The 461,373-nt window shown below is 45.0% G+C and carries 434 protein-coding genes, 6 tRNA genes, 1 other RNA gene and 2 pseudogenes (2 of these 443 running past the window's edge); 228 read left to right on the top strand and 215 right to left on the bottom strand.

Features of this window, described 5'->3' with window-relative positions; genetic code table 11:
- Positions 1-1,596 carry the 3' portion of an ATP-dependent chaperone ClpB gene (gene clpB / locus FRZ54_RS19770; protein ID WP_147033539.1) on the top strand. The gene continues 1,014 nt to the left of window position 1, outside the view, so only the last 1,596 of its 2,610 coding nucleotides appear in the window; its start codon lies beyond the left edge, outside the window; it ends in the stop codon at positions 1,594-1,596.
- A 96-nt stretch (positions 1,597-1,692) separates the two neighbouring features.
- On the opposite strand, the gene FRZ54_RS19765 is transcribed toward clpB, so the two are convergent.
- Both FRZ54_RS19765 and FRZ54_RS19760 read right to left on the bottom strand, forming a co-directional pair.
- Positions 1,693-3,102 carry a PAS domain S-box protein gene (locus FRZ54_RS19765; protein WP_147033538.1) on the bottom strand — a complete coding sequence of 470 codons (1,410 nt, stop codon included), beginning with the start codon at positions 3,100-3,102 and terminating at the stop codon, positions 1,693-1,695.
- A 118-nt stretch (positions 3,103-3,220) separates the two neighbouring features.
- A complete protein-coding gene (locus FRZ54_RS19760; RefSeq protein ID WP_147033537.1) occupies positions 3,221-3,472 on the bottom strand; it encodes a hypothetical protein in 252 nt (83 codons plus the stop codon).
- 297 nt (positions 3,473-3,769) lie between these two features.
- Here FRZ54_RS19760 and pta point away from each other — a divergent pair, with 297 nt between their 5' ends.
- The 3 genes from pta to FRZ54_RS19745 all read left to right on the top strand — a co-directional run bounded on the left by pta (position 3,770) and on the right by FRZ54_RS19745 (position 9,286).
- Positions 3,770-5,887 carry a phosphate acetyltransferase gene (pta, locus tag FRZ54_RS19755; protein ID WP_147033536.1) on the top strand — a complete coding sequence of 706 codons (2,118 nt, stop codon included), beginning with the start codon at positions 3,770-3,772 and terminating at the stop codon, positions 5,885-5,887.
- 1 nt (position 5,888) lies between these two features.
- Positions 5,889-7,085 (top strand): acetate/propionate family kinase, encoded by a 1,197-nt coding sequence (locus FRZ54_RS19750; protein ID WP_147033535.1) that lies wholly within the window; start codon positions 5,889-5,891, stop codon positions 7,083-7,085.
- Between the two features lie 167 nt (positions 7,086-7,252).
- Complete coding sequence (locus FRZ54_RS19745) at positions 7,253-9,286, top strand: PAS domain S-box protein (RefSeq protein WP_147033534.1); 2,034 nt, start codon at positions 7,253-7,255, stop codon at positions 9,284-9,286.
- On the opposite strand, the gene FRZ54_RS19740 is transcribed toward FRZ54_RS19745, so the two are convergent.
- The 3 genes from FRZ54_RS19740 to FRZ54_RS19730 form a co-directional block, all read right to left on the bottom strand.
- The gene (locus FRZ54_RS19740; RefSeq protein WP_147033533.1) at positions 9,287-9,532 is read right to left on the bottom strand and encodes a hypothetical protein; all 246 of its coding nucleotides are present in this window, start codon (positions 9,530-9,532) and stop codon (positions 9,287-9,289) included.
- A gap of 120 nt (positions 9,533-9,652) precedes the next feature.
- Complete coding sequence (locus FRZ54_RS19735; protein ID WP_228462547.1) at positions 9,653-10,306, bottom strand: flavodoxin family protein; 654 nt, start codon at positions 10,304-10,306, stop codon at positions 9,653-9,655.
- A gap of 1 nt (position 10,307) precedes the next feature.
- Entirely contained in the window at positions 10,308-10,565 is a 258-nt protein-coding gene (locus tag FRZ54_RS19730; protein ID WP_187359680.1) for a hypothetical protein, read from the bottom strand.
- Between the two features lie 130 nt (positions 10,566-10,695).
- On the opposite strand from FRZ54_RS19730, the gene FRZ54_RS19725 reads away from it, so the two are divergent.
- On the top strand, positions 10,696-11,232 hold the full coding sequence (locus FRZ54_RS19725; RefSeq protein WP_147033531.1) for a YciE/YciF ferroxidase family protein: 537 nt from the start codon (positions 10,696-10,698) through the stop codon (positions 11,230-11,232).
- A gap of 133 nt (positions 11,233-11,365) precedes the next feature.
- Here the strand turns inward: FRZ54_RS19725 and FRZ54_RS19720 are convergent, their stop codons facing one another.
- The 3 genes from FRZ54_RS19720 to FRZ54_RS19710 are packed head-to-tail and all read right to left on the bottom strand — an operon-like array spanning position 11,366 to position 13,247.
- Entirely contained in the window at positions 11,366-12,046 is a 681-nt protein-coding gene (locus FRZ54_RS19720) for a DUF2461 domain-containing protein (protein WP_147033530.1), read from the bottom strand.
- Between the two features lie 19 nt (positions 12,047-12,065).
- A complete protein-coding gene (locus tag FRZ54_RS19715) occupies positions 12,066-12,413 on the bottom strand; it encodes a TfoX/Sxy family protein (protein ID WP_147033529.1) in 348 nt (115 codons plus the stop codon).
- 24 nt (positions 12,414-12,437) lie between these two features.
- A complete protein-coding gene (locus tag FRZ54_RS19710; protein WP_228462546.1) occupies positions 12,438-13,247 on the bottom strand; it encodes an aminoglycoside phosphotransferase family protein in 810 nt (269 codons plus the stop codon).
- Positions 13,248-13,394: 147 nt separating this feature from the next.
- Between FRZ54_RS19710 and FRZ54_RS19705 the strand changes: the two genes are divergently transcribed.
- Complete coding sequence (locus FRZ54_RS19705) at positions 13,395-13,739, top strand: phosphoribosylpyrophosphate synthetase (protein ID WP_147033528.1); 345 nt, start codon at positions 13,395-13,397, stop codon at positions 13,737-13,739.
- Between the two features lie 66 nt (positions 13,740-13,805).
- Here FRZ54_RS19705 and FRZ54_RS19700 read toward each other — a convergent pair whose 3' ends face one another.
- Both FRZ54_RS19700 and FRZ54_RS19695 read right to left on the bottom strand, forming a co-directional pair.
- Positions 13,806-14,363 carry a hypothetical protein gene (locus FRZ54_RS19700; RefSeq protein ID WP_147033527.1) on the bottom strand — a complete coding sequence of 186 codons (558 nt, stop codon included), beginning with the start codon at positions 14,361-14,363 and terminating at the stop codon, positions 13,806-13,808.
- Between the two features lie 103 nt (positions 14,364-14,466).
- Complete coding sequence (locus tag FRZ54_RS19695; protein ID WP_147033526.1) at positions 14,467-15,024, bottom strand: hypothetical protein; 558 nt, start codon at positions 15,022-15,024, stop codon at positions 14,467-14,469.
- A gap of 271 nt (positions 15,025-15,295) precedes the next feature.
- On the opposite strand from FRZ54_RS19695, the gene FRZ54_RS19690 reads away from it, so the two are divergent.
- From FRZ54_RS19690 to FRZ54_RS19675, 4 genes are all read left to right on the top strand, one after another.
- On the top strand, positions 15,296-16,537 hold the full coding sequence (locus FRZ54_RS19690) for a M16 family metallopeptidase (RefSeq protein WP_147033525.1): 1,242 nt from the start codon (positions 15,296-15,298) through the stop codon (positions 16,535-16,537).
- Between the two features lie 45 nt (positions 16,538-16,582).
- On the top strand, positions 16,583-17,863 hold the full coding sequence (locus tag FRZ54_RS19685; RefSeq protein WP_317131594.1) for a M16 family metallopeptidase: 1,281 nt from the start codon (positions 16,583-16,585) through the stop codon (positions 17,861-17,863).
- A gap of 147 nt (positions 17,864-18,010) precedes the next feature.
- A complete protein-coding gene (gene guaB / locus FRZ54_RS19680; protein ID WP_147033524.1) occupies positions 18,011-19,480 on the top strand; it encodes an IMP dehydrogenase in 1,470 nt (489 codons plus the stop codon).
- Between the two features lie 82 nt (positions 19,481-19,562).
- Positions 19,563-20,147: an LOG family protein gene (locus tag FRZ54_RS19675; protein ID WP_147033523.1), complete on the top strand. Its 585-nt coding sequence runs from the start codon at positions 19,563-19,565 to the stop codon at positions 20,145-20,147.
- A 6-nt stretch (positions 20,148-20,153) separates the two neighbouring features.
- Here the strand turns inward: FRZ54_RS19675 and FRZ54_RS19670 are convergent, their stop codons facing one another.
- Both FRZ54_RS19670 and FRZ54_RS19665 read right to left on the bottom strand, forming a co-directional pair.
- The gene (locus FRZ54_RS19670) at positions 20,154-20,714 is read right to left on the bottom strand and encodes a hypothetical protein (RefSeq protein WP_147033522.1); all 561 of its coding nucleotides are present in this window, start codon (positions 20,712-20,714) and stop codon (positions 20,154-20,156) included.
- An 81-nt stretch (positions 20,715-20,795) separates the two neighbouring features.
- Positions 20,796-21,116 carry a cupin domain-containing protein gene (locus FRZ54_RS19665; RefSeq protein ID WP_147033521.1) on the bottom strand — a complete coding sequence of 107 codons (321 nt, stop codon included), beginning with the start codon at positions 21,114-21,116 and terminating at the stop codon, positions 20,796-20,798.
- Between the two features lie 113 nt (positions 21,117-21,229).
- Between FRZ54_RS19665 and FRZ54_RS19660 the strand changes: the two genes are divergently transcribed.
- Positions 21,230-23,311 (top strand): ATP-binding protein, encoded by a 2,082-nt coding sequence (locus tag FRZ54_RS19660; RefSeq protein WP_147033520.1) that lies wholly within the window; start codon positions 21,230-21,232, stop codon positions 23,309-23,311.
- A gap of 71 nt (positions 23,312-23,382) precedes the next feature.
- Positions 23,383-23,455 (top strand) — tRNA-Thr (locus FRZ54_RS19655).
- Positions 23,456-23,481: 26 nt separating this feature from the next.
- Here FRZ54_RS19655 and FRZ54_RS19650 read toward each other — a convergent pair.
- Together FRZ54_RS19650 and FRZ54_RS19645 are read right to left on the bottom strand one after the other, a co-directional pair.
- Positions 23,482-25,656 carry a tetratricopeptide repeat-containing sensor histidine kinase gene (locus FRZ54_RS19650; RefSeq protein WP_187359679.1) on the bottom strand — a complete coding sequence of 725 codons (2,175 nt, stop codon included), beginning with the start codon at positions 25,654-25,656 and terminating at the stop codon, positions 23,482-23,484.
- Positions 25,657-25,754: 98 nt separating this feature from the next.
- On the bottom strand, positions 25,755-26,108 hold the full coding sequence (locus tag FRZ54_RS19645; protein WP_147033518.1) for a DUF488 domain-containing protein: 354 nt from the start codon (positions 26,106-26,108) through the stop codon (positions 25,755-25,757).
- A gap of 70 nt (positions 26,109-26,178) precedes the next feature.
- On the opposite strand from FRZ54_RS19645, the gene FRZ54_RS19640 reads away from it, so the two are divergent.
- The 8 genes from FRZ54_RS19640 to FRZ54_RS19605 all read left to right on the top strand — a co-directional run bounded on the left by FRZ54_RS19640 (position 26,179) and on the right by FRZ54_RS19605 (position 34,374).
- Positions 26,179-26,643, top strand: a complete 465-nt coding sequence (locus FRZ54_RS19640) for a DUF1801 domain-containing protein (RefSeq protein WP_147033517.1) — start codon at positions 26,179-26,181, stop codon at positions 26,641-26,643.
- A gap of 107 nt (positions 26,644-26,750) precedes the next feature.
- Positions 26,751-28,379 carry an acyl-CoA carboxylase subunit beta gene (locus tag FRZ54_RS19635; protein WP_147033516.1) on the top strand — a complete coding sequence of 543 codons (1,629 nt, stop codon included), beginning with the start codon at positions 26,751-26,753 and terminating at the stop codon, positions 28,377-28,379.
- Between the two features lie 158 nt (positions 28,380-28,537).
- Positions 28,538-28,756 (top strand): hypothetical protein, encoded by a 219-nt coding sequence (locus FRZ54_RS19630; RefSeq protein WP_147033515.1) that lies wholly within the window; start codon positions 28,538-28,540, stop codon positions 28,754-28,756.
- 23 nt (positions 28,757-28,779) lie between these two features.
- Positions 28,780-29,964 (top strand): dipeptidase, encoded by a 1,185-nt coding sequence (locus FRZ54_RS19625; protein WP_147033514.1) that lies wholly within the window; start codon positions 28,780-28,782, stop codon positions 29,962-29,964.
- Positions 29,965-30,057: 93 nt separating this feature from the next.
- A complete protein-coding gene (gene trxB, locus FRZ54_RS19620) occupies positions 30,058-31,014 on the top strand; it encodes a thioredoxin-disulfide reductase (RefSeq protein ID WP_147033513.1) in 957 nt (318 codons plus the stop codon).
- A 48-nt stretch (positions 31,015-31,062) separates the two neighbouring features.
- Complete coding sequence (locus FRZ54_RS19615; protein ID WP_147033512.1) at positions 31,063-31,176, top strand: 30S ribosomal protein THX; 114 nt, start codon at positions 31,063-31,065, stop codon at positions 31,174-31,176.
- 122 nt (positions 31,177-31,298) lie between these two features.
- A complete protein-coding gene (locus tag FRZ54_RS19610; protein ID WP_147033511.1) occupies positions 31,299-33,599 on the top strand; it encodes a family 20 glycosylhydrolase in 2,301 nt (766 codons plus the stop codon).
- Positions 33,600-33,606: 7 nt separating this feature from the next.
- Complete coding sequence (locus FRZ54_RS19605) at positions 33,607-34,374, top strand: hypothetical protein (protein WP_147033510.1); 768 nt, start codon at positions 33,607-33,609, stop codon at positions 34,372-34,374.
- A 331-nt stretch (positions 34,375-34,705) separates the two neighbouring features.
- On the opposite strand, the gene FRZ54_RS19595 is transcribed toward FRZ54_RS19605, so the two are convergent.
- Both FRZ54_RS19595 and FRZ54_RS19590 read right to left on the bottom strand, forming a co-directional pair.
- On the bottom strand, positions 34,706-34,912 hold the full coding sequence (locus FRZ54_RS19595; RefSeq protein WP_147033509.1) for a hypothetical protein: 207 nt from the start codon (positions 34,910-34,912) through the stop codon (positions 34,706-34,708).
- Positions 34,913-34,995: 83 nt separating this feature from the next.
- On the bottom strand, positions 34,996-35,712 hold the full coding sequence (locus FRZ54_RS19590; protein ID WP_228462545.1) for a DUF72 domain-containing protein: 717 nt from the start codon (positions 35,710-35,712) through the stop codon (positions 34,996-34,998).
- 85 nt (positions 35,713-35,797) lie between these two features.
- Here FRZ54_RS19590 and FRZ54_RS19585 point away from each other — a divergent pair, with 85 nt between their 5' ends.
- Genes FRZ54_RS19585 through FRZ54_RS19570 form a run of 4 tightly spaced genes read left to right on the top strand, consistent with a single transcriptional unit; the run spans position 35,798 to position 40,365 of the window.
- Positions 35,798-37,846, top strand: a complete 2,049-nt coding sequence (locus tag FRZ54_RS19585; protein ID WP_147033507.1) for a BatA domain-containing protein — start codon at positions 35,798-35,800, stop codon at positions 37,844-37,846.
- Between the two features lie 32 nt (positions 37,847-37,878).
- Complete coding sequence (locus FRZ54_RS19580) at positions 37,879-39,132, top strand: dihydroorotase (RefSeq protein ID WP_147033506.1); 1,254 nt, start codon at positions 37,879-37,881, stop codon at positions 39,130-39,132.
- A 4-nt stretch (positions 39,133-39,136) separates the two neighbouring features.
- A complete protein-coding gene (locus FRZ54_RS19575; RefSeq protein WP_147033505.1) occupies positions 39,137-39,805 on the top strand; it encodes a hypothetical protein in 669 nt (222 codons plus the stop codon).
- A gap of 17 nt (positions 39,806-39,822) precedes the next feature.
- Positions 39,823-40,365, top strand: a complete 543-nt coding sequence (locus tag FRZ54_RS19570) for a DUF4199 domain-containing protein (protein WP_147033504.1) — start codon at positions 39,823-39,825, stop codon at positions 40,363-40,365.
- A 73-nt stretch (positions 40,366-40,438) separates the two neighbouring features.
- Here the strand turns inward: FRZ54_RS19570 and rseP are convergent, their stop codons facing one another.
- The 7 genes from rseP to FRZ54_RS19535 all read right to left on the bottom strand — a co-directional run bounded on the left by rseP (position 40,439) and on the right by FRZ54_RS19535 (position 47,744).
- Complete coding sequence (gene rseP, locus FRZ54_RS19565; protein WP_147033503.1) at positions 40,439-41,776, bottom strand: RIP metalloprotease RseP; 1,338 nt, start codon at positions 41,774-41,776, stop codon at positions 40,439-40,441.
- Between the two features lie 13 nt (positions 41,777-41,789).
- Complete coding sequence (locus FRZ54_RS19560) at positions 41,790-43,001, bottom strand: 1-deoxy-D-xylulose-5-phosphate reductoisomerase (protein WP_228462544.1); 1,212 nt, start codon at positions 42,999-43,001, stop codon at positions 41,790-41,792.
- 50 nt (positions 43,002-43,051) lie between these two features.
- Positions 43,052-43,429: a four helix bundle protein gene (locus FRZ54_RS19555; protein ID WP_147033502.1), complete on the bottom strand. Its 378-nt coding sequence runs from the start codon at positions 43,427-43,429 to the stop codon at positions 43,052-43,054.
- A 70-nt stretch (positions 43,430-43,499) separates the two neighbouring features.
- Positions 43,500-44,999, bottom strand: coding sequence for a GH3 auxin-responsive promoter family protein (locus FRZ54_RS19550; RefSeq protein ID WP_147034547.1), 1,500 nt, complete (start codon positions 44,997-44,999; stop codon positions 43,500-43,502).
- Between the two features lie 2 nt (positions 45,000-45,001).
- Complete coding sequence (locus FRZ54_RS19545) at positions 45,002-45,703, bottom strand: hypothetical protein (protein ID WP_147033501.1); 702 nt, start codon at positions 45,701-45,703, stop codon at positions 45,002-45,004.
- A gap of 6 nt (positions 45,704-45,709) precedes the next feature.
- Positions 45,710-46,678, bottom strand: coding sequence for a glycosyltransferase (locus FRZ54_RS19540; RefSeq protein WP_147033500.1), 969 nt, complete (start codon positions 46,676-46,678; stop codon positions 45,710-45,712).
- Between the two features lie 112 nt (positions 46,679-46,790).
- Entirely contained in the window at positions 46,791-47,744 is a 954-nt protein-coding gene (locus tag FRZ54_RS19535; protein WP_147033499.1) for a glycosyltransferase family 2 protein, read from the bottom strand.
- A gap of 182 nt (positions 47,745-47,926) precedes the next feature.
- On the opposite strand from FRZ54_RS19535, the gene FRZ54_RS19530 reads away from it, so the two are divergent.
- From FRZ54_RS19530 to FRZ54_RS19520, 3 genes are all read left to right on the top strand, one after another.
- Positions 47,927-50,542, top strand: a complete 2,616-nt coding sequence (locus tag FRZ54_RS19530) for a M1 family metallopeptidase (RefSeq protein ID WP_187359678.1) — start codon at positions 47,927-47,929, stop codon at positions 50,540-50,542.
- Positions 50,543-50,728: 186 nt separating this feature from the next.
- On the top strand, positions 50,729-51,712 hold the full coding sequence (locus FRZ54_RS19525) for an energy transducer TonB (RefSeq protein WP_147033498.1): 984 nt from the start codon (positions 50,729-50,731) through the stop codon (positions 51,710-51,712).
- Between the two features lie 82 nt (positions 51,713-51,794).
- On the top strand, positions 51,795-52,763 hold the full coding sequence (locus FRZ54_RS19520; RefSeq protein WP_147033497.1) for an energy transducer TonB: 969 nt from the start codon (positions 51,795-51,797) through the stop codon (positions 52,761-52,763).
- Positions 52,764-52,767: 4 nt separating this feature from the next.
- Here the strand turns inward: FRZ54_RS19520 and FRZ54_RS19515 are convergent, their stop codons facing one another.
- The 3 genes from FRZ54_RS19515 to FRZ54_RS19505 all read right to left on the bottom strand — a co-directional run bounded on the left by FRZ54_RS19515 (position 52,768) and on the right by FRZ54_RS19505 (position 55,726).
- A complete protein-coding gene (locus FRZ54_RS19515) occupies positions 52,768-54,087 on the bottom strand; it encodes a polysaccharide deacetylase family protein (protein ID WP_147033496.1) in 1,320 nt (439 codons plus the stop codon).
- 103 nt (positions 54,088-54,190) lie between these two features.
- Complete coding sequence (locus FRZ54_RS19510) at positions 54,191-54,781, bottom strand: DUF6992 family protein (RefSeq protein ID WP_147033495.1); 591 nt, start codon at positions 54,779-54,781, stop codon at positions 54,191-54,193.
- A gap of 72 nt (positions 54,782-54,853) precedes the next feature.
- Positions 54,854-55,726: a PfkB family carbohydrate kinase gene (locus FRZ54_RS19505; protein ID WP_147033494.1), complete on the bottom strand. Its 873-nt coding sequence runs from the start codon at positions 55,724-55,726 to the stop codon at positions 54,854-54,856.
- Positions 55,727-55,946: 220 nt separating this feature from the next.
- Here FRZ54_RS19505 and FRZ54_RS24790 point away from each other — a divergent pair, with 220 nt between their 5' ends.
- A complete protein-coding gene (locus FRZ54_RS24790; protein WP_228462543.1) occupies positions 55,947-58,400 on the top strand; it encodes a PAS domain-containing sensor histidine kinase in 2,454 nt (817 codons plus the stop codon).
- A 99-nt stretch (positions 58,401-58,499) separates the two neighbouring features.
- Here the strand turns inward: FRZ54_RS24790 and FRZ54_RS19485 are convergent, their stop codons facing one another.
- Positions 58,500-59,873: a hypothetical protein gene (locus FRZ54_RS19485; protein WP_147033493.1), complete on the bottom strand. Its 1,374-nt coding sequence runs from the start codon at positions 59,871-59,873 to the stop codon at positions 58,500-58,502.
- 148 nt (positions 59,874-60,021) lie between these two features.
- Here FRZ54_RS19485 and FRZ54_RS19480 point away from each other — a divergent pair, with 148 nt between their 5' ends.
- The gene (locus FRZ54_RS19480) at positions 60,022-60,954 is read left to right on the top strand and encodes a glycoside hydrolase family 43 protein (RefSeq protein WP_147033492.1); all 933 of its coding nucleotides are present in this window, start codon (positions 60,022-60,024) and stop codon (positions 60,952-60,954) included.
- Between the two features lie 2 nt (positions 60,955-60,956).
- Here the strand turns inward: FRZ54_RS19480 and FRZ54_RS19475 are convergent, their stop codons facing one another.
- Positions 60,957-62,306 (bottom strand): FAD-binding protein, encoded by a 1,350-nt coding sequence (locus FRZ54_RS19475; RefSeq protein WP_147033491.1) that lies wholly within the window; start codon positions 62,304-62,306, stop codon positions 60,957-60,959.
- Positions 62,307-62,314: 8 nt separating this feature from the next.
- Complete coding sequence (locus FRZ54_RS19470; protein WP_147033490.1) at positions 62,315-62,725, bottom strand: DUF1801 domain-containing protein; 411 nt, start codon at positions 62,723-62,725, stop codon at positions 62,315-62,317.
- Between the two features lie 120 nt (positions 62,726-62,845).
- Here FRZ54_RS19470 and FRZ54_RS19465 point away from each other — a divergent pair, with 120 nt between their 5' ends.
- Positions 62,846-63,637, top strand: a complete 792-nt coding sequence (locus FRZ54_RS19465) for a carbon-nitrogen hydrolase family protein (RefSeq protein WP_147033489.1) — start codon at positions 62,846-62,848, stop codon at positions 63,635-63,637.
- A gap of 72 nt (positions 63,638-63,709) precedes the next feature.
- Here the strand turns inward: FRZ54_RS19465 and FRZ54_RS19460 are convergent, their stop codons facing one another.
- From FRZ54_RS19460 to FRZ54_RS19425, 8 genes are all read right to left on the bottom strand, one after another.
- The gene (locus FRZ54_RS19460) at positions 63,710-64,465 is read right to left on the bottom strand and encodes a molybdopterin-dependent oxidoreductase (RefSeq protein WP_147033488.1); all 756 of its coding nucleotides are present in this window, start codon (positions 64,463-64,465) and stop codon (positions 63,710-63,712) included.
- The gene (locus FRZ54_RS19455; RefSeq protein WP_147033487.1) at positions 64,437-65,198 is read right to left on the bottom strand and encodes a cytochrome b/b6 domain-containing protein; all 762 of its coding nucleotides are present in this window, start codon (positions 65,196-65,198) and stop codon (positions 64,437-64,439) included. Before FRZ54_RS19455 ends, FRZ54_RS19460 begins: the two co-directional genes overlap by 29 nt.
- Before the next feature lie 131 nt (positions 65,199-65,329).
- On the bottom strand, positions 65,330-66,784 hold the full coding sequence (locus FRZ54_RS19450; RefSeq protein WP_147033486.1) for a hypothetical protein: 1,455 nt from the start codon (positions 66,782-66,784) through the stop codon (positions 65,330-65,332).
- A 107-nt stretch (positions 66,785-66,891) separates the two neighbouring features.
- Positions 66,892-67,134, bottom strand: a complete 243-nt coding sequence (locus FRZ54_RS19445; RefSeq protein ID WP_147033485.1) for a hypothetical protein — start codon at positions 67,132-67,134, stop codon at positions 66,892-66,894.
- Between the two features lie 2 nt (positions 67,135-67,136).
- Entirely contained in the window at positions 67,137-67,586 is a 450-nt protein-coding gene (locus FRZ54_RS19440) for a cold-shock protein (protein WP_147033484.1), read from the bottom strand.
- A gap of 6 nt (positions 67,587-67,592) precedes the next feature.
- The gene (locus tag FRZ54_RS19435; protein WP_147033483.1) at positions 67,593-67,784 is read right to left on the bottom strand and encodes a cold-shock protein; all 192 of its coding nucleotides are present in this window, start codon (positions 67,782-67,784) and stop codon (positions 67,593-67,595) included.
- A 335-nt stretch (positions 67,785-68,119) separates the two neighbouring features.
- Entirely contained in the window at positions 68,120-68,689 is a 570-nt protein-coding gene (locus FRZ54_RS19430; protein WP_187359677.1) for a hypothetical protein, read from the bottom strand.
- A gap of 380 nt (positions 68,690-69,069) precedes the next feature.
- Complete coding sequence (locus FRZ54_RS19425; protein WP_147033481.1) at positions 69,070-70,185, bottom strand: WD40/YVTN/BNR-like repeat-containing protein; 1,116 nt, start codon at positions 70,183-70,185, stop codon at positions 69,070-69,072.
- 102 nt (positions 70,186-70,287) lie between these two features.
- On the opposite strand from FRZ54_RS19425, the gene FRZ54_RS19420 reads away from it, so the two are divergent.
- Both FRZ54_RS19420 and FRZ54_RS19415 read left to right on the top strand, forming a co-directional pair.
- Complete coding sequence (locus FRZ54_RS19420; RefSeq protein ID WP_147033480.1) at positions 70,288-71,178, top strand: winged helix-turn-helix domain-containing protein; 891 nt, start codon at positions 70,288-70,290, stop codon at positions 71,176-71,178.
- A 383-nt stretch (positions 71,179-71,561) separates the two neighbouring features.
- Positions 71,562-72,011, top strand: coding sequence for a DUF4262 domain-containing protein (locus FRZ54_RS19415; protein WP_147033479.1), 450 nt, complete (start codon positions 71,562-71,564; stop codon positions 72,009-72,011).
- A 131-nt stretch (positions 72,012-72,142) separates the two neighbouring features.
- Here FRZ54_RS19415 and FRZ54_RS19410 read toward each other — a convergent pair.
- The 3 genes from FRZ54_RS19410 to FRZ54_RS19400 all read right to left on the bottom strand — a co-directional run bounded on the left by FRZ54_RS19410 (position 72,143) and on the right by FRZ54_RS19400 (position 72,927).
- Positions 72,143-72,227: transfer RNA gene (locus FRZ54_RS19410), tRNA-Leu, on the bottom strand.
- Between the two features lie 49 nt (positions 72,228-72,276).
- Positions 72,277-72,352, bottom strand: a tRNA-Gly gene (locus FRZ54_RS19405).
- A 92-nt stretch (positions 72,353-72,444) separates the two neighbouring features.
- Complete coding sequence (locus tag FRZ54_RS19400) at positions 72,445-72,927, bottom strand: regulatory protein RecX (protein ID WP_147033478.1); 483 nt, start codon at positions 72,925-72,927, stop codon at positions 72,445-72,447.
- Positions 72,928-72,985: 58 nt separating this feature from the next.
- Between FRZ54_RS19400 and FRZ54_RS19395 the strand changes: the two genes are divergently transcribed.
- The 3 genes from FRZ54_RS19395 (at position 72,986) to FRZ54_RS19385 (ending at position 77,137) form a co-directional block, all read left to right on the top strand.
- Positions 72,986-75,448, top strand: coding sequence for a bifunctional UDP-N-acetylmuramoyl-tripeptide:D-alanyl-D-alanine ligase/alanine racemase (locus FRZ54_RS19395; RefSeq protein ID WP_147033477.1), 2,463 nt, complete (start codon positions 72,986-72,988; stop codon positions 75,446-75,448).
- 28 nt (positions 75,449-75,476) lie between these two features.
- A complete protein-coding gene (locus FRZ54_RS19390) occupies positions 75,477-76,439 on the top strand; it encodes a hypothetical protein (protein ID WP_147033476.1) in 963 nt (320 codons plus the stop codon).
- A 104-nt stretch (positions 76,440-76,543) separates the two neighbouring features.
- The gene (locus FRZ54_RS19385) at positions 76,544-77,137 is read left to right on the top strand and encodes a DUF502 domain-containing protein (RefSeq protein ID WP_147033475.1); all 594 of its coding nucleotides are present in this window, start codon (positions 76,544-76,546) and stop codon (positions 77,135-77,137) included.
- On the opposite strand, the gene FRZ54_RS19380 is transcribed toward FRZ54_RS19385, so the two are convergent.
- The 4 genes from FRZ54_RS19380 to FRZ54_RS19365 all read right to left on the bottom strand — a co-directional run bounded on the left by FRZ54_RS19380 (position 77,111) and on the right by FRZ54_RS19365 (position 81,352).
- Positions 77,111-78,358: a TCR/Tet family MFS transporter gene (locus FRZ54_RS19380; protein WP_147033474.1), complete on the bottom strand. Its 1,248-nt coding sequence runs from the start codon at positions 78,356-78,358 to the stop codon at positions 77,111-77,113. The genes FRZ54_RS19385 and FRZ54_RS19380 overlap by 27 nt on opposite strands.
- A 106-nt stretch (positions 78,359-78,464) precedes the next feature.
- Positions 78,465-79,133 carry a signal peptidase I gene (lepB, locus tag FRZ54_RS19375; protein ID WP_147033473.1) on the bottom strand — a complete coding sequence of 223 codons (669 nt, stop codon included), beginning with the start codon at positions 79,131-79,133 and terminating at the stop codon, positions 78,465-78,467.
- Between the two features lie 2 nt (positions 79,134-79,135).
- Positions 79,136-79,843 (bottom strand): LOG family protein, encoded by a 708-nt coding sequence (locus FRZ54_RS19370; RefSeq protein WP_147033472.1) that lies wholly within the window; start codon positions 79,841-79,843, stop codon positions 79,136-79,138.
- A gap of 30 nt (positions 79,844-79,873) precedes the next feature.
- On the bottom strand, positions 79,874-81,352 hold the full coding sequence (locus FRZ54_RS19365; RefSeq protein ID WP_147033471.1) for a sodium:solute symporter: 1,479 nt from the start codon (positions 81,350-81,352) through the stop codon (positions 79,874-79,876).
- A 161-nt stretch (positions 81,353-81,513) separates the two neighbouring features.
- Here FRZ54_RS19365 and recR point away from each other — a divergent pair, with 161 nt between their 5' ends.
- Genes recR through FRZ54_RS19350 form a run of 3 tightly spaced genes read left to right on the top strand, consistent with a single transcriptional unit; the run spans position 81,514 to position 83,770 of the window.
- Positions 81,514-82,131, top strand: a complete 618-nt coding sequence (recR, locus tag FRZ54_RS19360) for a recombination mediator RecR (RefSeq protein ID WP_147033470.1) — start codon at positions 81,514-81,516, stop codon at positions 82,129-82,131.
- Between the two features lie 3 nt (positions 82,132-82,134).
- Positions 82,135-82,968 carry a glycosyltransferase family 2 protein gene (locus FRZ54_RS19355; protein WP_147033469.1) on the top strand — a complete coding sequence of 278 codons (834 nt, stop codon included), beginning with the start codon at positions 82,135-82,137 and terminating at the stop codon, positions 82,966-82,968.
- Positions 82,955-83,770, top strand: a complete 816-nt coding sequence (locus FRZ54_RS19350) for an SDR family oxidoreductase (RefSeq protein WP_147033468.1) — start codon at positions 82,955-82,957, stop codon at positions 83,768-83,770. The genes FRZ54_RS19355 and FRZ54_RS19350 overlap by 14 nt, the downstream gene beginning before the upstream one ends.
- Before the next feature lie 594 nt (positions 83,771-84,364).
- Here the strand turns inward: FRZ54_RS19350 and FRZ54_RS19345 are convergent.
- On the bottom strand, positions 84,365-84,751 hold the full coding sequence (locus FRZ54_RS19345) for a hypothetical protein (RefSeq protein WP_147033467.1): 387 nt from the start codon (positions 84,749-84,751) through the stop codon (positions 84,365-84,367).
- A gap of 135 nt (positions 84,752-84,886) precedes the next feature.
- Positions 84,887-85,399: a hypothetical protein gene (locus FRZ54_RS19340; RefSeq protein WP_147033466.1), complete on the bottom strand. Its 513-nt coding sequence runs from the start codon at positions 85,397-85,399 to the stop codon at positions 84,887-84,889.
- 204 nt (positions 85,400-85,603) lie between these two features.
- Between FRZ54_RS19340 and FRZ54_RS19335 the strand changes: the two genes are divergently transcribed.
- The 3 genes from FRZ54_RS19335 to FRZ54_RS19325 are packed head-to-tail and all read left to right on the top strand — an operon-like array spanning position 85,604 to position 86,834.
- Positions 85,604-86,056: an SRPBCC family protein gene (locus FRZ54_RS19335; RefSeq protein WP_147033465.1), complete on the top strand. Its 453-nt coding sequence runs from the start codon at positions 85,604-85,606 to the stop codon at positions 86,054-86,056.
- Positions 86,037-86,360, top strand: coding sequence for an ArsR/SmtB family transcription factor (locus tag FRZ54_RS19330; RefSeq protein ID WP_147033464.1), 324 nt, complete (start codon positions 86,037-86,039; stop codon positions 86,358-86,360). The genes FRZ54_RS19335 and FRZ54_RS19330 overlap by 20 nt, the downstream gene beginning before the upstream one ends.
- A 12-nt stretch (positions 86,361-86,372) precedes the next feature.
- Positions 86,373-86,834, top strand: coding sequence for an SRPBCC family protein (locus FRZ54_RS19325; protein ID WP_147033463.1), 462 nt, complete (start codon positions 86,373-86,375; stop codon positions 86,832-86,834).
- Between the two features lie 85 nt (positions 86,835-86,919).
- Here FRZ54_RS19325 and FRZ54_RS19320 read toward each other — a convergent pair whose 3' ends face one another.
- Positions 86,920-87,327 (bottom strand): EthD family reductase, encoded by a 408-nt coding sequence (locus FRZ54_RS19320; protein WP_147033462.1) that lies wholly within the window; start codon positions 87,325-87,327, stop codon positions 86,920-86,922.
- A gap of 123 nt (positions 87,328-87,450) precedes the next feature.
- On the opposite strand from FRZ54_RS19320, the gene FRZ54_RS19315 reads away from it, so the two are divergent.
- Positions 87,451-88,317 carry a LysR family transcriptional regulator gene (locus FRZ54_RS19315; RefSeq protein ID WP_147033461.1) on the top strand — a complete coding sequence of 289 codons (867 nt, stop codon included), beginning with the start codon at positions 87,451-87,453 and terminating at the stop codon, positions 88,315-88,317.
- Positions 88,318-88,412: 95 nt separating this feature from the next.
- Positions 88,413-88,904: a peroxiredoxin gene (locus FRZ54_RS19310; protein ID WP_147033460.1), complete on the top strand. Its 492-nt coding sequence runs from the start codon at positions 88,413-88,415 to the stop codon at positions 88,902-88,904.
- Positions 88,905-88,997: 93 nt separating this feature from the next.
- On the opposite strand, the gene FRZ54_RS19305 is transcribed toward FRZ54_RS19310, so the two are convergent.
- The 5 genes from FRZ54_RS19305 to FRZ54_RS19285 all read right to left on the bottom strand — a co-directional run bounded on the left by FRZ54_RS19305 (position 88,998) and on the right by FRZ54_RS19285 (position 95,117).
- On the bottom strand, positions 88,998-90,035 hold the full coding sequence (locus FRZ54_RS19305; RefSeq protein ID WP_147033459.1) for a threonine aldolase family protein: 1,038 nt from the start codon (positions 90,033-90,035) through the stop codon (positions 88,998-89,000).
- 4 nt (positions 90,036-90,039) lie between these two features.
- On the bottom strand, positions 90,040-91,281 hold the full coding sequence (locus FRZ54_RS19300; RefSeq protein ID WP_147033458.1) for a S41 family peptidase: 1,242 nt from the start codon (positions 91,279-91,281) through the stop codon (positions 90,040-90,042).
- Between the two features lie 100 nt (positions 91,282-91,381).
- Complete coding sequence (locus tag FRZ54_RS19295) at positions 91,382-92,161, bottom strand: AraC family transcriptional regulator (protein WP_147033457.1); 780 nt, start codon at positions 92,159-92,161, stop codon at positions 91,382-91,384.
- A 353-nt stretch (positions 92,162-92,514) separates the two neighbouring features.
- Complete coding sequence (locus FRZ54_RS19290) at positions 92,515-93,363, bottom strand: N-acyl homoserine lactonase family protein (RefSeq protein ID WP_147033456.1); 849 nt, start codon at positions 93,361-93,363, stop codon at positions 92,515-92,517.
- Between the two features lie 95 nt (positions 93,364-93,458).
- Positions 93,459-95,117 (bottom strand): collagen-like protein, encoded by a 1,659-nt coding sequence (locus FRZ54_RS19285; RefSeq protein WP_147033455.1) that lies wholly within the window; start codon positions 95,115-95,117, stop codon positions 93,459-93,461.
- A gap of 226 nt (positions 95,118-95,343) precedes the next feature.
- On the opposite strand from FRZ54_RS19285, the gene FRZ54_RS19280 reads away from it, so the two are divergent.
- Complete coding sequence (locus FRZ54_RS19280) at positions 95,344-95,946, top strand: alpha-ketoglutarate-dependent dioxygenase AlkB family protein (RefSeq protein WP_147033454.1); 603 nt, start codon at positions 95,344-95,346, stop codon at positions 95,944-95,946.
- 74 nt (positions 95,947-96,020) lie between these two features.
- On the opposite strand, the gene FRZ54_RS19275 is transcribed toward FRZ54_RS19280, so the two are convergent.
- Positions 96,021-96,392, bottom strand: a complete 372-nt coding sequence (locus tag FRZ54_RS19275; protein ID WP_147033453.1) for a winged helix-turn-helix domain-containing protein — start codon at positions 96,390-96,392, stop codon at positions 96,021-96,023.
- A 305-nt stretch (positions 96,393-96,697) separates the two neighbouring features.
- Here FRZ54_RS19275 and FRZ54_RS19270 point away from each other — a divergent pair, with 305 nt between their 5' ends.
- Positions 96,698-97,411 (top strand): ferritin-like domain-containing protein, encoded by a 714-nt coding sequence (locus tag FRZ54_RS19270; RefSeq protein WP_147033452.1) that lies wholly within the window; start codon positions 96,698-96,700, stop codon positions 97,409-97,411.
- An 11-nt stretch (positions 97,412-97,422) separates the two neighbouring features.
- Positions 97,423-98,289 (top strand): ferritin-like domain-containing protein, encoded by an 867-nt coding sequence (locus FRZ54_RS19265; RefSeq protein ID WP_147033451.1) that lies wholly within the window; start codon positions 97,423-97,425, stop codon positions 98,287-98,289.
- A gap of 61 nt (positions 98,290-98,350) precedes the next feature.
- Here FRZ54_RS19265 and FRZ54_RS19260 read toward each other — a convergent pair whose 3' ends face one another.
- The gene (locus FRZ54_RS19260) at positions 98,351-99,157 is read right to left on the bottom strand and encodes a phosphatase PAP2 family protein (protein ID WP_228462542.1); all 807 of its coding nucleotides are present in this window, start codon (positions 99,155-99,157) and stop codon (positions 98,351-98,353) included.
- Positions 99,158-99,347: 190 nt separating this feature from the next.
- A complete protein-coding gene (locus FRZ54_RS19255; RefSeq protein WP_147033450.1) occupies positions 99,348-100,760 on the bottom strand; it encodes a phosphohexomutase domain-containing protein in 1,413 nt (470 codons plus the stop codon).
- An 89-nt stretch (positions 100,761-100,849) separates the two neighbouring features.
- On the opposite strand from FRZ54_RS19255, the gene FRZ54_RS19250 reads away from it, so the two are divergent.
- From FRZ54_RS19250 to lysA, 3 genes are read left to right on the top strand one after another with little or no spacing between them, the layout of a single operon-like run.
- Positions 100,850-102,160: an aspartate kinase gene (locus tag FRZ54_RS19250; RefSeq protein ID WP_147033449.1), complete on the top strand. Its 1,311-nt coding sequence runs from the start codon at positions 100,850-100,852 to the stop codon at positions 102,158-102,160.
- Positions 102,161-102,193: 33 nt separating this feature from the next.
- Positions 102,194-102,562: a DUF7674 family protein gene (locus FRZ54_RS19245; protein WP_147033448.1), complete on the top strand. Its 369-nt coding sequence runs from the start codon at positions 102,194-102,196 to the stop codon at positions 102,560-102,562.
- Positions 102,563-102,575: 13 nt separating this feature from the next.
- Positions 102,576-103,778 (top strand): diaminopimelate decarboxylase, encoded by a 1,203-nt coding sequence (lysA, locus tag FRZ54_RS19240; RefSeq protein ID WP_147033447.1) that lies wholly within the window; start codon positions 102,576-102,578, stop codon positions 103,776-103,778.
- Here lysA and FRZ54_RS19235 read toward each other — a convergent pair whose 3' ends face one another.
- Complete coding sequence (locus tag FRZ54_RS19235; RefSeq protein ID WP_147033446.1) at positions 103,779-104,549, bottom strand: hypothetical protein; 771 nt, start codon at positions 104,547-104,549, stop codon at positions 103,779-103,781.
- A gap of 164 nt (positions 104,550-104,713) precedes the next feature.
- Between FRZ54_RS19235 and FRZ54_RS19230 the strand changes: the two genes are divergently transcribed.
- The 7 genes from FRZ54_RS19230 (at position 104,714) to FRZ54_RS19200 (ending at position 111,592) form a co-directional block, all read left to right on the top strand.
- Positions 104,714-106,351 (top strand): ribulokinase, encoded by a 1,638-nt coding sequence (locus FRZ54_RS19230; protein WP_147033445.1) that lies wholly within the window; start codon positions 104,714-104,716, stop codon positions 106,349-106,351.
- Positions 106,352-107,047 (top strand): L-ribulose-5-phosphate 4-epimerase, encoded by a 696-nt coding sequence (locus FRZ54_RS19225; protein ID WP_147033444.1) that lies wholly within the window; start codon positions 106,352-106,354, stop codon positions 107,045-107,047. It abuts the gene before it with no gap.
- 120 nt (positions 107,048-107,167) lie between these two features.
- Positions 107,168-108,658, top strand: a complete 1,491-nt coding sequence (gene araA, locus FRZ54_RS19220) for an L-arabinose isomerase (RefSeq protein ID WP_147033443.1) — start codon at positions 107,168-107,170, stop codon at positions 108,656-108,658.
- A gap of 135 nt (positions 108,659-108,793) precedes the next feature.
- Positions 108,794-109,447: an HAD family hydrolase gene (locus tag FRZ54_RS19215; RefSeq protein WP_147033442.1), complete on the top strand. Its 654-nt coding sequence runs from the start codon at positions 108,794-108,796 to the stop codon at positions 109,445-109,447.
- A gap of 39 nt (positions 109,448-109,486) precedes the next feature.
- A complete protein-coding gene (locus FRZ54_RS19210) occupies positions 109,487-110,767 on the top strand; it encodes a tetratricopeptide repeat protein (RefSeq protein ID WP_147033441.1) in 1,281 nt (426 codons plus the stop codon).
- Positions 110,768-110,849: 82 nt separating this feature from the next.
- A complete protein-coding gene (locus FRZ54_RS19205; protein ID WP_147033440.1) occupies positions 110,850-111,041 on the top strand; it encodes a cold-shock protein in 192 nt (63 codons plus the stop codon).
- A gap of 164 nt (positions 111,042-111,205) precedes the next feature.
- Entirely contained in the window at positions 111,206-111,592 is a 387-nt protein-coding gene (locus FRZ54_RS19200) for a YtxH domain-containing protein (RefSeq protein WP_147033439.1), read from the top strand.
- 82 nt (positions 111,593-111,674) lie between these two features.
- Here FRZ54_RS19200 and FRZ54_RS19195 read toward each other — a convergent pair whose 3' ends face one another.
- On the bottom strand, positions 111,675-113,555 hold the full coding sequence (locus FRZ54_RS19195; protein WP_147033438.1) for a M1 family metallopeptidase: 1,881 nt from the start codon (positions 113,553-113,555) through the stop codon (positions 111,675-111,677).
- A gap of 226 nt (positions 113,556-113,781) precedes the next feature.
- Positions 113,782-114,300: a DUF892 family protein gene (locus tag FRZ54_RS19190; protein WP_147033437.1), complete on the bottom strand. Its 519-nt coding sequence runs from the start codon at positions 114,298-114,300 to the stop codon at positions 113,782-113,784.
- Positions 114,301-114,473: 173 nt separating this feature from the next.
- Between FRZ54_RS19190 and FRZ54_RS19185 the strand changes: the two genes are divergently transcribed.
- Positions 114,474-117,467: a glycoside hydrolase domain-containing protein gene (locus FRZ54_RS19185; RefSeq protein ID WP_228462541.1), complete on the top strand. Its 2,994-nt coding sequence runs from the start codon at positions 114,474-114,476 to the stop codon at positions 117,465-117,467.
- A gap of 94 nt (positions 117,468-117,561) precedes the next feature.
- On the opposite strand, the gene FRZ54_RS19180 is transcribed toward FRZ54_RS19185, so the two are convergent.
- The 4 genes from FRZ54_RS19180 to FRZ54_RS19165 are packed head-to-tail and all read right to left on the bottom strand — an operon-like array spanning position 117,562 to position 121,296.
- On the bottom strand, positions 117,562-118,881 hold the full coding sequence (locus FRZ54_RS19180) for a DUF3472 domain-containing protein (RefSeq protein ID WP_187359676.1): 1,320 nt from the start codon (positions 118,879-118,881) through the stop codon (positions 117,562-117,564).
- Positions 118,882-118,894: 13 nt separating this feature from the next.
- Positions 118,895-120,004: a phosphotransferase enzyme family protein gene (locus FRZ54_RS19175; protein WP_187359675.1), complete on the bottom strand. Its 1,110-nt coding sequence runs from the start codon at positions 120,002-120,004 to the stop codon at positions 118,895-118,897.
- 51 nt (positions 120,005-120,055) lie between these two features.
- Positions 120,056-120,241 carry a hypothetical protein gene (locus FRZ54_RS19170; RefSeq protein ID WP_147033434.1) on the bottom strand — a complete coding sequence of 62 codons (186 nt, stop codon included), beginning with the start codon at positions 120,239-120,241 and terminating at the stop codon, positions 120,056-120,058.
- Positions 120,242-120,273: 32 nt separating this feature from the next.
- Positions 120,274-121,296: a glycosyltransferase family protein gene (locus FRZ54_RS19165; protein ID WP_147033433.1), complete on the bottom strand. Its 1,023-nt coding sequence runs from the start codon at positions 121,294-121,296 to the stop codon at positions 120,274-120,276.
- 289 nt (positions 121,297-121,585) lie between these two features.
- On the opposite strand from FRZ54_RS19165, the gene FRZ54_RS19160 reads away from it, so the two are divergent.
- The 3 genes from FRZ54_RS19160 (at position 121,586) to FRZ54_RS19150 (ending at position 124,262) form a co-directional block, all read left to right on the top strand.
- Positions 121,586-122,698 carry an alkaline phosphatase family protein gene (locus FRZ54_RS19160; protein ID WP_147033432.1) on the top strand — a complete coding sequence of 371 codons (1,113 nt, stop codon included), beginning with the start codon at positions 121,586-121,588 and terminating at the stop codon, positions 122,696-122,698.
- A 4-nt stretch (positions 122,699-122,702) separates the two neighbouring features.
- Complete coding sequence (locus FRZ54_RS19155) at positions 122,703-123,518, top strand: glycerophosphodiester phosphodiesterase family protein (protein ID WP_147033431.1); 816 nt, start codon at positions 122,703-122,705, stop codon at positions 123,516-123,518.
- 63 nt (positions 123,519-123,581) lie between these two features.
- Complete coding sequence (locus tag FRZ54_RS19150) at positions 123,582-124,262, top strand: pseudouridine synthase (protein WP_147033430.1); 681 nt, start codon at positions 123,582-123,584, stop codon at positions 124,260-124,262.
- Here FRZ54_RS19150 and FRZ54_RS19145 read toward each other — a convergent pair whose 3' ends face one another.
- The 11 genes from FRZ54_RS19145 to spt form a co-directional block, all read right to left on the bottom strand.
- Positions 124,263-124,829 carry a CAP domain-containing protein gene (locus FRZ54_RS19145; protein WP_147033429.1) on the bottom strand — a complete coding sequence of 189 codons (567 nt, stop codon included), beginning with the start codon at positions 124,827-124,829 and terminating at the stop codon, positions 124,263-124,265.
- Positions 124,830-124,972: 143 nt separating this feature from the next.
- On the bottom strand, positions 124,973-125,788 hold the full coding sequence (locus FRZ54_RS19140) for a hypothetical protein (protein WP_147033428.1): 816 nt from the start codon (positions 125,786-125,788) through the stop codon (positions 124,973-124,975).
- 198 nt (positions 125,789-125,986) lie between these two features.
- On the bottom strand, positions 125,987-126,928 hold the full coding sequence (locus FRZ54_RS19135; protein WP_147033427.1) for a phosphatase PAP2 family protein: 942 nt from the start codon (positions 126,926-126,928) through the stop codon (positions 125,987-125,989).
- Position 126,929: 1 nt separating this feature from the next.
- Positions 126,930-127,553 (bottom strand): sterol desaturase family protein, encoded by a 624-nt coding sequence (locus FRZ54_RS19130; RefSeq protein ID WP_147033426.1) that lies wholly within the window; start codon positions 127,551-127,553, stop codon positions 126,930-126,932.
- Positions 127,554-127,557: 4 nt separating this feature from the next.
- Positions 127,558-128,121, bottom strand: coding sequence for a DUF4833 domain-containing protein (locus tag FRZ54_RS19125; protein WP_147033425.1), 564 nt, complete (start codon positions 128,119-128,121; stop codon positions 127,558-127,560).
- A gap of 19 nt (positions 128,122-128,140) precedes the next feature.
- Positions 128,141-128,854, bottom strand: coding sequence for a CDP-alcohol phosphatidyltransferase family protein (locus FRZ54_RS19120; RefSeq protein WP_147033424.1), 714 nt, complete (start codon positions 128,852-128,854; stop codon positions 128,141-128,143).
- Between the two features lie 34 nt (positions 128,855-128,888).
- Positions 128,889-131,444 (bottom strand): DUF5686 and carboxypeptidase-like regulatory domain-containing protein, encoded by a 2,556-nt coding sequence (locus tag FRZ54_RS19115; RefSeq protein WP_147033423.1) that lies wholly within the window; start codon positions 131,442-131,444, stop codon positions 128,889-128,891.
- A 280-nt stretch (positions 131,445-131,724) separates the two neighbouring features.
- Complete coding sequence (locus tag FRZ54_RS19110; protein ID WP_147033422.1) at positions 131,725-132,177, bottom strand: phosphatidylglycerophosphatase A family protein; 453 nt, start codon at positions 132,175-132,177, stop codon at positions 131,725-131,727.
- A complete protein-coding gene (locus FRZ54_RS19105) occupies positions 132,177-133,499 on the bottom strand; it encodes an inositol-3-phosphate synthase (RefSeq protein WP_147033421.1) in 1,323 nt (440 codons plus the stop codon). The genes FRZ54_RS19110 and FRZ54_RS19105 overlap by 1 nt, the downstream gene beginning before the upstream one ends.
- Before the next feature lie 203 nt (positions 133,500-133,702).
- Complete coding sequence (locus FRZ54_RS19100; protein ID WP_147033420.1) at positions 133,703-134,818, bottom strand: hypothetical protein; 1,116 nt, start codon at positions 134,816-134,818, stop codon at positions 133,703-133,705.
- 29 nt (positions 134,819-134,847) lie between these two features.
- Positions 134,848-136,056: a serine palmitoyltransferase gene (gene spt, locus FRZ54_RS19095; RefSeq protein ID WP_147033419.1), complete on the bottom strand. Its 1,209-nt coding sequence runs from the start codon at positions 136,054-136,056 to the stop codon at positions 134,848-134,850.
- Between the two features lie 337 nt (positions 136,057-136,393).
- On the opposite strand from spt, the gene FRZ54_RS19090 reads away from it, so the two are divergent.
- The 4 genes from FRZ54_RS19090 to FRZ54_RS19075 all read left to right on the top strand — a co-directional run bounded on the left by FRZ54_RS19090 (position 136,394) and on the right by FRZ54_RS19075 (position 143,049).
- A complete protein-coding gene (locus tag FRZ54_RS19090) occupies positions 136,394-137,734 on the top strand; it encodes a TolC family protein (RefSeq protein ID WP_147033418.1) in 1,341 nt (446 codons plus the stop codon).
- 133 nt (positions 137,735-137,867) lie between these two features.
- Complete coding sequence (locus FRZ54_RS19085; RefSeq protein ID WP_228462540.1) at positions 137,868-138,887, top strand: efflux RND transporter periplasmic adaptor subunit; 1,020 nt, start codon at positions 137,868-137,870, stop codon at positions 138,885-138,887.
- A 26-nt stretch (positions 138,888-138,913) separates the two neighbouring features.
- On the top strand, positions 138,914-142,099 hold the full coding sequence (locus tag FRZ54_RS19080; protein ID WP_147033417.1) for an efflux RND transporter permease subunit: 3,186 nt from the start codon (positions 138,914-138,916) through the stop codon (positions 142,097-142,099).
- 374 nt (positions 142,100-142,473) lie between these two features.
- Positions 142,474-143,049 (top strand): hypothetical protein, encoded by a 576-nt coding sequence (locus FRZ54_RS19075; RefSeq protein WP_147033416.1) that lies wholly within the window; start codon positions 142,474-142,476, stop codon positions 143,047-143,049.
- Positions 143,050-143,122: 73 nt separating this feature from the next.
- Here the strand turns inward: FRZ54_RS19075 and FRZ54_RS19070 are convergent, their stop codons facing one another.
- Positions 143,123-144,316 (bottom strand): pyridoxal phosphate-dependent aminotransferase, encoded by a 1,194-nt coding sequence (locus tag FRZ54_RS19070; RefSeq protein WP_187359674.1) that lies wholly within the window; start codon positions 144,314-144,316, stop codon positions 143,123-143,125.
- A gap of 486 nt (positions 144,317-144,802) precedes the next feature.
- On the opposite strand from FRZ54_RS19070, the gene FRZ54_RS19065 reads away from it, so the two are divergent.
- The 4 genes from FRZ54_RS19065 to FRZ54_RS19050 all read left to right on the top strand — a co-directional run bounded on the left by FRZ54_RS19065 (position 144,803) and on the right by FRZ54_RS19050 (position 148,087).
- Complete coding sequence (locus FRZ54_RS19065) at positions 144,803-145,777, top strand: cation diffusion facilitator family transporter (protein WP_147033415.1); 975 nt, start codon at positions 144,803-144,805, stop codon at positions 145,775-145,777.
- On the top strand, positions 145,777-146,217 hold the full coding sequence (locus tag FRZ54_RS19060) for an NUDIX domain-containing protein (RefSeq protein ID WP_147033414.1): 441 nt from the start codon (positions 145,777-145,779) through the stop codon (positions 146,215-146,217). The genes FRZ54_RS19065 and FRZ54_RS19060 overlap by 1 nt, the downstream gene beginning before the upstream one ends.
- The gene (bioA, locus tag FRZ54_RS19055) at positions 146,214-147,479 is read left to right on the top strand and encodes an adenosylmethionine--8-amino-7-oxononanoate transaminase (RefSeq protein WP_147033413.1); all 1,266 of its coding nucleotides are present in this window, start codon (positions 146,214-146,216) and stop codon (positions 147,477-147,479) included. Before FRZ54_RS19060 ends, bioA begins: the two co-directional genes overlap by 4 nt.
- A gap of 80 nt (positions 147,480-147,559) precedes the next feature.
- Positions 147,560-148,087: a hypothetical protein gene (locus tag FRZ54_RS19050; RefSeq protein WP_317131593.1), complete on the top strand. Its 528-nt coding sequence runs from the start codon at positions 147,560-147,562 to the stop codon at positions 148,085-148,087.
- Positions 148,088-148,139: 52 nt separating this feature from the next.
- On the opposite strand, the gene FRZ54_RS19045 is transcribed toward FRZ54_RS19050, so the two are convergent.
- The 4 genes from FRZ54_RS19045 to FRZ54_RS19030 form a co-directional block, all read right to left on the bottom strand.
- Entirely contained in the window at positions 148,140-148,787 is a 648-nt protein-coding gene (locus tag FRZ54_RS19045) for a hypothetical protein (RefSeq protein WP_147033412.1), read from the bottom strand.
- 149 nt (positions 148,788-148,936) lie between these two features.
- Positions 148,937-151,036 carry a ComEC/Rec2 family competence protein gene (locus tag FRZ54_RS19040; protein WP_147033411.1) on the bottom strand — a complete coding sequence of 700 codons (2,100 nt, stop codon included), beginning with the start codon at positions 151,034-151,036 and terminating at the stop codon, positions 148,937-148,939.
- 105 nt (positions 151,037-151,141) lie between these two features.
- Complete coding sequence (locus tag FRZ54_RS19035; protein ID WP_147033410.1) at positions 151,142-151,477, bottom strand: MerR family transcriptional regulator; 336 nt, start codon at positions 151,475-151,477, stop codon at positions 151,142-151,144.
- Positions 151,478-151,856: 379 nt separating this feature from the next.
- Entirely contained in the window at positions 151,857-152,075 is a 219-nt protein-coding gene (locus tag FRZ54_RS19030; protein WP_147033409.1) for a hypothetical protein, read from the bottom strand.
- A gap of 60 nt (positions 152,076-152,135) precedes the next feature.
- On the opposite strand from FRZ54_RS19030, the gene alaS reads away from it, so the two are divergent.
- The gene (alaS, locus tag FRZ54_RS19025) at positions 152,136-154,835 is read left to right on the top strand and encodes an alanine--tRNA ligase (RefSeq protein ID WP_147034541.1); all 2,700 of its coding nucleotides are present in this window, start codon (positions 152,136-152,138) and stop codon (positions 154,833-154,835) included.
- A 122-nt stretch (positions 154,836-154,957) separates the two neighbouring features.
- Here the strand turns inward: alaS and FRZ54_RS19020 are convergent, their stop codons facing one another.
- Complete coding sequence (locus FRZ54_RS19020) at positions 154,958-156,157, bottom strand: M56 family metallopeptidase (protein ID WP_147033408.1); 1,200 nt, start codon at positions 156,155-156,157, stop codon at positions 154,958-154,960.
- 287 nt (positions 156,158-156,444) lie between these two features.
- Between FRZ54_RS19020 and gatB the strand changes: the two genes are divergently transcribed.
- From gatB to FRZ54_RS19005, 3 genes are all read left to right on the top strand, one after another.
- Positions 156,445-157,893, top strand: coding sequence for an Asp-tRNA(Asn)/Glu-tRNA(Gln) amidotransferase subunit GatB (gene gatB / locus FRZ54_RS19015; protein ID WP_147033407.1), 1,449 nt, complete (start codon positions 156,445-156,447; stop codon positions 157,891-157,893).
- Positions 157,894-159,039 (top strand): TlpA disulfide reductase family protein, encoded by a 1,146-nt coding sequence (locus FRZ54_RS19010; RefSeq protein ID WP_147033406.1) that lies wholly within the window; start codon positions 157,894-157,896, stop codon positions 159,037-159,039. It begins immediately after the preceding gene.
- A gap of 89 nt (positions 159,040-159,128) precedes the next feature.
- Positions 159,129-159,818: a response regulator transcription factor gene (locus FRZ54_RS19005; RefSeq protein WP_147033405.1), complete on the top strand. Its 690-nt coding sequence runs from the start codon at positions 159,129-159,131 to the stop codon at positions 159,816-159,818.
- A gap of 32 nt (positions 159,819-159,850) precedes the next feature.
- Here FRZ54_RS19005 and FRZ54_RS19000 read toward each other — a convergent pair whose 3' ends face one another.
- Positions 159,851-160,336 (bottom strand): hypothetical protein, encoded by a 486-nt coding sequence (locus FRZ54_RS19000; RefSeq protein ID WP_147033404.1) that lies wholly within the window; start codon positions 160,334-160,336, stop codon positions 159,851-159,853.
- Between the two features lie 432 nt (positions 160,337-160,768).
- Between FRZ54_RS19000 and FRZ54_RS24550 the strand changes: the two genes are divergently transcribed.
- The 3 genes from FRZ54_RS24550 to FRZ54_RS18990 are packed head-to-tail and all read left to right on the top strand — an operon-like array spanning position 160,769 to position 163,537.
- On the top strand, positions 160,769-161,734 hold the full coding sequence (locus tag FRZ54_RS24550; RefSeq protein WP_187359673.1) for a hypothetical protein: 966 nt from the start codon (positions 160,769-160,771) through the stop codon (positions 161,732-161,734).
- Positions 161,735-161,759: 25 nt separating this feature from the next.
- Entirely contained in the window at positions 161,760-162,776 is a 1,017-nt protein-coding gene (locus FRZ54_RS18995) for a FimB/Mfa2 family fimbrial subunit (RefSeq protein ID WP_187359672.1), read from the top strand.
- Between the two features lie 41 nt (positions 162,777-162,817).
- Complete coding sequence (locus FRZ54_RS18990; RefSeq protein WP_147033402.1) at positions 162,818-163,537, top strand: RluA family pseudouridine synthase; 720 nt, start codon at positions 162,818-162,820, stop codon at positions 163,535-163,537.
- Here FRZ54_RS18990 and FRZ54_RS18985 read toward each other — a convergent pair.
- The 5 genes from FRZ54_RS18985 to FRZ54_RS18965 form a co-directional block, all read right to left on the bottom strand.
- Complete coding sequence (locus FRZ54_RS18985; RefSeq protein WP_147033401.1) at positions 163,534-164,061, bottom strand: DUF1572 family protein; 528 nt, start codon at positions 164,059-164,061, stop codon at positions 163,534-163,536. The two genes, FRZ54_RS18990 and FRZ54_RS18985, sit on opposite strands and share 4 nt — an antisense overlap.
- A 78-nt stretch (positions 164,062-164,139) precedes the next feature.
- Complete coding sequence (locus FRZ54_RS18980; RefSeq protein WP_147033400.1) at positions 164,140-164,835, bottom strand: class I SAM-dependent methyltransferase; 696 nt, start codon at positions 164,833-164,835, stop codon at positions 164,140-164,142.
- 51 nt (positions 164,836-164,886) lie between these two features.
- Positions 164,887-166,275: an arginine decarboxylase gene (locus FRZ54_RS18975; RefSeq protein WP_147033399.1), complete on the bottom strand. Its 1,389-nt coding sequence runs from the start codon at positions 166,273-166,275 to the stop codon at positions 164,887-164,889.
- Positions 166,276-166,417: 142 nt separating this feature from the next.
- Complete coding sequence (gene ctlX / locus FRZ54_RS18970) at positions 166,418-167,341, bottom strand: citrulline utilization hydrolase CtlX (protein WP_228462539.1); 924 nt, start codon at positions 167,339-167,341, stop codon at positions 166,418-166,420.
- Positions 167,342-167,407: 66 nt separating this feature from the next.
- Positions 167,408-168,856, bottom strand: a complete 1,449-nt coding sequence (locus FRZ54_RS18965; RefSeq protein WP_147033398.1) for an arginine deiminase family protein — start codon at positions 168,854-168,856, stop codon at positions 167,408-167,410.
- A 161-nt stretch (positions 168,857-169,017) separates the two neighbouring features.
- Here FRZ54_RS18965 and argS point away from each other — a divergent pair, with 161 nt between their 5' ends.
- A complete protein-coding gene (argS, locus tag FRZ54_RS18960; RefSeq protein ID WP_147033397.1) occupies positions 169,018-170,781 on the top strand; it encodes an arginine--tRNA ligase in 1,764 nt (587 codons plus the stop codon).
- A 68-nt stretch (positions 170,782-170,849) separates the two neighbouring features.
- Here the strand turns inward: argS and FRZ54_RS18955 are convergent, their stop codons facing one another.
- The 6 genes from FRZ54_RS18955 to FRZ54_RS18930 form a co-directional block, all read right to left on the bottom strand.
- The gene (locus tag FRZ54_RS18955) at positions 170,850-171,146 is read right to left on the bottom strand and encodes a hypothetical protein (protein WP_147033396.1); all 297 of its coding nucleotides are present in this window, start codon (positions 171,144-171,146) and stop codon (positions 170,850-170,852) included.
- A 63-nt stretch (positions 171,147-171,209) separates the two neighbouring features.
- Positions 171,210-172,103, bottom strand: coding sequence for a 3-hydroxyacyl-CoA dehydrogenase family protein (locus FRZ54_RS18950; protein WP_446685953.1), 894 nt, complete (start codon positions 172,101-172,103; stop codon positions 171,210-171,212).
- A gap of 339 nt (positions 172,104-172,442) precedes the next feature.
- Positions 172,443-173,060: a dethiobiotin synthase gene (gene bioD / locus FRZ54_RS18945; RefSeq protein WP_147033395.1), complete on the bottom strand. Its 618-nt coding sequence runs from the start codon at positions 173,058-173,060 to the stop codon at positions 172,443-172,445.
- Complete coding sequence (locus FRZ54_RS18940) at positions 173,050-174,180, bottom strand: aminotransferase class I/II-fold pyridoxal phosphate-dependent enzyme (RefSeq protein WP_147033394.1); 1,131 nt, start codon at positions 174,178-174,180, stop codon at positions 173,050-173,052. The genes bioD and FRZ54_RS18940 overlap by 11 nt, the downstream gene beginning before the upstream one ends.
- Before the next feature lie 74 nt (positions 174,181-174,254).
- Positions 174,255-174,623, bottom strand: a complete 369-nt coding sequence (locus tag FRZ54_RS18935) for a hypothetical protein (RefSeq protein WP_147033393.1) — start codon at positions 174,621-174,623, stop codon at positions 174,255-174,257.
- 70 nt (positions 174,624-174,693) lie between these two features.
- The gene (locus FRZ54_RS18930) at positions 174,694-175,470 is read right to left on the bottom strand and encodes an XRE family transcriptional regulator (RefSeq protein WP_147033392.1); all 777 of its coding nucleotides are present in this window, start codon (positions 175,468-175,470) and stop codon (positions 174,694-174,696) included.
- An 84-nt stretch (positions 175,471-175,554) separates the two neighbouring features.
- Here FRZ54_RS18930 and FRZ54_RS18925 point away from each other — a divergent pair, with 84 nt between their 5' ends.
- Positions 175,555-175,914, top strand: a complete 360-nt coding sequence (locus FRZ54_RS18925; RefSeq protein WP_147033391.1) for a GIY-YIG nuclease family protein — start codon at positions 175,555-175,557, stop codon at positions 175,912-175,914.
- Here the strand turns inward: FRZ54_RS18925 and msrB are convergent.
- The 4 genes from msrB to FRZ54_RS18905 all read right to left on the bottom strand — a co-directional run bounded on the left by msrB (position 175,904) and on the right by FRZ54_RS18905 (position 182,654).
- A complete protein-coding gene (gene msrB, locus FRZ54_RS18920; RefSeq protein WP_147033390.1) occupies positions 175,904-176,368 on the bottom strand; it encodes a peptide-methionine (R)-S-oxide reductase MsrB in 465 nt (154 codons plus the stop codon). The two genes, FRZ54_RS18925 and msrB, sit on opposite strands and share 11 nt — an antisense overlap.
- A 48-nt stretch (positions 176,369-176,416) precedes the next feature.
- Positions 176,417-176,995 (bottom strand): fasciclin domain-containing protein, encoded by a 579-nt coding sequence (locus FRZ54_RS18915; protein ID WP_147033389.1) that lies wholly within the window; start codon positions 176,993-176,995, stop codon positions 176,417-176,419.
- Positions 176,996-176,999: 4 nt separating this feature from the next.
- Positions 177,000-180,206 (bottom strand): DPP IV N-terminal domain-containing protein, encoded by a 3,207-nt coding sequence (locus tag FRZ54_RS18910; RefSeq protein ID WP_147033388.1) that lies wholly within the window; start codon positions 180,204-180,206, stop codon positions 177,000-177,002.
- A 117-nt stretch (positions 180,207-180,323) separates the two neighbouring features.
- Positions 180,324-182,654, bottom strand: coding sequence for a penicillin-binding protein 1A (locus FRZ54_RS18905; RefSeq protein WP_147033387.1), 2,331 nt, complete (start codon positions 182,652-182,654; stop codon positions 180,324-180,326).
- A gap of 108 nt (positions 182,655-182,762) precedes the next feature.
- Between FRZ54_RS18905 and FRZ54_RS18900 the strand changes: the two genes are divergently transcribed.
- Positions 182,763-183,641 carry a polyphosphate kinase 2 family protein gene (locus tag FRZ54_RS18900; protein ID WP_147033386.1) on the top strand — a complete coding sequence of 293 codons (879 nt, stop codon included), beginning with the start codon at positions 182,763-182,765 and terminating at the stop codon, positions 183,639-183,641.
- A 75-nt stretch (positions 183,642-183,716) separates the two neighbouring features.
- Here the strand turns inward: FRZ54_RS18900 and FRZ54_RS18895 are convergent, their stop codons facing one another.
- The 4 genes from FRZ54_RS18895 to FRZ54_RS18880 all read right to left on the bottom strand — a co-directional run bounded on the left by FRZ54_RS18895 (position 183,717) and on the right by FRZ54_RS18880 (position 189,266).
- A complete protein-coding gene (locus FRZ54_RS18895) occupies positions 183,717-184,097 on the bottom strand; it encodes a hypothetical protein (RefSeq protein WP_147033385.1) in 381 nt (126 codons plus the stop codon).
- 70 nt (positions 184,098-184,167) lie between these two features.
- Positions 184,168-187,200 (bottom strand): GH92 family glycosyl hydrolase, encoded by a 3,033-nt coding sequence (locus FRZ54_RS18890; protein WP_147033384.1) that lies wholly within the window; start codon positions 187,198-187,200, stop codon positions 184,168-184,170.
- A gap of 93 nt (positions 187,201-187,293) precedes the next feature.
- Entirely contained in the window at positions 187,294-188,076 is a 783-nt protein-coding gene (locus FRZ54_RS18885; RefSeq protein WP_147033383.1) for an amidohydrolase, read from the bottom strand.
- A 44-nt stretch (positions 188,077-188,120) separates the two neighbouring features.
- The gene (locus tag FRZ54_RS18880; RefSeq protein WP_147033382.1) at positions 188,121-189,266 is read right to left on the bottom strand and encodes a methionine aminotransferase; all 1,146 of its coding nucleotides are present in this window, start codon (positions 189,264-189,266) and stop codon (positions 188,121-188,123) included.
- A gap of 177 nt (positions 189,267-189,443) precedes the next feature.
- Here FRZ54_RS18880 and FRZ54_RS18875 point away from each other — a divergent pair, with 177 nt between their 5' ends.
- The 6 genes from FRZ54_RS18875 to FRZ54_RS18850 all read left to right on the top strand — a co-directional run bounded on the left by FRZ54_RS18875 (position 189,444) and on the right by FRZ54_RS18850 (position 193,745).
- Complete coding sequence (locus FRZ54_RS18875; protein WP_147033381.1) at positions 189,444-189,932, top strand: nuclear transport factor 2 family protein; 489 nt, start codon at positions 189,444-189,446, stop codon at positions 189,930-189,932.
- Positions 189,933-190,078: 146 nt separating this feature from the next.
- Positions 190,079-191,047, top strand: a complete 969-nt coding sequence (locus tag FRZ54_RS18870; protein ID WP_147033380.1) for an ABC transporter substrate-binding protein — start codon at positions 190,079-190,081, stop codon at positions 191,045-191,047.
- The gene (locus FRZ54_RS18865; RefSeq protein ID WP_147033379.1) at positions 191,047-191,916 is read left to right on the top strand and encodes an ABC transporter permease; all 870 of its coding nucleotides are present in this window, start codon (positions 191,047-191,049) and stop codon (positions 191,914-191,916) included. Before FRZ54_RS18870 ends, FRZ54_RS18865 begins: the two co-directional genes overlap by 1 nt.
- On the top strand, positions 191,913-192,662 hold the full coding sequence (locus tag FRZ54_RS18860; protein WP_147033378.1) for an ABC transporter ATP-binding protein: 750 nt from the start codon (positions 191,913-191,915) through the stop codon (positions 192,660-192,662). The genes FRZ54_RS18865 and FRZ54_RS18860 overlap by 4 nt, the downstream gene beginning before the upstream one ends.
- Before the next feature lie 60 nt (positions 192,663-192,722).
- Positions 192,723-192,992, top strand: coding sequence for a hypothetical protein (locus FRZ54_RS18855; RefSeq protein ID WP_147033377.1), 270 nt, complete (start codon positions 192,723-192,725; stop codon positions 192,990-192,992).
- A 231-nt stretch (positions 192,993-193,223) separates the two neighbouring features.
- The gene (locus tag FRZ54_RS18850; protein WP_147033376.1) at positions 193,224-193,745 is read left to right on the top strand and encodes a tetratricopeptide repeat protein; all 522 of its coding nucleotides are present in this window, start codon (positions 193,224-193,226) and stop codon (positions 193,743-193,745) included.
- Positions 193,746-193,793: 48 nt separating this feature from the next.
- Here FRZ54_RS18850 and FRZ54_RS18845 read toward each other — a convergent pair whose 3' ends face one another.
- The gene (locus FRZ54_RS18845; RefSeq protein WP_147033375.1) at positions 193,794-195,086 is read right to left on the bottom strand and encodes a PQQ-dependent sugar dehydrogenase; all 1,293 of its coding nucleotides are present in this window, start codon (positions 195,084-195,086) and stop codon (positions 193,794-193,796) included.
- Positions 195,087-195,413: 327 nt separating this feature from the next.
- On the opposite strand from FRZ54_RS18845, the gene FRZ54_RS18840 reads away from it, so the two are divergent.
- A complete protein-coding gene (locus FRZ54_RS18840) occupies positions 195,414-196,070 on the top strand; it encodes a hypothetical protein (RefSeq protein ID WP_147033374.1) in 657 nt (218 codons plus the stop codon).
- A gap of 62 nt (positions 196,071-196,132) precedes the next feature.
- On the opposite strand, the gene FRZ54_RS18835 is transcribed toward FRZ54_RS18840, so the two are convergent.
- Positions 196,133-197,083, bottom strand: a complete 951-nt coding sequence (locus tag FRZ54_RS18835) for an aldo/keto reductase (protein ID WP_147033373.1) — start codon at positions 197,081-197,083, stop codon at positions 196,133-196,135.
- Positions 197,084-197,087: 4 nt separating this feature from the next.
- A complete protein-coding gene (locus tag FRZ54_RS18830; RefSeq protein WP_147033372.1) occupies positions 197,088-197,330 on the bottom strand; it encodes a hypothetical protein in 243 nt (80 codons plus the stop codon).
- Between the two features lie 90 nt (positions 197,331-197,420).
- On the opposite strand from FRZ54_RS18830, the gene FRZ54_RS18825 reads away from it, so the two are divergent.
- Both FRZ54_RS18825 and msrA read left to right on the top strand, forming a co-directional pair.
- On the top strand, positions 197,421-197,654 hold the full coding sequence (locus FRZ54_RS18825) for a DUF3820 family protein (RefSeq protein ID WP_262712272.1): 234 nt from the start codon (positions 197,421-197,423) through the stop codon (positions 197,652-197,654).
- A 125-nt stretch (positions 197,655-197,779) separates the two neighbouring features.
- Entirely contained in the window at positions 197,780-198,427 is a 648-nt protein-coding gene (gene msrA / locus FRZ54_RS18820) for a peptide-methionine (S)-S-oxide reductase MsrA (RefSeq protein WP_147033371.1), read from the top strand.
- A 92-nt stretch (positions 198,428-198,519) separates the two neighbouring features.
- Here the strand turns inward: msrA and corA are convergent, their stop codons facing one another.
- The gene (gene corA / locus FRZ54_RS18815; protein ID WP_147033370.1) at positions 198,520-199,647 is read right to left on the bottom strand and encodes a magnesium/cobalt transporter CorA; all 1,128 of its coding nucleotides are present in this window, start codon (positions 199,645-199,647) and stop codon (positions 198,520-198,522) included.
- Between the two features lie 5 nt (positions 199,648-199,652).
- The gene (locus tag FRZ54_RS18810) at positions 199,653-200,285 is read right to left on the bottom strand and encodes a WbqC family protein (RefSeq protein WP_317131592.1); all 633 of its coding nucleotides are present in this window, start codon (positions 200,283-200,285) and stop codon (positions 199,653-199,655) included.
- Between the two features lie 15 nt (positions 200,286-200,300).
- On the opposite strand from FRZ54_RS18810, the gene FRZ54_RS18805 reads away from it, so the two are divergent.
- Positions 200,301-201,200 (top strand): lysophospholipid acyltransferase family protein, encoded by a 900-nt coding sequence (locus tag FRZ54_RS18805; protein ID WP_147033368.1) that lies wholly within the window; start codon positions 200,301-200,303, stop codon positions 201,198-201,200.
- Positions 201,201-201,277: 77 nt separating this feature from the next.
- A complete protein-coding gene (locus FRZ54_RS18800; RefSeq protein ID WP_147033367.1) occupies positions 201,278-202,312 on the top strand; it encodes a glycosyltransferase family 2 protein in 1,035 nt (344 codons plus the stop codon).
- Between the two features lie 3 nt (positions 202,313-202,315).
- Here FRZ54_RS18800 and FRZ54_RS18795 read toward each other — a convergent pair whose 3' ends face one another.
- Both FRZ54_RS18795 and aroQ read right to left on the bottom strand, forming a co-directional pair.
- Positions 202,316-204,688, bottom strand: a complete 2,373-nt coding sequence (locus tag FRZ54_RS18795; protein WP_187359671.1) for a mechanosensitive ion channel family protein — start codon at positions 204,686-204,688, stop codon at positions 202,316-202,318.
- 90 nt (positions 204,689-204,778) lie between these two features.
- Complete coding sequence (aroQ, locus tag FRZ54_RS18790; protein ID WP_147033365.1) at positions 204,779-205,198, bottom strand: type II 3-dehydroquinate dehydratase; 420 nt, start codon at positions 205,196-205,198, stop codon at positions 204,779-204,781.
- Between the two features lie 40 nt (positions 205,199-205,238).
- Here aroQ and xerD point away from each other — a divergent pair, with 40 nt between their 5' ends.
- Complete coding sequence (gene xerD / locus FRZ54_RS18785; RefSeq protein WP_147033364.1) at positions 205,239-206,132, top strand: site-specific tyrosine recombinase XerD; 894 nt, start codon at positions 205,239-205,241, stop codon at positions 206,130-206,132.
- 35 nt (positions 206,133-206,167) lie between these two features.
- On the opposite strand, the gene prmC is transcribed toward xerD, so the two are convergent.
- Complete coding sequence (prmC, locus tag FRZ54_RS18780) at positions 206,168-207,028, bottom strand: peptide chain release factor N(5)-glutamine methyltransferase (RefSeq protein WP_147033363.1); 861 nt, start codon at positions 207,026-207,028, stop codon at positions 206,168-206,170.
- 131 nt (positions 207,029-207,159) lie between these two features.
- On the opposite strand from prmC, the gene ribD reads away from it, so the two are divergent.
- The 9 genes from ribD (at position 207,160) to FRZ54_RS18735 (ending at position 213,832) form a co-directional block, all read left to right on the top strand.
- Positions 207,160-208,215 carry a bifunctional diaminohydroxyphosphoribosylaminopyrimidine deaminase/5-amino-6-(5-phosphoribosylamino)uracil reductase RibD gene (gene ribD / locus FRZ54_RS18775; protein ID WP_147033362.1) on the top strand — a complete coding sequence of 352 codons (1,056 nt, stop codon included), beginning with the start codon at positions 207,160-207,162 and terminating at the stop codon, positions 208,213-208,215.
- The gene (locus FRZ54_RS18770) at positions 208,215-209,105 is read left to right on the top strand and encodes an EamA family transporter (RefSeq protein WP_147033361.1); all 891 of its coding nucleotides are present in this window, start codon (positions 208,215-208,217) and stop codon (positions 209,103-209,105) included. Before ribD ends, FRZ54_RS18770 begins: the two co-directional genes overlap by 1 nt.
- Positions 209,105-209,719: a YigZ family protein gene (locus FRZ54_RS18765; protein ID WP_187359670.1), complete on the top strand. Its 615-nt coding sequence runs from the start codon at positions 209,105-209,107 to the stop codon at positions 209,717-209,719. Before FRZ54_RS18770 ends, FRZ54_RS18765 begins: the two co-directional genes overlap by 1 nt.
- 86 nt (positions 209,720-209,805) lie before the next feature.
- Positions 209,806-211,164, top strand: a complete 1,359-nt coding sequence (gene mgtE / locus FRZ54_RS18760) for a magnesium transporter (protein ID WP_147033359.1) — start codon at positions 209,806-209,808, stop codon at positions 211,162-211,164.
- 47 nt (positions 211,165-211,211) lie between these two features.
- Positions 211,212-212,237 carry a biotin synthase BioB gene (gene bioB, locus FRZ54_RS18755; RefSeq protein ID WP_147033358.1) on the top strand — a complete coding sequence of 342 codons (1,026 nt, stop codon included), beginning with the start codon at positions 211,212-211,214 and terminating at the stop codon, positions 212,235-212,237.
- The gene (locus FRZ54_RS18750; RefSeq protein WP_147033357.1) at positions 212,224-212,412 is read left to right on the top strand and encodes a hypothetical protein; all 189 of its coding nucleotides are present in this window, start codon (positions 212,224-212,226) and stop codon (positions 212,410-212,412) included. Before bioB ends, FRZ54_RS18750 begins: the two co-directional genes overlap by 14 nt.
- Entirely contained in the window at positions 212,402-212,884 is a 483-nt protein-coding gene (locus FRZ54_RS18745; protein WP_147033356.1) for a hypothetical protein, read from the top strand. Before FRZ54_RS18750 ends, FRZ54_RS18745 begins: the two co-directional genes overlap by 11 nt.
- Positions 212,885-212,906: 22 nt before the next feature.
- Positions 212,907-213,467, top strand: coding sequence for a histidine phosphatase family protein (locus FRZ54_RS18740; protein WP_147033355.1), 561 nt, complete (start codon positions 212,907-212,909; stop codon positions 213,465-213,467).
- 50 nt (positions 213,468-213,517) lie between these two features.
- Complete coding sequence (locus FRZ54_RS18735) at positions 213,518-213,832, top strand: ferritin family protein (RefSeq protein ID WP_147033354.1); 315 nt, start codon at positions 213,518-213,520, stop codon at positions 213,830-213,832.
- Positions 213,833-213,871: 39 nt separating this feature from the next.
- Here the strand turns inward: FRZ54_RS18735 and FRZ54_RS18730 are convergent, their stop codons facing one another.
- Both FRZ54_RS18730 and FRZ54_RS18725 read right to left on the bottom strand, forming a co-directional pair.
- The gene (locus FRZ54_RS18730) at positions 213,872-214,750 is read right to left on the bottom strand and encodes a diiron oxygenase (protein WP_147033353.1); all 879 of its coding nucleotides are present in this window, start codon (positions 214,748-214,750) and stop codon (positions 213,872-213,874) included.
- Positions 214,751-214,933: 183 nt separating this feature from the next.
- On the bottom strand, positions 214,934-215,566 hold the full coding sequence (locus tag FRZ54_RS18725) for a phosphatase PAP2-related protein (protein WP_147033352.1): 633 nt from the start codon (positions 215,564-215,566) through the stop codon (positions 214,934-214,936).
- A 311-nt stretch (positions 215,567-215,877) separates the two neighbouring features.
- Between FRZ54_RS18725 and FRZ54_RS18720 the strand changes: the two genes are divergently transcribed.
- Both FRZ54_RS18720 and FRZ54_RS18715 read left to right on the top strand, forming a co-directional pair.
- Positions 215,878-216,240 carry a BlaI/MecI/CopY family transcriptional regulator gene (locus tag FRZ54_RS18720; RefSeq protein WP_147033351.1) on the top strand — a complete coding sequence of 121 codons (363 nt, stop codon included), beginning with the start codon at positions 215,878-215,880 and terminating at the stop codon, positions 216,238-216,240.
- Complete coding sequence (locus FRZ54_RS18715; protein ID WP_147033350.1) at positions 216,237-218,816, top strand: M56 family metallopeptidase; 2,580 nt, start codon at positions 216,237-216,239, stop codon at positions 218,814-218,816. The genes FRZ54_RS18720 and FRZ54_RS18715 overlap by 4 nt, the downstream gene beginning before the upstream one ends.
- A gap of 178 nt (positions 218,817-218,994) precedes the next feature.
- Here FRZ54_RS18715 and FRZ54_RS18710 read toward each other — a convergent pair whose 3' ends face one another.
- From FRZ54_RS18710 to FRZ54_RS18700, 3 genes are all read right to left on the bottom strand, one after another.
- Positions 218,995-219,210: a hypothetical protein gene (locus FRZ54_RS18710; RefSeq protein WP_147033349.1), complete on the bottom strand. Its 216-nt coding sequence runs from the start codon at positions 219,208-219,210 to the stop codon at positions 218,995-218,997.
- Positions 219,211-219,278: 68 nt separating this feature from the next.
- On the bottom strand, positions 219,279-219,710 hold the full coding sequence (locus tag FRZ54_RS24545; RefSeq protein WP_187359669.1) for a hypothetical protein: 432 nt from the start codon (positions 219,708-219,710) through the stop codon (positions 219,279-219,281).
- 14 nt (positions 219,711-219,724) lie between these two features.
- Positions 219,725-220,297: an RNA polymerase sigma factor gene (locus FRZ54_RS18700; protein WP_228462538.1), complete on the bottom strand. Its 573-nt coding sequence runs from the start codon at positions 220,295-220,297 to the stop codon at positions 219,725-219,727.
- A 496-nt stretch (positions 220,298-220,793) separates the two neighbouring features.
- Between FRZ54_RS18700 and FRZ54_RS18695 the strand changes: the two genes are divergently transcribed.
- The 6 genes from FRZ54_RS18695 (at position 220,794) to FRZ54_RS18670 (ending at position 227,598) form a co-directional block, all read left to right on the top strand.
- Positions 220,794-222,581 (top strand): sensor histidine kinase, encoded by a 1,788-nt coding sequence (locus FRZ54_RS18695; protein ID WP_147033348.1) that lies wholly within the window; start codon positions 220,794-220,796, stop codon positions 222,579-222,581.
- 7 nt (positions 222,582-222,588) lie between these two features.
- Positions 222,589-223,029, top strand: a complete 441-nt coding sequence (locus FRZ54_RS18690) for a response regulator (protein WP_147033347.1) — start codon at positions 222,589-222,591, stop codon at positions 223,027-223,029.
- Positions 223,030-223,050: 21 nt separating this feature from the next.
- On the top strand, positions 223,051-225,348 hold the full coding sequence (locus FRZ54_RS18685; RefSeq protein ID WP_147033346.1) for a PAS domain S-box protein: 2,298 nt from the start codon (positions 223,051-223,053) through the stop codon (positions 225,346-225,348).
- A 50-nt stretch (positions 225,349-225,398) separates the two neighbouring features.
- Positions 225,399-225,986, top strand: a complete 588-nt coding sequence (locus FRZ54_RS18680; protein WP_228462537.1) for a Crp/Fnr family transcriptional regulator — start codon at positions 225,399-225,401, stop codon at positions 225,984-225,986.
- Between the two features lie 52 nt (positions 225,987-226,038).
- The gene (locus tag FRZ54_RS18675) at positions 226,039-227,055 is read left to right on the top strand and encodes an alpha/beta hydrolase family protein (protein ID WP_147033345.1); all 1,017 of its coding nucleotides are present in this window, start codon (positions 226,039-226,041) and stop codon (positions 227,053-227,055) included.
- A gap of 93 nt (positions 227,056-227,148) precedes the next feature.
- Entirely contained in the window at positions 227,149-227,598 is a 450-nt protein-coding gene (locus FRZ54_RS18670; RefSeq protein ID WP_187359668.1) for a YybH family protein, read from the top strand.
- Between the two features lie 44 nt (positions 227,599-227,642).
- Here FRZ54_RS18670 and FRZ54_RS18665 read toward each other — a convergent pair whose 3' ends face one another.
- Complete coding sequence (locus tag FRZ54_RS18665) at positions 227,643-227,996, bottom strand: response regulator (protein WP_147033343.1); 354 nt, start codon at positions 227,994-227,996, stop codon at positions 227,643-227,645.
- Positions 227,997-228,520: 524 nt separating this feature from the next.
- Positions 228,521-229,012 carry a YajQ family cyclic di-GMP-binding protein gene (locus tag FRZ54_RS18660; RefSeq protein ID WP_147033342.1) on the bottom strand — a complete coding sequence of 164 codons (492 nt, stop codon included), beginning with the start codon at positions 229,010-229,012 and terminating at the stop codon, positions 228,521-228,523.
- Between the two features lie 153 nt (positions 229,013-229,165).
- Between FRZ54_RS18660 and ppk1 the strand changes: the two genes are divergently transcribed.
- The 7 genes from ppk1 (at position 229,166) to FRZ54_RS18625 (ending at position 236,667) form a co-directional block, all read left to right on the top strand.
- Complete coding sequence (ppk1, locus tag FRZ54_RS18655; RefSeq protein WP_147033341.1) at positions 229,166-231,211, top strand: polyphosphate kinase 1; 2,046 nt, start codon at positions 229,166-229,168, stop codon at positions 231,209-231,211.
- A gap of 6 nt (positions 231,212-231,217) precedes the next feature.
- The gene (locus tag FRZ54_RS18650; RefSeq protein ID WP_147033340.1) at positions 231,218-232,105 is read left to right on the top strand and encodes a Ppx/GppA phosphatase family protein; all 888 of its coding nucleotides are present in this window, start codon (positions 231,218-231,220) and stop codon (positions 232,103-232,105) included.
- Positions 232,106-232,262: 157 nt separating this feature from the next.
- Positions 232,263-232,826: a UbiX family flavin prenyltransferase gene (locus FRZ54_RS18645; protein ID WP_147033339.1), complete on the top strand. Its 564-nt coding sequence runs from the start codon at positions 232,263-232,265 to the stop codon at positions 232,824-232,826.
- 94 nt (positions 232,827-232,920) lie between these two features.
- Entirely contained in the window at positions 232,921-234,240 is a 1,320-nt protein-coding gene (gene mtaB / locus FRZ54_RS18640; protein ID WP_147033338.1) for a tRNA (N(6)-L-threonylcarbamoyladenosine(37)-C(2))-methylthiotransferase MtaB, read from the top strand.
- Positions 234,241-234,268: 28 nt separating this feature from the next.
- Positions 234,269-235,438, top strand: coding sequence for a prolipoprotein diacylglyceryl transferase (locus FRZ54_RS18635; protein WP_147033337.1), 1,170 nt, complete (start codon positions 234,269-234,271; stop codon positions 235,436-235,438).
- Positions 235,428-235,889 (top strand): GtrA family protein, encoded by a 462-nt coding sequence (locus tag FRZ54_RS18630; protein ID WP_147033336.1) that lies wholly within the window; start codon positions 235,428-235,430, stop codon positions 235,887-235,889. Before FRZ54_RS18635 ends, FRZ54_RS18630 begins: the two co-directional genes overlap by 11 nt.
- Positions 235,879-236,667: an inositol monophosphatase family protein gene (locus FRZ54_RS18625; RefSeq protein WP_147033335.1), complete on the top strand. Its 789-nt coding sequence runs from the start codon at positions 235,879-235,881 to the stop codon at positions 236,665-236,667. The genes FRZ54_RS18630 and FRZ54_RS18625 overlap by 11 nt, the downstream gene beginning before the upstream one ends.
- A gap of 81 nt (positions 236,668-236,748) precedes the next feature.
- Here the strand turns inward: FRZ54_RS18625 and FRZ54_RS18620 are convergent, their stop codons facing one another.
- Positions 236,749-237,297 (bottom strand): NifU family protein, encoded by a 549-nt coding sequence (locus FRZ54_RS18620; RefSeq protein ID WP_147033334.1) that lies wholly within the window; start codon positions 237,295-237,297, stop codon positions 236,749-236,751.
- A gap of 208 nt (positions 237,298-237,505) precedes the next feature.
- Positions 237,506-238,849 (bottom strand): adenylosuccinate lyase, encoded by a 1,344-nt coding sequence (purB, locus tag FRZ54_RS18615; protein ID WP_147033333.1) that lies wholly within the window; start codon positions 238,847-238,849, stop codon positions 237,506-237,508.
- 149 nt (positions 238,850-238,998) lie between these two features.
- Between purB and FRZ54_RS18610 the strand changes: the two genes are divergently transcribed.
- From FRZ54_RS18610 to FRZ54_RS18585, 6 genes are all read left to right on the top strand, one after another.
- Positions 238,999-239,616, top strand: a complete 618-nt coding sequence (locus tag FRZ54_RS18610; protein WP_147033332.1) for a TetR/AcrR family transcriptional regulator — start codon at positions 238,999-239,001, stop codon at positions 239,614-239,616.
- 79 nt (positions 239,617-239,695) lie between these two features.
- Positions 239,696-241,072 (top strand): TolC family protein, encoded by a 1,377-nt coding sequence (locus FRZ54_RS18605; protein ID WP_147033331.1) that lies wholly within the window; start codon positions 239,696-239,698, stop codon positions 241,070-241,072.
- Between the two features lie 31 nt (positions 241,073-241,103).
- On the top strand, positions 241,104-242,204 hold the full coding sequence (locus FRZ54_RS18600) for an efflux RND transporter periplasmic adaptor subunit (RefSeq protein ID WP_147033330.1): 1,101 nt from the start codon (positions 241,104-241,106) through the stop codon (positions 242,202-242,204).
- Between the two features lie 20 nt (positions 242,205-242,224).
- On the top strand, positions 242,225-245,647 hold the full coding sequence (locus FRZ54_RS18595) for an efflux RND transporter permease subunit (RefSeq protein ID WP_147033329.1): 3,423 nt from the start codon (positions 242,225-242,227) through the stop codon (positions 245,645-245,647).
- Positions 245,648-245,767: 120 nt separating this feature from the next.
- A complete protein-coding gene (locus tag FRZ54_RS18590) occupies positions 245,768-246,250 on the top strand; it encodes a DUF4126 family protein (RefSeq protein WP_147033328.1) in 483 nt (160 codons plus the stop codon).
- A 101-nt stretch (positions 246,251-246,351) separates the two neighbouring features.
- Entirely contained in the window at positions 246,352-246,969 is a 618-nt protein-coding gene (locus tag FRZ54_RS18585) for a TetR/AcrR family transcriptional regulator (RefSeq protein ID WP_147033327.1), read from the top strand.
- Positions 246,970-247,162: 193 nt separating this feature from the next.
- Here the strand turns inward: FRZ54_RS18585 and FRZ54_RS18580 are convergent, their stop codons facing one another.
- From FRZ54_RS18580 to FRZ54_RS18565, 5 genes are all read right to left on the bottom strand, one after another.
- A complete protein-coding gene (locus FRZ54_RS18580; RefSeq protein ID WP_147033326.1) occupies positions 247,163-247,570 on the bottom strand; it encodes a hypothetical protein in 408 nt (135 codons plus the stop codon).
- A 13-nt stretch (positions 247,571-247,583) separates the two neighbouring features.
- Entirely contained in the window at positions 247,584-248,618 is a 1,035-nt protein-coding gene (locus FRZ54_RS18575) for a PorP/SprF family type IX secretion system membrane protein (RefSeq protein WP_147033325.1), read from the bottom strand.
- 2 nt (positions 248,619-248,620) lie between these two features.
- Positions 248,621-253,540, bottom strand: a complete 4,920-nt coding sequence (locus FRZ54_RS18570) for a PKD-like domain-containing protein (protein ID WP_147033324.1) — start codon at positions 253,538-253,540, stop codon at positions 248,621-248,623.
- A 68-nt stretch (positions 253,541-253,608) separates the two neighbouring features.
- Positions 253,609-253,782 (bottom strand): hypothetical protein, encoded by a 174-nt coding sequence (locus tag FRZ54_RS24540; protein ID WP_187359667.1) that lies wholly within the window; start codon positions 253,780-253,782, stop codon positions 253,609-253,611.
- A 63-nt stretch (positions 253,783-253,845) separates the two neighbouring features.
- Positions 253,846-255,030 (bottom strand): nucleoside recognition domain-containing protein, encoded by a 1,185-nt coding sequence (locus FRZ54_RS18565; protein WP_317131591.1) that lies wholly within the window; start codon positions 255,028-255,030, stop codon positions 253,846-253,848.
- A 120-nt stretch (positions 255,031-255,150) separates the two neighbouring features.
- Between FRZ54_RS18565 and FRZ54_RS18560 the strand changes: the two genes are divergently transcribed.
- From FRZ54_RS18560 to FRZ54_RS18550, 3 genes are read left to right on the top strand one after another with little or no spacing between them, the layout of a single operon-like run.
- Complete coding sequence (locus FRZ54_RS18560; protein ID WP_147033322.1) at positions 255,151-255,591, top strand: DinB family protein; 441 nt, start codon at positions 255,151-255,153, stop codon at positions 255,589-255,591.
- Positions 255,588-256,040 carry a DinB family protein gene (locus FRZ54_RS18555; protein ID WP_147033321.1) on the top strand — a complete coding sequence of 151 codons (453 nt, stop codon included), beginning with the start codon at positions 255,588-255,590 and terminating at the stop codon, positions 256,038-256,040. The genes FRZ54_RS18560 and FRZ54_RS18555 overlap by 4 nt, the downstream gene beginning before the upstream one ends.
- A complete protein-coding gene (locus FRZ54_RS18550) occupies positions 256,040-256,447 on the top strand; it encodes a DUF3052 family protein (RefSeq protein ID WP_147034535.1) in 408 nt (135 codons plus the stop codon). Before FRZ54_RS18555 ends, FRZ54_RS18550 begins: the two co-directional genes overlap by 1 nt.
- 26 nt (positions 256,448-256,473) lie before the next feature.
- Here FRZ54_RS18550 and FRZ54_RS18545 read toward each other — a convergent pair whose 3' ends face one another.
- Positions 256,474-256,947 carry a hypothetical protein gene (locus FRZ54_RS18545; protein WP_147033320.1) on the bottom strand — a complete coding sequence of 158 codons (474 nt, stop codon included), beginning with the start codon at positions 256,945-256,947 and terminating at the stop codon, positions 256,474-256,476.
- A 39-nt stretch (positions 256,948-256,986) separates the two neighbouring features.
- Between FRZ54_RS18545 and FRZ54_RS18540 the strand changes: the two genes are divergently transcribed.
- The 4 genes from FRZ54_RS18540 to FRZ54_RS18525 all read left to right on the top strand — a co-directional run bounded on the left by FRZ54_RS18540 (position 256,987) and on the right by FRZ54_RS18525 (position 261,199).
- The gene (locus tag FRZ54_RS18540; protein WP_228462536.1) at positions 256,987-257,487 is read left to right on the top strand and encodes an OsmC family protein; all 501 of its coding nucleotides are present in this window, start codon (positions 256,987-256,989) and stop codon (positions 257,485-257,487) included.
- A gap of 31 nt (positions 257,488-257,518) precedes the next feature.
- Positions 257,519-258,700, top strand: coding sequence for a trans-sulfuration enzyme family protein (locus FRZ54_RS18535; protein WP_147033319.1), 1,182 nt, complete (start codon positions 257,519-257,521; stop codon positions 258,698-258,700).
- Between the two features lie 215 nt (positions 258,701-258,915).
- Positions 258,916-259,755: a maleylpyruvate isomerase N-terminal domain-containing protein gene (locus FRZ54_RS18530; RefSeq protein ID WP_147033318.1), complete on the top strand. Its 840-nt coding sequence runs from the start codon at positions 258,916-258,918 to the stop codon at positions 259,753-259,755.
- 76 nt (positions 259,756-259,831) lie between these two features.
- Complete coding sequence (locus FRZ54_RS18525; RefSeq protein ID WP_147033317.1) at positions 259,832-261,199, top strand: DUF6089 family protein; 1,368 nt, start codon at positions 259,832-259,834, stop codon at positions 261,197-261,199.
- Here FRZ54_RS18525 and FRZ54_RS18520 read toward each other — a convergent pair.
- Both FRZ54_RS18520 and FRZ54_RS18515 read right to left on the bottom strand, forming a co-directional pair.
- Complete coding sequence (locus FRZ54_RS18520) at positions 261,196-261,582, bottom strand: SRPBCC domain-containing protein (RefSeq protein ID WP_147033316.1); 387 nt, start codon at positions 261,580-261,582, stop codon at positions 261,196-261,198. The two genes, FRZ54_RS18525 and FRZ54_RS18520, sit on opposite strands and share 4 nt — an antisense overlap.
- 293 nt (positions 261,583-261,875) lie before the next feature.
- A pseudogene (locus FRZ54_RS18515) lies at positions 261,876-262,462 on the bottom strand (acetate uptake transporter).
- A 152-nt stretch (positions 262,463-262,614) separates the two neighbouring features.
- On the opposite strand from FRZ54_RS18515, the gene gpmA reads away from it, so the two are divergent.
- The 3 genes from gpmA to FRZ54_RS18500 are packed head-to-tail and all read left to right on the top strand — an operon-like array spanning position 262,615 to position 264,179.
- A complete protein-coding gene (gene gpmA, locus FRZ54_RS18510) occupies positions 262,615-263,304 on the top strand; it encodes a 2,3-diphosphoglycerate-dependent phosphoglycerate mutase (RefSeq protein ID WP_147033315.1) in 690 nt (229 codons plus the stop codon).
- A gap of 42 nt (positions 263,305-263,346) precedes the next feature.
- The gene (locus tag FRZ54_RS24535) at positions 263,347-263,841 is read left to right on the top strand and encodes a hypothetical protein (protein ID WP_187359666.1); all 495 of its coding nucleotides are present in this window, start codon (positions 263,347-263,349) and stop codon (positions 263,839-263,841) included.
- A 2-nt stretch (positions 263,842-263,843) separates the two neighbouring features.
- Positions 263,844-264,179, top strand: coding sequence for a hypothetical protein (locus tag FRZ54_RS18500; protein ID WP_147033313.1), 336 nt, complete (start codon positions 263,844-263,846; stop codon positions 264,177-264,179).
- A gap of 52 nt (positions 264,180-264,231) precedes the next feature.
- Here the strand turns inward: FRZ54_RS18500 and proC are convergent, their stop codons facing one another.
- The gene (gene proC / locus FRZ54_RS18495; RefSeq protein WP_147033312.1) at positions 264,232-265,050 is read right to left on the bottom strand and encodes a pyrroline-5-carboxylate reductase; all 819 of its coding nucleotides are present in this window, start codon (positions 265,048-265,050) and stop codon (positions 264,232-264,234) included.
- A 115-nt stretch (positions 265,051-265,165) separates the two neighbouring features.
- Positions 265,166-265,966 (bottom strand): acetylglutamate kinase, encoded by an 801-nt coding sequence (gene argB, locus FRZ54_RS18490; RefSeq protein ID WP_147033311.1) that lies wholly within the window; start codon positions 265,964-265,966, stop codon positions 265,166-265,168.
- A gap of 179 nt (positions 265,967-266,145) precedes the next feature.
- Between argB and FRZ54_RS18485 the strand changes: the two genes are divergently transcribed.
- Positions 266,146-267,072: an NAD(P)/FAD-dependent oxidoreductase gene (locus FRZ54_RS18485; protein WP_317131590.1), complete on the top strand. Its 927-nt coding sequence runs from the start codon at positions 266,146-266,148 to the stop codon at positions 267,070-267,072.
- Positions 267,069-267,452 carry an NAD(P)/FAD-dependent oxidoreductase gene (locus FRZ54_RS24910; RefSeq protein WP_317131589.1) on the top strand — a complete coding sequence of 128 codons (384 nt, stop codon included), beginning with the start codon at positions 267,069-267,071 and terminating at the stop codon, positions 267,450-267,452. The genes FRZ54_RS18485 and FRZ54_RS24910 overlap by 4 nt, the downstream gene beginning before the upstream one ends.
- A 33-nt stretch (positions 267,453-267,485) precedes the next feature.
- On the opposite strand, the gene FRZ54_RS18480 is transcribed toward FRZ54_RS24910, so the two are convergent.
- From FRZ54_RS18480 to FRZ54_RS18425, 12 genes and pseudogenes are all read right to left on the bottom strand, one after another.
- Complete coding sequence (locus FRZ54_RS18480) at positions 267,486-268,097, bottom strand: FMN-binding negative transcriptional regulator (RefSeq protein WP_147033310.1); 612 nt, start codon at positions 268,095-268,097, stop codon at positions 267,486-267,488.
- 115 nt (positions 268,098-268,212) lie between these two features.
- Positions 268,213-269,160 carry a Rossmann-fold NAD(P)-binding domain-containing protein gene (locus FRZ54_RS18475; protein WP_147033309.1) on the bottom strand — a complete coding sequence of 316 codons (948 nt, stop codon included), beginning with the start codon at positions 269,158-269,160 and terminating at the stop codon, positions 268,213-268,215.
- Between the two features lie 121 nt (positions 269,161-269,281).
- Positions 269,282-270,418: an aspartate aminotransferase family protein gene (locus tag FRZ54_RS18470; protein ID WP_147033308.1), complete on the bottom strand. Its 1,137-nt coding sequence runs from the start codon at positions 270,416-270,418 to the stop codon at positions 269,282-269,284.
- 11 nt (positions 270,419-270,429) lie between these two features.
- A pseudogene (argC, locus tag FRZ54_RS18465) lies at positions 270,430-271,442 on the bottom strand (N-acetyl-gamma-glutamyl-phosphate reductase).
- On the bottom strand, positions 271,423-271,773 hold the full coding sequence (locus FRZ54_RS18460; RefSeq protein ID WP_147033307.1) for a cupin domain-containing protein: 351 nt from the start codon (positions 271,771-271,773) through the stop codon (positions 271,423-271,425). The pseudogene argC and the gene FRZ54_RS18460 overlap by 20 nt, the downstream one beginning before the upstream one ends.
- Positions 271,766-272,965 (bottom strand): argininosuccinate synthase, encoded by a 1,200-nt coding sequence (gene argG / locus FRZ54_RS18455; RefSeq protein ID WP_147033306.1) that lies wholly within the window; start codon positions 272,963-272,965, stop codon positions 271,766-271,768. The genes FRZ54_RS18460 and argG overlap by 8 nt, the downstream gene beginning before the upstream one ends.
- A 59-nt stretch (positions 272,966-273,024) precedes the next feature.
- Positions 273,025-273,711, bottom strand: coding sequence for a GNAT family N-acetyltransferase (locus FRZ54_RS18450; RefSeq protein ID WP_147033305.1), 687 nt, complete (start codon positions 273,709-273,711; stop codon positions 273,025-273,027).
- A gap of 477 nt (positions 273,712-274,188) precedes the next feature.
- On the bottom strand, positions 274,189-274,839 hold the full coding sequence (locus FRZ54_RS18445) for a hypothetical protein (protein ID WP_147033304.1): 651 nt from the start codon (positions 274,837-274,839) through the stop codon (positions 274,189-274,191).
- A gap of 106 nt (positions 274,840-274,945) precedes the next feature.
- Positions 274,946-275,905, bottom strand: coding sequence for a YpdA family putative bacillithiol disulfide reductase (locus FRZ54_RS18440; protein ID WP_147033303.1), 960 nt, complete (start codon positions 275,903-275,905; stop codon positions 274,946-274,948).
- Between the two features lie 94 nt (positions 275,906-275,999).
- The gene (locus tag FRZ54_RS18435; protein WP_187359665.1) at positions 276,000-276,293 is read right to left on the bottom strand and encodes a GNAT family N-acetyltransferase; all 294 of its coding nucleotides are present in this window, start codon (positions 276,291-276,293) and stop codon (positions 276,000-276,002) included.
- Between the two features lie 140 nt (positions 276,294-276,433).
- Positions 276,434-276,532: signal recognition particle sRNA small type (gene ffs, locus FRZ54_RS18430), an RNA gene on the bottom strand.
- 139 nt (positions 276,533-276,671) lie between these two features.
- The gene (locus FRZ54_RS18425; RefSeq protein WP_147033301.1) at positions 276,672-277,286 is read right to left on the bottom strand and encodes a 2'-5' RNA ligase family protein; all 615 of its coding nucleotides are present in this window, start codon (positions 277,284-277,286) and stop codon (positions 276,672-276,674) included.
- A gap of 157 nt (positions 277,287-277,443) precedes the next feature.
- Between FRZ54_RS18425 and dinB the strand changes: the two genes are divergently transcribed.
- The 3 genes from dinB (at position 277,444) to FRZ54_RS18410 (ending at position 280,094) form a co-directional block, all read left to right on the top strand.
- A complete protein-coding gene (gene dinB, locus FRZ54_RS18420; RefSeq protein ID WP_147033300.1) occupies positions 277,444-278,628 on the top strand; it encodes a DNA polymerase IV in 1,185 nt (394 codons plus the stop codon).
- A gap of 59 nt (positions 278,629-278,687) precedes the next feature.
- The gene (locus FRZ54_RS18415) at positions 278,688-279,410 is read left to right on the top strand and encodes a hypothetical protein (RefSeq protein ID WP_147033299.1); all 723 of its coding nucleotides are present in this window, start codon (positions 278,688-278,690) and stop codon (positions 279,408-279,410) included.
- 270 nt (positions 279,411-279,680) lie between these two features.
- Entirely contained in the window at positions 279,681-280,094 is a 414-nt protein-coding gene (locus FRZ54_RS18410) for a response regulator (RefSeq protein WP_147033298.1), read from the top strand.
- 9 nt (positions 280,095-280,103) lie between these two features.
- Here the strand turns inward: FRZ54_RS18410 and FRZ54_RS18405 are convergent, their stop codons facing one another.
- The 5 genes from FRZ54_RS18405 to FRZ54_RS18385 all read right to left on the bottom strand — a co-directional run bounded on the left by FRZ54_RS18405 (position 280,104) and on the right by FRZ54_RS18385 (position 282,665).
- Positions 280,104-280,337: a hypothetical protein gene (locus tag FRZ54_RS18405; RefSeq protein WP_147033297.1), complete on the bottom strand. Its 234-nt coding sequence runs from the start codon at positions 280,335-280,337 to the stop codon at positions 280,104-280,106.
- 63 nt (positions 280,338-280,400) lie between these two features.
- Complete coding sequence (locus FRZ54_RS18400; RefSeq protein WP_147033295.1) at positions 280,401-280,925, bottom strand: GNAT family N-acetyltransferase; 525 nt, start codon at positions 280,923-280,925, stop codon at positions 280,401-280,403.
- Positions 280,926-281,021: 96 nt separating this feature from the next.
- The gene (locus tag FRZ54_RS18395) at positions 281,022-281,609 is read right to left on the bottom strand and encodes a hypothetical protein (protein WP_147033294.1); all 588 of its coding nucleotides are present in this window, start codon (positions 281,607-281,609) and stop codon (positions 281,022-281,024) included.
- On the bottom strand, positions 281,596-282,093 hold the full coding sequence (locus tag FRZ54_RS18390; protein ID WP_147033292.1) for an RNA polymerase sigma factor: 498 nt from the start codon (positions 282,091-282,093) through the stop codon (positions 281,596-281,598). Before FRZ54_RS18390 ends, FRZ54_RS18395 begins: the two co-directional genes overlap by 14 nt.
- A gap of 44 nt (positions 282,094-282,137) precedes the next feature.
- A complete protein-coding gene (locus FRZ54_RS18385) occupies positions 282,138-282,665 on the bottom strand; it encodes a hypothetical protein (RefSeq protein WP_147033290.1) in 528 nt (175 codons plus the stop codon).
- A 661-nt stretch (positions 282,666-283,326) separates the two neighbouring features.
- Here FRZ54_RS18385 and FRZ54_RS18380 point away from each other — a divergent pair.
- The 5 genes from FRZ54_RS18380 to rpmA all read left to right on the top strand — a co-directional run bounded on the left by FRZ54_RS18380 (position 283,327) and on the right by rpmA (position 286,647).
- A complete protein-coding gene (locus FRZ54_RS18380) occupies positions 283,327-284,709 on the top strand; it encodes a dicarboxylate/amino acid:cation symporter (protein ID WP_228462535.1) in 1,383 nt (460 codons plus the stop codon).
- A gap of 122 nt (positions 284,710-284,831) precedes the next feature.
- Positions 284,832-285,188: a four helix bundle protein gene (locus tag FRZ54_RS18375; protein ID WP_147033288.1), complete on the top strand. Its 357-nt coding sequence runs from the start codon at positions 284,832-284,834 to the stop codon at positions 285,186-285,188.
- A 42-nt stretch (positions 285,189-285,230) separates the two neighbouring features.
- Entirely contained in the window at positions 285,231-285,743 is a 513-nt protein-coding gene (locus FRZ54_RS18370) for a hypothetical protein (RefSeq protein ID WP_147033286.1), read from the top strand.
- A 67-nt stretch (positions 285,744-285,810) separates the two neighbouring features.
- On the top strand, positions 285,811-286,119 hold the full coding sequence (gene rplU, locus FRZ54_RS18365; protein ID WP_090467954.1) for a 50S ribosomal protein L21: 309 nt from the start codon (positions 285,811-285,813) through the stop codon (positions 286,117-286,119).
- A 51-nt stretch (positions 286,120-286,170) separates the two neighbouring features.
- Positions 286,171-286,647 carry a 50S ribosomal protein L27 gene (rpmA, locus tag FRZ54_RS18360; RefSeq protein WP_147033285.1) on the top strand — a complete coding sequence of 159 codons (477 nt, stop codon included), beginning with the start codon at positions 286,171-286,173 and terminating at the stop codon, positions 286,645-286,647.
- 36 nt (positions 286,648-286,683) lie between these two features.
- On the opposite strand, the gene FRZ54_RS18355 is transcribed toward rpmA, so the two are convergent.
- The 7 genes from FRZ54_RS18355 to rnr form a co-directional block, all read right to left on the bottom strand.
- The gene (locus FRZ54_RS18355; protein ID WP_147033283.1) at positions 286,684-287,136 is read right to left on the bottom strand and encodes an energy transducer TonB; all 453 of its coding nucleotides are present in this window, start codon (positions 287,134-287,136) and stop codon (positions 286,684-286,686) included.
- 2 nt (positions 287,137-287,138) lie between these two features.
- Complete coding sequence (locus FRZ54_RS18350) at positions 287,139-288,746, bottom strand: M1 family metallopeptidase (protein WP_147033281.1); 1,608 nt, start codon at positions 288,744-288,746, stop codon at positions 287,139-287,141.
- 1 nt (position 288,747) lies between these two features.
- Complete coding sequence (locus tag FRZ54_RS18345; RefSeq protein ID WP_147033279.1) at positions 288,748-289,173, bottom strand: energy transducer TonB; 426 nt, start codon at positions 289,171-289,173, stop codon at positions 288,748-288,750.
- A gap of 31 nt (positions 289,174-289,204) precedes the next feature.
- The gene (locus tag FRZ54_RS18340) at positions 289,205-289,684 is read right to left on the bottom strand and encodes an energy transducer TonB (RefSeq protein ID WP_187359664.1); all 480 of its coding nucleotides are present in this window, start codon (positions 289,682-289,684) and stop codon (positions 289,205-289,207) included.
- Positions 289,685-289,686: 2 nt separating this feature from the next.
- Complete coding sequence (locus FRZ54_RS18335; protein WP_147033275.1) at positions 289,687-290,121, bottom strand: energy transducer TonB; 435 nt, start codon at positions 290,119-290,121, stop codon at positions 289,687-289,689.
- A gap of 13 nt (positions 290,122-290,134) precedes the next feature.
- The gene (locus FRZ54_RS18330) at positions 290,135-291,109 is read right to left on the bottom strand and encodes a polyprenyl synthetase family protein (RefSeq protein WP_147033273.1); all 975 of its coding nucleotides are present in this window, start codon (positions 291,107-291,109) and stop codon (positions 290,135-290,137) included.
- Between the two features lie 82 nt (positions 291,110-291,191).
- Positions 291,192-293,327 carry a ribonuclease R gene (gene rnr, locus FRZ54_RS18325; protein WP_147033272.1) on the bottom strand — a complete coding sequence of 712 codons (2,136 nt, stop codon included), beginning with the start codon at positions 293,325-293,327 and terminating at the stop codon, positions 291,192-291,194.
- A gap of 171 nt (positions 293,328-293,498) precedes the next feature.
- Between rnr and FRZ54_RS18320 the strand changes: the two genes are divergently transcribed.
- On the top strand, positions 293,499-294,563 hold the full coding sequence (locus FRZ54_RS18320; protein WP_147033270.1) for a DUF2235 domain-containing protein: 1,065 nt from the start codon (positions 293,499-293,501) through the stop codon (positions 294,561-294,563).
- On the opposite strand, the gene FRZ54_RS18315 is transcribed toward FRZ54_RS18320, so the two are convergent.
- From FRZ54_RS18315 to FRZ54_RS24775, 5 genes are all read right to left on the bottom strand, one after another.
- Positions 294,529-296,232 carry an ABC transporter ATP-binding protein gene (locus FRZ54_RS18315; RefSeq protein WP_147033268.1) on the bottom strand — a complete coding sequence of 568 codons (1,704 nt, stop codon included), beginning with the start codon at positions 296,230-296,232 and terminating at the stop codon, positions 294,529-294,531. The genes FRZ54_RS18320 and FRZ54_RS18315 overlap by 35 nt on opposite strands.
- Entirely contained in the window at positions 296,232-296,942 is a 711-nt protein-coding gene (locus tag FRZ54_RS18310; protein ID WP_147033266.1) for a 3'-5' exonuclease, read from the bottom strand. The genes FRZ54_RS18315 and FRZ54_RS18310 overlap by 1 nt, the downstream gene beginning before the upstream one ends.
- Positions 296,943-297,041: 99 nt before the next feature.
- Positions 297,042-297,674 (bottom strand): penicillin-binding protein 1C, encoded by a 633-nt coding sequence (locus tag FRZ54_RS24785; RefSeq protein WP_228462534.1) that lies wholly within the window; start codon positions 297,672-297,674, stop codon positions 297,042-297,044.
- 26 nt (positions 297,675-297,700) lie between these two features.
- Positions 297,701-298,576 carry a penicillin-binding transpeptidase domain-containing protein gene (locus tag FRZ54_RS24780; protein WP_228462533.1) on the bottom strand — a complete coding sequence of 292 codons (876 nt, stop codon included), beginning with the start codon at positions 298,574-298,576 and terminating at the stop codon, positions 297,701-297,703.
- A gap of 20 nt (positions 298,577-298,596) precedes the next feature.
- Positions 298,597-299,433 (bottom strand): transglycosylase domain-containing protein, encoded by an 837-nt coding sequence (locus FRZ54_RS24775; RefSeq protein WP_228462532.1) that lies wholly within the window; start codon positions 299,431-299,433, stop codon positions 298,597-298,599.
- Positions 299,434-299,465: 32 nt separating this feature from the next.
- Here FRZ54_RS24775 and FRZ54_RS18300 point away from each other — a divergent pair, with 32 nt between their 5' ends.
- Positions 299,466-300,191, top strand: coding sequence for a glycosyltransferase family 2 protein (locus FRZ54_RS18300; RefSeq protein WP_147033264.1), 726 nt, complete (start codon positions 299,466-299,468; stop codon positions 300,189-300,191).
- A gap of 89 nt (positions 300,192-300,280) precedes the next feature.
- Here the strand turns inward: FRZ54_RS18300 and FRZ54_RS18295 are convergent, their stop codons facing one another.
- Positions 300,281-305,872: an alpha-2-macroglobulin family protein gene (locus FRZ54_RS18295; protein WP_147033262.1), complete on the bottom strand. Its 5,592-nt coding sequence runs from the start codon at positions 305,870-305,872 to the stop codon at positions 300,281-300,283.
- 298 nt (positions 305,873-306,170) lie between these two features.
- Between FRZ54_RS18295 and FRZ54_RS18290 the strand changes: the two genes are divergently transcribed.
- Positions 306,171-306,641, top strand: a complete 471-nt coding sequence (locus tag FRZ54_RS18290; RefSeq protein WP_147033260.1) for a hypothetical protein — start codon at positions 306,171-306,173, stop codon at positions 306,639-306,641.
- A 7-nt stretch (positions 306,642-306,648) separates the two neighbouring features.
- Here the strand turns inward: FRZ54_RS18290 and FRZ54_RS18285 are convergent, their stop codons facing one another.
- The 3 genes from FRZ54_RS18285 to mnmA all read right to left on the bottom strand — a co-directional run bounded on the left by FRZ54_RS18285 (position 306,649) and on the right by mnmA (position 310,733).
- The gene (locus FRZ54_RS18285; RefSeq protein WP_147033258.1) at positions 306,649-307,053 is read right to left on the bottom strand and encodes a hypothetical protein; all 405 of its coding nucleotides are present in this window, start codon (positions 307,051-307,053) and stop codon (positions 306,649-306,651) included.
- Positions 307,054-307,145: 92 nt separating this feature from the next.
- Entirely contained in the window at positions 307,146-309,479 is a 2,334-nt protein-coding gene (gene topA / locus FRZ54_RS18280; RefSeq protein WP_147033256.1) for a type I DNA topoisomerase, read from the bottom strand.
- 165 nt (positions 309,480-309,644) lie between these two features.
- Positions 309,645-310,733 (bottom strand): tRNA 2-thiouridine(34) synthase MnmA, encoded by a 1,089-nt coding sequence (mnmA, locus tag FRZ54_RS18275; RefSeq protein ID WP_147033254.1) that lies wholly within the window; start codon positions 310,731-310,733, stop codon positions 309,645-309,647.
- A 234-nt stretch (positions 310,734-310,967) separates the two neighbouring features.
- Between mnmA and FRZ54_RS24530 the strand changes: the two genes are divergently transcribed.
- Positions 310,968-311,186, top strand: coding sequence for a hypothetical protein (locus FRZ54_RS24530; RefSeq protein ID WP_187359663.1), 219 nt, complete (start codon positions 310,968-310,970; stop codon positions 311,184-311,186).
- 182 nt (positions 311,187-311,368) lie between these two features.
- On the opposite strand, the gene FRZ54_RS18270 is transcribed toward FRZ54_RS24530, so the two are convergent.
- The 4 genes from FRZ54_RS18270 to proB all read right to left on the bottom strand — a co-directional run bounded on the left by FRZ54_RS18270 (position 311,369) and on the right by proB (position 316,204).
- A complete protein-coding gene (locus FRZ54_RS18270) occupies positions 311,369-312,736 on the bottom strand; it encodes an NAD-dependent succinate-semialdehyde dehydrogenase (RefSeq protein WP_147033252.1) in 1,368 nt (455 codons plus the stop codon).
- Between the two features lie 60 nt (positions 312,737-312,796).
- Entirely contained in the window at positions 312,797-313,657 is an 861-nt protein-coding gene (locus tag FRZ54_RS18265; protein WP_147033250.1) for a PAS domain-containing protein, read from the bottom strand.
- Between the two features lie 113 nt (positions 313,658-313,770).
- Positions 313,771-315,021: a glutamate-5-semialdehyde dehydrogenase gene (locus FRZ54_RS18260; RefSeq protein ID WP_147033248.1), complete on the bottom strand. Its 1,251-nt coding sequence runs from the start codon at positions 315,019-315,021 to the stop codon at positions 313,771-313,773.
- 106 nt (positions 315,022-315,127) lie between these two features.
- Positions 315,128-316,204 carry a glutamate 5-kinase gene (gene proB, locus FRZ54_RS18255; RefSeq protein ID WP_147033246.1) on the bottom strand — a complete coding sequence of 359 codons (1,077 nt, stop codon included), beginning with the start codon at positions 316,202-316,204 and terminating at the stop codon, positions 315,128-315,130.
- A 167-nt stretch (positions 316,205-316,371) separates the two neighbouring features.
- On the opposite strand from proB, the gene FRZ54_RS18250 reads away from it, so the two are divergent.
- Positions 316,372-317,706, top strand: coding sequence for a MutS-related protein (locus FRZ54_RS18250; protein WP_147033244.1), 1,335 nt, complete (start codon positions 316,372-316,374; stop codon positions 317,704-317,706).
- Between the two features lie 896 nt (positions 317,707-318,602).
- On the opposite strand, the gene FRZ54_RS18245 is transcribed toward FRZ54_RS18250, so the two are convergent.
- The 17 genes from FRZ54_RS18245 to FRZ54_RS18165 form a co-directional block, all read right to left on the bottom strand.
- Positions 318,603-319,364 carry a phosphate ABC transporter ATP-binding protein gene (locus tag FRZ54_RS18245; protein WP_147033242.1) on the bottom strand — a complete coding sequence of 254 codons (762 nt, stop codon included), beginning with the start codon at positions 319,362-319,364 and terminating at the stop codon, positions 318,603-318,605.
- Positions 319,364-320,212: a phosphate ABC transporter permease PstA gene (pstA, locus tag FRZ54_RS18240; protein ID WP_147033240.1), complete on the bottom strand. Its 849-nt coding sequence runs from the start codon at positions 320,210-320,212 to the stop codon at positions 319,364-319,366. Before pstA ends, FRZ54_RS18245 begins: the two co-directional genes overlap by 1 nt.
- Positions 320,209-321,102, bottom strand: a complete 894-nt coding sequence (gene pstC / locus FRZ54_RS18235) for a phosphate ABC transporter permease subunit PstC (RefSeq protein ID WP_187359662.1) — start codon at positions 321,100-321,102, stop codon at positions 320,209-320,211. Before pstC ends, pstA begins: the two co-directional genes overlap by 4 nt.
- Positions 321,103-321,199: 97 nt before the next feature.
- Complete coding sequence (locus tag FRZ54_RS18230; RefSeq protein ID WP_147033236.1) at positions 321,200-322,177, bottom strand: PstS family phosphate ABC transporter substrate-binding protein; 978 nt, start codon at positions 322,175-322,177, stop codon at positions 321,200-321,202.
- A 23-nt stretch (positions 322,178-322,200) separates the two neighbouring features.
- A complete protein-coding gene (locus FRZ54_RS18225; RefSeq protein ID WP_147033234.1) occupies positions 322,201-323,340 on the bottom strand; it encodes a porin in 1,140 nt (379 codons plus the stop codon).
- A gap of 401 nt (positions 323,341-323,741) precedes the next feature.
- Positions 323,742-324,992, bottom strand: a complete 1,251-nt coding sequence (locus FRZ54_RS18220; protein ID WP_147033232.1) for a sulfate adenylyltransferase subunit 1 — start codon at positions 324,990-324,992, stop codon at positions 323,742-323,744.
- Between the two features lie 2 nt (positions 324,993-324,994).
- A complete protein-coding gene (gene cysD, locus FRZ54_RS18215) occupies positions 324,995-325,903 on the bottom strand; it encodes a sulfate adenylyltransferase subunit CysD (protein ID WP_187359661.1) in 909 nt (302 codons plus the stop codon).
- 81 nt (positions 325,904-325,984) lie between these two features.
- Positions 325,985-326,689, bottom strand: a complete 705-nt coding sequence (locus tag FRZ54_RS18210) for a phosphoadenylyl-sulfate reductase (RefSeq protein ID WP_147033230.1) — start codon at positions 326,687-326,689, stop codon at positions 325,985-325,987.
- Position 326,690: 1 nt separating this feature from the next.
- Positions 326,691-328,202: a TSUP family transporter gene (locus FRZ54_RS18205; RefSeq protein ID WP_147033228.1), complete on the bottom strand. Its 1,512-nt coding sequence runs from the start codon at positions 328,200-328,202 to the stop codon at positions 326,691-326,693.
- Positions 328,180-328,971 (bottom strand): uroporphyrinogen-III C-methyltransferase, encoded by a 792-nt coding sequence (cobA, locus tag FRZ54_RS18200; RefSeq protein WP_147033226.1) that lies wholly within the window; start codon positions 328,969-328,971, stop codon positions 328,180-328,182. The genes FRZ54_RS18205 and cobA overlap by 23 nt, the downstream gene beginning before the upstream one ends.
- The gene (locus FRZ54_RS18195; RefSeq protein WP_147033224.1) at positions 328,968-331,061 is read right to left on the bottom strand and encodes a HEPN domain-containing protein; all 2,094 of its coding nucleotides are present in this window, start codon (positions 331,059-331,061) and stop codon (positions 328,968-328,970) included. The genes cobA and FRZ54_RS18195 overlap by 4 nt, the downstream gene beginning before the upstream one ends.
- A 342-nt stretch (positions 331,062-331,403) precedes the next feature.
- The gene (locus FRZ54_RS18190; RefSeq protein ID WP_147033222.1) at positions 331,404-331,838 is read right to left on the bottom strand and encodes an RrF2 family transcriptional regulator; all 435 of its coding nucleotides are present in this window, start codon (positions 331,836-331,838) and stop codon (positions 331,404-331,406) included.
- Between the two features lie 83 nt (positions 331,839-331,921).
- Positions 331,922-332,200, bottom strand: a complete 279-nt coding sequence (locus FRZ54_RS18185) for a SelT/SelW/SelH family protein (protein ID WP_147033220.1) — start codon at positions 332,198-332,200, stop codon at positions 331,922-331,924.
- 111 nt (positions 332,201-332,311) lie between these two features.
- Positions 332,312-332,446, bottom strand: a complete 135-nt coding sequence (locus tag FRZ54_RS24850) for a hypothetical protein (protein WP_262712271.1) — start codon at positions 332,444-332,446, stop codon at positions 332,312-332,314.
- Between the two features lie 170 nt (positions 332,447-332,616).
- Positions 332,617-333,009 carry a VOC family protein gene (locus FRZ54_RS18175; protein WP_147033216.1) on the bottom strand — a complete coding sequence of 131 codons (393 nt, stop codon included), beginning with the start codon at positions 333,007-333,009 and terminating at the stop codon, positions 332,617-332,619.
- 56 nt (positions 333,010-333,065) lie between these two features.
- The gene (locus FRZ54_RS18170; RefSeq protein WP_147033214.1) at positions 333,066-333,470 is read right to left on the bottom strand and encodes a hypothetical protein; all 405 of its coding nucleotides are present in this window, start codon (positions 333,468-333,470) and stop codon (positions 333,066-333,068) included.
- A 62-nt stretch (positions 333,471-333,532) separates the two neighbouring features.
- Positions 333,533-334,366, bottom strand: a complete 834-nt coding sequence (locus FRZ54_RS18165) for an MOSC domain-containing protein (RefSeq protein WP_147033212.1) — start codon at positions 334,364-334,366, stop codon at positions 333,533-333,535.
- 152 nt (positions 334,367-334,518) lie between these two features.
- Here FRZ54_RS18165 and FRZ54_RS18160 point away from each other — a divergent pair, with 152 nt between their 5' ends.
- From FRZ54_RS18160 to FRZ54_RS18110, 11 genes are all read left to right on the top strand, one after another.
- On the top strand, positions 334,519-335,835 hold the full coding sequence (locus FRZ54_RS18160; RefSeq protein WP_147033210.1) for a Gfo/Idh/MocA family protein: 1,317 nt from the start codon (positions 334,519-334,521) through the stop codon (positions 335,833-335,835).
- Between the two features lies 1 nt (position 335,836).
- Positions 335,837-336,679 carry a sugar phosphate isomerase/epimerase family protein gene (locus tag FRZ54_RS18155; protein WP_147033208.1) on the top strand — a complete coding sequence of 281 codons (843 nt, stop codon included), beginning with the start codon at positions 335,837-335,839 and terminating at the stop codon, positions 336,677-336,679.
- Between the two features lie 6 nt (positions 336,680-336,685).
- Positions 336,686-338,068, top strand: a complete 1,383-nt coding sequence (locus tag FRZ54_RS18150; protein WP_147033206.1) for a 3-keto-disaccharide hydrolase — start codon at positions 336,686-336,688, stop codon at positions 338,066-338,068.
- Between the two features lie 72 nt (positions 338,069-338,140).
- Positions 338,141-339,856, top strand: a complete 1,716-nt coding sequence (locus FRZ54_RS18145; RefSeq protein ID WP_147033204.1) for a GMC oxidoreductase — start codon at positions 338,141-338,143, stop codon at positions 339,854-339,856.
- A 98-nt stretch (positions 339,857-339,954) separates the two neighbouring features.
- Positions 339,955-340,698 carry a ThuA domain-containing protein gene (locus FRZ54_RS18140; RefSeq protein ID WP_147033202.1) on the top strand — a complete coding sequence of 248 codons (744 nt, stop codon included), beginning with the start codon at positions 339,955-339,957 and terminating at the stop codon, positions 340,696-340,698.
- A gap of 110 nt (positions 340,699-340,808) precedes the next feature.
- Positions 340,809-342,737, top strand: a complete 1,929-nt coding sequence (locus FRZ54_RS18135) for a beta-N-acetylhexosaminidase (RefSeq protein WP_228462531.1) — start codon at positions 340,809-340,811, stop codon at positions 342,735-342,737.
- Positions 342,738-342,861: 124 nt separating this feature from the next.
- A complete protein-coding gene (gene moaA, locus FRZ54_RS18130) occupies positions 342,862-343,851 on the top strand; it encodes a GTP 3',8-cyclase MoaA (RefSeq protein ID WP_147033200.1) in 990 nt (329 codons plus the stop codon).
- A 3-nt stretch (positions 343,852-343,854) separates the two neighbouring features.
- A complete protein-coding gene (locus FRZ54_RS18125) occupies positions 343,855-345,057 on the top strand; it encodes a molybdopterin molybdotransferase MoeA (protein WP_147033198.1) in 1,203 nt (400 codons plus the stop codon).
- A gap of 2 nt (positions 345,058-345,059) precedes the next feature.
- Entirely contained in the window at positions 345,060-345,533 is a 474-nt protein-coding gene (moaC, locus tag FRZ54_RS18120; protein ID WP_147033197.1) for a cyclic pyranopterin monophosphate synthase MoaC, read from the top strand.
- Entirely contained in the window at positions 345,514-346,701 is a 1,188-nt protein-coding gene (locus tag FRZ54_RS18115; RefSeq protein WP_228462530.1) for an NTP transferase domain-containing protein, read from the top strand. Before moaC ends, FRZ54_RS18115 begins: the two co-directional genes overlap by 20 nt.
- Positions 346,701-347,759, top strand: a complete 1,059-nt coding sequence (locus FRZ54_RS18110; RefSeq protein WP_147033195.1) for a HesA/MoeB/ThiF family protein — start codon at positions 346,701-346,703, stop codon at positions 347,757-347,759. The genes FRZ54_RS18115 and FRZ54_RS18110 overlap by 1 nt, the downstream gene beginning before the upstream one ends.
- A gap of 62 nt (positions 347,760-347,821) precedes the next feature.
- Here the strand turns inward: FRZ54_RS18110 and FRZ54_RS18105 are convergent, their stop codons facing one another.
- The 4 genes from FRZ54_RS18105 to FRZ54_RS18090 are packed head-to-tail and all read right to left on the bottom strand — an operon-like array spanning position 347,822 to position 351,031.
- Positions 347,822-348,241 carry a molybdenum cofactor biosynthesis protein MoaE gene (locus FRZ54_RS18105; protein WP_228462529.1) on the bottom strand — a complete coding sequence of 140 codons (420 nt, stop codon included), beginning with the start codon at positions 348,239-348,241 and terminating at the stop codon, positions 347,822-347,824.
- 18 nt (positions 348,242-348,259) lie between these two features.
- Positions 348,260-348,499, bottom strand: coding sequence for a MoaD/ThiS family protein (locus tag FRZ54_RS18100; RefSeq protein ID WP_147033193.1), 240 nt, complete (start codon positions 348,497-348,499; stop codon positions 348,260-348,262).
- Between the two features lie 20 nt (positions 348,500-348,519).
- Complete coding sequence (locus FRZ54_RS18095) at positions 348,520-349,941, bottom strand: APC family permease (RefSeq protein ID WP_147033191.1); 1,422 nt, start codon at positions 349,939-349,941, stop codon at positions 348,520-348,522.
- A 1-nt stretch (position 349,942) separates the two neighbouring features.
- Complete coding sequence (locus FRZ54_RS18090) at positions 349,943-351,031, bottom strand: aromatic ring-hydroxylating oxygenase subunit alpha (protein ID WP_147033189.1); 1,089 nt, start codon at positions 351,029-351,031, stop codon at positions 349,943-349,945.
- An 87-nt stretch (positions 351,032-351,118) separates the two neighbouring features.
- On the opposite strand from FRZ54_RS18090, the gene FRZ54_RS18085 reads away from it, so the two are divergent.
- The gene (locus FRZ54_RS18085; protein WP_147033187.1) at positions 351,119-351,334 is read left to right on the top strand and encodes a (4Fe-4S)-binding protein; all 216 of its coding nucleotides are present in this window, start codon (positions 351,119-351,121) and stop codon (positions 351,332-351,334) included.
- Here FRZ54_RS18085 and FRZ54_RS18080 read toward each other — a convergent pair.
- The 8 genes from FRZ54_RS18080 to FRZ54_RS18045 all read right to left on the bottom strand — a co-directional run bounded on the left by FRZ54_RS18080 (position 351,331) and on the right by FRZ54_RS18045 (position 359,990).
- The gene (locus FRZ54_RS18080; RefSeq protein WP_147033185.1) at positions 351,331-351,810 is read right to left on the bottom strand and encodes a hypothetical protein; all 480 of its coding nucleotides are present in this window, start codon (positions 351,808-351,810) and stop codon (positions 351,331-351,333) included. The genes FRZ54_RS18085 and FRZ54_RS18080 overlap by 4 nt on opposite strands.
- A gap of 61 nt (positions 351,811-351,871) precedes the next feature.
- Positions 351,872-353,044 carry an aldose epimerase family protein gene (locus tag FRZ54_RS18075; protein ID WP_147033183.1) on the bottom strand — a complete coding sequence of 391 codons (1,173 nt, stop codon included), beginning with the start codon at positions 353,042-353,044 and terminating at the stop codon, positions 351,872-351,874.
- 10 nt (positions 353,045-353,054) lie between these two features.
- On the bottom strand, positions 353,055-354,128 hold the full coding sequence (locus FRZ54_RS18070; protein ID WP_228462528.1) for a cellulase family glycosylhydrolase: 1,074 nt from the start codon (positions 354,126-354,128) through the stop codon (positions 353,055-353,057).
- A 2-nt stretch (positions 354,129-354,130) separates the two neighbouring features.
- Positions 354,131-355,174: a glycoside hydrolase family 43 protein gene (locus FRZ54_RS18065; protein ID WP_147033181.1), complete on the bottom strand. Its 1,044-nt coding sequence runs from the start codon at positions 355,172-355,174 to the stop codon at positions 354,131-354,133.
- Positions 355,175-355,236: 62 nt separating this feature from the next.
- Positions 355,237-356,529, bottom strand: a complete 1,293-nt coding sequence (locus FRZ54_RS18060; protein ID WP_147033179.1) for a hypothetical protein — start codon at positions 356,527-356,529, stop codon at positions 355,237-355,239.
- A 61-nt stretch (positions 356,530-356,590) separates the two neighbouring features.
- Positions 356,591-357,460 carry a TIGR01459 family HAD-type hydrolase gene (locus FRZ54_RS18055; protein WP_147033174.1) on the bottom strand — a complete coding sequence of 290 codons (870 nt, stop codon included), beginning with the start codon at positions 357,458-357,460 and terminating at the stop codon, positions 356,591-356,593.
- Complete coding sequence (locus tag FRZ54_RS18050) at positions 357,461-358,525, bottom strand: hypothetical protein (RefSeq protein WP_147033172.1); 1,065 nt, start codon at positions 358,523-358,525, stop codon at positions 357,461-357,463. It abuts the gene before it with no gap.
- Positions 358,526-358,631: 106 nt separating this feature from the next.
- A complete protein-coding gene (locus tag FRZ54_RS18045; protein ID WP_147033170.1) occupies positions 358,632-359,990 on the bottom strand; it encodes a glutamine synthetase family protein in 1,359 nt (452 codons plus the stop codon).
- Between the two features lie 132 nt (positions 359,991-360,122).
- On the opposite strand from FRZ54_RS18045, the gene FRZ54_RS18040 reads away from it, so the two are divergent.
- Together FRZ54_RS18040 and FRZ54_RS18035 are read left to right on the top strand one after the other, a co-directional pair.
- Complete coding sequence (locus FRZ54_RS18040) at positions 360,123-360,506, top strand: gamma-glutamylcyclotransferase family protein (RefSeq protein WP_147033168.1); 384 nt, start codon at positions 360,123-360,125, stop codon at positions 360,504-360,506.
- A gap of 132 nt (positions 360,507-360,638) precedes the next feature.
- Complete coding sequence (locus FRZ54_RS18035) at positions 360,639-360,998, top strand: hypothetical protein (protein ID WP_147033166.1); 360 nt, start codon at positions 360,639-360,641, stop codon at positions 360,996-360,998.
- A 67-nt stretch (positions 360,999-361,065) separates the two neighbouring features.
- Here the strand turns inward: FRZ54_RS18035 and FRZ54_RS18030 are convergent, their stop codons facing one another.
- The gene (locus FRZ54_RS18030) at positions 361,066-362,070 is read right to left on the bottom strand and encodes a glutamine synthetase beta-grasp domain-containing protein (RefSeq protein WP_147033164.1); all 1,005 of its coding nucleotides are present in this window, start codon (positions 362,068-362,070) and stop codon (positions 361,066-361,068) included.
- A gap of 487 nt (positions 362,071-362,557) precedes the next feature.
- On the opposite strand from FRZ54_RS18030, the gene mdh reads away from it, so the two are divergent.
- From mdh to FRZ54_RS18005, 5 genes are all read left to right on the top strand, one after another.
- The gene (mdh, locus tag FRZ54_RS18025) at positions 362,558-363,496 is read left to right on the top strand and encodes a malate dehydrogenase (protein WP_147033162.1); all 939 of its coding nucleotides are present in this window, start codon (positions 362,558-362,560) and stop codon (positions 363,494-363,496) included.
- A gap of 122 nt (positions 363,497-363,618) precedes the next feature.
- The gene (gene fdhD, locus FRZ54_RS18020; RefSeq protein WP_147033160.1) at positions 363,619-364,485 is read left to right on the top strand and encodes a formate dehydrogenase accessory sulfurtransferase FdhD; all 867 of its coding nucleotides are present in this window, start codon (positions 363,619-363,621) and stop codon (positions 364,483-364,485) included.
- A complete protein-coding gene (locus tag FRZ54_RS18015; protein WP_147033158.1) occupies positions 364,469-364,825 on the top strand; it encodes a DUF7009 family protein in 357 nt (118 codons plus the stop codon). The genes fdhD and FRZ54_RS18015 overlap by 17 nt, the downstream gene beginning before the upstream one ends.
- A complete protein-coding gene (locus FRZ54_RS18010) occupies positions 364,822-367,137 on the top strand; it encodes an FdhF/YdeP family oxidoreductase (RefSeq protein WP_147033156.1) in 2,316 nt (771 codons plus the stop codon). The genes FRZ54_RS18015 and FRZ54_RS18010 overlap by 4 nt, the downstream gene beginning before the upstream one ends.
- A 1,131-nt stretch (positions 367,138-368,268) precedes the next feature.
- On the top strand, positions 368,269-369,603 hold the full coding sequence (locus FRZ54_RS18005) for a PhoH family protein (RefSeq protein ID WP_147033154.1): 1,335 nt from the start codon (positions 368,269-368,271) through the stop codon (positions 369,601-369,603).
- A gap of 114 nt (positions 369,604-369,717) precedes the next feature.
- Here FRZ54_RS18005 and FRZ54_RS18000 read toward each other — a convergent pair whose 3' ends face one another.
- Positions 369,718-371,862 (bottom strand): FUSC family membrane protein, encoded by a 2,145-nt coding sequence (locus FRZ54_RS18000; RefSeq protein ID WP_147033152.1) that lies wholly within the window; start codon positions 371,860-371,862, stop codon positions 369,718-369,720.
- Positions 371,863-372,052: 190 nt separating this feature from the next.
- Between FRZ54_RS18000 and FRZ54_RS17995 the strand changes: the two genes are divergently transcribed.
- Positions 372,053-374,629, top strand: coding sequence for a phosphoenolpyruvate carboxylase (locus tag FRZ54_RS17995; protein WP_147033150.1), 2,577 nt, complete (start codon positions 372,053-372,055; stop codon positions 374,627-374,629).
- Positions 374,630-374,690: 61 nt separating this feature from the next.
- On the opposite strand, the gene FRZ54_RS17990 is transcribed toward FRZ54_RS17995, so the two are convergent.
- Both FRZ54_RS17990 and FRZ54_RS17985 read right to left on the bottom strand, forming a co-directional pair.
- A complete protein-coding gene (locus FRZ54_RS17990) occupies positions 374,691-374,966 on the bottom strand; it encodes a DUF1905 domain-containing protein (protein ID WP_147033148.1) in 276 nt (91 codons plus the stop codon).
- A gap of 2 nt (positions 374,967-374,968) precedes the next feature.
- On the bottom strand, positions 374,969-375,262 hold the full coding sequence (locus FRZ54_RS17985) for an RNA polymerase alpha subunit C-terminal domain-containing protein (RefSeq protein ID WP_147033146.1): 294 nt from the start codon (positions 375,260-375,262) through the stop codon (positions 374,969-374,971).
- A 193-nt stretch (positions 375,263-375,455) separates the two neighbouring features.
- Between FRZ54_RS17985 and FRZ54_RS17980 the strand changes: the two genes are divergently transcribed.
- A complete protein-coding gene (locus tag FRZ54_RS17980) occupies positions 375,456-375,989 on the top strand; it encodes a DUF4142 domain-containing protein (RefSeq protein WP_147033144.1) in 534 nt (177 codons plus the stop codon).
- 38 nt (positions 375,990-376,027) lie between these two features.
- Here FRZ54_RS17980 and FRZ54_RS17975 read toward each other — a convergent pair whose 3' ends face one another.
- Positions 376,028-377,584: a serine hydrolase domain-containing protein gene (locus FRZ54_RS17975; protein ID WP_147033142.1), complete on the bottom strand. Its 1,557-nt coding sequence runs from the start codon at positions 377,582-377,584 to the stop codon at positions 376,028-376,030.
- 196 nt (positions 377,585-377,780) lie between these two features.
- Here FRZ54_RS17975 and FRZ54_RS24525 point away from each other — a divergent pair, with 196 nt between their 5' ends.
- From FRZ54_RS24525 to FRZ54_RS17965, 3 genes are all read left to right on the top strand, one after another.
- On the top strand, positions 377,781-377,930 hold the full coding sequence (locus FRZ54_RS24525; protein WP_187359660.1) for a hypothetical protein: 150 nt from the start codon (positions 377,781-377,783) through the stop codon (positions 377,928-377,930).
- Positions 377,931-378,190: 260 nt separating this feature from the next.
- Positions 378,191-378,877: a hypothetical protein gene (locus FRZ54_RS17970; RefSeq protein WP_147033140.1), complete on the top strand. Its 687-nt coding sequence runs from the start codon at positions 378,191-378,193 to the stop codon at positions 378,875-378,877.
- An 88-nt stretch (positions 378,878-378,965) separates the two neighbouring features.
- Positions 378,966-379,535, top strand: coding sequence for a dihydrofolate reductase family protein (locus FRZ54_RS17965; protein ID WP_147033138.1), 570 nt, complete (start codon positions 378,966-378,968; stop codon positions 379,533-379,535).
- 82 nt (positions 379,536-379,617) lie between these two features.
- Here the strand turns inward: FRZ54_RS17965 and FRZ54_RS17960 are convergent, their stop codons facing one another.
- From FRZ54_RS17960 to FRZ54_RS17945, 4 genes are all read right to left on the bottom strand, one after another.
- Positions 379,618-379,845 carry a hypothetical protein gene (locus FRZ54_RS17960; RefSeq protein ID WP_147033136.1) on the bottom strand — a complete coding sequence of 76 codons (228 nt, stop codon included), beginning with the start codon at positions 379,843-379,845 and terminating at the stop codon, positions 379,618-379,620.
- Positions 379,846-379,951: 106 nt separating this feature from the next.
- A complete protein-coding gene (locus FRZ54_RS17955; RefSeq protein ID WP_147033134.1) occupies positions 379,952-381,154 on the bottom strand; it encodes a DUF763 domain-containing protein in 1,203 nt (400 codons plus the stop codon).
- A gap of 141 nt (positions 381,155-381,295) precedes the next feature.
- Positions 381,296-381,757 carry a DUF4268 domain-containing protein gene (locus tag FRZ54_RS17950; protein WP_147033133.1) on the bottom strand — a complete coding sequence of 154 codons (462 nt, stop codon included), beginning with the start codon at positions 381,755-381,757 and terminating at the stop codon, positions 381,296-381,298.
- 6 nt (positions 381,758-381,763) lie between these two features.
- The gene (locus tag FRZ54_RS17945) at positions 381,764-383,929 is read right to left on the bottom strand and encodes a glycoside hydrolase family 3 protein (RefSeq protein ID WP_147033131.1); all 2,166 of its coding nucleotides are present in this window, start codon (positions 383,927-383,929) and stop codon (positions 381,764-381,766) included.
- Between the two features lie 105 nt (positions 383,930-384,034).
- Here FRZ54_RS17945 and FRZ54_RS17940 point away from each other — a divergent pair, with 105 nt between their 5' ends.
- From FRZ54_RS17940 to FRZ54_RS17810, 28 genes are all read left to right on the top strand, one after another.
- The gene (locus FRZ54_RS17940; RefSeq protein WP_147033129.1) at positions 384,035-385,537 is read left to right on the top strand and encodes an alpha-L-fucosidase; all 1,503 of its coding nucleotides are present in this window, start codon (positions 384,035-384,037) and stop codon (positions 385,535-385,537) included.
- Positions 385,538-385,548: 11 nt separating this feature from the next.
- On the top strand, positions 385,549-386,439 hold the full coding sequence (locus FRZ54_RS17935; RefSeq protein ID WP_147033127.1) for an SMP-30/gluconolactonase/LRE family protein: 891 nt from the start codon (positions 385,549-385,551) through the stop codon (positions 386,437-386,439).
- 153 nt (positions 386,440-386,592) lie between these two features.
- Positions 386,593-387,171, top strand: coding sequence for a redoxin domain-containing protein (locus FRZ54_RS17930; RefSeq protein ID WP_187359659.1), 579 nt, complete (start codon positions 386,593-386,595; stop codon positions 387,169-387,171).
- 63 nt (positions 387,172-387,234) lie between these two features.
- Positions 387,235-387,305, top strand: a tRNA-Cys gene (locus FRZ54_RS24290).
- A gap of 339 nt (positions 387,306-387,644) precedes the next feature.
- Positions 387,645-388,406 carry an ROK family protein gene (locus tag FRZ54_RS17925; RefSeq protein ID WP_147033122.1) on the top strand — a complete coding sequence of 254 codons (762 nt, stop codon included), beginning with the start codon at positions 387,645-387,647 and terminating at the stop codon, positions 388,404-388,406.
- A 31-nt stretch (positions 388,407-388,437) separates the two neighbouring features.
- Positions 388,438-390,444 carry a transketolase gene (tkt, locus tag FRZ54_RS17920; protein WP_147033120.1) on the top strand — a complete coding sequence of 669 codons (2,007 nt, stop codon included), beginning with the start codon at positions 388,438-388,440 and terminating at the stop codon, positions 390,442-390,444.
- A 32-nt stretch (positions 390,445-390,476) separates the two neighbouring features.
- Complete coding sequence (rpiA, locus tag FRZ54_RS17915; RefSeq protein ID WP_147033118.1) at positions 390,477-391,184, top strand: ribose 5-phosphate isomerase A; 708 nt, start codon at positions 390,477-390,479, stop codon at positions 391,182-391,184.
- A gap of 30 nt (positions 391,185-391,214) precedes the next feature.
- On the top strand, positions 391,215-392,312 hold the full coding sequence (gene tal / locus FRZ54_RS17910) for a transaldolase (RefSeq protein ID WP_147033116.1): 1,098 nt from the start codon (positions 391,215-391,217) through the stop codon (positions 392,310-392,312).
- A gap of 1 nt (position 392,313) precedes the next feature.
- Positions 392,314-392,937 (top strand): HAD family hydrolase, encoded by a 624-nt coding sequence (locus FRZ54_RS17905; protein WP_147033114.1) that lies wholly within the window; start codon positions 392,314-392,316, stop codon positions 392,935-392,937.
- Between the two features lies 1 nt (position 392,938).
- Entirely contained in the window at positions 392,939-394,363 is a 1,425-nt protein-coding gene (gndA, locus tag FRZ54_RS17900) for an NADP-dependent phosphogluconate dehydrogenase (protein ID WP_147033112.1), read from the top strand.
- A gap of 20 nt (positions 394,364-394,383) precedes the next feature.
- Positions 394,384-395,898: a glucose-6-phosphate dehydrogenase gene (gene zwf, locus FRZ54_RS17895; protein ID WP_147033110.1), complete on the top strand. Its 1,515-nt coding sequence runs from the start codon at positions 394,384-394,386 to the stop codon at positions 395,896-395,898.
- 6 nt (positions 395,899-395,904) lie between these two features.
- The gene (gene pgl / locus FRZ54_RS17890) at positions 395,905-396,630 is read left to right on the top strand and encodes a 6-phosphogluconolactonase (protein ID WP_147033108.1); all 726 of its coding nucleotides are present in this window, start codon (positions 395,905-395,907) and stop codon (positions 396,628-396,630) included.
- A gap of 238 nt (positions 396,631-396,868) precedes the next feature.
- Positions 396,869-400,240, top strand: a complete 3,372-nt coding sequence (locus FRZ54_RS17885; protein WP_147033106.1) for a non-ribosomal peptide synthetase — start codon at positions 396,869-396,871, stop codon at positions 400,238-400,240.
- A 102-nt stretch (positions 400,241-400,342) separates the two neighbouring features.
- On the top strand, positions 400,343-400,780 hold the full coding sequence (locus FRZ54_RS17880) for a GNAT family N-acetyltransferase (protein ID WP_147033104.1): 438 nt from the start codon (positions 400,343-400,345) through the stop codon (positions 400,778-400,780).
- Between the two features lie 440 nt (positions 400,781-401,220).
- Positions 401,221-402,012, top strand: coding sequence for a polysaccharide biosynthesis/export family protein (locus FRZ54_RS17875; protein ID WP_147033102.1), 792 nt, complete (start codon positions 401,221-401,223; stop codon positions 402,010-402,012).
- Positions 402,013-402,016: 4 nt separating this feature from the next.
- Complete coding sequence (locus FRZ54_RS17870) at positions 402,017-404,398, top strand: GumC family protein (RefSeq protein ID WP_147033100.1); 2,382 nt, start codon at positions 402,017-402,019, stop codon at positions 404,396-404,398.
- Between the two features lie 180 nt (positions 404,399-404,578).
- Positions 404,579-405,940 (top strand): lipopolysaccharide biosynthesis protein, encoded by a 1,362-nt coding sequence (locus tag FRZ54_RS17865; RefSeq protein WP_147033098.1) that lies wholly within the window; start codon positions 404,579-404,581, stop codon positions 405,938-405,940.
- A gap of 19 nt (positions 405,941-405,959) precedes the next feature.
- A complete protein-coding gene (locus FRZ54_RS17860) occupies positions 405,960-406,583 on the top strand; it encodes an acyltransferase (protein WP_147033096.1) in 624 nt (207 codons plus the stop codon).
- Between the two features lie 357 nt (positions 406,584-406,940).
- A complete protein-coding gene (locus tag FRZ54_RS17855) occupies positions 406,941-407,978 on the top strand; it encodes a hypothetical protein (RefSeq protein WP_147033094.1) in 1,038 nt (345 codons plus the stop codon).
- A gap of 25 nt (positions 407,979-408,003) precedes the next feature.
- Positions 408,004-408,870: a glycosyltransferase family 2 protein gene (locus FRZ54_RS17850; protein WP_147033092.1), complete on the top strand. Its 867-nt coding sequence runs from the start codon at positions 408,004-408,006 to the stop codon at positions 408,868-408,870.
- A gap of 12 nt (positions 408,871-408,882) precedes the next feature.
- Positions 408,883-410,145, top strand: coding sequence for a glycosyltransferase family 61 protein (locus FRZ54_RS17845; protein WP_147033090.1), 1,263 nt, complete (start codon positions 408,883-408,885; stop codon positions 410,143-410,145).
- A gap of 134 nt (positions 410,146-410,279) precedes the next feature.
- Positions 410,280-411,491: a glycosyltransferase family 4 protein gene (locus FRZ54_RS17840; protein ID WP_187359658.1), complete on the top strand. Its 1,212-nt coding sequence runs from the start codon at positions 410,280-410,282 to the stop codon at positions 411,489-411,491.
- Between the two features lie 86 nt (positions 411,492-411,577).
- Positions 411,578-412,765, top strand: a complete 1,188-nt coding sequence (locus FRZ54_RS17835) for a glycosyltransferase family 4 protein (RefSeq protein ID WP_147033086.1) — start codon at positions 411,578-411,580, stop codon at positions 412,763-412,765.
- A gap of 24 nt (positions 412,766-412,789) precedes the next feature.
- Positions 412,790-413,698 (top strand): glycosyltransferase family protein, encoded by a 909-nt coding sequence (locus FRZ54_RS17830; RefSeq protein ID WP_147033084.1) that lies wholly within the window; start codon positions 412,790-412,792, stop codon positions 413,696-413,698.
- 1 nt (position 413,699) lies between these two features.
- Entirely contained in the window at positions 413,700-414,245 is a 546-nt protein-coding gene (locus FRZ54_RS17825; protein WP_147033082.1) for an acyltransferase, read from the top strand.
- 173 nt (positions 414,246-414,418) lie between these two features.
- Positions 414,419-415,231 (top strand): ChbG/HpnK family deacetylase, encoded by an 813-nt coding sequence (locus FRZ54_RS17820; RefSeq protein ID WP_147033080.1) that lies wholly within the window; start codon positions 414,419-414,421, stop codon positions 415,229-415,231.
- Between the two features lie 11 nt (positions 415,232-415,242).
- The gene (locus FRZ54_RS17815) at positions 415,243-415,992 is read left to right on the top strand and encodes a WecB/TagA/CpsF family glycosyltransferase (protein WP_147033078.1); all 750 of its coding nucleotides are present in this window, start codon (positions 415,243-415,245) and stop codon (positions 415,990-415,992) included.
- A gap of 399 nt (positions 415,993-416,391) precedes the next feature.
- Complete coding sequence (locus FRZ54_RS17810) at positions 416,392-417,792, top strand: undecaprenyl-phosphate glucose phosphotransferase (RefSeq protein ID WP_147033076.1); 1,401 nt, start codon at positions 416,392-416,394, stop codon at positions 417,790-417,792.
- Positions 417,793-418,112: 320 nt separating this feature from the next.
- Here FRZ54_RS17810 and gmd read toward each other — a convergent pair whose 3' ends face one another.
- The 3 genes from gmd to FRZ54_RS17795 form a co-directional block, all read right to left on the bottom strand.
- Positions 418,113-419,225, bottom strand: a complete 1,113-nt coding sequence (gene gmd, locus FRZ54_RS17805; protein ID WP_147033075.1) for a GDP-mannose 4,6-dehydratase — start codon at positions 419,223-419,225, stop codon at positions 418,113-418,115.
- 183 nt (positions 419,226-419,408) lie between these two features.
- Positions 419,409-422,201, bottom strand: a complete 2,793-nt coding sequence (locus FRZ54_RS17800; protein WP_147033073.1) for a right-handed parallel beta-helix repeat-containing protein — start codon at positions 422,199-422,201, stop codon at positions 419,409-419,411.
- 434 nt (positions 422,202-422,635) lie between these two features.
- Positions 422,636-423,247, bottom strand: coding sequence for a YhcH/YjgK/YiaL family protein (locus FRZ54_RS17795; RefSeq protein ID WP_147033071.1), 612 nt, complete (start codon positions 423,245-423,247; stop codon positions 422,636-422,638).
- 121 nt (positions 423,248-423,368) lie between these two features.
- Here FRZ54_RS17795 and kduI point away from each other — a divergent pair, with 121 nt between their 5' ends.
- The 4 genes from kduI to FRZ54_RS17775 all read left to right on the top strand — a co-directional run bounded on the left by kduI (position 423,369) and on the right by FRZ54_RS17775 (position 426,477).
- Positions 423,369-424,199 carry a 5-dehydro-4-deoxy-D-glucuronate isomerase gene (gene kduI, locus FRZ54_RS17790; RefSeq protein WP_147033069.1) on the top strand — a complete coding sequence of 277 codons (831 nt, stop codon included), beginning with the start codon at positions 423,369-423,371 and terminating at the stop codon, positions 424,197-424,199.
- A gap of 9 nt (positions 424,200-424,208) precedes the next feature.
- Positions 424,209-425,024, top strand: a complete 816-nt coding sequence (locus tag FRZ54_RS17785; RefSeq protein ID WP_147033067.1) for an SDR family oxidoreductase — start codon at positions 424,209-424,211, stop codon at positions 425,022-425,024.
- A 55-nt stretch (positions 425,025-425,079) separates the two neighbouring features.
- Positions 425,080-425,931, top strand: coding sequence for a helix-turn-helix domain-containing protein (locus FRZ54_RS17780; protein ID WP_147033065.1), 852 nt, complete (start codon positions 425,080-425,082; stop codon positions 425,929-425,931).
- A 96-nt stretch (positions 425,932-426,027) separates the two neighbouring features.
- Positions 426,028-426,477, top strand: a complete 450-nt coding sequence (locus FRZ54_RS17775) for a hypothetical protein (RefSeq protein WP_187359656.1) — start codon at positions 426,028-426,030, stop codon at positions 426,475-426,477.
- A gap of 128 nt (positions 426,478-426,605) precedes the next feature.
- Here FRZ54_RS17775 and FRZ54_RS17770 read toward each other — a convergent pair whose 3' ends face one another.
- Positions 426,606-427,019: a nuclear transport factor 2 family protein gene (locus FRZ54_RS17770; RefSeq protein ID WP_147033063.1), complete on the bottom strand. Its 414-nt coding sequence runs from the start codon at positions 427,017-427,019 to the stop codon at positions 426,606-426,608.
- Positions 427,020-427,117: 98 nt separating this feature from the next.
- Here FRZ54_RS17770 and FRZ54_RS17765 point away from each other — a divergent pair, with 98 nt between their 5' ends.
- The gene (locus tag FRZ54_RS17765) at positions 427,118-427,423 is read left to right on the top strand and encodes a MerR family transcriptional regulator (RefSeq protein ID WP_147033061.1); all 306 of its coding nucleotides are present in this window, start codon (positions 427,118-427,120) and stop codon (positions 427,421-427,423) included.
- 17 nt (positions 427,424-427,440) lie between these two features.
- Here the strand turns inward: FRZ54_RS17765 and FRZ54_RS17760 are convergent, their stop codons facing one another.
- The gene (locus FRZ54_RS17760; protein ID WP_147033060.1) at positions 427,441-427,992 is read right to left on the bottom strand and encodes a cupin domain-containing protein; all 552 of its coding nucleotides are present in this window, start codon (positions 427,990-427,992) and stop codon (positions 427,441-427,443) included.
- 261 nt (positions 427,993-428,253) lie between these two features.
- Here FRZ54_RS17760 and FRZ54_RS17755 point away from each other — a divergent pair, with 261 nt between their 5' ends.
- The 12 genes from FRZ54_RS17755 to FRZ54_RS17700 all read left to right on the top strand — a co-directional run bounded on the left by FRZ54_RS17755 (position 428,254) and on the right by FRZ54_RS17700 (position 441,523).
- A complete protein-coding gene (locus FRZ54_RS17755) occupies positions 428,254-429,036 on the top strand; it encodes a hypothetical protein (protein ID WP_147033058.1) in 783 nt (260 codons plus the stop codon).
- Between the two features lie 95 nt (positions 429,037-429,131).
- Positions 429,132-429,218: transfer RNA gene (locus FRZ54_RS17750), tRNA-Ser, on the top strand.
- A 252-nt stretch (positions 429,219-429,470) separates the two neighbouring features.
- The gene (locus FRZ54_RS17745) at positions 429,471-430,688 is read left to right on the top strand and encodes a site-specific integrase (protein WP_147033057.1); all 1,218 of its coding nucleotides are present in this window, start codon (positions 429,471-429,473) and stop codon (positions 430,686-430,688) included.
- Between the two features lie 1,745 nt (positions 430,689-432,433).
- Positions 432,434-432,754: an ArsR/SmtB family transcription factor gene (locus FRZ54_RS17740; RefSeq protein ID WP_147033055.1), complete on the top strand. Its 321-nt coding sequence runs from the start codon at positions 432,434-432,436 to the stop codon at positions 432,752-432,754.
- On the top strand, positions 432,751-433,248 hold the full coding sequence (locus FRZ54_RS17735) for an SRPBCC family protein (RefSeq protein WP_147033053.1): 498 nt from the start codon (positions 432,751-432,753) through the stop codon (positions 433,246-433,248). Before FRZ54_RS17740 ends, FRZ54_RS17735 begins: the two co-directional genes overlap by 4 nt.
- A 29-nt stretch (positions 433,249-433,277) precedes the next feature.
- The gene (locus FRZ54_RS17730) at positions 433,278-433,706 is read left to right on the top strand and encodes a VOC family protein (protein ID WP_147033051.1); all 429 of its coding nucleotides are present in this window, start codon (positions 433,278-433,280) and stop codon (positions 433,704-433,706) included.
- Between the two features lie 355 nt (positions 433,707-434,061).
- Positions 434,062-434,151 (top strand) — tRNA-Ser (locus tag FRZ54_RS17725).
- A 408-nt stretch (positions 434,152-434,559) separates the two neighbouring features.
- Positions 434,560-435,369: a hypothetical protein gene (locus tag FRZ54_RS17720; protein WP_147033049.1), complete on the top strand. Its 810-nt coding sequence runs from the start codon at positions 434,560-434,562 to the stop codon at positions 435,367-435,369.
- A gap of 67 nt (positions 435,370-435,436) precedes the next feature.
- Positions 435,437-437,731, top strand: coding sequence for an Rv1355c family protein (locus FRZ54_RS17715; RefSeq protein WP_147033047.1), 2,295 nt, complete (start codon positions 435,437-435,439; stop codon positions 437,729-437,731).
- 55 nt (positions 437,732-437,786) lie between these two features.
- Complete coding sequence (locus tag FRZ54_RS17710; RefSeq protein WP_147033044.1) at positions 437,787-439,925, top strand: sensor histidine kinase; 2,139 nt, start codon at positions 437,787-437,789, stop codon at positions 439,923-439,925.
- 84 nt (positions 439,926-440,009) lie between these two features.
- Positions 440,010-441,116 (top strand): hybrid sensor histidine kinase/response regulator, encoded by a 1,107-nt coding sequence (locus FRZ54_RS17705; protein ID WP_228462527.1) that lies wholly within the window; start codon positions 440,010-440,012, stop codon positions 441,114-441,116.
- Positions 441,116-441,523 carry a response regulator gene (locus tag FRZ54_RS17700; RefSeq protein ID WP_147033043.1) on the top strand — a complete coding sequence of 136 codons (408 nt, stop codon included), beginning with the start codon at positions 441,116-441,118 and terminating at the stop codon, positions 441,521-441,523. Before FRZ54_RS17705 ends, FRZ54_RS17700 begins: the two co-directional genes overlap by 1 nt.
- Positions 441,524-441,543: 20 nt before the next feature.
- Here the strand turns inward: FRZ54_RS17700 and FRZ54_RS17695 are convergent, their stop codons facing one another.
- Positions 441,544-442,008 carry a response regulator gene (locus tag FRZ54_RS17695; RefSeq protein ID WP_147033041.1) on the bottom strand — a complete coding sequence of 155 codons (465 nt, stop codon included), beginning with the start codon at positions 442,006-442,008 and terminating at the stop codon, positions 441,544-441,546.
- A gap of 401 nt (positions 442,009-442,409) precedes the next feature.
- Between FRZ54_RS17695 and ppsA the strand changes: the two genes are divergently transcribed.
- On the top strand, positions 442,410-445,034 hold the full coding sequence (gene ppsA, locus FRZ54_RS17690; protein ID WP_228462526.1) for a phosphoenolpyruvate synthase: 2,625 nt from the start codon (positions 442,410-442,412) through the stop codon (positions 445,032-445,034).
- A 76-nt stretch (positions 445,035-445,110) separates the two neighbouring features.
- Here ppsA and FRZ54_RS17685 read toward each other — a convergent pair whose 3' ends face one another.
- From FRZ54_RS17685 to FRZ54_RS17665, 5 genes are all read right to left on the bottom strand, one after another.
- The gene (locus FRZ54_RS17685) at positions 445,111-445,581 is read right to left on the bottom strand and encodes a GNAT family N-acetyltransferase (protein WP_147033037.1); all 471 of its coding nucleotides are present in this window, start codon (positions 445,579-445,581) and stop codon (positions 445,111-445,113) included.
- 88 nt (positions 445,582-445,669) lie between these two features.
- Positions 445,670-446,653 (bottom strand): YihY/virulence factor BrkB family protein, encoded by a 984-nt coding sequence (locus tag FRZ54_RS17680; protein ID WP_147033035.1) that lies wholly within the window; start codon positions 446,651-446,653, stop codon positions 445,670-445,672.
- Positions 446,654-446,664: 11 nt separating this feature from the next.
- Positions 446,665-447,072 carry an acyl-CoA thioesterase gene (locus FRZ54_RS17675; protein ID WP_147033033.1) on the bottom strand — a complete coding sequence of 136 codons (408 nt, stop codon included), beginning with the start codon at positions 447,070-447,072 and terminating at the stop codon, positions 446,665-446,667.
- Positions 447,072-448,124 carry an endolytic transglycosylase MltG gene (gene mltG / locus FRZ54_RS17670; protein WP_147033031.1) on the bottom strand — a complete coding sequence of 351 codons (1,053 nt, stop codon included), beginning with the start codon at positions 448,122-448,124 and terminating at the stop codon, positions 447,072-447,074. Before mltG ends, FRZ54_RS17675 begins: the two co-directional genes overlap by 1 nt.
- A gap of 69 nt (positions 448,125-448,193) precedes the next feature.
- Positions 448,194-448,967, bottom strand: coding sequence for a PASTA domain-containing protein (locus FRZ54_RS17665; RefSeq protein WP_147033029.1), 774 nt, complete (start codon positions 448,965-448,967; stop codon positions 448,194-448,196).
- A gap of 156 nt (positions 448,968-449,123) precedes the next feature.
- Between FRZ54_RS17665 and FRZ54_RS17660 the strand changes: the two genes are divergently transcribed.
- The 5 genes from FRZ54_RS17660 to FRZ54_RS24520 all read left to right on the top strand — a co-directional run bounded on the left by FRZ54_RS17660 (position 449,124) and on the right by FRZ54_RS24520 (position 453,587).
- Complete coding sequence (locus FRZ54_RS17660; protein ID WP_147033027.1) at positions 449,124-450,107, top strand: D-alanine--D-alanine ligase; 984 nt, start codon at positions 449,124-449,126, stop codon at positions 450,105-450,107.
- A gap of 298 nt (positions 450,108-450,405) precedes the next feature.
- Positions 450,406-451,290, top strand: a complete 885-nt coding sequence (locus tag FRZ54_RS17655) for an oxidoreductase (RefSeq protein WP_147033025.1) — start codon at positions 450,406-450,408, stop codon at positions 451,288-451,290.
- Between the two features lie 163 nt (positions 451,291-451,453).
- Positions 451,454-452,251 (top strand): helix-turn-helix domain-containing protein, encoded by a 798-nt coding sequence (locus FRZ54_RS17650; RefSeq protein WP_147033024.1) that lies wholly within the window; start codon positions 451,454-451,456, stop codon positions 452,249-452,251.
- A 288-nt stretch (positions 452,252-452,539) separates the two neighbouring features.
- Complete coding sequence (locus tag FRZ54_RS17645) at positions 452,540-453,304, top strand: SDR family NAD(P)-dependent oxidoreductase (RefSeq protein ID WP_147033022.1); 765 nt, start codon at positions 452,540-452,542, stop codon at positions 453,302-453,304.
- Between the two features lie 133 nt (positions 453,305-453,437).
- On the top strand, positions 453,438-453,587 hold the full coding sequence (locus tag FRZ54_RS24520) for a hypothetical protein (protein WP_187359655.1): 150 nt from the start codon (positions 453,438-453,440) through the stop codon (positions 453,585-453,587).
- A 591-nt stretch (positions 453,588-454,178) separates the two neighbouring features.
- Here the strand turns inward: FRZ54_RS24520 and FRZ54_RS17640 are convergent.
- Entirely contained in the window at positions 454,179-454,601 is a 423-nt protein-coding gene (locus tag FRZ54_RS17640) for an acyl-CoA thioesterase (RefSeq protein ID WP_147033020.1), read from the bottom strand.
- A gap of 203 nt (positions 454,602-454,804) precedes the next feature.
- Positions 454,805-455,179 (bottom strand): four helix bundle protein, encoded by a 375-nt coding sequence (locus tag FRZ54_RS17635; protein WP_147033018.1) that lies wholly within the window; start codon positions 455,177-455,179, stop codon positions 454,805-454,807.
- A gap of 217 nt (positions 455,180-455,396) precedes the next feature.
- Here FRZ54_RS17635 and rpsO point away from each other — a divergent pair, with 217 nt between their 5' ends.
- Positions 455,397-455,675, top strand: a complete 279-nt coding sequence (rpsO, locus tag FRZ54_RS17630; protein ID WP_147033016.1) for a 30S ribosomal protein S15 — start codon at positions 455,397-455,399, stop codon at positions 455,673-455,675.
- A 124-nt stretch (positions 455,676-455,799) separates the two neighbouring features.
- A complete protein-coding gene (gene pnp, locus FRZ54_RS17625) occupies positions 455,800-457,938 on the top strand; it encodes a polyribonucleotide nucleotidyltransferase (protein WP_147033014.1) in 2,139 nt (712 codons plus the stop codon).
- Positions 457,939-458,128: 190 nt separating this feature from the next.
- On the opposite strand, the gene FRZ54_RS17620 is transcribed toward pnp, so the two are convergent.
- Positions 458,129-458,923, bottom strand: a complete 795-nt coding sequence (locus tag FRZ54_RS17620) for an SDR family NAD(P)-dependent oxidoreductase (RefSeq protein ID WP_147033012.1) — start codon at positions 458,921-458,923, stop codon at positions 458,129-458,131.
- 157 nt (positions 458,924-459,080) lie between these two features.
- On the opposite strand from FRZ54_RS17620, the gene FRZ54_RS17615 reads away from it, so the two are divergent.
- The 6 genes in view from FRZ54_RS17615 to FRZ54_RS17590 are tightly spaced (at most 20 nt apart) and all read left to right on the top strand, a layout consistent with a single transcriptional unit that may run on beyond the window.
- Positions 459,081-459,404: an ArsR/SmtB family transcription factor gene (locus FRZ54_RS17615; RefSeq protein ID WP_147033010.1), complete on the top strand. Its 324-nt coding sequence runs from the start codon at positions 459,081-459,083 to the stop codon at positions 459,402-459,404.
- Between the two features lie 6 nt (positions 459,405-459,410).
- On the top strand, positions 459,411-459,878 hold the full coding sequence (locus FRZ54_RS17610; protein ID WP_147033008.1) for an SRPBCC domain-containing protein: 468 nt from the start codon (positions 459,411-459,413) through the stop codon (positions 459,876-459,878).
- A gap of 7 nt (positions 459,879-459,885) precedes the next feature.
- Entirely contained in the window at positions 459,886-460,272 is a 387-nt protein-coding gene (locus FRZ54_RS17605; RefSeq protein WP_147033006.1) for a DoxX family protein, read from the top strand.
- Between the two features lie 10 nt (positions 460,273-460,282).
- Positions 460,283-460,636 carry an Imm32 family immunity protein gene (locus FRZ54_RS17600; protein WP_147033004.1) on the top strand — a complete coding sequence of 118 codons (354 nt, stop codon included), beginning with the start codon at positions 460,283-460,285 and terminating at the stop codon, positions 460,634-460,636.
- Positions 460,637-460,641: 5 nt separating this feature from the next.
- Positions 460,642-461,199 (top strand): DUF4256 domain-containing protein, encoded by a 558-nt coding sequence (locus tag FRZ54_RS17595; RefSeq protein WP_147033002.1) that lies wholly within the window; start codon positions 460,642-460,644, stop codon positions 461,197-461,199.
- A gap of 20 nt (positions 461,200-461,219) precedes the next feature.
- Positions 461,220-461,373, top strand: the 5' portion of a protein-coding gene (locus FRZ54_RS17590) for a YdeI/OmpD-associated family protein (protein ID WP_377026827.1). It continues 437 nt past the right edge of the window; 154 of the gene's 591 nt are visible here — the first part of the coding sequence; the start codon lies at positions 461,220-461,222; its stop codon lies beyond the right edge, outside the window.

Here is a 461,373-nt window from a genome sequence, read left to right as displayed (position 1 = left end):
CCGGATACCCAGGACGCCATTTCCATCCTCCGTGGTTTGAAGGAGCGTTATGAGGCCCATCATAAGGTGCGTATCCTCGACGAAGCCATAGTTTCCGCGGTTGAAATGTCACAGCGTTATATTTCAGACAGGTTTCTGCCGGATAAGGCTATCGACCTGATGGACGAGGCGGCTTCCAAGTTGCGTTTGGAAATGGATTCGGTACCTGAGGAAGTGGACGAACTGGACCGCCGTATAATGCAGCTGGAGATTGAGCGTGAAGCCATTAAGCGCGAAAAAGACGATAAGCGCGTAAAGGAACTGAGCGAAGAAATAGCTAATCTTTCCGCCAGGCGCGATTCGCTGCGGGCACAATGGAAAAGTGAGAAGGATGTGGTCGATAATATTAACCAAAAGGTTGAACAGATCGAAAACTTTAAGCTGGAAGCTGAGCAGGCCGAACGTGCGGGCGATTACGGCAAAGTTGCCGAATTGCGCTACGGCCGCATCAAAGAGGCGCAGGACGAGGTTGAAAAGCTGAAAGCGACCCTGCTGGAAAATCAAAAAGAGCACCGTATGCTTAAGGAAGAAGTTACATCCGAAGATATTGCCGGTGTAGTTTCCCGCTGGACAGGCATCCCGGTTTCCAAAATGATACAAAGCGAACGCGAAAAATTGCTCCACCTGGAAGATGAACTGCATAAACGCGTAGCAGGGCAGGAGGAAGCTATTGAAGCTATCAGCGATGCGATACGCCGCAGTCGTGCCGGTTTGCATGATAAACGCAAGCCTATCGGCTCATTTATCTTCCTCGGTACAACAGGGGTGGGTAAAACCGAGCTGGCAAAGGCACTGGCCGAATATCTGTTCAACGATGAAGGCGCCCTGGTGCGTATCGATATGTCTGAATACCAGGAACGCCATGCCGTATCACGTTTGATTGGTGCGCCCCCGGGCTATGTGGGTTATGATGAAGGCGGTCAGCTGACTGAAGCTGTGCGCCGCAAACCATACAGTGTGATTTTACTGGATGAGATTGAAAAGGCTCACCCTGATGTGTTCAATATCCTTTTACAAGTACTGGACGACGGCCGCCTGACGGACAACAAGGGCCGCGTGGTGAACTTTAAGAATACTATCATCATCATGACATCTAACATCGGTTCCAACATTATCCAGGAGAACTTCCAGGATTTTGAGGACAGTGACAAGGATGCGGTAATAGCCAAAACCAAGAACCAGTTGTTCGAATTGTTGAGGCAAACCATCCGCCCCGAATTTTTGAACCGTATCGACGAGATCATTATGTTCACCCCGTTGAGCCGTGAAGAGATAGGCGATATTGTGAAACTACAGTTTGCCCAATTGCAGAAAACGCTGGAAGAGATCGGTATCCACATGGATGCGTCAGAAGAGGCACTGGATTGGCTCGCGCAACTAGGTTACGACCCGCAGTTCGGCGCCCGTCCGCTGAAAAGGGTGATCCAGAAAAAGATACTCAATGAACTGTCAAAACAAATACTGGCAGGCAAAGTGGATAAGGACAGCCGCATCAAATTGGATATGTTCGATAACCAGTTCGTTTTCCTGAACCCTAAGGATGCTGAACACGTATAATACAACACCCTAATTTATTCTATTTTATACCCCAGGCCTCTCCGACTCGTCGGAGGGGCCTTTTTGCAATCGGCGAGCTGTAAAATGAATTAACTTTCAATCAACCGTTTTGTCAATAATTCGTTTTATCACATCGTCCAGTTCCCTTGTAGCCGATTCAAGGTGCTCCAGCAGCTCCCGGTCACCTTCACAACGGGTGATATTTTGATTGAATAACTGCAGCAGTCCTAAAATAGAGGCTACCGGTCGTCTTATCTCATGTGCGTTTATCCGGGCTATTTCCATCAGTTGCTCATTCTGGTGCTTCATGCGCAGTTCCTGCTCTTTCATTAGCGTTATGTCCTGCATGGCGCCTATCATCCGCACACCCACACCTTTTTCATTCCGGATGACAATACCCCTGTCGAGTACAAAAGCATACTCCCCGTCCGCTTTTCTGAAACGATATTCCTGCATCCAGTTAATCATCGTTCCGTATTTTACCTGGTCGGGATAAAGAACCACGCGCTCGCGGTCGTCGGGGTGTACATGTTCAAAATAAAACGGGAGATTGTCGCGGTTATAGCCCGGCGTATGCCCGAATAAGTTTTTAATATTGTCCGAATAATAAACCTCGTTCGTTTCTAAATTCCAGTCCCATATAATATCCGAGGTAGCTTTTGTAACATATTCAAACCGTTCATTACTTATTCTTAGGGCGTCTTCGTTTTTCTTCCTTTCCGTAGCATCACGCGCTATGCCATACCTTATTTTATCCCTCGGGTCCCATCGGGCCGACCATGTTAACGGTACAAGCGAGCCGTCTTTGCGTACATAGCGGTTCTCGTTGTTTGTCATAGCGTTGCCAGCCATCACACTTGCTGCCATCCTTTCTGTTTTTTCCAGGTCTTCCGGGTACAGAAAATCAAACAGCGGCTTACCGACAAGCTCCTCCGGCTCGTAACCTAATATCGTTCTGCAAGCCGCGCTTACACTTAATATGGTTCCCCGCTCGTCAACGGTACAGATCATATCCAGCGACGAGTCCATTATTTTCTCAAGCCTGGCCCGGGCGTGTTCAAGCGCCAGCAGGTTCAGCGTGTCGGAGGTAATGTCTTTAGAATAACAGGCAATGCCAAAAAGGGTATTGCTTTCGTCGTACATCGGGCTTAACGAGATCAGGCTATATTGTTTAGCCTGTTTCAGGGGATTGTAAATATCTTCTTTTATCAGGAATTCCTCGCCATCCAGGGCCCTTTCGTAATATTGGCGCCATCGGTTTAGCCGGTCCTGCCCGAATTCCTTTACCAGCACATCGTCGCCTTCCTTTACATCTCTGCCCGTAAGCGCTTTGATGTTTTTGGCAAAAGATTGGTTTGCAGTAATGATGCGAAGTTCCGTGTCGACCGACCAGATAAGGTCCTGCGTCCCGTTGATGAGCGCTTGCTGACGAAGGATAGTCTCAATTAAAGCATTTCTCTCGTCCAACTCCTGCTTCGGCTTGCTTTGATCGTTTGGTAGTTCCATGTCAACTTTTACTGTTCAGGGGAATAGGGTATGGTTATATGCAACAACAACTTATTCCGGCGACAGATTGGCTATAAAAACGCATGTTTCGGGTAACTGTAATATTCACTACTTATCTTCAGGCAATTCTTATCTCACAGGCCGCAGAAGGGGGCACACCATCACCAAGGTATCCTGCCGGCGCCGTGAAAGAGTCTTCAGTGATTTTTACGAAGGCACAGGGAGCAATGTTTTCTGCTGGCGCGAAAATATTTACGGTCATTTCATCTCTGCAGAAGCTAACCGTTTGTATGGTAGCGAAACTTTTTAAATACACCATAAATTGCGGTTGCCTGTGGGTGGCCTTCTTGTTTAATTCAATATTTTTCATAGGGTCAATTAATATTCAGAAAAGCCTCATTTACAATTGCCTTTCTAAAAATAAGGTCAAAAATAATTGCTCAATTTTAACCATTCAACAACAAATTTAACTTTTTTATACTAATATTTAATACTGACTTAAATATTGTTGAAAATTTAAGCCTGGAGGTAATATTTTCTTATCCCGCGCCGGTGCATCCGTCAAAAAAATCCGCAATGATCTCCGTCACATAATTTATTGCTCCCCGTTTCCCCCGAAGCTTCTCAAATCTGTATTTTTACCGCCGAATTCAATTGAACACACCCGATGATCAAAACAGTCTTTATTGCCAGTACCGAGGCTCACAGCGGCAAATCCATTGTTTCGATAGGCCTGGTAAATATGCTGCTTGGCAAGGCGCAAAAAATAGGCTATTATAAACCGGTCATCAGCCAAAACCTGCTGGTAAAAAAAGACGATCATATCGATACCATCCTGACGCATTTCGATCTGCCCATGACCTATGATGACACCTTTGCCCTGACATGGCAGGAAGCAATGGGCCAGATGGAAACGGAAAGCCAGGGCGAAATGCTGGATATTATCATCCGCAAGTATAAAAGCCTGGAGGAGAAGTACGATTTCATAGTTGTTGAAGGTACGGATTACCCGGGCGAAGGGGCGGCTTTTGAGTTTGAGACCAATGCGCAGATAGCAAAAAACCTGCAGGCGCCGGTTATTGTTGTTGTATCAGGCGAGGATAAAACCATTGCCCAGGTAGTGAGCGCCGCACTTACCGCCATACATAATTTTGATGCACGCGAGGTACAGGTGCTTGCTATAGTTGCAAACAGGATAAGGCAAGAACATGCAAAGGATGTGGAGGAACTGCTGCGCCATCAGCTTTCGCCCGAAATATTGCTGGCCATAATCCCGCTGGATACCCGGTTGCAAAGTCCGACGATGAAGGAGATATATGAGCAGTTGAACGGGAAATTGCTGTTTGGCGAAGATCATCTTTCTAACCAGGCTGATAACTTTGTCACGGGCGCAATGCAGGTGCCCAATTTCTTAAATTACTTAACCGAAAATGTCCTGATCGTTACCCCCGGCGACCGCGGCGATATCATCATTTGCGCTTTGCAGGCCAATTTGTCGACCAGTTACCCAAAAGTGGCCGGGATTGTTTTAACAGCAGGCTATCAACCGGAAGAACCCATCCTGAGGCTGATAGAGGGTTTGCAGACCGTTGTTCCCATCATTTCGGTTGAAACAGGTACCTTCCAGACCAGCAATGTTATCGGCGATATTCGCTCACAGATCACTTCCGACAATACCAAAAAGATACGGCTGGCCATAGATACGTTTAATAAGTACGTCAATACAAGCGAACTGGATAAACGCCTGGTTACTTTCAAGCCATCCGGGCTGACGCCAAGGATGTTCCAGTACCAGCTGACAGAGTGGGCCAGAAGCTCAAAAAAACATATCGTTTTGCCCGAGGGCAACGATGAGCGCATACTAAGGGCGGCAGCCCGCCTCATTAGCCAGGAAATTGTAGACCTGACCCTTTTGGGCGACACGGCCGATATAAAAGCCGTTTTGAACAGGCTCGATATCAACCTCGACCTGGATAAAGTCCGGATCGTCAATCCGGCTTACGATCAATACTACGATGATTATGTGAACACCTTATACGAGCTGCGCAAAAGCAAAAACGTTACCCTGGAAATGGCGCGTGACCTGATGACGGACGTATCCTATTTTGGTACCATGATGGTATATAAAGGGCATGCCGACGGGATGGTTTCAGGCGCGGTGCACACCACGCTGCATACCATCCGCCCCGCGCTGCAGTTTATCAAAACAAAGCCAGGCATATCGGTGGTTTCATCCATATTTTTTATGTGCCTGCCCGATAGGGTTTCTATATTCGGCGATTGTGCGGTAAATCCAAATCCCACGGCAGAACAACTCGCCGAGATCGCCATATCATCGGCCGATAGCAGTCAGCGCTTCGGCATCGAACCGCGCATCGCCATGCTTTCCTATTCCTCAGGTACATCCGGCGAAGGCGAGGAGGTGGAAAAAGTACGCCGCGCTACCGAAATAGTCAAACAAAAACGCCCCGACCTGAAGGTCGAGGGGCCTATACAATATGATGCCGCAGTCGACCCGGTTGTGGGCAGCAGCAAGTTACCCGGTTCCGAAGTTGCCGGCAGGGCGAGTGTTTTGATATTCCCCGACCTGAACACCGGCAACAACACCTATAAAGCGGTGCAGCGCGAAACAGGGGCGTTGGCGATTGGCCCCATGTTGCAGGGATTGAATAAACCTGTGAACGATTTGAGCCGCGGCTGCACGGTCGATGATATTTTTAATACGGTCATCATTACGGCTATACAATGCCAGGATACCTCGCAAACCTTAGAAAAGCATTCCTGAAATGAATATTTTTATCATTAACTCCGGCAGCAGTTCCATCAAATACCAGCTATTCAGGATGCCCTCATCATCGCCGGTTTGCAGCGGCCTTGTCGACCGTATAGGATTGGAAAATTCGGTGATCGTCCATAAAACCTATATAAACGACGAAGAAAAAGTAATAAAGATAACCGATGAAATTCCTGACCATGAGGCGGGTTTAAAAAAGGTGAACGAATTGCTGACAGATTCGGAGATCGGGGTGATAACCGATGCCTACGCCATTGAGGTAGTGGGCCACAGGGTGGTGCATGGCGGCGAGTCATTCACCGATCCAACAATCATCACACCAGAAGTAAAAGAAAAGTTAAAACTTACATTTCAGCTTGCTCCCCTGCATAACCCGGCCGCTTTCCGTGGGATAGAGGTCGCCGAAAAGATATTTCGCGGTGCCAATCAGGTAGCTGTATTCGATACCGCTTTTCATCAAACCATGCCGCCGAAAGCTTTCCGGTTTGCCATACCTGATTCCTATTATACAGATCATAATATCAGAGCATACGGATTTCACGGCACCAGTCACCAATATGTTTCGCACCAGGCCGAACTTTACTTAAATAACAAGGCCCTAAAATTGATCAGCATACACCTCGGCAACGGGTGCAGCATAACAGCCGTTAATAACGGAAAGTCGGTAGATACCAGTATGGGTTTCGGCCCTTTAAGCGGGCTTATCATGGGCAGCAGGTCAGGCGATATCGACCCTACTATTATCTTTTACCTGGTTAACCAATTGGGCTATGATATTGAACAGGTAAGTAATTTGCTGAACAAACGCAGCGGGATGATCGGTCTCACCGGCTTCAGCGACATGCGCGACATCCGCAGGCTGATAGCCGAAGGCGATGAACAGGCGAAGCTGGCCTATGATATGTACGCTTACCGGATTAGGAAATACATCGGCGCCTATACGGCCGTGCTTAACGGGCTTGACGCCTTAATTTTTACCGCAGGAGTGGGGGAGAATGATCCTATTATACGCGAACTGGTATGCCGGGATATAGGATACCTTGGGATTGAATTGGATACGGATAAAAACAATACCCGCACGGACGGTATAAGGGAAATTAGCAAAACCGGTTCAAGAGTAAAGATACTGGTAATACCCACCAACGAAGAATTGGAGATAGCCAGCCAGTGCTACGAGCTTTTAAAATAAAACCACCTGCTTTCAAGGGTCTAAGGTAGCCTCTTTTAGCAACCATTTGAAAAGCATCGATTATTTTTAAAACTTTCAGCTATATTTACGTGTTCACTCTACGTCAAAAGCCGCTGTATTCATTTCACTTTAAAACATCTGACCGGGCATCCCCGGCTATCTCATCCATGACGCAAGCAAATAACTCTGCAGTTACCATACCCGCTTTTTTGGAAGGTGGCGGCGAAATGGGCGAACTGATGAGGTCGATCAACTGGTCGGCTACATCGCTGGGCGATCCCGCGTTCTGGCCTTCGGCCCTGAAGCAAATGGTCAGCATGATGCTTACCGTCAACTTCCCTGTGCTGGTATGCTGGGGCAGCGATTATATCCAGTTATATAATGATAGCTTTCGTCCCATTAATGGTGCAACTAAGCACCCGCAGGCCATGGCGGGCAGTGCAAAAGATACTTATGCGGAAATTTGGGAAACTATCGGTCCCATGTTTGCGGAGGTTATGACCGGTAAAACTATCGGTTTTCCCGATTTTATGGTACCGATGGACCGTAATGGGTATACCGAGGAATGCTACTTTGATTTTTCCTATAGCCCCATCCGAACAGAAGATGGCAGCGTGGGGGGCGTGCTTGTAGTTTGCCTTGAAACCACGGGGAAAGTTGTTTCTATCGAAAGACAAAACGCGATCAATGATGAACTTGCCTCTGCCAACGAAGAGTTGGCGGCAACTAACGAGGAGCTATTGGCCGTGAACGACGAATTGGCCGCTATCAACGTTGAGCTTACCGAAAGTCAAAAGATACTGAAACGCAACGAACGCCTTTTCAGGTCGATAGCTGTAAATATACCTGATTCAGTTATCGTTGTTATCGACCGAGAGCATCGCTATGTTATGGTTGAAGGCGACCTGATGGAGAAGATGGGATACCAGCGGACCGATTATGAAGGCAGGCATCCTACAGAAATAGGGCAAACGGAACGTTATAATGCCTCAAAGCATTTATACGACCGGATGATGGCCGGCGAGAGATTCTCATTGGAGCGAAAGGGGCAGAACGGCGAATATTACAGGGTGTACCTTGTACCGCTGAAGAATGAACAGGGCGAGGTGGATGCAGGCCTGGTAATGGCCATGGATATTAGCAATATAAAACAAGCCGAAGAAAAGAGCGCTAAATTGGCTGCCATAGTAGAGTCCTCGGATGATGCGATCATTAGTAAAACACTGGAAAGCGTCATAACCAGTTGGAACGACGCGGCGCAACGCATGTTTGGTTACACTGCCGGTGAAATTATTGGCGAAACCATTTATAAACTTATACCGCCCGACAGGCAGGATGAGGAGCCCCGTATATTGGCGCGTTTAAAAGCTGGTGAGCGCGTTGAGCACTTTGAAACTAAGCGGATGACCAAAGCCGGCAACCTTATTGACGTTTCGTTAACCATTTCTCCTATCAAGGATCCGCAGGGAAATATCATCGGCGTTTCTAAAATAGCGCGCGACATTACCGAGAGGAAATTAGATGAGACCAGGAAAAACGATTTTATCGGGATGGCCAGTCATGAGTTGAAAACCCCGTTAACGTCACTTAATGCCATCATACAGGTGGCAGGCATGAGGTTAAAGGACAATCAGGATACCTTTTTATCTGGTGCAATGGACAGGGCAAATACGCAGGTAAAGAAGATGACAAGGATGATCAACGGGTTTCTGAATATTTCGCGCCTCGAAGCCGGTAAGCTGCATATTGAAAAAGATCCGTTCGATTTGAATGAATTGTTACTCGGAATATTCCAGGAAACACAAATGATCGTAAACACCCATGGCGTTAGCCTGCACACGACCGGCAAACTGAATGTTTGTGCCGACCGTGATAAGATCGATTCTGTGATATCTAACCTCATAACTAACGCGGTTAAATATTCACCAAAGGGCAAAGAGATCAGGATCGGAAGTGAAACCCGGGGAGATAATGCGATAGTTTGGGTGAAAGATGAAGGGATTGGCATAGGGCCAAATGACCTTAAACAAATATTTGACCGCTATCACCGCGTTGAAAGCGAGGACACAAGGCACATTTCCGGCTTTGGTATTGGCCTTTACCTCAGCGCCGAAATTATCGGACGGCACGACGGCAAAATATGGGCCGAAAGCGAGCCCGGCGGAGGTTCTACCTTCTACTTTTCCCTTCCCCTGGCCTGATCAGGTCGCTTTTCCCTTATGTTCCCAATGATTTTTGACCACGCCTTGCGAAGTGAAAGAGATTTTCCGTGTATAACATTCACCTTTTATTTTTCCCGAAGCCTCTTTTTCCCCGATGAATAACAATACCGGGATACCGTGGCTATCTGTTTTAAAAGCAAGGTCGAGCCTGCCGTAACAGATAGTTTTCACTATCAGGGCCGGATATTCTTGATCGAGTATCTTTAAAATGCCTGCGCTAAGCATGGTTTGTTTTTTACTTAGTGCAGTTCTTTAATTCTGCTGCTACATTTCGCCGACATCTGTACAATGTCCAGGTTTTTGCCTTGCCCGAAAATGGTATTTATTATATCCATTTCAATTAGGTTATTCGCTGTCTTTCTTCGCTTGTTTTTCCAATTCTTTAAGGTTCGTGGTAATGGGATTGCTTTTCAGCAGCCCCGCGAAATAAACCAGGTTGGCAACGGTATATTGGAGCGTTAAATTGGTATAGAAATATTTCTTACCGCCAGCTTCCACATAGTCCTTGTTTCCTCCTGCAGGGCCTACCCAATAAGCATTAACATTCGGCGGAATAGTGAAACCGCACTCCTGCATGGCCCAAAGTAATTGTGCCGCACAGCTATGGGCCCCATCTTCGTTACCTGTTATCAGGCAGCCCGCCACTTTATTGTATGTAAAATATTGCCCCGTTTTCTCATCAGCCAGCTCTTTTTCATGGAAAATTGCATCAAGCCGTTCTACTATCCGTTGTGCTGTCGAAGCCAGATGGCCAACCCATATTGGCGTCCCAATGATAAGTATATCACATTCCTTTATTTTTGACAGTACCTTTGGCCACTCATCACCCTTGCCTTCATCGGATGAATTACCCGGTTTTACATTATAATCGACAATGCGTATCACTTCTGTTTCAACATCGTGGTGTTTCAGTAATTTTATCGCTTTGTCTATAAGTGCGCCAGTATTTGAAAAAGCTGGCGATGGCTTTAGCGTGCAATTGATAAGTAAAGCTTTCATGTCAATTGCCGTTTAGCAGTTTTTTCTTTTCCTTCAATATCATCCATGAATCGGGTATCTCTGGCTTTAATGGGAAACCGTAAGTTGGATTACCCTCGACCCTGATATCGTTTGAATCAAAATGTTTGATCTCGCCTTTAGCCAGGCGTACCACCCAGCAGGAATTGACGCTCATGCCATAGTCCATAATAAAATAAGCCAGGCCCGGGCCTAGCGGAGTATAGACCACAATTTGTGGGTTGAGTTGTAAAATGTTCATAGTCCTATAAATTTATTTAACTAACAACTGTAAATACCTAATGTTTAAGAAAATATATTTCAAAATATGAAAAACATAACCCTTTGGGGCTGGTTACTCTTTAAGATAAACATTTAAATAAAACACTGCCATGGCAACAAAAACAAGAGCGACCGGCATGACCGGCAAGATGAAGGATTCGGAATTTCACGATTTTTTTGTGGACGAATTGAAGGACATTTACTGGGCCGAAAAGCACCTGGTACAGGCCCTGCCAAAAATGCAAAAGGCAGCTACAAGTCCTGAGCTTGCTGCTGCATTTGAAAAGCATACTAACGAAACTAAAACCCATGTACAAACACTCGAAAAAGTGTTCGAATTGTTAGACGAAAAAGCCGCTGCCAAAAAATGTGAAGCCATGGAAGGCTTGCTTGCCGAAGCAACAAGTATTATTGAAGACACCGAAAAGGGAAGCATGACACGTGATGCGGGTCTTGTTTTAGCCGCACAGAAAGTGGAGCACTATGAAATTTCAACTTATGGTACACTTCGCACCTTTGCCGAGACTATGGGCCACGATGATGTTGCCCAATTACTGCAACAAACCCTGGATAATGAAAAAGCTACCGACCAGGCCTTAACCCAGGCTGCGGAAGGTTTTATACTTGAGCAGGCTGTAAACGAATAGTGTCTATTTACCCGTGATCAAAAAATCCCTCTTCACCCGGAGAGGGATTTTGGGTGACGTGGCCACCAATATTTTGATTCTCATTGATAGGCATAAATATTGAAATGCCTTGCCAATTAAGCCAACTGCCAACTTAAATAATCAGCTCGCCATTGGCATCTGTGGTCAGTACTTCGCTCATATAATCGAAAAATGGCCGCACGTTCTTAAAGGTGTCGCTAACGCGATGCAGGAAATCGGGCCGTATAACTTCTTCGTCAGTAAAGCTTGATCTGAAAAGGAATTGTTTATGCCTGAGCAGGTCGATAGCCGGGTTATCTTTTGCATACCCACGGGGCGCGGAAATAACCTTTTCCCCTGTCATGGTGCCAAAGGTTTTGACGAGTTGCTTGTGTGCAAGTATTTTTTTCCAGTCGTCGCAGTTTGTATCGATATCCTGCCGTATGCGCTTCATATCGTCCGGGTTCGGACCGAAAAATCCGCATACTACCCTCGAATTGCCCGGTTCGATGCGGAAATAATAACCGCCGCGCAATTTTTTTGTGGCCCGTTGCAAGCTGCCGCTCCAGTGCTTGTTATATGGGGTTTTCTGTTTCGAAAAACGCACATCCTTATATATTCTGAACAGGCATTTCCTTCCCGATGTGGTTTCAATATGGTCGTGCCTGTTCATTTCAGCTATAAGGGCATCGGCAAAATCAACAATATTCCTGTGGGCGGCCAGGTAGCGTTCTTTATTTTGGCTAAACCACTCGCGGTTATTGTTGGCGGAAAGGTCCTTTAGAAATTCGAGCGAGTCTTTATTAATCGTCATTATCTGCGTATTCTCTTTATTATTTTGATCTCTTTTTCTTCGACGCTTTCGCCTCCGTGTTAAATGCCAGGCATAAACCTATCCAGTGGTCAAACTCGGTTTTGGTTTGCATGCCTTCGCTACTCACATACATATACCCTTCCATCGGCTTCCCGGCAAAATCCATTTCGCGACAGCCACGCTTTTCGAGTGACTCTTCATAAACAGCCGTACCTACCCTGCACATCATTTCGTCTTTCACTACGCCTACACACATCTTTCCGTCAACCATATAACATACCCCGCCGAACATCCGTTTTTCCTCGACATGGGGAACGTCAGCCAGGGCCTCCCTGATCCTGTCGCTTAGTTTTTCATCGTATGCCATTTTGTTCCGATTTTTCAACCAAATTTAGCCAAACTTACTTAACTCGGCCGATGCTATTTCGGCAATGTGGAGAGCCACATCCGCATTTTCCCCATCATTGAGCCCCCACGCCGCCGAAAGTCCCGCCCATGCCACTACCCATCGCAACAGTTGTTCAGCCTCAAGGCGGGCCGCTTTCGAAATTTCCAGCACCTGCGTCTCCAGCCTGCCGGGTGTTGTTGCAGTAGCAGCATCAGGGTTGCAAAAAATATTGGCATAATCAAAGGTCCGTTCGCCGATCAGTCCCTTTGGGTCTATCGCCAGCCATCCCTTATCACCAAAATCGAGTATATTGCCATGGTGAATATCGCCGTGCAGCGCTATGGTATTACCTCCGGCGTTAAGCAAAGTGTTCGCCACCCGGCTGCATCCTGTCAAAACGCCCCCGTATTTACCGGCAGCCGGTTCAAGGTCTTTAAACCATATATCTAACGCTATCAATTCCGCAGGATAGGGGCTTTTCGCTGTATGCAATTGATGTACAACGCTGCAAATAATATTACTGGCTTCATTATCACGGCCGTTTACCGCCATTTCCGCAAGCGACCTTGCGCCTGCGGCCCTTTCCATCAAAATGGCCTGCTTGTCAAATTTTAAAATCCTGGCTACCGCATTCCCCTGCCACCGGCTCATAAGTAAATTGCCCCGTCTTTCTTCATCTGCCATAGCCACCTTAAGCATACAGGGCATATCTTTATAAATAACCGGCTGCAATAAGCTGGAATGCGTGACAAAGGGTTTGCCATCAGCGACTAAAGTCCATAGGGATTTATAACGTGTTAACAGACTATTCAAATCTTCTGGCCTTTTGCTTTCCGTGTATTCTAACTACCCCAGCGATACATATCAAATCTAAAAACAATTCAACCAAAACAAGTACCGCGCGTATTGGTTTAGCTTATAACAATAGCTTAGTCAATACATCACCTTAATAAAACTGTCATGAAAAATTACGAAACATTAGTGGATGCCACTAACGATATGATGAAACGCGGTTATACAGCCAACCTCAGCCTCGAAGGTGATACTATCGACGACAAGGAACATGATATACGCATGGGCGCCGACGATTTTGAAATAGACGAGTTTTTTCGCTTCGAAGGCCAGAGCAACCCTTCCGATACATCAATAGTATACGCTATCAGCTCGCGAAAATATAATACCAAGGGTATACTGATAAATGCTTACGGCATGTACGCCGACGACAGCGAGTCAGCTATTCATGCCAAATTACATCATTATATGATAAGCACCCATCTGCACGGCGAGGATAAACCAACTGCATAAGCGGTTGCCAGTTTGAGATGACGGCTGGCAACCTGTTAGCTCAAGCAAAAGCCAACTGCCGGCCCGCTACAGTTGCGCTAACAACTTCCTTCCCCTCGATTGCATAGCTGCGGTACCATCGCGCAACATGAACTGTATTTGGTCTTTTAGTTCACCTGCCATCCATGGGTAGCGGCTGCGCACATTGAATAAAGCCCCGACTGCAAAAACCTTTACAGCCACCAGCACTTTAGCGTCGATGAGCCAGTCGAAAAACTGTTCCACAACCGGTTCAAGATCAATTGCTTCCAGTTTCTTACGGATGGCTTCCGGTGCCTTCGCAGCAGTAACATGCATCATGATTTTAGCATAATGCCTCTTGCAACTTGGGTGTTTGACATCTTTTATGCGCGAAACGAGATATTCAATCTCATCAATGTATGCCGCCGGTTTTTGAAGGAAAAGGTTTTCCAGCAGCCACGCCGCCCTGAAAGCAATGTCCCTGTTTTCGCTAAAGGTTATATCGATCAGGTCATGAACGGAAAACTGCTCCTTTTGCAGGATCTCGGTTAGTTTGACAACCTTAAGTTTCCCTATACGGCTTTTGATACTATCAACAAGTTCCTCGCTGGTAAGCATATTCATTTTCGCTCCCTAAATTTAGGAACGATGCGGGTTAAAGACAATCGGGAAGTGAAACTAAATTAAAACGGATAATTGAAGCCGTCAGTTGAATGGTTTGGCAAGCTTAATCCTCGCAGTGCAAAAAGCTAAGGATATAGCCTCCTTTTGCTTTCAGCATAGGGCTTGCGGCAGGCATCATCGCTTCCATATCTCTCGACAGCGCTTCTGCTATCCAGGGATAACGGTGACGCATGTTGAAGAGCGTTTCTGCGGCTGATGAACGTACATTAACTATCATGGCCGGGTCGCGCAGCCAGCTAAAACATAATTCTATGATCGGTTCAAAATCGATCTCTTTTACCGCATTACGAATTTCTTTTGACACCTCGGGCGAGGTGAGATGTTTCAGCACTTTGGCATAATGTTTCCGACAGCTAACACATTTAACTTCCGTTACATGTTCAACTAAATACGCAATATCCTCAATGTAACTCTCCGGGAACCTGAAAAGAATAACTTCCAGTATTTTAGAGGCTTTATTGGCAACGTCTTTGTCCGAATAAAAGGTCAGATCTACCAATTCGTGCAGACTGAAATTCTTTTCTTTTAATTTGCTGCGTAATTTTCCAAACCTGGTGTTTTCAAAACCTGAAATGTGCTGGATTAGTTGCAACTGCGTCATAATGGTTTAAAATTACTGTGATAATTTAGGAATAATGTGGAGAACTATTCAACATGTGTTGATAACTGCGCCAAATGTAATACTAATAATTAAAATCACAATAAATTTTCAATTAGAAATTAAGTGTTTAGTTGAACGGGTAGAATAAGTTAAACTCATTATAAATATTTACAATGTATCAACATGTGTCACCTAATCAACTGCTCACTCAATAAACATAATCAACTAAAAAATTTACATTTGCTGTCCGTTTTGATCTAAAAACTAATACATGGTTAAATTCACCCGTTTTACACTGGACAACGGCTTGCGTGTGCTGGTCCACGAGGACCATACAACGCCAATGGCCGTCCTGAATATATTATACGATGTTGGCGCCCGCGATGAGGACCCGGATAAAACAGGTTTTGCACACTTGTTTGAACACCTGATGTTTGGCGGATCGGTCAATATACCCCAATACGACGAGCCCCTGCAACGTGTGGGCGGCGAAAATAACGCTTTTACTACTAACGATATTACCAACTATTATATCACTTTACCCTCTGTCAATATCGAGACGGCCTTCTGGCTCGAAAGCGACCGTATGCTTAGCCTTGCTTTCAATGAGAAAAGCCTGGAAGTACAGCGCAATGTGGTGATAGAGGAGTTTAAACAGCGCTATCTTAACCAGCCTTATGGTGATGTCTGGCTGAAATTGCGCCCGCTGGTTTATAAAACGCATCCCTACCGCTGGGCCACCATCGGTAAAGAACTAAAGCATATCGAAGATGCCCGGATAGAAGATGTCAAAGCATTCTTCAAAAAGCACTATAACCCGCAAAACGCCATCATGGTAGTGGGCGGTAATATCGATACTCAAAAAGCAAAAGAACTTGCTGAAAAATGGTTTGGCCCTATACCTGCAGGTGAAAAGTATCACCGCGACCTGCCGCAGGAGCACTCACAGCAGGAAGAGCGCCGCGATACCGTGACCGCCAAAGTACCGTTGAATGATTTATATATTGCCTTTCACATGCCGGCGCGCCTGGAGGATGGCTATTATGAAATGGACCTGGTATCCGATGTCCTTTCACGCGGTAATTCGTCACGCCTGTACCGTAGCCTGGTAAAAGATAAGCAGCTATTCAGCGAGATCCATGCTTATAATATGGGCAGTTTTGACCGTGGAATGTTCGTTGTAGAAGGCAAACCGCTTGAAAATGTGAGCATAGAGAAGGCCGAGGTAGCAATTTGGGATGAACTGGAGAGATTAAAGAGTGAACAGATCCCGGATGACGAACTGACCAAGGTGAAGAACAAGACCGAATCGACCATGGTATTTTCCGAAATGTCGTTGCTGGACAAAGCCATGAACCTGGCCCAGTTCGAACTTTTCGGTGATGCGGATATGTTGAACCAGGAAACGGATAAATACCTGGCTGTAACCGCCGAAGCCATACAACAACAGGCCCGGCAGGTTTTCAGGAAGGACAATTCATCAACCTTAGTTTATCTCGCTGATAGAAATTAACAGCCCATTGGGAATTGAGCAATGAACTAATGAACCAACGAACAAATGATACTGAATAGAACAATAGCTCCCGAATCGAAACCGGTTGAAAGCATAACGCTGATCAAACCGGAGCATATTAAACTGGATAACGGGTGTAATATATTTTCGTTCAACTCGGGTGACCAGGAACTGGTGCGCATCGAATGGATATTTCAAAACCTGCGTTTCGATCCGGCAAAACCGCTGCTTAACGTTGCGGTAAATACCATGCTGACCGAAGGAACGTCCGAAATGTCCGCTTCAGAAATTGCCGATCGTATCGACTTTTACGGGGCTTTCCTGCAGGTTGACTATGGGTATGACCACTCGCAGGTGGTGCTTTACACACTTAACAGGCACCTGGCGAAAACGCTGCCCGTGGTCAAGGCAATTATAGGTGATTCGGTCTTCCCGGAAAGCGAGCTGGAAACCTTTATCCGCAACCAGCAACAAAAACTGCAGGTGAGTTTGCAAAAGAACGATGTTTTAGCGCGTCGTGCCTTCAATAAAGCGATATACGGCGACACCATATACGGACTGGCAGCAAATTTTGAAGATTATAAAACCCTGCATCGCGATGATATGCTGGCTCATTTCAAAAAAATGTATCAGCCGTCAAACTGCACCATTTTGGTAGCCGGCAAGGTCGATGCGGAAGCGTTGCAACTCGTCAGCGCAGCTTTTGGAGCAGAATGGCCGAACTATACTGTAGCTGCTGACACAGGTAACCCGGATATGCAACCGGCTGGCGAGCATTTTTACTTTATCGAAAAACCCGAAGCGCTGCAGTCAGCTATCCGAATGGGGTTGCCGATGATAAACCGCACACATCCCGATTTTCCGGCTTTGCAGGTGCTTAACACGGTTTTAGGTGGCTACTTTGGCTCAAGACTGATGGCTAATATCCGCGAGGACAAGGGTTACACGTATGGCATAGGCTCGGGTTTGAGTTCGCTCGAAAAAGGCGGGGCCATGTTCATAGCATCCGAAGTTGGCGCCGATGTATGCCGTGCCGCAGTTGCCGAAATAGAAAAGGAGATCAGCGTGCTCAAAACCGAACTGATACCCGAAGAAGAACTGTCACTGGTGCGAAACTATATGATGGGGTCGCTGCTGGGTAGCCTTGAAAATGTTTTTTCGCACGTTGATAAGTTCAAAAGCATTTATTTCTCGGGCCTTGGTTACGATTATTATGACCGGTATACGGAAACCGTAAAAAAAGCGACCCCGGAAGATATGATCGCCTTAGCTAATAAATACCTCGACCTTGATAAATTTTACAGGGTTATCGTAGGGAAATATTGATGTGCAAATGTGCGTATACGCAGATGTGCAGATGATTGGATAGTCAAATAAAAGCAATCTTAAAATCTGTACATCCACTCATTTGCACATCTGCATATTAAAAGCTATCTTTGTCCGGCAAATAATAAATCCAAATAATTATTTGCCATGCAATTAGATCCCTCCAAATTTGTCGCCGAAGGTTTAACTTATGACGACGTTTTATTACTCCCGGCTTATTCTGAAGTGTTGCCCCGCGATGTGGACACGCGTTCTTTTTTAACCAAAAAGATCAGGCTGAATATCCCGCTTGTTTCGGCAGCTATGGATACCGTTACCGAAGCTTCGCTGGCTATAGCCCTTGCACAAGCCGGCGGCCTCGGCATGCTTCACAAAAACATGACCATACAACAGCAGGCAGATGAGGTGCGAAAGGTAAAACGTTCGGAAAGCGGCATGATACAGGACCCTGTAACCCTAAATGCGGACGCCATTGTGGCCGACGCCTTTAAAATTATGAAGGAGTTCCGCATAGGAGGGATACCTATTGTTAATGGTGATCAGCAATTAATGGGAATCATTACCAACCGCGATCTTCGCTTTCAAAAGGACGCCAGTAAATCGGTAAGCGAGGTGATGACTAAGGGTAACCTGGTTACCGCGCCCGAGGGCACAACGCTGATGCAGGCCGAGGAAATATTGCAAAACCACAAAATAGAAAAGCTTCCGGTGGTGAATGGCGGAGGTAAACTGGTTGGGTTGATAACCTACAAGGATATCCAGAAATTTAAAAACTTCCCCATTGCCTGTAAAGACGAACATGGCCGCCTGCGGGTTGGGGCTGCAGTTGGCGTTACAGCCGACACGATGAAACGTGTTGAAGCGCTTGTAAAAGCTGGAGTCGACGTTATTGCCATCGATACAGCGCATGGGCATTCCAAAGGCGTTATTAATATGCTGAAGGAAGTAAAAGCAAAATATCCTGATCTTCAGGTTATTGCAGGTAATATAGCCACTGCCGATGGTGCCGTTGCTTTAGCACAGGCAGGAGCAGACGCCGTTAAAGTAGGTATTGGGCCCGGCTCCATTTGTACTACGCGTATCATCGCCGGTGTAGGGGTGCCGCAGCTATACGCGGTTTACGAATGCGCCAAAGCGTTGCAGGGCACGGGCGTTCCGGTAATTGCTGACGGCGGCATCAAACATACAGGTGATATTGCCAAGGCAATAGCGGCCGGCGCAAGTTCGGTAATGGCGGGCTCATTATTTGCAGGTGTCGAAGAATCACCCGGCGAAACCATCATTTATGAAGGCCGCCGTTTTAAATCATACCGCGGGATGGGTTCCATCGAAGCGATGGAGCAGGGGTCTAAAGACCGCTATTTCCAGGACGTAGAGGACGATATCAAAAAATTGGTGCCCGAAGGCATCGTAGGCCGTGTACCCTTAAAGGGTACCCTTGCTGAAGTGGTTTACCAGTATGTAGGCGGATTGAGAGCAAGTATGGGCTATTGCGGCGCCGGCGATATCGCAGCTTTGCAACAGGCGCGTTTTGTACGCATCACATCGGCCGGTATCCGCGAGTCGCACCCGCACGATATCACGATAACAAAGGAAGCACCAAATTATACGCGTTAACGCGCAGTGAATAGAGATTAGTTAACTGGTGATCAGTGACCGGTTAATTAATCACAAGTCACCAATTAACTAATCACTAAGCATGAAATCCATCTGCATTTTCTGCGGTGCCAATCTTAATGGCGATCCGGCATTGAAACAGGCAGCCGAACTTTTAACCGAAGTGATGGCCGACCGCAACATGTCCCTTGTTTTTGGTGGTGGTAAAGTGGGTATGATGGGCCTTTTGGCCGATAACATGCTGCGGCGCGGCGCTAAAGTCATTGGCGTGATACCCCAATTTTTGATGGATAAGGAAGTCGGTCATACTGGTTTGACCCAATTGCACGTGGTCGAGACCATGCATCAGCGTAAACAATTGATGAACGATCTTTGCGATGGCATCATTATGCTCCCCGGTGGTTTTGGAACATTGGAAGAATTTTTTGAGGCGCTTACCTGGCTGCAATTAGGCCTGCACAGCAAACCTATCGGCGTTTTAAATATCAACGGCTTTTACGATTTCCTGCTGAAGCAAATGGATGTAATGGTAGAACAGCAATTTCTGAAACCTGCCAACCGCAGGCTCGTGATAACTTCCGCCGATCCTGTCGAATTGATCAGCCTGATGGAAGATTTTGACGGCAAACCGGACGAAGTTTGGTTCCGCGACAGGAACCTGACTTAAAATGATCTACATGGGTGGTGGTACCGGCGGGGCGTCATTATTGTTGGATGGCGAATTAGCAGGGGAAGGTGAAGAAGTAGTTGCCGGCGATTGTTTAGGGGCAGATGTTTGGGAAGGCGTGCTAGTCGTATTGGTCGTTGTGGTTGCGGTATTTGTAGTCGATGGTGCTGCTGTTACCAATCCGCCAGGGTTAGCTGCAAGGGCCTTGTCGATATCCGTAAAGGAAGGGAAAGACGCCCAATCGCTATGCGGCGCTGAAAATAAAACGTACTTGCCGTTAACACCGGTGAACCCACTTACATCCTCGTAAGCCTGGCCCGGTTTTAGGTCCATGTGATGGGTTATGTCCCAGCTGCCGTTGTTAAGCTGTTTGTAGAGTGAAAAATCCATCGAAACATTACTGCTGTTCGTCATCACGTAATGTACTTCTTTAGTTTTGCCGGTTACTTTTTCAGTTCGCACTACCGTTATGCGGGTATTGTTATCCAGTTCAGCCTTTTTTTGCGCCTTCAACGCCGTTGCAAAAAACAGCATTACCAAGGTTGTGCTAAGGTATAACGCTTTCATCGTCAATAGTTTTAAGGTCTAATTTAAATATTTTCCGTCAAAATAAATTACTGTACAATTATCACCACCCAGGGTATATTCTTATTTCTCCCCACCATCAGGGCCGTAAAATATTACCCAGGTCAAAAAATCACTGCTGAAATTTTCAAAGCGGTGTTCTGTTCCAGCAGCTACAAAAAGTACATCACCCGGGTTAAAGTCGGTGCGTTTGTTTCCATTTACAAATTCACCGGTGCCTTTTATAATCACATAAAGTTCATCCTGCGTATGCGGACTTTGAGTGTCGGTAATTAATGGCCGGTATAGCTCTACCGACATCGTACCATGCTCCAGCACCTTTTTGAACAGTTCGACTTTGTCATTGCCTAATTGGTTTAACGCGTCATTAACACTTATTTGCATAGCCAAATCTAGTCAATAGAATTTTATTGCGGGATTTTAAAACAAGTGAGATTTTGTAATAAACCTTGTTTAATTTACTTTTACAACTTGCATAATTTCTACCAAACTAACGAATGAGAACAAGGCTAACCCGAAATCTCCAGATCGGATTCGGCATCTCCATATCAATATTGGTTGTTTCCGCCATTGCCTCCTATGGCAGCATCGAGAATTTACTAAAAAGCTCGGCGCTTGTAGATCACAGCGACGAGGTTATTCAGAAACTGGAGGCCACGGTTTCAACAATGAAGGATGCGGAAACAGGGCAGCGGGGTTACCTGCTTACCGGTTATACCGAATTCCTGGAGCCATATAACGGATCGCGTAATAAGGCAATTCAATATGCCAATGAGTTTTTAAAATTAACGAAGGACAATGCTCATCAGCAGGTTTGGGGTGCCAGGATAAAGGAGATACTGCTTTACCGGCTCAATATCCTTCAAAAGCTGATCGATAAAAAGAAAAGTGGCGCAACGGTAAACCCCGGCGACTTACTTGCAGGGAAACTGGCCATGGATTCACTCAGAAATGTCGTGAATCATGCTGAACTGGAAGAAAAGAACCTGCTGAATAACAGGTTAAGTGTGCTTAACAGGTATACCTATGATACTCCATTTTTTCTTTTCATAGCTGCGCTGGTCGCTGTGGCCATTTCTGTATTTTCCTATTTCAGGGTTATTAACGAGGTAAAGGAGCGCGCCAGGCTGTTTGACGAACTCAAGGACCAGGAACAGCAAACAGCTGCTTTAAACGAAGAACTGACGGCAACGAACGAAGAACTGGCCTCGGCAAATGATGAGCTCGCTGCAGCTAATGAAGAGATCAATGCCACCAACGAGGAACTTGCGGCCGCCAATGAAGAACTTGCGGCTGCTAACGAGGAGATCAACGCCACAAATGAGGATCTTGCGGCGACCAATGAAGAGTTGAATGCTGCCAACGAGCAGCTTAATGAATCGCAAGAGGATATCCGCCAATTGAACGAAAAATTAGGGGCATCTAACGAAGAACTGTCCGCTACTGTGGACGAGCTTTATCAATCGCAGCTCAGCCTGAAGGCATTGAACGATGACCTGGAAGACAGGGTAGAGGCCCGTACCAGGGCCCTTACCGAAAGCGAGGGCCGCTTCCGCATCATGATGGAAACCATGCCCCAGATAGCGTGGGTAAGTAATAATGATGGTGAGATAAATTTCTTTAATAAGCGTTGGTATACGTATACAGGCATGTCGTACGATGACAGTAAAGGGTGGGGCTGGAGTGCCGGTATTCACCCGGACGACTTGCCTTTTGCGGCTGAAAAGTATAAAGAGATATTGCTAAGCGGCGAAAGCGGCGAATTTGAGACCAGGAAAAGGCGCAAAGATGGTGAGTACCGCTGGCACCTGGCAAGGCTACAGCCAGTAAAGAACGAGAGTGGCGAGGTGCAGCTTTGGGTGGGTACCGCTACTGATATTCACGAGCTTAAAAACCTGCAACAGCAAAAAGATGATTTTATCTCTATTGCCAGCCACGAATTAAAAACACCGATCACGAGTTTAAAGGCATCCCTGCAACTGCTGGACCGGCTGAAGGATACGCCATCCACGCTTACCATACCCAAACTTATTACCCAGGCCAACAAAAGTCTTGACAGGCTGAACGTACTGGTGGAGGATCTGTTAAATGTAAGCAGGCTTAACCAGGGGCAGATACACCTGCATAAAACACGGTTCAATTTGATGGAACTGGTAAACGATACCTGCCAGTACATCCGTATCGAAAATGTGTACGAGGTTACGGTTACCGGCGAAACCGGCCTGCACGCATTTGCCGATGCAAAAAGGGTAGAACAGGTATTGGTCAATTTCCTAAATAATGCCATCAAATATGCGCCTTCTTCAAAAGAGATAAAGATAAGCGTTGAAAAAAAGGACGGGATGGCTAAAGTTTCTGTTACCGACCAGGGCCCCGGTATACCATCTGACAAGGTTCCGCATTTATTTGATCGTTATTTCCGCGTTGATAGCGCAGGGATGCAGTTCTCGGGCCTGGGTCTTGGTTTGTATATCAGCGCCGAGATCATCAAAAAACACGATGGCCAGATAGGCGTTGACAGCGAAGAAGGCAGGGGCAGCACTTTTTGGTTCACTATACCTTTAAAGGCGCGTGGCTAAAGCTAACTAAAAAGTAAGGCCATCAAAATTTGTTATTTGCCCTTACTAATATATCTTTGGGGCCGCGATTAGCCGAAATAGCTCAGCTGGTAGAGCAATTCATTCGTAATGAATAGGTCGCAGGTTCGAATCCCGTTTTCGGCTCTTTTTTCTTTGTGTTTAGTTATTGATCAACTTGCAACAGCCTGCACCGGATTCTCTGAAGCAGCCATATTTACCTTGTCTGCCGATGGCAAAGTGAAAAAGAAATTACTTCCCTTGCCCGGCTTACTGGTCACCCAAATGGTGCCGTTGCTTTTTTCTATAAGATCCTTGCAAAATAACAGCCCCATACCCGTGCCCGATTCATTGTGCGTGCCGGTTTTACTGTTTACTTTGCTCTTGAAAAGTTTCTTAGATTGCTCGGCCGTCATTCCCTCGCCGGTATCTTTGATGCTGATCAGGATGTTCTCGCCATCCCGTTTTGCTGAGACCTCGATCACGTCCTTATCACGCGAGAATTTGATGGCATTGGTGATCAGGTTACGCACCACTATCCTTACCGAATCCGGATCGGCACAGGCATTCAGTTCCTGCGGAACGCTGTCAATAAGTGTTATTCCCTTGCCCTGGGCCTGTTCATAATAATGCTCGGTTTCGCGCGCTACTATTTCTTTAACGGGGAAGCATTTTGCGGCACGGTCAAAGTTCTCCATCTGGCTATTGATCCAGAATAACAGCGTGTCGAGAAAATCGGAGGTGTAATCCAGTTTTTTTAACACATCGGGTATCATGCTCAGCATTTCCTCGTGCGAGATCGAATCATCCTGCAGCAGGCCGAATAGTCCCCGCAATGTGCTCAGCGGGGCCCGAAGATCATGCGCCAGTATCGCTATCAACCTGTCCTTTAAGGTATTCAGGTCGTTTAGCTTGGCCGCCTGGGTATCCATGTCGGCTTTTTGTTGTAATATTTCGGAGTTCTTGTGTGCAAGTACCGCGCTTACCCGTTGCTGCTTACGCTTTTCGTTATAATAGATCCCTGTAATAACCACCATCGCCATGATCACAACCAGGAAGATCATAATCGTAAGCCGCTGTGCGCGCGAATTTTGTTTGTACAGCAGATCTTTTTCGTGCTGTTGTTCGGCAAGCAAACGCTGTTTAACTGCAAAGCTAAGTTCGAAATTGTAAGAAGTAAGTTTTTGTATGCTTTCGTTATCCTTTAGCTTAGTTTTCAGATCAAGGTACTCGTTCAGCGCCTTATATGCATCGTTTATTCTACCCAAACCCGCCAGGGTTTTATTAAGTTCCAGAGCAGCGTTTACCCTAATGGACAAGTTGCCCAGCCTGGCGCCTATCTGTTGTCCTTTAACTGAATAAGGATAGGCCGCCCGGTAATCCTTTTGCATATTGTATACCGTAGCAAACCCAATGATGGCATAGGCCTGGTTATACACTATTTTATATTTCTCGGCTATGCGCAACGAGGTATCGAGGTAGCTTAACGCTTTTGGATATTCTTTTTTGTACGCATAACACAAACCGAGATCGGTGTACACGGAACTAAGTCCGTCCTGGTCGCTTTGTTTCTTAGCGATATTATTTGCTTTATTCAGATAAACGATAGCTTTTTCATAATTATGCTGGGCAACTAAAACCTCGCCGATATTCTCATTCAATATCCCCAGCACCTGCAAATGATTGGTCCCTTCGTATATGGCAAGCGATTTTTTATAATATTCAAGTGCATTGGGGTACACTTCCATATTCTGTAATATTACGCCTATGTCGTTATACAGATCGGCGGAAAACTCTCGATAATGATTCTTTACTGCTATAAAAAGCCCTTTGTAATAATAGTCCAGCGCCTCAGACAATTTCCCCTGGCTAAAATAAATGATGCCGATATTCTTGTAGCTATCAGTTAAGGCGTACTCATCGTTTGCCTGCTTATTAATGGCCAGCGCCATATTAAGATATTTAAGGGCCTGCGAATAATCGGCCAGGATATTGTACATGCGCCCATATTGCAGGTAGCACGCCGCCAAACCCGAATTGTCCCTGATCTTTTTGTAGATGGCAATAGCTTCGTCGAAACATTTGACAGCCGCCTCTGATTTACCCCTCACGTAATCCACATGCCCAGCCTGCACCAGCCCATCGGCAACGCCGGTTTCATAGTTTATTTTCCTGGCTATGTTTATTGCCTGGCTAGCATAGTAAAACGTAGTATCCGGGTCGGAGGAGAACCGCGCAGCGGCCAGTTTGTTAAGTTTATTAACAGCAGCTGTGTCTTTAACCGGTCCGCCAACGGCGAAAACATCTGCGCCTATACACAGTAATAATAAAAGTAGGTAGGTTTTCAATACAGCCATCAATTTCCAACGCTTTTATACGATGGTTGTGCCGGTTAGGTTCACCGAATATTTAATAATATAACCTGCAGGAATATCAAAGGGGTAAATTATAAATGCTGATTAACAAATTGTTGCAATACCAAAGCGTGGTTATGCTCCGTGTCGCCGGCGGCAAATAGTAAAGTTACCGTATGGTAACTATTAATGTCTGATAACAGTTCCTTAACTGCGCTTGAGCTGTTTAATTCTGAAAGATAAGCCGGAATAAAATGCCCCCATTTTTCGGGCTGATGGTTAAATTGTTTCCTTAATTCAGTTGATGGCGCCACCTCTTTCAGCCATTTATCGATATGTGCATTTTCTTTTTTTATTCCGCGCGGCCACAGGCGATCTATCAATATCCGGTAACCATCGGCTTTTGAGTACGGATCATAGATCCTTTTTATGTTGACATTTGCCATATTGAGCAGATCAATTTGTTAAATTTACAACAAACGATCTTAATTGTGCCGATCTTATCCTGAAAAGCCGGTGCCAAAAGAAGAAGTGAACGACCTGGTGAAGTTTCTGCTGCCTTATCCTGATAAGGTAAAGGCAGCGGCGTTATGGCTGCGCGAATTTGTGTGGGATCTGTACCCCCAAACTAACGAGCTCATCTATGATAACTACAACGCCGTGGCTTTCGGCTGGTCGCCTACGGATAAGGCTGGCGATGTGTTTTGCAGCATTGCGGTTGCAAGTGATCATGTGAATTTTGGATTCAACCGGGGCGTGGACTTTCCCGATCCGCAAAAGGTTTTGATCGGCAATGGCAATCAATACCGCTATTTACAGGTAAGGGAGAAGGATGGTTTCCCGGCGGAATATATGATACAATTGCTGGATGCTGCCTACCGGAATTCAATAGCACGAATGAAACCTCAGAAAAACCCCATTAGCGGCCAAACCATAGTCAAATCTATCTCACCTGTAAAAAGAAGGCCGGGATTTAAGTAACCGGTAATTGGTTAATAAGTGGTTAGTTGTTTCCTAAAGAAAAAGAGTGTTATTTAGCATATCATTACACCAGTTAACTGATCGCCAGTTAACTAATCACTAACCGAATGGACCTCGAATTCAATAAAAATGAAGATATAAATAAGCAGCTTGTTTTTGAGCTGAATACGCGCCTGAAAAAAGTACACGAAGGCGGCGGGGAGAAAGCAGCAGCCAAACAAAAGGAAAAAGGCAAAATGCTGGCCCGCGAACGGGTGGCATATTTGATAGATAATGATAGACCCTGGCTGGAGATAGGCGCTTTTGTAGCCGATGGTATGTACACCGAACATGGCGGCTGCCCTTCCGGCGGGGTAGTTTGCGGCATCGGTTACGTTTCGGGGCGGCAATGTGTTGTTGTAGCTAATGATGCGACGGTAAAGGCTGGCGCCTGGTTTCCCATCACGGCTAAAAAGAATTTGAGGGCGCAGGAGATATCCATCGAAAATAAACTACCTATTATTTACCTGGTCGATTCGGCCGGTGTTTACCTGCCCATGCAGGACGAGATATTCCCGGATAAGGAACACTTTGGCCGCATTTTTCGCAATAATGCTATCATGAGCAGCATGGGTATTATCCAGATAGCCGCTATAATGGGTTCATGCGTGGCGGGCGGGGCCTATCTGCCTATCATGAGCGACGAAGCCATGATCGTGGAGGGTACCGGTTCAGTTTTCCTCGCGGGATCATACCTCGTCAAATCGGCTATTGGTGAGGACGTAGACAATGAAACGCTCGGCGGTGCTACCACGCATTGCGAAATATCGGGTGTAACAGATTATAAGCAGCCCAACGATAAGGCCTGTCTCGATTCTATCCGTAATATTATGAGCATGACGGGGCATTTCACCGAAGCGGGCTTTGATCGTATCAAACCCTCCGCGCCAAAACTGGATGAGAAAGAAATTTACGGCATTTTACCCGATGCGCGCGACAAGCCATATGATATGCGGGAAGTGGTATTGCGTTTACTGGATAATTCCGAATTTGAAGAATATAAAACCGGTTATGGTCAATCTATCATTTGTGGTTTAGGCCGTGTCGATGGCTGGGCTGTAGGCATCGTAGCTAACCAACGCAAGGTATTGAAATCAAAGAAAGGCGAAATGCAGTTCGGTGGCGTAATCTATTCCGATTCGGCGGATAAGGCCACCCGTTTTATCATGAATTGTAATCAAAAAAAAATCCCGCTCGTTTTCCTGCAGGACGTTACCGGTTTTATGGTCGGCAGCAGGTCCGAGCAAGGTGGCATCATTAAGGACGGCGCCAAAATGGTGAATGCCGTTTCTAATTCTGTGGTGCCTAAATTTACTATTGTTATCGGTAACTCTTATGGTGCAGGTAATTACGCCATGTGCGGCAAGGCCTACGACCCACGCCTGATATACGCCTGGCCATCGGCCAAAATAGCGGTAATGGGCGGCTCGCAAGCGGCAAAGACCTTATTGCAGATACAGGAATCGGCCATGAAAGTAAAAGGCGAGGAAATAAGCGCCGAAAAGGAAGAGGAACTGTTAAAGAAAATAACCGACCGTTACAATTCACAAACCACGCCTTATTATGCAGCTGCCCGGCTTTGGGTAGACGGTATCATCGACCCGCTCGAAACCCGGAAAGTGATCTCGATGGGTATGGAAGCGGCAAACCATGCGCCGATAGAAAAGCAGTTTAATGTAGGCATTATACAGACGTAGGTTAGTGATTAGTTGACTGGTGATTTGTGATTGGGGAAACGTGGCTAAAAAGCCCCTCTCCCCTGGAGAGGGGTTGGGGTGAGGCGCAGATCAATTTAATCCCCTGCCTGTAATTCGGATAAATAAAATACGTAATTTCATCCTGTCAAATACCCCGTATGCATCACCACATCTACCGTGAATTGATCGCGGCAATAGGAGGGCTACTTTTTATCATCATTGGCATCACCCGCCAGCGCGAACGTATGCGTTTGATCCGGTCAGGCAAAAAAGCCGAAGGCGCTATGGTATGTATCATCCTGGTAATTGCTGGTGTGTGCCTGCTGATCTTTGCCTTAGGCCTCTTCATTTACGAATCGGGCCGTAACCACGGTTAAAATAAATTACTATCTTTCCGCTTATGAAAAAACTGCCACTGCTACTGCCCCTGCTGCTAACACTGACTGCAAACGCCCAAAATGCCAAACAGATCCATCAAAAAGCCATCCTGGTTGACACCCACAACGATGCGCTTTCCAACGAACTGATCACCAAAGCCGATCTTTCCAAGCGCCAGGCTATCGGTAACCTCGACCTGGTACGGGCCAAAGAAGGCGGGCTGGATGTGCAGATGTTCTCGATCTGGTGCGGCGGCGAATACGGAAAAGGCAGGGCCTTCAAATTTGCAAACCGCGAGATCGATTCCCTTTATGCGCTCATCAAACGCAATCCCGGTAAAATGGTGATGGTGCGCAATGCCGCAGAATTAGAATCGGCCGTTGCTAAGGGCGAATTCACTGCTATGATAGGTGTCGAGGGCGGCCACATGGTTGAGGACCGGATGGATTATATCGATGCTCTTGCTAAACGTGGTATGCGGTACCTTACGCTTACGTGGAATAACAGCACGTCCTGGGCCACTTCGGCGGCAGATGAGACACACCACCTCGATTCGCTGAAACGCGCGGGCCATGTAGGTTTGAGCGATTACGGCAAGCAGATCGTCAGGCACCTGAACGAATTGGGCGTAATGGTTGATGTATCACACGTGGGTGAACAGACCTTTTATGACGTTATCGCTACGACAAGCAAGCCGGTCATCGCGTCGCATAGCTGCGCTTATGCGCTTTGCCCAAATCAGCGCAATATGAAGGATGCCCAGCTAAAGGCACTTGCTAAAAATGGCGGTGTGTTGTTTCTCAATTTCTATAGCGGATTTTTGGACAGCAGCTATATGGGTAAAGAGACCCGATTTCTGCGTGCTCATCATGCCGAGCTCGACTCGCTGGAAAAAGTTTATCACGATGCCGACCTGGCCAAGATCAGGCTGAATGTTATCCACAAATCCGAGTCGGACCTGATACGTCCGCCGTTAAGCCAGCTGATCAAACACATCGACTATATCGTGAAACTGATCGGGGTCGATCACGTGGGTATAGGCTCCGATTTCGACGGTGCTGAATCCTACCCGTTAGGAATGGACGATGTATCTGACTATCCGAAGATAACTGAAGAACTGCTGAAGTTGCATTATAGTGAAGCTGATATCGACAAAATATTAGGGGGGAACTTTATCAGGGTATTGAAAGCAAACACGGGCAAATAGTGTTTACAACCTGTTGGCTGTGCAGAACTTTACTGCTGCCTGACTAATAAAATGCGCTTTTTTCGTAAATTTGTGACTCATTTTTAAATTCTGATGTCACAAGAGAACGAACACGTAAAATGCCTGATCATAGGTTCTGGTCCTGCGGGATATACAGCGGCTATCTATGCCTCCCGCGCCGATCTAAAGCCTGTTTTATATACCGGCCTGCTTGCTGGCGGCCAGCTTACTCAAACTACCGAAGTGGAAAATTATCCCGGTTATCCTGATGGAATAATGGGTCCGGCGATGATGGAGAATTTCGAAAAACAGGCCGCACGGCTGGGGACCGATATCCGTTTCGGTTATGTAAGCTCGGTTGATTTTTCAAGCACACCACATAAGGTAGTGATAGATGATACAAAAACCATTTTAGCAGATACTGTGATAATTTCAACGGGTGCATCTGCAAAATGGCTGGGTTTGGAATCTGAACAAAAATATAATGGTTTTGGCGTTTCGGCATGTGCCGTGTGCGACGGTTTCTTTTTCCGCGGTCACGACGTAGCCATTGTTGGCGCCGGCGACACCGCAGCCGAAGAGGCCACCTATTTGGCCAAATTGTGTAAAAAAGTATATATGCTGGTTCGCCGCGATGAATTCCGCGCTTCAAAAGCCATGATGCACCGCGTAATGCATACACATAATATCGAAGTGATCTATAATACCGAAGCTAAAGAGATCATGGGCGATGGCCAGGTGGTAACAGGCGTGAAGACGGTCAACAATAAAACCAATGAGGAAAAAGTATTGGATGTAACCGGTTTCTTTGTAGCCATCGGGCATCATCCCAATACCGAAATTTTTAAAGGCTGGATAGATATGGACGAGAACGGCTATATCATCACTCAGCCAGGTTCCAGCAAAACTAATATCGAAGGTGTTTTTGCCTGCGGCGATGCCCAGGACCATGTTTACCGCCAGGCAGTAACAGCAGCCGGTACAGGCTGCATGGCCGCGATCGACGCCGAACGTTACCTGGCAGCGAAGGAGCATGTTATTCCCGCATAATTAGGTTTTAGCACTTATAGTTTGTAATTTTATAAAAAACAGTAAACTATGGGAAAAGGCGATAAGAAATCAAGAAAAGGCAAAATTGCAATGGGCTCATTCGGCAAAAGCCGACCGCACAAAATAAAAAAACAGGACGAGGCAAAGCCTGAAAAGAAATAAGCGACAAGCCATTCGTATTGCACGGGTGGCTTTTTTGTTTCGCTTTTTTTACAATATGTGAAACACTATTTTTTCAAAATCCGTTAACTTCACCACCTTAATTAAAAAATTGGTAGCCCGCTATGTATAAAACTATTGTTTTCCTGCTCCTAACCGCTCTCACATTCAATTCTACTACAGCCGAAGGGCAAGATACTGACCCTAATATGGGGATCATTCCTGCACCTGTTTCAGTCAAGAAAGCCGACGGACAATTTGTGTTGAGCCAGGAAACGGTATTGTACGCCGACAGCAACACCAAAGCGGTAAGTTTCTTTACCGAATATTTGCAAAACAGGCTCAACCTGCGTACACAGCTTAAAATAGGCGACGCCGGCAGCGCAGGCAATAGTATAGTGCTGACCGCAAAAGGTACTGAGAACCTACCGGAACAAGGCTACCGCCTGACTATCACCCCACAACAAATAATCATAGCAGGCAAGGGATCGGGCTTATTTTACGGCATTCAAACCGTATTACAATTGATACCTGCCGACAGGACGGCCTCCATAAAAATACCTTGTGCTACAATCGAGGATTACCCGCGGTTCGGTTATCGCGGTTTGATGCTGGATGTTTGTCGTCATTTCTTTTCGGTTGAATTTGTTAAAAAGATGATCGATGTAATGGCTTATTATAAGCTGAACAATTTTCACTGGCATTTGACCGACGACCAGGGCTGGCGCATCGAGATCAAAAAATACCCAAGACTTACAGAAATAGGCAGCCAGCGTGCACAAACGGTTATCGGCAACTATCACGACCGCACGCCTCAGCAATTTGATAATACGCCTTATGGCGGTTACTATACGCAGGACCAGATACGCGACGTTGTAAAATACGCAGCCGACAGATACATCAATATCGTTCCGGAAATTGAGATGCCCGGCCACTGTATGGCCGCATTGGCCGCGTATCCGGAATTAAGCTGCGATCCGTCAAAAACCTATAAAACATACGAAACCTGGGGCGTGGTGAAGGATGTTTATTGCCCTTCGGACAAAACGTTTGATTTTTTGCAGGACGTATTGACGGAGGTGATGGACCTGTTCCCGAGTAAATACATTCATATAGGCGGGGACGAGGTTCCGAAAGATGCCTGGAAAAACTCGGCATTCTGTCAGAAACTCATGAAAAAATTGAAGCTGAAAAATGAGGAAGAACTGCAAAGCTATTTCATACAGCGGATGGAAAAATTTGTTAATTCCAAAGGTCGCAGTATCATAGGCTGGGATGAGATATTGGAAGGCGGATTATCGCCGAATGCCACCGTCATGAGCTGGCGTGGCGAGGCGGGCGGTATCGCGGCAGCAAAACAAAATCATAATGTGATCATGACCCCGGGAAGCGGTGGTTTGTACCTTGACCATGCACAGGCAAAAACAGGCGAACCGGTTGGTATTGGCGGTTTTACACCATTGAGCAAAACCTATAGCTACAACCCTACACCTGCCGCTTTGACACCCGATCAGCAAAAATATATCGAGGGTGTACAGGCTAACCTGTGGACAGAATATATTCCAACGGAAGCAAAAGCAGAATATATGTACTTCCCAAGGGCGCTTGCCTTAGCTGAAGTAGCATGGACACCTTTGGTAAATAAAAACTTTAAGGATTTTTCAGAAGTACGCCTTCCTTCGCATTTGGCTTGGCTTGACAGGAATGATTATGATTACCGTGTACCCGAAGCAATTGGGGCTTGCGATACTATCACATTCGGCTCGCAGATGAATGTCCAGTTAAAACCTTCGGTTGCCGGAGCTAAAGTTTATTACACGATAGACGGGTATACGCCGCGCGAAACAGACATCGAGTACCGTATGCCGATGACCTATAACGTCCCGTCCGACCAGTACCGCGACCTGGAAACCATTGTAATTACTCCATCGGGCAAACGCAGCCGTGTTACCCACTCGGTAATGTATAATCGCCCGGCGCTGGCGCCGGTGGCTTACCAGGGCAATACGCAGGGTTTAAAGTATCAATTGCTGCAGGGCACATTTGATAATACCGGCGATTTTAAAGACGCCGCAATTATAGACAGTGGGGTGGTTAAAAGTTTTAACCTGGCCGAGCTTAGAAAGAATAAACCATCCTTCGGCGTAATATATAATGGATATTTGCGTATAGATACGGATGGCGTTTATCTGTTCTCTATTAAATCGGATGACGGTTCGGTATTGACCATCGACGATCAGCCCGTAGTAAATAATGATGGCAAGCACCCTTTAATGGAACAGGGCGGTGCGGTAGCACTACAAAAGGGCTATCATAAGTTTACTTTGAAATATTTTGACATAGGTGCGGTAAGGGCGTTAAAGGTATACATGACCATTCTGGGTAAGCCCAAAGGCGAATTGTCGCCTGAATCGATGTTTAACTAACTAAAATATGACTGCCAGGTTCTACTTATTTCTGTTAACAGGGTCTTTACTGATAGCCGCAGGCTGCACAAACGAAGAACAAAAAGCAGCGGCTCCTATTGTGCCTGCAAAAAAACCGGATTATGTGGCACCCTTTCGTTATCATAAACTCATCGAAGTTTCGCCCGGGCAGGATTACGACATATTGACCTGGGGCAGGGGATCTGCAACGACCGGTTCGTTCCTGATATTGCATTCCGACTCATCGGGTAAAAAGTTTACAACTACTACCGGCGATATCGACGGCACTATTGTCGATGTTTATAACTCCGATATGGACCTTGACGGTAATCCCGAGATACTGATACAGGCCAGGGGCACCGATACAACAAATTACGCAAATATCTATGCGTTTGAGTTTAGCAACAGTAAAGCCAATAAACTCGATTTTCCCAAACTCACCAAGTCACAAAGAAAGGGCTACAAAGGCAGCGATAACTTTTACATCAAGGAAGGTAAATTCATCCGCGAGTTCCCGATCTACGACGGTCCGGGTAAGGACGCGAAAACCACCGGTGCAAAACGCGTTCTCGAATACGGCTTGCGAAACAACGACTTTACAGTTAAACAGTTAAGTAAGGATTCGACAGATAATAAATCCAATAACACAACTCCGGCTGCTACAAAAACCAACTCAGATCTAAAGAAAAATAATTCTTCCAAAACAGAGAAAAAATCGTCGAAGAAGAAAACTACTGAAAAGTCAGGTAAGAAGAAAAAGAAGCACCGTTCGTAACGGATGACTTAAGGGTTACCGAGCATTTTAACCCATTCTTGCAAATCTTTATCTGATATGTCGCTTTGCTCGGATTTGTCCTAAACAGAAAGCAGAAAAATTCTTGTTTGAACGATCTGAATGTGCGTTATTACTCTTGCCCCGCCAGACTTGCCCTTTCCCTTGGAGGCGATTGCAAGTCTTATTTTGTAACAGTTATTTCCTAAGGACGTGCCTTGTTGTGGATTTTCCTGAAGCCCCGTGATAAGTTGAATGTACTCTTTTTTTAACGAAGGAAATTTTTTTGATAAGGCGTTTTAGTTGCTTTTCAAATAGAGCGGTAACTTCAATATTATAGTTCATTTAACAGCTGATCTGCAGTTTTAAGTTTTACTTTTCCTTGCTTAGCCATATTTACTTCATCCACCGCTTCCTTAAATTCCTTTAAAAAACGAGCTTTTGGTGCACTAATGGTTTCTGCTTTTACGAAGGAAAGGCTTTCAAGTAGTTCCATCACAAATTCTGCCTTATTATCTTTTATGTCCAATAGTACTTTCATATAAAATAATGATCTAATAAACTATAAACAAATCTACTATATTATAAAGTAATTTACATAACGGCCTTATTGGATTAACTGTCTTAAATGAGTCCCATCATCTCTTTCGCGTTCCGCACACCAACGGCATCGTAGTCGTTATTAAAATAGAACCAACCCTGCTTTGCTTTTTTGTTGTTCTTCACGGCGTCAACCACGTTTTGCAAAAAATCTTTTGAGTACGGCGATCTATATAAATTCGGTACCCCATGAAAACGGTAATAAACCGACGACGTATTTTCGATCACATTATCCGGCAGTAAGGGGTGGCTTTGCCCGCAAAAAGTGATCTTGTGTTCGGCCAAAGCTTTATAAATATCCTCGCGCCACCAGCTTACATGCCTGAATTCGGTTACATTATTGAACGATGGGTTCAAGTTGTTGATGATACGTTCCAGCCGCTCTTCGTCATAACTAAACTTCGGCGGCATCTGGAATAATACCGGCCCCAATTTTTCCCGGAGGCCATCATTTATTGTTCCGTAAAAATCAGATATCATTGCGGCTGTATCATGAAACTGTTTGAAATGGGTGATAGCTTTAGGCGCCTTTACCGAAAAACGAAAATCTGCAGGAGCCTTCTTATACCAATTTTGCAAAAAAGACAATTGCGGGAAACGGTAAAATGTAACATTCAGCTCGATCGTTTTGAAATGCTCACAGTAAAAATCGAACCAGTTTTTTACCGCTAGTTTTTCGGGATAGAACTTTCCCCGCCAATCCTTATAATGAAAACCCGAACATCCGATATGCCATTCCATGATGAAATAAATAGAATACCGCCAACGTTTGTTTTATTTGATATGCATTTGCACATTTGCATATCTGCACATTCGCACATCAATAATGCAATTTCTTTATCCCGCCTTTCTTTTTGCACTTATCACCCTTGCTATCCCGGTCATCATACACCTGTTTAATTTTCGCAGGTATCAAAAGGTGTATTTCAGTAACGTGCAGTTTTTGAGGGAGATACAGGAGCAACAGGCATCGCGCCGTAACCTGAAGGAGCGGCTCATCCTGGCTTCCCGCTTACTGGCGCTCTTGTTCCTGGTGCTGGCTTTTGCCCGGCCTTTTATTCCTGGTAAAAATGTGGCCAATGCAGGCAAACAGCAGGTGGTGAGCATTTTTGTCGATAATTCCTACTCCATGCAGGCCCTCAATCGTGAAGGCAGCCTGCTGGATGAGGCAAAACGACGCGCTAAAGAGATCGCGTCGGCATACGGTATTAATGACAGGTTCCAGCTATTGACGCAGGATTTTGAAGGCAAGCACCAGCGTTTACTAAGCCGTGATGAATTTAACGATGAGGTAGATGCCGTAAAGATCAGTCCTGAAAGCCGCAATTTACAGCAGGTAGCCGACCGGCAGCAAAGTTTACTGAACGAGCAGCATGGGGCTATCCGCTCTGCCTATATCATATCCGATTTTCAAAAAAATATTTCGGGCGATAAGGCTGTTAAGGCCGATAGTTCGGTTCATTATAGCCTCGTTCAGCTGAAAGCCAGCGAATTGCCTAATGTGGCGGTCGACTCAGTTTGGCTGCTAACAGCGGTGCATCGCCCCGGCGAAAGTGAAAAACTGGTAGTGAAACTGCACAATTATGCCGGTGAAAAAGCTGAAAAGATTCCCTTGAAACTCGTCATCAATGGCACTCAAAAAGCTTTAGGAAGTTTCTCTGTCGACGCCCGTTCCGAGCAAATAGACACGCTTTCGTTTTCCGGCTTACAAAGTGGCTGGCAGCAGGGCGAGATACAGTTACAGGATAACCCGGTAACTTTTGACAACCAGTTCTATTTCACGTTCAATGTAACTCAGCAGTTGCCGGTATTATTGATCGATGGGGGTACCGTTAATCCTTTTCTGAAAGCTGTTTTTGATACCGACCCCTTTTTTGCCGCAAAAAGAGTTACGGATGGGAATGTAGACTACGCCGCCCTTAATACTTACCCGCTTATCGTTATCAGTGATGTAAAAACCATATCTACAGGTTTGGCACAGCAGTTAAAAGCTTATGTTTCAAAAGGGGGTACGCTGGCTCTGTTCCCTGCGGCTGATGCCGATCTGCCCAATTATAAAACCTTTTTGCAATCAGTAAACACTGCATGGCCCGATAAACTGGCGGAAGAGCAGGTTAAGGTTTCCGCTATTAACCTGCAAAACCCGGTGTTTAAAAATATTTTCGAGAATTTTCCTCAAAATCCTGATCTGCCAACCGTAAGTAAATATTATCAGTTAAGCTCAAATGCAAGAGGCGAGAGCCTCATGCAATTGCCGGGCGGACAGCCGTTCTGGTCGGGCTTTAACAGTGGCAAGGGTAAAGTTTATGTTTCGGCAGTTCCGCTTGATGACGACTTTAGCAACCTGCAGCGGCACGCGCTTTTTGTGCCCGTCATGTTCCGCATAGCCTTATTAAGCGGGCACGACCAACCCTTATTTTACGCGCTTGGGAGCGATGAAAGTATTGCTGTTCCGCCGGTTCAACTTAGCGAGAAACAATTGCTGAAACTGGTAAAGGGCGATCAATCCATTATACCCGATGCGCGGCAGCAGGGAGGAGGCACCGTTTTATTTATATCCGATCAATTGCAGAAAGCAGGCAATTACGACCTAAAAAAACAGGATAGCACTATAGCCATATTGGCCTTTAACAATAACCGGAAGGAGTCGGATATGAGCTATTTGGCTTCGTCCGCCCTAAAGCAGGCATTCCCGCAGGCGGGCAGTGTTTTGCAGCCTGGTACGGCGTCGTTAAAGGGCCAGGTAGCTGAATTAAATTTTGGCCTGCGATTATGGAAACTTTGTATAATTTTGGCTTTGATCTTTCTGGCTGCGGAAATTTTGCTCGTCAGGTACTATAAGACTGGTAAACAGCGGCTTCCGCAAGCAGCATAAGTCAACGTATATTCCATCCCAAAACAACGCAAATGAATTTGCTTATTAAATCCGCGACCATCTCTGACCCGGGTTCACCCTTTTACCAGCAAGTCGCCGACGTATTGATAGAAAAAGGGCAGATTGTTAAGATCGCCAAAAAGATCAGTGCAGACGTTGAAACTTTTGATGCCCGGGGAAAATATCTTTCACCGGGTTTTTTTGACCTCAATTGTAACATCGGCGAACTGGGTCTCGAAACAAAAGAAGACTTGAAAACCGGTACCCTGGCTGCAGCTTCGGGCGGGTTTACGGGCGTCGCTTTGATGCCAAATACGCAGCCGCCGGTACATTCCAAGGCCGAGATCGAATATCTAATGAACCGTGCCAAAAATAACCTCGTGGACGTATTTCCGCTGGGTGCTATATCGCACAAAAGAGAGGGTAAGGACCTGGCCGAGATGTACGACATGTACCAAAGCGGCGCCAAGGCATTTACTGACGGCAACCGCCCAGTACAGGACGCCGGGTTAATGGAACGCGCATTGCTTTATACCAAGGGGTTTGAAGCACTGGTGCTCTCTTACCCCGAAGATACCGCAATAGCAGGTAAGGCCAAGGTACACGAAGGCGAGGTGAGTACGCTGCTTGGAATGAAAGGTATCCCATCGCTGGCAGAAGAACTGATGGTGGCCCGCGACCTTTACCTGGCTGAATATACGGGCTCAAAAATTCATTTTACTACGATATCAACTGAACGTTCGGTTTCGCTGATAAAAGAAGCCAAGAAAAAAGGCTTGCCTGTAACCTGCGATGTCGCTGTGCATCACCTGCTGCTTACCGATGAGGCACTTATGGGCTTTGACAGCCAGTATAAGGTGAAGCCGCCACTGCGCACCAAAAAGGATGTAAAAGCGTTGCTGGCCGGTTTAAAAGACGGTACCATCGATGCTATTACTTCGCAGCATACACCGCACGAGGTGGAGTTTAAAAATGTAGAATTTGAAGTTGCTGAGTTTGGGATGATCGCCTTGCAAACTGCCTTTTCCATTGCACTGCAAGCAGGTTTGCCGGTGGATATGATCGTACAGAAAATGTCCGTCAACCCGCGCAAGATACTGGGACTTGATGTGCCTGTGATAACAGAAGGCAATGAAGCCAACCTGGTTATTTTCGACGAAAATGCCGACTGGACATTCGACAAAGCAAATAATAAATCAAAATCATATAATTCCCCCTTCATGGGGCAAAAACTTAAAGGCTCAATTTTGTTAACTATAAATAACAACAAGCTATTTAAATCTTAAATCGATGATCGACCCCAAAATTGAGTCAGCCATACAGGCAGCCTTGGCCGCTTATTCAAAATATAACGATTTTGACGCCACCAAACTGAGCCGCAATTTTTTCGAAGTATTTTCTTCGCCGGAGGATTTTATGCGGAAGGTAGATATGCTTGACGAGGTTTTTGACGAGAACCCCCGGTTCGAAGCTATGCGCGAGGTGTTCTTTGATCTTCTGCTGATCAATTTCTTTAGCGAGGATGTAAAAAAACTCGAAGATGATTATCTTGAAACCAAGGAGTGGGAAAAGATCGAAGAGCAGACACTTGACCGTGGCACCGAACTGCTGAACCTGCTGCTTTATTTGAACGAATGCGAAGACGAAAATATCGAACCCGAACTGGAAGATTACCTGAAAGAGTTTTTATTGGTTGATGAGGACGAGTTCCAGGACGAGCACCGCATTTACGAACCGGTGATCGTAAACCAGATACTGATGGAGAGCCCCATTGCTGAAATAGGCCGGGTGGCAAGGTTGTTGCCCGATGATTCTGAGATCAAAGAGATATTTTACCCGATGATGTGTTTTTTTCAGAATACTGCGCCCTCAGCCGCCGACAAGGACGAGATAGCAAAAAATGCTGTTGATAAGGGCTTTGATATGGCAGTAATTGGTATATTAGGGTCGTTCATATAAACCTAAAACACGATAAAATGGAACAGCTAAAACCAAATCCCACTAAAGTAGCTACTAAGTGGGCACTTATTAACTTACTGGTATCAATCGTACTTACCTATCTTATACAGTTCGCAAGTACCGATCCGAACTCGCCTTTAAAGTACTTAGGATATCTGCCTTTTATCATCTTTTTGATACTGACACAAAAGGAATTTAAGGACCAGCAGGGTGGTTATCTGACGTTTGGAGAAGGCTTTTCTGCCGGCTTCAGGTATGCCGTATTTACAAGCATTTTACTTGCACTGTTTACTTATGTTTACCTGGCCTTTTTAAGTCCTGAAATTATGCAAAAGGCAGCCGAGCAAGCGCGTGCACAAATGGAAGCAAAAGGTATGTCGAGCGAAGATATTGACAAAGCCATAGGTTATACTATTAAATTGGGACCGATCATCGGGGCATTTGTTTTGGCAATAATCGACACAATAATAGGTATAGCAATTGCGCTTGTTGGTGCTGCGATCTTTAAAAAGGAGCGTTCAGCGTATGACCCCGAACCACCTGCCGACCCAACAGTTTGATGTGAAATAACATCCATAAAAAAAGACGCCCGGGAATTACCATGGCGTCTTTTTGTTTTCCGGGATTCTTTGCTTACTTGTGAAAACTCTTCAGGATGTCGTTTCCGAACGCAAAAACCATTAAGCCTATCAGCAGTACAAATCCGACGATCTGCGCTTTCTCCAGGAATTTATCACTTAACGGTTTACCTTTGATCATCTCTACGATAAGGAATACCGCATGGCCACCATCCAGCGCGGGGATAGGCAGCAGGTTCATCAGCGCCAGCACCATGGATATAAAGCCGGTAAGTCTCCAGAATTTCAACCAGTCGAAATATCCGCCATACATTTTTGCAATACCGATGGGGCTGGAAATGGCCTTTTGAGCCTTTACTTTTCCTGTAAATATCTTTTTTAACCCTTTGGCATTGTTGGTAAAGTCGCTCCAGGCTTTAGATGCGCCTACCGGCAACGAACCAAAAAAGCTGAACTTATTTGTGGCGAAATGAATAGAGTCGTGTTTTGCTTCAAAGCCCAATTTTCCATCTTTAGTCACCTGGGCTCCAACTTGTTTTAATGAGTCGTCCCGCTTGACGGACAGTTCGATCTTTTTATTTTTATTTGCTGCCAATTGCTGCTGAAATTCGTCGAAGAAAACAACGCTGTTACCGTTTACAGCAACAAGGCTATCACCGACATGCAGGCCCGCCTTTGCGGCATTACTGCCCGGAACAACGGAATCGACCTTGAATTTGGTGCGCGGAATAGAGCTAATGAATTTTTCGCCGCCGTCGGTACCTGCATCAGCAATAGCATTAAGTATATCTGAAGGCACGGTAATGTCAAGGTGTTGCGTGCCGCGCTGTACGTTCAAAACCGTATTGTCCAAAAATACTTTGGGATTGAGCAGATCATCAAACCTGTCGACAGGCTTTCCATTTATGCCCTTTACCTGGTCGCCGGCCTTTAACCCGATCTTTTGACCAATAGGACCCGGAACTATACCGTACTTTACGCTGTCCATCGGGATGTAGGTTTCGCCATATTTCACGGTGATCATCCAGAAAATAAATATGCCGACGAAAATATTTACGGTAATACCGCCCAGCATAACGATCAAACGCTGCCAGGCTGGTTTCGAGCGGAATTCCCAGGGTTGCGGCGGACCTGCCATCTGCTCCTTGTCCATCGACTCGTCTATCATGCCGGCTATTTTCACATAGCCACCCAAAGGCAGCCAACCCACACCGTATTCTACTCCCTTATAATTGAATTTGACCAGGCTAAAGCCCCATGCGTCAAAAAACAGGTAAAATTTTTCCACCTTGATGCCAAATGCACGCGCCGCCAAAAAGTGGCCCAATTCGTGCAAAATAACCAGGATCGAAAGGCCCAATAACAATTGGCCCACCATTATCACTATACTCATTCTTTAATTTATATCAGTTTGTAAACGTCCTTAACGGTATTTTCTCTATTAAATTTTGCGCAAATATGCGCGTTTCCCTGTCGGTATTCAAATAATCGTCCAGTGAAGGCTCTGCCTTGAAAGCGATCTTCCGCATACACGACTCGATAATGTCACTCATGCCCAGGAAGCTTATTCCGCCTTTCAAAAAGCCGGCCACAGCTATTTCATTGGCCGCATTGGCAATACAAGGCATGTTTCCACCCTGTTTTATAGCCTCAAAAGCCAAAGCCAGGTTGCGGAATGTCTTTATGTCAGGCTTTTCAAAGGTCAGGTTTGGGTATTGCGTAAAATCGAATCTTTTAAAGCTGTTTTGGATACGACCAGGGTAAGCCAGCGCATATTGTATCGGCAGTTTCATATCCGGCAAACCCATTTGAGCCTTTATCGAGCCATCGTGAAACTGCACCATCGAGTGGATAATGGATTGCGGATGCACGACAACCTCTATCTGTTCCGGATCAATATCGAACAGCCATTTCGCCTCTATCACCTCCAAACCTTTATTCATCAGCGAGGCCGAATCAATGGTGATCTTGGATCCCATCACCCAATTCGGGTGTTTTAAAGCTGCCTCCGGCGTCACATCGCCCAAAAACTCCAGGTTACGCCCCCTGAATGGTCCGCCCGAGGCGGTGAGTATCAGTTTTTCTATTGTATTATTTTGCTCGCCCTCAAGACACTGGAAAATTGCCGAATGCTCGGAATCGACCGGCAATATTTTTATTTTTTTTTCCTTTGCCAGGCCTGTAACCAGTTCGCCGGCTACCACAAGTGTTTCTTTGTTCGCCAGCGCAATATCCTTCCCGGCTCTAACGGCATTAATGGTAGGTTCCAACCCGGCAAAACCAACCATCGCGGTCAGCACAACATCTATCTCCGGATCGGTTACGATTTCTTTAATAGCTTCGATACCTGACAGAACCTTTACTTCGGTCGACAACAACGCCTCTTTGACGCGCGGGTAGTACTTTTCGTTACAAATAACAGCGTAGGCCGGCCGGTGTTTTAAGGATTGTTGTATGAGCAGTTCAGCATTATTCTGTGCGGTAAGCACATAGGCACGGAAAAGGGCAGGATTTTCTCCAATAACTTCCAAAGCCTGCGTGCCTATGCTGCCGGTAGAACCAAGAATGGCAATATTCTTAGTATTGCTGGATTGTTTTATTGTTTTATTGTTATTCAAAATTTGTCCCGTGTTGTAGGATTGCTTTTATTGTTAGTTGATTCCGATCGTCAGGTTTTCAACTTTTCGTTCGTGAACTTTATTAATTGATGTATTTCACGCGGTAACCGTTCCAGTACTTCGTTGATTTTGATATAAATTTTTTCAGAAATCAAATTTCGGATTTTTGCTTTATTACACCAATCAGTACACTCCTTTACCGAGCCTAAACTATAGTAGTAGAATTTAATTTTATCTTTTTTATGATATCTCCCAAAGCCTTCAGCAATATTGGCCGAGATGGAGTCGGCCGCATTGACAAATTGTTTGCCGATTGTATCCTTGGCAAAATAATCCCATTTAATTGCCAGATTCCAAACCTCGTTACTGAATTCAAAAGCTGATTTATAAGAGGTCAGATCATTTAGCCCTAAGTATCGTTTTTCCATGTATTGTTTTAATTGATTTTTCAGTAACAATATAGCAATTCAACAATACATCAATCCAACAATCCAGCAATCAAACAATATACACCCCCAATTCCTCCGCTATCTTCCTGTCGTTAGAAAGCCGCGGAACTTTATTCTGTCCCCCCAATTTACCCTGCGCCCTCATGTAATTAATAAATGCGTCTTTTTGCAGGCTTTGAATGATCAAAGGTTGCAAAATGTTACCTTCTATCAGGTCAAAATAATAAATATTTTTCTTTTGGAGGGCCTTGTCCACTTTTAGTGCGAATCCCTGAACATCCACAGGTTTTTTACCAAATTCGATAAACCATTCGTGGTAAGGCAATTCGCCTTTTGGCGGATTTACCTGGGGAGCAACCGTAAATTCAACCACGTCCACGCCTTCCTCATTTGCTACACTCATCAGGGCCTGTTCCACTTCTTCGCCTATCACATGTTCGCCGAAGGCTGAGATATAATGTTTGATGCGCCCGGTAACCAATATGCGATACGGGTTTTTAGACACGAACTTAATAGTGTCGCCAATGCTGTAGCCCCATAACCCAGCGGTTGTATTCAATATCAGTGCATAGTTTTTGTTTAATTCAATTTCTTCTAAGCTCAGCCGGGTTGGGTTATCATTAAAAAACTCTTCTGCCGGGATAAATTCATAAAACATGCCGGCATCAGTAAGCAAAAGCAGGCTTTTATCCTTTTGCGAATCCTGGAAAGCGATAAAACCTTCTGACGCAGGATAGGTCTCGATGGAATCGATAGCGAAGCCGATGCTTTCCTCTATTCTTGCACGATACGGCTCATAGTTCACTCCGCCGTAAACGAACAGCTTGAAATTCGGGAAAATGTCTTTTATCTTTTTGCCACCGGTTTTGGCGCTTAGCCGGTCGAAATACATCTGGCACCAGGGCGGTATACCCGAGATCAGTGTCATATCCTCGCGCAGTGTTTCCTCTACTATGGCATCCACTTTTTGCTCCCAGTCCTCAATGCAATTGATCTCGAAACTTGGCAGCCTGTTTTTTTGCAGGTATGCCGGCACCAGGTTAGCCACAATTCCCGACAGTCTGCCGACAGAAATCCCGGCCTTTTTCTGCATCACCGGGCTGCCTTGCAGGAATATCATTTTGCCGTTCACAAAGTCTGATTTCCCGGTTTCATGAATATAATTGAGTAAAGCGTTCCGCGCAGCTTTAATATGCTCGGGCATGCTTTCTTTGGTGATCGGGATATATTTAACGCCCGAGGTAGTGCCTGAGGTTTTAGCCAAATATTCGGGTTTGCCCGGCCAAAGGATGTTTTCATCCCCATGGGTTATACGGTCGATATAAGGGCGAAGGTCCTCGTAATCCCTTACCGGCACATTCTTTTTAAAATCATCATAAGTTTTGATGCTATCGAAATGGTGGTCCCTGCCGAAGACAGTATGCTTTGCCTGCTCAACAAGGTATTGAAAGGTTTTTTGCTGCAGCGCAACCGAGTTGCGGCGGATACGGTCAATATCCCTGTTTACCCAAGCGGCAAAAATCCGGCTCAATGCAGCTTTCAAACCCATCATTACTTTGTTTCGGCCAGGTCGTCGTCAACGTCCTGGTGACTATAAATGAGTTTACGGTAAGCTACTACCAATATGATATTTACGAAAGGAATCACAAATAGCATACCCACCAGCGTAACAGAACCGACAAATACCATAGCTTCTATAAGTACGAATAACAACAGGTATTTAAGAAAATTGCCCCGTATTAACTGGAAACTTTGTATCACTGATTCGAAGGCACCCGAAGAATCATCGACAATAAAACACGCACAGATGGGGAAATAGAAGAGGAAAAAGAACTGGAAAAAGCCTCCTACCACAATACCTAATATATTTTGAGTCAGTCCTTCGTCCAGCGCTTTAATGGCATTGGTAAGCAATACCGAAAGCGTACTCACCATAATAAGCAATAGCAAATAGCTGTATTGCATACGAATGGTCGGCACAATGTCGCTAAACTCAAAATCGTAGTATTCTTTATCGATAAGCTGAAAGATGAGCTTAACAAATCCTAAAAAAATAAAACTGACGCCGATCAACAACACTACTATTCCTATTGATGTTGCCAGGTTCCCATTAAGAAAAACATAAATAATAAAGGCAAGCGCAACTACGCTCAAAAAACCAAGCAGCGCAAAAATGGAGATAACTGAAAAATTCTTTCTCAGAAGATACCAGGCAGTTTTTAAGGTGTCTGAGACAGAGAAGGGATGGTACATACTCAGCTATGATCTTTTTAATACAACACGCTTCCAAAAATCCTGCATAAATCCTAATCCGTAGGCTATCAGTTGAGTAAAGGCAGCAATGATGCTCAAAAATGCAACTTTTAACGATTGGTTTTTCAACCACGAATGAAAAAATATCAACAAAGTGAATATAGCGTAGATGATATCGCAGGCAATACCCAATGGTAAGTAGAATATATTTAACATTAAGGTGGCCGCAATACCCAGTGTAAACAAGGCAGGGAAAAAGTGCACCGCTTTTAACTCTTGCGGGAAGAATTTGTAAACGTTGATGCGCGCCCTCCCGAAAAAGTGCAGCTGTTTATAAAACTGCAGGAAATTGGTGCGTCGCTTGTGGTATACCTTGGCATCGGGTATCAGCCCTATCTTAAAACCGTGAGAATGAATGCGTATGCTGTATTCAATATCTTCGCCCGAGCGGGTAATAATAAAGCCCCCCACAGTTTCCCAAACCTTGCGCGACACGCCCATGTTAAAGCTGCGTGGATGAAATTGCCCGATACCTTTTTTGTTTCCCCTGATGCCACCCGTGGTGAAAGGAGAGGTCATGCTGTAGCTGATGGCTTTTTGAACATTGGTGAAGGAAGCATGCGCGTCATCCGGCCCGCCGTAGGCGTCAAGCCAGTCGGTTTGCAGGCTGCGGTTCACAACCTCAAGGTAGTTCTCCGGTATCAGGCAGTCCGAATCGAAAATGACAAAATAATCGCCTTTGGCGCGTTCAAAACCAAAATTACGTGTAAAGCCCTGACCTTCATTATCTTTCTTAAAATAACGGACATCTAACTGGCCGGAAAAACTTTTGATGATCTCCTCCGCATCGTCTTTTGAACCATCCTCTATCACCAGCACTTCAAACTCCTTATAAGTTTGCCGTGTAAGTGTTTCCAGCAATTCCTTGATTTCCTGTGGACGGTTATATAGGGGGATGATGATAGAGAATAGCATTCTTTCTTAGATGTGAGATATGAGATTTGAGACATGAGATAAACCCGGATGTTCAAATAACGAATCAGTAAGAAGTCTCAAATCTAACATCTCATATCTCATATCTAAAAATTTAAATCCGCTCCTCAACCTGGTAATGGTTGCGTTCGTGCGAATTACGCGAAACCAGTTCGGCAATAAACCCCGTCAAAAATAATTGAGAACCGACGATGATTGCAACCAGGGCGATATAAAAAAGTGGTTGCGCGGTTATTTCGCGCGGAACTTTAAGGCTGTGGGCTACATAATAAAGCTTGTCGCTGATGAGCCAAATACTAATGACCAAACCGGTCAAAAAACTTAACGTTCCCATTGTGCCGAAAAAATGCATGGGTCTTTTACCGAACTTTCCAACGAAAAATATGGATAACAAATCGAGGAATCCGTTCACAAAGCGGCTCATGCCAAATTTGGTTTTGCCGTATTTCCGCGGCCTGTGCTCTACAATTTGCTCGCCTATTTTTGTGAAGCCAGCCCATTTGGCTATCACGGGTATGTAGCGGTGCATTTCGCCGTATACCTCTATGTTTTTTACAACAGTTTTGCGGTAAGCTTTTAGCCCGCAATTAAAGTCGTGCAGGTTTTTGATACCCGACATACTGCGGGTAACCGAATTGAAAACCTTGGTAGGTATGGTTTTGGTTATCGGGTCGTATCGCTTAGCTTTCCAGCCTGATACCAGGTCGTATTTATCTTCTGTTATCCGGCGGTAAAGGGCCGGTATCTCGTCAGGGCTATCCTGCAGGTCAGCATCCATGGTAATCACAACATTGCCGTTTGCGGCTTCAAAACCTACATTCAGCGCAGCCGACTTACCATAATTGCGCCTGAATTTAATACCCCTGATGAATGAGTTACTTTCCTTCAGTTTCAGGATCATATCCCATGAGCCATCGTTGCTGCCATCATCTACCAGGATGATCTCGTAGGTAAAACCATTATCAAACATCACTTTGCTTATCCACGATGTCAATTCGGGCAACGATTCTACTTCGTTATAAAGAGGTACTACTACTGATATGTCCATTTACTACGATGAGGAGTTTTTCCAAATCAACCGCAAAAATATAAAATTAAGTTGATTGGGTTGAATAAGTTGATTGAGTTGAATTCGCGTGGTTTAACAACTTAACTTAATCAACTATTTGACCAATCAACTTTTGCCCAAAATCCCTATCTTGGCTTCCATTAAAAAATCTTCTCAAAAACATGAAACTGAACAGGATCGCCTTATCACTTCTGCTGTGCAGCAGCGCATTGGTTGGACAGGCACAAAACGACAACAAGGATGCCGGCAAATACGACCAGCACAAAGTTTTTAACCCTTTGTTTTACTTCGGTAAAAACGACGAATATCGTACTGCGGCAGGCGCGCCCAGCGCAAAATATTGGCAAAACCGGGCCGATTATAAGCTCAACGTAACACTGGACACAGCCAAACACCGCGTAAGCGGTACTGCGCTGATCACTTATACCAATAACAGCCCCGATGCACTCGGGTTTTTATGGCTGCAGGTTGATCAGAATATTTACAAGGAGGATTCGCGAGGCGAAGCCACCAGCCCGGTTGAATCGGGAAGGTTCAATAACAAGAGCTTTACCAATGGTGACGAGATACAGGGAGTTTATATTGTAACTAAAGATAAAAAAGGCGAGAAAACGGAAAAAGCGGATTATCTTGTAACAGACACCCGGCTTCAAATAAAGCTGAAAGACGCCTTAAAGGCCGGTGGCGCAGTGATAAAGATCCGGATCGATTACGCTTTTGATGTGCCCGAATACGGCACCGACCGTATGGGGCGCCAGAAAACAAAAAATGGCTGGCTATATGAGATTGCCCAATGGTACCCGCGTATGGAAGTTTATGACGATGTGTCGGGATGGAATACTATTCCATACATGGGCGCCTCTGAGTTTTACCTGGAATACGGCGACTTTGATTATACCGTTACCGCGCCTTCCAACCTTGTTGTAGCCGGCTCGGGCGAATTGCTGAATCCAAAGGAGGTGCTGACCCCTAAAGTAATAGCACGTTTGGCTGTAGCCAAAGGCAGCGATAAAACGGTAATGATAAGGGACTCGGTTGATATTAACGATGCCTCTTTTCACCCGGCAAAAGCCAACCTTACCTGGCACTTCTTCTGTAAAAACGCACGCGATGTGGCCTGGGCTGCATCAAAAGCATTTTTGTGGGATGCTGCACGCATTAACCTCCCAAGCGGGAAAAAGGCATTGGCACAATCCGTATACCCTATCGAGAGCAAAGGTATGGAAGCTTACAGCCGCAGCACCGAATATGTGAAAGGCTGTATCGAACTCTATTCGAAAGAATGGTTTGAATATACTTACCCGGTTGCAACCAATGTTGCGGGCATAGTTGGCGGTATGGAATACCCCGGTATTGTGTTCTGTAGCTCGCGAAGCCGTTCTGGCGGTTTATGGGAAGTTACCAACCACGAATTCGGTCACAACTGGTTCCCGATGATAGTGGGTTCCAACGAACGTAAATATGCATGGATGGATGAAGGTTTCAATACGTTCATTAATAAAGTGGATACCAAAGTGTTCAATAACGGCGAATATTACAGTCCCGAGGATGCTGAGAAAACTGCGCCAGGTATGTTTTCGGCTGATGCAGATGCTATTATGAATGTTCCTGATGTGATACAGGCCAATTACCTTGGCTTTGCAGCTTATGAGAAACCAGCCATGGGCCTGATGATATTACGCGAGCAAATATTGGGCGAAGAACGTTTTGATTATGCCTTTCGCACTTACATCAAACGTTGGGCATTTAAGCATCCTACGCCATTCGACTTTTTCCATTCAATGGATAATGCAGCGGGAGAGGACCTGAGCTGGTTCTGGAACGAATGGTTCTGCACTACCTGGAAAGATGACCAGGCGCTAAAATCAATTGATTATGTTAATAACGACCCTGCCAAAGGTGCCATGATCACTATTGAAAACAAAGAGGAAATGGCCCTGCCTGTAACTATAGAAGTAAAGGAAGAGAACGGTAAAACATCGAGAGTTAAATTGCCGGCCGAGATATGGCAGCGCGGCGGCACCTGGACGTTCAACTATAAATCTACATCGAAGATCGTTTATGCATTGATCGATCCGGATCATGTACTGCCTGATATCGATCCGGAAAACAATGCTATCAGCGGCGTCGAAATGGACAAAAGCGTTACTGCGGCTACAGTACTGAAGTCGTATTTTGACGCTATTGGTGGCGAACAAAGGGTGAAGGATATTAAGGACCTTACCACTACCGGCGAAGGCGAAATACAGGGGGTAAAAGTTATTAAGGTTAATAAATATAAAATGCCAGGCAAGTTTTTGCAGGATCTCACTGTTCCGCAATTCGGCAACCTTGCATTCCTGCATATTGTTATTGAAGGCGACAGCTTGAAATATGTGCAGCGGGGCCGACCGCAGAATATTGTTGGAACTGAAAAAGGCGCTGTTAAAGCAAGATATAAGCTTTTCCCTGAATTGGATTTTGGTCAGACGGGCTATACCACTACGCTTGACAACAAATATAAAGTAGTGGATGGCGCTTTGGCGTACCTAATAACGGTTAAAGGTCCTGACGGCACCAGCGTAAAATATTTCTATGACCAGAAAACAGGGCTCAAGATTCAGCAATATACCGATGTTGTTAACGCCACCCACATGGGCTTCAGCGATTACCAAGCCATCAATACAGGCGTTAAAATACCTTTTACCGAGGTGAGTAGTATTGTCGGTAACCCTATTACTTATAAACTAAGCAGCGCAACAGCCAATACAGGTTTGGCTGATGATATTTTTAAATGATGCGTAAGTTAATTGGCTGATTGGGTTGGACTGAGTTAATTAAGGTCAAATTTGTTACGAAACCGAATCAAACATCCCATTTAATAGTTTAATAAGGCTTACGAAGGGGTAAAACTTCGTAAGCCTTTTTTATTCGGAAATTAATCCTTGTATGAACGTCCGTTGTAAGTTATATTTAACTAATTTATGATGACCAGGGCCTTTACATTATTTATCGCTATTTTAATTTCGACAGTTGCCTTTGGGCAGAAAACCGACAGCGCTCTGCTTAGAAAATCGATTGTTTACTATTTTAAGAATGATGGACGGCTTGTGGCAGAAAAGGATAGCGCAGATTATATCAGGGTGTTGTCACCCCCGGACAGCGAAGAACCTAACTTTTTCAATATCCACGATTTTTACATGAACGGAAAACCCAAATTGGTGGGTAAGTCCCTTATGCCCGGGTTGGAGATAAAAAAGCAGGGAACATTTATTGAATATTTCGAAAATGGTCATAGAAAAAGTATTAAGAACTACGATAATGGAGGAGTCACCGGCGACGAAATTCATTATTATCCCAATGGTAAAATGTACTACATTTCTCATTACGATAAGGATATCAAGGACGACATTATCACAGAAGCAAAAGACTCGACAGGGGCATCGCTGGCTGAAAACGGGAAAGGTATTTGGATACAATATGATGATGATTTTAAGTTCGTGACAGGAAAAGGGCCAATTGTAAATGGTTTAAAAGAAGGTGAATGGGAAGGAGCGCCAAACGATTCGGTAACATATAAATGCACCTATAGCAAGGGTGTTTCAGTCAGCGGTGTAAGCCATACAAAGTCTGGCAAAGAGTATCATTTCACAAAAGATATTGTTGAGCCTGAATTTAAAGGAGGAATGAAGAAATTTTACGAATTTCTCGGTAACAACATTCATTATCCCACTGATGCGAAAGAAAAAAATATCCAGGGGAAGGTTTACACGTCTTTTTTTGTAGAAAAAGACGGACGCCTTACCGATCTTATAATTTTGCGTGGCGTGGGCGGGGGGTGCGATGAAGAAGTAATCCGCATATTTAAATTGTCTCCGCCGTGGCAGGCTGGCATATACTATGGCATGCCCGTACGAGTTAGATACAGCGTACCGGTATCATTCACCCTTCAAGTAGAAGACAAATGACCTTTGCTGGAACGTAAATGGCATAATCACTTTTCCCAATAATTGAAAAAACTATCTTTGTGTTCAACTGAATCTCCTCACAATGATAAAAATATTACCCCTCTCATTACTGCTTTCATCCGTTTTATGGTTTAATGCCGGTGCACAACAAAATGATAACTCGCTGCCTCATACTTATTATTTCAAAAAGGGCTTGCCGGTAGCAGAAAAAAACAGTGCCGAATTTGTCCGTGTAATTTCGATGCCAACCGATAGTGCCAACAAGGGCCTGTACATAGTGACTGACTATTACCCTAACGGGAAATTGATGATGACAGGGATGCCAGCCACAACCAATTATAACCTGAAAAGACAAGGTGAGTTTGTTAGTTATTATCCTAACGGTAATATTCAAACTGTTAAAAGGTATTCAAAAGATACTCTGAAAGGCGTTCAAACCTATAACTATCCCAACGGCAAGTTATATCATTCAGATTTTTATAACATCGAACGAAAACGATATGAGATAGCCGAATTACGTGATTCGACAGGCAAAGTATTAACATCAAATGGCAACGGTACTGCCGTGCTGTACGATCAAAAATTTAAACTTATGACTGACGAAGGCCCCATTGTCAATGGTGTTCGTGAAGGTGAATGGCGCGGCTCAGTAAACGACTCGGTTACTTATGTATGTTTATATAAAGACAATAAAGGCACAACCGGTAAAAGCTTTGAAAGATCGGGTGTCGTACATGAATTTACGCAAGCCGAGATAGAACCTACTTATGAAGGTGGATTGGATAAGTTTTACAACTACCTGGTGCATAATATCCATTACCCAAAAGCTGCCAAAAAGAACGGTGTAGCGGGCAGGGTATTCCTGTCTTTTATAATAGAAAAAGACGGCTCACTTAGCAATATCAAGGTGCTGCGCGGTATTGGTTCGGGATGTGATGAAGAGGCGGTACGCGCGTTGCAGTTATCGCCGAAGTGGAGCCCCGGTTATCAATATGGTATGTCGGTTCGGGTGCAGTATGCTTTGCCTGTAGGTTTCACGTTGAAAGAGTGATCATTTACCTGGCCGATAGTGTAATACCTGCACCATTTGGCTCGGCCTGGTAAAGCACATAGCTGCCCTTGTCGTCCTTTTCAGGCTTTTTCGTAGTAAAATGCTTCCCCTGTTCAATATGTACCAATTTCCAGTTGGCAGGTACGTAAGTTTTGAGCGTTAAGGGCAGATAGTACTGAGTTTTATCGAGACCGTGTGTCAACGTAACTTTAATTTTTCCATTACTTTCTGATGAGGCCGTTTTAGCAGCCTCGCGTTCGCGCATATACCGCGTAGCGTCGCCAAAAGTTGTAACCCAAAGTTTATCCTGTTTGCCTTTGATATATTGAAAATATTCATCAAGCAAACTGCTGTTCAGTGCCTCGTAACCCAGGCTATCAACACCGTGGAACACCAGCACCAGCCAGGTATCGTTGCGGTTATAAGCAGTGTCCACCCACGATTTCATCAGTGGCAAAGGTGTTTTTGTTGTGGCGCCGCGTTGCCATTGTACATAATCTTTATTGTTCGGTCCTGGTGTTTTGCGGCTCGAACGGTCTATTTCCTTCAGCCAGGGTTCGGGCATGCGGTTACGCAGCGCCGGGTAAATTTTGTAGGCAATCTGCATCACCCTTTCGTTCTCGTAACCATAAGGAACCTCGGCCGAAAACGTGTATTTCGGCCCCATTTGCTTTAATATTTCCTCTTTGCTTTTTTCCAGTTCGTACTTAATATTGGCCTCATCCATGCCCGGCATGGTGGCATGGGTAATGGAATGACTGGCTATTTCGTAACCTTTAGCGGCATCTTTCCGGAAATCGTCCCAGGTTGAACCTATAGCCTGTGTATATTCAGGGCATGGCTCATAACCTTTCGGAAAATCGCCGTTGCGCACTTTGGCATATAACGAATCCATTAATTTGAAAGCTTTTTCTTTCCGCCCGGAATCATACATGCCGCCGGCGCGTGTATGGTAGGATATAGTTCCCTTATAGCCCAAATAGCCCGCCGCTGAACACCGCTCCAAAAAGTTCTGATCGCTGGTAGGAATGGTTGCCGATTCTTTAATAATATCCCCGACAGGCCTGCCAATAAACTTACCCTGGTATTTCGAACCGGTTATAGGCCCTGTGATAACGAAAAAAGTTGCAGGTAATTTCAATCGCTCCATTACCGGCAGCGCCCGTGTAAACTGGTGGCGCGATGCATCGTCGTAAGTAAGCGATACCGCACCATTTTTGCCGTATTGCCATTCGGTAATCGTAGTGGTACCCGGGGTTTGAGCGATGGAGGGTAATGTATACAGGCCCGTTATCAATACCAGGAAAAAAAACTTTCGGTTCATGATCTGAAGTGGTTTACAGATCAAATATAACCGATTGTGGGGCCGTATAAAATTATCCCGCGATTGTTACAAATGAAAGCCTGCCCGAATTCAGCGCGAGACATTACATGTGGAAAACCATGCCGACTCTCCGGCCATCGAAGGTAATGGGATGTTTTTCAAGGAAGTTTCCAAGTTTAGTGCCATTGCCTTTTTCGGCATGGTACATCAGCCCGTCGAACAACAGCAAAAACCCGCCCTGTAATAGTATCGACTCCCCGTAGCCTTTCATTATAGGCGAATGGCGCGAATCACCGGCAAGCTTTAGGTAAAGCCCTGTCCCTAAATAAACTACGTCAAGGCAGCCATTAACAAAAAATATTTTTTCTATCCTTTTTTGTGCCTCAAGCGTTTCGGCCGCGCTCAGTTTTTTGTTCTTATATTTTTGCGTGCCTGTATAGCCTAATACTGCGGTCACAAAGTCGACACTGCCCCATATTACATTCATTTGATAAAAATACCTGGTCTGCGGGTCGGTAGATGATGTCCATCCGATGGCGCTTACACCTGTATTTGCGATTCCCCAGGCTCCTAAAACCTCCATGCCATTGGATGTTATCCTGATACGGTTGGCGTTATAGGCTTTCAGTGAATCCTGCTGGGCAAAAGCGTGAAAGCTAAAAAGGATCAGGATCAGGGTGCAAAGTTTTTTCATATACGAATATACGGTTTGGTTAAAAGTAGTTAAATATTAGGTAACACGTTTAACCTTTTACTGATTTTTGTGCTATTTGGTTTTAGCTATCCGGTCAATTATTTCCTGTTCTGTTCCGGTAAACGGGCCCGGCGACCCCATCTTTAAACTCGCCATTGCAGCAGCAAATTGCCCCGACTGCTCTATATCAATACCTTTCGCCCGATAATAGAGGTATCCTGCCATATATGTATCGCCGCAGCCGGTAGCATCTTCTACTACTTCGGGCTTGTAGGCTGGTATATTGTAAAAAACTCCGGCGTTATAAATTGTCGATCCATGGCTGCCGTTAGTGATCACAGCTTCTTTCACACCCCATTCCGCCAATACCTTAACGCCTCTTTCAACATCGCTGTAGCCCGTCAGTACAGACATTTCAGCCTCATCAGCTTTCAGAATGTCAACATATTGCAGGGCCTCCTGCTTTTCGGGCCAATCGATGGGGTACACCTTTTGGCCTTCCACCTTGCGCAGATATCCCTGGGCATCCAAAGATATTTTCCCTTTACCGGCTAATGACCTGATAAAATCAGTTGAAATATCTCCCGCGAGCAAGGGCCCAAGATGATATATTTCAGCATCAACTCCATGCATTTGCTGAATGCTGAACGGGTCGGCCTGCTGTAAAACATTTTGCGTACGGTGGTCCTGGTCCTCGGGGTATATGTTCTCAAAGTACACGGTATGCGCACTTGGATAGGCCCATATTTCAATTCCTTTTTCCCGCAACTCATCAACGTAGTGCATTTCGCTTTCGGCTACCGATGTGATCAGCAGGTAATTTGTATCAAGGTTTTGCAGGGCCGACGAGAAATAGAATGCAGTCCCGCCGGCCATGTGCATTTCCGCACGGGTGGTCACCACTTTGTCCAATGTAATATGCCCTACGCAGCAGATGTCATACATATTTTTCAGTAATAAATTGGGAAAGATAGGCAATTTGAAATGAAAATATTTTAATGCCTCAAAACGGCGGTGTTTAGTGATGGAGTTTCTCCATTAAAGTATTGGTTAAAATACCGTTAAAACACCCGTTTTTTTTGTCTTTTCCAGTCTGTAACTTCATTCGATTATCCATCTTCTGTTCAGCAGTTTTATTGTACCTGACAGAGAGCAACTTATAAATATGACCACCCAAACCGTTTCAACTTCGCCTGGCGACACTACGTTCAAAGTTCTTTTTGAATCTGCCCCGGGTCTTTACCTCGTCCTGTTGCCCGATCTGACAATCTACGCGGTGAGCGACAGCTACGCTGATGCAACTATGACCGAGCGGGAGCGTATTGTGGGCAAACATTTGTTCGAGGTGTTTCCGGACAATCCTGACGATAACAAAGCCGACGGCGTTTCTAACCTTAGGGCGTCATTAAACTCGGTTATCAAGAACAAGGCTACCCATACCATGGCGGTACAGAAATACGATATACGCAGGCCGGACGGGGTTTTTGAAGAGCGGTATTGGAGTCCGCTTAATAAGCCTGTGCTCGACGTGGAAGGAGAGGTTATTTTTATTATTCACCGGGTTGAAGACGTGACCGAATTTATACAGCTTCAGAAAGAACGGGAAGAAAGGGCCAGGCTGGCAGATAAATTACTTGCCCGGACCTTAGGTCTTGAAATGGAGATAGTCAAGCGCTCGAGAGAAATACAAACACTCAATGAAAAGCTTGAGAAGAAAGTAATTGAGCGTACGAGCGAGCTGGAAAGTATACATAAGGTTATTGTGGATTATAAGTTTGCACTCGACTCGTCGTGTATAGTTGCTGTGACGGATCAAAAGGGGGTAATACAGCATGTTAATGATAATTTTTGTAAAATATCAAAATATAGCAGGGCGGAGCTTATAGGGCAGGACCATCGCATTATCAATTCAGGTTTTCATACGGCCGAGTTTATACGCAATTTATGGGTAACAATAGCGAATGGAAGAATTTGGAGAGGCGAATTAAAGAACAAGGCAAAAGATGGTACTTATTACTGGGTCGACACTACCATAGTTCCGTTCCTGGACGAAAAAGGCAAGCCTTATCAGTACGTTGCAATCCGTGCGGACATAACATCGCGTAAGGAAACAGAAAACCACCTTAAAAAGAGCTTAAAGGAGGTATCGGATTATAAGTATGCACTTGACGAATCGTCGATCGTTGCTATAACCGACCAAAGGGGTATCATTCAGCACGCTAATGACAATTTTTGTAAAATATCGAAATACAGCAGGGAAGAATTAATTGGGCGGGATCACCGTATTATCAACTCAGGCTTTCACACCAAAGAATTTATCCGCAGTTTATGGGTAACCATTGCTAATGGGAAAATATGGCGCGGCGAATTAAAAAACAAAGCTAAAGACGGCACTTACTATTGGGTTGATACGACCATTGTTCCGTTTTTGGATGAACTGGGTAAGCCCTATCAGTACGTTGCGATCAGGGCTGATATAACGACCCGGAAAGACACGGAGGTCCATCTACAAAAAAGCTTAAAAGAAATATCAGATTACAAATATGCGCTTGATGAATCGTCGATAGTAGCCATAACCAATCAAAAAGGTGTTATACAATATGCGAATGACAATTTTTGTAAAATATCAAAATACCCCAGGGAAGAATTGATCGGGCAGGATCACCGAATCATTAATTCAGGCTTTCATTCAAAGGATTTTATCCGTAAGCTTTGGGTTACCATTGCCAACGGTAAAATTTGGAGGGGCGAATTAAAAAACAGGGCCAAAGACGGGAGCTATTACTGGGTTGATACGACAATAATACCGTTCCTGGACGAGCAGGGTAAGCCCTACCAGTATATTGCTATCCGGGCGGATATCACCGGGCGCAAAATGGTGGAGGAAGAAAATATTAAATTGAACCAGGACCTCGAGATCAGGGTCAAACAGCGTACGGAAGAGCTGGAGGCCTTTTCCTATTCCATTTCGCACGACCTGCGGGCTCCGCTTAGGGCAGTAAATGGCTATGCCAGGATGTTGGAAGAGGACTACTCCGGGAGTTTTGATGAAGAAGGTAAACGACTGCTTAATGTGGTACAGGATAATGCCAGGAAAATGGACACTTTGATCAATAATATGCTTGCATTTTCGAAAGTAGGGAAAAAAGAGATCAACCGGTCAATTATCGATATGCGATCGCTGGCCGAAGACGTTTGGGCCGAACTAAGTAAGGATCCCAAATGCAAAGCAAAAGCAGAAATAGGCGAACTTCAGCAGGCGATCGCCGACCGTAGCCTGATAAACCAGGTGTGGGTAAACCTTTTGTCGAACGCTATTAAATACTCGGCTAATACACCGGAACCTGTAGTGAAGATCCATTCTGAGAGAAAGAGGGACATGATCATTTACTCCGTTGCCGATAACGGCGTCGGTTTCGACATGCGATACGCCGACAAGTTATTCGGTGTATTTCAGCGCCTCCATTCATCTGAAGATTTCGAAGGTACCGGAGTCGGGTTGGCCATTGTTCACCGCGTGATAACCAAACATGGCGGTAATGTATGGGCTGAGGGTGAAGTTGGGAAAGGAGCCATCTTCCGTTTCAGTTTGCCTGTTGAAAAACTAAAATTAGTTTGATAGCCCGCTTGTTCGTGCAATGTACTGCAAATTATAGTCAATAAAAAAGCCGGTCATCTTGCAACGGCCGGCTTGGGTTATTATGGGATTACTGATGTACTATTTCCAGTCGGCCCAGGCGCTTTGCGCTGCCCAGTTACTTGTACCAACAGCGCCGCGGTAAGTTGTTTGAACAAAGAACGCGCTGGAGAAATCGGCTCCTGTAAAATCAGCGCCGCTTAATGCGGGCGAACCGTCTGCCGGAGTAAGATCCGGAGCGCCTGTTGCGTACATAGCATTCAATTTCATATCCGACGAAGCTGTAATAACGGTGTTTTTGTTTACACTATTGGTTTCAAAGGTTGTCATTTCCGGATCGGGCACTGCAATAACTGCACCCTGGTCCCAGGCAAAAGTGCGGGCAAGGGTGTCTGATTGTACAAGATTACTCCTGAATTCGGCATTGTCGTCGGCTAAGATAACCGGCCTTGTACGCGGGCAGGTCATAAATGCACCTTCCGAATATTCGGCGACTAAGGAATTCCTGATCGCCAAACGCGTTCCTTTGCGCATGTAAACGCCCATGTTAATATTGGTTTTGGTGGCGTCGATGCCTTCTGGCCCAATGATGGTCATGTTCGATACAACCGGGCGGGTCAACGGGGTGTTAGTGGTTGGCACTTCATCATTATAGCTTTCAAATCCATTGGCGCGAAGAGCCTGAGATGAGGCGTGTGTACGGTAACCGATCAAGAATTGAAGACTGCCTGTATAACCCAGGTCAAAATCAAAATCATCGTCGCCGGCATTATAACTGATAAGGTGTGTTGCATTTACCGTGCCGCCGACAAACTGGAAGCTGTCGTCGTTAGAATATTTTACCATCACATTATCGATTTTAGTTGCCGAACCAACGCTTGCCATTAAAAGTCCGCTTGCTTTGTCAACTACCCATTCATCCTCGGCAGGTGGGTTAATGCCGCCTGTATATTCAAGCCTCAGGTAAGTGATCGACCCGGAATTGTCGCCGGCATCGGTACCGCCATATTTGGTATCGTCCGAAACATTGAGACCCATCACATTTCCGGTGACAGTGTTGGTTGGCGCTTTGCCAAGTAAGATTATAGCGCCCCAGTCGCCAGGTGCAGGTGTTGCCGCAGCCGAAGTAAATACTACGGGTTTGTCCGCAGTGCCGTTGATAAATATCTTCGAGCCCTGGGTAATTACCAGTACGCTTTTATCGGCCATCGCGTCATTTTTCTGTACGCGTACGGTTATACCCGCCGGTATGGTCAGGCTTGCATTATTTTTCACGTAAACCTGTCCCTTCAAATAATAGTCTTTGCTGGCGTCCAGTGTTTGGTCTGCAGTGATGGTTCCCTGCAATGTGTCTACTTTACGCGAACTACCGCCGCTGTTCCCGTTGATGTTGTCTTTCTTGCATGCCGCAAAAAAGGCAACTGCCATAAATGATAGCAAGGTAAATTTTTTCATTGTTTTGGTGATTATTTTAATGGTAACCCACAAAGGCGAATAAAGTTTCCTTCAAGTTAAAAATATTCTCAAACACGCAGGTTTTAAAAATTTTAGGTTAATAGGCGCGGCACTTTGCGGCGATTGTTTTTATTATAGATTTGCATTTATGAAACGTGTTTTTGCTTCTTTTACTCTGCTGATGACCATGTCGGTTGCGGCCCTTGCGCAGGATAACCCGATAATCCAGGGCTGGTATGCCGACCCTGAAGGCACTAAATATGGCGATACCTATTGGGTATTTCCCACCTATTCAGACGCTTACAATAAACAGGTATTTTTTGATGCCTTTTCGTCAAAGGATCTTAAGCATTGGGAGAAGCATCATGATGTACTGGACACCGCTGCTGTAAAATGGGCAAAACGTGCCATGTGGGCGCCTGCTGTGCTGCAAAAGGATGGCAAGTATTATTTCTTTTTTGGAGCGAACGATGTTCACCAGGGCGAAGTTGGTGGGATAGGCGTGGCTGTTGCTGATAAACCGGAAGGTCCTTACAAAGACCTTTTGGGCAAACCATTGATCAGCGACATCGTAAACGGAGCGCAACCTATCGACCAGTTTGTTTTTAAGGATAAAGACGGTTCCTATTATATGTACTATGGCGGCTGGGGACATTGTAATGTGGTAAAACTGAAAAATGATTTTACAGGGATTGAGCCATTTGCCGACGGAACGTTATATAAAGAAATTACTCCTAAAGGGTATGTTGAGGGACCATATATGCTTTACCGCAACGGTTACTACTACTTCATGTGGTCGGAAGGGGGATGGACCGGACCGGATTATAAAGTAGCCTATGCGATGTCCAAATCACCATTCGGGCCGTTCAAACGCCTGGCTACTGTATTACAACAAGATCCAGCGATAGCAACCGGTGCGGGGCATCACTCTGTTATCCATTCTGTAAGCGATGACAAATATTACATTGTCTATCACCGCCGGCCGCTTGGCGAAACCGGTGCTAACCACCGCGTAGTATGTATCGATCAGCTGTTTTTTGACAAGGATGGACATATATTGCCGGTAAAAATGACGAAGTAGACTTAACTATATAGGTTGTGTTCTAAAAATGCATTCCTGAATTTGCCGTGCGGGTCATATTCTTCAACAAGTTTTTTGAAGTCGTCCAGTTTCTCGTACCGTGATTGTAACACTTTCGGAGCGATGGTAAATATCTTTCCCCAGTGTGGCCGGGGGGTAAAAGGTGCAAGTTCTTTTTCTATTAACGGCAGCAATTTCATCACCGCTTCGGTTTCCTGTTTCCAGGTAAAGTGAATGGTTACTGAAGTTTGATTATGGCATGGGCTCATCCACAGACCGTCGGCAGCTATCGTTCGTATCTCCGTAATGAACAGGTGCGGGCCGATCTGTTTGCCCAATCGCGACACAGCCTCAATAGCCTCCACAGCGTGCTGTATTGGTACAAAATATTCCGATTGCAATTCCTTGCCGCTGCTGGGCGTAAAGCCCATTTTAAAATGTGGCAACCGTTCGTACCATGGTCCCGGTACACCCATCTGTTCGGTACAGCTTTCGGCTGAATGATCTATAATTGGGTGCAGGTTTTTGGTTGCTGCTTTGGCCCCATAAAATTCCGGCTGGTTTTGCTCTTTATCAGTGCTAACCTTGCTTTTGATCCATACCTCGTTTATTGAATCGCTTTGCCAGTCTGTAAAAAGGCTCACGCTGTACCCGGCAGACATGATCTGTTCAAAATGCTGCTTTAATTGAGACATCGGCAACTTTAAAAACACCCGTTGTGCCACCTGGTAAGTGGGCTCAATTTTCAGGGTAACCTTGGTGATCAGCCCCAATGCGCCCAGCCCGACAACAGCACCATTAAACTTATCGCCGTCTTTTTCTTTTGACAGATGGGCAATGCTGCCGTCCGCTTTAACTATCTCTAAAGCTGTAACTGCCGAAGCCAGGTTGCCATTTTTGATACCCGAACCATGTGTTGCCGTGGTGATCGACCCGGCTACAGATATATGCGGCAGCGACGCTAGATTATGGAGTGCAAAACCATGTTGTTGCAGGTAAGGGGCAAGTTCGCCGTATTTGATACCGCCCTCAACAGTTACCGTGTGCGCTTTGGTATCAATGGAGACTACCTTGTTCATATCCCGCGTACAAACCAGGTCGTCCTTGCTATCAGCTATCATATTGAAGCAATGGCGCGTACCCAAAGCCTTCATCTTCGGTAGCTTTTTCACTAACTGTTGTACTTCGGCCACAGTTTTTGGGTATTGCACATTGCCCGTGCTGTAGGTGAGGTTGCCGGCCCAGTTTTTTAGCCGCTCCTGTTCGTTTGAAAATGCCATAGTTCCCAAAAGTGCTAAAAATGGCGTTGCCGCCAAAGCCGCACCCATTTGTATAAATTTTTTTCTTTTCATCCTGTTTTTTATTTATCAACCAGTTTCAGCCAGTCTGTTATGATCTTTTGCAAATTCTTTTCCTTTGATCTGACATCGTCCATATCCTTAAAAACATGGATGCGCCTGCCGTCTTTATAATCTCCTTCTAAAAAACCGGTGGTATCGTTCACCTTTGCCCCGCTCGGAAAAACGAGCATGATCCGCCCTTTGAACAGGTTAAAAACAATGATCTCCCTTTTATACTCCTTCGGGTCAAAGGGCTTCATTTCACCGGTGTAGAAAAAACTCGGGTTGTTCCATTTTATCCGCTCGCCAACTTCGGGGTCGCTGGAAAGGATAATTTGTCTCAACTCCCGGATAATATCCCTTAAACCGGGTTCCAGTTTTTCAATATGCATCGTTACTTCTTCCTGGTCGGTCAGCTTAGTTTTTGACATAATGATATCCCGAATGAGGTAATAATTAGTTATTCTAAGATAGACATATTGCGGCAACAAATTTGAGCCTGTTGCCTTAAACCTTTAGATTTGTTTGTACTATCGGAGCATCCTTTTAAAATGAAAATAGCCCTGGCCTCGCCGCCTTTTCCAACATCTTTAAATGATAGCCTGAAGCAGGCCGAACTGCTGGTCAAAGAAGCCGCAGGACAACGAGCAGAGATCGTCTGTTTCCCCGAGTCGTATGTTCCCGGTTACCCGGGTATGGGTTTTAACGCTGAAAAATGTTCAGCCGGGCAATTAAGATCGGCACTGGATAAAATTCGGGCGGTGGCTGCAGAAAATGGCATTGCGGTTATCATCCCGATGGATTGGTATGAAGGTGATGATTTGTTGAACGTTGCGCAGGTAATTTCAAATAAGGGCGACCTTTTAGGCTACCAGGCCAAAAATCAGCTTGACCCGACTGAAGATAACATTTGGACAGCAGGCAGCACGCGCAGCATTTTTGAAGTGAACGGCGTAAAGTTCGGTATAACAATATGCCACGAGGGTTTCCGTTACCCCGAATCTGTCCGCTGGGCGGCACAGCGCGGCGCTCAAATCGTTTTTCACCCGCATTGTACGGGCAGTGATATCGCTGGTCCCGAACTTACTGAATGGGGCCATAAAGACAATCCCTACTATGAAAAAGCTATGATGATGCGTGCTATGGAAAACACCGTCTATTTTGCCAGCGTAAATTATGGCTTCCGTTATCCTGAATCAGCCAGTTCGGTCATAGCGCCGGATGGCAGATGTTTAGCATATCAGTCTTATGGTAAATCGGGGGTTATCGTCGTGGATATTGATACCGAAAAAGCTACCGGATTGCTGGCAAAGAGGTTCAAAAACGAGTTGTACCGGCATTGAATTGATGTTCCGAAGGCGTGAGAGTGCGATACTTCAGTGGCAGAACCTGCCGAACATTAATATGCGGGGCGCTCAGATGCCCACATACCACGACCAACCCGCCGGTATATCACCGTTAGCATCTACAAATTTATCGGTCACTACTATCCGGTGCACATATTTAACACTTTTATAGCCTATCTGGGTTTCAACCCTGAGCCTTAGCGGTGCACCGTGCTGAATGGGCAGGTTTTCGCCATTCATGCTATGGGCCAGTATAGTTTGCGGATGAAAGGCGTCGAGCATGTCAATACTTTCGGCATAATTATCGTAGCCATATAAGCTTACACAGCGCGCTGCCGGTAAAATACCGGCATGCTGCAGTACAGCGCTAAGGGGTATTCCGCTCCATTCGGCAATGGCGTTCCAGCCTTCTTCGCAGGTATGGCGGGTAATTTGCGTGCGCTGCCCCAGCTTTTTAAGGTCGTCCATGCTGTACTTGCACGGTTTGGCTACGAAGCCTTCAACCGAGAGCACAAAATCTTTAAAATTATTTTGCTGCAGGGCACGGTAATCTTTATTGTAGGAGAACTTGATCTCCGGGTTTGCCGGGTTAATGGTTCCCGTCGCCGGAAACGAGGATATATCGCTCTTCCCGTATTCCTTAGCCAGCGACTGACCGGGCAGCAGTGTCCGCTGGGCGATGTAAGTAAAAGCATCGCCCATGCGCAGGATATTGCCGTACGTTGGCGGCATCGGCTTTTTGAAACAGCCGGTCAGTAGCAGACCACCGACGGAGGTTAGCCCGGTATAGATCGCTTTACGCCTGTTGATCAGTTTTTTTTCCATTTCTTTTACCAATTGTAATAGCCAGTATATTTTGTTTGAATCCCGACCGCACAACCATTACGATATGCACCAGCAGGAAGAGTATTAGCGCAACCGAAGCAAAAAAATGAATAGTGCGCGCCGACTGCACCCCGAAAAATATTTTGGTCAGGAACGGATACCCGGCCGTTATAGCAGGCGACATGGTCATGCCTGTCAGAGCTATTAACGGCAGCAGGAAGAAGATGACACTAAAATAAGTGCATCGCTGCAGTAGTCCGTATTGTGAGCGGTTCCCGGATAAGGTTTGCCTGCGGAAATGTGCCACCAGATCGTGCCATAGCAAACCCGGTTTAAGCTCTTTGATCCGCGGCCAGATATTGCGCCTGAAATGCCCTGTGAAAAAGCCCGCCAGTAAATAGATGACACCGGTAATCACCAGGAACCATGCAGCCAGAAAGTGCGTGCTGCGGCCCCAGCCATTCTGGTTGAAAATGTCATAAGTTCGCCCGGCGGTTACCGGTGAGTTAGCCGTTTTAAAGAAAGCTTCGCTTTTTTCCCAGCCGCCATGGTGATAGTTTCGGCTTATGGGTAACTCGAACAGGGCAGGGGTAAGATCATTACCAACTTCGCCCCAATATAGCCTTGGGTGCGACATCAGGATCACAAACCCGCTGAACGATAATGCAAGGAAACTCAGGGTGATAATGAAATGGCTGCCTTTAACCCAGCGTTTGTGGCGAATGCTTTCCATTCTGTTGGTTATAAAGGTTTGAATATAAGAAAAATTCGGAAGACTGCAAGCAGACCCATATGAAAATGGAAGGAGTAGGGCGGGAATTTAAACCGTCCACTGTTTTCAACTATTACCAATAAAAAATTGATTTACCTTTCCACCCTTACATCCGCTGTCGTCCCCGGTTTAATGACTATGATGGCATAGGAAATTTTATTCCCCGTTTCATCGGTCTCCTTCTTCAACTGGTATAATATGCCATTGGCGTACGCTTTGCGGTAATCCCCATAAAACATAGCTTTCCATTTAAGGGCTTGTTTGCCATCATTGCTCAATGCAGATTGGCGATTACTAAGGTGGCTCAGGTCGATATTGCTATTCAAAACGGGCAAATGTTTGATGACTGCCGATCCGTCTCCGTTCATCCTGAACACCGTACTGATAGTTCCCGTTCGCGCGTCGGGCGAAACACCCATCAAACCTTGAACGATACCCTCGACGACGCTGAACGAAACTTCGGGATATTCCCGGCGCGGCGTAGCCGGGTCCGAAAGGTAAAGGATGCATTTTCTTGCTTCATCCCACAGCCCGTTTTTATAAAACAGGTAAGGATAATAGGAAGTGTTCTCGATATTCGCATAGTTGGCGGCCATGTGTGCCACCGTCTTTTTCAGGCGCGTTGTATCTCGTAAAGCATCGAACCAAACCAGGAATGTTTCGCCTGGGTCCTTTGCAAATTTTCCGGAGTCTCCGTATAGGGTGTTGTATTGCCCGGCCTGGGCGTCCCACCAGTCACTTTCAATACGCCTGCGGTATGTTTCAGCTTTGCGGGCATAATAAGCCGCTTCCTTTTTTAACCCTTTGCAGGCAAGTATATCCGAATAGGTAAGCAGGCCCCTGTACAGACCGGCCACCAGGTCGATACCCGATTTGAGTTTGGGTATGCCTTCGGAATAGGATGGAAGACCCCTGCACGTGCTAAAGGCGTCCTTTTCGTTGAACGGAATAGCCTTGTTTGGATGGATGGGCCGTGTCAGCAACGAATCGGCGGCAAGCACCCACCTGTCAATATATTCCCTGGCTGTTTTCTGCTGAAAATTAACTAAGGCTGAGTCATTGATATACCGCTTATCGCCTGTCCAAAGGTAAAGGCGCCAGGAGGCATACAGAACATCGAAATTAGCCGGAAGATTGTACCAGAATTCCCGGTCGTTCCTGTAATCTTCCGGAGCAGCCTTACCCCATTTGTTGATTTCCCAATACGAGCACCAATCCTTTGCCGCCGATATATTGCGGGCAAAAAGGCCGATCATGTTATAGTTTTCACGGCTCAATCCCAATATCCCGGCCCCAATGCATTGATGGGATACGTCGCGCATGCAAAAGGCATACCGCGAAGGCAGTGCGGCCTCATACCAGGGGCCAACCGCATCTGAGTTGTTGCCCTTGTAGCGTAGGGCCATACCTTTGGCCCAGGCGAACGCCTTTTCTAAATTTTTATCTGATGAAGTAAAAGATACGTCCGGCCGTTGTGCCGCGCCTGTAAATGAAAATAAAATAAACAGCAGTAAAATACAGCTTGTCCTGCAGATATTGTTCGGCATAATCCAGGTTGTATAAGCGTGCAAAATAATAAAAGCCGGTCATTCCGACCAGCTTTCGTGCATTTTGAGTTTTGTTTGGCTAATAACCGGTTATTAGCCGGTTCGGGTTAGCGTAGCCAGGAGCTTTTAAGAATCTTATATTTTTCAGTTTCTTTCAAAGTCAGGCTCAACAAGATATTCATCGATTTTCCATCGCGGCCGCTAAAGGCATAATTGCTTTTTTGCGCCGTTTCGAAAAACTGGATGGAATACTGATCTTTTAAGAGTGGGTTGTCTTTTACTATTTCTGCAAACGTTGTTCTGAAATTTTCCTTTTGCGCTGCCGACGCCGTTGTTGTTTTGCTTACCACGGTTATTTCTTTTTTACTTTGATCGCAGACAGGCCTTTCTGGCCCTGCTCAGTTTCAAAAGTAACCATGTTGTTTTCCTTCAGCGGCTCGGTTAAAGCATTAATATGCACAAAAATGCTTTCCTGTGTTTGCAGGTCCTTGATAAAACCGTAACCCTTTGATTCGTTGAAAAAGCTTACAACACCATTTCTCACGGTGTCAACAGGTATGTCCGTTTGCTTGGCAACGCCAACCTGGATATCTTCTGCATTAACCTTTATCTTTCTTGAAGGGTCGGGCGGGGTCGACGTAATATTTCCATACTCGTCAATATAAGCCATCATGTCTTCAAGGCTTTTACCCTTGCCGGCATTAGCTTTTCGCTCCTCAGCCTTTTCCTTTTTGTCCCTTGACTTTTTTTGACGGGCTTTTTCCCGCTCTTTTTTACTAAATGTTTCTGTTGATCTTCCCAATTCTGTTTATGCTTTTTTTACGTTAACCGCGCTCGGACCTTTTTTACCTTCTTCCACATCGTAACTAACCTGGTCGTTTTCGCGGATCTTATCGATCAGGCCTGTAACGTGCACAAATACTTCCTTGCCGCCACTGGCAGGGGTAATAAAGCCGAAACCTTTTGACTCATTAAAAAATTTTACTGTTCCTGTTGCCATTATTTTGTTTGTTAAGGTGGCAAGGTACGTTTAATTCCCCGGATAAATGAAAAGTCAAAGCAGAAAGAAAAATAGCATCAGAAAATACCTATTTTAAGTATGGAAATAGGGGGCAATCAAAACAACAAAAGCTGGTATTTTTATACCAGGCCTTCCGTTCGATTCCAAATGTATTCGGCCCTGCGATAGGGTCGGGCGCTTCCTTAAGTCGAACCCTGATTTAAAGCGATACCCGCCACTCAGTTCACCAGCTTACCTGCAACCCATTTTCGTAACAGATTGTCGTTTGCTGTTGAGCTGCCGATTATGAAGAATTTATTGGTGCTTAGCGCTTGTTACGAATTTATTTTTTCTCTTATTACTCCTTCCTTTTTTATATAGTTGGAGTGAAAGAAATAGCTATCCGTAGCGGTTTTAACAATATAGCCGGTATGAAAATCAAGGCCAATAATAAAAACAGAGTTGACCGGCTGTTTAGCTAAATAACTATTCAATTTGTTAAGGCTGTAAAATGACCTAATCTCAACGCAGAGTTTTTTGATCATGTCTCCGGAACGGCATTCAGCAAGTTCGACCCGATCGATCTTAAAACCCAGGTCTGTTAAGGTATTGGTTACGAAATATCCACAGGCAATGCTGCCTGTTTTAGGTTGCCGTGTAGCCCCATAAAAACCCCAGGGTGTACCGGCCCAATAATTATAAATATCCTCATCTATCAGTTTGAACAGATAATTACCAATATCCGTTGTTGGATTTTTAATCAAAAGGTTTTTATTGCGATCGACAGTTTTCTTAAATTCATCATAAGTGACTTTGTTATAGGTGGTTGATTGCGTGTTTTGATAATTGCCACTAACAAATGCTGTAATAACAAGTGATGTATAAAGTAAAATTGATTGTGACAAATGCATAAATTGTAATGGTTTAGGACGTGTGGTAACTAAGGTAAGGAAATGTTATCAATTCTGCATCGCAACTAAAGCCGGCAAATTTATAGCTTGATATCGACGCAGGACCGACCCAGGCAGCTATGGAGGTATTTACTCCTGGTACTTGCCCGAGCACGGAGGGAGGTAACATGGTTAACACAATTTTGTATATTATTTATATAATAATCTGATTGTTAGTGTTTTATATTAAAATAGTCAAAAAATGTGTTAACCATGGTTACCCTCTTTTTTTCCACTAAAATACCGGTGTCATTTAAATGATATTTCTTATCGCTGCAAAGTGTTGTAAACGAGGGCGAACAGATCGCAATATTTATTTCTGAGGTTGGAATTTTTCAACATCCTTTATTTGGTATGGCATAGATCACGTTCCCTGAAACAGATAAATCGAAACCAAAATTCCCTATAGCAGGAAGTGACAATTTTTCCCATGTTTTGCCCATATCAGATGAACGGAATATTTCATCTGAGCGACCACATATTAAATATTTACCCATTTGTTTGATGGATGAGATGTCCGATGAAGATTGAACTAAGCCTATTTTTCCCATTAACGAATTACTCCACGAGGGTTGCAGCTCTTCACCTATTGTATTCCAGGTTTTTCCATTATCCCGTGAAATGTGTACGCTGTTTGAATGGGCTATTTTGTTATTTACTATTGCAGCAAATCCTCCATCTATACGTTCCACAGCGATGCCGGCATCCCCTTCACTGATCACACGGACCCAGCTTTCGCCGTCGTCGGTCGATCTTAATATTCCCTGTGAACTGGAAGCCAGGAGTACACCGTTTGACTCTGCTATTTTCATCACCCAGCCTCCAACAGGCACGTATTTCCAGGTTTTTCCACTGTTATTGGATTTATAAAGGGCATTGTTGGAGCCGATGAAAACTGTGCCTCGCGTAGTTTCAAAAAGGCTGCTTACTTGTTTCTCTTTATAATTCTTGTACATCCAATCTATTGTTCTGTTAAGGCGTACGGCTTCCTCCTGAAAATTTGCGTACACGGGCGACCATTCACTTCTTCCGTTTATTTTCTTTAAAAATTGCCCCCTGAAATCATATGCAAATATTCCATTATTGCCAGGGGCAATGTTACGCTGTGGGCCGGATAGAACCTCTTTTGTCCAAAAAGGAGTTGTGGAATTTGGTTCGCTGTGATAGACCCCATTTCCGGCACGCAGATAGAGCCCCCGGTCATTTGCCAATAAGCCATCTCTCCATACCCCTTCTCTCTGCAAATTTTCAGGCAGCCCCTTGCTAATGTCCTGCCATGTTTGTCCGCCATCAGTGGATCTGAAAATAATTGGCACATGCGCTGATTTAGTTCCTTTAGCTGTTTTCTCCCACGCTTTCTTTTCTTTTACTACAAAAGAATTTAATAGAAATAGTACCACGAGGATAGCCGGAGCAAATACAAGTGATCTTTTGATTTTTTTATTTTTCATATCTTTTTAGTTTGATTCACCAAAATTACTTTGATATTTTTCGGCCTGCAGAATCAGGATTGTAAATAAAAATGTAACCTTTGTAAATAAATCGTAAACGGTATGGTTGATCGCCTAAAACTCCTCTCCCGGAAACGCAGGTATCTTTTAGGATTGATAATACTCCTGTCTATCTCCATGACTTGTGTAGCTTTATACATAGGAGGAAATGACGATTTTGATATGGCCCGGAGGGAAGTATTGCTACGTAAGGTTGGGGATGAACTGCTTTCACAATCGGGCGACCATACCTCAAGGGTGCTTCCGGTAAAAAAGATCGCCGAAAATGAATACCGGCTTATGTTCGAAAAGGACCTGACTTTTCTGCCGGATTCACTGGTAAGTACTACCAGGCGTGTGTTAGCCCGGGACCCGCTCGCAAGCGATTATGTTGTTAATGTCCTGAACAACGGCACATCCGGTGTAACCTATGGCTTTGCCATGTCGAAAAACAAAAAGAATGATATTATAGCATGCAGAGGAAGAAAACAACCAAAAGCAGCTTATACGATCGATATCAAATTCAAACCGGCGGGCATAAATACTGCTAAAACCGGATATCTGCTGGGCAGTATGGCATTTTTAGCATTTGTCGGTCTCATTTTTTTAAAACCTGTTAAACAACAGAGCGCCTCATCTAAAGGTCAGGTTACCGGGACATTCACTTTTGGCACGGTGCTATTTGATACACGTAACAGGCAACTGGTAATCAATAAAACAACCATAGACCTTACCGGAACAGAAACGCGCCTGTTGCGCATTTTCGCATTATCTCCTAACGAAATTATAGAGAGAAGCCGGCTGCAAAAGGAGATATGGGAGGATGAAGGTGTTATTGTGGGACGAAGTTTGGACATGTTTATATCAAAGCTTAGAAAAAAGCTGGAAATTGATCCGAATATCAAAATTGTTGTTATTCGCGGCAAGGGATATAAGCTTGAAATTAGTGTTTAAGAAAAACCTCCCGACCCAAAACTGATCTTATAAACTTCAATCAGGCATTCGTAAGACTTTATAATGAACCACTAAAATGGTATCATAAAACCTGATTGAATATAACAACAAAGCCGGTATTTTTATACCAGGCTTTGTACGCTTAAAGATACAACTTTCGGAACATTTTTTAGAGGAGATAGAGCTTTTTGCACGTTTAATCGCATAAAATGTGTAAGGCGATGGGAAGAATATCTAAACATTTTTATGAAGATTTAAAAGCATTACTATTATTGACTTAATCGGGTCGTCTGGTTAAAATCAATATTTGCTTTTCAGTTTTTTAGAAGGTTTGCTAAGTCGCAAAGCTTTGGTGGTGTCAGGTTTACTTTATCATAAATACAGTGGACGATAAAAGGAAAGAAGATTATTTTAATAATGTTTTTAACAATATTAAAAATAATGGATATCATACAACAGCTGTACTTGAAGAAATTGATTTTACTCCTTTTGCATATTCAACCGGCATATTTAAAAATTTTAAAATACCAGAACTTTTTATCTCAGGACTTGGGCCAAATTTATCTGGAGAATTGATTGAAAACTACGTAAGCAAATTCAAATTCAGCCAAGTGCCGTTGAATAGGAAGATTCAAAACTTGAGCGATCGGTTTGCTGTTTACTTTATCAGCTTGAAAAATTCGGCCATTGCGGAGTATGCCCTCACTTCAGTAAAATTTTACGAGAATCGCAATTATGAATATTTACAACTTATTTTTCCAGATCTAAATGGAAAATTTCCAAATGAAGTAGGTTATAACTATGACCAAAAAGTATTAGGAGATTTGAAGTAACTGTTGCAAATAAAGGGTTGCTCCAAATTGGTCGCAATTTTCAACTTCATTCTAAAATGGTTCAAGTATTCAACTTAAACAACTCAACTAAAATGTTTTTAAAATAATAAAGCCCCTTATCGGGGCTTTTGTACTCAGAGCGGGAATCGAACCCGCACTCCTTTAACGGGAACAGGATTTTAAGTCCTGCGTGTCTACCAGTTCCACCATCTGAGCATGGGGTTACTTTTAAAAACAAATCCCTTCTTTTTGGTGGAAGGGATTGTGGAGCGAAAGACGAGATTCGAACTCGCGACCCCGACCTTGGCAAGGTCGTGCTCTACCAACTGAGCTACTTTCGCATATTCGCTAAACTACTTTTGCGCTTGCGGAGTGCAAATATAGAGAGAAATGGCTATTCTGCAAGCACAAGAATTAATTTTTTTGAAAAAACCTATAATTCATTGTCTTTCAGAACGTCCGACACAAGGTCGCCTTCATATCCCCGGCTCATGGCATACTGCTGCAACTTATAACGGCGCTTATAAGGTTCTTTTTCTTTTATCAACGGCAATTTTTTTTCGATGATAGACCCCAGCGTCTTCAAATACTCATCGCCGTCGATACTGTTAAGTGCTTTTTTTATCAAAGGCTCCGAAACCCTTTTTAGTTTTAAACCTTGTTTTATTTTGATCTTTCCCCAACCTTTTTGCCTGAACTTACCGGTAGCATAGGCTACTGCAAACCGGGCCTCGTTCAGGAAATTACTTTCTATCAAACGGGTGATAATATGTTCAACCTGGTTTGGGTAAAGCCCCCATTCGTACAATTTATCCCGCACTTCCTGCTGCGAGCGCTCCTGGTAGGCGCAGTAATTTTCGGCCTTTGCCAGGCCAACTTTTTCGTCGGTTATTTTGTTGGGTTTGGGTTGGTCCATCAAAACCAAAATTCGTTAAAAATTCTTCTATTGGCAGAAATATAAGCAAATTCGTAGCATGCTAAGCAATCACTACCCGGTAACAGCAGTTAAAGATATTATAGGCGCCGGCGGCACAATTGTAAAGGAAAATACCATAAGCGTATTGCTTACGGACAGCCGCCGGATAACCAATGCCGCCGAAGGGTTGTTCTTTGCTTTAAGCGGGCGCCGCAACGGGCACGAATTTATTGCCGAGGCCTATGCAGCAGGTGTGCGTAATTTTGTGGTGACGCATCAAACCGAAATAAAAATGCCGGAAGCTAACTTCCTGTTAGTAGGCGATGTGCTGGGCGCACTGCAAAAACTGGCGGCTTATCACCGCAGCCGTTTTAAGCTGGAAGTGATAGGCATAACAGGCAGCAATGGTAAAACCATAGTGAAGGAATGGCTATACCAGTTACTTACCCCGGATAAAAATACAGTAAGAAACCCCAAAAGCTATAACTCGCAGATAGGTGTACCGCTTTCGGTATGGCAGATAAACGACAAGGATGAACTCGGTATTTTTGAGGCCGGTATATCTACCGTGAATGAAATGGATAAGCTGGAGGCGATCATAAAACCTTCAATTGGTGTTTTGACACATATCGGGCCGGCCCACGACGAAGGATTCGAAAGCAGGCGGCAGAAAGTGCTCGAAAAGCTGAAACTTTTCAAACACGCCCGGCTGCTGATTCACAATTATGATCAATTGGTCGGATACGAAAAAGATATACCGGTAAAAGAAAGGTTTACCTGGAGTACGAGGTTCAAACAGGCGGATCTGTACGTTTTTACCGAAACCGTCATCCGGCGCAATTTCTACCTGAGGGCGATTTATAAAGAGAAAGAGATAGAATGCCTGATTCCGTTTATGGATGAGGCGTCGGTGGAGAATGCCATAGTTTGCTGGGCCACCATGCTTGCAATGGGCTATAGCCCCGCTGCGGCCGATGACAGGATAGAGCGCCTGAACCAGGTTAGTATGCGGCTGGAACTGAAGAACGGTATCAATAACTGTTCGGTGATTGACGATACCTATAACTCGGATGTGCAATCGCTGGAGATAGCGCTGAATTTTTTGAACCAGCAGAACCAGCACCCGAAAAGAACATTAATATTGTCGGATATATACCAGTCGGGTTTGCAGGATGATATATTGTACAGCCAGGTTGCAGACATGATCGAAACGAAGGGCATCAACAAGTTTATCGGTGTCGGCGAAGCTTTGGATAAATACAGGGATAGCTTTACCGTACCGGAAAAATATTTTTACAAGGACACCAACACCTTACTTCAGCGGCTGAAGGAGCTTAAGCTTGATAATGAGACCATCCTGATCAAAGGTTCGCGCAGTTTTGAGTTTGAACGTGTGAGCCAGGCGCTGGCGCTGAAGGCTCACGAGACGGTGCTGGAGATAAGCCTGAATGCCCTGCTGAACAACCTGAACTTTTACCGCGCAAAACTGAAGCCGGGCGTAAAAGTGATGGCTATGGTAAAGGCCTTTTCCTATGGCAGCGGCACGTTTGAAGTGGCGAACATGTTGCAGTATAATAAGGTCGACTATCTAGCGGTAGCCTATATCGACGAGGGCGTGGCGCTGCGCGCAGGTGGAATTACCCTGCCGATAATGGTACTTAACCCCGAGGCCTCGGCTTTTGATAAACTGGTCGAAAATAAACTGGAACCGGAAATATTCAGCTTTGGACTATTGGACGAATTTGTCAAATATGCCCAAACGAGCGGCCTCAGCAATTTCCCTGTCCATATCAAGATCGATACCGGTATGCACCGGCTTGGTTTCGAGGAGCATGATGTCGATATACTTTGCGACCTGCTCGAGGAGAACAAATACATATGGGTACAATCTGTATTCTCGCACCTGGTAGCCAGCGATGCTGAAGAGCACGACGAATTCACAAAGAAGCAGATCAGGACATTCGAGTGGGCCTATAAAAAAATTGAACAGGCGCTGGGTTACAAATTCATTAAGCATATTGCCAACACGTCGGGCATTACGAGGTGGCCGCAGGCACAATTTGATATGGTGCGTCTTGGTATTGGTCTTTATGGGATTGATACGGCCCTGCCCGAAGGTGCGAACGGTTTGCAACCTGTTGCGACACTAAAGACAAGCGTTTCACAGGTACGAAAAGTCCAGGCGAACGACACCATAGGCTATAATCGCAATGGGAAGCTGGCAAATGGCGGCAAAATAGCAACCGTACGTATTGGTTACGCCGACGGCTACCTGCGCTCCTTTGGCAACGGGGTAGGCAAGATGCTGGTAAATGGCGAATATGCGCCTACAGTTGGTAATATTTCCATGGACATGTGTACACTGGATGTGAGCAACATTGATGTGCGTGAAGGCGACGAAGTGATTGTATTTAACGACGAATTGAAAATTGAAGAACTGGCACGCGAAATAGGTACCATCCCCTATGAAATATTAACCAATGTTTCGCAGCGGGTAAAAAGAGTGTATTTTTACGAATAGGAAATTAAGTCTTAAAAATATTCCTGAAATGGTGGACTTTTTCTTCAACCCTAAGAAACCTATATTCCTCAATAGTTATGAGCGACCAGAGTTTACCTGCAACGGAACAGTTGACAGTTATATATATAAAATATGGCGAGAATGGCCTGGTGAAGACTATATTCAATCATATGTGACGCCTAATGCTCAATATTTTATTAAATTAAATGAATTCGGCAAAATAGATTTTATTCAAGTTCACAAGGACTTCAATAGCGGAAGAATTTACGTTAAAAGAAAAGGGCACGAAAAGCAAACCAGAGAAGAACCGGTTGCCTATTACAAGCAGTTTTATTCCGGCGGTACGTCTTTTGCTTATGATGCATATAATAGAATTGTTAGGCATGCCACTGAGAAAATATATAGAAATAATTTATACTATTCCAGCGAAGCTAATTTTTATTACGACTATGACAATAATATGTATTCTACATTCCAAGGTAGTAGGCAGGAATATGATAAGTCTGGCCGCATGTTAAGTACAACTATCGATGATGGCTCAGAATTTTGCTATGAAAAACGTGTTTTTAAATACGACGAGGAGGACCGGGTGGTAAAACTTGTAGAGCACGGTTATTTTGTTGATATGGATGATAGCGGTAATGGCAACTTTGTAATTGATGTTGACAAAGGCGTTCAAATACTTTTTGATATAGAATACAGCTACAATTTGACAGAAGCCGGAGAGATAGAATGTGTTTGTAAAACAACTGATTTGCAAGATAACATTACGCATAAAGAGCAGATTTTTTTTAATGAGTTTGGTTATAAGCGATGCCATAGAGTATATGATTCCAACGACGAACTTAACATCGTCTACTATTTTGATTTCATTTACGATGTCCATTTAAATTGGGTGAAATTAACTGTTAGTACAGAGTTCAAATCATCGGGCAAGCGGAATATAAATTCTATATATGAAAGAGCGATTCAATATAGAAAGGGCTTTTAAATGATGAAGCCAACAAAGTAAAAGGAACGATTTTTCGACTAAAAGAATGTTATACGTTTTATCCTGATTTAATAAAGTCAAATTATACTTAATTACCTGCCGCTATGAGAAAGATATTCGGAGCTCTGCTTAATTACTTCGTGAAGGGACTGATCATCGTAGTGCCCGTAGGCGCCGCGGTTTTCCTGATCTTTTGGGCAGTATCCGGGATAGACAGCGCCCTCAACCTCAGCGGATTTTTTTTGACAGACGCCAAAGGCCGCCCCATTTATATCCCGGGCCTGGGTATATTGAACGTTGTCATCATCATATTGATTGCAGGCATACTGGTTACCAATGTAATTACCGACCCCATAAAACGCTGGCTTAACCGGTGGATAAACCGGCTGCCTATTTTTAAATTCCTGTACTCGTCCATCAAAGATCTGACAGAAGCTTTTGTAGGCGAAGAAAAGAAATTCAGCGAACCTGTTTTGGTCGAGATCAATGAATTCGGGGTTAAGAAGATAGGATTTTTGGTGCAGAAAGATCTTTCCAAATTAGGTTTACCCGGCGATGTTGCCGTTTATTTTCCCTGGTCGTATTCCTTCGCGGGGCAGGTAATCATCATCTCTTCCGACAAAGTAAAACCAATTGACAAAAGCGCCGCTGATATGATGAAGTTTGTTATCTCAGGCGGCGTCAGCGGGCTGGATTGAGGGGTTTTTCCTGAAATTTACGGCTGCAAGCCAAACGCTGATCAGCATTAAAACGGCCCCAAGTATATAAGGCGCGCCGGGGAAATAAACCAGCGAGTTTTTGGCCGTAAAATACCTGAATACATAGCTCATGAGCAGGGGACCTATGACGATGCTCAGGCTGGAAATGCTGTTCAGTATCCCTTGCAGTTCGCCCTGTTCGGTTTTGCTTACCTTGTTGCTGATCAGTCCCTGCAACGCCGGGCCCGAAACACCGCCAAGGCAGTAGGGGATAAGGTACACATACACTTGCCATCCGTAGCTGGAAAAAGCGAGCAGGGTAAGGCCGAGCGCGTAGGATAAAAGCCCGCCAATAATATTCATTTTAAGCCCGAATTTGGGTATCAGCCAGCGGATGAGGCCACCCTGTATACCTACCAGTAACACACCGATGAAAAACCCCAGTATGCCCACGCTGTATAGCTGCCAGTTGAATTTTTCGTACACAAAAAATGAAAGGATATATTCAACCGCTTTTTGCGCAATATAAACCAGGGTAAAAGCTACAAGCAGACCTGCAAACGATCCATAACGGCCGATGGTTTTTAAAGCTCCCACAGGATTGGCCCGTTTTAACTCGAACTTGCGGCGGTGATCTTTATCCAGTGATTCGGGCAAAACGAAATAGCCGTAGGCTGCATTGATGAGTGCCAGGGCCGCTGCCGCCATAAAGGGGAACTTGATATTGATAGCGCCAAGGAGTGCTCCTGCTGAAATGCCGACGATAAAACCTAATCCTGATGCAGCACCTACCAGGCCAAAATTGGACGAACGCTTGTCGCCCTCGCTGATATCGGCGATGTAGGCCGTCGCGGTAGAGGTTGTAGCACCGGTTAGACCGGCAATAAAACGCCCGACAAAAAGCCAGCCCAAAGTAGGGGCAAAGGCCATAAACAGGTAATCTATACCAAACCCAAAAAGCGATGCCAGTAATATGGGCCGGCGCCCGTAACGGTCGCTCAGGTTGCCCATAAATGGCGAGAATAGGAACTGCATGGAGGCGTAAGTGCCGGTCAGCAATCCGTTGTATTCAGACGCTTCGGAATTGCTGAAATGCCCGAGCGTTTCAAGCAGTTTTGGAAGCACCGGTATAATAATACCCAGCCCCAGCATATCCACGAAAATGGTGACGAAAATAAATCCAAGCGCTGCGGAGCGTTTTAACTTAGGTGTTTGATCCATGTTTAAAGACAGAAAACACCTGAAATTGAAGGATGTTTAAACGGCATAGTTTAGTTTGAAATAAAGCGCCTAATATAGCTTTTATGATATAAAATATTTCATTTTACTATTTCCCCATCACCGTTGCAATGATCTCATTCTCCTTTACAAATCCAAGATACCGGGAATCGTAAGCATTGTGCCTGTTGTCGCCCAATACGAACCAGGATTTTTGAGGCACTTTGACCGGGCCGAAATTATCCTGGTTATACCCCGATTTCGTGAAAGACAAAAGCATTCCCGAGTCGGCCTCGAATCGGGGCACAGTTAATCGCCGCAGTTTAAAATGATATTTTTTCATATCAGCGAGCGAACAGGTAATATTTCTAAGGCTATCGTCGAAATCGTAAACGGGGTATTGATATTTGCTTACATCATCTTTAATGCTTTCCAGTTGTTTTTTTGTAATGCGGTATTCGTTCCAAACATACGGCTCGTCTAATTTCCGGTTGTTTACATAAACATCACCATATCGTATCTCCACACTATCGCCTGGTTTTGCAATGCAGCGAAATATCGATACATATGACATTCCCCGTCTTTTAAAGCACACAAATGCGTTTATGGCAGGCTTTTTAAGGCTCGACGCGGTAACCATTTGCCCCGGGGTTATCGCCGGTGAGTTTGAAGCGGATGTGATACGGTAAAAAACGATAATATGCATCACCCGCGCCGTGATCCACATGCCTAATATGGCAGCACATATGATGATCAGGACGATGATGCCTCTCTTCATTTTTAAAAATTCGGTTTCAATACATATTTATCGTAGAAACGGAAGATGTGTTCGGTGGCCTCTTCTGCGGTGTCAACCACGCGGTAAAGGTTCAGGTCATCGGGACTAATCGTATGCTCCTGCTCAAGCATCTTTTCTTTCACCCAATTGAATAGACCGCTCCAGTAATCGACACCGACAAATACGATGGGGAACCGCGCTATCTTACCCGTTTGTATCAGCGTTATGGCTTCGAACGATTCATCCATCGTACCAAATCCGCCGGGCAGGATAATAAAGCCCTGCGAGTATTTCATGAACATGACCTTGCGGATAAAGAAGTAATCAAACTCCAGTAGTTTATCCCTGTCTATATATTTATTGTGGAACTGCTCAAAAGGCAGTTCAATATTCAGGCCCACTGACTTGCCTCCGGCTTCGTAAGCGCCTTTATTGGCAGCTTCCATAATACCGGGGCCGCCGCCCGAAATAACACCGTAGCCGCGTTCGGTCAGCAACCGTGCGGTGTCTTCGGCCAGTTTATAATATTTATTGTCGTTATGTGTGCGTGCCGAACCAAATATGGAAACGCAAGGACCTATTTTAGCCAGTTTCTCGAAACCGTCGACAAATTCGGCCATGATCTTGAATATCTGCCACGAGTCGGTAACTTTTATTTCCTGCCAGTTCTTATTTTCAAATGCTTGTCTTATTTTCTCTTCACCGGTCATACCCAATTGTTGAATTATAGATTTATTGAATTATTGATTTACTGCCTTCCGGGTTGAGGTTGCCAGCAAGCCGGCAAATGTAATTGATCCGTTCACAATGATAAGTTCATTGTCGAAAACATACCCGCCCAGCCATTCGGCAGAGTGCAAACTTAGGAAATAACAGGCTATCGGCGATATGATACAAATAAAAGGTACCAGTTTGTCTTTCACCTGCCTGTTACCCATAAAAAGGCCGAAAGAATATAAGCCAAGCAGCGGCCCGTAAGTATAGGATGCCACCTTGAATATTGCGCTTACCACCGCATCATTATTAATGGCATTAAAAATAATAATGGTTAAAAGCATCAGCCCCGACAGGGCTATATGTACCAAATGTCGGGTTTTCACCATGGCCCTGGTGTTCAGGTCTTTCTTTTTGCCGAACCCTAAAAAATCGACACAAAACGATGTTGTTAATGCTGTTAAGGCCGAATCGGTTGTTGCGAAGGTGGCGGCTGTCAACCCAAGCATAAAAACCACAGCTGGTATCACCCCAAGGTATTTCAACGCGATGGTAGGGTACAGGTAGTCCGTTTTTGCTACCGTGATGCCATATTTGGCTGCGTAGATATAAAGCAATGCGCCCACGCTCAGGAAGAAAATATTGATGATAACGAACACTCCTGTAAAGCTGAACATGTTTTTTTGCGCCTCTTTGATAGTACCCATGCTCAGGTTTTTCTGCATAAGGTCCTGGTCGAGACCCGTCATACCGATGGTGATGAAAAGCCCGCCCAAAAATTGCTTGCTTAAATGCAGGTGGTTGCCCATAAAATCATTCAAAAAGAATATTTTGGAATAGCTGCTGTTTTTGATCGCGTCGGCTGCTTCAAAAACATTCATGTTAAGGCTGCGGCAGATAAAATAGATCGACAGGAATACCGACGATACCAGGAAAAAAGTTTGCAGGCTGTCGGTAATGATAATAGTTTTCAAACCGCCTTTGAACGTATACGACCATATCAGCAACAGGCATATTAATACGGTAACCGCAAAGGGAATATGATAATTATCGAAAATAAACCGTTGTAGCACGATCACTACCAAATAAAGCCGGAACGATGATCCTATTGTCCTGCTGATAAGGAATATGCCGGCTGCAGTTTTATAGCTCCACTGCCCCAAAGCATGTTCGATATAACTGTAAATGGAGGTCAGCTTCATACGGTAATACAGCGGAAGCAATACGGTCGCGATAATGATAAACCCTGCCGCATTGCCCAATACGAATTGGAAATAAGCAAACTGGTCGCCCGAGGGCGCGCCCACCTTGCCCGGCACCGAAATAAAAGTCACGCCGCTCAGCGCGGTCCCTATCATCCCGAAAGCCACCAAATACCATTTGGAATTACGGTTGGCCACAAAGAAGGTATCATTATCAGACGATTTCCGCGATGTGAGCCACGAGATAACAAGCAGTACTAAAAAATAACCGATGATGAATGTAAGCAGTATAGCTGGTGACATGTGTTTTGTTTAGTCCGGGAGTCCGCATAAGTCGGAAAGTCCGGAAGATTATCATACACTATTTCGTTGAGGGCAATTTATGTATAAAAAATAAATTCCAACCCAAACTTTCGGACTTATGCAGACTTTCCGACTTCCGGACTATTCACTACATTCGCAACATGAACTTTTCGTCGAAGTTGCTGGAGAATGCAGTGGCCGAATTTGCCAAACTGCCGGGGGTGGGACAGAAGACCGCTTTGCGACTGGTGCTGCATTTACTTAACCAGGACAAGCCGGATGTGGAGCGTTTTAGCCATGCTATCAGCAAACTGCGTAACGAGATACAGTTTTGCCGCGTTTGCCATAACATATCGGATCTGCAGGTGTGCGAGATATGCGCTTCCCCAAAACGCGACCATTCGTTGATATGTGTGGTAGAAGATACACGTGACGTAATGGCTATACAGAACACTGATCAGTATAATGGAGTGTATCATGTGCTTGGCGGCCTGATATCGCCCATGGACGGAATAGGGCCGTCGGACCTGCAGGTGGACACTTTAGTTGAACGTCTAAAAGGAAATGATGTTAAAGAGGTTATCTTCGCCCTGAGTGCAACCATGGAGGGGGATACCACCATTTTTTACCTGCATAAAAAATTAAAAGATTTCAACATAAACATCTCAACCATAGCACGTGGCATAGCTTTTGGTGGTGAATTAGAGTACGTGGATGAGGTTACTTTAGGACGTTCTATCGTAACCCGTGTCCCATACGAAAATTCACTGTCAAAGTAAGGCATGAAACTATCGGTAATCTTTATCAATCACAATTCGCGCAACGGGCTGCGTTTGGCGTTGAACACCCTGTTCAAGGCAAAAAGCAGTGTGTCTTTTGAAGTTATCGTGGTTGATAATGCGTCCGCTGATCGTTCCCTCGAAATGCTTTCCTTCGAGTTTCCTAAAGTGCAGATCATTGCCAACAGCAGGTACGAAGGGATATCCAAATGTTACAATAAAGCCATCCGCGCCGCCAATGGCGATTATGTATTATTGCTGAGCCCTTACTCATTGACCGAAAGCAACGTGCTGGAAAAATTGTCCAATTTTATGGATCAGCATCCTTTAATAGGCGGCGCCAGTATACGGGCCGTGGATTACAAAGGCGATTACCTGCCGCAATCCAAACATAGCCTCACCAATGCATGGGCAAGATTCCTGAAGTTTGCGGGCCTGGCCTCGTGCTTTCCTAAGTCAATCTCAAATGAACACAGGCGGGCCGACTGGGTTGAAGAGTTTGAAACATCTGAAGTGGACGTGCTGTACGCGGATAACATGCTGCTGCGCAAATCGGCAATTGCGAAAACCGGCTTTTTCGACGAACGCTTTAAAAGTTACGGACACAACATCGATTTGGCCTACCGCCTGCGGCAGCAGGGCTTCAAAACTTACTTTTATTCAAAAACATATATCATTCAGTTACCGGGCAAGGTTATCAGCAAATTTAGCTGGGATCGCATGAGCCATTTTTATGGCGCTATGTTTATCTTCGCAGCTAAATTTTTGTTTAAACTGCCTGTGATCAACATCCACGACATAGGCGAAATTTACCCTTCGCAGTATGAAATTGAATGATAAAGTAGTCATTATCACCGGGGCATCATCAGGGATAGGCAAGGCGCTGGCAATTGAGTTTGCAAGTCGCGGAGCCGATCTTGTGGTAGCCGCCCGAAACTATGTGGCCCTTTGCGAACTTACCGAAAGCCTCATCAATAAATACCACATTAAGGCTGTTGCCGTGCAGTGCGATGTGTCGGTAGAAGAGGACTGCGATTACCTTATCAAACAAGCCATACTCACCTTTGGCCGTATCGATGTGCTGGTGAACAACGCCGGTATCAGCATGCGCGCGCTGTTTAAGGATGTCGACCTGAAAGTGCTTAAATCTATCATGGATATCAACTTTTGGGGCACGGTCTACTGCACCAAATACGCCCTTCCACACCTGCTCAAAACCAAAGGCAGTGTAGTTGGTGTATCATCAGTAGCAGGGTATAAGGGACTGCCCGGCCGCTCGGGTTACTCGGCTTCCAAATTTGCCATGAACGGCTTCCTCGAAGTATTACGGGTCGAAAACCTGCACAACGGCCTCCACGTGCTTACTGCCTGCCCGGGCTTTACTGCATCCAACATCCGCAATGTGGCGTTGGCTAAAGACGGCAGCCAGCAGGGCGAAACCCACATGGAAGAAGAAAATCTGATGACCGCCGAAGAAGTGGCCAAGCGTATTACCGACGGCGTCGAAAACCATACCCGCACTCTCATCATGACCCGCCAGGGCAAACTGGCGGTACTGCTCAGCAAATTCGTGCCCGCTTTTGTCGATAAGATGGTTTATAAAACGTTTGCGAAAGAGAAGGACTCCCTGTTGAAGTAGAATACCCAACCCTCTTTGCCACTTGCGGAAGAGAGGGTCGACCATCCGCTGGCTAGCGGAGTCGTCCGTGGTGAGTCAAATTGCCCGCTGCATAGCGAAGATCATCGTCGGGGTTAGCAAATAGTCGCAAATCCCCCGTTACACTAAGTGTTCACGCCGCCACCCTCTTCCATCACTACCAACTTGTAAGTAACTCATTATCAAATTATTGAAAATTTAAAATTCCGAAAGTGTCCCATTTTTTGCACTTTTCGTGAATGCGATTTTATAAATACCGCTGTATATCAGCCTTTTAGGTTTCATCATGCCGGGCAGTTTCGGGGTTTCTTTTCGACGCCAAAACCCACACAAATCAAAAAAAGGCCGAATTAAGCCTATAAAAGACAAATTTAGGCCGATGCTTGTTCAGTAGGCCCGGCTTCGGTGTCGTTCGGTGATAGAAAACAGCACGTGCCCGCGGATTTTATTTCAAGACTTAATACACTTTGCCCGGACACGTAAGTTAGAGTGAACGTTAACGTTTGGACTCGTCAGTTTGGCGTAAGAGAATAACCGGGTTCATCCACTTCGAAGACAATTGCCCTTCGGTTTGGTTTATGCCCCGCCAGGAATAATCTTATCCTGGGTCAATTTTTCCAATACAGTCCTGATCGCTTTGTTTATTACATTGTCATTTTCCATTGAAGTATAGGAATCAATTGAAACTTCAAGCTCACATTTCCATACCGGTTTTTGGGTATCTTTGTCAATCAGCGTAAATTCAAAGGTATTTGCACCACTGCCTGTTTGTGTCTGGTGTACGATCAATGCGGCCTCAGGGTTGTAAGCAGCAATTTTTTTGTTGATATCTTCTTCTGATTCAAGCGATAGCTGGTTACGCACATACGCATCGCACGTAATGCCTTTAAGCGAAAGATTGTTTTTTAGGCCCTCGATAAAATTTTTGCAAAAGATGCCGGCATCTTTGTTGCAATCTGCCACGATATAGATTTTCTTTGGCTGCTTATTGTAATCTGACTTTTTGTTTGAGGCGATATTGACGGTTGAACAAGACTGAAATAATAATATTATAACCAACAGGTATAAATAAGACGTTTTCATTTTTAAAATAACGATTTAGGGATTTACAATTTTATCTTCAACAAACTTTTTAAATATTTCCTTTACACCTTTACTTACGGCGTCATCAATTCCAAATTGGCCGTAGACTTCAAATTCACCCTTCCATACCGGCTTTTTTGAAGCGCCGTCAATCAGGCTGATCTCAAATCTTCCCCCATCCACCATCCCGTTTGTTGAATGCACAACCTTTTGCTCGATAAGCATTACAGCCTCCGGCGAAAAATCGTCTATCTTTTTGTTAATGTCTTCCCTGGTATCAAGCGACAGCGGGTCGCGGACGTAATAGTTTGTTGTCACGCCCTTTTCTTTGAATCCGGCTTGCAAACCGACTAAAAAACCGACAGAAAAGTCTTTTGATTGTTTGGCACCGTTGAAAAGGATAAATATCTTTTTAGGCTGACTTGTATAAGATGCTTCCTTGTTTGAGGTGATCTTAGCAGTAACGCACGACTGCAGGATAGAAGCCAATACTAAAATTGGCGCAATGGTGATAAGGTATTTCTTCATTATGTGAAAGGTTGGTATAACGACTTGCTTCTGCAAACCGGCCGCAAAATAAAACAATAAAAATCAAAAAAAGAAAGGGGGTAGTTTTATAATCTCTTTTTGGACCTGATAACACGTTAAAAGTCTGCCGGGAAAATATTTTCAAATAAATTTGCGTAACTCATAAGTTACGTGTTACTTTGTGTAACTTCAAAGTTACTCATTATGGCAAAACTCATTAAACATCAATTTTTCTACCCTCACCCGGTCAAGACCGTTTGGGATTACTTCACCAAACCCGAATTGCTTGAGCAATGGCTTATGAAAAACGATTTTCAACCGGTAGTCGGCCACAGCTTTCAACTCCGCACGGGTCCGATCCCGGCTCTCAATTTCGATGGCATCTTTCATTGCCAGGTATTGGAGATAATACCCTTCAAAAAACTTTCCTATTCGTGGAAAAGCGGCCCCGGTGGTGGTAAGATCACGCTCGACTCGGTAGTTACCTGGCAGCTGGTGCCAAAGGACAAGGGCACCGAAGTATTCCTGGAACATCGCGGTTTCGCAAAAAAGGAAAACCTGGATTTTTACAATGGACTGCTGCACGGATGGGTCGAAAAATTCCAGAATATCGAAAAACTTTTAAACGCTGCGCAACATGGCCATACCAACGCTTGACGCATTCCAGGTCATTGGCGACCCAAGCCGGCGCAAAATGCTGATGCTGCTGTCGGAAGATAACCTTACCATTAACAGCCTTGCCGATAATTTCAACATGAGCCGCCCCGCTGTTTCCAAACACATCAAAATACTGGAAACCGCCGGCTTCATTTCCATTACCGACATTGGCCGCGAGCGGTACTGCACGCTCAAAAAGGATGGCTTCGACGAACTGCAGGCATGGCTCGAATACTTCGACCAGTTCTGGGCTTCGAAACTGAAGAAACTGGAAACTTTATTGAACAACAAATTAACCAACTAACAATTCAACAAGATGGAAACACAAGATTTTAGCACCTCGTTTACGGTAGATCAAACCCCTGCCGAAGTATTCAGCGCTGTTACCAACGTTCGCGGATGGTGGTCCGAGCGCATCGATGGGGGCACCGCACAGCTTAATGACGAATTTACTTACCAGCGCTGGGACCTGCACAAATGCACCATGCGGTTAACCGAGGTTGTACCCAACAAAAGGGTAGTATGGCTGGTGCTCGATAACTATTTCAGCTTCACAAAGGACCAGTCCGAATGGGTGGGCAACACCATCGAATTTGACATCACCGAAAAAGATGGCAAAACACAGCTCCTTTTCACCCAACACGGCCTGGTACCCGCTTACGAATGCTATGATATTTGCTTCAACGCCTGGACCAGCTATATCCAGGGCAGCCTGAAGGACCTCATCACCACCGGTAAGGGTCAGCCTAATCCAAAGGAAGAATTACAGAATAATTAATCGGATCATTATGGCGTAACCTGCTGATAGAAGCGGGTCGCGCTGTCCGAAGTTGGAAGCTCCGGGCAGCGCGTTTGGTACCAGGTTACTTTACCACCTCACTCACCAAAATAACAGGAGTGGTATTGGTATAATTTGCAAAATCAGCACGAATGGCGCTTATATGCGGTCCGATAGCCGCCTGGTAGTCGCTCAGGCTCTTCACATAAAAAATGCCAATGGCCATAAAAGGCAGCGGCTGGTTTGGAATACCGTTGGCAAGCCCTTTTTCAATGGTGTATTTAACTAAATTAGATCCCAAAAACGATGCTACCATAGGCATGTGCTTGGTTTCATAATACTCCATATTAAAGGTTTTACCTTCTGCATAAGGGTACATGATGGATACTTTAATTAAGCCCTTTTCAACAACGGTCATGTTCTGTTTTTCCTGACCAAACGCGGCGGAACAAGCAAATAAAAGGAAAAATAATACAATTAGTTTCGGTTTCATAATTCATTCATTTAATTGGTAAAATGTTCAATTTGAGTATTATTACACAAATATTAACATATTGTCTTTATTAGTAAAACGTTATTTTTCTATCAGAACAATCGAAAAAACCGATTTAGAAATATGGAATTAAGACAGCTCAAATACTTTTTGAAAGCTAAAGAGTTATTAAATTTTACGGATGCTGCAAGAGCGTTGAACATCAGTCAAAGTACTTTATCACAGCAAATTAAGCAACTGGAAGATGAATTAAATGTGCCATTGTTTAATCGCATTGGCAAAAGAATTACGCTTACCGAAGCCGGTGATCTGTTTAGCAATTACGCTTCGCAAAGTATAAACAAAGCCAATGAAGGATTATTGCTTTTACAGGATCTGAAAAATTTGAATACAGGGAAAATAACCGTCGGCGTAATTTACTCCATGCGAATTCTTTTTGCCAAAATATTGATACAGTTTGCTGACCAGTATCCAAATATCAAAATCCAGGTTGTATTTGGCACCACAAAGGACCTTCTCGAAAAACTTAATTTACATCAATTCGATTTTATTTTGACATTCCATGAAAAACCCACCAACGCCCAGCTGAAATATCAAACACTTTTAAAAACAAATATGGTATTGGTAACGGGCAAAAGGTCGCCCCTGGCGCAAAAAACCAATATATCACTTAACGAAGTGGCCGCGCTGCCATTGGCTTTACCTTTCAGCGGTTACAGTACCATACAGTTTATTGAGGAGTCGTTCAGCCAAAAAAGTCTGATTCCGAACATTTGTATGGAAATAAACGACATACCTACTTTATTTGAAATTGTAAAAACAGGCCATTGGCATACTATATTGAGCGACACCAGTGTAAACGACCCTGATGTAGTGGCCATCCCCATTGATGGAAAAAATATGAGGCGAACTATAATGATCATTTCGCTCAGGGAAGCCTACGAGAAGAAGGCCGTAAAAAAATTCCATGAGATGCTGACTAAAATATAAATTCATAGCCAATCGCTTAGGCCAATAATTTCGTATATCCTGTTATGATAAACTCATTTAACCGTTATTTACTTTTAATTATAGCATTTTCTCTTATGATCAACTTTTCGTCGAGGGCCCAGGGTTCAAAAAGATCTTTAGATGTTGGCGATAAGCTGCCGGCGTTTTCGCTGAAAGACCAGGATGGTAATACTTTTAACAGTGCCGACCATATTGGCAAAAGCATGATGGTGATCTACTTTTACCCGAAGGACGAGAGTATGGTTTGTACCAAAGAGGCCTGCGCTTTCCGCGATGACTTTGACGATTTTACCGAAGCCGGCGCCAAAGTTATCGGTATTAACGGCGGCACGGTTGCCAGTCATAAGGCATTTGAACAGCATTATAAACTACCATTCACCCTGCTAAGCGACCCCGGCGATAAGGTTTATAAACTATTCGGGGTAAAGGGCAGCCTGTTTTTCACCGGCCGCAAAACCTTCGTCATCGATCTTCAGGGCAAAATCGTTTACACCCACGATGGCCTGCTGGAAGGTAGGGCCCACGCGGACGAATCGCTGAAATATATAACCGCGACGCATAAGTAGAGCAACGCCCATTAAAGAAATTCCGGTATTTGATTTGCAAGTGCAAAGATGGCTTCGTTCCTCGCCAGGACGTAATTATTTATTAGTTCCGATCTACCCCGCCAACTCCCTTAGCTTCTCAACAAACTGCTTAACATCGTCTTCGGTATTATCAAAGCTAAAGATAAGCCGGGCCTCGCTACGTTCATCATTCCAGTAATAAAAGCTGGCGAATTCCTGCATTTTTTCGTGCAGCCCGGGCGATATGTTCAGAAATGCGGCATTGGTTTCTACGGGGTAAGCCAGTTTGACAGACGGCATCCCTGCAATTTCCTGCGCGAAAAATTTGGCCAGTTCATTGGTATGCCGGGCCATTTCCTGCCACAGGTTATCCTTCAGCAAAGCCTGGAACTGGATGGCAATAAACCGGTTTTTAGAGGCCAGCTGCATGCTTCGTTTTAAATTGTACTTAAGTGAGGACGCATTGGCAGGGTTAAAAAAGATGACAGCTTCGCCCATCATCATGCCTATTTTGGTTCCGCCCAGGGTTAACACATCCACGCCAGCGTCGGTACTGATCTGCTTTAACGTACTTCCCAAATGATCCGCAGCATTATAAAACCGTGCCCCATCCACATGCAGCAGCATATTGTTGGCGGTGCAAATGGTCTTGATATCCTTCAGTTCCTCGACGGTATACACCGTACCATATTCGGTAGGCTGGGTAAGCGAAACCACTTTCGGCTGCGGATGGTGCACATCACCGATGCGCTTAATGGCAACGTTGAGCTCATCGGCGATAATTTTCCCATTATGCGATTTAACCGGGTATATGCGGCAGCCCAAAAACGATTCGGGTGCGGTCGACTCGTCCACGTACAAATGGGCCACATCTGTACAAAAAATGGAGTTGAACCGGTCGAGCATGCAACTCAGCCCAAAATTATTGGCGCCGGTGCCGTTGAAGGTAAAGTAGGCTTCTATATTCTCACCAAACACCTGTTTGAACTGGGCTACCGTGCTCTTAGTAATTTCGTCGTTGCCATAGGAGGCTGCATTGCCGGTATTGGCGGCCATCAAAGCCTCCATCATCTTGGGATGGACGCCCGCGTAATTCTCGCTGGAAAAGTTGATCTTTTTGAAAGGTTCCATGGCGCTATTTAAGTTTATTTTTCAAGAAATCCATAGCCGAATTTAAAATAACATCGCCGCCTTCGCCGGGCCTTTGTTTGGTCACGTCAACGGCGATAGTGGGATTGAACAGCTCGCGCGGCGTCCCGTTGATATGATAAAGTCTTTCTTCCGAAATATTGAAACCGATCTTCGTATTAGGCATTTCAAAACTATACACCGCGCCGTTCAGTCGCGCCAGTTTTGTGCCGATTATGGTCGCCCGTTTCATGCCGTCAAAAGCAATGGTAATACCCTCGGATATGCTGCCGGTCCAATGGTCGGCCAAAATAACCACCGGCTTCAAATATGGGTTCTTCCGCGGCGAAACGATCTCCTCCCAGCTGCGTTTGATCCCGGTTTCCAGTTCTTCGGCATACAATTCATGCTTCTGGTAAAAATGTTCCTTATTGATAAACCGCCCCAGTATGGCCCTTGCCACAGCTGTATTTCCCCCGCTGGCGGTCTCGCGCATATCAATAATGAGTGCCGTTTTGTTCATCATGGTATTCAGCACGCTGTCAAATTTCGGTATCAGCGCATTATCGTACAGAAAATTATTGATGCGGATATAACCCGTTTCACCCAAATCTTTTGATTCCACCATTTCGGCAAAATGGATGTTCTCCAACAGCATGCCGTCCCGGTCGGGGTAGAAATCTTTAATGCCAGCAGCTGTTTTCAGGGTGATCTTCCGTTTGGTGACATGGTCGCCGTTCAGGGCCAATCGCAAGGCAAAGCTTTTTGACTCGGCATTTACGGTATGTGCCAGGAAGGGCAGGATAGCCTCTTTCACCGGAACATCATTAATAGCGATAACTTCCATACCGGCTATGATCCCATCCTTTTCGGCCCCATAACCTTTGCGCACCTCAACTATTACCGGCTTATCGCCTTTAAATTCGGCCCATACATCCGCACTTGTAGGCACCAGCCGTCTCGAGGTTTTTGTGTTGGCGCGCAACCCGCAGTGGTGGTCGTAAAGCTCATACATCGCCCTTTCAAGCACGGAAATAAAACCATCGCGGTTACTGACGGTATCAACCTGTTTGCTGTAAATATCCTTCAACCCGGGCCAGTTGATATGCCTTTTCTCAAAGTAGCAATAATTGCTGTCTATCGTGTTCCAGAAATAGGTAAAATCTGCTTTGTATTGTTTCGAAGTAAAGTTTTGTGAAAAGGCGCTTACCGAACTGAGTAAAAGGGTAACTAATAATAATTTTTTCATGATCTGTCTGCTTCGGCTTGTTTATTTTAAGAAGCTGAGACAAAATTATGGAGGTGATTACGGATAGTATTGTAAGATATTGCAGCAAAGGTCGGGTGAGTCAGCCCGCCGTATAAGCCACAGGCGATATCCCGGTAAATTTTTTAAAATGATTGCAAAAATGCGCCGTATCGTAAAAACCCAGGTCGATGGCCACGCTTAATAGGTCACTCCCCTGGGTAAGCATGATCTTGCTTTGCTCTATACGTTTCAGAATAAAATAGTTGTTGGGGGTTAAACCAGTCTGGAATTTAAACAGGCGCAGGAATTTGTATTTATCAACGCCAAACCGCCGCGCGGCGTCTTCAAGGGAAAACTTGGAGAAATTCTCCTCTTTCAGGAAATTTTCAAACAGCGTGTAGTTGTTTTCTTCGTCTATCCGTTCCGAACCGTGCCTGACGGCAAGTTCGCTTAAGGCGTTCGTCAGGCCTGTTTCAAGATCCTGCCCGGTTTGCCCGCCAATCAGTAAAAGCCTAAGATTGTGCAATTGGGCAAATAGCCCGTCGTCGTCGATCACTTTGCTGCTAAAACATACAGGCTTCCCTCCGTTGCAATAATAAAGGAACTCGGCGGAAACATAAAAGGTGAAGAAGGTAACGCTGTCGTCCTTTTCAAAGGGGTTGGCGTGTATCTCGCCGGGGTTGGTAATTAGTATGGTACCTGCCAGCGCGTTGGCGGTTTTATCGTTGAGCCTGGTTTGAAAAATACCCTTATAAACGATAGAGATATTAAAAGTAGGGTGAAAGTGAAAAGGGAAGGAGGTGTTGTGGTTGAAGGTATCGAGCGCCTCAAGGCCATCGCAAAGGGATAGTTTATAATATTTGGAACGGGACGCGCTCATTTTTCCAAAACAATTTTCTCACGAAAATAAATAAATATCCTTTCAAATACAGTTTCGGGAAAAGCTGTTCCGGTTCGGCAACAGGAAGCTATCAGCAGCGCTTTTACTGATCGAGTATATTCTTACCCCTCTTTATTACAATAGCAATAATAAACGCTAACGGAATAGCAGTGATAATAACACCAATGATGGAGTATGCATTCATGGCTGGTTTTCTTTAGGTTAATAGTAGTAACTGGTAATTAATATTAAATTTACATATAACCTTTTGTAAATACCATACGTAGTTTTACGCAATTTGACATGCCTGTCCGCGTAGTTATACCTTCCTCAACTGTTAATTTAAAAGTAGGTTACCTTATGCGCACCACGCCGTCGGCAACTTTCGGAAAGATCGTAAACATCCTGGCGTCGTGCCCCGGGATGATATATTTGGGGTTCGAGGCCAGGGTTTTCATTCGTTTCATGGCCCTTACATAACCCGCCGGGTCCAGCGTGCCCCCAAAAGAGGCGGGTACCATGTGCTCAAGGCTATAGTATATCCAGATATTGTCTGATGCAAGAATGATCCTGTCCTTACCGGTTTTAACCCCCACATACTGCGAATTATAGGTATGCCGCGAACCAGTGTAAACTGTAATGCCCGGTATCAACTGCTTATTATCACCATCTACCAATGTTACTTTGCCTGTGCTATATAGTTCTTGCATTTTCACGATATCGCGCTTGTTGTAACCTGCATTGCTGTCCGGTTTTTCAGGAAGTGCGCCGATAAAGTAATTGTAATCGTCCTTCTGAATCCAGATATGTGCGTTCGGGAACAACCCGACGCCGTCGATATGGTCCCAATGCGGGTGGGTGAGGATGACGTCGGTAATATCTTCGGGGCGGAGGCCGATCTTCATTAGTGTCGAATCGGGCCGTACGTAATTTACAGGATTAAATTCTTTGGCTTCAGGGATATCGCTTAAGAATCCTGCATCAACCAAAATATTTTTGCCGTTGCTGCCTTTGATCAACCAGATCACAAAATCAACCTTTACGGTTTTGTCTTTTGGCCCGTTTAACGACCATACCGATATGGGTGTAGGGTCCCGCACTTCGGCATACCGCAGGGCATATACTTTGTAGGTTGGCGCTTGTGCATAGGTTTCAATAGTGAATGTACACAGCGCTAAAAGAAATAGAGTGATCTTTTTCATTGTACGGTTTTCTAAAGATACAAAATTGCCGTACCGGAAATGAAACAAAAAAGGGGCATAGGCCCCTTTTGATCTGTTTATCTGGTATCTCCCCGTCAGTTCTTTAGCCGGAAGAATCGTTTTACCTCCATATAATTATTGATGTTGATATGGTTCCTGACGCCAACCAGCATGCCGCCAGGTATAATGATATACCGGTACTGCAGGGCAGGCGCTATACCAATAGAGGTTGAATTATCGAAAGTGAAGCGGGTGATTATAAAATGTCCCACCCTCGGCAAAAAGCTCATAGTACTCTGGCTTCCGCCCGCAATGCTTGTATATGGTAATGGTATAATACCCGACCCATAAGTAAAATACACCTGGAAGACAGCGTTATCCAGGTAAGCTTGCGTAATGGCCGGCGCTGTAAGGTCGGCCGCATTCAGGTTACTGCCGTCAATCGTCGTATCGCGGAAATTTTTTGCTACGTTCCAGCCTGAATACAGCACATTATTGCCCTGCAGCGATACTGCTGTGCCCCATCCTGTACTTATCTTCGGGCCGTATAACAAATAATTAACCTTATCAAGATAATAATCGCCGATGTTGCCCAGCGTGGCGCCTGGTGCGCCGCTGCCATTTAATATCTGCGTACCAGCTGCGCCTGTGGCACCTGTTGCGCCTGTAGCTCCGGTAGCACCGTTTGTTCCGTTTGTTCCATTCGTTCCGTTGGTGCCATTCGTGCCATTGGTTCCGTTTGCTCCTGTGGCCCCGGTGGCGCCTTTGCTGCCGTTAGCTCCATTAGCACCTGTTGCACCCGTGGCACCCGTTGCGCCGGTAGCTCCTGTTGCCCCGGTTGCGCCTGTAGCACCGTTTGTTCCATTAGTACCATTAGTACCATTAGTGCCGTTGGAACCTGTCGCTCCGGTGGCCCCTGTTGCACCGGTAGCACCGGTAGCACCAGTTGCGCCGGTAGCTCCCGTGGCTCCGGTAGCACCATTCGCTCCGTTGGTGCCGTTTGTTCCGTTGGTGCCGTTCGTGCCATTAGACCCGTTTGTTCCATTAGTACCGTTGGTGCCGTTTGCACCGGTAGCACCTGTTGCCCCATTAGCCCCGTTTGCACCGGTAGCGCCTGTGGCGCCGGTTGCACCCGTAGCTCCGGTCGGCCCGGTTGGTCCTGTTATTACTACTGTTCCGCCGGTTCCGCCGCCTACGGTAACGACAGGCCCGGCAGGACCCGTGGCTCCGGTAGCACCTGTGGCGCCGGTTGCTCCTGTGGCCCCGGTGGCGCCGGTAGCTCCGTTCGCGCCATTCGTGCCGTTGGTTCCGTTTGTGCCGTTGGTTCCGTTTACGCCATCTACACCGTTTGTGCCGTTAGTTCCGTTTGTCCCGTCTACCCCGTTTGCGCCATTTGCACCGGTCGCGCCCGTCGCGCCCGTGGCTCCGGTCGCGCCTGTTGCACCCGTGGCCCCTGCAGAGCCAACAAGAGAAAAACTGCTGTCCCATCCCGAAGCACTTTTCGGGCCATATAACATACCTGTAGAAAGATCGAGATAAAAATCACCTGTGTTGCCGGTCGCTTCGCTTGGTGCGCCGTTGCCGCTGTAAATAACCGTTCCGTCGGCCCCGGCCGGGCCAGCTATACCCGCAACGCCCTGGGCTCCTGTTGCGCCGGTAGCGCCCGTTAGCCCCATCGGACCAATTTCTTTTTTACAGGATGATATGGTGAGTGCCAGTAAAATTAATACCGAGGCGTAAATTTTCTTGTTCATGGCTAGAAATTAAAAGAGATTGAAGTGATTCACTTTATTCAAATACATCGCAGAGCTGTTTCAAAATCAAATGGTTAACGCTTCCTTTTACGAAGAAAAAGCGCGAAGGTTGCACGCTTTTTTCATTTTAGTTAATAGTTGGCAAATGTTTAATTGGTAATTATATTGCAGCGCAGTACAATACAGGATATACTATTCTAATACTGTTTTTTAGCAAAATCTATAAGTGGAGCAGTTGAGTTTTTTTGAACAGCCCAGGCCGGATATTTTACTACCCGAAGAATTACTGGATTATCACCCGCAGCTTTTTGATGCCGCGGAGAGCGCGCAGTTGCTTCAGCTGTTGATAGGTACCATTGACTGGGAGCAGGAAGAAATCAAGATGTTTGGAAAGGTATTGAAAACACCCCGGCTAACGGCGTGGTATGGTGATAGGCATTACACCTATTCGGGGATAAAGCATTACCCCGCGCCATGGACAAACGAATTGCTGGCGATAAAACAACGTATAGAACCCATAGCAGGTACTCAATTCAATAGCGTTTTGTTAAATTATTACCGCGATGCAAGTGACTCCATGGCCTGGCACAGCGATGATGAACACGAACTGGGCAAAAACCCGGTTATTGCCTCGGTTAGTTTTGGACAGGAGCGGCGTTTCGATATCAGGCATAAACACGAAAAAGGACGCAAGTATGCTATTCAGCTCGAAAATGGTTCACTGCTGGTGATGAAAGGCGATCTGCAACACAATTGGGAGCACCGCATAGCCAAATCAACCCGGGCCATGAAAGCGCGTATAAACCTGACCTTCCGGTCTATCAATTAAAAACGAAACCGAATTGTATGAGATTGTTATATTTTCAAATACACAACGATTAAACAAATAAAAGGCAATTGCCTTCAAACTTTTAAGTTTTTTGTCTCTGCGTCCAAAAAAGCAGCAAATCTTTGGCGCAGGTTGCGGTGGTATTCTATTAGTTCGAACGCTTCTGCACTAAGTACCGACCCTCCGCCTTTTTCGCCGCCGACCTGTGGTATTACTACGGGGCTCGCAGTATAAGCGTTTAAGTGGCTGATTAGGTCCCATGCTTTTTTGTACGACATTTTCATTTCTTTTGCCGCGCTGCTTATCGATCCTGTCTCACCAATTCGCTCCAGTAATTCTATCGGCCCGGGGCCCAAAAAGCGATTCCCGCCACTCTCGAACCACAGGCTCCCGTTAATTTTTATTTCTATATCGTTTCTTAGTATGTTTTTTACCGATGCTTTCATTACCGTTTCAATTTGATATAAATGTAGAAAGGATCAGGTAAAAAAGTAATTGCCTTTCGCGAGTAAAGCATTGGACCTGCACGATTTATTTTTCCTGTTCAGATTTAGCTTTCAGAAGGCGTTCCATTAGTAGGGCTTTTTTTGATGGCAAATAAGTATACCGGCACTTTTGTTTTTGTATTGATACTCTAAATAAGAGAGTGTTATAGCCTGAGGCTCTGTGAAATAAAAAACTGGGATGGCTATATCACCGTAGTTCATTTATCTCCCTGATTAGTCACCAGTTATTTAAAAACAACCATTTTATGAAATCAGAAATTACAGAAACATCCGGCGGAATTAATTTGGCCAGGCGGTCATTTTTAAAGTACGCAGGTGCGGGGGCCGCTACGGTCGGTTTCCTGGCAGTTGCGTCGTCATGCAAAAAATTAGACGGGGTGGCGCCGCGGTCGCTCGATAGTACGAGCAGCGGCGGCATCGACATCGGCAGCGGCGACTATGGAATCCTTAATTATGCTTTTGCGCTTGAGCAATTAGAGGCCGCATTTTACATCCAGGTAGTTGCCACGCCATACTCCGGCATGAGCGATAATGAGAAAGAGTGTTTCAGCACTATCCGCCAGCACGAGGTTTGTCACCGCGAATTTTTTAAAACAGCGCTTGCGGGCAATGCAATTCCCGACCTGACGCCGGATTTCAGCAAGATCGATTTTAACAGCCGAACATCGGTTATCGCTACGGCTAAGGCTTTTGAAGACCTTGGCGTTCAGGCGTACGACGGTGCGGGCTACCTTATACAGGACCCGGGTTACCTTACCATTGCAGGTAAGATCGTATCGGTTGAGGCAAGGCATGCTGCTTATATACGCAACCTGGTAACATTTGGCGACTATGCGGGGAATGACGTTGTGGACATGAATGGGCTGAACAAAGCCTCGTCCATTGCCGAGGTGCTGCCAATTGCCAATACCTTCCTCAAAACAAAGATCAGTGCATCACATTATGGTTATACCGCTTAAAACTTACGATCATGAATTTATTTAATATAGTAGAAGAAATAGAAAAAGTTGATCCAGAGTTTAAGGAACGGGTAAGCCCGCGCCGCGATGCGATCAAAAATATAACCAGTTTTGGCTCGAAAGTAGCCGTAGCTGCTTTACCCTTTGCTTTGGGTAGCCTGTTTAAAAAGGCGTATGCTGCGGCACCTGCCGCTGCATCGGTTACAGATGTGCTTAATTATGCGCTGACACTCGAGTATCTGGAATCCTATTTTTACAACCAGGGCACCGCTGCTGCAGGGCTGATCCCGGCGAGTGACAAAGCGTACATCGCTGATATTACGGATGACGAAAATGCGCATGTGAAATTTTTGCAGGATGTTATCAAACAGTTGGGCGGCACGCCGGTGGACTCACCCAAATTTGACCTTACTGCCGGCAATGGCAGTGGAAATGGCCCTTTCAAAGATGTTTTAACCAATTATCAAACATTCCTTGCCGTGTCAGAAACTTTTGAAGATACAGGCGTAAGGGCCTATAAAGGTGCTGCGCCGGATCTGCTGGGCAACCAGGTAGTACTTACCGCTGCCCTTTCTATCCACGCCGTTGAGGCGCGCCACGCATCGGCCATTCGTTATTTGCGCACTATCCGCGGTTACGAGGAAATAGCCGTATGGATAAACAGCACGGCGGGTTTAGGTAACGACACAGGTATAGCCCTGGTCAATGGAAATTATAAAGGCGAAGATAATGTAATGCAGGGAGGTGTAGATGTTTCCAAATTACTGGATTCAAATGGCAAACCGATAGGTCAAATAGATGCTGCGGCAGCCTTTGACGAGCCGCTAAGCATGCAGGATGTGCTTGCCCTTTTGGTGGGAAGCTTTATCGTCCATTAATATAAGCTTCTAAGTTCGAATTTATTAATAAAGGCCCTTTGCTATTAGCACCGGGCCTTTTTTAAAACTGTTTGGCAAACGACAATCCGAATGCTCCATCCTGATACATCGGCGTGATCATCGTGTTTTTGTCATCGGCCTTCTTATCACCATGAGTAACCCAGTTACGGATAGCCGGATAAATAAGGTAAGCGGCTTTAGTTGATAGTATACCTAAACCGGCCCCGGCAACTACGTCGCTGAACCAATGGTCGCGGTTATACATCCTGAAAACTCCTGTGGTTGTGGCAATTGTATAAGCCAGCACGCCATAAAGCGGCGATTTTGCATCAAATTCCTGTGCCATAAATTCGGCTCCCATAAAAGCAAGTGCCGTGTGCCCTGATGGGAAGGACAGGTAATCAGATCCGTTGGGCCTAAGCCGGTGTGTGAAATGTTTTGTGCTAAGACCTGTGATCCCCAAAATGGTACTTGATAAACCAAGCAGCGCTGTGCGGTCGATAAATGTGTTTTTTCCCCTTACACCGGCAAAGTTTAGTCCGTATACTATTACAATAGGTGCAAACTGAAAGTAACTTTCGGCTTTGCTATGAAAATTGGGACTTGATTTGGCTACCTCGCCGCGTATGTAATAATCAATACGCCTGATCGGGTGCACCGCAAATGAAAGCCCTCCATAAGTAATCATGGCAGCAGGCGGTACCAGGCTCAATGGATTGCTATGTAGTTTTTTTACCGTGTCGGGCGCGGTCAAAAGGTCTTTTTTTATGGTGTCGCCCAGGTTCTTTTTGGTAGTATCGGTCGCCTGTTTCTGGGCCTGGGCGCCCAGAGCAGCAAACAACGATATGATCAGAAATAATTTTTTCAAAGCAGGTAAGTGTAATAATTAATAAATCTTCATGCTACAATCGCAATAGGCCTCATTTTGTTTTCAATTGTTTAACAATTAATTAACGCAACCTAACTAAACAATCTGTATACAAAATGAAATTCTGATATGAAATAGAAAAAGCCATCCGCTATGCTACGGATGGCTTTAATATTTTAATGAAAAGTTATTAAGACAACAGGATGCCCTTAACTGTATCCAGTATCTTGAACGAGTCCGCAGAGGTTGGCGCTTCGGCGTAAACACGTAACACCGGTTCGGTTCCCGATGGACGTATCATCACCCAGCTTTCATCCTCGAAGAAGAATTTGAAACCATCCATGTCTTCCGTCCTGGCTACTTTAAGGCTGCCGAAGCTGGTATACTTGCCAGTCTTGCTGTTGCTGATGATCTGTTGTTTCAATTCTTCTGTAACATGCAGGTCGTAACGCTCAACGGCGAATTTGCCAACAACGTCGTATATCTCCTGTACCAGTTCGCTTAACGAACGACCGGTTTTAGCGATGAATTCCCAGATGATCAAACCGATCCAGATACCATCGCGTTCAGGAATATGCCCTGCTACTGCGATACCACCCGATTCTTCGCCGCCAACCAGGAACGGGTTGCCCGAATTAACGATAAGGTCGCAAATGTATTTAAAGCCGATCTTGGTCACGGTATTCTTCAATCCGTAAGCATCGCAAAGCTTTTGTATCTTACTGGTACAGCTAAAGGTCGAATACACTTCGCCCTTCATACCTTTCACTTTGTACATGTAATGTATCAGCAGCAGCAGGATATGATGCGAGTCGACAAAGTTCCCGTCCTGGTCGTACAGGCCAATGCGGTCGGCATCGCCATCTGTAACCAAGCCCGAAGCGATCTCACCTTCCGACATTTTGATAATATCCTCAAATTCCTTCAGGTTACGCTGGATAGGCTCAGGCGCTTGTCCCGCAAAACCAGGGTTATGGTCGCTGTGGATACGGGTTATATCCGGGAAAAGGCGTTCCATTACGTTCATCCCGGCGCCGTACATAGCGTCGTATGCCCAGCCCAAACCACTTGTACGTATGGCTTCCAGGTCGAAATTGTTCTCGACATGGGCCACATACATATCCTCGAGGTTCACAAATTCAACCAGGCCGTCTTTCTGATAATCAGCAATTGATTTCAGGGTAAGATCGATGGTATCCGGAATTTGCGACTCTACCTTTTCAATATCATCCGGTGTAGCCGGGCCGCCGTAGCTGGCTTTTATCTTGTAACCATTGTACGCCGGCGGGTTATGGCTGGCAGTGATAATAATACCTGCCGACGCATTTTTTCGTACCGTACCCAGCGATATCATCGGTGTAGATACAAAGGCATCTTCGGCGCGGAACACTTTTACGCCCTGCGAAGCCAGCACACGGGTAGTCACATCGGCAAATAAGGGCCCGGCGAAGCGCGGATCGTTGCCGACAACGGCCGATGGTTCTTTAAATTCCTTCTTTAGCCATAACGCTGTTGCGTAGGCCACTCGTTTTACATTTTCGACTGTAAAGTCGTCTGCAATAATGGCCCGCCATCCGTCGGTACCGAATTTTATTTTGATCATTTTAGATATATGGTTGTTAAAAATCCTATTTTTAGCGCCTCAAAATCAATACAAGAATATTAATCATTTGTGGTAAACAGAAACAAAAAATGAAAGTTTTAAAATTTGGCGGTACATCGGTGGGTAGCCCTGATCGGATGAAAAAACTGCTGGATATAATAAATCCTGACGAAAGGCAGATCGTGGTGCTGTCAGCGGTGTCGGGCACTACCAACAGCCTGGTCGAAATAGGGCAAGCCTATTTAGCAGGCAACAAGGCAAAAGCAGCAGAACTGATCAAAATTTTAAAAGATAAGTACGAAGTATTCATTAAAGAACTTTTTTCGAAACCCGAATACCTGCAACAGGGTAAGGAAGTGATCGACTACCATTTCGACCTGCTGTCCAATTTGTCAAACGACCTGTTTACCAATATTGAAGAAAAGATCATCCTGGCACAGGGCGAACTGATCTCGACCACTTTATATCATGTTTACCTGAAGGATATCGGCGTACCGTCGGTATTGCTGCCCGCGCTCGACTTTATGAAGATAGACGAGGACAACGAACCGATGGTGGATTATATTACCGAACACATCACGCCGCTTTTAGAGGCACATCCTGATAATAACCTATTCATTACCCAGGGCTATATCTGCCGTAATTCGTTTGGTGAGATAGATAATTTGCGCCGGGGGGGCAGTGATTACACCGCATCCTTAATCGGGGCCGGCATCCGCAGCGAAGAGGTGCAGATATGGACCGACATCGACGGTATGCATAACAACGACCCGCGTATAGTAAAAGGCACAAAACCTATTGCCCAGCTTTCGTTTGACGAAGCGGCCGAACTGGCTTATTTCGGCGCTAAAATATTGCACCCCCAAAGTGTTTTCCCCGCGCAAAAGTATAAGATACCGGTTCGCCTATTAAATACGATGGACCCCAAGGCCCCCGGTACGCTGATAACCAACGACAGCGAAAAAGACAGGATAAAATCAATAGCCGCTAAAGATGGTATTACGGCTATCAAGATACAATCGAGCCGCATGCTGCTGGCACACGGTTTTTTGAGAAGATTGTTTGAAGTATTTGAAAGATACCGTACTTCGATAGACATGATCACCACTTCGGAAGTGGCGGTGTCGCTAACTATCGACGATACAACGTACCTGAACGAGATCGAAAAAGAACTGCTCGGCTTTGGCACGGTGGATATCGATAAGGATCAAACCATCATTTGCGTGGTGGGCGATTTCGGCGCCGAAAAGCACGGTTATGCCGCACGGGTACTTGAGGCCGTAAAGCATATCCCGATCAGGATGATATCCTACGGCGGCAGCGACCATAACATGTCCATCCTGCTTAATACTTCGGATAAAACCGAGGCGTTGAGGAGCTTGCATAACCGGCTATTTTAATTTCGAATTTCGAATGTTCAATTTCGAATTTTTATGAAGCTCGAAGAAATATCACAGTTGATTTTTAAAGCTGTTCCGGAATTTCAATCCTTTGATCAAGAAGATTTGGATGATGAGCTATCTTATTTATTCTTGGGCGATTTTGCTAGATTTACTAATGACGCTATCTTAAACAATTCATTTCATGCTACAAAATGTTTGACTTTTATAAACCAAGTCATCAACCAATATGAAGAAGATGCGGATTTTATGGAGAAAATGCAAATAGGGGTGTTAGAAATGCTAACTGACTATGCAATAACTCAAAAAGCCGCCGTTAGGCATTTCACCGGCAATTGCTTACAGATGTTTACGGGCCTACGGACTAGTGGGCATTTTAAAGATTTGCGAAATACTCCATAATTAATAAAAATTGATGTTCGATACCGATACCATATCCCGTTTTCAGCAAATAGAAACCCCTTTCTATTATTACGACCTTGGTTTATTACGCCAAACTTTGGAGGCCTGTAAAACAGCGTCCGATAAATACGGCTTTCACGTACATTATGCCATGAAGGCTAATTTCAACCCAAAAGTACTGGAGGCGGTTCAATCTTATGGCTTCGGCGCCGATTGTGTTAGTGGGAACGAAGTAACCACGGCTATCGCCAATGGTTTTGACAAAAGCAAAGTAGTTTTCGCCGGGGTAGGGAAGTCGGACAAAGAGATCAATATCGCCCTGGATGCTGATATATTCTGCTTCAATGTAGAGTCGGTACAGGAACTGAATATCATCAATGACCTTGCAAAAGCTAAAAATAAAACGGCACGGGTCGCTATCCGTATCAACCCCAATGTGGATGCACATACCCACCATTTTATCACAACGGGGCTTGATGAGAACAAGTTCGGTATCAATAGCTGGCAGTTGAATGATGTAGCCGAGACGCTGCGCAGTTGTAAGAACCTGCAATTTGTAGGTATCCATTTTCACATCGGCTCACAAATAACGGACATGGAAGTTTACCGCAGTCTTTGTATTCGCATCAACGAAATGCAGCAATGGTTCGAAGATCGTGGCTTCCAGGTGAAGGTATTGAATACAGGCGGTGGCCTCGGTGTCGATTATCATAACCCCGATACCAACAATATTCCCGATTTCGAGAGCTACTTTAAAGTTTTCAAGGATTTTCTGCATATCAAACCTGGCCAGGAAGTTCATTTTGAACTGGGACGCGCCTTAGTGGCGCAATCTGCGGCCCTTGTTTCACGGGTGCTGTATGTGAAGATGGGGCAAAAGAAAAATTTCCTCATCCTGGATGCCGGCATGACGGAACTGATCCGCCCGATGCTGTACCAGGCGTATCAAAAAATTGAGAATTTAAGCAGGAAGTCAGAAGACAGAAGTCAGAAGTCCGAAAGTGAATCTCAAATCTCAAATCTCAAATGTCAAATCTTGAAATATGATGTAGTGGGCCCAATTTGCGAAAGTACCGATTGTTTCCAAAAGGACGTTGAACTGCCGGAGTCGTTCAGGGGAGATATCTTTGCCATCCGCACCGCAGGTGCTTACGGTGAGGTAATGGCCTCGCGCTATAACCTGCGCGATGCGATACAGAGCGTATATTCGGAATAGTTAAAACTTAACGCCCGCTCTTATAAAAAAGGCGTTGCCAACTTCGGCCACAGCGAAAAATCGCTTTACATTAATAAAATAGCTGGCCCTTGGCACAAGGCTGCGAAACAGGCGCGTATTAAAGTCGGTATCGCTGTCGTACCGCGGATCGTTCAAAATATTCTTGCCGAAAGTCGTTCCCAGGAAACCCCGCAGCCCGTGTACGATCTCCGGGTCCTGCCCGTGAAATACAAATTCGGTTGTTAACCCGATAGTGAAAAGATCGGTCCTCGCATCCACAATATAATCGGTGTTATTTACCACCTGCTTCCTGAAATCGGCGTATGCGCCAAATTCATGACTGTAAGCCGCTTCAAAGCCCAGGTAGCGCCAATCCATGTCATCATACCTGGTAAACAGGTTGGCCGACAGCCGGCCGCCGGCTGCTCCAAAAAACTTATCCTTAAAATCGGGATTTGGCTCGTTGCTGTCGTTTGATCTTTCATAATTCCCAGCTACACCAAATACTCCCCATGCAAAATTTGCATTATCCGACCTGAAACCCTGGCTGTAATTCAGCTGTGCGCTCACCTGCGAATTAATATAAGTAGGGTCGGCATAAACGTTCAGGCCCGCTGATGCATAATTAGCCACCTTTTCTTTACTAAAGGACGCGGGCTTGGGCATGTAGGCAATATCCTGGTGATAAAGTGCCGGCGCATAAACATGGTTGCTGCACCCATAAAATATAGGAGAAATTAGGACAATAAGGATAAGGAGTTTAGACTTCATACCTGCATTACGTTTGTTGCGGGCAATCTATAACAATTAATAAAACTTACTTTTATTTTAATATCTAAATTGCTTATGTTTACGCCATTGATAACAAGTGTTAAAATAACACTTAATCGCTTGTCGTCATTCCTGATTATAAATCAATTTATTTTCAATTAAATATGGGCCAATTTGTCATCGGGGTTGATTACGGCACCGATTCAGTCCGTTCGGTTATTGTCGACGCAACTAATGGGAAAGAAGTGGCGTCTTCGGTATTCAATTACCCGCGCTGGCAGCAGGGCAGGTATTGCGATGCTGCGCATAACCAGTTTCGCCAGCATCCGCTCGATTATGTTGAGGGCCTTGAACAAACTATCAAAGATTGTGTCGGAAAAGCAGGGCCATCTGTAACTTCGTCCATAAAAGCGATCGCTGTCGATACCACAGGGTCAACGCCTGTGGCCGTAAACGAAGCGGGCATTCCCCTGGCATTAACCGCTGGTTTTGAGAATAACCCCAACGCCATGTTTGTGCTTTGGAAGGATCATACCGCGGTAAAGGAAGCCGGCGAGATCAACGATCATGCTGAAAAATTCGATATTAATTACCTGCAGTATGTAGGCGGGATATATTCGTCCGAATGGTTTTGGGCAAAGCTGCTGCACATTTTAAGGGCCGATGAGCAGGTGCGGAGCGCCTGTTACACCTGGGTTGAACATTGCGATTGGATACCTTTTCTGCTGACAGGCGGCACAAAGGCCGATGCAATCAGGCGCGGCCGGTGCTCAGCAGGGCATAAGGCCATCTGGTCGGAAGCGTTTGGCGGCTACCCTCCCGATGATTGGTTTTCGTCGCTCGACCCATTATTAAAGGGATATGCTGCAAACCTCCCCAAAGGAACCTATACATCAGATACTGCCGCCGGAACGCTAAGTGCCGAATGGGCGCAACGTCTTGGTTTGTCTACCGGCGTTATAGTCGGCGTTGGTGCTTTCGATGCGCACATGGGGGCAGTAGGCGGGCAGATAGAGCCGTACCACCTGAGTAAAGTGATGGGCACCTCAACCTGCGATATGCTGGTTGCCCCTAAAGCTGATTTCAAAGATAAACTGGTAAAAGGTATCTGCGGCCAGGTGGATGGTTCGGTTATCCCGGGTATGATAGGCCTTGAAGCCGGGCAATCTGCCTTTGGCGATACCTATGCATGGTTCAGAAAATTGCTGGAATGGCCTTTGCAGTTTATTGACGATAAAGAATTACAGGAAAAGGTTTCTGCCAAAATTATACCCGAATTAAGTAAACAGGCTGCCGCTTTGCCTTTGGATGCAGATGCCGAGCTGGCTATAGACTGGCTCAATGGCCGCCGTACGCCCGATGCCAATCAATTACTGAAAGGTGCAATTGGTGGATTAAGTTTGGGCAGCGATGCTCCCAGGGTTTTCCGGGCATTGGCAGAGGCTACCTGTTTTGGCGCCAAAGCCATTGTTGAGCGTTTTGAAAGCGAAGGCGTCCCTGTTAAAGGTTTGATAGGCATAGGCGGCGTGGCAAAAAAATCGCCCTACATTATGCAAATGATGGCCGATGTGATGCAGATGCCTATCCGTATCCACCAGTTTGAGCATACCTGCGCGCTGGGTGCGGCCATGTTCGCGGCTACGGCTGCAGGCATTTACCCGAATGTACCGGCAGCTATGACGGCTATGGGCGGTGGCTTTGATAAGGAATATTTCCCGGATCAATCGAAAGCATCAATATATCAAAAACGGTATCAGCGTTACCTCGCTTTAGGAAAGTATATTGAACAGGAGAAGAATTAAATGAGTAAGTACCAGCATATCCGCGAAGCGGCATACTATGCCAATATGGAACTGCCGAAGCTGAATTTGGTGATATTCACCTTTGGCAATGTAAGTGCTGCTAACCGCGACCTTGGCGTATTCGCCATTAAACCAAGCGGCGTGCCTTACGCCGAACTGACACCGGCCAAAATGGTTATTGTGGATTTTGACGGGAACGTTATCGAAGGCGACCTGCGGCCGTCATCCGATACTAAAACCCATGCCGTCCTATACAAACATTGGGACATAGGCGGGATTTGCCATACGCATTCCACCTACGCCACATCGTGGGCGCAGGCGCAGCGGGATATACCGATATACGGTACAACCCATGCCGACCATAAAACTGTAGATGTGCCATGCGCCCAACCCATGGACGACGAAATGATCAAAGGCGGTTACGAATACCAGACCGGTTTCCAGATAATGAACTGTTTGAGCGAACGGAAGCTCGATCATCGTGAAGTGGAAATGGTGCTCGTGGGCAATCATGCACCCTTTACCTGGGGAAAAAGCGCCGATAAAGCGGTCTATAACAGCGCGGTGCTGGAGTCAATAGCCCAGATGGCTTACCTCACCGAACAGATAAACCCCGATTGCGCGCGTTTGAAAGAATCGCTTATCAAAAAACATTATGAACGCAAACACGGGCCTGATTCTTATTACGGGCAGTAGAGGTTGGTGATTTGAGATCAGTGATTAGTGAATCGGATCGGCTCAACAATAGGGCAATTCAACAATACAACAATTCAACACTAAGATAATCCAGCAATAAAACAATACAACAATCATACAATGATAAATTTAAAGGAATACGAAGTCTGGTTCATAACCGGCAGCCAGCATTTATATGGTGAAGAAACGCTTAAAAAGGTGGCCGAACATTCACAGCAAATAGCCCGCGCGCTCGATTCGGCGTCGCAAATACCGGTAAAGGTTGTTTTTAAACCGACTGTGAAATCGCCGGAGGAGATATACAGCATTTGCCAGGAGGCTAACACAGCAAAAAATTGTATCGGTATCATCGCCTGGATGCACACCTTTTCGCCTGCAAAAATGTGGATAGGCGGATTAAAGATATTACAGAAACCTGTTTTGCACCTGCACACACAATTTAACCGTGATATCCCCTGGGACAGCATCGATATGGACTTTATGAACCTGAACCAAAGCGCCCATGGCGACCGCGAGTTTGGGTTTATTATGAGCCGGATGCGTTTGGAGCGAAAAGTGGTTGTGGGTCATTGGCAGGATAACGAAACCCTGGAACAGGTAAACACATGGAGCCGCGCCGCTGCCGGCTGGCACGATTGGCAGGGGGCACGCTTTGTCCGTTTTGGTGACAACATGCGCTACGTGGCCGTTACCGATGGCGACAAGGTTGAAGCTGAAATGAAATTCGGATATGCTGTAAATACACACGGCGTCGGCGACCTGGTGAAAGTGGTAAATGCGATAAGCGATGGGGAGATTGATAAACTGACTACTGAGTATGAAGAACGTTATGCAGTCGTAGCGTCTTTAAGAAAGGGAGGAGATCAGTATAACTCGATTCGCGAAGCTGCCAAAATTGAGCTGGGTCTGAAAGCTTTCCTGCAGGATGGTAACTTCAAAGGATTTACAGACACATTTGAGGATCTGCATGGCCTGGTGCAGCTACCTGGCATCGCGGCCCAAAGGCTGATGGGGCAGGGTTATGGATTTGCAGCCGAAGGCGACTGGAAAACCGCTGCATTGGTTAGGGCCATGAAAGTTATGGGTAGCGGTTTGAAAGGTGGTAACGCCTTTATGGAAGACTATACCTATCATTTCGATCCGGCTGATCCGATGGTGCTGGGTTCGCACATGCTCGAGATTTGCGAATCCATTGCGGATGGCAAACCGAAATGTGAGATCCACCCGCTTGGCATCGGCGGCAAGGCCGACCCGGTTCGGCTGGTGTTTAATGTAGCTGGTGGCACCGCGCTGAATGCTTCTGTGGTGGATATGGGTAACCGTTTCCGTTTGCTGGTGAATGAAGTGGAAGCCGTAGCTCCAAAACATGACTTGCCGAAATTGCCTGTCGCGAGGGTTTTATGGAAACCATACCCGGATATGAAAACTGGTTGCGCCGCGTGGATTCTCGCCGGCGGGGCTCACCATACCTGTTACAGCCAGAATCTTACTTCCGAACACCTGGGTGATTTTGCTGACATAGCCGGTATCGAATGTGTGCTTATCGGAAAAGATACTAATTTGCGCCAGCTGAAAAATGAATTGAAGTGGAGCGAGGTATATTATAGATGAGTATAATTGCTGTATTGTTCTATGATTGTTGAATTGCTTTATTGTTGAGTATCGCGCATAATAACAAATCACTAATCACCAGTTAATTAACCACAAGTCAACAAATCACCAATTAACTAATCACAAGTCACCAGCATGCAGGCTATTATATTTGACCTGAACGGTACCATGATAAACGATATGGATTATCATACCCGTGGCTGGTTATATTTATTGAATAACGTTCTGGGCGGTAATTTTACCTGGGACGAAGTGAAACCGCAGATGTACGGCAAAAACCAGGAAGTGCTGGTCAGGATGTTTGGCGCGGGAAGGTTTACCGATGAAGAAATGGAACGCCTTTCCATTGAAAAGGAAAAACGTTACCAGCAGGAGTTTTTCCCTGATCTGAAGCTGCTTCCCGGGTTGAATAAATTCCTTGAAAAAGCCTACCAAAAAGGCATTCCTATGGCTATCGGCTCGGCCGCTATACCTTTTAATATTGATTTTGTGCTGGATAACTTAAATATCAGGCATTATTTTAAAGCAATTGTTAGTGCGGACGATGTATTATTGAGTAAACCCAATCCCGAAACATTTTTAAAATGCGCCGAACTGCTCAATGCCGACCAAACGGAGTGCCTGGTTTTTGAAGACGTGCCAAAAGGAGCCGAAGCCGCCCTGAACGCCGGAATGGACACAATTATACTCACCACCACCCATCAGCCGGAGGAATTCAATGGATTGGAGAACATTATACACTTTGCTATTGACTTTGAGGACGAAGGAATTAAAAATTTATTAAATTGAGCTGTTAAAAGTTAATTATTCAGCTAACCTAAACGCCTTATGATCGCGCATAAATTAAAAGACTTAATTTCACGGGGCATATTATTGTTTTGCCTTTTTTGGGCATGTCACACTTATGCAAATATTAATGCTATCGATTTTCAAAAAGTTCATAACCCCACTAACCTTAATTCGTCTATCGCATTTTTAAAGGAAAATTTAGGTCTTTATGATCACTGGACGCAAAATTGGACATACAGAATCCCCAAAGCGGCAGCCATAAAGAACCTCTCCGACTTGTACGATGGTCTGGATCAGATTCCGCAAAAAAATATCGAAGAATACTTGTTGTTGGGTGATATCGCGCATTATATCTATAATATGGAGTCGGAGCCTTATTATCAAAAAGCGTTAGATAATTATCAAAAAGCAATTCAGTTGAATCCAAACGACTACAGGCCGTATTGGTTCCTTGCTAATCATTATGCATTATCTGATCAATCCACGCTTGCTATAAAAACCTATCAGAAGGTGTTCGAATATTCTGAAGCAAAAAAAAGCCCTTATTTTTGGTTTGACTATTCAGCCGCATGTTTTACATCCGGTATGCGAAGCACAGGTTTATTTGCCTTGCAGCAGTCTTATAAACTGCAGCCATCAGAACATATACTTGCTTTGTACGACAAACTAAGTACAACTGTCAAAGTGCCTAACCCCGACTCAACAATTGGTTTAAAGGAGGAATGGACACTGATAGGCAGACAAAACAATAAAATATCTTTTTTAAATAGGATCGTCGGCATAAAGGTTACCATTGACAGCACATGGGGTTTCGGGCCGGGTGAATTTAAAAATGGCATTGGGTATATGACGTTTAAGCCTAATACAATAATCAGTAAAGTAAATAATCAAGGAATTGACTACAGCCTATTGGTGCTTGCACAAGTGCCAAAGCAGGGGCAGTCGCTAAGCGATTTTTTATCAATTTACCTGGCACAGTATACTGATCGAAAACCTGCTGATATAACCCTAAAATACAAAAATAGCGTTGCTTTTGAGATCAGGAAGCCTGATATCTATCAGAATATCGGAGGCGGCCATATGTATGCCATAGGCGTTGAGCGGGATGAACCGGATTACCCCGGAATGGATTTGGAAAACGTGCAAAGAATTACAGATAAAGATCCCGGGAAGGTTAGATATTATAATATCAATAGTCAATATACACGGCTAAAGGGGAAGATATATTACCTGATTTTATTGGATAGCTGTGAATACATTCATGACGAATCGCTTGCCGTATTCAAGGATTTCTTGGAAAATGGATTATTTATAGAATAGTTTATAGCTTTATTTTGTAATAACTTGCACTTGTATTATAAATTATTATCCATACCTTGCCGCCTTTAAAAATTAATTTATAATGAAACAAGGAACAGTAAAATTCTTTAATGCAACAAAAGGTTTTGGCTTTATCGTACCTTCAGAGGGTGGCCAGGAAATATTTGTTCATTCTTCAGGCCTGATTGACGAAATTCGTGAGAACGATAAAGTTCAATTCGAGGTTGAAAGTGGCCGTAAAGGTCCAAATGCGGTAAATGTAAAAGTTATTTAATCATAAATAATACCATTGCAATCGTATCAGTCCCGGCAGAACCGGGACTTTTTTCGTTTTAAGTGCCTTGCTATGTACCAGTTAAAGGTTTTTTAACAGAAAAGTTAAACACTATTCATAACCGCTTGTTAACTTTAATTATACACTTGCAAAAACTATACATCATGAAAGATTCAGCAAAAATTATAGTAGCGCTTTTGGCCGGCGCCGCGGCAGGCGCCGCAGTGGCCCTGTTATTAGCGCCAAGCAGCGGCTCGGAATTACGGGACGACATAGCCGATTATGTAAACGATATCACCGGTTCCATCCGCAATAAAGCCGAGTCGGCGGCTAACAACCTGCGCGAATACGGTAACAGCACACTGGAAAGGTCGAAGTCGAAATTTCGCAGTACAGTGAACGATCTTGCAAACATGAAGGAAGACGTGGCCGACAAGGTAAGGTCAAGGTCGAACAACGTGGTTGAGGCCGGTAAAGAGGCCATCGGGCGTGCAAAGTCGGGCGTAAAGGGTGCCGCCGACGATCTGAACGATTCGATACAAGGCGCTTAGTTAACGCAGCGCCTGCTTAAAAATGCAAAAGCCCGCGAATGCCGCGGGCTTTTTTTGTTTGAACAAACACACACGTTCAATTTTACTTAGCAGTCCAGTTATTATTGCTTTCGTCGGCATCCATAAAGATACCGCCATCTATCTTAGCCGATTTGATGGTCTTATTATTTTTGAAGCTGATGGTAGCTGCCTTCTGATCTTTTTCCCAAACTGCCGATGTTTGATGTATACGGCCGGTTGTACCATCCGAATAAGTTAACACCAGGTCGAATGGTGCCGCAAAGCCACCTATATTTTGTATCTCGAATTTATAACCGGTACCGATCTTCGTCACATTTTTCAGAGCCAGGTCGATATAACCATTGGTAAAGAACCAGTTGTTGAAGAACCAGTTCAGGTTTCTGCCCGATCCGCTGTTCATTGAATTGAAATAATCCCATGGAATAGGGTGTTTGCCATGCCAGTTATCCATATAGTTGTGCAACGCTTTTTTAAACAGGTCGTCGCCCAGCATATCCTTCAGGGCCAGGTAGCTTAACGAGGGTTTGCCGTATTCGTTGTTACCTAATCCGCCCCTCAACTCGGTACCCTGGGTAATGATCGGCTGATCCTCCGCAGTCGACGGGTCATGTATCCAGCCTGCTATCCTGAATTGTTTGTACAGGGTTTCAGCCTTTTCCTTCCCAACCTCTGCAGTTCCTATCAGTAACTCTAAAGTCGTTGCCCATCCTTCATCCATAAACCCATAACGGGTTTCATTAATACCCATGTAAAAGGGGAAGTAAGTATGCGCTATTTCGTGGTCCTGTACCAACTGCGCGAAGCTCAGGCTACCGGTATGGCTGTCATTTACCATCATCGGGTATTCCATATCTGCAAAACCCTGGAAGGCGGTCATTTTTGGGAAAGGGTAGGGTACACCCGGCCAGTTGTTCGAAAACCAGCTTAACGAATTACGGCCAAATTGCACGGAGCGGTGAAAATCCGTTGACTTATCCTGGAAAGCAGCCTGCATACTGGCCCTTCTGCCCGTAGCTTTATCAACTACCACGCTGGCGGCATCCCAATCATAATGGTCGCTTATACCCAGCGCCACGTCCGTAATATGTGACGAGGTCCACGTCCAGGTATTCATATCATTCTGAGCCGTCACTTTTTTACCGGCCAGGTCTTCGGGGGTAGCTATGTGAATTGTGGAATCGCTCGTCATCGACTTTTCAAGCCGTTCAGCATATTCAGGCTGCAATACTTTGGTCGGGTTTTGCAGCGTACCCGTTGCCCAAACAATAAAGTTTTTTGGTACTGTCACGTTCAGGGTATAGTCATTAAAGTCGTTATAAAACTCCAGCGCATCCATAAATTCCGTACGGTCCCAGCCCACATAATCATCATAAACGGATACCCGCGGATAAAAATAAGCCAGGTAGAACGAAGTGGAATCGATAACCCCTTCGCGGCCCGGACCCGTTACCAACTGGTAATGCCAGGTTATATCCAGTTTTACCGAGTCGTGCGGCATTAAAGGTTTCGACAGGCCGACGAACTGGTTGCTCGTACGCGCCTGTTTATTGTTCCAGTTTTTCTTTTCGCCGTTTACCTTAAACTCATCAACCTGCACACCTTCCGACAGGTAGTCGTCACTGGTTCCAGAAAACCTGGCTGCGCCGGCCCGGTGGATATTCATGATCAGCTTGATATTGAGTCTTTTCAGTGTGTCCGGACTGTTGTTGATATAGGTGATCTGCTCGGTGCCTGTCACATCTTTTTTAGGAGGCGCAACCGTAATGGATATGTTATATTTTCCGGTGTTTTGCCAGTAATTCTTGCCCGGTTTACCGTCCATGGAACGGGTCCCATTTTGATATGCCTTTTTGATATCGCGCGGGATGTAAAGCCCCTGCGCATTTACTTGTACAATGAAACATACAAATAAGGCAGATAGAATAGTTGATTTTAGCATCATAAATAATTTTGGCGGCAAATTACATATTAATCGCAGATAAGTACATGTGCCAAAATCAACAAAGTACCAGGATGGCCTCAAAGGTGTATTGTAAATAAATGGTTACAAATATTGCATTAACCCCAATAATTCTGTTACTTTGGTATAGTTATTTTAATAGGGGTATTAAATAACTTTTCTAAAGCCGGATCCATGGGGTCCGGCTTTTCTTTTGACCAAACCCGGCTCAATCCAGTACCTTTTGAGCAAGATATTCCTCTGATATCAAGGTGAACAGGCGGTCGTTGTCAATATTTTCGTCACAGCATTCTGTCAGCAATTGCCTTATCCGTTCGTTACCCATAAACTGGTTGATCAGCTTCAGCATCCTGAAAGAAGTAAGAGCGAGGTTTTCGATCATGCACATATACAGGATAATATCCATGTCGTTCATGATCTTGGTTTTTCCGGAATGGTTGCCAAATTGATAGGCTTCTTCTATTACTGCTTTTACCACTTCGCACCCATCATCAGATGGCTTTGAATCGAGTATGGCGTATATTTCGTCCACACGGGCCTGTTGCCTTTTTGAGTCGTCGAGCGCCTCCAATATTGCCAGCTGCATATTATGGAACGATGCGATCTCGGCCAGCGGTGGGAGATGTTTGATGAGGTAGCCTTTGGTACAGTTTACCCTGTTCAATTGATGAATGAACAACCTGTTAAGGTCTGTCTGACTTAAATATTCATTTATTTCGGTTTTCATAGTTTTATAGGTTTTGTTGCTATAACACAGTAATTTGAATTAAGTTCAAATTTTCAGTTCGTTGCGGCTGGAAATCCTTCAATTTGTATTGATGCTATCTTTTTTTGACTTTTAATAAATTCATATCTACATTCGCCATATAATTGGTGTGTCCGCACACACTTAAAATCAAAATGATGAGAATTGCTTTTTTTGCCCTGCTGTTCCTTGCTTGTAATACCGGTATTGCCCAGCAAATAAAATATACGGCCGGAAATAATGATTGGGATGCCGATTCGCTCGGTAATCAGCGGGTGGTGTTATCGGCTGATGCTAAAGGCGCAAAAGTTGTTAAGGCCGTTATCAATTGGCGGCGGAGCGACTATCACCCTGAAATTAAACAGCTATTAGTTGTCGACGCGAGTACCAACAAAAGGATAGATAATGTAAAAGTTGACGCTATTACGCGCGAAAAAGGCACCATCTATTTTGAGCCTTCGTCCGGCACTCAATACTATGTTTACTATTTGCCATATAAGATCGACCGGAAATCGAACTATCCCAACGCAAAGTACCTGAAACCACAGGAAACAGCCAATGCAGACTGGCTTCAAAGTATTGCAAGTACAAAAGATACTCCATTGGCAAAGGTTGTATCGATCGAGTCTGTCAATGCTTTCAATAGTTTTTACCCGATGGAGGTGATCGCCACAGCATCGGAAGTAAAGGCGCTGGAAAGTAAATACCCGTCAAAAAAATACCTGGTGTTTCCAGAGGACCGGATGCACCCCATCAAAATGAAACACGATCTGCCGCAGCGCTGGATATTAAAGGGGTTGACAAGTACATTTAACGGCAAAACTGACCGTGGCGAAAACTACGCTTATCAATTAGGTATTTATCCTGTGTCGAATGATTTAAAAAAAGTTAAAATTACTTTCTCCGACTTGAAAGGTGCAAAGGGTACTATTTCTTCCAAAGTCATGTCGTGCCTTAATACCAGCGGTATCGATTACAAAGGCAACCCTTTTTCGAAACAAGTAGACGTAGCCAAAGGCGATGTGCAGGCTATGTGGTGCCTCGTGAATGTTCCCCAAAATGTTTCGGCCGGTATTTACACCGGGTACGCGACAATTAGCGCAGAAGGGGTACCGGCTACACGCATTAATATCGCCCTGAAAGTTGATAATAAGATCGCTCCAAAAGGCGGAGTAAATGAACCGCAGAAGCAAACACGGCTTACCTGGCTTAATTCGACGATGGCGCAAAAAAACGATGTCATCAAACCATACATACCTTTAAAGGTCGATGGCCAAAGCATATCGCTGCTTGGCCGCAAAGTGATATTGGATAATACAGGCTTCCCGAAAAATATTGAAACTTTTTTTACCCCCGAAATGACGGAGATGACGGATAAGCCTAAACAGTTGCTAAATCAACCCATCAGCTTTATGCTCGAAACCAAAGACGGGGAGAAAGAGCTATGGAAGCCATCGGCTGTTAAGTTTACTGATAAAACACCCGGCACCGTTAAATGGGAGTCGCAAAACACAGTTCCCGGGTTGCGGATGGATGTGTGCGGTTCAATAGAGTTTGATGGTTTTATCGCCTACACGGTTAAGTTAACCGCCCTGCACGATATCAGCTTTAACGACCTGCGTCTGCATATCCCGATGAATAAAAAGGCGGCCACTTATATGATGGGGTTAAACCTGAAAGGGGAGAAGCGTCCCGACACCTATGAGTGGAAATGGGATGTTGCCCATAAGAACCAGGATGGCGCCTGGATAGGCAGCGTTAATGCCGGCTTGCAATATTCGCTGCGCGACGAGCATTACGTCCGACCCCTCAATACCAATTTTTACCTGCAACGCCCATTGTTATTGCCGGCCTCGTGGGGGAACGACAATAAAGGCGGGATCAGGATAAGCGAAGCTGACAGCACGGTTTGGGTGAACAATTATAGCGGCTCCCGCAGTATGAAAAAAGGCGAAGTATTATATTACAATTTCAACCTGCTGATCACCCCGTTCCATACCATCAATACCAATTTTCAATGGGCCACAAGATTTTATCATAAGTATAATAACCTGGATACTATAAAAGCAACAGGCGCTACAGTGGTCAACATCCATCACGGCACGCCTATCAATCCCTACATCAATTATCCGTTTATAGCGCATGACGCGATGAAGGCCTACATTGATGAGGCGCACCGAAAAGGGTTGAAAGTGAAGATATACAATACCATCCGCGAGTTGTCCAACAGCGCTTATGAGCTGTACCCGCTGCGCAGTTTAGGGCATGAGGTGTTTTCGCCTGGCAAAGGCGGGGGATATTCCTGGCTGCAGGAACATCTGGGCGATGATTATATTGCCGCCTGGTACGTACCCGAATATAAGGATGCGGCCATCATTAACAGCGGAATGAACCGCTGGCATAATTATTACGTGGAAGGCATGAACTGGCTTGTGCAGAATGTAGAGATTGATGGCATTTACCTGGATGATGTGGCCTTTGACCGGGTAACCATGAAACGCATTAAACGCGTGCTGACCGCAGATGGCCATCCGGGTATCATCGATCTGCATTCGGCCAATCAGTATGATAAAGCCGACGGGTTTAATAACAGCGCGAACCTGTATATGGAGAATTTTCCGTACCTGAATCGTTTGTGGTTCGGTGAGTATTTTGATTATGAGAAGAATTCGCCGGATTTTTTCCTGACCGAGGTATCAGGCATACCTTTCGGCCTGATGGGCGAAATGCTGCAGGGCGGGGGCAACCCATGGCGGGGAATGGTTTACGGCATGACCAACCGCATGCCCTGGAGCGATAATGCCGATCCGCGCCCGATATGGCATGCCTGGGATGACTTTGGTATGCAAAACGGCAAGATGATAGGCTATTGGGTGGATGATTGTCCCGTAAAAACCAATAATCCTGAAGTATTAGCGACCGTCTATAAAAAAGATAAAAGTGCGTTGGTATCCATTGCAAGCTGGGCGGCAGATGATGTCAATATTAAACTCAAGATAGATTGGAAAGCGCTTGGTATAGACCCATCAAAAGCAACGATCACAGCGCCGGAAGTGAAGAACTTTCAGCCCAAAGCTGATTTTCAAGACGGACACGATATTAAAGTTGAAAAGGGTAAAGGGTGGATGCTGATTGTGACAGAGAAATAAGGCGTCATACTAAGTTATATTGAAGTATGCGCGCTGGCCCGATAGACATCTTTCGGGAACCCCAGGATGACAACGCCTTTTATAATGGATGTCGTTAAGGCAATTTACTTAAGTCTATGTTTAGCTTTTTACCGCTCCGGGGCCACTCAAAAAAGATATTGCGCGGCGTATAATTGTTAAAGAACCCGCAATTTTTCAAAAAGAAGGACTGTCCTTTAACACCGCCTGCGTAATCCATCCGGTAACCTTTAGCGCCGGTATTATCTGCCGTAAAACGCGCTTTGGTTAGCTCCATCCATTTACCATTGCTATCGCATATCCACCCGTTGTTAAAATGTACCTCGCGGGTTTTGGTGCCTTGTTCCGGTTCAAAATTCTCAAGGAACGAGTGCAGATGTTCCAGGTATGTATCGGTCTTTGGTCTGCTGAAACCGGCGATCAGTTGCCATTTACCGGCTTCGGGCGCGAAAAAATAAGCGGTGTATTCGGTGCGGCCTTTGCCATCTGGTTTGGCGTGTACCAGGAATTTATAGGTAGTACCGGCTTTCCACATAAAGTTCATATAGCTTTGCCCGCCTGAACCTTCGTTCCCAAACTCGCCTGTATGCACGTTGTCACCTTTTTTAAGCATAATGATCTTTTGATCTTCGGGAATAGATTTAGGATCATCCGTATTGAAAGGGCTCCAAACCGAGAACAGGATATGCCTTTCGGTAGGCGAGTTCACCTGCATGCCGAAATAACCCTCCGCAAAACCACAGGCCATAAAATAGGAGCCTAAAACATCATTTCCTTTCGGGACGGTCACTTCATTATAAAACCATTCGGCATTCACGCCATCCGGTACGGTATAGCCCAAATGAACGGACGGTCCGCGGCGACCCCAGTAAAAGAACTGGCCTTCATTATCCTTTACGAAGCTCATTTTACTTTTAACGGGGTCGCCCGATAAGGCAATACCAGTTATATCGGCAAAAACGTCGCCCGTTTTTGAAACGCCTTTTAGCTGGAACGCTATGTAACCTGTATCACGTATCATCCAGTCGCCCACATAAACATCTCTAAAGCCACTGCCCGATGTAGTAATAGTTTTGCTGATGCCCAATGCCGTAACAGTTATCGAACTCCGTCCTTTTGGAACGGACAGGTGCAAATAAACATTGAGTTTCCCCATTTGCCCAAAGCGTACATAAGAGGTGAATGTGGCTTTCGCCGAACTCCAGTTTATAATACCTTCGTTGCTGATGTTACCGCCCGTGGTGTCTTTGTCCGTTCGCCAGGCGTTTCCGCCAAATGGGATAAGGGTTAGTGTGTCGGTCTTTTTTTTTGACCTTCCAATAGCTTCGCTGGTTGCAAAGGTTGCAAGAAATATACAAATGCTAAATATCGCCGTTACCCTGCAAGTACGCTTCATTATCCGTATCATATTATACTTTTAACTGCTGCCAGGTCTTGGTAATTATTTGCCCGAGTATGTGCTGATTTTCTTCAAGTTTCGCTACCAATGCCAGCTGTGCCCGCACACGCTGCAAGTTATGACTAAAAAAATGTATTTTGAAATAATGATCGCCCTCCAGGTAATCGGTCAAAAAACGTACGGCCTGAATATAGGGTAGCAACAGTACACCTTTTAAAAGCGAGCTAATTTCCGATTCGGTCAAAAATGGTTTCGCTTCCTGGAGGAAACCTTTGGTGTAAGCTTTAAATAAATGCAGGTTTAAACCAATATGGTTTACATCGGCCTCATCTTCGGCAACTGTATTGATAATGGTTCGTATCGAATCGCCAAAATCGTAAGCCACGTAGCCCGGCATTACGGTATCCAGGTCAATTACACATTGCGCATTGTCATTTTGGTCGAGCAGTACGTTGTTAAATTTAGTGTCGTTGTGTACTATTCTTAACGGCAAAACCCCGGATCTGCCTAAACGTGATATTTCGCTCATCGCATCGCTGCGCTGCTGAATAAATCCGATCTCTGGAGCTACCTCTTTCAACCTCCCAGCTTTATCTGTATCTATTGCCTTTTGGAGATTCGCCAGGCGGTATTCGATATTATGAAAATTGGGTATGGTATCTTTTACCAGGCTAACGTCAAGGTCGGCAAGCAAAGCAAGGAAGGCCCCGAAAGCTTTACCGCCTTCAAATGCCTGTTTTTCGGTTGTTACAACGTCGTAGCTTTTGGTGCCTTTCAAAAAATAAAAGACGCGCCAGTAATTGCCGCCGTCGTCTTTAAAATAAGGCCGGTTGTCTCTTGTTTCGATAATCGTGAGGACATTTTGTTCCGAACGTATTTTTTGCTTCAAATGCCGGCTAACATTCAACAAATTGTTCATCAGCAATGGAACGTCTTTAAAGACATGGTGATTGACGCGTTGCAGCAGGTAATCGTGCCCGTTTATGTTAGCATTGACAATACGGTAAGTGTCATTGATATGGCCCGAACCAAATGGTTTTACCGATGCGATGCCGGCATCGATCTTGAACTCCGAAATGAGACTGTAAATTTGGTTGTCTGTCAGCGAATTAGTACCCATCAATCTGTCAAATATCGGGAAATTGAGGGTTATTCAAAACTTAACGCCAGATTACTTTTCAAGAATAAAAGTAACATTCGTCCAGTTGGCCGATGTGGTGGTGGCCTGCAGGCATTGTTTGATCACCCAGCCTTCGTCCAGGTATTTGTTAACGTCCTTTATTTCGTAAGCTGAATGACGGTTGCTAACGGTTTGCTCGTAAACATTGATGTTTACCGTAATTACTTTTTGTGCCATGTATCCGTAGGTTTATGGTACAAATGTACAAATTAAACCCTTTGCATCAGTGGGGCCGATGTTACCGGGTGATAATGCCGGTTGATAACCAGCTCTAATACCTGTTTTGTGTTGTCGGGATAGTCAACCCCGATCACTTTGCCGCTCTCCAGCCAGTTTTGTATGGTTTCGTTATGTTTTGGCTTTAGGCTTTTGATAACCGGCACACCCATTGCTTTAAGTGCAGCTGCATTCAATTGCTGTTCGTATTGGCCCTTCATCGGGATCACCAAAAGCTTCTTCCCCAGGAATAAGGCCTCCGCCGGTGTTTCAAACCCGGCCCCGCAAAGTACCCCGGCCGATTGCGCCACGCTTTTTACAAACTTTTCGTTATTGATGGGCTGTATCGAAACATTTTTATGTTTTGATACCCTTTTGTTGTGTTTTGAGAAAACATCCCATTCCACGTCTTTAAATTCGGATAGCCTTTCTATCAGGCGCTTATCATCATAAGCAGGCAGGTAAACAGTGTAATGCCCCTTATCGGTTATCTTTTGTTCACGTACCTGTTTCCGGATAACCGGCGTAAATATGTTTTCGTCAAAGCGCCTGAAATGAAAACCATACTGGCTGGTAGTTGGAGCGTAATTTTTAAGGATCAGTTTTCCTATCATGTCCGATTCATCGGGCTTTGGCACATCTTCGCTTAAAACAGCGGCCTGGTGACTTAATCCTATGCATGGCTTATTTTTGACATAACAGGCCCAGGCCGATACAGGTTCAAAATCATTAATTACAAGGTCATATTCTTCAACCGGCACCTTATTCACTTCCTTCAGAAATTTGCGGAAACTGGCTTTGTAAAAGGTTTTCCAGATATCGACGCCACCTGATTTACCGAAGATAAATCCAAACCCGTTGAACCGGTATTTTACCGGGAAAGGCAATTGCAGGTCTACTTGTGTGCCGCTGATCAAGATATCTACATCGGCCATTTGCTGCAGCAGCGGCACTATCTCGAGCGAGCGGCTTAAATGACCGTTTCCTGTTCCCTGTATGGCATAAAGTAGTTTCATTGTTTAGCAGCTTTACGCAAAAGTACGGTGCTGTTGGTTAAACAAATGTTAAGTGATTATTAAACATTTTACGATGATTAAATACTGGCTTAAAATAGAGTAAATATTAAGCCTGAAATTGGTCTTCCTGGTTGCTCAGCCATCGTATTACCGGCTATTTTGGCGATTTCTACGCTGAAACAAGCTTATTTATCCACAATATGCAATTTACAAACAACCCGTAAATTAAATTTCAGGAAAAACAGGCTTAATATGGCCTGTGTACTTTTGAGGGCAGTAAGATTTAGCTATGAAAAAACTAACGTTGCTGCTTTTGGCCCTCTCGATTGCGATACCAGGTTTCGCGCAAAATCATAAAACCCAAAATGTTATTGTTGTCACTTTAGACGGATTTCGCTGGCAGGAGCTTTTCCGGGGCGCCGACTCGGCAATTATCAATTCTAAATTTACCGATACCAAAGCTGACGTCCGGAAAAAATATTGGGCCACAACGCCCGAGGACCGCCGGAAAATGCTGATGCCGTTTTTTTGGTCGACGATCGTGTCCCAGGGTCAATTATATGGCGACCGTGATGCCGGCAATAGCGACGAGGTAGCCAACAATTACCATTTTTCGTACCCGGGCTATAACGAGATTTTTACCGGTTTTCCTGATGTTAGAGTGAATAGTAATAACCCGGTTCCTAATCCCAATACCAGCGTTTTCGAATACCTGAACAAACAGCGTGGGTTCGAAAATAAGATAGCCGTGTTTGCCTCATGGGAGGCTTTTCCTGCCATATTTAATGTTGGCCGCTCGGGTTTGACAGTGAACGCGGGTTACGCCGATTTTGACGGCCCCAAAACCGACCGGCGGCTGGAGTTTTTGAACGAAATGCAGCATAAGGCACCTCATTATTTGGGCGATACCCGCATTGATTTTATGACCTACGAACTGGGGATGGAATACCTGAAGGAGTATAAGCCACGTGTGTTATATATTGCCTTTGACGAGACCGACGATATGGCCCACGCCGGCAATTATAAAATGTACCTGAGCCAGGCCCACCAGGAAGACGCCTATTTGCAGGACTTATGGCAATACTTGCAAAGCGATCCGCAGTATAAAGACAAAACAACCCTTATTGTAACGTGCGACCACGGCCGGGGAGATGCATCGCCCGAGGCCTGGAAGAGCCATGGTACGGGAATCAAAAATTCGGAGCAAACCTGGTTCGCCGTTATAGGGCCGGATACCCCGAATGATGGTATCATCAAAACAAAAACAACTACTTATCACAAACAGCTGGCGCAAAGCATAGCTAAGTTATTGGGTTTTGATTTTAAAAAGAACGCCGATCACGAAGTTGGCGACGCCATAGATGCGATGATGGCAAAAGATAAACCCAGCCTTGGCAAATAGATAGATGAAAAAACTGGTTCTTATTTTATTAGTGTATGCGGCGTTGGAGCCCGCATACGCCCAACCTAATCCTCCGCCGCCTGCGCGGCACTCGTTTATAGTAATCTCGCACCGCGGAGACCATGTGAAATGCCCGGAAAATACCCTTGCCGGTTATGCTGAAGCCATAAAAAATGAGGCGGACTACATTGAAATAGACTTGCGGACGACAAAGGACGGCGAACTGGTAAGCATGCACGACGGCACCGTGAACCGTATGACAGAAGGCAAGGGTAATGTAAAGGATTTGACACTCGCCGAAATGGAGCAGCTTCACGTTAAAAGCAAGGATAGCCTTGATAAAGACATTTACCGCGTGCCAACCTTTAAACAGATACTGGGGCTTTGCAAGGATAAAATATACATCTACATTGATTATAAAAATGCAGATGCCGCGGTTACTTATGCCATGCTGAAAGAATACGGCATGGAAAAACAAGTGCTTGTTTATATTAACAATCCGCAGCAATTTGTCGATTGGAGAAAAATAGCGCCCGGTATGCCCCTGATGGTGAGTATGCCAGGTAATGTGAAGGATGAAGCTGGCATGAAAGCCTTTATTGATAAAGTAAAGCCAGATATTTTGGATGGCGGGTGGAAGGAATACACCCCTGCAATGGTAGCTTCGGCCAGGGCAATGGGGTTGACCGTGTGGCCGGACATCCAAAGTGCAAATGAGTCGCAGAATTGGGACGAGGCGTTGGCAAAAGGATTCAACGGCTTGCAAACAGATCACCCGGCCGACCTGGTGAGGTTCTTGAAAAGCAAAGGTCTGAGATAATATCACCCGGCCTCAACTATCAACCATCTAAAAATCTAACTTTGCCGCCCTAAGGCAGCCATAATGTTAGATGTATTATTCAGGGACGAATATTTGATCGCCATAAACAAACCGCATGGCTTATTGGTACACAAGTCGAAAATAGCGGCTGACGTGGAAGTGTTTGCCCTGCAGTTGCTGCGTGACCAGGTAGGGCAGAAGGTATTCCCCGCACATCGAATTGACCGGAAGACCGGTGGCGTTCTGTTATTTGCATTTGATAAGGAGATAGAAATAGCGATGCAAAAGCAGTTTGCCGAAAACCGGGTCGCTAAAAAGTACCTGGCCATCGTTCGCGGGCATACTGACGACCGCGGTGAGATCGATTATCCTTTACGAAAAGAAAATGGTACCCTTCAGGATGCTTTCACCGCTTATCAAACCCTGGAACGCGCCGAACTGGATGTGCCGTTTGGCAAGCACGGTACTTCACGGTATTCGCTGGTAGAAGCCGCCCCGGCCACAGGTAGAATGCACCAGTTAAGAAAACATTTTGCTCATATTTTTCATCCTATTATCGGCGACCGCACCCACGGCTGCAATAAGCAGAACAAGCTGTTTAAAGATAAATGGGCGATGGAAACGATGTTATTACACGCTTGTTCTGTTGAATTTACGCATCCTGTAACCGGGCAGATGATAACAATAAATGCACCGTTGCAGCCTGAATTTGAGCAGGTAATGCAATTGATGGGATGGAAATGATCATTCTTTTGACGACGAATGCTGAATAAGCTTCACTTTGCCGCTTTTTATCAGTCGTTGCTCGGCTTTGGTGAAGGGCTCCCTTCCGCCGAAATCCTGCACCCAATACAAGCGGAACTGAGCCACACCAACTTCCTTAAATGATGGATTCATCAGGTTTTTGCAATGCCCCGGGCTTTTAAGCCATCCATCCATAACCTCGGCAATGCTCATCTGCCCCTCGGCTATATTTTCGCCTACGGCAAAGCTTTTAAAGCCTTTGTAAGTATAGCCAGCAGCGATTACCCTGTCCGACATTGTCCGGCCATCCCGGCTGGTATGGCTGAAGTAGTGCCTCCCCGACATATCTTCGGCGTGGTTCTGCGCGGCGGTCTCCAGGTCGTCGTTCCAGACCAATGGCGGCGCCGGCGGCATGTATTCGGTGCCGCAATTACAACCCCTATGTCTTGCTTCGTTTATCCGTTCAAGAAATTCCTTTTTGAAGCTCCTGTGCGGGTCTGCAGGACTATTGGTGATACACGATAAAAACAGGGCAAGCACAACTATGCTCGCGGTAAGTAATTTCATATTAACTGTTCGACGGTTTAACGGGCAACAAGTTTAATAACGAATTTACGACGTGTATATGATAACTCAGGATTTCCTTTTGATACGGGAGCGCCAAAAACCTTTTCTTCTTCGCTTATACATCACGAACAAGATTACCGATATCAGAACAATGATAATGATAAGTATGGTAATGAACCTGGCTTTTTGGAGAAGTTGAACGCGTAAGGCCCTTTGCTGCTGTTCAAATAAGCTTTTTTTTTGGCCATGGCCAGCGAGTCGGCCGCTTTTATCCGTGCTGCTAAAATAGCTTCTTCGACTTTCCGGATGCTGTCGTCAATAGCGAGGTGTCTTTTCATTGCCTTAGCCGATTTGGACTGGTTTTTCAGGCTGCTGTATAACATCGCATAGTTCAACTGTACAAGCGACTCCTGCCTGGCATAATGATTTTTGGACGATAGGGCCAGCGCTTCATTCAGGTCGCGCATGGCCAGGGTATAGTCTTTTATTTCTGTTTTCAGGGCCGCAAGCTCAATGAGCGAGGAAATAATGTTCGGGTTATCATTGAGTTCGCGCGACAGCGAGTTTGATTGCAGGATGAACCATTTGGTTTGCGGGAATTTCTTTTGCGCATGGTAAACCTTAGCCAGGTTGTTGAAACTGGTTCGCAGCCCAATGGTATCGTTATATTTCGAAAAATAATGGATGGCTTTTAAAGTGTTGGCTATCGCGGCTTCCTGGTACTCGATCCGTATCTTTTTACTGCTGATGGTGTCGAACTGCATATACCGGCCGGCTATCTCGGTATACAGCTGCCCTTTCAACGAATCGTTAACCGATAGTTGCACCTGTTTTTTTAAGCTATCTAAATTAACCTCCGCTTTTTTGAGGCTATCCGTTTTTTCGGCAGCAAAAAGTGCCGGACCGAAGGTAACCAGCGCAAGTAACAGGATCAGCTTTTTTGTGTAAGAAACAGGCATCGTTGTCATAAGATTGATACCTGTATAATATCAAACGGTATGCCCGGTAACCTTTTGCGGGTGATTACAGGCGATTATCGGGCGAAAATCGCTGTTTGGACCAAACCAGGCAGGAATTTATAAAGCATAACCCTCGGAGCATTGTCGTTATAAACCCCGGGATAGTATAGAATTTAGTACAAATAATTCCCCAATCATCTACTTTTTTATCAGGCTCTCGTACCTGTCCACAAACCTGCCGAACCATCCCCACTTGTGCATTAGCAGGTTAAAAAGGGATATACCCGCAATGGCACAGGCTATCCCGGCAAGTACGTCCAGTACATAATGATGGCTGGTGTAAACAGCGCCAAACCATATACCCACCGTTACTATACCAAATACAACGCTGGCCTTATATAGCCTGTTCTTTGCCGCGTAATAAAATACGACGATCGGGTAAGCCGAATGCAGCGAAGGCATGGCTGCAAAAACATTGGACCCTTTGGTATAGATGGATTGAAATATCCTTGCATGAAAATAATTATCGAACCGTATTAGGCCCGCTACATTTTCGCCCGTATTGGTGATCAGCGTATAGCCATGATCCTGTATGTACCATGGCGGGGCGGCGGGGTAGGCATAATAAATTACAAAGCCGACCAGGTTGACTACCACAAAAGCGATCAGGAACTCAAGGCATTGCCTGCGGTTGGTGATGAACAGGTATATCCCGAAGCCAAAGGGCACCGGTATCCAGCACAGGTAAAATATACCGGATGTTACGTCGAGGAACGAGGTACTGTTTAGCTTGAGATATTCGTTAGGCGTAAGCAGGATGCCGTTGAAATGAATACCGAACAGGTGTTTTTCAAAATTATACAGGTCGGCCATGTGTACCGTATTGTAACGGTAATTGGGGAAGGCCTTCATGTAGTCAAAGATGACCCAGTAAACCAGGAACGTAAGGTAAGCGATGAAGAACTTGCGCGTAACTTTCGAGGCGTAAAACAAGCCGTTTGCAAGCAGCAGCAGTACAACCTGGTCACCTTTAAAACCAACGAGAAAATATGACAGCACTAAATAAGCTATCGAAAGGGTAGAAATAACAATTACAGAGCGGGGATTAACTGTAATGTCATGACTGACATTATTGCCCATGCTATTTTTTTATAAAATCTGAACGGAATATTTTGTCCCACAACGGCGAACTAACCCCATAACCTTTATCTGCATCCTGGTAATGGTGCAGCATGTGATGTTGTTTGATCTTTTTCCAGATGTTTCCTTTGAAATTGAAATGATGAATAGCGTAATGTGTCATATCATAAAAAAGGTATCCCAAAATAAAGCCGGGGAAAAAAGCAAAAACGTAGTTATCGGGCAAAATAGCATTAAACAGGAAGTAAAATCCTGTTGCCAGGGGGATGCTTACCGAGGGAGGCAGAACGAGTCTTTTAGCATCGCTTGGATAATCGTGATGAACCCCATGAAATATAAAATGCATCCGCTGCGCCCATGGTTTGTTTGGCGGGGCATAGTGGAAAACAAAGCGGTGCATCACGTATTCCGTAAATGTCCAAATGAATAAGCCAAGCACAAAATACCCGATAAACGTAAGGGCCGGAATGTGTACGTCAAAAAATGATTTATACATACAAAACAGGATAACCGGCATAAATATAAATACCGGCACCAGGTAATGAACTTTTGACAGGGCCTCGAGCAGGTTGCTCTTGAACATTCTCACAGATTCCTGTGAATTGGAAACATACTTCTTTTTCATAACATCAGGGCTTAAAACGTTCAACCATTTCTTTGCCTGTTTGGGGATCGGTGCCGCTCACTTCCACGTACACAACATTCGGGAACCAGAACGTACCGCCTTCGATCTTCACAAACACACTATTCAGAATAATTTGCTTTTGCGAAATAAATGCGAATATATGATATTTTCCGTCAGAAGCCTTCATCAAAGTGAGCGGAAATTTTTTGTATGACACAAATCTGATATCATAATTTCCGTTCGCTAAGGGCCTGGCTGTTAAACCATAAGCAAATTTACGCTGAATATAATTCAAGTCCTCTTTTTGTCCCTTATCGGCATATCGTATCCAGTAAGCTTTAACGGGGTTTTCCGTATCAGGCATGCCATTGGTGGCCAGGTTCAGGTCGTACACTATAGTGTTGGCGTTTGGTGTACGCTGTACATAAAACAAACGGCTGTCCGTAACTGGCGGCTTCGGGTAATTTATTGGCGCTTTAACCGAATCGTTGTGTTTATCGGGCGAGATGCCGAAAGTTATCCCGGGAGCTATTAAAAGCAATAAAATTAAAAATTTGGAAACGCGCATCGACTGAAAGGGGTATTGATCATTTATTCTTTTGTTCGAGCGCCTTTTTTGCGTCGACAAGGCGCCTGATAGCAGTTACATTAGTTAATATAGCGAGTGCAACAATGGGGAAAGTGAAGATGGACATCGTTTCAAAAACATGGAACTTAACGCCCGGAACATACAGTTTGTAGTCGCCGCCGATATATAACGATATCACTCCGCATAGCATGGCAAAAAGGCCGATCGTTATCACCCGCTCGGGGCGCTGCATCAGGCCTCCTTTTATCTCGACACCAAGACCCTCGGCCCTTGCCCTTACGTAGCTCACCATCATCGAGCCGATCAGAGCAATAAATGCAAATATCGAACTCAGGAAATAATGGTGGGCAACAAGATAATAGCAGATGCCCAGGAACATCACCAGTTCGCTGTACCGGTCGAGCACCGAATCATAAAGCGCACCGAACGTCGATTTCATGTTCCCCAACCTTGCCACCTGCCCGTCCAGCATATCAAATAAACCTGCGAAAAGTATCAGTCCACCGGCCCAGCCCACATAGGTAAGGTCGCCCCGGTTACCTTCTTCTGCACCTATTATAAATATCACGGCAACCCCCAGGTTTAGCATAAAACCGATGGTTGTAACCGCGTTTGGCGTCAATCCAAGCTTTATCAAAACCTTTACTACAGGGTCTATCACCTTGTAGATGCCTAATTGTAAGCTGGTTCGTAAAGATGTTTGTTGTGCCATTGTTAATTTATTGCAAATATACAGTTTTGTGTTTTTAAAAGTTAAAGATAACCCTGGTACGTATACCCCATTGTGATACATCCGGATGATCGAGATAGGTAAACCTTTTTACCAGGTCGATCCGCACAAACTTGAAAACGTTCTCTATGCCTACACTACCTTCAATATAAGGCGTTTTGCCGGGTATAAAAGTCACCGGCTGCCCGTTTTCCTCGGTCGGTAACTGGAACAGATCAGGGTGTATCGAAGGATTGTTCTGATTGCTCAGTCCTGCCCACAATGCTTTAAACGACAATGTTTCGCGCCATTTTAATTTTTTCAGCAATGGTATTTTGTTAAAGAAAAACCCATTAAAGTGCTGGTCGATATTAATGCTTTCGTTATGATCGTTCACAAATTCCAGGAAGTTCATCAGGTTATAGCTGAACAGGTCGTATGCATAGGTCTGGTTGGCCCTTGGAATGTTCAGCAAAGGGTAGGGCACCTGTCCGAATATTTTCCTGGCCTCTGCTGTTACGTCTGCATAGCCTAACTGCGACAGGTAAAAGCGTTTATCGAACCTGAAGTGTAAATTGGAATAGTTGTATTCACCGTTAAAGAAGCCCTTTATCCCCACGGTATAATCCACGGCAAATGCCGGATATTTATTAGGGATAGGGATACGGTATATTTTACCCTGGTAAAATTGTTCGTTAGGCGCGTACCTTAATCCTAAGGATAACTCCGTCGTGGTAACGCTGTTTACGATATTTGGAATGCCATTGGCGTTGCTGATGAAACTAAGGGTACCGGCAGGGGCCTGGGTCCACTTTCTGAAACCAAAATTGTAAGAGAAGTGGCTTTCGTATTCGTGTACGTAATCGAGTTTATAAAAATCGTTGTACAGGAATTTGTTGTTTTCTCCACGCTTAAAGGACAACAGGAAGTTATCCTCCTGTACAAATTGCAGCGTGGCACCCGGTATTTTGGTATCGCGCTGAAAGCTCGCCCTGATATAATCCTGCGGGAATTTATAGATCGATTTATTGTTAAGCGAATAAGTGGCGCTCAGGAAATATTTCCAGCGTTCGTCCTTAAAACCGTAGGCGGCATAAGTCTCGAAATAATAACGCTTGCTTAGTTCTGGTGTAGTACGCCCGCCAACCCTAAGCCTGAAGCCTTCGACAGGGTTAAAGCTGTAAAAAGTGTTAGCCGGACCAAGCTCAAACGGCCCAAACGACTTATACCCGGCAAGCACCAGCGTGATGATATCCATCGTTCGCCTGTAGGAAGGGATGGTCACCAGGGTATCAATATTATGGTAAACTTTTGATTCAGCCGTGGTTAAAGTATCAAACCTGTTTTTCGCCCAAAAATCTTTGGTGTGGTCCTTTGCATTTTCGAGGGTGACTACAGCGGGCCCTTCGTAGGCGGTGTCGCTTAAAGCTTTGTTAACTTCGTAATCTTTAAAGATAACGGTACGTATCCCCAGCAATCCACCGTTTGATTTTTTTGACAGTCCGAAATCCACCAGCGTAGTATTTTTACTCAGGTGATACCTTTTATCAGGATTCTGTTCGAACTCGAGATCTACCGTCAGCCCCTTAACAAAATTAAGGTTGATGTTTTTATTTACCGTTAGATTAGCCTGTTGTACAGCATAGTTACCATCGAGTGTAATAAATATATCTCCCTCAAAAAGCATATCCGCCCCGTTGCGCGGGGTAAAGCTTAGCCGTACAAGTTTGGTGTTATTTACGACCACGGTATCCGTGATAAAAAACTTGTAGAACGTAGGCGCGGCATCACATATCGGGCTTAAAAATTGGTTGGTAACCAGGAATATGTTGTTATCATAAATATTGATATCATAATACATGTGCTTGAAGTACTGGCCAAGCCCCTCGTTGTCGATATAACTGCCGAAGTTTACCCCTTTTTCGGCAAGCAAGGTTGTTTTGTCTTTTTTAGGATCCTTGCGGTAATAATACTGGCTCAGCTTTTCGTCAAGATATATCGGCAGCAGGTTTTTGCCCGGTACTGTCGTGCTGTCGCGGTTATCCAGTAAAAATTTATATTTCCTGAAGAATTTTCGTTCAGTGATATTCGGCGATACGTTAACCACCGAAAACATCATTTTATCATATTGCCTGTACTGAACATAGGAGTAACTTTCAGGTTTGTTTTGCGCCTTGTGGGCGATAACCTGCCGTATCAGTTCCACCGCCGGGTTATCTTTATTACGATACCTTGTTTTTTTGCCTGCACGAATAACAACCTCGCTTAATTGTTGTGCTATGGGTACCAGGCGCACATTTATTACCTGCTCCTGCCCCTGGGCGACGTTCAATATGGCAGTTTTGTAACCTACATAAGTAACCTTGATCCTACTGATAGGCCTTACCGTTTGAAGCATGTATTTACCATCAGCATCGGCGCCGACATTTATTGTGCTGTCTACCGACGAAATGGTGGCAAACGGAACGGTTTGTTTTGTTTTTGCATCGGTAACCACTCCACTTACCTTTGTCACCTGTGCAAACGAGACAAAGGACGAAAGAAGAAAAGACGTTAAAACGAATAATTTTAAATATATATTTCTAAAATTCATGTAGCCAATGCAATTATTCAAATACAAGCAGGTTGTTCAGAATAGTCGTATAGTGTAACTTAATTTTTAACGGAACAACTTTAGTGTTCCCCGGATGCAAGATTTAGCACCGGTCACTTAATTCACTTGCCACTATTTGTTAACCCTGCGGCACGGTCAAATGTTTCGTCCGGTCGGGTTGCACCTTTGTATCAGAGCGCAAAAGTAGGAAAATTTCAGACAGACTATTGTGGTCAAAAAGTCAAAATTAATCAATTGATTAATTTCTGATGATCGGGGTTCAGAATAGTTTGAACCACAGTACAGCTTGTAGTATGATGTTTGCGTACACGCCGGCCAGCACATCATCGAACATGATACCCCAGCCGCCGGGGAGCTTTTCCATTTTGTTGATAAATAATGGTTTCACAATATCAAAAAAGCGGAAAAGTATTAATCCTGCACCGATATATTTCAAATTGGGCGGAAGAAATAGAAGGCTTATACACATGCCCGCAGCTTCATCGATAACCACGCGCGATGGGTCTTTACCCCACACCGTAGCGACGATGCCGGATGACCAAACCCCGACAAGTGTAATGGCAGCAGTAACAATGATGGAAAGGGTTAAATTATAACCACCTGCCCAGGCAAAATACCAGCAAATGCAGGTAGCTACGGCAGCAACAGTGCCGGCGCCTTTGCCGATATAGCCTATACCCAGGCAGGTGGAAACAAGTTTATGAAATTGCATTACATGGCTTCAACCAGGTCCTGGTAATAATCCAGGCCAAGGTGTGTTATCAGGTCTTCGCCCATCATGTGGCGCAGCGTATTTTGTAATTTCATTAATTGTTTGAAAATATCATTCTCCGGAGCAAGACCGGGCGCTGTTTGCGGCGATTTAAGGTAGAATGATAACCACTCCTGTATGCCGCTCATTTGTGCCCTCTTGGCAAGGTCACTAAATAAAGCAAGGTCAAGTGCAATCGGTGCAGCTAATATCGAATCGCGGCAAAGGAAGTTGATCTTGATCTGCATTTTGTATCCAAGCCAGCCAAAAATATCAATGTTATCCCAGCTTTCTTTGTTGTCGCCATGCGGCGGGTAATAATCAATACGGATCTTGTGATACAGGTCGCCATACAGCTCCTGGTTTTCTTCCGGCTTAAAAATATCTTCCAGTACACCCAGTTTCGATACTTCTTTAGTTTTAAAGTTATCCGGATCATCCAGTACCAATCCGTCGCGGTTACCCAGGATATTGGTTGAGAACCAACCTTTAACGCCTAATGAACGTGCAGCCAGGCCAGGGGCCAGGATGGTTTTCATCAGGGTTTGGCCCGTTTTGAAGTCTTTACCGGCAATCGGGGTTTCTGTCAGTTTTGCCAGTTCAACCATTGCAGGTATATCAACAGTTAAGTTAGGAGCACCGTTTGCAAAAGGGATGCCCATCTTCAAAGCCGAGTAGGCATATATCATACTTGGCGAAATGCGCTTGTCGTCATCTACCAGGGCCTGCTCGAAAGCCGCCAGTGTTTGATGTATTTCTGATGCTTCGTAATATATCTCTGTCGAGCCGCACCATACTAAAACTATCCTGCTGCAATTGTTTTTCTGCTTAAAGTCCCTGATGTCCTGCATTACAGCCTGTGCCAGTTCGTACCTGGTGCCGGTTTTAACGTTGGTAGCAGTAAGGTTTTTTGCATAGTTTTTATCGAAAGCGGCCTTCATTGGCACAACAACTTCCAGTTCCGGTTTTATGGCATTCAATAAACCCGGCTCCAAAACTTTCGCTTTCATCGCAGCTTCATACACGTTATCTTCATAAACGTCCCAGCCACCGAACACAATGTCCTTAAAATCTGCTATCGGCACAAAGTCTTTGATCTTTGGGTAGCGGTTGTCGGTTCTTTTGCCTAAGCGGATATGTCCCATTTGAGTTAGTGAACCTATAGGCTGGGACAGGCCTTTCTTTACGGCTTCAACGCCGGCGATCATGGTAGTCGCCACCGCGCCTAAACCCGGTATCAAAATTCCCAATTTTCCTTCGGCTGGCTGAATGTTGCTTTTCATGTTATCGTATTTTCTATTTAATGTTGGTTTGACTTTATTGCTGAAATGTTCAAATTACCGATTTTTTCAGCAAAACGTCGTCATTTAATTTACAAAGTTGACGGTTCAATGAGATTTAACGGCTGCCTTATAAGAGTTATAATGTCAGCAGCAGCCATTTGCGCACAGCAGGGGGTATGCTGCCGTGTGGCGTATCAGTTCAGTTAAATTGCCTTTTCGTACAGACGGTACGTTTTGTACTGGTCGCCGCCTATAGCTTCAATTGCCCGGTTCACCATGTCATTGTGTTCCAATGTCCACGATGCCTCGGCATACTCCAACCCCTTTCTCCGGTATTCTTTTATGATATTGCCATACAACACAGCCTCGATACCCATTTTCCGGTAGCCATCTATCACACCCAGCAGCATTATCCTGATGCCCTTGATCTTGCTCTTTCCAAACAAAAGCTTGAAGAGGCCCGTAGGCAATAACCTGCCTTTTTTGATCTTGATAAGTACCTGGTTAACATCCGGTATGGCTACGCCGAAACCTACTATCTTGCCATGCTGCTCGGCCAAAAGGCAAAAATCCGGGTCAAGTATCATTTTCAGGTCCTTGGCCGTGTAATCAAACTCCTCGTTGGTCATCGGGAAAAAGCCCATGTTTTTATCCCAGGCAGTATTATAAACCTCGCGCAATGCGGCGGCTTCTTCTTTAAATTTCTTCAGGTTTACCTTGCGGATCAAAACGTCGCTGCGTTTAAGCCTATCCTGCAATTTATCAAGCAACTGAACCGATTTGTCGTTATAGCTGGTTTTATCCCAATGCCAGGCCAACAAGTCCACCTGTTTTTTAAACCCGGCTTTTTCAAGCAGGTCCACATAATAAGGTGGGTTGTAGGTCATCATAACCATTGGCGGGCTATCAAAGCCTTTGATCAGCAAACCGCAGGTTTCGTTAGTTGACGGGTTTACCGGGCCGATGATCTTGACAACTTTTTTTTCTTTAAGCCAGTCGATAGCCGTATTGATAAGCAGGTTGGCGGTTTCCTGGTCGTTGATGCAATCAAAAAAACCAAAGAAACCATCATTAGTGCCGTTAAACTTGTTGTGGTTATTGTTTAATATCGCACATATCCGCCCAACGATCTTGTCACCATCATAAGCAAGGAATGTTTGTAACGACGAATGTTTATGAAAAGGGTGGGTAGTCAGGATGTCCCTTTGTGCGATAAATAATTCCGGTACGTAGTTTGGGTCATTTTTATGAAGTTCGTGCGGAAAATCAATAAAATTAGCCAGCTCCTTTTTATTGCTGACCGGAATTACTTTTTTCATTATAAGGTAGTTGTTTAATTGACAGGCACTTATATATCTTCTTTTACCATGCTTACGCCAACTGTTTTGAAGGCCTTTGATATTTTATCTATAGCCTCGTCTATCTGGTCGAACGTGTGGGTTGCCATCAACGAGAATCGCAGCAGAGAAGAGTCGGACGGAACCGCAGGCGACACAACCGGGTTAACAAATACACCGGCATCCTGCAAATACTTGGTCACGATAAATGTTTTTTCGTTATCGCGGACGTATATCGGCAGGATAGGGCTTTCGGTAGGGCCAAGGTCGAAGCCTTCGTCCAATAAAAGCTTTTTGGCATAGTTGGTATTATCCCAAAGCTTCTGCATGCGCTCAGGCTCGGATATTATGATATCTAACGCTGCAAGTACGCTGGCGACCGATCCCGGAGGCATGCTTGCACTGAACATTAGTGAACGGGCACGATGTTTTAAATAATCAATAGTTGCGTAATCAGCGGCTATAAAGCCTCCCAATGAAGCCAGGGACTTGCTGAAAGTACCCATGATCAGGTCGACATCATCTGTCAAACTAAAATGAGAAGCCGTACCGGCACCTTTATGACCTATAACACCCAGGCTATGGGCGTCGTCAACCATAATATTGGCGCCGAATTCTTCGGCAAGCTGGACTATTTCAGGTAGTTTTACAATATCGCCCTCCATGCTGAAGATACCATCTACCACGATCAGCTTTACGCCTTCTTCGGGCAATATGGTTAGCTTGCGGCGCAGGTCTTCCATATCGTTGTGGGCATATTTAATTACCCTTGAGAATGAAAGGCGGCTTCCGTCTATCAACGAAGCATGATCGTATTCGTCTAAGATCAAATAATCGCTGCGGCTGGCAACTATGCTTGACAATACACCCAAATTAACCTGGAAACCGGTGCTGAACAGTACCGATGCCTCTTTACCTACATATTCGGCGAGGCGGTTCTCCAGTTCGATATGAATATCAAGTGTTCCGTTCAGGAATCTCGATCCGGCGCATCCGGTGCCATATTTATCGATCGCTTTTTTTGAAGCTTCCTTAATTTTGGGGTGGTTGGTAAGTCCTAAATAAGAGTTAGATCCAAACATCAACACGCGCTTGCCATCAATAATTACCTCGGTGTCCTGTGCGGATTCAATGGGCCTGAAGAAGGGATAAACGCCTCTTTCCCTTGCCATTTCTGCGTCTTTAAACAACGCAATTCTATCATGAAGTTTTTTACCCATGTATTAACCCTGCTTTAATTTTTTGTAAACAAGTTTATAACTTATCGTTAGCTAGCTGATACTGTTTACATTACACTTTACCCGGCAATGTAAATTCTCACAAGGCAAATTAATTAAAATTTTCTTTTAATTCATGTTACAATTTTTCATTTTTTTAAAACAGGAGCGAAAAACACCATTATTATCTTTGATTTCGTGGCGTTTAAGTAAAAATATTGTTGCTTCACTTCTTTTAATCATATTTATGCCATAATTCGCAGATTCTGTCGTAAACGATAGAAAATAACTGAAAGAATGCCATTAATTTGCACTCCAAAATAACGGTCTAAAACTATCTATGAAAAGCAAATATTACCCCTTCTTACTGTTTCTTTCCGCTATTTTACTTGTTCCGGCGGGTTTGCGCGCCCAGGCCTCTGCCGATACTGCTGCCAGGGTACTTACGCTGAGGCAATGCGTAGAATATGCCCTGAAAAACCAGCCCGTTGTGCGCCAGGCAGCTATCGACGAAGGTATTAATGAAAAAAATATAGGGATCAGCCTTTCCGACTGGCTTCCGCAGGTTACTTCTTCGGGCTTATACAATTATTATTTTAAAGGAAGCCCGGTAAGCCCGGCGAATAGCGGGACAACCGCAACCCAATCAAATATTAATAATTTCTCGAGCCTGGGCCTGCAGGCCAACCAGGTGATATATAATAATGATGTGCTGCAGGCAGCCAAGGCAGCCAAGTATTCGCGTTTGTATTACAAGCAAAATACCACCAGCAGCCAGATCAATGTGGTATCGGATGTCAGCAAGGCTTTTTTTGACGTGTTATTGTCGGAGAAACAACTGGATATATTAAAGGAAGACATTGTGCGCCTGCAACGCAGCCTTAAGGATGCTTATACCCGTTACCAGGCCGGGGTAGTTGATAAGACAGATTATAAGCAGGCAACCATCTCGCTTAATAATTCGCTCGCAAGCCGAAAACAGACCGAAGAAGCCATTAAAAGTAAAATGGCTTACCTTAAACAGATCATGGGGCTTGATGCGCAGCAGGGGTTTAGTTTATCGTACGACAGTACAAGGTACGAAGCGGAAGCTATTATCGATACCAACCAGCAACTGGACATTAATAAGCGTATCGAATACCAGCAACTACAGACGCAAAAGAATCTGCAAAATGTTAATATAAGCTATTATAAGTATGGCTTTTTGCCATCGGTTTCGGCAACAGGCGCATACAACCTGGTTTACCTGAGCCATGGTTTTTCCAATTTATACAATAATGCCTTCCCGAACGGGTATGTTGGGTTAACACTCGACCTGCCTATATTCCAGGGGGGTAAACGTTTGAAAAATCTGAGTAAGGCAAGGCTGGAAGCCGACCGGGTGGACCTGGATATTGTGAATGCAAAAAATACGATCAATACTGAATATGTGCAGGCGCTTGCAGGGTACAAAAGCAATTACGCCAATTACGATGTACTCAAACAAAATGTGAGTTTGGCTAAGGATGTTTACAATGTGGTTAGCCTGCAATATCGCGAGGGTATCAAAACTTATCTCGATGTAATAGTCGCGCAATCGGACCTGCGTACAGCCGAGCTTAATTATTACAACGCTTTATTTCAACTGCTGTCGAGTAAGATCGACCTTGAAAAAGCATTAGGCACATTGACCGTACAATAAAATTGAATATCACACAAATGAAAAGAACATACCTCTATTTATTAACCCCGATAGTAATTTCAGCCATTGTATCGTGCGGTAAAAAAAATCAACAGAACGGGGCTATGCCCCAACCCCGGTTAGTGTCGCCACGGTGACAAAGGCCGACGCCATTTATTACGATCAATACCAGGCAACGGTGGTGGCATTAAACAGCGTGGAATTGCGAAGCCAGGTTTCAGGATTTATTACCGGGATATTTTTTAAAGAGGGCGAGGTGGTACAACAGGGCAAGGAGTTATACGAAATAGACCGGCGCAAATATATAGCAGCTTACAACCAGGCACAGGCTAACTTATCAAGTGCCCAGGCCAACCTGGTGAAGGCACAGAAGGATGTTGACCGTTATACTTACCTCGAAAAAAATGATGCTGTTGCGAAACAAACTGTCGACCAGGCCGTGGCAGCATTTGAGACCAACAAAAGTGCGGTGGAGTCGGCGAAAGCGCAGGTGGCTTCAGCAAAAACAGACCTGTCCTACTCAATAATTACGGCGCCGTTCACGGGCCGTATCGGTATTTCGCAGGTAAAGCTTGGTGCGCAGGTAAGCCCCGGCACAACGCTGCTTAATACTATTTCGAGCGAGAACCCCATAGGTGTCGATTTTGTGATCGGTGAGCAGGATATCAGCCACTTTTATGATCTTCAAAAGAAAAGCACCGACTCAACCTTCAGGCTGCAGTTATCCGACGGTACAACAACCTATGGAAAATCTGGCAGGATACTGGCGATAGACAGGGGCGTTAATAACCAGACCGGTACCGTAAAAGTGAGGGTACAGTTTGCTAACCCTAAAGATGAGTTAAGGGATGGGATGAGCTGTGTGATGAAAGTGCTGAACGACCAATCGGGCGAACAGCTGATCATCCCGAACAAGGCCGTTACCGAGCAAATGGGTGAGTATTTTGTTTTTGTGAGCCAGGATACAATTGCCGTACAACATAAAATATCGGTAGGGCAGAAAATAGGGGCCAATATCATTGTACTGAAAGGTTTGCAGGAAGGGGATAAGGTAATAACCGACGGCTTCCAGCGCCTGCGCGACCATGGAAAGATCGTCCTCGGCGATCCGAATGCGCAGCAGCCCGGGCAGCAAAAACAAGGCGGGAAATAGATTATTGGTCTTAAAAGATTTAAAGAATGATTGCAGAAACCTTTATACGCAGGCCGGTTACAGCTATTGTTATCTCGTTGGTAATAGTAATTGTCGGCATTCTATCCATACTTAATCTTGCGGTGGGCCAATACCCCGAAATTACTCCGCCCACGGTTAACATTTCCACTAATTACATCGGTGCGGACGCCGTGACCGTGGAGCAAACCGTAGCGACACCCATTGAAACGCAGGTGAACGGTACACCCGGCATGACCTACCTGCAAAGTAACAGTACCAGCAACGGACAGATGAGTATGACCGTAAATTTTGAGGTTGGTACCGATATTAATATAGCAGCATTGGATGTGCAGAACCGCGTAGGGATAGCAACACCAACCTTGCCGCAGGAGGTACAGCGCCTGGGTATAACCACGCGCAAGCGGAACCCGAGCATCCTGATGCTTGTTGCTATTTACTCCCCGAATGGCAGCCATAATGTCACTTTCCTCGACAATTACACGAATATATTTGTGCGCGATGCCCTTTTGCGTGCGAAAGGTGTGGGCGACGTATTTACCCGCGCCGACGATTTTAGTATGCGGATATGGCTCAAGCCCGATAAAATGGCCTCGTTGGGTATCACTGCTGCTGATGTAACCGCGGCGCTACAGGAGCAAAATGCACAGGTATCTGCCGGTTCGGTAGGCGCCCCGCCGCAGGAGCATACGCAAACCTTTGAATTGAGCATTATTTCGCAGGGGAGGCTGGTTTCGGTAAAAGATTTTGAGAACGTCATCGTTCGTACCCAGCCGGGTACAGGGGCATTGGTGCACCTGAAAGACATAGCCCGTGTTGAACTGGGCAAATTCAATTACTCGGGTAACTCATTTGTTGATGGCAGAAGGGCTTCTTACCTGTTGGTTTACCAGGCGCCTAACAGCAATGCATTGGAAACTGCCGACAATGTTTACAAAACCATGGCCGAGCTGAAAAAGACCTTTCCAACCGGGGTTGATTACGTGGTTCCGTTCGAGGCTGTAACCGTGGTTAAAGTTTCGGTGCATGAGGTTGTTGTTACGCTCCTGATCGCGTTAACCCTGGTGATATTGGTTGTGTTCCTTTTCCTGCAAAGCTGGCGCACTACGTTAATACCTGTGCTTGCTATACCGGTCTCTATTATCGGGACATTTATTTTCTTTACGCCGTTAGGATTTACCATTAACACGCTTACCTTATTTGGATTTGTGCTGGCGATAGGTATAGTGGTGGACGATGCCATTGTGGTTGTTGAGGCCGTCCAGCATTATATGGATGAGAAGGGCATGTCGCCCAAAGAGGCCACGCAGCACGCGATGAAGGATATATCGGCGCCGGTTATAGCCATCGCACTTATTTTGGCTGCTGTGTTCGTGCCGGTTGGGTTTGTGCCAGGTATAGTTGGACGGCTATATCAGCAGTTCGCTATCACTATCGCTATTTCGGTACTGATCTCGGCTTTCGTCGCTTTATCGCTAACGCCTGCGCTTTGTACACTTATTTTAAAGCCGCGCAAGCTTGACGAGGAATCGAGAGGGCTGGATAAATTTTTCTTCAAATTCAATTGCTGGTTTGAAAGGGTGACCGGCAAGTATAAAAATGGTGTCCATCGCGGGGTTAAGAATCCGGCATTTATGGTGATCATACTGATATGCATAATAGTTGGCACCATTATGCTTTTCCTGCACGAACCTACGGGCTTTATCCCAACCGAAGACGAAGGCCGTATTTATATGACGTATGACCTTCCGGAAGCATCCTCGACCCAGCGAAGTGTGGGCAGGCTGAACCAAATGATGCACACTTTGGATAGTATACCCGAGGTAGGCCATTACGCTGCTTTGGGTGGCTTAAACGTGGTAAGCTTCTCCAGTAAATCCAACAGCGGTACTATTTTTATCCAGCTTAAGCCCTGGGATCAACGCAAAAGAACTTCGAAGGAACTGGTGCAGGTGATACAGAAAAAGATGGCTCAGTATAAAGAGGCCAGCGTGGTGGTAATACCACCGCCGGCTATACCCGGGCTGGGTACTACTGCGGGTTTCTCCTTTATTTTGGAGCAGCGGCAGGCAGGCGGCGACATTAAAAGTTTTGAAGCCGTGCTACAAAAATTTGTGGCAGCTGTTAATCAGCGACCGGAAATAGCCAGGGCGTTTACCTTTTTTACAGCCCGTACGCCTGCGATAAAATTGGTGGTCGACCGCGAGAAAGCGAAACGCATGGGTGTGTCTATTGCCGATATCAATTCAACACTGCAAACCTATATGGGTAGTGCCTTTGTGAACGACTTTACCATCTACGGCCGGAACTTTCACGTAGTGGCACAGGCCGATACCAATTACCGGACCGACATAAAGGACCTTGCACAATACTTCGTCAAAAACTCAGCAGGGCAAATGGTGCCGTTGAGCACGTTAACGTCCTACCAGACCATAGAGAATGCCCCGCTGATCTCGCACTTTAATTTATTCCGTTCAGCCGAAATAGATGGAAGTACCAACGCCGGTTACAGTAGCGGCGACGCTATTAAGGCATTACAGGAAGTAGCCGCACAGACTTTACCGCAGGGTTTCGGCTATGAATTTTCTGGTTTGAGCCGCGAGGAAATTTTATCCGGTTCAAAAACGGTTTACATATTTATGCTTTCTGTAGGATTCGTGTTCCTTTTCCTGGCGGCGCTTTATGAAAGCTGGTCGGTGCCGTTTTCCGTTTTGCTGGCCGTGCCGCTTGGCGCATTCGGGGCAATAGTAGCGTTGACCCTGAATACATCGTTCCTCTTCACCGACCTAAATAATAATATTTATGCCCAGATCGGTTTGATAACGCTCATAGGACTCGCGGCGAAGAACGCTATCCTGATCGTCGAATTTGCCAAGGAACGCGTGGACAGGGGTATGGAACTGGAACAAGCCACGCTCGAAGCAGTACGATTGCGTTTGCGGCCGATCATTATGACCTCCCTTGCGTTTATTTTGGGAGTAGGTCCTTTACTTGTAGCAACCGGTGCGGGCGCAATAGCACGTAAGACCATCGGTTGGACGGTATTTGGCGGGATGGTGACTGCAACTTCGCTTGCGATCTTCATTGTACCCGTATTATTCTACCTGATAACCCGCTTCGCTTACGGAAAGGAAAAGCTGGCCGAGCTACAGAAAAATTATAAGCCCGACCCGACGGAAGACTCTCACATATAATATGATGTTAATATAAGCCCCGCAAGGGGCTTTTTTATTTGACAATTGGTCCATAAACATTGGCTCACCCTTTGGTTATTGAAAAAAATGCCTTGCAAATAGGGCAAAAATTCCTGCTAAATGCTACAAAAATTAGTTTAGGGTGGTATTTGGGCCTGCTTCTTTACATCCTGTAGATCGCATACATACATGGCCGGCTGGCTACCTGTCAAATCGATTGATTAACAATAATTTAACACGGTACTTAATTATTGTTTCGATTAAGAAATTAAACCTCAGGAAGAAAAAATATCTTAGAAACTGGCATGGTGGCAAAATATTTGTTCAATGGGGGTACATAATATCTTATTTACTAACAAATAGAACTAACAACAATGAAAAACAGAATCAAACTAATAGCTATAGCTGCGACTGCCGTAACTATTTTCTTCGCGAGTAATGTTAAAGCTCAGACCACCCCACCGAGCGTATGGCGTTTTGGTGTAGGAATTGAAGGTGGTATACCAACAGGCAATGCCCATGACATTTCGAATTTTGAATTAGGTGGAACTGCCCGCCTGCAATATGGTTTAAGCAAAAACCTGGCTTTAACACTTACATCAGGTTATTATAACTTCTTCGGTAAAACGTACACAACCACGTTTACCGATGCGACCTCAACTACTACTGTTTCTGTAAAGGGTCGTTCGCTGGGTATGATACCTGTTAAAGCCGGTGTTAAAGGCTTCTTCACTGACAATCTTTATATCGGTGGCGAGGTAGGTGCCGGATTTGAGGTGCATCCGATAGTAGAGGGCGGCGAGAAGGACACCAAATTGATACTTTCTCCTGCGATCGGCTGGGCCAATAAGACCTGGGATGTGGGCGTAAGGTATGAAAACTTCTCGGGTCAAAGCAATAATTATGGTACCGTAGCATTACGTTTAGCCTATGGCTTTCCTATCAAATAATAGCAGGCTAAAAACACAAAAAAACCTCCGTAATAAATTGCGGAGGTTTTTTTATGGATTAGAAAATGAGTAATTAACTCAGTTTCCCAAGCGCCTCTTTGATGCGTTTTAAAGCTTCCACCAACTTGTCTTCGGCTGCTGCATACGACATGCGGATAGACTTTGGATCGCCGAACGAATCGCCGCCCACGGTAGCCACGTGGCCCTCTTCCAACAGGTAAAGGCTTAGTTCGTCCGCGTCATTGATAGTTCTCCCGTTGTAGCTTTTACCAAAGAACGAGGTAACATTCGGGAAGAAATAGAATGCGCCCTCGGGCAAATTGGTTTTGATGCCGGGAATATCTTTTAACAAACCGTAAACCAGGTCGCGGCGCTTCCTGAACTGCTCGCGCATTTTCAAAACGCTTTCCAGCCCGCCTTCGCTTGCGGCTACACCGGCTTTTTGCGTAATGGAGCAGGTACCCGAAGTGATCTGTCCCTGCATTTTGTCGCAGGCGGCCGCGATTTCCTTGTTGGATGCGGTATAACCTATACGCCAACCGGTCATGGCAAAGGCTTTTGAAAAGCCGTTGATGATGATAACACGGTCCTTAATGCTGTCGAATTGAGCAATAGATTCATGTTTGTCAACAAAGTTGATATGCTCATATATTTCATCGGAGATAATATAAACTTCCGGATGTTTTTCAAATACTTTCGCCAGGCCCTCCAGTTCGCTTTTGTTGTAAACGCTGCCGGTAGGGTTGCACGGAGACGAGAACATGAAAAGTTTTGTTTTTGGGGTGATGGCAGCTTCCAACTGCTCCGGCGTAATTTTGAAATCATTTTCAACGGTCGAATCGATAAATACGCTTTTGCCATCGGCTAATTTCACCACTTCCGAATACGACACCCAGTAAGGGGTGGGGATGATAACTTCTTCGCCGGGATTAACCAGGCACAGAACAGCATTAGCAATGGCCTGCTTCGCGCCTGTCGACACTACGATCTGGCTGAAATCGTAATCCAGGCCATTCTCGTTCTTCAGCTTGGCAGCAATAGCCTTTCGCAGTTCAGGGTATCCTGAAACAGGAGTGTAGTAGGTGAAATTCTCATCCATAGCCTTTTTCGCGGCTTCCTTCACATAGTCAGGTGTATGAAAATCCGGTTCGCCAAAACTGAGGCTGATCACATCAACACCTTTTGCGGCAAGCTCACGGCCCAGTTTGGCCATTTTAATGGTTGCCGACTCTGCAAGGTTATTGATTCTGTTACTTAATGCGGTCATAATTGATTTTTTATCCGGGCGCAAATATAGAAAAGTCTTTACTCATAAGCCCGTGATGCACGGGCATTTCCCTATTTTTATAATTTTTATAATCAACGTCACTATAGAGACCGTGCTTTTGCTGATTTTTCAATTTTCCCCTTATAGCCGACACTTACAGTAAAAAAATCGCGATTGATACAACATCAGTCAACATGAGATGCAAACCGGCCAGTTTTCAGATTTTTTTAGCATCCACACAAATAGGCACTTTTTTATGGTTAACACATTTTAAGGAAAAATTGACTTAATTTCTTGATAATCAATGTTTTAAAAAGAAAAATTTCAAAAATGTGTTAACCATGTTAACCTTGGTTATTAATTAAAGTAACTGTTGAATGTCCGCGGTGGAGCATCTGCTTTAAGACCGGGTACCCGGCACTTTCAATTATCGCCTGCCTACTTCTAAATGTTATTCCTAAATTTGGCGGCTAATCGCTAAAAGCTTTGCTACAGCAAAAACGAATCATACTACTGGCGCTGGTTACCGGTCTTATACTGATGATAGCCAAATTTGGCGCGTACCTCATCACGTCATCCAATTTCGTACTGACAGATGCCGTAGAAAGCATCGTAAACGTTTTTGCCAGCTCCTTCGCCTTTTATAGTATTTACCTCGCATCGCTTCCGCGGGACGAAAACCACCCTTACGGGCATGGGAAAGTGGAATTCTTTTCCGCATTTATCGAAGGCGCATTAATAAGTATCGCCGGGATAGGCATCCTGATCAAGTCGACTTACAATATCTTTTATCATTACCAGGTACACGACCTGCTGACCGGTGCGTATATTATCGGGGCCACGGGTATTGTAAACGGCGCACTTGGGTTTTACATGATAAAAAAGGGCAAGCACTTCCGTTCGCTTACCATCGAGGCCGACGGACGGCACCTGATAACTGATATGGTAACCAGTATTGGCCTGGTAGCCGGTTTGTTGCTTATTTATTTTACTAAGATCGATATCCTTGATAGTATACTGTCCATATTGGTTGCGTTTTACATCCTTTATACGGGTTACAAACTGATCAGGAAATCTGTTTCCGGTTTAATGGACGAAGCAGATTTTGAAGTGGTTAAAGAGGTGCTGGCCATTCTGAATGACAAGCGAAGGGACGAATGGATCGATTTTCACAATTTCAGGGCCCAAAAGTATGGTAACGAGCTGCACATCGACTGTCACCTTACGCTGCCCAGCTACTTCGACCTGAACAAGGTGCATGAAGAGGTGTCATTGGTTGACAGGCTTATTAATAAGGAAGCAAGCGTTAAAACAGAGTTCTTTATTCATACCGATCCATGTGTGCCCCAATGCTGTTATTATTGTAATATGCCAAACTGCCCCATACGGTCGGAGGCAAAAACAACTGATATCACCTGGACGATGGAAAACATTACCCGTAATAAAAAGCACTTCGAATAATGTATCAATTCAACGTACGCGTATATGGCTTGCTTATTAATGAACAAAATCAGGTGTTGATAAGCGATGAACAGGAATACGGTATGCAATTCACCAAATTCCCGGGTGGTGGGCTTGAGTATGGCGAAGGCCTGATAGAGGGATTAAAGCGCGAATTTGTGGAAGAATGCAATGTCGAAGTGGAGGTTATCAGCCATTTCTATACGACAGATTTTTTTGTAAGATCGGCTTTTAACGATTCGCAGATCATCAGTGTTTATTATTTGGTGAAAAGCCTGTCCCCTTTAAATTTAATGTTCAAAACTGTTCAGTTTGATTTTGACGGCGAAGGTGAGATACTGCAATCGTTCCGCTGGGTCGATCTGGCTAAACTGTCAGAAGAGGATGTAACTTTCCCGACCGATAAACATGTAGTAAAACTGCTGATAAATAATATATGAGTCTTATTGAAAGGGATCTGAGTGTAGTTTGGCACCCATATACCCAAATGAAAACTGCTGCACCCCCTATTCCCATCGTTAGGGGTGAAGGGGCATGTTTGTATGATGAAAACGGAAAATGTTACATTGACGCGGTGTCGTCGTGGTGGGTTAATATACATGGGCATGCGCATCCGTACATTGCCCAAAAGGTAGCCGAACAGCTTAACATGCTAGAGCATGTAATCTTCGCCGGTTTTACGCACGAACCAGCGGTGGAACTGGCTGAGCGCGTGTTAAAAATACTTCCGCAAAACCAGGCAAAAGTATTTTATTCGGACAATGGCTCCACTGCCGTTGAGGTCGCCATCAAAATGTGTTTGCAATACTGGCACAACCAGGGCGTTCAGCGGACTAAGATACTGGCCTTAAAAAATGCTTACCACGGAGATACTTTCGGTGCTATGGCAGTAAGTGGTCGCAGCGCGTTTACTGCGGCGTTTGATAGCCTGTTGTTTGAAGTTGAATTTATTGATTTGCCCAACGATTCCAATATTCAAACCCTCAAATCTCAAATCTCAAATCTCAAATCTAACCTTGCCTGTTTCATTTTCGAACCACTGGTACAAGGGGCCGGTGGGATGCTGATGTACGAGGCAAAGTATTTAGATGAATTGATGGCACATTGCCGCAAGGAAGGTGTGTTGATGATAGCAGACGAAGTATTTACCGGCTTTGGCCGTACGGGTAAGGCCTTCGCATGTGATCATTTGACTACCCGCCCGGATATTATGTGCTTTTCGAAAGGGCTTACCGGCGGTACGATGGCAATGGGTTTAACCACTTGTGCGCAATCAATTTATGATGCCTTTCTCTCGGATGATAAGCTGAAAACATTGTTTCACGGGCATTCCTACACAGCAAACCCGGTAACATGTTCGGCTGCCCTTGCAAGTATGGATCTGTTTATAGCTGATTCGACGAAAAAGAATATTGAACGGATAGTGACCCGGCACGAGCAGTTTGCAGCGCGGATAAAAGATCATCCTAAGATCAGAGTTACACGCCAGACCGGTACAATATTAGCAATGGAATGGGAGACAGGGTCGGATACGTCGTATTTCAATTCGCTTCGGGATAAACTATATAACTATTTCCTGGATGCCGGAATTATTTTGCGGCCGCTTGGGAATATCCTGTACATTTTACCTCCATATTGCATCACCGACGATCAGCTCGACTATATTTACGGCAAAATTGAAAGTGCCCTTGAAGAATTATGAGTATGGAATTTGATCAGTTACTACCAAAAATTATAAATGATAATACACTCCACGCACGTTGGCTGAATACCCTTTCGTTGATGGAAAACACGGGCGCCCGCAAGATATCAGCCTGCGAGGACCCGGAAACGGTCACCTATATTATTCTTAAACATGCAGCAGAAGAGCATAGGCACGCTTTTTACCTGAAAAAACAAATAGAAAAAACAGGTGCAGCCTGTCCTACTTATTCATCCGATTATCTATTAGCTCCAGCCAGCAGCAGGCATTACCTAAACCAGCTTGATGTGGATGTGTGCCGTTATCTTAAAAATGAACTCGGTTTAAAAGGAAAAGAATTGCGTTTTGCCGCTTATCTTTTGGTTACCTATGCCATTGAAGTGCGGGCCGATGAACTTTACCCGGTTTACCAGGAAGCATTGGACAAGGCATTGAGCAAAATAAATGTCAAATCGATCATCCTGGAGGAAGAGGGGCATCTGGAAGAAATGATCAATCAGCTAAAAACATTCTCACCCGACTGGCAATTACATGCTGATAAAGCTGTGGAAATGGAAAGCAGGCTGTTCCATCAATGGATAAGCCAGCTGGCAACCGCACTTAACTAAAGCAGAAAGGCCCCGGATTCCGGGGCCTTTCATTATTTCAGAGAGTTATATATTATTGTCCACCGCGCGACATGGCTTCCAGATCGTCTTTTGTTATTTTATCAAACGATGGATCGATACCGAACGTACCCTTTGGCGCCTTGGCATCAGTAATAGCGGTAACCGTTACAGAAGCCTCCTGGCCCTGCTGGAAGGCTGTATACTGAACTGGCGTTCCACCTATGGCGCTGTAGTATTTAGGAATAGCCGATGTCGGTATAGTAACATCGTTGGTTATCCAGATGTCATAGGTCTTTTTGCTCTTGTCGTCGGTAGCTACAACTTTTTTGCAGTTGAAACCTGATATCTGTTTGGTTTCGGTTCCCGGAGCGAAGGTAAAAGTAGGCATACTGCTCATCAACTGGTCTATTTCATCAGGCGTATAAATAGCAGCTTTCTTTACATTGAATGCCGATACATCGACTACTACAGCTAAATATTTGTAATTGGCATCAGCAAGGAGTTTAATCTTGGCCGGGCCCGCTTCAAACGTGGTTGCCTGGGAATCGGGCCTGAAATATTCGGTTATCGTCACAGGCTGGCCGCGCATATCGGTGCTGTAAGTAACAGTTCCCTCAGTATAGTTTTTTTGTGCGCTGGCATTCATAAATGTTGCTGACAGGGCAATGCCAAGAACGGCACTTAAAAGTTTAATTTTCATCGGTTTTATTTGTTTTAAAATGATAATGGAATTGCCAGAAGCAGGTGTTTTTTATCGCCCCTGGCAGTTTCATGGTTTATACTTTGTTTGTTACAATTTAAACATTTTAATTATTAGGGTGCAAATATTTTTGCTCATTATTTAATATATCAATTAGATACGAAGGTAACCGATTTGTTACGGCCGGGCATAATGTAATTTACGTGTAAAGCTGCGGCCTCATTTTGTAGCCTGGTTATCAATGAATTGGAATTACTGCCGTCTATGACTAAAATTTTGTAATGAAGATCCTTAAGAGATACTATATCGGTTGGCGGATCATACATTAAATACAGGTAATCAATCGCCAAATCTTCGGGTGGCTTTGAATATTGAAGTTGTTTGTTGCAGATCAGAATGGTTTTGTCGTCGAACTGAATGTAGTTGCCGTTCTTTACGAGATATTTGGTCACGGTATCAGAACCTGGCCGAAGTATTTTCCGTGCATCCACCTGGCAGCTATCCAAATAACGCTGAACCGAATACCTGTAAACTTTATCCGTGTCGGCAAGGTCAGTGAGTATCACCGCCGTGTTACCCTTCTTAAACACTATGCCGGTATGCTTGCGCAGCGCAAGGAACGTAATTTCATCTGTCGACAGGTTATTCAACCTTTTCAAACTAATACTTACCGAAAGCATAAGCATTGAAATGAGCGTTAGCTTTAACAACCACACTTTGCGATCGTACATATAATAAAACAGCGCAATGATAATAACGTATAGCAGGCCGTATTCCAGGGGTGTGATCCATATACGGTTGACGGTAGCGAACGGTGCATGTTCGATCAAAGTGAGCCCTTTATTCATCACCAGGATGGACTTCTCCAGAACGAAACCCAATGTCCCGCCCAAAAATGGTACAGCGCCAAGGATCATATAAGCAAAGCCCGTGTACATAATTACGGCCACAGGAATAATGATAAACAGGTTGCTAACCAGAAAATAGACCGGGAACTGGTGGAAATAAAATGCGCTTAATGGAAAAGTGATAACCTGCGCGGCGATCGATACCGAACACAGGCCCCACAATTTATCGGCCCATTTATGTTTAAAGTCGAACCATTTATAAACAATGGGCTGAAAGATGACAAGACCGGATACCGCGAGATATGATAACTGGAAACCGACGTCAACAATAAATAATGGATCATATAACAACAGGAAAAAGGCAGATGCTGCTAATATGTTCAGGGTGCTGATATTACGGCTGTAAGTTTTACCTATGATAACCATGGATATCATAACCGCGGCGCGGCAAACAGCCGGCGAAAAACCGGTGATCATGGCATAATACCATATGATCAGGATAATCAACGACGCTTTGATCGTTCTGCCGTACTTAAACCGGTTTAGAAAACCAAACAGGAATTCGAGCATAATAAATAGCAGCGCAACGTGCGCCCCCGAAACAGAAAGCACATGGATGGTACCGGTTTTAGAATAAGCCTGCAATACATCATTGCTCAGGTCGGCTTTATAGCCTAATATAAGAGTAGAGGCCACGGCAATGGCACCGGGATCGTGCATATTCGCCCGGAATTTTTCCACCAGGTATTGCCGTTGCCGTAGCGAAAAAGCGATGAGAGGATTGCCGGTGTTTCTCCTTAGTAAACAGTATTGCCCTGGAAACAGGTATTCCTGGTAATGGATATTCTCGTTGGAAAGGTATTTTTTATAATTGAACTCGGCGGGGTTTAAAGGCGGACCTACCACGCGGTACGCAGCCGGAATTATAAGTTCGTCGCCATAGTACAGGTTACCGGCCAGACTGTCTTTGATGGAGATAAGCAGGTTCCCGCTTACGGCAAATTGCTTGCCACCGATTACGATTTTATGAACGATGGCCGTAAACCTGACGGTACCATTGTTTGCCTTTGGCTCGTTGCTGATCTTTACAATGAGCCTATCGGCCTGTTTTTTCGAAAAATGGTCTGTTTTATTTAGCTCGTTATAATTGCTAAAGCATATCCATCCGGCAAAAAAGAGAATGATATGCAACAACGACCCGCCTATCCACCTGCGTTTATAGATATTCAGCGGCCGGTACAAAAAATTTAAACAAATAAACAGGAGAGAGGCAATTGTAAACGCAATTACCGGTAACAGGATAGCTGCGTTCGGGCAAAAGTTTAGCCCGCAGGCAATGCCGGCAATAAAAGGGATAAGGAATACGACAAACGGAATTTCGCCTTTGTGAGCGGCTATCATACCGGTTAAAGATATGATTTTTCAGGTTGTGATATAGCTTAAGAAGAAGCTTTGAAAGCTGATAACGGCAGTATCCGGTAAAATCTGTAAAATCCCGGGATAGTGTTATAGCTGTTCGCGGACTTCGAGCAGGAATTTCTTGATGTTCTCGAGTGCGTCAATTACACGCTGATTTTCCTTGGCATCACCCATGTTTTTCTTTAAATGGTCCTTAGCGCCATTCAAAGTGTATCCTTTTTCCTTTATCAAATGGAAAATGATACGCAGGTGTTCAATATCTTCAGGGGTAAAATAACGGTTTCCCTTTTTGTTCTTCTTGGGCTGAAGTACATCAAATTCCTTCTCATAAAACCTGATCAGCGACTGATTTACATCAAAAATCGCGGCAACTTCACCCATGGTATAGTACATCTTGCTGATCTCGTGTTCTTTATACGGCATGTCTCAAATGTAATTATCTTTCGCGTTTATACGAGGTAACGTTTCTAAAGTTCTGCAAATTACTAAAATGTGGAAAACTTGTTACGACAGGTAATTGTCAGTGATTTAATGGATTACGGCTGGTGTGGAAAATAGATGTTACAAATTCCTTTTTATTCGGGTCATCAACCCAGTAAATTACAAGGTAAGGGAAAATCTTTAAAGCGGTTGTTCGTAACTCCTGTTGATACTGACCGGGAAATGAAAAGGGTTGGTTTCAATTAGTGTTAAATAGTGGTTGACTTCGTCGAATAATCTATCGCCAAGCCCGTCTTGCTTTTCGTTATACCACTCGTACGCTTCAGACAATTCATCTTCAGCCTGAGCGAGTAATTCAACATCAAACACCTTTATAGTCTTGTTTTATTTGGCTCCAGGGGCATGATGTTGTTTTGCCGCTCAGAAAATCGGCTTTACGTTTTATCATTTCCTGTACATCAGCATCTGACAATGCGTAATCATCATTTTCTGTACGGTATTGATAACTTAAACTGTCCAGGAATGCTAAAAGCACCTTTTTTTCCTGGTCATTCTGAATGTCAATTTTCAATGCTTCCATTATTAACAAATTTAGTGATTAATTCCGGTTCGGACAATAATTCTATCTTTGCACCCTATGATGACCGCTTCCGAAATACGTAAGGCTTTTCTTGATTTTTTTGCTTCCAAAGGACACCAGATTGTGCCCTCAGCGCCTATTGTTGTTAAAAACGATCCTACATTGATGTTCACCAATGCGGGTATGAACCAGTTTAAGGATATTTTTTTGGGCGAGGCGCCGGCGAAATACAAGCGTGTGGCGGATACGCAGCGCTGTTTGCGTGTTTCGGGCAAACATAACGACCTGGAGGAAGTAGGTATTGATACCTATCACCACACCATGTTCGAGATGCTGGGCAACTGGAGCTTTGGCGACTACTTTAAAAAAGAGGCCATTGAATGGAGTTGGGAACTGCTTACCGATGTATATAAGATAGACAAGGACCGGCTGTACGTTACCATTTTTGAAGGCGACGAAAAGGAGGGCCTGCCAAAGGACCAGGAGGCTTATGATTACTGGAAACAATACGTGCCCGAAGACCATATCCTTTTAGGCAATAAAAAAGATAATTTTTGGGAGATGGGCGAGACCGGCCCCTGCGGACCGTGTTCCGAGATCCATTATGATAATCGCACAGACGAAGAGCGGCAGAAGGTTAGCGGCGCAACCTTGGTTAATGCCGACGATCCGCAGGTGATAGAAATATGGAACAATGTATTCATGCAGTTTAACCGCCTGAAGGATGGTTCATTACAGCCCCTGCCTGCCAAGCATGTGGATACGGGGATGGGTTTTGAACGCCTGGTGCGTGTGCTGCAGCGCAAATCATCTAATTATGATACGGATGTTTTTCAGCAGCTGATCCAATTCATAGCTGAAAAAAGCAAGAAAACTTATAACAGCTCCGGCATACCGGGTGACACAGATTGGAACACTGCCGTAGCCATGCGTGTATTGGCCGACCACGTTCGCGCGGTTAGTTTTACCATTGCCGACGGACAGTTGCCATCCAATAACAAAGCTGGTTATGTGATACGCCGTATCCTGCGCAGAGCTGTCAGGTACCAATATCAATACCTGGGTTTCAAAGAGCCTTTCCTGAATACGTTAGTGCCGATATTAGCGGGACAGTTTAAAGGGGTGTTTGATGAATTGTGGAGTCAAAAGGACTTTGTGCAGAGAGTAGTATTAGAGGAAGAAACAGCTTTTTTGAGGACATTAGAGCAAGGCATAAAAAAATTCGAAGAATATACCACCGTCAATCGACAAGGTTCTAACTCAGCTGCAGTTTATCGTGATGCTGATGTCATACAAAGCTTAAGGAATGAATTGGATGGAAAATTCGCATTTGAATTATCAGATACTTATGGTTTCCCTATTGATTTAACAGAGCTAATGACGCGTGAAATAGGGTGGACAGTTGATATGGAGGGCTTCAACCAGGCCCTCGCCGAACAAAAAAACCGCTCCCGTGCAGCAACCGCCATCGACACCGGCGACTGGGTGATAGTAAAAGATGACGACTCAATAGCGTTTACAGGCTATGATGAGCTGGAAACTATTTCGCATATTACCAAATACCGCAAGGTAAGCGCGAAGGGTAAAGAGCAGTATCAAATTGTACTGGATAAAACGCCTTTTTATGCAGAAAGCGGCGGACAGGTAGGGGATACCGGTCAACTGGTTTTCCCGGACGGGGAGATCATACAGGTGACGGACACCAAAAAAGAGAATGCCCTGATCGTTCATTTCGTGGATAATATGCCGTCTGACAAAGCCATTGGCGATGCATTGACGGCCATTGTCGACCCGGAAAGGCGCAACAGCATACAGGAAAACCACTCGGCTACGCACTTGTTGCACGCCGCGCTGAAACAGGTTTTGGGCAGCCACGTTAATCAAAAAGGCTCATTAGTAAATAATGAATACCTGCGCTTCGACTTCTCCCATTTCGCCAAAGTAACCGATGAGGAACTCGCCCGGATTGAAGCTATTGTGAATGAAAAAGTACGCGAAAATATCCCATTAAAGGAAGAACGCAATGTGGCCTACCAGGTTGCCATCACCAGCGGTGTTACAGCTTTATTTGGAGAAAAATATGGCGAATATGTACGCGTCATTACTTTTGACGATGCTTTCTCGAAAGAACTTTGCGGGGGCACTCATGTAAAAGCCACCGGGCAGATCGGCTATTTCAAGATCATATCCGAAAGTGCTGTTGCCGCCGGCGTTCGCCGTGTCGAGGCCATTACGGGCATTGGTGCCGAGAACTACATCAACGAACAAAGCAAACTGATCCATCAGCTTAAAGAGCTGCTGAAAAATCCAAAGGATATCGGCAAAAGCATCGAAACCTTGCTTGAAGAGAATAATAAGCTAAAAAAAGAACTCGAAAAGTCGGTTTTGGAAAAATCATCTGGTTTAAAAAATGAACTGGCTAAAAAAGTGCAGGACATCAATGGCATTAGTTTTATAGCCGAAAAGGTGACCTTACCCAATGCTGACGCGGTAAAAAACCTGGCGTACCAGCTAAAGGATATCGTTCCGAACCTGTTCCTGGTTTTGGGGGCTGATATAGAGGGAAAACCGAACCTTACGGTTATGATCTCCGAGAACCTGGTGAAGGATAAAGGTCTCAACGCCGGCAACATTATTCGCGAACTGGCCAAAGAGATACAGGGCGGCGGCGGCGGTCAGCCGTTTTATGCCACGGCAGGTGGTAAGGATGTGAGCGGACTTGACAAAGCGCTGGAAAAGGCAAAGGATTTTATCAAATAATATTAATTCCATGTCATTTCGAACGAGCGTAGTGAGGAGAAATCTTAAACGACATGTATAACAGACAATGCAAAGTGTCTAAGATTTCCTACTATCACTCGAAATGAGATGGGCTTTTTCAACTACCCTTTAACATCTTCCAAAGCAAAGTTGATCGGAACATTGTATTCTACTCTTACTTTGCGGCCGTTTTGTATGCCCGGGTTCCATTTCGGGCATAGCGACATTGCTCTGACAGCTTCTTTACCAGCGCCATATCCGGGTTCGCGCAGTACTTTAATGTGACTGAGCGAACCGTCCTTTTCTATAATGAAATTCAGAAATACTCTGCCCTGCACTTTTTTCTCTTTCATTAGAGTCGGGTACCTGATGGTTCGCCCGAGGAACTCATAAAACTTATTCATTCCGCCCGGAAAGGTAGGTGCCTGTTCAACGGCGGTAAATACCGGTTCTTCATGTTTCTTTTGCTTGGTTTGGCTGGGTTTACCATCTGCCACGCTTCCGCCTGCAGGTCCGCCGTTAGCGGCCGAAGATAAGATCAGCATTAAAGCAATGAGCGGGATCGCGCAACCATATTTAACAAGGGCCTTTTTCTGCGATTTATTTCTTTGGATCATCATAATACGCTGTTTTAATAAATTCTGGTTAAAAAATGTGTTAACTAAAGTGTTTGTTGGTGTTTCGAACGTTTGACTGAATAAAAGCAACGCATACTCCTTTTTATTATTTGCCCTGCGCAGCGCACCTTCATCGGCAATAAACTCATGCACATTTTTTATCTCTTTTCGAAGTAAGTATACAGCGGGGTTGAACCAGTTGATGATTACCACGATCTCCATCAGCAACACATCCACCGTATGCCATTGCGCTGCGTGGATATTTTCGTGTTCGCAGATCAAGGGGTTGGATGACCCGCCGAGGTTTATCTTTCTGAAAAACGACCATGGGGCAGAGGTATCCGCCCGGTTTATAATTCTTAGTACAATCAAAAGCCTGCCCAGCAAGTATATTGAAAGGATTGCCACCCCGAATATATAGAGCAGAAATATTATTTCCATAGGTGTCCAGGTTTGTGCTACCGAAACGGGGTGTGCCAGTATGGTTACCGGTTTCAGGTAAATGATCTTTAGCTGCCGGGCCAGGTCCGTTTGCTGCAGCCAGCCCGCCTGGATAACAGGAAGGGTAAATGACAGGAGCACCGAGCCAAGCAGGTACGCCCGGTTCAACTGGAAGAATGTCTCTTTCCGTAAAAATAGTATATAAAAACCAAGAAATACGGCAATATATACATTAGCGAGTACGATGTATTGTGTCGTTTGCATAGGGTTCGGTTTATAATCAAATTTTTAGTTATTCGAAGTTATATAAAGAAATATAAATTACCAACTAAAATTTTAGTTTATTTTAATTCGTGTTAAAACGGGATCGATCACGCCCTGGTTGTGTGAAAAAGTTTAGTAAAATACAATCGGGGAATTGTTGCTTTTAAACGTAATAATCTGCTATAAATTGTAACATCGGCGCTTAAAGCCTGTGTATTTATGAGTTTTAGCTTATATTTGGCACCTGCTTATGAGCATATTTGGTATTATAATTCTATCAGCAAAAAATGAAAGATAAGTACGAGCTTGTTGTGGGTTTGGAGGTGCATGCTCAGTTATCTACATTAAGTAAGGCATTTTCTTCTGATTCGGCAGCGTTTGGGGGCGATCCCAACGAGCACATTAGCATGGTCTCACTCGGTCATCCGGGGACATTGCCGATGATCAACAAAAAAATGGTAGAATATGCCGTGAAGATGGGCCTGGCTTGTAATTCTACTATCAATCTTAATAATACTTTCGCCCGCAAAAATTATTTTTATGCCGACCTGCCAAAAGGCTATCAAATAACCCAGGACCAGGCGCCTATATGTATAGGCGGCTCGGTATTGGTTAGATTGTCCGACGGAACGCAAAAGGAAATCGCTATCCATCATATGCACATGGAGGAAGATGCGGGGAAAAGCATGCACGACCAGCACCACGCCGATTCGCTGATAGACCTGAACAGGGCAGGGGTACCGCTGATCGAGATCGTATCCGAACCGGATATCAGGAGTGCCGAAGAGGCCGGTCAGTATCTTACCGAAGTACGTAAGTTGCTGCGTTACCTTGAAATATGCGATGGGAACATGGAAGAGGGCAGTATGCGATGCGATGCCAATATTTCGGTGCGACTGAAAGGGGACACTGCGTATGGAAACCGCTGTGAAGTAAAGAACATGAACTCGATACGCAATGTACAGCGCGCTATCGAGCATGAGTTTGAACGCCAGGTAACTATCCTGGAGCAGGGCGGCCATATCGAACAAAATACATTGAATTTTGATGCCGATACCGGCGAAACATCTGTTTTGCGTTCCAAAGAAATGGCTAACGATTATCGCTATTTCCCCGAGCCTGATCTGCAGCCGCTATTCCTGACCAATGAATACGTTAATACTGTAAAAAAAGGCCTCCCGGCCTTACCGAACGAGCTTTATGAGAAATATACCTCGGCGTTGGGATTACCTGCCTACGATGCTGCGGTGATTACCGCCGATAAGGAAATTGCCCTGTATTTTGAGGAACTGATAACGCATACGGACAATTACAAATCTGCTGCAAACTGGCTGATGGGGCAGGTGAAGTCGTATTTGAACGAAAATGGCAAACAGATTACAGAATTCGATATTGAACCGGCTAAATTGGCCGCGCTGATCGGCCTGGTTGACAGCGGTAAGGTTAACAATTCGGTTGCTGCTCAAAAGCTGTTCCCGGCGATGATATCGGAAAGGTCGCTAACTCCCGAAGAACTGGCGAAGGGACTGAATTTGCTGATAACCGCAGGCGAAGACGATGTACAACAGTTCATCAGCCAGGCTATTGCCAAGTTCCCCGATAAGGTAAAAGAATACCAGAAGGGGAAGAAAGGCGTTTTAGGACTATTTATGGGCGAAATAATGAAGCAGTCGAGAGGTAAGATAGATCCGCAAAAGACCAACCAGTTATTGATAAAAGAATTAGAATCAAAATAAATGAAGAAAAGTATTGTTATCAATTGTTTTATTGCCTTGCTGTTAGTAATAGCAAGTTCATGCAAGGACAACAAAAGTTTTACCATATCAGGGACCGTTACAAACCCGGGCAGCCTGAAAAAAGTGTACCTGTACCAGGCCGATAGTTCTGGTTCGGCAGGTGGCGGACTTTCTATGGTCGACTCCACCAATCTAAGCGAAAACGGTAAATTTACATTTAAACGTCAAACCCCTTATGCCAACCTTTATGATATTAAGGTGGGCGAAAATATATTCGACCTGATAGCGAAAAATGGGAATGATATAGAATTTTCGACAAATCTGCAGGACAGTACGCATACTTATAATGCAACAGGCTCGGAAGATGCCGATAAAATGAAGGAATTCAACCGCATTAACAATGTTTACAATACGCGCATCAAAAAAATAGTAGATGAGTACAGGGACAAGTCTCAAAAATTAGGGCGCCCGTCAGATTCTCTGGTTAATGTTTACAGGCCGATGATTATGAAAGAAGTTGGCCAGCAAAGTGAAGAAGTGCTGAAATTTGCAGAAACCAATGTTAATTCGTTAGTCGGATTTTATGCATTAACAGGGCTTGAACCGACACGCTATGAACAGCAAATGGTAGCTTATGCCGATAAAATAAAAGACAATTTTAAAGATAACCCGGATGTTCAGCGCTTTCTGCGTCATATAAAAGAGATCGCACCGCTTTCTGTAGGCCATAAGGCGCCGGATTTTACGACAAGCGGCCTTGATGGCAAGCCTGTTAAATTGTCAGATTATAAAGGTAAATATGTTCTGGTCGATTTTTGGGCCTCGTGGTGTGCGCCGTGCCGGGCAGAAAACCCTAACGTGGTAAAGCAGTATAATATCTTTAAATCAAAGGGCCTTAATATATTGGGAATATCGCTCGATGTAGATAAAAGATTGTGGGAACAGGCTATAAAAAAAGATGGGCTAACCTGGAACCATGCCTCGGACCTGAAGAATTTTAACGGACCGACAGAAGTATTATATCATATAGAGGCCATTCCCTCGAATTTTATGATAGACCCGCAGGGAACCATCATTGCAAAAAACATTACAGGTGCAGATCTTGAAGAATTTTTAAACAAAACGTTTAATAAGGCTCAATTGTAAGTTAAGAAAAGGTAACACTTAACAATTTGTTAATATTTAGGTAACTATTTGCTTTTCTTAAGCTCATACATTTATGCAAAATTTCAACCATGAGCACATCTGCTAAACAAAAAATTTTGATTGTTGATGACGAGCCGGATATATTGGAGCTGATTGAGTACAACTTAAAGAAAGAAGGTTACCAGGTTTATACAGCCCGAAACGGCCAGGAGGCTGTTTCGGAGGCCAAGAAAGTGTTGCCCGACCTGATCGTCCTTGATATCATGATGCCCAAGATGGACGGTATTGAAGCCTGCCGCATCATGCGTACCATGCCCGAGTTCAAGAACACTTTTATGGTATTCCTGACAGCAAGGAGCGAGGAATATTCCGAAATAGCGGGTTTCAACGTGGGCGCCGATGATTACATAGCCAAGCCTATAAAACCAAGAGCTTTGGTAAGCCGCATCAACGCCATCCTGCGCAGGAACGCACCTGCCGAGGAAGTAACCGACAACAAACTGGAAATTGGTGGTTTGGTGATCGATCGTGAAGCTTACCTTGTTTTCCAGAAAGGGGAGAAGGTGGTGTTGGCCAAGAAGGAGTTCGAATTGCTTTACCTACTTGCATCCAAACCAGGCAAGGTTTATACCCGCGAAGTGATCCTGAAAAATATATGGGAAGATTCGGTAGTAGTTACTAATCGTACTATCGATGTGCACATCCGCAAGCTGCGCGAGAAATTAGGAGACGATATTGTTTCGACGGTCAAAGGCGTCGGATACAAATTTGAAGCATAAAGCAAAGGCCCCGGTTTTCGGGGCCTTTGTTGTTATTTGGCTGTGGCCGACTTTTTAGCTGTAGTTTTTGGTGATGATGATTTAGCTTTTGCCTCAACAGCTTTAATCTTATTATTGGCTTTAGCTTTTACAGCCGCCGCTGATTTCTTAGCCTTTGCCTTCTCTTCCTTAACAGCAGCATCAGCTTTGGTTTTTGCATCGGCTACCGAATTTTTAGCTTTTGATTCGGCAGATGCGGCTTTGGCTTTAATGACCTTTATTTTAGTGTTAGCTTGCGCTTTTACGGTTGCCGCTGTTTTTGCTGCTTTTGCCGTTACACTTTTTTTAGCCGTAGCTGCTTTTTTCGCAACTACCTTTTTTTCTGATGAAACCTTAGCTTTTATATCGTCTATTGTATCGGCTGCTTTCTCTTTTACTTCTTCGGCTGTTTCCTTGGTACCATCCCAAAGGTGCTCGATCGTTTCTTTTACCTTCTCGAAAAATCCCTTTTCTTCAGGTTTAGTTGAGTCTGTATTCATGTTTTGATAGTTAGATATTAGTTGTTTTACAACCACTATAACTCAGGTACCGGCATTATTGTTTTGTGATCGCCAATTGTCCCGGATCATAGTCTTAACATACCCTCAATAATTTTTGTGGTTCGTTTTGCTCACAATTCCACATACTTTCCGATTGGAAATTCAATAGAGATAAGCTATGCAGTATGTTGATAATTATTTTGTTATGCATCAAAGCTAAAAGCTGCACCCGATTGTAACATATGAGTTACGTGCAGTGTATGGGTATGAAAATTGTGAAAACTAAACAAGCAGGAGTATCCCCTTATCGTTCCCGGCTCTTGCGCTTATTCTGTTGATGGAATTATTAAAAAAGCTAAACTGTAACAATAATGGATTACCGTTGTTGCTACTGTAAATCGTCGTTACTGTAATTTACTAATAATTGATTCTATGAAAAAAACCCTACTATTATCCGCTATGGCGGCTGTGTTCCTTTTTGGATGTAAGAAGGACCACACCTCACCAGGTACCACTGCTCAGAAAAAGTACCCGGTTACGTTTAACATGAAAGACTTTACGCAGACAATTTCAAGCGTGAGCGGCAAGCAGCAGGTTAACAGTCTCAAAGTCGATTCGGCAACAGCTAATGTTGCTGCTTACACTACTGTGCTGCATCTGACGATTTTTAACTCGGGCGGCAGCATGATACGCGAATTTAGACAACTGGCAGGGGTTGCTAATTATGGTATTATTGTAGACTCCCTCGCTAACGGTACCTACACCGTAGTAGTTGATGCAGGACAAAATTTCCTCGAGCTCCCGGCGACATACGGTAATGCAACACTTTCGTTAACCAATGCAAAATTGTTTTATGATACCAGGGATAATGGTGGAACTCCGGTTTCAGTTCGAGTTTGGGACGGATTGTGGTCGGATACTTTTTTTGATAAATTTCAACTGACAGTTAATAATGGCGCTGTTAGCCAAAATGTAACCCTGCATAGGATAGTAGGTAAACTCGAAGTAGATTTTAATGATGTTATTCCCACAAATGCAGCCAGGGTTGATATGTTCCTTAACAAAGAGGATTTTGAATATGGTTTTGCAACCGCGAGTCCGCAATTGGCTGATACTATCACCACTCATTTTGTTATTCCTGATTCAGTAAAAGGAACATCTAATTATAAATTTTCGCAAATAGTTCTAAATACGACTACGCCTTTTAGCGTTTCCCTCACCGCCTATGACAACGCTAACCATGTTATAGCCACACATGCTGTATCGAACGTTACCTGCACGGTTAATCAACGTACCATACTTTCAGGTAATTTTTCAAACACGGTTAACAATAATAACAATGGGTTTAGCATATCGGTGGACCCTAACTGGAGTACACCTTCCACCGTGCATTATTAATTGTCAAACTTTAAAAACCAGAAAGATGAAAAAATATATATATAGTGCATTGGCCATATTAATTGGGCTGTCTTCGTGTAAAAAAGAAGCCGTTAACAAGACGAACAGTGGAAAGCTTGTTAATGTATCGTTCAACCTAAGTTATAATAAATTGACAGGAGCTTTTAATGTGACAAACAAAACAGGCAAACTGTCGACCAATAGCTTAGCAACTACTGCTGTTTCTGATACGACGATAGGGGCAAATGCTACAGTGTTATACGTCGGCGTATACCAGTCAGACGGTTCAAGGCTGTTTTTGACTAAGCAATTGGCTACTGATACAGCTTTTGGCAAGGTGAATTATAATTTACCAGCGGGCAATTATACGTTTGTTTTCGTAGCAGGACAAACCGGTTTGAATTATGACTCGTCATCGTCACCAACATTAAGCAGTGACTTTGCAAGTTATAGTAATTCGCGTCCTAATGGGGCACAATTTGACTTTGGCTTTAGGGATACGTTCTTCCAAAAAGTCAGCTTAACTATTGACAATACCGGTATAAGTCAGAATATTAATCTGAAAAGGATAACTGGCCAGATCGTTTTGAATATCGAAGACGCAATACCCGCTAATGTAAAGTACCTCATCATGTATGTCTCCGACGCGAACGGTTTAAACACACGGGCATCATTTTCTTTTAATACAGCCGCACCTGTTGGGGTTGACGGCGACCTGTATGTAAGTTCGTCTGTCGATACGCCTCTTACGGCGGGGCAAAAAAATAGAAAACTTGCCATTATGCTTGTGAATGCCGGCCGGCCACACCAGGTAAGAGTAATAGCTACAGACAGAATGCCATTGCCCGGTGTGGCTCCCGGAGGATACTATGGCCAAACGGTTGCGAATTTTACAATAAGTGACGTTCCTTTACAGGCTAATCATAAAACTATTTTATCAGGGAAATTATTTGGTGGCAATGGTACAGTTAATACTGGTGGATTCCAGGTCACGGTCGACCCGACATGGGATCCGACAATAACCACTATCCCTTTTCAATAACGCCCCGAACGTTTATTGGATAAACCGTATCTTTGCCGGCTATGAAGTTTCCGAAATTTGCCGACCTGGTACTGTTTGAAGATGATGACGTGATTGTGGTAAATAAACCGCCTTTCCTTAGTTCGCTGGACGAAAGGGAAGGCGGTGAAGTTAATTTGCTGCGCTTGGCCAAAGCCTATTGGGATGATGCGCAGATATGCCACCGGCTGGACAAAGAGACATCTGGCGCGCTAATAATTGCAAAGAACGCCGAGGCTTACCGCAGCGTATCGATGCAGTTTGAAAAGCGGAAGGTTAAAAAAGTTTACCATGCCATTATCGAGGGGACGCATGTATTTGAAGACCTGAAAGTCGATCTGCCGATTTTGAATACAGGTAAAGGCAATGTGTCCATCAGCCGGCAGGATGGCAAACTGGCCGAAACCTGGTTCCAGTCGCTAAAATATTTTAAGCATTATACTTTGGTGGAATGCCGCCCGGTAACCGGGCGTATGCACCAGATACGCATTCACTTGGCTACACAGCGCGCGTCCATCGCCGGCGACGAGATGTACAAGGGTAAGCCTGTTTTCCTGTCGGAGATCAAGCGCAAATATCATTTAGGGAAAGACCAGGAGGAGCAACCTATTATGAAACGCTTTGCCCTGCACGCTTACGAGGTAACGTTTAAGCTGATGAAAGGCAAGGATATCACCATTCATGCGCCGTACCCGAAAGATTTCGAGACTTTGTTAAAATTGCTGGAGAAGTTTGACGCTTAGCGGCCAAACATTTTATCGTTAAATGCCTGCGATTTTCCCCGCGGTATGGTCATTGATTTCCACTGATCGCCCGCCAGCATCTTCCCGATAAAAACGATCTGCCCGATATGGTAAGGATAATGCGCCAGTTGACGGTTTATAGCTTCGGCCACGGAATGTGTTTCGGCACGAATAAGTACGATCTTATTCAAATCATCGTCTGTTAACGGGTTGATCGCATCAAACAAACACTGCCAGCCTTTATCCCATTCAGCTATCATTTCGTCACGATTTTTGATAACCGTATCAAATTCAGCTTCCCTGTTGCGCCATTCTTTTTCGCCGTCGGATGTCAGGAAATCCGTCCAGCGCGAAAGCATATTCCCGCTGATGTGCTGTACGATCATGGCTACGCTGTTGCTTTCGGCATTATATTGCCAGAAAAGTTGCTCATCTGTTAACTGCGCAAATGTTTTTTCAGCAACCGATCTGTAATATTTGAATTGATGCAGGGCGCTTTCAAGATAAGTTTGAGCATTTTTCATAATCGTCGGCTATTGATTACACGCAAAAATAATTTCCCCGGCGCATAACCAAACCGATAAGAGAAATATGACATCCGGCTAACTTTTTTTAAACAACAGAAAATGCTGGATCGGCAGAAATTCCCCGTCCCCAGCCAACTGGAAACCGTTAGCTTTGAGCTCTTTCAGAGCCTGACCTACTGTCATTTTGTGAAGCGCCCTGATCTCAACTTTCGGGTCCTCGGCCCGGTATTCAATCAGTAATAATCTGCCGTTTGGCTTTAAAGCTTTGCGGATGCTTTGCAGCATTTCGTGGGGGTACATCAACTCGTGGTAAACATCAACCATGATGACAAGGTCGATGGCGTTTTCCGGTAATCCGGGCGATTGCTCTTTGCCTTTAATGACGGTCACATTTTTTCCATCAAGCTGGCCAGCTTTGTTTTTCAGGTAGGTAACGGCATTGTCCTGTATCTCGACGGCATACACCCGCCCCTGCGGTACTTTTGAAGCTATCTTAAAGGTATAATAGCCTGTGCCTGCGCCAATATCAGCCACTACGCTGTTTTTGCCGATCGGCAACTTTTCTATGGTCAGATCTGAATTTTCCTCCTTTTGCCGCGAGTTCCTTTCCAGCCAGGCGGAACCCTTAAAATCCATAATATTTGCAATCTCGCGGCCGAAGTAAACTTTGCCGGTCCCGCCGTCCGACGGTGTTTTATGCGTGTAAACGCTGTCATGCTGCGGCAAGGCAAGCAGACCGAAATTCAGTAATACTATAAAAGCCGACCGCATAAGCATAATCACTTAACACCGGCCGGCTTAATAAGTTTATTTCACAGCTAATTAATAGCCCAGTATTTTCAATACTTGTTTACTGTTCTGTTCTTCGCCGAACACTTCGAAATTAAAGGTCTCGTCGCGGTTGCGGCGGATGAGTACGTGCTTGGGCGATGGCAACAGGCAATGATGAATACCGCCATACCCGCTAAGTACCTCCTGGTAAGCCCCGGTGTTGAAAAAACCCAGGTATTGCACTTTGCGCGTTTTCGGCATAAACACACTGTTCATGTGCGCTTCCTGGTTATAGTAATCCTGCCCGTCGCAGGTGATACCGCCCAGGTTCACACGTTCATATTCCGAATCCCAGTTATTCACCGGCAATAAAATATATTTCTGGTTCAGGGCCCATACATCAGGCAGGTTAGTAATAAACGATCCGTCCAGCATCAACCAGCGTTCACGGTCGTTTTGCTGTTTACGGCCCAATACTTTGTATAAGATACCTGATGCTTCAGCAACGGTGTATTTACCGAACTCGGTTATAATGTCCGGTTCCACGGTATCGTTTTCAGCACATATTTCTTTTATCCGGCTAACGATCTCGTTGATCATGTATTCATAATCAAAATCAAAAACCAACGAATCCTTGAAAGGCATGCCGCCGCCAATATCCAGCGTATCCAGGTCGGGGTTTATCTTTTTGAATTTGCAGTACAGTGTCACATATTTCTCGAGCTCGTTCCAGTAATACGGCGTATCCGAAATACCTGAGTTGATGAAGAAATGAAGCAGCTTTACCTTAAAATTAGGATTGTCCTCTATTTTGTTGTGATAGAAATCGATAATATCCTCCAGGCGTATGCCCAGGCGCGAGGTGTAAAATTGCGAGTCGGGCTGCTCTTCTGCTGCTATGCGTATCCCCAGGTTGCAGGGAGTATCCATTTCAACCTCGTCATCGTAGATGTTGAACTCCTCTTTATTATCCAATACCGGGATGATGTTTTTGAAACCATCATGCAACATGTCGATAATGTAGGTTTTGTACTGAAAAGTTTTAAAACCGTTGCATATCACGGTCATGTCCTTTTTCAGCGCACCTTTTTTTTCCAGCGCATCTATCATCGGCATATCGAAAGCCGAAGATGTTTCGAGGTGAATATCGTTTTTTAATGCTTCTTCGACTATATGCTTAAAATGCGAGCTTTTGGTACAATAGCAATATTTGTAGCTGCCCCGGTAATTGTTTTTGACTATGGCCTGCTGAAAAAGCAATTTCGCCTGCTGTATCTTTTTAGAGACCATAGGCAGGTAAGTAAAACGCAGCGGCGTACCGTACGTTTCGATCATTTCCATCAAATTGAGATCGTTGAAATATAATTCATCATCAATGATCTCGAATCCTTCCTGTGGGAAACCAACGCTCAGATCGAGAAATTCCTGGTAACTCTGCATTCTTTAAAATTTTGGCAAAAATGTAATTTTTTAATGGAAAATATCGGCACGCAATGATACATTTTTTATCGTTGTAATGTAATTTGTTTGTGGGGATATAAAAGTTGCCGGAAAGCCACTACGGATAGTGAAATATATGCCATTAATTTGGGGGTAAATGCACCTCTGCCATCATGCAGCGGGCACTGCCGCCGCCATTGCTTTCGATAGTGTTTATGTCGGCATAAACAGGTTTACTGAACGAGCTTAATATGGCTTTTTGGTCGTAATTCAGCGAATTCCAGGCGCTTTTCGACATCACGACAAGACTTTCACCTAATTTGTTTTCAACCTCGAGCATATTACCGGCGAAGTGGTTCATCTGATCAAATGAGATATCGATCACCTGTTTTTTGGTTTTTTTGAACGAATTGAGAAGTTGTTCTTTTTCCCCGTTGTCCTTTATACTTTCCAGGCATATAACAACGAAGCCTGAGCCGACACACATCAGCACATTGGTATGATAAATATCCATGGCGTTTTCGTCGACGGCATGAAAAAGAACCGGTTTGAACCCGCTTTCTTTACAAAATACATCCAACACTTCTTTGTCTGTCCGTGGCGAAAGGCAGGCATAGGCTATCTTATTTTCGCGGTCGAGCACCATGCTGCCGGTGCCCTCCAGAAATTTATGTTCGTGCTCAAAACGGCTCAGGTCGACCACATGCTTTACGTTGAACCTGTCCTCAAGGCGCATAATAATATCCTCGCGGCGCTCCAGCCGGCGGTTCTCGGCCATCATCGGGTATAGGAACACGTTTCCATCGCCATGGAACGATACCCAGTTATTAGGGAAAATTGAATCCGGCGTATGCGGCTCGCTGGTATCGTCAACCACGATCACATCCACGCCATTTTCGCATAGTACGCTTACTATGTTGTCAAATTCTTTAAGCGCCCTGGCCTGTACCTGCTCTTGCTCTGCATTCCTGTTCTGAAAAGCATTACTGCCCGCGGTCTGTTCGTTAAACCCAAAATTTACCGGGCGGATCATCAATATGGTCGAAGTGGTTTGTTTGATGTTCATAGTTGATAGATAATGGTTCATGGCCGATGGTGTTTCACTATGAACCATCGACCATAAACTATTTGCTTACAATACCTTATCCCGCAAAAGCGGCATGCTCATACAATGAAAGCCACCGCGTGCCCTCGACAACTCTGCCGATGGCATCAGTATCAGTGTGTCCTTCATATCTTTCGGTTCAAGTTCCCCGGCTTCAAATTTTTGCAGCAGGTCGGTAACCTTTATGGCTTCAAAGCCCTTCTTCTTAAATGCGTCCACCGTTTTATCGTTACGGTCGTACCCTAAAACCACGCCTTCTTTCAAAGCCAGCAGGTTACACGAATCGGTCCATTGTTCCCGTGCATCAAACGGGAATTTATCATTGCCCGAATAAATGAACTTCGTTTTCTTGCCGCTTTGCAGGTCGTTTTCGCTGATGTCGCTCAAAAGGCTCTCGAGTGTTTTAAATACTTTTGGCTTGGTCTTGCCTTTTTCAAACTGAGCTATTTCGGTTTTATCTTTCGATTTCTTTTCGGCGAACCATTTCACTACATCAGCTTCCGGCTCTTCGCCCTCCAGTGCGGAAAGCGAACCCAGCATTACCCAAACGTTACGCTTTACCTGGGTGAAAATGGTATCGATGTGCATATAGTCACGTTTGTGCGGTATTTTGACAATGGTTACTTTCTTTACCACATCATTTTGGAACAACAGCTTCATTGCCTCGTTGGCGCCGCTAAAGGATGTTCGCTCGCTGCAGCCGATGATCACATGATTTGGACTTACCATCATTACGTCGCCGCCTTCCAGCGTGGTTTTCTCGTCCTGGTCCTCGCCGGGGCGAAGGAAGTGGTGTACCGTTTCGGGTATCTCAAGGATGTTATCACGGAAATTCGCAAATAACGGATGGTTGAAGAAGATATACCGGGCAAGCAAAGTTTCGCGCGAACGGGCCTTTTTTGCCGGCTTGTTCAGCAGCATATAATTGTTGATAGCGATACCGATGTCGCGCGAGAATATCAGGTTAGGAATAGGGGCAAAGATCATTTCGTCGTTCCCCAGGGAGCCCGATATAAATATTTTTGCCAGTTCGACCGGCTCGGTGTTGATCAGTTTTAGCTGTAACCTGTAGGTGCAGGCCTCAATGGCACATACCGATGCTACCAGCTTTTTACGGATATCATCCTCCTTTAAAATATCGGCAAGCAGCGACTGTATCTCGACCACTTTATCTGAAGCGTGAAAATTTGCATTGTCGGGCTTAAAAAAAGAGCGGTCGTTTTCCTTCGAATCGATCTGTGCTAATTTGCCTTTTATCTTATCCGGATCAAGGAAATACATCAACAGTTTCACATAGTAATCATATTCGTTGCGGCGCATGGTATCCAGGTGCACAATATCCTCGAACAGCCAATCCTGGGCCTTGGAAGGTACAACTTTCCCAAGGCCGCTGTCGGGGCTATGGATAAGCAGGCAACGCAGGTCGCCTATCTCGGATGTTACATCGATCTTGAATTCGTTTTTGCTTTTGGTCATAAAGGTTATAATCGGGAACAAAGCTACCTTATTTAGTGTCAAGAGCCAAGAAACAAGAGCCACGATCGGTGCAATCGGGGTTTAAACGCGATAGAGCTTATATTTTTTTCTTTCTTGAATCTTGGTTCTTGTCTCTTGATTCTATTACCTAATTTTGCGCGATGAATTTTATTACCGAAGCCGTTGTTAAAGCTGTTAAAACACTCTATCAAACCGACGTAAACCCCGCCGATATCAACTTGCAGGAAACCCGGAAAGAATTTGAGGGGCAGGTTACCTTAGTTACGTTCCCATTTACCAAATTATCGCGCAAATCGCCCGAGCAAACCGGCATTGAAATAGGTGAGTTCCTGAAAAGCGAGGTTTCTGAAATATCGGCATTCAACGTTATCAAAGGCTTTCTGAATATTTCTTTGGCCGATTCTTTCTGGCTAAATAAATTCTATACGGAAATACTGCCCGATGATTTTGCCAGGTTTGAACCCAACGGCAAAAAAGTAATGGTGGAATATTCATCGCCCAATACCAATAAACCCCTGCATTTGGGCCACGTGCGTAATAATTTGCTGGGATATTCAGTCGCAAAAATTTTGGAGGCGGCGGGGTATGATGTGATCAAAACAAACCTGGTTAACGACCGGGGTATCCATATTTGCAAATCCATGCTGGCCTGGCAAGAGTTCGGTGACGGCGAAACGCCGGAATCTTCCGGGTTAAAGGGCGACCATTTGGTAGGCAAATACTATGTATTGTTCGACAAGGAGTATAAAAAACAGATTGACGAGCTAAAAGCTGCCGGTCAAACCGAAGAAGAGGCTAAAAAGAACGCCCCGATAATAAAGGAAGCGCAACAAATGCTTCAAAAGTGGGAAGCGGGTGACAAGGACGTCATCAGCCTGTGGAAAACCATGAACGGCTGGGTGTATGCCGGGTTTGGCGAAACTTACAAACGGCTCGGCGTCGAGTTTGATAAATTTTACTACGAATCCAATACCTATTTATTAGGAAAAGATATTGTGGATGAAGGACTTGCGAAGGAGGTGTTCTTTAAAAAGGAAGACGGTTCAGTCTGGATTGACCTGACTGCCGACGGACTTGATCAGAAACTCTTACTACGTTCGGACGGCACATCGGTTTATATGACGCAGGACCTGGGTACCGCCCAGCTTAAATACGATGATTTCGGCATGGACGAATCTATTTATGTAGTGGGTAACGAGCAGGATTACCATTTTAAAGTATTGTTCCTGATACTCGAAAAGTTAGGCAAAACCTGGGCAAAGGGATTGTATCATTTGTCTTACGGTATGGTCGACCTGCCATCGGGTAAAATGAAATCGCGCGAGGGAACGGTCGTCGACGCTGATGACCTGATCAGCGAGATGGAAACAACCGCCAAAGATCAAACCGAAGCGTTAGGCAAAGTAGAAGGATTTGGCGAAGCCGAAAAAGAAGAGTTGTACCATACAATTGGTATGGGAGCACTAAAATATTTCCTGCTGAAAGTTGACCCCAAAAAACGCCTTTTGTTCGACCCGAATGAATCTGTCGATTTCCAGGGACATACCGGGCCATTCATACAATATACACATGCCCGGATAAGATCGGTTTTAAGCAGGGCAGGGGCAATCAGCCCGGCAAAATCGGCTGCGCCATTGTTCGCGGAAGAAAGAGAGTTAATACTTATACTTGGCCAGTTCCCTGAAATTATAGAAACAGCTGCCAGGGGCTACACACCCGCTGTTATCGCCAATTATGTTTACGAAGTGGCCAAGGCCTTCAATAAGTTTTATCACGAACGATCGATATTGCAGGCGGATGATGAGCCGACCAGGCAATTCCGGCTGCAGCTTTCATCGGCATCGGCCAATGTGATAAAAAAAGGAATGGGATTATTGGGTATCGAAGTACCCGAGAGGATGTAATTAATGTACAAATGTGCGGATATGCAGATGCTTTGAATTTAAAATCTGCATATCCGCACATTAGACGCTTACCTGTGCCAATGTCCGCGGTGCCACCTGTAGCCACGATTGTTGTGTTCCCAGCGGCCGTAGACATAGGTGCGGCCCGCGCGCGGCCTAACCCAATAGCCATGTTGATGTACGTACCTTCCGCCACTCCAAACCCAATCGCCTTCTATCCATACAGCGCCGTCATACGGAGGCGCCGGTCTTTCGTAAACAACATCCGCCGGCTGATCGGATACATAATATTCACCTGCGCATGCCGACAGGAACAGGGAGCCGCCCAATACTGCCAGCACCCCGAATTTTGATAGTGTTTTCATTTGAATATGTTTTTATAAGTATTAGAACTTTGACAAATGAGCACATGAAAAGTTTAAAATTTATTAACGCCTGAACTTGTCGGCGACCACCAAATCCTTGCTTCCGGGGGTATATTTATAGAAGCCCCGGCCTGATTTTACACCCAAATGCCCGGCTGTAACCATGTTTACCAGTAGCGGACAAGCCGCATATTTCTGATTGCCGAAACCGTCATAAAGTACCCGCAGAATAGCCAGGCAAACATCCAGGCCTATAAAATCGGCCAGTTGCAGCGGCCCCATGGGGTGGGCCATTCCCAATTTCATCACGGTATCTATTTCCTGTACGCCGGCAACGCCTTCAAAAAGTGTGTAAACTGCCTCATTGATCATCGGCATCAGGATGCGATTGGCTACAAAGCCGGGGTAATCATTCACTTCAACAGGGTCCTTTCCCAATTGGCGGGATAGGTTCATTATGGTGTTGGTCACTTCATCGCTTGTCGCATACCCGCGTATCACCTCCACCAGTTTCATTACCGGAACAGGGTTCATAAAATGCATGCCGATAACCCGTGATGGGTCTTTGGTAACCGCCGCTATTTGGGTGATAGATATGGATGAAGTATTGGATGCCAATATAGCTTCTGGCTTACAAATGGCGCTCAGATCCTTAAAAAGCTTTAGCTTGATATCCCGGTTTTCGGTAGCAGCCTCAACAACCAGGTCAGCATCAGCGGCGCCGGTTTCAAGATCGGTATAAGTGGTAATGTTGGCAAGGGTAGCCGATTTTACAGTTTCATCAATAGTGCCTTTGTTTACCTGGCGATCAAGATTATTACTGATGGTCTGCACAGCTTTTTTTAACGCATCTTCACTGATGTCGACCAATGATACGTTAAATCCATATTGAGCAAAGGTGTGCGCTATGCCGTTACCCATTGTGCCAGAGCCAATTACTGTTATATGTTTCATCATAGAAATTATTTTTCAATGGTGATGAAGCTACCAGGAGCGGTGTTGTGTTTTTTAAGCGCTGCTCCTGGTGGTTTCATGAAGTGGTTAAATAATCGAATACACGAAGGTGGCGCAAATTCTTTATTTGGCAAAATTTGATTTGTTACATCAATAGGAGGCTCCGATGGAGCCTTATCAATCCATTTTATTTTCTACAAACAGGATGTTCCTACGGAACTATTACCGCATTAAACTATTTTGCTCCATAGGAGCTACCTGTTTATAGAAAATCATCCAATAATAATTGAAGGCTCCATCGGAGCCGCCTTTTAGCCGGTGACAATCAAAAAGGGACGCTAATTAAAGGTTGATGTGTGTACCGGCATCAATTATTGTTTGTTTATCGATCAACGGGTAATCCGGAATGTGCCCCAATAATTTGATGCCGGTATATTGCAGGATATAGTCTTGTGAGTAATAGTCCTCCGGGCCATTAAAGATGAGGCCTTTCACCGTGATGCCATATTGTTTTAAAGCATTGATCGAAAGCAGGGTATGGTTGATGCTGCCCAAATAATTTTTTGAAACAAGGATCACTTCTAAATCCAACTGTTTGATCAGGTCGATCATTAGGAAACGGTTGTTCAGCGGCACCATTAAACCACCGGCGCCCTCCACTATCAGCGCATTATCCGTTTTGGGAAGAATAAATTTCCCCGGATCGATGATGATACCGTCGAGATCAGCCGATTTATGCGGCGAAAAGGGTTGCGTCAACCGGTATGTTTCGGGAAATATCTTTGTGACGGCATTCGAAATAAGACTTTTTACCTTGAGCGAATCGCTGTTATCCAGGTCGCCGGACTGGACAGGTTTCCAGTAATCGGTCCTCAATTTTTCTACAAGCGCGGCGGATACAACGGTTTTGCCGATCTCGGTACCTATTCCAGTTACAAAAAAATGTTGCTTATCCGGCATCGTTATATTTATTAAGTGTTTCAGCCAAAATTGTTATCTCGCCTGGTGTATTGAAAGCGTGCAGGCAAATGCGCAGCCTTTCCGAACCTTTTGGTACCGTGGGGCTCAATATTGGGCGAACATCGAGCCCCGCGGCCTGTAACGTAGCCGCCAATGCTTTTGCCTTTTTATTGTTGCCAGCTATCAGGCATTGTACGGCGCTGTCGCTTTGTATCAACTGAAGTTTCAGACCGGCGGTCAGTGATTTTTTTAACAGACGGATATTACTGTTTAACTGTTCGATTGTATTATCGGCATTGGCCAAATGCTTATAAGCCATTTTTATCGCTGCAAACTGGTGAAATGACGCCGCTGTTGTGTAAATAAACGACCGCGAAAAATTGATCAGGTACTCGCGGAGTAAATTACCGCCTAATACAATTGCCCCATGGCAGCCCAAAGCTTTCCCAAAAGTAATAACCCTGGCAAAAACTTTGTCTTCCAGCCCAAGCTCGCAGATCAACCCCCTTTTGTATAAACCTACCGCATGCGCCTCATCCACAATCAGTTGGGCGTTATATTGTTCAACCAGTTTTGAAATGTCCTTTAGCGGCGGTGTGTCACCATCCATGGAATACACGCTTTCGACAACGACATAGCAATTTCCTTTGGCGTGCTTCAATTTTTCTTCAAGGCTCGCAAGGTCATTATGCCGGAAACTATAACGGTTTGCAAAACTTAACCTTGCTCCATCGATGATAGAAGCATGCGCCAACTCATCCATAATAATAGTATCGCCTTTTTGAGGCAGGGACGAAAATAAACCTACATTGGCATCATAACCCGAGTTATAGATCAACCCCGACTCCGAGTTATGAAACGCAGCGATCTCTTTTTCCTGGTTTTCGATGTACGATGAGTTTCCTGAGATCAGCCTTGATCCTGTTGAACCGATAGATTTAATATCATTCTCGCGCAGCTCATTAGCGATCAACTCTTTAAGTGCGGCAGAACGGGCGAAGCCCAGGTAATCATTGGAGCAAAAGTCGACCAGGTCATTTTCCGGCTTAAGTATGCGGTAGGAGCCGTCAAGGCGCCTTGCATCGAGTTTATCCTTAATAAATTTTTCGGCAGGGTTCAATGGATGAAATTTCTGCTAAAATAGAAAAAGCGGCGCAGAGCCGCTTTCTTTTAATGTCAATTTTTAAGGCTGGCTTAATTGCCGCCACCACCGCCACCCTGCATGCGGGCACGCATTTCGTCCATCATTTTTTGGTAGGCAGTTTGCTGTTCTGGTGTCAGAATAGCCTTAACTTTGTCGTTTGTTTCTTTCATCAAAGGCATCATTGCCGACCTCATTGCATCCCTGTCGCCATTAGCCGCCGTCCTTATGCTATCCCTTTTTACGGCCTGCGCCTTGTAAATAGCTGTTATTTTGGCTGTCTGATCGTCATTTAACTTCAACTGGGTCTGCAAATTTTTTGCCCTGTCCTCGGGGCTCATTCTTCCGCCGCCACCTTGTGCACGGCTAACTGCTGATATACCAAGAAGGATACAGCATACTAACAGAAATTTCTTCATCATTTTCAATTTTAGATGTTTTTTGATCTTTTGATAAAGTTAAATCCTATTAGTTTAATCGCACCCATGTAACTTAATTGTTGCCTTGCCCCAGTTTGGATATGGAACGCTGCATCTGCGCCATCATGGCTGTCAGGCTTTCCATGGTTGGTTCGGGCGCAGGCTCGGGTAACTGGGTCGATATGTAACCTTTGGCTTTCCATATCTCCAGGATATCCTCGCCACTGATCTCGTAAGGTTCGTAAACGGGGTTATCGGATACTAATTTTAATTTTTTCTGCTCCTTAAATTTACCGGTTACGCGTTTATATACCACACCATCACTTTTGGATACGACAACATAAGTATCACCCGATTTCAGGTCGCCCCAGTTCTCCAGGTATTCACCTATTATAATGGAGCCCGATGGCAGGGGCAACATCGAGTCGCCTTTGATCTCGAACGCACGGAAGGTGCCGTTCTTAAACATAGGCAGGTAAAACTTCGGCAGCTGCGCCACATATTCCGGGTCGGCATAACCATTAAGGTAACCCGCGCTGGCCTTTAAAGGCACCATCTCGATATTCTCATTCTCATCCTTGTCAACCGAAATGGTGAGGATGCGGAGGTTGGCCGGATCGCCTTTCGGCTTGGGCGCCCATTTATCGTTTATGGTCTCATTGATAAAATCATCCACGGTGATCTCGAAAAATGATGCTATATTTTTTAGCAATTCGTATTTCGGCTCGGCGCGCTCTTCTTCGTAAGCGCCAACCAATGATCTTTTGATGCCTATCTGGTCAGCAAATTGCTGTTGTGTAAGGCCTTTTCGTTTCCGCAGGAATTTAATATTTGATGAAATAATTGACATAAAATTTGGAATTGCTAAAATTATTAGTAATTTTATGCTCATAAAGTTAGTAAATGTTTTTTAACCAGCAAATTTTTATTTAAAATGAAACGTTTTATCTATATCATAACTGACAGAAACCGGAATAATTTGCACGTTGGATTGTGCTCAGACCTGTTAAAGACCCTGCAATTCTACCACCAGATGCCTACTTTATTTTTCGACAGCGCGCAGCAGTTAAACAGGTTAGTATATTTTGAAGAGATCAGTAATGAAGACCTGGCGATGGACCGCTTTAAGTTTGTGAGCACGTTCACCCGCCCGCAGAAGGAAAAAATGATCAGATCTGTAAACCCGGACTGGGTAGATCTGACCATTGGATTGAACTATGAGAACAGCGGCGCCCGTACCCGACCAATGTTAAGGCCATCGATCAGTGCAGCGCGTAAGCTTGTTACTTTTTAATGAATTTCAGCGCACCTGAATTCATGCAATAACGTTTACCGCCACGATCTGCCGGACCGTCGTCAAACACATGGCCCAGGTGCAAACCGGTGCTGCGTTCAACAACTTCGTCACGCACCATGCCGTAGCTTGTATCTTTCACGATCTCGATCTTTGAGGGGGCAACCGGTTTTACAAAGCTTGGCCAGCCGGTATGGCTATCGTACTTATCGTCCGAAGTAAATAAAACATCGCCCGTAGCGGCACTTACATAAACGCCTTTTTCGTGGTTGTTCCAATAAGCGTTGTTATAGGCGGGTTCTGTTCCTTTTTCGACCAGTATTTCATACTGATCAGGGGTTAATACTTTTTTCCATTCCGCAGCTGATCTTTTCTTTGACTGTGCGCTGCTATGTTGTGCACCTGCTATCATCATGGTGCAGCAAACAGTAATTAATAATACTATCCTTTTCATACTACAAATTACGGAGGCGGGGCGGCAACGGTTTGCCATGGATTTGTCTTATTCTTTCGCTTTGGGAAGCAATACAGCGGTTACTATAAAAAGCATCCCGTTACTTTGATCAATGTCAAGCCGTGTCACAATGCTTTGGTTGCCGTTCTCATCGGTCAGTACAATATTCCGGTTTTCGTTTATCCGGGCAGTTATGACGCCACCGGATAAAGTGGTAAAGCCGGTTTGCCCATTTCCCGCCTTTATTTGACGTTCAAAATCTTTTGATGTGAACCTTCCCGATAGGGCATGATTTTTTACCAGCGCAATTAATTCCGCCTTATGCGCAGGCTGCGTCAGCGTATCAATGAAACCCGGCGCCAATTTTTCAAAGGCTTTGTTTACAGGTGCAAAAAAGGTGATCGTACCTGAACTTAAGGTATCGGCCAGGCCCGATACATTGATCGCATTTGACAATGTTGTTAGTTCTGATGAAAGCGCAATATTAGCGACCAAATTATTTGCCGACGTCACTACCGTGCCATCAACCGTTTTTGTCTTTACGGGCACACCTGCCGAATCAGGCTTTTGTGCCATAACAAAAGCTGTGTTAACAAGCAACGCTATAATGATCGATAAACTTTTCATATTACTACCATCCCGGTGTAAATCCTAAGCCGAATACCGGTTTGCTGATATCAGTACGATTGATCGGGTAGGCCAGGTAGGGTTCGAGTATAAAGTAACCGAACAGGTTGACCCTTAACGAAACGCCAAAGCTTAAAGAAGGTACTTTCGAGTAAACCGGGCTGGTTAACGGTTGGCCGGTTGTATTGTCCAAAACGGGACTGCCGTTTCGGTCAAGCACAGGCACATCACGCAAGTGGGTCGGGTTGGTTTTAAATTCGATCTTGTCACCGGCGCTCCAGGCTAAGCCCGCATCAGCAAAAAAGTTCAATTCGCTGAAAAAGAATTTCGATTTAATAGCTGAAAGCTTTTCAGGGCCGGTGAACGGCAGCCTTACTTCAAAATTAGCCAAAGCTATCCGATCGCCCGAAAGGTTATCAATGGTAAAGTTATTGGTCGGCGTTTTATTGCTGCCATTGTAGAAGGTTTGTGCCTCGTACCCGCGAATGTAAAACGGATAGCCAAGATAAAGCGGATATAACCCGTCTTCGCCGCCAAAACGCCCATAGCCATAAAGTCTTCCTGCCAATGTTACCGGTGCAACGCGTATGTATTTACGAAGATCGATAGTGGGGGCGAAGAAATGGAACGTACCGAAGTCGTATTCGGCCTGCAAACGGTAACGGAAACCGTTCAAAGGCGAGGCCACTCCAAAATAGGAGTTATCGCCGATAAGCGCAGTGCTGACATTATAAATAGTGAACGGTATCAGCTGCGCGCCGTTTGATGGATCGGCATTGTAATCAGAATTGGCGACGTGCTGATGATCACTACCAAGGTAGCCGGTAATATTGCCGCCGTTGTCGACCTGGTAAAAACTGTTATACCGGTCTACCCGGTAATAGTAATGCGACAGCCCGGTGCCAAATTCGATGCGGGCCAGTTTTGAAAACGGGTAGGAAGTAAAGATATTTGCCTGGTCCGCAAAAATCCGGATAATATCATAACGCTCCTGTATCGCGGGCACCGAGGTGCTGCTGTTAACCTGGTAATTAGTTGAAATTATACTATAATTGGCAAATTGATAGGGGATATGCGATATACCGCCACCCCAGTTCCAGCGACCTTGCTGATTGATATAGATAAACTGCCCGCCAAAGTCGTACACCTGACCGTTAACATCAAGCCCTGCATAAATGAGGTTGCGGCCCAAAATATCGCTGAAAACGCCCTGCACGCCACTTGAAATACCGGCACCGAACTGGCTGATCGAGGCACCTACACCGCTGCTGGCCAAATAATCAAGCTTGAATTGCGGCCGGTACGGCATCGATTTGATGGAGTCGGCCGGTAGTTTCTTATAGGCAAGAAAATTATTCAGGTTGGAGTTGATCAGATCGACACCAACCGAGCGTGTTGGCGGAAGCATCGCGGCGTCGAAATTTGTCGATTCGCCATTTACAACCTTCGGTGTAAACTCCGAGGCTTTTGCATTATAAAGGAAATATTTTTGTTTGTTATAATACGAATAAACAATATCGTCGCTGTTTGAGATGCTAAGGGCCGGCGAATATTCTGTGATGCCACAAATGCCGGTAAACAGGTCGGTCATTTGCTCAACCTTGCCATCGGCAAGCGTGTAACGGTACATATTGCGGAAGCCATCCCTGTTGGACAAGAAATAAACCTGCTTATCATCGGCCGAATATTGCGGGTCGAGATTATTGGCGCCATCAAATACTTTAATGTCGGTTACCTTGCCGGTTGCAAGATCAAGCTCGGCCAGGTTGAAAGTGATAGTTTGTGACAGCGATTTATCATAGGTGGTACGATCGCTGGTAAATATTATTTTTTTTCCATCGTGCGAATAGGAGGGCTGGTAATCCGAATATTTATCATTGGTTAGCTGAGTTACTTTTTTTGTACCAAAATTGTACATATACAGGTCGCCCTGGCCATCAGCTAAAGCCTGGAAAACGACGTTGCTTCCGTCAGGCGACCATGTTACGTTACTAAATTGTTCAGCTTTGCCCATAGAAATATCATCCAGCACACGTCCATCCGGCACACTTACCACCAGCAGGCGGTTGCGCCCGTGGCTAAAAATACTGAACGCGAATTTCCTGCTGTCGGGCGACCAGGCGCCAGCCGATTCTATAAAGTTGAATTCGTCTATACGCGTGTTGGAAACTTTACTGGTCAGCCGCCGAATAACGCGCCCCGTTTGTGCGTCGGCTAAATAAAGATCGATGGTGAAGAGGTCCTTTTCCGACAAAAACGCCAAATATTTACTGTCCGGACTGATAGCCGGGGCCACGTTCAGTTCGCCCGAGTTTTTATTGTCGATGATAAGCTTGCCAACGGGTTTTTGCGTTGTGTCCTTTAAGAAAGGCTTATATGTCGTCTCGATGGAGTTTTTCCAGAGGTTCGAAAGCGTTTTATCGTCGTAGCCAAATGTTCGCCGTATACCATACTCAAGGCCAAAACGGGCCGTGTTTTTAAAGAACGGAACGATTACCGTATCACCATAAGTTGAGCCTATGAACGACCAGAAAGCCTCGCCATAACGGTAAGGGAAGTATTTATTGGTTTCTGTCAGGTCGCGGATGGTGGGTATATTTTTATTGAGATAGGCATCGCGCATCCACATGGCGGTAAAGGCGTCCTTTTTTCCAAGGGAAAGATATTCGGCCATACCTTCAATCATCCACAACGGCAGGTTTGCCAGGTTTTCATAGTTCGATGAATCGTGGCCGAGCAAAGCATGATATTGGAAAGCGTGCACCAATTCGTGCCCGATAACGTGCCGGGTAGTTTGGTTGGTTTCCATTATGGGCATCACCACTCGGTTTTTTAAACCCTCGGTAACACCGCCGGTACCTACGCCGATGTCGCCGTCGATAGCGGTTGTCTGCTGGAAATCGGGATGATCGGCATAAAGAATGATCGGGTTTGCTTTCCTGAAAGTGTCCCTGAACACCTGCTGATGTATGGTGTACCAAAGCTCACTTTCCTGCGCAAACCGTTTGATCAGGCTGTCGTTCTTTATATAGTAGTAAATATCAAAATGCGGTGTATGATAAACTTTGAACTTGAGGTTTTTGTAACGCACTTTATTCTGACCGAAATACTGTGCATTCGCATTAAAACTAAAAAGCAGTGAGCCGGCGAAGCAGCATAGAATGATAAAATATCGCTTGTTCAACAGTAGGTTTGCGTAAAGTTTATTCATGATCAGACAACAGGTGCGGACTAAATTTGAATTCGGGATTTACCGTCGTAATATAACAGTTCAAACCGGGAAATTATTATTTGCGGCCCAAATTTAACAATTAAAAGACCTTGCCGGCTACCGGTTTTGCTGCTCGGGCGGTTTTTTGTTTTCCGGGTCTTCCTCTTTTACCTGGGGAGTTTGTAAAGTATCCAACGGCATATCCAGGCTGTCAGCGGTCAACGTATCTGTTTCGATATGAGGCGACGGGCAATCATACTGTTTGGTGATCTTAACCCAGGGTTTTGGGAAAGGACCGGGGGTATAACCCGATTTCGGATCGGCATAAACCTTCTCCATAAACCGGCCAAAAATTGGCAGCGCCGTGTGCGAACCTTCCCCGGTTTCCGAACTCGTGAAATGGACACTGCGGTCGTCACATCCCACCCAAACCCCGGTCACAAGGTCTTTGGTAATACCCATGTACCAGCCATCGACATATTTGGACGAGGTGCCGGTTTTGCCGCCGATCTGGTTGTTATTCTTTTTCCATAATCCCGGGTATTCCCATAAAGCCTGTGAAGTACCTCCGGGCTCATCCATGCCGCCCCTGAACATGTAAAGCATCAGCCACGCGGTTTCCTCGCTCAATACCCTTTCTTTTTTCGACGTAAATTCTGCAACAACCTCCCCGTCCTGGTCGACAATTTTGCTAACCAGGATAGGGTCGATGCGCTCGCCTTTATTCAGGAAAGTGCTGTACGCTCTCACCATCTCGTAAACCGATACATCATTTGTTCCCAATGAAACCGAAGGCACAGATTTCAAAGGACTCTCGATACCACATTTATGAGCGTAATCCACCACCTTATCCCACCCGACTTTTTCTGTAACCTGCGCAGTTATCGAGTTAACGGATTTTCCCATCGCCCAGCGAAGCGACATATCCATGTAACTAAAATGAAAATCGGCATTTTGCGGCTCCCATACGTCGGGCTTTCCATTGTCCATGAATTTGATGGATACGGGACGATCGGTGAATTTATCGCAGGGTGTAAAACCATTGTCGAGCGCGGTTACATAGGCAAATGGTTTAAAAGTAGAACCTGCCTGGCGTTTGGACTGGTTTACGTGGTCGTAATTGAAGAAGCGGTGATCGATACCGCCAACCCAAACCTTTATTTTACCCGATGAAGGTTCAATGGTCATCATGCCTGTATTGAGTATTTTGGCATAGTATTTTATAGAGTCGACGGTTGAGAACAGCGTATCCCTGTCGCCATTCCACGAAAATATCCTCATCTTCTTTTTCTTCTCAAAATACTCCTGTATCTGCGTAGTGTCACCGTGATATTTTTTATCGAGTAATTTATAGATGGGCAAACGCTGTTCGTTCTTCAAAATAAAATCGGTGATAATATTGCCGCTCAGATCGCGCCAGGGAACTTTATTTCCCCATAGATTATAAAACCGTTTTTGCAGCATTTTCATTTTTTCGGCAACCGCTTCTTCCGCGTATTGCTGCAGGCGCGAATCGATAGTGGTGTATATTTTCAGGCCATCCTCGTACAGGTTGTAGCCTTTATCTTTACACCATTTATCGAGCCATTTTTCGACAGCTTCGCGCAAATAGGAATCGCCGGCCGATTCATCTTCGACATAACTCAGATCGAGATTCAGGGGCTGTTTAATGTCATCTTCGTATTGAGCCTTTGTGATATACCCATATTTCTGCATCTGCGCCAGCACAATGTTGCGGCGCTCTGTGCTTCTTTCAGGATTACGGATAGGGTTGTAAGTGGAGGTGGCTTTTAACATACCTATCAGCATTGCCGACTGGCTCTGGGAAATCGAATCGGGGCTTTTGTCGAAATACTTTAACGATGCTGCCTTGATACCGAATGAATTATTACCAAAGGGGACGGTGTTAAAATAAAGCGTGAGTATCTGCTGCTTGGTATAAACATGCTCTATCTCCAGCGCTGTAAGCCATTCTTTACATTTAAAAACAAGCGTTCGGATAAACGGTACGTGTTTTATAACCCCCTGTGATTTCTTCTTGCGCGTTTCGAAAAGGTTTTTGGCCAGTTGCTGGGTAATTGTACTTCCGCCGCGCCTGTCGCCTTTGGCGGTGGACAGCATACTGGTTAAAAATCCGTAGAAGTCGACACCGCTGTGGTTATAAAAGCGCACGTCTTCTGTGGCCACCAGGGCATGTATCAGATCGGGGGATATTTTATTGAACTCTACCGGGGAGCGGTTTTCCTTATAATACCTGCCGATGAGCTTTCCGTCGGAATAATAGACCTCGGAAACGACCGACATGGTTGGGTTTTTAATGTCGTCCATCGTTGGCGAATAGCCAAACAGCCAAAGAAAATTTAGTTCGATAGCGCAGAAAAAGATGATTATGGAATAGATTAAGATAACAGTATAGCGAAGAAACCTGTTTTTTATTTCCCGGAACATTTGGTAAAGATGTGAATTTAAGCCGCTAAATCATAGCACGGACGGCAAATATAAGTAACGGAACATTATGCATTAAATTTTAAGTTAACTTAGCCTAAAGCTTTTTTTATGAAAAATCTTACTGACCGGTTCAGGATCACCGGTGATAAGAAATTCTCGCTGCGCGCCTTTGATACCGCTTATGCGTCGGATTATAAAAAGGAGGATGCAGAAATAATACTCGGCGACCTGATAAAGCAGACGGCCGAAGTTGAGACGGAATTGTATGCATCAAACCGCTATGCTTTACTGATCATTTTCCAGGCAATGGACGCCGCTGGTAAGGATAGCGCTATTAAACACACCATGTCGGGCCTTAACCCGCAGGGCTGCCAGGTTTACAGCTTTAAACAGCCGAGTGTTGCGGAATATGATCATGATTTTTTATGGCGGCATTATATTGCTTTACCCGAACGCGGCAGAATAGGAATATTTAACCGGTCGCATTACGAAAATGTCCTGGTTACCAGGGTACATCCCGAACTGCTGGTGAAAGAGAGCCTGCCGGAAACCAATGGCTTAGAAAAGATGGGTAAGGATTTTTGGAAACAACGGTATGAGAGCATCCGCGATTTTGAAAAACACCTGCATCGCAACGGGACAATCATCATCAAGTTCTTTTTGCACGTTTCGAAAGCAGAGCAAAAGAAACGGTTCCTCGAACGGATTGAGGACCCGGCCAAGAACTGGAAGTTTTCCGCGGCAGACGTGGAGGAGCGAAAATACTGGGATCAATATATGGATGCTTATGAAACCGCAATAAGAGAAACCGCCACCCCCGAAAATCCCTGGTACGTTATTCCTGCGGATAAAAAATGGTTTACACGCATAGCCATATCAACCACAATACTGGATATTTTGACAAACCTGAAATTGAAATATCCCGTTCTGCCCGGCGAGGAACTGAAAAAATTACAGTCGATGAAGCAAAAGCTGGAAAAAGAATAGAGGTAGCATAATTGCACCTCTATTCAAATAGATCAGTATTGTTTCGCAAAATTGCCGGGAATTAAAATGGTAGGATCAAATTCCGGGGAACATGGTTTGCGCCATATCGCCGATTAGCGGTATGGGTTTCTTTTGCCCGTTAACGGCACCTATGAATCCTAAAAGCCAGAGAACAAAAAACCCGATATCAACGATCCAGATAATTGTTCCGGCAAGCGCCAGCATAGTTAGTGACGTAAAAAGCAGTGCAACAATAACTACCCGCCAGATCACAAAAAATCCTATTGAAACAATGTAGAAAAGGAGGGTTTGCCTTAGCTGGTAGCTTCCCTGCTCTGTCTTTTTTTCATTGTGCATGGCAAAATAGGCAATAAGCCATCCCACAATGGTTAAGTAACTGATGATGCCCACGGTTTTTCCATCATCCGGTGTCGAAATGTTGTTATTTGGTTCCATCTGATAATTAGTTATTTAGGTTGTTCAATTAAATGAATAAATATAGCTAATTATCCCACTTATACAAGTCCTATTCGATGGTTATTTCATCCACAAAAATATAGGAAGGCTGGCCCTTACCTTCATGCCAGTCGGGCAGGGGACCATACTGTGTGGCTATTACTTTGATGTACCTGGCATTCAGATCAAGGTTTGCGGTAAAGGTTTGCGTTTGCACGTTCAGGTCCTTAATATCAACTTTAGTATTTACCGTCGCAGCCAGTTTATAATTGACCCCATCATCTGAGGTATAGTATTCTACCTGTTTAGGAAATACGATCCACGAACGGCTATCCTGCAGCGTGCCGAGGCTGACCTTTTTAACCGGTTTCACCTGGCCCATGTCTATTACAGCCTCCAGATCGGTGCCCTGGTATCCCTGCCAGTGGCCCGTACGCCAGTTTGCCGTCCCGTGCAGGCCATTGATAAGGCTTTCATCGCCTTCAGCAGCGTAGTTGGGCAGGTATTTGGTAAGCAGCTTTAACTTGATGTCGTCGCGTATTTTGACAAACGTTCCTTCATCCACGAAGCTGGGCTTCCCATTTTTAATTGCAATGGCTTTCACCGTAGTGTTGGCCGATATATTTATCGGTTTGCTGTAAGGGGTCGAACTAGCAGTAGGCACTGACCCATCAAGTGTGTAATAAATCTTAGCATCCGCATCAGCCGATTTGATATCCAGGTCGAAAGGCTTTTTGAAGCTTGGCGACGAGTTAGAAAAATAGGGGTTCGATACGATGAGGCTGTCGGTGATGGACGAGGAGGGTTTTACCAGGTCTTGCAGGAAAAGCTTATTGGCAAGGCGCCCGGTATATACATCCCACGTGCCGCCACTTTGTATATCCTTATCTTCCACGTAAAGTTTATTATAAGGGTTGTTATTCAACGTCATTCCCTGCAGGTAGATGTTTTGAAAACTTACCCCGGTACCCGAATTTGTTATAGTGAATTTCTTTCCGTTTTCGAGGTAGATAGTGGCCTTATCAAACTGCGGCAGGCCCACTTGGTATTGTGTTTGACCTGGTTCAATCGTATATAGCCCCAGCGAACTCATCACATACCAGGCCGACATTTGCCCGCAATCCTCGTTACCGGACAAACCGTCGGGCAGGACGCTATATTTATCTTTCAATATCCTGTTGATATAGGATTGCGTTTTATAGGGCGAATTGGTGAAATTATACAGGTACGCAATGTGATGGCTGGGTTCGTTACCGTGTGCATACTGGCCGATCAAACCTGAAACGTCGGGCTGGTCTTTGCCGCTTAATTTTGCATCTGTGGTAAACAATTCATCCAGTTTCTCTTCAAATTTATCGCGGCCCCCCATGCGTTTTATCAAGCCATCAACATCCTGCGGTACCAGGAATGAATACTGCCATCCATTGCCTTCGGTATAATTATTATTGATCTCGGTAGGTTCGAAAGGCATATACCAGCCGCCATTTACCCGGGCCTGCGCAAAACCATTCTGATCGTTAATGATGTTCTTCCAGTATTGAGCCCGTTTGATGAACACGGCATAATCCTGTGGTTTATTCAGCATTTTTGCCATTTGAGCAATGCACCAGTCGTCGTAGGCATAATCCAGTGTTTTAGATACCGATTCGTGCTCGTCGTCAGCTAACACGGCGCCATGCTTACGGTAGCTATCCAACCCGAACTGGTCGCGGTTCACGGCGGCCTTCATTGCGGTAAAGGCCTCTTCGGCGTCAAAACCACGAATGCCCTTTGCATAGGCGTCGACAATGACAGGGATTGAATGGTTGCCCACCATACAATAAGTCTCGTCGGACCCCAGCGGCCATATCGGCAACAGCCCACCCTGTTCGTACATTGCCAGGAAACTTTTGATGAAATCGAGCGTGCGTTTTTTGTCGATGATCGTAAACAAAGGATCCTCCGCCCTGAAAGTATCCCACAAAGAAAAGACGGTATAATAATCAAAGCCGTCGGCTTTGTGTATCTTTTGATCGAGACCGCGGTACTGTCCGTCAACATCGCTATAAATATTGGGCGCCGACATGCAATGATATAGCGCGGTATAGAATATGGTTTGTTTGACTTTGCTTTGGTCAACTGCTTTAGCTTGATTTTTTTGCTGCGGACGGTCGTACCCGGGAGGGCCTTGTGGGCTGCGCGCCTGTGACGATACCGGCGGCGCGCCACCTTCAACTTGTATCTTGTTTAGTTCGTTGTTCCAGTCGGCCTTCGCTTGTTTTTCTATTTTTTTAAAATCGAAGTCTGGTACTTCGGCATCCAGGTTTTTTAAGGCCCCTTCGGCGCTTACAGACGAGATGCCTACTTTTGATACCACATCGCCGGGGTTATCGAACTGGATATACATCTTCACATTTTTACCCTGTACTTTGCTCTGGCCCGGCTGCAACTGATCGTTAAGTGCCATACCGTAGGTTTTAAAAGATTTCGAGAATTTGGCATAAAAGTAAACGTACTGGTCCTTAGCCCATGATCTCGAGCGGCGAAGCCCCCTGATCTCGTGATCGTTCACCACTTCTATCCACGAATCCAGTACCTCGTCACGGTGCTGCAGGTCGATAATGATATTTGCCTGCGAAGTGCGGGGATAATCGTAGCGATGTACACCCACGCGTTTAGTGGCAGTAAGTTCGACACCTATATTGTACTTGTCTAACCTGGTCTTATAATACCCCGGCGAAGCGCTTTCATTTTTTTTGCTAAAACCCGACATGTAGTCGGTGTTCTTAAATTGCGGCTCGCCGGTGGTTGGCATAAACAAAACGTCGCAATAATCGGCTATGCCGGTGCCACTTAAATGTGTATGCGAAAAGCCATAAACAACTGTATCGGTAAAATAGTAACCGGAACAGCCGTCCCAGCCGGTAAGGCGGGTATCGGGACTTAACTGTACCATACCGAAAGGAACAACCGCACCCGGATAGGTATGGCCATGCCCCCCGGTGCCAATAAAAGGGTTTACCAATTTGGTATAATCGTTAAGCTTCTTTTTTTGGGCAGAAACAACGGCAGATGAACACAGAACAGGAAACAAGAGGAGCAGGGCGCGATTTGAAATTCTCATTAGCGAAGATGGAATAGTTAATTTTTAGCAGCGCAAATTAATACAGATAATGCGCTAAAAATAAGTAAAAATGCCGTTGCCGTGAAATTTGGCTCAATCGTCGATATGAAAAGTGTCGGCATCCTTCAGGAAGGGGAGGGTGCGGCGTGTTTTTTCAACCTCATCGGCCATAATGGTAAATGTATAGACGTCTTCTTCGTCGCGTTTGTAGTAAACCACGTTACCGTTGGGACTAATGCAGGTCGAGTCGCCTGAATGGTATATTTCGTTACCGTCGTGCCCTACACGGTTCAGGCCAATAACGTATGCCTGGTTCTCCACGGCGCGGGCTGGTATCAGGGTGCGCCAGTGCAGCGCCCGCCGCTCGGGCCAATTGGCCACTACGATGAGCAGATCATAAACGGCATTAACATTGCGCAGCCAAACCGGGAAACGCAGATCGTAGCAAATGACCGGGCAAATTCTCCAGCCCTTCAACTCAACTATCAGCTTCTTTTTGCCGGCGGTATAGGTTTGATGTTCTTTTGCCAAAGTAAACAGGTGGCGCTTGTCGTAATAATTATAGGTGCCGTCGGAGGTCATCCATATCAGGCGGTTATAGCATTTGCCACCCTCGGTAATAATAATGCTGCCGGTAACCACACAGTCAAACTGTTTGGCTATTTTATGCATCCAGTGCATGGTTTTGCCGTTCATCGGCTCGGCCAGCGGAGCAGCATTCATAGTAAAACCCGTGCTGAACATCTCGGGCAGGATGATCAGGTCCGTCTTTTCGCGAATACCGCCGTTCAGCCTCAAACCAATATTTTGCAGATTTTTATCGATATTTTCCCAAAACAAATATCCCTGGAAAAGGCTGACCTTAAGGTTTTCCATACGCTATTAGGGTTTACTTATGGTTAAAAAAACAATACTCAAAGTTACACTTTTATCAATCTTTCAACGGCATTATCTAAAGTTTCTTGCCTTTTCGCAAAACAAAATCTCAAAACATGATGGTCGGTGCCACGGCCGTAAAAGGCCGAAACCGGTATAACTGCCACACCGAAATCTTTAACAAGCCGCATGGCAAAGTCGGCATCTTTTTCGTCAGTAATGCGTTCATATTTAACCGATTGAAAGTATGATCCGGCACATGGCAATAGTTCGAACCGGGTGCTTTCCAGGCCTTTCCGGAAATAGTCGCGTTTTTGCTGAAAAAAGCCCGGAAGTTCCAGGTAATGACTTTCATTTTTTAAATATTCGGCAATGCCGGCCTGCATAGGCGCGTTAACGGCAAAAACAAGGAACTGGTGTATCTTGCGGAATTCGCTCATTAAAACCGCAGGAGCCATGCAATAACCCACTTTCCAGCCGGTAGCGTGAAACGGCTTGCCGAAAGATGCGATTACAAAACTGCGTTCCCTCAATTCGGGGTATTGGGCCATACTATGGTGAGCCTCGCCATCGTAGATCAGATGTTCGTATACCTCGTCGCTCAGGATAAAAATATCCCGGTTTTTAACTATCGCAGTAAGTGCGTCGATATCTTCCTGATGAAGAATTGTCGCCGTCGGGTTATGCGGCGAGTTGAGGATGATCATTTTGGTGCGGCTGTTCACCAGTCTTTTTACCATATCCCACCGGATCCGGTAGTCTGGCGGCTCCAGTTCCAGGGCCTTCACAATACCCCCCGCAACTTTAATAGCCGGAGCATAGCAATCGAAAGCAGGCTCAAAGATGATGACCTCGTCGTTCGGGTTAATTACGGTAGCGATGGCAGTATATAAGGCCTGGGTGCCGCCTGCAGTAATGGTTATTTCGGTATCGGGATTGTAATATGCACCATAAAGTTTTTCGGTTTTACGGCTGAGTTCCTCGCGCAGCGGCATATAGCCGGCCATAGGTGCGTATTGGTTGAATCCGCTTTTCATGGCCTGGTTCACCAGCTCTATCAGTTCGGGCGATGTGTCATAATCAGGGAACCCCTGCGACAGGTTGATAGCCCCAACTTCATTGGCCAGTGCCGACATCACAGTGAAAATAGTAGTGCCTGCCTGCGGTAATTTTGAATTAACAGATATCATTACGGGCTAAAGTAAATAAAATATGAATGACCTGTATTTTTAAAAACGCGGTATCGGCGTAATGGGAGCCTATTTGCCTGGGTTTTATATAATAGATGATTTAAAAATTTGATTATTAAGTATTTATAACATATATTTAATGTAACAAAACTGTTGTAAACCCAAAAACTTACTGAAATGAAAAAACTGATCTTGATTGCTTTACTGGCTTTTCTCGGTATTGAGGTAAGCCATGCGCAAACCGCACCGTACAAAGCGGCTTATTCATCCAATTTTAAAATTGCCGATGCATCTTACTCGAACAAGGTGTTAACGCTTTGGAAGGACTACGAAAACAATACACTGGATAACCATTTGGAATGGTTTGCCGACACGGTATCCATGACGCTTGCTGACGGCCGTACGGTAAAAGGAAAGGCGGAAAACCTGGCAGGTGTCAAGGCCTTCAGGGGTTCGCTTAAGGATATGAAAGTTACGATAGACGCCTTTGTTAGTTTAAAAAGCGTGGATCATAATGAAAACGTGGTTTGCGTGTGGGGAGAAGAACAATATACCGATGCCAACGGAAAGGCTGTTAAGGTTAGCATACAGGAAGTGTGGGGATTCAACAGGGATGGTAAAATAGCTATGATGCTGCAATATGCCCAGGGCGGCGGGGGAATGTGACGTTCCTTGCAAAAAATATACAGGCTGCCTTAGGGCGGCCTTTTTTGTTTATCAGCGGGCTGTAAATTTTGCGATCTTTTAATGGCGCCAGAATACCTTTTACCTTTATCCTTTCACCTTTGCACGTCAATAGTTAATTTAGCCTGATGAAGATCTTGAAATACCTGCCCTTAGTTTTTATACTCGGCCTTGTTTTATCTTGTAATTCGAAAAAAAGCGATGTACCCGTTGTGGGATTTGTGGACGCCTTTGAGGACGCCACGATATCGCAGGCACGTACCGGGTTTACGGATGCTCTAAAAAAGAGTGGTTTCAGCGAGGATCAGCATACTGTAAAAATAGAATACCGCAACGCCCAGGGCGATATTCCGACGCTTACCCAGATCGTCAACCAATTTGTATCGGAGAAAGTGGACCTGATGGGTACGTGCACTACCTTATCAACGGTTTCGGCCCTGCAAAAAACCAAGACCATTCCAATTTTCGCCATGGTTTCGCCCACGCCGGAAAGGATGAACGTGGTAAGCTCAACCGGTGAGGCGCCAGCAAACCTGTTCGGCGCGGTGGAGGAACTGGCTTACATCGATACATCGTTCAATATCATTCCCAAACTTTTAAAACCGAAGGGTAGTAAGCTGGTTATCGGTATGATCTATAATCAATCGGAACCTCAGTCGGCAGATGCGATGAACCGCATCAAATCGCTGGCGGATAAGGCAAATGTTACTTTGATTGCGCTTCCGCTTAACTCATCGGCCGATGCGCAGCTGGTGACCAAATCGTTACTCGGCAAAAATATCGACGCTTTTTTTGCGAATCCGGATAATACTGTATTTGCTTCGTTCGAAACCATATTGAAAAGCTGTAACCAGGCCAATGTACCCATCTTCACTAGCGAGGCCGGTTTGGTAAAGCGTGGCGCTGTCGCCGCATTTGGAGCGGATATTTATCAGTGGGGCTACCAGGCAGGCGAACAGGCCGCTCAATTTTTGAAAATGCACAAAACCGATGGATTGAAATGGGAAATGGTAAAAGTGCGCAAGCGCGTTTATAATCCCGAAGCGGCAAAAAAGTATAATATCACCGTTCCGCTTAATTTCGAAGCTGTTAAATAATGGATTTCTACCTCACCGCTTTATTACAGGGACTTTGCCTTTCGGCGATAGCGCTGGGTATCTATATCTCTATGAAGATATTTAATATCCCGGATATCACCACGGATGGGAGTTACACATTAGGCGGCGCCATAACAGCTAAATTGCTCGTATTGCATCAACCGGTGTTTGTGGTATTGCCGGTGGTAGTTGCAGCCGGCGCCCTGGCCGGCGCCCTGACAGGACTCATTCACACCAAGTTGAAGATAAATGCTTTGCTGGCGGGCATCCTTGTCATGACAGCGTTGTACTCGGTCAATCTCACCTTGATGGGGCGGTCCAACATCCCGCTGATTGGCACTGCATCGATATTTTCGTTCATCAATATCTCAGCAGATTTCAATCATAATGTTTTTTGGACCCTGGTTGCGTTTGTTGCCGTTATCACCGTACTTATAGGTTACCTGTTAAAAACCGATTTCGGCATTGCCATGAGGGCGACCGGCAACAGCGAATCGATGGTGCGCGCCTTAGGGGTAAATACCGACCGGATGAAGATCACAGGCCTGGCACTTGCCAATGCTTTGACTGCACTAAGCGGTTTCCTGATCACGCAGTTCCAGGGTTTTGCAGATATTAACATGGGCATCGGTATTGTTATCGTGGGCCTTGGTTCGGTCATTATAGCGGAATCTTTTATCAATTGGCTTGGTATCACGTCTGTGTGGTTCAGTTTGTTGCTGGTTCTGTCAGGTGCTGTTATCTTTCAGTGTGTTTTGGCCATCACGCTTAGTATCGGTGTCGACCCAATTTTACTCAAACTGGTAACCGCTGTATTTGTGCTGCTCATCGTCAGCCTGCCGCGTTTATCCTTCAAAAGTTCAGCATGATCGATATCAGGAAAGTTCATAAAACCTATAACAGGGGCAAAGCCAACCAGGTAGATGCCGTGCGTGGGGTCGACCTGAAAATCGGGGAACAGGAGTTCCTGGTGATCGTTGGCTCCAATGGGTCGGGCAAGACAACGCTGCTTAATTTGGTTGCCGGCAGTGTGCTGCCCAGTTCGGGCACTATCCATATCGAAGGTAATGATGTGACCAAATTGGCCGATTATCGCCGCAGCGAATGGATAGCCCGCGTATTTCAGAATCCACTGAGCGGCACTGCTCCTGATCTTAGCATTTTGGATAATTTCCGGCTGGCGGCTATCCGCACTAAGCCGAAAGGATTATCTATCGGTATCAGCGATAAGTTCAAAAAACAGGTAAAGGATAAAATAAGTACGCTGGGTATGGGGCTTGAAAACAAGACCGAACAATTGATGGGTACTTTATCCGGTGGACAGAGGCAGGCGCTTACTTTGCTGATGAGCGTAATGGATACCTGCAAAATACTCCTGCTCGACGAACCTACCGCAGCGCTCGACCCGCGATCCGCAGATATTGTGATGAAAACTGCCGATAGGCTGATCGCGGACTTTAAGCTGACCGCCATCCTGGTAACCCACAACCTGAAAGACGCTTTCAATTATGGCAACCGCATAATCCAAATGGGAGAGGGAGAGATATTAAACGACCTGAAAGGCGCCGATAAATCTGCTTTAAAGCAAAGCGACCTGTTTGACTGGTTCGGGTAAAACTGTTGTACAAGATTTACGAAGTTTTAAAACTTTGCAACTCCTGATTGTTATATGCTTATGAAAAATAATTTTCAACCTATACTCGACGCCTACCAACTGGTTGAAGGCGCCGTTATTAAAGAAAAGGATCAGGAAGAACTTTTTGAGGTCGGTAATTACGACCCTGAGAAAAAAGGCTACACCGTTTACCCTTACCAGGATGGTGCCCGGTTCGATGATTTCAATATCCTGGTTACCGAAGACGAACTGATGGATAATTACCTCATCGAAAGCAGGGAGGATGCAGAGCGCGACGCGGATGAAAGTGCGCTGCCGGATGCCTTATAAAATCAACCTTGTTTTAAAAATAAAACAGATTTAATATCTTTGTAAAAAGATATTAAAATGCTACGTCTTAAACACTTCCGCCAAAATAACCTAATGCGGCCCACGGGCGCGCAGCGGAAGGGCCGTGCATTGTCGGCATCCTTTCGCTTCCCGGTATAGCGCCAACGCTGTATCTATCAAAAATTATTTATTGTTTTATCGGGCCCTTTAATGGGTGTTTGAATTATTGTTATGGACATTTATTTGACTATAGAAGAAAAATATTTGCAGGCTGTTGATGAGCTGAGCTATGGGCAAAACCCAAGGGCATTGCAGTTGCTTAATGAAATTGTAGCTGCGGAACCATTGTACGCCCGCGCTCATTACCAGTTGGGTAAGTTGTACTACTACGAAGTAAAGGATTACCAGGCGGCGGGCTACCACTTTAAAACCTGTGCCGAACTGGAGCCTTCATTTCCGGATGTTTATGCTGACTACCTGCATTTGCTGGTATTTCTCGGTATGGGAAGACAGGTACAATTGGTAAAGGAAAAAGCGCTGACTGTCGCCGGTGTCGATGTGGCTTATATCCATTATCTCGCCGGTCTGCATGCTGAAAAGCAAAAGGATTGGGATGCTGCTATTAACAGCTATCATGAAGCGTACCTCCAGGCGCTTAGCAAATATGAAAAGGATACAGCAGAAGAGTGCATTTTAAGGGTAAAGGCCAAGAAAAGCCGATCGTTTAAATTCAACTACGAGCTATCCAACTAAAAAGGCCCCGGATCATCGGGGCCTTTTGGTTATGAGCTGATCTTAGTGTTATTTCTTATAGGTGATCTTATAGATCGTTCCTTTATTGTCATCGCTGATATACAAAGAGCCGTCAGGACCTTGTGCCAGGCCACAGGGGCGGTGTATAGCGCTGCCGCTTGCTTTTTGTTGTGCAGATCCGGCAAATCCATCAGCAAAAACTTCGTACTTGCCCGAAGGCCTGCCATTGGCAAACGGCTGGAACACTACATAATAACCTTCCTGCGGTTCGGGTGCGCGGTTCCACGAGCCATGGAAGGCTATGAAAGCGCCATTCCTGTATTTTGCCGGGAACTGTTTGCCGGTATAAAATAAAAGACCGTTCGGTGCAAGATGGCCGGGGTATGCTGCTGCGGGGTTAATAGCGTTTTGCCCGCCCAATTTTTTGCCGTCGCCACCGTATTCGGGCATCAGCATTTTTTTATGGGTTTGCCAGTCGTAATACATGTAGGGCCAGCCGGCGTTATCACCCTTTTTCAAGGCATACATACATTCGGCCGGCAGTTCGGCAGATTGTTTTACAGTAAAATACTGCGGAAAAAGGTCGTGTAACTGATCGCGTCCATGCTGCATTACAAATAACTGGTTATCCTGGGTGTTCCAATCCAGGCCAACCACGTTTCTTAAACCGGTGGCGTAGCGGATACCGTCGCCATAGTGCTGGTTGGCTTTGCTTGCGCTGAATTGCCATATACCGCCTGCGGAATCGAGGATAGGGCAACCTTTTTGACCCGGCGACCCCTTTGTCCGGTCCTTTACCTGGCATGCATTGGAGTACGCACCGATATTCACATAAAGATGCCCGGCGTTATCCAAAGTAATAGCCTTGGCTTCGTGTTCGCCGCGGCTTAGGAGGCCGGTCACTATCTTTTCGGGTTTGTTTGGGTCTATTACCTCATTTTGGGCATTCAGCTTAAAGCGGAACACTTCCTCGTCTGACGATGCGTACAGGTAACCGCTTTTAACCGCAATACCGGTGCCGGCAAAATTACCGAATGCCATTTTTACATCGGCCTTGTCGCCGTTTTGATGCAGTAATAATATGCCCTTGCCTTTTTCGAGTCCGCGAAGTTTGGCATATATCTCGTTTTGCGGCGTAACGGCAATATGCCTTACACCGCCAAGGTTATCAGCAATGATTGCCGCACTGAAGCCGGCGGGCACCGTTAACCCGGCGTTATCGGCCTCTGGTGTATTAAAGTTGTTATGTTTTTTGATGTCGTTCTTAAGGGCGACGATGGATATCAGCCCGGCGACGGCCAGCACGGGCAGCAGGATGGTTCCCAGTGTTCTTCTTTTCATAATGGTGTACTTATTCAATATCAAATTTAGCTGATTATTTAACAATTAAGGAAATGGACTTTGTATCAATACAATGACACGACGCTCAGTTTATTAAGACCATTGCAGGGTGCCCATGGTTTTATTTTTCTCAATTAAGGGGTCTGCAATATTACCTGTTACAGATAAGATTTTTTCATTCAAAATTCATCTTGATAAAAATTAAATTCTGATAAAAATATATTATTAAGAATTATATTTTACTTATAGCTATGCTGTAGAAGTATTATAATGAAATATTAAACCTTTTCAATTGGGTATAGTCCTAACTGTATAAATTTTAATATTATGAAAAAGTTAGCAATATTATCAGCAATAGCATTAAGCGGTTTATTTTATAATGCTGCGAGTGCACAGGTTAGGTTACATGTCGGTATCAATTTTAGCCCAAGGCCGGTATATGTTCAGGACAGGGTTGTAGTTGCACACCGGGAACCGGTTATTTACAGCGAACCGGTGGATTATGACGGCGATGAGGATTATTATTACCTGCCTGATGTGGATGCCTATTATAGTGTAAACGACGAATGTTACTATTATAACGATGGTGGCCGCTGGGTAACCGCAGCATATTTGCCAGGTGCGTACCGCGATTTTGACTGGAGATATGCCCGCAGGTACGAGGTTCGCGCACCACGCCCATACCTGCATGCCGAATATTACAGGAACCATTATAACGGCGTGGCCTTTAACGGCAGGTGGAACGAACGGGTATACGGCCGCGGATACGGCGACGCTTATCACTATAATAATAGCGTAAATGCCAGGAGGTTCAATGACCGTGGTTTTGAGGACCGCAGGTTCGATAACCGTAACCATTTTGACAACCACGATCGTTTCGACAACCATGGACGTGATAACGGACGCGGTGAGCATTTTGCTCAAAACAACAGTCGCAGTAACTATGGACATGGCCGCGATGAACACCGCCCCGGCAGATTCTAAGCAATTTCCCCAAATATATATAAATGAAGGAGCCGCCCTGCGTAAGCAGGCGGCTTTTGTTCTTAATAACAACTGGCAGTATCCAGCAGTTTTATCGCATCATCGCTCAGGCCGGTTGTAACGGCTGCGGTTATTTGCTTAAGCTGTTCAATGCTGGTGGCGCTGGCGATGGGGGCAACAACGCCGGGCCTCTTAATAAGCCACGCTAATGCGATGGCAGCAGGAGTGGAGTTATATTCCCCGGCAACTTTATCCAAAGCATCAAGAATACGCATCCCGCGTTCGTTCATAAATTTTTTAATGCCGCCCCCACGCTGGCTTTTAGCCAGATCGGCCCCGGAACGGTATTTGCAGGTAAGAAAGCCGCTTGCCAGGGAATAGTAGGTAATTACCCCGATGTTATTTTTTACACAGACAGGCTCAAGGTCTTTTTCGTATCCCTCGCGGCTGTACAGGTTATATTCGGGCTGCAGGGTTTGATATTGGGCCAATCCATTTGCCCTGCTTACTTCTACAGCTTCAGCCAGCCGTGCACCGCTGTAGTTAGATGCGCCTACGGCCCGCACTTTACCTTGTGTTATGAGGTTGGTAAAAGTATCAAGTGTTTCTGCCAACGGAGTTTCTTTATCATCGTCATGGGATTGATACAGGTCGATATAATCGGTCTGCAGCCGTTTTAACGAGTCTTCAACTGCCCGGGTGATATAAGTTTTGGAAAGCCCTTTTTTGCCCGGCCCCATGGGTTTGCCGACCTTGGTAGCAATGATCATTTTATCCCGCTTGCCCGATCTTTTCAGCCAGTTGCCAATGATCGTTTCCGACTCGCCCCCTTTATTACCGGGAGCCCAAGCTGAGTAAACATCGGCGGTATCGATAAAATCAAAACCGGTATCAACCAGTTCGTCAAGCAATTCAAAAGATGTTTTCTCATCAGCGGTCCAGCCAAATACATTCCCGCCGAAACAAAAAGGATGAACCTTTATGCCCGATCTGCCCAGTTCGCGTTTTTCCATATATTTATAATTGTTTGGCTTTGGCCACCTGTTCGGCCAGTTCATCTACCCAGCCCGAAAAATAAGGTTCAGTTCCGTCAACCCTTACCCATTTGCCCCTTTTGTCCCTGCTGATAACCAGGTGCAGCGTTCCATCGATAGATTTAAATTCGTATGCCCTTCCGTATTGCGCATAGTGTATTGGTGTTACTATGCCGTCGACTAAGTTGTCCGATCCCGTCAAAAATGCTTCAAATTGTTCTTCCATGGCTTTAGATTTATTTTATAACACTATGCGAAATTATCTGTTTTGTAATTATTTAGATATGATACCGGTCATAATTAATAATTTTACGGCTTGGAGAACATAACCCCCGACCGCCAGGTATTGATAGATGTTGTAAAAACGGCGATGCCCTTTGGGAAATACAAAGGCACACTGATATGCGACCTGCCGGTTTATTATCTGGAATGGCTTAAAAATAAGGGCTTTCCGGCAGGGAAACTGGGGATGCTGCTATCGACAACCTACGAAATAAAAATAAACGGCCTGGCAAAAATACTGGCTATGGTAAAGCAAACATTAAGGTAACTGCCTGCTTTAAATGAGTTGTAAGGTATTACGGCCCGTTTCGACTAACACGAAAACGATTACCTGCCGATGACCATCCGTGTGATGGCTGCCGGCGTATATCAGGTTATAAAACTCAATTGAATATGAAACGAATTATTTTATTTGCAGCCTCTGTATTTTTATTTGCCGGCTGCGTTAACGGACAGAACTCAAGCGACTACGCGTCGCTGCCCCAGCAGAAACCGGGCGAGCAGGTTGCTACTTTTGGCGGTGGCTGTTTCTGGAGCATGAGCGAGGCCATGTCCGAATTGAAAGGTGTCGATAAAGTGGTTTCCGGCTATGCTGGCGGAACAAAAGTACGCCCCAGTTACGAAGAGGTTGGCACACAGGAGACCGGCCATGCCGAAGTTGTGCAGATATATTACGACCCCAAAGTGATCAGCTTTGCGACATTGGCCCATGCGTTCTTCTTTGCGCACAATCCGACAGAACTTAATTACCAGGGACCCGACAGGGGCACCGACTACCGCTCCATTGCATTTTACCGTACACCCGAAGAAAAAGCTATTCTGCTGGACGAGATCAAAAAAATAGACGCAACCAAGCATTATGGCGATCCTATAGTAACACAGGTTGTTCCGTTCAAAGCCTTTTATCCCGCCGAGAAGTATCACCAGGGTTATTACCGCCTGCACCCTGAAAGCGGTTATATTCAATCGGTATCGGTACCTAAGGTTGAAAAATTCCAGAAAGCTATGAAAGCCGAGCTGAAACCGGAGTTTCAAAAGTAGTTGACTGGTTGGATTAAGTTAAGTGGTTGATCAGGTTAATATACACCGGTGCCTGACTCATTCAACTTGATCCAACTTATTAATTTGATCAGCTACAATTTACTAAACCATCCTTTTTTCCAGAATACGATGATCTGTATCACGGCTATGATAAACATGCCAAGCAGGGCATAATAGTAGCCATGCGGCGAATATAATTCGGGAAGGTTATCCGGCATTACTTTATTGGTGACCGGGTCGACCCGTGCGAAGTTCATGCCGTATATGCCGGCAATAAAGGTTAAGGGGATAAAGATGACCGATATGATGGTTAGCACCTTCATGATCTCGTTCATCCGGTTGCTTACCATGGATAGGTACAGGTCGATAATGCTGGAAGTTATTTCCTTGTAGCTTTCCACCAGGTCCATTATCTGTATACAGTGGTCGTACGCATCGCGCAGGTATATTTTTACTTCGGGAGATACCAGCGGGTTTTCCGTGCGCAGCATTTCGTTTATTTTGTCGCGCTCGGGCCAGCTGGCGCGCCTTACCGTTATTAGTATGCGTTTTAATGCCTGGGCATTGTACATCACGCTTTTATCCGGACTGCTATACAGGTGGTCCTCGGTATCGTCCAGCATGTCGCCTATTTTCGCCAGCAAAACGAAGTAATTATCCAGTATGGTATCGGTAAGCGCATAGCACATATATCCCGGTCCGGCGGTACGGATGGCTCCTTTGCCTGCCTCGAGCCGGGCTTTTACCGCTTCAAAATATTCGTCATGTGTCTCCTCAAAGCTGATGATGATATTCCTTTTGATCAATGATGAGAATTGGCAATTCACCAATTCGTTTTCCTTGTTAAAATGGATGATGCGGCTGGTGCTGAATACATAATCATCATATTCGTCGAACTTTGGCCGCTGGTGGGTATTGACGATATCCTCGAGCACAAGGGGATTGATATTCAAATGCGACCCGATCTCCTCCATCAGCTTTTTATCGCCCAATCCCTTTACCTGTATCCAATGGGCGTGGTCTGTACATTTTTTAAACTGCTTCAGGATAATATCAACCGTCTTACCTTCCGATTTGATAAGTTCTTTGTCATTATAGCTGTAAACCATAATAACCGGCTTTAGGGCATCTTCGGAAATATTAATAGAACCCGGACTGGCGCCTACTTCAATTCTGCGGTCGCGTTTTTTATAACGTATCCTTTTTAACGGTTTGCTCATTTTTTCTAAAGGTAATTAACAGATTGTGGCCCCTGGTTAAATAACAGGTCGACGATACTGAGGTTTTTCATAAAGCCGTGCCGTTCCTCAAAAAGCTGGTAATAGGGTTTCGCAGGGTACGCGGATGTTTTTTTCGGGCTGAAAGCGTCCCGCAGATCTTTTAAATGCAGGTACTGCGGCTCGTACGTTTGGGTGAATTTAAGTTCGGCCTTTATTTTTAGCAGGTTAAGCAACAGACGCAGCAACTTTTCGTTCATATCAAACAGGAACTTTTCCTTCACTTCATAAAATATAGCGAATTCATCTTCATAATATTCAAAATAGGCCGAGCGGCGATAGCAGTTTTGGAGGCTCATCCAGTGCAGGCGCTGCCAGCGGAAATCATAGCTTATTTGTACATCTTTTACTGCGGTATGCACCTTGGAACCTTTTACCACAGGCACCACCAAAGTAAGCATACCGTCGGGTGAATAAATGTTGGCCCGGTTACGATAGGTTTGTTTCGGGAAATGCTCATATTTTTCAACCAGGAATTCGGGATCATAAATCGTCAGCTCACTGAAATATTCAACAGGCGGCAGATAAAATAGCGGCAGAACAGCGCCTTTTTCAATCATATATTCTATGTTTGTGCTCAAAATTCGGATAAAATAATGATAAAAAAAGGCCTTTCGTATATAGGTGTCTTCTTTTTCTACCTGCTTTCGTTGTTGCCCTTCTGGTTTTTGTACCTTATATCCGACCTGGTCTTTGTGATATTGTATTACGTGACAGGCTATCGCCGAAAAGTTGTGCAGGATAATCTTCGTAATTCATTTCCCGAAAAGTCTGAAGAGGAACGCGCAGTTATTGAAAAAAAATACTTCAAATACATGGCCGACCTGACACTGGAGACCATCAAATCCACCAGCATGTCCGAAAAACAGGTTCGCCGCCGTATGGTATGTACCAACCCCGAAATAATGGAGCACTACTTTGCCCAGGGGAAAAGCATTTTGGCAGCGGCCGGCCACTACGGCAACTGGGAGCTTGCCTGCCTTAACTTCGGTTTCCTTACCGATAAAGTTAAAATGGTGGTTTATAAACCACAGTCGAGCGAAGTTTTTACCAATTTTATCAACCGCACGCGTTCGCGCTTCGGTACGATCATGATATCCATGAAACAGACGCTGCGCAAAATGATCGAATATAAGAACGAACTTACTTTCACCGTTTTAGCCGCCGATCAAACGCCCGCCCGCAGCGAGGCGGTATACTTCACTACTTTTTTGAACCAGCCGACAGCTGTATTTCTGGGTGTGGAAAAGCTTAGCGGTATAAGGGACTGTGCCATTGTTTTTTACCGGATCGACCTGGTTAAGAGAGGTTACTACACCTATACGTTGGTGCCGCTGGTTGAAAATCCGAAGGAAACCAAACCTTACGAGATCACCAAAATCCAGGTAAACTACCTCGAATCACTCATCAGGGAGAAGCCGGAGTACTGGCTCTGGTCGCACCGCAGGTGGAAGATCAAACCTGAAGACATAGCCAAACCTGTATTCTTTGATTGATGTTTAGCCCATATATTTCCGATTAAAAGCATATTATTGCACGGAAATCCGGGGCCCTGACCGTCCGACACAGATTAATGACAAATACACCGAAAGTTGCCATCGTTATATTAAACTGGAACGGGGTAAAATATCTCCGCGATTTTTTGCCTTCGGTGCTTACATCCATCTGGCCAAACCTGGATATCGTAGTCGGTGATAATGGCTCTACCGATGGTTCAATTGAGTTCTTAACACAAAACTATCCAACTATCAGGATAATTAAAAACGATCAGAATTACGGCTTTACCGGCGGATATAACAGGGTGCTGGAAAAAGTTGATGCTGATTACTTCATCCTGCTTAATTCGGATGTCGAGGTGCATCCCGGCTGGATAGAGCCGGTGATATCGTTAATGGAAAGTGATCCGTTGATAGCCGCCGCTGCCCCAAAGATAAAAGCATTTGCCGATAAAGATCATTTTGAACATGCCGGCGCCGCTGGCGGATTTATTGATGTTTATGGCTACCCGTTTTGCCGCGGGCGCATGTTTTATGAGATAGAACAGGATAAGGGCCAATATCAGCAGTCGGGCGAGATTTTTTGGGCGTCGGGAGCAGCTATGTTTGTGAAAAAGAAATACTGGGTGGAAGCAGGCGGGTTTGACGACCGCTTTTTTGCGCACATGGAAGAGATTGACCTATGCTGGCGACTCAAAAATATGGGCTACAAAGTGGTGTATTGCGCCGAATCGGAAGTTTACCACGTTGGCGGTGGGACGTTAAACACTGAGAACCCTTTTAAGACATTTCTGAATTTCAGGAACAACCTGTTACTGTTGCGAAACAATCTTTCCTTTTGGCGTGGGATGCTGATCATATTTATCCGTTTTTGGATGGATCTGTTGGCCATCGTGCGTTTTCTGAATGAAGGGAAGCGTCGCGATGCATGGGCGGTGAGCCGGGCACACCAGAATTTTGTGTTACAGCTATTTAAAGGTGGCGGGCCAAAGCGGAATAGACGAAGTAACCTGCGTGCCCTTAAGGGCATGTATCGCAGCAGCATTGTGTGGGACTTTTTTATGAAGAAAAAGCACACCTTTTCGTCACTCGACCCCAAAAAATTCTATTAGGGTTTACTCTTTCTTCTTTTTAGGTATTGCGATGCCCGCTTTTGCAAATTCGGCGTAAATATCCGCCAGCACGCGGCTGCGCAATTCGGAATAGTGGCTGATATCAGCTGCCCAGAAAAGTACCCGGAAATCGACTGCGTCGTCAGAAACATTCAGGAGGAAAACGGATGGCCCCGGATTATCCATAATGTCATCACGTTTAGCCATTATTTCCTGCAACAGCGATGTCACTTTTTCTATATCGGACCCATAAGCGGTATGCACTACCAGCTCGACTTGCCGGCTGGCGTTACTAAGCGTCCAATTAACAACATTTTGCGAGATCAGGTCGCCATTGGGTATGATAACCTCGGCGCCATCACCTGTCTCGAGCCTGCTCGAACGGATGCCGATTTCTTTCATCGTACCCTGCCGCCCGCCAACTTCTATCACATCGCCTATTTGTATCGGTTTTTCAAAGGCCAGTATCATACCCGAAACGAGGTTATTGGTTACATTCTGCAAACCAAAGCCAATACCTACGCCAAAGGCGCTGAAAATGATGGTGAGTTTATCGAGGGGAAAGCCCGACGCCCCAACCGCCAGCAAAAAACCAACAGTAAACACGCCGATACGGATAAGTAAGGTAGACGCGCGGTTCTTTTTCTTTAGTACCGAAATATCGTTAGTATGCTGCGAGGACAGGTCGTAAAAATAACTGATGACACGCGACAGCAGCGACGACAGCCAAATCACTAAAAAGAAAATGACAAAACCTCCGAATGTGAAAGAGGCGCCGCCTATATTGCGCGACTCGTTCAATGTATCGGTTAAATAATCGTGCACCCAGTCGTCTATGTTCAAATTTTGCAACAGGAAGAATATCCAAAGCAGGGATGCCAAAGTGGTTAGCACATTCCTGAATTTTTTTTGCAGCGTATTGTAGTCGATCATACTGATAAAGCTGCTTTCGGCTTTACGGGTATGAAGCTGTAGAAACATAGTTTGAATAATGATCCTGATAATAAAATAAAGTGCCACGGTAAGCCACAGGTTGAACACCGCTGTAATGCCCACAATTTTTGCCAGGCTAAACCTGCCTGTAACATTGAGGACGATTGATACCAGGTGCATCAAAACGAATATCTTCAGGATCAGTTTGGTATAGCTGAGATGTTCTTGTGGTTCTTTCTTTATACGGTTGTAGAACAACGCCGCAAAAGTTATCGAGACGATGCTTAACAGCAGCACAACATACCTGTCTTCGCCTGTGATCTGCACCAGCAAGTTGCTGAGGCAATAGACTGTCGTCACCCAGAATAGTTTGAACAGGAAGCTGAACAGCGAAAGTGGAAAATTATTCTTTACCAGGATAAGCACTAGGATAATAGTAACGATGAAACAACATTCGAGGAAAAATACAGGAGGGTGGTCATAAAAGTACGGAGCTATGGCAGTGGGTATAAGTAATGCCGAAACGATCGGCCTGCGGTATACAATGCGCGCGTGATCTGAAACGAGTTCCTGGTGTTCGAGATGTTTGACCGTTTTGTAACGATTAAACAATATCCAGAGTAAAACAAGTGCCAGGAAACCTAAGGCTATGGCGTGGGTGCCGGTTTCGTTCTTAAAAAAATAATTGGCCTGTATGGTGTTGAGTCTTATAGTACTTCGCAACGCAGAATCTATGCGGCTGTATTTTACGTCATTTTTTGCGCCTATCCAGTTGAACTCGCCCGACATCGATCGTATGGCGAATTTCCTGATCTTGGCATCTATCAGGTCGTCCTCGTCCAGTGCGTTGGTAAAAGCCGTGGCAATTTTATTTTGCAGCAGGTTTAACTTGTATAGGTCGGTACGATTGATCGAATCCACCTGGTGCCAAACCGCCCTTACGGCAATACCCTGTTCAAAATAAGCGCTGCGTAATTCGTTGTCTTCAGGTACGTTATTGAGAGAGGTGTCCTTTGAAAACTGAATGATATCGTGCTGGTTTTGTACCAGCTTGGTGCTGATATCGTCCATGTCCGATTGCCAGCCTTTGAGCTGGTCCTGTATATGATCCAGGTTGTCCCGCATCACGAACAGGTAGCGCAGCGTGCTCGACTTTTTGGTGTTGATAAGGTTTCTTATTCGTCCAAGTCTCCTTGTTATCCCGGGCAATTGTTCGCTGACATCTGTGGTATCCAAACCTTCGGCGAGGTTATTCCGCATTTGGTTAAAGGTGGTGTGGTATTGCTCCAGATGCTGTAGTAAACTGTTGATAGAGGTGTCGCTCCGGCTCAGTGCCTGCAAAACCGAATCGCGCGAACGGATCGCTTTTCTTTCACTTTCCCGCGCTGTAAGTGGTTTTTTTGTTTTTTCGTGGGTTTGGGCAAAGCTGTTGCCGAAAAACAAGAAGGTAAGAAGTAGTAATGCGCTAATTTTTAATGCCCGGCACATATAAATTTTCTTGAGGGATAGTGTAAAACAATTTACAAAATAAAATTATCCGTTTACCAAATTTTCAATAGCCAAACGGTAGGAGTCGAGACCAAAGCCGGCAATAACGCCTTTGCAGTTTGCCGCCAGTAAAGATTTATGCCTGAATTCCTCGCGTTTGTAAACGTTCGAGATGTGCACCTCGATAACCGGTGCTTTGATGCCAGCAATGGCATCGCCAATAGCAACAGAAGTATGGGTATAAGCTCCGGCATTTATCACTATGCCGTCGACGGTAAAGCCAACCTCGTGCAACTTGTTAATAATTTCGCCCTCGACGTTACTTTGATAATAATTTATGGTGATGTTTGCGTAACGTTTGCGTAGATCCTGAAGGTAGCTTTCGAAGCTGCTGTCGCCATAGATGGATTTCTCGCGAACGCCGAGCAGGTTCAGGTTGGGGCCGTTGATAATTTGTATATTCATTACCTCAAACTTAACCATAAAACATTAAAAGCAAAATCAATTGGACTGGAGATCGGCGATAAAAGGATTTCAGGCTTACCTTAAGCTGGAGAAGGGGCTTTCAGAGAATTCTATCGAAGCTTACAGCCGGGATATCGAGAAGCTACGGCAATTTGCTGAAACAGAGAATCTGAAACCTGAAACAATAGCACTTTCAAACCTGCGGCAATTCATTACCTGGGTGAACGAACTCGGGATGTTACCATCGTCGCAAGCCAGGGTGCTATCCGGTGTTAAGTCTTTTTATAAATATCTCCTAATCGAGGACCTGATCAAAAACGATCCTGCGGAACTGCTCGAATCACCCAAAAAACAACGGAAACTGCCGGTTACATTAAGTTACCCGGATATTGAGAAATTGCTTAGCGTTATTGACCTGTCCAAACCCGAGGGACCGCGTAATAAAGCCATTATCGAGGTGTTGTACAGCTGCGGTTTGCGGGTATCGGAGTTGACGGAACTAAAGTTATCCAACCTGTACCTCGATATAGAATTTGTGAAGGTGCTTGGCAAAGGCAGTAAGGAACGCCTGGTGCCTATTGGAGGGGAAGCGATAACGGCTTTGAAAATATGGATAGAACAGGTTCGGGTACATATCCCTATTAAAAAAGGAGAGGAGGATATGGTATTCCTGAATCGGAGGGGATCACGCCTGAGCAGGGTTTATGTGTTTATGCTGATCAAACAATTGGCGGAAGCAGCCGGGATCAAGAAGATCATCAGTCCGCATACGCTGCGGCATTCATTTGCAACCCACCTGGTTGAAGGCGGCGCCGACCTGCGTGCGGTACAGGAAATGCTGGGGCATGAAAGTATTACGACCACCGAGATATATACGCATTTGGACAGGGAGTATTTGAAGGAGGTGATAGGTTCTTATCATCCGAGAAGTTAGTTTGCAGTTTGGAGTAGGCAGTTGGCAGAGGGATGCTACCTGACTGCTTTAATCATCCTATCCCGCCCACCCATGTCTTTTCTTAACTCGATGTTTATGAATCGTTTACTATTTAATAGTTCAACTGTCTGTTCACCATAACTTTCATTGATCTCGAAGAACAATAAGCCACCGGGTTTAAGGTTTTTTGAGGCAAAATCGGTTATGGCTTTGTAGAAAATTAAGGGGTCGTTTTCCGGAACGAACAGGGCAGTGTGGGGTTCAAAATCGGTTACATTCGTGTGCATTTGCTTTTTGTCATCAAGAGTGACGTAAGGGGGGTTGGAGACAATGATTTCAAATTTCGAATTTTGAATGTTCAATTTCGGATTTAAAATGTCACCTAAGATGAAGTTGACTTCTGTATTATTTAATTCGGCATTTTCACCGGCGGTTTTTAAAGCATCAGATGAAATATCAATTGCGGAAACGGAAAATTCGGGTAAGTTTTTTTTCAGGCTGATGGCAATACAACCCGATCCAGTTCCGATATCCAAAATGTTGCCCCCGGCCAGTTTCGTTTCTTTTATCAATGAAATGGTCCAATAAACTAATTCCTCCGTCTCCGGTCGCGGTATAAGGACGGATGGATTTACTTTGAAAGTAAGCCCATAAAATTCTGTCTGTCCCAAAATATACTGAATTGGTTTGCCGATAACTAATTGATCAAGTATATTTTTTAAAGATTCGATTTGCTTCCAGGACAATTCTAATTCAGGAAAAGCCTTAATTCTTGCGTGCGTAGTGCCCGCCACCTCAGTTAAAACCAACATGCAGATTGAGTCGATCTCTTTCAGATCATAAAGATGAGCTAATTTTCCACGGAATATTGTTGAAACAGCTTTAATGGTTTTCATCCAACAAATTAACATATCTGAATCAGAATTTACAGAATTAATGAATTAACAAAATTATTGTGTAGTAGAAATCATAGATCGGTGTAATCATTTCCGGTAATCAGTGCAATCACAAACACTATATTTGCCCTATGTCCTTCCACGAAACATACATGCAGCGCTGCTTGGAGCTTGCCGCTTTGGGTATAGGTAGCGTTAGCCCGAACCCTATGGTGGGGGCGGTAATAGTTCATGAGGAAAAGATAATTGGAGAAGGTTACCACCGGCAATACGGACAGGCCCATGCTGAAGTAAATGCAGTGAATTCGGTGTTGTCAAAGTATGATAATGCGGAAGAATTATTAAGAAGCAGCACCATCTACGTTTCGCTTGAACCTTGCGCACACTATGGCAAAACACCGCCCTGTGCCGACCTGATTATTAAGCAGCGCATCCCAAAAGTGATTGTCGGGTGCCGCGACCCGTTTGACCAGGTGGATGGAAAAGGAATCGAGAAGCTTCAGCAGGCAGGTATTGAAGTTATCACAGGTGTGCTGGAAGCCGAATGTAATTGGTTAAACAGGCGTTTTTTCACCAGGGTACAACAGAAGCGCCCTTATATTGTACTTAAATGGGCGCAGACTACGGATGGCTTTTTCGCTCCGGCAGACAAGAGCCAGTTTTGGATAACCGGTGAAGAATCGCAAAGGCTGGTGCATCAGTGGCGCAGCGAAGAGGATGCAATATTAGTAGGAAAAAATACAGCAGCCATAGATAACCCACAACTGAACACTCGCCTGTGGCCGGGGAAATCGCCTAAAAGAGTGGTGATTGACCGCAGGCTGGAACTTGACGCTTCTTTAAATATTTACGACCAAAGCGTAGAGACACTGGTATTCAACGAAGTGAAAACGGACATCGACGGTAAAATTAAGTATATTGCACTGGAAGACTTTGAACGTTTTGTGCCACAGTATATTTTGTTCCAGTTGTATTTGCAGGATATTCAGTCTGTTATTATCGAAGGAGGAGCTCATACGCTGAATAGTTTCATCGGAGCCGGCTTGTGGGACGAGGCAAGAGTATTTACCGGCAAAACTGTATTAAGAAAGGGAATCAAAGCGCCAAGTGTAACAGGAGAGGGGGCTGAGGAGTCATTAATAGGAAACGACAGGTTGCAAACGATATACAATAAACCTAAGCACTAATGTTTTATATATTCCTGAGTATTTGCTTCAGTGTTACAGTTTCGGTGATGCTAAAACTTGCCAAACGGTACCAGATCGATGTTTACCAGGCCATCACCTGGAATTACTCCGCGGCAATACTGCTTACCTGGCTGTTTTTTAAACCGCATACGATACCCTTTCAGCAAGCGCCATTTGCTATTTATGCCGGACTGGGTATACTGCTCCCGGTTCTTTTCCTGGTCATCGCTTCATCCATCAAACTCACGGGAATTGTTCGTACGGATGTGGCGCAGCGCTTGTCGTTATTTATCCCGGTTATCGCATCGTTCCTGATATTCGGCGAAAAATTGGATACGGTTAAAGTAGTTGCCATTTCTATAGGCTTCGCCGCGCTGATATGCCTGGTGCCGTGGAAACAAAAACGTGCCGTAAGGCGGCGTTCGTCCTATTCGTGGATATACCTTGCCGTTATATTCCTCGGTATGGGCATTATCGACGTCTTGCTGAAGCAGGTAGCCAAGATCAAAGAAGTGCCATTTACCACATCGCTGTTTTATGTTTTTATAGTGGCGTTTGCGGTATCGGTTATCGGCATGGTGTATCTGATCGCCAATAAAAAAATGCGCTTCTCGTGGCCGCATATTTTGATAGGGTGGATATTGGGAATAGCTAATTTTGGCAATATCCTGTTTTTTATAAAAGCGCACCGCGTTTTGGCCGACCGGCCATCCTATGTGTTTTCATCGATGGATATAGGGGTTATCATAGCAGGCGCTTTGGTAGGACTCCTGATTTTTAGGGAAAAACTGAGTTTGATCAATTTGGTGGGGATTGCGCTCGGTATCATAGCTATACTGATCAATTCCTTTCCCGATTCTATCCACCGGCTCATTGCTTTTATTTCCTGATGCTTTTTGACGATACTTATTTCACTATTGACAGGCCCGGCGAAGCCATTTTTCGTGACAGGGGCAGTAAATTTTTAGGTTACGCTTACCCGTTAAACTCCGACCAGGACATAAAAGCAATCGTCGCGAATCTTAAACACGAACACCCAAAAGCCAATCATCATTGTTGGGCACTGCGCTGGAGCACCGACAGGTCGGTTTTCCGCCTGAACGATGACGGTGAACCCTCGGGCACAGCCGGAAGGCCAATATTAAATACTCTGCTGTCGCGAAATTTGACGAATGTTGCTGTTATAGTGGTACGCTATTTTGGCGGCACTTTGCTCGGTGTTCCTGGTTTGATCAATGCCTATCGTACGGCTACAGAATTGGCTTTGAACGAATGTAGAGCGATTGAAAAAACAATGAATGATGTTTACACTTTGTCATTTGATTACCGGCAGATGAACGATGTGATGAAGCTGATCAAGGAAGATAATCTTGAGGTACTGCACCAGCAGTTTGACAATAATTGCGAGATCAAACTGTCTATCCGAAAAATGCAGGTGAACCACGTGCTGGGGCGGTTGCAAAAGCTTTCTTCAGTTAAAGTCAGGTTTGATTATACGGTTTGATTTTCTTTGGCAAGTCTTCGCTACGGACTTCGATTTTGTTCATTTTTTCACAGCTATTGCGGCATATTTATGTATTTTAGTCGGGTATGGAATCGTTCGAGATCAATAAGGAAGACCTTGAGCGCATTAAAACCGCGCTTGGTGGCGATGATGCTGAGTTAGAGAAGGTTCTGGCCGAGTATCATGCGTCGGAGATCGCCATACTTTTTGAACAGCTCCCGCTTGAGGCAAGGGAAAAGATCATCAACATACTGCCAACCGAAGAGGCATCGGAAGTAATATCCGAGATGAACGAGGAGCAGGACCCCGGCGAACTGCTTATCAGCCTGCACCCTGAAAAACGGTCGGAGATCATCGAGGAACTCGACTACGACGATGCGACGGATATCATATCGCAATTAGAAGAACATGAGCAAAAAGAGATACTCGAGGACCTGGACGAGGAAGACGCTTCGAACATCCGCGCGCTTTTAGGCTACGCTGAAGATACTGCCGGCGGCCTGATGAACTCGCAGGTGATCAAGGTGAACATTTATCTTGATAAGAAAGACGCGCTGGACGAGATCATCCGGCAGTCGGAGGAGATGGAAGAGTTCAATACTATTTATGCTGTCGACGAGTTTGACGTACTGAAAGGTATATTATCCATCAAATCTATCATCAAGGCCCATGCCAATACCTGGATAGAGAACCTGGTGATCAAAGATTTTGTATATGTTAAAGCCGACCTGGACCAGGAGGAGGTAGCCAAACTTATTTCGCAGTACAACCTGACGGCGATACCCGTTGTAGACGACCACATGAAACTGCTGGGGCGGATTACGGTGGATGATATTATTGACGTAATGGAGGAAGAGAGCACCGAGGATATATTAAAAATATCCGGTGTGTCTGAGGACGAAGAACTGAGCGGTAACTGGAAAGCTGCTGTAAAAAGCCGCCTGCCCTGGCTCATCATCAATTTGGGCACGGCCTACCTTGCTGCTTCAATTATCAGGCATTTTGATACCACGATAGAACGCATTGCCATTATTTCGGCTTATATGACCATTATTGCCGGCATGGGAGGCAATGCCGCCACACAGGCACTTGCGGTTACCGTGCGGCGTATCTCGCTAAGCGACCTTACCGACCGCCAGGCGTATAATACTGTGCTCAAAGAGTTTTTAGTTGGCCTGATAAACGGCGCGGCAAATGGATTGATCGTATTTTTTATTGCTATGATCTATGATGCCAATTTGAAACTGGGCCTCGTTTTGTTTTTGGCGATGACGGGTAACCTGATCATTGCCGGGTTAACAGGGGCCACTATACCGCTGGTTTTGAAGCGGGTAGGTATTGACCCGGCTGTGGCATCGTCTATCATTATCACCACTTTTACCGACTGCGCAGGGTTTTTATTACCGCTTTGGCTGGCTACGCAGTTTTTATTACCGCATCATTAAGCTATTATAAAGCTTTATTATAAATTTGACCGTCGAAAACGAAACCTATGGCAGAGCTTAGAAACAACTGGACAAAAGAAGAAATATCAGCAATATATCATCAGCCGCTTTTAGACCTGATCTATGAAGCCGCTACCATTCACCGCGAAAATAAGGACTATTCTGAAGTGCAGATAAGCTCGCTTATCTCCATCAAAACCGGCGGCTGCCCCGAAGACTGCGCCTACTGCCCGCAGGCGGCGCGTTATAACACCGGGGTGGACGTACACGCCATAATGCCTAAGGACGAAGTGATAGCTGCTGCTGAAAAAGCCAAAGCAGGCGGCGCATCAAGACTTTGTATGGGTGCTGCCTGGCGCGAGGTGCGCGATAACCGCGATTTTGATAAGGTGATTGACATGGTAAAGGCCGTGAACGATCTGGACATGGAGGTTTGCTGTACGCTGGGTATGCTTACCGAATCGCAGGCGCAGCGTTTAGCAGATGCCGGGCTGTATGCCTATAATCATAACCTGGATACATCGGAAGAAGACTACAAACGCATAATTACCACCCGGACCTACGACGAGCGCCTGAAAACGCTTGAGCATGTACGCAAGGCTAAAATAACCGTTTGCAGCGGTGGCATTATTGGCCTGGGTGAAACGGTTGAAGATAGAATTTCGATGCTGAAGACGCTTTCGAACCTGCCTAAACACCCGGAATCGGTGCCTATCAATGCTTTGGTACCCATCAAAGGGACTCCGCTGGCCGACCAGGCGAAAGTAGCTGTTTGGGATATGGTACGCATGATAGCGACAACGCGGATAATTATGCCTAAAACGGTAGTGCGCTTATCTGCAGGACGGACAGAAATGACCACCGTAGAGCAGGCTCTTTGCTTTATGGCGGGTGCAAACTCGATATTTGCTGGCGATAAATTACTGACTACGCCAAACCCGTCGTTCGATACCGATATGGCGATGTTTGAACTATTGGGATTGAAGCCAAGGGCTGCCTTTAAAAATGGCAAACCGGGTCAGCAGGAAAGTTTGCAGGAATATATCAACCTGGAAAAAATTGAAGCGAATTAAAATAAATACCACATTCGAAGAAGATGAAGAAGAGCGCAGGCAGTTTTTTGCGATGCTTACTTATTCAGAAAGATTACGGTATTTTTTTAAATTGAAAAAGAAAATAAACTTCAGGAAAAGCCCGCAGTTACCGGCAAAAATATTTAAGATTTATCATACACACGATGGCGTTTGACATTGAGGATAAGTTTTTCATAGAATTTCTTACCTATATGCAAAAGCACAAGGTAAGATATATGCTGATAGGAGGAGTTGCCGTAAATTTTCATGGAGTTGAACGCCATACAAGCGATATTGATATTTGGCTGGCACCAACTAATTTCAACCGGGATGCTTTTTACAACGTTCTTCTTGATTTGAAATATACAGAAGAAGAAGTGTCTGTCATAAAACAAGAAGATTTTACGTCTTTTTTCAAATGTACCATAGGAGAGATGCCCGACTCTATAGACTGTTTAACAATTGTTCATCCCACAATCAATTTCGACTTAGCTGAAAAAGAAATGATAAAGCATGACTTAGGTGACGGACTAATTTTAAACGTTGTTAATTATGAGTTTCTTCGGCGAATGAAAATATTAACACACAGAGAGAAAGACTGGTTTGATGTTTCTCGCCTGGATGACATGAAGAAGAAAGGCAAGTAAATTCATTGTCCAATAGCAAGAAATGATGAAAAATTACGTCAGGCTTTTATTCCTTCTGACAACAGCATGCTGCTTTGCCACCTTTGGCGCATGCCAGAAAAAAAGCCAGGACCTGAAAGTGGTTATTATCAGGCATGGCGAAAAACCCGCGGACGGCGATAACCTTGATTGTGCGGGCTTTAATCGTTCGCTGGCTTTGCCTAAGGTGCTTTACGACAAGTTTGGCACGGCATCGGCCATATTTGTGCCGGCAATTAAATCGGGCAGCCAGACCAAACCGGTGCGCATGTTCCAACTGATTACGCCTTATGCGGTAAAATATAACCTCGCCATCAACAGCACTTACGCGGTGGATGATCATAAGGACCTGGCCAATGAAATAACAAAGCTTAACGGCGTTGTTATTGTGGTGTGGGAACATGATAATATACCGAAGATAGCCAAAGCGCTTGGCATCAAAAATCCACCTGCCTGGCCCGGTACGGATTTTGACAGCATCTGGATAATCACCTATAAGAAAGACAAAGCGTCCTTAGCTACAGATAAGGAGGATATAAAGCCGTCTTCGGCTTGTTCATTCTGACTAAAACAATTCGCGGCAATAATTCTTTTTATATCCAAAAGGAAAGAATTATGTCATTTGACCAATACCACGAACCACCAGAGGAGTTATCCGACAAGACACGCACTTTCGCCAGGATGATCGTTTCGCTTACTGAAGAAGCTGAGGCTATCAACTGGTATGAACAACGTATATCCGTAGAAAAAGACAAGCAGGCCAAAGCCATTATGCAGAACGCCCAGCACGAAGAATTTAAACATTTTGGCATGGACCTGGAATTTCTGCTGCGCCAGAAACCCAAATGGCGGGATACTTTGAAGGCTATATTATTTAAAGAAGGCGATATTGTGAAACTGGGAGAGAAGGGTGAGGAAGCATCGGAATAATTGCTGTATTGCCTGATTGTTTTATTGTTGGATGCCGGTTTAAACTTTTGCTTTTAAAATGCGGCGCCAGGCCCAGCGGGTGGCACGGTTAAAACCCCGCCAGCTATCTACAAATTCAATAATATCACCGAGGCAGGTTTCAGCGAATTTCTGTTTGAAATTCTTTGACGCCATCTTATAAACCCTATCGGGGTTTTGGATGCCGGTGCGTTCAAATATTTTTTTTTTCACATACATGGTGCGTACGAACAGGATATTGAACAGGATGACATAACTATACAGGGTGCGCTTGATGTACCCTGCTTTTGCCGCATATTCTTTAAGGAGCGCCCTGGTGAAAAGGATATGCCGCGCCTCCTCGATATTATGCAGGTCGAACATTTTGCGTATTACCGGGTAAACACCGGGCGATTTACGTGCGTAGTTCCCGTAAACATCTGTAACCAACTCAACCGATATGCTGCCCATAAATAAATAATCGGCGGGCAGGTACTTGTTACTGAATTCGCCAAAAAACTTATGCAGCCGCGATTGGGGAATAGGTTCGCCGCCCAGTTTGTTAATAGCCTGCCCAAACATTTCCTGGTGGCGGAACTCCTCGATCAGTTCGCGTAGCAGAAAACGGTGCCGGACGTCGGCCAAAGGGAGGGTGAGGATATACCGCGTCATGAACAGGCAAAAAAGGCATTCGCCCCAGGCATAGGAGGCTATCACCTGTACCAGTTCGTGCCTGCCCAATTCTATCTTTTGCGTAGGGGTAAGCGTGTCGTAGATATCTAACCCGTGGAGCGAGGTAAGAATTTCGGGCAAAAAGATGTCTTCCGCCCGAGGTTCCTGCTGCCAGGGGATATAACTTTCGGGCAGCAACGGGCGTTCCCTGCTTATTTTTATCAGGCGCTCTATCTCTTCTGTTTGCATACCAGTGGTTTTATCATACCAAAGTCATAACGCAATATCACAAAACTAAAGTAACGATTTACTCCGTTTATAAGTCGTGATAAGGTTTAGGTTGTTCCCGATAGTATAACGTTATCGGGACGGGCTCCCGCCGCCAGGCGGGGGCCTTTTTTATGTTAACGCTAAGAAACTGGCTGTGGTCGCTTATCCAAGCAGAAATTTGACAAATCTGTAAACAGGATATATAATAATCGGCGCTGCAATAATATCGACAGTGTAGTGCACGTGCTGCACTATTAACAGGCAGGCAACAATAAAGGTGGCAATACCTGCCAGTATTTTATCCGATTTTTTTTCCAAACAAAGTACCAGCATGAAAAGGATAGAGGTATGTCCGGAAAAGAACAAGTCTTTTGTAATATTACTTTGGCCGTAAAAAACGCCTGTAAGGGGATCAGTTAACACGATCAACCCTTTTGGCGGATCGAGCGGTATCAGGCTGATGGACAATACCCGCAGCATGGTGACGAATATAAACGTCCATAGGTAAGTGATGTAGATCGTTGGTTTCTCTATTGCTCTCCAAAGCGAATAAAAGCCCACACCCCAGATAACTGTAAATATCGCCCACGAAACGTTATGCGGCGGAACAGCTGCTAAAACCCAGTCGTTTAAAACCGGGCCCGTTCTTTTCTGGATAAGATTGAAAAACGTAGGCATCATACAGGATATGACGATCACCAGTATAGAACCGATAATGATCTGCGTACGCTGAAGCGAGGAACTCCAGGTCTGTTTCCAGTTATTTCTTAATGTTATCGCAATTGTCCGGGCCACTTTAGTCTGTAAAAATTAATCAGGGTGCAAAAATAACAAGATAAATTGAATGTAAAATTTTCCTTAAGATTAAATTAAGTAATTACATCCAATGTATCCTATGACTACCGTCACATTCAATATGTTACGTGCGTCTAATCCATAATGTTCCGCCCGGCCTGTAACCAGGCCGGGTATAAGGTAGCTGTGCAAAAGATATATACCCAAGCTAAAAAATTTTAGGCTGATAGTCAATTGATTACAAAAAATACTAATCGATTAGTTGTAATACTAATTGATTAGTATTAGTTTAGATTAAAATTTGATTAGAAATGCAAAAGCTGGCTAAAAGAGAAGAACAAATCATGCAGGTTTTCTGGAGCCTGGAGAAGGCATTTATTAAAGAGATCATTCCCGAACTGCCCGATCCGAAACCACATTACAACTCAGTCGCCACTATGGTAAAAATATTGGAGGAGAAAGGTTTCCTGGCGCATGAGGCCTTTGGTAATATCTTTCGTTACTACCCGGTCATCAGCAGGGACGATTACCAGAAACATGCCATGAAGGATATCGTGAGCCAATACTTCAATAACTCGTATCCAAGCATGCTGGCTTTTTTTGCCAAAGAACAAAAAATATCAGAATCGGAACTGAACGAAATATTAGACATCATTAAATCGTCAAAGAAATGATACCTTATATATTGCACGTAGCGCTGCTTATATCGATAAGCCTGCTGTTTTACAAGATATTTTTACAGCGCGAAACCTTTTATAAACTTAACCGGGTGATATTGCTTGTATGCCTGGGGCTTTCGTTCACGCTGCCGCTTATTACCATTCCCGAGGCCTGGACGCTAAGGAGCGAACCGGGGCGGGCCGCTTTAAAAGCACAGGTTCAGCAAACACCGGAAATGGCTGTGCTTATAAAAGCTGAAGTTCAAAAACAGGTATTGGCCGCCCAAAAGCAGGCGCAACAACAAGCAAAAAAACAGCCTGTTGTAAAACATGAGGCGGCAAAGGTACAGGCTGCGCCGACGGTTACCGCGGCCGGCGAGCCCCAATCCATCATTGCTGAGCAGGCCAAACCGGTATGGCCCATCGTTATCAAATGGTTGTTTTATATCTATTGGGCAGGGGTGGGGGCCTTTGGCTTGAACCTGTTGCTGCAAGTTATCGTACTGCTTTACCGCGCCTATTCGAACCCCGTGATACTGGATGGTAAATTCCGGATAATTGAAGTTACCGGTGATAAAGCGCCGTGCTCGTTTGGCAACAACATTTTTATCAATCCCGAAAAATACGACTGGGATACCTATAACCAAATACTATTGCATGAGAAGGTGCACATACAGCAGGGCCACAGCGCGGATATTTTGTTAGCCGAACTCGTGTTGGTGTTCCAGTGGTTTAACCCTTTTGCCTGGCTTTACCGGGGCGAACTGGAAAACAACCTGGAGTTTTTGACCGACGAAACGGTGCTTGGCCACAACCCGGTTGAAAAGGAAAGCTACCAGATGAGCTTATTAAAAGTATCGGTGCCACATTTGGCGCTGAGCGTTACTACCAACTATAATCAATCACTGTTAAAGAAACGAATTGTTATGATGAACGTCAAGAGATCGAACATCCATACGATGTGGAAATATTTTATCCTGCTGCCGCTGATGGCAGGGCTGGCCTGTGCGCTTAACCAAACAGCGTTCAGCCAGGGCAAGGCAAAAACCAAAAGCAAAGCCACTGTTTCCCGTAATCAATCGTTTCACCAAAACTGGGGATCGCGGGATATGAGCCAGGGTACCTGGTTTGCCACCATAAAAGGCGAGAAGGTGCGCATTGAATTCAGGAACGATGATGACGATCATAACTGGTCGAACAGCGACAGCTTCCTGCTGAGTGAATTTTCGTCCCTGCCAAAAGACACAAAAGGTGATTTTACGCTTAAACGCGATGCCGGCACGGTACTTTTCAATGGAAAGTTTGACGGTAACGACGGTTATGGCCATTACAAATTCACGGCCGATAAGGGATTTACTGATTACCTGAAAAGTGAAGGCATTACCGGGATAGAGGAAAATGACCAGTTCGCATTTTTTATCATCAATATTAAAAGAGATTACGTGGCGATGCTGAAAGCTAACGGGTACACCCATCTTGGTAAGAATGATCTGGTATCCATGGGCGCGCTTAAAGTAGACGAGCCTTTCATAAAATTCTGGAAACAGGAAGGTTATATGCATATGAGCCCGAACGAACTGGTGTCGGCCAAAGCGTTGGGCATCAATAAGGAATATGTGCACGAAATACGTGAAGCCGGCTATAAGGATGTTGATTTTAACCAGCTGACGAGCTTTAAAGCTTTGGGTATAGACGGCAAGTATATAGCAAGCCTGAAAAAAGCTAACGCAAAATTTGCAAAGAACGGTAACGAAAATGAAATGCCGCGTGCCGAAGATATTACTTCATTCAAAGCGATGAACATCGATTCGGCTTATGTGCGGGATATCAAGGAAGCCGGCTACACCAACGTACCGATAAATGAACTGACCAGCATGAAAGCGGTGGGTGTCACTTCGGATTATGCCAAAAGCCTTGCTGCTTTGGGTTATAAAAACATATCGGCAAACGAACTGGTTTCGCTGAGATCGTTAGGTATTACGCCTGAATACATCAAAGGTGTTAACGATATGGGTTATAAAAATATATCGGCCAATGAATTGATGTCTTTCAAATCGCTGGGCGTAAATGCCGATTTTATCAAGAGCTTTAATGATATAGGCTATAAAGATCTATCGCCTAATGACCTGACATCGCTGAAGGCGCTGGGCATTAAACCGGATTTTATAAAAGGCTTTGAAGATATGGGCTATAAGAACATTTCCATCAACGAACTATCGTCGCTTAAAGCTTTGAACGTTAACGCCGAATTTATTAAAAGTTTCGAGGCCGTGGGTTACAAACAGATCCCGATCAATGAATTGTCCTCACTGAAATCGTTGGGTGTTACACCCGGTTTTATTAAAGGCTTTAAAGACATCGGGTTTACCAATGTATCGCTGAATGACGTTACATCGCTTAAGGCCCTGGGCGTTACGCCGGCCTTTATCAAAGGTTTTAAAGATATAGGCTTCACCAACATATCGCTTAACGATGCCACATCAATGAAGGCCACGGGAGTGACCCCAGAGTATATAAAAGAAATGAAAGCAAAAGGGTTCAATTCGAAGGACCTGAACAAATATATCCAGTTGAAGAACGCATTCAACTGATCCTACTTTCTAAAACAGACTTACGGAGTTTTTAAAACTTCGTAAGTCTTGAATACCGTGCACAATAATTTTTTCGATAATCTGTTAAATCATAGGATGTTATGATAGTATTCATTATTGCCATAGTATTAGTATGCGCCACGGTCATCCTGATGAGCATGAAGCGTTACCCGTGACCTTAATAATCCATTTCCTGGCAGTGAAACCCGGCTGTATGCAACAGGGATTCGACATAGCCGGTGTTTAGGCCGTTAGCTTCTATACGCAATACCTTATCGCAATCCTCCAGGTCAAAATTCCATTGTTTAATGGCATCTACCGAAGTTAGCAAGCGCTTTACCTTACTTACTTTTCTTTTGCTTGTAACGTTTGTTTTAAAGATCAATATTTCCATTGCCATATATCTTATAAACCAATAACTACCGGGCCCGTAAAAATTGGACAGGACCGGTAGTTTTTTTGTTATTCAGTGGGTTTTATGGGCTCTTCTGTAGCCGGGGTCGCGCTTTCGGCAGGCTGGTCCCAATCAAAATCACCCCGGTGCCTGCCCCATTTGTTGCAGCGTGAGCGCATTTGTTCGCGCAGGCGGTCACGTTCTTCGGGGCTCATATCCCGCCATCTTTCCATTTTATGGCGCATCCACGGCGCACCCCCACGGCCGCCGCCCTTACCGAAGCCGAAAAGTATTTTGGCAAGTATGAACAGGCCCATGGCTTGCCAGAATGTGATGGTGCCCGTATGCAAAACTTCGGGCAGTAAACCATTCCAAAGCAGCATTACGATGTAGCTGATAAGCGCCAGCCCGCCGGCTACCAGGAAGGGTATAAAAATTATTTTTTTTCTGAAATGGGCCTTATGCCTGTAAGCACGGTCTCCAAAATCTGTATCTCTCATGTCTTTTTTACTTTTTAATATTCTGTAATCTCTAAATACAATTGTTTTAGCCTTTTGCGCAGGTGAAGCACGGCATAGCGCTTTCTCGAGACAAGCGTCTGTACATTTTCGCCGGTGCGTTGGGCTATTTCATTAAAGGGGATATCGTCCAGTTCCTGCCAGATAAACACCTGCCGCTGCTCTTCGGGCAACTCGTCCAGGGCCACAAACAATTGCTCCCAAAACAGGTTGCGTATATATTCGGTCTCGGGCGTGGTGCCTTCGGTAAGCAGGATGGCCCTGAAATCGGGGGCATCATCGTCGTCACCATCTTCGCCCGGAGACAGGTCGAGCAGCTCTTCGGTTTTCTTGCGGTTCTTGTCAATGATCTTGTTGGTTGCCACGCGGTAAAGCCAGGCGCCTGTTTGCTCTATCGGTTCGGCGTTTACCACGGAGCTTAACTGGTACCATACATCCTGCAGGATATCTTCAGCATCGGCATCGTTTTTAACACGTTTCCGGATAAAGCCCAGCAAGCCCTTACCATACGATCTGATAGCCTGTATGATATGATTTTGTTTTTCTTCGGGCATTACTGCGGTGATCAATTTATTTTCTCCTTTAAAGGTAGAGACGATTGGCAGGTGAAAACATTTTAAATAAATAAAAAATTGTTCGCTTTTTTTAGAAGAGCCAAACAAGCCGTTATCTGCAACAATAGACTATAGGCACACGATCATATTACATAATAAATATAAATACCAGGTCAGTATTGGTCTGCATACTGATCATATTCCGAATTGCTGATAATATCATAGACGAGATGTTGTAATTATCATCCTATTATTTTTACAAAAAATGGGTTAAAAAACGGTGCTTATTAACTAAAAATATGTATTATATTTGTTTATAAGCCCTAATTATGAAACTAATGATTAATATCAATGAGCCCTGACAGAGGCATTATTATCTCTGAATTAATTTTTAAACCTTGATCGCAGTTTGTTAACCCTGTATTAAATCACGCTTTTACTTATTGACCAAAGCTGATAAAAACAAAGGATCGTTCGTGTTTTCAGGCGTTAAAGGCAATAAGATCAAACTATGAATATGCAGAAAAACCGGTTTTTTTCAGGCAGATTGTCAATACAACAACGCGTGCCGTTGTTGATATGTTTCTTCCTGCTTTCGGCCATAACGCTTTATGGCGTGGCAAACTATTACAGCTTACGGAAGGCGACACTGGCCGAAGGAAAAGTACGGATTGAAACGCTTAGCAGCCAGATAAGCACCATGTTCGGGCAGTCGGCCCAGCTAGTGGTAGCCTCGATGGAGAACGCAGCCAAACAATCGTCGGTTAATAAATGCCTTGAGTCAGGCGGTAAGGACTTTCGCAAAGAAACGCTTGCCGAACTCGATAAGCTTCACCGCGATACAACATGGGTATCGGTGGAATTACTCGACTCCGGCGGAAAACCGGTATTGCGCTCTGAAAAGTCCAAAATAGATGTAAAGACGGATATACGTGCAGTATTATCATTTATGAATGTGCCGCCCAACCTGGCTGTTGTAGGCAAAATTTATAATATCAGCGGAGCGATGTACTACCCGGTTGTAGCGACAATTGCCGAAAAGGATCATATAAAAGGCTATATCATCGGCTGGCAGGCGCTCAGGGTTACGCCGCAGGCGGTATCGCAGTTCACCCATTTGCTGGGGACAGGCGCTGTATTGTATATTGAAAATTCGGATGCTTCCATGTGGACGAACCTGCTTAAACCACTGCCGAACCCGGCGTTTAAACCAGGGCACATGAATGATATTATAGCCTACAAGAACCCACAGGGAGTTGACATGATAGCCAGCGCAAAAACGGTGCCCAACACCCATTGGGTAGCTGTGGTCGAATTTCCTCAAGCGGCCATCCTGGAGGGGGTAAAAGGGTTTACCAACCTGATCATTGTTTCGGGGCTATTGCTGACGCTTATCGGCATTATAGCAGCATGGATAATGAGCCGTAATATTACACGTCCGCTTAATGAACTTACAAAGGCCGCTGCGTCGATAGCACAGGGCGATTATTCATCGTCGGTGGATATTTACCGAAAAGATGAGCTTGGTGAATTAGCGAATGCTTTCAATGTGATGACAGCAAAGGTGTACAAAATGCACCAGGACCTGGAAAGCAAGGTGACGGAGCGTACCGCACAGTTGCAGAATGTAAATAAAGAGCTCGAGGCATTTTCGTATTCGGTGTCGCACGACCTTCGTACGCCACTGCGTGCTGTGAATGGCTACTCGATCATGCTTAAGGAAGATTATGAAGATAAACTGGACGCTGAAGGGGTTAGGATAGTTGATAACATTATCAAAAACGCCAAAACAATGGGGCAATTGATAGATGAACTGCTTGCGTTTTCGAGGCTGGGTAAGAAAGAACTTGCTTTCAGCAACGTTGATATGAAGCCGCTTGCCCAGTCGGTTATCGAAGAATTATTGGAGAACGGAATCAGGGAAAAATATCGCATCGGGATAGGGTCATTACCTTCATCAAATGCCGACCGGGCCCTTATAAAGCAAGTTTTAATGAACCTGATAGGCAACGCTATAAAATATTCATCCAGGCAGGATAATCCGGTAATCGAGATCGGCGCGCAGGAGGAGAGGAACAGGGTCGTTTACTTTATAAAGGATAATGGCGTCGGTTTCGATATGGCTTACGCCGGCAAATTATTCGGTGTCTTTCAGCGATTGCATTCGCAGGAAGAATTTGAAGGCACCGGTGTTGGTCTTGCCCTGGTGAAGAGGGTGATCGACAAGCATGGCGGAGAGGTATGGGCCGAAGCGGAGGAAAATAAAGGAGCTACATTTTATTTCAGTTTACCTAAATAACGATTATATGAATGACAACCGAGTTGAAATTTTATTGGTTGAAGACAACCCACACGATGCGGAAATGACCATCCGCGCATTGCGGAAAGCAAACCTGGCCAACAGGCTGATACATGTAAAAGATGGCGCGGAGGCGCTGGATTTTGTTTTTTCGAGAGGAACCTTTTCAGAACGCAGTATGCATGATAAGCCCAAAGTGATACTGCTGGATATTAAGATGCCCAAAGTTGACGGCATAGAGGTGCTGAGGCAAATAAAAGCCGACGAAAATACCCGCACCATCCCGGTAGTGATCATGACGTCGTCGAAGGAAGAACAGGATATAATTACCAGCTATGATCTTGGTGTAAATAGTTATGTAGTGAAACCGGTGGATTTTGAGGGCTTTGCCAAGGCGGTGTCTGAACTTGGTTTTTACTGGCTTATAACCAATCAGTCTCCTGATTAATGCTGGCAATAAATTTATATTATGACCCGGAGTTTAAGAATATTGCATATAGAAGATATTGAAAGCGACGCAGAATTAGTTGACAGGACGCTACGGAGGTCGGGTATTGCATTTGAGAAGCGTGTAGTAGATACAAAAGCGGAATATCTTGAGGCACTCGAGAAATTTGACCCGGATGTTATACTTTCCGATCATTCTCTCCCGGCGTTCAATTCCCTTGAGGCGCTGAAACTCTTGAAACAGCAAGAGAAGAACATACCGTTTATTCTGATAACAGCAACCGTATCCGAAGAATTTGCAGTAAATGTAATGAAAGAAGGGGCCTCAGATTACGTGCTGAAGGACCGTCTGCAGCGCCTGCCCAATGCAATTCTGAATGCGATAGGTAAATATCAGTCGGACCACGACCGGCAAATGTACCTGGACAAGATATTTGCCAGCGAGAACCTGTTTACCAAGGCAGAATCGTTAGCTGAATTTGGTACATGGCGGGTCGACCTTGACACCAGCATCACCACCTGGTCGGCAGGGACCTACCGTTTGCTTGGTTATGAAAACGGCGAAGTTGAGCCTACGCTGGCAAATTTTTTAAAAAATATTCATCCGGAAGATTCGGGGGAAATTGAAAAAATGCTTAAGGATACGACAAGCAACGCTCAGCCGGCGGAAGTAGATTTCAGGATAATAAATAAAGATGGCACCATACGTTTTCTTCATTCCCAATTCGAGTTTGAGCTTAATGAAAGGGGCGAACCGGCGTATATTATTGGTTTTAACCAGGACGTAACCCGCCGTATGCTTGCGCAGATCGAGATACAGGAAAATATAGCGGAACTGAAGGCCGCCAGCGACAGGCAATCGGATATTTTAAATGCGATGCCGCCAAATGTGGTGTTGCTGAACGAAGCGGGAAAAATAGTAGCGGTAAACGACGCGTGGATAAGGTTTACCCTTGCAAATAACCTGGGTGTGCCACGGCATGGCATCGGGTTTAGTTATTTGGCTATCTCCGAAAAAGCTACGGGCGTCGATCCGGTGTCGGAAAAGCAAATAGCCAGGGGGATAAAAGAGATAATTGAAGGCGAGAGGGACGAATTTTCAATGGAGTATTCCTATTATTCGGATCACAAAAAAGTGTGGTTCCAGTTGCTTGTCGCCCCGCTGACCGATAAAACAAAAAAAGGTGCTGTTATACTACATATCGACATTACCGACAGGAAGCAGGCCGAGGAATTGGTGCTGCAGTCAAAAGCGAATTTGCAGACCATTTTCGAGAATACGGACATCGCTTATGTATTGTGCGATGCCGGGCACAAAATAGTTTCGTTCAACACGAAAGCTAATGAGTTATGCCTTGAGCAATTCAACAAGAAATTGAAGACAGGAAGAAATGCCTTCAGCTATTTCCCCAAAAACAAGATACCCAACCTGAAAGAGGTTATACAGAAGGTAACGAGTAACGAAATGGTGAACTATGAAACCAGCTACGATCTTAGGGATGGCGGAGTAAAATGGTACGAGGTGAGGTGGGTAGGCATCGGCGATGCACAGAACGAACATATTGGCTTTATGCTGGCTTTTAAAGATATTACCGGGCGGAAAATATCGGACCTGGAGCGTGACCGTATTACTGCCGACCTGGTGCAACGCAATAAGGACCTTGAACAATTTACCTATATCGTTTCGCACAACCTGCGGGCGCCTGTGGCCAATATTAAGGGGTTGTCAAATATGCTGAACAGTTTCGACTTTAATATTATCGAGAACCAGGAGATCAAAACTTCACTGGCCACATCTATAGATGTGCTCGACGGTATGATCATGGACCTGAACCATATTTTACAGGTACGGCACGACGTAAGGGAACGACGGGAGGATATCTATTTTAGCGCCCTCGTCGACGATATAAAAATGAGCCTGCATAATTTTATTACCAGGCAGCATGCCATGATCAAATGCGACTTTGCTGCGGTAAATAAAATAGTAAAGGTAAAAAGCTATATGCACAGTATATTTTATAACCTGATACTGAATGCTATAAAATACAGGCGGCCCGACGCCGACCCTGTAATAACCATCTTTACCCGAAAAAATGAGGACGGTATGGAGATATTCTTTAAAGATAACGGTAAAGGGATAGACCCCCGCAACATGAAAGATCTTTTCGGTTTGTACAAGCGCTTTGATACCAGTGTGGAAGGAAAAGGCATGGGCCTGTTCATGGTAAAAATGCAGGTGGAAAGTATAGGCGGTTCGATAGATGTGGAGAGTGAACCAGGTAGGGGAACAACCTTCAAAGTCACATTTCCTGATGCCTGATTTGACACCGATGATTCTTTATTCGCTTAAAGAATAATTACCTTAAAGGCTTGTTACAGATAAAAGGCATGTACGAGCAACTGAAAAGCTACCTGGCAAAAAATACCGAACTGAACGATGACGAATTTGATGTTTTTTGCAGCCGTTTTAAGTGTAAGCATACTAAAAGGGGTGAAATATTGCTGGAGGCCGGTGGCGTTTCCCGTTACATTTATTTTGTAAACAAGGGGTGCCTGCGCGTTTATTTGATGGATACAGAGGGTAGGGAATCGACCCGTTTCCTTATACCCGAAGGGCGGTTTGGTACCGCGTTCCCGAGTTTTATTTTGCAGGAACCGTCGCTGGCCTACATCCAGGCTGTTGAGGCATCGGAAATACTCTTTTTAAGTTACCAGGATTTCAGGGTGCTGCCCGATGTATTGCCGGCATGGGAAAAAATATACCGTGTAAATTTGGAACGGGATTATATCGCTTCCATCAAACGCATCGAAAGCCTGATCACTATGGACGCGAAGGAGCGCTATACCCAACTGATGGAAAGTGAGCCGGGACTGATTCAGCGGCTGCCCTCAAAGATCATTGCCGATTATTTGGGAATTTCGCAGGAAACCCTGAGCAGGTTGAAATCGAAAATTTGATTTATTGACATTTGTCAATACCAGGGCGATTTCTTATGCCGTGCTTTGCTGTATGAAACGATCAATTTTTATAATAATCAGCTTCCTGCTGCCGGTTTTTGCTTTGGCTCAAAACATTGGTGAGAGGACGATCCGCTTTAATGACACGACACGAAAAAGACCATTAGTAACCGAAATATGGTACCCTACTGCCGATGCTGTTAAACCCGGTATGGATTTTAAACCCTTTTTGAACGAAGCGACGGTTAAAGATGGCGCTATCGGCAATGGGAAACATCCGCTGATACTGATCTCGCATGGAACGGGCGGAGGAAGGCTTACGCTTGAATGGCTGGCTGATAACCTGGTCCATCATGGTTTTATGGTGGCAGCGGTGGACCACTGGGGCAATACCTATGATAATAAGATCGCGATCGATTTTGTAACCCCCTGGGAAAGGGCGCGCGATATCAGCTTTGTATTAAGCGGATTACTGAATGATCGGGCGTTCGGCCCTCACATCGACCAGGACAAAATAGGCGCAGCAGGGTTTTCTATCGGCGGCTATACGGTTATTGCGCTGGCAGGCGGCAGGCTTGATTTTGATGCGATAAAGGCTTATACCAACACACCCGGCGGCCAGCAGGAGATCAATATCCCCGAATTTCCCGGTCTGAAAGACATTTTTAAGACGGGTGAGGTAGATGAGTCATTTAAAAAGAGCCCTAAATCGTTAAAGGACAAACGTATCAAGGCATTCTTCGCGATATGCCCGGCTATAGGGCAGGGATTTGTAAAACCTTCGCAGTTCAGGGATGTAAATAACCCGCTTTATGTCGTGGGCGCGGAAAGTGACAGCATAGCCCCTTATAAAACTAACGCGGAGCATTATCATAAGCTGATGCCAGCATCCAAATACCTGCTGGTAAAAGGTAAGGCCGGGCACTATGTTTTCCTGGGCGAAGCTGCCGAACCGGTTAAAAAGCAGGCGCCTTTGTATTTTATGGATGATCCGTCGGTCGACCGCCATGCCATACATCAGCAGGTTGGGGACCTGGCATCAGAGTTTTTTATGAACGAATTAAAATGATCAGCTTCACATATCAGCCAAAATCACCTAAAACCGGGCATGCTTGATTGCCAGGTTTTATTTTTTGATATTGGTTCCAAAATTCCATTCCTTATGAAAATATCCCATAAAGCCTTAATCGTGTTTGCGTGGATTTGTATGTGCGCCGTACGTGCAAACGCTCAAACCACGAAGGACCCCGACTCGAAACAGGCTGCCATAATTGCGGCCATGACCAAATCGGCAAATGACTGGAACCGGGGCGACTTAGGCAGTTTTATGAAGATGTATACTGATTCATCCACTATGATGATGCCGACCGGTCCTGCCGGTTTGAGCACCATAAAGAAATTGTACGCGACAAAGTATTTCGAAGGGGCAAAACCAAAGCAGCAATTGTACTACAGTGAGTTTAAAGTTACCATGCTTGGTAAAAAATATGCGCTGCTGACGGGGAAGTTCACGCTGAAGGGCAATAATTTGCCCGAGCGTTCGGGGCGCTATTCGCTGGTAATGGTGTCGACCAAACAGGGCTGGAAAATATTACACGACCATTCAAGCTGATAACATGGGCGAATCGAGAATCAAGAGCGGGGGCGGATTGATAGTTAATTCTGAAATGCGAGGCGGTGAACCAAATAGGCGAGGTCTTCCAGTCCAAGGGATTTGCCGGCAATAGCATCGGCCATAGTACCCTTTACCGGTATGTCTTCGGTAGATGAATACAGGATAACCGGGATAGTTTTGGTTAGTTCGTCGGCTTTCAGTCTTGCACAAACTTCGGCCCCGGCAGTGCCATTCAATTTGTAGTCAATGATAACTACGTGCGGCTTTATTTTATCCAGGTCCTCAGCGGATACAGCCTTGTCGCCTTTGATCACTTCGTGCCCGTTGTTCTCGAACAGGAAAACCAGCATGTCGCGTACATCAGCATCGTCTTCAATAATAAACAGTCTTTTCACTTTTCCGGATTTTAAGTGGTGGTACTAAGATAAGGAATAATTGAGAGGGGAGTGGTTGAAAGTGAGATATTTTATTTTAAGTACGGGTCGTATTTGCCCGCTCCGGTCCTTTTATGATTGTACGTTCAGTGGACTCACCCGGTCATCGCTTCGCTTGACCACCCTCTCTATCGCAAGCGATAAAGAGGGTTGTTTTGTGAACAGGCGCGCGACTATTTGACTCACCCGGTCATCGCTTCGCTTGACCACCCTCTCTGTGCTGCGCATAAGGAGGGTTTGGAATAGGAGGTAGTATCGTTCAGTGGACTCACCCGGTCATAGATTCGCTTGACCACCCTCTCTATGCTGCGCATAAAGCGGGTTTTGGAATAGGATAGTGTTGTTTAGTATACTCACCCGGTCATCGCTTTGCCCGGCCGCCCTCCTTGTCGCGGTGCGAAAAGAGGGTTGTTTTGAATTGATAATAAGTGTATTATGTCTTCCTAATGCTGGGCAAATGACTGTGGCGTGAGCGCTTTGTGTATTTAGTTTCTCATATTAATATACTGCAATGGCTGACCAAAATCCTCTTTGCGGCATAGGGCTATAACCGCCTGCAGGTCGTCTATCTTTTTTCCCTGCACACGCACCTGGTCGTCCATAATGGAGGCCTGTACCTTCAGTCCGCTATCCTTTATTTTTTTGACGATTTTTGACGCGGTAGGCTTGTCGATACCTTCCCTTATCTTAATTTCCTTACGTATCATGTTGCCCGATGCGTATTGCTCCTTGCCGTCGTCGAGCGATGAGGGATCGAGGCCTTGCTTCACCATCCGGCTGATAACAGAATCCTTAATGGCTTTCAGGCGCATATCATTTTCGGTGACGATAGTTAGCTGGTTGGTTTTTTTATCGAGTTCGATGGTGCTTTTGGAGTCGTAGAAATCGTAGCGGTTCAATATTTCCTTTTTGGCAGTGTTGATGGCGTTGTCGAGCGTTTGGCCGTCAATTTTGCTTACAATATCAAATGTTGGCATATTTCAGAGGTTTTATGATGTAAACATACAAATTAATCGTTGTGGCCGTCAGATGAATTTATTGCGCACAATAGTTACTATTTAAAGTTTACTTAATATTATCTTAACAAATAAATAGGCAGTTTTGTAGTTAATGGCTTTGGGCCCTAATATATGGATGTTAAAAAGATACCTTTAATCAACAGGGAAATAAGCTGGTTATATTTTAATGACAGGGTTTTGCAGGAGGCATCCGATCCGACCGTCCCTTTGATTGACCGTATACGGTTCCTGGCCATCTTTTCATCCAACCTCGATGAGTTCTACCGTGTGCGGGTTGCAACATTGAGCCGCCTATCCAACCTGAATGAAAAAGCCAAAGAAATATTGGGTTACAATCCCAAGAAGGTACTCAGCCAGATCAAGAACATTGTTGTAAAGCAGGAGCGGAAGTTTTACAACCTGTATGAGAATATTATCATCAAGCAGCTTGCGGAGGAAAAAATATTTATCCTGAACGACAAGCAATTGAACGTAACAAGGGGTGCTTTTGTGAAAAGCTATTTCCGCGAGCGACTATTGGCAACACTGGTGCCCATTATGCTTGACGAGGGCCAACCATTTCCTGAATTGCGCGACAGGGGCGTTTATTTCTTTGTCAAGCTAACAAAAAAACAAAAGTCGAGGTATGCGCTTATCGAGATACGTGATAGCTTATCAAGATTTCTTGTGTTGCCCGAGACCAACAACCTTAAATTTATAATCCTGCTGGACGATATTATCCGGTACTCGCTCGAAGATATCTTCTTCATTTTTGATCATGATAACATCGAGGCGTATTCCATACAGCTTACCCGGGACGCCGAATTGGACCTGGACAAGGAGGTGAGCGAAAAATTCATCGACGCCTTATCCAAAAGCCTGCAAAAACGAAAAAAAGGCAAACCGATGCGCCTGCTGTATGACAGCGAAATGCCTTTGGAAATGGTTAATTACCTGGTAAAAAATATTGGCTTGCATGCCGAGAACCTTATCCCGGGCAACCGCTATCTCAATTTTAAAAACTTTATCGCATTTCCGAATGTCGGTCGTCCCGAACTGGAATACGTTTCGTATCCGCCATTGCCGGTAAACGATTTGTCATTCGGGAAGAGCCTGATGGAACTGATCGCTAAAAAGGACTACCTGGTAAGTACACCATACCAATCCTACGACTATGTGATACACTTCCTGCGCGAAGCGGCCATCGATCCGAAAGTAAAGGAGATCAATATAACCTTATACCGCCTCGCGGACCATTCGCACGTCATACACGCGCTGATAAATGCGGCCAAGAACGGCAAAAAGGTTGCCTGCCTGGTTGAACTGCGCGCACGTTTTGACGAGCAGAACAATATTACCTACAGCAGCCGGCTTGAGGAAGAGGGCGTATCGGTATTATATGGTGTGCCTAATTATAAGGTACACTCAAAAATATGTTTGGTTACCCGTATTGAAAAAGGCAAACAGGCGTATTATGCCTGTTTTTCGACCGGAAACTTTAATGAGAAGACGGCCAGGATATATGCCGATCATACGCTGTTTACTGCAAATACGAAACTTACGGGTGACCTGGTTGAAATATTTAAGTCGCTTAAGCAAAACAGCCTGGCAAAAGGCCTGAAGCATTTGATCGTTTCGCCGATAGACTCGAGGCCGGCTATATACAAGCTGATCGATAACGAAATAAAAAACGCTAAAGCCGGTAAAGAGGCTTACATGATATTTAAGATGAACAGCCTGGCCGATGAACAGGTCATAAACAAATTATACCAGGCAAGTAATGCCGGCGTGAAAATAAAAATGATAGTGCGGGGTATGTGCTGCCTGGTGCCGGGTGTTAAGGGCTGGAGCGAAAATATTGAAGTCATCAGCATCGTCGATAAATACCTCGAGCATGCGCGGGTTCATATTTATTGTAACGGGGGTAAGGAACTAATGTACCTTACGTCGGCTGATTTTATGACCCGGAATATTGATAACCGGGTGGAAGTTGGCTTCCCGATATACGATGAAGAGATAAAAAAAGAGATACGGGATATCATTGATATACAGTTGGATGATAATACCAAGGCCCGCGAGATCAACAGCCAGAATAACAACAAGTATCACAAAACCAAAAGTGATATGCCTTGCAGGGCGCAGATAGACATTTACAATTACCTGAAACATAAAAACTAACAAAAATTGAGATACGCCGCTATTGATATAGGCTCGAACGCTATAAGGTTGCTTATAGCAGATATTATCGAGAACAACGAGTCTGTTTCGTTCAAAAAAAATACGCTGATACGGGTGCCACTCCGTTTGGGCGATGATGCGTTCCTGGAACAGCATATATCCGACAGGAAAGCCACCGACCTGGTAAAAACCATGCGCGCTTTTCGCAACCTGATGGATGTATACAAAGTGACCGACTATACCGCGTATGCCACCTCGGCCATGCGGGAGGCAAGGAACGGGCAGGAGATAGTACACACGATCAAAACGGATGCTGAGATTGACCTGGAGATCATCAACGGGCAAAAAGAGGCAAAGATCATTTACTCCAACCACTCCGAGGACAATATTGATAAAAGCAAGAACTATCTCTACATCGATGTGGGCGGCGGCAGTACTGAACTGTCACTATTTTCGGACGGAAAATTGCTGGCGTCGCGCTCGTTTAATATAGGTACCATACGGATACTTGACAACCAGGACAAGGAAGAGACCTGGCAGGAAATGCGCGAATTTGTGCGCGAGCACACCCGGATGTTCAAAACCGTCAGCGGCATCGGAACAGGGGGGAATATTAACAAGCTTTACAGGCTATCAGAAGAGAAGAATGGCGCGCCGTTAACCTTCCTGAAACTGAAGTCGCTATACAGTTATCTGAACTCTTTTTCGCTGAAGGACCGCATTAACGTACTGGGAATCAACCAGAACCGGGCCGATGTGATCATACCGGCAAGCGAGATATACCTGTCGGTAATGAAATGGGCGAACATCAAAAATATCTTTGTTCCGAGTGTGGGTTTAGTGGACGGGATCATCCAGACCCTGATCGAAAAAAACTTGCTCCACCGGGATTAAAAAAATATTAAAAATTTGTTTAAAAATTAAAAAACAGTTGTTACATTTGTAGTGCCCTCTCATAGGGCATGTTTTTCATAGGTAGATGTAGGGTCGAGTACTTGTATTCGGCCCTTTTTTGTGCCCTTAACTTTAATACCTACCTTTGCTCACCACGATGAAAAGAAGGATAGTAGTTGCCATTACCGGTGCCAGCGGTGCCATTTATGCAAAGTTGTTACTGGAGAAACTACAACAATTAAGTTCACTGATAGACCAGGTGGCCGTAGTAATGTCGGACAATGCGAAGCAGGTTTGGCAATTCGAATTGGACAACGACGACTATCAAAAAATACCCTTTAAATTTTACACAAAAACCGATTTCATGGCGCCATTCGCATCGGGTTCTGCCCGGTTCGATACCATGGTGATCATTCCCTGTTCCATGGGCACTTTAGGAAGAATAGCCAGCGGCGTCTCCGATGACCTGGTAACCCGGGCCGCTGATGTAATTTTGAAGGAACGCCGGAAACTGATACTTGTTGCCCGGGATATGCCGTTCAACCTAATCCATATCCGCAATATGCAGACGGTTACCGAGGCGGGGGGCATTATTTGCCCGGCAGTACCGTCGTACTACAGCAAGCCCAAAACTATTGAAGATGTGGCCATGACCGTTGTGAACAGGGTGATAGACCTGATGGGCCTGGAGAACGACAGTTACAGGTGGAACGAAGAATAGTAAGTGATCTGCCGGCCTGTTGATTTGCGTCCCGCATTCTCCTTGTGATCGAACCATCGGGCAATAAAACAATAATTCCTATCTTTGCGGCAAAATGAATAAGAAAGTCGCTTTCTATACGCTGGGGTGTAAGCTCAATTATTCGGAGACGTCGACCATTGGCCGTCTTTTTAATAAGGCCGGTTTTGATACAGTCGATTTTACCGACACGCCCGATGTATTTGTGATCAATACTTGTTCAGTAACCGAAAATGCCGATAAAAAGTGCAAAAAGGTAGTTAAGGAAGCGTTGAAAATATCTCCCGCCGCGTATGTTACTATCGTCGGCTGTTACGCACAGCTAAAGCCAACAGAAATAGCAGAAATACCGGGTGTGGATATGGTTTTGGGCGCTGCAGAGAAATTCCAGATCGTCGACTATATACAGGACCTGACCAAAAATCCCAAGGCGTTGGTTTATAACCAGCCTGTGAGCGAAGCAAATCAATTTGTTTCATCCTACTCGTTTGGCGACCGTACCCGTACCTTTTTGAAAGTGCAGGATGGCTGCGATTATTCCTGCTCGTTTTGTACCATCCCATTGGCCCGCGGCGCCAGTCGCAGCGATACCATTGAACATGTGCTGGAACAGGCGAGGCAGATCGTTCAGTCGGGCGTAAAAGAGATCGTACTAACCGGTGTTAACCTGGGCGATTTTGGCATACAGGATGGAAATCGTGAAGATAAGTTCTTCGACCTGGTAAAAGCTTTGGATGAAGTTGAGGGTATCGACAGGATACGTATTTCCTCAATCGAGCCGAACCTGCTGTCGGATGAAATAATTGAGTTTGTTTCACGATCAAAGCGCTTTGTGCCGCATTTCCATATTCCATTACAATCGGGCAATAACAAGATACTGGGGTTGATGCGCCGCCGCTACAAGCGCGAACTGTATGCCGAACGGGTTGCCAAAATAAAAAGGGTAATGCCTGATTGTTGTATCGGGGTGGATGTCATCGTCGGTTTCCCCGGAGAAACGCGTGAGGATTTTATAGATACCTATAACTTTCTGAACGGGCTTGATGTGTCGTACCTGCATGTGTTCACCTATTCGGAAAGGGAAAATACCCCGGCGGCTGAAATGCCAAATCCTGTTCCGGGCTCAACCCGTGCCGACAGGAGTAAGATGCTGCATATTTTATCTGACAAAAAGCGCCGCGCTTTTTATGAAACGCAATTGAATAAAACCGACGAAGTTTTGTTCGAAGCAGACATCAAGGACGGCTATATGCATGGCTTTACACGAAATTATGTGAAAGTTAAAGCGAAATATGACCCTGTTTTGGTGAATGAATTGAAGAAAGTAAATTTAACACATATATCACCTGATGGTGATGTTGAAATAACCGAAGGCGAAGAAATATTGGTACATTAACTTTATATTCGTCTCAAAATACCACTAAATGTTTCCTACCTTAAGTTCTCTCATACAATATTTAACCGGCTGGAATATACCCCTCCCAATACAAACGTTCGGTTTTTTTGTAGCTTTTGCATTCCTTGCCGCGTATTGGGCATTTGCCCAGGAATTTAAGCGCAAAGAGCTGCTGGGATATATTCACCCTTTTCAAAAAAACATCGTGGTTGGCAAACCCGCGTCGACGGAAGAGCTGGTGCTGAATGGGTTGTTCGGTTTTATATTGGGATTTAAGCTGGTAGATATGGTGATGAATTATCACCTGTTACTGGCTGATACCGAAGGATTCATTCTTTCGCTGCGCGGAAGCTGGGTTGGAGGTATAATAGGCGCAGGGCTATTTGCTTATTGGGCTTACGCCGAAAAGAAAAAGCAGCAACTGCCAAAACCTGAAGAGAAGGTGGTAACCGTTCACCCATACGAGCTAATGGGTAATATCCTGCTCTGGGCGGCTATAGCCGGCTTTGCAGGGGCCAAAATATTTAATGCGCTCGAAAACTGGAACGATTTTGTTAACGATCCTGTCGGCATGCTGATAGGCCTGAAAGGGCTTACTTTTTATGGGGGCCTGATATGCGGTGGTGCGGCGGTATTGTACATAGCTAATAAGCACGGTATCAAGCCCAGGACAATGCTTGACATTGGCGCACCGGGTATGATGCTGGCATACGCCGTGGGCCGTATAGGCTGCCAGATGGCGGGCGATGGCGATTGGGGTATTAACAATATAGCTGCAAAGCCGCACTGGCTCAGCTGGGCGCCTGATTGGATGTGGGCCTTTAAATACCCGCACAACGTTAACGACGAAGGCATACAAATACCCATGTGCGGCGGTAAATTTTGCCACGAACTGGCTATTCCGGTATTTCCGACGCCTTTTTACGAAACGGTCATGTGCCTGATCTTATTCCTGTTTTTATGGCAGATAAGGGACAAGATAAAAGCGCCGGGTGTTATGTTCGGTATATATATGATACTGGCCGGTGTCGAACGCTTTTTTATCGAACTTATCCGGGTAAATACCAAATACCATGTTGCCGGTATACCATTTACGCAAGCCGAACTGATCTCCATACTCCTGGTTATTGGCGGCGCTGTGCTTATCTATACATCGTCGCGAACTTATAAACTGAAGCCAGTTGCCCATGGTAAATAGTAAACTTGCTAAAAAACTGGCCCGTAACCAGGTATTTCGGTTTGTTTTTTCAGCAGGTATAGGTTTTTTGGTTGATATTTCCGCCTTCTACTTGTTGTTCCATAATTTGCTCACACAGCCCACGTATAAGATATTCTCTTTTACGTTTCGCAATTTTACGGTTTCACTTGCCATATCATTTTTTTTAGGCGTTGTTGTCAACTTCCTCATAACCCGTTATATGGTATTTAACGAGTCGACCTCAAAACCAACCAAGCAGTTTTTCCGTTTTGTTTTGGTAGCGGTGGTCGGTTTTTTTGCCAATTGGGGCGTGGTTAAATTCCTGGTTGAAATAGTTGGCATGTACCCGCCTTTAGCAAGGCCGCTGGCTGCACTCAGCTTGTTTTTTGCCAGCTATTTTATACATAAGGCATTTTCGTTCAGTTTATCATTAAGGCACCATGCATCTTGAGAATCTAACCAAACAGGTAGTTGACATTGCCAAACAGGCAGGAGATTTTATCAGGCAGGAAAGAAAAAGTTTCAGTCCGGATAAGATCGAATATAAGGGATTGAACGACCTTGTATCTTACGTGGATAAGGGGGCCGAAAAGATCATCGTTGCAGGGCTTGAAAAGCTATTACCTGAAAGTGGCTTTATTACCGAAGAAAAAACCACAACCAAAACCGGCGAGCGGTATAACTGGATCATCGATCCGCTGGATGGAACCACCAATTTCATTCATGGCCTGCCCACTTACTCCGTTAGCATTGCGCTCCGGGAATATGACGAATTGGTAGTTGGTGTGGTTTACGAGATAAACCTCGACGAGTGCTTTTATGCCTGCAAGGGCTCTCCGGCTTACCTCAATGGTCATCCTATTAAAGTAAGCGGCGTTCCCACTGTCGGCGGCAGTCTGATCGCAACAGGATTTCCTTACTACGACTTTGGAAAGCAGGTAGCTTATATCGAACTATTTACTGAATTAATGCGGAGTTGTCATGGCTTACGCAGGCTCGGTTCGGCGGCAGTCGACCTGGCGTACACCGCCTGTGGCCGTTTTGAAGCTTTTTATGAATACAATCTGAATGCCTGGGACATTGCCGCGGGCGTTGTTATTGTGCGGCAGGCTGGGGGCGAAGTGGTGAATTTTAAAGGTGGGAGTGAAGTGCTGAACACCCGCGAATTGTTAGCTACCAACGGAAAGATAACGCAAGAGACGCTCGGGATTATTCAGAAATATTTTTAGAGAAAAGGGATTGCACCGATTTTGGAATGATTACACCGATTGGTCTGTGAAATCACAAACAAATCGGTGTAGTCAAAAAATTTATAATGCCTCCGATACCACTTCGGTAACTTCGGGAACCATTCTTTTCAGCAGGTTTTCGATACCGGCTTTCAGGGTTACGGTTGATGACGGGCAACCGCTGCACGAACCGCGAAGCTCGACCGTTACAACGCCTTCATTAAATGATTTATAAGTGATAGCGCCGCCATCCTGTTCAACTGCGGGGCGCACATAATCTTCCAGTATTTGTTGTATTTTGATCTCCGCATCGGTACCTTCAAAAGCAACCTCGGCTTTTTCTTCTATCTGTGCTTTCAGTTCAGACTCAACAGCGCCTTTTACAAACTCTTTCAGTATCGGCTCGATATCGTTCCAGTCGCTGCCTTCGGTTTTTGTCACTGTAACAAAGTTGCTGGCGAAGAAAACGCCATTAACAAATGAAAATTTATACAGTTCCTTTGCGAAAGGAGAGTTTTCAGCACTTGCTTTGGTAGGGTAATCCACACTTCCATTGATCAGCAACTTGTTCACAATGAACTTCATGGTTGCCGGGTTGGGTGTCGATTCGGTATATACGTTGATATTCATCTTGCTCTATTCTAAAATCCAACAGCAAATTTAGCCACGTTTTTGATTAATATACTATAATGGTATAGTTTTTACTGACTAATGACACCGTTTTTTACTGAAGGCGGAAAGCCGAAAGCAAAAAGCACCGGGCGTTCGGTTTAATAATTTGAGATAAAAATTATCGTATTTATTGAGCCAAAGAAGCTTTGGCCCTTCAGTTTTTCGTTTAAATACCTGTGTAGGTAGACGGGCTAATTTTCCTTATCTCATCTTTAACAGCTTCGCTTACCGCGAGGGTCTCCACAAACGCTGCGATCGTATCGGCATTTATTGCCGCATTGGTGCGTGTCAGATCTTTTAATGCTTCGTAAGGGTTTGGATAGCCTTCGCGGCGGAGGATGGTCTGTATAGCTTCGGCCACAACCGCCCAATTGGCTTCCAGGTGTGCGGTTATTACAGGTTCGTTTAGTAATAATTTATTTAATCCCTTTATGGTCGATCTAATCGCGATCAGCGTATGCGCCACCGGCACGCCAATGTTACGAAGCACGGTCGAGTCCGTCAGGTCGCGTTGCAGGCGGGATACGGGCAGTTTAGCGGCCAGATGTTCAAACAAGGCATTAGCTATGCCCAGGTTACCTTCCGAATTTTCAAAATCTATAGGGTTTACTTTATGCGGCATGGCCGAAGAGCCAACCTCGCCCTCCTTTATCTTCTGTTTGAAGTAATTCATAGAGATATAGGCCCAGATATCACGGTCAAGATCGATGAGGATAGTATTGATACGTTTCAGCGCGTCGCATTGCGCCGCGAAGTTATCGTAATGCTCTATCTGCGTGGTATACTGCGAACGGCTAAGCCCAAGCACATCATTCACAAAATGATTCCCGAACTTTTTCCAGTCGATTTGCGGGTATGCGATATGGTGCGCGTTAAAGTTTCCGGTTGCGCCGCCAAATTTGGCTGAATATGGTATTTGCTTTAATAAGTTCAGTTGGTTCTCCAGCCGCTCAACAAATACCTGTATCTCTTTACCCAAACGGGTCGGCGATGCGGGCTGACCGTGTGTATGGGCTAACATAGGCAGTTTTTCCCATTCGGCAGCGTATTTTTTAAGCTGATCTGCCAGTTCACTTATAGCAGGCAGGTAGCTTTCATCCATTGCCAATTTGAAGGTGTAGGGTATGGATGTATTATTAATATCCTGCGAAGTAAGACCGAAATGAATGAATTCTTTGTACTTATCCAGGCCGAGTTTGTCAAATTCTTTTTTGATAAAATATTCAACCGCCTTAACATCATGATTGGTGATCTTTTCGATGTCCTTTATACTCTGCGCATCGTTTTCCGAAAAATTTTGATAAATGGCGCGTAACTTTCCTGATACATTTTTGTCAAAATCACGAAGCTGGGGCAAGGGATGTTCGCAAAGCGCGATAAAATATTCGATCTCGACAAATACCCTGTATTTGATCAGCGCGTATTCAGAAAAATAGTCAGCCAGCTTTGCGGTTGTATTACGATACCGACCGTCGATAGGGGAAATAGCTGAAAGTGGCGTAAGCGTCATCTGTGGAATTGAATTTCGGCAAAGGTACTAATTCGGTACCGTATTAGGTAACACAGCAGTTCTTTGAAGATGAAATGTCTTTAAAAAGTCATTTGTTTTGGAAACTTTGAAATCAAAAAATGTTTCCATAGTTTTGACCCGAAAAGTCAATGAGTCAAATAGAGAGAATAATAGAAGGCAGCCTTGAGCTTTTTTTACAAGCGGGTATCAAGAGTGTAACGATGGACGACATCGCCAAACATTTGGGTATGTCGAAAAAAACCATCTACCAGTTTTTTAAGGATAAAAATGAACTGGTGATAGCCCTTATCAAAAAGCGCCTGAAGGATGACGAGGATGATATGGCCGAAATAATTGGCAAATCGTCGAACGTGATAGAGGAAATGATCAATATGATGAAGTGTTCGGAGGAAATATTTTCAAGGGCGAACCCGATAGTGATACATGATCTGCAGAAGTACCATCCGGATGCCTGGAAGGAGTTTCAGAATTTTAAATCGGAGGTAATAGTGCGCACGCTGGAAGAACTTTTGACAAAAGGAATAGCGCAGGGTTATATCCGGCCCGATATTGACGTAAAGGTATTGGCGCGCATGCGGGTAATGGAAGTGGAAATGGGATTTAATACGGCCATATTCCCGGCAAATGAATTTAATATATGGAAGGTGCAACAGCAGTTGCTGGAGCATTTCAATTTTGGCATCTGCACGCTGAAAGGCTATAAGTTGCTGGATGAATATAAGACGGTTCACCAGGAAATGAATTAATTAACACTATTGACATAGGGCTGTCACAAGGCTTTTAAATATTTGTGAAACCATACTAAAACAACAACTCACTATATATATGAAACATTTGCTTTTAATATCACTACTACTAATAGGTATTGCGTCGGGAGCCAGCGCCCAGCAGGCGCCGCCGGCGGCAGGAGCGGTCCACAGTTTTTCGCTGCAGGATTGTATCAATTACGCTTACGAGCACCAGGATTCAGTTGTAAATGCGGGCTTAGATGTGAAAAGTGCAGAGTATAAGATAAAAGAGACCAAGGCCACCGGTCTGCCTCAAATCAATGGCTCGGTTACTTTCCAGGATTATACCAGGGCACCTGTTCAGGTTGGACCGGACTTCTCAAAGATTTCAAGTGGACAGCCACTTGATCCAAACGCCCGCCTGGTAGCCTTTCCGATCGGCCCCGTTCAATATAATAATACTTTTGCGTTGCAAGGAACACAGCTACTGTTCAGTGGTACTTTTTTGGTGGGTTTGCAGGCTGCCAAAACCTATAAGGAGCTTTCGGTACGTAGCCTAACCCGTTCAAAAATTCAAACAAACGTAAGTGTTACAAAGGCTTACTACCAGGTATTAGTTAGCAACGAGCAAATAAAATTACTGGATGCCAATATAGCGCAGTTAAAACAACAGCTCGATCAAACCACGCAGCAAAACAAACAGGGATTTGTTGAAAAAATTGATGTCAATCGATTGGAAGTTCAATACAATAATTTGACAACCAATCGCGAAAATGTTGTTCGTGCGTTGACTTTAAATTACCAGGTGCTTAAGTTCCAGATGGGAATGCCAATACAAGAGGAGCTAAGTTTGACCGACAAATTGGAAAACATCAACCTCGATGAGCAAAGCGCGCAAAATAATATCGATACGGCTTTTTATCATAATCGCATTGAATATAATTTGCTTGAAACTAACCTAAAACTGAATCAGTTGGATGTCAAAAGTAAAAAAGCCGCGTATTTGCCTACTTTAAGCGCTAATGCAGGCCTGGCGACTACTTTCCAGGAAAATCAAACTAAATATTTATATGGCAGGAATTATCCCTATAACTATGTAGGTCTCAGCCTTAACATTCCCATTTTCAGCAGCGGTGAACGAGTGAACCAATTACGTCAATCTCAGATAAATGTGCAAAAAGCTCAAAATGATCTGAATAATGTTAAAAACGCGATGAGTTTAGAAGCAAGTTCCGCAAATATAACTTACAGCAATAATTTGCGATCGCTGAATAGCCAGAAACGAAGCCGCGAACTTGCTGCTGAAGTGCTGCGGGTATCGAAGATCAAATACCAGCAGGGCGTCGGATCGAGCATAGAAGTTACACAGGCTCAAACCGACTTTGAGAATGCTGATAACCAATATATACAAGCTTTATACAATGCCCTGGTAAGCAAAGTTGATTTGGACAAGGCATACGGAAAAATACAATAAACACGATCACAGACACAACAACCACAATAAAATGAAAAAATTACTTTATATACCGGCAATATTACTATTTGCGGCATGCAGTCAGCCAAAAGATAAAAAGGCTCAACTGACTGATCTGAAAAAACAACAGGCAGACTTATCTGCTAAAATCTCGAAGCTGGAAAAAGAAGTTGGTACTACAGATTCCGTTAAATCAACCGATGTAGCGGTAATGGATGTACAAAAACAATCTTTTACCAACTACATTAACCTGCAGGGTAAGATAGATGCCAAAGATAACGTACAGGCTTTCCCGCAGGCACAGGCCGTAATAACCGCTATTTATGTAAAAGTGGGCGACCATGTTAATAAGGGCCAGACATTAGTTCAGCTTGATAACAGCGTACTGAAACAAAATATAGCCCAGGCTCAAACCCAGGCAGACCTTGCAAAGACCTTGTTCGAACGTCAGAAGAACCTTTGGGACCAGAAGATAGGCACCGAGGTGCAATACCTGCAGGCTCAGTCGAACATGCAGTCGGCTCAAAAACAGGTGGCGTCATTAAGGGAGCAATCGGATATGTACCGTATCGTATCGCCGATAACCGGTACAGTTGATCAGATGGACCTTAAACTGGGGCAGGCGGCATCACCGGCTACAACTTTTATCAGGATAGTAAATACCGATTACCTGAAGGTAAAAGCCGATGTGCCCGAGTCTTACTCATCCAACATAAAACTGGGTGATAAAGTGAACGTAGTGGTGCCGGATGCAAACGATTCGCTGATGGCCAAAGTTACTTTTGCCGGCAGGGTTATCGACCCCTCATCGCGTAGTTTCCCAATTGAAATACAGTTGCCCGGCCGTAAGACGCTGCGTCCCAACATGACGGTGGTGCTGAAAATTGCGGATTATTCGAAATCGAATGCCATTGTTGTACCGATAAACGCCATACAAAAATCAGAAAACGGCGATTATGTATTCATAAATGTCAACAATACCGCCAGGAAAAAGGTAATAACTGAGGGGGCCTCATACGGTGGGCTCGTTGAAGTAAAAACAGGCTTGAATGTTGGTGATAAGCTGATAACCGATGGCTCGACCGAAGTAGAAGACGGCGACAAAGTAAAGGTTTTACAACCTGGTAATTAATCATACTAAACTGATTTGATATGAAGGACCTGGAAAAAGAATTTAAGCCCTCGAGTTGGGCCATTGATAATAAGACGGCGGTGTACGTGATCGTATTCCTTATCACCGTACTCGGGCTTCTCAGCTACATGAGATTGCCGAAGGAAAATTTCCCTGATATCGCGCAATCAAAGGTGTTTGTGACCACTCCGTATATAGGCCAGTCGCCACAAAACATTGAACTGTTAGTAACGCGACAGATCGAGAAGCAATTGAAGTCACTAAAGGGATTGAAGAAAGTAACTTCTAGAACTCAGCAGAATTTGTCCATAATTACTGCAGAATTCAATGCTGATGTTAAGATAAGAGAAGCAAAAATTGATGTTCGCGAAGCAGTCGACAAGGCAGCCCAAGATTTGCCCCAAAATGACAATAATCTGCAGGCCTCGCAAATAACTGATATTAATGTAGCCGACCTTCCTATTTTATATATCAACCTATCGGGTAACTATGATCTTAAAAAATTGAAGGAATATGCCGACAACCTGAAGGATGACATAGAGGCCATGAAGGAAATATCTAAAGTTGACGAAATCGGGGCACTTACGCCCAATATTCAGGTCAATGTGGATATAAACAAAATGACGGCTGCTCAAATTGGTTATGGCGACATTATCCAGGCAATTGGTAATGAAAATATCATATCCTCGGCAGGTAACGTCGTTATAGACGGCAAGCAACAAGCCATTGACGTAAAAGAGGATTTTAAAAATGCCGCAGAAGTTGCCGCGCTGGTAATCAGGAATCCACAGGGGAAGGCAGTTTACCTCCGTGACATTGCTGACATTCGGGACGGTTTTAAAGATCAGGAAAGTTACGCGCGTTTAAAAACTAATGATGATCCCAATTTCAAGAACGTGATCACACTGAATGTGAGTAAGCGCGCGGGGGAGAACCTGATCGAAGCATCCGATAAAATAAATCAGCTTATCAAGGACAAGCAAAAAACAGTGTTCCCTAAAGGGCTGAATATCACAGTTACCGGCGACCAATCGGATAAAACCAGGTCGACACTGGATGACCTGATCAATACTATCGTTATCGGGTTTATACTGGTGACTATTATCCTGATGTTCTTTATGGGCAGCACCAATGCCATATTTGTTGCCCTTTCGGTGCCGTTATCGTGTTTTATCGCCTTCCTGGTAATGCCGGCTATCGGTTTTACGCTGAATATGATCGTGTTATTCTCGTTCCTCCTGGCGCTGGGTATTGTGGTGGATGATGCTATTGTGGTGATAGAGAACACGCACCGTATTTTTGCGAATGGCAAAGTGCCTATTAAACAGGCAGCTAAGATGGCCGCCGGTGAAGTATTCTTACCGGTATTTTCAGGCACCATGACCACTTTGGCGCCGTTCATTCCGCTGGCATTCTGGAACAGCCTGATCGGTCACTTTATGTTCTTCTTACCCATCACGCTCATCATTACTTTACTGGCATCGTTGGTAGTGGCCTATATCATGAACCCTGTTTTTGCGGTTGACTTTATGAAGCCGCACCACGAGGGCGAGCATGACAATCCAAAGTTCGACAGGAAGGTGCTGCGTACACTGGCCTTTATGGGCGGGATCGCAATTTTGGCTTATCTTGTTAACCGGGGTGTCGGGAACTTTGTGGTGTTTGCCGCATTTCTATACCTGCTTAATCACTTTGTGTTACTAAGGCTGATAGACAGGTTCCAGAAAAATGCCTGGCCGCGTTTCCAGCATTGGTATGCCAGGCGATTGGAAAAAGCCGTACAATCGCCGTGGTGGATATTGGCGGGTACATTAGGTTTGTTTGTATTGACTATGGCATTCGTATTTGTCAGGAGCCCGAAAGTGGAATTTTTCCCGGCAGGTGATCCAAACTTTACCTATGTGTATGTAACGTTGCCAACGGGCACCGACCAGGCGCAAACCAGCGCGGTAATTGCCAAACTGGAAAAGAAAGTTGCAGCTGTAGTGGAGCCTGATAAAGATATCGTTACTTCTATTATTTCGAACGTTACCGTGGGCGTTACCGACCCGACAGACGCGGATCTGGGTAAGTATCCGAATAAAGGAAAGATAACCGTGGCGTTTGCCGAATTTAGCAAACGTAACGGCAAGGACACCAAAAAGATAATGGAGCGCATACGCCAGTCCGTACAGGGCTACCCGGGCGCTAAGATAGCAGTGACACAGGAAAATGCAGGTCCGCCGGTACAAAAGGATATCAGCATCGAAATTACAGGCGATAACCTGGATACGCTGGTAAAAACCGCCAGCAGGCTCACGAATTATATCGGCAAACAGGGCATTACAGGCATCGAAGGACTCGTGCCCGACCTGCAGGCCGATAAGCCCGAGATCGTATTCGACGTTAACCGTGAACGCGCTAACCGTGAAGGTATAACCACTAACCAGATAAACCAGGCATTGGGTGCTACCATATTCGGAGCGAAAGCATCTGATTATCGAAACACAAAAGAGGATAACTACGAGATAACGGTAAGATCCCAGGAAGACCAGCGCAATAATATTGATGCCATCCGCAACCTGAAGATAACCTATCGCGATATAGCGATGGGGGGTACTATCCGGCAGGTGCCTATATCGGCTTTTACCGATATCCGGTACACCAACACGTATGCAAATATTAACCATAAACAACAGCGCCGCATTATTACGCTTGGTTCAAATGTGTTGAAAACCAGCAACGTAAACGAAGTGAACGCAGCCATACAAAGTGCCATTAATACCTTCAGGACACCTGACGGCGTATCCATCAGGATGGGCGGCGGCCAGGAAGACCAGGCGGAAGCTGCAACTTTTTTGGGTACTGCCCTGGCCATATCTTTTGGGTTGATCCTGATCATTCTTGTGGCGCAGTTTAATTCGGTAGGTAAAACATTCATCATATTGAGCGAGATATTTTTTAGTATCATCGGCGTGTTCCTGGGAGTTGCCATATTTAAGATGACCATATCTATTGTAATGACAGGTATCGGTATCATTGCCCTTGCCGGCGTGGTGGTGCGAAATGGTATCCTGCTGGTCGAGTTTACCGATATGCTGATAGAGCAGGGAGCTAGCCTGCACGATGCGGTAGTTGAAGCGGCACGTACCCGTATGACGCCGGTATTATTAACCGCCACAGCAGCCATTCTCGGGTTGATTCCGTTGGCTTTAGGTTTCAATATCGACTTTGCCGGACTGTTCAGTTCGTTTAAACCACATATTTATTTTGGTGGTGATAACAACGCATTCTGGGGTCCATTGTCATGGACGATGATATTCGGATTAGGTTTTGCTACCATCATTACGCTGATCGTAGTACCATGTATGTATATTATCCGGATACGTTTAAAATCCAGGCTTTTCGGTAAAAAGAAGGAAGAGGCACACGAGGCCGAACCTGAATTAAGCCATATTTCTTAATCAAACCATATATTAATGAAGCCGCTTACGAGTTACCGGGGCGGCTTTTTTATGCAATACCAGGCAGCGTCAACCGGGGCATTTTATAAAACTTAAACCCGAAGGGTGGGTTATACTTTTATGAAAACAAAATTGAACCCGGTTTGGCAGGTTATCGGGGTAGGGTTTATCGCCGGAATGCGTTCGGTATTGGCCCCTGCCATTACAAGTCACCTGTTAAGCCGCTCTAAGGCTAAAAACCTGGAAGGGTCGCTGGTAGCATTTATTAACTCGGGTACCGCTGCTGCTATTTTAAAAGTTTGTGCCGCGGGCGAGCTGGTAGCTGATAAGTTGCCGTTTGCCCCGGCAAGGACAGAATTATTGGGCGTTGCCGCGCGTTGTATTTCAGGAGGCTTGTCGGGAGGGGCCCTGGCCAAATCGAACAGGAAAAATGGATGGATGGGAGCGATGCTTGGTGCCACGGCTGCTATTGCTGCTACGTACGCCTGTTACTATTTAAGAAAAAGTATAGTAAAACATTCCGGCATTTACGACCCGGTTATCGGCGCTGCAGAGGATGTTTTGGCGCTCGGTGCAGGCTTAGCTATAATTAATTCGGTGTAATATGGCCCTGCCTATCAAATGTAAAAATGACATTATTATGTGTAGAATTTTTGATAATTTTGTTTAAAAAGTCAGGAATACATCATATTATAATTTCATAAGTGGGTAACGTCGCCGATCAACAGGATATAAAAAGGGAAAAAATATTAGAAGCTGCATACCAGCAATTCCTGCATTATGGTTATTCCAAAACAACCATGAATGAGATAGCCGGGGCGTTATCCATGTCAAAGGCTTTATTATATTACTATTTTCCCGATAAGAGCCAGTTGTACATCGCTGTTACACGGAAACTGGCCGATGATTACCTGAAATTACTGGATGATAAATTGTCGCGGATCAATGATCTTAAAGCGGCTTTTGTATGCCAGATCGATACTCACCACGACTTCATTGTCAACAACTATAACTTTTTCGATTTTATCAGGCTGAACGAGCAAAGCTTACCCGATACGATCTGGGAAATAGTGGAACACATCAGGCAAACTGAAATGGCCCTGTTAGGTAATGCGATAAAAACAGACGCCGAAAAAGGGAACATCAGTAATGTAGAAAACCCCGGCGAAATTGTCGACCTGCTGCTGGATGCCCTGCAAGGTGTAAGAGTAGGGACCATGGGGTATCGCAAAACAACCTTTCCGAAGAAGGAGCACCTGGAAGAAATACACCGCAAGCGCCTGTTGCTGGTTGATATATTCATAAGAGGGTTAAAACACTGATATTCTGTCACATCAGGGTCAAAAAGCCTGTATTTCTATCGAATAAACATTGTTACTTGGTATATTTGACTATTATTTTAGTTTAGTCAATAATTAGCTACTCAATAATATAATTATTAAAGGTACTTCTTAATTTAGAGGTGATTGTTTTAGAGTGATTGAGCACCCTGGTTTTTATAGCCGGGGTGTTTTTTTAATCCTCGCTGATACCGATGAGTTTCCAGTTTCTCTTATCTGCAACGGCCCCGCCGATAAACTTTAGCGTTATCTCGAACGTCGTTACATTTTGGGGTTTTGGCTGGTCGTTCGCTTCCGCGTATGATTTAATGACGAAAACGGAGTCGGGTTTTTGTGCGCATTGATAACCTGATTCGGGAAAAGATATATCATTGGACTTGATAGTAGGCTTTACAAAAAGCTTTGCTACCTTATAAGCATCTTCGCTTCCCGGAGCCCCGTTCAGCAGGGCCTCGCGCGAACCTGAAAGGGCAAACCGGGTTAAAAATACAGTAAATACGATCGCAAGCGCTATTAATACGACCATACCTTTCTGAAAAAATCTTTTTTTCGCCGTTTTATCCTTTAAGTAGGTTTCCGTCATTTTTTATACAATGTCAATAAAATTCATAACAACGCCTTGCACCTTCAAAACGCTGTGACCGGTCGCCGTTGCCGGGCAGTGTTGTTTCGTACCCTATGCTACCTTCCGATGACCCGCTGGTGTTGCCGTAGGTAAGACCAGAAACGGCAGCATCATGGCTTACACCGAACCTCAATTTCTCTCCGCCATCGCGGTTGATGAAAAGATCGAAAATAAGCGATACCACAACCGCACTCGGGCCGGTCTCGTTACCGCTGCGATACCACACGCCCACGTTCACACTCTTGTGTTTATACTGCATACCAGCGCTATATGATGTAGCGTTGGACTGCTTGTAAAACACAACCGATGGTATCACATACGATTTTTCATCATCGTCTATATTATCAAAAGGATTCAGGTCGTACCGGTAGCTTATATGTGCGTTGGTGCGAATGGGTAATTTTACCGGGGTCCCGGTAAACGACTCATTAGGTTTATTGATGTGCTGCACCGCCGCGCCGATATTAAAGTCACCTATTGCAAGGTTTGTGCCAACACCCGAATCGAAGTAAAATTTATTGTTAAAAGGGAACGAACCGGCCGCCGACGACGAGCCCGAAATAATGCCCAGGGTGGGGTCTATCTGGTCGCCAAAAACCAGTTTGCTGAAATCTATGGTACGGTTTGTAACCCCGGCCTGCAAGCCGAATGACAATACAAAGTCCTCGGAGCCAACGCTATACGAGTAAAGGGCCGATATGTTCGTTTTATCAAGATAGGCAGTGCCTTCGCTACTACGGGTCACCAACAAGCCTACACCGCCGCCAAAACGGAGAACGTTGTAATCAATTGAGGCCGATATGTAGGAGAAAGTTCCCGGTACCGAGGTCCATTGATTGCGATAGATGAGATTCATCCTCAGATCGCCCTTAAATTGCCCCGTTAGTGCAGGATTAAGATACAAAGGGGAATTAAAAAATTGAGAATACAGGTGATCCTGCGCGAAGCCCGAAACGCAACGCAGGGATATTATCAAAAATAAAATGAGCCGGGCTATATTCTTCATCACTATCTGATCAAATGGATTACGCCCGTACGTTTTGGCAATGAATGATTATATGACATACCTTTCCACTCGGTGCCGTTAATAAATGTGGCCGATATCTGCCACACATATACTCCCTGTTGCACAGGTATGCCTTTAAATGTGCCGTCCCAGCCTTCGGTAGGCGACCCGTTTCCGTCGAGTTTTGTTGTTTCCCAAACCAGCTGGCCGAAATTATTGAACACCTGCATCTTCCATTCCTTTATCTGCGTGCCTTTTGCTTTGAATACGTTTAGCTCGCTGTTGGTGCTGCTTGGCGTAAAAGCGTTAGGCAAGTACAGGTTGCCAAGGAATTTTACTTCGATAGTTTTTGTTATCACAGCCAGGCACCCACTGGCCAGGTTGGTAGCCCGGAGCGTTACCGTAAACGGCGACCGTTCGTAGTCATAGTGATGCACTTCCGGTGCGTTTGTGGTGTTTTTATTTGATCCGTCACCGAAATCCCAGTAATAGGTAAGCGACGATGCCGGTGTGTTACCATCGTCGGGGGTGGTGTTGGTGAAAGTTACATTGTAATCGTTATCCAGCGTATAAGTGAAGTCAGGTGCGGGGATAGGATAAACTGTGAACATTTTTAATGCTGAAACCGCAGCATCGCCGCAGCCATTGTTGCCCGCGGTAATGGAAACATAATAAGTGCCGGGCGCGGTAGGCGTGTAATTAAAATCACCGGGCCCGCCGGGTATAGTAGCGACAGGGTTTTGTGAAGCATCGTAAATGGTGTAAGTAAAGCGGTCGCCCCCGGTAGATATATTCTGAAATATAATTGATCCGCCCAGGCAAACGCTTTGCTGGTCGTTTTTGATCTGTACCAGAGAGATAACCGATGAGGGTGAAGCGGAAATAATGATCGGGGTAGATTTTCCTTGGGTTCCGCACTGATCGGTAGCGACGAGGTAAACATTGTAATCCGTCACTTTTGTCGGGTTCACGGGCTGGAAAGTTGCATCGCTTTTGTCCGTTTTTGAGATGTGCTGCAGGATATTGCCTGTTGCATCGGTCAGGTAAAAATCATACTGGACATTATTTCCCGGCGATAAATTCTGTGCCGTCAGTGCGAAGCCGCCGCAGGCCGTCGTCTGGCTCGGGTTGATAATAGCTACAGGTACAGCCGGGCTTATCTTTACTATTGCAGTAAAGGGTGTTTTCAGGTTGCAATTGCTTACCGGGGTTAAGGTGATCGTGTACGTTACCTCTTTACCATCCGGCGAAGGTGCAAAAGTATGCGGCGATGGAGTAGTGGCCGTCGATGTAGGCGTTCCGTCGCCAAAGTCCCACAAATAACTCCCGGTAGGCGCCGGGGTTGATGTATTAACGAACGTTATTGTTGTAGGGCCGCAGCCTTGTACTTTATCCATTGTAAAGCTGGCGGTAACATCGGCAGAGACATTCACATTTACGGAGGACTGGGTATCGCCGCATGGTGGCAGTCCTTTAATGGTCCATGTAAAGGTGTAGGTATTCCCATTTGCTAAACCGGTAACCTGTGTATTAGGGTTTGCCGGGTTTACAATGGTTACGGCAGGTCCGGCAGTTTGTGTCCAAATTCCATTGAAAGGTGCCGGGTTATTACCCTGCAACGTGGCTACCGTGGCATTACAAACATTAATATCGGCACCGGCAACCGCCTGTATAGGTGATTGGTTTACAGTAATGGTAGTTGCGGTTGACGGCAACTGGCTACAAACCCCGCTTTGAATAATAGCCCGGTATAAAGTGGTTTGTGTTAGGTTGGAATAGCTCTGCGTGGTACTTACGTTTACAATCGGCTGCCATGATGCTCCGTTGTCAACCGATGACTCCCAACGCACGATATTTCCCTGGTAACCAGCTAATGTTATTTGCCCGGTGTTACCTGTCGAGCAAACTGTCGCATCGCCGGTGGTGGTACCGCCTATGGTCGGCAAGTCGATGAGGATATTAACCGCATTGCTGCTTGGCGGGCATGTTGGCGTAGCAGTGATTGTCCACTGGAATTGATAAAGGTTACCGGCCTGCAACCCGCTTACAACGGCGTTTGGTTTGGTATCGTCCGAAAAAGTAACTCCGGCAGGCCCTTTTACCAGGGTCCATTTGCCCGTTCCTGGTGCGGGGTTATTACCCTGCAAAGTGTAGGTTGTTGTGCTGCACACTTCGTCGTCCGGACCAGGGTTCGACTGTACAGGCAGCGGCTGCACAGTAACCGTAGCCGTTTTCACCGGGCCGGGGCATGTTTTATTGTAGGGTGTGATGGTATAGGTCACAGTTCCGGCCGTAGTACCGTTATTGATAAGCACATCCTGTATCGAATTAGTCGATACCGCATTTGATTGATTAGTATTTCCCGTAATACCTGCTGAGGCGACACTCGTCCATGTATAGCTGGTGTTGGGAATATTCGATGTCAGCGTAACTCCGGCCGGCTGATTACTACAAATCGGGGAGCTAACCGGTACTGCTGTGATCTGTGGTAATGGATCAATGGTAACCGTCAACGTAAAAACATTGCCCGTGCAACTGTTATTCTGTGGTGTTATTTTGTAAACAACGGTAGCAGGGTTGCTCGCGTTAGTATTCGTGATAATATCATTAATGGTATTCCCATTACCCGAAGCTGCAACCCCTGTAGCTGTGCCCGATGTTACCGAGGCTGTCCATGTGAAATTAGTACCGCCACTTGTCGATGTGATGGCATAATTAACCGGTTGGCCCGTACAAATAGTTTCGGCAGGCGGACTGGTCACATTATCGATAGGTGTAATAGTGATGGTAATATTACTGCCTATTATGTTACATGGCGCCGGCAATGCGGTAGTAGCCTGTAAGGTGAGTGTTACAGAACCGGCCGCTATTTCTGCTGCGGACGGCGTATAGTTTGTATTTAATGAGCCACGCCCGGCAGAGAACGTACCTGTACCGCCTACCCATTGCTGGCTGACTACGGTACCCGTTATTTTACCGGTTAACGCTGCTACTGGACTGCTGGCACATATCGTTTGGTTGTTACCGGCTGTTACGGTCGGCGCCTGTACAAAGGTAATAGTTTGCGTTTTGGTGACAGTTCCGCAGGTATTTTGTTCAGTTGCCTTTATAGTGTAAGTAGCGAAATCAGTAAATAAAATCTGCGGGTACTGGCTGTTGGCCGTTGTACCTCCCTGGAAAGTGAAGGCGCCGCCCGTAACCGTCCAGGTGTAAGTGGTAGGTTGCGGCTGCGCCGTCCCTGTAAGTGTCGACTGGGTAGGGCCGGGGTTTTTATCGAATGTCAAAAGCTGGTTACTGCCGCAAAGTGTCGTATTGGGCGATAGGGTAACTTGCGGCATATCATTCACAATTATCGTTTGCTGCCCTGATACCACCTGCCCGCATGTAGCCGTAGTGATGGCTAATTGCAGCTGATAAATGCCCGGCGCCGTAAATACAAATTGAGGTGTTTTGCTGTTTTTATTGGTGCCGCCCGCAAAATTAACGGGAGCAGGGCCGGTTATCGTCCAGATATAAGTATTATTCGGGTCGCATGTGGCGTCGACGATAGAGGTGTTGTTTGGCGAAAAAGGTCCGGCAGTTAAACAATAGGTTGCCGATGGCAGACTGAATATTGGCTGCGGCGGGTTTTGCAAACAGATATTATGAGAAACGTCGGCAGTACCGCAACCGCTAATCGGATTTTGCAGGTGAAGCGTGATAACATGCGAACCCGCCGGAGTAGTGGCGGGTAATATGAAATCCTGGCTAAGCTGGTAGTTTGTAGCTACAGGTACACCGTCGACCAGCCAGGTATACAATGCCTTGGCGTTTTTGGCGCAGGTTGCAGGATCGATACCCGGGTCGGATTGGTTCTTGATCGTATATGGCTGCCCGGCACAACCAACCGGCGGCACAGTAAAAAGGTTAGTAGGCGGTACGATCACTTTGGCATCATTACTTGGTGCAGCCCCGATGGGACCGCAAAACACGTTGCTGGGCTGAAAAACGACAGAGTTACCGCAGGATGCTTTGGTGAAGGTGTGAGTAACCTGGCCGTTTTGTGCCACTATCTGGCAAAGCGTCAAAACATCCGGTGCCGATCCGTCGCCCCAGCTTATGGTGTATAAATTGCCTGGGTAGTTATACTGGATACCCGTGGGCGATGAAATATCGATATTGACTGTCAGGTCGCCTTTGCCGTTAATAAGACATACGGTAAGAGAACCTGTGGCGCCTATGTTGGTATTGATAACATTATTGAGCAGCAAGTATGCGTGTGTACCAACCGTTCCGCCGGCAGATTTGGCTTTTACCAGCACCGTGTAGTTGCCGGTATTTGCATTAAAAGTATACGTAGCCGGGGGAATGGCTACATTATTTACTTCTGTTGTTTTGGTAAGTTCGTTGATAAATGTAGCCGTAGTTGATGTGCTGCCTGCCGATTTATCCTGGAAAATAAATGATGCCCCTGCCTGGCCTTCGCATTGCCCGAATACCTCCGGGTAGGTTGGGCTGATGATCTGTGAGGACACAGCTGCTGTTACGGCAGTACTTGCATTAATGGTGAAAGCAGCCGATGTGGTGCTGGTAACCGAAGGGTTGGTTGATACTACCCTTACTTTGTACCCTGCGCCGGCAGGCGTGCCGTTGGGTATTACGCCATTAACGAATGAAGTATAGAAGCCATTGTATGTCCCGATAAGTTTGCCGCCGGCTACAAAATTTCCCGAGGCGTCGGATAAATAAAGATTGAAGGCATTCCCGGGAGTAATGCAGCCTGTGGCATCGTTTATAGTGATCGGAACTGCAATGGATGAACCCTGTCCATAAGGACCGGGGTCGACCGCACCTGTCGTAATAGTTTGGGCCGTAGCGCCCGCAGCCATCAGCAGCGTGAAAAGTATAGTGAAAAATAAACGCCCGGCGTAAGCTTTAATCATTAATACCCAGTCTTTTATAAATATTTAAAACCCAATCCATTGACGCCGGCCGTGTAAGTTAATTTTTTTTACAGGATGCGAACCAGCAGAAAATCCCCGTTTTGTACGGAAAACAGAGGCTTTTTGTTACGCAAATCATCGCCCGATTTGCCTGAAAAATGTAAAATATCACGCTGTATCACAGCGTCATAGCAACTTGACTTAAAGTTAACAGATTGGGCGTGACGGGTATTGGTTGCCATGATATTAATATAGTTGATTTTCAGTGCTTTATTCGTCCGTTTAAAAATGGATTTGAAATTTTATTAACCAAAGAATAAATACCCGACAAATATCGCCGCGATAATACCGGCCAGGTCGGCTATGAGGCCGAACGGTATGGCGTACCGCGATCTCTTGATACCAACCGAACCAAAATATAAGGCGACAATGTAAAAGGTGGTGTCGGCGGAGCCGTTAAAAATACAACCTAAACGACCCGCAAAACTATCTGTACCATAGGTCTGCATGGTACTGATCATCATTGCGCGCGAACCGGAACCGCTAAGTGGTTTCAGATAGGCAACAGGCATGGCGTCTACAAACCGTGTGTCAAGTCCGGCAGAATGGACGGCCCACCTCAGCCCGTCATTTAGATAACCCAACGCTCCGCAGCTTTTAAATACGGCTATGCCTACAAGCATTGCAACCAAATAAGGAATGATCTTGACGCTTGTTTCAAAACCGGCTTTTGCGCCGTCTATAAATGATTCAAATACATTTATTCGTTTAATGAACCCACCTGCGATAAAAATTACCGCTATAAAGAATATCAGGAGATTACTGGATACTTTCGAGAAGGTACTTATCTGGTCTTTGGTCATGTATTGCGTCATCATCCAAACCAATACGGTGATCATTAAGGTAATTCCGCCCAACCAGGCGATGATCACCTTATCAAAAAGCCTGATCCTTTGTTTGATGGCTACTGCGATCATACCTACTACCGCCGACGCGTAAGTTGCGATTATACACGGGATGAAAATATCGGTTGGATCTTTTGCGTGAAGAATGGCGCGCTGTGCAATAATAGTAACGGGAAGTAATTGCATGCCCGAGGTTAACAGAACCAGGAACATGATCTGTGCATTGGAAGCTTCCTCCTTCTCTTTATTTAATTCCTGGAGGCTTCCCATTGCCTTAAGTCCAAGCGGAGTTGCGGCATTCAGCAGACCCAATAAGTTAGCCGAAAAGCTCATCAGGATGTTTCCCAGCGCCGGATGATCCTTGGGTACTTCGGGGAATATCCGTTGAAAAAATGGCCCTACAATGCGGGAAAGGAATTTAATAGCGCCTGCTCTCTCGCCGATATTCATAATGCCAAGCCAAAAAGTCATTGCGCCGGCAAGTGGCAGCGCGATGTCCATCACTGCGGTTTGCGAAGAGCTAAAAAGGCTGTCGACAATGGCTTTGAAAGCTTCGGTATCGCCTAAAAAAATCAGTTTGATCATGGCGATCAAAAACGCAATAACGAAAAATGCAACCCAAATGTAATTTAGTGCCATGCTTACAGTTCAGGCATTGAAGGTAGTACAAAACATCGCTATCTTTAAGTCAAACTTTTCCATATCATGCCTTCTTTTGTGGATAACCTTACGCCATGCGTCGAACAATTTCTGCAATTGGTTCATAGCAAGCCAGTTGATTGGGAGCTGAAACCTGCGCCGGGCAAGTGGTCGAATAAGGAAATTATCGGCCATTTATGCGATAGCGCCATGATAAACCTGCAACGGTTTGTGAGATGTACTTATGAAGAAAATTTCAAGCTGACCTATGAGCAGGATAAATTGGTTGCAGCGCAGCATTACCAGGAAATGGGAGTGGAAAGTCTGCTTGAGTTATGGCGATTGCTTAACCTGCAAATAGCCAGGGTGCTGACCTTGTACCCTGCAGACCGCTGGCAGGCAAAATGTGACAATAGTAAAACCGATGTGCAGTTGCATACCGTCGAATTTTTGGCGCAGGACTATGTGGAACATTTAAAGCATCATCTCAACCAGATCAGATTATGAGCGCCCTGACCGAAACCTGGCAGATACATAACCGCATCAATATTTACCTGCTTGATGCCATTGAAGAGGCGCACCTAACGGATACACTTTCCTCGAAAGGGAGAAACGTGGGTGAACAATTCGCACACATTAATAATGTAAGACTGATGTGGTTGAAAGCAGCTGATGCATCTTTGCTGGAGGGCCTGCCAAAAATCGAGAAGGGAAACATCAGTAAGGAGAATTTAACAGACGCCATGAACCGCAGCGCCGCTGCAATTGAACAATTATTTGACCGGTCGGTTGATGGCAAAATAAAAGGCTTTAAACCGCATGCAACAGCCTTTTTAGGTTATTTGATCTCGCATGAATCGCACCACCGCGGACAGATCATGCTGGCGCTGAAGCAATCGGGGCACCCGGTTAGTCAAAAAGTACAGTATGGCATATGGGAGTGGGGCGTACGATAATGCAGGCAGCGGGATATTCGGGTACGCCATTGGCTAAAAAATTAGGGATAAAGGACGGGTTTCATATCAGCCTGATCAACGCGCCGGACTATTATCTTGATCTTTTTTCGGACTTGCCGCCCAATTTGTATTTCGAAAGGGATACAGCCAATATCGACCTTACCCATTTCTTTACCAAAAGCCGGGCAGAATATGAAAGTATGATGCCATCTCTAAAGAAACAGATCAAAACGAACGGGATGATATGGGTATCGTGGCCTAAGAAGGCATCCAAAGTACCTACTGATATCACAGAAGACATTATCCGGAACTATGCTTTACAAATAGGGCTGGTGGATATTAAAGTATGTGCGGTTGATGAGGTATGGTCGGGTTTGAAGCTGGTAATTCGGGTTAAAGACAGATAGTTTACTGCAGTCGCTCCTGCTAACCTCTAATTATAGGCTGTTATCCGTTTATCCGGTACAACGTGGATGTCATATTCCCGTTTTAATGGGTCGTAGGGATTAGTATCGGTAACCGTAATATAAATGCTGCCGAGGTCCTTCACCACATAGGTTTGCACATCGGTAGTGCTGCCCTGCTTATCTACATATTGCGCTATCGAATTGTATATCAGGTCGTATTGCGACAGCAAATTGGTTTCAATTTCTACCAGTAACCTTTTGCCGTCCTGCCGCACATTAATATCAACATGCGAACTGCCTGATACAGAACTATATGTCCGGTTATTGCTCTTGTTGTTTTTTACGGAAATGGTATAACCTTTTGCCATCATAAACGTATCAGTCTTTTGGAGGCTGTTGATGAGCATGAATTTCAGATCATCATACGACAGCAAATGCTTCTGACCAAAGCATAAAGAAGCCGAAAAGCCTAAATAAACCAATAATACCAGTTTCTTCATTCGCTAAAAGTAAAGGATTTATTTATAAAAAGTCAGATTATGTCCCAATCGATGTACCAGGCACAGTATTCACGTGTAAAAGTTGTAAATTTGAAGCTTTTAGATAATAATATGCCTACTATTCAGCTATCCCGTGTAAACGGTGATTTTGGTTTTGTTGCAACCGACCAGAACGGGCACTCCATTAAGATGGACAGCAGCCCTGAAAGCGGCGGTGAGAATTTTGGCGTACGCCCAATGCAAACCCTGTTGATGGGTTTGGGTGGATGCTCTGCGATCGACGTGATCAGTATTTTGAAAAAACAGCGCCAGGAGATAGTGGACTATAAGATGACCATCAGCGGCGAGCGTGAAGCGGGCAAGGAGCCATCTTTATGGAAATCGATCAATGTCGAGTTTCATTTGTATGGCGATATCGATCCGGATAAGGCCAGCCGCGCGGTCGACCTTTCTGTCAATAAATATTGCTCGGTTGCCGCTACGCTGATGGGTTCGGGTACCGAAATAAAAACGCAGGTATTTGTTCACCCTGCCGAATAAATAAATTACATCTCTTACATTCACATTAACCATGTCTAAAAAGTTAGATCCTGTTACGCAGGCTATCCGCATTCAAACACCCCGGTCGCAACAACAAGAACACTCAACGCCGCTTTACCTCACCAGCAGCTTTACCTTTGATGAGGCGGAAGCTATGCGCGCGGCTTTTGCCGATGAGACCGATGATAATATCTACAGCCGTTTCAGTAACCCCAATGTCGATGAATTTATAGCCAAAATGTGTGCGCTCGAAGGAGCCGACGCAGGTTTTGCTACATCTACGGGGATGAGCGCGATATTCTCGTCGATGTTCGCTTTGCTGAAACAGGGCGACCACCTGATATGCTGCAGCTCGGTATTCGGAAGTACTTTTACCATGGTTACCAAGTATTTGCCCAAATATGGCATATCGGCTACTTTGGTGCCTGCGGGCGAAAACGAAGCATGGGAAGCAGCCGTACAGCCCAACACCAAAATGGTGTATTTGGAAACACCTACCAATCCACAGTTGGAGATCATTGACCTGGAATGGGTAGGGCAATTCTCAAAAAAGCATAACCTGATATTGAATGTAGACAACTGCTTTGCCACGCCATTACTGCAGCGCCCCATTGATTTCGGCGCCGACCTGGTTGTACACTCCGCAACCAAATGGATAGACGGGCAGGGAAGGGTGTTAGGCGGTGTAATCGTTGGCCGTGCTGATTTGATAAAAGATATTTATTTGTTCTGCCGTAATACAGGCCCGTCCATGTCGCCTTTTAATGCGTGGGTGCTTAGCAAGAGTTTGGAAACGCTGGATGTACGCATGCAGCGCCATTCCGAAAATGCACTTAAGATAGCCGGGACATTGCAAAGCAACCCGAATGTCTCCTGGGTTAAATATCCGTTGCTGCCAACTCATCCGCAATACGAGATCGCCAAAAAGCAAATGAAACTGGGCGGCGGCGTATTTTGTATGGAGATAAAAGGCGGTTTGCAGGCCGGCCGCAAGTTTTTGGATGCACTCGAAATGCTGTCAGTAACCGCCAATTTGGGCGATACCCGCAGCATAGCATCGCACCCGGCAAGTACAACGCACTCCAAGCTGACCGATGCCGAACGCTTATCCGTAGGTATTACGCCGGGCTTGATACGTATCTCTACCGGGCTGGAAAAAGCGGAAGATATACTGGCCGATATTGAACAGGCGCTCGAAAAAAGCACTAAGTAACCCAATGCACTAAGTGTTAAGGCGGCGGTGCTTTCCGGGTTAGCAATATGCTGATAACCAATTTTTTGCAGGCTTGCCAGGCTCCGAAACCTTGGTGAGTTGAAATATGCCATTTTAATTTCGATGCCCCAAAGTTGATTATCAGCGGTTACAGGCGCTTGCGAAATCACGGTTCCAGCCGTATTTTTGACATAGATAAGCAACAATAGCCAACAATGAGCCGGGAAATTCCCATTCCAACACTGCATTTGTACCCGCAGATAAATTCCCTGCTGGTTGAATTGCTGCGTTCATTGTCGCCCGGAGATTGGGACAAACCTACGCTTGCCAAACAGTGGACAGTAAAAGATATTGCTGCACACCTGCTCGATACCAGTATGCGCGCAGTCTCGCTGTTAGACGGCCATAACCTGGTACCGGACCGGGAGATCAACAACTACCAGGACCTGGTAGGCTACCTGAACGACCTTAACGGCAGCTGGGTTAAGGCAATGAAACGGGTTAGCCCGCAGCAAATGATACAAATGATGGAAAACGCCGATACACGCGCGTTGGAGTATTACCGCTCGCTTAACCCTTTCGAACCTGCTATATACAGTGTTGCCTGGGCCGGTGAGGACCTGTCGATGAACTGGTTCCACATTGCCCGCGACTATACCGAGAAATGGCACCACCAGCAGCAGATACGCGAGGCAGTTGGAAAGACGGAGCCTTTAATGACGCGGGAGTTATTTTATCCGTGTATAGATACCTTTATGCAGGGTCTCCCTTATACTTACCGTGATGTTGCAGCTGCAACCGGAACAGTTGTGAAAATTACCGTGAAGGGTGATGCAGGGGGCGATTGGTACCTGGCGAGAACGGAGCAAAACTGGGCGTTAAGTGAGCCGCCATCAGACAGTGATATCAGCGCATCGGTGGCTCTTGACCCGGGCGTTGCGTGGAAGCTTTTTACCAAAGGTATTACCCTAGGATCAGCTCTTGAAAAGGCAACTATTCACGGTGATGAGCATCTTGCGACAAGGGCACTTGAGATGATCTCTGTAATGGCTTGATAAACAAATAATTATTTTTCTTTTCTTTAAAGGAAATAATACTTAACTTTCCGGATATATTACCTTAACACAATTTATGATTGCTAAATTTTCGCGGATCGTTTTATTGAGCTTAGCCATTTTCGCCTACGGCGAAGCATCCGCAGTAACAGCCGATACCAGCAAATTTGCCGCAAAAACCGATCAATACCGCACGTGGTCGATAGGTGTATCCGGCGGCATATCAACCCCATATACTATAATAGGCTATAATTCAAGACAAGACTTTACATCCCCGGATGCGCAATTAGGTTACGGATTGTATATCAGGAAACAGCTTTCGCATTCGTTCAGCTTACAGGCCGATTTCATGGGCGGCAAACTGAAGGCGGACCACGCCTATGAAGAGAATGCAAGAGGCGCACAAGTCTACTCAACGGTTAATACAAAATTGAACTGGTCGGCAAGTTTGAGCGGCAACTTCATCGTCGCACATGTAAAAGGCAAGGGAAATAAAGGGTTTATGCAGCCCTATCTTAGTCTTGGCGCAGGCGTTGTCGGTTACACGGCATCGTTACTGCCCGACCGCGCAAAAGAATTTATAACCCTAAGCAGCAAAAGCCAGTTTTTTGTTCCGGTAGGTGCGGGCCTTAAGTTTAATCTTACTCCCAGGCTTAATCTTGACCTCGGTTACCAGGTAAATTATGTTTTTGCAGATGATGTAGACGGCTACAAATACGGCCCTTCAAACGACAGGTTTTCTTATACGCATGTCGGTCTTGAATTTGCCCTGGGTAAACGTTCAAAACGCCAGTTAACTTCACAAAGCCGCGTCGACGCGCTGATCATCGAACATGCGGCGCAAACTAAAGCTATGTCAAATTCCCTTGCCGATGCGCAATTGAGCCTCGACGCTGCAAATGCTAAAAATTTAAAACTGCAAAACGACCTTGATGCCGCTAATGCGAATATTGCCGGTTTAACGACAGATAAAGATGGGGACGGCGTTCCGGATGTAAACGATAAATGCCCTGGCACACCGGCGGGCACTAAAGTGGATGGCACCGGCTGTCCGCTGCCTGTGGTCAGTCCCGAAGTGAAGTTTAACATTACCGAGCAGGATAAAAGGATAGTTACCACGGCAAGCGTTAATCTTGAATTTTACCCGGCCAAAGCCACCATACAATCATATTCATTGTATAACCTCGACCGTGTGGCACAACTGTTAACAGATAAGGGACTTTCGCTGAAAGTGGAAGCTTATACGGATAATGGAGGGGATGCCGATGCTAACCTCAAACTATCTATCGAACGGGCGGAAGCGGTTAAGGCCTATTTGGTTAGCAGGGGAGTTAACGAGTCGCAGATCAAAACCTATGGTTTTGGGGGGGAACATCCTATCGCAAGCAACAAAACAGCGGCAGGCAGGCGGTTGAACAGGCGGGTCGACCTGACCTTGTATTAATCTTCTGCAAAAAAATCCGCAAGGGCGCCAAAGTAGTATTCGTCCCAGCCGGTGGCAAATTCGTCATATACGTTATCGGGTATGTTGGTGTGCCGCACTTCAGCTGATGTAGAATTATTTTTGCCTGGGTGAAGTTTGATGGTTACTATCGAAGCTTCAGGCTCACCATCAAAGTACCATTGCTGCACTATTTTTTTACCCTCTTCAAACTCCAGGTTTTTGCCGACGATGCTTCCACCCCATAAGGAAAATTCAGAACCGGCTTCGGTGCTCATTTCAACATCGTCGCCGGTCCATAGTTCTATCGTTATGGGGTTAGTTAATGCCAGGTACACCTCGTCGGGAGGCGCCGGTATGGTATAATATTTTTTGAAATCTTTCATTTGTTGGAGTCAGGATTTCCAGAAATCAAGAATTGGCAAAATTATCATTATGCTGTTAATAACTCGAATCGTCTTTAAAATAGGAGGCTCCGCAGGAGCCATTATATATTTTATTTTACTATAAACAGGTAGTTCCGTTGGAACTATCGGGCCGATTTATCATATAACTCCGGAGGAGTCACCTGTTTATAGCATAAACAAATTTGATTAACGGCTCCGTAGGTGCCTCCCGGTAGATGTAATGTTAAAAACGCTTCCCGTTACATTTTCAATTCTGAAAACCCTGATCCAGGCTATTTAACCGGCCCTATCGGTAACACGGTCTTTCCGTATACCTCGTTCAATACGTTAGCGATACCAGTATAAATTGCCGATAAGCCGCAAATAATACCTTCATAGCCGGCCAAATGCTTAATAGAAGCATTGCCCGTGGAATCGCCAACGGCCAAAAGTACAAACAGAATAGTTAACGAACCAAATACAAACTGGAGCGCTTTGTTCAGCTTTAATGTACCAAAGAACAGGCAGAAAGTGAACAGGCCCCAAATAGAAAGGTAAGCAACCATGGCATTATCCTTCGGGCCGTCTATCCATCCCCATTTACCCATTAATATCAGCCCGACTAACGAAAGCCAGAAAAAGCCATAGGAAGTAAAGGCAGTAAGACCAAATGTATTGTTCTTTTTCGCCTCGATAATTCCTGCAATAACCTGGGCAAGTCCCCATAGAAAATGCCCATAGCAAGTATCATGGAGTTCAGTTCAAAAAAGCCCGCATTATGAAGGTTGAGCAATACGGTTGTCATGCCGAAGGCGCACAGGCCCAATGGCGCAGGGTTGGCGGTCCCATCCTTTGCGGGGACCGGAGTTGTTGGTATCATAGTAATTTGGGTTTAGTTGGTTTATATTGCAAGATAGTAAAAAAGGTGAAAGCTAAAAGCAGAAAGGTAAAAGCTTTCCAGTTTGTGTGCCATCTGCATATTTCACTGAAAATACCTTTCGCCTTTCACTTTTCACCTTTTACCTTTACAAAATGCAAAAGCTCGTATTGATACGCCACGGCGAAAGTATATGGAACCAGGAAAACCGTTTTACGGGGTGGACGGACGTCGACTTGTCCGAAAATGGATATCAACAGGCAAAACACGCAGGCCAGCTTTTAAAAAAGTACGGGTACACTTTTGACGCCGGCTTTTGCTCTGTGCTGAAACGGTCTATCAAGACATTGCATATTGTGCTGGAAGAAATGGATCTGCTTTGGATACCTGTACAAAAATCGTGGCGATTGAACGAGCGGTTTTACGGGGCGCTGCAGGGACTGAATAAAGCCGAAATTACTGCAAAATATGGCGAAGAGCAGGTACACAAATGGCGCCGCGACCCACACGAACTGCCGCCAGCGATAACCAAAGATGACGATCGCTACCCGGGCAAAGACATCCGCTACAAACATCTGACCGAACGCGAATTGCCGCTTACCGAGAACCTGGCCGAAACCATGGACAGGGTATTGCCCTTTTGGCACGAAAGTATTGTGCCGGCGATCAAACTTGGGCAAAAAGTAATTGTATCGGCGCACGGCAACAGCCTTCGCGCGCTGATCCAGTATATAGACCACCTTTCGGACGAGGAGGTTACCCAGCTTGATCTGCCGACAGGCGTACCTTTAGTGTATGAGCTGGATGATGATTTGAACAGGATTAAGCATTATTATTTGGAATAAAGAATAGTTGCTTATATTTAAGCTGCAACGCTAATCCTTAACATGAACCTATATTCAAAATCTAACGGGAAATTTTATATCCAACTGGTTTTTTCATTATTAGCCATCATATGGATGATAGGCGTTTTTAAAGGTGCCCAGTTTTCACATAATTATTTTATTCCTGCAATCTGGCTTGGTTTATCGTGTATAATATGGGTGCAATTCGCAAGACTTCTTGCTGTGGTGGTCAACCGGAAACCGATGCTTATAATTAATGAGTCATTTGTGTTCGTTCGTAAATATAACCTGAAGTTTCTGTGGAGCGATATCGACGAAATGGTGAACGATGGAACTATGCTACATATAGTGCTTTATGACCCGTTAGTTTACCTGGATAGGATGCCAAACCTTTTTAGCCAAATTTATGGAAAACTATATTTTACCGTGACCCAAAACACACCCTTTAAAATTCGGCTCGATTTGATCGATATTCATAAAAATGCACTATTGGAAACGCTGAATAATTATAGTATAGCCTCAGAACAAAAAACATAATTATGGACGAAGGATTAAAAAACAAGGCCTACATGGAGGGGATGCGCCTGAAAAAAGCCGGGATGGATAATGAAGTTATCCGCGCCAGGCTGGAAAAACTGGGTATCCCGGAGGAATTGATAACCCAGGTTATCAGTAACATGAGCATTCAGCAAAAACAGGAAAAGGTAAAAGCCAATGAGCCGTTATATTATTCTGGCTTGTTAAAAGTCGGGCTTGGAGTTCTGCTGGCGATAATATCTGCATTCATATTCCCGGGGAAGATCATATTTCCGATAGGCTTTGTCGCAAGCGGCATAGTCTACGCCCTGATCGCAAAAAACAATATGAAATCCTAAGACATTCGAAATAAAACCTTTACCCTTTCACCTTTACCCTTTCACCTCAAGATCACCCTTCCTTATCATACAAAACCGCGGCTTTCTCCGCAGAGGTCTTGATCCCCTTTATCATAGCCGAACTAAAACCATTATGCTCCATTTCGTTCAACCCGGCTATTGTACAGCCTTTGGGCGATGTCACCTTATCAATTTCCTGTTCGGGGTGCGACGCAAGCTGAAGCAACAGATCCGCAGCGCCTTTGGCGGTTTGAGCAGCCATTTTTAAGGCATCGTGCGCATGGAAACCGATCTCAGTGCCACCCTGTGAAGCTGCGCGTATGGAACGCAGGAAGAAGGCAATGCCGCAGGCGCATAAAGCAGTGGCCGAGGTCATCAGTTCCTCGTTGATCTGTATGGTAACGCCAACTGTATCGAACAGCGATTTTACCGTACCCATGTTTTCGGCAGAGGCATTATCCGTCGCGATGCAGGTCATGGACTGGCCGATTGCGATAGCCGTATTCGGCATAGCACGCACTACCTGCACCTCCAATGCCAGCTGCTGGCGGATATCAGCACAGGTTACGCCTGATATGACGGATATCAGCAAATGTTTTTGCTCCCATATGGCTGGCTTTATCTCGTGCAGCAGTTTATTTAATTGTTGCGGCAATACGGCCAGTACGACTATATCTGCGTCCTTTACAGCGGCCGAGTTGTCTGATGTAACTTTGTACCCGTTATCGGCAAGCGTCGAAAGGGCCTTTGTGTTTCTGCGGGTCAGCGTTATCTGCTCGGGCTGATAAATACCTGCTTTAACCAGTCCTTTGGCTAATGAAAGGCCGATATTGCCGCTGCCTAATATGGCTATGGTTTTTGTTGTGCTCATTTTTTTTAGCTTAAAGCTGAAGGCAGAAAGCTAAAAGCTTTTCCCTTCTATAATTTAATTAAAATTCTTCCCTTATTATATAACTCAAAAGCTTTCGGCTTTGGTCTTTCTGCTTTCAGCTCAAAGAAAGTTTCGTACCAAATGGTTGTTTATTTTTCAGCTGACCCAAATCGTCCGACCGGCCGATGATAACCGCTTTTACGCCGCAATTGATAGCGGTAAATGCATTATCCAGTTTGGGCAGCATGCCGCTGTGGATGATCTGCTGTTTTTTTAGTTCTTCGTAGCGTTCAGGGTCGATGTCGCGGATAACTGATTCTTCATCATTGATATCATGTAAAACGCCTTTCTTTTCAAAACAATAGATCAGCGTGGTATCATAAAGTTTAGCCAGCGCAACGGCCATCGCCGATGCGATCGTGTCAGCATTGGTATTCAGCAACTGCCCTTCGCCGTCATGCGTTATGGCACAAAAAACAGGGGTGAACCCCGCATCTAATAATCTTCCTATATTTTTCGGGTCGATCGATTTTTTGTCAATGTCGCCCACAAAACCATAATCAATCGTTTTTACGGGACGTTTTTTGGTCCTGATAAAATTGCCGTCGGCGCCGGTTAAACCTATGGCATTCGTTCCAAAACGTTGCAGTTGTGCTACGATATTCTTATTGATCAGTCCACCGTAAACCATGGTAACTACCCGCAATGTTTCAATATCGGTAATCCTGCGGCCGTCAACCAGTTTGGGCTCTATACCCAGCGTTTCAGATAGCTGCGTGGCTACCTTGCCGCCACCATGCACCAATATCTTGTAACCATCAAGCGCGGTAAAATCCTTCAGGAAATGATGCAGGCTTTCCGAATTGTCTATTACGTTTCCGCCGATCTTGATAATATGTAATTGCTGTTTATTCATTATTTGGGCTATCGACCACAATTAAAAGTCCCTCTCCATTGGAGAGGGATTTAGAGAGAGGCTATCAAGCCGCTAAAAATACTAATTAGCCTGTATTTATTTAAAACATATTAATTGTAGCAGGTATTTGTTTATTAAACAGGTTTTATGCCTTATTTTGCATCGCAAACAAAATATCTATGGATAGTACCCAATCGGCGGCAAGGCCACGCGTTGTAATTATTGGCGGGGGCTTTGGCGGGATAAACCTTGCTAAAAAGCTGAAAAATAAACCCGTGGATGTCCTGCTGCTCGATAAGCACAATTACCACACGTTCCAGCCTTTGCTTTACCAGGTGGCCATGGGTTCTATCGAGGCGGATTCTATCGCTTTCCCGTTCAGGCGTATATTTACCGGCCAGAAGAACTTTACCTTCAATATGTGCGAGGTAAAAACCATCAACCCCGAAAAGCATACTGTTACAACCAGTTTGGGGGATGTTTCTTACGATTACCTGGTGATAGCAACCGGCGCCAACACCAACTTTTTTGGTAACCAGGAAATAGAAAATCACGCGATGCCAATGAAGAATGTTGGCGAGGCGTTGAATATCCGCAGCTATATGCTGCAAAACCTGGAGAAAGCCGTTGTAGAGAAAAGTTTCGAAGAGCGCGAAGCGCTGCTCACCTTTGTGGTAGTAGGTGGCGGCCCTACCGGGGTTGAGCTGTCCGGCTCGCTGGCTGAGTTGCGCAATCACGTATTATGTAAGGATTATCCCTCGCTTTGCGAAGAAGATATGAAGGTTTACCTGGTTGAGGGGAAGCCCGTAGTGTTAGGGGCGATGTCGGCCTATGCATCGGCAAAGGCGAAAAAGTACCTGCTTAAGATGGGGGTGATGATACACAATGGTGTGCACGTAAAAAGCTACGACGGGCTTGAACTCAAGATAGATGACGGAACGGTAATAAAAACGCGCAATGTTTTTTGGGCGGCAGGCGTAATGGGCGAGATGCCCGGCGGCTTGCCCGCAGGTGCACTAACCAGGGGCAACAGGATACAAACTGACGAAATAAACAGGGTAGTGGGGTATCGTGATATTTTCGCCATCGGGATGTATCAGCCATGATCACTCCCGAAACCCCCAACGGCATACCGGGCATGGCGCAGGGAGCCATTCAAACCGGGCAGCACCTGGCCAAAAACATTATACACCTGATGAACGGCGAGCCCACCGAGCCATTCAAGTATTTCGATAAAGGCTCATTGGCCACCATCGGGCAAAGCAAAGCTGTAGCCGATATCTGGAAGCTGCATTTTGGCGGCCTGGTAGCGTGGATATTATGGATGTTTGTGCACCTGATGTCGCTGGTGGGATTTTCGAACAAGCTAAGCGTATTTGTAAGCTGGGCAGCTAAATATTTCACCCGCAATACGGATAACCGCCTGATCGTTCGTTTCTATAATGCAAAAACAAGGATGCCGGAGCCGGATCTGAAGGAATTATAGTCTTAAGTCCGTAGTCAAGAGTCTTAAGAAGAATTAGTGTTTCAATTGCTTCATATAAGCCGCTATCTCACGCTCATTGGTGTCGGCGCTTTTTTCCAAGGATTGGATGATATTATCTTTTTCAACTTCAGCCCGGTTTTGGCTCAGTTTCTTCTTGGCCTGCAGGTCGGTCACTTCTATCCCGAATGCGACGATACCATTCATCATCCTGGATCTATAGTCGTCGGGCAACCCTTCCCACTGTTTCAAATAACCCGCCTCAAAAGCATTGATGGTATGTTTCAGCAGTTCGGTCTTTTGCTGAGCGCTTTCAAGTAATGTCGCTTTGCCATAAGCGTGCACGGCTATATAGTTCCAGGTAGGCACGTTCGTTTCCTTTTCGTAATTGGATGGGGAGATATAGGCATGCGGCTCGGCAAAAATCACGAGCGATGTTTTATCAAATATCTCTTTCGATTGCGGATTCGCTTTTGCAAAGTGCGAATATAGGAAAAGTTTATCGCCATCTTCCTTCACCAAAAAGGGCAGGTGAGTAGCAATCGGTACATCATCCACAACGGTAACGATAGCCGCAAAACTGTACCGCTGCATGAAGGTGATGATGTCTTTTCTATCGGTGAAGCTATTGAAGGAAGGTGTATACATCGCCTGGTTGATCGGGTTGACTAAGTTAGATTATGTTGATTGAGTTTGAAATCCGTTTTTAAATCTTGACTTTCATTTAACTTAATCAAGCCATTCAACAACTTAACTCACTCAACTATGACCCCTCCAGCATCCGTTTCAACACCGCTTGCGCGGCCCAAACGCGGTTACCGGCTTCGTGTACCACGACAGCATTTGGCCCGTCCAGTATCTCGTCAGATAGTTCCAGGTTACGGCGCACGGGCAGGCAGTGCATTACTTTGGCATTATTGGTGGCTCTCAGCTTTTCGTTGGTCAGCATCCAGTCTTCGTTGCCGGGCATCACCTTGCCGTAAGGCTCATAGGCCGACCAGTTCTTCACGTAGATAAAATCGGCATCGGCAAGGGCTGCTTCCTGGTTATGGGTGATGGCGGCGCCCCGGGTAAATTCGGTGCTCAAAGCATAGCCTTCAGGGTGCGCGATGATGAAATCCGCATCGGCGCGGCACATCCACTCGGCAAAAGAGTTGGGCACTGCCTGCGGCAGAGCTTTAACATGAGGCGCCCAGGTTAATACCACTTTTGGATATGCTTTGGTCTTAAGTTCCTCTATGGTTACCAAATCGGCCAGGCTTTGCAGCGGGTGGCGCGTAGCCGATTCCAGGCTAACCACCGGCACCCCGCAGTATTTGACGAATTTGTTAAATATGTCTTCGCTGTAATCCAGTTCGCGGTCCTTCAAACCAGGGAAAGAGCGTACTCCGATGATATCCGCATATTCACCCATTACAGCTGCTGCTTCGCGGATGTGCTCAACAGTTGTTCCGTTCATTACGGCGCCGTCCTTTAACTCCAGCGCCCAGCCTTCCTTGTCTATGTTCAGCACCATAACGTTCATGCCAAGGTTCATAGCGGCCTTTTGCGTGCTCATGCGCGTACGCAGGCTGGGGTTCATAAATACAAGCGCCAGGGTTTTGTTTTTACCTAAGTGCGTGTGCGAGTACGGGTTGCGTTTCAATTCCAATGCCTCTTTTGCCAGTGCATTGATATCGGTAACATCGTGAACGGAGGAAAAAAGTTTCATGGGTCTTATAAAACCAATGTCATTTCGAGTGATAACGAGAAATCTTATAGGCTATGCATAACCCGCTATTCGCTTGTATAAGATTTCTCCTCGTTCCTCGTCGAAATGACAAGCTGTTTATTTATGTTAATTGATAATTCAGTACGGTACTAAAGGCCTCCAGAAACCTATCGGCGTGTGCTTTGGTTAAGTTAAGCGCCGGCAGCAAACGGATGACGTTCGGCTTAGCCTCGCCGGTAAAAATATGGTGCTTGAAAAGCAAATCCTTACGTACGTTTGCCAGTTCCTCAGGCATTTCAATACCGATCATTAAGCCCCGGCCGCGTACTTCCTTCACCTGCTCAAATTTCTTTAACTCCTCCGTCAAATAGCCGCCTACGGTTGCCGCGTTTTGCAACAGGTTATCTCTTTCAATTACTTCCAATACAGCCAAACCGGCGGCACAAGCGAGGTGATTACCGCCGAAAGTTGTACCCAGCATACCGTACGACGGCTGAATTTTGGGCGATATAATAATACCACCTATAGGGAAGCCATTACCCATACCTTTCGCCATGGTATAGATGTCGGCATTTATACCGGCAAAATCGTGCGAGAAGAATTTACCTGTCCGCCCATAGCCGCATTGTACCGAGTCGGCTATAAACACCGCATTGTGCGCATCGCAAAGCGACCTGATCTTTTGCAGAAAGCTTTCACTTGCTACGATAATGCCGCCAACACCCTGTATGCCTTCGATAATTACGGACGAAACCTCGTTTTCGTTGAATGCCTTTTCCAAAGCAGCCTCATCGTTCCATGGGAGGAAGACCACATTATCAGTTTCATTTACCGGGGCTACTATCTTAGGGTTATCTGTAGCGGCCACAGCCAAAGATGTACGTCCATGAAATGATTTCCTGAAAGCAACTATTTTCTTTTTACCATTATGAAACGAAGCCAGCTTTAAAGCATTCTCATTTGCCTCGGCGCCTGAATTACACAAGAATAACTGGTAATCCTCCTTGCCGGATACATGGCCCAGCTTTTCAGCCAGTTCCTTTTGCAGTGGGATCTCGACAGAATTCGAATAAAAGCCTATCTGGTGTAGCTGGTCCTCCAATCGCTTTACGTAATGCGGGTTAGTGTGGCCAATAGATATAACCGCATGACCGCCGTAAAGGTCGAGATACTCCGTGCCTTTGTCATCATAAACAAGGCTGCCAACACCTTTTACAATGTTGATCGGATTGATCGGATATACGTCAAATAATTTCATTCTTATAATAGTTAAAAAGCCGTTGCTTTTAGTTTCAACCCTGCTGTTTCATTAAGCCCAAACATCAAATTCATATTCTGAACCGCCTGGCCCGACGCTCCTTTAAGTAAATTGTCTATAATGCTTGTAATCAGTACCTTATTGCCGTGTTTGGCTACCTGTATAAAGCATTTGTTGGTATTCACTACTTGTTTCAGGTCGATGTTCCTTTTAGTAACATGGGTAAAAGGGTGACCTGCGTAATAATCTTCAAATAACTTCAGAGCTTCATCGCCGGATAGCTCGCAATCCATATAAATCGATGCAATGATACCGCGGGTAAAATCGCCGCGATAGGGGATGAAATTGATGCCCCCCATGCCCCTGAAGGGGGAGTAAAACCCGGCTGCAATTGATTCAAAGATTGATTAACCTCATTCAAATGCTGGTGTTCAAATGCTTTGTATATGGACAGGTTGTCGTTCCGCCAGGTAAAATGTGTAGTGGCTTGCAGGCTTTGTCCCGCACCGGTTGAACCTGTGGTGCCTGTAATATGAATATCATTACTCAATAAACCTTTAGCCGCTAACGGCAGCATGCCCAATTCTAAACAAGTAGCAAAACAGCCCGGGTTAGCAATATTCTGCGCATTTTTAATAGTTTCCCGGTTCAACTCCGGTAATCCGTATACAAAGCTTTTAGCGTTCTGCTTTGAGCTTTTCGCTAAACGAAAGTCCTGGCTCAGATCAATTATCTTAATGCTGTCCGGTATCTCGTTAGCTTCCAGGAACTTCCTGGCATCACCATGGCCGACGCATAAAAACAGCACATCGATCTCATCATATATATCGCTTGCAAATTTCAGGTCGGTATCACCAAAAAGATCGGTATGCACCTCGTATACATAATTGCCCGCGTTGCTGTTGCTGTGCACAAAAGCGATATCTACATTGGGGTGGTTCACCAATATGCGCAGCATTTCGCCGCCGGTATAACCTGCGCCGCCAACTATACCTGCCCGTATTTTAGAGGTTGATGCGGTCATTTTTTGTAGATGGATATGAATATAAAATAAATTCCAGGTCGCTTTGTTCTTTATTGCTGATGAAGTGCTGCTGACCGGGTTTTATCTCGATGCCCTGTTCGGGCTTCAATTCGGTTTCAACGCCATCGATGGTAAAAACAGCGCGGCCTTTCAATATGAAAAACACCTGGGTGGCTTTTTCGTGATAGTGCAATTGCTCGGATGTATCCGGCGGCATCAGTTCCTGCTTTACCGACAATGCATCGGTATCGATATAGTTCCAGCCGTAACAATCATCGCCCCACTTATAATGGCTTGCACAATCATTTTTTGAAAATGCCTGGTTACTCATTGCTTGTACTGTTTACTTTATGATAGATCATTACCTGGTTGCCAAATATTTTGGAGAATCCTTTTACATCCTCGCCGGTCCAGGCATTATTCATTTCTCCATAGCTGCCGAATTTGCTCGACATCAGGTCGTGGGCCGACTCGATACCGGTAACCTGGAAGCGGTACGGGTTCAACTGAACAAACACTTTACCGCTTACATTTTGCTGCGTATCGGTTAAAAATGCTTCGATATTACGCATAACAGGATCATGGAACTGCCCTTCGTGCAGCCAGTTACCGTAGAACGAAGATAACTGATCTTTCCACGAAAGCTGCCATTTGGTCAACACGTGTTTCTCGAGCGTATGGTGTGCCTTGATGATAACCATCGGGGCGGCCGCTTCAAACCCAACGCGACCTTTGATGCCGATAATGGTATCGCCAACGTGTATATCCCTGCCGATGCCGTATGGCTGCGCAATGGCCTGTAAGGCTTGTATTGCCTGGGTAGGGTGGTCGTATTTTTTGCCGTCAAGCGCTACCAACTCGCCTTTTTCAAAGGTCAGCTCTATATTCCGGGTTCCGGTTTCGGTCATAGGCGTGGGCCATGCATCCTCGGGCAGGCCCAGGTTCGATGTCAATGTTTCCTTACCGCCAACCGATGTGCCCCAAATGCCTTTGTTGATAGAGTACTTAGCTTTTTCGAAATTCATTTCCACACCATGCTTTTTCAGGTAGGCTATCTCTTCCTCGCGGCTAAGTTTCAGATCGCGTATCGGGGTCAGTATCTGAACATTTGGCACCAGGATATTGAATATCATATCAAACCGCACCTGGTCGTTACCGGCGCCGGTACTGCCATGCGCCACGTATTCTGCTCCTATCTCTTTGGCGTAGTTAGCAATGGCGGTTGCCTGGCTCACACGTTCGGCACTTACCGAAAGGGGGTAGGTGTTGTTTTTTAACACATTGCCGTAGATGAGGTAGCGCACGCAGGTATTGTAAAAGTTTTCGGTTTCGTCAACCACATGGTGCGATGTTACGCCCATTTCGTAAGCGCGTTTCTCAACGGCGTATAATTCGTCATGACTGAAACCACCCGTGTTTACGATAACCGAGTGAACCTCCAAACCTAAATCCCTCGTCAGATAAATGCAGCAGAACGAGGTGTCCAGTCCGCCGCTGTATGCTAATACAACCTTTTTTTTCATATATTTTTTAGCTAAAAGCTTAAAGTAAAAAGACCAAAGCTTTTATTTTCTCAATTTTTTTAATTCTTAAAAGAAGCTTTCAGCTTTAGTCTTTCAGCTTTCTGCTCAAACTTATCCATTCGCTTTTTAATAGCATTTTCGATACGCTCGAGCAAGGTAGCTTTATGCGTTATCTTTTTCATTTTATCTTCGTATTCTTTTTGCTTTTCCTCCGGGTCGAAAAGCATGGCCGTGCACATACAGTTTTTGCGGTCCTTGCTCATCAAAATGTCGTAATTGACACAGCTTTTGCAGCCTGCCCAAAAATTCTCGTCCTGTGTAAGTTCCGAATAAGTAACCGGCTCGTAACCCAGTTCCGAATTGATCTTCATTACCGCCAGGCCCGTTGTGAGGCCAAATATCTTGGCATGCGGGTATTTGGTGCGCGATAGCTGAAATATCTTTTGTTTGATGGCTTTTGCAAGACCGGATTTCCTGAATTCGGGGCTAACTATCAGTCCCGAATTGGCCACAAAGTCGCCATGGCTCCAGGTTTCGATATAACAAAAGCCGGCCCAGGTACCATTCTTATGCAAGGCGATGACCGCTTTGCCTTCCAGCATTTTATTGGCGACATACTCAGGCGAGCGCTGGGCTATGCCGGTTCCGCGCGCTTTTGCCGACTCGGCCATCTCGTCGCAGATCAGCTGCGCGAAATCAACGTGTTGTGCCGAGGCAACCTGAATATCAAAATCTTGTAGTGTCATTGAAATAAATTAACGTTAAATTTTTGACCCGGGGGCCAATACGTAATTTGATAAATTTTGTTGATGGCGGAGACGCAATATTTTGCATCTCCGGGGGCTATTACTGATCAGTAAAAATTAAACCCGGGGGATATAAAGCCTTCGTCGGGAAGGGGTAGTAAGCAAACCTGCCTGCCTGTATGCAGGAACAGGAGAAACCGCAACAATTGAAACCGGGGCAAATAAGGCCCTGATAACTTGCCATAGTATACTTTGCTGTATCACTTTATCGCGTGTTTTTGTAGTTTTTTAAATCGGATGCAAAGTATCGCATTAATTTTAACTTATGCAAGAAAAAATGTGTTTAATGTGAATAGGTTGACTTTTGGGGTTGGTTGATGGAGTTGGATTAAGTAAAGTAAGTTAGATTAGGTTGACTTTTCAACCGGTCAACCTAATTATACTTTCCATCCGCTTTGGGTGCGGGAAAAGCGGGAATTATTTTATGACACCTTTTGGCTGGAACAGCGACCATACAACAAAAGCCGACAAAAGTAATCCGATAACTAATGGCACCCAATACGCCCGCGCCTTATAAAGCGTGGTATTGCCGATGTATCTGTTCCAGAATAACGCGTCGATGAGCGATGCATTAATGAAGGCAAAGAAGATAGTTGCGCCGGCACCAAGACCGAGGCCTCCCGCAATAATCTGTTCAATAACAGAGATGCCAAACCCAAAAAATAAAACCAGCATTACGCCATTGTAATCTTTTGTTTTCCCAATATTTATGGCCATTAAAATAGCGCCAAGGAATGGGCTGAAGAAAAAGGTGAATACTTTGATCACACGCCTTGAATAGAACTCATAGGCGTCGGGATCCTCGACAAGGGCATTCTTGTAGTTATCATTTATGATCCCAAAGCTGGGGGTGGTTTCGGCAACTATCTCCATACGCGCCTGCATATCCTCGTTGATCACCTGCAATTCCTCATCCAAAAACTCATGGCCGCGGCGCTGCAGTTCGGCTACGGCATTCAGCACCGTTTCGGGCAGGTAGTATTCGCGGTTGTCGATGCTTTCCCGCAATTCTTCATTAGTTTTTGACGAGGTAGGCGGGGCATCGGGGCGTAAAAAGCTTATCAGCATAGTTGCAGAGGGTATTAAAGGGGGCTAAGTTAGCAATTGGTTGATTAAGTTGATCGGGTTAAGTAGTTGATTGAGTTGAACAAATTTCAAACTGAATCTAACTCGATCAACTCTTCCCCACAATATCGTTCACGATCATCTCCGCGTGTATGCGCGAATTTTCAATGAACCATAAATGGGTATCCATACCGCCGCAAACCACACCTGCCAGGTAGATACCTTTAAGATTGGTTTCCATGGTCTCCTTATTGTATTCGGGCAGTAATTTAGCGTCAGTTGAAAGGTTGATACCAATCTTTTTCAGAAACTCAAAGTTGGGCCGGTAGCCGGTCATGGCCATTACAAAATCGTTGGCTATGGTTGTCCGTCCGTCCGGGGTCAGTATATCCACCTCGTCTTCGCGAATAGCGGTCAGGTTTGAGTTAAAATAAGCTTTAATGCTGCCTTCCTTAATGCGGTTGAGTATATCGGGCCTTACCCAGTATTTTACCCGGTGACTTACTTCGGCATCGCGTATCACCAGGGTAACTTCGGCACCTTTGCGCCAGGTTTCCAACGCTACGTCAATAGCCGAGTTACTCGAGCCCACTACCACGACCTTTTGCAGGGCGTAATAATGCGGGTCGTCGTAATAATGTTTCACTTTGGGCAGTTCCTCGCCCGGAATGTTCAGCTTATTGGCAATGTCGTAAAAGCCGGTGGCTACGATCACGTTTTTCGCTTCGTAAGTATCTTTTGAGGTACCGATAACGTAGTGTCCGTCCGCTTTGGTAACAGATAATACTTCCTCGAACAGGTTTGTTTTGACCTGGTTCGAAAACGCCACCCGGCGGTAATATTCCAAAGCCTCGGACCGTTTGGGCTTATTGCTGATGGTAACAAAGGGTATACCGCCGATCTCCAGCAACTCCGACGTGCTGAAGAAGGTCATGGTAGTAGGGTAGTTGTACAACGAATTGACCAGGCAGCCTTTCTCCACTATAACATAGCTTAAACCGGCTTTTTGCGCCTGTAAAGCACACGCCAAACCTATGGGGCCACCGCCTATGATGAGTATATCGAGCATTTTATTGAGCTAAAAGCTGAAAGCAGAAAGTCCAAAGCTTTTACTGTACGTTAAAAAGCTTTCTGCTTTGGTCTTTCTGCTTTCAGCTGTTTTTTTATTCTTCTTCCTCCTGAACCCTTACATCCGCAAACTCCGGCGTCCGGTCAAAAACCGACCGGGCAAAGCTGCAGGTGGGCAAAATCTGTAAATTATTTTCGCGGGCGAACTTAACGCCGGTTTCCACCAGTTGAAAGCCTATTTTGTGACCGCCAAGATCGGGCTTTACCTCGGTATGGTAAATATTCATGATACCATCGCGAATAAGATAGCGCATTTCGGCAACACGTTTTCCGTCTTCTTCAACATAAAATGAGCCGGCGTGGTGGCGCTCTTCGTTTTTAATTAACACAATTATTGGATTTAATGGATTAATATGATCATCGCCGAAAGGTAAAAGTAATCAGCGATTAAACTTAATTCAAATAAATAATATGAGATAATCCTGAAAATCCAGCGAATCCTGAGATCGTGTTTTGAAAAGAAAAAAAATAGGGTAAGCTACTTTTATCGCACCGCTACAACCCTCTACCCTTGCTGCGTTCCCACCCTGGGGGAGTTCAAGAGGAGCTGGTCGTAAAAGACTTACCCTGGCGCAAATATAGATAAAAGGTTGATATGGGTTAAGAAAATGTTACTTTTTGAGCTTAAAGCGTAAAGCTAAAAGTCTAAAGCTTTTTGTTACAGGATATTATAATTGGCTTTTTGCTTTGGTCTTTCTGCTTTCCGCTCAAAAAAGGCTTGTCTGGTTCTCATCCACTGGCTTAACAATTTCCTTCCGCTTTTCCGGCAGTACGTTCCACTCCGGCTTGCCTTTAAAAGGTATCTGCCTGAATATTTCCCAGGTGCGGTCGTGTTCATACGTGCTACGATGCAGAATAGTCAGGTATTTTACTTCGAATTCTTCATTCCAGGGGCGGTCCTTAAATTTTGGCCATAGCTTGCGGGCCTTATCGTTGGGCACCTGCCGGGCTATGGTGATATGCGGCACAGCTTTCTTTTCGCCCAGGCATTGGCGCAGGCGTTTGAACCAGTCCTCCATTTCCGGCGTGGATAGAATCGCAGCGTAAATGGTTGTAAAATCCGTCGGCAAAAAGGTGGCAAAGCCATTCAGTTGCAAGGTAACCGGCTCAAGCAGCGACAGTTCCTTTTCCAGTTTATCAAACAGCGGCTCCGTCCAGTAAGGTTTTTGGCGGTGCAGGCGCTTCAGGCTGATATGCGCCTTGCTGTGCATGCTTTCAAAATCGCCGATGAGGCGTTGTGCAGCGTGTTTGTATTTTTTAACCTGTTCAGCGATGTGTATCGGCGGGGTCAGGATGATCATGTAGTCTTTGTAGGTTTCCATTTGTATAGCTTAAAGCGAAAGACTAAAGCTGAAAGCGCTATTTGTTTGGTCCCTAATTAAGCTTTGGACTTTATGCTTTGAGCTCTTAGCTTATTTTAACGATTCAAATTTGCTAAAAAAATTAGCAAAATATCAAATCTTTTTTCAACTTTGTGCTATGTCGGCCAAACGCTATATCATGCATATCGATCTCGATTCGTTCTTCGTATCGGTGGAGCGGTTGTATGATCCATCCCTGATAGGGAAGGCAATCATCATCGGCGGCAATGCGCAACGAGGCGTGGTGGCGTCGTGCAGTTACGAGGCGCGCCAGTTTGGGGTGCATTCGGGTATGTCAAGCCGCGATGCGTTTAAATTGTGCCCGCATGCCATTAGCGTACGCGGCAACCACGAACGTTACTCGGATTACTCTAAACGTGTAACAAAGATCATCGACGAGATGGTGCCCTTGTACCAAAAGGCCTCGGTTGATGAGTTTTACATCGACCTTACGGGTACCGACCGTTTTTACGATCCGTACCAATTGGCGGCGCAGGTGCGGCAACGCATTATCAGGGAAACCAAACTGCCTATATCGTTCGGGCTGGGGTCTGGGCGCACGATAGCCAAAATGGCCACTAACCGGGCCAAGCCAAACGGGCAGCTTTTTGTACCGCATGGCAGCGAAATGGCTTTTTTAGCGCCGCTGCCCATATCGGCCATACCCGGGTTGGGCGAAAGCACCTGCAAAAAGTTTTATGAATACGGTATTGAGAAAATAGGCGACCTGCAAAAGGTGCAACTGCGTTTTTTGCAAACAGTATTTGGCAAAAACGGGCTATGGATATACGAAAAGGCGAGGGGTGTTGATTACGGCGAAGTGGTGCCCCATTCGGACCGTAAATCGATATCGACGGAATGTACCTTTGGCAACAACGTGAGCGACCGCCGCACGCTTGAAACCACACTGGTTTCGATGACGGAAGAGTTATCGTCGAAACTGCGGCGCGAGAATAAGCTGGCATCCTGCCTGGCCATTAAAATACGCTTTGCCAATTTTGAGACGCATACCCAGCAGGAAAAGATACCCCTGACCGCAGCCGAGCATATATTGATACCGGGCATCAAAAACCTGTTGACCAAAGCCTGGAACCAGAACCGGCCGGTACGGCTGATAGGGGTAAGGCTGAGCAACCTGGCCACTGGCAGCTACCAGATAAACCTTTTTGACGATAACGAGCGCCAGTTGCAGCTTTACCAGGCCATGGATAAGATCAATTTTAAATTCGGTGATAAAACCGTGTGCCGTGCCGCAGGAATGAACATTGGCACAAGGAACTTTAACCCGTTTATGCGGGATTAATAGGAGAGGTGAAAGGGGATTTTTGGGAATAAGTGGTCGTAATTGTTATTTTTATCCTGATGAAAAGTGATTTAGACCTTGTTATTGCAGCGTTAGAAGCCGAAAAAAGATCAATTCAAAAAATGATGAAGCAAAGTATGATAGACTATGATTATCTCATAGTCTATCATCATTCTGAAGCGTTGATGAAATTAGAAAGCCGGCTGAATAAACTATATACATTCAAAGACCCCCTGCACAACCGCAGGCAAGAACTAAAAAGACAAGAGCGTTCACTAAAGAAGCCGCCAGAATATTTCAGGGAAAATAAAACGTTGTGGAAGTTTTTCACGGATAGACAGATTGAAGAACTTAAAAAGAACAAGTTGGACCTGGAATCACAATCTCAAAAAAAGGTGATTTTCAATGATAGTCAGCAAATAGACGACCTCATTTTTGATATTGTAGCCCGAAAGATTGATAAATTTCAAATTGTTTTCGGCATATATGATGACGATGACGTGCAAATTATATTTAAAACAGATAATGATTTTTTGTTGATCTGCATAAATATGTTTGATCCTGAAGAACCAGACTTTGTGTTCGACGGCAGAATTTCAGATCCGCTTAAAGGCCTGGGATTTAAATTTGATGCGGATAGGGAGTCTTTTGTTTACAAATACAACCTGCAAAATTTCAAGGATGCAACAGAAATTAAGATACTTTTATCACGGCTATTTTTTGATGTTTTTGGTATTAGTGGCGTGGGGCAATTAATTTCAGTTATCTATCCCCTAACCTAAAATTCCGACGGTATACTCCCGTGGTGATTCATGTTTTCCCAGGATTTCCAGGCGGAAATCAAACGGAATAAAACACAGCCTTAGCAGCATTTAGCTTTAAGTTTCAGTAGTAAGTAATTGGTCGATAATGTTTTATGTGCGATGAAAAAAAACCTGTAATGATTTTGTTACAATCGAATAAATGCTATCTTTACAGTACATATTTGCTAACTACGAGGCAACAATACTTCTCGAAAATATAGATTCACTAACCATTAGCTAATAATACCTATGAAAAAGATATTGGTGATTGAAAGTGACACTTCCGTTAGTAAGCTGCTGGAGGCAACGATCGGGGACCTGGGGTTGGAGTTTTTTAGCTCGGTGCGCCTGAAACCACTGCACGAGATCATTAGCATAAAACCGGACATTATTTTGCTGGAATACAGGCAGCCATTTGGATTTGGCGGCGACCTGTGCCGGGAAATTAAAACCGAGCCGGTTACCATGCGCATCAATGTTATACTAACATCCACCGATCAGCATATAGCCAAAATAGCCCGCGATAACCTTGCCGACGGATACCTGCACAAGCCTTTTAACAATAGCGAATTGATAGCGGCGATATCCAATTGCCTGTCTAAACCCGAACCAGTAAAGCCGATGGCACATAAAAGATCTTTTTGGGATACCCTGAAAGTGTAGCTGATCAATTCAGAACATGCTCAGTTCGTCTTTATTTTTATCCTGGTAACCCCATTCTTCATTATCCAATTCCGGGTAGGGTTTGCTGTCATCGAGCAGGACCGACAGCACCATAATAACGATGGTTATTGGAATGGAAAAGTAAAGAAGTACAGTAAGCAGCGGTGCAGCATTAAAATGCAGCAAAATATAAAAGGCAACCAGGCAGACCGTGGCTACAATAATGGCGGTTATGGCTTTCATGGCAACAACTGTATTGGTTATTATAAAGTTAACAAATAACCGGGATAATAGTTGCGTAAAAGGTTAAGCCAGCGTCCGCTTCATTAAAAAATCGGTCTGAACATCTTTACCAACAACAAACTCGTGACTGCCTGATTTGACAAAACCATTACGCTCGTAGAAGCGCTGCGCGTCCAGGTTATGCTCCCACACGCCGAGCCAGATGTATTGCAGTTTATCATCAGTGGCTTTGTTAATGGCGAAATCCAATAGCCGGTTGCCTATCTTTTTACCCTGGTGATCGGCGTGCACATAAATACGGCTTATTTCAACACCGGCTGGGTCCCGAAATTCCGCCTGGGCGTTGCGGTAATTCAGCTTGATATAACCAACGGGTTCACCATCCATTACAGCGAAATAAAAGGCAGAATCAGGGTTTTCGATCTCGGACAGCAGTTGTTCGCGGGTAAATGCTTTGGACGTATAAGCCTCAAAATCTTCGGGGTTGTTCAAATGTTCAAAGGCATCGTAAAATGTTTTGCGGCTAAGGGCAAGCAATTGGTCAACTTCAGCCGGACGGACTAATTGGATGGTGATGGGCATTGGCATGGCGCAAAGCTAAAAAGCTTAAAGCAAAAAGAGTAAAGCTTAAAGCATTTGTCAACTTTAAATAGCTTTGGACGTTCAGCTTTCGGCTTTTAGCTTCTATTCAAATTGCCCCTGCAGCCGCTCTAACCTATCGATGATCAGGTTCAGCTTTTCCTCTTCGTTTTTGAAAATACGTTTCTTGTACCAGAAGGTAAGGAAAAGGAACCAGGCGATAGTAATGGTATATACCGACCCCTTGTAGAAAGGGGAGGCGTTTTGCAATATTTCGATAAAGTAAAGCGACAGCCCCAGGCTGATCAGTAACAGGTAGATATAGAAGAACCAGCCGGATATTTTTGTGCGATTGCGCTGGTATTCTTTAAGGTCCTGTAAATAATCGGCGGGGTTACGTGTAGCATCGTGTCGGTTAAGAATGCGGTAGTTACGAATGATCATGGCCGCGTAAAGCACCATGGTGAAGAGCATGATAAAAAGCCCAAGGTAGGTTAACCACTGGAAAACAAAGAAAAAGGTGATGACGAAAGTGAGTACCAATACAGCTATCATGGCCACAATACCCCAGTAAAGCTGGTTCTTGATACCACGCACGCCTTTCTTAGCCTGCTTCAGCGCCTCATCCACCGAAAACTGGTCCTGCTTTGGCTGTCCCTGCCAAACAGACATCAAATGATCAAAGTCTTTCATAGTGGTTGTATAACTCTGTCAATTTTTGTTTGATACGATGTATTTTCACCCTCAGATTACCTTCCGATATGCCCGATATGTCGGCAATTTCAGGGTACGGCATTTCATCCAATACCATGGTTATGATAATTCTCTCCGATTCTTCCAATTTTGATATACACTTATAAAGCAGTGCCACCTGCTCATTCTTCTCCGAAAACTCCTCCCTCTTATTCTCAGCGATCTGTGGGGTCAGCTCGTCTTTAGCCTGTCTTTTTTCCGAACGCAGATAAGTAAGACAGGTATTTACAGCAATGCGATAGATCCAGGTTGATATTTGCGCCTGGTTACGGAACTTATCCAGGTTTTGCCACACCTTCAAAAAAGTCTCCTGCAGCAGGTCGTTAGCGGCATCGTCATCGCCGGTATAACCATAGCACAGATGGTATATCTTTTTTGAATTAGCTTCAAATATTTGCTTGAATGCCGCTTCCCTGGTGTTCAAATCAGTTAAATTTATATGGGTTAGATATAGGCCGTCGTAAAATGTTACAGCAGGTGGTCATCCTTGTAAAACCATTTTAATTGCGCCTGCGCGTCTTCCAGCATGGCGTTGTAATCCTGCGTGTAATCAAACTGCAGGTCCTCGTGCAGCTTTTCTATTGCTTTTTTGATCTTCTCCAGTTGACGGGTAAAAATCAGGCGCATCGGCTTGTATGAACCGCGCCGGTCGGCATACTGGATATAGTTGCGGCAAAAGCTGAGGAAAAACTCGATCTCGGCTTCTTTCGAACCCATGAACTTGATGTATTTATTAAGCAACCGTAATATTTTACGCATGCTTTTGGCCATCTGGTAATTGTTGGAAGGCAACTGGCTGAACATAAAACCATTTTCGGCGATCACGTTTTCAATAAAGCTTCGCTCGTTATCAGCCTCGAACAACAGGTAGGCCAGCAGTTCCTTGTTTTCTTTTTTATAGCGTGCAAGGCGAAGCACCAATTCCATCAGAACGGTTTTATCCTGGAATTGTATTTCCTTTTTTATATCTGCTAAACCGTAAACCTTCATGCTCATACCAGCGCAAATATAATGGGTAGCACCTACGGAGCTTAATATTATGGTTATTTATTTTGCTACAAACAGGTAGCTCCTACGGAGCAGGCATATTGCCGGATTTCTACAAACAGGTAGCTCCTACGGAGCATCGCGACTCACCAGATTCCTATAACGGCGAGACTTTGCCAGGATGCATATTTCCATTGCAAGGCAAAAAAAGTGCAAGAATAAGAACATACACCGAAATGCTATCGTTCACCATAATTCCGGTTGCCCCATCGGGGGCTACCTGTTTGTAGCACTAAAGATCAGTAGAAAATTAGTTTAATGAACATTTTAACTTGCCACCGGCATTTCGGGATGCTTTTTTTCTATAGACCTTTGACCCCGATGGGATAGCGATAATGAACGCGCTCCGTCCACTCAACCAGACGACGCTACGCGCTGGTCGGCCCTCTCTTTGCTGCGCATAAAGAGGGCGTTTTAACGCTCTTTACGAAGCAGTGAGGATGGTCGGGCGAAGCAATGACCGGGTGAGCCGAGTGGGCGACTTGCTTAGCTTAATGAAATTGCCCCATCGGGGCTACCTGTTTGTAGCACAAAGTTCCATCCCTAATAAAAAGCCCCATCGGGGCTTCCCGTTTGTAGCCAAATAATTGTAGTTTCGCAATCCCGTTTAATGATGAAAAAAAGTCGGATCACCCTGTATATTATTATAGCCCTGGTACTGGGTGTAGCCGCCGGTTATATTTACAATACCAACGTTATCGGCCAGATCAATACCAACATAAGCGCTGCCGAGGCAAGTATTAAAACCATCGATGCCCAAATAGCCGGGACGGCGGATACCACAACAGCCACATATTCGCAATTAAAAACAGAGCGTAAGGCCCAGCTTAAAGCCAAACAACAATACAGTACCGAAAGAGACGATAAGCTCGTCGGCTTTACCATATTAAGTGATATTTTTTTGCGGCTGATCAAAATGATCGTAGCGCCGCTGGTGTTCAGCACGCTGGTGGTCGGCGTTGCCAAAGTAGGTGACATTAAAGCTGTGGGCAGGATAGGTGGCAAAACCTTGTTGCTTTTTATCGGGGCCACATTCGTTTCATTATTGCTGGGCATGCTGCTGGTCAACCTGTTTTCGCCGGGCAGCGCCATGCACCTTTCACTGCCCGACAGTGCCTTAGGTACCGATATCAAGAAATCGGCCATATCATTGAAAGACTTTATCTCGCACATGGTGCCCCAAAGCTTTACCGAAGCAATGGCGAATAACTATATGCTCCAGATCGTGGTGTTCTCCCTCTTTTTCGGCATTGCAACAGCGGCCATAGGCGAAAAAGGCGAGATCATCATCAAATTTATGGATGCTGTTGCACACGTAGTGATGAAGATAACCGGTTACGTGATGAAGCTGGCCCCTATTGCGGTATTTGGCGCTATTGCAGCAGTGGTGGCTAAAGAGGGGCTTGGTATTATCGCCACCTACGCCACGTTCATCGGCGAATTTTATTTGGGACTGGCCATTCTTTGGGCCATGATATTCTTCGCAAGTTTTTCGGTTTTGAAAGGCAAAGCCTGGACCCTGGTTGGCAATGTAAAAGATGCTATCCTGGTGGCCTTCAGCACCTCGACAAGTGAGGCGGCTTACCCGCGTGTGCTGGAAGAACTGGAGAACTTTGGGTGCAGCAATAAAATAGTGAGTTTTGTGCTGCCGCTGGGTTACTCGTTCAACCTGGTTGGATCGATGATCTACATGACCTTTGGCTCGTTGTTCCTGGCGCAGGCTTATGGTATTCACCTTGGTTTCGGGCAGCAATTGTCCATGCTGCTGGTGCTGATGCTGACCAGCAAAGGTATGGCGGGCGTTTCGCGGGCCGCACTGGTTGTGATAGCAGGAACGATATCGATGTTCAATATCCCGGAAGTCGGTATTGCGCTGTTGCTTGGCATCGACCCGATAATGGATATGGGCCGATCGGCAACCAATGTGCTGGGCAACACTTTGGCCACGGCGGTGGTAAGTAAATGGGAGGGGGAACTTGGAGCAGAAAGCTGAAAGACTAAAGCCGAAAGCTTTTTTAATCGAAAGCAGAAAGACGAACGAGTAAATTTAAAGAGAAATATATCAAAATAAGGAAAGAAAAGCTATTGGTTTTTGCTTCCCGCTTTAAGTTAAAAATGAGGGATTATAAAAAATTGGAAGTATGGAAGAAATCGCATGAGCTGACTCTCTTTGTGTACGGAACTTTGCTTCCAAAATTTCCCAAAAGTGAGCAGTTTGATCTGTTGAGCCAAACAAAAAGGGCAGCTTATTCAATACCATTAAATATCGTGGAAGGTAGCGGCAGGTACACAGAGAAGGATTTTGCTCATTTTCTTGACCAGGCTTTAGGTTCCGCACATGAGTTGGAATACTGTTGTCTTCTTAGTAAAGATTTGTCTTACTTTGATCCGGAATTATTTACAAAAACAAATTTATTGATAAATGAAGTTAAAGCCATGATAATTGGCTTGATAAAAAAACTCAGAGGGTAAAAAGCTTTGGTCTTTTAGCTTTCTGCTTTTAGCTTAAAAAACATGAACAAGACAACAAAAAAAATATTTCTGATAGGGAGCGTGGTGGTGCCGTTTATGATCTACTGCGTTTATTACTATGCGCATGTATTCAAAAATGCTCCTTACAGGTTTGCAGAATTTAAATCGTTCACCTTTGAGTACGGGCCGGGCGATACGCTGATAAATAAATACAATTCGGCTACGGGCGACTACCAGTTTGTGGATACGCACGATTCACTGATCAAAATGAACGTTCACCTGCCTAAGGAACTGCTGCTGGTGCTCCACCGCAAAGCAGCCGAGCAGGGTTTGTGGGACTGGCCGTCGGATGAGCGGGGAGATACTACGCTCAGGCGTAACGGGCACCCGGCACCGCGCTATGTTATCCAGTTCAATTACCAGCGAAAAAGCAAAAAGGTGGTGTTTGACGAGTCCTTTGAGGGCGACCCGAAGCTGAAAGCCGCCAACAGGGAACTGATAAAAACCATCCAGTCGGTGCTGTCTGAAGAGGCCTCGCATCAAAAAAATAATTAGTGTTGATAATTGAATTTGAAATTTCTATATTTGCACCTCGAATTTTAAAAACAATTAATTAATAACCATGTACGCAATAGTAAGTATAGCCGGACAGCAATTTAAAGTTGCTAAAGACCAGCAGATCTTTGTACACCGTTTGCAGGGAGATGAGGGCGCTAGTATTGAATTTGACAGTGTGTTATTAGCAGAAAACGAAGGTAAATTCAAATTAGGTTCTGATTTGAAAGGCGCTAAAGTATCAGCTAAGATCGTGTCTCATTTAAAGGGTGATAAAGTAATTATCTTCAAAAAGAAAAGAAGAAAAGGTTACAAAAAGAAAAATGGCCACCGCCAGCAGTTTACCAAGATCGAGATCACTGGTATCACATTATAAACAAAGGTTTTAACGTGTTCCGGGAAACCGGGACCATAAAAAATATAAGAAATGGCACATAAAAAAGGGGCCGGTAGTTCCAGAAACGGTCGCGAGTCACATAGCAAGCGTTTAGGTATCAAAATTTTCGGCGGTCAGCCGGCTATCGCAGGCAACATCATCGTTCGTCAGCGTGGTACCCCGCACAATCCGGGACTGAACGTAGGTATCGGTAAAGATCATACCCTGTTCGCTTTAACCGACGGTATAGTTTCGTTCAAAAAGAAAGCCGACAACCGTTCATACGTTTCGGTAATACCAGTTGAAGCTGCGCCTGTTGCTGAAGCTCCAAAAGCAAAACCAGCTGCTAAAGCTGCTCCAAAGGCAGAAGTAAAAGCTGAAGCTACACCGGTGGCTGAGGCTCCAAAAGCAAAACCAGCTAAAGAGGCTGCACCTGTTGCCGAGGCAACAGAAGAAGCTCCAAAAGCAAAGAAAGCTGCTGCTCCAAAAGCAAAAAAAGCTGACAAAGAAGAAGGTGCTGCTGAGTAAGCACCCAAGTTTCTTTTAAGAATATCGAAGCCACGATCAATTTTGATCGTGGCTTTTTTGTTTTCCTTTCTTAGGTAGTTCGAAATTAATTGGAATGCTGTACCTATAAGGTATCGGGTTACGGTGATGAGTTCCAGGATTCCATTTGGGAGAACTTTTAAGTACCCGAATAGCTTCCATATCAATATCTTTGGACACTCCTCTGATAACTTTTACACTATCAACATTGCCGTCTTTCTCTATCGTGAAATTTAGATAAACCTTCCCATGGATTTTGCCTTTAACAGCACTCGTCGGATAATGAATACTTTTAGCCAGATATTTATAAAATTGTTTTAATCCACCCGGAAAAGTTGGTCGTGTGTAGTCATCATCATTATATGGATGGTTAACCTCCATATGAGTAGTGTCAATTTGTGCTGATTTGCTCTGTGCTTTTAATGAACAGCAATTTATTATAAGCACACAGATAAACAAAAGCTGTTTCATTGCTACTCAATAATCAATTTTTTTATATAAAACACCTCCGGATCGATCACCGGCAGCGTTTTGCTCTCGATCTTAACACCTTTGCTGTCAACCATAACCCGTTTTGTTCCTGCATCGGTAGCAATGTCGAGCGGCAAAGGGATACTGATGTTTTGCAGTTGCACCAGGTACTTATTCCCCGGCAGGGCCTGTACGTGAATTTCGAGCTTGTCTGTTGTCCTTAAATAGAGGTTGAATAATGGTTTAAGATCGCGACCGGCTGCTTTGGTGAAGAACTGCTCGACATCATTCGTATTCACCAGGTTGTCATAAGTGTACTGCGGACTTGTGACGAATTTTTTCAGGGCCGGAAAGAAAGTGCTGTCGCCCATCACATAGCGCAGCGTGTGCATAAAGAAAGCGCCTTTTGAATAGATATCGTTAATGTATGCCGCTTCTTCGTCCATGTCGGGATGCTGAACTACGGGAAGGTTATTTTGTATACCGAAAATACTGTGCTGGAATATCTTGTTATAAGCCGCCTCACCTTCAAACTCGCGGGTGTACAACGCATCGCCGAAAGAACAAATGCCCTCGTGTATCCAGTAATCGGCCCAGTCCTTAGCGGTCACTTTGTTTCCCCACCACTCGTGGCCAAACTCGTGGTGCATCAGCCAGTCGTAATCCTGGCCGCCAATTTTGGTGTAACGGAACTTGTTGCCATAAGCCACCATGGTCTGGTGCTCCATACCCAGGTGCGGTGTTTCAACCATGGCTATCTTTTCTTTGGCGAAAGGGTATTCGCCGAAATACTTTTCCTGCTCATGAATGGTTTTTTCAAACACATCCAGGAAGTGTTCCGCCTTATCGGCGTGTTCCTTCAATACATAAAATTGCACGGTGGTTTTGGTGCCGTCAACCGTAGTAAACGGCCGGCTGAATACTTTATAATCGCCAACATTGAACAGTATGCTGTAATTATTGATGGTATAGTTGGTTTTCCAATGGTAGGTAGCTGTTTCACCGTGCCTTTTTACATCTTTCAATAAGCCCGGTCCGGCTACAACCAGGTCCTTCGGCACGGTTATCATCATATCTACGCCTTCATTCGGCTCGTCGGAAGGGTGATCCTTGCAGGGGTAATACAGCTTGCCGCCCGCACCCTCGGCAGTAATAGCCATCCACTGGTGCCCGGTCGAATCCTGCGTCCAGGTAAAGCCGTCGTCCCAGGGCGGGCGGCGGGCAACATGCGGCTTGCCGTCGTAAAACACCTTTACGCTGGCCTTTCCGACGGGTAATTCTTTATCAAGATTAACGGTGATAAGGTTGTTCTTATAGCCGAACGCCTGTTTTTTACCGTTCACCAATACGCTTTTCACCTTGTAGGTGTCCATCAGGTCGAACAGTAATACATTGGTTGGTTTGGCCATGATGACATCTATAGCCGTATAGCCATCGATGGTGCGGTCCTTAAAATCGAGGTTTAACGCAATGGTGTAGTGCCTTACATCCATAATGGCCTGCTCGGGCTTTAGTTTACCGCCGGAGGTAAGAACGGAGTCTTTTGCCTGGGCATTTGCGGACGAACTTATACATACGGCCGCAAATAATATTGTCAATAGCTTTTTCATGTTACTTTGGTTTCTTCAAAGAAAAATTAATAGGTAAGTTAAATTCTGTCACGGCCGGTTTTCCGCATTCGGTGGTCGGGTGCCATTTGGGCGAATGTTTAAGTATGCGTACCGCTTCTGCATCCAGATCAGGTGAAACACCTTTGATCACTTTTACAGCACTGACGCTGCCATCTTTTTCGACGGCAAAATTCAGTAATACCTTTCCTTGTATGTGATGAACCACGGCGTGCGGCGGGTAGTGAAGACTTTTTTTGATATACCTGTTAAAATTACGCATACCACCCGGAAATGATGCTAACACTTCGTCATCGCATCCTGTAAAAGTTTTATTTACATGGGCGGCTTTGGAAACCTTTATCTTGCCCTGGGCCTTTGCGACATAGCCAGTTAGTACCAGGAGCAGAAGAAATCCAGCGGTTTTCATATTGTTTATTTAGAAGGAAAACCGGGCCTGATCATTCCGGTGTTTTAAAAGTGATAATAACGTTATACATAACGCGAACAAGGTGTCCGTTTTGAACTCCCGGATTCCATTTTTCTGTGCTTTTTAGTAATCTTACGGCTTCGGCATCACATTCGCGGGATAAACCCCTGTTGATAACTATATCAGAAAATGAACCATCTTTTTCCACAATAAATCCAAGTATGACCCTGCCTTCTATACCGCTGTTTTTTGCTTTTTCAGGATATTTAAGGTTCTCATGTATGTATTGGTAAAATTTCATCATGCCGCCCGGGTATTCCGGCTCATGCTCTACGGCAGTGAAAATCTTATCGTTTTTTGATGTGGTCGTGTCCGTGCCGTCAACAACGATCGCGGCATCCGGGTCTGCATGTTTTGCAGGGAGCGGCGGAGGCGGTGGAGTAGTGGGTTGCTGGCCATGTGTGGTAATAAAAGCAATCAGTAAAACAAGGATCAAAAAAGAGTTTTTCATTATCAAAAACTTAATGGTATCGAATATTGAACTCTGACAGGTCTGCCGTTCTGTATTGCCGGTTTCCATTTGGGTGAAGCATTAAAGACGCGGAGTATTTCCTGCTTCATCTTTTGAGTTACTATGCCTTTGATGATCTTTGTTTCGACAACTTGTCCATCGGTTTCAACGACAAAACTCACCTGCACCCGGCCTTTTACAAAAAGGCTCGCCGGTACATTTATACTATTTCCAAGATATTTATAAAACTCCTGCATCCCGCCAGGAAATTTAGGTTCCGACTCAACCGCAGTAAAAACCATGACTTTCGTGTCGATTTGCCTTGGCATCTCACTTGGAATATCTATAGTATCAACCTTGGCATCATCAGCCGTTTGGGCCTTCGCACCAATTACAGTTACTATTGTGAAAAGAAAAAGGAATAAGGTTTTTTTCATACCCTAAATATACTTAATTCTCCCTCACCATCAAGCCGTCGGCAAAGTCGCGGAGGTACTGTTTGGGGGCAGGGGGCAAGCTGATAGCATCCAGCGCCTCAAAAGCATTGGCGGCGTAGGTATGCATGGTCTCCCAGGCATAATGGCGGATATTCAACTGATCATATATGCCGGTAACGGCTGCTATTTTTTTCTTGGGGTCGAATTGCATTCCTGAAAACCACCGGGTTAAATCAAATGCCTGTTGTTCATCAGCCAATTCAAGCGCTTTGATCTGGAGAAAAGTCTTTTTATTGGAAAGGATGTCGCCGCCAACCTGCTTGCCGAATTTCTCCGGGTCGCCGTAAACATCCAGTATATCGTCCTGCAACTGGAAGGCAACGCCTAATTGCTCCCCGAATGTTTGCAACAACAATGCGTCCTCGGAAGTTGAGCCACCTATGAGGGCGCCTATTTTAAGGGCGCCGCCTAATACCACGGCTGTCTTGAGACGTATCATATTAATGTATTCGTCAATACGTACATCGCTTCGTGTCTCAAATCCCATATCTATCTGCTGGCCTTCGCAAACACCTACCGCCGTGTCGTTAAATATATTCATGATAGGGCGCAGTAAGTGGTCGTCCACATTCATCATCAGTTCGTAACCCTTTACCAGCATCACATCGCCCGAAAGGATAGCTACGTTTTTGTTCCACTTTTCGTGCACGGTCACTTTTCCACGGCGCAGCGGGGCATTATCCATAATGTCGTCGTGCATTAGCGTGAAATTATGGAACACCTCGATAGCCAGCGCAGGGGGGACGGCCTTTTGAACATCGCCGCCAAACATATCGCACGACATCAGTAATAAAGCCGGCCTGATGCGCTTTCCACCGAGCGCCAGGATATATTTTATGGGCTCGTACAGGTCCGCAGGGTATATGGGAAAATCGAGGCGATCAACCTCCCGGTTAATTATTTCCTGCAGTTGGTTAATAGTCCTCATTTAGGGCGTGATTTGGAACAGGGTGCAATTTTAACAAACTCAATCAACTTAATCTAACTCAATTCAACTTAATCAACCAATATTACTCCTGCACCAATGAGAAATCGATCTGCTTTTTAGTGAGATCGACATTTTTTACTTTGATCTTCACCTCGTCGCCCAAGCGGTAAACTTTCTTTTTACGCTGCCCGATGATGGCATAGTTCTTTTCGTCCAGGGTGTAAAAATCGTCCGTTATTTCACGCAGGCGTATCATGCCCTCGCATTTGTTTTCGATGATCTCCACATACATACCCCATTCGGTAACACCCGATATGATGCCCGTGTAGACGCTGCCGATCTGGTCGCGTAAAAATTCGGCCTGTTTGTATTTAACCGAGGCGCGTTCGGCATCTGCCGCCTTTTTCTCCATTTGCGAACAATGCTGGCACAATTTCTCATAGTATGCCTCATTGGCCGATTGCCCGTTGTTAAGATAATGGAACAGCAGGCGGTGTACCATCACGTCGGGGTAGCGGCGGATAGGCGAGGTGAAGTGGGTATAATGATCGAACGCCAGTCCGTAATGACTGGTGGATTTGGTGGTATAAATAGCCTTTGCCATGGAACGGATGGCTAATTGGGTGAGCACATTCTGCTCTTTCTTTCCTTCCACATCTTCCATCAAAAAATTAAGCGATTTGGCTATTTCCTTGTCCGATTTCATGTTGATGCGGTAGCCAAACCTTGCCGCAAACTGGGCAAAGCTGGCGAGGCTATCCGCCTTCGGCGAATCGTGCGTACGGTAAACAAAGGTGTATTTGTGCTTGCCTTTGCCCATTTTGCTTACATATTCGGCCACTTTGCGGTTGGCCAGCAGCATAAAATCTTCTATCAGCTTATGGGCGTCTTTACGTTCTTTTATATAAACGCCAACAGGCTTACCCCTTTCATCCAGCTTGAATTTTACTTCGGTGGTCTCGAAACTGATGGCGCCGTTTTTAAACTTGCGTTCGCGCAGCTTATAAGCCAAAGCATTCAGCTTTAATATTTCCTTAGCAAACTCGCCGGCCTTATCTTCAATTATCTGCTGCACTTCCTCGTAAGCAAAGCGCCTGTCGGAATGAATTACCGTTTTGCCAAACCATTCGTTAATCACATGGGCATCTTCGTCCATTTCAAAAACAGCGGCAAAACATAGCTTGTCCTCCTTCGGTCTTAAGGAACATAAACCATTGGATAAACGTTCGGGCAGCATGGGTATCACCCTGTCTACCAGGTAAACTGAGGTGGCGCGCTCCAGGGCCTCTTTGTCCAGGGCCGAATCGGGTTGAATATAGTGTGATACGTCGGCGATATGAACGCCCACCTCGTAATTGCCGTTTGGCAGCGCATGGAAGGATATGGCGTCATCAAAGTCCTTGGCATCGAACGGATCGATAGTAAACGTGAGCACTTCCCTGAAATCGCGACGGCGGGCTATTTCCTCTTTTGTTATGACGTCTGGTATCTCCTCCGATTCCTGCTCAACCTCTTTGGGAAATGACAACGGAAAACCATATTCCGCCAGAATGGCGTTCATTTCGGTGTCATTCTCGCCCTGTACACCCAGCACATTTTTGATGCGGCCTATCGGGTTTTTAGCCCCTGCGGGCCAGTCGGTAATTTCGGCGACGGCTTTTATCCCGTTTTTAGCGCCGTTCAGGTCGCTCAGCGGGATAAATATATCATGCATCATCTTGCGGTCATCAGGAATAAAAAAGGCGAACCGTTCCGATACCTTAACGATGCCGGTAAACTCCATCTTAAAGCGCTGCAATATTTCTATTACTTCGCCTTCCTGCCGCTGGCCCTTGCTTTTGGCATAAACATAAACCTTAACCCGGTCGCCGTTAAGTGCGTTCCGCAGTTTGCGCGGCGCCACATAAATATCGGTTTCATCCGGGTCATCAGTAACGATATAGGCCGAGCCGTCGTTGGTCATGTCGACTACGCCTTCAATAAATGTTTTAAGTTCGCGCAGCTGGAACTTGCCATGTGAAACTTCTTTGAGCGTACCCTTTTGAGCTTCTTCTTTTAATATTTCGAGAATAGTTTCGCGCGATTCAGGGTCGCGGACATTCAATTTTGCTGAAACTTGCTTGTAATTAAGCGGAGCATTGCCGCTTTGTTCAAATATATCCAATACCAACTGCGTGAGTACCAGTTTGATAGAGGAGTTGTTTTTCTTTTTAGACATAGATAGAATATATAAGGTAAAGGTACGAAGAATGCGTTATTTAACGCTAAAAATACCGTTAAAACACGGGTTTCATAGCAGGTTTATATGTAATAACTTTGAACCTTGAGGGGAAGTGCTGAACACTACCTTTCTAAAACGATCGACCTTGTCATCTAATACATCAGCACTATGAAACGAATTATAACCTGCAGCGACGGCACCTGGAATAAACCGGGCGATAAATATGAGGGAGAATACGTCGAAACGAATGTCCAGAAGATATTTGAGGCCATTTGTAAACGCGTTCGGAACGAGCGTAACGAGATCATTTACCAGGTGAAATATTATGATGAAGGCGTTGGGGCCGAAGGAACGGCCTGGAGCAAAATGATAGACGGCGCCACAGGCAAAGGTATCGACGACAACATAAAAGATATCTATAAATTTATTGTGTGGAACTACGAGCCGGGCGACGAATTGTTCCTGTTTGGGTTTAGCAGGGGCGCCTACACGGCCCGCAGCCTGGCCGGGCTGATACGCAATTGCGGGATATTGAAATGTAACGATCTGCAGCTTATCGACCGGGCCTATGACATATACAGGGACAGGACAAATGAGGCGTTAAACCCCGACGGGGAAGAGGCCAAACTTTTCAGGGAGAAATACAGCCACCCGCTTAAGCCTATAAAGTTCATCGGCGTTTGGGATACGGTAGGGGCACTGGGCATACCGGTACACGCCTTTCAATGGATCAACAAAAACAAATATGAATTCCACGATACCACGCTGAGCAGCCTGGTGGAACATGCATACCAGGCCCTGGCGGTTGACGAGCACCGCGACAATTTTAAACCTGCACTCTGGCAGAAAAGCGATAAGGTTAAATACGGGCAAGTTAAACAGGAAATGGAACAGGTGTGGTTCCCCGGGGTACACTCCAACATCGGCGGCGGCTATCCTAAAGAGGGCTTAAGCGATGTTGCGCTTGACTGGATGGTGAGGAAGGCGCAGAAATGCGGCCTCGGTTTTGACGAACCTTACCTGCTGCACCGCATCAGGCCAAATTGCACAGCAAAAATGTATGATTCGAAAACCGGGCTTTTTAGCTTTTTGCCCGATTATACCAGGCCGGTTATGAAAACCGAACACGCCAATGAGCAAATTGATGATTCGGTTTGGGAACGGATGCACGAATATGCCGATTACCGGCCCGAAAATATTATCTCCCGGGGATTGACTCAATCAGTTTCTTAGTGTATTCCATTTTGGGATGGTAATAGATATCGTCCGGGTCGCCGGTTTCCACGATCTCCCCTTTGTTCATTACCATTACCCGGTCGGATATGTGTTTGATAACCGACAGGTCGTGCGAAATGAAAATATAGGTAAGATTAAATTCCTGCTGTAATTCGCGCAGCAGGTTTAGTACCTGTGCCTGTACCGAAACATCCAGCGCCGATACCGATTCGTCGCAAATAATGAATTTAGGATGGAGTGCCAGGGCACGTGCAATTACGATGCGCTGCCGCTGCCCGCCCGAAAATTCGTGCGGATAACGGTTAAAATATTCCGGCGGCAGGTTTACCCGTTCCAGTAGTTCCAATACCCTTTTTTTGCGTTTGCCGTTATTTTCATACAATTGATGCACCTGTAAAGGCTCCATTAGCGAATCTCCAACGGTTAAACGGGGGTTCAAAGAGGAGTAGGGGTCCTGGAAAATGATCTGGATATCGCGGCGCACGTTGCGCATATCGTGTTTACCGAGCATACGCAGATCGGTGTTCTCAAAATTAACATTGCCGGATGTTGGTTCGATCAGCCTTAAAATACTGCGTCCCAAAGTAGATTTTCCGCAGCCCGATTCGCCCACCAGCCCCAGGGTTTCGCCCGGGTACACGTCAAAGCTAACCTTGTTGACGGCCTTCACCACATCCTTCTTTTTGCCAAGCAAGCCACCTCCAACCGGGAACCAGGTGCACAATTCATTGATCCTGAGAATGGGCTGCCGGGCGTACAATGCCTTACGGCGCTCTTTGATCTCTGCCGGCTTATAGGCGTATTGCTCCCTTATCTTTTCGATGGAACCGCCGTTCTTTCCCGCCTCCTCTAAAAAATCGGCCACAACGGGCAACTTTTTCAAATGATGTTCGGGCGACGGGCGGCAAGCCAGCAAGCCTTTGGTATAGGGGTGTTTCGGGTGCGAAAATATGTCCCGGGTCCTTGCCTCTTCCACAATTTCTCCTTTGTACATCACGATAACCTTATCCGCTATTTCGCTCACAACACCCAGGTCGTGCGAGATGAAGATCAAACTCATGGTACGTTCGCTTTTGAGCCTTTGCAACAGTTCGATGATCGTTTTTTGAACGGTGACATCCAACGCGGTCGTCGGCTCATCGGCTATGAGTATTTCCGGGTCGCAGGAGAGCGCCATGGCTATCATAATGCGCTGCTTTTGCCCGCCGGATAGCTGATGCGGGTAACTTTCGAAGATAATTTCGGGCCGGGGCAGCTGTACTTCATTGAACAGCTCGATGGCCCGCCGTTTGGCCTCCTGCTTGCTGGTCCCCAGGTGGAGTCGGATAGCCTCTGTTACCTGGTGGCCGCAGGTGAGTACCGGATTAAGAGAGGTCATCGGCTCCTGGAAGATCATGGCAATACGGTTGCCGCGCATATCGCGCATATCATCTTCGGAAAGCCGGAGCAGGTCGGTATCATTAAAAAACACCTCACCGCTTATCAAAGTATTAGCCGGGTCGTGCAGGCGCATGATAGCCAGCGAAGTAACCGATTTGCCGGAACCTGATTCGCCCACAATGCCTACGGTCTCACCTTTTTCCAGGGTAAACGAACTCCCTTTGACAGCGCCGACCAGGCCATTTGGGGTTTTAAACTGAACTTTTAAATTATTTACCTGAAGCATTATTCTCCAACCAGTGCTATATTATCGTCTGTTATCAAAGGCTCGCCACGGTAGCGGCGTATGAGTTGTGCAGTGGCCACAACGTCTTTCTGGCAATAAGTGCTGATGCGTTCCAGGTCGCCGTTAACCCAATACACCTGGCCAACCATGCTGCCATCTATGTCGTCCTTTGGGGTCGGGATGTCAAATATGGCTGTGAGCAGACTTAGCGAGGTATAGTTTTTATAATCTCCGAATTTCCATAGCTCCATCGTGTCCAGGTGGTTCACTTCCCATGGCTTTTTACCTGCTATTTCCAGCTGCGACGGGAACTTGAGGCCGTTGATGAGCATTCGGCGGCAGATATATGGAAAATCGAACTCCTTGCCGTTATGCGCGCAAAGGACGAGTGAAGGCGGCTGGGAATTGAGCAGGTCTGAAAATCTGATCAGCAATTGCTTTTCGTCGTGGCCATAATATGATTTTACCCTAAGCCCAACACCCTTTCCCCGCGTAAATATCCCAACCGAGATACAGATGATCTTACCAAATTCGGCCCAAATGCCGGCGCGGCCATAAAAATCCTCCGCGGTTTCATCCTTGCGGGTGTTCAACGTTTTCTGATCCCATAATTTACGGATATGCTCCGGCACCTCGTCATGGTTCCTGTACTGCGGCACCGTTTCGATGTCGAGCACCATCATGTTGTGCAGGTCGTATTGTTCAAGCATCTTCTTTCCTTTATAAGATCACGGCAAGATAATCATTTTCAGCCGGCAGTTTCCGGCAGGCAGCTGGCGGTGATCAAATTTTTTGTGCCCACTGCCAACTTACTTCTCCAGTATCTCAAAATTCACCTGCACCGTGTTACCGTTGGCATCCACCAGTGTAAGTTTATGCAAACCCGGCGGCGGACTCAAAGCCACCTGGTGAAAGTCGGTGGTTTCACCCACATATTTATCATCCAAATGCCAGAAAATTTTGATGCCAGGCTGCCTGTGCGCAGCATTACACACCATGCGACCCCGTTTGCCATCAACCTCAAGGGGTATGTATATCTTCGCACCTTCTTTGGGGTAAATAAGCTCCATCGGGTTGCTTTTTGTATTCAGGGCGCAGTCGGGCCTGAAAGGCGGCAGAACATGGTATTGATAATTTTTCGTTTTATAATAATACTCCATCGATGGCGGCAGGACAAACCAGTTTTTGGTGATCATTTCAGACGGCGGCTCACAGTCGCCGGTAACCTGCCATTTACCTGTTTTATCAAGATGAACCGGCTGATGCCAGGGGCAAACCGCGGCCCTCAATCCGCCCTGCGGCACCCACATGGGGTAGGTATCGTCGCAATAGATGCCTGCGCGGTAACCGCTTTGGCGGCATATCTTTATCTTCACCATATCATTAATGGGCATCGTGAACCATCCGCGCGAAACCGGCAGCAGCCTGAATATTTCGAACATGATAGGCGCTGCGGTAGTGATCCCCGTTAACCCAGGCCGGCCCTCGCCATCGGTGTTACCCACCCATACACCCACAACGTATCGGGGGTAATGCCTATTGCCCATCCGTCGCGGAAGCCAAAGCTGGTTCCCGTTTTCCACGCTACACGCTGCGACGAACTAAAGTGTTGCCATAACATTTCCTCGCCAGGGCGCATTACTTCCTCCATTGCCTGGAAGGTGTAAAAGATAGAGGCAGCATCCAGCAGGCCGTTTTTTTCCAGGTGATGTTCTTTTACTGGTTGCTGCACATACACAGGACTATGGTAATCGGCGGTATCATATTTCCCGTTATAAATACCATTATAGTGATTTAGTACGCGGGCCATATCAGCATAAGCGCCGCTAAGTTCCCAAAGATTATTTTCACCCCCGCCAAGTATCAGCGACAAGCCATAGTGATCGGCCGGTTTATTTAAGGTAGTTATGCCTATGCGATGTAAAAAATCATAGAACCGTTCGGACTTATATTGCTGGAGCATTTTTACCGCCGGAACATTTAGGGAGCGTGACAAAGCTTTGGAAGCCGGAACCGCGCCATCGTACGCCAGGTCGAAATTCCTGGGATGAAATCCGATGATCTGTGTCGGGACGTCGGGCACCAGGCTATTGGGCAAGATCAAACCATCGTGAAGCATATTGGCGAATAGTAGTGGTTTGAGCGTGCTGCCGGGGCTGCGTGGCGCGCTGATAACATCCACATCGCTTTGCATGGTCGAATCTTCCGGGTGCGAGATGTTGCCGCAATAGGCCAAAGTCTGGCCTGTTTCGACATCAAGTACTATGGCCGCTATGTTGTTGATATCGTTTCCCTTCAGCACATCGTGATTGCGCTCCAATACTTCATTTACCTGCCGTTGCAAGGTGGAGCGGATACTGGTTGTTATGCGCGTCGAACTATCGGGCTCATTCTGCAGATCGGCTTTAAAACGCTGCAGGAGGTGGGGGCCAGCTGTGGCAGCGGAACCGGCTGGTCGGGGATAGGTTCCAGCTTCGCCAGCGACGCTGTCGATGCGTCGATGATGCCCTGCTCCTGTAATTTATCGAGCAGCAAATTCCGTTTTTTGAGCAAGACGGCGCGGTTTTTACCCGGGTGAACCAATGAAGGCGAATTGGGCAATATGGCCATTGCCGCCATTTCGCCCCAGGAAAGTTTATCCGGGCTGCGCCCGAAATAACGCCAGGAAGCTGCATCGAGCCCAACCACATTCGATCCGAACGGGGCATTGCTGGCATACAAGGCCAGTATTTGTTTTTTATTGTACCTTATCTCGAGGCGTAGCGCCTTAAATATTTCTGTAAACTTATTCCAGTAGGTACGTTTGTCTTTTGTGGCCAGCCGGATGATCTGCATCGTCAGCGTGCTGCCGCCGCTGATCACGTGCCTGCCGCTGATATTTTGTTTAAAGGCGCGGCCAAGCGCTACGATATCCACACCGGGGTGGTGCTCGAAACGCTTATCCTCGAAAGCGATGATACACTGTTTAAATTTCTCAGGTACGTTGGTATCGTAAGGGAAGCGCCATTGACCGTCTTTCGCTATCGATGCGCCAAGCAACTGGCCCTTTTCGTCGTCAATAACGTAGGAAGTGGGGTAGGTGAACAGCTTTTTAGGCAGGCAAAACCAAAACCATAACAGGCAAAGCACCAAAACCGAGAGTATTATTATTACTTTTGGTTTTTTGATATAATTTTTAACCTTGTTTAACCTGGTTTGCATTGTAATTGAGCCTTTTGGGCCGATTTTATTAAATGGAAATTAAAAAATTATCGATCATTATTCCTGCCTATAACGAGGGCAACACGATCCACCTGATACTCGATAAGATCAGGGAGGTTAAACTTATTCATAATATTCAAAAAGAACTCATCATCGTGAACGATCATTCGACCGATCATACTGAGCAAGCCATTCTCGGTTACCAGGGCGCTCATCCCGATGCAGATATCCGGTACTTCAGGCACGAGGCGAACAAGGGCAAGGGCGCCGCGCTGCATACCGGCATTTCCAAAGCGACCGGCGAATACCTCATCATCCAGGATGCCGACCTTGAATACGACCCGGCTGAATACAACGACCTGCTGAAGCCCGTTTGCGACGGCTTTGCCGATGTGGTGTATGGCTCGCGCTTTATGGGCAGCAACCCGCACCGTATCCTGTTTTTCTGGCATACCATCGGCAATAATTTTCTAACCTTTTTGTCCAATATGTTTTCCAATCTGAACCTTACGGATATGGAAACCTGCTATAAACTTTTTAACACCCGGCTCATTCAATCCATCAAACTAACCGAGCAACGTTTCGGCTTTGAACCCGAAGTAACTCAAAAAATAGCCCGTGTGCCGCGAATTCGCATTTACGAGGTCGGCATATCCTATTACGGCCGCACTTATGAGGACGGCAAGAAAATAGGGTGGAAAGACGGAGTGCGGGCCATTTATTGTATTTTGAAGTACGGGTTGTTTGGGGTGAAGTGAGTTGATTAAGTTAGATTAAGTTAGATTAAGTTGGATTGAGTTGACTAAGTTTACCTTAATCAACCCAATCAACCACTTCACTGAATCAACTACTTCACCACCTCCACCCACTTTCCCTTTTGCACCGCATTGATGCTGTGGTTATACATAGCTTCGCAGTAGGTTGCAGGCAGGTAATATTTGCCAAGGTAAGCTGCATTCAACATCACGTAATAGGTTACCTCCTTACCCTCTGCAACGCTGAAATGGGTGTTCATCCGGTCGTCCCTGATGTCACGATAATCCGAGGGCGATGAGTTGAATGCCTCCGTCGTATCCGACATGCGGGTGTTGATGATCTCCCAGCCCGATGGGAATATCTGCGTTAGCGCCATGTTATCATACCTGCCCTTTTTGCCGGGATTTTTGACATTAACCTGTGCCACAAAATCGGTGCCCTGCTTCAATTTGGTTGGATCGACCGGGTGCCCGGTCAGGCTGAAATAGCCTATCCGCATCTCCAGTACGTCCGGGTTGCTGACAGACTGCACATCCTGGCCCGATGATGGTTGTCCGCGTTGTATGATCCTGGCATAAAGCTTATTGTTCCCATTATTTTTAAGTGTTACTTTACCTCCTGTAACATTCAGATCGGTGTGCCATAAGTACGATTTGGAGGTAACACTGCTCGCGTTATAACTAAACTGCAGCTTGCTGCCCGGGTGGTTTGCGCCGCAATATTCGGATATTGCCACCAGCGAATAGGCTGTGGTTTGCGTACTGTACCAATCGTCCTGCGACAGCCTGTAGGCCACTGTTTTGAACAAAGCGGCCGCCTTCTGATGCTGCCCCAATAAGGTGAGTGTTTCCAGTATCATCGCCTCATCGCGCAGATCGGAACCATAGGTGCCGTACAAACTATAGTAGGGCTTGATAGTGGTTGATAACCCATTGATCAGCTGCATGCCTATTTCGGGCTGGCCCACCAGCTTGTACGCTGCGGCTAAACGCCAACGGGCCTCGTCGCTAATGTATTTGAACTCGCGCAGGCGGTTCATTGCCCCCAGCTCCGGAGCGCGGGCAAGCGCCAGCAGGTACAGGCGATAAGCCTGTATCAGGTCCGATCCGTAGAAGCTGCGGGTATCGGGTCCCCAGGTAAGGGCCTTCATGCGCTGGTATTTCTTCCAGTTCTCAATAAAACCTATCGGCATGGAATAACCTTTGGCCTGGGCGGAAAGCATGAAGTGCCCGGCGTAATTGGTTCCCCATTCGTCGGCTTCGCCCTGGTTTGGCCAGTAACTGAGACCACCATCCGTAACCTGGAAGTTTTTTAACCTGTTAATGGTCGACTTGATATTACGGTCGGTCTCGGCGGATTGTCTTGGTGTCAGGTCGAGCACCTGGCTCAGATACAATTGCGGGAAACCAGATGAGGTGGTTTGTTCCACGCAGCCGTAAGGATATTCGATCAGGTAATCCAGGCGTTTGGCAAGGTTCAATGGGGGAATAGTCGCCACCTCTAAAGAGGCTTTGTTGGTGCCTGCCATGCCAACCGGTACATACGAAGTGCTCCAGGTTTCGCCAGGAGCCAGTTCCTTCTCGATAACCTTCGTGATCGGCGGATTAGGATTCCGGACGTTTAGTTCCACATCGTAATCTGCTGTTTCGCCGGCACTTTTGGCAATTATCTTTACTTTTCCTACACCGACAAAATCTTTAACATCCAGGTCGAAAGTAACCAGCTGATCACCTGTTTTGGTAAAGGTTACAGTCTTTTTATTGTTACCCGCAAGATTGCTGAAGGCGTTCGACTGCACTTCAAGGTTGACGGTTTTTACCTTATCCTCCAATGCGAATACCGTCACCGGCAATTGTATTTTTTCCGATGGCCCCAGCACGCGCGGCAGCGTAGCGAGTATCATCAGCGGCTTTTTCACGGTAACGGCTTTATCGGCAAAGCCATAACCGCCGTCGTGCCCGGCAATGACCATAGCTTTTACCGAGCCGATATATTGCGGCAGGGTGAAACGGGTAGTCTGCTTTTGCCCTGCATTCAAATGATACGGCCCGATGAATTTCACCACCGGCTTAAAGCGATTGACCGACACATTCCGGTTCATGCCATTGGTACCGTCGCCACCTATGCTGAGTATTCGTTCCAAACTACCGCCATAGGCACCTATCACATAGTCGAAAAGGTCCCACGATTTAACGCCCAGCGCCTCGCGGGCATAGAAAGTCTCGTGCGGATTCGGTGTTTTGTAGTTGGTGATATCCAGCAGCCCCTCATCTACAATAGCGATGGTATAGGTCATTTCCTTACCTGACGCCTCCGAAACCGTGATGTATGATCGTGTTTCCGGGCGTATCTTATCCGGCATATTGATGACTGGTTTCAGGATAGTTTGCGGGTCGTCCACTGTAAGCGGGATGACACCGTACATGCGGATAGGCAAATCGTTTATGGTTTGTGAGTGGCGCTGCAACAGCGTTACATTCACAAATATATTCGGCGCCATGGTCTTGTCTATCCTGAACGTGTACTGCGTTTGGCCCTTCCGGGTGTCTATCCAGTTGGTTTGCAATACCTTGCTGCCGTTCTCGATACTGATAAGCGCGCGGCCGTCCGAAGCGGTGGGGATGGTCAGCGTAGCGTCTTCACCCACTTTATAACTGGTTTTGTTGGATGTAAAGGACAACATGGCAGCCTCGGTAGGATTGCTTTGCTGCAGGCGCTCGGCCCAGTTCGGCCAATCCAGGTAAATTATCTTACCAGTTGAGTGGCCCGTTTCCGGGTCCTTCACACGCAGCAGGTAGCGGCCCCATTCGTCATTATCAACATGCAGGGTCCATTTACCACGACCATTGGTAAGGCGGACGTTCTCCGTCTTGATGAGCTTATTGTAGCGGTCCTGCGTAAAATTGCTGAATTCGTTACCGGTCTCGTCCCACCACCAGCGCCATTGGATCTTGTAAAGTTCCACTTCAACATTTCTCGAGCCGGAGAACAGGCTGCCTTTGGTATCCACATCGGCTATATCAACCACATTATCGCGGTTGGTATACAGCATGCCCGAAATATCGCTGCCTTTGCTTGTTTTGATACCGACATAACCGTCGTAAACATTGTAGGGCATGGAAAGCGTTTGTATGCTGAAGTTACCGCCCGGTTCAAATACTTTCACCAGGAAGTTGGCCCGCAATTGTCCGGGGGCCTCTTTGTCCACATCAATATCGGTTTTAACATTCGCTTTGCCGGTCGCATCCAGCCGCCCGTCAAATATAGTTTGGCTTTGCGGGGTGAAATTCAGGGTAGGATCATCGAAAATATAATCGTCATACCCTTTAAAGGTTGTATGCTGCGGCGACAAAAAGGCATCCACCTTAGCTTTCAGGTTTTGCGCAATACCGCCGAAGAGCCAATGCGCATCCAGGCTGCCCGATACATCGCCGCCTTTCGTAAGCTGCGTTGCTCCGCCAAAGCTTAAGTTTAGCTTGAGCCGGTTTGGCATAATGGTCTCTATCTTTATTTTCTTCTCAAACGAGGCCCCACCGACCTTTACCTTTGCGGTCCAGTTCCCTGTCCGGCTGGAGAGTTCCGTGGCCGTATGGAAGCTGTAAAAGCCATCCACCGACTTGTTGGCCGTAATGTGTTTGAACACACCGCCATCAGGGTCGTCCAGCTCAAACTCAACCGGGTGATCGGCAGGCAGTGTGTGCAATTTGTCCTGCAAAATAAAAGTGAGGAATATCGAATCGCCCGGGCGCCAAACGCCACGTTCGCCATAAATAAAGCCTTTCAGGCCATCTTTTATGTCGTCGCCGCCAACATCAAAGCGGGAGAGGGGCAGCGAACTGCCATCATCAAGCTTCAAATAGCCCCGTTCGGCACCCTGGCGTGCAACCAGAAGGTAAGGTTTACGCTTCAGATCGAACTTAGCCATACCATCGGCATCCGATATGGTTTTAAACATCAACTGTTTCTGGAAGTCCAAAAACTCCAACGATACACCTGCCATGGGTTTGGCACTCATAATATTGGTTACAGCTACAACCATGCTGTTATCGTTGCCACGCTTAGCTACCAAACCTATATTGGAAGCGATAATATTGCGCATGGCCCAGCGGTCGCGGGTGTAGTACGAATTGGTACAGGGGTCGCCGCGGTCGTTCCAACGATAATTGTCGGGGTAATAGTTATCATAGCGCTGCCAGAAATCATCGTCCTCATCGCTTACCTTGCCGGCATTGTCACGGTCGCTGCCATCATAACCGTAGTCATCATCGTCCGAGTTCTTTTTAACGCCCGGTCCGCCCAGGGTGCAGTTATACAGCGAATATTCTTTACGGAATCCAAGCACAACGCGGTAAATGGCCCCGGGCTCGGTACGTATCAACTGGTCAAGATCCAGCTTGAACCTGTTCTTTTTATTCAGGTTGACGCTTTTATCCTGGTCGAGGCGGATGGTTTTTTGCAGGATGGGCTTGCCCACCATACGCAATTCAGACGCGCCATCGAAGCCGTTCGACTGGAAATATTGCGGCACGTTATTCTCATATACCTTGATAATGCTTACATCCACCGCGTTCAGGTTTATCGCCTCGAAAGGCATGGCCAGTTTGCCGGAGTCGGGGAGGATAACGCCTTTGCCGGGTATGGTTACCGATGGCAGGCGGTTCTCGAAGAACACGTTGGCCGTATAAGGCTTGGTGATCTTTTTATGAGATATGTTTTCCACGCCTTCGTTCACATAGGCGGTAAAATTACCCTCGAGGCGGTCGGGAGCATAAATTTTCACCTTGCTTCCTTCAATAGTATAAGCAGGGTCGTCGATGTTTTTTATGCCTACCAGGCCCTTTAATTCCTGGCCAACCATAATTGCATCGGAGAACTGCACCAGCACATACTGGTCGTTATCCTGCACGGCAGAGATGTTGAGCACCTTGAAATCCCCAATGGCAGGTATTTCGAACTCCTGGCTCCCTTTTTTGCCAACGTTGAGACTGGTGCCGTCCCAGTTTACTGTTAGCGTGTTAACTTTATCGGCAGCGCGGGTAATATCAGTGACGGTAAACTTATGCGTGCGGCTTATGCTATTATGCTGCCAGGTGATCTGCACCGGCGATTCGAAACCGGTGCTGATAAGCTTTTCAATAGCTGCAGCATCCTCGGCGTCGGCCGTTTGTACAACGCCGTGCAGCTTCATTTTATCGATGGAAGTGTTGGTGGCGGTTTCCAGCCCATTAAAGGAAACGGTAAAATCAGGTTTAACCGTCTGGAAGGTGAATTTGAAATCCTCAAACTTTGAAGGCACCTCCGTCACCTTGCTTAACTTAAAATCGGCCGAATAGCTTTGGTCGGACACCAGCTTCGCTTCCGGTCGAAACTCGATGGTTCGCTCATCAACCCAATAGGCCTTGCCTTTTACGGCGGGCGAAAAGTCGAACACACCGTCCGGCAACTGATCGTTCTGCACATGGGTTGTCGTAACCTGGCTGGCAAGCCGGATGCGAATGGTGTTTTCTTTTGAAATAATGCCTGTTGTGTACGACTCGATGTACTTGCTGAAGGCCGGGTCGACACTGCTTTTTTTGTGGCGCAGGTTGTAAATAAAATAGGCAGCGATGATTACGAGAATGATCGAAGCAGCAACAATAATTGGACGCTTGCCAGCGGGCAGAGGCGTCTCTCCATCTTTCATTGATTAAGGTTAATTTATTAATGAAATTTAGAAATAAAAAAATGATTCTTCCAAATATTTGAACAATTTTTTTTTTGATAATAAAATTATGTTCTGTGATATTATATAATTACAAAATTATGACGATGTATTTCTGAAAAACACCGGCCGGATGTTTGTTGCGAGCGATTAATTGCTTAGTGAATTGATATAATGATTTCGTTAATTTAATAGCGGTGGAGAAATGGATAGAATCCAATTGCTTAAGAATTCATAAATTTATAAATTTATATCCTGTATTTAAACTTAAACTTTTGAAATGAGATTCCTTCTGTTTGTAGTATTAATTTGCCTTTTTGGATGTAGCCCTTCCAATTCACAGGCACAAACGAAATCTAATACCTCTACATTGCAACAATCAGATGTTAAGCAGATCAATGGTTATATCGATAATTTCTTTAAGAAATATAAGACCGAAGGCTCAAGTAACGCAATTGATTATATTTTTAGCACAAATAAAATAACCGTTGATGCGGATAACTTAAAAAGCAAACTTGATTCAATTAAGATTGCTTTGGGGAGCTTTACCGGATATTCATTAATAACTGAAAAAAGTATTGCTAATGGATTAGCCCTTCGTAGTTATTTGGTAAAACATGAGAATCACCCGCTAAGATTCACTTTTGTGTTTTATAAACCCAGGGATATCTGGGTTTTATATAAATTCCTATATGACGCTGAAGCAGCCGATGAATTAACACAATCAGCGAAAATTTATCTTATCAACTAATCACAATTTACCGTATCATCACGCCCGGCTTGTTGACGATGGGCAATTTAATGAAATTAGACTCGACGATACTTTCGGGGAGGAAGATGAATTTTTTGTCGTAAATATCCTTGCCGATATAATAACTGAGCCAGTACTCATTATTCAGGCCGAAGGTGGCCTCATCAATAGGTTCTATTAAAACGAAGGCCCCATTGTTCACTATGGGGAACATGTGGCGCAGGGTTGAGGTTTTGATCTGCTCGCCGTTCTTTTCGCCGTAACCTTTCGATGTGATCAGCACGTTCTCTATCGGCTGGTTTTTCAGGTTGATGAGGTATACATACCAGGTTTTGGCCTGGATATTTTCGCCCTCCAGCGCCACTGCGATGGCAATATCTTTTACAACGTTTTCGGGGAGGTCTTTGATCATTTTTGAGTTGACTAAGTTGATCCGGTTAGATTAAGTTGATCAAGTTACATGGTTACTCAATCAACCACTTAACTTAATCAACTATTCAACTGCTATTTACCTTTCTTCGCAAACCTTTTTGCGCCAGGTTTTTTCGGCGCTTTGGCTTCTGCATCGGCCAGTGCCTTGCATTCCTCGTAGGTTAGTGCCTGCGGATCTTTATCTTTTGGTATTTTAACGTTCTGCTTACCGAATTCGATATACGGCCCCCAGCGGCCATTCAGCACCTTCACATCAGCGTCTTCTGCAAAGGTTTTTATCACCCGCTCGGCATCGCGCTTGCGCTTATCTACTATTATATCTACGGCCTGGTCCTCGGTAACATCGTGCGGGTCGGTATCTTTCGGCAACGAGTAAAAGGAGCCGTTGTGCCGAATGTACGGGCCAAATTTGCCGATGGCGACAGTCATATCCTTATCTTCGAACATGCCAACCTTTTTAGGCAGTTTAAACAACTCCAGCGCCTCGTCCATCGTGATGGTCTCGATACTTTGCCCGGCCCTTAAGCTGGCGTATAAGGGCTTCTCATCGCCCTCACTGTCACCAACCTGCACGAACGGCCCGAAACGGCCTATGCGCACCGAAACCTTTTTGCCGTTTTCGGGGTGAATACCTAACTCTCGCTCGCCGGTAGCTTTATCAGCCGTTTCGATGGTGTTTTCGACACCTTTGTGGAAAGGGGTATAGAAACCGCGGATCATATCCGTCCATTCCTCCAAACCCTGGGCTATCTCGTCAAATTGTTTTTCGACACTGGCGGTAAAGTGAAAATCGACGATCTCCTTAAAATACTGTACCAGGAAATCATTAACTACCGAACCAATATCTGTCGGGAACAACTTGCCGCGTTCAGCGCCCGTATTTTCCGATTTTTCTTCTTTCGTAATATCCCGGCCCTTCAGCGTCATCACCTTAAAGCTGCGTGCCTTGCCTTCACGGTCCTCCTTCACCACATAACCACGGTTTTGTATAGTGGATATGGTAGGGGCGTAAGTAGACGGACGGCCTATACCCAACTCTTCCAGCTTTTTCACCAGGCTGGCTTCCGTGTAACGCGGCGCAGGGCGCGAAAAGCGTTCGGTTGCGGTCATTTCCTGCAGATCGAGCTTTTGTCCCTTGTTCAGTGGCGGAAGCATGGCGTTATCCTCGCCGTTTTGCGGTTCATCTTCGTCATCCGATGATTCGAGGTACACCTTCAGGAAGCCGTCGAACTTCATTACCTCGCCGTTGGCAACCAGTTCTTCCTTACGGCTTGATATGCCGATCTTTGCGGTGGTCTTTTCAAATAAAGCTTCACTCATCTGCGAAGCGATGGCGCGCTTCCATATCAGGTCGTATAAGCGTTTTTCGGATGGATCGCCGTCGACGGAATGTACATCGAAATAGGTCGGCCTGATGGCTTCGTGGGCCTCCTGGGCGCCGGCGCTTTTTGTTTTATATACCCGGTAGTGATGGTATCTTTCGCCGTATGCCGAATTGATCTCTTTCGCAGCCGCACTCAGCGCCGTATCGGATAAGTTCACCGAGTCGGTACGCATGTAGGTGATCTTACCGGATTCATACAGCTTCTGGGCCACCGTCATGGTACGCGACACCGAGAAACCCAGTTTACGGCTGGCTTCCTGCTGCAACGTAGATGTGGTAAATGGCGCAGCCGGCGAGCGTTTGGCCGGTTTGGTCTCTAATGAATTGATAGTGAAATCAGCACCTATACAATCCTGGAGGAACTTTTCAGCGTCTCCCTGTTTGGCGAAACGTTCGGGCAATTCGGCCTTAAAAGCCTCACGGCCTTTGCCAAATACGGCGACGATCTTAAATGCAGCTTCAGGAGTGAACCTGATGATCTCGCGCTCGCGCTCAACGATCAGTCTTACGGCAACGGATTGTACGCGACCAGCTGAAAGTGACGGTTTAACTTTTTTCCATAGAACAGGGGAGAGCTCGAAACCCACCAGCCTGTCCAGTACCCGGCGCGCCTGCTGGGCATTTACCAGGTTATAATCTATTTTACGCGGGCTTTCTATTGCTTTCAGTATAGCAGGCTTGGTTATCTCGTGAAACACGATACGTTTGGTATTGGCGTCTTTCAACCCCAAAGTCTCGAACAAATGCCACGATATGGCCTCACCCTCGCGGTCCTCGTCCGATGCCAGCCAAACGGTTTCAGCTTCCTTTGCCAGTTTCTTTAACTCACTTACCACCTGTTTCTTATCAGCCGGAACCTCGTATTTTTGAGCGAAGTTATTTTTAATATCTATCGCGTCTTCTGACTTTACCAGGTCGCGGATGTGCCCGTAACTCGACTTCACGGTAAAGTCCTTACCAAGGTAGCCTTCAATAGTTTTTGCCTTAGCCGGAGACTCGACGATCAGTAGATTTTTAGCCATTTAAGCGATTATTTTTTGCAAATAAAACATAAAATGTTGGAATGTTGCAAGGTTGAAAAGTTTTAACGTTGTAATTTGTAAATGAAAAGACGAGCGGCTGCACCATCACAAATGCAGAAAGCAACCTTTCAACTTTACAATATTTCAACCTTACAACAAAAGAAATCACATCAGGAAACCGCCGCCCAAAAGGTCGTTGCCTTCGTAAAATACAGCCGACTGGCCGGGCGCTATGCCCGATACGGAATGATGAAAATCGACCTTCATGTGTTCGCTCATTTGCACGATGGTGCTTTGTGTGCCGGCATCTTTGTAGCGTATTTTGGTTACCGCTTCTATAGGCTCGGTAATGCTTTCGTATTTCACCAGGTTAAGATTACGCACCCAGGCTTGTTTGCGCTGCAATTCGTCCTGCGTACCCAAAACGACGGTGTTGGTGGCGGGATCTATGCGGGTAACGAACATAGGATGCCCTAAAGCAATGCCTAATCCCTTACGCTGACCGATAGTGTAAAAAGGATAGCCTTCGTGCTTGCCGACTACGGTGCCATCGGTAAGCACAAAATTGCCGCCCGCCACGCGTTCTTCCAAATCTTCCACTTTATGCCGTAAAAAAGCGCGGTAGTCGTTATCCGGCACAAAGCATATCTCGTAGCTTTCGCTTTTGGCTGCGAGTTCCATTTGGCCCATATCCAGCGCCATCTGGCGTATCTGCGCCTTGGTAAAGCTGCCCAGCGGGAACTTAGTACGGGCAAGGTTTTGCTGCGAAACGCCCCATAGTACATAGGATTGATCCTTGTTTTCGTCCAAACCTTTGGAAACCACGTAGCGGCCGTTATCATGCTGACGGATGTTGGCGTAATGCCCGGTAGCGATAAATTCGCAGTCGAGTTTATCGGCACGTTTCAGCAAAGCTTCCCATTTAATATGGGTATTGCACAATACACAAGGGTTTGGCGTGCGGCCGGCGAGGTATTCGTCTACAAAGTTGTCGATCACAAAATCGCCGAATTCGCTGCGGATATCTAATATATAATGGGGGAAGCCATAACCCACGGCCAGGGCACGTGCATCGTTGATACTATCCAGGCTGCAACAACCAGTTTCTTTGGAGCTGGTACCGGACGAGGCATAATCCCAGGTCTTCATGGTAAGGCCGATAACTTCATAGCCCTGCTCGTGCAGCATCACCGATGCTACCGAACTATCGACCCCGCCGCTCATCGCAACTAATATCCTGCCGTGCTTACTCATTTCGGGTGCAAAGATACGGTTTTGAAATTTGGGTTTGGGTCAGGGGAGGGTAATTTGTGGTTGGTGGTTAGTGATTGGTGATTAGTTAACTGGTGATTCGTTTATTGGCCGTTGGGCATTAGTCATTGGGGATTAGGGAGAGAACAGTTGACTTGTCATTTGGCGAGTGGACTCACCCGGTCTTTGCTTTGCTTGACCGCCCTCTCTACCGCAAGCGGTAAAGAGGGTGGCTGTATGGAAAATATATTAGGAAAGGTAAAAGAAAAGAAAAATTCAGCCCTCTTTGCGCGAAGCGGAGAGAGGGTCGACCAGCATAGCGCCGTCCGGGTGAGTCGACTGCGACGCGTTGTTATTGGACCGCTTATGTATGTACCGGTAATGATAAAATATCCCTGCATCGCTTACTGCCCCAAGGGCGGCTTTTTACTTAATACCGAAACGGCACTTTGGTAACCTGTGATACATGCTTTTAGTGAGCTCCAGACGGTACCAAAGTCGAAATTCGCAATTGTTTGATACTTAACTATAAATTAATTATAATTAGTAATCAATTATTTGCAATCATCATTTAACTATTTACTTTATATAAATGAACGATGCCCTCCCATTGACCACTCACCATTCACCACTCACTATTACGCCACAAAAACCGTCTTGATATTCACAAATTCATGTATGCCGAACATGCCCAGTTCCCGGCCGTAGCCGGATTGTTTGATACCGCCGAACGGCAAACGCGGGTCGGATTTTACGAGGGCATTGACAAAGCATGAGCCGGACTGCAATTGCGTTGCCGCTATTTTCTCTCCCCTCTCCCTGTCTTTGGTGAACACTGCCGAACCAAGCCCAAAGCTGCTGTCGTTGGCAATGCGGATAGCGTCGGCTTTGTCTTTGGCGGAAATGATGGCAGCTACCGGGCCGAACAGTTCTTCGTCATAAGCGGGCATACCTGGTTTTACTTTGGTAAGGATTGTGGCGGGGTAAAAAGCGCCTTTGCCTTTAGGCAACGTTCCCCCTAAAATACATTTTGCACCTTTTTTGATGGAGAGCTTTACCTGTTCGTGCAGTTCGTTGCGCAGATCGGTGCGGGCCTGGGGGCCAATATCGGTAAGGATATCCAGCGGATCGCCCAGCTTTTTAGCTTTCATTTTAGCCAGGAAGTATTTGGTGAATTCCTTTTCGACTGATTTGACCACGATAAACCGCTTGGCAGCAATACAGCTTTGCCCGCCGTTGATGACGCGACTGTTGACGCAAATTTCAGCGGCTTTTTCAAGGTCGGCATCCTCCAGTATCACGTAGGGATCGCTGCCGCCAAGCTCGAGCACAGTTTTTTTGACGAGCGAGCCGGCTTTTTGGGCCACCTGTTTGCCCGCGTTAGTGCTGCCGGTAAGGGTAACAGCCTGTATAAAAGGGTTCTCGATGATCTTTTCCACCATGGCGCTTTCGACAAGTAGCGTTTGAAAGACGTTTTCAGGGAAACCCGCCTGACGAACGACATCCTCAATTGCCAGTGCACAGCCGGGAACATTTGATGCATGTTTTAGTACGCCGCAATTGCCTGCGGCCAAAGCGGGTGCAAGAAAACGGAAAGCCTGCCAGAAAGGAAAGTTCCAGGGCATAACGGCCAATACAACACCTAATGGCTGAAAAGTTATGTAGCTTTTGGAGGCATCTGTTTCGATAATTTGGTCGGCGAGCTGGTTGCCGGCGTTGGCAGCGTAATATTCGCAAACCGAGGCGCATTTTTCAATTTCAGCCACGCCCTGGCTGGTGGGTTTGCCCATTTCCTGCGCCATCAGGATAGCGAGCTCCGTTTTCCGGGTTTGCAGCACACCGGCCATTGCCGTTAACAGGGCCGACCGTTCCTGGTGGGTGGTGTTTTTCCAGTTAAGCCAGGCCTTATGGGTTTGCTTTATCTTCTGATCAGCCTGTTTAGGGGTATTGGGACGGTATTTCCTGATAACTTTCCCGTTAGCGGGGTCTATTGCTATAATGCTCATAACCGATTTTTATGTCAAATGTAAAACACCCGGACATAAAAATAGTTGCATTTCCTTTTTTCAGGAGGATGGGGCAGGAGGAGGAGCGTCTTCGAGTTCGGTACCTACGGTGGAATTTATGACATGAATGATCTTATCCAATTCACCGGCAGACCGGTTGATGCTGTCGAGTATCCTTATCTTTTCGTCCATCAAAGGCGTAACCTTCATCAGGTTTGTGAGCCCGATAATATTGGCGAGCGGCCTGCGGATCTCGTGCGAACTTAGCCAGGCAACTTCCTTTAATTTTTCTATCTGCCGGCCTGCTTCGATCTGTTTTTGTTTGAGCCCGGTAATGTCGTTATAAACGCCAATATAGCCGGTAAACTCCTTGTTGTCGTCAAACAGGGGCGTGTATTCGCTATGCACGCAAAATTTTTCGCCATTCTTTTTCCGGCAATTAACCTCGGTGGCGAACGCCTCCCTAACTTTTTTATGACGCAGGATAACACTGAGTTCGTCTATCCCCGATTCTCCGTCGATAAAAAACGTAGCAGGCGTATACCCGGCAACCTCTTCAAACGAATAGCCGGTAAAATCTTCGAATGCCTTATTTACCCAACTGATATAGTTGTTCTTGTCGGTAATGATGATGAGATTATTGACCCTGGTAAGGATAGTGCCTAATTTGCGGTTCTCATCGTCCCTGATACGCGAATGCCGTTCGCTTTCGATCAGCTTTTTCTCGTTGGCGCGGATCATCCGGTACAGCAGGTAACCGGTTACAGAAAGAAATATAAACCGACGGGAGTCATTAAAAATAACAAACCAAGCCGGGCTAAGGATGTGCTGATAAACAGTGAGCATCCTGTCGCTAACAAGTATCCACGCCAGGGAAACAGCCAGGTAAATTAAAGCAATCCTTAGCGCGCCGGATCTCATGTACTGAATAGAGGATTTTGAATATTTGCTCTAATCTATACGATGACGATGTTTCGAAAGTTAGCTTTTTAAAAATTTTTAAGAAGCTAATTATCAATAAGATACCGGGTTTATTACGGATTGCGCACCTGTCCGTTGCCTTTAACGAGCCATTTGTAGCTGGTGAGTTCCTGTAAACCCATCGGTCCACGGGCATGGAGCTTTTGGGTGCTGATACCTATTTCGGCCCCTAAGCCGAACTGGGCACCATCGGTAAAAGCGGTGGATGCGTTAACATATACCGCAGCCGCGTCTACCTTGTTGAGGAACTCTACAGCATTCACTTCGTTTTCGGTAATGATGGCCTCACTGTGTTTGGAACTGTATTGGGCTATATGATCCATGGCTTCCCGGAAACCAGGCACCGTTTTGACGGACATTTTATAGGATAAAAATTCGGTGCCGAAATGTTCGGCTTCCGCCTGGTGCAACAAGACGGAAGGGTAACGACCTAATAAAGCCGCATAAGCCTGCGGATCGGCATAAATTTCGACTTCTTTGTCAACCAAAGGTATAGCCAGTTGGGGCAGATCGGATAGGCGGGACGAATGGATGATCAAACAATCCAGGGCATTACAAACGCTTACGCGGCGCGTTTTCGCATTGAAAATGATATCGGCACCTTTTTGCAGATCGGCGGTTTCGTCAAAATAAGTATGGACAATGCCGGCGCCGGTTTCAATTACAGGTACTTTACTTTGCTGGCGGACCCGGTCGATAAGCGCCTGGCTGCCACGGGGAATAAGTACATCGATATAGCCTATCGCATTAAATAAAGCTTCGGTCGCTTCCCGTTCAGGCGGAAGCAGTACGGCTACGTTTTTATTGACACCGTGGTTCGAAAGCACATCGTGGATAAGCGCTATGATAGCTTTGTTGGAATATTCCGCATCGCTGCCGCCTTTCAGCACCGATACGTTCCCGGTTTTGAAACAGAGCGCAAATACATCAAAAGTCACATTTGGTCTGGCCTCGTATATCACGCCGACAACGCCCAGCGGAACGCTGATCTTACTGATATGAAGCCCGTTGGGCATTTCTTTTTCGGACAGGATGTGCCCAAGCGGGTTCGGCAGGCTGGCTACGTTCACCATATCCTTCGCAATGTCTTTTATGCGCGCTTCGGTCAGTTTCAGACGATCGTATTTGGGATCGGAGGGATCCATCCGGTCAAGGTCCTTTTGGTTTTCCTGCAATAAATGGGTGGTATTGGCTATGGCAGATGCGGCAACGTCATTGAGCACAGCCACGATAGTGTCAGGCTCAATACCGATGATATTCCTGCCGGCGGCAAGAGCGTCCTCAAAATATTGTTTGTAGTTCATTTATTTATCTCCCTGTCGGCTCACCCCGGCATCGCTACGCTTGTCACCCCTCTCTTCGCAAGCGAAAAGAGGGGACGAGGTATTTTTTATTATTATTTATTATTTATCATGGCAAATAAAGATAATCATAATGCACCAGCGCCTTTTGATTTTTTTGGCCGATGCGCTCTTTTGCCTTGTCCGAACCGTATTCGGCTATGCCAAGGCCTATCAGTTTGCCCTGTTCATCCAGTAATTTGATGATCTCGCCCTTGTTGAAATTATCCTGAAGTTTTACTATACCTATCGGTAGTAAACTGGTTGCCTTACTGGATGTTAATGCTAATTTGGCGCCATCGTTTACGACCACGGCACCGGTTGCAGTGTGGGCCGAATGTGCTATCCATTTTTTCCTGCCGGATTTTGATTTATCAGGAGCGAAACGGGTGTGCGGAACTTTACCTTCCAGTACATCCGTCAAAATATGGTCCTTTGTACCATTGGCAATATGCACGGCGATACCCAGCTGCGCGGTCTTATGCGCCATGGTCGATTTGGTGATCATTCCGCCGCGACCGAACTGTGATCTGCCCGAAGTGACAAACGCGGAGAAATCAGGTGTTTCGGTGTCTACCTCTTCTATCAGTTTTGAGCCGGGAAGCTTCGGGTCGCCGTTATAAATGCCATGGACATTGGTCAGAACGATCAAAGCCTGGGCATTCAGCATGGAAGCAATGAGCCCCGCGAGCTCATCGTTGTCGGTAAACATCAGTTCGGTTACCGATACTACATCGTTCTCGTTTACCACCGGGATAACCTGGTGCTGCAGCAATACCTCGAGGCAGTTGCGCATGTTTAGGTAGTGCAGGCGGTCGCGGAAATCCTCCTTGGTAACCAATATCTGCGAGCAAAGCATATCAAAATTGCCAAACAGGGCCGAATAGGTGTTGATGAGTTTTACCTGCCCGATGGAAGCCAAAAGCTGCCTTGCGGCGACAGCGTCGGCCTTTTCGGATACGGATATCAGGCTGCGGCCCGAAGCCACCGCACCCGACGACACCAGTATTACCTCTTTCCCTTGTTTTTTGATGCTGGCTATTTGTTCCACCAAATGCGCAATACGGGCGTTGTCGGGCAGGCCATCGGGTTGCGTAAAAACGTTGGAGCCTATTTTGATAACAATGCGATGATAGCCGGCAGACATGGGGTATTGAATTGAAACCCCAATATTAATAAATTATAGCTAATTGGTGGAGATTATATATAATATTAGCCGTAATTAAATACAGGCGTAGAAACTACAATTTTGTTTTCAGCGTTGATGTTTCGAAACAAACACCTGGCTTTAAGCAACCCTTACCCTCATCTTTTATGAACTTCGATATAGACAGGCAAACACTAAATGATCTGGCAATATTTCAAAACAACAATTCCCGTCAATCTATATATAGCCTTTTCAGCCACGCTGATACCATTGGCGGCAGTGAAGTGTTGCAGGATATGTTCAATAGGCCGCTTACCGATCCTGCTGACATACGGGAAAGGCTGGAAGTGTTTTTGTATATAGAGGAGCACAATATAAAAGTCGGCTTAAATAGAAACGATTATGATTTTGTAGAATTTTATTTAAAAAAGCATTATCATGCTAAACCTTTTTCAGTTATAACCAGTTTCTTAGAAAAAATCATCTATGCGTTTAAGTTTAACGATAGTGAGTATTATGTAATCCAAACCGGCGTAGAAAGTTCACTGTCTATACTTGATAGCCTGATCAGGTACGCTGAAGCGCTGCAAGGCGATCTGCCCAGGAAAATACAGGAATTTCGCTCAGCCATTTTAACCACCTTCCAGCCAAAAGAATTTGAATGGCTAAAACAATTGATAAAGAAACCAAAACTCAGCGCTGCGGATATGGCAAAAGCGGACCATTTTTTCAGGCAGCTTGCCTATGAAAGAATGAAGATATTGCTGAGTGTCGCTTACCAGTTAGATGTTTATCAATCCGTAAGTAAATGCGGCAAAACCCTTGGTTTCACATTTCCGGTAGTTAATAAAACCAACGCCAGGGAATTAACTATCGAGGGTTTATTCCATCCGTTTATTACCGATCCTAAAAGTAACGACGTGGAATTTGGTCCCGGCGGCAATGTTTGTTTTGTTACCGGTACTAACATGGCCGGAAAATCATCCCTGCTTAAAGCAATAGGGATCGCGGTCTATTTATCCCAGTTAGGCTTCCCGGTGCCTGCGAAACGTATGGTGACTTCCGCATTTAAAGGGATAATAACGACCATAAACTTAGCGGACGATGTAGAACAGGGGCATAGCCACTTTTATAAAGAAGTATTACGGGTAAAGCACGTGGCCGAAAAATTAAACCAGTCAAAAGATATCTTTGTCATTTTTGACGAACTGTTCAGGGGAACCAATGTTAAAGACGCCTATGATGCCTCGCTTGCCATCATTGCAGCCTTTGCCGAAGTGAAAACCTGTTTCTTTGTGGTTTCTACCCATATTGTTGAGGTTGCCCATGAATTATCATCCATTGAAAATATTAATTTCCGGTATATGGAAACCGTTTTTGAAGATACGAACCCGGTAAACACTTACCAGCTTAAAGCGGGCATTACCGAAGAGCGATTGGGCATGTGGATAGTAAAAAATGAAGGTATACTGGAGATAATAAAGGGCGCTTTGAAGGCTTAGCGTTCTATATCGACCGGGCCATTTGGCGGTGTCGTCGCAGGTAGAGACGCATAATTATGCGTCTCTACGGGACCGCCATTATTTAATAAAAAGTTATGACCTGTCGGCTTGGGGCAACTTTGGTCAGTTTAAGGCAAGAATAAACAAAACTGTGCCGGCGGCCGAAGCGGTAACATACAGGTAGAGACGCATAATTATGCGTCTCTACGGGACCGCCATTATTTAATAAAAAGTTATGACCTGTCGGCTTGGGGCAACTTTGGTCAGTTTAAGGCAAGAATAAACAAAACTGTGCCGGCGGCCGAAGCGGTAACATACAGGTAGAGACGCATAATTATGCGTCTCTACGGGAAGCGGCATTGTTTGATAAAAAGTTATGACCGGTCGGCTGCAGGCAAATGTAGTCAGCTTAAGGCAAGAACAGACAAAACTATGCCGGCGGTCAAAGCGGCAACATACGGGTAGAGACGCATAATTATGAGTCTCTACGGGAAGCGGCATTGTTTAATAAAAAGTTATGATCGGTCGGCTGCAGGCAAATGTAGTCAGCTTAAGGCAAGAACAAACAAAACTGTGCTGGCGGCCGAAGCGGCAACATACGGGTAGAGACGCATAATTATGCGTCTCTACGGGGAGCGCTATTATTTAATAAAAAGTTATGACCGGTCGGCTTTAGGCAACTTTAGTCAGGTAAAGACAAGAATAAACAAAACGGAACTTTTTGCCTGGCAGTTGCCGGGTATTGGCCGGCGGTGTGCTGTAGTTTATAAGCGGGCAGAGGTAACAATTTATGGTTAACACGTTTTTGGTTAATATTTATGTAATATATTGATAATCAATGTATTAATTAATGAGCGCGTGAAAAATGTGTTAACCATGTTAACCCTTGTCCCAGCCTAACTGATATACCCCTTAACGTACTCCTTCGTTAGTTCTTCTTTTGGATTAAGCAGCAACTCCTCCGTCGGGCCAAACTCGATGATCCGGCCCATGTACACGAAGATGATATAATCGGATACGCGGCGTGCCTGGCGCAGGATGTGGGTAACCAGTACGATGGTGTATTGTTCCTTCAGCCTGATGAACAGGTCTTCGATGATGCTCGTCGAGACCGGGTCGAGGGCGGATGTGGATTCGTCGCCGAGGATGATCTCGGGCTCCACAGCCAATCCGCGTGCCAGGCACAGGCGCTGCTGCTGCCCGATGGATAAACGCGTTGCAGGCGCGCTTAAACGGTCCTTCACCTCGTTCCACAGGCCGGTAGCTTTAAGCTGTGTTTCCACTATCCCGTCCAGGTCGGCTTTTTTGCGGGTACCGTGTATACGCGGGCCGTAGGCCACGTTATCATAAATGGACATGGGCAGGGGGTAGGGCCGCTGCGAAAGCAGTCCCATCTTTTTGCGGATATGGGTAACTTCCACATCCGGGTCGTAGATGTTCTCGTTATCTACCAGCACCTTACCGGTTACCTTTACGTCGGCCGTGTCGTCCAGCAGGCGGTTGAAGGATTTAAGCAAGGTTGTCTTCCCGCAGCCCGAAGGGCCGATGATGGAGATGACCTTTTTGTTGGGGATATTGATGGAAATATCCTTCAGTATATGCTGGTTGCCAATAGTGACGTTTAGCTGCTGTATGCTGATATGTGGGTTATTAGTCATTACCTGATGTTGTTTTTTGAGAATTGTTTAGCCAGAACGGAGGATAGGATCGTGATGATCAATACAACGATGGTTAATATCAAAGCCGATGCGTATGCGCGGCCCTGCACTTCCTCCACCGGGCTGCCCAGCTGGAAAAAAATGGCCAGCGGCAGCGTTGCAGCGGGCTGATGTAAAGACGTGGGTATGTTATCGCTGAAACCGGCAGTGAACAGTACAGAGGCTACATCGCCAACAGCGCGCCCAAACGACAGCAGGATGGCGGTAAAAACACCGGGGCGTATCTGACGGATGATGACTTTGGACATTTCCCAGCGGGTAGCCCCAAGGGCCAGCGAGGCGTCGCGCAACTCTTTGGGTACGGTGCGGATGACCTCGTCAAGCGTGCGCACAAGAATGGGGATAACCAGCAGCGTAACCGCCACAATACCACCCAGCAGCGAGGCGCGTATGCCGAAATAAACCATGATGAGAAAACCGAAAGCGCCGTAAACGATAGAGGGTATGCCGAAGAGCACGTCGAAAGCGATACGGAGGCTGTTCGCAACTACATTTCTCCCGCCCAGGTACATGTTGATATAAATGGCGACCGGTATACTGATGAGAAGGCCGAGCACGGTTGCGCCCCCTGCAATATAGAGTGAACCAATAATTGCATTGAGCACGCCGCCTTCCTTACCGATATAAAAACCCCCGCCCGGTATTTTGGTTACCATGTCCCAGTTCATGAAAGGGACTCCTTTGTAAACTATTGTTCCAACGATAAGAAAAAAGCTTCCGCCTACTATCAGCGTAGCTAACACCATAAGAACACGGAAGAAATTCTCCTCCAGTTTGCGCCTGATCATAGGGCCAGTTTCCTTTCCAGCCGGGCCATAATGAGCCTTGAAACAACATTGAAAAGCACGATGATGATAAATAGTAACAGTGCTGCAAACATCAGCGCTGAATCGTACATGGGTATGGACAGCATTTCGCCGTAATTATTGGCGATAAGCGCAGGCAACGGGTAGCCAGGGTCGAACACGGAATGTGGCGTTACCGCGTTATTCCCACAAACCATCAATACAGCAATGGTTTCGCCAAAAGCGCGGGAGATGGCCAATACGGTTGCTGCTACAATCCCCGTTTTCGCCTTGCGAAGCGACACCTTCCGGATTGTTTCCCATTTAGTGGCCCCTAAAGCCAAAGAGGCGTCCTTCAACTCGCGCGGGATGGTGTTAAGTACTTCGCAAACGATACTGACGATAAGGGGGAATATCATCACGGCTAAAACGATACCGCCCGCAAGCACGCTGTAACCCGTGGAAAATTCGACAAAATGCGGCGCGATATGATCCTGGATCAACGGAATGATGAATAACACGCCCCACACGCCGAATATAACCGGCGGTATGCCCGACAGCAGGTTTACAAACGGTACTAATATTTTACGGATGCGGTTTGGTGCGTATTCGGTAATATAGAAAGAAGTGAGCAGGCACAAAGGCAAAGCAATGATAATGGCTATAGCAGTAACCCATAAGGTACCCATAACGAACGGGAAAAAGCCGAACAGGCCTTTCAGCGGTTTCCATTGACTGGAGCTTAATAATGTCCACCAGGACGAGTGATCAAGGACAGGACCGGATTTGAGATACAAGCCTATGCCAATGACCAATACTACCGAAACGGATAGTACCGTTAACACCAGCATTAGTTTGGAATAGATTTTATCTTTTAGTAAGCGTATTTGCATTATGTGACAGGTTGAATAAATTGATTGCGTTGGATCAAGTTGATTGGGTCTGACTTAACATATTCAACCCAATCAACCATTTCACTCAATCAACAGGCTAATTCACTTTTTTTAGTTCTTCAGCCAGTTTTTGTTTTGAGAGTACGATGTAGCCGTTCTCGTCGACAAACTTCTGACCATCGGTCAATACATATTTTACAAAGGCGACCAGTTCGGGCTTATTCGGTTTCCCTTTGAAAAGAAACCCGAGGTTACGTGCCGGGGGCGAAGGGTACCTGCCATCGGCTATAGCGTCAGTTAGGTGGTCTATCGTATCGTAAAAATTCTCGTTCTCGTCTATTTTTCCATTGCCATTCACGTCTATGGGCAGTGCATGCACACCGGCTACCTGTTTACGTGTTTTCAAATCGTATAAATAGGCCAGGTTGTTGTAACCGATGCCCGTAACATCTTTTTTAACGGCCTGCGCCAGGCCCGGATCGCCATAAACACCTACGCCAAGCAGATCTTCCTGCTTTTTGCCGAAATATTTGGCCCAGGTCTCGGCTGCACCTGCCGCGTCGGAACGGGTATAAATGTGGATAGGAACAGACACTTTGCCGCCCAATTGGTTCCAGTTGGTAACCTTACCGCTAACAAATACATCGAGAAACTGGTTGCGTTTTACACCTTTCGCCTCCAGTAGTGTAGCATTCGGATTGCCGGTATTAAAGGTGGGCACCACAGCATCCTTGGTAACATAAATGGTATAGGCGCCTTTTTTAATTTCTTCGGGACTGATATCGCGCGAAGCCAGGCCGATATCGACCAGCCCGGACAAAGCATCAGTTATACCTTTACCTGCACCCCCGGCCGAGATATTGAATACCACGTTTGGATGGAGTTTCTTAAACTCCTGCGCCCATTTAACGGTAATAGGGTAGAGGGCGAAAGCACCTGATATATTGATGGTACCTTTCAGGTCATCGGCTACGGGCTTCGGCTCGGTCTTTTTGAAAGAGGATAGTGTGGTAATTATGCCGATTGTCGCGATAGTAGCGAGAATGGTTTGCCTGCGGAAAAATATTTTTTTCATGACTTTAGTTTTTGTTGGTTTGATCAGAAAGCGATCTGTAATTGTGCTTCGAATACATTATTTTTAATTGGAGAGACCGTTTCTTCATGCTTGAAAAGATAATCGACCGCTAACTTGGTCCACCGGTTAAATATGAAGTTGACGCCACCGGTGTAAACGTAGGTGCGGTCGGTTGTGGTCGTCTTGTTTGGGTCGAATGTGTCATATTTTGCAGCCAGCTGTATCTTTTTGGGCCATACAAAGTAGCCTGCCTGTACAAACCAGCCGTCCTTTTGTATAGCAGCATCGGTACCGTGGATATATTCTGCGTTTAGCGAAAGCAGCCCCAGGGTATAATGCCCGTCAAAGCCGTAACGATTGCGCGCCTGCGATTTGGTGCCACCGGTTGGGATACCCTGCCCCCGGTACCAGCTTCCACCAAAGTCAAGGTTTTTTAGCGGATGAAACACCAGCCGTGCCGATACATCTTTATGATAGTTATTATCCGTCGACACATTGTAGCCTGCGCCGTTAAATACACCAACACCATAATCGAACAGGAACCGGTCGTCTGTCTTTGCAAAATTGCCGCTAAGTTGTAATCCAATATCGCGGCCATTGGAGTTGCCAATAACGTCCTTCGAACGGCCGACCAAGGCTTCGACGCCCTGGGAGCGGTCGATAAACTCGAGCTGACTATCCGAGACCAGGTTCTCGTTTGAAAAAGGGATTTTGAACTGGCCCGCTGTGATCTTTGCAAAGTCGGCAAACTTGTAAGCTGTATATCCGTCGATCAGTTTAACTGATGATGCAAATTCGACATATATTTCATAGCTCCAGCTATCGGTAATATTGCCTTTAGCGTCAAGGCGGGCGCGGTGCAGGTCGAAGGCATCGTTTACACCTTTTTGCTGAAATCCCTGGTACCGCGGCTGCAATAAACCGCTTATTTGCAGAGCCTTGCTGCCTATAGAAATATTATGTTCGTTCTGTTTGTCCCTGTCGCGTTTGGCCTGGTCGCGTAATGCCTGTTCAGAGCGGATAGAATCAGCTTCAGTTTGGGTTATTAAGCCTTTTTTGATGAGGATATTCAAAAGATCCTCGTTTTGCTGCGCTTTTGCCGCAATGCCGGTAATAAGAAGGAATGCTATAAGCAGAATAGTTTTGGGGTAGAAGATTTTCATTGTTGTTCGTTTGGGTTTTGTGAGTAAATGATCAGGTGATTACTTGAATGGCCGATGCTCGCCTGGACAATTGTGCAACGCATCAGCGTTTGGGTGCGACGTTTAGTAACATCGATTAATTAATATTTTATTCATTTATTCTATTAAATCTATATTATCTATCAATTTAGTAGTGTAAAGATAAATGAAACAAAGACAAGTCTCCAAAATAAATTTTATATAAATTTATAATGTGCTTATTTTCAGTATAATAATTTAATTATATAAAGTTAAAGATTGAATCAAATGTCAAAAATTTAAGTACGGGTGATGGTGGTCAGCGGGGTAGCCTACAAAAAAGGCCCCGGTAAAGGGGCCAGTTTAGTTGATTGATTTATTGTGTTTAGATTGATAATTGCGTATCAGTCCGCGTTAGCTCGAAACATCAAGGCGCCCACGGTAACATTCGTACGGCTATCGATGAGTATGGCGCCCCCATTAGCTTTATTATTCTGGAACAGGTCAAACGCCAGCGGGTCGGCGGTTTTAAGTACAATACGGCCTATGTCGTTCAGTCTGAAATCTTCATCAAATTCCTTTTCCAGCGTATTGATGTTGACTTTGTATAATATTTCACGTACTCGGCACCGGGTTACTTTACTGTTATGCTGTATAAAATAAGTGTGGGTAGGATCTAACGCTTTGGTATCCATCCAGCAGAGATCGGCTTCAATTTGTTGGGAGACGATCGGCTGATTGGCCGAACTTACCAGGATATCACCGCGACTTATGTCGATCTCATCCTTTAAATGTAACGTGACCGACATACCGGCCAGTGCTGTTTCCGGTTCTTTATCCAATAATTCTATTTTGCTGATCGTAGAATGGAATCCTGACGGCAGTACGGTTATTTTATCATCAACCCTGAACGAACCGCTTGAAACACGGCCGGCATAGCCGCGATAGTCGTGCAGGTCGTCGGTCTGCGGACGGATGATCCATTGTACAGGGAAGCGGGCATGGTCGCTTTCAGTATCAACCGGGATATCCACAGTTTCCAGGTGAGCCAGCAAGCTGCTTCCTTTAAACCATGGCATCCTGGCAGACGCGTGTACGATGTTATCGCCTTTAAGCGCACTTACGGGGATGTAGGTTACATTTTCCAGTCCAACTTTAGCGGCAAGCTTTTTATAGTCCTCGACGATCTTATCAAAAACTTCCTGGCTAAAATCGACCATATCCATTTTATTGACAGCCACTACAACCTGTGGCAGGCCTAAAAGCGACACGAGGAATGAATGGCGGATAGTTTGTTCGATAACACCTTTGCGGGCGTCGATCAGGATAATGGCCAGATTAGAGTTGGAGGCTCCGGTAACCATGTTGCGGGTATACTGGATATGGCCCGGCGTATCGGCTATAATAAACTTCCGTTTCTCGGTTTGGAAATACTTGTATGCGACATCGATGGTAATACCCTGCTCACGTTCGGCTTTCAGGCCATCGGTCAAGATAGCCAGGTCGATCGTTCCATCGTCGTTTTTACGATTGGAGCGTTGCAACGCTTCTAACTGATCGACCAGGATCGCCTCGCTGTCGTACAATAAACGTCCTATCAGGGTACTTTTGCCGTCATCAACACTGCCGGCAGTTAAAAATTTTAGTATATTCATAGTTAAAAGTAGCCCCCTTTCTTGCGATCTTCCATGGCGGCTTCGCTCACTTTATCGTCCATACGCGCGCCGCGTTCGCTAACGCGCGAGGCGCTTATTTCTTCGATAATATCATCTATCAAAAATGCATAGGATTCAACAGCTGCGGTGCAGGTCATGTCGCCTACGGTACGGAAGCGTACATTTTTACGCTCCACTACATCCTCGTCATCCATATTCAGGAAAGGAGAGGCCGCCATATACTGCCCGCCGCGGGTTATCACATCGCGTTCGTGCGCGAAGTAGATGGTCGGAAGCGGGATGTTTTCCCGGCGGATATAGTTCCAGACGTCCAGTTCCGTCCAGTTGCTGATAGGGAATACGCGCACATTCTCGCCTTTATGAATTTTACCATTGTAAAGGTTCCACAACTCGGGGCGCTGGCGTTTGGGATCCCACTGGCCAAATTCGTCGCGAACCGAAAAGATACGTTCCTTGGCCCTTGCCTTTTCTTCGTCCCTGCGTGCACCACCAATGCAAGCATCAAATTGGTGTTTGTTGATGGTATTAAGCAAGGTTACCGTCTGCAATTGATTGCGGCTGGCATTTTTGCCCTTTTGTTCAACCGCGCGGCCGGCATCAATATCTTCCTGCACGTAACCGACTATCAGCTTCTCGCCGATACGTTCGATCATTTGGTCGCGGTAGATAATGGTTTCTTCAAAATTGTGGCCGGTGTCGATATGTACCAGCGGAAAAGGAAATTTACCCGGGCGAAAAGCCTTAAGTGCCAGGTGCACAATAGTGATAGAATCCTTGCCGCCTGAGAACAGGAGAGCAGGCTTTTCGAACTGGCCGGCAACTTCGCGCAGGATATATATCGCCTCCGCTTCTAATTCGTCTAAATAATCCAACTGCTGTTTATTAGTCATTATTATAAATTATTGATTTATTGAATTACTGGATCATTGAGTGGGAAAAATCAATAGTTCATTAATTCTATAATTCAGTTATTATTTACTTACCTCATGCAAGCCGCACTCTTTTTTTGATTGGTCTTCCCACCACCAGCGCCCGGCGCGGAAATCTTCTCCCGGCTGAACGGCCCTTGTGCATGGCTGACACCCGATGCTCGGAAAACCCCTGTCGTGCAGCGTATTGTAAGGCACGTTATGTATCCTTATATATTCTTTTACCTGGTCTAAATTCCAATCGAAAATCGGGTGAAATTTAAGCAAATTATGCTGTTCGTCCCATTCCAAATTACCCATAAACTGGCGGTTGGCCGATTGTTCGGCACGAATACCGGTTACCCACAATTTATTACCGGCAAGGGCACGGTTCAATGGTTCAACTTTGCGTATGCCGCAGCATTCTTTCCGGTTCTCAACCGATTCGTAAAAACTGCTTGGGCCTTTGGCATTCACCATTTGCTCCAATAGCTCGTTATTCGGATAGTAGGCATGAATAGGCTTGCCGTACATCTCCATCGTCCGGTTCCAAACGTAATAGGTTTCAGGGAAAAGGCGACCAGTTTCCAAAGTAAATACCTTGATAGGTAAATCATTGGTAAATATCATATGCGTGATCACCTGGTCCTCCCAGCCAAAACTTGTCGAAAACACGATCTGCCCGGGAAATTTATTGGTCAGCAAAGCCAGGGCCTCAACCGGTCCCATGTTGTCCAATTCGTGTTTTATCTCCTCTAACTTGGTCATCTTAAAAGACTTTCAATAAAAATTTTGTTATGCTGTTAACACTCACAACGATAACGATAATTGCCACAGCCATCATTAATGTTTTGGCTGATAACTTATTGGATATTTTTGCTGCTATGGGCGAGGCCAGCGCACTGCCTATAACCAGGCCCGCCACAGGTGCCCAGGGCGCTCCGCCAAGCATGCTTATAAATGTGATCGAGCTCATGAGTGCCACGAAGAACCGCGAGAGTTTTACTGTACCCAGCGAAAATCGGGGATGACGACCGCCGGCTATAAGCGTTGATAACACGATTGAACCCCAGCCGCCACCGCCAACGGCGTCGATAAAGCCACCGCCAAAACCCAATAGATTTATCTTTTTTATTTTGCTCCCTGTTCTCTTTCGGCCCACCTGGATAGCTTTTCTTAATATGACGATGCCCAATATTAAAGTATAAACTGAAATGAACGGCTTGGTAAATTTGCTATATTCTTCGAGCGAGGACAGGATATAAGCGCCCATCACAGCACCCAGAATTCCCCAGACAACAAGCATTTTAAATAGTTTCCAGTTGATATTACCCATCCGATAGTGCATCCACCCGGCAATTCCGTTACTCATTACTTCTGATAAGTGCACCCCCATACTCGCCACAGCCGGACTAATACCCATGCTCAGCGAGAAGGTTGTTGAGGTAACACCATAAGACATACCAATTGCCCCATCGATCAATGCGAAGACAAAGCCGGCGCCAAGGAAATAGTAAAACCTATGGTCGATATGCTCCACATATGTCCTGAAATCGGCATCTTTTGACCACAGCGCATAAAATGTTATTGCGATAGCTAATACCAATGTGCCCCAGATTAACCAGATCAAACCTTTCTTATTGATCTCGGCTTTTTTGTCAACCAGTACCGCAGTAACCTCGTTCAAAGTTTTTACTTTGTAGGCAAAATCACCGGAAAGGGAATTTCTAAGCTCGCTCATTTGCTGTAAGGTTATATCCAGTTCCCCGGGCAGGCTTTCGTCTAAAACTTCCCTAAGCCTTTTTGCCACTGTTGGCGATTTCCCATTGGTAGATATAGCGAGTTTCAGGTCGCCTTTCTGTACGATAGATCCTAAATAAAAATCACACAGATCGGGTTTGTCAGCAACGTTCACTAAAAGCTTGCGTTCATGTGCCGACTCCCTGATATAGGTATTTAATTCGGTGTCGTTTGTAGCGGCGATGACGATATCGGCCTTGTCAAGGTCGGTATCGGCAAATGCCTTTTGAATAATTTTTACGCCGTTATACGCCGAAGCCAGCGCATGTACCTCGGGTAAAAAGTTATTTGCAATAACGGTGACCCGCGCCGAGGGACTGTTGGATACGATGGCAGTCAGTTTTTCCAAACCGACATTACCGGCACCAATCAGCACTGTGTGCAGGTTGTTCAGTTTCAAAAAAACGGGAAACAATTGATTGCCTTCCGTTTTCTCGTACTGGATTGTTGCCGAACCGTTATTCCTGGGCGATGATCTCATAAAATTCCCTGATGGGCTGAAATTGCGGGTGAAGCGAAACTACTTCACCAATAACTATTAAGGCAGGCGATTTTATCTTTTTCTCTTCAACCAACTCCACGATCGTATCGACAACACCGATGGCAACTTTTTCATTTTCCGTCGAGCCGCTTTGTATCACTGCGACTGGTAAACGGTTTTTACCTTCGGCCCGGTATATTTTTACTATTTCGGCTAATTTGCGCAACCCCATCAGCACCACAACTGTTGCCTTGGTTTTGGCCGCGTCATACAGGTCGGCTGATACCTGGCCGTCCATCGTGGTGCCGGTGACTACCCAGAAACTTTCACTTAGCCCACGGTGGGTAACGGGTATTTGCTGCAAACCGGGTACACCGATAGAGCTTGAGATACCCGGTATAACTTCAGCAGGGATACTATAGGAAGCTGCATGATCCAGCTCTTCGTAACCACGACCGAATACGAATGGATCGCCGCCTTTTAAGCGTACAACATGGCCATAGTTTAGGGCATAGTCGATCATTAATTTGTTGATAGATTCCTGCGAGTGTGAATGATCGCCGGAGCGTTTCCCTACATAAACTTTAGTAGCATGTTCCGGGGCGAACTCCAGCAATTCTTCATTTACCAGGGCATCGTACAACACTACGTCGGCAGTTTTCAAGGCTTTGATACCTTTGATGGTGATGAGCTCGGCATCACCGGGACCCGCGCCGACAAGTGTAATACGCGGCTCTTTAATTTCCTTTTTTGTTTTAGTATCTATCATGACTGTACCAATGCCTCTCTTTTAACTTTAACCGTACTTAAAAAGCCGTTCGCCGCGGCCAGGTATGTACGGGCGAACTCTTCTGAAGGTTCGTTCTTATTGATCTGCAGCACAAGGTCGCTAAATGTACCGTCGAGGGTAAATTCACCTTTTTCAACATACTGCGCATCAAATTCTTTTATAATACCGGCCTGGGAGCCGCTATTGATATTTTTATCGAGCAGTAAAGCTTTTGCCGAACTTATCATCACATTATAGGCGTGATAGATGGCATCGGCCCAGGCTCCGTTGGCAAATGACTCATCCGCCCAGCCTTTTTTCTCATCAGCTTCGTACAGGAGGGTAGCAACCAGATCGATAACAACACCGGCGCACTCGCCAACACCTATGGCTGTGGCAAATGTTTCTTCGTGGCCCCAATCGACAAACTCTTCGTCTTTTAGCGTGGTCAGGTCGGCCAGCGGTTTCAGCAACTGGTAGAAATAATCTTTACCAAGCCGGTCATAATAATTATGAAAGGGTTCGTTCTCTACCGAGTTAGCCTTATAGTCGTTCAATACCCATCTCAATACATCAGTAGCGCGCTTAGCCGGAACTTTGATCACTTTGTCAGCTGCCCGGCCAACACCGTCGCCCACCGTTCCGCCACCCAGCAATACCTGCATTGACGGCAATACTTTAAGACCCGCTTTTAACGAGCTGCCATGAAAACCTATATGTGCTAAACCGTGTTGACCGCATGAATTCATACAGCCGCTTATCTTTATTTTAATATCGCGGTTGTAAACAAATTCTTCGTACTCGGTATAGATCAGATCTTCCAGTACACGAGCAAAAGTCATACTGTTGGAGATACCCAGGTTGCAGGTATCGGTGCCGGGGCAGGTAGTTACATCGGCAACACTGTCAAAGCCGGGGGCCGACATGTCCAGTTCGGTAAGGGCGGCATACAAAGCGGGTAACGCGTCTTTTCTTACATACTTCAAAAGCAAACCCTGGTTTTGGGTTACCCGTATTTCATCAGCCACGTAAGGGCGGATCGCTTCAATAAATTTACGCGCTTTGTCGGTAGGTATATCGCCCGTAGTAACCTTTACATATACGCCATAAAATCCTTCCTGCTTTTGCTTGAAAGCATTAGTAGTCAGCCACATTTCGTACCGCAAAGGATTATCGATAGTTACTTCCGGTATCAATACCGGCTCGGGTATAACCGGCTCATCTACACCATTACGGTTGATAGGGTAAGTTTTTACTTTATTGGCGATCCTTTCTTCTTTCGCCAGGCGCAGAACTTCGTCCAAACCAAGTTTCTGGATCACATATTTCAAACGTGCTTTATTGCGGTTGTTCCTTTCGCCGTAACGGTCGAACACGCGGATAACCGATTCAATATAAGGTATCAGCTGATCCTCGGGCAAAAAATCTTCAACAATACTTGCCAGCAGGGGCTGAGCGCCAAGGCCGCCTCCTAATAAAACTTTAAAACCGCGTTCCCCTTTTTCATTGATCTTAGGTATAAGGCCAATATCATGTATATAGGAATATGCCGTATCGTCATCGCTTGACGAAAACGATATCTTGAATTTCCGCCCCATTTCCTGGCAAATAGGATTGCGCAGGAAAAATTCGAAAGTTGCCTGTGCATAAGGCGAAACATCAAATGGTTCTTTAGGATCGATACCTGCAGCGGGGGAGGCGGTAATATTACGGACGGTATTTCCGCAAGCTTCGCGCAGGGTAACATCATCACGCTCCAGGTCGGCCCATAATTGCGGGGTACGCTCAAGGCTTACATAATGTATCTGTATATCCTGCCGGGTAGTTAAGTGCAGGTTGTGGCTTGCATATTCGTCCGAAACATCGGCAATGCGCAGCAACTGTTTAAAAGTAACTTTGCCAAAGGGCAGCTTTATGCGCACCATTTGCACCCCCGGCTGGCGCTGGCCGTATATGCCGCGTGCCAGGCGCAGGCTCCGAAATTTCTCGTCGTGTATCTTACCTTCGCGAAAAGCCCTGATCTTTTTCTCAAGGTCGATAATATCCTTTTCCACTACAGGGTTTTCCAGTTCAGTACGGAAACTTTGCATATCCTTTTTATTAATTATATGGCCCAAGCGGGCACTGGTTTTACAATTATTTCCCAAATATATGTATAGTATAGAGAAATAGTAGTGTATGTTAAAAAATATCTTTCTTTTACAGTTTAATTACAAAGATACTTTTTTGTGATAACAGCCAAATTATGCGCCAAAAAATCTAAGGCAACTGTTTTACGCAAATGATGCGTGTATAGATACAAAAACAAGCAATTAGCTATTGGAACGTAATGAATATCCGCACAAAACGATGCCAGGTCCAGCTGTTTGTGTGGAAATAAATACCCTTTCGCCTTGCGATAAACGGGATTGCTCTTAAATTAAAGCCGGTGTTTAAACGTTGATCAGCGTGTTCTCGCGGGCTATAACGTCCGCTATGCTGGTCTCGGTGAGTATTTTCAACGTGGCGTCCCTTACCTCGACAAATACGTCACGAATTCCGCAGGTCGTTTCAGACTTGCATTCCTCGCATTTGTGGTAAAAGTTAAGACTTGCACAGGGAACCATGGCAATAGGCCCGTCGGTTATGCGCATAATACTCACCAGGTAAATATCTTTTGGATCTTTATTGAGGCTGTAGCCGCCGCCCGCACCTTTCTTGCTATACAGGAAACCTGCATTTCGAAGATCGAGCAATATTTGTTCAAGAAACTTCTTGGGGATACGTTCTTCTTCAGCGATCTTGGAGATCTGCATCGGTGGTTTATCTGCATTTTTCCCCAGTATCACCAGGGCCTTAATGGCATACTTAGTCTTTTTCGATAACATTTAATATAATAAAACTTACAAAGATAAGGAAATATATTAAGTCGATATAATTGGTATGGTTGGGGTAATTAATGTAAATGTATTTATTTTTTATCCGAATGTCCAAGATTTTTTTCAGGACTTACTTTATCACGCACCAGTTGCTTCAGTTCTTTTATCTCAGGAAAGCCGCCATGAACCTTCCTGTCAAATATAACATCGTCGCCAATCCGTATGCTGTAATGCCCGGCTGTTTCGCTGGGTTGCAGGGTTACGCCATACAATTCTTCTTCAAAGGTGGTCAGTAATTCCTGGGCCATATAGGCGGCCCGCAGCAGCCAGTGACATTTGGGGCAATACGCTATTGTTACCAGGGGTTTCATTCTGCTAATTTACTAAAGCTTATGAAACAAAAAACACCACGAATGTGAAGCTGAAACACATAGGTGATGTTAGGTAGATTTAGTAAAATAATTTTAAATTTAATGTCTTGTTTAGAAGTTGAAACCTAAAGTGATCTTAGGGTTAAAAGGTGCTGCTTTTTTCCTTTTCTTAAAAATTCCACCGTTGTTTGCTAATGCAGGCACAGCCTTAAGGATAGGGGATAATAAAGTTTCAATAAATTTCATGTTCACTGTTTTGATACATCCACTATTACGGGATTTTGAAAGCAAAAGTTTTGAAAAAAATGCGTTTCCGGTATTGCAGGGCCACTTTTTTGCCCAAATTTAACTTTAGCGAAATACTCAAATCTTGCTAATAATAAGGGAGTTATATTCCGGTACCTAAACCACTGAAATTATTTTTTTGTTTGGATCAAATCCCACAAATTTCCATACAGATCTTCGAATACGGCAACTGTTCCATAGGTCTCTTCCACAGGTTCCCTGGCAAATTTTACACCCTTGTCCTTCATAACAAAATAATCATGCCAAAAATCATCGGTGTGGAGAAAAAGAAATACCCTGCCGCCGGTTTGATTACCGATGCATTTTACCTGTTCACCGCCAGCGGCCTTAGCCAAAAGCAGGCAGCAGCCACCACGACCCCTTGGGGAAATTAATACCCATCTTTTTGCTTCGCTTAAGATAGTATCCTCAACCAATTCAAAGTCAAGCTTTTCTGTATAGAATTTTATGGCTTCGTCGTAATCTTTTACAACCAGGGTTACGTGGGTAATATATTGTGCCATTTGCAAAGCAACATACTAAAAAATCAGGCAATCCGGTGGTAAAGAAGAGATCGATTTCAATAACTCAGGTCGTCGCTTACCAAATGCACCACGAGTGTATCCGACCCCCTGTAAACCGTTATTTCGGTGCTACCGTGTAGGGTTCCGGTGTCGGGCGCGGCATGGGTGAACCAAATACCACCGTCAGTAGTAAACTTCCCCGATTTTAATGCCAGGTTGTTGTCCAGCAACAGGCCATCGCCACTTGTCCTCATGGTTATCCTGTCGCCATTGGTGGTACCTGCAAGTTTAAGATTGACGGTTGCGAAAGTGCCGTCTTTGGTAACATACCATTTTTCGTTGGAAAAGTTAACATATAGGCCATTCTTGTTCCTAAAGGTTTGCCCGGGGGGCACATCTTCTTTTTTTGAACAAGCGGAAAGCAGGATGAGAGAACATGCAATGAGGAAAAGGTTTTTCATTTAATGCGGGTTTTAAGGATAGATACGGATAGTTCCTTGATAACGCTACAGTTGTAATAAGATTATCGGGCGCTGATAAAAAACCGTTCTTCATGGTTTAGTTGTTTAACCTGCAATTCATCGCCAACTGCAATGTTACCACGCCCGTTATGCACCAGGTTTTGGCCGAACAATATCTTATTATCCTTAAAGCGGTAACGGGCTAGGGTCTTTAACGGCTCTTTACCCCGCTCAAGGGTTTGCTGGTCGATAGTAGGGATAGGGCACCGGGCGCAGAGTTTTACGCCGCGAAATTCAATATCGCCCACCGTAAAGGTATGCATCAGGTCTTCCCCAAAAGGCTCCCCGCCTGTAAAAACAATATTCGGACGAAAACGGTTCATCGGTATTGGTTCCCCGAGCCGGCTGTTCAGGTCGTTCAGCGAGGCCTGCCCGATGATCAGGAAAGGGTAACCGTCAGAAAATGAGGTGATACTGTTTTCGGGGGCGTATCGCTGATCAGTTATCCTTTTGGTCCCGTCTGGCATATAAACCAGGCGGCAGCTGGTGTTGAGTTTTGTACTGAACCACCGGTCTATTTCGGCGCCTACAAACTGCCCTGTACAGGTATCGTCCCAAACCGTCACCTCTGCAAATTCATCGGTAGCTGGCGTTAAAGGGACTATCACAGGCGAATTATCGGGCCGATAGCTTACCTGTAGCCCTTCCGCCACGATAACCACGTCCATCAGCGCCATTTCAGGCACTTCGCGTTGCGAGAGGAACATATTATTCGCGTCCACCAGCATCCAGCGGCGATCGTACTCGAACCCGCGATCAGTTACCTTCGCTTTGCTGACCGAAATGCCCGCCATCGACTTGATAGGATAGATGTATAATTGGCTGATCTGAAGCATGGGGTAAAGATACCTGCCTGTTTGGTGAGCAGCAAATCCATCTTTCAACACGAGCTTGCGTTGATAACAAGTTCGTTACATTCCACAAACATTCCTGTCGGTTTAACAGTTTTATTTCTACATTTAGAAACCAATTCTAAATACATCTTAATATGCATCGCAGAAAATTCATCAGGGATGCCTCGCTGGCTACCGCAGGGCTAACCATTCTCAATTTTCCAGTTTTTGGTAAAAATGCGCCGAGCAACAAGGTTGTTCTTGGCGTTATGGGTCTTAATGGCAGGGGCAGTTACCTGGCCAATTGTTACTCGCAGCTCCCTAATGTCGAGATAGCGTATATATGCGATGTGGAAGAAGAAGCCATCAAAAAAGGCTTCGAGGCATTGAAAGATGCACCCCGTAAACCCGAATTGATACATGATATACGAAAACTGGTTGAGAAGAAAGATTTTGACGGGCTGGTAGTTGCCGCGCCGGATCACTGGCATACGCCTGCTGCTATTTTAGGCGCATCGCATGGGAAGCATGTATATGTGGAAAAGCCCTGTGGGCAGAACCCTCATGAAGGTGAATTGATCTCACAAGCGCTGCATAAATATGGGAAGCATATCCAGATGGGTAACCAGCGTCGGTCGATGCCGTCATTGATCGAAGCGGTAAAAGAAGTTCGTAACGGCGCGATAGGCGATGTATATTTCGCAAAGGCATGGTATACGAATGACAGGAAATCTATCGGCGTGGGTAAGCATGTCCCGGTGCCAAAGACCCTTGATTTTAACCTGTGGCAAGGGCCTGCACCACGTAAAGAGTTCCAGGATAACCTGGTACATTACAACTGGCACTGGTTTTGGCATTGGGGAACAGGCGAAGCCTGTAACAACGGTACACACGAGATAGATTGCTGCCGATGGTTTTTAGGCGGGGATTATCCAACGCAGGTAACTTCATCAGGTGGGCGATATGCTTATAAGGACGACTGGCAAACGCCTGATACACAGGTGGCATCGTTCGAATTTGGCAATAAAGGAACGATTATCTGGGAGGGACGCAGCTGCAATAATTTCCCTGTCGAAGGAAGCAGCCGAGGCTTTATTATATACGGAAAGAACGGCAGCCTCATCAATCTCGGCGGTGGTGACTATAAGATATTGGACATCAAAAACAAAGTGCTGAAAGAAGTAAAATCTGAGGTAGCACCTGACCCGAACAACACGCAAAGCGCCAATGGCAACCTCGATTTTTATCATTTTAAAAATTTTGTGGGCGCTGTGAGGGGCGAAAACGAATTGACATCGCCGGTGAATGAAGGCTCGAAAAGTGTATTGCTTTGTCACCTGGCCAATATTGCGCAGCGGACAGGTGTTACGCTGAAATGCGATCCGAAGAATGGGCGTATCACCAACAGCCCTGAAGCGATGAAATTATGGCAGCGGACTTATCAACCGGGTTGGGAGCCAAAACTGGTTTAGTATGAAATATAAGCTGATCCTTGTTTTTTTATCAATGGCATCGTTGGCGGTCGCTCAAAAACCATTATTTCCGCAGCACCCGGGCTTAGTTTCCTATACTTACCGCGATTATTTATCAAAAGACGTCCCCGGTACGCTGGACAAAATAAAGGACCTGGGTTTTACTGATATGGAGTTTTCGGGCCTGTTTGGTAAAACTGCAGCAGAATTGAGAGCACTGCTCGACGAAAGAGGCATCAAATGTTCGTCATTTGGCGTCAGCTACAACGACTTTGTAAATAAGACAGAGGAGGTCGCCCAAAATGCAAAGACACTCGGTGCACAATACGTTAGAGTAGCGGGAATACCGCACAAATCGGCCCTGACATTGGAAGAGGCGCAAAAAGCCGTTGCAGATTTTAACCGGATTGGTAAGCTGTTAAAAGAGCAATACGGCCTTGGATTTATTTACCACGAGCACGGCTTCGAGTTTCAACCCTACCAGGACGGCACCTTGTACGATTATATCGTAAAAAACACCGATCCCCGTTATGTAAGCCTTGAATTGGATATTATGTGGGCCTTTTTTCCGGGGCAGGACCCTGCGGCACTGCTCAGCAAATATGGACACCGTTATAAGGCGCTGCATCTTAAGGATCTGAAAAAGGGAGTTAAAGGCGATCTTTCGGGCGGTACAAACCAGGACAATGACGTGGTTTTGGGCACCGGGCAAATTGATATTCCTGCCGTATTAAAAGCTGCAAAAAAGGCAGGGGTTGAGCACTATTATATCGAGGACGAAAGCACCCACGTGATGGAACAGGTTCCTCAAAGCCTTGCATACCTGAAGAGTTTAAAGCAATAATTTACCATGAAAAAATACCACTACTTAATTTTAACTGCTCTTTTATCTGGGAGTTTCCTGTCGGTACACGCGCAAAGGCAAACAGGTTGGGTAAGCCTTTTCGATGGAAAAACGCTGAACGGCTGGAAGCAAGCCACCGGCCAGGCAAGCTATAAAGTTGAAAATGGCATGATCGTCGGTACTTCGGCGATGGAAAAATATAATTCATTCCTGGTAACAAAAAAAGAATATGGGGATTTTGTGCTGGAACTGGATGTGAAGCTGGAAAGCAATACAAGCAATTCGGGTGTGCAAACGCGCAGTCATTTCGACGCGACGGGCAACGAAGGAACAGGCAGGGTTTACGGGCGACAGGTAGAGATCGATCCATCCGACCGCAGATGGTCGGGCGGGATAGAAGATGAGGCCCGGCGCGATTGGTTGTATACCATGCAATTGAACCCAAAAGGGCAGCCGGCCTATAACCAAGGCGATTGGAATCATATCAAAATTGAGTGTATCGGAAATTCCACCAAAACATGGGTAAATGGTATTGCTGCGGCATACGTAGTCGATACCATTGACACAAAAGGTTTCATCGGTTTGCAGGTACACGCTGTTTATAAAGCGGAAGATGCAGGTAAGAAATTCTATTTCAAAAACATTCGTATCAAAACAACCGGGCTTGTACCCACACCGTTCCCGTCCGGTGTATATGTGGTTAATTATGTATCAAACCATCTAACCCCTTACGAAAAGAAAGACGGCTGGCGGTTGCTTTTCGACGGAAAAACAAATACCGGTTGGCGCAGCGCAATAAGCGAGGAATTCCCGACCAAGCCGGGCGGCTGGGTGATACGCGATGGCACAATGACCATATTGGGTTCTAAAGGCGGCGAAGCAGCCAACGTAGGCGATATTGTGACGAAGGAAGAATTCAGCGCCTTTGACCTGTCATTCGAGTTCAGAATGAGCAGGGGCGCTAATAGCGGGGTGAAATATTTTGTGACGCTTAACGAAGATACAAAGGGTTCGGCCATTGGACTGGAATACCAGGTGCTGGATGACGCAGTTCACCCTGATGCAAAACTGGGCCGTAATGGCGATCGTACTTTAGCATCGTTATATGATCTTATACCTGCCAACAAACCGCCGCGCTTTGTACATCCTATAGGTGAATGGAACACCGGGCGTGTTGTGGTGTACCCGAATAACCATGTGGAACATTACCTGAATGGCATCAAAGTGCTGGAATACGAACGAGGTTCAAAGGAATTTCGCGACCTGGTGGCCATCAGTAAATTTATCATCTGGAAAAACTTCGGCGAAGCTAAAAAGGGGCATATCCTGCTGCAGGATCATGGTTTCGATGTGAATTACAGGAGTATCAAAATAAAACAGTTGAAATAGGCTAAATCTGTAATTGAGACATTTAATTATTTTATTATATCTTGTGTTTCCAATTAAACCAATCAAATAATTATGTCAGCAGACACCATTAACGTCAATACTAAAGCGAAAGCGCAAAATACCTACGACGCTATTGTTATCGGTTCGGGTATCAGCGGGGGCTGGGCAGCAAAAGAGCTTACCGAACGCGGGCTTAAAACCATCATGCTGGAGCGCGGCCGCAATTTTGAACACCTGAAGGATTATAAATCGGCTTCTGAGAATCCCTGGGATTTCGAGCATAGGGGGCGCATCACGCAGGAAGAACGCAAGCAGCATCCTTACATTGCCCGCACCTGGGGCGCCTATGAGCCAATCATTGACTATTGGGCTAACGATAAAGATTCTCCCTACACCGAAATAAAGCCATTTAACTGGTGGCGGTCTTACCAATTGGGTGGCCGCTCCATCTTGTGGGGACGGCAAAGTTACCGCTGGAGCGATCATGATTTTGAAGCGAACCTGAAGGACGGCTGGGCGATAGACTGGCCTATCCGTTATAAAGACATTGCGCCGTGGTATGATCATGTAGAGAAATTCATCGGCGTGAACGGTTCGCACGAAGGTTTGGAGCAGTTGCCTGACGGGCAGTTCCTGCCGGCTATGCAATTGAATTGTGTAGAAAAGGACGTTGCCGAGCGTATCAAAAAGCATTTCAACGGCAGCCGGCATATGATCATCGGCCGGTCGGCAAACCTTACCGCCCCGGTGCCGGGCCGCACCCAATGCCAGTTCCGCAACAGGTGCTGGGAAGGGTGTCCCTTCGGCGGATATTTCAGTACGCAATCGTCAACACTGCCTGCTGCAATGAAAACGGGTAACCTTACTGTAAGGCCTTTTTCCATTGTTACCAAAATTTTATATGATAAGAACACCCAAAAGGCTACTGGCGTGGAGGTTTTGGATGCCGAGACGAATAAGACGTATGAATACCACGCCAAAGTTGTATTTGTTAATGCATCGGCGCTAAATAGCGCATGGGTTTTGATGAATTCGGCTACTGATATCTGGCCCGAAGGGTTAGGCAGCAGCAGCGGCGAGTTGGGTCACAATATTATGGATCACCACTATAACCTGGGAGCATCCGGGTTGGTGGAAGGTTATGACGACAAATACTATTTCGGCAGAAGGCCAAACGGTGTTTACGTAGTACGTTTTGCGAACCTTTTTGGCGATAAACGGGATTACCTGCGCGGCTTTGGCTACCAGGGAGGAGCCAGTCGCGACAGCTGGAGCCGCGAGATCGCTGAATTGAGCATTGGCGGTAAGTTTAAAGACGAACTGGCAGAACCGGGTATATGGCGTATGGGCATCGGCGGCTTTGGAGAGTTGCTTCCTTATCATGAAAATAAGGTCAGCCTCGATCATAATAACAAGGATAAATGGGGCCTGCCGATATTGGCAATGGATGCCGAACTGAAGGATAATGAGAAGAAAATGCGTATTGATATTGTTGCTGAAGCCAAAGCCATGCTCGAAAGCGCGGGCGTGAAAAATGTGCAAACCTGGGACAGGGGCCACAACGTAGGCGACGGTATCCACGAAATGGGTTCGGCGCGCATGGGTCGTGATCCAAAAACGTCGGTGCTTAATGAACATAACCAGGTTTGGGATGCAAAGAACGTATTTGTGACCGATGGTGCGATGATGGCTTCATCGGCTTGCCAGAACCCGTCTTTAACTTATATGGCCATGACAGCAAGGGCAGCAAATTTTGCTGTGGATGAATTGAAAAAAGGGAATATTTAACCGTTAATGAGTTGATTTGGTTAAAGTGGTTGATTAGGTTGACCGCTGACTAACCAGATCAACGCGATAAGCTTAGTCTAACTCAATAAACTTAAAATATGAAAATATTCATTTATTTCAAGGCGACAATAATCGTTCTGCTGATAAGTTCGGTTTGTTTTGGCATCGCCATGGCAAAGCCTAAAGTGCTGATATTCTGCAAGACAGCAGGCTTTCACCACAATTCGATTGCAGTAGGGGTACCGGCTATTATCAAACTCGGCGCGGAAAATAATTTTGATGTGGATACTACAACAGATGCCTCGAAATTCACGCAGCAAAATCTGAAGCAGTACGCCGCGGTTATATTTCTGAGCACGACCGGCGATGTATTGAATGATGCACAACAGGATGCTTTCAAAAAATATATCGAAGGTGGCGGCGGGTTCGTCGGCGTGCACTCCGCTACAGATACCGAATACGACTGGCCATGGTACGGCGAACTGGTTGGCGCGTATTTCAAAAATCACCCAAGCAAACAGCAGGTGGCCACATTGAACGTCGTCGACCGGAGCTTTATCGCGACAAAGGACCTTCCTACCGAATGGAAAAGGCTGGACGAATGGTATAATTTTAAGGTGGTGCCCAGGGATAAGAATGTTCACGTACTGATCACCATAGATGAGAAAAGCTACGAAGGTGGCAATGATGGCGACTACCACCCGATGGCCTGGTATCATAGCTACGACGGGGGACGGGCCTTTTACACTGCACTGGGGCATACCGATGAATCCTATTCCGACCCGCTGTATCTAAAGCATTTATTAGGCGGAATTGAATATGCAATGGGTAAGCACAAATAAAGATTTGAAATATTTTTAAAAAGTTACAATAGCTTATATAAAAACATTTTATTTCTGCTGCTAAAATCATAATTTGCAGTCAGTTTCCAATTTATAAATCCTTTCAAACAATGAACAACAACCTGAAAAGACTTTTAGGGGTGATGTGTTGCGGCGTAATGGCGCTCAATGCATTCAGCCAAACCGGCAAAGAACATGTTGCTATAATACCAGAACCTGTAAGCATTACTCAAAGCGAGGGCCAGTACGTGCTGCCAAAAAACATCATCGTAGCCACCAGCATCAATCCAGAGATGAAACAGGCTATAGCAACGCTGAAAGGTTTATCCATTCCTACCGGCAACCATGTTACTGTGTTGAACAGCGCGGCGAAGCCAGCTATCAGGCTGATGATTAATGCAAAAAATGATACGCTGATAGGCGACGAAGGTTATTATTTATCGGTAACCAAAAAGGGTGTTGTTATCCGTGCAAATAAGCCGGCAGGGCTGTTTTACGGCACACAAACGCTGATACAGTTATTACCAAAGGAGATAGTAAGCGCCAAACGTGTAACCGGTTTTAGCTGGGCCATGCCTTTGGTACAAATAACCGATTATCCCCGCTTTAAATGGCGTGGGCTAATGTTTGACGTTTCCAGGCACTTTTTTACCAAAGCCGAGGTGGAAGAATACATCGACAATATGTCGAAATACAAGTACAACCTGTTGCACATGCACCTGACCGACGATGAGGGCTGGCGCATCGAGATCAAAAGTTTGCCGCGACTGACCACAGTTGGCGCTTATAACGTAAAGAAAGTCGGTTATTTCGGAAGCTTCCCGGCGCCAAAACCTGATGAGCCGCGCGATTACGGAGGTTTCTACACCCAGGATGATATCCGCGAAATTGTGCAGTACGCAAAGGACAGGTTTATGAATATCCTGCCCGAAATAGATGTTCCGGGCCATAGTTTGGCAGCTGTCGTGGCTTACCCAGAATTATCATGCACACCCGGTGCCGATCAGTACCAGGTAAGATCAGGTGAGCATTTCATGAATTTTACCAAGGATGGCATTAAAGCCGGTATAGATAATACCCTGTGCCCTGCTAATGAGAAGGTTTACGTATTCCTGGATAAAGTACTGACCGAGGTTGCCAAACTGTTCCCGTTTGGCTATATCCACATGGGCGGCGACGAATGCGCCAAAAATTTCTGGGAGAAAAGCGATTCAGTAAAAGCATTAATGCAGCGCGAAGGGCTGAAAACCCAGGAAGAAGTGCAGGCTTACTTTGAAAAACGGGTTGAAAAGATAGTGGAATCAAAAGGAAAGAAATTTTTAGGATGGGATGAGATATTAGAAGGCGGTTTAGCGCCCGATGCTATAGTAATGAGCTGGCGCGGAATGAAAGGTGGCATACAAGCTGCCAAGATGGGCCACGAAGTAGTGATGAGCCCCACCACATTCGCTTACCTGGATTATATGCAGGGCGACCCGGCAATTGAACCGCACGTTTACGCAACTTTGCGTTTGAGCAAGGCCTACCAGTTTGAACCTGTGCCGGATAGCGTGGATTCAAAACTGATCATAGGCGGGCAGGCTAACTTATGGACCGAGCAGGTTTATAACGTGCGCCATTTGGAATATATGACCTGGCCGCGCGCTTTCGCTATTTCAGAAGATTTGTGGACTCCGAAAGCAAAGAAGAACTGGGACGACTTTTTCGGTCGTGTTGAGAAGCATTTCGGCCGCTTTGACGAGGCACAGATAAAATATGCACCAAGCGTATATGATCCAAGCCTTACAGTTAGGATGATGCCGGACAGTACCCTCCAGGTATCGATGGAAACGGAAGTAAAGGGGCTGGATATTCACTATACTTTTGATAATTCGTTCCCGGATAATTTCTATCCAAAATATACCGAGCCGTTGCTGGTTCCCAAAGAATCGAGCCAGTTAAAGGTAATAACTTACCGGGATGGCAAGCCGGTTGGCCGTTTGATAACAATACCGATGGATGAAATGAAAAAACGCGCAACGCGCAGAAACTATGATTGACGGATCATGATCAGAATAAAAAACCCGGTAAATAAATTGCCGGGTTTTTTATTTATAAAACGACAATTCAAAAACATTCAGCTTAAATGTATTATTTACCTTTACGAATTATAAATAGTGCACTTTGTTAAAGGATAATCACGGAAGAAGGATCAATTACCTGCGTCTCGCGGTAACAGACAGGTGTAACCTGCGCTGCTTTTATTGCATGCCGGAAGAAGGGCTGAACTGGCTTTCGCGGGAGGAACTGCTGACTTACGAGGAAATGCTCCGAACCTGCGCTCTGCTGGTGAAAATGGGTATTGAAAAGATACGCATTACTGGTGGTGAGCCTTTTGTGCGCAAAGACCTGATGAAATTTCTATCAGCGTTGTCTAAAATAAGTGGATTAAACGAGTTGACAATTACCACCAATGGTGTACTTACCGCGCCGTTAGTACCCGGGTTAAAAAAGCTCGGTATTAAATCGGTTAACCTTAGTTTGGATACGCTGGATGCAAACCGGTTTTTCACCATAACCCACCGCGATGAGTTCAATAAGGTGATGGAAACGCTGGATCAGTTGCTAAAGTACGACATCGAAGTAAAGATAAATGCGGTGGTAATGGACGGCAAAAATACGCAGGATATTATCCCGATGGTAGAAATGACCAAAGATATGCCGGTTAGCGTCCGCTTTATCGAAGAAATGCCGTTTAACGGCGAGGGGCACATTTACAGCGGTTTAAAATGGGATTATATCCGCATTTTGGACGAGATCAAGACAAAATATCCCGATGTCCGGAAATTACAGGATGAACAGTATTCTACATCTTACAATTATAATATACCGGGCCATAAAGGTGATATAGGGGTTATTGCAGCGTACTCGCGTACATTTTGCGGGACCTGCAACCGCATCCGTATAACACCCGAGGGCGTTTTAAAAACCTGCCTGTACGATGGTGGCGTAATGAATATCAAGGACCTTATCCGGTTGGGTTTTTCAGATGATGAGTTGAAAGGCAAACTACAGGAGGCTATGAATAATCGTGCAAAGGATGGGTGGGAAGCTGAACGGAATCGCGCCTTTAACGACCCGGCGCACGAGTCAATGGCCACCATAGGAGGATAATCCATGACCACAGTTGAACAAGCGGAAAAACTGATCCTGGCGGAAGCAAGAGATTTCGGTACAGAAAATATTCCCTTTGAACAGGCTTTAGGAAGAGCATTAGCAGAAGATATTAAAGCGGACCGCGATCTGCCGCCCTTTAACCGGGTAACCATGGATGGGATAGCCATAAGCTATAAGGCGATAGAAAGCCATATTACCGCCTTCAAAATAAAGGCTACCCAGGCTGCCGGTGATGAGCCTGTTGACATAGAAAGTCTTGATGAATGCATCGAGATCATGACGGGCGCGGCTTTGCCTAATACAGTCGATACTATTATTCCCTATGAACACATCGAAATAAAAAATAGTGTTGCCACCATCTTAAACGCAGCTGTAAAAAAAAGTCAAAACCTGCATTTTAAGGGGGCAGACAAACAAAAGGGCCAAATTGTTGCCACTGCCGGGCAAGTGGTTAGCCCTGCTATTATTAGTGTTGCGGCGTCAGTAGGAAAGGCTGAGTTGTTGGTGCGGAAAATGCTGCGAATAGTTGTTGTTTCATCCGGTGACGAACTGGTTGATATTGACGTGCAGCCTTTGCCCATTCAGATCAGGAAATCGAACAGTTATACTATCCGGGCGGTATTAAGCCAGAATCAGCAACATGCCGACCTGCTCCATATACCGGATGACCCGGAAATAACCGGTGAAAAAATAGGTTATTGCCTTCAAAATTATGATGTCGTCCTCATGACCGGCGGCATTAGCATGGGCAAGTTTGACTATATACCCAGGGCACTGGAAGAAATGCAGGTGAAGACTATCTTTCACAAAGTGAGCCAGCGGCCGGGTAAGCCATTTTGGTTCGGTAAGCACGAAAATGGTGTTTTGGTATTTGCATTTCCGGGTAACCCGGTTGCTACCTTTATGTGCCTGCACCGGTATTTTCTGCCCTGGTTGCGCGTTACACAGGGACTTAAAGCAAAATCATCAGTTTACGCGGTTTTAGACGAGGATTTTACTTTTAAGCCCGAACTGCAATATTTTTTACAAGTGACATTGAGGTTTTCAGAAGAAGGTAAATTATTCGCGACCCCGGTTGAAGGAAATGGTTCAGGCGATTTTGCTAACTTAGCGGATACAGACGCTTTTATGGAGCTCCCTTTGCAACGGAGTGAATTCAAAAAAAGTGAGGCTTTCAGGGTGTGGCCCTTTAATAATATTTGAATATGGAGTTTACACATTTAGATGAAAAGGGGCAGGCGACAATGGTTGATGTAGGCGAAAAACAAATTTCCCGCCGTACGGCTACTGCACGCAGCGTTGTTTCCCTGCCATCAGAGGTATTAGCGCAGCTGGTTAACGGCGATATTCAAACCAAAAAAGGCTCGGTTTTCCAGACCGCGATCATAGCCGGCATCATGGCCGCCAAGAAGACCGGCGATTTAATACCGCTTTGCCATCCGCTGGGCCTTGATAATTGCCAGGTCAGTATTCACTTGAATGAGGAGCAGGAGGTTGTAATAGATTGTACGGCGACTATCACAGCCAAAACAGGCGTCGAAATGGAAGCGTTGGTTGGGGCATCAATAGCGGCTTTGACCATTTATGATATGTGCAAGGCGCTGAGCCATGATATTGTGATCAGGGAAACCAAACTGATGGAAAAGACAGGAGGGAAGCGTGACTTCAAAAGAGCATAACCTGCCTGCCGGCGGGCATAGGAAACATGCCGGCCTGAAGCGGCCGGCGATTGGCAATTTCGGCAGGAACGAATGGGCCATAGTAGGTGCACCATGCGTTTATATCAAATCATTAGCGGATAAAGTGATTTCCGCATTATCGTCAACCTATAAATGTGCTTATGCTGATACTTCTCACAACGACGAGGTGGTATTAGCGCCGGGCAAACTGGCAAGCGGGGCGTTTTTAGAATACACCGATATGGTGAACCATCAGCAATTTAATCGTTTGGATGCGCTGAAAATGGTCCCTTTCCGCCAGCAATTTAATGAGGCCGACCTGGTACTGGTAAATGGCAATCACCAGCAGGCTAAGGCACAGGTGGTGATCATTTATGAAAACAAACGTGCCTCGCTTCAAAAAAGGTTGGAACAACTAACCAATGTCGGGTTGATTTTGTTAGCTGAAAATGCTGAGGGTGTATTCGACTTTATACAAGAATCCCTGCCCAATTTCAAGGATATACCGCTTTACAGGCTGGATGAAACAGAGAAGATCGTATCGTTTTTCAGATCGAAGCTTGAACAAGCCAGGCCGGTATTGAACGGCCTTGTGCTGGCCGGCGGTAAAAGTGAGCGGATGGGCTTTGATAAAGGCGCAGTCAACTGGTTTGGTAAGGAACAGCGTTATTATATGGCTGATATACTGAAGCCAATGTGCAACGAAGTATTCATTTCCTGTCGGGAAGACCAGCGGCAGCAAATACCTGTCGCATATAATGTATTGACTGATACTTTTACAGGGCTGGGCCCTTACGGAGCCATATTATCGGCATTCCGGTCGCAACCTGATAGCGCCTGGCTGGTGATAGCCTGCGACCTGCCTTTACTGGATTTGGATACTATTCAACATTTGATAAGTCAGCGCGACGTTTCCAAAATAGCCACAGCATTTAAAAGCCCTTATGATGAATTTCCCGAACCGTTGATCACGATATGGGAGCCAAAAAGTTACCCGATGCTGCTGGCATTCCTGTCGCAGGGGTATTCCTGCCCGCGGAAGGTGCTTATCAATAGTGATATAAAGTTACTGGGTGCGCAAAATCCGGATGCGCTGACCAATGTGAATACTCCCGACGAATTAGAAAAAGTTAAGCGGACCCTTCACCAAAAGATAGCAAACGCCTGATGTCCGATGATCTTACCCGGTACAGTTGCCAGATAGCCTTACCCGGTTTTGGCGAGGCCGCTCAAAAACTTCTGCAACAAGCGAAAGTGCTGGTTGTGGGAGCGGGCGGACTGGGATGCCCCGCTTTACAATATTTGGTCTCAGCAGGGGTGGGGACCATTGGCGTTGCTGATTATGATACCATTTCTATAAGTAATCTGCACAGGCAGGTACTATATGGTCCCGCGGATGCGGGTTTAAAAAAAGCCGTTGTCGCTTGTACGCGTTTGCAAAAGCAAAATCCCGGTATAAAACTTGTTTCGCTTGACCTTAAGATCACCTCGGATAATGTATTAGGTATCATAAATCAATACGATATTGTGGTTGACGGTACAGATAATTTCGAAACGAGGTATTTATTGAATGATACAGCGGTGATGCTCGGTAAACCTTTGGTCTACGGGGCAATTTATCAATACGAGGGACAGGTGGCTGTTTGGAATGTTAAAAATTTGGACGGTAACTATTCGCCTAATTACCGCGACCTATACCCGGAAGTTGACGCGACGCAAATACCCAATTGCGCCGAAGGTGGTGTTATTCCAACCCTGGCCGGGATAATAGGCTGCATACAGGCTAACGAGGTGATCAAGTATATCACTAAGAGCGGCGAATTATTATCGGGGAAGATATTGGTGTTTGACGCGCAAACATTACAAAGCCGTCTTATTAAAATAGGCGCAACAACTAAAACCGATATAAAAAGCCTGGTTCAAACTGCGGACGTTCCATCTATTACAGCAGAAGAATTGAAATCAGGGTTGGCGGAAAACCGTTTTGAATTGATAGATGTCCGTACCCTGCAGGAACGCGACCTGTTTGACATAGGTGGTACACATATCCCGGTGGAGGAGATAGAAGAAAATATAGATTATTTCAATTCGGGCAACGCCACAGTTTTATACTGCGCTACGGGTAAAAGGAGTGCGGAGGCAGTGAAAGTGATCAAACAAAAGTATCCTGATGCTAACGTCTTTTCGCTGGAAGGCGGATTGGAGACGATTGATACGATCAAATAATTTAATAGGTCAGACAGAATTTGAAGTACGAATCTTGGCAATCATTTAATCCAATAATCGTGTCATGGATGTGCCGCTACCCAAACTTCGCCATCTTCAAAAGCTTCTTTTTTCCAGATAGGTACGGTTTGTTTAAGTGTATCGATCACAAAGCGGCAGGCTTCGAATGCTGCATCACGGTGAGCGCAGGAAACTGCGATGATAACAGGTATTTCGCCAACGTCAAGTGTGCCAACCCGGTGGTGTATCAATAGCTTTTGTACCGGCCATTTCTCGAAGGCTTGGGCCGCTATCTTTTCCATTTCCTTTAAAGCCATTGGTTCGTAAGCTTCAAAATCAAGCCTGACAACCTTTTTGCCTTTTGTTGCATCGCGCACTGTACCAATAAATACATCAATGCCGCCCGATTGCGGCGACATCACCCAATCAATACAGGATTGAATGTTTAGTGGTTTATCTGATATGGTTATTTGCGTTTCCAATTTAGATTATAAGAATGTTCATCCACCGCTAACCGGGGGAATAACGGCTATTTCGTCCGTTTCGTTAATTATACTATTATCTTGCGCATATTCACTATTCACAGCTACCATATAGGAGGCCAGTTGCTTTAGTCGCGGATAGGTTTTTTCGAGCGATTTTTTCAATTCTGCGGTTGTATTTCCATCCAATTCGGCAGTGATCGATGACCCTCCAAATATATCTTTAGCTATGCCAAATGCCAGCACGTTCACTTTCATCGTACAAAAATAAGCAATGTTTAGCTAAGATTTCGCTTATTGAAATACCAATACAAGGGTACACCGATGGCAGCCAGTATCAAGCCAAAAACGGATACAATGATCTGCGATGTGCCGGCTATGTAGTTGCTGATGTCGTTGTAAAGCGTTATCACCACATACAACGTCGAGAACAGGATGAATATAATGGGCAGATAGGGATAGCCCTTCAACCGGTACCCGGGTTGCCTGTCCGGCATTTTACGGCGAAGGATAAATATACCGTAAGCGGCGAAACCATAAAATATCCAGGTAATGAATACGAACATATCCATCAGCATGTCGAACGAGCCGATGAGCACCAAAATTGTTCCCCAGGCCGCCTGGAACCAGAGCGCATTTGACGGCGTACTGTATTTGGGATTGACCTTGCCTGCAAATGCGAAGAAATTCTTCTCGTGCGACATGGCATAGATCACGCGCGAACAGGGCAGGATGTTGCTATTCGTACATCCTGCCGTACTTATCAGCACCAGGGCCGCTATCAGGCCTCCGCCGCCAACGCCCATTATTTTGAATAATGCGTCAGAGGCTACCAGCTTAGAGTTTTTCATCTCGTCAACCGGCATCATGTACAGGTAGGCCTCGGTGGTCAAAACATAAAGCAACATGCAAAGCAGCAGACCAATGATAAGCCCACGGGGGATGTTTTTTTTCGGTTCTTTGATCTCGCCCCCGATAAAACCCAGGTTGTTCCAGCCGTCATAGGCAGCTAAGGCCCCTGTTGTTGCGGCGATAAAAGCTGTGAACTGGTGCCAGTAGGAATGGTCGAAGCCTGGAGAAGCAGTAGTCAGGTTACCCAGGTGTCCATTTCCCGAGAAAAAGATCGAAGCGATCAGGAACATCAGCGCGGCTACCTTTAGGATAGAAAAGAAAACCTGTACCGCGCCGCCGGCCTTTACGCTGCGTACATTGATCCAGGAAAAGATAACGATGAGCGCTATGGCGACGCCTTTAACACCGATGTTCTCCAGCAAATAGAATTTGCCAATATAGGGAATAACGACAGGTACCGCGTGTTCGATACCCGCTGAGAAGCGCGGCAGTTGGATAAAATATTCGGAATACTGCGCAAATACGAAAGCGATAGCCGAAATAGAGGCGGTATCGATCACCACGAATGATGACCAGCCGAACAGGTAGGCAAAAAAATTGCCGTACATGTACTTAAAATAGGTGTACTGGCCGCCTGTTTCGGGCATCGCGCAACCCACCTCTGCATTGATCATCCCGCCAAACAGTGATACAATACCGGCCACAACCCAAACAGCCAGCAGCATTAAAGGCGAGCTTAGCTGGGCAGCCATGGTGGCTGGCTTCATGAAGATGCTGCTCCCAATGACCGATCCGATCACAATGGATATTGCTGCCCACAGGCCAAGCTTGCGTTCGAGGTGCGCCATGTTATTTGTTAATGAACTCGGCTAAAATGCGGTGAAAATGATGGGTACCCTGCTCGCGGGTTACCGAATACCGGCCGTGCTGGTAAAACCGCGACCTGACACCTCGTTGTACATTTTCTACTATCTCTTCGTCCTCCATTTCAACTTTATCCAGTCCTGAACCAGCTCCTTTTTCCAGTTTGGTTTCATCCCAAACGTAAGACAGGAACCTAACCCGGCATTCGCCCACGGAAACCGGCTCGACTACATTAACCGACAATCCCCAGGGATAAAAATTGAACATCATATTCGGGAAAACCCAGAAGTAATAAGCTGCCACGTTTTTTCCATAATCGGGCGACGAAGCAGGCAGATCGAAGCAATTCTCGTTATTCCGGGCAAGACCAAGCTGCAAACTGGAGTAGGGGAAGAACAATTCTGTTGCGTATTCGCCAAAATCGATAACGGCATTCAGCCCCGCGTGGACAAATGGAATGTGGAACCCTTCGAGGTAATTCTCACAATAAAGTGCCCAGTTGCCTTTTACGTTGAATGTTCGGGATAATTCAGGCTGAAATCTAAACTGATGCAGGGGCATCCAGCTAACGCGTTCTATCATATCCCTGAAAAATAATTCGGGCGGGTAAACGGGATTTAACGATGTGAAAAGCCAGTTGCTCCATTTAAAAAGGGGTAAGGCGGGCAGGTCGTCATCCTTCGACGGGAAATTTTCCACCTCCTTAAATTCAGGCATCGAAACAAACTTGCCATCAAGACCAAACAAGCGGCCATGATAACGGCAACGGAGGTTATTCAGCTTACATGCCTTTTCAGCTACAATATTGCCCCGATGGGTGCAAACATTTGACAGGACGTTTGATTGACCAGTTTTATCTTTTGTAAGCAATAAAGGTTCATCAAGATAACCGGACAACAGCGTAAAAGGGTAAACATCACCGGGCTCTTTTACCAATTCCTGGTGACCAATAAACTGCCATGAAGTGGCGAATATTTTTTCCCTGCACTGCTCAAAAACATACTTGCTGGTGTAAAACTCCGCATCAATGGTTTTAGCTTTGGCAATATCCGGGTCAACAGAAAAATCAGGCATACAATGGTTATGGTTTGGATCGTTAAAGTTGGGGCTTTCTGCTTTAGGGCTTCTGCTTTTAGCTTTAAATGCTGTAATTTAGAGGATATGGAAGACAATACCAAGAAATATGATAACGGCGAGATAACGGTGATATGGCAACCGCAATTATGCGCCCACTCTGCCAACTGCGTTAAAGGTTTGCCTGCAGTATTTAACCTGGCTCAAAAGCCTTGGATAAACGTAAATGGTGCAGATACGGAAGCAATAATTAACCAGGTAAATAAATGCCCGTCGGGGGCTTTATCGTGGGTGAAAAGCTAGTTACTGAAAGCGCCGTCGTTATACAGCTCCAGTGCGACAACCGCCGATATAACCAATATGCCGCCTGTGATGGTTAGCAGGCTTTTCCCAAAGTTGTCTTTTTTGTTTTCCGTCAGGTCGACACCTTCGGCTTTATAACCGATGACTTTGCCACTGTCATCGAACATGAACTTTACATACTTCGTAAATTTCTCTTGCTTCATTTGCTGTACCGAATCTTTCACGAGTGTGTCGGGCATGGTTTGCGCAACTTTATTCTTTTTGGCTCTTTTTGTGGGGCGGTTTTCCATGTTGTAGGTCCACTGCTCAACACCGGCACCTTTATTTATCTCGGTAGGCTGACCGAACTGTTTTACCACATCATCCTTCGAGCGGGCGCCCTGCAAAACCTGCTGATGGGTATAAAGTGTATGGGTGCAACTGCATAGTAACAGCGGCACCCATACAAATAAAAAAGCGAACTGCGATCTTTTCATGGTGAAAAGGGTTTTAGTTCCTGTATAACGTATTGGAAACTAAAAACTTATACCGATGGCGCTATTTTGTTTTAAATTTATAAACAGACTCTGTTTTATACGTTTGACCGGGTTTTAAAACGGTTGAAGGGAACTGCGGTTGGTTAGGCGAATCGGGGAAATGCTGGGTTTCCATCGCAAAAGCGGTACGGTAGTCGTCCTTTTCGCCGTATTTCATAATATTTTTAGCCTGCATAAAGTTGCCGCTGTAAAATTGCAGGCCGGGCTCTTCGGTATAGATTTCCATTACGATGCCTGTTTTGTCGCCTTTTACGATAGCAACAGGTGTGGACATGTCGTGCTTATCGAGCACAAAATTATGGTCATACCCCTTGCCGTTTTTTAGCTGCACATTGTCGTCGTTAATGCGGGCGCCTATAGTAACGGGTGTTTCGAAATCAAACGGGGTACCTTTTACCGGCTCTATTTTCCCGGTTGGTATCAGGGTCGAGTCAACAGGGGTATAATTAGCCGCTTTAAATTGCACCAGGTGATCCAATATCGTTCCGCTGCCTTCGCCATTCAGGTTAAAATACGCGTGATTGGTTAAATTAACCACGGTTGCTTTATCCGTAGTAGCTTCGTACTCACATTTAAACGCATTATCATCTGTTATAGAATAAGTAACTTTTACATGCAGGTTACCCGGAAAACCTTCTTCCATATCCTTAGAAAGGTAGGTAAGCTCAAGTGTCTGATCGTTCAATTTTTTAGCATCCCAAACAACATCCTGGTAGCCTTTTTTGCCACCATGCAAGGTGTTGGGCGGATTGTTTGTTGCTAAAGTATACTGCTTGCCATCCAGTGTGAAATGACCCTTTGCGATACGATTTCCGTAGCGGCCTATCGTGCCTCCATAGTATCTTTCGGTCGATTTGATGTAATCATCCACGCTTGCCATCCCTACGGAAACATCGATCATTTTCCCGGCGCTATCGGGCACAAGCAAATTCACCAGGCGACCCCCAAAATTAGTAATGGTGGCGGTCATCCCATTTTTATTCTTTAATGTGTACAAGTGCGTTTGTTTTCCGTCGATGGTTTTTTCAAATGCAGAATCGGGAGGTAGCTGGCCGTAGGTAATAGTATCTTTCATCGTGGTATTTGTGGTTGTTTTAGCTGCTGGTTGCTTGCAGGCGCTGATCGCGGCGATACCCGCTGTTAAAACGCCCAAAGATAAAATCCTTATTTTCATAATCAGTTTTTTATTGGTTCTTATTGTTTAGTTTTTTTATCAGGTCGGCTTCTTCCTGGCTGTAAGGGGTACCGTCCTTGCGGAAAACCTCGTGAAACCACAGCTTGGGTTCTTCGCCGCCGGGCATAGGCGTATCCCAGGCATACATGGTATTAGTTTTACCAGCTACAAGCCCCCAATTTATGGCGCCAACATTCTCTTTTCTCAACATCGGCATGGTATTGGCAAAGGTGCTGCCACGCGGGCGCGCCATATATTCGGTACAAATAACAGGTCTGCCGCTCGCTTTTAATAATTGCACCACGCGTTCGTGCTTCTCAGGTTCTTCGTAATCATGATAGGTGATCACGTCGGAATGTGTCAGTTGGAAAGCATTCAATTTTTCAAAACTCCAGTCCCACAACCCCATGCTGAGTGGTTGGTCGGGGTTTACCGCGCGGCTCCATGCATATATCTTTGATAAAAGATCCAGCGACTTGTCCTTTTTACCGCTGTTGCCTGGTTCGTTATACAGGTCCCACAACAGGATGCGCTTATCATGTTTAAAGGTAGTTAGCACATCGGTAACATATTTTTGGAGCATGGCGATTTCTCCTTTATCATTAAGCCTGTTGCCCGGGTCCTGCAGCCAGCCGGAGTTATGAACGCCGGTTTTTGGTTCGGGTTGTTTGCCGGTTTTAGCGGTCGGGTTCCAGCAATCGTCGAAGAAAACGAAGATGGTTTGGATGTGGTGCTTATCAGCAATGGCAAGATAATCGGCTACACGCTTTTTAAATCCTTTTGGGTCCTCCTGCCAGGCCATACTATGAAGGAATACCCGCATGGCATTGAAACCTATCCCTTCGGCATATCCCAATTCACGGTCGATAGTTTTGGGGTCGAACGTATCCGCCTGCCACATTTCCAATTGGTTAATGGCCGAACTCGGGATAAAATCTGAACCGCTTATCCATTTGTGTTTAGCGTACCATGCATTTGCTTTGGCAGCGGACCAGGGGGCAGCCACCGGGGCTTTACTTTGTGCGTCTGCCGAAGCGAAAGCGAGCATCAGCAGGAATAATGGCAGATATTTTATTTTCATCATATTTAGTTAGTGCCTGATGGTAATGGTATGGACATATTTTGTTTTACTGGTATACCGAAATTCGGGCTACCGTCCTTGTTCCAGGTAAATTTTTGCGCCCGCGGCGACCGGTCCTTACCGCAGCCCTGGCCGGGTTGTGAATTGGCGTGATAGAGTATCCAATCCTCCTTGCCATCGGGCGATTTGAAAAAAGAATTGTGTCCCGGAGCATAAACCCCGTTTTGCGGCGATTGTTTAAATACTGGCCGACGGGATTTGGTCCAGGATGCCGGTTTGAGCAGGTTGCTGTTTGCCGATACAGTCAGCATACCTAAAGCATAAAAATCCGTCCAGCATCCGCTGGCCGAATAAATAAGGAAAAGTTTATCTCCATGTTTCAACAGCTCGGGCCCCTCATTCACATTTACATGCGGCGGATTGGACGCATCGTGCAGGTCGCCGTTCTTTTCCCAATCAAAGGTTGGGTACGACAATTTTACGCGTTCGCCATCCACCGTCCACGGATTTTTTAGTTTGGCAATAAAGATATCCTGCTCACCGTTGGTATCACCTTCCCACCCTGACCAAATCATATAAAGTTGCCCCTTGCTGGTAAATACCGAAGCATCTATGGCCCATTTATCGGTCGGATCTGCTACTTTTCCTTTAAATATCCATGCGCCTTGCAGCGGGTCGGCGGAACTGTTTTCCAGTACGTATATGCGATGATGGTCGTTAATACCGTCGTCGGCTGCAAAATATACATACCATTTTTTATTAATAAAATGTAACTCGGGCGCCCAAAGTTCCCTGGAATAATTAGTTCCGGCAGGGGGCGTCCAAACAACTTTTTTTTGTGCCGACCCCAGATCGGTTATATGGCGCGTCTTCCAAAGGGTAATGTTTGTGCCAGTACTATTGGTATAATAATACCATCCGTCTTTCTGAATCACCCACGGGTCGGCGCCTGAGGGTAAAAGCGGGTTGGTAAATGTTGAAGTTTGCGCCCCAACAGAAACGGACAGGAATGATAGAATTGTAAAAAATACAGTTATAGATATTCGCATAGGTTTACCCGGCAGATGAACGCCCGGGTTTAAAACCAAAGGTAATTTTTTATTTCAAAAAATTACCGGTTAAACGGAGATTCATTTATCCAATGAAAGCCGCGCCGTACCAGCAGGAACTTGTTGACGTCGATTTGATGGAATGCGATTTTTAATGAATCCTTTTTGTAGGCTCCGCTAAGAACAAGCGAATCTTTTTTGGGCAAAGTATAAGTAAACAGCCACTTATGCACCGTATCCGAATATTTGTTCATCACTATCTTCCTTTTAACGGTATCAACATTAAACGCAAAATAATTAGTACTATCGTTCATGAATTTGAGCATAGTGTTGCCTGCGTAGGAGATAGCCATTTTGTTCCAGCGCGTGGTGTCCGTGGTGAGCGGAGGCAGCGTGTCCCTATTCAGAATGAATGTTTTTACCTCGTAAAGCCCGTAAAGCGGTGGTTTTGGTGCCTTTGCGCCGTATTGTGATTCGCCCTGGATTACCCCAACCAGGTCGAAAATAACGGTATAAGCTATCAGTACATATTTAATTGTTGTAAGCGTAATGTTTTTCCACTTCTTACGGAACCGGTGCGGGGTTATGTCCGAAGACGCTGCCACCTTATTAAAAAGAAAAAAGTTGCTGAAACGCTTAATGTCTTTTAGTATCAGGAATAAAGCCATCATCACCAGTGTTGTGGAAAGCAGTTTTACCGGCACATCAAAACAATAGTTAATGGCCATGATGTTCCCGGCGACGATCAAGGTCATCACCGCGCCCAGGGCCGTAGTTTTACGGAACATCAGCAGAAAACCGCAGCTTAGCTCGGCTATGCCGGTGAAATAATTGTACCCGGTGGAATAACCCATAAAGGTCCAGGCAAGGCCCATGGGCGATGAATTTCCGTAAGGCTCCATTAACCTGCCGAATGATGGAAAAGGGAACTGTAGTTTGATCACCTTGAAAAACCCATACGATAACATGGTAATAGCTACATAATACCGCAGAACCACCATGAGCCAATAAAGAAGTTTATTATAATTCCGGGTACCCTTATCGAGCGCCGACCATATAATGGTGCTGATAAGCGCGAGGAATGCTATGAACAGTATGATGATATTATCGTAAGTGGTATCGCCGCTGCCGTTAGTAAAAGTAGTCACGGGTTGGCTTAAATGTAAAATATGCTTACCTATCCAAACAGCCACACCGTGAAACGGCGTGATGTAAAAATTATAAATATCGTCAATGTACGGTAGTACACCGTTGGGGTTAAAAAAGATATAGAGCAGGAAATAGATAAAAAAGAAACGGAATATCAGTTTCTTCCAAAGAGCCCAGTCGGCTGGAGAGGGTAAGGTTGTTTCCATCAGTTATATCGGGAATCGTGATGGAATAAATATAATCAACTGTTACCTGAAATCCTAATTATCAGAGATCAAGCTCACTTAGGTCGACCACTGCCGAGTCGCAAATATAAGTGGGTACAATGCCGGCAGCATTAATGCGGGTCTCGTAATCTTTTGCCTGCGTGTTGCCCGTAAGAACCAAAACTGTGTCAAGACCGAACTTGTTTCCGCCTAAAATGTCGGTATTCAGGGTATCGCCAACCATAACGATGTCACTTTTACTTATTTGCCGATATTCGCGGATGAGGTCATAGGCAAACATGAACATCTGGGAATCGGGCTTGCCAAACCGGATGAATTGCTTGCCCACCACGCTCTCTATCATGGCGGCGATACCGCCGATGGCTATGGAAACATTACTTGCGGTAAGGGGATAGGCGCGGTCGGTATTAGCTACAATAGCCGGGATAGGCTTTTTACGGAGCAGGTTGACGGTTTTATTCAGATCGTTGCACCAGTCAAAGCCCTCATCATCCAGGAAGATCACCACGCTCACTTTATCGATATTGCTTTCGTTCACTTCGCTCATAGGCATGGTTTGCAGACCCGAACGCTCGATATAATGCGCGGAGGCAGGCGTGCCCAGGTAAGCCACAATGCCATCCGGCACTTTCAGGTCGAGAAACTCTTTGGTTAACATACCGGAAGAAACGATACGGTCCTCCGTAATAGCGGTCAAGCCCATACGGTGGTAGGAGGCCGCCAATTGTTGCGGCCCGCGCGATGCGTCGTTAGTGACGATGTAGTACTCCTTTTTTTCCCGTTCCAGGTATTCGAACGTCTTCCCGATACCCGGCACCAAGCCCGAATAAGTTTTTAGCACTCCGAACGCGTCGAAGAAAACGATCTTGTATTTATCAACTATGGATTTAAAATTGTCTATCTGCTTCATTTAATGCTCGGTGAGGGCTATTTTTTTGGGTTCAAGTTTTAACGCTTCTATTATCCGCTCAGGATCAAAATCACGGTCGACGGACGGCAGGTAAGTATCAAAAGCTTCGGCCTGTAGTTTTTCGGCATACTGTTCCTTAAAAAAACGCTTGCCATCTTTGATCACGTAATTCAGGATGAAAAAGCGATAGGCTTCTTTCATAAAGCGGATCTCGTTAGCGGTAAGCGGGTTTACCTTGTGATATTCCTCCAGGAACATAATAAACCGATCCTCCATCAGCGTATTGATATAGTAGCTGAACACGGTCCGGTCGCCGCGGTCGGATACTACGCGGCTGAGGAAGTAAAAATCCAATACCCGGTAGCTCATCCGGAACCAGTCGTAATCCCAGCGCGAGAATAGTTCGAGGTCTTTGGTAACTGAAAAATTCCCGATGTTCCAGTCGATAAAAACCGGCATGATATCAAATGAGCGTACATCGTATTTTGACCGGTTTTTCAGGAATAGTTCGCAATGATACTTCAGGAAGTCGGCCTGCATAGCCGACCCGAATTGCTTTTCGTTGCTTTCCAATTGCTGTTGCAAAGCATAGATATCGGTTCGTAAAGTTTTGATGGATTTCGGCAAAACATTGCTCGCCCGCGAGCAGGCTTTATGAAATTTACCTATCTGCTGGCCAAGTTTACGGATATGATGCTCGTCAAGACGGCGTGGCATACGTTGGTCGATACGGGTTGGATTATAAAACACCACCCATGCATCCATTTTGCCCTGTTTGTGCCGGTAAATGTATACGCGGTTATTTTTGAGCAGCGATTTTGATAATACATTCTCAAAAGGATAGAGGAGATTGTTACAAAGGCTGTGGATAATGCGGTGATCCTCCTTAAAATATTCGTATTTGCCAAAATGGGAGAGTTTGGCAATAACAATATCCTCGTCGTCGAAGGTAATCTTAAAGACGCGGTTCGTAGACACCATCGCGCTGATATCTTCAATATCGCGGATAATTTTTGACGAATCGTAGCCTTCCCAGGCCTTTTTTAATATTATGGAATAGTCCATTATTGTTTTTAACTATCAAGAGCCAAAGATAGCTCCCTATTTTTTTGTCTGAACCGGAATTTACAGAATTTAAGAATTACCTGAATTCCCGGAAATACGATTCAAACTATATTATCTCAAAATACCTTTTCAATTCCCAATCCGTAACAGCTTTGGCGTATTGTTTCCATTCCCACAGGCGGGTTTGGGTAAAATGTTCGGTGAAACCGGCGCCGAATAATTCGGTTGCGATAGGAGAGTTCCGCATGGCCACGGTAGCTTTGTACAGGTTGGACGACAGCACGCCGTTGCTTTTATCCTGGTAACCGCTGCCGACGGTCGGTTTTATGTTTAGCGGCAATTTGTTTTTGATGCCATATAAACCAGAAGCAAGCGCCGCAGCCATGGCCAGGTACGGGTTACTGTCCGATCCGGGTATGCGGGTTTCAAGCCGTGTGTATTTTTCTGACGGATGCAGGATGCGTATAGCCGTGGTACGGTTGTCTATCCCCCAGGTAACCGTGGTTGGCGCCCAGGCGCCCTCAACAAGCCGCTTATAGCTGTTGACAGTAGGGGCATACATCGGTAAAATATGTGGTAAGCAATATAATTGCCCCGCTAAGTAATGCTTTAACAGGTCGCTCATATTGTATTCACTATCAATACTGTAGAATAAATTTTTTGACTTATCCTTGTCCCATAGGCTTTGGTGAAGATGCCCGCTGCAACCCGGTAGATTTTCGTTCCATTTGGCCATAAATGATGCCATGATGCCATGTATGTTCGCAATCTCTTTCACCGAATTCTTGAATAGTACGGCCTTATCGGCGGCGGCTAAAACATGGTCGTGGCAAATAGCTGCTTCATAAACGCCGGGTCCGGTTTCGGTATGCAACCCTTCCAGGGGGATCCCGAACTGCTTAAGCAAATTGAACAGATCGTAATAAAATCCGCTGTTTTGTGATGTCCTCAGTATAGAGTAGCCAAACATGCCGGGTGTTAGCGGCTGTATATTGGTAAAACTTTTATCGGCTAAAGTTTGCGTATTTTCCCTGAAATTGAACCATTCAAATTCCTGGGCAAATTCGGGGTGGTAACCTAACGATTCACATTCGGCAGCAATTCTCTTCAACAGGCTGCGGGAACAGGCGGCTAAACCGGTACCGTCGGCATTGCTGAAATCGGCTAAAAAGAATGGAATATTATCCTGCCAGGGAATAGTGCGGAAGGTGGAAAGATCGACTTTCGCCGGCCTGTCGGGATAACCGGTGTGCCAGCCTGTAAGTTCAACATTGTTATAACAGGTATCGCCGCTGTCCCAGCCAAAAACAACGTCGCAAAAACCATAGCCATCCTGCAGTCCATCGGCAAACTTCTCAGTGCCAATGATCTTGCCACGCAGGATGCCGTCGATATCTGCAAAGGCAAACTTTATTTTGTCGATATCCTTATCCTTTAAATAGGCGACGATCTGTTGTTTATCCATAACGATTTAGTACGAAAAAAGCGCGGTCAAGTTAAGTATAATATCAATTATGCTATTGGCTGATTACGTTTTAATTGATATATTGTTAAGCTGTAGTTAAAGTTAATCATAATTTACGGTCCCCTGTTAACGATGAACGACCTGCTTTTTGTTTACGGTACGCTGCTGAATGATTACAATAAGTATGGCGTTTACCTGCGCGACAACAGCAGATTTTATTCGCAGGCTACGGTGAAAGGTAAGTTATATGATATCGGCGAGTACCCGGGAGCTGTTTTGTGCGACGAATGTGACCTTATATACGGCGTTATCCTGCAAATGGATGATCCAGGTGCTACACTTGGGTTGCTTGATATTTACGAAGGTTTTGGCGCCAGCCAGCCGCAACCTAACGAATTTATCAGGGTGCAGGCAGAAGCTCAAACAACATCAGGGCCTGTTGAGTGCTGGATATACCTATACAATTTACCTACCTGCGGACTTATACTAATCGAAAATGGCAGGTACATCAAATAAGCCCTGTACCCGCTTGTAACATTTGCGTTATTTACGCATTAGCCATTAATCTTTCGCGGTAATACCACATCAAAATAATACTGTATTAATACTAAGGATCTATTTTCATGTACTTAAAACCCGTCATTTATTATGAAAAAAATTACTGTTCTTTTCCTCGCGCTGATTACTGGTGCTGCTGTTTCGGCTCAGCAAAAAAGCCGGGTCACGCACATGACCGTTACCATCGTTGACGATCATGCCGCTTTAAGGGTTGGCCGGCGGCCAAACAACATGTTTATTACCAGGGACGATACCGCCCAGGTGCAAAGAGTGATCGACCTGGATATGCACGTCAGAGCAAGAGACGAACCCGCCGCCTATGAAAAAATGATGATGAACATCCTGAAACCCTATTATGACAATAACTGGAAACTGGTTACTGCGGATGTTGAATTTGTGGCGAGCTCGAATACGGAAATATTCAGGTATTATTTCATTAAAGAAGAATAAGGGTCAAAGAAAAAACCCTGCAGAAATACATCTGCAGGGCCCGGTTTGAATTAATTAGGGAAATTAATTATATCGCTGACTTTACAGTTTTAATAATACGTGCGGCTACTTTGTATGGATCGGCAGCCGAGTTAGGGCGACGATCTTCCAGGTAACCTTTCCATCCTTTTTGTACAGTGTACAAAGGTATACGGATAGAGGCACCGCGGTCGGATACACCATAGCTATAGTCGTGTATAGACGCTGTTTCGTGTTTACCGGTTAAACGCTGGTCGTTATCGGCTCCATAAACGGCAATGTGCTCTGCCACTACAGGACGGAAAGCTTCCAGGATCTTTTTGTAAACGTCTTCGCTGCCTGCTGTTCTCAGGGTAGTATTTGAGAAGTTAGCGTGCATGCCCGAACCGTTCCAGTCTAAAGCGCCCAGTGGTTTGCAATGCCAGTTGATAGAAACTCCGTATTTCTCGCCGATTCTTTCCAGTAAGTAACGGGCAACCCATATCTGGTCACCGGCTTCTTTAGCGCCTTTTGCAAAAATCTGGAATTCCCACTGTCCGGCAGCAACTTCAGCATTGATACCTTCCACATTCAGGCCTGCATCCAGGCAAGCATCCAAATGCTCTTCTACTATTTCGCGGCCGAAAGCATTTTTTGCACCGACAGAGCAATAGTAAGGACCCTGCGGGCCAGGGTAGCCACCTGCAGGGAAGCCAAGCGGTTTGTTGGTTTCGGGATCCCACAGGAAATATTCCTGCTCAAAACCAAACCAAAAATCATTGTCATCGTCCTCAATCAACGCGCGGCCATTCGATTCATGCGCAGCACCTTTTGAGTCAAGTACTTCACACATCACCAGGTAAGCATCTTTACGCTGCGGATCAGGGCAGATAAAAACAGGTTTTAAAATACAGTCTGAAGAACCACCTGGTGCTTGTTCGGTTGAAGAACCATCAAAGCTCCAGTTTGGGCAATCTTCTAATTTGCCGCTGAAATCACCTTCGATCTTTGTTTTACTACGGAGGCTTTGAGTTGGTTTGTAGCCATCAAGCCAGATGTACTCTAATTTTGCCATTGTTTAGTTTGTTTTTTGGATTGGGATTCAAATGTCAGTTTTATAACTAGTATTCAATTATCAAAGGCGAATGTAAATATTTTTTACAAATTTCATCATAATTGTGAGAAAAAATTAGAATTTTTTTCAATTATGTGGATAATCACTGTCCAAATGAATAAAAATTTGTAAAAAAAAGATAATTTGTGACCAAAGACGGATTTAGACCGGGCTAACTGTTAAAAAAGACACTGATCGGTCATCAAACCTCTTTAAGTATAGTAATTACGCCTGATTTTTTGAGGCGATTTATAAAAATGGCAAAAAACAGGTCGTTTTGAACCATAAAATAATCAATATTGTAAAAGGTGACACTCTATAACCTTATTGTTATATTTTCAATTAAATCGGGCTCAGTTATAAAAATTTCTTAAAATTGCGTGAATTTTTGATGGAGCGAGCCTCTGTTTCAAAATAAATGTCCTCTTCTATAAATTAATATATCATTATGAAAATAACAGTCGTTGGCGCCGGGGCTGTGGGCGCTACTTGCGCTGATAATATCGCAAGGAAAGAATTAGCCGAAGAATTGATCTTATTGGATATACGCGAAGGCTTTGCCGAAGGTAAGGCTATCGATATTATGCAAACATCTGCCATACTTGGTTTCGATACCAAAGTAAAGGGTGTTACCAATGATTATGCAGCTACCTCCAACTCGGAAGTAGTGGTTATTACTTCAGGTTTGCCGCGCAAGCCGGGCATGACCCGCGAGGAACTGATAGGAACCAACGCCGGTATAGTAAAAAGCGTTACCGAAAGCATTTTAAAATATTCGCCCAACACAATTATTATCGTCGTATCTAACCCGATGGATACGATGAATTACTTGACGCTGAAAACTTCAGGATTGCCAAAGAACCGTATCCTGGGTATGGGCGGTGCGCTGGATTCATCAAGGTTTAAATATTATCTGAGCCAGGAACTGGGCTGCTCACCAGCCGACCTGAATGCCGTGGTTATCGGCGGTCACGGCGATACCACAATGATACCGTTAATAAAGCATGCAACCTGGAACAGTGTCCCGGTTACCGAATTCCTGAGCCAGGAACAACAGGATAAAATTGTAGCTGCTACCATGGTTGGCGGTGCAACCCTGACCAAACTGATCGGTACTTCGGCCTGGTATGCGCCCGGCGCCGGTACAATGGCTATGGTTGAAAGCATTGTTCGTGATGAGAAAAAGCTCATTAGCTGCGGTGTCGCCCTCGACGGCGAATATGGCCAGCAAGATATTTCGCTGGTGGTGCCGGTTGTTTTGGGTAAAGGCGGCTGGGAAAAGATCGTGAACTTTAAGCTAAGCGACGCTGAACAGGAACAGTTTGACAAAAGCGCCGATGCGGTTCGCAACATGAACCAGGTGCTTTACGATACGAAGGTTATCTGATCGACCTAAACGATATTAAAGCGGCCCCCGGGAACTCGGGGGCCGCTTTTGTTTTAAACTTTTAGCCGCCTCGCGTGTTTCTCTGTAAATAGCTAACTTAGGCTAACCTATTTATATCCTTTATGTCCGCTGATTCCAGTATAAAATTACCCATTGTTAAAGTACATGATGATGAAGCCGATCATTCGTTGGATTCGCTGGCTATTGAGGAGCCATTGGAGATCCGCATAGGCTATGGACCGGCCGAAAACCGGCAGATAAAAAACGTATCAATAACCATGCGCACTCCGGGTAATGATGGTGAACTGGCGGCGGGTTTTCTGTTTACAGAAGGTATCATCAGGCAACGTGAGGATATACTTTCTGCCGATCATTGTGTTATAGCCTGCGCCGAAAACAAGGAGAATGTGATACAGGTAGATCTAAAAGAGGATGTAATACCCAGCTTAAACAATACGGAAAGAAATTTTTATACAACCTCCAGTTGCGGCGTCTGCGGTAAAGGGTCCATTAATGCCATACGCACAGTTAGCATTTATGATGGCGGTGTTGGTGAAAATCACGTCAGTGACGATCGGCTATATTCATTACCGGATATTTTGAAAAGACACCAGCAGGTATTTGCCGATACAGGAGGGTTGCATGCGTCCGCTTTGTTTGATGCGGCCGGAGAGCTAATTCTTTTGAGAGAAGATGTCGGCCGCCATAATGCCCTCGACAAACTGATAGGCGCTGCTTTAAACGCAGGTATGCTGCCGCTCAATACACATATATTATTATTAAGCGGGCGGGCAAGTTTCGAACTGGTGCAAAAAGCAGCTATGGCCGGCATTAATATTATTGCCGCAGTAGGTGCGCCATCAAGTTTGGCTGTGCAGTTGGCGGAAGAATTTAAGATAAGCCTGGTCGGTTTCCTTCGCGGCAGGCGTTTCAATATTTACACTCAACCCCAAAGAATATTACTATCTAAATATGAAGATTCGTATTAAAGGAAATTCGTTACGTTACCGCCTGACCAGGAGCGATGTGAATGCCATCATAAAGGAAGGGCGGCTGGAGGAGCGGACAGAGTTTGGCCATCAAACGTTGGTCTACGCTTTACAAACAACAACGGACTACGACCTTAGTGCCACATTTCACGAGAATAGAATAACCTTGTTTGTGCCTCATATCATGATCGATCAATTGGCGAATACGGATGAGGTTGGCTTTGAAAGTGAGCAGGGAAAATTGTTTTTGCTGGTTGAAAAAGATTTTACCTGCCTGGATAACACGGCCGAAGATCAGAGTGATAATTATCCTAATCCATTAGCGGAGAAAATGAAATGAGCAAATTGAAAACAGAACAGTCCGCAGCCGAAAACCCGGAGAAATTGATCGAACTGAAGGTTACTGAACCGAAGGATTGGGCGGCAGGTGTACCCGCTGTTTATGAAGCTTTTAAGGACCTTGTGCAGGAGACCGGCCTTTTGCGCGGACTTGGTGCGTCGTTAAAAATGAATCAGAAAGGCGGGTTCGATTGTTCGAGCTGCGCCTGGCCCGATCCCGATGACGACCGTTCACAGTTGGCCGAATATTGCGAGAATGGGGCAAAAGCGCTGGCCGAAGAAGCAACTACCAAAAAACTGACGCCAGATTTTTTTGCGCAAAACTCGGTGGCCGACCTGGCTAAACTGAACGATTACGAAATAGGGAAGAAAGGCCGTATTGCGCAGCCTGTTTATCTGCCGGCGGGTGCTACACATTACGAGCCGATAAGCTGGGACGATGCTTTTAAAAAAATGGCAGACAAAGTGAATAGTTTGGAGTCGCCAAACGAAGCTGTGTTCTATACTTCGGGGCGGACAAGTAACGAGGCATCGTTCATGTATCAATTATTTGTCCGGGAGTTTGGCACCAACAATATGCCCGATTGTTCCAATATGTGCCATGAGTCGAGTGGAACAGCGTTAACCGAAGTAATAGGCATAGGAAAAGGTACGGTTACGCTAAATGATTTTTACGATACCGACGTAATCATTATTATGGGGCAAAATCCCGGCACTAACCACCCGCGGATGCTGACCGCTTTAGAGAAGGCGAAAAAGAGCGGGTCGAAGATCATCGCCATAAACCCCCTGCATGAGGCCGGTTTAACCGCATTTAAAGACCCGCAGAAGGTAAAGGGTTTCCTTGGCATGGGTATTAAACTGGCCGACCTGTACCTGCAGGTGAACATTAATGGCGATATGGCTCTGTTCAAAGCCATTGAAAAACTGTTGCTCGATGCCGAAAAGCAAAACCCGGGTAAGGTATTTGACCAGGAGTTCATAAAAGAATATACGGTTGGTTATGATGAATTAATAAAGGACATCGAAAAACAGGATGTGCCGAAATTATGCGAATTAGCGGGTGTTCCGGTTGAACAGGTGCAGGAAGCCGCGGACATGCTACGTTATAAAAACCGCATCATTATTTGCTGGGCCATGGGCATCACGCAGCACGAAAATGGTGTCGATACCATCAAAGAAATAGCCAACCTGGTTTTACTGAAAGGCAGTATAGGTAGGCCCGGCGCGGGCCTTTGCCCGGTGCGTGGCCATAGCAATGTGCAGGGCAACCGCACCATGCTGATATGGGAAAAGCTGAAGGACGAACCACGTAAGAAACTTAAAAAGGTATTTGGGTTTGAGCCGCCGAAGGAAAAAGGTTTCGATACCGTGGAGGCTATAAAAGCAATGCACGAGGGCAAGCTGAAATTCTTTTTTGCGATGGGCGGGAATTTTCTTTCGGCTACACCTGATACCAATTATACCGCCGAAGGTTTACGTAAGCTGGATATGACGGTGCATGTATCCACCAAACTCAACCGCAGTCACCTGGTGCATGGAAAAGAGGCGCTGATATTGCCTTGTTATTCGCGCAGCGATAAGGACATAATTAATGGCGTGGAGCAGATAGTCAGTTGCGAGAACTCGATGGGTGTGATACAATCATCAAAGGGTGTGCTTAAACCCATATCTGATCAATTTTTAAGCGAAACGCAGATCGTCTGCCGCCTGGCGAAAACTACATTCGGCGAAAAGACCAAAGTGGAATGGGATAAATACGCGTCGAACTACGACCTTGTTCGCGACGAGATAGCGAAAGTGATACCCGGTTGCGAGGATTATAACAAAAGGATACGGAAGCCCGGGGGATTTTATTTACCCAATGCTCCGCGCGAGCGAAAGTTCAAAACTGAAAAATATGGTGATAAAGCGGCTTTCTCTGTTCTGAAATTACCAAACCATAAACTGGCGGCTGATGAATATATGATGGCAACGATCCGCAGTCACGACCAGTTCAATACCACTATTTATGGATTGGAGGACCGTTACCGGGGTATCCATAACGAACGCCGGGTAATATTTATGAATTCTAAGGATATTGAAAAAGCAGGTTTTATGGGCGGCGACAAGGTCGATTTATACAATAACCATAATGGCCGCGAAAGAGTAGCTAAACTATTTGTTATTGTGCCATACAATATACCCGAACGAAATACTGCCACGTATTTTCCTGAAACCAATGTACTGGTGCCGATAGATGACGTTGCCAGAGAGAGTAATACGCCGGTATCTAAGCGGGTGATCATCAAGATCAGGAAACATGTGGCCTGAATTTGCACAAAGCTTGCATTAGAAAAACCGGACTTTTTAAACCAAAAAAATCAGACTATGCAGGTTTTTGGGATTTTTTCGGAACCCGCGCGTCTGCGAAAATCCCTTATTTGTTGATAAACGGACTGTTAACAAGAGCCCGGATGTCGACTTTTCAAACAGCCAATAGGCTATCAATCAACGCCAAATTATTGTTAACAACAGGTAGTAAAATTGTTAAGAAACTGTTCATAAAAATGATGAAAAAAACTTGACACGGGTTACTTTGCACACTACCTTAGATAACATCAAGAACGACGTACTTTGACAGTTTGAGGGAAAAACAGAGTGTGAATCGGGCGAATCTTCGGAGGAGCTAAAGATCACAGGAAGTCAACCCGGTAACACAAAGAGCACGATGGCGAGAGCCGCCGGAACCAGCGTGATACTACAAAAGCATAGCAGGAACGAAACAGCGCAAGCTGCTGAGACCTAACAGAAACCGAAACGGCGCAAGCCGCGGACAACACACAGACACCGAAACAGCGCAAGCTGCGGACAACATGAGGACCGAAACGGCGCAAGCCGCCGAAAACGATGCGAAGCCAGACACAAGCACTGCAACACGATCGCGGTATTTTACGGAGTAACGCGAAGACGGGCGCAGAGAACGAAGAAACCGGAACCCGCAAGGGCGACGAGAGTAAACAATCGGTCATGTACACAAAACTTGATGCTTTTGTTCAACTACGGTTGGGCAGGAGTCAGAAAACGGAAGATATTCGCAAGAGTACGCTTCCGTTTTCGTTTTTACACCCCTCCAGATCCATTCCAATATAAAATCATTCGAGAACCTCGCCGATATAACCAAACGTTCCTATGGAACGTAGTCGGGCATTTTATTGGTTTCTACCAACCATGCCTCCTTACAGGACGCTCTTTTATATTCCTCGCCCCATGGGGGCGACTGGTTGGTAGTAGAGAAAATGAACATTTAAAAATGCGTTCCATTGGAACGCCTGGTAAAATTTCAATTTTTATGGGTAAACCTAAGTTACAGGGAGGACGGGATTAAAGAAAAAAATAAAAAAGTCTTGCCTACAGGGGGAGATTTAGAGGGGGCATTCCAAAATTTCCCTAATTTAGCCTTCTATGCCAGCTAACGGGAGAGAAAAGATATTTGTATTGGACACCTCGGTCATTTTGTATGACCATAATGCGTTCGAAAACTTCCAGGAACACGACGTAGCCCTGCCCATACAGGTGCTGGAGGAGCTGGATAATATGAAAAGCGGGAACGACACCCGTAATTTCGAGGCCCGCAGTTTTATCCGGCTGATGGATATTGTTTCCAAAAAGAACCTGCTGAACAAATGGGTGCCGCTGAAGGGTAAGGATAAAGGCAGTTTTAAAGTGGTGATGGATGTAAAAACAACTTCGGTGGACGCTGAAGAAGTTTTTGGCAGCGACAAAATAGATCATCGCATTCTTAATGCCGCGCTTGGCCTGCAGGAGGAGTATCCCGAGAAGAAAGTGATCCTGGTATCGAAGGATATTTGCCTGCGCCTGAAAGCCAAAGCCTTAAATCTGAATGCCGAGGATTACGAAACGGGCAAGATCAAAAATCTGGAGGATCTGTATACCGGTGAGACCATCCTGACCAAGGTACCAGATAAGCTGATAGGCCAATTAGATAAACAAACGGTGCTTAACAACGGCGAACTGGATATTTTACCCAATAAAAGCAATCACTTTTACAGCCTGCACGGCAAGAGCAGAGCGACCACAGCTTTTTACAACAGCAATACCAATGCGCTGGAAAAAGTATCGGAACAGCCTGTTTTTAATATTTACCCCAAAAACCAGGAGCAGGCATTTGCCATTCATGCGCTGATGCACCCGGATATTAAGCTGGTGACCATACAGGGTAACGCCGGAACAGGCAAAACCCTGCTGGCGCTGGCCGGCGCACTGGAACAACGCAAATATTACCGCCAGATATATGTAACCCGCCCAATTGTTCCGCTGAGCAATAAGGATATTGGTTTTTTGCCGGGTGATGTAAAATCGAAGATAGACCCTTATATGGCTCCGATATGGGACAACCTGAAATTTATCAAGGACCAGTTCAGCGATGACGAGAAGATGCAGGCCAAGATAGATGAACTGGTGATCAATGATAAAATATCCATTGCCCCGCTGGCCTTTATCCGGGGGCGAACATTGACCAAAATTTTCTTCATCGTCGACGAGGCTCAAAACCTGACGCCCCACGAGATCAAGACCATCATCTCACGCGCCGGCGAGAACAGCAAATTTGTGTTTACCGGGGATATTTACCAGATAGACACGCCGTACCTGGATGCGGAAAGTAACGGGCTATCGTACCTGATCGATAAAGCCAAGGGGCACCCTTTGTATGCGCATATTACCCTGCAAAAAGGGGAGCGGAGCGAGTTAGCGAATTTGGCGATAGAGAGATTGTAAACATAGTCCGGTTGTCATTTCGGACGACAGAGAAAAATCTGGTATGCTGCGCAAAGTCCGTCCATTTATTCAACATTTCTCCTCGTTCCTCGTCGAAATGACATGACAGGTTTGTTACGCCAATATATTTTCCGTCACCTTAGCTATATCGTAGCTGATCTTATTAATAAAACCGAGTTGTTCTTTTAGCAGGCTTTCGTTAGCGGTCGGTTCTTTTGTTTCCCCAATATTTGCGGCTGATTTCTCTGATATGAAGTCGACGGGGGATTCACCTAATTTCCTGTTACTTTCGTTCAGTACGGCTATACTTTTGCGGATAAGCTTTAAATTCTCCGGCTGCGACAGGTGCAGGTTTTTCCCGGTAATGCCCGAGGCAAGGTTAGCGAGGTAGGAGGAAAGGATGTGGTTGAGCACCACGAATTTGTGTATCTCTTTGATCTTTTTCTGTTTGCTTTTGGGTTCCGAGGTCATTCGCTCGAAAGTTGCCGACAGGTTGGCAGATTTTACGTAAACGTCCTTTCGCGCCAGCTTATAATCGGTGACGCTTATTGCTCTCCCGGTTATATTTTCGGCTATCCTGGCCAGGTAGTTCGTATTAGCGCGAACTACATCGCCGAGACTTTGCTGCACCTGGTTAAATTCCCAGGTCGGAAAAATGGCATAAATTGCAATAAATGCAATAACCGAACCGATAACTGTATCGATGATACGTTCTTCGACAAGGCTGATCTGGGTGACCCCTAAAAACTTGAACAGCAAAAGCACATAAGGCGTCATAAAAATAACGGCCACTACATAATTGAGCCGGGTAAAACTATAGGTTCCGATCATCAAAACAATGAAAAGAATAAACTGTACCTCTTTATTCGGAATGAACTTGAGAATCACCAGGCCGATGATACCCCCGCCGATGGTACCGATGAGCCTTTGATAATTGCGTTGTTTGGAAAGGCTGAATCCTGGCTTTAGTATCACAATAATGGTAAGTAATACCCAATAACTGTGATGCCCGAGAAATAACAGCCGCGCCGTAACAAACCCGACCAAGCAGGCCAGCGATACCCTTACTGCATGCCTGAAAGAGGACGAGGAAAGTGAAAAATTATCAAAATATACCTGCGGAGCATAATCCTGCCGGGTTACAAACTTCGAATACTCAACATTCCGTGGTGTCTCTATGAGCCCCTTTGAGGAACGTGAATTGTAATAGCTGAAAATGTTATGTATATTCTCGTTCAGATCGCGCAGGTTAACTAGTATCTTCTTTAATACCAGGCTGCTGGCACCATTCTGCGTTGCAGAAAGCTCGTCGATGCGCCGCTTCAGGTTATCGAGTTCGGCAATAAAATCGTGCGAATGATTATAGCGTTTATTGGCCAGTACCGCGTACCCGATATTTTCCAGCTCGTGCGCCATACGCTGCAGCAGCCGGGCAATTTCCTCAAGGATGCCCGTATCGCCGAATTTTTCTCTTACCTCGCCATAGTCATAGTGTGTCGCCAGTATTTGTTCATAAAGATCGACCAGGTCGACGAATGTCAGCACTAATATCCGGCTTGCGTTGGTCGATTCTTTTACCATCAGCCTGCTTTTGAAAAGTAGTTCGCGCACAGCATCCTGGTGCTGGCTCACCTCTATCTGCTGCGAAACCAGCTTACGGTAGTTATCATCTATATCCATATCAGGCAAGTAGAAATCGGCCTTTACACGCAGAAATCTTACTACATCCATAATGCTTTCGCCCAAAGCCTGCTGTGCCGCGCGGTAGGGCCTGATACTGAAAAATAACAGGCTGAAAAAGGTATACCAGAGTCCCCCTGCCGTAGCTTCCGCGCTGTAAGCCAACACCTCGGAAGGGCTGATAGGTTTTTCGATCATGAAGATCATCATCAGCATAGCACCGGTGCCAATCGCTGCAGCGCGTGTGCCGTAAACGGCCAGCATTGAAAAAATAAAGGTGATAACCGTAATACCAATGCCAAGTGTCACGGCATTAAAGCGGGCAAACCCGGTTGCTATAGCTACCAAAAAAATGCATGCGGTGCTTACCAGCATGGCATTCCGCTTGTACACCAACGGCCCGGGGGTATCAACCACCGAAACGCATAAGGCTCCGAGTGAAAGCGTAATACCAAGATCGAAGCGGTGAACAAAGTAAAACGCCAGCGCGGGTGCGAGGATACCCAGGCACATCCTCAATCCATCAGAAAAATACTGACTGTAAAAAAAGCCCTTTATTTCTCTCAATTGGATATTCATAAAATACGGCGATATTTTGGGTGCAAATTTACAAAAATTAAATCCTGGGTATATATTTTAATAATTATTGCATTAATATTGATTTTATATTATTAAATACTCATTTTTTTATAGGTTTTATCAGTAAAATTATTAAATTCACGCCGATATTCTAAGAAAACCAATACACCACCATTCTGATATTAATTCTATGTCCTCTACTTTAAAACTCAGCAATAAGGAAACCATTTTCAACCAGGAAGTTGTTACCCGTTTTGAGTTGTATAACAGCCTGTTTCAGACCTTGCCTTTTTACCAGGTAAAGGACACCGGGATATTGCTGCCTTTTTTTAGCTCGCATTGCGAAAAGGGAACGGCTCAGCAGTTATCGCCTACAGAGATCATCGAATCTTTTTTTGAAAAGTATGTGCCGGGTATCGATCATCGCGAGCAGATCAATCGTTTGTTTCGCTTTATCCAGTATATTGAGAGACAGGTTGTTTTGTTTGACGCCATAGAAGATTCATCCTTCGGAAAAATAGGTAAGATGGACGACAGCGGGTCGCTAAGCAGCCTTTTACAGCAGGCGGCGCAAAGCGACAAGGCAAGGGATAAGATCGGCAAAAAGTTAGAGGATTTCTCGTTGCGGTTGGTTCTTACAGCTCACCCGACGCAATTTTATCCAGGGTCGGTATTGGGTATCATAACCGACCTGATAGAGGCATTGAAAGTTAATGATCTGAATAATATCGATGCTCTGTTGCAGCAATTGGGCAAAACGCCGTTCTTTAATAAAACATCGCCCACACCGGTGGATGAGGCTACCAGTTTGGTTTGGTTCCTCGAAAATACTTTTTACCACGCGGTAGCAGCTATCCAGGCTAAACTGGAGGAGGAGTTTGATTTTGACAACGGCCACCAGGTGCTGGAGCTTGGTTTTTGGCCGGGCGGCGATAGGGATGGAAATCCAAATGTTCATGCCGAAACAACCGCTTCGGTGGCGGCTCTTTTGAGGCAGATCATTTTCCGCTGTTACTATCGCGATTTCAGGCTGCTGAAGCGACGCATTACGTTCCGCGGAGTTGAAAAAACAATGGCTCGGCTGGAAAAGCTGCTTTATCAGAACGCTTTCAATGCGCAGTCTAATCCAAAAGATTTACAGGGTGAACTGCTTTCGCTGCTCACTTCCATAAAAGATACGCTGGTAACCGATCACCTGGGGCTGTTTGTAGATATAGTCGATCATTTTATCCAGAAGGTAAAATTATTCGGCTGTTACTTTGCTACACTCGACATCAGGCAGGACAGCCGTGTACTGCGCAGCGTGTTTCAGCATTGCATCAAGCAATCGCAGATAAAATCGGGACTGAAAGGCTATGACACGCTTAGCGAAGAAGAAAAACTAACAGCCATACCGTTTAACGAGGCCGATTACCATTGCCCCGATGACGCCGATGACCTGATCAAAGATGCTTTGGATACCATCAGGCTGGTAAAACAGATACAATATTCCAACGGCGAGAAGGCCTGCCAGCGTTTTATCATTAGCAACTGCCAGCGTGCTTCGGATATATTACAATTGATCAACCTGTTTTTGTGGAGCGGTTGGAAGAAAGAATCGCTGACAGTTGATTTTATGCCCTTGTTCGAGACAGTGAACGACCTGACCCATGCTGCGGATGTAATGGAAAGTCTGTACGTTCATCCTTTTTATAAGCAACACCTGAAACGAAGGGGCAACCGCCAAACGATAATGCTTGGCTTTTCGGATAGTACCAAAGACGGTGGCTATTTGATGGCCAATTGGTCGATCTACAAAGCCAAAGTGGAGTTGACGGCACTGGCGCGTAAGTATGGCATCGACCTGGCTTTTTTTGACGGCAGGGGAGGTCCGCCGGCGCGTGGCGGGGGTAAAACGCATCGTTTTTATGCTTCAATGGGCAGTGAAATAGCCAACGAACACATTCAACTGACGATACAAGGGCAGACGGTAAGTTCGCAGTACGGATCTGTTGAGACGGCACGCTTTAACGTAGAACAACTGATCAGTGCGGGCATTACGTCGGCGTTGAATCCTAATGACAACGACCTGCTGACACCGGAAAATAAGGACCTGATATGCGAAATGGCTGATGAAAGCTACAAGCTTTTTATGGGCCTGCGCGAACACCCGAATTTTTTGGAGTACCTGGAGAAATACAGTCCATTGCGACTGCTGTCGAAGATCAACATCAGCAGCCGGCCAACTAAGCGCAATGCCGATTCGGCGCTTAAACTGGAGGACCTGCGTGCCATCAGTTTTGTTACGTCGTGGAGCCAGCTTAAGCAGAATATCCCGGGCTTTTATGGCGTGGGAACCGCTTTGAAAAAGATAAAAGAGGATAATAAATGGGAAGAAGCGAAAGAGCTTTATCACAAATCGGGCTTTTTCAAAACCATGCTGGATAACTGCATGATGTCCATGTCAAAATCGGACTTCAGGGTAACGGGTTACCTGCTTAATGATAAAAAATTCGCGGCATTCTGGCAGCAGCTTAAAGATGAATTTGAACTGACCAAAGCTATGTTGCTTGAATTGACGGACAGCACAGTTTTGATGGAAGAATATCCCGTTGAAAAACGCTCGATCGCCGTTCGCGAACGTATTGTATTGCCGCTGGTTATTGTTCAGCATTATGCTTTACAGTGCATCAACAAAAAGAAGGATGAAGAACTGACCGATATTTACAACAAGCTGGTGATACGCACGGTTTATGGTATTGTAAATGCCGGGCGGAATTTGGCGTAACTTGGTTGAGTGGTTGATTAAGTTGGATTGAGTTGACTAAGTTCGTCAATCGTATATTAAATCATTTTATCCGTTCTTCTAAAACTACCGTTATGGTGTCGCCAGCTTCCTTGCCGATCTGGTTCCGGGTTTCGGTTTTGAATGATAGTTTGTGCGTTCCATCACCTAAAGCCATAAATGAGCTTTGAAACGGATGACCGTCGACTTTGCCGCGTACTTTTACCAATCCCCGTGCGCCGAAGAATGAAACGGATTCGGGCCACACAACATAGGTCCAGCCGCCTTTTGCCGGGCTTTTTTGAAGCGTCGCTGTAAATTCCTTATTCAATTGTTCCATGGCTATTTTGTTTTGAATGATAAACCCTGTCGTTTTAGCGATTCGCGTAATTTGGGCAATGATCCCGGTCCCATGCCGTGTATCTTTAATACTTCCTTTTCGGTAAATGCTGCCAGCTGTAGTGGGGTGGATATGCCATTATTTTCCAGCGCCCGTCGGGCAGGCGCTGAAAGCCCTGAGAAAACGCCCGCCATCGCTTTTCGTTCATTTTCACACATGGGGCAAGTGGGGCAATCGCTGCTTTTATAGTATTGATGGCCTTTGTCGCAGGTTCGTAACGTTTTTTGTGCAGTCATCCTTTAAATTCTTTATCAATCAAAGATAGGGGGCAATGAATAACCCGGTGAGGTATATATGCGACAAAACAAAGGGGAGATCGCATCAAACAAACAAGGCATACCGATGGCAAACCCGCGACCAGGATAATGACGAAAAACTAATTGCTGTAACAATTGTTCCTTATCTACAGCCCCTCCAATAAAAGATAAAATGAAAAAGATAATCTTAGTAATTATGCTGCTGCCTGTTCTTGTGCTGGTACAATCGTGCGACGACCCACTGAAAGCAAACAGGTATGATAACGAAACAGCCGTTGACACCCCTGGCCTCGATTTTATAAAAGCAGCGATAGACGGAAGTAATACTGAAGTTAAGGTGTCGGAAATTGCTGAAAACAAAGCCACAAATCCAAAGGTGGCAGCATTTGCTAAAATGATGGTAAATACTCATACCGCTGCACTCGCAAAGCTGATAAAACTAAAGAATAAGGAACTGGTAAAAGGGCCGTACCATATTAGTCAACCCCATCAAAAAATGATAGACAGCTTGTCCACGTTGTCGGGTGAGCAATTTGACAGAGCTTACATGCGAGTTATGGTAGCAGACCATGAGAAAGCCGTTGAGCTCTTTAAAGAGGGTGAAGAAGACAGGACAAATGCTGTACAAACCTGTGCCAGGGACCTGCTGCCTGAAATAAAAGACAACCTGCATTCGGGCGAAACGATCTTAGCTTCGCTGAAATAAATACCAGGCGACGCAGATTGTAGTAACCAGTTCGTTGCTCACTTTACTTCATCGCCGTGCAGCTCAATTTTGTGCGCGCCATAATTGAAACTATACTCCACATCGGCGTTCAGTTTCTCGCCGTTAAAATGGCAGGTAATGGTTTCTGCGTGAGGGCTTTCGATATAACGGAATTTCAATTGCAATGTTTTATCGCCGCTCCACCCATAGCTGCAATCCACCTTATACGGCTGCAATAACGAAAAATCTTCCCGCGCTCCGGCGGTTAAACCCGGACCCGGCAGTTGCGTTTCTCCGGGCTGCCATTTGCCGCTCGTAAGGTCGAAAGTATAACTGTCAGCGCCCTTTTTCAGGGTGACACGACACATGTTTTTATCGGCCTTAAACGTAATAGAGCTGATATTCAAATCGTTTTTCTCCAACCTAAATGTTTTATTGAGGCTACCGGGATTATTGCTGTTTTGCAGCGGTGGCAATTTCAAAGCTGCCAAATGCTGTTGAAGAGCAGTTTCGGCAGATTTGTTTGCAGGCAATGCCTGCGGATGCATGGCTGGGAGCAGGTATTGCCAAACCAGGTTAAGCTCGTCCTGCATATTTGCAGTTTCGGAAGTGATGGCGATAACGGCATCCTCATCGGGCAGCACGATGATATACTGGCCAAAGGCGCCGTCGGCCCTGAAACCATTGTGGCGGCAGCGCCAAAACTGGTAGCAATAGCCCTGCATCCAGTCGCTGGAGTCCTTTTTGCTTTGCGGCATTCCCGGTGCATTGTCAATTTTGAAAGTTGTCGCCTCTTCTACCCATTCCTCAGGCAATACCTGCTTGCCGTTCCACATTCCTTTTTGCAGGTAAAGCTGCCCCATTTTTGCTAGGTCCTCCGTTTTTAACCGTAGCCCCCAGCCGCCTGTGTTTATACCCTGTTTGTTGATCTCCCAATCCATCCCTTTGATGCCCAGAGGATCGAACAGTCGCGGTTTAAGGTAATCAACTACTTTTTGTCCGGTCACTTTCTGAACGATTGCCGAAAGCGTGAAAGTCGCCATGGAGTTATACAGGAACCTGCTGCCCGGTTTGTTTAATATGGGCGTTGCCAGCATTCCTTTGATCCAGTCATCGGTACTGAACGGTACTTTGCCCGTAGGGTCGGGGTCCTGCCCAACGCTCATGGTCAAAAGGTCTTTTATGGTCAGCTCGGCCAGGTAAGGCTTAACGGTATCGGGCAAGCTGCCGGGGAAGAACGACACTACCTTGTCATTTACGGATATTCTTTTTTCACTCACTGCAAAGCCAATGGCCGTGGATGTAAAGCTTTTGCTGCAGCTATACAAGCTGTGCCTAAGTGTTGGTCCATAGGGGTTCCACCAGCCCCGGGCGACTACTTTACCGTGCCGGAGCATCATGATACTGTGGAACTCGTTTTTGCTGCGCCCCGCTGCTGTCAGGAAACTGTCTATCCCGGCAGAGGAAACGCCCTGTGCCTCAGGCGAGCTGACAGGCAGGCCCTGTTTTTGGGCGAATAGTTGAGCTGTGAAAAATAAACTTAAGCAGGCGGTTAACAGGAACCTTTTAAAGGCGGACAAACGGTTAGCAGACATAGCGGTTGAAGTTGAGGTTATAATGAAAGTGAAAATAATAATTGTTTGTGAAACATCGGTATAACAGGTACTAATAACACGATTTGTCAACCAAACAACTACAAGGTTTTCAAAAATGTGTTTACAAAAATGCCCTCACGTTGCGCCGTATAAATCACTGTAACCGATAAGCAAACAAGCTCAAAAAAATAGAGACATGGAAATTATTAAGATGTTATTCTTCCCGACCCAAACCCCGATACTTAAGGCAGTGGCAGCCCCGGCAAGCAACGGGATGGGAATATTCAAAAGAAGACAAAAAGCTCCTTTTAACCCCAAGATTACATTAGGCGGTTTCAATTACTAAGATAAGTTTAGGTTTTTCATAGGTTGGCGTCATTCGTGCATGCACGGGTGGCGCTTTTTTGTGGCTTTATAATTTTGCGTGTAGTTCGCCTCACCCTAAATACCTCTCCAAGGGAGGGGGATTTGTTAAGCGTTGGGGTTTTGGTAGGGGTAGCAAAGCACCAGGGGGTATAAATACCCAATGAACCAGGTAAAAATACTTCTTTGTTTATTTGCCAATCGTGGTAACTTAGGTTAATATTAGTTAAAACCTTATTTATCATGGACGACAAAAAGAAAGACTTCTGGGATAAGTTGCAGGCTTCTTCCACGTTCCTTATTCCGCTGATAATCGCTGTAGTTGGTTGGCACTTTACCGAACGTTACAATCAAAATCAGTTAGATCTGCAAAACAGAAGCGCTGAAAAGCAAAATGAGATAGAAAATATAAAATTGCAGGTAGCCCAGGCGCAGCTAACAAAAGACCTTATGCAACAATTGACCAGTACCGACCGGACCACGAGCGATATTGCGCTGGCTACACTGGTGTATTCGGCCCCGGCGCTGGGAAAGAATATTGCAGACCTGGTTGCAAAGAAGGGCGGAAGTTCGCAATTGGTTGTTGCCAATATTTATGACGGAAAGCGGGCCGACCTGATCACCCGGTTATTCTCGACCAGTGCGACGACCAGGCTTTCAGCTTATAACGAGATAACTACCAGCTGGCTGAATGATGAGCAACTGCTCGCTGCGCTCATTGCACAGGCCAGGAGCGCGCTAAGTTCCAACGATATGTTGATTGATAAGAACAACGGCGTGTACAATTCACTTGTAGTGTTTAAAAACTACCCGCCAAAAATGCTGATCAAGTGGAAGCCACAGTTGGATAGCCTTGTCGACGCCATACCGTCGGGCAACGGCAAAACCAGGGCGCTTGCAAACGAACTGATGAGTAAGATTAAAGTTTAAGGGCATTTGTTACCATTATAAAATTCTATTTTTATTTTTTGCTTGTTGTAGCGGCCTTATGTCATGTTAAAAAATCAAAGCAAAACCCATGAGAAAAATAATTTCGTTTATGCACATGTCGCTTGACGGCTTTGTAGCAGGACCTAATGGAGAAATGGACTGGATCAACGTTGATGAAGAAATTTTTGACCACGTGGGTAAGCGGGTAAGCGAAAGCGATACTGCATTATACGGACGGGTAACGTACCAGATGATGGAAGATTACTGGCCCACCGCCGGGGACGCGCCCGATGCGGACAAACATGATATCGAACATTCAAAGTGGTATAACGACGCTCACAAAATTGTATTATCAAAAACCATGAAAAATGCAGATCTGGATAATACCACCATTATCAGCGACGACCTTTCGGGCAGAATAAACGAAATAAAACGACAGCCCGGTTCTGACATCCTGCTTTTTGGCAGTCCAACTGCTACTCATTCCCTTAATCAACACGGTTTAATTGACGGTTACTGGTTATTTGTTAATCCGATTATTCTTGGACACGGCATCGCCTTGCTTGCAAATATTAAAGACAAAGTAAAATTAAAGCTATTGATTTCCAGGCAATTTGCCTGCGGGGTAACCGCGCTGGATTATGTGGTAGATGGATAATAACAGCTGCGCTAATAAGGTATTGCCGCTAAAGCCCAGCCAGCATGCCCGCTAAACTCATGGGAGCTATGTGTGTAAAAACTTATTCTGCTTTTACTTTCGTAATTAAGTATATTCCAGAAATAATACAAATGCCGGCATAAATAGGAGTATAGGTTGCTACTACCGGCAAAGTCTGATATCCGATAGCGAATGCCGTGTTAAAAAAGACATTACCTACATTAAAGCTTAGCATTTTTATTCCTAAGAATAGCCCCCAAAATATAAGAATTATACTTAGTAGAAATTTTGTTTTTTCGAGATGCTTCATTGAGAGGTTTGTTTAAAACAAAATAAGTAAAATATTTGCACTACTTCGCTGTCCAAAATCTACGCCTTTGACGATAATGCACGTAGTTTACAACTACAGTACTGCCTTAAAATAACCTCAACTGCGCCTCCACCGGGGGCTTAGCCTTACCGAAAACCGTACGGCCGCCATATTTCCACGAGTCGTTGCGTTCCTGTTCTATTACTTTATCAAAATTGGCATTGGGTATAAAATCCTTTTCAGCCCTTTCGGCAATGGTATGCAGGCGTTTAATGGCCTCGCTTTTTTCGCTGTTGCCCAGTTTGGCTTTGTGGATGGCGGTTTGCAGTACGCCCAATGTTTCGTCGTATACTTTTGTGGGGACAGGGAAGGGGTGACCGTCCTTGCCGCCGTGGGCAAAGGAAAATCGTGCCGGGTCCTTAAAACGGGAAGGCGTACCGTGGATAACCTCGCTTACCAGCGCCAGCGATTGCAGTGTCCGCGGACCAAGTCCTTCCAGTAACAGCAACTCTTCAAAATCCGTCGGCCGTTTTTCATGCGCCAGCCAAAGTACCGCACCCAGGCGCTTCAGGTCGACATCTTTCGACCGGACATCATGATGTGAAGGCATGGTCAGTTTGCTTATCTCGCTGATCATATTTTGTGGATTTTCGCCGGCTATCTGCATTACGCCATCGCGGGAAGGGGCGGCGGTCTTGTCGGTCATATTCAGGATATAACCGGTGTTTTTACCATAGATAGAAGTATGCGGATCGTTCACAAAAGACGCCAGCGCATCCGAATGCCAGTGATAACGGCGCGCGGTTTTGCTATGCGCACTCATGCCTTGCTGCACCACGGCCCATTTACCTTCGTTGCTTACGATAAAGTTATGCGTGTATAACTGGAAACCATCCTGGATAGCCGTATTATCCACCTTGGCGCTCAGTTTGCTGCAGCGCACCAGTTCGTTGCCATTTAAGCCGGTTTTTTCACAGATTTTTAATAATTCATTGGGCGTTTCGCGCGAATGGTTGCCCTTGCCGCCGCAGATATAAATGCCCAGTTCCCTACTGTGCGGGTTGACCGACCTTTTGAGCGCGCCCATTACCGAGGTGGTAATGCCGGACGAATGCCAGTCCATGCCCATCACCGCGCCCAGGCTTTGGAACCAAAAAGGGGCGCTCAGGCGGGTCAGCACTTCGTTCCTGCCATAGTCCATCACTATAGTTTCCACCACCGCTAAGCCCAGCTTTGCCATACGCTCTGCCAGCCATTTGGGCACATAACCATAATGCAGCGGCAGATCAGCACTTCCCGAACGCTTCATGCTAACAAATTTAGCAAAAAGAAAGATACGATTGAAAGATTTTAGTGATTTTTAGGTTGGATTTAGATTGTGGCTGAAATTTGACCTTAAGTTTTTTACGACGTTGACATGAACACTTATTGTATTGTATTTTTGGCCCTGTTACTTCAATGCATCGAAGGCATATTTCGCGTCGCTCCAGAATTCGTCCAGGGCGATAATGCGCGGTTTGAAGAAGGATATGAGTGCAGGCCAGTCGTTTTTATTGAAGATGCTGACATTATGCAGTTTCCGTACGATGCGGCTGACGATTTTGCCGTCTTCGGTCATTTCGTGCAACTGCCATTCCCAATCTTCATTGAGGGTGCCGTGGAGCAGGTTTTTTAATTCGAGGAATTGTTCGAAAAATAACTCCTGTATACCCGGGTCGGGGTGAGCGATCTCTATGGCGATAGAGGCCGAGCGTTTATTAGCCTCCATGCGGAAATAGAGGTATTTAATACCGGTCTTGTAATTTACCCAGTTCACTTTCAAACCTTCCGCCGATAACTGCGGGGATATGTACTGCCCGAAGGTGGTCCAGAAGGCTTGCTTTAGTTGGGATGCTTCGTCCTTAGAGTACAATAATCGTTATTTTACAGTGAACGAATAGGTTAGCTTTTCATCCTGCGAACTGCTGCCCAGCACTAATTTATATTCGCCGGGGTATAAGCGCCAATCATGCTTTTTCATATCCCATTTTTGAAGGTCGGCAACGGGTATCTTAATAGTTGCCAACTGCTCGCCGCCCTGCGGTACCGATACCCGTTTGAAGCCCTTTAGTTCTTTTATGGGCATGCGGTCAATATGGGGATATTCGATGTAAGCCTGTACTACTTCGTCGCCGGTCATTTTTCCGGTGTTTTTTACGTTGATGGCTACTGTAAGTGTGTCTTTTAGCTTGTACTGCTTTGCCGAGGCGGTTTGTGTTTGATAATCAAAAGTTGTATAGCTCATCCCAAATCCAAAGGGGTATTGAACGGGCTTATCGAAATAACGGTAAGTGCGACCCTTCATGGAATAGTCCTGGTAATCGGGAACGTTGTTGATCGACTTATAAAAGGTTAGGGGCAAATGACCTGAAGGGGATGTTTTGCCGAATAGAATATCTGCAAACGCATTGCCACCCTGTTCGCCCGGGTACCAGGCGAAAACTATTGCATCGGCATAGGGCTCGATAGCCGAAACATCGACATCGCTGCCGGCGGTAATAACCGCAATAATGGGTTTCGTTTTCACGCTCTGCCGCAGTGCCTTCATAAATTTGATCTCGCTTTCAGGCAGGCTGAGGTCCTTTTTGTCGCCGCCTGATTTGGATAGGAACGCATCGCCCGCTTCACCCTCTAAAACAGGGGACAGGCCGATAACCGCGATTGTTACGTCGGTATTGCCGGCCGCCCAGGTGCCGCCGAAATGAGTGGTGTCATCGTAATTGGCACCCAGGTCATATTCTATCCTCGTTTCAGGTCCGACAGCCCCGGTGATGCCTTCAACAAAGTTCACAATCTTACTACTTACGCCGTGGTAATTCCCTATCATGGGATCGAGCGCCGCCGCATTGGGTCCAATGATCATCATGCTGGGATATTTAGCTTTATCCAGTGGCAATAGGTTGTTATTGTTTTTCAGTAACACCATACTCTGTTCGGCAACTTTTCGCGACAATGCGACATGGGCCGCATTATGTACACTGTCAGCGCCGTAAGCATGATAGGGTATGCCGCCCGGGTCATCATAAAAGCCCAGTTTGAATTCGGTTTTAAGCAGTTCAGAAAGCCGCAGATCGACTTCCTTTTCGGTCAGTAATCCCTGTTTGATAGCTTTAACAACATCATTCTGCAATACAGTGGAGCAGTCGAGGTTAATACCCGCTTTGATAGCTGCCGCGGCTGTTTCAACGGGACCGGGTAAAGTTTTGTGTGTCGAAAAAACGTCGTCAAGCGCGCCGCAATCGGTAACAACGTGGCCCTTAAAGCCCCATTCATTCCGCAGGATGTCGGTCAAAAGCATTTTGTTAATAGAGTTGGGTACGCCATTTACGCGGTTATAAGCACTCATAACCGATTCGACGTGCGCTCCGCTAACCAAAGCATGAAAAGCATACAGGTACGTTTCGCGTAGGTCCTTTTCATCCACAATGGCGTCAAATTTATCCCGTACGGCTTCCGGTCCGCTGTGCACCGCAAAGTGTTTTGCTGTTGCTGATGTTTTCAAATAACGCGGATCATTACCCTGCAGGCCTTTCACAAAAGCGCTGCCGATGGTGGCCGTAAGGTAAGGATCCTCGCCATAAGTTTCCTGCCCGCGGCCCCAGCGCGGGTCGCGAAAAATATTGATATTGGGCGTCCAGAAGGTAAGGCCCATGTATTGCAAATGACGATCGTGCGCAATAGCCAGGTTATATTTTGCTCTCGCCTCAGTTGAAATAACCGTAGATACCTGCTGAACCAGGTCACTGTTAAAAGTAGCCGCCATGCCTATGGCCTGCGGAAATATCGTTGCTTCACCCGCCCGTGCCACGCCGTGTAACCCTTCGTTCCACCAATTATAGGCCGGTATGCCCAGACGTGGAACGGCTTTGCTGTTATAGCCAAGCAGGGAGGCTTTTTCTTCCAGCGTCAGCCTGGACACCAGGTCTTTTACCCGCTCGTCAAGCGGTTTACTCATGTCTTTATAAATGGGAGTCTGGGCCAGGGCAGCATGACTTAGAAAGCAGATGATCCCTACGGCAATGGCATATTTCAAGCAGTTTTTCATAACAGGATAAACATAAGCAGAAAAATAATATTATCTAAAAATGTTTATCATACAATTAAAATAGAAAACTACTATTTTAGCAACCACAAGTCAACTACCCCACGCATGAAACGAACCCTTTTTACACTGTTAACCTGTTTTGTATTTACACAGGCATTTTGTCAATCCGCACCAAAACCATACGGACCATTGCCGTCAAAGGGCCAGTTGAACTGGCAGGCCATAGGTATGTACTGCATCGTACACTTCGGGCCGGATACCTATACGGATAAGGAGTGGGGCTATGGCGATGAAGACCCTCAGATTTTTAATCCCACCCAGTTTAATGCGATGCAAATAGTAGGCGCCGCAAAGGCGGGCGGTTTTAAGGGTATCATCGTAGTAGCTAAACACCATGATGGTTTTTGCCTTTGGCCAACCAAGACCACTGAACATAATATCTCTAAAAGCCCTTATAAAAATGGCAAAGGTGATATTCTGCGTGAATACCGCGAAGCTTGCGACAAACTTGGCATGCAAATGGGCGTTTATTGCTCGCCCTGGGACAGGAATAGCGCCTTATATGGCAAACCGGAGTATGTGACCGATGTTTACCGCAAACAACTGGAAGAATTATATAGTAACTATGGCCCCTTGTTTATAGTGTGGCACGATGGCGCGAATGGGGGCGATGGGTACTACGGCGGCGCCAAAGAGGTGCGTAAAATTGACCGCTCTACCTATTACGGCTGGGATATAACCTGGGGCATAGCACGGAAATTACAACCGAATGCCGTTATTTTTGGCGATGTGGGCCCGGATGTGCGCTGGGTTGGTAACGAGGAGGGGCATGCCGGCGAAACCAGTTGGGCCACATACACGCCCCATGCACCGGAAGCCGGCAAAAAGCCGGGGAATGGATTTACCAAAGATTCGGAAGGTACCGAAGGGCAGCGCAATGGTGAATATTGGATGCCGGCCGAGTGCGATGTACCGTTCAGGCCGGGATGGTTTTATCATAAGGCACAGGACGGCAAAGCAAAAACAGCGGACTCGCTGATGAACCTTTATTTCAAAAGTGTGGGAAGGGGCGCCTGTCTTGATCTCGGCCTGGAGCCAGATCAACGGGGAATGCTCAACGACGATGACGTAGACAAGCTGAAGGAATTCGGAAATAACTTAAGGAAAACGTTTGCAGTTAACCTGGCGAAAGGCGCAAAACTGAAAGCAAGCAATGTGAGGGGCGGAAACATGGCTAAATTCGGTCCGGCACATTTGCTTGATAATGATCGTTACAGCTATTGGGCAACCGATGACAAAGTAAAAACACCTGAACTTATTCTTGATTTACATAAGTCTAAATTATTCAATGTCATTCGGTTAAGAGAAAATATTAAACTTGGACAACGGATAGATGCGGTAGCCGTTGATGCGTGGCAAAACGGCAAATGGCAGCAAATTGCCTCGGTCACGAGCATTGGCGGAAACCGGCTGATACGTCTCAATGAAAACGTTAAAGCGAGCAAAGTAAGGCTTCGCATCACCAAAGCGCCGGTATGTATCGCGTTAAGCGACTTTGGACTGTACCGGGAGATCAAATTTCCTCCTCCGGTTGTACATTCGCCCTGAAATTGTAAATTATGAAAAACGTTAAGTTCATTATTGCCATCGCGGCGGCTTGTGTTACGGCGCATGGATATGCGCAGCAGGCGCTGTTTGATACCACCGAAAGACCTAAATTGATAGCGAAGCAGTTCAGCTTTACCGAAGGGGCTTCCGTAGATAAAAAAGGCAACGTTTTCTTTACCGACCAGCCCAACAACCAGATTTGGGAATATAGTACAGATGGCAAACTTTCACTCTGGATGGAGAATACGCAACGGTCGAATGGGACTTACTTCGATGCAAAAGGTAACCTTGTCAGCTGTGCCGATGAACATGACAGGCTGGTATCCATAAGTCCGAAAAAGAAGATCACAGTTTTGGTAAATGATTATAACGGCCGCCTGATGAACGGACCAAACGATGTTTGGGTAGCTCCGAACGGCGATATGTATATTACAGACCCATACTATCAACGTGATTGGTGGCAACGTAAAAAACCGGACCTGGAAAGCCAGGATGTCTATTATTTGCCCAAGGGCACACATAGTCCCATTATGGTGGTTAACGATATGAAACAGCCCAATGGAATAGTGGGCACGCCGGATGGTAAATATTTGTATATCGCAGATATAGCCTCAAACAAAACTTATAAATACACTATTCAGCCCGATGGTAAGCTTGCTGATAAACAATTGTTTTGCGAATTGGGTTCTGACGGCATGACGCTGGATGAACAGGGTAATGTATATCTCACAGGAAAAGGTGTGACGATTTTTAATCCATCCGGAGCCCAGGTAGGACACATTGATATTCCCGAGCCCTGGACCGCAAATTTGTGTTTCGCCGGGAAAAAGAAAGACCTGCTTTTTATAACAGCATCAAAGGCCGTTTATATCATGCAGATGAAGGTTAGGGGAGTGGAATGACTATCCAGATTTAAATTATTAAACTGAAATACAGGCAGATGTAATTTTACTCCTATAAATTCTACTAAATAGATAGAATTTATATACATTTGCTTTTGTTAATATAAATTAATGATAGCAGCTATGAACTCATATCGATATCCACAGTTTGACATGTCCGAAATCGCACCCAACCATGAATACACCTTCAGAACAACTTATGCGCTGAAGCCCGTAAAAAAAGGTGACGCAGTTCCTGATTTTACATTGGAGAAAGACAACTTTCGCTGGCAGCAGTTTTTCAATGGCGTGGAAACGCATGGTCCCATCATGCTGCGACAAATGCTGAACAAGCCGCTGGTTATTAGTTTCTATTCAAGTCATTGGCGCGAATATGGCCTTAACCTGTTAAAGCAATTGAATAATATACAACAGGATATAAGAGGGTTTGATGCGAACCTGCTGGTCATCAGCGCTGAGAAGGAGAGAAGGCTTGAGAAACTGGCCTGGGATAACAACATGTCGTTAAGTTTCTATTTCGACGCCCAAAGAGAGGTGGCCGAGCGTTTTGGTGTTTATTCTGAAAGCGACCCGATATGGACCCGGATATCAGGCGTTGATATTAATGTCCCGCTGCTGGCAACTTATGTCATATCGCCTTCGGGTAAAATAATATACGATCATATCGACTGGAATTTCTCAGAAATTTTCCCGTCTAAGGAAATATTAGCTGCCGTGGCGGAACGACTTTAATATAGTGATTTATTAGTTTTTTGGTTTGAACCGGCGGATCGTGACAGCGGTCCGCCAAATTTTAGTCGGGTGACCGAGTGGATAGGTGATGGTCTGCAAAACCTTTTACGGCAGTTCGAATCTGCCCCCGACGTCTCGTTTATCAGGGCGTACTATACTTACCTCTTATATGCTCCTTTAGTTATTGCCCACTTACTACTTTTCGCGTTAACCGGTGTCAATTTTATAGATATTCATATATAAATTCATGCTTAATATTGTTACAAAATCTAATTTGTTTAATATTGCAGTATCTACCCGGTCGCAAGCCTGTTTAGAATGAAACGCTTTGAAAAAATTACTTTGGATAAATAAAAAACAAAGCGGAATAGACATTAGTTAAATCATTGTTATCCTAATTTTGCTATCAATTATTAACAGGTTCATCTCGTAGACACAATCACCAGCCAATTCAAACCACTATCAAATAATTCATGAAAAAAACCGAAGGTTCTCCACTAAAATTTCTTTCCATCGATATAGGTGGATCACACATCAAAGCCACCATTTTGAATGAAAAAGGGGAGTTGAAGATGAGCTATGAAAAAATTGCGACGCCAAAGCCCTCTACGCCCGAAAGCGTGGTAGCTGCTATCAAACAACTGGCCAAATCATTCCCGGGATATGACAGGATCTCGGTCGGTTTTCCGGGCTACGTAAAAAACGGTGTGATAAAAACTGCGCCGAATCTCGGGACCGAATCCTGGAAAGATTTTGATCTCAGCAAGAAACTGGAGGAAGAACTTGGGGCGCCGGCGCGTGTAGTGAACGATGCGGATATGCAGGGCCTTGGCCTGGTAAGCGGCAAGGGGCTCGAGATGGTAGTAACGCTTGGAACAGGTTTCGGGACGGCGCTATTGGTCGACGGGCAATTGATGCCGCACCTCGAGATTTCGCACCACCCAATTTCCAAAGGCAAGGATTATGACGAATATATAGGTGACAAGGCGCTTCAAAAAGAGGGTGTGCAAAAATGGAACCGGCGAATGAAAAAAGTACTTAGCGTAATTAAAACGGTAGTCAATTATGATACTTTGTATATAGGGGGCGGTAATTCAGATAAGTTAAAATTCAAGCTGGATAAGGATATCAAAATAGTATCGAATATCGAAGGAATAAGGGGTGGCGCCAGGCTTTGGCAATCAGACCACCGCCACGACCTGATAACAGCAACACCGGTAGAAGAAGTAAACTAAAGAATAAGACACAACAATTTCAATACACAAGATGGCTACAGATAAAAAAGACATAGAACAATTAGCGATAGATACCGTAAGGATATTATCAGCTGATGCTGTACAAAAAGCAAACTCCGGACACCCTGGCACGCCCATGGCGATAGCCCCTATTGGCCATGTACTTTGGACGCAGTTCATGCATTATAACCCTAAGAACCCACATTGGGCCAACCGCGACAGGTTTATCCTTTCGGCAGGACACGCCTGTATGTTCCAGTATAGTTTCCTTTACATGACAGGTTATGACCTGACCATGGATGATCTGAAGAATTTCAGGCAGTTGCACAGCAAAACAGCTGGTCACCCCGAATACGGTCTTTTGGATGGTATCGAGGTAACTACCGGCCCGCTTGGACAGGGATTTGCCAACGGAGTTGGTTTTGCCATAGGTCAGAAATATTTGGCAGCACGTTATAACAAACCTGGTTTCGATCTCTTTAACTACAAAATATACGCGGTGTGCAGTGATGGCGACCTGATGGAAGGTGTTGCGTCGGAAGCTGCTTCACTGGCTGGCCATCTGGAGCTGGGCAATATCATTTATATCTACGATGATAACCACATTTCGATAGAGGGTGATACTGATATAACCTTCAACGAAGATGTCGCCAAACGCTTTGAATCGTACGGCTGGCATGTACAGGTAGTGAATGACGTTAACGATACCAAAGCACTTTCCAACGCCATAAACAACGCTAAAATTGAAACCAGCAAGCCGTCTATCATCAAAGTACGTTCGCATATCGCTTACGGCAGCCCAAACAAGGTGGATACGGCCGGTGCACACGGTTCGCCGCTTGGCCCGGATGAGATAAAACTGGTGAAGAAATTCTTTGGATTTGATCCCGAGCAATCCTTTGTCGTACCGGATGAAGTGCTGGAATATTATCGCAATTGCGGTGCGAAAGGTGCGGATACAGAAAAGAAATGGAACGACCTTTTTGCAGAATATAAAAAGAAATTCCCCGAATTGGCTGCGGAATATGAACAGGTAACCAGCGGTGAATTACCAAAAGGCTGGGCCGACAGTTTACCGGTATTTAAGGCAGAAGGCAAGATGGCAACCCGCCAGGCGTCCGGCAAGGTGTTAAATGCCATTGCTTCAAAATTGCCGACATTGATAGGCGGCGCTGCTGACCTCGCCCCATCTACCGAAACCAACATGAAAGAGTACAGCTCTTTCACGGTTGAGCATAGGGACGGGCGTAACTTCCATTTTGGTATACGCGAACATGCAATGGGTTCGGCTTTAAATGGTATGGCTTTGACCAAAGGCATTATCCCTTTCGGCGCCACGTTCCTGATGTTTTCTGAGTATATGCGGCCGCCTATACGTTTGGCAGCGATTATGAAGATACGCCCGATATTTGTTTATACACATGATAGCATAGGCCTGGGCGAAGACGGAACTACACATCAACCGATAGAACAATTAGCGTCTTTGCGTTCGATACCAAATATCGTTGTACTTCGTCCCGCCGACGCGAATGAAACCGCACATGCATGGCGTGTAGCTTTAGAGCATAAAGATGGCCCGGTGGTATTGGTATTCACCCGCCAGGGATTGCCGGTCATCGACCAGGATAAATATACCAGTGCATTTGAATTGGAAAAGGGCGCTTACATTTTATCAGATTCTGAAAAAACGCCCGACGTAATACTGATAGCTACCGGTTCAGAGGTTTCCTTAATTATGGCTGCGCAGGAGAAATTGAAAGCCGATGGCGTAAACGCCCGCGTGGTAAGTATGCCGTCGTGGGAACTATTTGAAAAACAATCGGCTGCTTACAAAGAAAAGGTGTTCCCGAAATCCGTTAAGAAACGCTTGGCGGTGGAAATGGCCTCGCCGCTTGGCTGGCACAAGTATGTAACGGACGAGGGAGACGTCCTCGCTATGCACGGCTTTGGTGAGTCGGCCCCGGCAGAAGAACTCTATAAGGAGTTTGGATTTACCGTGGATAACGTGGTGGCAAAAGCTAAAGCATTACTTAAGTAATATTTACTTAAGAATTTGTATATCAGCTAAAAATGAACTGGAAAAACAGTTTGATATCGCGACTTGAGTGGTCCGGGGAGATCATTAACATCAATGGTAAGCAAAAGGTGGCCTGGGAAATAGCCGCCAAGGTTAAGGATGGAGATATATTGGGCGTAGGGTCGGGTTCGACATCGTACCTGGCACTGGTTGCAATAGCGGAACGGATAAAGTCAGAAAAACTGAGTGTGAAAGCGATAACTACATCGATAGAAATATCGATGTTTTGCAGCAAATTTGGCGTACAGCAAACCAGTTTATTTGAGCATCGGCCCGACTGGCTGTTTGACGGCGCAGATGAGGTTGATCCGGATAATAACCTGATCAAAGGAAGAGGAGGGGCCATGTTTAAAGAAAAATTGCTGATGAGTTCCAGCCCTGTGAATTATATCATAGTTGATGAATCAAAAATGGTTCAAAAACTCAACACCAGGTTTCCAGTTCCGGTCGAGGTTTACCCCCAGGCATTGCTGCACGTGGAAAAGGAGTTGAAGCAACTTGGTGCCAATAGTATTGTTTTAAGACCCGCAAAGGGTAAAGACGGTTCTATCATCACAGAAAACAATAATTTGGTACTGGACTGTAATTTCGACGAGGTGTATACTGGTCTTGAAAAAGATATCAAAACCATCACCGGGGTTATAGAGAGCGGATTATTTATAGGGTACAAGCCCGAAATACTGATGGCCGCAAATAATTAATAAAGGATTTTAAATTTAACATATATAGATATGGAAGCTAACAGAGTAAAACAGATACACAGTTTTGGCCAGAGCATCTGGCTGGATTTTATTGCCCGTAGCATCATCAACTCAGGTGAATTGAAACAACTGATCGATGTGGATGGCATCAGGGGCGTTACTTCGAACCCGGCTATATTCGAAAAAGCGATTACCAGCAGTTCTGATTATGATGACGATATCAGGGAGTTATCCGAAAAAAGTGAAGATAATGAAGAGATATTCTTTGGCCTTGCTATTAGCGACATTCAAAAAGCTACAGATCTCTTCAAAGGGGTTTATGAGGAATCAAATGGTGAAGACGGTTATGTGAGTTTGGAAGTATCGCCTTTCCTGGCGTTGGATACCGAAAAAACAGCCAGCCAGGCAGCTGACCTGTGGAAAAAGGTGGATCGCAAAAATGTGATGATAAAAATTCCCGGGACTAAGCCGGGATTGGAAGCTATCCGCCGATCGATAGCAAAAGGTATCAATATTAACGTTACGTTATTGTTTGGTCTTCCTCGCTACGAGGAAGTAACCGAAGCTTATATTTCGGGGCTGGAAGATCATTTGGCCGCAGGTCATTCTATTGGGCATATTTCATCCGTCGCCAGTTTCTTCCTGAGCCGCATTGATGTAATGGTTGACCCTATGCTGGATGAGAAAGGCGCACCCGAATTGAAAGGCGAAGTAGCTATCGCGTCAGCAAAGAAAGCTTACGAAATTTACAAACGCGTATTTAGCGGGCCACGTTGGGAAAAACTAGCGGCGCAGGGTGCTAAACCACAACGTTTGCTTTGGGCAAGTACCAGCAGCAAGAACCCGGCGTTTAAGGATACCAAATATGTGGAAGCATTGATCGGCCCTGAAACTGTCGATACCGTTCCACTGGAAACTGTTGAGGCATTCCGCGACCATGGTATTGCTGAAAATACCTTAGAGACCGGCCTTGCTGAAGCCACCGCCGTATTGGACAAACTGAAATCGGTCGGCATCAATATCGACGAGATCACACAAAAGCTAGAAGATGAAGGTATCGACAAGTTCAACAAACCTTTTGAAAAATTATTACAGGCTATAGAAGATCAGAAAGCTAAAGTGAAATAATATGGAAGCAGCGGCTTTAAAGGTCCTGTTTTTTGATATTGGCGGCGTGCTTTTGACAAACGGCTGGGGCCGCGATTCAAGAAAGCTGGCCGCCGAGCAATTCGGGCTAGATTACGACGAGGTAAATGAGATACACAATTTCATTTTCAATGTCTATGAAATAGGCAGCATTGACCTCGACGAGTATCTTGATACGGTGATATTTAATCACCCCCGCGATTTTACACGGGAGGACTTTAAGGAATTTATATTTTCACGGTCCAAAGAACTTCCTGATACGCTGGCCTGGTTGAAACAATGGAAAAAGGATTGCGGTTTCAGGATCATATCCATCAATAACGAAGGCAAGGAATTGAATGACTACCGTGTTAAAAAATTTAAGCTGCACGAGGTTTTTGATGCTTTTGTGTCATCTTGTGAAGTGAACATGCGCAAACCCGATCCCGGCATTTTCAAACTGGCAATGGGTATAGCGCAGGCGTTGCCTCAGCAATGTGTTTATTTTGACGATAGGATCATGTTTGCAAACGCCGCGCAAAAACTGGGTATCCGTTCATACCAGCACACCAGTTTTGAATCGACCCAAAAAATATTGGAAGAATTAAAAAAAGAAAAATCAAACTAAAATGAGCGATACAACTAAATATGCCTTTGGCATGATAGGTTTGGGTACCATGGGCCGCAGCTTGCTGCTCAACATGGCCGATCATGGATTTGCAGTAGCCGGTCACGATAAAGATGCTTCGAAAGTAGCCTCGTTAAACGAAGAGGGCAAGGATAAGGACGTAAAAGGTTTTGGCGATGTGGCGGAGTTTATTCACAGCCTGACCACGCCACGCGCTATCATGATGCTGGTTCCGGCAGGTAAAATTGTCGATGCGGTTATTGATGAACTGACCCCATTATTGGACAAAGGCGATATTTTGATCGACGGTGGTAATTCGCATTTTACAGATACCAACCGCCGTGTAGACGAACTGGAAGCTAAAGGCCTGCACTTTTTCGGTATGGGCGTTTCCGGCGGCGAAGAAGGCGCCCGCCGCGGGCCGAGTATGATGCCGGGTGGTGATAAAGAGGCTTATAATGTAATGAAGCCTATATTCGAGGCCATTGCCGCCCACGTTAACGGCGAGCCATGTGTCACTTATATAGGTCCGGGCGCTTCGGGGCACTTTGTGAAAATGGTTCACAACGGTATCGAATATGGGTTGATGCAACTGATAGCCGAAACTTACGAGATCATGAAAAAAGGCCTCAAAATGGATAATGCTTCTATTGGCGAGGTATATACCAAATGGAACGAAGGCAGATTGCAGTCATTCCTGATGGACATTACCAAGGATATTTTCGCTTTCAATGCACCGGGTACCGATCATTTGCTTATAGACGATATTAAAGATGAGGCCAGGGCCAAAGGTACGGGTAAATGGACATCGCAGGTGGCAATGGATCTGCAGGCGCCAATACCAACTATCGACTCCGCCGTTTCTATGCGCGACCTGTCCAAATACAAGCAACTGCGTGAACAGGCATCTACCCTGTATAGCCAGGCCGAACCGGAAATGGATGTGGATAAAGAAGAATTTCTTGCTGCGCTGGAGCAGGCATTTTATTTCAGCATGATCATCAGCTATGCACAGGGCATGCATTTGCTAACAAATGCATCAACAGAATATAAATATGATCTTAAACTTGGCGAAATAGCCAAGATATGGCGTGGCGGTTGCATCATACGCTCAGCCTTCCTGAATGATATTTTCAATGCCTATCAAAACGATCCGCAGTTAGCTCATTTGTTGCTCGACGGCGGGGTAGAGGACCTGGTTTCTGAAACCGTAAAAGGCGCCCGAAAAGTATTGTCTGCAACTATTGGTGCGGGTATAGCCGCGCCTGCTTTTGCTGCTTCGCTTAGCTATTTTGACAATTTCCGGAATAAAAGAATGCCATCGAATCTTACCCAGGCACAGCGCGACTATTTTGGTGCGCACACCTATGAATTGATAGGCAAGGAAGGCGTCTTCCATACCCAATGGACCAAAAAGAATGATTAACAACTGATCAAGACATTATCATGAGTTCAAATACAACATCAGAGCCTACCATATTCATCATTTTTGGTGGGACAGGCGACCTGAACGCAAGAAAAATTACGCCCGCCCTTTATAATCTTTTTTTGGACGGCTGGATGCCTAAACAATTCTCGATCATCGGTACCGGCCGCACACAACTCACTGACGAACAGTTCAGGAAAAACATGCTGGACGATATCAACCAGTTTTCGCGCAGCGGTAAGGCCGATAAAGAGAAATGGGCCGAATTTGAAAAGAATATTTATTACCAGGCTTCGGATGTAAAGGATGCAGAAACTTATAAGGAGTTTGGAAAGAAGATAGATGGCCACAATGCTGAATGGAAAACAAAGGCCAATGTGATCTATTACCTGGCTGTTTCTCCAAATCTGTTCCCCATCATTGCATCGAACCTGGCAAAGGCAAAACTTGCCGAGGACAAGTTGAAAACAAGAATAGTGATCGAAAAGCCTTTTGGTCACGATTTGGATACAGCCAAAGAGCTTAATCAACTATTATCGAGCATTTTTAATGAATGCCAGATATATCGCATTGACCATTACCTGGGCAAGGAGACTGTTCAAAATATCATGGCATTCCGGTTTGCAAACTCCATTATGGAGCCGCTTTGGAACCGAAATTACATTGAGCATGTGCAGATTTCGGTTACAGAGCAGCTTGGGGTTGAGGAACGTGGCGATTATTATGACGGATCGGGCGCTTTGCGCGATATGATACAAAATCACCTGCTGCAACTACTTTGCCACGTTGCCATGGAGCCGCCGGTAAGTTTTAACGCCGACGAGGTTCGCGACCGCAAGGTTGACGTACTCAAAGCAATGCGCAAATTTACGCCTGAAGACGTGCGTATGTCGGCAGTACGTGGCCAATACGGCAGCGGATGGATGCAGGGTAAAGAAGTACCTGCATACCGCGATGAACCCAAAGTCGATCCTCAATCGAACACAGAGACTTTCGCCGCATTTAAGTTTTTTGTTGATAACTGGCGCTGGCAGGGTGTGCCTTTCTATGTGCGCACCGGCAAAAGGATGCACCAGTCATCATCCGTAATTTCTATACAGTTCAGGGATGTACCCCACCTGATATTCCCGACGGAGGCTGCGGAAAGTTGGCAGCAGAACCGGCTCATTATCAGCATACAGCCCGAAATGAGCATCCGTTTGCAGGTACAGGCTAAACGCCCCGGTATAGACATGGTACTGAATGTGGTTGATATGGTTTTCGATTATAAGGGAACTTACAGTCAGCAGGCGCCAGAAGCTTACGAAACTTTGATATTGGATACCATGCTTGGCGACCAAACCCTGTTTATGCGCGGCGACCAGGTGGAAGCGGCATGGGAACTGGTGATGCCGATATTGAGCACCTGGCAGCATAAAAAGAGCCTGAACTTTCCGAATTATTCGGCTGACTCCTGGGGCCCCGAAGCTGCCGAGGCGCTAATCGCGCGTGACGGGTTCAATTGGTTTACTTTACCGGTTAATGGCAAAAAATAAATACTGATGAAAATAAACGTTTTTAAAACGGAAGATGAGGTATTAGATGGCCTGGCTAATTATTTTGTCGAAGTTGCCGCAAAATCAATAGCACATCACGGGCAGTTCTCGGTTGCCTTATCAGGGGGTAATTCACCAAAAAAACTATACGAACTATTGGCGTCGCCTAAATTCAGGGATAAAGTAGAATGGAAAAAAGTACATTTCTTTTTTGGCGACGAGCGTTACGTTCCGCACACCGATCTGCAGAGCAACTACCTGATGGCCAAGAAAGCCATACTTGAACCGCTGGATCTTAGTTACCGCCAGATATTCCCGGTAAATACATCAGTTTCGCCTGAGGAAGCTGCAGCGAGATATATCAATGATATTAATTTATACTTTGCGGGATTCGATGCCCGGTTCGACCTGGTACTATTAGGATTAGGTGATAATTCGCACACCGCTTCTCTATTTCCGCACACACCGGTTTTACACGATAAAACGGCATCGGTAAAAGAAGTGTTTTTAGACGACCAGCAAGTTTTCCGTATCACTATGACTGCTCCGCTGATCAACCAGGCACACCATATTGCCTACCTGGTTTATGGTGCCGGCAAAGCCGAAGCCGTGCATCATGTTATAGAGGATAAAAAGGATATTGAAAATTACCCGGCACAACTTATCAAACCATCGGATGGGGAGTTACAATGGTTCCTCGATACGGCAGCCGCGGCACTTTTGAAGAAATAAAAACATCGTTTTAAGAAAAAAACAAAAAATGTCTCAAAAATTTGAGACATTTTTTGTTTGTACACGTATAAATACGCTTTCTAATTAAGAAAAAGTACGCTTTAACTGTTGGTATAATAATTGTTACTTTACGCCAAAATAGGTTTAGTACCGTACTTAATTTTGATGAAGCCTGTTTAGATATAATTGTTAATTTTAGTTTATAATTAAATACAACCCGTACCCCAAAAAGAAAATAATGCTTGATCTTATCTTATCCGATGAAAAATCTTATGATGTTGAAATAGGTTACTGGAAGGAGAAATTGCAGGGGGCTGCGCCTGTGCTTTTGACTACCGACTTCAGCCGTACATCTGCCGCAGGGGGCAATAATGCTTCTTTTGAGTTTACAATTGATAAAAAAATAATAGAAAAGTTAGGAGCTTTCGGCGAAAAGCCTGATGCTGAACTGTTTGCAAACCTGCTGGCTGCCTTTAAAGTTTTGTTATACCGGTATAGCAACCAGGAAGATATATGCGTGGGAAATATCATCGTTCGAAAGGTCGAAAATGAAAATCCAGGTGATGCAGCATTAAATGTACTCGCGCTGCGCGACTCATTGACTGGGGAAGATGCATATAACGACTTTTTAAACCGGGTAAAAAATACCACAGTTGAGGCATATCAGAATCAGCGCGTTCCCTTTGATACTGTTTTAAGCAGTTTAGCTAAAGATCACAAGGGGCCAAATCCGCTCTTTAACACAACTTTTTCATTACAAAGTGAGGTTAACGAAGCTGTAAAAAAGGAAGCAGCCAAATACGATATCTCATTGGTTATTAACAATTCTGTGTCCGGGGTATCTGCTGAGTTGTTTTATAATGTCAATTTGTTTAAAAAGGGAACCATTGAGCGGATGGCAGGCCACTATGAGCAATTGTTGAGATCAATAGGAGAGGATACGGAGAATAAAACAGGTGCATTGCCTATGCTTACGCCTGCTGAAATAGAGGATATACAAGTAAAATTTAACGATACTTTAACTTACTACCCGGCTGAAAAAACCCTTGTAGATATTTTTGAAGAGCAAGTTGCCAAAACACCCGAAGGGATAGCATTGCGCCAACACGATAAGACGCTGACCTACAGTGAACTAAATAAAAAAGCCAATCAGCTGGCCCACTTTCTTATCGGGCACGGTGTGCAGCGTACCGACAATATCGGTATCATAGCCACGCGTGGGTTCGATATGATCATCGGAATGTTCGGGATAATGAAGGCAGGCGGAGCTTACGTGCCGATTGACCCGGAATACCCGATAGACCGGCAGGAATATATTCTTCAAAACTCGGCCGCGATCAAAGTTATTGCTGATGGCGATTACCCATTGCAGGACCTGGTGCCGCCGGAACAGTTTATCAGGATCAATACGCTTGACTTTAGCGGTTACAGCGCCGAAAATCCAGGGCTCGAAATAGACAGTAAGCAATTAGGCTATACAATATACACCTCGGGCTCGACAGGCAGACCAAAAGGAGTGATGATAGAACACCATTCGGCTGTAAACCTGTGCCTATGGGTAAATAAGGAATATAGTATCAGTTCGGAAGATAAGCTACTGTTCATTACATCCATGTGTTTTGACCTTTCGGTTTATGATATATTTGGGATACTTGCGGCCGGGGGATCTGTTGTGATTGTTGAACAACAGGAATTGATGGATGTTCCGAAGCTTAAAGATATGATGCTTAATTACGGCATTACATTCTGGGATTCTGTACCCACAACCATGGATTACCTGGTAAGGGAGCTGGAAAGCCGCGACCAGGATTACATACAGGAAACACTCAGGGTGGTATTTATGAGTGGCGACTGGATACCGGTTAACCTGCCCGACAGGATAAAAAAATATTTCCCAAAAACAAAAGTTATAAGCCTGGGGGGCGCCACTGAAGGCACAGTATGGTCAAATTTCTTCCCGGTGAATGAGGTGGGCAAGGATTGGAATAGCATACCCTACGGCAGGCCGCTGGCAAATAACTTCTTCTATATTCTTAACGATCAATTGCAACCACAGCCGGTAGGTATACCGGGTGAGTTATACATTGGCGGTGTGGGAGTTGCACGCGGTTATGCTAATGATGAGGCAAAAACAAATTATTCGTTTGTAAAAGACCCTTTTAACAATAAGGCAGGTGGTAGGATGTACCGTACAGGCGACCTTGGCCGCATGCTGCCCAGCCTGAATATGGAATTTATTGGCCGCAAGGACAACCAGGTGAAAATCCGAGGTTACCGTATTGAACTGGGTGAGATCGAAAGCGTTCTGGGCCAGTGCGATGTGGTAAGGCAGGCAGTTGTTTTGGCTAAAGATGATAAAGACAAGAAAAAACGCCTGGTAAGTTACGTGGTAGGTAAAGGGGATTACAGCCGCGATAAGGTGATCGACTTCCTGAAAGCAAAACTGCCTGATTACATGGTACCTACATTGTGGATGGAACTGGACGAATTGCCTTTAACATCAAACAATAAGATCGACAGGAAATCGCTCCCTGATTTTGATGCCGAAGAGCAACAAAAAGATAATTATGTTGCCCCCCGTACGGAAACAGAGCAGGCGGTTGCCGAAATATGGAAGGCTGTTTTAAAATTACAGCGTGTTGGTATTGATGACAACTTTTTTGATATAGGTGGGCATTCTCTGCTTGCCGTGCAAATAATGACGCGTATCGAAAAGAAACTGGGAAAAAAACATGCTATCGCTGTATTATTTCAATATCCAACTGTAGCTCAGCTAAGTGCGTTTATTGAAAAAGAAGACACCCGGAACATTAAGTGGCGTACCATAGTGCCAATAAAAGCTACAGGCAGTAAAATGCCACTTTATATTGTCCATGGTGCAGGATTGAACGTGCTCAACTTTCACGACCTGGCATCGCATGTAGATGCGGAACAGCCCGTGTTTGGTGTGCAGGGGATAGGTCTTGATGGCGAAGATGCTTCGTTTAACAATATAGAGGATATCGCGTCTTTTTACACCGATGAACTGCTAAAACATAATCCAGCGGGGCCTTATGCCATTGCCGGATATTCTATCGGAGGATTTTTGGCTGTGGAAATGGCCCGCAAATTACAAGCAATGGGTAAGGAAGTAAAAGAACTTATCATTTTCGATACCGATGCCGATAACGCAAGGGAAACAGAACCGTGGTATGTAATTACGCCAAAGATCGTAAAACGTTATTTACCAAGGTTCCTGGGTGGTAAGAAATCGCTTCGAAAACAATTGGCGTATAAATTCAGGTCAAATAAAGAGGTGCTGACAAATAAGGTTGGCTTGCAGGAAAAGCCTGAATCGGCTGAATATTACGCTTTACTCGATTCGATAAAGCAGAGGTATTTTGCTGCATTTAAAGATTATAAACTTACGCCGTTGAATATTGATATACAACTATTTAAGGCTGATTTTAATGATCATTATAACGATGATGAAATTTACCTCGGCTGGAAAAAATACACAACAAAGGAAGTTAAGCGGTACCTGGTACCCGGTAATCACCTGACCATGATGGTTCCGCCAAATGTTTCCAGCCTGGCCGAAGGGTTGCAGGAAGTATTAAATAATGCCTGACCGAACAATTTTTTTAAATCAGTGTTAAACGACAAACGCTGCCTGCAAAACATATAGCAGAAAGCCCGACAGTGTTAAATAACTATTGATAATATATTCCAAATGACAATAAGGCCCCTAACCCAAAATGATATAGAGCAATGTGCCCGCTTGTATGTGCTGGCATACAACAGGCCACCCTGGAACTATAACTTCAGTCATGAAAAGGCTGTAAAATACCTCACAGAGTATACCGAGCGAAGCAGGTTTGTAGGATTTGTACTGGTTGAAGGCGATAATATTGCCGGCGCCATGTTAGGGCATTCCAAAACATGGTGGACAAATGACCTTTTATATATTGATGAATTATTTGTAGCTCCTGAAAGTCGTGGAAAGGGTTACGGAAAAAGTCTGCTTGATCATGCCGAGGAATATTCGCGCGAGCAGGGGTTTGAGGTAATAACGCTTATGACGAACAAACACATGCCGGCATTCGAGTTTTATAATCATATTGATTATATACAAGCCGAACATTTTGTGTTCTTATTCAAGCCGGTATAGGCTTTTAGTTATTTTATTACTATCGCAGGGAATTAAAACAGGAAGTGCCGGATAGCCATAAAACAGGCAAAACAAAATACGCCAACACTAACGGTGTATATCGACACGATAAGGATTCGATCAGTTTTTGTCATTTGAGCGGGGGTGGTCATAAATTGGAAATTGAACTTTAATAGCTGGTTAACTTTCTATTTAATTTTTACGGAAGCTAATAGAGCAGGGTTGCAACTTTTTGAAAAGAATTTGAAAAATATTTTCAGATGAGGTAGAAGCAATTTTTGGAATGCATTTAATTCGAATTATTCAAACTTATTTACTGAAAATACGTTTAAGTTGCGGTAGAAAGAAGCCGTTTGTGGCCCAGCGTCTCTGTACCTTTTATGTAAATATTTTTACTTATTTTCGGTGGGCTTAATTAATTAAACTAAAACGTAGATAAAATGAAGCGTACTTTTATCAATCTTGTTATCGTAGGTTTATTGTTTTTCGCGGCGTCTTGCGGCACTTACAAGCAGGTACCCTATTTCCAGGACCTTGACCGTTCGTCTGTAGTATCGCAGGAAATCAAAAATTATTCACCGCTTACTATACAATCGGGCGATATATTGGGTATAAGCGTTACCAGTAACTCGGATCCCGCAGCAGTAGCTGTTTTCAACTATAACTTAAACCGGGTTAATGGTGTCAACTCTGATTTTACGCCGAGTAATGCAGTTGTGGGTTACCTGGTTGACACCAAAGGTAATATACAGGTGCCTTACCTGGGTACAATGAAAGTAGCCGGTTACACAACAACCGACTTAAGAGATCAACTGGAAAAATCGTTGGTAAAATATGTTAATCTGCCGGTGGTCAATATCCGCATCCTTAATTTCAAAATCGGCGTTATGGGTGATGTGATGAAACCGGACGTGTATACTTTCCAGAACGAAAAAGTGTCAATACTCGATGCGCTAAGTAGTGCAGGGGACCTGACCATTACCGGGAAGCGTCAGAATGTTTTGCTGATCAGGGAAATTAACGGCAAACGGGAATTTATACCTATCGACCTTACTTCTAAAAAACTATTCGAATCACCTTACTATTATCTAAGGAATAACGACATACTTTACGTTGACCCTGATCGTACTAAATTCGCTCAATACGATACAGGTTACCGCACGGCATCTCTGATAATCTCTGCTGTATCGGCTGTATCACTCGTTATAACTGTAATATTATATCACAAATAACTATATGTGTGCCCAAACATCTGCTGCAAGTCGAAATAAACCCAAACCGGTTAGTAACGAAGAATTATTAAATTTCCGTGAAATACTAGGTAAGTACTTATATCACTGGCCTTTATATATCCTGTTGTTGATTATATGCGGTGGTGCAGGTTTTGTATACTCTAAACTTGTAAAGCCGGGTTATGAGGTAAAGGCCTCCATTGTTTTAACGGATGACAGAGACAACAAAACAAGCCACAAGGATGTGCTGGATCAGCTTGAGGTTACAGATGCCCCGCAAGTTGTTGAAAACGAAATACAGATATTAAAATCGAGAAACTTGATTAGCAGGGTAGTATACGACCTGAAATTATATATCAATTATAGCCGCGAATCAAAACTTGTTAAAAAAGAGGACCTTTATAAGAAAAGCCCGGTCGAATTTGAACTTATTAATGGCCAGCTTATAGGTGATCATAAATTTGAAGTTGTTATAAAAGACACCAGTACCTTTTTATTAAAAGGTGCCTTTGATAAAGCAAAATTATTCCATTTTTCGAACACGTTGTCAAATAGCTTTGGCACCTGGAAATTGAATCCGACAAAGGATATAAAAGATTATATCGGTTCAACCATCAATATCACCGTATCCGATCCAAATGCTGTTGCAAATGGTTTCCAGGGTGCGATATCGGTTACATTGCTTGATAAACAAGCTTCGACAATTGAGTTAAGTTATACCGATCAGCTGCCACAGAGAGGTAAGGATGTGGTGAACGATGTTATATATCGCTATAACGAGGAGAATATGAATGCGAAAAATCTCCTTACACAAAATACCCTCGATTTTATAGATAAGCGCCTTGCCTCGCTAAAAGGCGAATTGTCAACCGCGGAGAATGATGTTCAAAGCTACAGAAGCAGTCGCGGTATAAATGATATTAGTAAGCAATCCGATTCGTACCTTCAGAATACTCAAGTGAATGATCGGGAGATGCAGGATGTTGATATCCAACTTAGTACGGTGCAGGCTATTGAAAGCTATGTGAATTCGCCTGGCCGGTCAAGTGTTCCATCAACCGCAGGTATAACTGATCAGGGGCTTTCATCGCTGGTGCAAAAACTGGTAGACCTTCAGCAGGAACGTGAGAGAATGCTGGCTAACACACCTGAAAGCAACCCGATCTTCGATCCTATAAACAGCCAGATAAAGGCAGCTCGTTCAGCTATAAAGGAAAACATAGCAAGCACCAAGTCAACCCTGCTTGCAAAGAAACGTCAGTTACAAAGCTACGGAAACAAGGCGCAGACCCAAATTAGAGATGTGCCGAAACAGGAACAGGAATTAGTTAGCCTGATGCGCGCGCAGCAATTAAAAGAAACGCTTTATACTTATCTTCAGCAGAAACGGGAGGAGGTAGCATTAAGCTATGCGTCCACCCAGATCGATGCCCGTACGGTTGACACGGCTTATGTGGTGCCGCCCAAAGGATCGAAGAAAATGATACCTCTTGCCGCCGGACTCGCATTAGGTTTATTTATCCCTACAGGGTTAATCCTCGGTAGGCACACCTTTCGTAACAGGATAAGTACGAATAAGGACATTACAAGAGCAGTGTCCATTCCGATATTGAGCGAGTTAACTTTTGAAAAGTCAAAAAACCCTATCGTTGTACACGACAGGGGTAAATTTGCGCTTGCCGAAGAGTTTAGGACATTGCGAACAAAACTGCACTATCTGCACGAAAAAACAGATAAAGGGCGTGTAACGCTGCTTACATCAAGCATAGCAACTGAAGGAAAAAGCTTTGTTGCGACTAACCTGGCAGTTGCATTGGCTGCCTCAGGTAGAAAAACGATCATCCTGGAAATGGACCTGCGCAAACCAAGGGTTACAGCTGTTTTGGACATACAGAAAGATCACGTAGGTATTTCGAACTACCTTATTGGCGAAGCTACTGAAACCAGGATCATTCAAAAATCGGAATTGTATCCAAACCTGGATGTGATGGGAAGTGGTACAATTGATACCAATCCATCGGAATTACTTGAACAAGAAAGCACAACTAAGTTGTTTGAATGGCTTCGGGAACATTATGACGATATTATAGTGGATACGCCGCCGGTTAGTATAGTTACTGATGCAATTATACTTTCGCGCCTGGTTGATGTAACACTTTATGTAGTACGCCAGGGGTATACGCCTAAAACAATTCTGCCTTTTATGAAGAACCTCGAAGAAGAGCAGCATTTTCCAAAGCTGAATATTGTATTCAACGGGATTGAAAAAGGACGTTACGGGTATAGCGGTTATACTTCATATGGTTACGGGGATTATATTGAAAGTAAGGAAGCCAGGAAAAAATATTCAAGAGGCATATTTAGTGATTTTTTCAAACGGTTTTAAATGCAGCATTTTATTCAAATGATCTTAATTTAAAGCGGGGCGCTGCTTTTCGGGTATCAATTCATCATTCACACTTGGAAGTTTTTTTTACTGCCTTCCATCCCGATACTCCGGTATTAAAATAAAAGCGTAGTGGATTTAATGCGGATGGATTCTTATATGAAATTTAATAAATAGCTGATGTTATCGTATTTAAGAAGCAAGGTACAGGGTTTTTGGAACGGCGGTCATGAGCGTACACTAAAGATTAAAAGAAATATTGCGTACACGCTGCTGATCAAAGGAGCAGGTGTTTTGATAGGTTTCATCCTGATACCTATGACTATTGGCTACGTAAGCAAGGGCCAATATGGTATTTGGCTCACTATAGCGTCGCTGGTTATGTGGATGAATACTTTCGATATTGGATTAAGCAACGGATTGCGGAACAAAATGGCTCACTCGCTTGCCCTGGGCGAGCGGGATAACATTGTAAAATACATCAGCACTACTTACGCTATTTTATTTCTGATATCAGTTACGATCTTTTTAACTTTTTTTATTGTCGGTTCCTTTTTTGATTGGAACCAAATGCTGAATGTTAAAGATACCGTTAGTTACAATATCTGGCCGATAGTTCTTATTGCCATAGGTTCGTTTTGCGTTCAATTTTTTCTTCAACCCATAAATAGTGTACTGATGGCCGCCCATCAGCCATTTAAATCGTCTTTGATACTGTTGTTGGGCCAGGTCTTGACATTCATAATAATTTTACTGCTTACCATGTTTACCCATGGCAGCTTATTTTTATTGGTATTTGCCGTAGCAGGGTCACCTCTTGTCGTGTTCCTTTTTGCCAATATTTATCTTTACAGCACAGAGTTTAAGCTTTATGCGCCCAAGTTCAGTTACATAGACTTTGGGAGTGCCAGGAGCCTTCTTAGTACCGGCGGAGTATTCTTTTTTATCCAGATGGGTGCAGTTGTGTTGTATCAGACGGATAATATCCTGATAACGCGTACACTTGGTCCTGATGAAGTAACAACTTTTAACGTAGCTTATAAATATTTTTCGCTTATTTCTGTCATATTCAGTATTATCATGACTCCTTACTGGAGCGCCTTTACAGATGCTGCAGCCAAAAACGATTGGGGCTGGATAAAGCACTCGCTAAAAAAAATGCGGATGCTATGGGTATATGTGGGCGTACTTACGACGGTCCTTTATTTATTCTCGTCCATTTTTTATCAATTATGGCTTCATGGTAAAGTTGATGTGCCGAATTTTCTGTCGCTTAATATGGCCATATTCGTTCTTACTGTGGCCTGGCAATCTATTTATGCCTATACACTTAACGGCATAGGTAAGTTGCGGATGCAATTGATCTTTGTTGTTGGCACCGCTGTATTAAATATTCCTTTATCTATTGTACTGATCCATTGGTTGGGTGTATCGGGCTCTGTAATAGCAAACACGGTTATGGTATTATTGATGAATGTGATCTTTACCTACCAGGTCAATTTGATAGTTAAACAAAAGGCTACCGGTATCTGGAACAAGTAACTATACCCTTTTAATCCGAATGAAAACACACGTATACATCTATAAGCAGCTTAAAAAAATATATATTGTTACCTACTTAAAGTGGGTGAAAATACCGGTTTGGTTCAAACTGAAAGTAAACGATGTGCAGGTTGGTAAAGGCCTGCGATCGAACGGCGTTCCTGTTATCGATGTGTGGGATACAGGCAAGTTTTCAATAGGAGATAATTTCCTGATGAATAACGGAAAAAGGTTTAACATTATCGGCCGGCAGCAACGCTGTAATTTTATTGTGTATAACAATGGTGTGCTTAAAATTGGTGATAATGTGGGAATTAGCGGAAGCGCTTTTATTTGTTTTAAAGGAATTACCATAGGAAATAACGTACGTATTGGAGGCAACGTGGCTATTTATGACACTGATTTCCATTCGCTTGACAAGTATCACAGGCGGGATGCTAAATTAGATATATTAAATACACAGAGTAGGGAAGTCGTAATTGAGGATGATGTATTTATTGGAGCTCATTCGACCATTTTAAAAGGAGTTACGATAGGTGAGGGAGCTATAATTGGCGCCGGTTCGGTTGTGGCGAAATCAGTTCCAAAGAATGAGATATGGGCAGGTAATCCGGCAAAATTTATAAAAAGTGCTATCAATTAATTGAAATAGGTTGCAAGAAGTTAATTAGTTCAAACTTACAAGCGGCCAGAATCGTTAAATACTAAAAACAGAGAAAAAGGGTACAACCTGCATGATTGAATAACGATGTATTATTTCCTCACTATACTATTTATGCTGGTTTCGTCCCGCGCGAATTTTATCTCGTATATTGAGGCATTTCCTATCATTATATCAGGTATTTTCTTCGTGGCCGGGGTGCAACTAAGGAGATTTACAGAATCTGACTTTCGGTTGTTTGCAAAATTTTCAATAATATACCTGGTTTTTATCACTGTAAGGTTTTTGTTTTTAAATAATGTCAGCTCTTTTTTCTATTTCAGCGACATTAGTTTTCTATTGAAACGTATTTTATTTGCATTTCTTTACTGTGCTGTTCTTAAAGAAAAAGCTGTTGAATATTTCGCTAAGATCATTATTCACGGTGCTATAGTCTCGCTTTTTTTCTACCCATTGCAATTGATAAACGGGCCGCTTGTATTTAGTATTGGCAGTGCTATCCACCTTCCGCCCCGTGTTGGTAATCCTGAATATACAAACTTCCTCATTTTTACTTATGATGGCGGGCATCATATCCGCAACTGTGGTTTCGCATGGGAACCCGGGGCCTGGGGCTGTTATATTGTGATGGGACTATTGCTGCATTTTTTATTGAACAGGTTTAAAATGGATAAGCATGCCTGGATATTGGTTATATCAGGTATTACTACATTATCAACTACAGCTTATCTTGGGTTGCTTTGCATTTTTTTATTGTACTATCGTGTTCATGGAGGAAAGCTGCTGCCTTTCCTTGTAATCGCAGTACCTATTCTGGCTGTTGTTGCTACACAGCTTCCATTCCTGTTGGATAAAATAGAAAAGACGTATTCGGGTGATATGCATGATATTAGTTCGCTTGATGAACTGGCCGGTTGGTATGACAAAACAGGAGAGGGGGAAATTCACCTGAACCGCTTTGGCAGCGCCATCATTCTCTGGAACCTGTTTCGATGGAAATTGATATGGGGTATATCCAATGGCTATCAGGGCGTAACGCCGGTATTGCACAACGTTAATATATCAAATGGCGATGTGGACTTCTTTGCTAAATTCGGAGTTGTCGGATTTATTTACCTGATGCACAAGTATATTCTGTTACTCAAAAGCTTTATTCATAAGAATGAATATATGATCTATTGTGTTCTGATAGTTGTTGTGTTAGCATTTGGAGAACCTATGTTGATATTTAACTTCACCATGGCGTTCCTGTTTTTATATCATTACGTAAGCCCCGAAACGCTTGGCTGGAATGATGAAGAGGAAGATGATGAAGAAGAGGAAACAGAGACAGAAGATATACCATATCAAAAATTATCATTAAAGAATTCAAATTAGTTCATCAGAAAATAGCATATAAATAGTGTCAGCTACTCCATTAAAAATCGCATCGCTTGCATGCTCCTATAACCGGAAAGAAAAAACCGTCGCATTTTTAAAAAGTTTGCTATCGCAAAAAGTCCCCGAAGGATATACATTGGACGCATACTTGCTGGATGATAATTCATCTGATGGTACGGCTGATTATGTCAGGGCGAATTTTCCATCGATAACTTTGGTTGAGGGCACTGGCTCGTTATATTGGGCGGGTGGAATGCGCACAGTATGGACAGCAGCAAGGAAAAAAGGAGACTATGATTTTTACCTGCTGCTAAATGATGATGTCCGCTTGTTCGACGATACGATCCCGAGGCTTTTGGCAGCTCATAAACTGTCAAAATATCCGCAGAATGTTTTGGTGGGAACCGTAAAGGATGATGAGAAACTGACTATTACTTATGGTGGGCACAAACTTATAAGAAGGCAAACTGGCAAGGTGGTTACTGTAGTGCCAAGTGACACCGAATTGCTCGAATGCGATCTCGGCAATGCAAATATCATGCTGGTGGATAAGGCTACTGTTGAGAAAATTGGTATATTGTCTGATTCATTCACACATGGTCTTGCGGATTTTGATTATACGCTGCGGGCTGTGAAGAGTGGCGGCAAAGCCTGGGTGGCGCCAGGCTATTATGGTTATTGCATCAACGACCACGGTAAAAGTTGGTTGCCGGGCAGTATTCCATTGAAAAAAAGGATAGCTTATTTATATAGCCCTACGGGAATATCATATAAGGAATACCTGCTATATACACGCCGCCATTTCCCATTAATATTACCAAGCGTATTTGTAAAAGCCTGGTTAAAAACATTATTTCCGATACTTTACGATAAGTTTAAAAAGCAATAAGATATTTACCGTATGCTCGACCGCCTAAAGCCTGCTATCTATGCCTTTGTAAAGAAAAACCCCCGTATACGTAACGCCGCCATGGCAGCGCTGGGTGTTTTTATGAAAACAAAAGACTTTGCAATACGCGTAATTACACGGCCCGAAACATTCGGGCCCCCGATTGGCATTATTGACTATACAGACGATTTTAAAAATAACATCGGGAGAGGTAACCTTACATGTGTTACCGCTTTTAAAGAGGTATCTGCACCGGCAAGCGTAAGCAGGGACCTTCCTGTTACCATAGATAAAATCCCACATTGGAATTTTAGGCAAAAACAAACCGTCACCGATCCGGCTACCTATGTAATGGAGCTGAAGGACTGCAGGGTTTATGATGATGGTATAGTCATCACCCCGGATAACCTGATGTTCGGGGGCGTTTCACAATTTATAGAAGCAGGTGAATATATTAAAGATATAACGCGACATCCCATATTCTCAAAAAAAGAACTGCCTCCATTGAAGAAAGTAAAGGGTACTGTAGCGGTATTGTCTGCGCCATCGGGAAGGGGATATTATCATTGGATGTTTGATGTTTTACCAAGGATACAATTGCTCAGAAGTGCCGGCTATGGCTTTAATGCCATCGATAAATTCCTGGTAAATAATTATATATCAAGGTTTCATATCGAAACGCTGAATATGATGGGCATACCGAGGAATAAGATCATGGAGAGCCAGTATAACCCGCACATACAAGCCGAAAGGTTAATAGTTCCATCACTGGTTGGCGATACAGGCAGTATACCTAAATACGCCTGTGATTTTTTAAGGGCCGAATTCCTTCCCAAAATCGACAGAAATAAAAAGCATTCGAAAAGAATATATGTTAACAGGGGCCAGGTGGTGCACCGGCGCGTAACAAATGAACCCCAAATTGTTGAACTGCTGCAACAATATGGTTTCGAAAGCATAGCGTTGGAAACTATGTCGCTGTTAGAGCAGATAGCTTTAATGGCGTCGGCCGAGGTTATCATAGCACCACATGGAGCCGGGCTGACCAATATTGTATTTAGTGAACCCGGAACTACAATAATCGAATTTTTACACCCGGGCGCCGTAAATGTTATGTACTGGACAATATCTGCGGATATGGGATACAAATACCATTATCTTCTGTCGGAGGGAGAGGCGCCGCCCGATTTTGTAAACCCTTATCTAAATGGTAATGATATGACCATTAATATAGATAAGCTAAAAGAGTTGTTAGCTTTGGCGGCTATAAATTAAATTTTTAACTGTTTTTATTAACTAAAACTCAATTTTGGCCGTATAAATGACTGCTGTTCTTGCTAATGGCAGTGTGAACTAAAGTTGGAAAACCGATGTTCCACAATGAATAGCAGGATTTATAAATAATGAAAATGAAAAAAGTACTGCTATCCGTATTCGCATGTCAACCAAAAAAAGGATCTGAGTTCAGCAACGGCTGGAACTGGGCTATTGGCCTTGCAAATAAGGGTTACGAAGTACATTGCCTTACATTACGGACTAATCGACCTTTTATTGAGGAGGTTGAGGCTCCCGCAAACCTTCATTTCCATTACGTTGAGATGCCGTTCAAATTGCAGGCTATGCACAGGTGGTCGCAACCTACACTTTATTTGCATTACATTATGTGGCAGCGGCTGGCTTATAATATAGCTAAGAGATTGCACAAAAAGCTCAAATTCGACCTGGCGCACCATATCAGCTGGGGAAGTCCGCAAATGGGTTCGTTTTTATATAAACTGAATATCCCTTTTATTTTCGGGCCGGCAGGTGGCGGACAAAACGCACCCGAAGCATTTAAGAAATATTTTCTTTGTCATTGGGCATCGGAGATAAAAAGAGAGAAGGTTTCCGATTTTTTGGTGAAGAATAATCCCGCCTGCAAAAAGATGCTTCAAAATGCTCATGCCGTTATCGTATCAAACCAGGAAACTTTTGAGTTTGTAAAGGATATCGGGGCAAAAAATGTTTCTTTATCAATTGATCACGCGTTGCCCGAAAGTTTTTTTCCTGAAAAATTTATTGCAAAAACCCCTGTACCGGGTACCTTAAAAATGTTGTGGGTGGGCAGGTTTATGCCCAGGAAGGGTCTCTTGATGACACTTGACGTTATGAACAGGCTGAAAGCGTATCCTAATATTACGCTTACCATAGTGGGCGATGGGGAAATGAAAGAAGATATTATTAAAAAAATAAATGATGACGGGCTTGGGGATACGGTGACAATGACCGGAATGATACCCTATGAGCAAGTTAGAGAATACTATTCGACTTGTGACGTTTTCTTTTTTACATCTCTGCGCGATTCGTGTCCCGCTCAACTTACCGAAGCAATGGCCTTTGGTATGCCCGTGGTTACGATAAACCTTCACGGGCAGGGGTTTGTAATAAACGATGACACCGGCATCCGCTGCAAGTGCGACACACCGGAAACAGCTATTAATGAATTGGAAAAAGCTATCATCGGGCTATATAATAACCCGGAAAAGGTGACGAAGATGAGCCAGGCAGCATTTGAATTTGCAAAAAAACAAACCTGGGCTGCGCGGATCGATGAGCTGGTAAAGCGTCATTACCCGGTTTAATTAAAAGATGAGTTTATTAAAAATTAAGCCTTTCGGTTAGTAAATTAGCCGGAAATAAATAATATCAGGAAGGAACTGAATAATAAGTGAAAGTTTTAATTGTACATAACGACTTTAGGGTATATTGGAAAGGCAGATTGCTATATCTGAAAAACTATCTGTCGGATAGAAATATAGATTTTTATGCTATAGAACTTTTCGGAAAAGGATCTCCTTATTCATTTGATACCTACGAGAATAAGGAACAATGGTGGACATGCCTGTTCCCGGATCGTAGCTATGACGAAATTTCCATCAGTGTTATCAAAGAAACCTTCCTCAAGAAACTGGATGAAATAAATCCTGACGTGGTAATAGCCGGTTCGATCGTTTTTTTTGCCGGAGCATTGGGCTTGCGCTGGGCCAAGAATAATCACAAGAAATTCATCATGTTTGATGATGCGAAGCCGTCGCAAATAAAACGGAACTTTGTTGTGCAATGGGTAAAGGACCTCATCACCAAACAAATAGACGGCCTATGGCTTCCTTCGAAAGACTACGATGACGCTTATCAAAAGTTTATAGACAAGAACTCGATCGTGTTTTACGGATATAATTGTATCGATAATGATTTGTTCAGATATAAAGAGAAAAGATCGATCGATTTTACAACCGTCATCTGTGTTGCAAGGCTGGTGCCAATAAAAAATATTGATTACCTGCTGAGGGCCTGGAAGCTGATTGAAAAAAGGAGGCCCAATTACCGGTTGGTGATCATTGGGGATGGCCCTGAATTTGTAAATCTGAACGAATTGACCCTGAATATGGGCCTGAAAACTATTGTTTTCCTTGGCGCGGTTAATAACAGCGATATCCCTACCTATTTCTATAATTCATCAGCGTTTGTTTTACCCAGCCTCTCGGAAAGCTGGGGCCTGGTGGTAAACGAGGCCATGGCTTCGGGATTGCCCTTATTGATAAGCAATAAAATAAATGCTGCCAATACGCTTTTGAAAGAAGGGATAAATGGCTTCGGCTTTGAGCCATCAAATGTAAAAAGCATAGCCGAAAACATAATCAGGTATATCGATCTCAGCCTCGAGGACAAAAAGCAAATGTCCCAGAATTCATCCAGGATCATAAGCGAAATGGATTACGAGAACATGGGCAAGGAGTTAGTTTGCGCGCTATCGAGATCGGAAACTGTTCCAAACAAAAAGCCAAGTACATTAGCTTCGGTGCTTATCAACAGGTGGCACGGCAGGTATAATACGTCTGGCTGGGATAAATTATAAATTTAAAATCTTCTGCATCTACATATGAAACTGGCCCCTATTTTATTATTCACTTACAAAAGGTTTGAAAGCCTGAAGGATACGGTGCAGGCACTGCAACAGAATCCCCTTGCAGGAGAATCTGATCTTTATATATTTTCTGACGGGTGCAAGAAAGAAGAGGACCTGAAACAGGTAACAAAGGTTCGGGAATTTATAAAGACGATAACCGGTTTTAAAAAGATAACGATAACCGAACAGGAAAAAAACAAAGGCCTGGCCAATTCCATCATCGATGGCGTTACGTCGGTAATGAAACTATCGGACAAAGTAATTGTATTGGAGGACGATCTGTATACAACCCCCAATTTCCTGAATTTTATGAATGAGGCCCTTGACTATTATGTTGATAAACCAAAGGTTTTTTCGGTCTCGGCGTACTCATTTGATTTAGGAGAAAGCAAAACCGATAATGACGACGCTTATTTTGTCAATAGGGGATGGTCGTGGGGATGGGGCACGTGGAAAGACAGGTGGGAAGGCGTTGACTGGCAGGTAAAGGATTACGAGAGCTTTAAGAACGATAAGCGTAGGAGAAAAGAATTTGCCAAAGGCGGAACAGATCTGAACATTATGTTACACAGGCAGGTAAGCGGCCTGATCGATTCCTGGGCTATACGCTGGTTCTATCATCAGTATAAAGTTGGTGGGCTTACGCTGTACCCGGTTCACTCCAAAGTGCGAAATAATGGGTTTGATGAATACGCGACACACACAACCGGGGCAGCTTATCGCTTTGCGCCCTCGCTTGATGCCGAACAATCGACCAAGTTTAAATTGCCCGAAATAATCGCGATTAATCCTTATTATCAAAGTAAGTTTCAGAAGAAAATGGGGATTTTGGAGCGAATAAAGTATCGGTTGAACAATATTTTTAGAAAAATTTTCAAATAGTATGCTGATCGACTATTTAAAAAAGCTGCGCGATCTTTACCTGGTGAAAGTTAAATGGTCGCAATATAAAATCGGGAAAGGATTCCATGCAGGGGCCCGCGTAAGCTTGTGGGCCAGGGACACCCTTATCATAGGTGATGATTTTTATATTGGCCGCGACTCGCTAATAGAGACAGATTGCATTATTGGTAACCATGTTATGCTCGGTAATAAAGTGGCGATGATCGGCAGGTACGACCATAATTTCCAGCAACCAGGTACACCGATAAGGCTGGCAAGCCAGGTGCGCGATAACGACTATAAGTGGCGCGGACTTCACGACGTTATCATTGTGGAGGACGATGTCTGGATTGGTTATGGTACCGTAATAATGGGCGGGGTGTGGATAGGTACCGGAAGTATAATCGCTTCAGGGTCTATTGTAACAAGAGATGTGGAACCTTACTCCATTTATGCGGGAAGCCCGGCGGTGAAGTTAAAAGACCGTTTCGATTCGGTTGAAGATCTTGAAAAGCATAAGCAATTGTACAAGCTTAATTATCAATAGGTTAATTAACATCATAAGAAAAGCTAAGTACGTGCTTGTCGTGGCAGTAGGAAAATAGCACGGATGGGATTATAACCGGAAAATAATTTTTTGACACCGAAACCAAGTTCGTACTATTCCTGTTACATACAGAGTTCAGATTGTATATTTGAATTGCCCGACGAGGGCTACGAATGGCTGAGGCCAGTGATCATATCTCGGAAAATATCTTAAAAACCAGGTTAGATCGCTTTTTTGCACGGTTTTTAAAATACAGTATGCAGTTACCCGGTAATATAATAGCCAACGCGGATGACCTGGGCTATGACGAGTTTGTGAATAAAGGCATTTTACAATGTTTTGAACTGGGCTATATCAACAGCACATCGTTAATGACCAATATGGGTGGTTTTGATGAAGCGGTTGAGTTGGTGCATTCAAATCCGGTAATCGGGAATGTCGGTGTCCACGTTAACCTGGCGGAGGGTAAGCCGCTAACCGGTTTTAAAGAGGATTTCCTGGACTCGGAAGGAAATTTCGATGTCGGGAAAACAAATAAGGTGCTCATAAATTTGAGCGCTGCAGTTAAAAGTGCGTTTGCAAAAGAAATAAACGCACAGATAGAAAAGGCTCTTTCAAAAAAAGTTAGTATCACTCATGTCGACTCGCATTTGCACCTGCATACGCTACCGGCTTTTTATAAATTGTTCCTGGCGGCCGCCAAACAACATAAATTGAAGATCAGGCTTGCTCAGACTTACAATGAGGGAAGCTATATGAAGTTTTATTACAGGAAATATATCAACAACCTGTTCAGGAAAAACAATTGTAATTATTCAGACCGTTTTGAAACGGTGGAAAGGTTTTTGGAGTATAAAAGCCAGCGTGACCAAAACTTAAAGGTCGAAGTAATGTTACATCCCTGGATTTCCGGTTCGGGCTTACTTGAAGATCACTACGATAAAGACACATTAACAAGATGGATAACTTTTTTGAAGAACCAGTAATAATAAATGAAATGGCTCCATTCGAAACAATAGAACTGTTTGATTATTCAATACTTTCTTCCGGGATCGGCTTTTTACAGACCGATGCAAAATGCGTTGTTAATACTATAAATCAATATTCTTATATAATTGCCGAAAAGGATCCTGCGTTCAAAAAAGCATTGCAGAACTCAGATATTTTGCTACCGGATGGGATCGGGATTGTTGTGGCCGCGAAAGTGCTGGAGAAAAAAAAGATAAAAAAAGTAGCAGGAGCGGACCTTCATAAATATTTGCTCGAAAAGCTAAATGAAGAAGGAGGAAGCTGTTTTTACCTGGGTTCATCGGAGAAAACGCTTGCAAAGATAAAGGAGCGCCTTGAACGGGAATACCCTAATATAAAAGCGGAATTTTATTCCCCACCATATAAGCCCCAATTTAGCGACGAGGATAATGCGGCAATGATAAACGCAGTAAATGGATTTAAACCGGATGTACTTTTTGTTGGTATGACAGCGCCCAAGCAGGAGAAATGGAACGATGAAAATAAAGATAAACTAGAGGCTAATGTTATATGCTCGATAGGGGCGGTATTCGATTTTTATGCCGGCACCATAACGCGCCCCGGAAAGGTTTGGGTAAACTTGGGGCTCGAATGGTTTATCAGGCTTTTGAAAGAACCTAAACGCATGAGTAAAAGATATATATACTACGGCTTTCCGTTTGTTTGGATGATCATAAGCAGGGGAGTCGGCAGCGCATTTAGCGGATCAAAATCATAACCTCAGCCCCCCCTAATCCGTATTAGTTCGCACAGACGTTCTTACACAAATTTCCTAATTTCCAATTTTTTGTGTTTAGTATTTAATACAGTGTTTTGTTTCTAATCTGGCAATAAAAATGCACAGGGATTAAAAAAATGCTATTAATTTAATAGACTTTATAGTATTAATTTTATTATGTATTAAATTACTCAAATGGGGAGTTTATTACACAGAGTTCACATAAAGGCAGCGAGTTAGCAAATAGGGAATGAGTATTAAAGTCTAAATCTATACTCGGTTTTTACGCATAGCCTGTGCGTGTATTTACGGGAAAATGCAAAAAAAACGTATTAAGCGGGGTATAATATAATTTGAGCATAGTTATTGCATACCCTTAGTCACAAAACCCTTGAAAATATGGTACACAGGTACAAACAATTTTATAACGCGATCAATTTAACCCTGGACTATCTAGTTCTCAACATTTCGTTGATCGTGGTGTATAATTTATTGGACAGCTCGCTAATTCCCTGGATGAACAATAAAAGCTACCTCCCTGTAGTTTTGGTGTTCAACCTTTTATGGTTACTATCGTCAAATATCACAAGCCTTTATAATTCTGTTTCCGACGATGACCTTAAAGTTTACCATAGCGCTATCAAAACATACCTGTTATACTTAAGCTTAATTTGCACCATTATATTGCTGGTTATAGGTACCAAAACATATTTTATTACAAAAGAATACCTGTTTTACTCCATGTCGTTGTTCGGCATTCTGCTGGGTGCGTGGAAAGTAGTGTTTTTTGCCTTGCGAAAAAGTGACAGGGTGTTGCTTAGCAATTCGCGCAAAGCTATTATAGTAGGAGCAAGCCGTGCAGGGAACGAATTGTATAATCAGTTTAATAATAAAGTACTTAAAGGTTACGATCTGCTTGGATTTTTTGATGATGAACCTTCCAAAGTAAAACAACAACATTTATACCTGGGCAATACCAGCCTATGTATGGATTATGTGCTAAAAAACAATGTAGACGAGATATTTTGTGCGCTGCCTTATTCTGAACATAAAACTATCGAAAGGCTTATGTCTGATTCGGACAAGAATCTTATCCGTTTCAAAATTGTTCCGGAATATCATGAATATTTCAAGAACACGTCATACCTGCAGAACCTTGGTAATATTCCAATCCTTTCGGTACGTGCTGAGCCTTTAGAAAATATACTGAACAGGGCATTAAAACGTGCTTTCGATATCGTATTCTCGCTAATGATTATTTTGTTTGTATTTAGCTGGTTGTTCCCGATCCTTGCGATATTGATCAAGTTAGAGTCGAAGGGCCCTATATTCTTTAAGCAAATGCGTTCCGGACGTGATAACCATGCTTTCCTGTGCTATAAGTTCAGAAGTATGCGGATCAACAAAGATCTTGAGCACAAACAAGCAACGCTGGGAGATCCACGCATAACCAAAATCGGTACTTTCATGCGTAAAACAAGTCTGGACGAGTTACCGCAGTTCTTTAACGTACTGTTGGGTAATATGTCGGTAGTCGGCCCTCGTCCTCACATGTTGAGCCATACAGAACAGTATTCGCAGCTGATAGACCAGTTTATGGTACGCCACTTTATGAAACCAGGCATTACCGGCTGGGCGCAGATAAACGGCCTTCGTGGCGAAACCAAGACAACCGAGGCTATGCTTGAACGTGTTGAAGCCGACGTATGGTATCTTGAAAACTGGACTTTCCTGCTTGACCTGAAGATTGTAGTTAATACTTTATTGAAATCGATCACAGGCGATAAGAACGCATATTAAACCTGCGCTTTATAACAATTTTAAACCCTCATCTTTGAGACGGATGTTTTGTCTGTTCTCTGAAGGTGAGGGTTGTCCATTAAAAAAGCTTTAGTTTAAGGCTCATTCAAGCCCAATGATCACACTTCATTAAAGGTTATACACAACGGCACATTTTGGTAAATCCGGATGGGATATCTTTTCCCGGGACCAAATCCGTTTTTTTTTGCAATGTATAGGGTAATAATAATAGTATACATTGCTGGGAGTAATGATATCAATAAAAAAGTCCCTCTGCTATAAGCGGAGAGACTTTTCCTTGTTTTGTTGAAATGCAAATATTATTCGAACTGATTCTTTATAGCATAGCCGTATTCTTTCAGTAGTTTTTCTTTTCTGAAGTGATCAACGTCGGTTGCAACCATTTCGCTTACCAGCATGGCAAGGTCATATTTAGGTTTCCAGCCGAGTTTGGTATTTGATTTTGTAGGATCACCAATCAACAATTCAACTTCGGTAGGGCGGAAGTATTTAGGATCGACAGCTACAACTTGTTTGCCAATTTCTAACTGGTAGTCAGGGTGAGAACAAGATACCACGTATCCTTTTTCGTCAACACCTTCTCCCCGGAATTCAACTTCAATACCTACTTCTTTAAAAGCAAGGCGTACAAACTCGCGTACGCGGGTAGTAACTCCGGTTGCTATTACATAATCCTCAGGTACTTCCTGTTGAAGGATCAGGTACATTGCTTCGATATAATCCTTAGCATGGCCCCAGTCGCGCTGCGCGTCGAGGTTACCCAGGAAAAGGCTGCCTTGCAGGCCGAGCGCAATTTTGGCTACCGCCCTGGTGATCTTACGTGTTACGAATGTTTCGCCGCGTAAAGGGCTCTCGTGATTAAAAAGAATACCGTTGCAGGCATATATTCCATAAGCTTCGCGATAATTCACCGTTATCCAATAGGCATACAGTTTAGCCACGGCGTAAGGCGAGCGTGGGTAAAACGGGGTGGTTTCGGACTGCGGAACGGCCTGTACCAAACCGTACAATTCGGAAGTGGAAGCCTGGTAGATTTTTGTTTTTTTCTCCAGGCCGAGTATCCTGATGGCTTCAAGCAATCGCAACGTACCGATACCATCTGCATTAGCGGTATATTCAGGAGTGTCAAAGCTCACCTTCACGTGCGACATGGCACCCAGGTTGTATATTTCGTCGGGTTGAACCTGCTGAATGATCCTGATCAGGTTTGTCGAGTCTGATAGATCGCCATAATGAAGTTTGAACTTTACATTGGTTTCATGAGGGTCCTGGTATAAGTGGTCGATACGATCAGTATTAAACAGGGAGCTTCTTCTTTTGATACCGTGCACTTCGTAGCCTTTATTCAATAAAAACTCAGTTAGATAGGCGCCGTCTTGTCCGGTTACCCCTGTAATTAATGCTTTTTTCATTATTTATTATTTTTTGCTAAGGTGGATATTCTTTTTAATTATCTTTTTTACGTAATAAGACCAATTTTGTTTACAAAATAACAAAATAATGCCTTTTTATCATTTACGAAGATAAATTTTTATCCTGTCCGAAAAAATTATTTGAGACGAAATTTTATTACTTAACTTTTGGTACACAACAAGTTAAATAATAACGACTTTGCTTGCCTGGTTAAGTCCGTCGCCACTCACCTGTAAAAAGTAGGTGCCCGGTTTGGGCTTTTGGTTAAGATCGAGCCGGTAACTGGTATCCGTCACTTGCACTTGCTGGTTCATTATCACATCGCCGCGGGTGTTCAGTAATTTGATGTTGAGGTTTTTCACATCGGCACCGTTTAAGTTGATGATAATATACTCACTGGCCGGATTAGGGTAAACGCCAATAGTGGCGTTGCTTTTTTGCGTTGCATTGAAGGCAAGGATATCGTTTGCAGCCTTGGGTTCAGAATAAACGATAGGGGGTTTAGTAATGGTAGTATCTTGTTTTTTTATTAGCAGGACCGACGTGAACGGCGCAAGTGTTGTGCTTACCTTGTAAACGGTATTTTTAGCGTCGACATAGGTGCTTGCAAGCTTAACTACCTTGTTACTCATGGTGTTATTATAAGCAAAAAGTAATTGCGTATTAGGGTCGATCAATGTTGACGTGGTTGAATAGAAATTCAAATTGTCAAGATACAAGCTTACGTCCTCATTCTCAAGCCTTAAAACCACTGCTGTATTAGCGCAAGCAGACGTTGGCGTTATCATAAGGGTGTTTTCTGTCCGGTTGCTATCCAGTAATAGGTATTTTGTTTCGGACACCTGGTTATACGGGGCGCTGTTGTTTAACAGAAATATAGCCAGCCTTCTGTAACCATGGGTAGACTTCATGCTGAATTTGACCATGTAGGGTGCGGTTGTGGTGACAGGCCCTATGTTGAACTGAAGCATAGGGTTATTACCCGCCGAGCCGGATATAAATGAGAAATATCCTTTAAATGTTCCTGCATCTAACACCCCTGTATTGTCCCAGATTGCCTTAAAGTTGCCATTGGCCGACCATGATACACCGCCATTGATGTTTTTGTTAAATGCACCGTTGTTAAAAAATGTCCTTTTAGTAGTCAAAGTGACGTTATAAAGCGGCAACGAAATGGCATTATATGATGAAAGGTCCTTATTATAGTTATGCTGCCATAACACCAGGTTTATTAACATGCCATTATAACTGATGGGAAATATGTTATCTATTGTGTTTGAGTAATAATTCCCGCTCCAGGTGGCAAACCTGGGTATGTCATTCATAATTGACTGTAACGACAACGTAAACTGAGTCTTATAAACGGAGTAAATAATATTATTGGTAACCGTATTATTCTTAATGGTATACTTAGTGCCATTATGCTGGAAGAGGACCTGGCAAAGCCTATTATTGAATATGGTATTGCCATTGAGTACGTTATTGCGCGCATGGTGAAAATATACTCCGGTAAGACAATTTGCTATCGAATTTCCGGTCATTGTAACGCCGGTAGTATTGTCATCCAGGTATATGCCCGAAGCGCAGCCCGGGAATACGCCGGTCGATCCGGCCGGAGCGCCCACCGTATTTAATAAGATATTATTGGTTAACTGTATACCTACGTGATTGGTTAATGAATCCACGTCGCCTGCATAAGTATATATGGCGCCACCGTCGTCCTTTATCAACTCGAAATTGTCAACATAGTTATTTTTAACAATGGTATTATCGCCGCCAAAGTCGATGCCATTGTATCCGACATTAACTATAGAGTTGTTTGAAATAGTTGCCCCGGTGTTTGGCCCTGTTACAATGATGCCTTCATAACTTGCAGCATCGTTCGGAACTCCCATGCCTGCTATAATACCGATATTGGTTAGCGTATCGTTACTTACTGTGGTGTTTGTCTGGTTGCGGCTTACTATCCCATTGCTGGCGGTATTTTGAACACTGCAATTGGAGACAACTAGGTTGGTGGTAACGTTGGCATACAAGCCATGCTGACCGGCATTACTCAAGGTGCAATTGGTGACAGTAAACGCGGTAGAAGTGAAAAGATTGATCAGGCTTAAGTTACTTCCAACGAATGCAAGCCCTTTTATGGTGATATAATTTTGTACGCTAAAATTTACAAGGTAATCATACCCTGCTACCATAACACTGCCATTGGTTGGAGTTGTAGCGCCAAAATACATCAGTATTTTTTTGTTTACAGCGTCATAATACCATTCGCCCGGCAAATCAAGCGTTGCCGGGTGGTTTTGGAAGAAGAAGCCCCAGTTGTTGATGGGTTGGTAAGCTGAAGTTTCTGAATAATTAACTACGGTTGCCGTATTGGAGGTTACCGTTCCGTGAGTAATCACCCAGTGGTTTTTACGGAATACGATATCGGCCCCGGTCCAGTTTACCGCAGTATTTAATTGGCTGCTTACTACCTGGGTATTGGCGGTATGACTATCGATATTAAGGTAGCCGCCATTGGTAGCATTTGCATTTGGGTACCTGCCGATAGGCTGTGAAACTCCGTTAAGCGTTACCATATTTACCGTTGTGCCGGCCAGGGGGCAAGTTGCGGAATATACACCGCCGCCCAAACTAACCCATGAACCCGTAGGAACAAGACCGGTTATAACTGGCCTCGCGCCGGTGCCCCAAGACGAAATAACAATAGGTGACCCTGCAATGCCCGATTTTGTAATGCTGATGCTTCCGGTAAATGTTTCGCCGCATTTGAACAGGATGGAATCACCGGGTTTCATCCTTGAGAAATTTGTATTTAAAGCGGCTATGGTTTTCCAGGGGGTAGTTTTGCTTTGGGCCTGTAAGTAAGTATAAGTATCGTTACCGGTACTTGTGGACAAATAATAATTTATGGCATGGCACTGTATAGCCAGCAAAAATACCGCAGTGAAAGTCAAAAACCTCGCCAACATATATAGCTCAAATCAAGAGGTAGAATTAATCAATAGTGGCTTGTTCTACGGAATTTGGCCCTTTGGGTTTAGAGATTTCAGGAATTTTTTGACTGTTTTTTGCAAGCTAATTCCATAACTGTCAATTAATTAGGCACATTGAAAATGTTACTTAACGAAGAAAAAAAGTGCTTAAGATGACCTTTTGAAAAGGAAAGAGGCGAAAAAGATGAGTATCAGCGCTCCCAAAATGATATAATGGAGCTGCGGAACATGATAATTTTTATCCTGGATTTTGAAAGTTATGTTAAAAAGAGCAATACTTATGATTGGAAACCACAGAAAGTTTCTGAACATCTGGATTTTTTTCATTCTTTAATCAATAGCTAACAAACAGATAATACAAATGTAATAAAATGTAGCATGCTTTTTTCACAGGCGCCGCAGCAAAAGCGCTATTGCGCATCGCTTGCATACCTGATCTTTATGACGAGTTTCTTTACCGTATCGTACCCCTCGACCTTAATATTTGGCCGATGGGCGTCACCGGGAAAAAATAAAAAGACCTCGCCCGGTCCCGCGATGTAGTATTTGCCTTCAGCGGTGTAATTGGCCGCATCTTTAGTCGCGTCATACGGATTTGTTACGGTAGCTGTTGCGACTGGAGCCGAACCTATTTTTTCTTTCCCCCTGATGAGATAATGAAGATCGATATAGTTTTTGTGTGATTCCCATGCTGATCTTTCAAATCCCTTCGAAAGCGCTTCGGTTATAATGGCGTACACATTGTCACCGTCGATTGCATATTTACCGGGCTTTAATGTATCAAGTTTAGGATCAGTTAAAAACCCGAACGCCTTGTCCCAATATGATTTATTGGCATGATATTGTTTTGCAAATTCAAGGTAGTCAGCAGACGGACTCAGTTTGATGGTTGAACCATGGGCCCAATCACGGCTTTTAATCCACTTTTTTGCCGATGCAGAAGTCCATTGTTGCTGGGCAAATGCAGAGTTGCCTGTAACTACAAACAGTAATAGGATTATTGTAATACGGAGAAATTTCATTTGAGCGGATTTAATTGGTTGAACAAAGCTATAATTTGCAAAATATAAATTTATTTGTTTGGTAAATATTTAATCTTTTGCAAGGTTTGTGTACTTAACATCAACATTCATTCTTTCGACCTTGAAGATACTGCACAGCGTTCATCCTGATGATTTCAGATCGTATCAAACCCAGCAAATACGCGAAAGGTTTTTGATAGATCATATCGTGGAGCCATATAAGATCAATTGCGTTTATACACATTACGACCGTATGATAGTAGGGGCGGCAAACCCGGTGAATAAGAGTCTCGAATTGGGGAACTATTCGAACCTTAGATCGCAATATTTTTTGGAACGGCGCGAGATCGGCATAATCAATGTGGGGGGCGATGGAGAGATCAGGGTTGATGGCGAGGTTTATGCGGTGAATAAACTGGATTGCCTTTATGCAGGAAAAGGGGTAAAGGACATTATTTTTTCGAGCAAAAACTACCAACACCCCGCGGTGTTTTACATGCTGTCGGCCCCGGCTCATGCCGATTACCCAACGGTAATTATGACGCATGACGATGCAGCGAAAGTTAGCGCAGGCGATGTGTCGACAGCGAACAGGCGAACTATCAACAAATACATCCACATGGATGGCATTCGAAGCTGCCAGTTGGTGATGGGGCTTACCACATTGCAGGATGGCTGCGTTTGGAATACAATGCCGCCACATACGCATGACAGGCGTATGGAGACTTATTTTTATTTCGACCTGCCGCCGGGGCAAAAAGTATTTCACTACATGGGCAAAGGTGATGAGACCAGGCATATCGCTATAAATAATTATGAAGCTGTTGTTTCGCCGCCCTGGAGCATACATTCGGGTTGCGGTACTGCCAGCTACGGTTTTATTTGGGGCATGGCGGGCGAGAATCAGGACTACACGGATATGGATCCTATTGCGATACACGAGATCAGTTAAAATATACCAATGGAAAATAACTATTCATTAAAAGATAAAGTAATTGTTGTTACAGGCGGTACCGGGATATTGGGGAATTCATTTATAAAAGGGATTGCTGAAGCAGGCGGAGTGGTTGGTATTTTGGGCCGAAACGAAGCCACTGCCAACGAACGGGCCGATGCTATCAATAAAAACGGCGGCAGGGCAGTAGCATTGATTGCGGATGCGCTGAATAAGGAACAATTGGTAGCTGCAAAGGAACGGGTACTAAGCACCTTTGGACGAATAGACGGGCTTGTAAATGGCGCGGGGGGCAATATGCCTGAAGGCGTTTTACAGCCCGACGAGGATATCTTCAGCATGAATCTTGACGGGATGAAAGGTGTTATGGAACTGAATCTTTGGGGGACGCTGTTACCCACGCAGGTTTTCGGCGAAGAGATTGCGAAAACAGGCAAAGGGAGTATCGTGAACATATCGTCAATGAATTCAAAACGGGCAGTAACCAAAGTGCTTGGTTATAACATGGGTAAAGCAGCCATGGATTGCTATAACCAGTGGTTTGCTGTCGAACTTGCCAACAGGTACGGCGATAAGATACGTATGAACGCCATAGCGCCGGGCTTTTTCCTGACAGAGCAAAACCGGAGTTTATTAACCAAACCCGAAGGTGGTTACACCCCCCGCGGCGAATCGGTTATCCGTAATACACCTTTTAAACGGTTCGGGCATCCGGACGAATTGATAGGGGCATTGGTTTGGCTATTAAGCGATGCATCTGCATTTGTAACCGGTGCGATGATTTGTGTAGATGGAGGATTTTCGGTATTTAGCGGGGTTTAGGTCGCGGTCATATCTGTTACACCGTCCTTTTTGATGATCTGTATTTGATAGTGATATGGTGTTGAGTCATCAAAAGTTTTATTTTGAAGGTAAATGCTTAATAGAAAAGTTAAGTATCCGCGCTCCGTACAGGTTTACAGCAAATTTTCACAACCAAGCCTGTTTTATATATTTCCGGGAAGGGCAAACAAAAATTACTTCGCCCAACGAACAACAGACCATCAGATCAGGGGAATCAGTTTTGCTGAACTGCGGAAATTATTTTGCCGACCTTTTAAATTATCACGATGCCAAAGCTTTCGAAATACTTGCATTTCACCTGTATACCGACAGCCTGAAAAAAATTTATGCCGATGAAATACCCTACTTCATTAAAAAACCTGATAATAAGGAGTTTATATATAAAGTCGCATCGGTAGATGTGATCAGGAAATTTGTTGAAAGCTTATATTTTTATTTTGACAATCCCGGGTTGGTAAATGACGAGCTTCTGAAACTTAAAATTAAGGAACTTATCCTGTTGCTTATGCAAACAAGCAATGCCCAGTCGATAATGGCTTTGTTTTCAAATCTATTTACACCGAGGTTATTAAATGTAAAGGATGTTGTCAATAGTCACTTATTTTCAGACCTGTCTATTAATGATCTGGCCAAGCTGTGCAACTTAAGTGTATCCACCTTTAATCGCACATTTCAGGATATGTTTGATGATACCCCTGCCAGCTACATAAAAACAAAACGGCTGGAGCGCGCGAAAGAATTGCTTTTAGTGAGTTCATTGTCCGTTAGCGAAATCGCGTTTCAAACCTGCTTTAACGATGCTGCCCACTTTTCAAGGTCGTTTAAAACCGCTTATACTTGCTCACCAACGGAATTCAGGTTATTACAGAAAACAGGTAAGGCGTAACGTGACGAAATTATTCAGCATTTTGATTTTTTTATTCAAATAACTCCGAAAATCACTTCCCATTTTTGATGCTAAGAAGCTAATTAGTATTACAAAATGAAAATCACAAAATTCATCTCAGGATTCCTTGGAATTGCATTATTTACGTTCGGTGTCTTAAAATTTTTCAACCCGTTCAAAGGTTGGTATACAACCCAGATATCCAATAGCGGTTTAGGAGATTTTTCCTACACCATCGGTATTTTAGCTGAAATATCCATAGGTACAGCATTTATTTTACTTTTTATATTTCAGTCGAAGATTTCTGGCAAATACTTACCGCTGATGGTCATTACAGCGTCGACTATTGTAATCTTTATTATGTTGACAGGCATCTATGTTCATCTGAACCCTAATGTACCTGCCGACGTGTTACCGCTGAAAATTAAACCTCCTTTTATTCCCGGCTTTTTTCTCGCCCTTGCAGTAATAAATATTTTCCTGTCTGTAAAGCAATACAGACAATACAATATTAAACCGGTCCTTAAAAATAAGCAGGTCAGTTAATCCGAATAGAAATATATCTTGCAGGCTGGTGCTAATAACTATTAACTCTTAATAAGTCAAATAGGCCTGGCAGCATTTACAAGTTGCCGGGCCTAAGTGCATACCAAAGTGACATAGAATGGAAAAGATTAACTATTTGCGGCGTCAAACGCAGATGAGTCCTCATAGAAACGATATTCTGAAATCTTTTCGTTTTTGACGATACACATAAGAGCCCAATTGCTGCTGAAAAGCTTCCCCGTCGCTATCACCTTATGTGTAAAGTTCCCGTTCGCAAAGGCAACCTGGTCGTTGCCTATTAAGTTTTGTACTGAAAATTCCTGGGGGCTAAAAGTTTTGCTAAAATTGGACAAGAAACCAGCCGCCCCCTTTTTACCGGTATAGGTGCCATACAGGTCTTCAGCGTCCCTGTTTTCCGATGGCCTTACCAATATAATTTGCGCTTGTTCGTCAAATAAATTGATCGCAGCGTCTGAATCGCCTTTTCCAAGTGCTTCAAAAAAATTGCTTACAGTTTTGGTCGATTGATCTGATGTTGTCATAATGCTATTTATTTACAATAATTGCTAATTATTTACAATTACAAAAGAGCATATATTTATGTAGATTTGCATCATTGATTGTAAATAAATTGCAAAATATGACACAAAAAAAAGACTTGTCTTTTGATTACGATTTTTTAAACAGGCTTATAGTAGGGATAGGGGAGGTCGCACAACTAACGGGAATACCTGCGCGACAGATACGTTATTGGGAAGACAAAGGAATAATAGCAAGCATTACAGAAGAGGAAGGAAAGAACCGGCGATACAATTATGAAAATATCAAAAAAATATTACTGATAAAGGAGCTTTTGGATGAAGGGTATACGCTGGATGCCGCCGCAACCAAAATACAGGCCCGCATGCAGATGATAGAGCAGACCTTATTGAAATTGAAAAAATAACAAAGGAAACAGGGTCGTCAAAATCTCACATATCTGGCGATGAGTTCCTTGTCGATATGCTTTTTACGCGCTTTTTTGGCCTGTTTGCGCAAAACAAATTCGAGCACACTCATCCAGCCGGGCAGATTGCTTTCACTAATGTCGAATAGCCAGGCGAGCGCCAGCTTATCTTTAGGGAACCCATTCGGTTTGCATTGTCCGTCGTTGGCCAGGCCGTAGCCGATCTGTAATGAACGTTCGAACCCCTCGCTGGCCGGTCGTAACTCAACAAGAAACTTACAGGGCGAGCCGCTACGATTCCTGAACAGGTGGTTCACATTCGGTTCAGCGGTAGCCGATTCACCGGGCTTTAGGATGCGCATCTTTTTTCCCAGCGCTATTTGTACCTCGCCTTCGATACAATCAAATTTTTCGCTGTAAGTTTTGTGATAATGTAAACCCACGCCTCCGCCATCGGCAAGCTCAACTTCGACAAGGGTATATTCGCCATCGGTTTCGGCCGACGTTTTTAAAAACGTTACATGATCTTTCTGGATTGGATTATAAATTTTTCGGATGCTGGTATCCATAGTTTAGTGTTTAAAATCGGTATGAACAGGTATTAGTAAATATTAAAATTATATCTTTTTCGATAACATACGGGAGAATTTATCGGTTTGGTTTTCCGAAAAAGAGCTTTTGGGAATATTGTTGCCCGGTGCAGGATTCAAGTTAGAATACGGGCCAAAGGATCGCCGGGCAGCAGTACTTAGGCTGTTCGATCAAGTAATTTGACGACATGCCGGTTTCACGTGCAATTAGTTATTAAAATGGATTAAACCGTGCTCAAGATGAAAAACCTGACAAACTTCCGAAAAATTGGTCTTTGGTTCCTGGTACTATCTGTCTGTAGTGCATTCTTTACCTGTAAAAAAGGCGGCACCGATCCTCAAAAGCAGGCTGCAAACGCTACCTCGCATATATGCGGGCAGGTAAATGGCGTTCAGGCTATTTACTGGGACCTGATGAATGGTATACCGCGTACAGATATTCCCGGTGGATTGCCTACTATCAAAAATATTGGCGGTACTTATAGCCACCCTCAGTTTCCGCTGCTTAGTTTTATTTATCCGGCAGGTTACACACCACAAACCGATGGGACATCGGGCGCAGTAGGGGTAAACCTTATTCGGAATGACCAAAAAGCCATTTGGCGCTATACCAGTATTTTTTATAACGGGAACGCTTCAGCGTCGCAAGTGCTTAACAGTGAGGTAACGCAGTTGAGGGCATTCTTAGGGAGTACCGGCGCAATAGCAACTGTTTGCTCCCAGCAAAGTACATTGCCGCGTGCTGCCGGAATTTCGTCCAATATTGCATCTGCTTTTATCAACTTTGATGGTTTTACAGCGGTCTTGAGCGTAAGCATCACCACAGAAACAGGGCTGGGCGCCGAGCAGATAAACATTACCGTAACCGCGGCACCAACCAATGAGTTCAGCAACGAGATTCTGAGTACCTTCCTGCCCATCGATTATGAGTTACTTTATACGGGTAATGGTGAGCTTGATTCAGATGGAGATGGCGTGCCTGATAGCCAGGATGCCGCACCCTTTGATCCCACCAAACATTAAGAGATTTTGGACTGATCTTATTTCCTGTTATTCGCCGTTTTTTTATTTCGGCGAACAACGGGATTTTTCTATTTTTGCAACCCGATATTCTAACAGGAGAGATGTCAGAGCGGTTCAATGTGCCTGATTCGAAATCAGGTGTACTGTAAAAGGTACCGGGGGTTCGAATCCCTCTCTCTCCGCAAGTTTCAATAGCAAAGTACATTAAAAGCTTGTAAATCAAATGATTGCAGGCTTTTGTTTTTGGGGTAAATGCCCGTTTTATCCACCATTTCGCATATAAAAAGTGCGCTATTCGGTGAGTTAATTTTTGAAAATACTTACTCACCAATATCTACGTATCATTTTGATTGTCAACCTGTTCAAAAGTTGAACATCTTGCACAGACCTGATTGCAAGCTTAATTTTGTTTCACTTTTTAATGTCAAAACATTATGAAAACTAACTTCAGCTTGCTTTTTTATTTGAAGAAGCCAAAAAACTATCAAAGCGGCCTTGTGCCTATTTATTTGCGGATTACTGTTAACGGTAAACGGGCAGAAACCAGTACAGGCCGTGAATGCGAACCTGCCCTATGGAACAGTACCGCAGGACGTTTTAAAGGCACAAAAGAAGGAATCAAGTCTTTCAACGCCTACCTCGATAACCTGCAAGCCCAGGTTTACGATGCGCATGGTCAATTAACCGAAGCGGGCGGTATGATTACTGCCGAAAGTTTAAAAAATAAGCTATTAGGCAAAAGCGAAAAATCCCGAATGCTTATTAGCCTGTTTAAAGACCACAATAAAAAGCTTTCGGCTTTGGTTGGTGATGAGTATGCAGCCGGGACATTGGAACGCTACGAAACCTCTTTAAGGCATACCCGGAGCTTTTTAGAATGGCAATACAAAGTTTCGGATATTGACATTAAGCAGATTGACCATGACTTTATAACCAATTATGAATTTTACCTGCGATCTGAACGTAAATGTGCCAACAACTCCGCTATCAAATACATTAAGAACTTTGGCAAGATCATCCGCCTTTGTTTAGCAAGCGGCTGGCTGGATAAAGACCCTTTTGTAAATTACACAGCCAAAGTTAAACGGGTTGACAGGGTATTTTTAAACCGGGAAGAGTTACAGGACATAGCAGATAAAGTGTTTCCAACTGAACGGCTTAACCAGGTGAGGGATATTTTTCTTTTTTGTTGTTTCACAGGACTGGCTTATGCTGATGTGAAAAAATTGAAGCCTGCTGAAATAGTAAAAGGGCTTGACGGGGAGATGTGGATTTATACCAAGCGGAAAAAAACAGATACGCCAAGCCGTATTCCTTTACTGCCATCTGCATTAGGTTTGATAAAGAGATACGCAGATCATCCACTTTGTTGCAATACAGATAAAGCCCTCCCAGTATCTACTAATCAAAAAATGAATGCCTATTTGAAAGAGATTGCAGATGTTTGCGGCATCAATAAAGTACTCACGTTTCATATTGCCCGGCATACATTCGCCACTACGGTAACGCTGTCTAATGGCGTACCCATTGAAAGCGTATCAAAAATGTTAGGCCATACCAATATCAAAACAACCCAGCACTATGCCAAAATCTTAGATTTAAAAGTAGGTCAGGATATGGCATTGCTTAGGCAAAAGTTTGTTATTGATTAGCCTAAGTACCAGTTTGAGGCAGCTTTGTTTTACATTCCTTATTCACCGCCACAGCGAAGATAGCCCACGCCGGGATAAAAAGTAAAGGGTATATAAACGGACAGATGTGTTTTGTTTTTTTATTGGCTTGCCCGCCCTTGACATTTTACCCGGCTTTGCGCTGTTAGTTGCTTAACGGCTGAATAAGGACTGGTTTGTTCAATAGCATTAGAGGCTGCCCGTAAATCTTAATGTCCAAACGCGGCAGCGTGGGGAGCAAGCGGAAGTTGGGCCGAGCCCTACTTTGCTTGCCCTACGCTTCGCTACGGGGGTTTTGAGTATACCCAAAGTATACTTTGCCCCCCTCACGATAGTTTAAAGGCCGTTTTTGCCATGGTGAAGGGTATACTTTGGTAAATGAGACAGGTTAAAAAACAGGTTTATTAAAAACAATTTTCATTGAAAGCGAGAATGTGTTTTTGATAAAACCCATATACTTTAATAATGAAATTCCTTCTTTTAATTCATCTATATTGCTATAAAACCTACCCGACATCTTGTATTTCAATCTACTGTCTTTAACTAAATAAAAACACTTATAACTCCCATATTTATCCTTTACTATAGTATCTATATAACCGTCGAAATAATCAAAAGGATAAGTGTTTGTGATAGGAAGTAAAAACATTTTAAAGGAAATTGTTTTTAAGTCAGAGTCTATAATTGTCGTCTTATAGTTCAATTTCATCTGCGCTATAATAAACAACGGTGAAATCACGGTAAGGAAAATACCTATTATACCTAAACCCGAAAATAGAGGTGTAGGATGTTTGCCAAAGTATATCGCATAGAACAAAAAAACACAAAGGACCAACATTCCGGTCATCACAAACTGTCCAATGAATTGGTAAGTATCAAATTTCGATTTAATCATTTTAAAAAATATCGCTTACTAATATAAATTAATTCAATCAATATACTATTCTTTTCATTGCAACCATCGGGAGCAATGGCAAGTTTGCCCCGAGCCAAAGGCATCGGGGTGGTTATTGTGGTAACAAAAACACAAACTTGCTGCTTATTGGCGGACTAGATTATTAAACGGGCATAGTCGTTCAGATGATCCTCTGTTAAGCAACAAAAAGCGGACGAAGGCAGGGCTGTCAAGGGAACGTGGAATAAATGGCCATGTGCGTGAAAGGCTTGCGGGTTTATGCCGCGAAAGCCCTTTACTGCCCTGCCTTCGCAGGCTACCTTTGCGATTGCAGATGATCAGCATAATAAGCTGCAAATAATCTGTTTTACAAATTCCCAATCGCTATATTTGTACTACAAGATTTGCAATTAATCTGTACAAAAAAAGTGGTGAGTATTTCGGTGAGTAAGAAATAAAATCCGCATAACATATTGAATGCCAAGTCGGTTTAAGAGGCAAACAAATCCCTCTCTCTCCGCTTTGCGATATAATAGCCTGCTAAAGCATTGATCCTTAGCAGGCTATTTCTTTTGAGCATCTTCTGTGCATAAATAATCCATATAAACCCGATATAAATTCTTGATGATGAAGTGATTATGGATGGTCGTAAGTTCGAACTCTTTCTTCAGTAAAGAAAGACGCTGTTTGGTTAGTTATAGTAACCAATATTGCAATTACCACTAAACCTCCCGTCATTATATATACCTCAAAAGAAAATGAAAATAAATTTGCGCAACTCAAAAGTTGCATATATATTTGCAACCTGAAGGTTGCGCATTTATAATTAACAATGAAACAAGATATATTCCAGGCTATATCAGACCCAACACGCAGGGCTATTTTAACGTTGATCGCTATCCAGGCATTGACACCAAATGCAATGGCGGAAAAATTTGCTATGACCCGTCAGGCGGTGTCAAAACATATTAAAGTATTGCACGAGTGCGAATTGATAAAGCCTGAGCATAGCGGCAGGGAGATATATTATCACCTGAATGCAAAAAAAATGCAGGAGTTTGACCATTGGCTGGCCCAGTTCAGGCAAAACTGGCAAACTCAATTTAACCAACTCGATCAATTATTAACAACAATTAAAGAACAAAAACAATGAACAACGATTTGCTATTTGATTTTAACGTTGACAAAACCGCGAAAATGGTTTATATAACCAGGGAGTTTGATGCCGGGCAATCTTTAGTATGGGATGCCTTTACCAAAGCCGAGCTATTGGATCAATGGGGGGCGCCTGCACCTATGCGCGCAAAAACCAAGTATATGAATTTTGAAGTAGGCGGGCGGCGATTTTATGCGATGATAACCCCGGATGGGGAGGAGCGGTGGTCGGTGCAGGAATTTACTTCTATTACACCGAAGACTAATTTTAAGATGTACAATGCGTTTTCAGACAAAGACGAAAACCGTGAACTGCCGGGTTCTGAATGGGATCACAATTTCAGCGAAAAAAATGGTATAACCAGGGTTGACATTACGATTTATAACGAATCGTTTGAGCGATTGGAAAGATTACTGGAGGGCTTCAAAATAGGCTTCACCATGACATTGAAAAACCTGGAGGAATTATTGGCCACTTTATCTCAGAAATAACAAAAAATAAAAAACTTAAAAATAAAATTATGAAAGCAATTAACCCCTGGATCAACTTCAACGGAAATGCGGAAGAAGCATTCACTTTTTACAAATCAGTTTTCGGCGGCGAGTTCGCCAAGATCATTCGTTTTGGCGACCTGGCGAGCGATGAATTTCCGGTGGCCGAAAATGAAGCCAACAAAATAATGCGCATTGCCTTACCTATCGGCAAAAACAATGTGTTAATAGCCAACGACGTCCCCGCATTTTTGGGGCGGGTAGATGAAAACGAAAACCGGTCGAAAATTGCCGTTAGTGCCGACAGCCGTGAAGAAGCCGAAAAAGTATTCAATGGCCTATCGGCAGGCGGAAACGTTGAAATGTCTATTGACGATAGCCCCTGGGGTACCTACGCCGGCATGTTCAGAGACAAATACGGTATTGAATGGATTGTGGAATTTGACCCTAAATTATGATGGACAAATTTAACCAAAGAAAAAAACGCCTCCTTACAAGCTCGAGTTTTTCGAAGCTGGTGGTATCCAGGCCTATGGCCGTTCGGGCGGTGGAGTAGTGCCGGATGTATACTGTTGTATATCCCCGTTGCAAAGACTTACGTTTTTTTAGCGACTAATATCGGGACATTGTTTGCCGGTGACCTGCCGGTTAAAGCCAGTCAATTGAATGATGAGTTATTGATTGCCCTATTGCAATAAATGTTTGTAATGATGCTATTGGCTGTATTACAGCGAGTTAGAATAAGATTTGATTTCTTTAAAAAAACTTAACGCTGTATTTGGCAATTCGGCCCGGTTTTGTACTTTTGCCCCCGGAGAGTTGGCAGAGTGGTCGATTGCGGCAGTCTTGAAAACTGTTGAACTGTGAAAGGTTCCTGGGGTTCGAATCCCTAACTCTCCGCCAATAATATTTAGAACAGAAAACGCTTTAAATCGATGATTCAAGGCGTTTTCTGTTTTAGGGCTCGGTATCGTCATGAAGAAAATTGACACTTCAATATTTATTTTATCTAATGATTAACCCAACCCATCCCTTTTTGGCAACAGAGCAGCATCCCGCCTGTTCTGTTTCATGGGTCCAAACAACTTGGATGAAATTTTCTTTTGTAAATGAGTACAACACTAATTTCCATTTTTAAGGGTATGAGTGAGATGACTTCTTTCAGAAGTAGTCTCCATTTACAAGGAAAAGAACCTGCTGTTTGATAATGGCATATTTTGTGACAACCATTATTGAATTCTCGTCGTAAGCAATTTATCATTGCAAGTAATTAAACCACCTGTAATCTTCAACAATAAATATTTCTATTAAATGATAGAAGGTTTAAATAAGGAAAAGCCAGAGGTAAGGCTTCGCGCATTCAGGGCAATTGATGAACCCGAAACCTGTGAGTTGTTTATTGAAGGGCATACTCATGTTTTAACCAGTATTGGAGTGACAAAGGTTACATCATCTAAAAATGAATGGACAAAAAATCCAGCGGCTTTTGTGATGATCGTAGAATCATTGGACGGGAGGAAAGTATATGGTGGTGCAAGAGTACATGTTGCAGGTGGGTCGGAGCTCCTGCCTATAGAACAAGCCACATGTACCATAGATAGTAATGTCTTTAATTTAGTCTGGCGTTTTGCGCAACAGGGTACCGGCGAAGTATGCGGGTTATGGAATTCGCGTGAGATTGCCGGATACGGAATTGGCAGTATATTTTTAGTTCGTACCGCTATCGCAATTTCCAGCCAGATAGGTGTGCAATCACTTTTTGCGTTGTGCGCCCCATATACTATACCGGCCGCCGAAGCTGTTGGTATGGAAAAAGAAAAAAGCATCGGTAACGATGGAACATTCTATTATCCAAAATTAGACTTGATTGCCACGGTTATGTTATTGAAAGATGTACCGACCCTAAGTAAGGCTAATGCAGAAGATAAAAATGCCATTATGCGAATCCGGGAAAATTTAAATATAACCCGTGTAGAGGCATTAAGAAGAAAGGAAATAACGATCCATTACGAAACTCAAATCCCTTGCCTGGATCAATGGGACCTGAATGCGGCCATTTTACAAGCGGAGAGTTTATTTTTGAAATCAAAAGTAAACCAGCATGACCCAGATGTAATTTAATCTTTGCTTAACTATTTCTTGTAGGTTTAATTTACTATCTTTCCGATATTAAACGTACACATACCCGATGAAAGCAGCTGCCGAAGACAAGCTTATTTATACTCCGGAATTTTTCAGGCTAAATATTCCTGCTGAAAAAAAAGCCTTCGACGATTTACGTACAGCAAATAAGCATTTGTTTGAGCACGACGAGATTTATAGCCAGTTGCGGGAACTTATTAAGAGTCAAAACCCTTCCGTTAGAATAAAGAATGATGAATACGAAAGCCGGATCACTAACCATTTGGGAGGTGCTGCCATTAGGGAGTATGGGGTATGGGTTTATTATCCATGGAGCCGGCGCCTTATTCACTTACTGGACGAGGACGAATTCATCGAAGTTCGCACCAACAGAAACCAGTATAAGATAACAAAAGATGAAAGGAGCATACTCGGCAAAAAGAAGATCGGCATTGTTGGTCTCTCGGTTGGGCACTCCATCGCGCTTACGTTGTCGATGGAACGCGGATTCGGGGAATTGCGATTGGCGGATTTCGACACGCTTGAATTGAGTAATTTAAATCGGATAAAGACAGGGCTTCATAATATGGGCATCCCCAAAGTCGTGATAGCAGCCAGGGAAATAGCAGAAATTGACCCCTTTCTGAACGTACGTTGTTTTTTTGACGGGTTAACAGAAGCCAATATGGATGCTTTTTTTACTGGTAACGGTAAACTTGATCTGCTGGTTGACGAATGTGATGGTTTAGATATTAAAATAATATCGAGGCTTAAGGCACGGGAATTGAAAATACCTGTGGTAATGGATACCAGTGACCGCGGTATGCTTGATGTTGAACGTTTTGATCTGGAGCCAGACCGGCCTATTTTACACGGAACGGTACAAAGCGTTAATCCTGAAACGATAAAAGAATTGACAAATGAAGAAAAGATACCGGTTATTTTACAAATGCTGGGGGTCGAAAACCTTTCTTTACGCGCCAAAGCCTCTATGGTGGAAGTGGAACAGTCGATCAATACCTGGCCGCAACTTGGCAGTTCAGTAACTCTGGGGGGAGCCGTTGGAGCAGATGTCTGCCGGCGCATCCTGCTGGATCAGTTTCATCAATCTGGCAGGTATTATATTGATCTTGAAGAACTTATTCCTGAAAAAGGAGAAAAAGCTCAGCAATCGGCTGCCCCGGTAAATCCGTTTTATCCGTTGTCCGACGAGGCGATGAGGGTTTTGATTAATGGATCACAATTTGAAAAAATAACTAATTGCATAATTCCCGAACCTGAAACAATACGGAAACTTATACATTCGGCGTGTGCTGCTCCTTCAACAGGTAATGACCAACCGTGGAAATGGTTATATGACAAGGGTACGTTGTATCTTTTTCACGATGAATACCGCTCTTTTTCTTTTGGTGATTTTCAAAAGATGGCGTCGTTTATTAGCCTGGGGGCAGCCTATGAAAACTTATATATTGCTGCACTCGCCTTAGGAATCGAACCAATTCTGCAATTTTTGCCTAATAGATCAAGTGAAAAACTGGTGGCAGCGATTAACTTCCGGCAGATTTACAATACTGATGAGTCGTTTTTTTTGAGGCCCTTAAGTAAAAAAATATATGAGCGGGCCACCAACAGGAACTCAGCCCCGAAAGTAACTATTCCATTGAGTACATTGAATATCTTAGGCCAGTTTGCGGAATCAATGGCCGATGCAAAAGTGCTGTGGTTTACAGATGAGGACGACCTGGCCATATTTGCAAAGATCATTGGCGCTTGCGACAGGATAAGGCTGTTAAATAAAGCGGGGCATTACGATTTTGTCCATAGGGAGATGCGTTGGACAAAGGAAGATGCAGATAGTTCAAAAGATGGCATTGATATCAGGACATTGGGCCTCAGTAATTCTCAATTGGCTGCACTTAGCGTTATAAAGGATGAAAATGTGATCAATGCGTTAAAAGGCTTTGACGGGGGGCGCGCATTTGATATGCTTGCCAAACAAACCGTAGCTAATGCGTCTGCCCTTTGTATGATCACATTGCCGGAGTATAATTTAAGGAACTTCTTTGAGGGTGGTCGCTCTATGGAAAGGCTCTGGCTGGCTGCGACAGATCTTAACCTGGCTGTTCATCCGTTAATATCGCCCTTTTACCTTTTCCCGAGAATTACGCATAGTGATGGGGAAGGGTTAGATCCTGAAAGCATCATTGAATTAAACGAATTAAGAGACAAATTCGTCAAATTAACCGGGCTTGATGATAACCGCGCCGAGATATTTCTGACAAAAATTGCTGTAGCACCAAAGCCGGTGGTGAAAACACAAAGATTACCAATTGAAAAAGTATTGACTATAATAGAACATTAGCTGTGTATTATAAAATAAAGCCGGCTAAATTCATCATACCTGAGCTGATCGTGAAATGAAACGAATTTATTTTTCCTTTTTATTGCTTCAAATATTTTCAGTAAAATCATTTTCGCAAACCCCTGTCGTATTTAAAGGGGACAATTTGATTATTGGTAATCATGTTTCCATCCTGGAAGATCCCCATAATCATCTGCCTTTCCAGGACGCAAGGATAGCTACGGGCTATGTACCCTCAAAAAGCGAAGTGCCTAATTTAAATTTAAGCAAGTCTTATTTCTGGCTCAAATTCTCGGTAAAAAATATGAGTCCGGAAAATCATCTTTTGCTATCTATAGATTATCCTACACTGGATTTGTGTGAATTTTATTCTTTTTATGGTAATAAATACATGGTCCAACAATTCAACGATACTGTACCATTCAATAACAGGAAATACAAGCATCAAAACTTTATATTTGATATTTACCTTCCCCAAAATACTACCGGAACCTTTTATCTGAGAGTAGGCAGCAGCGAACAGATGGTTTTGCCCCTCATCCTGGGGACCCCCCAAAAAATAGCGGAATCGATGCTTACCCACGACCTTGTGTGGGGTGTTTTGATCGGCCTTATTATGGTGATGATACTATATAACCTGTTTATTTTTATCTCGACAAAGGACCGAAGCTATCTGTATTACGTTTTATATACTACGTTTATCGGTTTTACACAAACGTCGCTATCGGGTTATACTTATCATTTTATTTTCTACGATAATCCTGTTCTATTTAATAAAGGATTGATCATATTTCCGGCACTGGCGGGTATCTCTGCAGTATTCTTTGTGAGTTTATTTCTCCATACCAGGGAACGTACCCCAAAGCTTCATAAAGTCCTTCCGCTAATTATTATATTATATGTTGCGGCGATTATTCTGAGAATATTTGGTTTCGATCATATCAGTTACAGAATGATTGACATTTCTGCGTTGGCCTGTACGCTTGTGATTTTCTCGGCTGCAATAATAATTTCATTACAGGGATTCAGGCCTGCCCGGCTTTTTTTATTGGCGTGGACCATATTCCTGATCGGTATCGTGTTGTTTGTATTACGTAATCTGGGTGTGCTGCCTTATAACAACTTCACAAATTATACTATGCAGGTTGGTACGGCCCTTGAAATTACCTTATTGTCGCTGGCGCTGGCGGATAAAATAAACATATTCAAGGCAGAGAAAGAGCGATCGCAGCAGGAGACCGTGAATGCTTTAATGGAAAACGAACGGATCATTAAAGAGCAAAACGTGATCTTGGAGTTAAAAGTAAACGAACGCACCGTCGAATTAAGTGAATCGAACCAGGAATTGAACAGCGCGCTTGAAAATCTGAAAGCGGCACAAACCCAATTGGTCGAATCTGAAAAAATGGCATCCCTGGGTCAATTGACGGCAGGCATAGCCCATGAGATCAATAATCCAATAAATTTTGTGACTTCGAACATCAGCCCTTTAAAACGGGACATTGAAATGGTACTGGAGGCGCTAAACGTTATTGAGAATGTGGGGGTATCAGATTCTTCAGCTGCAGATAAACTAAAACAGATAAAAGAGTATAAAGAAGAATTAGACTTTGACTACCTCACAACAGAGATCACGCATCTTATAAAAGGGATCAATGATGGTGCTTCGAGGACCGCCGAAATAGTAAGGGGGCTGAGATTCTTTTCGCGATTGGATGAGGACAATCTCAAAGAAGCCGATATTAATGAAGGGTTGGAATCAACAATGGCTATAGCCAATAATTTGCTAAACAATAAAATAAAAATAATCAAAGAATTCGCCGATCTGCCCAGAGTGGAATGTTACCCGGGGAAATTAAACCAGGTGTTTTTAAATATTATCACAAATGCTGTTTATGCCATACAAAAACGTTTTGGGAAAAACGCGGGTGGTGAAATAATCATCAACACAAGCTTCGATGAAAAGAATATTTCTATAAAAATAAAAGATAATGGAACGGGAATGGATGCTCAAACACAAAAAAAAGTATTTGAGCCCTTTTTTACGACCAAAGACGTGGGAGAAGGTACCGGTTTGGGCATGTCCATTGCCTATAATATAGTAAAGAAACATAATGGAACAATAAATGTTAACAGTGTACAAGGTGAGGGAACCGAATTTATTTTACAAATACCCACCAACTTCACAGAGTAAATAAGAAATCAATTGTAGCATAAGAGATTTACCGATGTTTTCTGGCATCGTAAGCTTTCTTTTCCAAAATTTACGATAATACCTATGTCCATAAACCCAATCAAAGTGGCAGAGAAAGTAAAAGTATTGTATGTGGATGATGAGCCTGATAACCTGTTGGGCTTTAAGGCTTCATTGAGGCTCGATTACCAGATATTTACTGCCGAAGATGTACCCCGGGCCCTGGTTATTCTGGAAGATAATCCTGAAATCAGGGTGATTTTTTCTGACCAGCGGATGCCTGGCAAAACGGGCGTTGATTTTTTTGAAGAAATACGGCGCAGCTATCCCCTCCCGATACGCATTATGCTAACGGCGTATACTGATGTTGAGTCGATAATTGCTGCTATAAACAAAGGGAACATTTTCAGGTTCGTGAAAAAGCCCTGGACAGAAGCAGAGATTATTGGAGCAATAGACGAAGCCAATAAATTTTATCTTGCCAATTCGATGCTGTCTGTTAAAAATGTGGAACTGCAGAAAGCCTATGACGAACTGAACAAGTTTGCCTATAGTGTCAGCCACGACATCAGGGGACCATTGTCCGGGATTTTGGGGGCCATTGATTTGGCAAACGAGATCGACGATGTTGCCGAGATGAAGGAAATGTTGTTCCTGATGAAAAAATCAGTAAAAAAAATGGACGCATATGTTTTAAGTATGCATGACTACTACAGTTTGCAAAGAGGGGAATTAAAGATAACTGAAATTGATTTTAAGAAAGTTATTGGCGAATTGAAATCTATATATTCGGTACTCGCAAAAGTGAATGGGGTGGCGTTTAATATAAGTATTAACCAGGATGGGGTTTTCCGAAGCGACTATGCACCATTAAGGCTTATCTTTAACAATCTTTTATCGAATGCTTTTAAATACCAGGATAGAGACAGCAAAAATAAATCTGTTGAGGTGATTGTTGAGGTGGCTAAAAGTGTGGCGACAATTTATGTGAAAGATACCGGAATAGGTATTTTAGGAAGCCATGTCGGGGAAATATTTAACCTCTTTTATCGTTCAAATTCTTTGGAGGTAGGGTCGGGTTTTGGCTTATACAATGTAAAAAGTGCACTGATAAAACTAAACGGCCAAATAGAGGTACAATCCGTTTTGCACCAGGGGACAACCTTTAAAGTAACTATTCCTTCTATCTGATGAATATAGATTTTTCTTTTATAATAATTGATGATAGCGAACTCGATCGCTTTGTGACTCAAAAATTCCTTGAACTTAGTACTAAATACACTGCCATTAAGGCTTTTGAGAATGCCGAACATGCATTGGAAACAATACGTGAGAATGCCGACGGGAATAGCCCTGTTCCAACGATAATTTTGCTTGATTTGCAAATGCCGTTTATGAATGGGTTTGATTTTGTTGAACAATTTGAAAAATTCCCGAACGAGGTCAAAAATAATTATCGGATCGTCATATTAACTATACTGACGTCTGCAAGTAATCCGGCTGACATATATAAGGTACTAACTTACCCGACGGTAAGCAGGATCATCGAAAAACCCCTTACAAAAGAAAAGCTGCAGTCGCTGCTTATTCAGGTGTAAATAGTTATTTAGCTGTAGTATTATGAAAGGAGCTTTTGTCTTAACAAAAATTCTAATTGATCATTTGAGCCTTCCAGCTTTTCATTCATTTCCTTTAATTGAGCTTTTTCGAGGAACTCCGCATAAGCTCTATTGATGGTCGAATCAAGCTCGTCTTCATTCCATGGTTTGGAAATGTAATGGAAAATTTTTCCTTTATTGACGGCATCGACTACCGCTCCCATGTCAGCATAGCCGGTTAGAAGAATTCGTATGGGGTCCGGGAAATCTTTTAATACCTTTTCTAAAAATTCAACCCCCGTCATTTCAGGCATCCGCTGATCGGTGATAATGATGTTAACCGTGTTAGCTTTCAAAAGCTTCAGAGCCTCATCGCCACTAAGAGCCGTTAGTACACGATATTTTAGCCGGAAAGTGGCCTTGAACGAAAATAGATTGTTCTCTTCGTCGTCTACATAAAGAATAGTTATTTTACTTGCTGACATAACTGTCTTTGCCCGGATAAATTTATCCGTAAAGATAACAATAATGATTATTAACTAATAATTTATGCTTTGTTAACCTGCATGCTCGATTTTTACGTTTTGAAGTTGCCCGAAATATTAAAAGTTAGCGCAACTGAATCGTATCCCCATGAAATGACCCGATAGGAACGATCGGTGGGTATGCCGGATGCCACGGCAGACGGAGAAACAGCGTTATCATATTCGCATAAAGCTATCTTCAACGCCCTCTGTTTGTATGGATAACGTCCCTGCTTTATTATTTATTGCGCGCAAAAAAATATAGTTGAAAAATGATAGTTTGAAGCGCGATACCCTATATTTTTGGCTTGAGACATCAACAAAAGATCACAAGAATGATACCGGAAAACAAACTAGACGCGGTGAAAAAAACATTATATGTACTTGATTTCGATGGGATTGACAAATCAAAATTTATGGCTGTTGGAGGTAAGGGCGCTAATCTCGGAGAACTATCGGGGATCAAAGGTATACAAGTGCCCAGGGGGTTTTGTATTACCACCAACGCATATAAAAAATCAATCGGGAATAACCACGAGCTTAACAACTTGTTGGATGAATTAACTCGCTTTACGGCGAAAGAAAGGAAAGAAATCAGCGAGATCAGCGCTGAAATTCGCATGGTGATCGAAAGAATATCCATTGCTGACGATATTGTAGAAGAGATCGATGGCTATCTTACAAAATTTGGTGTAGAAAGCGCCTTTGCAGTGCGGTCGAGCGCCACAGCGGAAGACCTGGCATCAGCGTCCTTTGCGGGCCAGCAGGATACTTATTTGAATATCATCGGAAAGGACGCCGTATTACAGCATATCAGCAAGTGCTGGGCGTCGCTATTTACCGATAGAGCGGTAATTTACCGAATTCAAAACGGCTTCGATCACCGTAAAGTTTACCTCTCTGTGGTTGTTCAGCAGATGGTATTCCCGCAAGCGGCGGGCATTTTATTTACTGCTGATCCTGTGACATCGAACAGGAAAGTTTCGTCCATTGATGCCAGCTTCGGACTTGGCGAGGCCATGGTCTCGGGTCTGGTGAATGCTGATAATTACAAAGTATCTGACGGCAGGATTATCGATAAAAAGATATCTGCCAAAAAGCTGGCTATTTATGCTTTAAAAGATGGGGGCACGAAAGAACAGGAGATCGAGCCAGAAAATCAGAAGCCGCAAGCGCTTTCGGATGAGCAGATTTTACAGCTTGAGCGTAAGGGCAGAAAGATCGAGGAGCATTTCGGCAGTCCTCAGGACATCGAATGGTGTTGGGCTGATGATACACTTTACATAGTCCAAAGCCGGCCGATCACTACGTTATACCCGATCCCCGAAGCGAATGACCACGAAAACCACGTTTATGTATCTGTCGGTCATAACCAAATGATGACCGATGCCATTAAACCATTAGGGTTGTCTTTTTGGCAGTTGACAACCCCAAGACCGATGCCTATAGCCGGTGGGAGGTTATTTGTTGATATTACAGCTATGCTTGCTTCGCCCGCAGGCAGAGAAACTGTACTAAATGTCACCCTTGGAAAATCCGATCCGCTCATAAAGGACGCACTTACAACCATTTTAGAGCGGGGAGATTTTGTAAAATCGTTCCCGGATGAAAAAAAAGAACCCGGTGCCGGTAAAAACAATGAAGCCGCGTCACCCCAGAATTATCAAACACTTAACGATTATGATCTAACAATCGTTTCTGATTTGATCAAGCGCAGTCAAAAATCGATAAAAGCGTTAAAACAAAACATCCAAACGAAATCGGGACCGGATCTTTTTGATTTTATCCTGGAAGATATTCAGCAACTCAAAAAGATCAACGCTGATCCACAGAGCTTTGGAGTGATTATGAGTGGTATGAATGCTTCATCATGGATCAATGAAAAAATGAACGAATGGTTGGGTGAAAAAAATGCAGCCGACACGCTTTCTCAATCTGTGCCAAACAATGTTACCTCGGAAATGGGACTGGAGCTATTGGATGTTGTAGATATAATTCGCCCCTTTCCTGAAGTTATTGAGTATCTGCAGCATGCCAGGAATGATAATTTTTTGGATGAACTGGTTAAATTTAATGGCGGAAAGGAAACCCGGGACGCAATTGAAGATTTTCTCGACAAATACGGAATGCGATGTGCCGGAGAAATCGATATTACGAAAACCCGGTGGAGCGAAAAGCCAAGTACGCTTATCCCAATAATCCTCGGTCACATCAAAAACTTTGAGCCTGATGCCGGAAAACGGAAATTTGAGCAGGGGCTACAGGGATATTGGAAAAAAGAACAGGAGTTATTAGATCGGTTGAAGCAATTGCCGAATGGTGAACAAAAAGCCAAAGAAATAAAACGAATGATCGACCTGATTCGAAATTTTTCGGGTTACCGTGAATATCCAAAATACGGTATTGTTAATCGCTACTTCATTTATAAGCAGGCCCTTCTGAAAGAAGCAGAACGGCTTGTAAAGGCCGGTTTCCTTCAGGAAAAAGAAGATATCTACTATCTCAGTTTTGATGAACTGCGCGAAGCTATATGTACAGATAAGGTCGATTACCAGGTCATTGACAAACGAAAAGGCGAGTATAAGTTATATGAAAAACTAACCCCGCCACGTGTTATGACTTCCGATGGCGAAATCATTACCGGTCGGTACAAGCAGGAAAATCTCCCGACCGAAGCGATTGCAGGGCTGGCTGTTTCTTCGGGAATTATAGAGGGACGGGCACGTGTTATTTTAAACATGGAAGATGCTGATCTGAAAGACGGCGATATATTAGTGACCACCTTTACCGATCCCAGCTGGACGCCATTGTTTGTATCTATAAAAGGCCTGGTGACCGAAGTTGGCGGACTAATGACCCACGGGGCTGTTATCGCACGTGAATATGGCTTACCGGCAGTTGTTGGCGTAGAGCATGCTACCAAACTGATAAAAGACGGGCAGAGGATACGGGTGAATGGGACGCATGGATATATAGAAATACTATGAATGGATGCTCAGCACTGAATCTGAATTTTTGTCATTCAAAATTGGGACTTTTTTTACGTGTCGTCGGGCAAGTATATTAAACTTCCATGCTCAACATAACCATATCCTTTAACAGCACACCATTATCGAATATCGGTTCGATATAATTGTCGATGAAAAAGTTCTTTTTGAAGCCGGCTTTTTTGAAGCCGTTCCTTTCGTAAAAACTGATCTCCCTGGTGGCGCAGTCGGGTGTGCCAACCCAGATGGTAACGCAGCCCAGTTGTTTGGCTATTTGTTGTATCCGTTCAATTAGACAGCTTCCGATACCGTTCCGCTGGAAGCCCGTCGCCACTGCAATGTTTTTAATTTCAATTTCAGCGGGATTTAATAATTGCAGTACAAAAACAGCTATTGGATTGGTGGAGCCGGTTTGTTTTGCAACATACACATCGGAAGCATTGATATATTTTCCGATAGCCTCTAAGGTTTCATCGGCCAATAGCAACAGTTCGAAAGGAATATTCTCTTTGGATGTTATTTTTTCAATTTGTAAGTCGTAATTCATTTTAACCGCTGCATAAAAGCTGCTTCCTGGTAATTAGTAGTGGTTTTTGTATTTTCCTTACAAATTGCAGGCTGAAACGCTTGTCGTTTCAATGATTGCTTTTACTTTCGGTATGACCGGTTCGAAAGGTGTTGAATTTAGGTTTGACGATCTTAATGCTGCGTTTGGAGAGCTCGATACTGGCATTCAGTTCATAGCCTATCAGTATGATAAGGGAGTTGAGGTACAGCCAGATCATGACGACGATAAGCGTACCTATGGAGCCGTATATTTTATTGTAGGATGAGAAATTATTTATGTAGTAAGTGAACCCGACTGATGTAAGCACCGCAAGCCCCGTGGCCACTATCGCACCCGGACTAAGAAATTTCCATCGCTGTTTATGCGCGGGGCCATAGCGGTAAAGCAACGCCACGGTGACGAAGAAAATAAGTATTACTATAAGCCATCTTAATAACGCTATCACAAATATCCAGGCATGAGCCGAGCTGGCAATGTGCGATTGAAGGAAGATCAATATTTTGTGGCCAGCTATCATAATGGCCACAGCCACCAGCAGGGATACGCTGATAACTACGGTAAGAACCAGGGCCACCCACCGGCGACGCAGATAGCCACGCGTCTCGGTCTGTAGCGACGATTTATTAAACGCCTGCATCAGGCGGTTTACGCCGTTGGTGGCAAAGAATAAAGTGGTGAGGAAACCGAACGAAAATAATTTACCGTTCTGATTCTTAACAATATCGGTAATTGTGTTCTGGAAGGCATCATACGCATCGCCAGGCATGATCTGTTCCAATAGATTTAGCAGGTTGTCCTGGAAGTGGTGGATAGGTATATAGGGGATAAGCGTAAACAGGAATATAGTTGCGGGGAAAAGTGCCAGCATAAAATTATAAGCGAGTGACGACGCCTTGTTAGCGACGGTTCCCCGGCTCAATTCATCAAAAAAGAAAACAGCAACTGTATATAGAGAAATAGGTTTAAAACCCGGAAATTCAATGTACTTGGTACATTCCACCAGGTAACGGTAAAACACAAACCGTCGTAAAAAACGATGTAACCACTTCATTCAAACCAAATCTACTGAAAAAAGGGCTTTAGTCCGTCGATAAAATCCTGCGGGGGCAGGCAGGGACGATTGGTCTTCATGTTAATGAACGCCAATAGGGTTTCGCCGATATTAATCAGCTCTTTATTAGGGTTATACAGCTCGTACTTAAAGTGAATTTTCACTCCGGGCATCTTCGCCATGATGACTTTAATACTGATTTCCTCGTCGTACAGAGCTGGTTTCAGATATTTGCAATGCATTTCGAGCACCGGCATCATAATACCCGATGCCTCCATGCCGCTATAGGTCATCCCCAGGCTGCGCAACATTTCAACACGGCCCACTTCGTAAAATTCGGCGTAGTTACCATAATACATATAGCCCATCTGGTCAGTTTCGCCGTATCGTACACGTACTTTGGTGGTATGCTCAAACATTACTTTTTGATATTTCTCTCGTTCAGCGCCTGCTGGAATTTGCGGGCATTGATCAAATGATCGGCCTGGTTAGTAGCGAAATTATGATATCCCGAAAAATCCTCTTTGGCGCACATATAAATATAATCGGTCTTTTTGTAATTAAGCACAGCATCCAATGCATTAACCGAAGGCATCATAATAGGGCCGGGTGGCAAACCCGTATGCAGGTAAGTGTTGTATGGCGAATTATACGAAAGGTATCTGTTAAGCACACGCCTTATCGTGAAATCGTGGAGGGCAAATATTACCGTTGGATCCGACTCCAGTTTCATGCCTTTCTTTAAGCGATTCAGGTAGAGCCCTGCTATGGTGGGCATTTCATCATCGTGCAATGCTTCGGCGTCCACCACTGAAGCTAAAACTGAAACCTCGACAGGTGTAAGGTTAATTTCCTTAGCCTGTTGTTTGCGTTCGGGTGTCCAGAATTTTTCATAGTTGGCGTACATCCTTTTGAAAAACTTTTCGGGTGTAGTGTTCCAGTAAAGCTGGTAGGTGTTGGGTATGAACACCGCGTAAACGTTATCGCGCGTGAACCCGTATTGTTGTAGGAATTGATCTGAATCAAGCAGGCGAAGAATGGAAACCGAGTCGGGTTCGATCTTTTTGGAAACAAATCCGGCAAAATCTTCCTTCAGCCTTAAATTATGAAATGACAGTTGAATAGGCTCCTGGCTACCCGAGGCCAGCATATTGATAAGGCGGCGGTTGCCCATTCCGGGATGCAGGTGGTAGCGCCCCGGTTTTACCCGGTTAATATACCTCATGTTATGTGCCGAAACGTTAAAGGCAGCGGTATCCTTTACTATTCCTTCATCCTGTATGGTTTTATATACGTCGGCATAGGTCGCACCGGTGTGGATGTACAGGTATTCCTGTTTATTGGTAACATTCGGCCCGTAATATCTTATATAATAGAAGACACCTGTAAGCCCTAACGATAAAATTAAAACGATCACCAGGGCGATGATGATCTTTTTGGTCATACCTGACGATTTCTTTTCCCCGGTCATTTATTTTGATGATGTAATGTTGATAACCATTAAGCTTTGAAATTGATTTGCAACGGGATATGGTCTGATTTATTGCTTTTTCCCTTGTGTGACAGTGAGATTTATTTTGGTGCCAAGCGCAGTTTTTGGTAGCGAATCTGTTCTCATAGGGGTTTGATAAACAACTACCAGGTTGGTCGAATCTGTGATCGTGCCCTGATAGGTTATCAGCCCAACGTTTAAGCCGGCGCCTTTGATGGCAAATTTAGCCGCATCAAAGTCCTGGTTCATTACATCGGGTATTTCTACCTCGCCTGCCCCGGCTCCGTCGCCAAGTACAAGGTCTACTTTCGAACCTTTAGGTAATTTTGTGCCGGGTTCGATCTTCTCTCCTGCAAACCTGACCTCAAGTACGTGATTACGTGCGATGTCCGGTTTGTAAGTAGTGTCACCTATTTTAAGCCCATAGTTTGAAAGGGTGGCCGCAGCCGAGATATAGGAAACATCCATTACGTCGGGGAGCGATACATTGGGTGCCAGGTTTTTAACGATCTTAAGATAAATTATACGGTTTTCCTTCACGTTGGTGCCGGCGTCAGGGTCCTGTTCAACAACGGTCCCGGGTGCCTGGTCGAGCACATAAACCGAGTCGATGCTGACACCAAAGCCCTGGCCCTTGAGTACATCCAGCGCTTTATCTATTTGTATACCTGTTACTTTTGGCACCGGGATACCCGAGCCGTGGCGTGTGTAGTAGCTGAGACTGTAAAATGCTATCAGGACAACGATAATGACCGAACCGATAGCTAATAAGATAGTATTGCGGAAGCTTTTTGTTTTTAAATAGGAGCCAAATTTACTCATCGAATCTACGAGATATTCAGTTATCAAACATAGGGTAAAATTTTGAGATTTGTGTTATAAAGTCGGAAAGTCCGCAAGACCGGAAGTCTGCAAGTTTATTTTATATTTTCTTTCGGACTTTCAGACTTTCCGACTTTCGGACTATCTTTGAATAATATGTCACGCAAAAATATCGCCCTTTTAGCCGGAGGATTTACCGGCGAATACGAAGTTTCCATTAACAGCGCCCAAAACATCAAAGCCAATTTGGACGGTTCGAAATATAATGTTTATACCATCCTGATAACCCGCGACCGCTGGTTTTATGAATCGGAAGACAGAAAGATTGATGTGGATAAGAATGATTTCAGCCTGGCACTGAAAGGGGAGAGGATCAAATTTGATTTCGCTTTTATTACTGTGCACGGCACACCGGGAGAAGATGGTAAACTGCAGGGCTATTTTGACATGCTGGATATCCCATATAACACCTGCGACGCCACAACATCAGCCATCACCATGAATAAGGCCTATACAAAAGCCATTGTTCATGGCATACACGGGCTGAACACAGCGCGCTCCATTCAGTTATTCAAGACCGGTATACACGAGGCTGCCAATGTGGTATCATCCCTTAAATTCCCGCTGTTTATTAAGCCGAACAACGGTGGTAGCAGCGTAGGCATGAGCAAGGTGCAAAATGTTGCCGGGCTGCACGACGCTTTTGAAAGGGCCTTTAAAGAGGACGACCAGATTTTGGTGGAGGAATTTATCAAAGGGCGCGAGTTCAGTATCGGTGTGGCACGCTTGAAGGGACATATCACCGTATTGCCGGCAACCGAGATCATCAGCTCGAAAGACTTTTTTGACTACGAGGCCAAGTACACGCCCGGTGTGTCCAAAGAAATTACACCCGCCGATTTGGATGCCGAAATGAATGAAAAGATAGCCAATATCGTAACCGAGGTTTACCTGCGGCTCAATTGCAAGGGTATGGTGCGCATCGACTTTATCATCCTGGAAAATACCAACGACTTTTATTTTATCGAGATCAACACCACCCCCGGCCAATCTGCCAACAGCCTGGTGCCGCAGCAGGTAAGGGCAATGGGCATGGACGTCGGTGAGTTTTACGGTGAACTGATAGAAGGAGCTATGTAATACGCCTGTCCGCCCGGGGATGGGTTAACATGGTTAACACATTATTTTGTCTTTTGTCTTTAATTAATTGATTGTCAATATTTTAAGTAGAAATTGATAAAAAAGGTGTTAACCATGATTTAGAGTTTCGTGAGAAGTCTGAAATCAGAATATGAATATATAATGGACAGATATCTGACTTCTGACCTCCGGCATCTGTACTCCAAAAATGAGCTTTTCAGCAAAACAACTTGAGCGTTTCAACAAAGCGCTGACTGCATAATCAACCGACCTTTGTTCTATCAAAACATTAAAAGATATGACAAAGATTTGGTTTATAACAGGCAGCTCCCGCGGATTGGGACGCAACCTGGCAGAAGCAGTATTGGCCCATGGCGACACGGTTGCCGCCACGGCCCGTAATCCCGAACAATTAAAAGAGCTGATTGAAAAATACCCCGGTCAGGTACTTCCCTTAAAACTGGATGTGACCAGCCAGGAGCAGATCATCACTGCTGTTGATGACACCATCCGGAAATTCGGGCGGATAGATGTGCTGGTAAACAACGCCGGGTTCGGTATCATTGGCGCTGCCGAAGCTTATACAGAGGAGCAGGTATTGAGCCAGCTGGACACGAATTTATACGCACCCATTGCCATAACACGGGCGGTATTGCCTTACATGCGTAAACAGCGTTCGGGCCGGATATTGCAGATCAGCTCGATAGGGGGCAGGGTGGGCAACCCCGGCCTGACGATGTACCAGGCCGCAAAATTTGGCCTGGGTGGTTTTACCGAGGCATTGGCCAAAGAAGTGGCGCCGCTGGGCATATTTGTTACCAGTGTCGAACCCGGTGGCTTTCGTACGGAATGGATGACCGCATCCATGACCTTTGCGCCCGAGGTGGAAGGCTATGAAAAAACAGTTGGCGCACGTAAAGCGTTATTTACCAGTCCCCAGTTTATACCCATGGGCGACCCGGACAAAGCAGCAAAAGCGATGATCGATTTGGTTGAAAGTCCGGAACCGCCGGTGCATTTGGTATTGGGAAGCGAAGCCGTAGGCATGGTAAAGCAGGCCAATATTTTAAGGAGCGAGGAAATGGAAAAATGGCTGCCGGTAAGCCTTTCCACCAACGCCGACGACGCTGTAAATCCGCTGGAAACGGAAGCGGGTAAAGCTTTTTTTGCTTCGCAGAAATAAGCACCCTGTTAAAAGCGTAGGAAAGTGCGATTCCTCCCCCGGGGAAGGGCAGGAAGGGGTTACGGCGTTAATCAAAGGATTGAAACCCCTCCCTTCAACGCGCCGTCAGCCGCACCCCTCCCCAGGGAGGGAATAATCTGGTTAGGATACTTACTTTTGAACAATGCCAACGTCAATTAAAAAACCGGCCATAGCTTATTCCTGCTACGTAGCCCGCAGCCGCGAAGGGGAGCAATTTATACCTGAATTTGTGTTCAGCTACCAGGTTTCGGGCAGCATGACCATGAACGACGGCAATCGCGAATATTTCTTCGGCCCGGGAAGCTTCCGTTTCAGCAGGCGTAACAACCTCATCAAATTCAACAAAACGCCGCCGGAAGGAGGGGAGTTCAGGTCGCTTTCGGTGCATTTCGATCAGCCTTTCTTACGGAACTTCAGTATGGAAGCCGGGTACCGGTCGGGCCTGCACGTCAATGGTGATGCAGTGATGGAACTGGAGCCAAATCCACTGTACAAAAATTATTTCGATTCGCTGATGCCATACATGCAGTTGAACGGGATTGAGGACGAAGCGCTGCTGGCCCTGAAGCTTCGCGAAGCAGTCATGCTGCTGTTAAAGGTAAACCCGGAGTTGAAAGATATACTATTCGATTTCAGCGAACCGGGCAAGATAGACCTGGAAGCATTTATGAACAAGAACTTCCATTTCAACGTCGACCTGAACCGCTTCGCATACCTTACCGGGCGCAGCCTGGCCACGTTTAAGCGCGATTTTGAAAAGCTGTTCCATAACACACCCAGCCGCTGGCTGCAGCAAAGACGATTGCAGGAGGCACATTACCTCATCAAGGAAAAAGGCAAAACGGCATCCGATATTTACCTCGACCTGGGTTTCGAGGACCTGTCGCATTTTTCATTCGCGTTTAAAAAGCAGTATGGGCTGGCACCGAGCAGGGTGTAATGATGTGCAGATTTCAACTATGCAGATTTGCGAATGGGTAAGCGTCGTATCGACTCACCCGACCGACGCTTCGCTGGGTCACCCTCTCTCCGCCTTTGGCGCAAAGAGGGTTTTGTGAATCGCAATAATTGAAAACCCTCTTTGCTGCTTGCAGCAAAGAGGCTGGTCGAGTGAAACGATGACCGGGTGAGTCAAATAACCAGGCAGCATTCACGCGGTTCCAATGAGAAACCAACAATTATTAAATTCACCAACAAAACCCATACCCGGCCTGTTTAATTACCAACTATGGCAAAAATATTCATCACCGGCTCGGCCGACGGATTGGGTCAGCTGGCCGCAAAGGAACTCATTAAGAAGGGCCACCGCGTTGTGCTGCATGCGCGAAACGAAGAACGTGGAAAACAGGCCCTGCAGCAGGTACCCGGTGCGGAGAATGTACTGATAGCCGACCTTGCGAGCATGCACGAAACAAAAGAACTGGCCTCCAAAGCCAATGCATTAGGCACTTTTGATGCCGTTATTCACAACGCCGGCGTTTACCAGGTGCCGCGCAACAGTATTACAGTTGACGGTTTGCCCTTGTTGCTGGCTGTAAACACCCTTGCTCCCTATATACTTACCTGTTTAATGCACCCACCCAGGCGACTCATCTACATGAGTTCGGGTATGCACCTCAGCGGCGACCCTAGCCTTGACAATATATCACCCCGCGGACACGTAACTTATTCCGACACCAAACTGCACGACGTTATCCTCGCGATGGCTATAGGCCGCAAGTGGCCGGATACCTACGCCAATGCCGTAAACCCCGGCTGGGTACCCACCAAAATGGGCGGCACCAGCGCACCCGACAACCTGGAAGAAGGTTACCAAACCCAGGTATGGCTCGCCGTAAGCAACGATGCGGAAGCTTGCGTAAGCGGCCACTATTTTCATCATAAACAGCAAACCCGCTTTCAACGGGCCGCAAAAGATGTTGCCGTGCAGGAAAAGTTTTTAGCGATGTGTAAGCTGGTTAGTTGGGTGGGATTTGGTGGGAGTGGGGTGTAAATTATACCACCTCGCCATGACGGTCTTTTTTGTGTTTTCTGTGCTCCTGTAAATATGTTTGCTGTTAGCCTTCATGCAAAGCAAAACCATCTCCTTTATCCATTTGTTAACTTAAAAACCAAATTCACTAGTTATGATCAGGAAGCTAAAATCAGGCCAATACCGCATCTACTCCAGGAAAGTCGACCCTGAAACGCATAAGCGCAGGAACCTTGGCACATTCGATTCTATGGAAGCTGCCAAAAAACACGAGAAGGAAATTCAGTATTTTAAACATCATTAAATTAAAAAAATGTCATTTCGATAGAGCAAACGCCGGCTTATGAGGTGGGGCGAAAGAGAAATCCTAAACGAGCGATTGGCACATCATCTGGGAGCGAAGAGATCTTAATCGAACAAACAGTCCGCGATGCAAAGTGTACAAGTTTTCTCCTCACCCTTACGCGCCTGGCCCCAACGTTCGTCGAAATGACATGATGGGGTGAGTTTTCTCAAAAATAAAATTTTAACCATCACTGCTGTAGCATTTTAAACAGCTTTACCGTAATGTATAGTAAGAAACTAACAGATTAGATCACTGTCAGTTAAGAGTTAATTAAGCAGGACGGGGTGGGCGGGTTGTGCAATCCTGCTTTTGAATGTGCAAATTTCAAATGTGCAGATGTGCAAATATTTGTCCGTCTTCATCATCTGCACATCTGTGATCCGCATATCTGCATATCAAATAAGGTAAAGCGCAATAATATCTTCCGGTACTTTGGCGGCGTTGTATCGAATCACCCGGTCATCGTTTCACTCAACCACCCTCTCTGCGTCATGCCGTAAAGAGGAACGTTGCAAATCAAATTCGAAATTGAACATTCGAAATTCGAAATCAAATCAAATAATGCTCAATAATATCCTCCGGTACTTTGGCGGCACGACCGGTTTGCATGTCGATCATGGTATAATCGAACCAGCCGTCGCAGCATATTTTGTTTGTTGCTTTATTGGTGATGGCAAACACCACCCGGCATCCTTTATCGTCGATGCTTTCGATAGCGGTTTTTACGATGAAGTAATCGCCCATGCCTAAGGCGCGCTTGTAATCAACATGAGCGGTGCGCACTACCCAGCCGAAACCCCGCTCCATAAATTTCTCCATCGGCATGCCGTAGCATCGCTCCATCTGGTCGTACCGGGCAGCCAGCACATAGTCAAAATACTTGCTGTTATGCACGTGCTGAAACATATCGATATCATCCGGCCGTACTCGAAATTCAGTTTCGAAGGAGGAGTAAGTGGAAGGAGTGCTCATGGAGCAAAGATAGGTTGTAGTTGAATAAGTTGATTATGTTGGACTAAGTTGATTGGGTTGGATTAAGTTGATCTTTCGCGTTAACGATAGGAGCGGATACCGGCACCGCGCATAAGGCTTTGCAGGCGTATGAGCGCATAGCGTGTTAAAACGCCCTAATTGGAGTTGAATAGGTTAGACTAAGTTGTATTAAGTTCATTGAGTTAGTCTAATTCGTTGTTCTTTTTCTTTTTTATAAATAGAATGTAACCGTTCAATAGTTTCATACACTGGTCATAATCTGCCTGGAAAGCATTGAATACATCGTCTGTGATCAGATTTTCGTCTTTTGCAATTATCATTTGGTCAAGCGTTTCGGATAGTGAGCCTCTGGCAATAACGCAAAACCGAACATTGTCCTGGTAGTGAAAGCGTCCATGTCCCTCGGCAATATTATTCCCAATTGATCTGGAACATCTTACTAGTTGATCACCGAGGCGGAATTTTTCTTCTTGTGGAAAAGATTTGGCCAGCCTGGAAGCATTGATGCGTATTTTCCTGGCCTGTTTCCATGTTTCTAATTCTGTAAAGGATGCCATGTTATTCGAGTTAAGGTTAAGTTATAGCCGAAAATAAATAACCTCATCAACTTTTTCAACTTAATATACCATATAACTTAACCCAGCTGATTCAACTTAATCCAACCCAATCAACCCACTCAACTATTCTCTCCCCATCACTTGTATTTATCCTAAAACAAACCTATCTTTGCACCTCAATTAACATAAGTATAAACGCTTTAATATTATTCAGGTAATGTATTTAAGTAAAGAAGCAAAGGCAGAGATCTTTGCAAAACATGGCAAGGCTGCTACCGACACAGGTTCGGCAGAAGGGCAGATCGCATTATTCACAACACGTATAGCGCATTTGACCGGGCATTTGAAAAAGAACAAACACGATTTTTCGACCCAGCTTTCGCTGCAAAAATTAGTAGGTAAACGCCGCGCATTGCTGGCCTACCTGTACAACAAAGACATTGAGAGATACCGTGCTATCATCAAGGCTTTACAGCTAAGGGATATCATTAAGTAAACTTCCAGGTTTTCTATAAAAGCCATCCGCAAAGTCGGGTGGCTTTTTTACTTTTGAAAAAGTAAAATTTATATATACAATCGGTGTGCTCAAAAGATGAAAAGCACATCACAACAAAAACAAGATGAGTTTAAATGTAATTAAAAAGGTGATCGATTTAGGTGACGGCCGCACCATTGAGATCGAGACCGGTAAACTGGCCAAGCAGGCCGACGGGTCTGTAGTTGTTAAAATGGGCGACACGATGTTGCTTGCTACTGTTGTTTCATCACCTGAGGCTAAAGAAGGTGTTGATTTTCTGCCTTTATCTGTTGACTACCAGGAAAAGTATGCTGCTACTGGCCGCATTCCGGGTGGCTTCCTGCGCCGCGAGGCCCGTTTATCCGACTACGAGGTCCTGATCTCGCGTTTGGTCGACCGTGCTTTGCGCCCTTTATTCCCCGATGATTACCATGCGGATACGCAGGTGATGATCACCCTGATTTCCGCTGATAAAGACATTATGCCGGATTGTTTGGCCGGTTTGGCCGCTTCGGCCGCTATCGCCGTTTCTGATATCCCTTTCAACGGGCCTATTTCAGAAGTTCGTGTAGCGAAGATAGACGGTAAGCTGGTTATCAACCCAACTTTGAGTCAATTGGAAAATGCCACTTTGGAATTTATCGTAGCAGGTTCTGAATTCGACATCAACATGGTTGAAGGCGAATCGAAAGAGATACAGGAAGCTGAACTGGTTGAAGCTATCAAATTTGCGCACGACCATATCAAGGTACATTGTCTTATTCAAAGAGAACTGACAATAGCCGCCGGCAAGACTGAAAAACGTACTTACAGCCATGAGAATAATGACGAGGAGCTGAAAAAAGCTATTTACGCCGCCACTTACGACCAGGTTTATGCGATAGCAGCCTCTGCTTCGGCAAAGGACGAACGCGCCACCAAGTTCAAGGAAGTGCGCGATACCTATATCGAAACTTTGGGTGAAATTGACGACGCGACCAAATTTCTGGCTAAAAAATATTATCACGATGTGGAGTATGATGCTATCCGTAACCTTGTTTTAGACGAAGGCAAGCGTTTGGATGGCCGTACAACTACCCAGATACGCCCGATTTGGAGCGAAGTTGGTTATTTGCCATCTGCCCACGGTTCGGCGATATTTACGAGAGGGGAGACCCAATCATTAACCACTGTTACCTTAGGTGCAAAGGATGATGAGCAAATGATCGACGGTGCGTTTATCAACGGCTACCAGAAATTCCTGCTGCATTACAATTTCCCTGGTTTTTCAACCGGTGAAGTTCGCCCGAACAGGGGAGCCGGTCGCCGCGAGATCGGTCATGGTAACCTGGCTATGCGTTCTCTGAAACAGGTATTGCCATCCGACGACGAGAACCCATACACTATCCGTGTAGTTTCTGATATTTTGGAATCGAACGGTTCGTCATCAATGGCGACTGTTTGCGCCGGTACTTTGGCGCTGATGGATGCCGGTGTAAAGATCAAGGCCCCGGTAACAGGTATCGCCATGGGTTTGATCACTAACGAAATGGGGACCAAATATGCGATCCTTTCGGATATCTTAGGCGATGAGGATCATTTGGGCGATATGGACTTTAAAGTGACCGGCACATCTACGGGTATTACAGCAGTTCAAATGGACCTGAAGATCAATGGATTATCATACGAAGTATTAACAAAAGCTTTAGATCAGGCTAAAGAGGGCCGTTTGCATATCTTAAACGAGATCAGCAAAACCCTTAGCGCTCCGCGTGAGGATTACAAACCGCATGCACCACGCATTGTTACCCTGAAGATCGACAAAGAATACATTGGCGCCGTTATTGGTCCCGGTGGTAAGATCATCCAGGAAATGCAGCGTGAAACCGGCGCTACCATCAATATCGAGGAAAAAGACAACCAGGGTATTGTACAGGTATTTGCCGATAACAAAGCCGCTATCGATGCAGCAGTGTCACGCATCCGCGCTATTGCCGCTAAACCAGAGGTGGGCGAGATATACGAAGGTAAGGTGAAATCGATCATGCCGTTTGGCGCGTTCGTTGAAATTATGCCGGGTAAAGATGGCCTGCTGCACATATCCGAGATCGATCACAAACGTTTCGAAACCATGGATGGCATATTCAAGGTTGGCGACGAAGTACGCGTGAAATTACTGGATATCGACAAGCAAGGTAAACTGAAGCTTTCGAGAAAAGCCCTGTTGCCAAAGCCTGAGCGGACAGAGGCTCCTAAGCAGTGATTAGTAATTGGTTAATTAGTTATTAGTTAACCGGTTCATTAGTTACCGATTATGTAAAATATAGCTCTCGAAGAAATTCGAGGGCTTTTTTGTGCTTAGTGTTTTCAAAAACAGGCGTCCCTGTCTCTCAGACCCTCGCTTTAGTTCTAAAGTCACCCAATCACAAATCACCAATTAACCAATCACTACCCTACAAAATCCCCTTAACCACACCGCCGTCGGCCCGCAATGCAGCGCCATTGGTTGCCGACGATAGGGGACTGGCTACGAAAGTCACCAGGCTGGCTATCTCATCCGTACTTGTAAAACGCTTCAGCAGCGAAGTAGGGCGTACGTGCTCAAAAAAATCTTTCTCAATTTCAGCAACACTTTTTCCCTGCTGTTTGGCCAGGCTTTCCACGAAATCGCCAGCGCCTTCAGAATACGTAGGACCCGGCATTACCGTGTTGACGGTGACATTGGTACCGGCGGTTAATTCTGCCAGGCCGCGCGAAATGGCAAGCTGCGCCGTTTTGGTCATGCCATAATGGATCATCTCGGCAGGTATCTGCACGGCCGATTCGCTGGAGATAAAAATAATGCGACCCCAGTTTTTTTCGATCATCTTATCAAAATACGCACGCGACAACCGTACGCCGCTTAATACATTGACTTCGAAGAATTTGATCCAGTCTGCGTCAGGTATATCTTTAAACGCCTTTGGTTCGAATATGCCAACATTATTTACCAGGATATCGACATCAGGTAGCTGGCTGATGAGGTTGGCTACCTGTTTACTATCGGCAAAATCTACGGCAAAGCCTTTGATGTTTTGATTGCCTGTTTCGGCCTTTAATTTTTTTATGGCGGCATCAACGCGTTTGGTTGTTCTCCCATTAATATAAACTTCTGCGCCTTCGCCGGCCAGCGCTTTTGCTATCGAATAACCAATGCCAGCCGTCGAGCCGGTTACCAATGCTTTTTTGTTTTTTAATTGCAGATCCATAGGGTTAATGTTTGATACTAAATTAATGCTTATTTGGATGCGAATGACTGCCAGGGTGTAAAGATGCCCGAACCGTGACAATACATTGTGAAAATTTTCAAAAAAAATTTGCGTAGTTAAATGGCTACATTTATATTTGTAGTCAAATAGCTACATAATGAATCTAAGAAGAGACGTTTTCCAGGCTATAGCCGATCCGACACGCAGGGCTATACTGCTGCTGGTTGCTTCGCAATCGCTAACCGCAGGGGCAATAGCGGCAAATTTCAACACGGCAAGGCCCACGGTATCAAAGCATTTACAAATACTAACCGAGTGCGAATTGCTTGCTCAGGAACAAAACGGCAGGGAAATTCACTACCACATCAACGCAAAAAAAATGAAAGAAGTCGCCGACTTTATTGAACCGTTCCGCAAAATGTGGGACGACAGGTTTAACCTGCTTGAAGATATTATGAAGCAATACAAAGCCAAAAAATAAATCAATATGGAACTTAAAACAAAAGTACACGCCGAAGAAGGTAAGCAGGACCTAACGATCACCCGGGAGTTCGACCTGCCATTGGAATTGCTATTCAAAGCTTTTTCGGAGCCCGAACTTATCGAGCAATGGATGGGAACCAAAGTGCTGAAACTGGAAAGTAAAAAGTACGGCAGTTGGCAATTTGAAACCAAAGACCCGAAAGGGAATGTCGCTTTCCAGGCCGGCGGGGTTATCCATGAATTTGTCCCTGGCAGGAAGATTACCCGGACATTTGAAATGGCAAATACGCCATTTGGTGTGCAGCTGGAGATAACGGAATTTGAAAAAGTTACCGGCGACACCAGCAAAGTAAATATGCACGTGATTTATGAGTCGGTTGCACAGCGCGACGAAGTGCTGAAGCTACCGTTTACCCAGGGCATAAACTGGGCGCACAATCGGTTAGAAGAAGTTGTAGGTAAACTTAAATAAGCTGAATATGGAAAAGAGAAAGAAACTCTGGTACTGGATAATTACCGCGCTGTTATCCTTTTGTATTTTTACAGGCGGTTTGGCGCAGGCACTGCAATTACCGGGAGTGGTGCAGGGTTTCAAACCGCTCGGTTACCCCACTTACTTTATTTCGGTCATCGGCGTTTGGAAAGTGCTGGCTATAGTTGCGATATTGCTGCCGGGCTATCAATTGCTAAAAGAATGGGCCTATGCAGGTATATTTTTCGTACTTACCGGCGCCGTAATTTCGCATATTGCCAGCGGCGATATGCATGTCCAAATAGCCGCCCCGGCAGTACTGGCTATATTTACAGTATTGTCGTGGTATCTGAGACCGGCGGACAGGAAAATAATTACGGTAATTAAAAAATAACTATTTTGATATGGCGAAAATAAAATGGAAGGGATTTGAAATAGAAGGTCATTTAGACATTTTTGTCGCGGACTATGAAGATGAATTTAAAGGTGAAATAGAAAAATGGCAAAATGTATTAATCTATGGTGATCCTGGAGGATTACGATCTTTTGCTCGGCTTTTAATGAAAATTGCCGACTTGAACCAGGAAAATGAAGCAGGCCTTCCCATTGGAGCAAGGGAGCATTATGAATTACGACCGAACCTGGAATTAAGTAAGAGTTCGGTGCAAACAATTTTAGGCAGAATAGATGCAAAGGGAACAGGCCGGTTTTATGATCGATTTGTTGCAAAAGACGAGAAAAAAAAATCACAGGTCTAAATAAAATGAAAAAGGAATTATCACCCGAACAACATGAAGAACTACTCGGCGTATTAAAAACCCGCTTTGAGAAGAATATGAACCGCCATAAAGGACTGGAATGGGCTAAGGTACTGGCAAAGCTGGAAGCCAACCCTGAAAAACTGTGGTCGTTAAATGAGATGGAACGGACAGGAGGGGAGCCTGATGTTATTGACCACGATACTAAGACGGGTGAGTATGTTTTTTACGACTGTTCGGCCGAGAGCCCAAAAGGCCGGAGAAGTTTTTGCTACGACCGCGAGGCGCTAAATGCAAGAAAGGAATTCAAACCGGAGAACAGCGTTATTGATATGGCACGTGATATGGGAATTGAACTTTTATCGGAACAGCAGTATAGGGCCCTGCAGGAACTTGGCAAGTTCGACCTGAAAACATCAAGCTGGATACAAACGCCTGTGAATATCAGGCAGCTTGGCGGGGCCATCTTTTGCGACCGCCGCTACGATACCGTTTTTGTTTACCACAACGGGGCAGATTCGTACTATGCTGCCCGGGGTTTCCGCGGTTGTTTACGGGTTTGATGGTCCTAAATATTTGACTGATGAGCAGCATGAACCAAAAAGTTGATTGGTTTTTTAATAAAGCCTCGCAATGGCAGCAGGCGTACGAGAAATTACGCATGATCATTCTTGACTGCGAGCTTACCGAGGAATTGAAGTGGGGCCAGCCCTGTTACACCCTCGGGAAAAGCAACA

The sequence above is a fragment of the Mucilaginibacter ginsenosidivorans genome (genome assembly GCF_007971025.1).
Taxonomy (GTDB): Bacteria; Bacteroidota; Bacteroidia; order Sphingobacteriales; family Sphingobacteriaceae; genus Mucilaginibacter; species Mucilaginibacter ginsenosidivorans.
The sequence above is the reverse complement of the archived record's forward strand: the minus strand, read 5'-3'. Positions and strand labels throughout refer to the sequence as shown.

Excerpts from the sequence above, each read along its gene's own strand:
- FRZ54_RS19190 (WP_147033437.1), bottom strand. The coding sequence starts at position 114,300 with ATGAAAACCGAAATAAATGAATATTTAAGTCAGACAGACCTTAACAGG.
- FRZ54_RS19700 (WP_147033527.1), bottom strand. The coding sequence starts at position 14,363 with ATGAATATGCTTACCAGCGAGGAACTTGTTGATAGTATCAAAAGCCGT.
- FRZ54_RS19515 (WP_147033496.1), bottom strand. The coding sequence starts at position 54,087 with ATGAACCGAAAGTTTTTTTTCCTGGTATTGATAACGGGCCTGTATACA.
- FRZ54_RS19435 (WP_147033483.1), bottom strand. The coding sequence starts at position 67,784 with ATGGCAACAGGAACAGTAAAATTTTTTAATGAGTCAAAAGGTTTCGGC.
- FRZ54_RS19725 (WP_147033531.1), top strand. The coding sequence starts at position 10,696 with ATGGCAACAAAAACAAGAGCGACCGGCATGACCGGCAAGATGAAGGAT.
- FRZ54_RS19525 (WP_147033498.1), top strand. The coding sequence starts at position 50,729 with ATGATGACCAGGGCCTTTACATTATTTATCGCTATTTTAATTTCGACA.
- FRZ54_RS18975 (WP_147033399.1), bottom strand. The coding sequence starts at position 166,275 with ATGCAGAGTTACCAGGAATTTCTCGATCTGAGCGTTGGTTTCCCACAG.
- FRZ54_RS19530 (WP_187359678.1), top strand. The coding sequence starts at position 47,927 with ATGAAACTGAACAGGATCGCCTTATCACTTCTGCTGTGCAGCAGCGCA.
- rpmA (WP_147033285.1), top strand. The coding sequence starts at position 286,171 with ATGGCACATAAAAAAGGGGCCGGTAGTTCCAGAAACGGTCGCGAGTCA.
- FRZ54_RS19100 (WP_147033420.1), bottom strand. The coding sequence starts at position 134,818 with ATGAAAAAAGTAATTCCGGTCAGCAATAAAAAGGAGCTGGCTAATTTT.
- FRZ54_RS19285 (WP_147033455.1), bottom strand. The coding sequence starts at position 95,117 with ATGAACAAGAAAATTTACGCCTCGGTATTAATTTTACTGGCACTCACC.
- FRZ54_RS17845 (WP_147033090.1), top strand. The coding sequence starts at position 408,883 with ATGCTCGACCGCCTAAAGCCTGCTATCTATGCCTTTGTAAAGAAAAAC.
- FRZ54_RS19135 (WP_147033427.1), bottom strand. The coding sequence starts at position 126,928 with ATGGGCAATAATGTCAGTCATGACATTACAGTTAATCCCCGCTCTGTA.
- FRZ54_RS19695 (WP_147033526.1), bottom strand. The coding sequence starts at position 15,024 with ATGACGCAGTTGCAACTAATCCAGCACATTTCAGGTTTTGAAAACACC.
- FRZ54_RS24775 (WP_228462532.1), bottom strand. The coding sequence starts at position 299,433 with ATGCAAACCAGGTTAAACAAGGTTAAAAATTATATCAAAAAACCAAAA.
- FRZ54_RS18580 (WP_147033326.1), bottom strand. The coding sequence starts at position 247,570 with ATGACGGAAACCTACTTAAAGGATAAAACGGCGAAAAAAAGATTTTTT.
- FRZ54_RS18765 (WP_187359670.1), top strand. The coding sequence starts at position 209,105 with ATGCTTTTTGACGATACTTATTTCACTATTGACAGGCCCGGCGAAGCC.
- FRZ54_RS19350 (WP_147033468.1), top strand. The coding sequence starts at position 82,955 with ATGAAATTGAATGATAAAGTAGTCATTATCACCGGGGCATCATCAGGG.
- msrA (WP_147033371.1), top strand. The coding sequence starts at position 197,780 with ATGAAACGAATTATTTTATTTGCAGCCTCTGTATTTTTATTTGCCGGC.
- FRZ54_RS18480 (WP_147033310.1), bottom strand. The coding sequence starts at position 268,097 with ATGTATACACCTTCCTTCAATAGCTTCACCGATAGAAAAGACATCATC.
- tkt (WP_147033120.1), top strand. The coding sequence starts at position 388,438 with ATGGCTACAGATAAAAAAGACATAGAACAATTAGCGATAGATACCGTA.
- FRZ54_RS19535 (WP_147033499.1), bottom strand. The coding sequence starts at position 47,744 with ATGGACATATCAGTAGTAGTACCTCTTTATAACGAAGTAGAATCGTTG.
- FRZ54_RS18695 (WP_147033348.1), top strand. The coding sequence starts at position 220,794 with ATGAATATGCAGAAAAACCGGTTTTTTTCAGGCAGATTGTCAATACAA.
- FRZ54_RS19230 (WP_147033445.1), top strand. The coding sequence starts at position 104,714 with ATGGGCCAATTTGTCATCGGGGTTGATTACGGCACCGATTCAGTCCGT.
- FRZ54_RS18730 (WP_147033353.1), bottom strand. The coding sequence starts at position 214,750 with ATGCAAACAGAAGAGATAGAGCGCCTGATAAAAATAAGCAGGGAACGC.
- FRZ54_RS18210 (WP_147033230.1), bottom strand. The coding sequence starts at position 326,689 with ATGACCAAGTTAGAGGAGATAAAACACGAATTGGACAACATGGGACCG.
- FRZ54_RS17795 (WP_147033071.1), bottom strand. The coding sequence starts at position 423,247 with ATGAAATTTCTCCGTATTACAATAATCCTATTACTGTTTGTAGTTACA.
- FRZ54_RS18540 (WP_228462536.1), top strand. The coding sequence starts at position 256,987 with ATGTCCCAATCGATGTACCAGGCACAGTATTCACGTGTAAAAGTTGTA.
- proB (WP_147033246.1), bottom strand. The coding sequence starts at position 316,204 with ATGTCTGCCGGCTATCATCGCATTGTTATCAAAATAGGCTCCAACGTT.
- FRZ54_RS19175 (WP_187359675.1), bottom strand. The coding sequence starts at position 120,004 with ATGGGTACTAATTCGCTGACAGACAACCAAATTTACAGTCTCATTTCG.
- FRZ54_RS17710 (WP_147033044.1), top strand. The coding sequence starts at position 437,787 with ATGAAACGAATTTATTTTTCCTTTTTATTGCTTCAAATATTTTCAGTA.
- FRZ54_RS17885 (WP_147033106.1), top strand. The coding sequence starts at position 396,869 with ATGCTTGATCTTATCTTATCCGATGAAAAATCTTATGATGTTGAAATA.
- ribD (WP_147033362.1), top strand. The coding sequence starts at position 207,160 with ATGTCCTTCCACGAAACATACATGCAGCGCTGCTTGGAGCTTGCCGCT.
- FRZ54_RS19315 (WP_147033461.1), top strand. The coding sequence starts at position 87,451 with ATGGAATTAAGACAGCTCAAATACTTTTTGAAAGCTAAAGAGTTATTA.
- FRZ54_RS19210 (WP_147033441.1), top strand. The coding sequence starts at position 109,487 with ATGATCGCGCATAAATTAAAAGACTTAATTTCACGGGGCATATTATTG.
- FRZ54_RS17675 (WP_147033033.1), bottom strand. The coding sequence starts at position 447,072 with ATGTTTGAGCATACCACCAAAGTACGTGTACGATACGGCGAAACTGAC.
- FRZ54_RS17720 (WP_147033049.1), top strand. The coding sequence starts at position 434,560 with ATGATAGAAGGTTTAAATAAGGAAAAGCCAGAGGTAAGGCTTCGCGCA.
- FRZ54_RS19485 (WP_147033493.1), bottom strand. The coding sequence starts at position 59,873 with ATGAAAAAATTTACCTTGCTATCATTTATGGCAGTTGCCTTTTTTGCG.
- gmd (WP_147033075.1), bottom strand. The coding sequence starts at position 419,225 with ATGAAAAAAGCATTAATTACAGGGGTAACCGGACAAGACGGCGCCTAT.
- FRZ54_RS17645 (WP_147033022.1), top strand. The coding sequence starts at position 452,540 with ATGGCAAAAATATTCATCACCGGCTCGGCCGACGGATTGGGTCAGCTG.
- FRZ54_RS19665 (WP_147033521.1), bottom strand. The coding sequence starts at position 21,116 with ATGCAAATAAGTGTTAATGACGCGTTAAACCAATTAGGCAATGACAAA.
- FRZ54_RS19075 (WP_147033416.1), top strand. The coding sequence starts at position 142,474 with ATGAAAAACAGAATCAAACTAATAGCTATAGCTGCGACTGCCGTAACT.
- FRZ54_RS18715 (WP_147033350.1), top strand. The coding sequence starts at position 216,237 with ATGATACCTTATATATTGCACGTAGCGCTGCTTATATCGATAAGCCTG.
- FRZ54_RS19195 (WP_147033438.1), bottom strand. The coding sequence starts at position 113,555 with ATGATGCTAAAATCAACTATTCTATCTGCCTTATTTGTATGTTTCATT.
- FRZ54_RS19035 (WP_147033410.1), bottom strand. The coding sequence starts at position 151,477 with ATGCCGTATAAAGAACACGAGATCAGCAAGATGTACTATACCATGGGT.
- FRZ54_RS19590 (WP_228462545.1), bottom strand. The coding sequence starts at position 35,712 with ATGGAATGGCATATCGGATGTTCGGGTTTTCATTATAAGGATTGGCGG.
- FRZ54_RS19380 (WP_147033474.1), bottom strand. The coding sequence starts at position 78,358 with ATGGATCAAACACCTAAGTTAAAACGCTCCGCAGCGCTTGGATTTATT.
- FRZ54_RS19615 (WP_147033512.1), top strand. The coding sequence starts at position 31,063 with ATGGGAAAAGGCGATAAGAAATCAAGAAAAGGCAAAATTGCAATGGGC.
- FRZ54_RS18620 (WP_147033334.1), bottom strand. The coding sequence starts at position 237,297 with ATGAATATCAACGTATATACCGAATCGACACCCAACCCGGCAACCATG.
- FRZ54_RS17880 (WP_147033104.1), top strand. The coding sequence starts at position 400,343 with ATGACAATAAGGCCCCTAACCCAAAATGATATAGAGCAATGTGCCCGC.
- FRZ54_RS18185 (WP_147033220.1), bottom strand. The coding sequence starts at position 332,200 with ATGAAACCCCTGGTAACAATAGCGTATTGCCCCAAATGTCACTGGCTG.
- FRZ54_RS18400 (WP_147033295.1), bottom strand. The coding sequence starts at position 280,925 with ATGCCAATGCCCATCACCATCCAATTAGTCCGTCCGGCTGAAGTTGAC.
- purB (WP_147033333.1), bottom strand. The coding sequence starts at position 238,849 with ATGACGCTTACGCCACTTTCAGCTATTTCCCCTATCGACGGTCGGTAT.
- FRZ54_RS19130 (WP_147033426.1), bottom strand. The coding sequence starts at position 127,553 with ATGAAAAAGAAGTATGTTTCCAATTCACAGGAATCTGTGAGAATGTTC.
- FRZ54_RS17685 (WP_147033037.1), bottom strand. The coding sequence starts at position 445,581 with ATGAATTACGACTTACAAATTGAAAAAATAACATCCAAAGAGAATATT.
- FRZ54_RS18040 (WP_147033168.1), top strand. The coding sequence starts at position 360,123 with ATGAACGACCTGCTTTTTGTTTACGGTACGCTGCTGAATGATTACAAT.
- FRZ54_RS18265 (WP_147033250.1), bottom strand. The coding sequence starts at position 313,657 with ATGAGATCCGGCGCGCTAAGGATTGCTTTAATTTACCTGGCTGTTTCC.
- FRZ54_RS19690 (WP_147033525.1), top strand. The coding sequence starts at position 15,296 with ATGGTTAAATTCACCCGTTTTACACTGGACAACGGCTTGCGTGTGCTG.
- FRZ54_RS17945 (WP_147033131.1), bottom strand. The coding sequence starts at position 383,929 with ATGAAAAACTGCTTGAAATATGCCATTGCCGTAGGGATCATCTGCTTT.
- FRZ54_RS18100 (WP_147033193.1), bottom strand. The coding sequence starts at position 348,499 with ATGAAAGTGAACGTGCTGGCATTTGGCATAGCTAAAGATATATTTGGA.
- pstC (WP_187359662.1), bottom strand. The coding sequence starts at position 321,102 with ATGCAAATACGCTTACTAAAAGATAAAATCTATTCCAAACTAATGCTG.
- FRZ54_RS18140 (WP_147033202.1), top strand. The coding sequence starts at position 339,955 with ATGAAAATATTCATTTATTTCAAGGCGACAATAATCGTTCTGCTGATA.
- FRZ54_RS19580 (WP_147033506.1), top strand. The coding sequence starts at position 37,879 with ATGAATTTGCTTATTAAATCCGCGACCATCTCTGACCCGGGTTCACCC.
- FRZ54_RS17700 (WP_147033043.1), top strand. The coding sequence starts at position 441,116 with ATGAATATAGATTTTTCTTTTATAATAATTGATGATAGCGAACTCGAT.
- spt (WP_147033419.1), bottom strand. The coding sequence starts at position 136,056 with ATGGGTAAAAAACTTCATGATAGAATTGCGTTGTTTAAAGACGCAGAA.
- FRZ54_RS18990 (WP_147033402.1), top strand. The coding sequence starts at position 162,818 with ATGAAGTTTCCGAAATTTGCCGACCTGGTACTGTTTGAAGATGATGAC.
- FRZ54_RS18910 (WP_147033388.1), bottom strand. The coding sequence starts at position 180,206 with ATGAATAAACTTTACGCAAACCTACTGTTGAACAAGCGATATTTTATC.
- FRZ54_RS17970 (WP_147033140.1), top strand. The coding sequence starts at position 378,191 with ATGGACGACAAAAAGAAAGACTTCTGGGATAAGTTGCAGGCTTCTTCC.
- FRZ54_RS18555 (WP_147033321.1), top strand. The coding sequence starts at position 255,588 with ATGAGCGCCCTGACCGAAACCTGGCAGATACATAACCGCATCAATATT.
- FRZ54_RS18890 (WP_147033384.1), bottom strand. The coding sequence starts at position 187,200 with ATGAGAATTTCAAATCGCGCCCTGCTCCTCTTGTTTCCTGTTCTGTGT.
- FRZ54_RS19170 (WP_147033434.1), bottom strand. The coding sequence starts at position 120,241 with ATGGCACAAAAAGTAATTACGGTAAACATCAATGTTTACGAGCAAACC.
- FRZ54_RS19005 (WP_147033405.1), top strand. The coding sequence starts at position 159,129 with ATGAGCACATCTGCTAAACAAAAAATTTTGATTGTTGATGACGAGCCG.
- pnp (WP_147033014.1), top strand. The coding sequence starts at position 455,800 with ATGAGTTTAAATGTAATTAAAAAGGTGATCGATTTAGGTGACGGCCGC.
- FRZ54_RS24850 (WP_262712271.1), bottom strand. The coding sequence starts at position 332,446 with ATGAAATTTATTGAAACTTTATTATCCCCTATCCTTAAGGCTGTGCCT.
- FRZ54_RS19370 (WP_147033472.1), bottom strand. The coding sequence starts at position 79,843 with ATGACCGGTGAAGAGAAAATAAGACAAGCATTTGAAAATAAGAACTGG.
- FRZ54_RS19540 (WP_147033500.1), bottom strand. The coding sequence starts at position 46,678 with ATGCTATTCTCTATCATCATCCCCCTATATAACCGTCCACAGGAAATC.
- FRZ54_RS18860 (WP_147033378.1), top strand. The coding sequence starts at position 191,913 with ATGATCGATATCAGGAAAGTTCATAAAACCTATAACAGGGGCAAAGCC.
- FRZ54_RS19745 (WP_147033534.1), top strand. The coding sequence starts at position 7,253 with ATGACGCAAGCAAATAACTCTGCAGTTACCATACCCGCTTTTTTGGAA.
- FRZ54_RS19325 (WP_147033463.1), top strand. The coding sequence starts at position 86,373 with ATGGAAACACAAGATTTTAGCACCTCGTTTACGGTAGATCAAACCCCT.
- msrB (WP_147033390.1), bottom strand. The coding sequence starts at position 176,368 with ATGAAAAGGATAGTATTATTAATTACTGTTTGCTGCACCATGATGATA.
- FRZ54_RS18710 (WP_147033349.1), bottom strand. The coding sequence starts at position 219,210 with ATGGAAATATTGATCTTTAAAACAAACGTTACAAGCAAAAGAAAAGTA.
- FRZ54_RS18840 (WP_147033374.1), top strand. The coding sequence starts at position 195,414 with ATGAAAAAGTTAGCAATATTATCAGCAATAGCATTAAGCGGTTTATTT.
- FRZ54_RS19045 (WP_147033412.1), bottom strand. The coding sequence starts at position 148,787 with ATGAAAATTAAACTTTTAAGTGCCGTTCTTGGCATTGCCCTGTCAGCA.
- alaS (WP_147034541.1), top strand. The coding sequence starts at position 152,136 with ATGACCGCTTCCGAAATACGTAAGGCTTTTCTTGATTTTTTTGCTTCC.
- FRZ54_RS17600 (WP_147033004.1), top strand. The coding sequence starts at position 460,283 with ATGGCGAAAATAAAATGGAAGGGATTTGAAATAGAAGGTCATTTAGAC.
- FRZ54_RS18995 (WP_187359672.1), top strand. The coding sequence starts at position 161,760 with ATGAAAAAATATATATATAGTGCATTGGCCATATTAATTGGGCTGTCT.
- mltG (WP_147033031.1), bottom strand. The coding sequence starts at position 448,124 with ATGACCGGGGAAAAGAAATCGTCAGGTATGACCAAAAAGATCATCATC.
- rplU (WP_090467954.1), top strand. The coding sequence starts at position 285,811 with ATGTACGCAATAGTAAGTATAGCCGGACAGCAATTTAAAGTTGCTAAA.
- FRZ54_RS18470 (WP_147033308.1), bottom strand. The coding sequence starts at position 270,418 with ATGAAATTATTTGACGTATATCCGATCAATCCGATCAACATTGTAAAA.
- FRZ54_RS19685 (WP_317131594.1), top strand. The coding sequence starts at position 16,583 with ATGATACTGAATAGAACAATAGCTCCCGAATCGAAACCGGTTGAAAGC.
- FRZ54_RS17610 (WP_147033008.1), top strand. The coding sequence starts at position 459,411 with ATGGAACTTAAAACAAAAGTACACGCCGAAGAAGGTAAGCAGGACCTA.
- FRZ54_RS19265 (WP_147033451.1), top strand. The coding sequence starts at position 97,423 with ATGAATTTATTTAATATAGTAGAAGAAATAGAAAAAGTTGATCCAGAG.
- FRZ54_RS18415 (WP_147033299.1), top strand. The coding sequence starts at position 278,688 with ATGAAAAGTGATTTAGACCTTGTTATTGCAGCGTTAGAAGCCGAAAAA.
- FRZ54_RS18405 (WP_147033297.1), bottom strand. The coding sequence starts at position 280,337 with ATGAAAGCCATAACCGCCATTATTGTAGCCACGGTCTGCCTGGTTGCC.
- FRZ54_RS18575 (WP_147033325.1), bottom strand. The coding sequence starts at position 248,618 with ATGAAGAATATAGCCCGGCTCATTTTATTTTTGATAATATCCCTGCGT.
- FRZ54_RS17810 (WP_147033076.1), top strand. The coding sequence starts at position 416,392 with ATGGTACACAGGTACAAACAATTTTATAACGCGATCAATTTAACCCTG.
- FRZ54_RS19765 (WP_147033538.1), bottom strand. The coding sequence starts at position 3,102 with ATGGAACTACCAAACGATCAAAGCAAGCCGAAGCAGGAGTTGGACGAG.
- FRZ54_RS17735 (WP_147033053.1), top strand. The coding sequence starts at position 432,751 with ATGAACAACGATTTGCTATTTGATTTTAACGTTGACAAAACCGCGAAA.
- trxB (WP_147033513.1), top strand. The coding sequence starts at position 30,058 with ATGTCACAAGAGAACGAACACGTAAAATGCCTGATCATAGGTTCTGGT.
- mgtE (WP_147033359.1), top strand. The coding sequence starts at position 209,806 with ATGGAATCGTTCGAGATCAATAAGGAAGACCTTGAGCGCATTAAAACC.
- FRZ54_RS24785 (WP_228462534.1), bottom strand. The coding sequence starts at position 297,674 with ATGTTCGAAATATTCAGGCTGCTGCCGGTTTCGCGCGGATGGTTCACG.
- FRZ54_RS19385 (WP_147033475.1), top strand. The coding sequence starts at position 76,544 with ATGAGAAAGATATTCGGAGCTCTGCTTAATTACTTCGTGAAGGGACTG.
- gpmA (WP_147033315.1), top strand. The coding sequence starts at position 262,615 with ATGCAAAAGCTCGTATTGATACGCCACGGCGAAAGTATATGGAACCAG.
- FRZ54_RS18735 (WP_147033354.1), top strand. The coding sequence starts at position 213,518 with ATGTCATTTGACCAATACCACGAACCACCAGAGGAGTTATCCGACAAG.
- FRZ54_RS18770 (WP_147033361.1), top strand. The coding sequence starts at position 208,215 with ATGTTTTATATATTCCTGAGTATTTGCTTCAGTGTTACAGTTTCGGTG.
- FRZ54_RS18375 (WP_147033288.1), top strand. The coding sequence starts at position 284,832 with ATGAGGGATTATAAAAAATTGGAAGTATGGAAGAAATCGCATGAGCTG.
- FRZ54_RS18075 (WP_147033183.1), bottom strand. The coding sequence starts at position 353,044 with ATGAAAATAAGGATTTTATCTTTGGGCGTTTTAACAGCGGGTATCGCC.
- FRZ54_RS19470 (WP_147033490.1), bottom strand. The coding sequence starts at position 62,725 with ATGTCAAAAACTAAGCTGACCGACCAGGAAGAAGTAACGATGCATATT.
- argB (WP_147033311.1), bottom strand. The coding sequence starts at position 265,966 with ATGAATAAACAGCAATTACATATTATCAAGATCGGCGGAAACGTAATA.
- FRZ54_RS18295 (WP_147033262.1), bottom strand. The coding sequence starts at position 305,872 with ATGAAAGATGGAGAGACGCCTCTGCCCGCTGGCAAGCGTCCAATTATT.
- argG (WP_147033306.1), bottom strand. The coding sequence starts at position 272,965 with ATGAAAAAAAAGGTTGTATTAGCATACAGCGGCGGACTGGACACCTCG.
- FRZ54_RS18385 (WP_147033290.1), bottom strand. The coding sequence starts at position 282,665 with ATGAGCATGAAGGTTTACGGTTTAGCAGATATAAAAAAGGAAATACAA.
- FRZ54_RS17605 (WP_147033006.1), top strand. The coding sequence starts at position 459,886 with ATGGAAAAGAGAAAGAAACTCTGGTACTGGATAATTACCGCGCTGTTA.
- FRZ54_RS18340 (WP_187359664.1), bottom strand. The coding sequence starts at position 289,684 with ATGAAAAACTCTTTTTTGATCCTTGTTTTACTGATTGCTTTTATTACC.
- FRZ54_RS19180 (WP_187359676.1), bottom strand. The coding sequence starts at position 118,881 with ATGAAGCGTACTTGCAGGGTAACGGCGATATTTAGCATTTGTATATTT.
- FRZ54_RS19090 (WP_147033418.1), top strand. The coding sequence starts at position 136,394 with ATGAAAAGCAAATATTACCCCTTCTTACTGTTTCTTTCCGCTATTTTA.
- FRZ54_RS18635 (WP_147033337.1), top strand. The coding sequence starts at position 234,269 with ATGTTTCCTACCTTAAGTTCTCTCATACAATATTTAACCGGCTGGAAT.
- ppk1 (WP_147033341.1), top strand. The coding sequence starts at position 229,166 with ATGGATGTTAAAAAGATACCTTTAATCAACAGGGAAATAAGCTGGTTA.
- FRZ54_RS19480 (WP_147033492.1), top strand. The coding sequence starts at position 60,022 with ATGAAACGTGTTTTTGCTTCTTTTACTCTGCTGATGACCATGTCGGTT.
- FRZ54_RS19165 (WP_147033433.1), bottom strand. The coding sequence starts at position 121,296 with ATGAAACTACTTTATGCCATACAGGGAACAGGAAACGGTCATTTAAGC.
- FRZ54_RS24545 (WP_187359669.1), bottom strand. The coding sequence starts at position 219,710 with ATGAGAGATACAGATTTTGGAGACCGTGCTTACAGGCATAAGGCCCAT.
- FRZ54_RS19750 (WP_147033535.1), top strand. The coding sequence starts at position 5,889 with ATGAATATTTTTATCATTAACTCCGGCAGCAGTTCCATCAAATACCAG.
- FRZ54_RS18425 (WP_147033301.1), bottom strand. The coding sequence starts at position 277,286 with ATGGAAACCTACAAAGACTACATGATCATCCTGACCCCGCCGATACAC.
- FRZ54_RS19295 (WP_147033457.1), bottom strand. The coding sequence starts at position 92,161 with ATGAGCGCGTCCCGTTCCAAATATTATAAACTATCCCTTTGCGATGGC.
- FRZ54_RS18865 (WP_147033379.1), top strand. The coding sequence starts at position 191,047 with ATGGATTTCTACCTCACCGCTTTATTACAGGGACTTTGCCTTTCGGCG.
- FRZ54_RS18150 (WP_147033206.1), top strand. The coding sequence starts at position 336,686 with ATGAAAAAATACCACTACTTAATTTTAACTGCTCTTTTATCTGGGAGT.
- FRZ54_RS18955 (WP_147033396.1), bottom strand. The coding sequence starts at position 171,146 with ATGAAAACACTATCAAAATTCGGGGTGCTGGCAGTATTGGGCGGCTCC.
- cobA (WP_147033226.1), bottom strand. The coding sequence starts at position 328,971 with ATGATAGATACTAAAACAAAAAAGGAAATTAAAGAGCCGCGTATTACA.
- FRZ54_RS18720 (WP_147033351.1), top strand. The coding sequence starts at position 215,878 with ATGCAAAAGCTGGCTAAAAGAGAAGAACAAATCATGCAGGTTTTCTGG.
- FRZ54_RS19030 (WP_147033409.1), bottom strand. The coding sequence starts at position 152,075 with ATGGAAGCATTGAAAATTGACATTCAGAATGACCAGGAAAAAAAGGTG.
- FRZ54_RS17985 (WP_147033146.1), bottom strand. The coding sequence starts at position 375,262 with ATGACTGCACAAAAAACGTTACGAACCTGCGACAAAGGCCATCAATAC.
- FRZ54_RS18595 (WP_147033329.1), top strand. The coding sequence starts at position 242,225 with ATGAAGGACCTGGAAAAAGAATTTAAGCCCTCGAGTTGGGCCATTGAT.
- argS (WP_147033397.1), top strand. The coding sequence starts at position 169,018 with ATGAATTTTATTACCGAAGCCGTTGTTAAAGCTGTTAAAACACTCTAT.
- FRZ54_RS18745 (WP_147033356.1), top strand. The coding sequence starts at position 212,402 with ATGGCGTTTGACATTGAGGATAAGTTTTTCATAGAATTTCTTACCTAT.
- FRZ54_RS17620 (WP_147033012.1), bottom strand. The coding sequence starts at position 458,923 with ATGGATCTGCAATTAAAAAACAAAAAAGCATTGGTAACCGGCTCGACG.
- FRZ54_RS18630 (WP_147033336.1), top strand. The coding sequence starts at position 235,428 with ATGGTAAATAGTAAACTTGCTAAAAAACTGGCCCGTAACCAGGTATTT.
- FRZ54_RS24790 (WP_228462543.1), top strand. The coding sequence starts at position 55,947 with ATGACCACCCAAACCGTTTCAACTTCGCCTGGCGACACTACGTTCAAA.
- prmC (WP_147033363.1), bottom strand. The coding sequence starts at position 207,028 with ATGAAAACCATTAAAGCTGTTTCAACAATATTCCGTGGAAAATTAGCT.
- rnr (WP_147033272.1), bottom strand. The coding sequence starts at position 293,327 with ATGTCTAAAAAGAAAAACAACTCCTCTATCAAACTGGTACTCACGCAG.
- FRZ54_RS18355 (WP_147033283.1), bottom strand. The coding sequence starts at position 287,136 with ATGAAACAGCTTTTGTTTATCTGTGTGCTTATAATAAATTGCTGTTCA.
- FRZ54_RS18000 (WP_147033152.1), bottom strand. The coding sequence starts at position 371,862 with ATGAATATCCAATTGAGAGAAATAAAGGGCTTTTTTTACAGTCAGTAT.
- FRZ54_RS18850 (WP_147033376.1), top strand. The coding sequence starts at position 193,224 with ATGGACATTTATTTGACTATAGAAGAAAAATATTTGCAGGCTGTTGAT.
- FRZ54_RS19645 (WP_147033518.1), bottom strand. The coding sequence starts at position 26,108 with ATGGCAAATGTCAACATAAAAAGGATCTATGATCCGTACTCAAAAGCC.
- FRZ54_RS19635 (WP_147033516.1), top strand. The coding sequence starts at position 26,751 with ATGGACCTCGAATTCAATAAAAATGAAGATATAAATAAGCAGCTTGTT.
- FRZ54_RS18835 (WP_147033373.1), bottom strand. The coding sequence starts at position 197,083 with ATGGAAAAACGCGAACTGGGCAGATCGGGCATAAAGGTTCATCCTTTT.
- lepB (WP_147033473.1), bottom strand. The coding sequence starts at position 79,133 with ATGAAGAGAGGCATCATCGTCCTGATCATCATATGTGCTGCCATATTA.
- FRZ54_RS18690 (WP_147033347.1), top strand. The coding sequence starts at position 222,589 with ATGAATGACAACCGAGTTGAAATTTTATTGGTTGAAGACAACCCACAC.
- FRZ54_RS19715 (WP_147033529.1), bottom strand. The coding sequence starts at position 12,413 with ATGGCATACGATGAAAAACTAAGCGACAGGATCAGGGAGGCCCTGGCT.
- moaC (WP_147033197.1), top strand. The coding sequence starts at position 345,060 with ATGGAGTTTACACATTTAGATGAAAAGGGGCAGGCGACAATGGTTGAT.
- FRZ54_RS18805 (WP_147033368.1), top strand. The coding sequence starts at position 200,301 with ATGATAAAAAAAGGCCTTTCGTATATAGGTGTCTTCTTTTTCTACCTG.
- FRZ54_RS17980 (WP_147033144.1), top strand. The coding sequence starts at position 375,456 with ATGAAAAAGATAATCTTAGTAATTATGCTGCTGCCTGTTCTTGTGCTG.
- FRZ54_RS19290 (WP_147033456.1), bottom strand. The coding sequence starts at position 93,363 with ATGAAAAAGATCACTCTATTTCTTTTAGCGCTGTGTACATTCACTATT.
- FRZ54_RS18450 (WP_147033305.1), bottom strand. The coding sequence starts at position 273,711 with ATGACACTACAAGATTTTGATATTCAGGTTGCCTCGGCACAACACGTT.
- bioD (WP_147033395.1), bottom strand. The coding sequence starts at position 173,060 with ATGCCGGATAAGCAACATTTTTTTGTAACTGGAATAGGTACCGAGATC.
- FRZ54_RS18090 (WP_147033189.1), bottom strand. The coding sequence starts at position 351,031 with ATGCCTGATTTTTCTGTTGACCCGGATATTGCCAAAGCTAAAACCATT.
- dinB (WP_147033300.1), top strand. The coding sequence starts at position 277,444 with ATGTCGGCCAAACGCTATATCATGCATATCGATCTCGATTCGTTCTTC.
- FRZ54_RS18190 (WP_147033222.1), bottom strand. The coding sequence starts at position 331,838 with ATGTTATCGAAAAAGACTAAGTATGCCATTAAGGCCCTGGTGATACTG.
- zwf (WP_147033110.1), top strand. The coding sequence starts at position 394,384 with ATGAGTTCAAATACAACATCAGAGCCTACCATATTCATCATTTTTGGT.
- FRZ54_RS18205 (WP_147033228.1), bottom strand. The coding sequence starts at position 328,202 with ATGAGATCATCGCCCAGGAATAACGGTTCGGCAACAATCCAGTACGAG.
- FRZ54_RS18135 (WP_228462531.1), top strand. The coding sequence starts at position 340,809 with ATGAACAACAACCTGAAAAGACTTTTAGGGGTGATGTGTTGCGGCGTA.
- FRZ54_RS19460 (WP_147033488.1), bottom strand. The coding sequence starts at position 64,465 with ATGGAAAAAAAACTGATCAACAGGCGTAAAGCGATCTATACCGGGCTA.
- FRZ54_RS18070 (WP_228462528.1), bottom strand. The coding sequence starts at position 354,128 with ATGATGAAAATAAAATATCTGCCATTATTCCTGCTGATGCTCGCTTTC.
- FRZ54_RS18110 (WP_147033195.1), top strand. The coding sequence starts at position 346,701 with ATGTCCGATGATCTTACCCGGTACAGTTGCCAGATAGCCTTACCCGGT.
- recR (WP_147033470.1), top strand. The coding sequence starts at position 81,514 with ATGAACTTTTCGTCGAAGTTGCTGGAGAATGCAGTGGCCGAATTTGCC.
- FRZ54_RS17650 (WP_147033024.1), top strand. The coding sequence starts at position 451,454 with ATGCCAACGTCAATTAAAAAACCGGCCATAGCTTATTCCTGCTACGTA.
- FRZ54_RS17995 (WP_147033150.1), top strand. The coding sequence starts at position 372,053 with ATGTCCTCTACTTTAAAACTCAGCAATAAGGAAACCATTTTCAACCAG.
- FRZ54_RS17665 (WP_147033029.1), bottom strand. The coding sequence starts at position 448,967 with ATGAGTAAATTTGGCTCCTATTTAAAAACAAAAAGCTTCCGCAATACT.
- FRZ54_RS17695 (WP_147033041.1), bottom strand. The coding sequence starts at position 442,008 with ATGTCAGCAAGTAAAATAACTATTCTTTATGTAGACGACGAAGAGAAC.
- FRZ54_RS18880 (WP_147033382.1), bottom strand. The coding sequence starts at position 189,266 with ATGATATCTGTTAATTCAAAATTACCGCAGGCAGGCACTACTATTTTC.
- FRZ54_RS24525 (WP_187359660.1), top strand. The coding sequence starts at position 377,781 with ATGGAAATTATTAAGATGTTATTCTTCCCGACCCAAACCCCGATACTT.
- FRZ54_RS19520 (WP_147033497.1), top strand. The coding sequence starts at position 51,795 with ATGATAAAAATATTACCCCTCTCATTACTGCTTTCATCCGTTTTATGG.
- FRZ54_RS19115 (WP_147033423.1), bottom strand. The coding sequence starts at position 131,444 with ATGAATTTTAGAAATATATATTTAAAATTATTCGTTTTAACGTCTTTT.
- FRZ54_RS18395 (WP_147033294.1), bottom strand. The coding sequence starts at position 281,609 with ATGAAAGACTTTGATCATTTGATGTCTGTTTGGCAGGGACAGCCAAAG.
- FRZ54_RS18260 (WP_147033248.1), bottom strand. The coding sequence starts at position 315,021 with ATGAACTACAAACAATATTTTGAGGACGCTCTTGCCGCCGGCAGGAAT.
- FRZ54_RS19340 (WP_147033466.1), bottom strand. The coding sequence starts at position 85,399 with ATGAAGAAATACCTTATCACCATTGCGCCAATTTTAGTATTGGCTTCT.
- FRZ54_RS17925 (WP_147033122.1), top strand. The coding sequence starts at position 387,645 with ATGAAAAAAACCGAAGGTTCTCCACTAAAATTTCTTTCCATCGATATA.
- FRZ54_RS18660 (WP_147033342.1), bottom strand. The coding sequence starts at position 229,012 with ATGCCAACATTTGATATTGTAAGCAAAATTGACGGCCAAACGCTCGAC.
- FRZ54_RS24910 (WP_317131589.1), top strand. The coding sequence starts at position 267,069 with ATGATCACTCCCGAAACCCCCAACGGCATACCGGGCATGGCGCAGGGA.
- FRZ54_RS17860 (WP_147033096.1), top strand. The coding sequence starts at position 405,960 with ATGAAAACACACGTATACATCTATAAGCAGCTTAAAAAAATATATATT.
- FRZ54_RS19080 (WP_147033417.1), top strand. The coding sequence starts at position 138,914 with ATGATTGCAGAAACCTTTATACGCAGGCCGGTTACAGCTATTGTTATC.
- FRZ54_RS19510 (WP_147033495.1), bottom strand. The coding sequence starts at position 54,781 with ATGAAAAAACTTTGCACCCTGATCCTGATCCTTTTTAGCTTTCACGCT.
- FRZ54_RS19215 (WP_147033442.1), top strand. The coding sequence starts at position 108,794 with ATGCAGGCTATTATATTTGACCTGAACGGTACCATGATAAACGATATG.
- FRZ54_RS19155 (WP_147033431.1), top strand. The coding sequence starts at position 122,703 with ATGAAAAAACTGGTTCTTATTTTATTAGTGTATGCGGCGTTGGAGCCC.
- FRZ54_RS19605 (WP_147033510.1), top strand. The coding sequence starts at position 33,607 with ATGACTGCCAGGTTCTACTTATTTCTGTTAACAGGGTCTTTACTGATA.
- FRZ54_RS18950 (WP_446685953.1), bottom strand. The coding sequence starts at position 172,103 with ATGATGAAACATATAACAGTAATTGGCTCTGGCACAATGGGTAACGGC.
- rpiA (WP_147033118.1), top strand. The coding sequence starts at position 390,477 with ATGAACTGGAAAAACAGTTTGATATCGCGACTTGAGTGGTCCGGGGAG.
- FRZ54_RS18230 (WP_147033236.1), bottom strand. The coding sequence starts at position 322,177 with ATGAAAAAAATATTTTTCCGCAGGCAAACCATTCTCGCTACTATCGCG.
- FRZ54_RS19300 (WP_147033458.1), bottom strand. The coding sequence starts at position 91,281 with ATGAAAAAATTATTATTAGTTACCCTTTTACTCAGTTCGGTAAGCGCC.
- FRZ54_RS18570 (WP_147033324.1), bottom strand. The coding sequence starts at position 253,540 with ATGATTAAAGCTTACGCCGGGCGTTTATTTTTCACTATACTTTTCACG.
- FRZ54_RS18030 (WP_147033164.1), bottom strand. The coding sequence starts at position 362,070 with ATGGCAAAATTAGAGTACATCTGGCTTGATGGCTACAAACCAACTCAA.
- FRZ54_RS19585 (WP_147033507.1), top strand. The coding sequence starts at position 35,798 with ATGCAATTTCTTTATCCCGCCTTTCTTTTTGCACTTATCACCCTTGCT.
- FRZ54_RS18220 (WP_147033232.1), bottom strand. The coding sequence starts at position 324,992 with ATGAATATACTAAAATTTTTAACTGCCGGCAGTGTTGATGACGGCAAA.
- FRZ54_RS19040 (WP_147033411.1), bottom strand. The coding sequence starts at position 151,036 with ATGATAGCCGCTCACAAAGGCGAAATTCCGTTTGTCGTATTCCTTATC.
- FRZ54_RS19320 (WP_147033462.1), bottom strand. The coding sequence starts at position 87,327 with ATGAAACCGAAACTAATTGTATTATTTTTCCTTTTATTTGCTTGTTCC.
- FRZ54_RS19720 (WP_147033530.1), bottom strand. The coding sequence starts at position 12,046 with ATGACGATTAATAAAGACTCGCTCGAATTTCTAAAGGACCTTTCCGCC.
- FRZ54_RS19140 (WP_147033428.1), bottom strand. The coding sequence starts at position 125,788 with ATGCCTGTTTCTTACACAAAAAAGCTGATCCTGTTACTTGCGCTGGTT.
- FRZ54_RS17965 (WP_147033138.1), top strand. The coding sequence starts at position 378,966 with ATGAGAAAAATAATTTCGTTTATGCACATGTCGCTTGACGGCTTTGTA.
- FRZ54_RS18245 (WP_147033242.1), bottom strand. The coding sequence starts at position 319,364 with ATGACTAATAACCCACATATCAGCATACAGCAGCTAAACGTCACTATT.
- FRZ54_RS24550 (WP_187359673.1), top strand. The coding sequence starts at position 160,769 with ATGAAAAAAACCCTACTATTATCCGCTATGGCGGCTGTGTTCCTTTTT.
- FRZ54_RS18520 (WP_147033316.1), bottom strand. The coding sequence starts at position 261,582 with ATGAAAGATTTCAAAAAATATTATACCATACCGGCGCCTCCCGACGAG.
- FRZ54_RS19545 (WP_147033501.1), bottom strand. The coding sequence starts at position 45,703 with ATGTACCATCCCTTCTCTGTCTCAGACACCTTAAAAACTGCCTGGTAT.
- FRZ54_RS18320 (WP_147033270.1), top strand. The coding sequence starts at position 293,499 with ATGAAACGAATTATAACCTGCAGCGACGGCACCTGGAATAAACCGGGC.
- FRZ54_RS17765 (WP_147033061.1), top strand. The coding sequence starts at position 427,118 with ATGACACAAAAAAAAGACTTGTCTTTTGATTACGATTTTTTAAACAGG.
- fdhD (WP_147033160.1), top strand. The coding sequence starts at position 363,619 with ATGTCCGCTGATTCCAGTATAAAATTACCCATTGTTAAAGTACATGAT.
- FRZ54_RS17760 (WP_147033060.1), bottom strand. The coding sequence starts at position 427,992 with ATGGATACCAGCATCCGAAAAATTTATAATCCAATCCAGAAAGATCAT.
- FRZ54_RS19730 (WP_187359680.1), bottom strand. The coding sequence starts at position 10,565 with ATGAACATTTTACAACTCAACCCACAAATTGTGGTCTATACTCCGCTA.
- FRZ54_RS19455 (WP_147033487.1), bottom strand. The coding sequence starts at position 65,198 with ATGGAAAGCATTCGCCACAAACGCTGGGTTAAAGGCAGCCATTTCATT.
- FRZ54_RS18900 (WP_147033386.1), top strand. The coding sequence starts at position 182,763 with ATGAAAAATCTTACTGACCGGTTCAGGATCACCGGTGATAAGAAATTC.
- gndA (WP_147033112.1), top strand. The coding sequence starts at position 392,939 with ATGAGCGATACAACTAAATATGCCTTTGGCATGATAGGTTTGGGTACC.
- FRZ54_RS17975 (WP_147033142.1), bottom strand. The coding sequence starts at position 377,584 with ATGTCTGCTAACCGTTTGTCCGCCTTTAAAAGGTTCCTGTTAACCGCC.
- FRZ54_RS18740 (WP_147033355.1), top strand. The coding sequence starts at position 212,907 with ATGATGAAAAATTACGTCAGGCTTTTATTCCTTCTGACAACAGCATGC.
- FRZ54_RS19550 (WP_147034547.1), bottom strand. The coding sequence starts at position 44,999 with ATGGGTTTGAAAGCTGCATTGAGCCGGATTTTTGCCGCTTGGGTAAAC.
- FRZ54_RS17800 (WP_147033073.1), bottom strand. The coding sequence starts at position 422,201 with ATGTTGGCGAGGTTTTTGACTTTCACTGCGGTATTTTTGCTGGCTATA.
- FRZ54_RS18050 (WP_147033172.1), bottom strand. The coding sequence starts at position 358,525 with ATGGACTATTCCATAATATTAAAAAAGGCCTGGGAAGGCTACGATTCG.
- FRZ54_RS19050 (WP_317131593.1), top strand. The coding sequence starts at position 147,560 with ATGGAAAACACGGGCGCCCGCAAGATATCAGCCTGCGAGGACCCGGAA.
- FRZ54_RS17595 (WP_147033002.1), top strand. The coding sequence starts at position 460,642 with ATGAAAAAGGAATTATCACCCGAACAACATGAAGAACTACTCGGCGTA.
- FRZ54_RS18310 (WP_147033266.1), bottom strand. The coding sequence starts at position 296,942 with ATGCTTGAACAATACGACCTGCACAACATGATGGTGCTCGACATCGAA.
- FRZ54_RS17715 (WP_147033047.1), top strand. The coding sequence starts at position 435,437 with ATGAAAGCAGCTGCCGAAGACAAGCTTATTTATACTCCGGAATTTTTC.
- FRZ54_RS17955 (WP_147033134.1), bottom strand. The coding sequence starts at position 381,154 with ATGAAGCGTTCGGGAAGTGCTGATCTGCCGCTGCATTATGGTTATGTG.
- FRZ54_RS18800 (WP_147033367.1), top strand. The coding sequence starts at position 201,278 with ATGACAAATACACCGAAAGTTGCCATCGTTATATTAAACTGGAACGGG.
- mnmA (WP_147033254.1), bottom strand. The coding sequence starts at position 310,733 with ATGAGTAAGCACGGCAGGATATTAGTTGCGATGAGCGGCGGGGTCGAT.
- FRZ54_RS18170 (WP_147033214.1), bottom strand. The coding sequence starts at position 333,470 with ATGAAAAACCTTTTCCTCATTGCATGTTCTCTCATCCTGCTTTCCGCT.
- FRZ54_RS18830 (WP_147033372.1), bottom strand. The coding sequence starts at position 197,330 with ATGGAAGAACAATTTGAAGCATTTTTGACGGGATCGGACAACTTAGTC.
- FRZ54_RS18500 (WP_147033313.1), top strand. The coding sequence starts at position 263,844 with ATGGACGAAGGATTAAAAAACAAGGCCTACATGGAGGGGATGCGCCTG.
- rseP (WP_147033503.1), bottom strand. The coding sequence starts at position 41,776 with ATGAGTATAGTGATAATGGTGGGCCAATTGTTATTGGGCCTTTCGATC.
- FRZ54_RS18410 (WP_147033298.1), top strand. The coding sequence starts at position 279,681 with ATGAAAAAGATATTGGTGATTGAAAGTGACACTTCCGTTAGTAAGCTG.
- FRZ54_RS17640 (WP_147033020.1), bottom strand. The coding sequence starts at position 454,601 with ATGAGCACTCCTTCCACTTACTCCTCCTTCGAAACTGAATTTCGAGTA.
- gatB (WP_147033407.1), top strand. The coding sequence starts at position 156,445 with ATGAAAGATAAGTACGAGCTTGTTGTGGGTTTGGAGGTGCATGCTCAG.
- FRZ54_RS17655 (WP_147033025.1), top strand. The coding sequence starts at position 450,406 with ATGACAAAGATTTGGTTTATAACAGGCAGCTCCCGCGGATTGGGACGC.
- FRZ54_RS19705 (WP_147033528.1), top strand. The coding sequence starts at position 13,395 with ATGAAAAATTACGAAACATTAGTGGATGCCACTAACGATATGATGAAA.
- FRZ54_RS18055 (WP_147033174.1), bottom strand. The coding sequence starts at position 357,460 with ATGAAGCAGATAGACAATTTTAAATCCATAGTTGATAAATACAAGATC.
- FRZ54_RS17660 (WP_147033027.1), top strand. The coding sequence starts at position 449,124 with ATGTCACGCAAAAATATCGCCCTTTTAGCCGGAGGATTTACCGGCGAA.
- FRZ54_RS17615 (WP_147033010.1), top strand. The coding sequence starts at position 459,081 with ATGAATCTAAGAAGAGACGTTTTCCAGGCTATAGCCGATCCGACACGC.
- topA (WP_147033256.1), bottom strand. The coding sequence starts at position 309,479 with ATGGCTAAAAATCTACTGATCGTCGAGTCTCCGGCTAAGGCAAAAACT.
- FRZ54_RS18855 (WP_147033377.1), top strand. The coding sequence starts at position 192,723 with ATGAAAAATAATTTTCAACCTATACTCGACGCCTACCAACTGGTTGAA.
- FRZ54_RS18965 (WP_147033398.1), bottom strand. The coding sequence starts at position 168,856 with ATGACCAAAAGCAAAAACGAATTCAAGATCGATGTAACATCCGAGATA.
- FRZ54_RS18195 (WP_147033224.1), bottom strand. The coding sequence starts at position 331,061 with ATGCAAAGTTTCCGTACTGAACTGGAAAACCCTGTAGTGGAAAAGGAT.
- lysA (WP_147033447.1), top strand. The coding sequence starts at position 102,576 with ATGTTCGATACCGATACCATATCCCGTTTTCAGCAAATAGAAACCCCT.
- FRZ54_RS17840 (WP_187359658.1), top strand. The coding sequence starts at position 410,280 with ATGAAAAAAGTACTGCTATCCGTATTCGCATGTCAACCAAAAAAAGGA.
- FRZ54_RS18485 (WP_317131590.1), top strand. The coding sequence starts at position 266,146 with ATGGATAGTACCCAATCGGCGGCAAGGCCACGCGTTGTAATTATTGGC.
- FRZ54_RS17785 (WP_147033067.1), top strand. The coding sequence starts at position 424,209 with ATGGAAAATAACTATTCATTAAAAGATAAAGTAATTGTTGTTACAGGC.
- FRZ54_RS18530 (WP_147033318.1), top strand. The coding sequence starts at position 258,916 with ATGAGCCGGGAAATTCCCATTCCAACACTGCATTTGTACCCGCAGATA.
- FRZ54_RS18440 (WP_147033303.1), bottom strand. The coding sequence starts at position 275,905 with ATGCTCGATATACTCATCATAGGCGGTGGCCCCATAGGTTTGGCGTGT.
- FRZ54_RS18345 (WP_147033279.1), bottom strand. The coding sequence starts at position 289,173 with ATGAAAACCGCTGGATTTCTTCTGCTCCTGGTACTAACTGGCTATGTC.
- FRZ54_RS19555 (WP_147033502.1), bottom strand. The coding sequence starts at position 43,429 with ATGGAAAAACGATACTTAGGGCTAAATGATCTGACCTCTTATAAATCA.
- FRZ54_RS19450 (WP_147033486.1), bottom strand. The coding sequence starts at position 66,784 with ATGCCGAACAATATCTGCAGGACAAGCTGTATTTTACTGCTGTTTATT.
- FRZ54_RS18225 (WP_147033234.1), bottom strand. The coding sequence starts at position 323,340 with ATGAAAATCTTCTACCCCAAAACTATTCTGCTTATAGCATTCCTTCTT.
- FRZ54_RS19255 (WP_147033450.1), bottom strand. The coding sequence starts at position 100,760 with ATGATCAAAATAAAATTCGGTACCGACGGATGGCGGGCCATTATTGCA.
- FRZ54_RS24520 (WP_187359655.1), top strand. The coding sequence starts at position 453,438 with ATGATCAGGAAGCTAAAATCAGGCCAATACCGCATCTACTCCAGGAAA.
- FRZ54_RS18985 (WP_147033401.1), bottom strand. The coding sequence starts at position 164,061 with ATGAAAAATGCTCAAACTTATCTTGAAAGCGCCCTGCATCAATTCAAA.
- FRZ54_RS19675 (WP_147033523.1), top strand. The coding sequence starts at position 19,563 with ATGAAATCCATCTGCATTTTCTGCGGTGCCAATCTTAATGGCGATCCG.
- FRZ54_RS19150 (WP_147033430.1), top strand. The coding sequence starts at position 123,582 with ATGTTAGATGTATTATTCAGGGACGAATATTTGATCGCCATAAACAAA.
- FRZ54_RS24535 (WP_187359666.1), top strand. The coding sequence starts at position 263,347 with ATGAACCTATATTCAAAATCTAACGGGAAATTTTATATCCAACTGGTT.
- FRZ54_RS17740 (WP_147033055.1), top strand. The coding sequence starts at position 432,434 with ATGAAACAAGATATATTCCAGGCTATATCAGACCCAACACGCAGGGCT.
- FRZ54_RS17940 (WP_147033129.1), top strand. The coding sequence starts at position 384,035 with ATGAAACGAACCCTTTTTACACTGTTAACCTGTTTTGTATTTACACAG.
- FRZ54_RS18095 (WP_147033191.1), bottom strand. The coding sequence starts at position 349,941 with ATGGCGCACCTCGAACGCAAGCTTGGCCTGTGGGCAGCAATATCCATT.
- FRZ54_RS17745 (WP_147033057.1), top strand. The coding sequence starts at position 429,471 with ATGAAAACTAACTTCAGCTTGCTTTTTTATTTGAAGAAGCCAAAAAAC.
- FRZ54_RS17705 (WP_228462527.1), top strand. The coding sequence starts at position 440,010 with ATGTCCATAAACCCAATCAAAGTGGCAGAGAAAGTAAAAGTATTGTAT.
- FRZ54_RS17865 (WP_147033098.1), top strand. The coding sequence starts at position 404,579 with ATGTTATCGTATTTAAGAAGCAAGGTACAGGGTTTTTGGAACGGCGGT.
- guaB (WP_147033524.1), top strand. The coding sequence starts at position 18,011 with ATGCAATTAGATCCCTCCAAATTTGTCGCCGAAGGTTTAACTTATGAC.
- FRZ54_RS19740 (WP_147033533.1), bottom strand. The coding sequence starts at position 9,532 with ATGCTTAGCGCAGGCATTTTAAAGATACTCGATCAAGAATATCCGGCC.
- FRZ54_RS19185 (WP_228462541.1), top strand. The coding sequence starts at position 114,474 with ATGATGAGAATTGCTTTTTTTGCCCTGCTGTTCCTTGCTTGTAATACC.
- FRZ54_RS19000 (WP_147033404.1), bottom strand. The coding sequence starts at position 160,336 with ATGAATACAGACTCAACTAAACCTGAAGAAAAGGGATTTTTCGAGAAG.
- FRZ54_RS18060 (WP_147033179.1), bottom strand. The coding sequence starts at position 356,529 with ATGGAAACAACCTTACCCTCTCCAGCCGACTGGGCTCTTTGGAAGAAA.
- FRZ54_RS19200 (WP_147033439.1), top strand. The coding sequence starts at position 111,206 with ATGAAAGATTCAGCAAAAATTATAGTAGCGCTTTTGGCCGGCGCCGCG.
- FRZ54_RS18980 (WP_147033400.1), bottom strand. The coding sequence starts at position 164,835 with ATGCGGTCGGCTTTTATAGTATTACTGAATTTCGGTCTGCTTGCCTTG.
- FRZ54_RS18870 (WP_147033380.1), top strand. The coding sequence starts at position 190,079 with ATGAAGATCTTGAAATACCTGCCCTTAGTTTTTATACTCGGCCTTGTT.
- FRZ54_RS19235 (WP_147033446.1), bottom strand. The coding sequence starts at position 104,549 with ATGAAGTCTAAACTCCTTATCCTTATTGTCCTAATTTCTCCTATATTT.
- FRZ54_RS19420 (WP_147033480.1), top strand. The coding sequence starts at position 70,288 with ATGGTTGATCGCCTAAAACTCCTCTCCCGGAAACGCAGGTATCTTTTA.
- FRZ54_RS18625 (WP_147033335.1), top strand. The coding sequence starts at position 235,879 with ATGCATCTTGAGAATCTAACCAAACAGGTAGTTGACATTGCCAAACAG.
- mtaB (WP_147033338.1), top strand. The coding sequence starts at position 232,921 with ATGAATAAGAAAGTCGCTTTCTATACGCTGGGGTGTAAGCTCAATTAT.
- FRZ54_RS17960 (WP_147033136.1), bottom strand. The coding sequence starts at position 379,845 with ATGAAGCATCTCGAAAAAACAAAATTTCTACTAAGTATAATTCTTATA.
- FRZ54_RS18845 (WP_147033375.1), bottom strand. The coding sequence starts at position 195,086 with ATGAAAAGAAGAACACTGGGAACCATCCTGCTGCCCGTGCTGGCCGTC.
- FRZ54_RS19070 (WP_187359674.1), bottom strand. The coding sequence starts at position 144,316 with ATGACCGCATTAAGTAACAGAATCAATAACCTTGCAGAGTCGGCAACC.
- FRZ54_RS18380 (WP_228462535.1), top strand. The coding sequence starts at position 283,327 with ATGATGAAAAAAAGTCGGATCACCCTGTATATTATTATAGCCCTGGTA.
- FRZ54_RS18250 (WP_147033244.1), top strand. The coding sequence starts at position 316,372 with ATGAACTTCGATATAGACAGGCAAACACTAAATGATCTGGCAATATTT.
- FRZ54_RS18065 (WP_147033181.1), bottom strand. The coding sequence starts at position 355,174 with ATGCGAATATCTATAACTGTATTTTTTACAATTCTATCATTCCTGTCC.
- FRZ54_RS18605 (WP_147033331.1), top strand. The coding sequence starts at position 239,696 with ATGAAACATTTGCTTTTAATATCACTACTACTAATAGGTATTGCGTCG.
- FRZ54_RS18125 (WP_147033198.1), top strand. The coding sequence starts at position 343,855 with ATGACCACAGTTGAACAAGCGGAAAAACTGATCCTGGCGGAAGCAAGA.
- FRZ54_RS18300 (WP_147033264.1), top strand. The coding sequence starts at position 299,466 with ATGGAAATTAAAAAATTATCGATCATTATTCCTGCCTATAACGAGGGC.
- FRZ54_RS19660 (WP_147033520.1), top strand. The coding sequence starts at position 21,230 with ATGAGAACAAGGCTAACCCGAAATCTCCAGATCGGATTCGGCATCTCC.
- FRZ54_RS19505 (WP_147033494.1), bottom strand. The coding sequence starts at position 55,726 with ATGTATGACATCTGCTGCGTAGGGCATATTACATTGGACAAAGTGGTG.
- FRZ54_RS18535 (WP_147033319.1), top strand. The coding sequence starts at position 257,519 with ATGTCTAAAAAGTTAGATCCTGTTACGCAGGCTATCCGCATTCAAACA.
- ctlX (WP_228462539.1), bottom strand. The coding sequence starts at position 167,341 with ATGAACATCAAACAAACCACTTCGACCATATTGATGATCCGCCCGGTA.
- FRZ54_RS17755 (WP_147033058.1), top strand. The coding sequence starts at position 428,254 with ATGAAAAACCTGACAAACTTCCGAAAAATTGGTCTTTGGTTCCTGGTA.
- FRZ54_RS18905 (WP_147033387.1), bottom strand. The coding sequence starts at position 182,654 with ATGTTCCGGGAAATAAAAAACAGGTTTCTTCGCTATACTGTTATCTTA.
- FRZ54_RS19760 (WP_147033537.1), bottom strand. The coding sequence starts at position 3,472 with ATGAAAAATATTGAATTAAACAAGAAGGCCACCCACAGGCAACCGCAA.
- FRZ54_RS18525 (WP_147033317.1), top strand. The coding sequence starts at position 259,832 with ATGATTGCTAAATTTTCGCGGATCGTTTTATTGAGCTTAGCCATTTTC.
- corA (WP_147033370.1), bottom strand. The coding sequence starts at position 199,647 with ATGAGCAAACCGTTAAAAAGGATACGTTATAAAAAACGCGACCGCAGA.
- FRZ54_RS19630 (WP_147033515.1), top strand. The coding sequence starts at position 28,538 with ATGCATCACCACATCTACCGTGAATTGATCGCGGCAATAGGAGGGCTA.
- FRZ54_RS19330 (WP_147033464.1), top strand. The coding sequence starts at position 86,037 with ATGGCCATACCAACGCTTGACGCATTCCAGGTCATTGGCGACCCAAGC.
- tal (WP_147033116.1), top strand. The coding sequence starts at position 391,215 with ATGGAAGCTAACAGAGTAAAACAGATACACAGTTTTGGCCAGAGCATC.
- FRZ54_RS18875 (WP_147033381.1), top strand. The coding sequence starts at position 189,444 with ATGAAAAAACTGATCTTGATTGCTTTACTGGCTTTTCTCGGTATTGAG.
- FRZ54_RS17830 (WP_147033084.1), top strand. The coding sequence starts at position 412,790 with ATGAAACTGGCCCCTATTTTATTATTCACTTACAAAAGGTTTGAAAGC.
- FRZ54_RS18670 (WP_187359668.1), top strand. The coding sequence starts at position 227,149 with ATGAAAATATCCCATAAAGCCTTAATCGTGTTTGCGTGGATTTGTATG.
- FRZ54_RS19670 (WP_147033522.1), bottom strand. The coding sequence starts at position 20,714 with ATGAAAGCGTTATACCTTAGCACAACCTTGGTAATGCTGTTTTTTGCA.
- FRZ54_RS19010 (WP_147033406.1), top strand. The coding sequence starts at position 157,894 with ATGAAGAAAAGTATTGTTATCAATTGTTTTATTGCCTTGCTGTTAGTA.
- FRZ54_RS19390 (WP_147033476.1), top strand. The coding sequence starts at position 75,477 with ATGGTGGACTTTTTCTTCAACCCTAAGAAACCTATATTCCTCAATAGT.
- FRZ54_RS18560 (WP_147033322.1), top strand. The coding sequence starts at position 255,151 with ATGCCTTCTTTTGTGGATAACCTTACGCCATGCGTCGAACAATTTCTG.
- FRZ54_RS19595 (WP_147033509.1), bottom strand. The coding sequence starts at position 34,912 with ATGAAAGTACTATTGGACATAAAAGATAATAAGGCAGAATTTGTGATG.
- FRZ54_RS18610 (WP_147033332.1), top strand. The coding sequence starts at position 238,999 with ATGAGTCAAATAGAGAGAATAATAGAAGGCAGCCTTGAGCTTTTTTTA.
- FRZ54_RS17935 (WP_147033127.1), top strand. The coding sequence starts at position 385,549 with ATGAAAAACGTTAAGTTCATTATTGCCATCGCGGCGGCTTGTGTTACG.
- FRZ54_RS19400 (WP_147033478.1), bottom strand. The coding sequence starts at position 72,927 with ATGGACCAACCCAAACCCAACAAAATAACCGACGAAAAAGTTGGCCTG.
- FRZ54_RS19110 (WP_147033422.1), bottom strand. The coding sequence starts at position 132,177 with ATGCAATTTCATAAACTTGTTTCCACCTGCCTGGGTATAGGCTATATC.
- FRZ54_RS17775 (WP_187359656.1), top strand. The coding sequence starts at position 426,028 with ATGAAAATCACAAAATTCATCTCAGGATTCCTTGGAATTGCATTATTT.
- FRZ54_RS18175 (WP_147033216.1), bottom strand. The coding sequence starts at position 333,009 with ATGGCACAATATATTACCCACGTAACCCTGGTTGTAAAAGATTACGAC.
- FRZ54_RS18565 (WP_317131591.1), bottom strand. The coding sequence starts at position 255,030 with ATGATCAAACTGATTTTTTTAGGCGATACCGAAGCTTTCAAAGCCATT.
- pta (WP_147033536.1), top strand. The coding sequence starts at position 3,770 with ATGATCAAAACAGTCTTTATTGCCAGTACCGAGGCTCACAGCGGCAAA.
- FRZ54_RS18160 (WP_147033210.1), top strand. The coding sequence starts at position 334,519 with ATGCATCGCAGAAAATTCATCAGGGATGCCTCGCTGGCTACCGCAGGG.
- FRZ54_RS19305 (WP_147033459.1), bottom strand. The coding sequence starts at position 90,035 with ATGGAACCTTTCAAAAAGATCAACTTTTCCAGCGAGAATTACGCGGGC.
- FRZ54_RS18445 (WP_147033304.1), bottom strand. The coding sequence starts at position 274,839 with ATGCTGATAAGCTTTTTACGCCCCGATGCCCCGCCTACCTCGTCAAAA.
- FRZ54_RS17875 (WP_147033102.1), top strand. The coding sequence starts at position 401,221 with ATGAAGCGTACTTTTATCAATCTTGTTATCGTAGGTTTATTGTTTTTC.
- FRZ54_RS18590 (WP_147033328.1), top strand. The coding sequence starts at position 245,768 with ATGAAAACAAAATTGAACCCGGTTTGGCAGGTTATCGGGGTAGGGTTT.
- FRZ54_RS19125 (WP_147033425.1), bottom strand. The coding sequence starts at position 128,121 with ATGCGCGTTTCCAAATTTTTAATTTTATTGCTTTTAATAGCTCCCGGG.
- mdh (WP_147033162.1), top strand. The coding sequence starts at position 362,558 with ATGAAAATAACAGTCGTTGGCGCCGGGGCTGTGGGCGCTACTTGCGCT.
- rpsO (WP_147033016.1), top strand. The coding sequence starts at position 455,397 with ATGTATTTAAGTAAAGAAGCAAAGGCAGAGATCTTTGCAAAACATGGC.
- FRZ54_RS18045 (WP_147033170.1), bottom strand. The coding sequence starts at position 359,990 with ATGGATAAACAACAGATCGTCGCCTATTTAAAGGATAAGGATATCGAC.
- FRZ54_RS19120 (WP_147033424.1), bottom strand. The coding sequence starts at position 128,854 with ATGGCACAACAAACATCTTTACGAACCAGCTTACAATTAGGCATCTAC.
- proC (WP_147033312.1), bottom strand. The coding sequence starts at position 265,050 with ATGAGCACAACAAAAACCATAGCCATATTAGGCAGCGGCAATATCGGC.
- FRZ54_RS19355 (WP_147033469.1), top strand. The coding sequence starts at position 82,135 with ATGAAACTATCGGTAATCTTTATCAATCACAATTCGCGCAACGGGCTG.
- FRZ54_RS19060 (WP_147033414.1), top strand. The coding sequence starts at position 145,777 with ATGTATCAATTCAACGTACGCGTATATGGCTTGCTTATTAATGAACAA.
- FRZ54_RS18460 (WP_147033307.1), bottom strand. The coding sequence starts at position 271,773 with ATGAGTAACCAGGCATTTTCAAAAAATGATTGTGCAAGCCATTATAAG.
- FRZ54_RS19625 (WP_147033514.1), top strand. The coding sequence starts at position 28,780 with ATGAAAAAACTGCCACTGCTACTGCCCCTGCTGCTAACACTGACTGCA.
- aroQ (WP_147033365.1), bottom strand. The coding sequence starts at position 205,198 with ATGAATATACAAATTATCAACGGCCCCAACCTGAACCTGCTCGGCGTT.
- FRZ54_RS17825 (WP_147033082.1), top strand. The coding sequence starts at position 413,700 with ATGCTGATCGACTATTTAAAAAAGCTGCGCGATCTTTACCTGGTGAAA.
- FRZ54_RS18155 (WP_147033208.1), top strand. The coding sequence starts at position 335,837 with ATGAAATATAAGCTGATCCTTGTTTTTTTATCAATGGCATCGTTGGCG.
- FRZ54_RS19570 (WP_147033504.1), top strand. The coding sequence starts at position 39,823 with ATGGAACAGCTAAAACCAAATCCCACTAAAGTAGCTACTAAGTGGGCA.
- FRZ54_RS18080 (WP_147033185.1), bottom strand. The coding sequence starts at position 351,810 with ATGAAAAGATCGCAGTTCGCTTTTTTATTTGTATGGGTGCCGCTGTTA.
- FRZ54_RS18685 (WP_147033346.1), top strand. The coding sequence starts at position 223,051 with ATGACCCGGAGTTTAAGAATATTGCATATAGAAGATATTGAAAGCGAC.
- FRZ54_RS17635 (WP_147033018.1), bottom strand. The coding sequence starts at position 455,179 with ATGGCATCCTTTACAGAATTAGAAACATGGAAACAGGCCAGGAAAATA.
- FRZ54_RS17770 (WP_147033063.1), bottom strand. The coding sequence starts at position 427,019 with ATGACAACATCAGATCAATCGACCAAAACTGTAAGCAATTTTTTTGAA.
- cysD (WP_187359661.1), bottom strand. The coding sequence starts at position 325,903 with ATGACTAATAAACAGCAGTTGGATTATTTAGACGAATTAGAAGCGGAG.
- FRZ54_RS19610 (WP_147033511.1), top strand. The coding sequence starts at position 31,299 with ATGTATAAAACTATTGTTTTCCTGCTCCTAACCGCTCTCACATTCAAT.
- FRZ54_RS19310 (WP_147033460.1), top strand. The coding sequence starts at position 88,413 with ATGATCAACTTTTCGTCGAGGGCCCAGGGTTCAAAAAGATCTTTAGAT.
- bioB (WP_147033358.1), top strand. The coding sequence starts at position 211,212 with ATGGCAGAGCTTAGAAACAACTGGACAAAAGAAGAAATATCAGCAATA.
- FRZ54_RS18545 (WP_147033320.1), bottom strand. The coding sequence starts at position 256,947 with ATGAAGAAACTGGTATTATTGGTTTATTTAGGCTTTTCGGCTTCTTTA.
- FRZ54_RS19105 (WP_147033421.1), bottom strand. The coding sequence starts at position 133,499 with ATGAAAAGCAACATTCAGCCAGCCGAAGGAAAATTGGGAATTTTGATA.
- pstA (WP_147033240.1), bottom strand. The coding sequence starts at position 320,212 with ATGATCAGGCGCAAACTGGAGGAGAATTTCTTCCGTGTTCTTATGGTG.
- FRZ54_RS19365 (WP_147033471.1), bottom strand. The coding sequence starts at position 81,352 with ATGTCACCAGCTATACTGCTTACATTCATCATCGGTTATTTTTTAGTA.
- FRZ54_RS18085 (WP_147033187.1), top strand. The coding sequence starts at position 351,119 with ATGGAAGACAATACCAAGAAATATGATAACGGCGAGATAACGGTGATA.
- FRZ54_RS17870 (WP_147033100.1), top strand. The coding sequence starts at position 402,017 with ATGTGTGCCCAAACATCTGCTGCAAGTCGAAATAAACCCAAACCGGTT.
- FRZ54_RS19160 (WP_147033432.1), top strand. The coding sequence starts at position 121,586 with ATGAAAAAACTAACGTTGCTGCTTTTGGCCCTCTCGATTGCGATACCA.
- FRZ54_RS17730 (WP_147033051.1), top strand. The coding sequence starts at position 433,278 with ATGAAAGCAATTAACCCCTGGATCAACTTCAACGGAAATGCGGAAGAA.
- FRZ54_RS18935 (WP_147033393.1), bottom strand. The coding sequence starts at position 174,623 with ATGATGAAGAAATTTCTGTTAGTATGCTGTATCCTTCTTGGTATATCA.
- FRZ54_RS19395 (WP_147033477.1), top strand. The coding sequence starts at position 72,986 with ATGCTAAGCAATCACTACCCGGTAACAGCAGTTAAAGATATTATAGGC.
- FRZ54_RS18285 (WP_147033258.1), bottom strand. The coding sequence starts at position 307,053 with ATGATCAAAGACCTCCCCGAAAACGTTGTAAAAGATATTGCCATCGCA.
- FRZ54_RS17680 (WP_147033035.1), bottom strand. The coding sequence starts at position 446,653 with ATGAAGTGGTTACATCGTTTTTTACGACGGTTTGTGTTTTACCGTTAC.
- FRZ54_RS19245 (WP_147033448.1), top strand. The coding sequence starts at position 102,194 with ATGAAGCTCGAAGAAATATCACAGTTGATTTTTAAAGCTGTTCCGGAA.
- FRZ54_RS24530 (WP_187359663.1), top strand. The coding sequence starts at position 310,968 with ATGGAAAATATATTAGGAAAGGTAAAAGAAAAGAAAAATTCAGCCCTC.
- FRZ54_RS19275 (WP_147033453.1), bottom strand. The coding sequence starts at position 96,392 with ATGAAAGCATCGGTAAAAAACATACTAAGAAACGATATAGAAATAAAA.
- FRZ54_RS18600 (WP_147033330.1), top strand. The coding sequence starts at position 241,104 with ATGAAAAAATTACTTTATATACCGGCAATATTACTATTTGCGGCATGC.
- pgl (WP_147033108.1), top strand. The coding sequence starts at position 395,905 with ATGAAAATAAACGTTTTTAAAACGGAAGATGAGGTATTAGATGGCCTG.
- FRZ54_RS18270 (WP_147033252.1), bottom strand. The coding sequence starts at position 312,736 with ATGAGCATTATAGCAATAGACCCCGCTAACGGGAAAGTTATCAGGAAA.
- FRZ54_RS18015 (WP_147033158.1), top strand. The coding sequence starts at position 364,469 with ATGAAGATTCGTATTAAAGGAAATTCGTTACGTTACCGCCTGACCAGG.
- araA (WP_147033443.1), top strand. The coding sequence starts at position 107,168 with ATGATAAATTTAAAGGAATACGAAGTCTGGTTCATAACCGGCAGCCAG.
- FRZ54_RS18645 (WP_147033339.1), top strand. The coding sequence starts at position 232,263 with ATGAAAAGAAGGATAGTAGTTGCCATTACCGGTGCCAGCGGTGCCATT.
- FRZ54_RS18350 (WP_147033281.1), bottom strand. The coding sequence starts at position 288,746 with ATGAAAAAGCTATTGACAATATTATTTGCGGCCGTATGTATAAGTTCG.
- FRZ54_RS19270 (WP_147033452.1), top strand. The coding sequence starts at position 96,698 with ATGAAATCAGAAATTACAGAAACATCCGGCGGAATTAATTTGGCCAGG.
- FRZ54_RS19575 (WP_147033505.1), top strand. The coding sequence starts at position 39,137 with ATGATCGACCCCAAAATTGAGTCAGCCATACAGGCAGCCTTGGCCGCT.
- FRZ54_RS19735 (WP_228462547.1), bottom strand. The coding sequence starts at position 10,306 with ATGAAAGCTTTACTTATCAATTGCACGCTAAAGCCATCGCCAGCTTTT.
- FRZ54_RS19145 (WP_147033429.1), bottom strand. The coding sequence starts at position 124,829 with ATGAAATTACTTACCGCGAGCATAGTTGTGCTTGCCCTGTTTTTATCG.
- FRZ54_RS19205 (WP_147033440.1), top strand. The coding sequence starts at position 110,850 with ATGAAACAAGGAACAGTAAAATTCTTTAATGCAACAAAAGGTTTTGGC.
- FRZ54_RS17930 (WP_187359659.1), top strand. The coding sequence starts at position 386,593 with ATGTCCGAAATCGCACCCAACCATGAATACACCTTCAGAACAACTTAT.
- FRZ54_RS17815 (WP_147033078.1), top strand. The coding sequence starts at position 415,243 with ATGGCTCCATTCGAAACAATAGAACTGTTTGATTATTCAATACTTTCT.
- FRZ54_RS19225 (WP_147033444.1), top strand. The coding sequence starts at position 106,352 with ATGAGTAAGTACCAGCATATCCGCGAAGCGGCATACTATGCCAATATG.
- FRZ54_RS18895 (WP_147033385.1), bottom strand. The coding sequence starts at position 184,097 with ATGGAACCAAATAACAACATTTCGACACCGGATGATGGAAAAACCGTG.
- FRZ54_RS18915 (WP_147033389.1), bottom strand. The coding sequence starts at position 176,995 with ATGAAAAGTTTATCGATCATTATAGCGTTGCTTGTTAACACAGCTTTT.
- FRZ54_RS18290 (WP_147033260.1), top strand. The coding sequence starts at position 306,171 with ATGAGATTCCTTCTGTTTGTAGTATTAATTTGCCTTTTTGGATGTAGC.
- FRZ54_RS24540 (WP_187359667.1), bottom strand. The coding sequence starts at position 253,782 with ATGGCAACCAATACCCGTCACGCCCAATCTGTTAACTTTAAGTCAAGT.
- FRZ54_RS17780 (WP_147033065.1), top strand. The coding sequence starts at position 425,080 with ATGGTGTTGAGTCATCAAAAGTTTTATTTTGAAGGTAAATGCTTAATA.
- FRZ54_RS18675 (WP_147033345.1), top strand. The coding sequence starts at position 226,039 with ATGAAACGATCAATTTTTATAATAATCAGCTTCCTGCTGCCGGTTTTT.
- FRZ54_RS18550 (WP_147034535.1), top strand. The coding sequence starts at position 256,040 with ATGCAGGCAGCGGGATATTCGGGTACGCCATTGGCTAAAAAATTAGGG.
- FRZ54_RS17820 (WP_147033080.1), top strand. The coding sequence starts at position 414,419 with ATGGCTGAGGCCAGTGATCATATCTCGGAAAATATCTTAAAAACCAGG.
- FRZ54_RS18145 (WP_147033204.1), top strand. The coding sequence starts at position 338,141 with ATGTCAGCAGACACCATTAACGTCAATACTAAAGCGAAAGCGCAAAAT.
- FRZ54_RS19475 (WP_147033491.1), bottom strand. The coding sequence starts at position 62,306 with ATGAAAAGAAAAAAATTTATACAAATGGGTGCGGCTTTGGCGGCAACG.
- FRZ54_RS19250 (WP_147033449.1), top strand. The coding sequence starts at position 100,850 with ATGAAAGTTTTAAAATTTGGCGGTACATCGGTGGGTAGCCCTGATCGG.
- FRZ54_RS17905 (WP_147033114.1), top strand. The coding sequence starts at position 392,314 with ATGGAAGCAGCGGCTTTAAAGGTCCTGTTTTTTGATATTGGCGGCGTG.
- FRZ54_RS18370 (WP_147033286.1), top strand. The coding sequence starts at position 285,231 with ATGAACAAGACAACAAAAAAAATATTTCTGATAGGGAGCGTGGTGGTG.
- FRZ54_RS18475 (WP_147033309.1), bottom strand. The coding sequence starts at position 269,160 with ATGAAACTTTTTTCCTCCGTTCACGATGTTACCGATATCAATGCACTG.
- FRZ54_RS18930 (WP_147033392.1), bottom strand. The coding sequence starts at position 175,470 with ATGTCAATTATTTCATCAAATATTAAATTCCTGCGGAAACGAAAAGGC.
- FRZ54_RS19020 (WP_147033408.1), bottom strand. The coding sequence starts at position 156,157 with ATGCAAACGACACAATACATCGTACTCGCTAATGTATATATTGCCGTA.
- FRZ54_RS19335 (WP_147033465.1), top strand. The coding sequence starts at position 85,604 with ATGGCAAAACTCATTAAACATCAATTTTTCTACCCTCACCCGGTCAAG.
- bioA (WP_147033413.1), top strand. The coding sequence starts at position 146,214 with ATGAGTCTTATTGAAAGGGATCTGAGTGTAGTTTGGCACCCATATACC.
- FRZ54_RS18005 (WP_147033154.1), top strand. The coding sequence starts at position 368,269 with ATGCCAGCTAACGGGAGAGAAAAGATATTTGTATTGGACACCTCGGTC.
- FRZ54_RS18335 (WP_147033275.1), bottom strand. The coding sequence starts at position 290,121 with ATGAAAAAAACCTTATTCCTTTTTCTTTTCACAATAGTAACTGTAATT.
- FRZ54_RS18885 (WP_147033383.1), bottom strand. The coding sequence starts at position 188,076 with ATGGAAAACCTTAAGGTCAGCCTTTTCCAGGGATATTTGTTTTGGGAA.
- FRZ54_RS18315 (WP_147033268.1), bottom strand. The coding sequence starts at position 296,232 with ATGCTTCAGGTAAATAATTTAAAAGTTCAGTTTAAAACCCCAAATGGC.
- FRZ54_RS18165 (WP_147033212.1), bottom strand. The coding sequence starts at position 334,366 with ATGCTTCAGATCAGCCAATTATACATCTATCCTATCAAGTCGATGGCG.
- FRZ54_RS19425 (WP_147033481.1), bottom strand. The coding sequence starts at position 70,185 with ATGAAAAATAAAAAAATCAAAAGATCACTTGTATTTGCTCCGGCTATC.
- FRZ54_RS18010 (WP_147033156.1), top strand. The coding sequence starts at position 364,822 with ATGAGCAAATTGAAAACAGAACAGTCCGCAGCCGAAAACCCGGAGAAA.
- FRZ54_RS17990 (WP_147033148.1), bottom strand. The coding sequence starts at position 374,966 with ATGGAACAATTGAATAAGGAATTTACAGCGACGCTTCAAAAAAGCCCG.
- FRZ54_RS18330 (WP_147033273.1), bottom strand. The coding sequence starts at position 291,109 with ATGAGGACTATTAACCAACTGCAGGAAATAATTAACCGGGAGGTTGAT.
- FRZ54_RS18925 (WP_147033391.1), top strand. The coding sequence starts at position 175,555 with ATGAAACGTTTTATCTATATCATAACTGACAGAAACCGGAATAATTTG.
- FRZ54_RS18035 (WP_147033166.1), top strand. The coding sequence starts at position 360,639 with ATGAAAAAAATTACTGTTCTTTTCCTCGCGCTGATTACTGGTGCTGCT.
- FRZ54_RS19465 (WP_147033489.1), top strand. The coding sequence starts at position 62,846 with ATGAAAATAGCCCTGGCCTCGCCGCCTTTTCCAACATCTTTAAATGAT.